373 protein-coding genes, 3 tRNA genes, 6 pseudogenes and 1 riboswitch (2 of these 383 running past the window's edge) are annotated in these 461,373 nt (G+C 60.9%); of the genes and pseudogenes, 190 read left to right on the plus strand and 192 right to left on the minus strand.

Annotated elements, in window-relative coordinates:
* Window positions 1–1,198, minus strand: the 5' portion of a protein-coding gene (locus tag ACV8MC_RS03200; protein WP_041479657.1) for a CoA-acylating methylmalonate-semialdehyde dehydrogenase. The gene continues 296 nt to the left of window position 1, outside the view; only the first 1,198 of its 1,494 coding nucleotides appear in the window; the start codon lies at window positions 1,196–1,198; its stop codon lies off the left edge, out of view.
* Between the two features lie 76 nt (window positions 1,199–1,274).
* Window positions 1,275–2,624, minus strand: a complete 1,350-nt coding sequence (locus ACV8MC_RS03205) for an aspartate aminotransferase family protein (RefSeq protein ID WP_064362892.1) — start codon at window positions 2,622–2,624, stop codon at window positions 1,275–1,277.
* A 137-nt stretch (window positions 2,625–2,761) separates the two neighbouring features.
* On the opposite strand from ACV8MC_RS03205, the gene ACV8MC_RS03210 reads away from it, so the two are divergent.
* From ACV8MC_RS03210 to ACV8MC_RS03250, 9 genes are all read left to right on the plus strand, one after another.
* Entirely contained in the window at window positions 2,762–3,682 is a 921-nt protein-coding gene (locus tag ACV8MC_RS03210; RefSeq protein ID WP_039764096.1) for a LysR family transcriptional regulator, read from the plus strand.
* Between the two features lie 115 nt (window positions 3,683–3,797).
* On the plus strand, window positions 3,798–5,186 hold the full coding sequence (locus tag ACV8MC_RS03215; RefSeq protein ID WP_252877392.1) for a uracil-xanthine permease family protein: 1,389 nt from the start codon (window positions 3,798–3,800) through the stop codon (window positions 5,184–5,186).
* Window positions 5,187–5,274: 88 nt separating this feature from the next.
* Window positions 5,275–5,925: a TetR/AcrR family transcriptional regulator gene (locus ACV8MC_RS03220; RefSeq protein WP_016771809.1), complete on the plus strand. Its 651-nt coding sequence runs from the start codon at window positions 5,275–5,277 to the stop codon at window positions 5,923–5,925.
* 7 nt (window positions 5,926–5,932) lie between these two features.
* Window positions 5,933–6,514, plus strand: coding sequence for an IMPACT family protein (locus ACV8MC_RS03225; RefSeq protein ID WP_457264446.1), 582 nt, complete (start codon window positions 5,933–5,935; stop codon window positions 6,512–6,514).
* Between the two features lie 534 nt (window positions 6,515–7,048).
* Window positions 7,049–8,596 (plus strand): ABC transporter ATP-binding protein, encoded by a 1,548-nt coding sequence (locus tag ACV8MC_RS03230; protein WP_457264447.1) that lies wholly within the window; start codon window positions 7,049–7,051, stop codon window positions 8,594–8,596.
* Window positions 8,597–8,608: 12 nt separating this feature from the next.
* Entirely contained in the window at window positions 8,609–9,715 is a 1,107-nt protein-coding gene (locus ACV8MC_RS03235) for an ABC transporter permease (RefSeq protein WP_457264449.1), read from the plus strand.
* A complete protein-coding gene (locus tag ACV8MC_RS03240; RefSeq protein ID WP_150638115.1) occupies window positions 9,715–10,641 on the plus strand; it encodes an ABC transporter permease in 927 nt (308 codons plus the stop codon). Before ACV8MC_RS03235 ends, ACV8MC_RS03240 begins: the two co-directional genes overlap by 1 nt.
* Before the next feature lie 276 nt (window positions 10,642–10,917).
* Window positions 10,918–11,604, plus strand: a complete 687-nt coding sequence (locus ACV8MC_RS03245) for an SDR family oxidoreductase (protein ID WP_039764086.1) — start codon at window positions 10,918–10,920, stop codon at window positions 11,602–11,604.
* A gap of 257 nt (window positions 11,605–11,861) precedes the next feature.
* A complete protein-coding gene (locus ACV8MC_RS03250; protein ID WP_236169698.1) occupies window positions 11,862–13,220 on the plus strand; it encodes an 8-oxoguanine deaminase in 1,359 nt (452 codons plus the stop codon).
* Between the two features lie 124 nt (window positions 13,221–13,344).
* Here the strand turns inward: ACV8MC_RS03250 and ACV8MC_RS03255 are convergent, their stop codons facing one another.
* The gene (locus ACV8MC_RS03255) at window positions 13,345–14,436 is read right to left on the minus strand and encodes a calcium:proton antiporter (RefSeq protein ID WP_056787779.1); all 1,092 of its coding nucleotides are present in this window, start codon (window positions 14,434–14,436) and stop codon (window positions 13,345–13,347) included.
* Between the two features lie 286 nt (window positions 14,437–14,722).
* Between ACV8MC_RS03255 and ACV8MC_RS03260 the strand changes: the two genes are divergently transcribed.
* The 3 genes from ACV8MC_RS03260 to ACV8MC_RS03270 all read left to right on the plus strand — a co-directional run bounded on the left by ACV8MC_RS03260 (window position 14,723) and on the right by ACV8MC_RS03270 (window position 17,941).
* A complete protein-coding gene (locus ACV8MC_RS03260) occupies window positions 14,723–15,796 on the plus strand; it encodes a BMP family ABC transporter substrate-binding protein (protein WP_016771815.1) in 1,074 nt (357 codons plus the stop codon).
* 145 nt (window positions 15,797–15,941) lie between these two features.
* The gene (locus tag ACV8MC_RS03265; protein ID WP_406228197.1) at window positions 15,942–16,907 is read left to right on the plus strand and encodes a 2-oxoglutarate and iron-dependent oxygenase domain-containing protein; all 966 of its coding nucleotides are present in this window, start codon (window positions 15,942–15,944) and stop codon (window positions 16,905–16,907) included.
* An 80-nt stretch (window positions 16,908–16,987) separates the two neighbouring features.
* The gene (locus ACV8MC_RS03270; protein ID WP_024011466.1) at window positions 16,988–17,941 is read left to right on the plus strand and encodes an adenosine deaminase; all 954 of its coding nucleotides are present in this window, start codon (window positions 16,988–16,990) and stop codon (window positions 17,939–17,941) included.
* 121 nt (window positions 17,942–18,062) lie between these two features.
* On the opposite strand, the gene ACV8MC_RS03275 is transcribed toward ACV8MC_RS03270, so the two are convergent.
* The 3 genes from ACV8MC_RS03275 to ACV8MC_RS03285 form a co-directional block, all read right to left on the minus strand.
* The gene (locus ACV8MC_RS03275) at window positions 18,063–19,430 is read right to left on the minus strand and encodes an MFS transporter (protein ID WP_056787772.1); all 1,368 of its coding nucleotides are present in this window, start codon (window positions 19,428–19,430) and stop codon (window positions 18,063–18,065) included.
* 127 nt (window positions 19,431–19,557) lie between these two features.
* Window positions 19,558–20,292 carry an ArsR/SmtB family transcription factor gene (locus tag ACV8MC_RS03280; RefSeq protein ID WP_256811728.1) on the minus strand — a complete coding sequence of 245 codons (735 nt, stop codon included), beginning with the start codon at window positions 20,290–20,292 and terminating at the stop codon, window positions 19,558–19,560.
* Between the two features lie 317 nt (window positions 20,293–20,609).
* A complete protein-coding gene (locus tag ACV8MC_RS03285; RefSeq protein ID WP_252868758.1) occupies window positions 20,610–21,539 on the minus strand; it encodes a LysR family transcriptional regulator in 930 nt (309 codons plus the stop codon).
* Between the two features lie 119 nt (window positions 21,540–21,658).
* On the opposite strand from ACV8MC_RS03285, the gene ACV8MC_RS03290 reads away from it, so the two are divergent.
* The 3 genes from ACV8MC_RS03290 (at window position 21,659) to ACV8MC_RS03300 (ending at window position 23,324) form a co-directional block, all read left to right on the plus strand.
* Window positions 21,659–21,952, plus strand: coding sequence for a putative quinol monooxygenase (locus tag ACV8MC_RS03290; protein ID WP_125917567.1), 294 nt, complete (start codon window positions 21,659–21,661; stop codon window positions 21,950–21,952).
* A gap of 32 nt (window positions 21,953–21,984) precedes the next feature.
* Window positions 21,985–22,998, plus strand: a complete 1,014-nt coding sequence (locus ACV8MC_RS03295) for a zinc-binding alcohol dehydrogenase family protein (RefSeq protein ID WP_457264454.1) — start codon at window positions 21,985–21,987, stop codon at window positions 22,996–22,998.
* Window positions 22,999–23,150: 152 nt separating this feature from the next.
* Window positions 23,151–23,324: a hypothetical protein gene (locus ACV8MC_RS03300; protein ID WP_016771823.1), complete on the plus strand. Its 174-nt coding sequence runs from the start codon at window positions 23,151–23,153 to the stop codon at window positions 23,322–23,324.
* A 17-nt stretch (window positions 23,325–23,341) separates the two neighbouring features.
* On the opposite strand, the gene ACV8MC_RS03305 is transcribed toward ACV8MC_RS03300, so the two are convergent.
* Window positions 23,342–24,538: a multidrug effflux MFS transporter gene (locus tag ACV8MC_RS03305; RefSeq protein ID WP_024011460.1), complete on the minus strand. Its 1,197-nt coding sequence runs from the start codon at window positions 24,536–24,538 to the stop codon at window positions 23,342–23,344.
* Between the two features lie 87 nt (window positions 24,539–24,625).
* Window positions 24,626–24,823, minus strand: a complete 198-nt coding sequence (locus ACV8MC_RS03310) for a cation transporter (protein WP_056787762.1) — start codon at window positions 24,821–24,823, stop codon at window positions 24,626–24,628.
* Window positions 24,824–24,971: 148 nt separating this feature from the next.
* Between ACV8MC_RS03310 and ACV8MC_RS03315 the strand changes: the two genes are divergently transcribed.
* From ACV8MC_RS03315 to cueR, 3 genes are all read left to right on the plus strand, one after another.
* Window positions 24,972–25,355: a hypothetical protein gene (locus ACV8MC_RS03315; RefSeq protein WP_024011458.1), complete on the plus strand. Its 384-nt coding sequence runs from the start codon at window positions 24,972–24,974 to the stop codon at window positions 25,353–25,355.
* Window positions 25,356–25,572: 217 nt separating this feature from the next.
* Window positions 25,573–27,966 carry a copper resistance metal-translocating P1-type ATPase CueA gene (gene cueA, locus ACV8MC_RS03320; protein ID WP_457264456.1) on the plus strand — a complete coding sequence of 798 codons (2,394 nt, stop codon included), beginning with the start codon at window positions 25,573–25,575 and terminating at the stop codon, window positions 27,964–27,966.
* Window positions 27,963–28,376, plus strand: coding sequence for a Cu(I)-responsive transcriptional regulator (gene cueR, locus ACV8MC_RS03325; RefSeq protein WP_016771827.1), 414 nt, complete (start codon window positions 27,963–27,965; stop codon window positions 28,374–28,376). Before cueA ends, cueR begins: the two co-directional genes overlap by 4 nt.
* On the opposite strand, the gene ACV8MC_RS03330 is transcribed toward cueR, so the two are convergent.
* The 3 genes from ACV8MC_RS03330 to ACV8MC_RS03340 all read right to left on the minus strand — a co-directional run bounded on the left by ACV8MC_RS03330 (window position 28,330) and on the right by ACV8MC_RS03340 (window position 32,701).
* Window positions 28,330–29,538, minus strand: coding sequence for an MFS transporter (locus ACV8MC_RS03330; protein WP_457264458.1), 1,209 nt, complete (start codon window positions 29,536–29,538; stop codon window positions 28,330–28,332). The genes cueR and ACV8MC_RS03330 overlap by 47 nt on opposite strands.
* 558 nt (window positions 29,539–30,096) lie before the next feature.
* Window positions 30,097–30,993, minus strand: coding sequence for a PA4780 family RIO1-like protein kinase (locus ACV8MC_RS03335; protein WP_016771829.1), 897 nt, complete (start codon window positions 30,991–30,993; stop codon window positions 30,097–30,099).
* A 430-nt stretch (window positions 30,994–31,423) separates the two neighbouring features.
* Window positions 31,424–32,701, minus strand: coding sequence for an acetyl-CoA C-acetyltransferase (locus tag ACV8MC_RS03340; protein ID WP_406228192.1), 1,278 nt, complete (start codon window positions 32,699–32,701; stop codon window positions 31,424–31,426).
* Window positions 32,702–32,938: 237 nt separating this feature from the next.
* On the opposite strand from ACV8MC_RS03340, the gene ACV8MC_RS03345 reads away from it, so the two are divergent.
* From ACV8MC_RS03345 to ACV8MC_RS03365, 5 genes are all read left to right on the plus strand, one after another.
* Window positions 32,939–34,291, plus strand: a complete 1,353-nt coding sequence (locus ACV8MC_RS03345; protein WP_095180889.1) for a 3-oxoacyl-ACP reductase — start codon at window positions 32,939–32,941, stop codon at window positions 34,289–34,291.
* A gap of 2 nt (window positions 34,292–34,293) precedes the next feature.
* Entirely contained in the window at window positions 34,294–35,148 is an 855-nt protein-coding gene (locus ACV8MC_RS03350; protein ID WP_457264459.1) for a MaoC family dehydratase, read from the plus strand.
* Window positions 35,149–35,451: 303 nt separating this feature from the next.
* A complete protein-coding gene (locus tag ACV8MC_RS03355) occupies window positions 35,452–36,987 on the plus strand; it encodes a collagen-like triple helix repeat-containing protein (RefSeq protein WP_457264460.1) in 1,536 nt (511 codons plus the stop codon).
* A gap of 134 nt (window positions 36,988–37,121) precedes the next feature.
* Window positions 37,122–38,792, plus strand: coding sequence for a ShlB/FhaC/HecB family hemolysin secretion/activation protein (locus ACV8MC_RS03360; RefSeq protein ID WP_056787743.1), 1,671 nt, complete (start codon window positions 37,122–37,124; stop codon window positions 38,790–38,792).
* A 520-nt stretch (window positions 38,793–39,312) separates the two neighbouring features.
* Complete coding sequence (locus tag ACV8MC_RS03365; RefSeq protein WP_016771835.1) at window positions 39,313–39,675, plus strand: DUF6124 family protein; 363 nt, start codon at window positions 39,313–39,315, stop codon at window positions 39,673–39,675.
* A gap of 575 nt (window positions 39,676–40,250) precedes the next feature.
* On the opposite strand, the gene ACV8MC_RS03370 is transcribed toward ACV8MC_RS03365, so the two are convergent.
* Window positions 40,251–40,658 (minus strand): response regulator, encoded by a 408-nt coding sequence (locus ACV8MC_RS03370; RefSeq protein WP_041480644.1) that lies wholly within the window; start codon window positions 40,656–40,658, stop codon window positions 40,251–40,253.
* A 70-nt stretch (window positions 40,659–40,728) separates the two neighbouring features.
* A complete protein-coding gene (locus tag ACV8MC_RS03375) occupies window positions 40,729–40,944 on the minus strand; it encodes a Flp family type IVb pilin (protein ID WP_370593582.1) in 216 nt (71 codons plus the stop codon).
* A gap of 329 nt (window positions 40,945–41,273) precedes the next feature.
* On the opposite strand from ACV8MC_RS03375, the gene cpaB reads away from it, so the two are divergent.
* Genes cpaB through ACV8MC_RS03415 form a run of 8 tightly spaced genes read left to right on the plus strand, consistent with a single transcriptional unit; the run spans window position 41,274 to window position 48,721 of the window.
* The gene (gene cpaB / locus ACV8MC_RS03380) at window positions 41,274–42,215 is read left to right on the plus strand and encodes a Flp pilus assembly protein CpaB (RefSeq protein ID WP_457264462.1); all 942 of its coding nucleotides are present in this window, start codon (window positions 41,274–41,276) and stop codon (window positions 42,213–42,215) included.
* Between the two features lie 20 nt (window positions 42,216–42,235).
* Window positions 42,236–43,453 carry a type II and III secretion system protein family protein gene (locus ACV8MC_RS03385; RefSeq protein ID WP_457264463.1) on the plus strand — a complete coding sequence of 406 codons (1,218 nt, stop codon included), beginning with the start codon at window positions 42,236–42,238 and terminating at the stop codon, window positions 43,451–43,453.
* On the plus strand, window positions 43,450–44,640 hold the full coding sequence (locus ACV8MC_RS03390) for a pilus assembly protein (RefSeq protein WP_056787738.1): 1,191 nt from the start codon (window positions 43,450–43,452) through the stop codon (window positions 44,638–44,640). The genes ACV8MC_RS03385 and ACV8MC_RS03390 overlap by 4 nt, the downstream gene beginning before the upstream one ends.
* Window positions 44,637–45,905 carry a CpaF family protein gene (locus ACV8MC_RS03395; RefSeq protein ID WP_041480648.1) on the plus strand — a complete coding sequence of 423 codons (1,269 nt, stop codon included), beginning with the start codon at window positions 44,637–44,639 and terminating at the stop codon, window positions 45,903–45,905. Before ACV8MC_RS03390 ends, ACV8MC_RS03395 begins: the two co-directional genes overlap by 4 nt.
* Window positions 45,906–45,922: 17 nt before the next feature.
* A complete protein-coding gene (locus tag ACV8MC_RS03400; RefSeq protein ID WP_457264465.1) occupies window positions 45,923–46,807 on the plus strand; it encodes a type II secretion system F family protein in 885 nt (294 codons plus the stop codon).
* A 1-nt stretch (window position 46,808) separates the two neighbouring features.
* Entirely contained in the window at window positions 46,809–47,693 is an 885-nt protein-coding gene (locus ACV8MC_RS03405) for a type II secretion system F family protein (protein ID WP_110647081.1), read from the plus strand.
* A gap of 23 nt (window positions 47,694–47,716) precedes the next feature.
* Entirely contained in the window at window positions 47,717–48,439 is a 723-nt protein-coding gene (locus ACV8MC_RS03410; protein ID WP_236169687.1) for a tetratricopeptide repeat protein, read from the plus strand.
* Window positions 48,440–48,448: 9 nt separating this feature from the next.
* Window positions 48,449–48,721 carry a DUF3613 domain-containing protein gene (locus ACV8MC_RS03415; protein ID WP_150741614.1) on the plus strand — a complete coding sequence of 91 codons (273 nt, stop codon included), beginning with the start codon at window positions 48,449–48,451 and terminating at the stop codon, window positions 48,719–48,721.
* 110 nt (window positions 48,722–48,831) lie between these two features.
* Here the strand turns inward: ACV8MC_RS03415 and ACV8MC_RS03420 are convergent, their stop codons facing one another.
* The 3 genes from ACV8MC_RS03420 to ACV8MC_RS03430 form a co-directional block, all read right to left on the minus strand.
* Window positions 48,832–49,194, minus strand: coding sequence for a DUF6124 family protein (locus tag ACV8MC_RS03420; protein ID WP_076565574.1), 363 nt, complete (start codon window positions 49,192–49,194; stop codon window positions 48,832–48,834).
* Between the two features lie 1,563 nt (window positions 49,195–50,757).
* Window positions 50,758–51,537, minus strand: coding sequence for a response regulator (locus ACV8MC_RS03425; protein WP_370695132.1), 780 nt, complete (start codon window positions 51,535–51,537; stop codon window positions 50,758–50,760).
* A 106-nt stretch (window positions 51,538–51,643) separates the two neighbouring features.
* The gene (locus ACV8MC_RS03430; RefSeq protein ID WP_150638175.1) at window positions 51,644–52,114 is read right to left on the minus strand and encodes an A24 family peptidase; all 471 of its coding nucleotides are present in this window, start codon (window positions 52,112–52,114) and stop codon (window positions 51,644–51,646) included.
* A 75-nt stretch (window positions 52,115–52,189) separates the two neighbouring features.
* On the opposite strand from ACV8MC_RS03430, the gene ACV8MC_RS03435 reads away from it, so the two are divergent.
* Both ACV8MC_RS03435 and ACV8MC_RS03440 read left to right on the plus strand, forming a co-directional pair.
* Window positions 52,190–52,636 (plus strand): TadE/TadG family type IV pilus assembly protein, encoded by a 447-nt coding sequence (locus tag ACV8MC_RS03435; protein WP_024011435.1) that lies wholly within the window; start codon window positions 52,190–52,192, stop codon window positions 52,634–52,636.
* Entirely contained in the window at window positions 52,633–55,395 is a 2,763-nt protein-coding gene (locus ACV8MC_RS03440) for an ATP-binding protein (protein ID WP_457264470.1), read from the plus strand. The genes ACV8MC_RS03435 and ACV8MC_RS03440 overlap by 4 nt, the downstream gene beginning before the upstream one ends.
* Here the strand turns inward: ACV8MC_RS03440 and ACV8MC_RS03445 are convergent.
* The 5 genes from ACV8MC_RS03445 to ACV8MC_RS03465 all read right to left on the minus strand — a co-directional run bounded on the left by ACV8MC_RS03445 (window position 55,380) and on the right by ACV8MC_RS03465 (window position 59,871).
* On the minus strand, window positions 55,380–57,377 hold the full coding sequence (locus tag ACV8MC_RS03445; protein ID WP_457264472.1) for a pilus assembly protein TadG-related protein: 1,998 nt from the start codon (window positions 57,375–57,377) through the stop codon (window positions 55,380–55,382). The genes ACV8MC_RS03440 and ACV8MC_RS03445 overlap by 16 nt on opposite strands.
* A gap of 219 nt (window positions 57,378–57,596) precedes the next feature.
* Window positions 57,597–58,154, minus strand: a complete 558-nt coding sequence (locus tag ACV8MC_RS03450) for a DUF4136 domain-containing protein (RefSeq protein WP_056787721.1) — start codon at window positions 58,152–58,154, stop codon at window positions 57,597–57,599.
* A 41-nt stretch (window positions 58,155–58,195) separates the two neighbouring features.
* Entirely contained in the window at window positions 58,196–58,807 is a 612-nt protein-coding gene (locus ACV8MC_RS03455) for a DUF4136 domain-containing protein (protein WP_252877370.1), read from the minus strand.
* A 12-nt stretch (window positions 58,808–58,819) separates the two neighbouring features.
* Window positions 58,820–59,569, minus strand: a complete 750-nt coding sequence (locus ACV8MC_RS03460) for a methyltransferase (RefSeq protein ID WP_073471798.1) — start codon at window positions 59,567–59,569, stop codon at window positions 58,820–58,822.
* Window positions 59,569–59,871 (minus strand): MazG-like family protein, encoded by a 303-nt coding sequence (locus tag ACV8MC_RS03465; protein WP_016771852.1) that lies wholly within the window; start codon window positions 59,869–59,871, stop codon window positions 59,569–59,571. Before ACV8MC_RS03465 ends, ACV8MC_RS03460 begins: the two co-directional genes overlap by 1 nt.
* Before the next feature lie 245 nt (window positions 59,872–60,116).
* Between ACV8MC_RS03465 and ACV8MC_RS03470 the strand changes: the two genes are divergently transcribed.
* A complete protein-coding gene (locus ACV8MC_RS03470) occupies window positions 60,117–60,410 on the plus strand; it encodes a hypothetical protein (RefSeq protein WP_039757018.1) in 294 nt (97 codons plus the stop codon).
* 4 nt (window positions 60,411–60,414) lie between these two features.
* On the opposite strand, the gene ACV8MC_RS03475 is transcribed toward ACV8MC_RS03470, so the two are convergent.
* The gene (locus ACV8MC_RS03475) at window positions 60,415–60,828 is read right to left on the minus strand and encodes a hypothetical protein (RefSeq protein ID WP_457264475.1); all 414 of its coding nucleotides are present in this window, start codon (window positions 60,826–60,828) and stop codon (window positions 60,415–60,417) included.
* Between ACV8MC_RS03475 and ACV8MC_RS03480 the strand changes: the two genes are divergently transcribed.
* On the plus strand, window positions 60,827–62,176 hold the full coding sequence (locus tag ACV8MC_RS03480) for an MATE family efflux transporter (RefSeq protein WP_457264477.1): 1,350 nt from the start codon (window positions 60,827–60,829) through the stop codon (window positions 62,174–62,176). The two genes, ACV8MC_RS03475 and ACV8MC_RS03480, sit on opposite strands and share 2 nt — an antisense overlap.
* A 9-nt stretch (window positions 62,177–62,185) precedes the next feature.
* Here the strand turns inward: ACV8MC_RS03480 and ACV8MC_RS03485 are convergent, their stop codons facing one another.
* The 10 genes from ACV8MC_RS03485 to ACV8MC_RS03530 form a co-directional block, all read right to left on the minus strand.
* On the minus strand, window positions 62,186–62,977 hold the full coding sequence (locus ACV8MC_RS03485; RefSeq protein WP_457264479.1) for a DUF4123 domain-containing protein: 792 nt from the start codon (window positions 62,975–62,977) through the stop codon (window positions 62,186–62,188).
* A complete protein-coding gene (locus ACV8MC_RS03490) occupies window positions 62,974–64,320 on the minus strand; it encodes a type VI secretion system Vgr family protein (RefSeq protein ID WP_252883114.1) in 1,347 nt (448 codons plus the stop codon). The genes ACV8MC_RS03485 and ACV8MC_RS03490 overlap by 4 nt, the downstream gene beginning before the upstream one ends.
* A gap of 233 nt (window positions 64,321–64,553) precedes the next feature.
* On the minus strand, window positions 64,554–66,467 hold the full coding sequence (speA, locus tag ACV8MC_RS03495) for an arginine decarboxylase (RefSeq protein WP_016771856.1): 1,914 nt from the start codon (window positions 66,465–66,467) through the stop codon (window positions 64,554–64,556).
* Window positions 66,468–66,687: 220 nt separating this feature from the next.
* Complete coding sequence (locus tag ACV8MC_RS03500; RefSeq protein ID WP_007914613.1) at window positions 66,688–67,059, minus strand: translation initiation factor Sui1; 372 nt, start codon at window positions 67,057–67,059, stop codon at window positions 66,688–66,690.
* Window positions 67,060–67,374: 315 nt separating this feature from the next.
* Window positions 67,375–67,932 carry an NUDIX hydrolase gene (locus tag ACV8MC_RS03505; protein WP_041480663.1) on the minus strand — a complete coding sequence of 186 codons (558 nt, stop codon included), beginning with the start codon at window positions 67,930–67,932 and terminating at the stop codon, window positions 67,375–67,377.
* A gap of 3 nt (window positions 67,933–67,935) precedes the next feature.
* On the minus strand, window positions 67,936–69,003 hold the full coding sequence (locus ACV8MC_RS03510; RefSeq protein ID WP_041480664.1) for a DUF2333 family protein: 1,068 nt from the start codon (window positions 69,001–69,003) through the stop codon (window positions 67,936–67,938).
* Between the two features lie 138 nt (window positions 69,004–69,141).
* A complete protein-coding gene (locus ACV8MC_RS03515; RefSeq protein WP_041480665.1) occupies window positions 69,142–69,618 on the minus strand; it encodes a hypothetical protein in 477 nt (158 codons plus the stop codon).
* Window positions 69,615–70,121 carry an Hcp family type VI secretion system effector gene (locus ACV8MC_RS03520; RefSeq protein WP_423664321.1) on the minus strand — a complete coding sequence of 169 codons (507 nt, stop codon included), beginning with the start codon at window positions 70,119–70,121 and terminating at the stop codon, window positions 69,615–69,617. Before ACV8MC_RS03520 ends, ACV8MC_RS03515 begins: the two co-directional genes overlap by 4 nt.
* Before the next feature lie 15 nt (window positions 70,122–70,136).
* A complete protein-coding gene (locus ACV8MC_RS03525; RefSeq protein WP_236169644.1) occupies window positions 70,137–70,805 on the minus strand; it encodes a hypothetical protein in 669 nt (222 codons plus the stop codon).
* On the minus strand, window positions 70,802–71,950 hold the full coding sequence (locus ACV8MC_RS03530) for a DUF2515 family protein (RefSeq protein WP_457264483.1): 1,149 nt from the start codon (window positions 71,948–71,950) through the stop codon (window positions 70,802–70,804). Before ACV8MC_RS03530 ends, ACV8MC_RS03525 begins: the two co-directional genes overlap by 4 nt.
* 324 nt (window positions 71,951–72,274) lie before the next feature.
* Here ACV8MC_RS03530 and gcbA point away from each other — a divergent pair, with 324 nt between their 5' ends.
* The 5 genes from gcbA to accC all read left to right on the plus strand — a co-directional run bounded on the left by gcbA (window position 72,275) and on the right by accC (window position 78,496).
* Complete coding sequence (gene gcbA / locus ACV8MC_RS03535; RefSeq protein ID WP_016771860.1) at window positions 72,275–73,945, plus strand: diguanylate cyclase GcbA; 1,671 nt, start codon at window positions 72,275–72,277, stop codon at window positions 73,943–73,945.
* 954 nt (window positions 73,946–74,899) lie between these two features.
* Window positions 74,900–75,943, plus strand: coding sequence for a methyl-accepting chemotaxis protein (locus ACV8MC_RS03540; RefSeq protein ID WP_409037437.1), 1,044 nt, complete (start codon window positions 74,900–74,902; stop codon window positions 75,941–75,943).
* Between the two features lie 241 nt (window positions 75,944–76,184).
* Window positions 76,185–76,640 carry a type II 3-dehydroquinate dehydratase gene (gene aroQ, locus ACV8MC_RS03545; RefSeq protein WP_016771861.1) on the plus strand — a complete coding sequence of 152 codons (456 nt, stop codon included), beginning with the start codon at window positions 76,185–76,187 and terminating at the stop codon, window positions 76,638–76,640.
* A 24-nt stretch (window positions 76,641–76,664) separates the two neighbouring features.
* Window positions 76,665–77,123: an acetyl-CoA carboxylase biotin carboxyl carrier protein gene (accB, locus tag ACV8MC_RS03550; RefSeq protein WP_016771862.1), complete on the plus strand. Its 459-nt coding sequence runs from the start codon at window positions 76,665–76,667 to the stop codon at window positions 77,121–77,123.
* A gap of 17 nt (window positions 77,124–77,140) precedes the next feature.
* Entirely contained in the window at window positions 77,141–78,496 is a 1,356-nt protein-coding gene (gene accC / locus ACV8MC_RS03555) for an acetyl-CoA carboxylase biotin carboxylase subunit (RefSeq protein ID WP_024011424.1), read from the plus strand.
* A 65-nt stretch (window positions 78,497–78,561) separates the two neighbouring features.
* Here the strand turns inward: accC and ACV8MC_RS03560 are convergent, their stop codons facing one another.
* A complete protein-coding gene (locus ACV8MC_RS03560; protein ID WP_457264486.1) occupies window positions 78,562–82,515 on the minus strand; it encodes a type III effector 1 in 3,954 nt (1,317 codons plus the stop codon).
* A 194-nt stretch (window positions 82,516–82,709) separates the two neighbouring features.
* Here ACV8MC_RS03560 and prmA point away from each other — a divergent pair, with 194 nt between their 5' ends.
* The 8 genes from prmA to ACV8MC_RS03600 all read left to right on the plus strand — a co-directional run bounded on the left by prmA (window position 82,710) and on the right by ACV8MC_RS03600 (window position 93,062).
* A complete protein-coding gene (prmA, locus tag ACV8MC_RS03565) occupies window positions 82,710–83,588 on the plus strand; it encodes a 50S ribosomal protein L11 methyltransferase (RefSeq protein ID WP_457264488.1) in 879 nt (292 codons plus the stop codon).
* Window positions 83,589–83,618: 30 nt separating this feature from the next.
* Window positions 83,619–84,878, plus strand: coding sequence for a DUF3426 domain-containing protein (locus ACV8MC_RS03570; protein ID WP_457264489.1), 1,260 nt, complete (start codon window positions 83,619–83,621; stop codon window positions 84,876–84,878).
* A 185-nt stretch (window positions 84,879–85,063) separates the two neighbouring features.
* Window positions 85,064–86,074, plus strand: coding sequence for a tRNA dihydrouridine synthase DusB (dusB, locus tag ACV8MC_RS03575; protein WP_016771866.1), 1,011 nt, complete (start codon window positions 85,064–85,066; stop codon window positions 86,072–86,074).
* Entirely contained in the window at window positions 86,071–86,391 is a 321-nt protein-coding gene (gene fis / locus ACV8MC_RS03580; RefSeq protein WP_002555375.1) for a DNA-binding transcriptional regulator Fis, read from the plus strand. Before dusB ends, fis begins: the two co-directional genes overlap by 4 nt.
* An 83-nt stretch (window positions 86,392–86,474) precedes the next feature.
* On the plus strand, window positions 86,475–88,082 hold the full coding sequence (gene purH, locus ACV8MC_RS03585; RefSeq protein ID WP_457264492.1) for a bifunctional phosphoribosylaminoimidazolecarboxamide formyltransferase/IMP cyclohydrolase: 1,608 nt from the start codon (window positions 86,475–86,477) through the stop codon (window positions 88,080–88,082).
* A gap of 147 nt (window positions 88,083–88,229) precedes the next feature.
* Window positions 88,230–89,525 carry a phosphoribosylamine--glycine ligase gene (gene purD / locus ACV8MC_RS03590; protein WP_041480674.1) on the plus strand — a complete coding sequence of 432 codons (1,296 nt, stop codon included), beginning with the start codon at window positions 88,230–88,232 and terminating at the stop codon, window positions 89,523–89,525.
* A 99-nt stretch (window positions 89,526–89,624) separates the two neighbouring features.
* Window positions 89,625–92,402 (plus strand): hybrid sensor histidine kinase/response regulator, encoded by a 2,778-nt coding sequence (locus ACV8MC_RS03595; protein ID WP_150741627.1) that lies wholly within the window; start codon window positions 89,625–89,627, stop codon window positions 92,400–92,402.
* Window positions 92,403–92,465: 63 nt separating this feature from the next.
* Window positions 92,466–93,062, plus strand: coding sequence for a MarC family protein (locus ACV8MC_RS03600; protein WP_016771870.1), 597 nt, complete (start codon window positions 92,466–92,468; stop codon window positions 93,060–93,062).
* A 78-nt stretch (window positions 93,063–93,140) separates the two neighbouring features.
* On the opposite strand, the gene ACV8MC_RS03605 is transcribed toward ACV8MC_RS03600, so the two are convergent.
* From ACV8MC_RS03605 to ACV8MC_RS03640, 8 genes are all read right to left on the minus strand, one after another.
* Window positions 93,141–100,247, minus strand: coding sequence for a TcdA/TcdB pore-forming domain-containing protein (locus ACV8MC_RS03605; protein WP_457264493.1), 7,107 nt, complete (start codon window positions 100,245–100,247; stop codon window positions 93,141–93,143).
* Window positions 100,248–100,614: 367 nt separating this feature from the next.
* Complete coding sequence (cobJ, locus tag ACV8MC_RS03610) at window positions 100,615–102,315, minus strand: precorrin-3B C(17)-methyltransferase (protein ID WP_457264495.1); 1,701 nt, start codon at window positions 102,313–102,315, stop codon at window positions 100,615–100,617.
* The gene (locus ACV8MC_RS03615; RefSeq protein WP_370695113.1) at window positions 102,315–103,049 is read right to left on the minus strand and encodes a precorrin-2 C(20)-methyltransferase; all 735 of its coding nucleotides are present in this window, start codon (window positions 103,047–103,049) and stop codon (window positions 102,315–102,317) included. Before ACV8MC_RS03615 ends, cobJ begins: the two co-directional genes overlap by 1 nt.
* A complete protein-coding gene (locus tag ACV8MC_RS03620; protein WP_056787678.1) occupies window positions 103,046–103,672 on the minus strand; it encodes a precorrin-8X methylmutase in 627 nt (208 codons plus the stop codon). Before ACV8MC_RS03620 ends, ACV8MC_RS03615 begins: the two co-directional genes overlap by 4 nt.
* Complete coding sequence (gene cobG, locus ACV8MC_RS03625) at window positions 103,665–104,963, minus strand: precorrin-3B synthase (RefSeq protein WP_457264497.1); 1,299 nt, start codon at window positions 104,961–104,963, stop codon at window positions 103,665–103,667. The genes ACV8MC_RS03620 and cobG overlap by 8 nt, the downstream gene beginning before the upstream one ends.
* 156 nt (window positions 104,964–105,119) lie before the next feature.
* On the minus strand, window positions 105,120–105,770 hold the full coding sequence (locus ACV8MC_RS03630; protein ID WP_457264499.1) for a hypothetical protein: 651 nt from the start codon (window positions 105,768–105,770) through the stop codon (window positions 105,120–105,122).
* A 52-nt stretch (window positions 105,771–105,822) separates the two neighbouring features.
* Window positions 105,823–106,860 carry a hypothetical protein gene (locus ACV8MC_RS03635; protein WP_406228161.1) on the minus strand — a complete coding sequence of 346 codons (1,038 nt, stop codon included), beginning with the start codon at window positions 106,858–106,860 and terminating at the stop codon, window positions 105,823–105,825.
* Window positions 106,784–107,455, minus strand: a complete 672-nt coding sequence (locus tag ACV8MC_RS03640) for a hypothetical protein (RefSeq protein ID WP_150638214.1) — start codon at window positions 107,453–107,455, stop codon at window positions 106,784–106,786. Before ACV8MC_RS03640 ends, ACV8MC_RS03635 begins: the two co-directional genes overlap by 77 nt.
* A gap of 225 nt (window positions 107,456–107,680) precedes the next feature.
* Between ACV8MC_RS03640 and cbiE the strand changes: the two genes are divergently transcribed.
* The 9 genes from cbiE (at window position 107,681) to ACV8MC_RS03685 (ending at window position 116,419) form a co-directional block, all read left to right on the plus strand.
* A complete protein-coding gene (gene cbiE / locus ACV8MC_RS03645) occupies window positions 107,681–108,892 on the plus strand; it encodes a precorrin-6y C5,15-methyltransferase (decarboxylating) subunit CbiE (protein WP_406228159.1) in 1,212 nt (403 codons plus the stop codon).
* A complete protein-coding gene (locus tag ACV8MC_RS03650) occupies window positions 108,885–109,982 on the plus strand; it encodes a cobalt-precorrin-5B (C(1))-methyltransferase (protein ID WP_406228158.1) in 1,098 nt (365 codons plus the stop codon). Before cbiE ends, ACV8MC_RS03650 begins: the two co-directional genes overlap by 8 nt.
* A complete protein-coding gene (locus ACV8MC_RS03655) occupies window positions 109,979–110,695 on the plus strand; it encodes a cobalt-precorrin-6A reductase (RefSeq protein WP_406228157.1) in 717 nt (238 codons plus the stop codon). Before ACV8MC_RS03650 ends, ACV8MC_RS03655 begins: the two co-directional genes overlap by 4 nt.
* A 246-nt stretch (window positions 110,696–110,941) precedes the next feature.
* A complete protein-coding gene (locus ACV8MC_RS03660; protein ID WP_406228156.1) occupies window positions 110,942–111,253 on the plus strand; it encodes a hypothetical protein in 312 nt (103 codons plus the stop codon).
* A 48-nt stretch (window positions 111,254–111,301) separates the two neighbouring features.
* On the plus strand, window positions 111,302–111,700 hold the full coding sequence (locus ACV8MC_RS03665; RefSeq protein WP_041480684.1) for a DUF2946 domain-containing protein: 399 nt from the start codon (window positions 111,302–111,304) through the stop codon (window positions 111,698–111,700).
* A 48-nt stretch (window positions 111,701–111,748) separates the two neighbouring features.
* Window positions 111,749–112,228: a copper chaperone PCu(A)C gene (locus ACV8MC_RS03670; protein WP_056787657.1), complete on the plus strand. Its 480-nt coding sequence runs from the start codon at window positions 111,749–111,751 to the stop codon at window positions 112,226–112,228.
* Between the two features lie 21 nt (window positions 112,229–112,249).
* Window positions 112,250–112,696, plus strand: a complete 447-nt coding sequence (locus ACV8MC_RS03675; protein ID WP_457264503.1) for a DUF2946 domain-containing protein — start codon at window positions 112,250–112,252, stop codon at window positions 112,694–112,696.
* 84 nt (window positions 112,697–112,780) lie between these two features.
* On the plus strand, window positions 112,781–114,901 hold the full coding sequence (locus tag ACV8MC_RS03680; protein ID WP_406228155.1) for a TonB-dependent copper receptor: 2,121 nt from the start codon (window positions 112,781–112,783) through the stop codon (window positions 114,899–114,901).
* 144 nt (window positions 114,902–115,045) lie between these two features.
* A complete protein-coding gene (locus tag ACV8MC_RS03685) occupies window positions 115,046–116,419 on the plus strand; it encodes a PepSY-associated TM helix domain-containing protein (protein ID WP_406228154.1) in 1,374 nt (457 codons plus the stop codon).
* Window positions 116,420–116,470: 51 nt separating this feature from the next.
* On the opposite strand, the gene ACV8MC_RS03690 is transcribed toward ACV8MC_RS03685, so the two are convergent.
* Window positions 116,471–121,339 (minus strand): DUF4329 domain-containing protein, encoded by a 4,869-nt coding sequence (locus tag ACV8MC_RS03690; RefSeq protein ID WP_457264505.1) that lies wholly within the window; start codon window positions 121,337–121,339, stop codon window positions 116,471–116,473.
* Between the two features lie 300 nt (window positions 121,340–121,639).
* On the opposite strand from ACV8MC_RS03690, the gene urtA reads away from it, so the two are divergent.
* The 11 genes from urtA to ureC all read left to right on the plus strand — a co-directional run bounded on the left by urtA (window position 121,640) and on the right by ureC (window position 132,047).
* Complete coding sequence (gene urtA / locus ACV8MC_RS03695) at window positions 121,640–122,905, plus strand: urea ABC transporter substrate-binding protein (RefSeq protein ID WP_056787644.1); 1,266 nt, start codon at window positions 121,640–121,642, stop codon at window positions 122,903–122,905.
* Window positions 122,906–123,120: 215 nt separating this feature from the next.
* On the plus strand, window positions 123,121–124,623 hold the full coding sequence (urtB, locus tag ACV8MC_RS03700) for an urea ABC transporter permease subunit UrtB (protein WP_252868721.1): 1,503 nt from the start codon (window positions 123,121–123,123) through the stop codon (window positions 124,621–124,623).
* Window positions 124,623–125,702, plus strand: coding sequence for an urea ABC transporter permease subunit UrtC (gene urtC, locus ACV8MC_RS03705; RefSeq protein ID WP_041480690.1), 1,080 nt, complete (start codon window positions 124,623–124,625; stop codon window positions 125,700–125,702). The genes urtB and urtC overlap by 1 nt, the downstream gene beginning before the upstream one ends.
* Entirely contained in the window at window positions 125,699–126,568 is an 870-nt protein-coding gene (gene urtD / locus ACV8MC_RS03710) for an urea ABC transporter ATP-binding protein UrtD (protein ID WP_457264508.1), read from the plus strand. Before urtC ends, urtD begins: the two co-directional genes overlap by 4 nt.
* A gap of 140 nt (window positions 126,569–126,708) precedes the next feature.
* Window positions 126,709–127,407 carry an urea ABC transporter ATP-binding subunit UrtE gene (urtE, locus tag ACV8MC_RS03715; RefSeq protein WP_150741644.1) on the plus strand — a complete coding sequence of 233 codons (699 nt, stop codon included), beginning with the start codon at window positions 126,709–126,711 and terminating at the stop codon, window positions 127,405–127,407.
* Window positions 127,408–127,450: 43 nt separating this feature from the next.
* A complete protein-coding gene (locus tag ACV8MC_RS03720) occupies window positions 127,451–128,290 on the plus strand; it encodes an urease accessory protein UreD (protein WP_236169797.1) in 840 nt (279 codons plus the stop codon).
* Between the two features lie 227 nt (window positions 128,291–128,517).
* On the plus strand, window positions 128,518–128,820 hold the full coding sequence (gene ureA, locus ACV8MC_RS03725; protein WP_003221215.1) for an urease subunit gamma: 303 nt from the start codon (window positions 128,518–128,520) through the stop codon (window positions 128,818–128,820).
* Window positions 128,821–128,829: 9 nt separating this feature from the next.
* Window positions 128,830–129,363, plus strand: coding sequence for a GNAT family N-acetyltransferase (locus ACV8MC_RS03730; protein WP_150638237.1), 534 nt, complete (start codon window positions 128,830–128,832; stop codon window positions 129,361–129,363).
* A 5-nt stretch (window positions 129,364–129,368) separates the two neighbouring features.
* Window positions 129,369–129,905, plus strand: coding sequence for a GNAT family N-acetyltransferase (locus ACV8MC_RS03735; RefSeq protein ID WP_236169796.1), 537 nt, complete (start codon window positions 129,369–129,371; stop codon window positions 129,903–129,905).
* The gene (locus ACV8MC_RS03740) at window positions 129,902–130,207 is read left to right on the plus strand and encodes an urease subunit beta (protein ID WP_095180936.1); all 306 of its coding nucleotides are present in this window, start codon (window positions 129,902–129,904) and stop codon (window positions 130,205–130,207) included. The genes ACV8MC_RS03735 and ACV8MC_RS03740 overlap by 4 nt, the downstream gene beginning before the upstream one ends.
* Before the next feature lie 139 nt (window positions 130,208–130,346).
* Window positions 130,347–132,047 (plus strand): urease subunit alpha, encoded by a 1,701-nt coding sequence (gene ureC, locus ACV8MC_RS03745; RefSeq protein WP_236169795.1) that lies wholly within the window; start codon window positions 130,347–130,349, stop codon window positions 132,045–132,047.
* Window positions 132,048–132,107: 60 nt separating this feature from the next.
* Here the strand turns inward: ureC and ACV8MC_RS03750 are convergent, their stop codons facing one another.
* The 3 genes from ACV8MC_RS03750 to ACV8MC_RS03760 all read right to left on the minus strand — a co-directional run bounded on the left by ACV8MC_RS03750 (window position 132,108) and on the right by ACV8MC_RS03760 (window position 134,981).
* Window positions 132,108–133,508 (minus strand): hypothetical protein, encoded by a 1,401-nt coding sequence (locus ACV8MC_RS03750; RefSeq protein ID WP_236169794.1) that lies wholly within the window; start codon window positions 133,506–133,508, stop codon window positions 132,108–132,110.
* A gap of 199 nt (window positions 133,509–133,707) precedes the next feature.
* Complete coding sequence (locus ACV8MC_RS03755; protein WP_016771896.1) at window positions 133,708–134,013, minus strand: chaperone modulator CbpM; 306 nt, start codon at window positions 134,011–134,013, stop codon at window positions 133,708–133,710.
* Between the two features lie 23 nt (window positions 134,014–134,036).
* Complete coding sequence (locus ACV8MC_RS03760) at window positions 134,037–134,981, minus strand: DnaJ C-terminal domain-containing protein (RefSeq protein ID WP_236169793.1); 945 nt, start codon at window positions 134,979–134,981, stop codon at window positions 134,037–134,039.
* Window positions 134,982–135,271: 290 nt separating this feature from the next.
* Here ACV8MC_RS03760 and ACV8MC_RS03765 point away from each other — a divergent pair, with 290 nt between their 5' ends.
* Entirely contained in the window at window positions 135,272–136,546 is a 1,275-nt protein-coding gene (locus tag ACV8MC_RS03765) for an Hsp70 family protein (RefSeq protein ID WP_130929365.1), read from the plus strand.
* A gap of 152 nt (window positions 136,547–136,698) precedes the next feature.
* On the opposite strand, the gene ACV8MC_RS03770 is transcribed toward ACV8MC_RS03765, so the two are convergent.
* The 3 genes from ACV8MC_RS03770 to ACV8MC_RS03780 form a co-directional block, all read right to left on the minus strand.
* The gene (locus ACV8MC_RS03770; RefSeq protein ID WP_016771899.1) at window positions 136,699–137,712 is read right to left on the minus strand and encodes an AI-2E family transporter; all 1,014 of its coding nucleotides are present in this window, start codon (window positions 137,710–137,712) and stop codon (window positions 136,699–136,701) included.
* A gap of 331 nt (window positions 137,713–138,043) precedes the next feature.
* Complete coding sequence (locus ACV8MC_RS03775; RefSeq protein WP_016771900.1) at window positions 138,044–138,349, minus strand: PsiF family protein; 306 nt, start codon at window positions 138,347–138,349, stop codon at window positions 138,044–138,046.
* Window positions 138,350–138,412: 63 nt separating this feature from the next.
* Entirely contained in the window at window positions 138,413–139,207 is a 795-nt protein-coding gene (locus ACV8MC_RS03780) for an AraC family transcriptional regulator (protein ID WP_016771901.1), read from the minus strand.
* A gap of 96 nt (window positions 139,208–139,303) precedes the next feature.
* On the opposite strand from ACV8MC_RS03780, the gene ACV8MC_RS03785 reads away from it, so the two are divergent.
* Complete coding sequence (locus tag ACV8MC_RS03785) at window positions 139,304–140,191, plus strand: DMT family transporter (protein ID WP_236169792.1); 888 nt, start codon at window positions 139,304–139,306, stop codon at window positions 140,189–140,191.
* 96 nt (window positions 140,192–140,287) lie between these two features.
* Here the strand turns inward: ACV8MC_RS03785 and ACV8MC_RS03790 are convergent, their stop codons facing one another.
* Complete coding sequence (locus ACV8MC_RS03790; protein WP_236169791.1) at window positions 140,288–141,166, minus strand: esterase/lipase family protein; 879 nt, start codon at window positions 141,164–141,166, stop codon at window positions 140,288–140,290.
* Between the two features lie 282 nt (window positions 141,167–141,448).
* Here ACV8MC_RS03790 and ACV8MC_RS03795 point away from each other — a divergent pair, with 282 nt between their 5' ends.
* Window positions 141,449–141,979 carry a ferritin-like domain-containing protein gene (locus tag ACV8MC_RS03795; protein WP_016771904.1) on the plus strand — a complete coding sequence of 177 codons (531 nt, stop codon included), beginning with the start codon at window positions 141,449–141,451 and terminating at the stop codon, window positions 141,977–141,979.
* Between the two features lie 119 nt (window positions 141,980–142,098).
* Here ACV8MC_RS03795 and ACV8MC_RS03800 read toward each other — a convergent pair whose 3' ends face one another.
* A complete protein-coding gene (locus ACV8MC_RS03800; protein WP_236169790.1) occupies window positions 142,099–144,174 on the minus strand; it encodes an AsmA family protein in 2,076 nt (691 codons plus the stop codon).
* Between the two features lie 383 nt (window positions 144,175–144,557).
* On the opposite strand from ACV8MC_RS03800, the gene ACV8MC_RS03805 reads away from it, so the two are divergent.
* The 7 genes from ACV8MC_RS03805 to ACV8MC_RS03835 all read left to right on the plus strand — a co-directional run bounded on the left by ACV8MC_RS03805 (window position 144,558) and on the right by ACV8MC_RS03835 (window position 149,769).
* On the plus strand, window positions 144,558–144,941 hold the full coding sequence (locus ACV8MC_RS03805) for a hypothetical protein (protein ID WP_041480705.1): 384 nt from the start codon (window positions 144,558–144,560) through the stop codon (window positions 144,939–144,941).
* 154 nt (window positions 144,942–145,095) lie between these two features.
* A complete protein-coding gene (locus tag ACV8MC_RS03810) occupies window positions 145,096–145,728 on the plus strand; it encodes a TetR family transcriptional regulator (protein ID WP_056787610.1) in 633 nt (210 codons plus the stop codon).
* 300 nt (window positions 145,729–146,028) lie between these two features.
* Window positions 146,029–146,529 (plus strand): urease accessory protein UreE, encoded by a 501-nt coding sequence (gene ureE, locus ACV8MC_RS03815; protein WP_056787607.1) that lies wholly within the window; start codon window positions 146,029–146,031, stop codon window positions 146,527–146,529.
* On the plus strand, window positions 146,526–147,200 hold the full coding sequence (locus tag ACV8MC_RS03820; protein ID WP_150638248.1) for an urease accessory protein UreF: 675 nt from the start codon (window positions 146,526–146,528) through the stop codon (window positions 147,198–147,200). The genes ureE and ACV8MC_RS03820 overlap by 4 nt, the downstream gene beginning before the upstream one ends.
* Before the next feature lie 23 nt (window positions 147,201–147,223).
* Window positions 147,224–147,838, plus strand: a complete 615-nt coding sequence (gene ureG, locus ACV8MC_RS03825) for an urease accessory protein UreG (RefSeq protein ID WP_016771910.1) — start codon at window positions 147,224–147,226, stop codon at window positions 147,836–147,838.
* Window positions 147,839–147,865: 27 nt separating this feature from the next.
* Window positions 147,866–148,438, plus strand: coding sequence for a HupE/UreJ family protein (locus tag ACV8MC_RS03830; RefSeq protein WP_236169789.1), 573 nt, complete (start codon window positions 147,866–147,868; stop codon window positions 148,436–148,438).
* Between the two features lie 197 nt (window positions 148,439–148,635).
* Complete coding sequence (locus ACV8MC_RS03835) at window positions 148,636–149,769, plus strand: AGE family epimerase/isomerase (RefSeq protein ID WP_457264517.1); 1,134 nt, start codon at window positions 148,636–148,638, stop codon at window positions 149,767–149,769.
* Window positions 149,770–149,864: 95 nt separating this feature from the next.
* Here ACV8MC_RS03835 and ACV8MC_RS03840 read toward each other — a convergent pair whose 3' ends face one another.
* The 8 genes from ACV8MC_RS03840 to amaB form a co-directional block, all read right to left on the minus strand.
* Entirely contained in the window at window positions 149,865–150,629 is a 765-nt protein-coding gene (locus tag ACV8MC_RS03840; protein ID WP_016771914.1) for an SDR family oxidoreductase, read from the minus strand.
* Between the two features lie 745 nt (window positions 150,630–151,374).
* Complete coding sequence (locus ACV8MC_RS03845) at window positions 151,375–152,091, minus strand: ABC transporter ATP-binding protein (RefSeq protein ID WP_016771915.1); 717 nt, start codon at window positions 152,089–152,091, stop codon at window positions 151,375–151,377.
* Window positions 152,088–152,960: an ABC transporter ATP-binding protein gene (locus tag ACV8MC_RS03850; protein WP_016771916.1), complete on the minus strand. Its 873-nt coding sequence runs from the start codon at window positions 152,958–152,960 to the stop codon at window positions 152,088–152,090. Before ACV8MC_RS03850 ends, ACV8MC_RS03845 begins: the two co-directional genes overlap by 4 nt.
* Entirely contained in the window at window positions 152,957–154,258 is a 1,302-nt protein-coding gene (livM, locus tag ACV8MC_RS03855; RefSeq protein ID WP_024011385.1) for a high-affinity branched-chain amino acid ABC transporter permease LivM, read from the minus strand. The genes ACV8MC_RS03850 and livM overlap by 4 nt, the downstream gene beginning before the upstream one ends.
* Window positions 154,259–154,261: 3 nt before the next feature.
* Complete coding sequence (locus ACV8MC_RS03860) at window positions 154,262–155,176, minus strand: ABC transporter permease subunit (RefSeq protein ID WP_041480712.1); 915 nt, start codon at window positions 155,174–155,176, stop codon at window positions 154,262–154,264.
* A 241-nt stretch (window positions 155,177–155,417) separates the two neighbouring features.
* Window positions 155,418–156,551 (minus strand): ABC transporter substrate-binding protein, encoded by a 1,134-nt coding sequence (locus tag ACV8MC_RS03865; protein WP_041480713.1) that lies wholly within the window; start codon window positions 156,549–156,551, stop codon window positions 155,418–155,420.
* A gap of 368 nt (window positions 156,552–156,919) precedes the next feature.
* Window positions 156,920–158,203 (minus strand): L-pipecolate oxidase, encoded by a 1,284-nt coding sequence (gene amaA / locus ACV8MC_RS03870; protein ID WP_457264521.1) that lies wholly within the window; start codon window positions 158,201–158,203, stop codon window positions 156,920–156,922.
* A 197-nt stretch (window positions 158,204–158,400) separates the two neighbouring features.
* Window positions 158,401–159,891, minus strand: coding sequence for an L-piperidine-6-carboxylate dehydrogenase (amaB, locus tag ACV8MC_RS03875; protein WP_130910615.1), 1,491 nt, complete (start codon window positions 159,889–159,891; stop codon window positions 158,401–158,403).
* Window positions 159,892–160,055: 164 nt separating this feature from the next.
* Between amaB and ACV8MC_RS03880 the strand changes: the two genes are divergently transcribed.
* From ACV8MC_RS03880 to nadE, 3 genes are all read left to right on the plus strand, one after another.
* Window positions 160,056–160,955 (plus strand): LysR family transcriptional regulator, encoded by a 900-nt coding sequence (locus ACV8MC_RS03880; protein WP_041480716.1) that lies wholly within the window; start codon window positions 160,056–160,058, stop codon window positions 160,953–160,955.
* A 214-nt stretch (window positions 160,956–161,169) separates the two neighbouring features.
* Complete coding sequence (pncB, locus tag ACV8MC_RS03885; RefSeq protein WP_056787585.1) at window positions 161,170–162,393, plus strand: nicotinate phosphoribosyltransferase; 1,224 nt, start codon at window positions 161,170–161,172, stop codon at window positions 162,391–162,393.
* A gap of 4 nt (window positions 162,394–162,397) precedes the next feature.
* Window positions 162,398–163,225, plus strand: coding sequence for an ammonia-dependent NAD(+) synthetase (gene nadE, locus ACV8MC_RS03890; protein WP_056787583.1), 828 nt, complete (start codon window positions 162,398–162,400; stop codon window positions 163,223–163,225).
* Between the two features lie 167 nt (window positions 163,226–163,392).
* On the opposite strand, the gene azu is transcribed toward nadE, so the two are convergent.
* Window positions 163,393–163,839: an azurin gene (gene azu / locus ACV8MC_RS03895; protein WP_252879339.1), complete on the minus strand. Its 447-nt coding sequence runs from the start codon at window positions 163,837–163,839 to the stop codon at window positions 163,393–163,395.
* A gap of 342 nt (window positions 163,840–164,181) precedes the next feature.
* Here azu and ACV8MC_RS03900 point away from each other — a divergent pair, with 342 nt between their 5' ends.
* Together ACV8MC_RS03900 and ACV8MC_RS03905 are read left to right on the plus strand one after the other, a co-directional pair.
* Entirely contained in the window at window positions 164,182–164,769 is a 588-nt protein-coding gene (locus ACV8MC_RS03900) for an LOG family protein (RefSeq protein WP_024011379.1), read from the plus strand.
* A 68-nt stretch (window positions 164,770–164,837) separates the two neighbouring features.
* Window positions 164,838–165,026: a hypothetical protein gene (locus ACV8MC_RS03905; protein ID WP_016771927.1), complete on the plus strand. Its 189-nt coding sequence runs from the start codon at window positions 164,838–164,840 to the stop codon at window positions 165,024–165,026.
* A gap of 209 nt (window positions 165,027–165,235) precedes the next feature.
* Here ACV8MC_RS03905 and ACV8MC_RS03910 read toward each other — a convergent pair whose 3' ends face one another.
* The 4 genes from ACV8MC_RS03910 to ACV8MC_RS03925 all read right to left on the minus strand — a co-directional run bounded on the left by ACV8MC_RS03910 (window position 165,236) and on the right by ACV8MC_RS03925 (window position 174,646).
* A complete protein-coding gene (locus ACV8MC_RS03910; RefSeq protein WP_110602754.1) occupies window positions 165,236–166,126 on the minus strand; it encodes a transglutaminase family protein in 891 nt (296 codons plus the stop codon).
* A complete protein-coding gene (locus ACV8MC_RS03915; RefSeq protein ID WP_150741657.1) occupies window positions 166,126–168,612 on the minus strand; it encodes a circularly permuted type 2 ATP-grasp protein in 2,487 nt (828 codons plus the stop codon). Before ACV8MC_RS03915 ends, ACV8MC_RS03910 begins: the two co-directional genes overlap by 1 nt.
* Before the next feature lie 88 nt (window positions 168,613–168,700).
* Complete coding sequence (locus tag ACV8MC_RS03920) at window positions 168,701–171,976, minus strand: transglutaminase family protein (RefSeq protein ID WP_457264526.1); 3,276 nt, start codon at window positions 171,974–171,976, stop codon at window positions 168,701–168,703.
* A 366-nt stretch (window positions 171,977–172,342) separates the two neighbouring features.
* Entirely contained in the window at window positions 172,343–174,646 is a 2,304-nt protein-coding gene (locus tag ACV8MC_RS03925; protein WP_016771932.1) for a YgiQ family radical SAM protein, read from the minus strand.
* Window positions 174,647–174,875: 229 nt separating this feature from the next.
* Here ACV8MC_RS03925 and ACV8MC_RS03930 point away from each other — a divergent pair, with 229 nt between their 5' ends.
* A complete protein-coding gene (locus ACV8MC_RS03930; protein ID WP_457264529.1) occupies window positions 174,876–177,581 on the plus strand; it encodes a hypothetical protein in 2,706 nt (901 codons plus the stop codon).
* Window positions 177,582–177,584: 3 nt separating this feature from the next.
* Window positions 177,585–182,225 (plus strand): NEL-type E3 ubiquitin ligase domain-containing protein, encoded by a 4,641-nt coding sequence (locus ACV8MC_RS03935; RefSeq protein ID WP_457264531.1) that lies wholly within the window; start codon window positions 177,585–177,587, stop codon window positions 182,223–182,225.
* 39 nt (window positions 182,226–182,264) lie between these two features.
* Here the strand turns inward: ACV8MC_RS03935 and dnaB are convergent, their stop codons facing one another.
* From dnaB to rnr, 7 genes are all read right to left on the minus strand, one after another.
* A complete protein-coding gene (gene dnaB / locus ACV8MC_RS03940) occupies window positions 182,265–183,662 on the minus strand; it encodes a replicative DNA helicase (protein WP_016771936.1) in 1,398 nt (465 codons plus the stop codon).
* A 119-nt stretch (window positions 183,663–183,781) separates the two neighbouring features.
* Entirely contained in the window at window positions 183,782–184,228 is a 447-nt protein-coding gene (gene rplI, locus ACV8MC_RS03945; RefSeq protein ID WP_003221136.1) for a 50S ribosomal protein L9, read from the minus strand.
* A gap of 18 nt (window positions 184,229–184,246) precedes the next feature.
* Window positions 184,247–185,140, minus strand: coding sequence for a hypothetical protein (locus ACV8MC_RS03950; RefSeq protein ID WP_016771937.1), 894 nt, complete (start codon window positions 185,138–185,140; stop codon window positions 184,247–184,249).
* A 36-nt stretch (window positions 185,141–185,176) separates the two neighbouring features.
* A complete protein-coding gene (gene rpsR, locus ACV8MC_RS03955; RefSeq protein WP_002551829.1) occupies window positions 185,177–185,407 on the minus strand; it encodes a 30S ribosomal protein S18 in 231 nt (76 codons plus the stop codon).
* Window positions 185,408–185,436: 29 nt separating this feature from the next.
* Window positions 185,437–185,859, minus strand: a complete 423-nt coding sequence (gene rpsF, locus ACV8MC_RS03960) for a 30S ribosomal protein S6 (RefSeq protein WP_016771938.1) — start codon at window positions 185,857–185,859, stop codon at window positions 185,437–185,439.
* Window positions 185,860–186,155: 296 nt separating this feature from the next.
* Window positions 186,156–186,923 carry a 23S rRNA (guanosine(2251)-2'-O)-methyltransferase RlmB gene (rlmB, locus tag ACV8MC_RS03965; RefSeq protein WP_252877333.1) on the minus strand — a complete coding sequence of 256 codons (768 nt, stop codon included), beginning with the start codon at window positions 186,921–186,923 and terminating at the stop codon, window positions 186,156–186,158.
* On the minus strand, window positions 186,920–189,550 hold the full coding sequence (rnr, locus tag ACV8MC_RS03970) for a ribonuclease R (RefSeq protein ID WP_024011371.1): 2,631 nt from the start codon (window positions 189,548–189,550) through the stop codon (window positions 186,920–186,922). Before rnr ends, rlmB begins: the two co-directional genes overlap by 4 nt.
* Window positions 189,551–189,775: 225 nt before the next feature.
* Here rnr and ACV8MC_RS03975 point away from each other — a divergent pair.
* From ACV8MC_RS03975 to ACV8MC_RS03990, 4 genes are all read left to right on the plus strand, one after another.
* A tRNA-Leu gene (locus ACV8MC_RS03975) sits at window positions 189,776–189,862 on the plus strand.
* Between the two features lie 180 nt (window positions 189,863–190,042).
* A tRNA-Leu gene (locus ACV8MC_RS03980) sits at window positions 190,043–190,129 on the plus strand.
* Window positions 190,130–190,440: 311 nt separating this feature from the next.
* On the plus strand, window positions 190,441–191,451 hold the full coding sequence (locus ACV8MC_RS03985; protein WP_016771941.1) for an extracellular solute-binding protein: 1,011 nt from the start codon (window positions 190,441–190,443) through the stop codon (window positions 191,449–191,451).
* Entirely contained in the window at window positions 191,451–193,016 is a 1,566-nt protein-coding gene (locus ACV8MC_RS03990) for an ABC transporter permease (RefSeq protein ID WP_375123045.1), read from the plus strand. The genes ACV8MC_RS03985 and ACV8MC_RS03990 overlap by 1 nt, the downstream gene beginning before the upstream one ends.
* Before the next feature lie 80 nt (window positions 193,017–193,096).
* Here the strand turns inward: ACV8MC_RS03990 and ACV8MC_RS03995 are convergent, their stop codons facing one another.
* The 3 genes from ACV8MC_RS03995 to ACV8MC_RS04005 all read right to left on the minus strand — a co-directional run bounded on the left by ACV8MC_RS03995 (window position 193,097) and on the right by ACV8MC_RS04005 (window position 197,702).
* Window positions 193,097–195,031 carry a methyl-accepting chemotaxis protein gene (locus tag ACV8MC_RS03995; protein WP_041480726.1) on the minus strand — a complete coding sequence of 645 codons (1,935 nt, stop codon included), beginning with the start codon at window positions 195,029–195,031 and terminating at the stop codon, window positions 193,097–193,099.
* Between the two features lie 139 nt (window positions 195,032–195,170).
* A complete protein-coding gene (locus tag ACV8MC_RS04000) occupies window positions 195,171–196,460 on the minus strand; it encodes an adenylosuccinate synthase (RefSeq protein ID WP_016771943.1) in 1,290 nt (429 codons plus the stop codon).
* A 54-nt stretch (window positions 196,461–196,514) separates the two neighbouring features.
* Window positions 196,515–197,702 carry an ATP phosphoribosyltransferase regulatory subunit gene (locus tag ACV8MC_RS04005; protein ID WP_315435149.1) on the minus strand — a complete coding sequence of 396 codons (1,188 nt, stop codon included), beginning with the start codon at window positions 197,700–197,702 and terminating at the stop codon, window positions 196,515–196,517.
* Between the two features lie 88 nt (window positions 197,703–197,790).
* Between ACV8MC_RS04005 and ACV8MC_RS04010 the strand changes: the two genes are divergently transcribed.
* Window positions 197,791–197,997 carry a hypothetical protein gene (locus ACV8MC_RS04010; RefSeq protein ID WP_143497950.1) on the plus strand — a complete coding sequence of 69 codons (207 nt, stop codon included), beginning with the start codon at window positions 197,791–197,793 and terminating at the stop codon, window positions 197,995–197,997.
* 17 nt (window positions 197,998–198,014) lie between these two features.
* Here ACV8MC_RS04010 and hflC read toward each other — a convergent pair whose 3' ends face one another.
* The 9 genes from hflC to ACV8MC_RS04055 form a co-directional block, all read right to left on the minus strand.
* A complete protein-coding gene (gene hflC / locus ACV8MC_RS04015; protein WP_016771945.1) occupies window positions 198,015–198,884 on the minus strand; it encodes a protease modulator HflC in 870 nt (289 codons plus the stop codon).
* Window positions 198,884–200,050: an FtsH protease activity modulator HflK gene (gene hflK / locus ACV8MC_RS04020; protein ID WP_024011368.1), complete on the minus strand. Its 1,167-nt coding sequence runs from the start codon at window positions 200,048–200,050 to the stop codon at window positions 198,884–198,886. The genes hflC and hflK overlap by 1 nt, the downstream gene beginning before the upstream one ends.
* Window positions 200,051–200,146: 96 nt before the next feature.
* On the minus strand, window positions 200,147–201,448 hold the full coding sequence (hflX, locus tag ACV8MC_RS04025; RefSeq protein ID WP_041480728.1) for a ribosome rescue GTPase HflX: 1,302 nt from the start codon (window positions 201,446–201,448) through the stop codon (window positions 200,147–200,149).
* 12 nt (window positions 201,449–201,460) lie between these two features.
* Complete coding sequence (gene hfq, locus ACV8MC_RS04030) at window positions 201,461–201,727, minus strand: RNA chaperone Hfq (protein WP_016771947.1); 267 nt, start codon at window positions 201,725–201,727, stop codon at window positions 201,461–201,463.
* 95 nt (window positions 201,728–201,822) lie between these two features.
* Window positions 201,823–202,794: a tRNA (adenosine(37)-N6)-dimethylallyltransferase MiaA gene (miaA, locus tag ACV8MC_RS04035; protein WP_056787556.1), complete on the minus strand. Its 972-nt coding sequence runs from the start codon at window positions 202,792–202,794 to the stop codon at window positions 201,823–201,825.
* Window positions 202,794–204,701 (minus strand): DNA mismatch repair endonuclease MutL, encoded by a 1,908-nt coding sequence (gene mutL, locus ACV8MC_RS04040; RefSeq protein WP_056787553.1) that lies wholly within the window; start codon window positions 204,699–204,701, stop codon window positions 202,794–202,796. The genes miaA and mutL overlap by 1 nt, the downstream gene beginning before the upstream one ends.
* Window positions 204,698–206,077, minus strand: coding sequence for an N-acetylmuramoyl-L-alanine amidase (locus ACV8MC_RS04045; protein ID WP_370593506.1), 1,380 nt, complete (start codon window positions 206,075–206,077; stop codon window positions 204,698–204,700). Before ACV8MC_RS04045 ends, mutL begins: the two co-directional genes overlap by 4 nt.
* Window positions 206,078–206,128: 51 nt before the next feature.
* A complete protein-coding gene (gene tsaE, locus ACV8MC_RS04050) occupies window positions 206,129–206,599 on the minus strand; it encodes a tRNA (adenosine(37)-N6)-threonylcarbamoyltransferase complex ATPase subunit type 1 TsaE (protein WP_016771950.1) in 471 nt (156 codons plus the stop codon).
* Window positions 206,587–208,086, minus strand: coding sequence for an NAD(P)H-hydrate dehydratase (locus tag ACV8MC_RS04055; RefSeq protein WP_457264540.1), 1,500 nt, complete (start codon window positions 208,084–208,086; stop codon window positions 206,587–206,589). Before ACV8MC_RS04055 ends, tsaE begins: the two co-directional genes overlap by 13 nt.
* Before the next feature lie 63 nt (window positions 208,087–208,149).
* Here ACV8MC_RS04055 and queG point away from each other — a divergent pair, with 63 nt between their 5' ends.
* Window positions 208,150–209,250, plus strand: coding sequence for a tRNA epoxyqueuosine(34) reductase QueG (gene queG / locus ACV8MC_RS04060; RefSeq protein WP_315435154.1), 1,101 nt, complete (start codon window positions 208,150–208,152; stop codon window positions 209,248–209,250).
* 55 nt (window positions 209,251–209,305) lie between these two features.
* Here the strand turns inward: queG and ACV8MC_RS04065 are convergent, their stop codons facing one another.
* The 6 genes from ACV8MC_RS04065 to orn all read right to left on the minus strand — a co-directional run bounded on the left by ACV8MC_RS04065 (window position 209,306) and on the right by orn (window position 220,624).
* The gene (locus ACV8MC_RS04065; protein ID WP_457264542.1) at window positions 209,306–214,048 is read right to left on the minus strand and encodes an RHS repeat domain-containing protein; all 4,743 of its coding nucleotides are present in this window, start codon (window positions 214,046–214,048) and stop codon (window positions 209,306–209,308) included.
* Window positions 214,049–214,128: 80 nt separating this feature from the next.
* Complete coding sequence (locus ACV8MC_RS04070) at window positions 214,129–215,115, minus strand: hypothetical protein (RefSeq protein WP_457264544.1); 987 nt, start codon at window positions 215,113–215,115, stop codon at window positions 214,129–214,131.
* 341 nt (window positions 215,116–215,456) lie between these two features.
* On the minus strand, window positions 215,457–217,976 hold the full coding sequence (locus ACV8MC_RS04075) for a hypothetical protein (RefSeq protein WP_457264546.1): 2,520 nt from the start codon (window positions 217,974–217,976) through the stop codon (window positions 215,457–215,459).
* 185 nt (window positions 217,977–218,161) lie between these two features.
* Window positions 218,162–219,187 (minus strand): hypothetical protein, encoded by a 1,026-nt coding sequence (locus ACV8MC_RS04080; RefSeq protein WP_056787539.1) that lies wholly within the window; start codon window positions 219,185–219,187, stop codon window positions 218,162–218,164.
* A gap of 177 nt (window positions 219,188–219,364) precedes the next feature.
* On the minus strand, window positions 219,365–219,979 hold the full coding sequence (locus ACV8MC_RS04085; RefSeq protein ID WP_177342722.1) for a trimeric intracellular cation channel family protein: 615 nt from the start codon (window positions 219,977–219,979) through the stop codon (window positions 219,365–219,367).
* Window positions 219,980–220,081: 102 nt separating this feature from the next.
* Entirely contained in the window at window positions 220,082–220,624 is a 543-nt protein-coding gene (gene orn, locus ACV8MC_RS04090) for an oligoribonuclease (protein ID WP_016771957.1), read from the minus strand.
* Between the two features lie 107 nt (window positions 220,625–220,731).
* Between orn and rsgA the strand changes: the two genes are divergently transcribed.
* The 3 genes from rsgA (at window position 220,732) to ACV8MC_RS04105 (ending at window position 223,521) form a co-directional block, all read left to right on the plus strand.
* The gene (gene rsgA, locus ACV8MC_RS04095) at window positions 220,732–221,763 is read left to right on the plus strand and encodes a small ribosomal subunit biogenesis GTPase RsgA (protein ID WP_024011360.1); all 1,032 of its coding nucleotides are present in this window, start codon (window positions 220,732–220,734) and stop codon (window positions 221,761–221,763) included.
* A gap of 313 nt (window positions 221,764–222,076) precedes the next feature.
* On the plus strand, window positions 222,077–223,036 hold the full coding sequence (locus tag ACV8MC_RS04100; RefSeq protein ID WP_056787534.1) for a caspase family protein: 960 nt from the start codon (window positions 222,077–222,079) through the stop codon (window positions 223,034–223,036).
* On the plus strand, window positions 223,036–223,521 hold the full coding sequence (locus ACV8MC_RS04105; RefSeq protein ID WP_041480739.1) for a toll/interleukin-1 receptor domain-containing protein: 486 nt from the start codon (window positions 223,036–223,038) through the stop codon (window positions 223,519–223,521). The genes ACV8MC_RS04100 and ACV8MC_RS04105 overlap by 1 nt, the downstream gene beginning before the upstream one ends.
* 60 nt (window positions 223,522–223,581) lie before the next feature.
* On the opposite strand, the gene motB is transcribed toward ACV8MC_RS04105, so the two are convergent.
* Complete coding sequence (gene motB / locus ACV8MC_RS04110) at window positions 223,582–224,622, minus strand: flagellar motor protein MotB (RefSeq protein ID WP_315435159.1); 1,041 nt, start codon at window positions 224,620–224,622, stop codon at window positions 223,582–223,584.
* Window positions 224,623–224,625: 3 nt separating this feature from the next.
* Window positions 224,626–225,477: a flagellar motor stator protein MotA gene (gene motA / locus ACV8MC_RS04115; protein ID WP_024011357.1), complete on the minus strand. Its 852-nt coding sequence runs from the start codon at window positions 225,475–225,477 to the stop codon at window positions 224,626–224,628.
* A 166-nt stretch (window positions 225,478–225,643) separates the two neighbouring features.
* Between motA and ACV8MC_RS04120 the strand changes: the two genes are divergently transcribed.
* From ACV8MC_RS04120 to ACV8MC_RS04135, 4 genes are all read left to right on the plus strand, one after another.
* Complete coding sequence (locus tag ACV8MC_RS04120; protein ID WP_150638291.1) at window positions 225,644–227,182, plus strand: HDOD domain-containing protein; 1,539 nt, start codon at window positions 225,644–225,646, stop codon at window positions 227,180–227,182.
* A gap of 42 nt (window positions 227,183–227,224) precedes the next feature.
* Window positions 227,225–228,040: a thiosulfate sulfurtransferase gene (rhdA, locus tag ACV8MC_RS04125; protein WP_076565369.1), complete on the plus strand. Its 816-nt coding sequence runs from the start codon at window positions 227,225–227,227 to the stop codon at window positions 228,038–228,040.
* Window positions 228,041–228,058: 18 nt separating this feature from the next.
* Entirely contained in the window at window positions 228,059–228,919 is an 861-nt protein-coding gene (gene asd / locus ACV8MC_RS04130) for an archaetidylserine decarboxylase (RefSeq protein ID WP_024011354.1), read from the plus strand.
* Between the two features lie 66 nt (window positions 228,920–228,985).
* Complete coding sequence (locus ACV8MC_RS04135) at window positions 228,986–230,734, plus strand: molecular chaperone (RefSeq protein WP_457264550.1); 1,749 nt, start codon at window positions 228,986–228,988, stop codon at window positions 230,732–230,734.
* A gap of 103 nt (window positions 230,735–230,837) precedes the next feature.
* On the opposite strand, the gene serB is transcribed toward ACV8MC_RS04135, so the two are convergent.
* A complete protein-coding gene (serB, locus tag ACV8MC_RS04140; RefSeq protein WP_041477650.1) occupies window positions 230,838–232,052 on the minus strand; it encodes a phosphoserine phosphatase SerB in 1,215 nt (404 codons plus the stop codon).
* A gap of 134 nt (window positions 232,053–232,186) precedes the next feature.
* Between serB and ACV8MC_RS04145 the strand changes: the two genes are divergently transcribed.
* Window positions 232,187–233,698, plus strand: coding sequence for an AhpA/YtjB family protein (locus ACV8MC_RS04145; protein WP_041477649.1), 1,512 nt, complete (start codon window positions 232,187–232,189; stop codon window positions 233,696–233,698).
* A gap of 347 nt (window positions 233,699–234,045) precedes the next feature.
* On the opposite strand, the gene ACV8MC_RS04150 is transcribed toward ACV8MC_RS04145, so the two are convergent.
* The 9 genes from ACV8MC_RS04150 to ACV8MC_RS04190 form a co-directional block, all read right to left on the minus strand.
* On the minus strand, window positions 234,046–234,756 hold the full coding sequence (locus ACV8MC_RS04150; RefSeq protein WP_024011350.1) for a PqiC family protein: 711 nt from the start codon (window positions 234,754–234,756) through the stop codon (window positions 234,046–234,048).
* 185 nt (window positions 234,757–234,941) lie between these two features.
* Window positions 234,942–237,206, minus strand: a complete 2,265-nt coding sequence (gene parC / locus ACV8MC_RS04155; protein ID WP_024011349.1) for a DNA topoisomerase IV subunit A — start codon at window positions 237,204–237,206, stop codon at window positions 234,942–234,944.
* 7 nt (window positions 237,207–237,213) lie between these two features.
* On the minus strand, window positions 237,214–237,738 hold the full coding sequence (locus ACV8MC_RS04160) for a retropepsin-like aspartic protease family protein (RefSeq protein WP_457264553.1): 525 nt from the start codon (window positions 237,736–237,738) through the stop codon (window positions 237,214–237,216).
* On the minus strand, window positions 237,735–238,724 hold the full coding sequence (locus tag ACV8MC_RS04165) for an esterase-like activity of phytase family protein (protein ID WP_457264556.1): 990 nt from the start codon (window positions 238,722–238,724) through the stop codon (window positions 237,735–237,737). The genes ACV8MC_RS04160 and ACV8MC_RS04165 overlap by 4 nt, the downstream gene beginning before the upstream one ends.
* The gene (gene parE / locus ACV8MC_RS04170; protein ID WP_095180975.1) at window positions 238,724–240,631 is read right to left on the minus strand and encodes a DNA topoisomerase IV subunit B; all 1,908 of its coding nucleotides are present in this window, start codon (window positions 240,629–240,631) and stop codon (window positions 238,724–238,726) included. Before parE ends, ACV8MC_RS04165 begins: the two co-directional genes overlap by 1 nt.
* A gap of 41 nt (window positions 240,632–240,672) precedes the next feature.
* On the minus strand, window positions 240,673–241,281 hold the full coding sequence (locus ACV8MC_RS04175) for a YqiA/YcfP family alpha/beta fold hydrolase (RefSeq protein WP_457264558.1): 609 nt from the start codon (window positions 241,279–241,281) through the stop codon (window positions 240,673–240,675).
* A gap of 290 nt (window positions 241,282–241,571) precedes the next feature.
* Window positions 241,572–242,387, minus strand: a complete 816-nt coding sequence (gene cpdA, locus ACV8MC_RS04180) for a 3',5'-cyclic-AMP phosphodiesterase (protein WP_457264559.1) — start codon at window positions 242,385–242,387, stop codon at window positions 241,572–241,574.
* Between the two features lie 97 nt (window positions 242,388–242,484).
* Entirely contained in the window at window positions 242,485–242,937 is a 453-nt protein-coding gene (locus tag ACV8MC_RS04185; RefSeq protein ID WP_016771972.1) for a DUF1249 domain-containing protein, read from the minus strand.
* Window positions 242,928–243,545, minus strand: coding sequence for an NUDIX domain-containing protein (locus ACV8MC_RS04190; protein WP_236168143.1), 618 nt, complete (start codon window positions 243,543–243,545; stop codon window positions 242,928–242,930). Before ACV8MC_RS04190 ends, ACV8MC_RS04185 begins: the two co-directional genes overlap by 10 nt.
* A gap of 227 nt (window positions 243,546–243,772) precedes the next feature.
* Here ACV8MC_RS04190 and ACV8MC_RS04195 point away from each other — a divergent pair, with 227 nt between their 5' ends.
* On the plus strand, window positions 243,773–244,519 hold the full coding sequence (locus tag ACV8MC_RS04195) for an RsiV family protein (protein ID WP_457264561.1): 747 nt from the start codon (window positions 243,773–243,775) through the stop codon (window positions 244,517–244,519).
* On the opposite strand, the gene cytX is transcribed toward ACV8MC_RS04195, so the two are convergent.
* Complete coding sequence (gene cytX, locus ACV8MC_RS04200; protein WP_457264562.1) at window positions 244,488–245,780, minus strand: putative hydroxymethylpyrimidine transporter CytX; 1,293 nt, start codon at window positions 245,778–245,780, stop codon at window positions 244,488–244,490. The genes ACV8MC_RS04195 and cytX overlap by 32 nt on opposite strands.
* A 140-nt stretch (window positions 245,781–245,920) precedes the next feature.
* Window positions 245,921–247,810 carry a phosphomethylpyrimidine synthase ThiC gene (gene thiC, locus ACV8MC_RS04205; RefSeq protein WP_095180980.1) on the minus strand — a complete coding sequence of 630 codons (1,890 nt, stop codon included), beginning with the start codon at window positions 247,808–247,810 and terminating at the stop codon, window positions 245,921–245,923.
* 145 nt (window positions 247,811–247,955) lie between these two features.
* Window positions 247,956–248,061: riboswitch (TPP riboswitch) on the minus strand.
* A gap of 204 nt (window positions 248,062–248,265) precedes the next feature.
* Between thiC and ACV8MC_RS04210 the strand changes: the two genes are divergently transcribed.
* A complete protein-coding gene (locus ACV8MC_RS04210; protein WP_041477642.1) occupies window positions 248,266–249,699 on the plus strand; it encodes a TolC family outer membrane protein in 1,434 nt (477 codons plus the stop codon).
* A gap of 90 nt (window positions 249,700–249,789) precedes the next feature.
* Here ACV8MC_RS04210 and waaA read toward each other — a convergent pair whose 3' ends face one another.
* On the minus strand, window positions 249,790–251,064 hold the full coding sequence (gene waaA / locus ACV8MC_RS04215; protein ID WP_457264565.1) for a lipid IV(A) 3-deoxy-D-manno-octulosonic acid transferase: 1,275 nt from the start codon (window positions 251,062–251,064) through the stop codon (window positions 249,790–249,792).
* 11 nt (window positions 251,065–251,075) lie between these two features.
* Window positions 251,076–251,972 carry a LysR family transcriptional regulator gene (locus tag ACV8MC_RS04220; protein ID WP_457264566.1) on the minus strand — a complete coding sequence of 299 codons (897 nt, stop codon included), beginning with the start codon at window positions 251,970–251,972 and terminating at the stop codon, window positions 251,076–251,078.
* Window positions 251,973–252,079: 107 nt separating this feature from the next.
* Here ACV8MC_RS04220 and ACV8MC_RS04225 point away from each other — a divergent pair, with 107 nt between their 5' ends.
* The 4 genes from ACV8MC_RS04225 to ACV8MC_RS04240 all read left to right on the plus strand — a co-directional run bounded on the left by ACV8MC_RS04225 (window position 252,080) and on the right by ACV8MC_RS04240 (window position 255,600).
* Window positions 252,080–252,412, plus strand: coding sequence for a DMT family transporter (locus tag ACV8MC_RS04225; RefSeq protein ID WP_150638310.1), 333 nt, complete (start codon window positions 252,080–252,082; stop codon window positions 252,410–252,412).
* A gap of 202 nt (window positions 252,413–252,614) precedes the next feature.
* Window positions 252,615–253,790, plus strand: coding sequence for an NAD(P)/FAD-dependent oxidoreductase (locus ACV8MC_RS04230; protein ID WP_457264567.1), 1,176 nt, complete (start codon window positions 252,615–252,617; stop codon window positions 253,788–253,790).
* Entirely contained in the window at window positions 253,787–254,599 is an 813-nt protein-coding gene (locus tag ACV8MC_RS04235) for an aldo/keto reductase (protein WP_150638314.1), read from the plus strand. Before ACV8MC_RS04230 ends, ACV8MC_RS04235 begins: the two co-directional genes overlap by 4 nt.
* Before the next feature lie 32 nt (window positions 254,600–254,631).
* Window positions 254,632–255,600 (plus strand): hypothetical protein, encoded by a 969-nt coding sequence (locus tag ACV8MC_RS04240; protein ID WP_024011335.1) that lies wholly within the window; start codon window positions 254,632–254,634, stop codon window positions 255,598–255,600.
* Window positions 255,601–255,684: 84 nt separating this feature from the next.
* Here the strand turns inward: ACV8MC_RS04240 and hldE are convergent, their stop codons facing one another.
* From hldE to ACV8MC_RS04255, 3 genes are all read right to left on the minus strand, one after another.
* The gene (gene hldE / locus ACV8MC_RS04245) at window positions 255,685–257,106 is read right to left on the minus strand and encodes a bifunctional D-glycero-beta-D-manno-heptose-7-phosphate kinase/D-glycero-beta-D-manno-heptose 1-phosphate adenylyltransferase HldE (RefSeq protein WP_041477636.1); all 1,422 of its coding nucleotides are present in this window, start codon (window positions 257,104–257,106) and stop codon (window positions 255,685–255,687) included.
* A 99-nt stretch (window positions 257,107–257,205) separates the two neighbouring features.
* Window positions 257,206–259,011 carry a lipid A export permease/ATP-binding protein MsbA gene (gene msbA, locus ACV8MC_RS04250; RefSeq protein WP_016771984.1) on the minus strand — a complete coding sequence of 602 codons (1,806 nt, stop codon included), beginning with the start codon at window positions 259,009–259,011 and terminating at the stop codon, window positions 257,206–257,208.
* A gap of 15 nt (window positions 259,012–259,026) precedes the next feature.
* Window positions 259,027–260,199, minus strand: coding sequence for an O-antigen ligase family protein (locus ACV8MC_RS04255; RefSeq protein WP_457264570.1), 1,173 nt, complete (start codon window positions 260,197–260,199; stop codon window positions 259,027–259,029).
* A 150-nt stretch (window positions 260,200–260,349) separates the two neighbouring features.
* Here ACV8MC_RS04255 and ACV8MC_RS04260 point away from each other — a divergent pair, with 150 nt between their 5' ends.
* Window positions 260,350–260,916 carry a lipopolysaccharide kinase InaA family protein gene (locus ACV8MC_RS04260; RefSeq protein ID WP_224787295.1) on the plus strand — a complete coding sequence of 189 codons (567 nt, stop codon included), beginning with the start codon at window positions 260,350–260,352 and terminating at the stop codon, window positions 260,914–260,916.
* On the opposite strand, the gene ACV8MC_RS04265 is transcribed toward ACV8MC_RS04260, so the two are convergent.
* From ACV8MC_RS04265 to ACV8MC_RS04345, 17 genes are all read right to left on the minus strand, one after another.
* A complete protein-coding gene (locus ACV8MC_RS04265) occupies window positions 260,911–262,005 on the minus strand; it encodes a glycosyltransferase (protein WP_150638316.1) in 1,095 nt (364 codons plus the stop codon). The genes ACV8MC_RS04260 and ACV8MC_RS04265 overlap by 6 nt on opposite strands.
* Window positions 262,006–262,059: 54 nt before the next feature.
* Window positions 262,060–262,821 (minus strand): glycosyltransferase family 2 protein, encoded by a 762-nt coding sequence (locus tag ACV8MC_RS04270; protein WP_252887212.1) that lies wholly within the window; start codon window positions 262,819–262,821, stop codon window positions 262,060–262,062.
* A 54-nt stretch (window positions 262,822–262,875) separates the two neighbouring features.
* On the minus strand, window positions 262,876–263,832 hold the full coding sequence (locus ACV8MC_RS04275; RefSeq protein WP_305382068.1) for a glycosyltransferase: 957 nt from the start codon (window positions 263,830–263,832) through the stop codon (window positions 262,876–262,878).
* Window positions 263,833–263,913: 81 nt separating this feature from the next.
* Window positions 263,914–265,314 carry a PIG-L deacetylase family protein gene (locus ACV8MC_RS04280; protein WP_457265524.1) on the minus strand — a complete coding sequence of 467 codons (1,401 nt, stop codon included), beginning with the start codon at window positions 265,312–265,314 and terminating at the stop codon, window positions 263,914–263,916.
* Between the two features lie 8 nt (window positions 265,315–265,322).
* A complete protein-coding gene (locus ACV8MC_RS04285) occupies window positions 265,323–266,219 on the minus strand; it encodes an antimicrobial resistance protein Mig-14 (RefSeq protein WP_056787483.1) in 897 nt (298 codons plus the stop codon).
* Window positions 266,219–267,349 carry a glycosyltransferase gene (locus tag ACV8MC_RS04290; RefSeq protein ID WP_056787481.1) on the minus strand — a complete coding sequence of 377 codons (1,131 nt, stop codon included), beginning with the start codon at window positions 267,347–267,349 and terminating at the stop codon, window positions 266,219–266,221. Before ACV8MC_RS04290 ends, ACV8MC_RS04285 begins: the two co-directional genes overlap by 1 nt.
* Window positions 267,333–269,090: a carbamoyltransferase family protein gene (locus tag ACV8MC_RS04295; RefSeq protein ID WP_024011327.1), complete on the minus strand. Its 1,758-nt coding sequence runs from the start codon at window positions 269,088–269,090 to the stop codon at window positions 267,333–267,335. Before ACV8MC_RS04295 ends, ACV8MC_RS04290 begins: the two co-directional genes overlap by 17 nt.
* Window positions 269,091–269,262: 172 nt before the next feature.
* A complete protein-coding gene (locus tag ACV8MC_RS04300) occupies window positions 269,263–269,592 on the minus strand; it encodes a YceK/YidQ family lipoprotein (protein WP_370695111.1) in 330 nt (109 codons plus the stop codon).
* A gap of 180 nt (window positions 269,593–269,772) precedes the next feature.
* A complete protein-coding gene (locus ACV8MC_RS04305) occupies window positions 269,773–271,224 on the minus strand; it encodes a lipopolysaccharide kinase InaA family protein (RefSeq protein ID WP_406228097.1) in 1,452 nt (483 codons plus the stop codon).
* Window positions 271,224–271,976 carry a lipopolysaccharide kinase InaA family protein gene (locus ACV8MC_RS04310; protein WP_236168152.1) on the minus strand — a complete coding sequence of 251 codons (753 nt, stop codon included), beginning with the start codon at window positions 271,974–271,976 and terminating at the stop codon, window positions 271,224–271,226. The genes ACV8MC_RS04305 and ACV8MC_RS04310 overlap by 1 nt, the downstream gene beginning before the upstream one ends.
* Window positions 271,973–272,707: a lipopolysaccharide kinase InaA family protein gene (locus ACV8MC_RS04315; RefSeq protein ID WP_041477623.1), complete on the minus strand. Its 735-nt coding sequence runs from the start codon at window positions 272,705–272,707 to the stop codon at window positions 271,973–271,975. Before ACV8MC_RS04315 ends, ACV8MC_RS04310 begins: the two co-directional genes overlap by 4 nt.
* Complete coding sequence (gene rfaP / locus ACV8MC_RS04320; protein ID WP_056787471.1) at window positions 272,707–273,513, minus strand: lipopolysaccharide core heptose(I) kinase RfaP; 807 nt, start codon at window positions 273,511–273,513, stop codon at window positions 272,707–272,709. The genes ACV8MC_RS04315 and rfaP overlap by 1 nt, the downstream gene beginning before the upstream one ends.
* The gene (locus ACV8MC_RS04325; protein ID WP_041477621.1) at window positions 273,513–274,634 is read right to left on the minus strand and encodes a glycosyltransferase family 4 protein; all 1,122 of its coding nucleotides are present in this window, start codon (window positions 274,632–274,634) and stop codon (window positions 273,513–273,515) included. The genes rfaP and ACV8MC_RS04325 overlap by 1 nt, the downstream gene beginning before the upstream one ends.
* Window positions 274,634–275,695: a lipopolysaccharide heptosyltransferase RfaC gene (gene rfaC, locus ACV8MC_RS04330; protein WP_150638327.1), complete on the minus strand. Its 1,062-nt coding sequence runs from the start codon at window positions 275,693–275,695 to the stop codon at window positions 274,634–274,636. The genes ACV8MC_RS04325 and rfaC overlap by 1 nt, the downstream gene beginning before the upstream one ends.
* A 1-nt stretch (window position 275,696) precedes the next feature.
* The gene (gene waaF, locus ACV8MC_RS04335; protein ID WP_095180992.1) at window positions 275,697–276,731 is read right to left on the minus strand and encodes a lipopolysaccharide heptosyltransferase II; all 1,035 of its coding nucleotides are present in this window, start codon (window positions 276,729–276,731) and stop codon (window positions 275,697–275,699) included.
* A 310-nt stretch (window positions 276,732–277,041) separates the two neighbouring features.
* Window positions 277,042–279,981 (minus strand): bifunctional [glutamate--ammonia ligase]-adenylyl-L-tyrosine phosphorylase/[glutamate--ammonia-ligase] adenylyltransferase, encoded by a 2,940-nt coding sequence (gene glnE / locus ACV8MC_RS04340; protein WP_150638329.1) that lies wholly within the window; start codon window positions 279,979–279,981, stop codon window positions 277,042–277,044.
* Window positions 279,978–280,103 carry a hypothetical protein gene (locus ACV8MC_RS04345; protein WP_263596264.1) on the minus strand — a complete coding sequence of 42 codons (126 nt, stop codon included), beginning with the start codon at window positions 280,101–280,103 and terminating at the stop codon, window positions 279,978–279,980. The genes glnE and ACV8MC_RS04345 overlap by 4 nt, the downstream gene beginning before the upstream one ends.
* 262 nt (window positions 280,104–280,365) lie before the next feature.
* On the opposite strand from ACV8MC_RS04345, the gene aceE reads away from it, so the two are divergent.
* The 5 genes from aceE (at window position 280,366) to msrA (ending at window position 290,471) form a co-directional block, all read left to right on the plus strand.
* Window positions 280,366–283,011, plus strand: a complete 2,646-nt coding sequence (gene aceE, locus ACV8MC_RS04350; RefSeq protein ID WP_024011316.1) for a pyruvate dehydrogenase (acetyl-transferring), homodimeric type — start codon at window positions 280,366–280,368, stop codon at window positions 283,009–283,011.
* An 11-nt stretch (window positions 283,012–283,022) separates the two neighbouring features.
* Entirely contained in the window at window positions 283,023–284,978 is a 1,956-nt protein-coding gene (aceF, locus tag ACV8MC_RS04355) for a dihydrolipoyllysine-residue acetyltransferase (RefSeq protein ID WP_150638331.1), read from the plus strand.
* A 276-nt stretch (window positions 284,979–285,254) separates the two neighbouring features.
* Window positions 285,255–286,652 (plus strand): alkaline phosphatase D family protein, encoded by a 1,398-nt coding sequence (locus ACV8MC_RS04360; protein ID WP_457264577.1) that lies wholly within the window; start codon window positions 285,255–285,257, stop codon window positions 286,650–286,652.
* Between the two features lie 254 nt (window positions 286,653–286,906).
* The gene (locus tag ACV8MC_RS04365) at window positions 286,907–289,603 is read left to right on the plus strand and encodes a putative bifunctional diguanylate cyclase/phosphodiesterase (RefSeq protein ID WP_056787453.1); all 2,697 of its coding nucleotides are present in this window, start codon (window positions 286,907–286,909) and stop codon (window positions 289,601–289,603) included.
* A gap of 202 nt (window positions 289,604–289,805) precedes the next feature.
* Entirely contained in the window at window positions 289,806–290,471 is a 666-nt protein-coding gene (gene msrA, locus ACV8MC_RS04370; RefSeq protein ID WP_150638085.1) for a peptide-methionine (S)-S-oxide reductase MsrA, read from the plus strand.
* 124 nt (window positions 290,472–290,595) lie between these two features.
* Here the strand turns inward: msrA and ACV8MC_RS04375 are convergent, their stop codons facing one another.
* Window positions 290,596–291,435 carry a 23S rRNA (adenine(2030)-N(6))-methyltransferase RlmJ gene (locus ACV8MC_RS04375; protein ID WP_016772007.1) on the minus strand — a complete coding sequence of 280 codons (840 nt, stop codon included), beginning with the start codon at window positions 291,433–291,435 and terminating at the stop codon, window positions 290,596–290,598.
* A 1,303-nt stretch (window positions 291,436–292,738) separates the two neighbouring features.
* Between ACV8MC_RS04375 and ACV8MC_RS04380 the strand changes: the two genes are divergently transcribed.
* Complete coding sequence (locus tag ACV8MC_RS04380; RefSeq protein ID WP_150638083.1) at window positions 292,739–292,972, plus strand: S1 domain-containing protein; 234 nt, start codon at window positions 292,739–292,741, stop codon at window positions 292,970–292,972.
* 165 nt (window positions 292,973–293,137) lie between these two features.
* On the opposite strand, the gene ACV8MC_RS04385 is transcribed toward ACV8MC_RS04380, so the two are convergent.
* From ACV8MC_RS04385 to putP, 4 genes are all read right to left on the minus strand, one after another.
* Entirely contained in the window at window positions 293,138–293,458 is a 321-nt protein-coding gene (locus ACV8MC_RS04385) for a hypothetical protein (protein WP_073471633.1), read from the minus strand.
* 331 nt (window positions 293,459–293,789) lie between these two features.
* On the minus strand, window positions 293,790–294,503 hold the full coding sequence (locus ACV8MC_RS04390; RefSeq protein ID WP_457264580.1) for a DUF4123 domain-containing protein: 714 nt from the start codon (window positions 294,501–294,503) through the stop codon (window positions 293,790–293,792).
* Window positions 294,493–296,508 (minus strand): type VI secretion system tip protein TssI/VgrG, encoded by a 2,016-nt coding sequence (tssI, locus tag ACV8MC_RS04395; protein WP_457264582.1) that lies wholly within the window; start codon window positions 296,506–296,508, stop codon window positions 294,493–294,495. Before tssI ends, ACV8MC_RS04390 begins: the two co-directional genes overlap by 11 nt.
* Before the next feature lie 350 nt (window positions 296,509–296,858).
* Window positions 296,859–298,343, minus strand: a complete 1,485-nt coding sequence (putP, locus tag ACV8MC_RS04400) for a sodium/proline symporter PutP (RefSeq protein WP_150638076.1) — start codon at window positions 298,341–298,343, stop codon at window positions 296,859–296,861.
* Window positions 298,344–298,801: 458 nt separating this feature from the next.
* Between putP and putA the strand changes: the two genes are divergently transcribed.
* Complete coding sequence (gene putA, locus ACV8MC_RS04405; RefSeq protein WP_457264584.1) at window positions 298,802–302,755, plus strand: trifunctional transcriptional regulator/proline dehydrogenase/L-glutamate gamma-semialdehyde dehydrogenase; 3,954 nt, start codon at window positions 298,802–298,804, stop codon at window positions 302,753–302,755.
* Window positions 302,756–303,066: 311 nt separating this feature from the next.
* The gene (locus ACV8MC_RS04410; RefSeq protein ID WP_457264586.1) at window positions 303,067–304,869 is read left to right on the plus strand and encodes an acyl-CoA dehydrogenase; all 1,803 of its coding nucleotides are present in this window, start codon (window positions 303,067–303,069) and stop codon (window positions 304,867–304,869) included.
* Between the two features lie 143 nt (window positions 304,870–305,012).
* Here ACV8MC_RS04410 and ACV8MC_RS04415 read toward each other — a convergent pair whose 3' ends face one another.
* The 4 genes and pseudogenes from ACV8MC_RS04415 to ACV8MC_RS04430 form a co-directional block, all read right to left on the minus strand.
* A complete protein-coding gene (locus ACV8MC_RS04415) occupies window positions 305,013–305,858 on the minus strand; it encodes a methyl-accepting chemotaxis protein (protein WP_408005097.1) in 846 nt (281 codons plus the stop codon).
* Window positions 305,859–305,927: 69 nt separating this feature from the next.
* A pseudogene (locus ACV8MC_RS04420) lies at window positions 305,928–306,950 on the minus strand (cache domain-containing protein); the annotation flags it as partial.
* A gap of 99 nt (window positions 306,951–307,049) precedes the next feature.
* Entirely contained in the window at window positions 307,050–307,352 is a 303-nt protein-coding gene (locus tag ACV8MC_RS04425; RefSeq protein ID WP_457264588.1) for a cell division protein ZapA, read from the minus strand.
* Window positions 307,349–307,579 (minus strand): hypothetical protein, encoded by a 231-nt coding sequence (locus ACV8MC_RS04430; RefSeq protein ID WP_016772015.1) that lies wholly within the window; start codon window positions 307,577–307,579, stop codon window positions 307,349–307,351. The genes ACV8MC_RS04425 and ACV8MC_RS04430 overlap by 4 nt, the downstream gene beginning before the upstream one ends.
* Before the next feature lie 343 nt (window positions 307,580–307,922).
* On the opposite strand from ACV8MC_RS04430, the pseudogene ACV8MC_RS04435 reads away from it, so the two are divergent.
* The 5 genes and pseudogenes from ACV8MC_RS04435 to selO form a co-directional block, all read left to right on the plus strand.
* Window positions 307,923–308,579, plus strand: a pseudogene (locus ACV8MC_RS04435) (MCP four helix bundle domain-containing protein); the annotation flags it as partial.
* A 303-nt stretch (window positions 308,580–308,882) separates the two neighbouring features.
* Window positions 308,883–309,482, plus strand: a pseudogene (locus ACV8MC_RS04440) (methyl-accepting chemotaxis protein); the annotation flags it as partial.
* A 314-nt stretch (window positions 309,483–309,796) separates the two neighbouring features.
* Complete coding sequence (locus ACV8MC_RS04445; RefSeq protein WP_217851103.1) at window positions 309,797–311,539, plus strand: potassium/proton antiporter; 1,743 nt, start codon at window positions 309,797–309,799, stop codon at window positions 311,537–311,539.
* A gap of 34 nt (window positions 311,540–311,573) precedes the next feature.
* Window positions 311,574–314,927, plus strand: coding sequence for a mechanosensitive channel MscK (gene mscK / locus ACV8MC_RS04450; protein ID WP_095181005.1), 3,354 nt, complete (start codon window positions 311,574–311,576; stop codon window positions 314,925–314,927).
* Between the two features lie 48 nt (window positions 314,928–314,975).
* A complete protein-coding gene (gene selO / locus ACV8MC_RS04455) occupies window positions 314,976–316,439 on the plus strand; it encodes a protein adenylyltransferase SelO (protein WP_252868669.1) in 1,464 nt (487 codons plus the stop codon).
* Between the two features lie 5 nt (window positions 316,440–316,444).
* Here the strand turns inward: selO and mazF are convergent, their stop codons facing one another.
* Window positions 316,445–316,807 (minus strand): type II toxin-antitoxin system toxin MazF, encoded by a 363-nt coding sequence (gene mazF, locus ACV8MC_RS04460; RefSeq protein ID WP_056787412.1) that lies wholly within the window; start codon window positions 316,805–316,807, stop codon window positions 316,445–316,447.
* Complete coding sequence (mazE, locus tag ACV8MC_RS04465) at window positions 316,807–317,076, minus strand: type II toxin-antitoxin system antitoxin MazE (RefSeq protein ID WP_008077592.1); 270 nt, start codon at window positions 317,074–317,076, stop codon at window positions 316,807–316,809. Before mazE ends, mazF begins: the two co-directional genes overlap by 1 nt.
* 236 nt (window positions 317,077–317,312) lie before the next feature.
* On the opposite strand from mazE, the gene trxC reads away from it, so the two are divergent.
* Window positions 317,313–317,747, plus strand: coding sequence for a thioredoxin TrxC (gene trxC, locus ACV8MC_RS04470; RefSeq protein WP_056787410.1), 435 nt, complete (start codon window positions 317,313–317,315; stop codon window positions 317,745–317,747).
* 130 nt (window positions 317,748–317,877) lie between these two features.
* Here the strand turns inward: trxC and ACV8MC_RS04475 are convergent, their stop codons facing one another.
* Window positions 317,878–318,648, minus strand: a complete 771-nt coding sequence (locus tag ACV8MC_RS04475; RefSeq protein WP_056787407.1) for a ParA family protein — start codon at window positions 318,646–318,648, stop codon at window positions 317,878–317,880.
* 356 nt (window positions 318,649–319,004) lie between these two features.
* Between ACV8MC_RS04475 and ACV8MC_RS04480 the strand changes: the two genes are divergently transcribed.
* The 22 genes from ACV8MC_RS04480 (at window position 319,005) to ACV8MC_RS04585 (ending at window position 338,154) form a co-directional block, all read left to right on the plus strand.
* Window positions 319,005–319,730: a beta-ketoacyl synthase chain length factor gene (locus tag ACV8MC_RS04480; RefSeq protein WP_041477598.1), complete on the plus strand. Its 726-nt coding sequence runs from the start codon at window positions 319,005–319,007 to the stop codon at window positions 319,728–319,730.
* Complete coding sequence (locus ACV8MC_RS04485) at window positions 319,706–320,518, plus strand: lysophospholipid acyltransferase family protein (RefSeq protein WP_041477597.1); 813 nt, start codon at window positions 319,706–319,708, stop codon at window positions 320,516–320,518. Before ACV8MC_RS04480 ends, ACV8MC_RS04485 begins: the two co-directional genes overlap by 25 nt.
* On the plus strand, window positions 320,496–320,771 hold the full coding sequence (locus ACV8MC_RS04490) for a phosphopantetheine-binding protein (protein WP_039756723.1): 276 nt from the start codon (window positions 320,496–320,498) through the stop codon (window positions 320,769–320,771). The genes ACV8MC_RS04485 and ACV8MC_RS04490 overlap by 23 nt, the downstream gene beginning before the upstream one ends.
* 9 nt (window positions 320,772–320,780) lie before the next feature.
* The gene (locus ACV8MC_RS04495; protein WP_056787400.1) at window positions 320,781–321,035 is read left to right on the plus strand and encodes an acyl carrier protein; all 255 of its coding nucleotides are present in this window, start codon (window positions 320,781–320,783) and stop codon (window positions 321,033–321,035) included.
* The gene (locus ACV8MC_RS04500) at window positions 321,032–321,577 is read left to right on the plus strand and encodes a COG4648 family protein (RefSeq protein ID WP_310219269.1); all 546 of its coding nucleotides are present in this window, start codon (window positions 321,032–321,034) and stop codon (window positions 321,575–321,577) included. Before ACV8MC_RS04495 ends, ACV8MC_RS04500 begins: the two co-directional genes overlap by 4 nt.
* Window positions 321,574–323,253 carry an AMP-binding protein gene (locus ACV8MC_RS04505; protein ID WP_406228081.1) on the plus strand — a complete coding sequence of 560 codons (1,680 nt, stop codon included), beginning with the start codon at window positions 321,574–321,576 and terminating at the stop codon, window positions 323,251–323,253. Before ACV8MC_RS04500 ends, ACV8MC_RS04505 begins: the two co-directional genes overlap by 4 nt.
* Entirely contained in the window at window positions 323,246–323,980 is a 735-nt protein-coding gene (locus ACV8MC_RS04510; RefSeq protein ID WP_041477593.1) for a glycosyltransferase family 2 protein, read from the plus strand. The genes ACV8MC_RS04505 and ACV8MC_RS04510 overlap by 8 nt, the downstream gene beginning before the upstream one ends.
* Window positions 323,977–324,924 carry an LpxL/LpxP family acyltransferase gene (locus ACV8MC_RS04515; RefSeq protein ID WP_252877294.1) on the plus strand — a complete coding sequence of 316 codons (948 nt, stop codon included), beginning with the start codon at window positions 323,977–323,979 and terminating at the stop codon, window positions 324,922–324,924. The genes ACV8MC_RS04510 and ACV8MC_RS04515 overlap by 4 nt, the downstream gene beginning before the upstream one ends.
* The gene (locus tag ACV8MC_RS04520; RefSeq protein ID WP_095181015.1) at window positions 324,905–326,449 is read left to right on the plus strand and encodes an HAL/PAL/TAL family ammonia-lyase; all 1,545 of its coding nucleotides are present in this window, start codon (window positions 324,905–324,907) and stop codon (window positions 326,447–326,449) included. The genes ACV8MC_RS04515 and ACV8MC_RS04520 overlap by 20 nt, the downstream gene beginning before the upstream one ends.
* Window positions 326,442–326,867, plus strand: coding sequence for an acyl-CoA thioesterase (locus ACV8MC_RS04525; protein ID WP_305382048.1), 426 nt, complete (start codon window positions 326,442–326,444; stop codon window positions 326,865–326,867). The genes ACV8MC_RS04520 and ACV8MC_RS04525 overlap by 8 nt, the downstream gene beginning before the upstream one ends.
* On the plus strand, window positions 326,864–327,466 hold the full coding sequence (locus tag ACV8MC_RS04530; RefSeq protein ID WP_305382047.1) for an outer membrane lipoprotein carrier protein LolA: 603 nt from the start codon (window positions 326,864–326,866) through the stop codon (window positions 327,464–327,466). Before ACV8MC_RS04525 ends, ACV8MC_RS04530 begins: the two co-directional genes overlap by 4 nt.
* Window positions 327,450–329,780, plus strand: coding sequence for an MMPL family transporter (locus ACV8MC_RS04535; RefSeq protein WP_457264595.1), 2,331 nt, complete (start codon window positions 327,450–327,452; stop codon window positions 329,778–329,780). The genes ACV8MC_RS04530 and ACV8MC_RS04535 overlap by 17 nt, the downstream gene beginning before the upstream one ends.
* The gene (locus ACV8MC_RS04540) at window positions 329,777–330,940 is read left to right on the plus strand and encodes a cation:proton antiporter (RefSeq protein WP_252877291.1); all 1,164 of its coding nucleotides are present in this window, start codon (window positions 329,777–329,779) and stop codon (window positions 330,938–330,940) included. Before ACV8MC_RS04535 ends, ACV8MC_RS04540 begins: the two co-directional genes overlap by 4 nt.
* A complete protein-coding gene (locus tag ACV8MC_RS04545) occupies window positions 330,927–332,174 on the plus strand; it encodes an NAD(P)/FAD-dependent oxidoreductase (RefSeq protein WP_457264597.1) in 1,248 nt (415 codons plus the stop codon). Before ACV8MC_RS04540 ends, ACV8MC_RS04545 begins: the two co-directional genes overlap by 14 nt.
* Window positions 332,171–332,896 (plus strand): class I SAM-dependent methyltransferase, encoded by a 726-nt coding sequence (locus tag ACV8MC_RS04550; RefSeq protein ID WP_457264598.1) that lies wholly within the window; start codon window positions 332,171–332,173, stop codon window positions 332,894–332,896. Before ACV8MC_RS04545 ends, ACV8MC_RS04550 begins: the two co-directional genes overlap by 4 nt.
* Window positions 332,896–333,507 (plus strand): hypothetical protein, encoded by a 612-nt coding sequence (locus ACV8MC_RS04555; protein WP_457264599.1) that lies wholly within the window; start codon window positions 332,896–332,898, stop codon window positions 333,505–333,507. Before ACV8MC_RS04550 ends, ACV8MC_RS04555 begins: the two co-directional genes overlap by 1 nt.
* Window positions 333,504–334,700 carry a beta-ketoacyl-[acyl-carrier-protein] synthase family protein gene (locus ACV8MC_RS04560; RefSeq protein ID WP_236168179.1) on the plus strand — a complete coding sequence of 399 codons (1,197 nt, stop codon included), beginning with the start codon at window positions 333,504–333,506 and terminating at the stop codon, window positions 334,698–334,700. The genes ACV8MC_RS04555 and ACV8MC_RS04560 overlap by 4 nt, the downstream gene beginning before the upstream one ends.
* Window positions 334,697–335,161 carry a hotdog family protein gene (locus tag ACV8MC_RS04565; protein WP_236168180.1) on the plus strand — a complete coding sequence of 155 codons (465 nt, stop codon included), beginning with the start codon at window positions 334,697–334,699 and terminating at the stop codon, window positions 335,159–335,161. The genes ACV8MC_RS04560 and ACV8MC_RS04565 overlap by 4 nt, the downstream gene beginning before the upstream one ends.
* Window positions 335,154–335,882 carry a 3-ketoacyl-ACP reductase FabG2 gene (locus ACV8MC_RS04570; protein WP_056787364.1) on the plus strand — a complete coding sequence of 243 codons (729 nt, stop codon included), beginning with the start codon at window positions 335,154–335,156 and terminating at the stop codon, window positions 335,880–335,882. The genes ACV8MC_RS04565 and ACV8MC_RS04570 overlap by 8 nt, the downstream gene beginning before the upstream one ends.
* Window positions 335,882–337,108: a beta-ketoacyl-ACP synthase gene (locus ACV8MC_RS04575; protein ID WP_041477581.1), complete on the plus strand. Its 1,227-nt coding sequence runs from the start codon at window positions 335,882–335,884 to the stop codon at window positions 337,106–337,108. The genes ACV8MC_RS04570 and ACV8MC_RS04575 overlap by 1 nt, the downstream gene beginning before the upstream one ends.
* A gap of 29 nt (window positions 337,109–337,137) precedes the next feature.
* Window positions 337,138–337,581 carry an excinuclease gene (locus tag ACV8MC_RS04580; protein WP_095181023.1) on the plus strand — a complete coding sequence of 148 codons (444 nt, stop codon included), beginning with the start codon at window positions 337,138–337,140 and terminating at the stop codon, window positions 337,579–337,581.
* 135 nt (window positions 337,582–337,716) lie between these two features.
* The gene (locus tag ACV8MC_RS04585; protein ID WP_024011278.1) at window positions 337,717–338,154 is read left to right on the plus strand and encodes a hypothetical protein; all 438 of its coding nucleotides are present in this window, start codon (window positions 337,717–337,719) and stop codon (window positions 338,152–338,154) included.
* 103 nt (window positions 338,155–338,257) lie between these two features.
* Here ACV8MC_RS04585 and ACV8MC_RS04590 read toward each other — a convergent pair whose 3' ends face one another.
* On the minus strand, window positions 338,258–339,160 hold the full coding sequence (locus ACV8MC_RS04590) for a LysR family transcriptional regulator (RefSeq protein WP_076565243.1): 903 nt from the start codon (window positions 339,158–339,160) through the stop codon (window positions 338,258–338,260).
* Window positions 339,161–339,278: 118 nt separating this feature from the next.
* Here ACV8MC_RS04590 and ACV8MC_RS04595 point away from each other — a divergent pair, with 118 nt between their 5' ends.
* Window positions 339,279–340,553 carry an MFS transporter gene (locus ACV8MC_RS04595; RefSeq protein ID WP_095181025.1) on the plus strand — a complete coding sequence of 425 codons (1,275 nt, stop codon included), beginning with the start codon at window positions 339,279–339,281 and terminating at the stop codon, window positions 340,551–340,553.
* A gap of 177 nt (window positions 340,554–340,730) precedes the next feature.
* On the opposite strand, the gene hemE is transcribed toward ACV8MC_RS04595, so the two are convergent.
* The 11 genes from hemE to ACV8MC_RS04650 form a co-directional block, all read right to left on the minus strand.
* Window positions 340,731–341,798 carry a uroporphyrinogen decarboxylase gene (gene hemE / locus ACV8MC_RS04600; protein ID WP_122747980.1) on the minus strand — a complete coding sequence of 356 codons (1,068 nt, stop codon included), beginning with the start codon at window positions 341,796–341,798 and terminating at the stop codon, window positions 340,731–340,733.
* A 252-nt stretch (window positions 341,799–342,050) separates the two neighbouring features.
* The gene (locus tag ACV8MC_RS04605; RefSeq protein ID WP_457264603.1) at window positions 342,051–343,469 is read right to left on the minus strand and encodes an FAD-dependent oxidoreductase; all 1,419 of its coding nucleotides are present in this window, start codon (window positions 343,467–343,469) and stop codon (window positions 342,051–342,053) included.
* A 33-nt stretch (window positions 343,470–343,502) separates the two neighbouring features.
* Window positions 343,503–347,948 (minus strand): glutamate synthase large subunit, encoded by a 4,446-nt coding sequence (gltB, locus tag ACV8MC_RS04610; RefSeq protein ID WP_252877287.1) that lies wholly within the window; start codon window positions 347,946–347,948, stop codon window positions 343,503–343,505.
* 614 nt (window positions 347,949–348,562) lie between these two features.
* On the minus strand, window positions 348,563–350,161 hold the full coding sequence (locus ACV8MC_RS04615; RefSeq protein WP_457264605.1) for an AAA family ATPase: 1,599 nt from the start codon (window positions 350,159–350,161) through the stop codon (window positions 348,563–348,565).
* Window positions 350,162–350,171: 10 nt separating this feature from the next.
* Window positions 350,172–351,272 (minus strand): 3-dehydroquinate synthase, encoded by a 1,101-nt coding sequence (gene aroB, locus ACV8MC_RS04620; protein WP_041477573.1) that lies wholly within the window; start codon window positions 351,270–351,272, stop codon window positions 350,172–350,174.
* Between the two features lie 152 nt (window positions 351,273–351,424).
* Window positions 351,425–351,943 (minus strand): shikimate kinase AroK, encoded by a 519-nt coding sequence (gene aroK, locus ACV8MC_RS04625; protein ID WP_024011270.1) that lies wholly within the window; start codon window positions 351,941–351,943, stop codon window positions 351,425–351,427.
* 4 nt (window positions 351,944–351,947) lie between these two features.
* Window positions 351,948–354,035, minus strand: a complete 2,088-nt coding sequence (pilQ, locus tag ACV8MC_RS04630) for a type IV pilus secretin PilQ (protein ID WP_056787342.1) — start codon at window positions 354,033–354,035, stop codon at window positions 351,948–351,950.
* A 13-nt stretch (window positions 354,036–354,048) separates the two neighbouring features.
* Complete coding sequence (locus tag ACV8MC_RS04635; protein ID WP_041477571.1) at window positions 354,049–354,573, minus strand: pilus assembly protein PilP; 525 nt, start codon at window positions 354,571–354,573, stop codon at window positions 354,049–354,051.
* Window positions 354,570–355,193: a type 4a pilus biogenesis protein PilO gene (gene pilO / locus ACV8MC_RS04640; RefSeq protein WP_041477570.1), complete on the minus strand. Its 624-nt coding sequence runs from the start codon at window positions 355,191–355,193 to the stop codon at window positions 354,570–354,572. Before pilO ends, ACV8MC_RS04635 begins: the two co-directional genes overlap by 4 nt.
* The gene (locus tag ACV8MC_RS04645) at window positions 355,190–355,756 is read right to left on the minus strand and encodes a PilN domain-containing protein (RefSeq protein ID WP_056787334.1); all 567 of its coding nucleotides are present in this window, start codon (window positions 355,754–355,756) and stop codon (window positions 355,190–355,192) included. Before ACV8MC_RS04645 ends, pilO begins: the two co-directional genes overlap by 4 nt.
* Window positions 355,756–356,820: a pilus assembly protein PilM gene (locus tag ACV8MC_RS04650; RefSeq protein ID WP_252883035.1), complete on the minus strand. Its 1,065-nt coding sequence runs from the start codon at window positions 356,818–356,820 to the stop codon at window positions 355,756–355,758. Before ACV8MC_RS04650 ends, ACV8MC_RS04645 begins: the two co-directional genes overlap by 1 nt.
* A 219-nt stretch (window positions 356,821–357,039) precedes the next feature.
* On the opposite strand from ACV8MC_RS04650, the gene ACV8MC_RS04655 reads away from it, so the two are divergent.
* The gene (locus ACV8MC_RS04655) at window positions 357,040–359,484 is read left to right on the plus strand and encodes a penicillin-binding protein 1A (protein ID WP_457265527.1); all 2,445 of its coding nucleotides are present in this window, start codon (window positions 357,040–357,042) and stop codon (window positions 359,482–359,484) included.
* 320 nt (window positions 359,485–359,804) lie between these two features.
* Here the strand turns inward: ACV8MC_RS04655 and ACV8MC_RS04660 are convergent, their stop codons facing one another.
* The 3 genes from ACV8MC_RS04660 to rpmE form a co-directional block, all read right to left on the minus strand.
* Window positions 359,805–361,073, minus strand: a complete 1,269-nt coding sequence (locus tag ACV8MC_RS04660) for a malic enzyme-like NAD(P)-binding protein (protein ID WP_016772053.1) — start codon at window positions 361,071–361,073, stop codon at window positions 359,805–359,807.
* Window positions 361,074–361,257: 184 nt separating this feature from the next.
* On the minus strand, window positions 361,258–362,040 hold the full coding sequence (locus ACV8MC_RS04665; protein ID WP_457264608.1) for a thermonuclease family protein: 783 nt from the start codon (window positions 362,038–362,040) through the stop codon (window positions 361,258–361,260).
* 41 nt (window positions 362,041–362,081) lie between these two features.
* Complete coding sequence (gene rpmE / locus ACV8MC_RS04670; protein WP_041477565.1) at window positions 362,082–362,303, minus strand: 50S ribosomal protein L31; 222 nt, start codon at window positions 362,301–362,303, stop codon at window positions 362,082–362,084.
* A gap of 284 nt (window positions 362,304–362,587) precedes the next feature.
* Between rpmE and ACV8MC_RS04675 the strand changes: the two genes are divergently transcribed.
* The gene (locus tag ACV8MC_RS04675; protein WP_064363276.1) at window positions 362,588–364,807 is read left to right on the plus strand and encodes a primosomal protein N'; all 2,220 of its coding nucleotides are present in this window, start codon (window positions 362,588–362,590) and stop codon (window positions 364,805–364,807) included.
* Between the two features lie 119 nt (window positions 364,808–364,926).
* On the opposite strand, the gene ACV8MC_RS04680 is transcribed toward ACV8MC_RS04675, so the two are convergent.
* Window positions 364,927–365,049: a hypothetical protein gene (locus ACV8MC_RS04680; RefSeq protein WP_016772057.1), complete on the minus strand. Its 123-nt coding sequence runs from the start codon at window positions 365,047–365,049 to the stop codon at window positions 364,927–364,929.
* On the opposite strand from ACV8MC_RS04680, the gene argS reads away from it, so the two are divergent.
* The 9 genes from argS (at window position 365,048) to ACV8MC_RS04725 (ending at window position 375,601) form a co-directional block, all read left to right on the plus strand.
* The gene (argS, locus tag ACV8MC_RS04685) at window positions 365,048–366,784 is read left to right on the plus strand and encodes an arginine--tRNA ligase (RefSeq protein WP_095181033.1); all 1,737 of its coding nucleotides are present in this window, start codon (window positions 365,048–365,050) and stop codon (window positions 366,782–366,784) included. The two genes, ACV8MC_RS04680 and argS, sit on opposite strands and share 2 nt — an antisense overlap.
* A 1-nt stretch (window position 366,785) precedes the next feature.
* On the plus strand, window positions 366,786–367,496 hold the full coding sequence (locus ACV8MC_RS04690) for an SPOR domain-containing protein (RefSeq protein ID WP_041477562.1): 711 nt from the start codon (window positions 366,786–366,788) through the stop codon (window positions 367,494–367,496).
* Window positions 367,497–367,786: 290 nt separating this feature from the next.
* Window positions 367,787–368,317, plus strand: a complete 531-nt coding sequence (gene hslV, locus ACV8MC_RS04695; protein WP_007968352.1) for an ATP-dependent protease subunit HslV — start codon at window positions 367,787–367,789, stop codon at window positions 368,315–368,317.
* Window positions 368,318–368,372: 55 nt separating this feature from the next.
* Window positions 368,373–369,710: an ATP-dependent protease ATPase subunit HslU gene (gene hslU / locus ACV8MC_RS04700; RefSeq protein ID WP_457264611.1), complete on the plus strand. Its 1,338-nt coding sequence runs from the start codon at window positions 368,373–368,375 to the stop codon at window positions 369,708–369,710.
* 153 nt (window positions 369,711–369,863) lie between these two features.
* Entirely contained in the window at window positions 369,864–370,241 is a 378-nt protein-coding gene (locus ACV8MC_RS04705) for a gamma-butyrobetaine hydroxylase-like domain-containing protein (RefSeq protein ID WP_056787320.1), read from the plus strand.
* 257 nt (window positions 370,242–370,498) lie between these two features.
* Window positions 370,499–372,178 carry a class II poly(R)-hydroxyalkanoic acid synthase gene (gene phaC / locus ACV8MC_RS04710; RefSeq protein WP_071174139.1) on the plus strand — a complete coding sequence of 560 codons (1,680 nt, stop codon included), beginning with the start codon at window positions 370,499–370,501 and terminating at the stop codon, window positions 372,176–372,178.
* A gap of 94 nt (window positions 372,179–372,272) precedes the next feature.
* Window positions 372,273–373,127: a poly(3-hydroxyalkanoate) depolymerase gene (gene phaZ, locus ACV8MC_RS04715; RefSeq protein WP_016772063.1), complete on the plus strand. Its 855-nt coding sequence runs from the start codon at window positions 372,273–372,275 to the stop codon at window positions 373,125–373,127.
* A gap of 140 nt (window positions 373,128–373,267) precedes the next feature.
* Window positions 373,268–374,950: a class II poly(R)-hydroxyalkanoic acid synthase gene (gene phaC, locus ACV8MC_RS04720; protein ID WP_122751640.1), complete on the plus strand. Its 1,683-nt coding sequence runs from the start codon at window positions 373,268–373,270 to the stop codon at window positions 374,948–374,950.
* 30 nt (window positions 374,951–374,980) lie between these two features.
* Complete coding sequence (locus ACV8MC_RS04725; RefSeq protein ID WP_024011259.1) at window positions 374,981–375,601, plus strand: TetR/AcrR family transcriptional regulator; 621 nt, start codon at window positions 374,981–374,983, stop codon at window positions 375,599–375,601.
* A gap of 254 nt (window positions 375,602–375,855) precedes the next feature.
* Here the strand turns inward: ACV8MC_RS04725 and ACV8MC_RS04730 are convergent, their stop codons facing one another.
* The 3 genes from ACV8MC_RS04730 to ACV8MC_RS04740 all read right to left on the minus strand — a co-directional run bounded on the left by ACV8MC_RS04730 (window position 375,856) and on the right by ACV8MC_RS04740 (window position 377,677).
* The gene (locus ACV8MC_RS04730; RefSeq protein ID WP_236168188.1) at window positions 375,856–376,737 is read right to left on the minus strand and encodes a phasin family protein; all 882 of its coding nucleotides are present in this window, start codon (window positions 376,735–376,737) and stop codon (window positions 375,856–375,858) included.
* 10 nt (window positions 376,738–376,747) lie between these two features.
* On the minus strand, window positions 376,748–377,170 hold the full coding sequence (locus ACV8MC_RS04735) for a phasin family protein (RefSeq protein WP_076565216.1): 423 nt from the start codon (window positions 377,168–377,170) through the stop codon (window positions 376,748–376,750).
* A 231-nt stretch (window positions 377,171–377,401) separates the two neighbouring features.
* Window positions 377,402–377,677 carry a polyhydroxyalkanoic acid system family protein gene (locus ACV8MC_RS04740; RefSeq protein WP_056787308.1) on the minus strand — a complete coding sequence of 92 codons (276 nt, stop codon included), beginning with the start codon at window positions 377,675–377,677 and terminating at the stop codon, window positions 377,402–377,404.
* Window positions 377,678–377,831: 154 nt separating this feature from the next.
* Between ACV8MC_RS04740 and ubiE the strand changes: the two genes are divergently transcribed.
* From ubiE to ACV8MC_RS04795, 11 genes and pseudogenes are all read left to right on the plus strand, one after another.
* Window positions 377,832–378,602, plus strand: a complete 771-nt coding sequence (gene ubiE, locus ACV8MC_RS04745; protein ID WP_016772069.1) for a bifunctional demethylmenaquinone methyltransferase/2-methoxy-6-polyprenyl-1,4-benzoquinol methylase UbiE — start codon at window positions 377,832–377,834, stop codon at window positions 378,600–378,602.
* Entirely contained in the window at window positions 378,602–379,225 is a 624-nt protein-coding gene (locus ACV8MC_RS04750) for a ubiquinone biosynthesis accessory factor UbiJ (protein WP_151551878.1), read from the plus strand. The genes ubiE and ACV8MC_RS04750 overlap by 1 nt, the downstream gene beginning before the upstream one ends.
* Entirely contained in the window at window positions 379,222–380,826 is a 1,605-nt protein-coding gene (gene ubiB, locus ACV8MC_RS04755; protein WP_150741728.1) for a ubiquinone biosynthesis regulatory protein kinase UbiB, read from the plus strand. Before ACV8MC_RS04750 ends, ubiB begins: the two co-directional genes overlap by 4 nt.
* A 120-nt stretch (window positions 380,827–380,946) precedes the next feature.
* Window positions 380,947–381,348 (plus strand): phosphoribosyl-AMP cyclohydrolase, encoded by a 402-nt coding sequence (gene hisI / locus ACV8MC_RS04760; RefSeq protein ID WP_007899278.1) that lies wholly within the window; start codon window positions 380,947–380,949, stop codon window positions 381,346–381,348.
* Window positions 381,341–381,673 (plus strand): phosphoribosyl-ATP diphosphatase, encoded by a 333-nt coding sequence (locus ACV8MC_RS04765; protein WP_003220849.1) that lies wholly within the window; start codon window positions 381,341–381,343, stop codon window positions 381,671–381,673. Before hisI ends, ACV8MC_RS04765 begins: the two co-directional genes overlap by 8 nt.
* Window positions 381,674–381,698: 25 nt before the next feature.
* Window positions 381,699–381,980 (plus strand): twin-arginine translocase TatA/TatE family subunit, encoded by a 282-nt coding sequence (locus ACV8MC_RS04770; RefSeq protein WP_457264615.1) that lies wholly within the window; start codon window positions 381,699–381,701, stop codon window positions 381,978–381,980.
* Between the two features lie 10 nt (window positions 381,981–381,990).
* Window positions 381,991–382,395 (plus strand): Sec-independent protein translocase protein TatB, encoded by a 405-nt coding sequence (gene tatB / locus ACV8MC_RS04775; RefSeq protein ID WP_457264616.1) that lies wholly within the window; start codon window positions 381,991–381,993, stop codon window positions 382,393–382,395.
* Window positions 382,392–383,183 carry a twin-arginine translocase subunit TatC gene (tatC, locus tag ACV8MC_RS04780; protein ID WP_016772075.1) on the plus strand — a complete coding sequence of 264 codons (792 nt, stop codon included), beginning with the start codon at window positions 382,392–382,394 and terminating at the stop codon, window positions 383,181–383,183. The genes tatB and tatC overlap by 4 nt, the downstream gene beginning before the upstream one ends.
* Entirely contained in the window at window positions 383,180–383,887 is a 708-nt protein-coding gene (locus tag ACV8MC_RS04785) for a 16S rRNA (uracil(1498)-N(3))-methyltransferase (RefSeq protein WP_041477553.1), read from the plus strand. The genes tatC and ACV8MC_RS04785 overlap by 4 nt, the downstream gene beginning before the upstream one ends.
* 323 nt (window positions 383,888–384,210) lie before the next feature.
* Window positions 384,211–385,107, plus strand: a pseudogene (locus ACV8MC_RS04790) (methyl-accepting chemotaxis protein); the annotation flags it as partial.
* A 198-nt stretch (window positions 385,108–385,305) separates the two neighbouring features.
* Entirely contained in the window at window positions 385,306–386,010 is a 705-nt protein-coding gene (locus ACV8MC_RS04795; RefSeq protein WP_457265529.1) for a methyl-accepting chemotaxis protein, read from the plus strand.
* Between the two features lie 250 nt (window positions 386,011–386,260).
* On the opposite strand, the gene mdoH is transcribed toward ACV8MC_RS04795, so the two are convergent.
* The 15 genes from mdoH to hutC form a co-directional block, all read right to left on the minus strand.
* Window positions 386,261–388,831 (minus strand): glucans biosynthesis glucosyltransferase MdoH, encoded by a 2,571-nt coding sequence (gene mdoH / locus ACV8MC_RS04800; RefSeq protein WP_056787293.1) that lies wholly within the window; start codon window positions 388,829–388,831, stop codon window positions 386,261–386,263.
* Window positions 388,824–390,605, minus strand: coding sequence for a glucan biosynthesis protein G (locus ACV8MC_RS04805; RefSeq protein ID WP_162098724.1), 1,782 nt, complete (start codon window positions 390,603–390,605; stop codon window positions 388,824–388,826). The genes mdoH and ACV8MC_RS04805 overlap by 8 nt, the downstream gene beginning before the upstream one ends.
* Window positions 390,606–390,910: 305 nt before the next feature.
* A complete protein-coding gene (dtd, locus tag ACV8MC_RS04810) occupies window positions 390,911–391,348 on the minus strand; it encodes a D-aminoacyl-tRNA deacylase (protein WP_236168190.1) in 438 nt (145 codons plus the stop codon).
* Window positions 391,345–392,316, minus strand: coding sequence for a prolyl aminopeptidase (gene pip, locus ACV8MC_RS04815; protein WP_056787286.1), 972 nt, complete (start codon window positions 392,314–392,316; stop codon window positions 391,345–391,347). Before pip ends, dtd begins: the two co-directional genes overlap by 4 nt.
* A gap of 245 nt (window positions 392,317–392,561) precedes the next feature.
* On the minus strand, window positions 392,562–393,365 hold the full coding sequence (hutG, locus tag ACV8MC_RS04820; RefSeq protein WP_457264617.1) for an N-formylglutamate deformylase: 804 nt from the start codon (window positions 393,363–393,365) through the stop codon (window positions 392,562–392,564).
* A 10-nt stretch (window positions 393,366–393,375) separates the two neighbouring features.
* A complete protein-coding gene (hutI, locus tag ACV8MC_RS04825) occupies window positions 393,376–394,581 on the minus strand; it encodes an imidazolonepropionase (protein ID WP_252879280.1) in 1,206 nt (401 codons plus the stop codon).
* 244 nt (window positions 394,582–394,825) lie between these two features.
* Window positions 394,826–396,358 (minus strand): histidine ammonia-lyase, encoded by a 1,533-nt coding sequence (hutH, locus tag ACV8MC_RS04830; protein WP_457264620.1) that lies wholly within the window; start codon window positions 396,356–396,358, stop codon window positions 394,826–394,828.
* Window positions 396,359–396,474: 116 nt separating this feature from the next.
* Window positions 396,475–397,998, minus strand: coding sequence for a histidine ammonia-lyase (gene hutH, locus ACV8MC_RS04835; protein ID WP_457264622.1), 1,524 nt, complete (start codon window positions 397,996–397,998; stop codon window positions 396,475–396,477).
* A 184-nt stretch (window positions 397,999–398,182) separates the two neighbouring features.
* Window positions 398,183–399,013 carry a quaternary amine ABC transporter ATP-binding protein gene (locus ACV8MC_RS04840; protein ID WP_016772086.1) on the minus strand — a complete coding sequence of 277 codons (831 nt, stop codon included), beginning with the start codon at window positions 399,011–399,013 and terminating at the stop codon, window positions 398,183–398,185.
* Window positions 399,010–399,861, minus strand: coding sequence for an ABC transporter permease (locus tag ACV8MC_RS04845; protein WP_016772087.1), 852 nt, complete (start codon window positions 399,859–399,861; stop codon window positions 399,010–399,012). The genes ACV8MC_RS04840 and ACV8MC_RS04845 overlap by 4 nt, the downstream gene beginning before the upstream one ends.
* A 70-nt stretch (window positions 399,862–399,931) precedes the next feature.
* Window positions 399,932–400,900 carry an ABC transporter substrate-binding protein gene (locus ACV8MC_RS04850; protein WP_130887639.1) on the minus strand — a complete coding sequence of 323 codons (969 nt, stop codon included), beginning with the start codon at window positions 400,898–400,900 and terminating at the stop codon, window positions 399,932–399,934.
* Window positions 400,901–400,971: 71 nt separating this feature from the next.
* Window positions 400,972–402,444, minus strand: coding sequence for a purine-cytosine permease family protein (locus ACV8MC_RS04855; RefSeq protein ID WP_252879278.1), 1,473 nt, complete (start codon window positions 402,442–402,444; stop codon window positions 400,972–400,974).
* 148 nt (window positions 402,445–402,592) lie between these two features.
* Window positions 402,593–404,281, minus strand: a complete 1,689-nt coding sequence (hutU, locus tag ACV8MC_RS04860; protein ID WP_016772090.1) for a urocanate hydratase — start codon at window positions 404,279–404,281, stop codon at window positions 402,593–402,595.
* Between the two features lie 475 nt (window positions 404,282–404,756).
* Window positions 404,757–405,326, minus strand: a complete 570-nt coding sequence (locus tag ACV8MC_RS04865) for a HutD/Ves family protein (RefSeq protein WP_457264624.1) — start codon at window positions 405,324–405,326, stop codon at window positions 404,757–404,759.
* Window positions 405,323–406,033 (minus strand): histidine utilization repressor, encoded by a 711-nt coding sequence (gene hutC, locus ACV8MC_RS04870; RefSeq protein ID WP_162999786.1) that lies wholly within the window; start codon window positions 406,031–406,033, stop codon window positions 405,323–405,325. Before hutC ends, ACV8MC_RS04865 begins: the two co-directional genes overlap by 4 nt.
* A gap of 146 nt (window positions 406,034–406,179) precedes the next feature.
* Between hutC and ACV8MC_RS04875 the strand changes: the two genes are divergently transcribed.
* Window positions 406,180–407,544, plus strand: coding sequence for a formimidoylglutamate deiminase (locus ACV8MC_RS04875; protein ID WP_457264625.1), 1,365 nt, complete (start codon window positions 406,180–406,182; stop codon window positions 407,542–407,544).
* A gap of 121 nt (window positions 407,545–407,665) precedes the next feature.
* On the opposite strand, the gene ACV8MC_RS04880 is transcribed toward ACV8MC_RS04875, so the two are convergent.
* Window positions 407,666–408,235 (minus strand): lipocalin family protein, encoded by a 570-nt coding sequence (locus ACV8MC_RS04880; protein WP_041477540.1) that lies wholly within the window; start codon window positions 408,233–408,235, stop codon window positions 407,666–407,668.
* Between the two features lie 29 nt (window positions 408,236–408,264).
* Window positions 408,265–408,519, minus strand: a complete 255-nt coding sequence (locus ACV8MC_RS04885; protein ID WP_016772095.1) for a hypothetical protein — start codon at window positions 408,517–408,519, stop codon at window positions 408,265–408,267.
* 416 nt (window positions 408,520–408,935) lie between these two features.
* Here ACV8MC_RS04885 and ACV8MC_RS04890 point away from each other — a divergent pair.
* Window positions 408,936–409,787, plus strand: a pseudogene (locus ACV8MC_RS04890) (cache domain-containing protein); the annotation flags it as partial.
* 141 nt (window positions 409,788–409,928) lie between these two features.
* Window positions 409,929–410,693: a methyl-accepting chemotaxis protein gene (locus ACV8MC_RS04895; protein ID WP_371915145.1), complete on the plus strand. Its 765-nt coding sequence runs from the start codon at window positions 409,929–409,931 to the stop codon at window positions 410,691–410,693.
* A 107-nt stretch (window positions 410,694–410,800) separates the two neighbouring features.
* Here the strand turns inward: ACV8MC_RS04895 and ACV8MC_RS04900 are convergent, their stop codons facing one another.
* The 5 genes from ACV8MC_RS04900 to ACV8MC_RS04920 all read right to left on the minus strand — a co-directional run bounded on the left by ACV8MC_RS04900 (window position 410,801) and on the right by ACV8MC_RS04920 (window position 420,401).
* The gene (locus ACV8MC_RS04900; protein WP_305382021.1) at window positions 410,801–411,403 is read right to left on the minus strand and encodes a DUF924 family protein; all 603 of its coding nucleotides are present in this window, start codon (window positions 411,401–411,403) and stop codon (window positions 410,801–410,803) included.
* Window positions 411,404–411,406: 3 nt separating this feature from the next.
* The gene (locus ACV8MC_RS04905; RefSeq protein ID WP_016772098.1) at window positions 411,407–412,417 is read right to left on the minus strand and encodes a class 1 fructose-bisphosphatase; all 1,011 of its coding nucleotides are present in this window, start codon (window positions 412,415–412,417) and stop codon (window positions 411,407–411,409) included.
* Window positions 412,418–412,756: 339 nt separating this feature from the next.
* On the minus strand, window positions 412,757–414,121 hold the full coding sequence (locus tag ACV8MC_RS04910) for a DUF3999 domain-containing protein (RefSeq protein ID WP_252868640.1): 1,365 nt from the start codon (window positions 414,119–414,121) through the stop codon (window positions 412,757–412,759).
* Complete coding sequence (locus ACV8MC_RS04915; RefSeq protein WP_457264628.1) at window positions 414,118–417,699, minus strand: DUF2339 domain-containing protein; 3,582 nt, start codon at window positions 417,697–417,699, stop codon at window positions 414,118–414,120. Before ACV8MC_RS04915 ends, ACV8MC_RS04910 begins: the two co-directional genes overlap by 4 nt.
* Before the next feature lie 251 nt (window positions 417,700–417,950).
* A complete protein-coding gene (locus ACV8MC_RS04920) occupies window positions 417,951–420,401 on the minus strand; it encodes a glycogen/starch/alpha-glucan phosphorylase (RefSeq protein ID WP_041477535.1) in 2,451 nt (816 codons plus the stop codon).
* 259 nt (window positions 420,402–420,660) lie between these two features.
* On the opposite strand from ACV8MC_RS04920, the gene ACV8MC_RS04925 reads away from it, so the two are divergent.
* Window positions 420,661–421,098: a YkgJ family cysteine cluster protein gene (locus tag ACV8MC_RS04925; RefSeq protein WP_016772101.1), complete on the plus strand. Its 438-nt coding sequence runs from the start codon at window positions 420,661–420,663 to the stop codon at window positions 421,096–421,098.
* Between the two features lie 216 nt (window positions 421,099–421,314).
* Here the strand turns inward: ACV8MC_RS04925 and typA are convergent, their stop codons facing one another.
* On the minus strand, window positions 421,315–423,135 hold the full coding sequence (typA, locus tag ACV8MC_RS04930; protein ID WP_016772102.1) for a translational GTPase TypA: 1,821 nt from the start codon (window positions 423,133–423,135) through the stop codon (window positions 421,315–421,317).
* A 139-nt stretch (window positions 423,136–423,274) separates the two neighbouring features.
* Window positions 423,275–424,729: a tRNA uracil 4-sulfurtransferase ThiI gene (thiI, locus tag ACV8MC_RS04935; protein ID WP_024011233.1), complete on the minus strand. Its 1,455-nt coding sequence runs from the start codon at window positions 424,727–424,729 to the stop codon at window positions 423,275–423,277.
* A 327-nt stretch (window positions 424,730–425,056) separates the two neighbouring features.
* Between thiI and glnA the strand changes: the two genes are divergently transcribed.
* The 5 genes from glnA (at window position 425,057) to ntrC (ending at window position 430,673) form a co-directional block, all read left to right on the plus strand.
* Window positions 425,057–426,463, plus strand: a complete 1,407-nt coding sequence (gene glnA, locus ACV8MC_RS04940; protein WP_016772104.1) for a type I glutamate--ammonia ligase — start codon at window positions 425,057–425,059, stop codon at window positions 426,461–426,463.
* Between the two features lie 328 nt (window positions 426,464–426,791).
* Window positions 426,792–427,304 (plus strand): DUF4124 domain-containing protein, encoded by a 513-nt coding sequence (locus ACV8MC_RS04945; protein WP_406228058.1) that lies wholly within the window; start codon window positions 426,792–426,794, stop codon window positions 427,302–427,304.
* Window positions 427,301–427,924: a DUF4124 domain-containing protein gene (locus ACV8MC_RS04950; RefSeq protein ID WP_457264631.1), complete on the plus strand. Its 624-nt coding sequence runs from the start codon at window positions 427,301–427,303 to the stop codon at window positions 427,922–427,924. The genes ACV8MC_RS04945 and ACV8MC_RS04950 overlap by 4 nt, the downstream gene beginning before the upstream one ends.
* 230 nt (window positions 427,925–428,154) lie before the next feature.
* The gene (glnL, locus tag ACV8MC_RS04955) at window positions 428,155–429,240 is read left to right on the plus strand and encodes a nitrogen regulation protein NR(II) (protein ID WP_024011230.1); all 1,086 of its coding nucleotides are present in this window, start codon (window positions 428,155–428,157) and stop codon (window positions 429,238–429,240) included.
* Window positions 429,237–430,673: a nitrogen regulation protein NR(I) gene (ntrC, locus tag ACV8MC_RS04960; RefSeq protein ID WP_016772108.1), complete on the plus strand. Its 1,437-nt coding sequence runs from the start codon at window positions 429,237–429,239 to the stop codon at window positions 430,671–430,673. The genes glnL and ntrC overlap by 4 nt, the downstream gene beginning before the upstream one ends.
* A 610-nt stretch (window positions 430,674–431,283) precedes the next feature.
* Here the strand turns inward: ntrC and ACV8MC_RS04965 are convergent.
* From ACV8MC_RS04965 to ACV8MC_RS04975, 3 genes are all read right to left on the minus strand, one after another.
* Window positions 431,284–433,755, minus strand: coding sequence for a hypothetical protein (locus tag ACV8MC_RS04965; RefSeq protein WP_457264633.1), 2,472 nt, complete (start codon window positions 433,753–433,755; stop codon window positions 431,284–431,286).
* 118 nt (window positions 433,756–433,873) lie between these two features.
* Window positions 433,874–435,865 carry a leucine-rich repeat domain-containing protein gene (locus ACV8MC_RS04970; RefSeq protein WP_457264635.1) on the minus strand — a complete coding sequence of 664 codons (1,992 nt, stop codon included), beginning with the start codon at window positions 435,863–435,865 and terminating at the stop codon, window positions 433,874–433,876.
* 186 nt (window positions 435,866–436,051) lie between these two features.
* On the minus strand, window positions 436,052–436,492 hold the full coding sequence (locus tag ACV8MC_RS04975; protein ID WP_056787242.1) for a hypothetical protein: 441 nt from the start codon (window positions 436,490–436,492) through the stop codon (window positions 436,052–436,054).
* Between ACV8MC_RS04975 and ACV8MC_RS04980 the strand changes: the two genes are divergently transcribed.
* Window positions 436,491–436,946, plus strand: a complete 456-nt coding sequence (locus ACV8MC_RS04980; RefSeq protein WP_016772113.1) for a tRNA (cytidine(34)-2'-O)-methyltransferase — start codon at window positions 436,491–436,493, stop codon at window positions 436,944–436,946. The two genes, ACV8MC_RS04975 and ACV8MC_RS04980, sit on opposite strands and share 2 nt — an antisense overlap.
* Before the next feature lie 121 nt (window positions 436,947–437,067).
* Here ACV8MC_RS04980 and secB read toward each other — a convergent pair whose 3' ends face one another.
* Genes secB through ACV8MC_RS04995 form a run of 3 tightly spaced genes read right to left on the minus strand, consistent with a single transcriptional unit; the run spans window position 437,068 to window position 438,280 of the window.
* Window positions 437,068–437,553, minus strand: a complete 486-nt coding sequence (secB, locus tag ACV8MC_RS04985) for a protein-export chaperone SecB (RefSeq protein WP_016772114.1) — start codon at window positions 437,551–437,553, stop codon at window positions 437,068–437,070.
* Window positions 437,554–437,610: 57 nt separating this feature from the next.
* Window positions 437,611–437,865: a glutaredoxin 3 gene (grxC, locus tag ACV8MC_RS04990; RefSeq protein WP_457264637.1), complete on the minus strand. Its 255-nt coding sequence runs from the start codon at window positions 437,863–437,865 to the stop codon at window positions 437,611–437,613.
* A 1-nt stretch (window position 437,866) separates the two neighbouring features.
* Window positions 437,867–438,280 (minus strand): rhodanese-like domain-containing protein, encoded by a 414-nt coding sequence (locus tag ACV8MC_RS04995; protein WP_016772116.1) that lies wholly within the window; start codon window positions 438,278–438,280, stop codon window positions 437,867–437,869.
* A 153-nt stretch (window positions 438,281–438,433) separates the two neighbouring features.
* On the opposite strand from ACV8MC_RS04995, the gene gpmI reads away from it, so the two are divergent.
* From gpmI to ACV8MC_RS05020, 5 genes are all read left to right on the plus strand, one after another.
* Window positions 438,434–439,963, plus strand: a complete 1,530-nt coding sequence (gene gpmI / locus ACV8MC_RS05000; protein ID WP_353188644.1) for a 2,3-bisphosphoglycerate-independent phosphoglycerate mutase — start codon at window positions 438,434–438,436, stop codon at window positions 439,961–439,963.
* Between the two features lie 254 nt (window positions 439,964–440,217).
* A complete protein-coding gene (locus ACV8MC_RS05005; RefSeq protein WP_457264639.1) occupies window positions 440,218–441,504 on the plus strand; it encodes a murein hydrolase activator EnvC family protein in 1,287 nt (428 codons plus the stop codon).
* A gap of 31 nt (window positions 441,505–441,535) precedes the next feature.
* On the plus strand, window positions 441,536–442,855 hold the full coding sequence (locus ACV8MC_RS05010) for a S41 family peptidase (protein ID WP_039756590.1): 1,320 nt from the start codon (window positions 441,536–441,538) through the stop codon (window positions 442,853–442,855).
* 2 nt (window positions 442,856–442,857) lie between these two features.
* Entirely contained in the window at window positions 442,858–443,634 is a 777-nt protein-coding gene (locus tag ACV8MC_RS05015; RefSeq protein WP_236168208.1) for a divergent polysaccharide deacetylase family protein, read from the plus strand.
* Window positions 443,635–443,749: 115 nt separating this feature from the next.
* A complete protein-coding gene (locus tag ACV8MC_RS05020) occupies window positions 443,750–445,123 on the plus strand; it encodes a Vps62-related protein (RefSeq protein WP_236168209.1) in 1,374 nt (457 codons plus the stop codon).
* Here ACV8MC_RS05020 and ACV8MC_RS05025 read toward each other — a convergent pair.
* The 7 genes from ACV8MC_RS05025 to ACV8MC_RS05055 all read right to left on the minus strand — a co-directional run bounded on the left by ACV8MC_RS05025 (window position 445,104) and on the right by ACV8MC_RS05055 (window position 450,923).
* Complete coding sequence (locus ACV8MC_RS05025; RefSeq protein WP_041477526.1) at window positions 445,104–445,859, minus strand: substrate-binding periplasmic protein; 756 nt, start codon at window positions 445,857–445,859, stop codon at window positions 445,104–445,106. The genes ACV8MC_RS05020 and ACV8MC_RS05025 overlap by 20 nt on opposite strands.
* Before the next feature lie 73 nt (window positions 445,860–445,932).
* Window positions 445,933–446,703, minus strand: coding sequence for an imidazole glycerol phosphate synthase subunit HisF (gene hisF, locus ACV8MC_RS05030; RefSeq protein ID WP_016772122.1), 771 nt, complete (start codon window positions 446,701–446,703; stop codon window positions 445,933–445,935).
* Window positions 446,704–446,712: 9 nt separating this feature from the next.
* Window positions 446,713–447,450: a 1-(5-phosphoribosyl)-5-[(5-phosphoribosylamino)methylideneamino]imidazole-4-carboxamide isomerase gene (gene hisA, locus ACV8MC_RS05035; protein WP_056787231.1), complete on the minus strand. Its 738-nt coding sequence runs from the start codon at window positions 447,448–447,450 to the stop codon at window positions 446,713–446,715.
* Between the two features lie 42 nt (window positions 447,451–447,492).
* Window positions 447,493–447,753, minus strand: a complete 261-nt coding sequence (locus ACV8MC_RS05040; protein WP_056787227.1) for a DUF2164 domain-containing protein — start codon at window positions 447,751–447,753, stop codon at window positions 447,493–447,495.
* Window positions 447,754–448,392, minus strand: coding sequence for an imidazole glycerol phosphate synthase subunit HisH (gene hisH, locus ACV8MC_RS05045; protein WP_056787225.1), 639 nt, complete (start codon window positions 448,390–448,392; stop codon window positions 447,754–447,756).
* Complete coding sequence (gene hisB / locus ACV8MC_RS05050) at window positions 448,392–448,985, minus strand: imidazoleglycerol-phosphate dehydratase HisB (RefSeq protein ID WP_016772125.1); 594 nt, start codon at window positions 448,983–448,985, stop codon at window positions 448,392–448,394. Before hisB ends, hisH begins: the two co-directional genes overlap by 1 nt.
* A gap of 273 nt (window positions 448,986–449,258) precedes the next feature.
* A complete protein-coding gene (locus ACV8MC_RS05055; RefSeq protein WP_016772126.1) occupies window positions 449,259–450,923 on the minus strand; it encodes an OFA family MFS transporter in 1,665 nt (554 codons plus the stop codon).
* A 228-nt stretch (window positions 450,924–451,151) separates the two neighbouring features.
* On the opposite strand from ACV8MC_RS05055, the pseudogene ACV8MC_RS05060 reads away from it, so the two are divergent.
* From ACV8MC_RS05060 to ACV8MC_RS05105, 10 genes and pseudogenes are all read left to right on the plus strand, one after another.
* Window positions 451,152–451,369 (plus strand): annotated as a pseudogene (locus ACV8MC_RS05060) (acetyl-CoA sensor PanZ family protein); the annotation flags it as partial.
* A 78-nt stretch (window positions 451,370–451,447) separates the two neighbouring features.
* Window positions 451,448–453,664 carry an AsmA family protein gene (locus ACV8MC_RS05065; protein ID WP_457264642.1) on the plus strand — a complete coding sequence of 739 codons (2,217 nt, stop codon included), beginning with the start codon at window positions 451,448–451,450 and terminating at the stop codon, window positions 453,662–453,664.
* The gene (gene mutY / locus ACV8MC_RS05070; RefSeq protein WP_323620142.1) at window positions 453,661–454,728 is read left to right on the plus strand and encodes an A/G-specific adenine glycosylase; all 1,068 of its coding nucleotides are present in this window, start codon (window positions 453,661–453,663) and stop codon (window positions 454,726–454,728) included. Before ACV8MC_RS05065 ends, mutY begins: the two co-directional genes overlap by 4 nt.
* Entirely contained in the window at window positions 454,725–454,997 is a 273-nt protein-coding gene (locus ACV8MC_RS05075; protein ID WP_016772129.1) for an oxidative damage protection protein, read from the plus strand. The genes mutY and ACV8MC_RS05075 overlap by 4 nt, the downstream gene beginning before the upstream one ends.
* Window positions 454,998–455,088: 91 nt before the next feature.
* Window positions 455,089–455,164 (plus strand) — tRNA-Phe (locus tag ACV8MC_RS05080).
* 402 nt (window positions 455,165–455,566) lie between these two features.
* Entirely contained in the window at window positions 455,567–456,541 is a 975-nt protein-coding gene (gene sbnA, locus ACV8MC_RS05085) for a 2,3-diaminopropionate biosynthesis protein SbnA (RefSeq protein ID WP_150637962.1), read from the plus strand.
* A gap of 5 nt (window positions 456,542–456,546) precedes the next feature.
* The gene (gene sbnB, locus ACV8MC_RS05090; RefSeq protein WP_041477521.1) at window positions 456,547–457,578 is read left to right on the plus strand and encodes a 2,3-diaminopropionate biosynthesis protein SbnB; all 1,032 of its coding nucleotides are present in this window, start codon (window positions 456,547–456,549) and stop codon (window positions 457,576–457,578) included.
* Window positions 457,572–459,353, plus strand: a complete 1,782-nt coding sequence (locus ACV8MC_RS05095; protein WP_457264644.1) for an FAD/NAD(P)-binding protein — start codon at window positions 457,572–457,574, stop codon at window positions 459,351–459,353. Before sbnB ends, ACV8MC_RS05095 begins: the two co-directional genes overlap by 7 nt.
* A complete protein-coding gene (locus ACV8MC_RS05100) occupies window positions 459,350–459,964 on the plus strand; it encodes a glutathione S-transferase family protein (RefSeq protein ID WP_150637956.1) in 615 nt (204 codons plus the stop codon). The genes ACV8MC_RS05095 and ACV8MC_RS05100 overlap by 4 nt, the downstream gene beginning before the upstream one ends.
* A gap of 15 nt (window positions 459,965–459,979) precedes the next feature.
* On the plus strand, window positions 459,980–461,373 hold the 5' portion of the coding sequence (locus tag ACV8MC_RS05105) for an L-lactate permease (protein ID WP_150637955.1). 31 nt of this gene lie beyond the right edge of the window; 1,394 of the gene's 1,425 nt are visible here — the first part of the coding sequence; its start codon is at window positions 459,980–459,982; its stop codon lies off the right edge, out of view.

Below are 461,373 nucleotides of genomic sequence, written 5' to 3' on the forward strand. Positions count from 1 at the left end.
TCGCCTCTTCCAGGCTGTTCACCCGCACCACGCACAGCACCGGCCCGAAGATCTCTTCTTTATAGATGCGCATCTCAGGGGTGACGTTGTCGAACAGGCAGCCACCGAGGAAGAAGCCGTCTTCATGACCGGCGACGCTCAGACCGCGACCATCGACCACCAGGGTCGCGCCCGCCGCCACACCGTCATCCACATAACCGCTGACCTTGTCACGCGCCTGACCGGTAACCAACGGCCCCATGTCCAGACCGCACGAGGTACCCGCGCCGATTTTCAGTGCCTTGATCTGCGGAACCAGTTTCGCCACCAGCGCGTCGGCAACTTGATCGCCAACACACACGGCCACCGAGATGGCCATGCAGCGTTCGCCGCAGGAACCGTAAGCAGCGCCCATCAGCGCACTCACCGCATTGTCGAGATCGGCATCCGGCATCAGTACCGCGTGGTTCTTCGCGCCGCCCAGTGCCTGAACGCGTTTGCCGCGCTTGGTGCCTTCGGCGTAGATGTATTCGGCAATCGGTGTCGAACCGACGAAGCTCAGCGCTTTGACTTCCGGCGCTTCGATCAACGCGTCCACCGCTGTCTTGTCACCATGGACCACACTCATCACGCCTTTCGGCAATCCTGCTTCCAGCAGCAACTGGGCGATCAGCAGCGTCGAGCTTGGATCGCGCTCGGATGGCTTGAGGATGAAGCAGTTGCCGCAGACGATCGCCAGCGGGTACATCCACAGCGGGACCATGGCCGGGAAGTTGAACGGGGTGATACCGGCAACAATCCCCAACGGCTGGAAGTCCGACCAGGCATCGATGTTCGGGCCGACGTTGCGGCTGTACTCGCCCTTGAGGATTTCCGGGGCGGCGCAGGCGAACTCGACGTTCTCGATACCGCGCTTCAATTCACCGGCGGCGTCTTCCAGGGTCTTGCCGTGCTCTTCGCTGATCAGTTGCGAGATGCGTGCTTCGTTCTGCTCCAGCAGCTGTTTGAAACGGAACATCACCTGGGCGCGCTTGGCTGGCGGCGTGTTGCGCCAGGCCGGGAACGCGGCCTTGGCGGCATCGATGGCTTTCTGAATGGTGGCCTGGCTGGCCAATGGCAGTTTATGGATCGCCTGGCCGGTAGACGGGTTGAACACATCCACCGCGCGACCGTTCTCGGTCACCAGTTCGCCATTGATCAAATGCGGGATAACACTCATCGAACACTCCTGAATTCTTGTGCGCAGACGCCCGCTACAGACACCTGCTAATTGCATAGCTATATAGAAGGAAAAATCAGTCGAGCTTGTTCAGCACTTCGCCGACCGCGTCGAACAGACGATCGAGGTCTTGCGGCTTGCTGTTGAAGGTTGGGCCGAACTGCAGGGTGTCGCCGCCGAAGCGTACGTAGAACCCGGCTTTCCACAAGGCCATGCCCGCTTCGAAAGGACGCACGATCGCGTCGCCGTCACGCCCGGCAATCTGGATCGCGCCAGCCAGGCCATAGTTGCGGATGTCGATGACGTTCTTCGAGCCCTTCAGACCATGCAGCGCGTTTTCGAAATGCGGCGCGACTTCGGCGACGCTCTGCACCAGGTTTTCCTTTTGCAGCAGGTCGAGTGCTGCAAGGCCGGCGGCACAGGCCACCGGGTGTGCCGAATAGGTGTAGCCGTGAGGGAATTCCACGGCGTATTCCGGCGTCGGCTGGTTCATGAAAGTCTGGTAGATCTCGGAGCTGGCAATCACCGCGCCCATTGGAATCGCGCCGTTGGTGACTTGCTTGGCGATGCACATCAGGTCCGGGGTCACGCCGAAGCTCTCGGCGCCGAACATCGAACCGGTGCGGCCGAAACCAGTGATCACTTCATCGAACACCAGCAGGATGTTGTGCTGATCGCAGATTTCGCGCAGACGCTTGAGGTAACCCTGCGGCGGAACCAGTACCCCGGCAGAGCCGGCCATCGGCTCAACGAACACCGCAGCGATGTTGGAAGCGTCGTGCAGTTCGATCAACTTCAGCAGTTCATCGGCCAAAGCAATACCGCCCTGCTCCGGCATGCCGCGGGAAAACGCATTGCTCGCCAGCAGTGTGTGCGGCAGGTGATCGACATCCATCATCGCCTGACCGAACAGCTTGCGGTTGCCGTTGACGCCGCCGAGGCTGGTGCCAGCGATATTCACGCCGTGGTAGCCACGGGCGCGGCCGATCATTTTGGTCTTGGTCGCCTGACCTTTCAGACGCCAGTAGGCACGCACCATTTTCACCGCAGTATCGGCGCACTCGGAACCAGAGTCGGTGAAGAACACGTGGTTCAGGTTGCCCGGAGTCAGTTCGGTGATTTTCTCTGCCAACTGGAACGACAATGGATGGCCGTACTGGAAACCCGGCGAGTAATCGAGGGTGCCCAGCTGTTTCGAAACGGCTTCCTGAATTTCCTTGCGGGTGTGCCCGGCGCCGCAGGTCCACAGACCGGACAGCGAGTCGTAGATCTTGCGGCCCTTGTCATCGAACAGCCAGCTGCCTTCAGCGCCGACGATCAGCCGCGGGTCGCGCTGAAAGTTGCGGTTGGCGGTGTACGGCATCCAGTGCGCGTCCAGCTTCAGTTGACTGGCCAGTGGCGACGGCGCGTTTTCAGGCATGTTCATCGGGCAAAACCTCGCAGGGCATAAGCGTCAGGGAGATGGAAAGCGTTGTTGCAGCTAAATTGCCACGGCGATAAAGTCGGTGAAATCCAACTCTTCTAACCTTCAGTTAGATCATTGCTAAACAAAGAGAACAAAAAATGAGCAGCCGCCGCGCCGATCCATTGGCCCAGGTCAGTGACTTTGATATCCGTTTGCTGCGGATTTTTCGCAGTGTCGTGGAATGTGGCGGCTTCTCCGCAGCGGAAACCGTGCTCGGCATCGGGCGTTCGGCGATCAGCCAGCAGATGAGCGATCTGGAACAGCGCCTCGGCTTGCGCTTGTGTCAGCGTGGCCGGGCCGGATTTTCCCTGACCGAGGAAGGCCGTGAGGTGTACCAGTCGGCACTACAGCTGTTGAGTGCACTGGAGAGTTTTCGCACCGAGGTCAACGGCCTGCACCAACACCTGCGCGGCGAGCTGATCATCGGCCTCACCGACAACCTCGTCACCCTGCCGCACATGCGCATCACCCATGCCCTCGCGCAGTTGAAGGAGCGCGGGCCGGACGTGCAGATCCAGATCCGCATGATTGCGCCGAACGAAGTTGAACAAGGTGTGCTCGACGGGCGCCTGCACGTTGGCGTGGTGCCGCAGGCCAGCGCCTTGTCGGGACTGGAATATCAGCCGTTATACAGCGAGCGTTCGCTGCTGTATTGCGCGGTGGGTCATCCGCTGTTTTACGTCGACGACAAGCAACTCGATGATCAACGCCTCGACAGTCAGGACGCGATTGCGCCGACCTTTCGTTTGCCGGCGGAGATTCAGGCGCACTATCAGGCGCTCAATTGCACTGCCAGTGCCTCTGACCGTGAGGGCATGGCATTTCTGATTCTGACCGGGCGCTACATCGGTTATCTGCCGGATCACTACGCCAGCCTTTGGGTGCAGCAGGGGCGTTTGCGTGCGCTCAAGGCCGGCACGCGTTATTACGATTTGAGTCTGGCATCGGTCACGCGTAAGGGGCGGCGCCCTCATTTGGTGCTGGAAAGTTTCCTGGAGAGTCTGGCCGCGACGCGATAGATAAGCGCGCAGAGCCCAGCCCGGCAGGGCCTCATCGACAGAATCCAGGAATAACCTGAGCAAGTGGACAGGTTTTTGCACAGAAGGGATAACTCTCCTTCAAGAAGCCAAATCCATGCAGCCAGATTCCGATTCGTCCAGTGAACTGATCTACGGCCTCAACGACCGCCCCAAACCACTCGCCGCCATTCTCGCCGCACTGCAACACGTGCTCGCCAGTTTCGTCGGCATCATCACCCCGCCACTGGTGATCGGTTCCGCGCTCGGGCTGACCGCGCATCTACCTTACCTGATCAGCATGGCGCTGCTGGTCTCGGGCGTCGGCACTTTTATCCAGGCGCGGCGACCGTTCGGCATTGGCGCGGGGATGATCTGTCTGCAAGGCACCAGTTTCGCGTTTCTCGGCGCGGTGCTGTCGGCCGGGTTTCTGGTCAAGCAGCGCGGCGGCAGCCCGGAAGATATTCTGGCGATGATTTTCGGCGTGTGCTTTTTCGGCGCAATCGTGCAGATCGTGCTCAGCCGTTTCATCGGTCAGTTGCGCCGAGTGGTCACACCGCTGGTGACCGGCATTGTCATCACGCTGATCGGCATCAGCCTGATCAAGGTCGGCATCACCGATCTGGGTGGCGGCTTCAACGCGCCGGACTTCGGCGCGCCGGGCAATCTGGCCTTGGGCGTGTTCGTGCTGCTGACAATCATTCTGCTCAACCGCTCGAATACGCCGTGGGTGCGACTGTCGGCGATCATCATCGGACTGGTGCTCGGCAGCCTCGCGGCGTGGTTCAGCGGGAAACTGGTCCCGCAGCCGTTGCCTGACTTGCCACTGGTGAGTTTTCCTACGCCGTTCAAGTTCGGATTCAACTTCGACTGGACCGCTTTCCTGCCGGTCGCTCTGATTTACCTGATCAGCACCATCGAAACCGTCGGCGACCTCACCGCCAATTGCATGCTCGCCCGCCAACCGATCAGCGGCCCTTCTTATATAAGCCGCTTGCGCGGTGGCGTGCTCGGTGACGGCGTGAGCTGCATGATCGCGGCGACCTTCAGCGCCTTCCCCAACACAACGTTCGCGCAGAACAACGGCGTGATCCAATTGACCGGCGTTGCCAGCCGCTACGTCGGTCTGTATATCGGCGCGATCCTGTTCTGCCTCGGCCTGTTCCCGATGATCGGCGCGGTGCTGCAACAGATTCCGAAACCGGTGCTCGGCGGTGCGACGCTGGTGATGTTCGGCGCAGTGGCGGCGGCGGGCGTACGCATTCTCGCGCAGTCACCGCTGGACCGGCGCAGCATGTTGATCATCGCCACTTCGTTCGGCGTCGGCCTCGGCATCGCCGCGCAACCGAACCTGCTGCACCTGCTGCCGAAACTGGTGCAGAACCTGTTCGACTCGGCGATCACCAGCGGCGGGCTGACGGCAATCGTCCTGTGTCTGTTGTTGCCGGAAGGCAAAACCGCTGAGACAAAAAGCCCCGCGTCATTGAACAAGATCGAACAGGCGTAACTGTTTTTCCGCGCAAGGACTTGTCGGATGCCTGTGGGTGCGCTATCAACGCAACTGGTTGCACCCACAGACAATCCCGGAAGTGCCTATGACCTTTGAAGTCCCAGCCCACGGCGGCAAACCCGCCAGCCGCATTCGTCAGAAGAACGAAGAGACCATTCTCAAAGCCGCCGAAGACGAGTTCGCCCGTCACGGGTTCAAAGGCACCAGCATGAACACCATCGCGCAGAATGCCGGGCTGCCCAAGGCCAACCTGCATTACTACTTCACCAACAAGCTCGGTTTGTATGTGGCAGTGCTGAGCAACATCATCGAGTTGTGGGACAGCACCTTCAACACCCTCACTGCCGAGGATGACCCGGCCGAAGCGCTGACCCGCTACATCCGCGCGAAGATGGAATTCTCCCGGCGCCAGCCACAGGCTTCGCGCATCTTCGCCATGGAAGTGATCAGCGGCGGCGAATGCCTGAGCGAATATTTCAATCAGGATTACCGCACCTGGTTCACCGGGCGCGCGGCGGTGTTTCAGGCGTGGATCGATGCGGGCAAGATGGATCCGGTCGATCCGGTGCACCTGATCTTCCTGCTGTGGGGCAGCACCCAGCATTACGCCGACTTCGCCACGCAGATCTGCCGCGTCACCGGGCGCAGCAAGTTGACCAAGCAGGACATGGAAGACGCCGGCAACAACCTGATCCGCATCATTCTCAAAGGCTGCGGCCTCACTCCTTCTCTATAAGACGTTTATGCCTTTCACCCTCAGCGGTTTTTGCGAGTACCGCGAAGAGATTCGCAAAAGCCGCTTCATCACTCTGGCGACGCCGATCAGCAGCCCCGCCGATGCGCAGGCGTTTTTCGAGCAGCACAGCGATTTGAATGCCACGCACAACTGTTGGGCGTGGAAACTCGGCGCGCAATACCGCAGCACTGACGACGGCGAGCCGGGCGGCACCGCCGGGCGCCCTATTCTCGCGGCGATAGAAGCGCAGGATTGCGATCAGGTCGCAGTGCTGGTGATTCGCTGGTACGGCGGCATTCAACTGGGCACTGGCGGCTTGGCCCGGGCCTATGGCGGTGGCGCCAACAAGTGCCTGCAAGCGGCGGAAAAAATCGAGCTGATCAGCCGCGTGTCGCTGAGTTGCGCCTGCGGATTTGCCGAGTTGGCGCTGGTGAAGTTGCGCGTGGCCGATCTCGGTGGATTGGTGGTGGAGGAGAACTTCACAGCCAATGGCGTTGAGTTGAAGCTGGCGGTGGGGCAAGCGCAGATCGACGTGTTGCAGAGTCAGTTGGCGGATCTGAGCCGAGGGCGGATTTTGTTGCAGCGGTAGGCTGCGATCTTTTAGGGCATCCCTCGTTTTCCTTATTCCACAGACTTGCCCACATCGGCTGTGCACCCGACTGTGGATAACCTGAGCACACACCGCTGTAACCCTTCTGTCATGCGGCTTTGCGCGATTTGTTCACTTTTCGTTCAATTGATCCGACGAAACGAAAAATCAGCGTAAAAACAGATAGTTAACATCGTTTATCACCATTAGAAGAAAGCATCGCAGTGCTTATGCCCGACCTCGGCGCTTGCGCACAATTACTGTGGAACAACCTGTGGATAAGCCGTTCATGACCGTCGCTGTCGCTGGATCTGCCTAGGCCCCAAGTGATTGCTCGTTTTTTAACCAACGTAGCACGAGCAAAACTGGAGCCTGTTCAATGGCTTTGCGCTGAATTGGTGCTCGATAGAAAGACAAAACGCCCGCCGATGCGCTGCTGTCGGCACTTGCGGACCGGCTCCGCAAGCGTTCCTGACTCAATGGCCAGGAAATTGCTTTATCCACAGGCACAACTCCAAGTCAGTCGAGCCTGTCATGTCCATCGCCCCTTCCCCGCCGCGCCTGCAACTGCGCCAGATCAGCAAACGCTACCCCGGTTGTCTGGCCAACGACGCCATCGACCTGAGCATCGCGCCGGGTGAAATCCATGCCCTGCTCGGTGAAAACGGCGCGGGCAAAAGTACGTTGATGAAGATCATTTACGGGGTCACCCAGTGCGACAGCGGTGAAATGCTCTGGCAGGGGCAGCGCGTGCAGATGCGCAACCCGGCACAGGCGCGGCAGTTGGGCATTGGCATGGTGTTCCAGCATTTCTCGCTGTTCGAAACCCTCAGCGTCGCGCAGAACATTGCCCTGGCGATGGGCGCGGCGGCCGGCACGCCGAAACAACTGGAGCCGAAGATTCGCGAAGTATCGCGGCGTTACGGCATGGCGCTGGAGCCGGAGCGACTTGTCCACAGCCTGTCGATCGGCGAGCGGCAGCGGGTGGAAATCATCCGTTGCCTGATGCAGGACATCCGCCTGTTGATTCTCGATGAGCCGACCTCGGTGCTGACCCCGCAAGAGGCTGACGAATTGTTCATCACCCTGCGACGCCTTGCCGACGAGGGCTGCAGCATTCTGTTTATCAGCCACAAGCTCGGTGAAGTGCGGGCCTTGTGCCACAGCGCCACGGTGCTGCGCGGCGGTCGGGTAGCCGGGCATTGCCTGCCGGCGCAATGTACGGATCAGCAACTGGCACAACTGATGGTCGGCGAAGCGGCGGGATTGATTGGCGAGTATCCGAAGGTCAGCGGTGGCGCGGCGTTTCTGCAGGTGCAGGGTTTGAGCTGGCACAACCCGGATCCGTTCGGTTGCTCGCTGACAGACATCGACCTGCAAGTGCGCAGCGGTGAAATCGTCGGCATCGCCGGGGTCGCGGGCAATGGTCAGGATGAATTGCTCGCCCTGCTCAGCGGCGAGCAGCCCTTGCCTCGTGCGCAAGCGGCGACCCTGCGCTTCGCCGAGCGAAACGTCGCTGACCTGCGCCCGGATGCGCGGCGCAAACTCGGTCTGGCCTTCGTGCCGGCCGAACGCCTTGGCCACGGCGCGGTGCCGGAGTTGAGTCTGGCCGATAACGCCCTGCTCAGTGCTTTCCAGCAAGGACTGGTGAGCCACGGGTTGATCCAACGCGGCAAAGTCGAAACCCTCGCGCAGCAGATCATCCAGCGTTTCGGCGTGAAGACCCCGGACACGCAAACCGCTGCGCGCAGCCTGTCCGGCGGCAACCTGCAGAAATTCATCCTCGGCCGGGAAATTCTTCAGCAACCGAAACTGCTGATCGCCGCGCACCCGACCTGGGGCGTCGACGTCGGTGCCGCCGCCACCATCCATCGCGCCTTGATTGCCCTGCGCGATGCCGGCGCGGCGATTCTGGTGATTTCCGAAGACCTCGATGAGCTGTTCCAGATCAGCGATCGCCTCGGCGCGCTATGCGGCGGGCGTCTGTCGGCACTGCAAGACACCGGCCTTACACAACTGAGCGATGTCGGCGCGTGGATGGCCGGCCAGTTCGATCACTCACCTCGCGCCGCTTCGGTTTAACGGAGTTTCAACATGCTGCTTTCCCTCGAACCCCGTGGCCAGCAATCGCGCCTGATGCTGTGGTGCTCGCCGTTATTGGCGGCGGCGCTGACCCTCGGCTGCGGCTCGCTGTTGTTCATCGCACGGGGCCACGACCCATTGCAAACCTTGCACACACTGCTGATCGCGCCCGTCAGCGATTTGTATGGAGTGTCCGAATTGCTGGTCAAGGCGCTGCCGATTCTGCTCTGCGCACTCGGCCTGGCCGTGGCCTATCAGGCGCGGATCTGGAACATCGGCGCCGAAGGCCAACTTCTACTTGGCGCGTTGGCCGGCAGTGCTCTGGCAGTGAACGTTATCGACATGCAAAGTCGCTGGGCGCTGTTGCTGATTCTGCTGACCGGCACGCTGGCGGGCGCCGTATGGGCCGGGCTCACCGCATGGCTGCGCACGCGCTTCAACGCCAACGAAATCCTCACCAGCATCATGCTCAACTACATCGCGCTGAACCTGCTGCTGTTCTGCGTGCACGGGCCGTTGAAGGATCCAGCGGGCTTCAATTTCCCGGAGTCGGCGATGTTCGGCGACGCCAGTCGTTTGCCGCTGCTGCTGGAGGACGGCCGCGTGCATGCCGGGGTGTATTTCGCCTTGCTCGCGCTGGTTGCAGTGTGGGTGTTGCTGCAGAAAAGCTTTATCGGCTTCCAGATCAAAGTGCTCGGGCTGGACAAACGTGCGGCAGGTTTTGTCGGCTTTCGCGAGAAGCGCCTGATCTGGCTGGCGCTGTTGATCAGCGGTGCTCTGGCCGGACTCGCCGGGGTCTGCGAAGTGACCGGGCCGATCGGCCAACTGGTGCCGCAGGTGTCGCCGGGCTATGGCTACGCGGCGATCACCGTGGCGTTTCTGGGACGGTTGAATCCGCTCGGCATTCTGTTCTCCAGTCTGCTCATGGCGCTGCTGTACATCGGCGGCGAGAGCGCGCAGATGTCGCTCAATCTGCCGCAAGCGATCACCCAATTGTTCCAGGGCATGATGCTGTTTTTCCTGCTCGCCTGTGACGTGCTGATTCTCTATCGGCCACGTCTGAAACTGCGCTGGACCCGGCGCGCCTCGCCCCCTGCCGTAACCGCCGGAGCGCTGTGATGGATATCGATCTGTTGAGCAATATTTTCTACGCGATGGTCCGCTGCGGCACGCCGCTGTTGCTGGTGGCATTGGGTGAGTTGATCTGCGAGAAAAGCGGCGTCCTCAACCTCGGCCAGGAAGGCATGATGCTGTTCGGTGCGGTGATCGGTTTTATCGTCGCGCTGAACAGCGGCAACCTGTGGCTGGGTGTGCTGTTGGCGATGTTGGCCGGGATGTTGTTGTCGTCACTGTTTGCCCTGGTCGCGCTGGTGTTCAACGCCAATCAGGTGGCCACCGGGTTGGCGCTGACGATCTTTGGTGTCGGGCTTTCGACGTTTGTCGGCGCGGCATGGGTGGGTAAGCCGCTGGCGGGTTTCGAGCCTCTGGCGATTCCGTATCTGAGTGAGATCCCGCTGATCGGGCGGATGCTGTTTGCCCAGGATCTGCTGGTGTATCTGTCGTTCGCGCTATTTGCCTTGGTGGCGTGGGTAATCATCAAAAGTCGTGTCGGCCTGATCATTCAGGCGGTCGGTGAAAACCCGGATGCGGCCAGCGCAATGGGCTTGCCGGTGCTGACCGTACGCACCTTGGCGGTGTTGTTCGGCGGAGCAATGGCCGGGCTGGCCGGGGCCTATCTGTCGCTGGCCTACACGCCGATGTGGGCGGAAAACATGACCGCCGGGCGCGGCTGGATTGCCCTGGCGCTGGTGGTGTTTGCCAGTTGGCGGGTGTGGCGGTTGTTGCTCGGGGCGTATCTGTTTGGCCTCGCCAGCATCCTGCACCTGGTGGCACAGGGATTGGGACTGGCGATACCTTCGAGCCTGCTGGCGATGCTGCCGTATTTGGCGACGATCTTGGTGCTGGTGTTGCTGTCCCGCGATGCCGTACGCACTCGGTTGTATGCGCCGGTTTCGTTGGGGCAGCCGTGGCAATCGGGACATTAGTTGATGTCAGAGCGGGCCTCTTCGCGAGCAGGCTCGCTCCCACAGGAGATCTGAGTGAACACGGGCATATGTGGGAGCGAGCCTGCTCGCGAAGGCCTCCGCACCGGCAACATCTGGAGCACGACCCACAACTATTTCTGATCAAACACCCTCGAGAAACTCAAGACGCCTGGAGTATGCTCCGGGATCAAAGCCTGTTTTCGCCAAGCGCTGCAACTGTGGCCCGGTCAGGCGTGTCCATTGAATCCTGAATGCTGACTTTCAAGGAAACCCATCATGTCTCAGGCAAAAAACGCACTGATCATCGGCGCCTCCCGCGGCTTGGGCCTCGGTCTGGTGAAGACCCTGCTGGGCGATGGCTGGCAAGTCACCGCGACGGTGCGCAATCCGCAGAAGGCCGAGGCGCTGCAAGCGCTGGGTGACGTGCGCATCGAGAAGCTCGACATGGACGATCAGCAAGCGGTGATCGCTCTGAGCCAGAAGCTCAAGGGCGAAACCTTCGATCTGTTGTTCGTCAACGCCGGGGTCAAAGGCCCGGACGTGCAGACGCCGGGCGGCGCGACCCTGGCCGAGGTCGGGCAACTGTTTTTCACCAACGCGGTGGCGCCGATCAATCTGGCCCAGCGCTTCGTCGGGCAGATTCGCGACGGCAGCGGCGTGCTGGCGTTCATGAGTTCGGTACTCGGCAGCGTGACCATGCCCGATGCGCCGGAGCTGGCGCTGTACAAGGCGAGCAAGGCGGCGCTGAATTCGATGACCAACAGTTTTGTCACGCAACTGGGCGAGCAGAAACTCACCGTACTTTCGCTACACCCGGGCTGGGTGAAGACCGACATGGGCGGCGAAGGCGCCGATCTCGACGTCGAGACCAGCACCCGTGGGCTGATTGACCAGGTCAATGCGTTCACCGGCAAGGGCGGGCATCACTTCGTCAATTACAAGGGTGAAACGATTGCCTGGTAAGCACTGAAAATCCCGATGTGGGAGCGAGCCTGCTCGCGAATACGAGCTGTCAGGTAAATCTGTATCGACTGGCATGACGCCTTCGCGAGCAGGCTCGCTCCCACAGGGGGATGATGGTGAATGGTCGGGTGGCGCTTGCCCGGCGCGGCGATTTGTTTGAAACTGCGCGCCTCGTCCTTCGCGGCGACCCTGGATCAGCAGACAGGGCAACACTGAGCTGGCAACCCTGAACCCAACTTTCAGAGGAGCCGGCCACAATGCCTGCGACCCGTACCTGGTTAAAAAATCCCCTCGCCATTTTCACCTCCAACGAGCTTGATGCCCGTGGCGGTCTAGTCGTGCAAGACGGTGTGATCGTCGAAGTGCTCGCTGCCGGTCAGCAGCCGTCGGCGCCATGCAATGAAGTGTTCGATGCCCGCGAGCATGTGATCCTGCCGGGCCTGATCAACACTCACCATCACTTCTATCAAACCCTGACCCGCGCCTGGGCGCCGGTGGTCAATCAGCCGCTGTTCCCGTGGCTGAAAACCCTGTACCCGGTATGGGCGCGGCTGACCCCGGAAAAACTCGCCCTCGCCACCAAGGTGGCGCTGGCCGAATTGCTGCTCTCAGGTTGCACCACGGCAGCCGACCATCACTATCTGTTCCCGGACGGTCTGGAAAACGCCATCGACGTGCAGGTCGAAACGGTGCGCGAACTGGGCATGCGCGCCATGCTCACGCGCGGCTCGATGAGCCTTGGCGAGAAGGACGGCGGTCTGCCTCCGCAACAAACGGTGCAGGAAGGTCAGGTGATTCTCGACGACAGTCAGCGGCTGATTCACGAGTATCACGAGCGTGGCGACGGCGCGCAGATCCAGATCGCTCTGGCGCCATGTTCGCCATTTTCGGTGACCCCGGAAATCATGTCGGCCAGCGCTGATCTGGCGAACAAACTCGATGTGCGTCTGCACACCCACCTCGCTGAAACCCTCGATGAAGAAGACTTCTGCCTGCAGCGTTTCGGTCTGCGCACAGTCGATTATCTGGACAGCGTCGGCTGGCTCGGCCCGCGAACCTGGCTGGCCCACGGCATCCATTTCAACCCCGACGAAATCGCCCGCCTCGGCCAGGCCGGCACAGGCATCTGCCACTGCCCAAGCTCGAACATGCGCCTGGCGTCCGGCATCTGCCCGAGCATCGAGCTGACCGACGCTGGCGCGCTGTTCGGTCTAGGCGTCGACGGCTCGGCGTCCAACGATGCCTCGAACATGATCCTCGAAGCGCGTCAGGCGCTGTACATCCAGCGCCTGCGCTACGGCGCCGAAAAGATCACCCCGGAGCGCGTGCTGGGCTGGGCGACCAAAGGTTCGGCGAGCCTGCTCGGTCGCACTGACATCGGCGAAATCGCCGTGGGCAAACAGGCGGATCTCGCGTTGTTCAAGCTCGATGAACTGCGCTTCTCCGGTAGCCATGATCCGATTTCGGCGTTGCTGCTGTGCGGCGCCGATCGGGCAGATCGGGTGATGATTGGCGGCAAGTGGCGTGTGGTTGATGGGCAGGTTGTAGGGTTGGATCTGAAAGGTTTGATTGCCGATCACAGCCAGGCGGCTCGGCAGTTGATTGCCGGCACCTGAGTCACCGCCGTTCAAAACTGTGGGAGCGAGCCTGCTCGCGAAGAGGGAGTGTCAGACAACATGTTTGTTGGATGACACACCGCTTTCGCGAGCAGGCTCGCTCCCACATGGGTATCAGCCAGCCCTAAAGGCCCAGTAGCGACAGCATGATAAAGGTCGCAAACAGCACAAAGTGCGTCATGCCCTCAATGGCGTTGGTCTCGCCGTCATTGAGGTTGATTGCGCTGACGATCAGGGTGATGAAGATCATCACCGTTTGCACCGGGGTCATCGCCATTTGAAACGGCTGGCCGGTGTACAGCGCCATCGCTTCCATCACCGGTACGGTCAGAATCACCGTCGACAGTGACGCCCCCATCGCAATGTTGACCACCGACTGCATGCGATTGGCCAGCGCCGCTCGTAATGCGGTGAGAATCTCCGGCGCGGCGGAAATCGCTGCCACCAGAATCGCCGTGATTACCGGCGGCGCGCCCGTGCCTTCCAGGCCCAGATCGAGGGTCTTGGACATCACCTCGGCCAGTGCGCCGATGATCACCACCCCCGACACCAGAATGCCGATCGACAGCGCCAGGCTGACCGGTTTCGGCTCCTGCTCGACCGGCTCTTTCTTGCGACGTTTGTCCGGGTAGCTGTAGCTGAAAAAGTAACTGTGCGGGCCGACCTGCATGCGCAGGAACAGCGCGTAGAGCACCATCATTGCGCCGATGGTGAACGCCGAATACATCTTCCAGTTGGCCTCGGGAATGAACTCCGGGACCACCATCGACACCCCCATCGCGGTGAGGATCATGACGCTGTAGCTGCGCGCCGAATCGTCGTTGTAGGACTGTTCGCCGTGTTTGATCCCGCCCATCAAAGCGGCGAGGCCGAGGATGCCGTTGATGTCGAGCATCACCGCTGAATAAATCGTGTCGCGCACCAGTGTTGCCGAGGCTTCGTTGCTCATCATGATCGCCAGGATCACCACTTCGACCAGCACTGCCGAGAGTGTGAGGATCATCGTGCCGTAGGGATCACCGACTTTTTCCGCCAGCAGTTCGGCGTGATGAGCGACGCGCATTGACGCGGCGACGATGAAGGCAATCAGCAGCAGACCGCCGCCCAGCGCGACGATCTGGCCGCTGTGCAGCAGCCAGTGTTCCAGTGGATAAGCGACGCACGCGGCAAGGACTGCCAGCAGCAGGAAGCTTTCTTGTTTGAGGATCGAGAGCATGACGGGCCTTTTGCCGAAAAGAGCTGATGAAGCTACTGACTGCCGCGCGCCGCTAACGTTTCGTTACATCTTTACGCACCACGCGATGGCAGCTGGATTCAGGCATGCACTTTTATTGGCCTTGCCGGCCTCTTCGCGAGCAGGCTCGCTCCCACATTGAAATGCGTCCCTGTGGGAGCGAGCCTGCTCGCGAAGGCCGCACCGCGTTTTCAAATGAGTTTGTTGTCCTGTTGGTCAGCAATTTGCATTGGCCCTGAGCACACACAACAAAATGGAGTTCGGGTTCATGCCAATACGTCCGCTGCACAAACTGCTGTACGCCGCCATCGGTCTGGGAATCAGCCTGAGCGCCAGCGCTGCCGATCCGCTGAAGGTCGGTTTCGTCTACATCGGCCCGATCGGTGACCACGGCTGGACGTATCAGCACGAACAGGGGCGCAAGGCCCTGGCGGAAAAACTCGGCACGCAGATCACCACCAACTACGTGGAAAACGTCGCCGAGGGCGCCGACGCCGAGCGGGTGATCCGCAACATGGCCAAGGACAAATATGACCTGATCTTCACCACGTCTTTCGGCTACATGAACCCGACAGTGAAAGTCGCCAAGCAATTTCCCAAGGTGACGTTCGAACACGCCACCGGTTACAAGCAGGACAAGAACCTCGGCACCTACCTGGCGCGCACTTACGAGGGCCGTTACGTCGGCGGTTTCCTCGCGGCGAAGATGACCAAGACCAAGAAGATCGGCTACGTCGCCTCGTTCCCGATTCCGGAAGTGATCCGCGACATCAACGCCATCCAGCTGGCCCTGAACAAGTACAACCCTGGCACCGAAATCAAAGTGGTGTGGGTCAACTCCTGGTTCGATCCGGGTAAGGAAGCCGACGCCGCCAACGCGCTGATCGATCAGGGTGTTGATGTGGTGTTCCAGCACACCGACAGCCCGGCGCCGATCCAGGCTGCCGAACGGCGCGGCGTGTATGCCGTGGGCTACGCCTCGGACATGGCCCACTTCGGCCCGAAAGCGGTGCTGACCTCTATCGTCAACGACTGGGCGCCGCACTACATTCAGGCGACGCAGAGCGTGATCGATCACACCTGGAAATCCCAGGATTACTGGGGCGGGTTGAAGGAAGGCACGGTGGAACTGCCGATCAGCGACCTGGTGCCGGCGCCGGTGAAAGCCGAAGCCGAGCAGTTGATCGCCGACATCAAGAGCGGCGCATTGCAGCCGTTTACCGGGCCGATCAAGGATCAGGCCGGTGTAGAAAAAATCCCGGCGGGCGTGAGCGCGACCAATGCGGAACTGGCTTCGATGAATTATTACGTTGAGGGCATGAAGGCCGAGATGCCGAAGTAGTCCCCCGATTCACCACACAAAACCCTGTGGGAGCGAGCCTGCTCGCGAAAGCGGTGTGTCATTAAACAAAAATGTTGTCTGACACTCCCTCTTCGCGAGCAGGCTCGCTCCCACATTGGAAACACAGCGTATTCAAGGATTGTGTATGGATCAGCTTCCGATCATTGATATCAGCCCGCTCTACAGCACCGATGAAAATGCCTGGCCCGCCGTGGCCGAGCAGATCGACCAAGCCTGCCGCGAGTGGGGCTTTTTCTATATCAAGGGCCATCCGATCTCGGCGCAACGCATCGACGATCTGCTCGGTCACGCCCAGCGCTTCTTCGCCTTGCCCGCCGCAGAAAAACTCAAGATCGACATCACCCAGACCCGCCATCATCGCGGCTACGGTGCGATTGCCACAGAGCAACTGGACCCGGACAAACCCAGCGATCTCAAAGAAACTTTCGACATGGGCCTGCATCTGCCGGACGAACATCCCGAGGTGCTCGCGGAAAAACCCTTGCGCGGCCCCAATCGGCACCCGGCGCAACCCGGCTGGGAAACGCTGATGGAGCAGCATTACCTCGACATGCAGGCGCTGGCGCAAACCCTGCTTCGAGCGATGACCGTTGCGCTGGGCATCGAGCGCGACTTCTTCGATACGCGTTTTGTCGAACCGGTCAGCGTGTTGCGCATGATCCATTATCCGCCGCGTCACACCGCCAGTTCCGCCGAGCAGCAAGGCGCCGGCGCCCATACCGATTACGGCTGCATCACCCTGCTCTATCAGGACAGCGCCGGCGGTTTGCAGGTGAAGAACGTCAAAGGTGAATGGATCGACGCGCCACCGATTGACGGCACGTTCGTGGTCAACCTCGGCGACATGATGGCGCGCTGGAGCAACGACCGTTATCGCTCGACGCCGCACCGGGTGATCAGCCCGCTGGGCGTGGATCGCTATTCGATGCCGTTCTTCGCCGAACCGCACCCGGACACGCGCATCGAATGCCTGCCCGGCTGCCAGGACGCGCAGCATCCGGCGAAATATCCGACCACCACCTGCGCCGAATTCCTGCTGTCGCGTTTCGCCGATACCTATGCCTATCGTCGCGAGCAAGAGGCGGTTTGATCGATCACCTGGTCAGGTTTTGCCAATTGTTGCGGCCAGCCTCTGTAGAATGCCGGCATTGCACCTGATGAGAAAAGACTATGTACGACTGGCTCAACGCCCTGCCCAAAGCCGAACTGCACCTGCATCTGGAAGGTTCGCTGGAGCCTGAACTGCTCTTCGCCCTGGCCGAACGCAACAAGATCGCCCTGCCGTGGAGCGACGTCGAAACCCTGCGCAAGGCCTACGCCTTCAACAATCTGCAGGAATTTCTCGACCTGTATTACCAGGGCGCCGATGTGCTGCGCACCTCGCAGGATTTCTACGACCTGACCTGGGCCTACCTGCTGCGCTGCAAAGCACAGAACGTGATCCACACCGAACCGTTCTTCGATCCGCAGACCCACACCGACCGGGGCATCCCGTTCGAAGTGGTGCTCAACGGCATCGCCGCCGCGCTCAAGGATGGCGAGACGCAACTGGGCATCAGCAGCGGTTTGATCCTCAGCTTCCTGCGCCACCTCAGCGAAGACGAAGCACAGAAAACCCTCGATCAGGCGCTGCCGTTCCGTGATGCGTTTGTCGCGGTCGGGCTCGACAGTTCCGAGATGGGCCACCCGCCGAGCAAGTTCAAACGCGTCTTCGATCGCGCCCGCGACGAAGGCTTCCTCACCGTCGCCCACGCCGGTGAAGAAGGCCCGCCGGAGTACATCTGGGAAGCCATCGACCTGCTGAAAATCCAGCGCATCGACCATGGTGTGCGCGCCATCGAAGACGAGCGCCTGATGCAGCGGATCATCGACGAGCAGATTCCGCTGACCGTATGCCCGCTGTCGAACACCAAGCTCTGCGTGTTCGATCACATGTCGCAGCACAACATCCTCGACATGCTCGAGCGCGGCGTTAAGGTCACGGTCAACTCCGATGACCCGGCGTATTTCGGTGGGTACGTGACCGAGAACTTCCATGCGCTGCACGAGCATCTGGGCATGACCCAGGATCAGGCCAAGCGCCTGGCGCAGAACAGCCTGGATGCGCGGTTGGTAAAACCGTAAGCAACACCGCAAAACCAATGTGGGAGCGAGCCTGCTCGCGAAGAGGGAGAGTCAGTCAACATTTACGTTGAATGACACACCGCTTTCGCGAGCAGGCTCGCTCCCACATTCATATCGATGTTCACTCGGTAAGCTCTTCCAGGGTCTTGCCCCGCGTCTCCATCCCGAACAGCCACACCACGCCCGCCGCGATCGCAAAGCACGCCGCGCCCAGCGCGAACACCCCGCCCTGCCCGGTAATCGGGAACACCAGCCCGGTCACCAATGGCCCGAGCAGAGAGCCGACGCGGCCGATGGCCGAGGCGAATCCCGAGCCGGTTGCCCGTGCGGACGTCGGGTACAGCTCTGGCGTGTAGGTGTAGAGCACCGCCCACATGCCGAACAGGAAAAACTGCATCAACAGCCCGGTGCCGATCAGCAACGCCACGTTGCCGCCGAACACCGCACTCTGCCCATACAGAAACGCCATCACCCCGCCGCCCAGCAGGGTGACGATGCACACCGGTTTGCGCCCCCAACGCTCGACCAGCCACGCCGCCATGAGGAAGCCGGGAATCCCGCCGAGCGAGATCAGCACCGTGTAGTACACCGACTGCGTCACGGCGAAACCCGACTGCTGCAGCAATGCACTGAGCCAGGAAGTCAGCCCGTAAAAACCCAGCAATGCGAAGAACCACAGACTCCAGATCATCGTTGTACGCTGGCGATATTGCGGCGACCAGATCTGCTTGAGTGCCGAGAAGAAATTACCCGGTGGCGTCACCGTGCGTGGCAAACGAACCGGTTCCGGCAAGGCTGCACCGCAGAGCGAAGCACGCACTCGCGCTTCGATGCCGTTCAACACCTTGTCCGCGTCGACGTCGCGCCCGGCCTGTTCCAGCCAGCGCGGCGACTCAGGGATGAAAAAGCGGATAGCCAGGACAAACACCGCCGGCACCGCCAGTACCAGGAAGATATCGCGCCAGCCAATCAGCGGCAGCAGGAAGTACGAGAGTACGCCCGCCGCGACAAACCCCAGCGGCCAGAAGCCGTCCATCAGGGCGATATAGCGCCCGCGCCGTTGTGCTGGAATCAGCTCCGAGAGCATCGATTGCGCGATGGGAAACTCCATGCCCATGCCAATTCCGAGCAGGATGCGAAACAGCGTCAGCGTCTCCACCGTCTGCGCCGTCGAACACAGGTAACTGGCCACGCCCCACAGCACGATGCTCCACTGAAACACCGGTTTGCGCCCGAAGCGGTCGGCGAGCATTCCCGACAGCGACGCGCCGAGCACCATGCCGAAAAAGCTCGAACTGGCTAGCAGCCCCGCTTGCGCACTGCTCAGGCCGAACTCGGCTTTGATCGAGCCGAGCAGGAAAGTCATCATCGCCAGATCCATGGAATCGAAGAAAAACGCCAAGGCGATGATGATGAAAATGACGCGGTGATAGCCGCTGAGCGGCAGCCGTTCCAGGCGTTCAGCCGCACTAAAGCGTTGTGTATTCATGTTGTGCTCCCCCATCCGGAAAATCCCCGGATCGAGTGTGCGCGATGGTCATACAGAGGTCGTACTGGATGCGACCTGTTCACAGCCGTGGACGACGTCAGCCTTCAGCTCATCGCCGAGCAACGCTCTAGAACGCTGTTTCCAGCTCGGTTTCCTTGGCAAAGCGATGGATTTCGCGCTGGCCGGTGGCGGTCAACTGCAAGGCGCGGGAATCGTTGGGCAAAGTCAGCCAGCCGGACTGCATGAACAACTGCAACAGCGCCGCGCCCAGTGAGCCGCCCATGTGCGGACGGCGCTCGCTCCAGTCCGGGCAGGCGCAGGCGACCTGCACGTTGCGGTGGGCCAGGGCCTGGATGAACACTCCGCGCTGCGCCAGTCGGGTGGAGCCCTTGTGCGTCACCACCACCCGCTGCTCAAGCTGTTCGATCCAGCCGGCGTCGAGCAGGCGCTGATACAGGTCGGCCGCCAGGGTGCCGCCCAGATGATCGTCGCAGAACCGCGCGCGCAACAGCGAAGACGGCGCCGCCTGCGGCCTGACCATGGGAGTCGCGCGTTTCAGCGCATCAGGGATTTGCCGTGGCGCGCTGGCAATGGTGGCGCTGGCCAGTGCTTCGATCGCCGCGCCGATTTCCGGTGCCGCCAGGCGAAAGAAGCGTTTGCGCCCACGCATTTCAATGTTCAACAGCCCCCCTGCGGACAGGCGTCCCAGATGCGCACTGGCCGACGACGGCGAGAGCCCGGCCAGCAGCGCCAGCTCTTCGGCTTGCCGGGCCGAGCCATCCATCAACGCCCACATCATCGCGCTGCGCTTGGGGTCGGCCAGCAATGTCGCGATCTGGCTGATGCACGGTGCATGTTCCATATGTTCACTCCCTGTTGAATCGTATCGTCTACCGCTCGGAGACATCCTGGCCGGTTATGGGGCATCGGCCAACACGCGAAAATCGCCCGGGATCGGTGGCAAGGGATGCCACCGACACCAGCTGCTCCGGCACACAATCTGGCAGCAGAAGTAGCAACCGTCACCAAAAGCCGGCAACGCGTTACGGGGTCTGCGCGCCGGGTGTCAGTGCAGGCATGAGGCGGGCGCTAGTATAAGCGGGTTAAGCCAGACGTCCTGCGCCTGGGCCTGGGCAGGTGGCGATTGTTCCTGACAGAAATTTCTCTAATTGCCTGCGACTAATGATCAACTTTGAGGAAACCGGGAAATTGGCTACTCAATTCGGCGCATCGGCTGGCGAGCATCTCTCTCAGAAGGTTCACCGGCTTACTCAATTGTGCGCGATGGGCGCACAACAGATTCAGCGGTGCGCGCTCACACAGCAGTTCCGGCATCAGCACTTTCAGGCGCCCGGCCAATACATCGGTGCCGACGTCCAGCCAGGATTTGTAGGCAATACCGGCACCGGCCAACGCCCATAGCCGCACGACGTCGGCGTCATCGCTGAAGCGGTCGCCACTCACGGTCAGGCCGACTTCGCGCTTGCCATCGTGAAAACTCCAGTGGTCATGAACGCGGCTGCCGAGCATGTAGAGCAGGCAATTGTGCTGGGCCAATTGCTCGAGATGGCGCGGCTCGCCCTGCCGGGCCAGGTAATCGGGGGATGCGCACAACACCCGGCGATTGTGTGGCGCGATGGGCAAGGCGATCAGGCTGGAATCCTCCGGCTCGCCATAGCGCAAGGCGATGTCCACCGGTTGCCGGAACAGGTCGGCGATACGGTCGCCAAGCAGCAGGCGCACCGTCAGCTTCGGGTGTTCACGCTGGAACGCGTCGAGCCACGGCAGCAGCAGATTGCGGCCGAAGTCCGAGGGCGCCGAAAGCTGCAAAATCCCGCTGACCTGATCCTGTCCGCTGGCGAGCAGGCGACGCCCTTCGTCGAGATTGCTCAGGGCGGCGCGGGCATATTCAAGAAAGCCTTCGCCCTCGGCGGTCAGGCGCAGGCTGCGGGTCGAACGCGCCAGCAGCCGCGCACCGAGTTGCTGCTCGATGCGCTTCAACGCCGCGCTGGCCACCGCCGCGGACATGTCCATCACCCGTGCCGCCGCCGACAGGCTGCCCAGATCCGCCGCGCGAACAAACAACTGCAAGTCATCAAAACGCAGCATGCGCAGCCTCAATTATCAAAAAAATATTGAAAGAGACTGCTCTTTTAGCCGGTTTTATCGCGCAGAGAAATAGCCAATGATGGCCTCCATCGAATTCATCCCGATTCTGGAGTCCGCGCATGTCCCAGCCCTTTACCGCTATCGCCACCCTGACCGCCAAACCCGGTCAGCAGGACGTTCTCGAACAGGCGCTGCGCGCCCTCGTCGAACCGAGCCGCGCCGAGCCCGGTTGTGGCCAGTACGACCTGCACCGCGACCTTGCCGATCCGCAGGTTTTTTATGTCATCGAACAGTGGGCCAGTGACGAGATTCTTGAGGCGCACAACGCCAGCGCGCATTTTCAGAAGTTTCAGGCCAGCGCCGGCCACACCATCGAACACTTCCAGCTCAAACGCCTCGGCAAGATTGCCTGAATCCTTCTTCTATCAACTGTACGGAGCCATTTATGAAAGCCATTGCCTATTACGCTTCCCTGCCGATCAGCGACGCCAAGTCCCTGCAGGACATTGAACTGCCAGAGCCGGTCGCCGGCCCGCGCGACCTCTTGGTGGAGGTCAAAGCCATTTCGGTCAACCCGGTCGACACCAAAGTGCGGCAGAACATGGCGCCGGAAAACGGCGCGGCGAAAGTGCTGGGCTGGGACGTTGCCGGTGTGGTCAAGGCGGTCGGCAGCGAAGTCACCCTGTTCAAGGCGGGCGACAAGGTGTTCTACGCCGGTTCGATCGCCCGGGCCGGTGGCAACAGCGAGTTGCACGTGGTCGATGAGCGCATCGTCGGCCACATGCCCAAGTCCCTCGGTTTTGCCGAAGCCACCGCGCTGCCGCTGACCGCGATCACTGCGTGGGAATTGCTCTTCGAGCGCCTGCAAATCAGCGAAGGCAGCAATGATGAGGGTCAGAGCCTGCTGATCGTTGGCGCGGCGGGCGGAGTGGGCTCGATCCTTACCCAATTGGCCAAGCAGTTGACCGGCCTGAAAGTGATCGGCACCGCTTCCCGCCCACAGACCCGTGACTGGGTCAGCGAACTCGGTGCCGATCTGGTCATCGATCACAGCCAGCCACTGAGCGAAGAATTGAAGCGCGCCGGCATCGACAGCGTGACCCACGTCGCCAGCCTGACCCAGACCGATCAGCATCTGGCGCAACTGGTCGAAGCCCTCGCGCCGCAAGGCAAGCTGGCGCTGATCGACGATCCGAAGTCCCTCGACATCAGCCTGCTCAAGCGCAAGAGCCTGTCGCTGCACTGGGAGTTCATGTACACCCGCTCGCTGTTCGAAACGCCGGACATGATCGAACAGCACAAGCTGCTCAACCGCGTCGCCGAACTGATCGACGCCGGCACTTTGAAGACAACTTTGGGCGAGCACTTCGGTGTGATCAACGCAGCCAACCTGCGACGCGCCCATGAGCTGCTGGAAAGCGGCAAGGCCAAGGGGAAAATTGTTTTAGAAGGTTTCTAAAAAAATAAAGCCTCGCAACCGCTCGTGATGCCAGAGCGGTTGCGGGGCTTTTTGCCGTCAGTCGGTTGCTTGACCCTTGTCACAATTACGCGGGTATCGAGGTCTACAATCGAAGCCTCTGCGATACATCTTTTACGCAAGGGAGGTCAGCAATGAAGATCCTGATAAAAGAAGTGGCAAAGTCTCAATGGCAGGTGCGCCTGGACCAGCACGTCGTAACCTTTCGCAGTGAAGCCGAGGCTCTGGCCTTCACTCGCACCCTCGAAGCGCGACTCTGCGCGCCCCACCGAATCCCCGAACCCAGCCAGCAGCGCGCCGCCGGCTGAGCTCCAAAGTCGAGCGTTCAGACCTGGGCTTGCGCCAACGCCCGGGCATTCTGCAAACGCCGGGTGAGCAGCGCGACGCTCACCACCAGCAAACCGCACAGGCTGATGACCATCGCCATCGGCACGGCGCTGCCATCGTGCAACACCCCCACCAACGCGGCGGCACCGGCGGCGATGCTGAATTGCAGGCAACCGAGCATTGCCGATGCACTGCCGGCACGGGCGCCCTGACCGTTCATTGCGCAAGCTGAGGCGTTGGGAATGATGCAGCCGAGGCTGGCAATGCAGATGAACAGCGGAATCAGCAACGGCCACAACGCCTCTGGACGCATCGCGCTGACCGCCAACAGCGTCAGCCCGGCGAGGAAATACACCCACACCGCGCGCACCAGCAAGAACGCCGGGCCACGCTTGGCCAGCAGACGCGCATTGACCTGCGCCACCAGAATGAACCCCGCCGCGTTGGTGCCGAACAGCCAGCCAAAATGCTCGGCGGGTACACCGTAGAGCTTGATGAACACAAACGGTGAGCCAGCGATGTAGGCGAACATGCCGGCGATCGCGATGCCGCCGGTCAGGGCGTGGCCGAGGTAGACCGAATCCTTGACCAGTCGCGCGTACTGGCGCAACGCACCGGACAACGGCTGGCGCGGCACATGGGCCGGCATGCTTTCCGGCAGCCCCAACGCCACCGCCAGACCCGCCGCCGCACTGAACCCGGTGAGCACCAGAAAGATCGACTGCCAACCCGTGGTATTGACCAGCAGCCCACCGAGCATCGGCGCCAGAATCGGCGCCAGGCCCATCACCAGCATCAATTGGGAAAACACCTTCGCCGAGCCCACCGCGTCGCACTTGTCGGCAACCACCGCGCGGGAAATCACCATGCCCGCACAGCCACCGAGTGCCTGGACGAAACGCGCGCCGATCAGCCATTCCAGGCTCGGCGCGTAGGCGCAGGCCAATGACGCCAGGGTGAACAGAGCAACGCCGCTGAGCAGCGGAAGTCGCCGGCCGAAACGATCGGAAATCGGCCCGTAAGCCAGTTGGCCCAGAGACAGACCAAGGAAGTACGCCGCCAGCGTCAGCTGGACATGCTGCTCATCGGTGCCGAAGGCCAGCGCCATGGCCGGGAAGGCAGGTAAATAGAAGTCGATCGCCAAAGGACCGAAGGCGCTCAAGGCGCCGAGTATCAAAATCGTGCGGAAATTCATCAGGCATCCAGGTGGGCAAGTCGCAGCCCGACAGTCTAGCCGCGCCCGGACGCCTTGAACATTCCGATAGCTCGCTAACGATCAATTTCAGACGAGCTTCACCTCATAACCCTCTTCGCGGATCGCTTCGATGACCTGATCGGCACTCAGCGCACTTTCGACGCCGACTTCCTTGGCCGCCAGATCGACGCGCACGCTGGCTGCCGGATCCAGCGCCTGCACCGCAGTAGTAATGGCTTTGACGCAATGACCGCAGGACATGCCTTGAACGTTGAACACTTGCATGGGAAGACTCCTTTGAGTGGGGTTGCCGGCAGTCTCGAGCTTGCCACGATGGCAAGGTCAAGTTCTGCGAAAAACTGCCGGGCTGGCAATCGGCGCTGCGCTCGGCCAAGCTGCGTGTATCAATGACTGAAATTCAGGAGATTCAGCCATGCGCTGGTCAGCTTTGGGCCTGTTTGGCTTGCTCAGCCTTTTCGCCGCCGTCCCGCAGGTGCAAGCCGCCGGCGAGGATTACGCGGTACTGATCATTTCCCGCGAGCGCCTCGAAGTGGCGACCTCGTGCGAGATCGGCGTGTACATCCAGGACCAGCTCTCGGCGCGCCTGTTCCAGGAGCAGAGCACGTCGTTCAACTTGCCGCCGGGCAAGGTTTCGCTGCGCTTGAAACTGCTGCCGGGCCAGGCGCCGGGTTGTAATCCCGGGATGCTCGCACCGGGCTCGCAGGAAGTCGTGCTGCATGCCGGGGATGTGCTGAAGTTCCGCCTGGCGATGAATGCCGAAGGCGTGTACCTCAAGCCGGCTGGCCTCGGTTACTGAGCCAAGCGCCGACCCGTTGCCGATCGTTCCCACGCTCTGCGTGGGAATGCAGCCATGGACGCTCTGCGTCCCGAAGCGTGACGCGGAGCGTCACAGGAGGCAATCCCACGCGGAGCGTGGGAACGATCAAGCAGGCTCGCTCCCACAAGAATGGTGCTTGACCTTGCCCGCATGGCAAGGTTGATCCTGTAGACATCCACTACAGGGAGCGCGACCGATGTCCGAATCCACCACTTTCGATCTGCCGATTGCCGGCATGACCTGTGCCAGTTGCGCCGGGCGTGTCGAGCGGGCGCTGCGCAAGGTCAGCGGCGCCAGTGCCGTCAGTGTCAACCTCGCCACCGAACAGGCGCGGGTACAGGCGCCCGGCGACAGCCTGCCGGCGCTGATGCAAGCCGTGGAGCGCGCCGGTTACAGCGTGCCCCGGCAAACCGTCGAATTGAGCATCGACGGCATGACCTGCGCGTCCTGCGTCGGTCGCGTCGAACGCGCCCTGAGCAAAGTCCCAGGCGTGAGCAGCGTCAGCGTCAATCTGGCCAACGAACGTGCGCACCTCGAATTGCTCGGCCAGGTCGATACGCAAACCCTGCTCGACGCGGTGAGCAAGGCCGGTTACTCGGCCAGAGTCTGGCAAGCTGAACGGCCACAGTCCGATGACCAGCAAAAACGCCTGCATCGCGAGCGCTGGGCATTGATCTGTGCGATCGCCCTCGCTCTGCCGCTGGTGTTGCCGATGTTGCTGCAGCCGTTCGGCATTCACTGGATGCTCCCGGCCTGGGCGCAATTCGCCCTCGCCACACCGGTGCAATTCATCTTCGGCGCACGCTTTTATGTTGCGGCTTGGAAAGCCGTGCGCGCCGGCGCCGGCAACATGGACCTGCTCGTCGCCCTCGGCACCAGCGCCGGTTATGGCCTGAGCGTCTATGAATGGGCCAGCGCCGCCGGACGCATGCCGCATCTGTATTTCGAAGCCTCGGCCGTGGTCATTGCCCTGGTATTGCTCGGCAAATATCTCGAGAGCCGCGCCAAACGCCAGACCGCCAGCGCCATCCGCGCCCTCGAAGCGTTGCGGCCGGAGCGCGCGATTCAAGTCATCGACGGGCGTGAGCAGGACGTTGCGATCAGCGCCCTGCGCCTCGACGATCTGGTGCTGGTCAAACCCGGCGAACGCTTCCCGGTGGATGGCGAAGTCGTTGAAGGCCAGAGCCACGCCGACGAAGCGCTGATCAGTGGCGAAAGCCTGCCAGTGCCGAAACAGCCGGGCGACAAGGTCACCGGCGGCGCGATCAATGGCGAAGGTCGTTTGCTGGTGCGCACCCAGGCGCTCGGCGCGGAAACCGTGCTGGCGCGGATCATTCGTCTGGTCGAAGACGCGCAAGCGGCGAAAGCGCCGATCCAGAAATTGGTGGACAAGGTCAGCCAGATCTTCGTGCCGACCGTGTTGCTGATCGCCCTGGCCACGCTGATCGGCTGGTGGCTGTACGGCGCACCGCTGGAAACTGCGCTGATCAATGCCGTCGCCGTGCTGGTGATTGCCTGCCCGTGCGCCCTCGGCCTCGCCACCCCGACGGCGATCATGGCCGGCACCGGCGTCGCCGCACGCCACGGCATTCTGATCAAGGACGCCGAAGCACTGGAGCGCGCCCATGAAGTCAGCAGTGTGGTGTTCGACAAGACCGGCACGCTGACCTCGGGTACGCCGCGTATCGCGCACTTCAGCGCGGTCGATGGTGACGAAAACAATCTGCTGACACTGGCCGGTGCCTTGCAGCGCGGCAGCGAGCATCCGTTGGCCAAAGCCGTGCTGGATGCAGCCGCCGAACGCGGCTTGAACGTGCCCGACGTCAGCGACAGCCAGTCGCTGACCGGGCGCGGCATCGCTGGCACGCTGGATGGCCGGCGCCTGGCGCTGGGCAACCGGCGGATGCTCGACGAAAGCGCCTTGAATGCCGGTGAATTGAGCACATCCGCCGAAGCGTGGGAACGCGAAGGTCGGACACTGTCGTGGCTGATCGAACAAAGTCCTGAGCCGAAGGTACTGGGTCTGTTCGCCTTCGGTGACACGCTGAAACCCGGCGCACTGCAAGCGGTGCAACAACTCGCCGCGCGGGGTATCCAGAGCCACCTGCTGACCGGCGACAATCGCGGCAGCGCACGGGTGGTGGCCGAGGCCTTGGGCATCCGCAATGTTCACGCCGAAGTGCTGCCGGCCGACAAAGCCGCGACGGTGGCCGATCTGAAGAAAACCGGCGTGGTTGCCATGGTCGGCGACGGTATCAACGATGCCCCGGCCCTCGCCGCCGCCGACATCGGCATCGCCATGGGCGGCGGCACCGACGTTGCCATGCACGCGGCCGGCATCACGTTGATGCGCGGCGATCCGCGACTGGTGCCGGCAGCGCTGGAGATCAGTCGCAAGACCTATGCGAAGATTCGCCAGAACCTGTTCTGGGCCTTTGTCTACAACCTGATCGGCATTCCGCTGGCGGTGTTCGGCTTCCTCAATCCGGTGCTGGCCGGTGCGGCGATGGCGCTGTCGAGCGTCAGCGTGGTGAGCAATGCGCTACTGTTGAAAACCTGGAAACCCAAGGACCTGGAGGAACACCGATGAACATCGGCCAAGCGGCCCGACAAAGTGGCCTGAGTGCAAAAATGATCCGCTATTACGAATCGATCGGCCTGCTCAAAGCGGCCAATCGCACCGACAGCGGTTACCGCGTGTACGGCAGCGATGACCTGCACACGCTGGCGTTCATCAAGCGCTCGCGGGATCTGGGCTTTTCCCTGGAAGAGGTCGGCAAGCTGCTGACCCTGTGGCAGGATCGCCAGCGTGCCAGCGCCGATGTGAAAGCACTGGCGCGCCAGCACATCGACGAGCTGAATCAGAAGATCCGCGAGCTCGGCGAGTTGCGTGACACCCTGCAGGATCTGGTCGAGCATTGCAGCGGCGACCATCGCCCGGACTGCCCGATCCTCAAGGAACTGGCGTCGGGCTGCTGCGCGCAACCCGCCCGCGCCTGATCCGCAACAGCGTCACCACGCACAACGTACCCAGGGGAATGCCGTGGAACAGCATGGCCACGGCCCCCGGCGTCCACCACGCATAGAACGGCGCAGCGACCAGCATGCCGATGCCGAAACCGCTCATCTGCAGCAAGGTCAGCACGCTGAAAATCGGCAGGCGCAACGCCGCAGGTTCCCGTTGCAAACGTGACATCAGGCTGACTTCGGAGACCCCGTCGCCAAGCCCGGCCGGCAAGGCGAACAGCAGCAGACCGTAGAGGCCGTGCTGCTGGAACATCAGAATGAAACCGCATGACATCAGCGCCACGCCGAAGAAAAATCTTCTTTCGAGGTGGCTGTTCTCCGAGCCCTTGAGGTGACTGGCGATGCGTGCGCCGAGCAGTTTGCCGCTGGCCCATACCGCAAGCGCCAAGCCCAAGGTCGTACTCGCCGCCTCCGGCGTGAGCAGTTTCGAAATGATCGGGAAGCCGACGTTATGCGCGGCACTGCCCAAGGTGTCGGCCATGGTCACCGCGAGCATGGCCGCGACCACAGGCGCCGAACGCAGGCCCTGCCGCAGCGCAAACCATTCACCGCGCTCCGGCTGTTCGCTGACATCGGTTTTTTCGAAACGCAGCGGCACGATCAGCAGCGCCGCAAGCAAATAGGTCAGCGCGTTGAGGGCGAAGACCGTTTCAAAACCGAAAGCAGCCACCAGCAACCCCGACACCAGACTGCCGCCGACCATGGCGGCTGAAGAGGCTGAGGTGATCCAGGCATTGGCCTTGAGCAGCTGCGCCGGCGCGATCAAACGCGGCAACTGGCTGTTGAGGCCGATGGCGAACATCGAATTGCCCAGGCCGAGGCCGAAGGCAATCAACGGTAACAGCCACGCCTGCTGACTCGCCGGAGTGATCAACAGCAGCCCCAGCAGCGCCGCACGCAACAGATCGAACGCAATCAGCGGCGCGCGGCCCTGCCAGCGTCGGTAGAAGCGTGTGCCGATCAGGCTGGCAAAAATTCCGCCACCGACGCGGCTGGCAAGGAAAATCCCGACGCTCATGGCGCTGTTGCTTAACAGGTAAACGTAGGTGGCGAGCGCGACCATGTTGAGGAAGGCGCCGAAATCGGAGATCAGCCGGGCGGTTACGATCAGGTGGGTGTTGCGTAGGGTGGTCACATTCAGTCCTTGAGTGTGGTTGGAGCGCTGGACAGTAGACGCGAATAAGCCAGGATCCGAAAGCCCCCTCACCCTAGCCCTCTCCCAAAGGGAGAGGGGACCGATTGGGGGATATTTGGGAGATACACCGACCTGAACGTTTTCCGTTGAATCCATGATCGACTCGGTTTTTTCAGGTCGATGTATGGCTAAAGACACCTCGGTCGGCCCCCTCTCCCTCCGGGAGAGGGGCCGATTGGGGGATATTTGGGAAATACACCGACCTGAACGTTTTCCGTTGAATCCATGATCGACTCGGTTTTTTCAGGTCGATGTATGGCTAAAGACACCTCGGTCGGCCCCCTCTCCCTCCGGGAGAGGGACCGATTGGGGGATATTTGGGAGATACACCGACCTGAACGTTTTTCTTTGAATCCATAATCGACTCGGTTTTTTCAGGTCGATGTATGGCTAAAGACACCTCGGTCGGCCCCCTCTCCCTCCGGGAGAGGGCTGGGGTGAGGGTGCTTTTTGACTCAAACAAAAAACCCGGCCGAAGCCGGGTTTTTCATCACGCGATCACTGCATCCACGGCGGTGGAGGCGGTTCTTCGGGTTTGCCTTTCGGCGCGTCGTCCGCCGCGCGAATGGCTTGCTTGCGTTCCTCGTCGAGGCGCGCCGCTTCGATTTCGCGCAGCACCCCGCCGACATCCGCCAGGTCCTCCGGATCGTCGAACTCGCCGGTCAGCACACTGTTCGGGTGCAAGGTGCCGGCTTCGTACAACGCCCACATTTCCTTGGCGTACTTGGTCTTCTTCAATTCCGGCGCGAAGCGACCGAAGTACGAAGCCATGTTGCCAACGTCACGCTCGAGCATGCTGAACGCGTGGTTGTTGCCCGCAGCGTCGACTGCCTGGGGCAGGTCAATAATCACCGGACCGGTCGGGGTCAGCAGCACGTTGAACTCGGAGAGGTCACCGTGCACCAGACCGGTACACAACATCAGCACGATCTGCGAAATCAGGAACGCGTGATACTCGCGCGCCTGATCAGGCTCCAGCACCACATCGTTCAGACGCGGCGCAGCGTCGCCGAATTCGTCAGCCACCAGTTCCATCAACAGCACGCCGTCGAGGAAGTCATAGGGTTTGGGCACTCGCACACCGGCGCCGGCCAGACGGAACAGCGCCGCCACTTCGGCGTTCTGCCAGGCGTCTTCGGTCTCTTTGCGACCGAACTTGGACCCCTTCGCCATGGCCCGCGCCTGACGACTGTTACGAACCTTGCGGCCTTCCTGATACTCGGCCGCCTGGCGGAAACTGCGTTTATTCGCCTCCTTGTAGACCTTGGCGCAACGTAACTGATTGCCGCAGCGCACTACATAAACAGCTGCCTCTTTGCCACTCATCAGTGGACGCAGCACTTCGTCGACCAGACCGTCCTCGATCAGGGGTTCAATGCGTTTTGGAGTCTTCATCAGCTTTTATTGTGGGTCCTTTATTACCAAACACGCGAATGTCACTCGTTATACGGCAATCCTCGCCCGACGGGGAGGGGTTGCCGACCTGTGAACCTTGAGGATGCACACACTGTGCCGGATCAATCGCAGCGACCCGGGCGAATCATAGCCGAGACCGTGGCATTGATTGGTATCGGTCGGCAAGGGCATTTGCGACAGAATCTGACATGGTCGGTGAACTTCAGTTGCCCTCACCCCAGCCCTCTCCCAGAGGGAGAGGGGGCCGACCGAGGTGTCTCCCGTAATACATCGACCTGACAGACCGCAGCGCTTATGGTTTGAATCGCATCTCTAAATTCGGTGAAGGGCGCTCAGGTCGGCGTCGATTTCAAGCATCCCCCAATCAGTCCCCTCTCCCTTTGGGAGAGGGTTAGGGTGAGGGGCTTTTTCAGCGTTCAATGATCGCGGTGACACCCTGCCCGCCCGCCGCACAGATCGAAATCAACCCTCGCCCCTTGCCCGCCGCATCCAGCAACTTGGCCAAATTCGCGACAATGCGCCCGCCCGTTGCGGCAAACGGGTGCCCCGCCGCCAGCGAACTGCCTTTCACATTGAGCCGACTGCGATCAATCGAACCCAGCGGTGCGTCGAGACCCAGGCGGGTTTTGCAATATTCGGGATCTTCCCAGGCCTTGAGCGTGCACAGCACTTGCGCGGCGAAGGCTTCGTGAATTTCGTAGTAATCAAAATCCTGCAACGTCAGCCCATTGCGCGCCAGCAAGCGTGGCACGGCATACACCGGCGCCATCAGCAGGCCCTCGGCGCCGTTAACGAAATCCACCGCCGCCGCTTCACCGTCGCGCAAGTAGGCAAGAATCGGCAAACCGCGCTCTCTGGCCCATTCTTCACTGCCGAGCAACACCACCGAAGCGCCATCGGTGAGCGGCGTGGAATTGCCCGCCGTCAGCGTGCCCTTGGCGCTTTTCTCGAAGGCCGGTTTCAGCGCGGCGAGTTTTTCCAGGGTCAGGTCCGGGCGCAGATTGTTATCGCGGGTCAGGCCGAGGAATGGCGTCATCAGATCGTTGTGCCAGCCTTCGCCGTAGGAAGCGGCGAGCTTGTGGTGGCTTTCGAGGGCCAGTTGATCTTGTTCTTCACGGGGAATATTCCAGGTCTGCGCCATCAGTTCGCAGTGCTCGCCCATCGACAGGCCAGTGCGTGGCTCGCCGTTGCGCGGGAATTCGGGGATCAGGTGCTGGGGGCGCAACTGAAAAAGGGTTTTCAGTTTGTCGCCGGTGCTCTTGGCGCGGTTGGCCTGCAGAAGAATTCTGCGCAGGCCTTCGCTGACGCTGATCGGCGCATCGGAAGTGGTGTCGACTCCGCCAGCGATACCGCTGTCGATCTGGCCAAGGGCGATTTTATTCGCCACCAGCAGCGCCGCTTCCAAACCGGTGCCGCAGGCTTGCTGGATGTCATAGGCCGGTGTCGTCGGAGACAAGCGCGAGCCGAGCACACATTCGCGGGTCAGGTTCATATCCCGTGACAATTTAAGCACAGCGCCCGCCACTACCTCGCCGATGCGCTGGCCGTGCAGGTTGTAGCGCTCGATCAGGCCTTCCAGCGCGGCGGTGAGCATCGCCTGATTGCTGGCCGTGGCGTACGGCCCGTTGGAGCGGGCGAAAGGGATGCGGTTACCGCCGATGATCGCGACGCGGCGCAGCTGGGTCATGGATAACTCCTGTGGAATTTGCGGATTCACATGGAAACCTGTGGGAGCTGGCTTGCCAGCGATGGGGGCGGCACTCCCAACCCTTCAGCGGCTGACACTCCGCCATCGCGGGCAAGCCCGCTCCCACAGGGTCAGTGGTCTACTCTGCTAAACCAGCGTAGGCCTTATTGCGCCGATCGAACGATTGATTGCCGTAGACAGTCCACACTTTGAACCCCAACTTCTGGAGAGCGTTCCATGTCTGACCGCTATATCGACTTCGCCAACTCATCCTTCGGCCATCGTCTGGTCGGGGCCTTGGGCCTGCCGTCGCCGGTGCGGCTGGAACGCTGGCAGGCGGGGCGTCTGCGGCCGATCGAGGGCGCCCTATTGATCGGTGGCGGGCCGCTGGCCGAACGGATCAGCGTGTTTGCCAATCGCTTGACCGACGCGATCTACAGCTACGGCACCGAGCCCTCGCTGGCCACTGCATGGATCCCCGGCCACGGGCCGAAACTCAAAGCGGTGGTGTTCGACGCCAGCGGTCTGCAACACACCGACCAGCTCAAGCAGTTGCGCGAGTTCTTCCAGCCATTGATGAAGAACCTCGACCATAGCGCGCACCTGGTGATTCTCGGCCGCGCGCCGGAAACCTTGGGTGATCCGTTCGCCTCCAGCGCACAGCGAGCACTTGAAGGCTTCTCGCGCTCGCTGGCCAAAGAGCTGCGCGGCGGTGGCACCTTGCAGTTGATCTACGTCGGCGAAGGTGCCGAGGATCAATTGGAAGGCCCGCTGCGATTTTTCCTCTCGCCGAAAAGTGCATTCGTTTCCGGCCAGGTGATTCGCCTGACCGCGTGCGCCACGCCAGTGACCGACTGGACCCGACCGCTGGCCGGGCGCAAGGCGCTGGTCACCGGTGCTGCGCGCGGCATCGGCGCGTCGATTGCCGAAACCCTGGCCCGTGATGGCGCTGAGGTGATCCTCCTCGACGTACCGCCGGCCAAGACCGACCTCGAGGCCCTCGCCGCGCGCCTCGGCGGCCGTGCGATTACCCTCGATATCTGCGCCGATGACGCCGCCGCGCACTTGATCGAACAACTGCCCGACGGGCTCGACATCCTCGTGCACAACGCCGGCATCACCCGCGACAAAACCTTGGCCAACATGACCCCGGAATTCTGGGACGCGGTGCTGGCCGTCAATCTCAACGCGCCGCAAGTGCTGACCAAGGCGCTGCTCGACAGCGGCACCCTGCGCGACAACGCACGGGTGGTCCTGCTCGCCTCGATCAGCGGCATCGCCGGCAATCGCGGACAAACCAATTACGCGGCGAGCAAGGCTGGCCTGATCGGTCTGGCCCAGGCATGGGCGCCAACGCTGCTGGAACGCGGCATCAGCATCAACGCCGTAGCCCCCGGTTTTATCGAAACCCAGATGACCGCGCACATCCCGTTCGGCCTGCGCGAGGCCGGGCGGCGCATGAGTTCGCTGGGCCAGGGCGGCTTGCCGCAGGACGTCGCCGAAGCCGTGGCGTGGCTGGCGCAACCGGGCACGGGCGCGTTCACCGGGCAGGCGCTGCGGGTCTGCGGGCAAAGTGTTCTGGGGGCATAAAGATGAGCATCGAATGGCACACGCTGGATCGCGAGCCGAGTCTGCCGGGGCTTTATTCGCGCGCAGCGACGCGACGCAAAATCACCGGTACGCAACTGCCCGACAGCGGCCTGCGTTGCTGGGTTGATATCGACGGCAAGCGGCTGGCGGCTTATCGCAAGGTCTGCGGTTTCGTCGATGACGGCCTGCTGCCGCCGACCTATCCACACATCCTCGCCTTTGCCTTGCAGATGCAATTGCTCACGGCCAGGGATTTTCCCTTCCCGCTGCTGGGGCTGATTCACCTGAGCAACCGCATCCGCGTGTTGCGGCCAATGGGCGCGATCAGTCGCGCGCAAGTCAGCGTGCGCGTGCACAACCTGCAACCACATGCCAAGGGCGCGACGTTCGATCTGTTGACCACCCTCGACGATCAGCTCGGGCCGCTGTGGGAAGCCGAAAGCCGCATGCTCTGTCGCGGGGTGAAACTCGAGGGCGAGGCGCTGGCACAGGACTGGCAGCCGTCGCAGGATTTGCTTGAGGTGACGCGTTGGACTGCGCCGGCCGATATCGGTCGCCAGTATGCGAAAGTCTCCGGCGACTACAACCCGATTCACCTGAGTGCGGCGAGCGCCAAACTGTTCGGGTTTCCCACCGCGATCGCCCATGGACTGTGGAACAAGGCACGCACACTGGCGGCACTCTCTGATCACCTGCCCAAAGCCAACCTGGAAATCGCCGTGCACTTTCGCAAACCGGTGCGCCTGCCCAGTGAAGTGACATTGCTGGCCAGTGCCGCGGGATCCAGCGGTGAGTTGCGTCTGATCGGTGCCGGCGACCTGGAACATATGGTCGGTCAGTGGCAACCGATCGCCTGATCTGGCGGGGCGGAAAAACCCGTTAATTGTGTATATATCACTTAAGTTTTTCCGCGCCCTGCCCGCCGCTTTGCAAAAAACCGAGCCTTGAATTTCAAGGCTTTTTTTTGCCCGTTTATTACCGGGGTATTAGTCCTTCGGCATAGCGCCGGACCCTTTATATAAAGGGGTTAATACCAACTTGAGAATGGTGAAAAACCTGCCCTCGACTGAGATTACAGCCACGGACGAGGCATCGCCGACGACAGATCGGCGAGCCATCGAAGGCAACGTAACGTTGTGACAGGTGCAGGAATCTCAATCATGAAAACTCAAGTGATGTGGTCCAAATCGGCAATCGCGCTGGCACTGATTCTTTCGGTCGGCCTCGTCGGCTGCAGCAGCGGCGGTGGCGGTCATCGCAGCAGTTCGGGCAGCTCGACGGCGGACGGCACGGCGGGTACCGATGGCAGCGGTGGCGCGGGCGGCGGAACCGGCGGCGATACCGCAGGCACTGGTGGAACCGGTAGCACTGGCGGTACTGGCGGAACCGGCGGCGGCACCGATCCGACCAATCCGACAGACCCGACCGATCCCACCAACCCGACCAATCCCGCTGCACCTTCGCTGGTGACCACAACACTTGTTCAGGATGTCGGCAAAACCGTCAGCGGTGTCGGCGATGGCGTCGGCCAGATCGGCGATTCGCTGAGCACTGTTCCGGTCGCTGGCGGCATCGTCCAAAGCCTGGCCAACACCACCGGCAACGTGGTCAGCACCTTGGGCGATGGCGTCACTGATGGCATCGGCAAACTGGCCACTGACCCCAATGGCCTGACCACCACCGTCGCCTCGGTTGGCGGCGTGGTTTCCGATGTTGGCGGCGGCGTGTCAGACCTCAGCGTCAAACTCAACACAGCGACCCGTAGCGTTCCTGTCGTTGGCGGTGTAGTCACCCGTGTGGCGCCGCTGGTCGATGGCATCGGCGAAAAAGTCACCATGCTTGGCGACACCCTCAACACCTCAATGACCAGCGGCCCGACCAGCCAGTTGACCGACAAGGTCGGCAGCGGCCTGGTACCGGTGATCGCCATGGTCGAAAGCACCACCGACAAACTCGGCGATGCCACCGGTCTGGGTGATCCGCTCAAAGGGGTGATCTCGAAAGTGGGCGGCACGGTGAACAGTCTTGGCGGCAAAGTTACCGACGCAGGCAGTGGCAATGCCCTGACCAACACCCTCGGCGGCGCCCTGAGCAACACCGGCACGGCGGTCGGCAAAGCGGGTGGTCTGGTGTCCAATGGCACTGGCTCGGGCAGTGGCGGCATCGGTGGCGGGCTGGGCGGCACCGGTCTGCTGCAAACTGTCGGTGGTGCGGTGGTCAACGTCGGCAGCGGTCTGAATGCCGGCAGCACCAGCGGCGTGGTCACCGCCGGCGGGCTGGGCAACACGATTGCTTCGATCAACACCGTACTCGGTGGTTCGGGCACACCGATTACTGCATCCACCTCGCCGCTGGCCAGCGTCGGCGCCGCAGTCGGAGCCGGCCTCAATCCGGTCACCAGCGCGGTGACCGCTGTCACTCAACAGGTCGGCGCCGCTACCGGTCTCGGCACTCCGGTGGCGGGTATCACAAGTCAGGTCGGCGCTGCGGTGGGCAATCTCGGCGGGGCGATCGCCGCAACCAACAACCCGGTCACCACAGCGGTCGGCGGTCTGGTTACCAACGTCGGCGGCACCGTGGCAGCGGTCGGTGGTCTGGTCAACAGCGGCACTGCCACTGGCGGCGGCACGGCAACCGGTGGTCTGGGCGGGGTACTCGGTGGCCTGACCGGCGCGTTGAGCGGCACTCAACGCTGAATTGCACCTGGCCGATTCGACGGCCTTACCTACAGCGCCTACGCTTGGTTGAGGGCGGAAGATTCCCACGAGTCTTCCGCCTTTTTTCTACGGAAAAATCTGCCCTGTGCTGTGTTCTGACCATGGAGTGTCCTATGCGCGTACTGGCATCCCTGCTGTGCCTGAGCCTCAGTTCCGCTGCCCTCGCCGACACCTTGCCCAGCTTTCTCAACAGCAACGAAACCATCCGCAACCTGCCCGTTCCCAACCTGCCCGCCGACGCCTATCGCCCGAGCGCGGCGCCGCTGCAAGTGCCGGACCCGGGTGCGACCGCCGCGCAGCCACTGCTGATGGAAACCAAGGTCAACCTGAAGACCGTGCAGATCGAAGGCGGCACGATCTACCCGCTCAACGAACTCGCGGAAATCTACAAGCCCCTGATCGGCCGTCAGGCCAGCCTTGCCGAACTGATCGAAGCCACGCGCAACATCACCCGTCGCTATCAGCAGGACGGCTATCTGTTGTCCTACGCGTTCCTGCCGCAACAGAACTTCGATGACGGCGTGGCCCGCGTGGTGCTGGTCGAGGGCTATGTGCGCGATATCCAGATGCAGGGCGACATCGGTCGGGTCAAAGGCCTGCTCGATAAACTCGCCGCGAAAATCCAGGCCGAACGCCCGCTGACGCGCAAGACCTTCGAGCGCTACACCACGCTGATGAGCCGTATTCCTGGCGTGACCATCCAAGCGCAAGTGCCGCCACCGGGCACCACCGATGGCGCGACCACCCTGGTTGCCCAGGCCAGTCGCAAACCGTTCACCAGCACCCTGAGCACCACAGAAGACAACCGTAACGGCCCGCAGGCGTTGCTCGGTGTCAGCAGCAATTCGCAGACTTCGATGGGCGAACAGTTGAGCCTCAGCGGCCTGTTCCCGCCGGGTGACGACAAAGAGCATTACTACCGTCTCGACTACAGCCAGTTCCTCGATACCGAGGGCACGCAACTCAACGTCTCGGCCTCGCGTTACCGCGCCGACCCGGACACCGAAGTGCTGGTCGGCGGTGGCGGACGCCTGAGTACCCACCGCGAGAACGATCGCTACTCGATCGGCTTCAGCACGCCCTTGATCGCCTCCGCCAACGAACTGCTGACCGCCGGCTCACGCCTGTATGCGGTCGACGACAAGACGCGCTACGACGGCATCAACTTTCCCTTCAGCACCGAACTGCGCACCGACGTCCGCGCCCTGGCTTTCGAAGGCGACTGGCGCAAGGCCGACGCCCGCCAACTGCGCATCCTCAGTGCCGGCGTCTACCAAGGCTTCGACAGCCTCGGCGCACACACCAACTACGACGACATCGACCTGGATTTTTTCCGCGTGCGCTTGTCCGGCGTGCAGAGCGACAAGTTCCTCGACAACTGGCAAGGCGTGCTCTCGGCGGCGCTGTACTGGAGCGACGACACCTTGCCCGACAGCGAACGCGCCGTGTTCGGCGGGCAGAACTTCGGCCGTGGCTACCCCGACGACCAGGCCTCGGGCGACAAGGGTTGGGGCGTGGCTTACGAGGTCAACTACAGCTTCAACCGCGACGGCAACTGGGTGCGCATCCTGCAACCCTACGTAGTTGTCGACCGCTCGCGCAGCTGGTTCAACCAACTGCCGGTGCAGGCCAACAACCTGTCATCGACCGCCGTCGGGCTGCGCTTTGGTGATGCCAAGTATTACAACGTGGCGCTGGAAGTGGCGAAGGCGATGTCGGATGAAGCACTGGATACGTTCAATCGCAAGCCTCGGTACAGCATCAGTTTCAGTTATCAGTTGTGATGGTCGAGCGGTGTGTCAGTCAGGATTTTTTTGACTGACGCACCGCCTTCGCGAGCAGGCTCGCTCCCACAGATTCGGCGGTGTTCATGGTTGCTGAGTACAACCGCCGTCCCTGTGTGAACGAGCCTGCTCGCGAAAGCGTTCGGCTATTCAACCGATTTATCGCAGCGCTTAAACCAGCCGTTTAAACACACGCCCCGTTACCTCGCAACAGCCCACAAATCCTTGCGCCATTGCCTACGGCTACGCCAGAATCCGCCGGCTTGTGCGCCTGGGGCGCGGGTTCTATCGTTTGCCTGCCACTGCTCATCAGTGGTTGGGTTTAGCAGCTCGCCGATACCACGTTGCACCAGTTCTATCAGTCTGGAATACATTCCTGTGCTTGATGGCGGCTGTGCGCAGGGCGCCCTCGGGCGCGCCGATTTCGTGGCTCATCGGTCTGCTAACCTGCGTCCAGCTGCCACCCTTATCGTTTAGCAGCGAGAGGTTGCGGCCCTTACTCCACAAGGAGACTGAGCCCGTGAAAAAGATAACGCCCGATCCACCCCTTGCCGATCCAACCTTCGCCGACCCGCTCGTCGAAGCGCAAAAACTCAAGGAAGCCGCCGACCGCGCCATCGATTACTACCTCAACCCCCGCCTCATCAAAGACCCCGCCGCACCGCGCAAACCCAGCACCCTGTTCATCGTCGACCCGGCTGCGGACAACGAAACCCTGCTGGTGCATGCCTGCGAATCACTGGCCTCGGCGAGCATCATGGCCAGCGACCTCGCCGGATTTATCGATGGACCACAGCGCAACTCCCTGTTGGGAATACAGCAGGTGATCATGCTGGGCGAACTGGCGGTCAACCGCGTACTGGACAGGCTTGTGCCGGAGTGACAAGAGCAAGGGGCTGGTTGCGAAGGTGGTGAGACAGGCAGAGCGTTGTTGGCTGACTGGCCGCCATCGCTGGCAAGCCAGCTCCCACGGGATTCATGTACATCAGGCAGGAATGGGTTGGCTGCCAGGGCGCTTTCGCGAGCAGGCTCGCTCCCACAAAAGCAAAAGCAAAAGCAAAAGCAAAAGCAAAGCAGCGCAGCTGCCCGCGGCGAAGCCGCACCACTCAACAATGAGCGCAAGCTCGAGTGCTCTTGATCTTGATCCACCGGCGACGTCGGAAGGCTGAGCGGAGGGATTGATCCGGGCGTGGAAGCGTAGCGACCGTCTGGCGCAGCCAGACACAGCGGAAGGAGGTGCAGCGAAGCAAACCGGAGCCGCTGCGCCCGGATCAGTCCCGGAGCGAAGGAACCCGAGCCTGCGAGGGCCGGACGCAGGAGCTAGCGTTTTTTGCTTACTTTTTTAGGCGCTTGTAAAAAAGTAAGTCGCCGTCAGGCGAAACCGCCAGCCGCAGCACCCGAAGCAACGGATATTCACCCAAAACCCCACCAACACGGTCGGCCCAAAGGCCGCCGAGTTCACCCACCCTGAACCTTAGGCTTGGGAAAAAGATTATCGAGAGTCTCCAACAACCTGACGTGATAAATCGGCTTGCGAAACAGATCCAGTACCTGCAACCGCAACATATCGCTGACATCCTCCATATCCGCATGCCCCGACATCACAATCACCGGCAAATGCGCCCGCGACGTATGCTCACGCAACCGCCTGATCAGCGACATGCCCGACTCCTCCGGCATACGCAGATCAGTAATCACCAAAGCAATATCCGGATGCCGGGTCAGATGATGCAGCGCGAGCTTCACCGACGTCGCGGTATGACAGACAAACCCCTCCCCCTCCAGCAACTCCGCCAACTCCAGCAACGCGTCTTCTTCATCATCAACCAGAAGCAGTTGTTGGCGGGGCGACGAAGACGCGTTCATAGGCAATACCTGAATACTGAAAGGTAAATCCAGTGTAGTGCGATATCAGCCAGGTGCAGTGTTCACAAGATCAGGGCGTTGGCCGAGTCACAGCCGTACCATCGAGCGAGGTCAGAATATTGTTGAAGATCGCCAATACCCTGTCTCCAAGCGGAGTGACGAACGCCACAACCACCACAGCCACCATCGCCACCACAATCGCATACTCGATCGCCGAAGCACCCTCTTCACTGCGGGCAAACGCGCGAGCCTTGGCGATCACATAATCAAAAGTCATACGAAACATAGGTCCACTCCTTCGCGCCTCTGGCGCCGACATCACCACCGCGGCAAGGTTCCACCGTGCCACCTGAGCATTGTCAACAAACCCCCGCCCAACAACTGTAAGAACGCATTAATCACAAAGCATTAATCCCATCGTTTTTCCGCCGTTTCCGGCTGTTAACTGGCCAAAGTCATACTTTGGTACGGTTATTTCGCCTGTCACTAATGGCGCTTTTGCTTGGATCAGCTAGCTTGGAAATAGCGAAATAGTTGCATGTTCATAGCTGCCGATTCAGTCCGCCTTTCGCAAGCAAATGCAGTCGGTTGTGCAGCAGGAAAGGGAGAGCCGTCATGAACAGTCGCGTCACCATGGGCCTCGCCGCGTTGCTGTTGCTCGGCGCGGTTTTTGTCGGTTACTGGGGGCTGGTGCTCAGTCGTCAGCCGGCCCCGGTCGCCGAGGCGCCCGTCGCCCCAGCGGTCAGCACTGAACAGACTGTCGCGATTGCCGAAGACCAGACCCGCCAACCGGTGGTGGTGCTGCTCCACGATGTAGCGCCGTTCACGCCGTTGACCGCCGCCGATGTGACCGTGGAAAAACTGCGCAGCGCACCGGCCGGCAGCCTGACCAGCATCGAACAAGCAGTCGGCCGCACGCCTTGGCGCCACCTCAGCGCCGGCACCTGGCTGAATGACGAAAGCTTTCAGGCCGGCGGCGCGCTGGCACGGATGATTCGCCGCGACGAGCGCGCGCTCACCGTGGCCGTCGATGAAGTGATCGGTGGTGCCGGGCAATTGCTGCCAGGCGATTACGTCGATGTGCTGCTGTATCTGCGCGAGGACGCGAGCAATCTGCAGCAGTCGGCGCAGATCGCCGTTCCGGCTTTGCGCGTGCTCGGGGTCGGCGATCAGTACGGCCTGACCAACGACGGCCAACCGGCAACGCCCAGCCTCAGCGCCGAAGAAAAACTCAAACAGGACCAGCGCCGCATCGCCGCGCGGACTGCGGTGCTGGCGGTGCCGGAACAACTGCTCAGCCGCCTGATGCTTGCCACTCAAGTCGGCACATTGCGCCTCGCGGTGCGCAGCAGCGAAGAACAACGGCTGGCCAAATATTGGGCCGGCGAAGCGCAATCGCCCGCGCATCTGGACCGCGCCAACAGCCAGCTCTTCCAGTTCACTCAACTAGCCCTGGGCAGCGCGCAAAGAGCACCTGCCACCGCCAGTGCCGGCGCGGCGCCCAGGCCTGCGGTGGAAATCATTCGCGGCAACCAGATCAGCCAACAAACCCCATGACTGCGCAAGGATTCACGTGCATGCAGAGTCGACTCAGACCGACATTGAAACCGGCGCTCCGGGCCTTGCTGTTGTTGGGATTGACGATGGACAGCGCCTTCGCGGCGGTGGGCAACTGCTCGGCACTGCCGCGCCTGCCCTCGGTGATCGAGATCGCTGAAGGCTTCCAGCAGGACATGCAGTCACCGGTGGCAATCACCCGGCTGGCAGTGGGCGATCCGAAAATTGCCGACGTGCATGCCAATGGCGGTTCGTCCTTTCTGCTCACGGGCGTCGGCCCCGGCGCGACCAGCCTGATGGTCTGGACGGCCTGCTCGGCGCAGCCGCAGCAAGCCATGGTCTTCGTCCAGGGCGCGGCGACCACGGCGCTGACCAGCAGCGTGCCGTCCGACGATCCGACGCTGCCATCGCAGGTGCAGACCGACATCCGCTTCGTCGAAGTCAGCCGCACCAAACTCAAGGAAGCCACGGCGTCGCTGATCGGCACGCGCGGCAATTTCCTGTTCGGTTCGCCCGGCACGCTGCCACCGATCGACGGCGTGCCGCAGCCGCGCCTGCCGGTGGATAACTCGCTGTTCAATTTCTCCTGGGTCGGCGGCAAGACCATGGCGATCATCAACGCCCTGGAAACCAGCGGCTTCGCCTACACCCTGGCGCGACCAAGTCTGGTGGCGTTGAACGGGCAGAGTGCGAGCTTCCTGGCCGGCGGAGAAATCCCGATTCCGGTGCCCAGTTCCGGCAGCGACAGCGTGTCGATCGAGTACAAGGAATTCGGCATCCGCCTGACCCTGACGCCAACCATCATCGGCCGCGACCGCATCGCGCTGAAGGTCGCCCCGGAGGTCAGCGAACTGGATTTTGCCAACGCGGTGAACATCGCCGGCACCACCGTTCCGGCGCTGACCATCCGCCGGACCGACACCAGCGTGTCGCTGGGTGATGGCGAAAGTTTCGTCATCAGCGGTTTGATCAGCACCACCAACAGCTCGCAAGTGAACAAGTTTCCAGGCCTGGGCGACATTCCCATCCTCGGCGCGTTTTTCAAGGGTTCGCAAATCAAACGCGAAGAGCGCGAACTGCTGATGATCGTCACCCCGCATCTGGTCCAGCCATTGGCGGCGGACGCGCGACTGCCGTCATTGCCGGGGGAGAAACTGCGCAATTACGACCCGAATTTCTATCGCATGTTCTTCCTCGAGAACGGTAACTTCGACAAGCGCAGCGGATTGTCGCAATGAGCCAGAATCTCAGTCAGACCTTCCTCGCCATCACCCGCAACAGCACCGATCTGGAATGGCTGCAAAGCGCACTCGCGCCACTGGGCCAGGTGGTCAGCGCCGGTGCCGGCAGCCTCGACGAACTGCTCGCACTGGTCGATGTGACGTTCGCCAATCTGGTCTTCGTCGGTCTCGATCGCGAGCATGTCGTGGCGCAAAGTGCGCTGATCGAAGGTGCGCTGGAAGCCAAGCCGATGCTGGCAATCGTCGCCCTCGGCGACGGCATGGACAATCAGCTCGTACTCAATGCGATGCGCGCCGGTGCACGGGATTTCGTCGCCTATGGCTCACGTTCAAGCGAAGTCGCCGGGCTGGTGCGGCGCTTGGGCAAACGCCTGCCCGCCGTCACTCCCAACACGCAGCTGGGCGGGCTTACCGTGATGTACGGCGTGCAGAGCAGCTCCGACGGTGCCTTGCTCGCCAATCACATGGCCATGGTGGTGCAGAAGAGCGGCCAGCAAACCTTGCTGCTAGACCTTGGCCTGCCCCGTGGCGACAGCCTCGCGCTGTTGGGGCTGGAGAGCTCGTTTCACTTCGGCGACGCCCTGCGCCATCTGCGCCGGCTCGACGCTACGCTGATCGACAGCGCTTTCACCAGCGCCGACCACGGCCTGCGCATTCTTGCCTACGCCAACACTGACGAGCCGCTGGAAACCACCAGTGCCGCCGAGCTGTACATGCTCCTCAGCGCCCTGCGCCAGCACTTTCAGCACATTGTCGTGAACCTCACCGGGCAGGCCGACAGTGAGGCATTGCGCACCTTCGTCAGCCATTGCGACAAACTGCTGTGGTACACCGACCAGAACGTACTCAACTGCCGACGCAACCTCGCCGTGCTTAACCAGTGGCGCGAAAAAGGCATGAAACTCGAGCACGGGCGCTTGCTGATCGATCGCTACCTGAGCAACGTCGCGCCGGATGCCGAGACCTTGGGCAAGACCTTCAATCTGGAAGTCATCGCCGTGCTGGCGTTCAGTCCCGACGTGCGCCTGAACGCGAAAAACCAGGGCGTCAGCCTGTTCGAACTGGCGCCCAGGGAGAAACTCACCCAGAGCCTGCGCACCCTCGGCGAGCGCTTGGCGAAACGCTCAGAAGGCCTGAGCAAACCGAAAGTCACCTGGTTCGACCGTCTGCGAGGCCACTCATGAGCGCAGAAAAACTCTTTGGCGCAACGTCGCACGGAGCGATCGGCAACAGCGACCACGAAGGCCTGAAACTGGTCCTGCACCGCTACATCATCGACGCCATCGAGGAGTCGGGGAAAAACCTGCTGGAAGGTTCGCGCCAGCAACTGGCGCAGTTCGTCACCGACAAGGTCGCCGAATACATCGCGCGTTTGCACTTGGCGATCTCGCGCTACGAAATGGAGCGCCTCGGCGAAGAAATCGTCGACGAACTCACCGGATTCGGCCCACTGGAAGTCCTGCTGCGTGACCCGTCGGTGACGGAAATTCTGGTCAACGGCCCGCACCGGGTGTTCATCGAGCGCGACGGCGTATTGCATCAAAGCGATCTGCGTTTTATCGATGCGCATCACGTCGAGCGGGTCATGCAACGCATCCTTGCGCCGCTCGGGCGCCGCCTCGATGAGTCCTCGCCGATGGTCGATGCGCGCCTGCCGGACGGCAGCCGGGTCAACGCGATCATCCCGCCGATTGCCCTCGACGGCCCGTGCCTGTCGATCCGCAAGTTCCGCAAGGACATGCTCAAGAGCACCGACCTGATGGCGATGCAGACCATCGATCTGGCGATTTTCGAATTCCTGCAGAACGCCGTGGGCAAGCGCTGCAACATCCTGATCAGCGGCGGCACCGGCACCGGCAAGACCACGCTGCTGAACATCCTCAGCCAGTTGATCAACCCGCACGAACGGCTGGTGACCATCGAAGACGTCGCCGAACTGCAACTCGGCCATCCGCATGTGGTGCGTCTGGAAACCCGTCCGCCCAACGCTGAGGGGCATGGCGAGGTCAAGGCCAGCGACCTGATTCGCAACGCCCTGCGCATGCGTCCTGACCGGATCATCCTCGGCGAGATCCGAGGCGTCGAAGTGGTCGACGTGCTCACCGCGATGAACACCGGCCACGACGGTTCGATGAGCACCGTGCACGCCAACAACGCCCAGGACGCGCTGCTGCGTCTGGAGACACTGGTCGGCCTGACCGGGCGCTCGATTGCCGAACGCACCTTGCGCCAGATGATCTGCGCCGCCCTCGACGTGATCATTCAACTGACACGCATGCCCGATGGCCGGCGCTGCGTCAGTGAAGTGGTGGAAGTGGTCGGCATTCGCGAGGACGTCTACGTCACCAACACCCTGTTCCGCCTCGACCGCCGCACGGGGTTCGGCTTTGTCCGCGAAGCGGTCAACCCGGCCGGCGACAAGCTGCGCCACGACGCTCACCTGGGCTGACGGCGAGGAGCACGCAGATGCTGGGACCGATCATTCTCATCGCCATTTGCCTGATGCTGCTGGGGCTGTCGATCTATCTGTTCCTGCAAGGGCTGCGCAAGACCGCGAAGGAAAAAGTCCTCAATCGACTCGCCGCCGGACAACCGCAGCTGGCCGTCGAGCAGGCCAGGTGGGTGGGACTGGAACGGATGTTTTTACGTGCTGGACTGGGTCGGCCGAGCGAGCGTTTCGGTCTGTGGCTGAGCCTGTGGGCAGCGGCAATGGGCCTGGGATTTCTGCTCGCCAACTGGGTCGGTCTGCTGATCATGTTGCTCGTCCCGCCCGTGGCGTTGCGGTTGTACATCGCCATTCGCTACCGGCAACGGATCCGTCGCATGATCGAACAACTGCCGCAACTGCTCGACCACACCGTGCGCAGCCTCAAGTCCGGCCGCACCCTCAGCGATGCAGTCCTGGGCGCCATCGAAGCCAGTGAAGACCCTTTGAAAGCGGCCATGGGCCGGGTGCAGCGCAACGTGCAACTGGGGGTGAACCTGCCCGATGCGGTCAGCGATTTTGCCGAACTCTACGAGCAGGACGAACTGCGCATGTTCGCCCTCGGCCTGAAGGTTAACCACCGCTACGGCGGCAACGCCAGTGAGCTGCTGGAGAACCTGATCAAACTGATCCGCGAGCGTGACCAGGGCGCGCGGCAGTTGCGCGCGCTGACCGGGGAAACGCGCATGACCGCTTGGGTGCTCGGTTTGCTGCCTTTGATTCTGGTCAGTTACTTCATGCTGACCAACCCCGGCTACATGCTCGGCATGTGGCACGACGAAAGCGGCCAGACCATGCTGCTCAGCGCCGCCGTGTTGCAGGTGCTGGGCAGTCTGGCGCTGTGGCGCATGTTGCGGAGCGTTTGAGATGGTCTGGCTCGCGGCGTTGCTGTTGCTCCTCGGTTCGCTGTTATTGCTGGGCAATCACCTGCTCACCGAGCGCCGCCGCGTGCGACAGGTGCATCAGCGCTTGCATGGCCAATTGGTGCGGGAGAACCGTTTCGGCCACTGGCTGCGCGCGCTGGGCAACAGCCGTTTCGGCCGGGGCTCGGTGAGCATCGACAGCGAAACCCAGACCCTGCTCGGCCGCCTCGGCTGGCGCCGCGCCAACGAACGCGCGCTCTTCGCCGCCTGCCAGATCGGCACGCCGCTGCTCGCTCTGGGGCTGGCGATCTTTTTGCAGGAAGTGTTTTTCCCGCAGACCAGTCACCGCTGGATGGCGCCGATGTTCGCTGCGGGCGGCGGCTATCTACTGCCCAAACGCCTGCTCGCCTACGCCGCCGCCCGCCGACAGAAAACCATCGCCGTGGAAATCTCCACGTTCATTCCGCTGCTGCGCATCCTCTTCGAATCCGGCATGGCCGTGGAACAAGCGCTGCGCGTGCTCAGCGTCGAAGCGCAGAAACTGCTGCCGGAGCTGACCAGCGAACTGCGCCTGATCCTCAGCCGCGTCGACTCGGGTCTGGAGCTGGGGCAGGAGCTGAACAAGACCGCAGTGATGCTCGCGGTGGACGAATTCACCGACACCTGCGTGATCCTCCAGCAACTGATCCACCAGGGCGGCGGTGCGATGAAATCGCTGCTGGCGCTCAAGCAATTACTCGATGACCGACGCCTGACCCGGCTGCAGGAATACATCTCGAAAATGTCCGCGAAGATGTCGGTGGTCATGATGCTGTTTCTGTTTCCGGCCCTGCTCATCGTACTGGCCGGCCCGGGTTTCACCGCCATTGCCCGCGCCTTCGCAAACTGACCTTGGCTCATGGAGAGCGTCTGATGAAAGTACTGATAGTCATGGCAAGTCTGTTGCTGCTCAGCGGCTGCGCCACGGATGGCCAGGCGCCGTGGACCTCGCTGCTGTCGCCGTCCAGCTGCAGCAAACTCACGTCGGAGCAGGAACTGTCGCTGAACCTCGCCGATGACCTGGCCAGCGACGGCAAGCTCCACGCCAGCCTCGCCAACCTGCAAAGCCTGCCGGACAACCTCAGCGAAGTGCGCCTGCGCAAAGCCAAGGTTTATCGCCTGCTCGGCCGCAGCGAAGCCGAGCCGCTCTACCGCAGCCTGCTCGGCGGCTGCCTCACCGCCCAGGCCGAACACGGCCTCGGCCAGGTCTACGCCGCCCGTGGCGACAACGGCCAGGCCCAGGCCCACCTGCAACGCGCCGCGCGCCTGGCGCCCACCGACGAAAAAATCCGCAATGACCTCGGCGTGGTCTACCTCAACCAACTGCGCCTCAACGAAGCGAAATTCGAATTCCTCACCGCCATCGAACTGAGCCAGAACAATCAGTTGGCGACGCTGAACATGGTCACCCTGCTGCTCTACCAGAACGACTGGCCGCAAGCCGCGGAAATCGTCAGCCGCTCGAAACTGACCCCGGAGCAATTCACCGAAGCGCAGCAACGCGCAGAAAAACTCAAAGCCCCGACCAACACCAAAGCCGCCCCCGGCGACCGCGTCGCCGCCTTCATCGACCCGCTACCGCCGACGCTCGAATAGGAGACAGCCATGACCATCCGCAAAGGCCTGTGCTACCTGACCCTACTCACCCTGCCCCTCGGCGCCCACGCCATCGACACCGGCCCTGCTTCTGCGCAGCAGCAGGAAACCGAAGGCTGGCTGGTTCTGCAAAGCCGCAACAAAGCCGCCTCCCCCAAACCTCAGAGTGCAACAGCCACCGAACGCGAACTGGCGATGCGGCGCTGGCTGAAGAAATACCAGTACGAGATCCCGGATTTTTATGATCCGGATGCGGGCGGGAAGATCGAGAGCAAGAATTAGTTTGGTGGTGCCCTTGAAGGCCCCTTCGCGAGCAGGCTCGCTCCCACAGTCGACCGCGTGCTTTCGGTGGGAGCGAGCCTGCTCGCGAAGAACGATAACGCCGTCGCAGGTCAGGTCTGCGGATCAACCCGATCCAGCGCCCGATTCACGGCTAGCTCGGCCAGCATGACAATCTGCTGAATCGCCAACGCCGTGCTGCGCTGAAACCCGCTCAACTCGCCAGCGAAATTACTCGCCATCGCACTCGCTGACGCCAGCGACTCACAGGCATGCGCCAACAAGCTTTCGGTATCGACATTGGGCACCACCATGAACAGCGTGCTGGGCGGGTGCGGTTTTGCGGGTTCGGGGCAGAGATAGAAATCGAGCGCGCGTTTTATCGCTTCGCGGTTTTTTACCAGATCGTCGGCGCGCATGGCGTCTTCGAGCGGGGTGGTGGGGGATGGGGGTGGGTCTGGGATCAGTTTGTCCATTGAAACGGCTCTCCAAAATCTGCGGTGCGACCCAATGCCATTCTCACGGGGCAAAAGGTGGCAACTGTATGCGGGGTGAGAATACCGGTTATGGACACCCGGCCAGACCGAAGTCTGCCCGCACACAGCCGCCATGACACATTGCAGACAGCGGACAAGCTGGCGGCGATTATGCGTGCACAGATACTGGATGACCATAAGTAGCAGGGTTCTCACACCCGATCGCCGAAGATTCGACGACAGCCAGAGACTAGTGACCCGACGTCCGACGGACAACCTGAAAACCTTGTGGGAAGGTTCTGGCAAATCAGACACAGATTTAAACAATCAAAACCAAAAGCACCCTCACCCTAGCCCTCTCCCAGAGGGAGAGGGGACCGACCGAGTTGTTTGGGCGAAGTACACCGACCTGAAATACCGAGTCGAACACAGATTTTGAAGCAGATCAAAAGCACCCTCACCCTAGCCCTCTCCCAGAGGGAGAGGGGACCGACCGAGTTGTTTGGGCGAAGTACACCGACCTGAAATACCGGGTCGAACACAGATTTTGAAGCAGATCAAAAGCACCCTCACCCTAGCCCTCTCCCAGAGGGAGAGGGGACCGACCGAGTTGTTTGGGCGAAGTACACCGACCTGAAATACCGAGTCGAATGCAGATTTTGAAGCAGATCAAAAGCACCCTCACCCTAGCCCTCTCCCAGAGGGAGAGGTGACAGACCGAGTTGTTTGGGCGAAGTACACCGACCTGAAATACCAAGTCGAACACAGATTTTGAAGCAGATCAAAAGCACCCTCACCCTAGCCCTCTCCCAGAGGGAGAGGGGACCGACCGAGTTGTTTGGGCGAAGTACACCGACCTGAAATACCGAGTCGAACACAGATTTTGAAGCAGATCAAAAGCACCCTCACCCTAGCCCTCTCCCAGAGGGAGAGGGCTAGGGTGAGTTGTTTGGGCGAAGTACACCGACCTGAAATACCGGGTCGAACACAGATTTTGAAGCAGATCAAAAGCACCCTCACCCTAGCCCTCTCCCAGAGGGAGAGGGGACCGACCGAGTTGTTTGGGCGAAGTACACCGACCTGAAAAACCGAGTCGAACACAAATTTTGAACAACCCACAAATCGGCTCCCTCTCCCTCGGGAGAGGGCTGGGGTGAGGGGCGAATCCAGCGCAAAACAAAAGCCAGACACCGCATGCTTTTCACCACTCAACAATGAGCGCAAGCTCGAGTAGCTTTTGATCTTGATCTGGGAGCCCGTCGGCAGGCTGAGTGGAGGGATTGATCAGGGCGTGGGAGCGCAGCGACCGTACGACGCAGTCGTACACAGCGAGTGTAGGTGCAGCGGAGCAAACCGGAGCCGCTGCGCCAGGATCGATCCCGGAGCGAAGGAACCCCGAGCCCCAGCGAGCGGGCCGAACGTCAGGGCGAAGACCTTTTGGTTACTTTTGGGGCGTTTGCCAAAAGTGACCCGCCGTAAGGGCGGAACCGTAATCAGCGACACCAAAAAAAACGGATATTCACCCCAACCACCCAAAGCATGGTCGGCCCAAAGGCCGCCAAGTCAATGCGCAGTAACCCGCTGCCGCCCAGCAGATCCAACGGGCGAAAGGGCCAAAGCCAACTGCGTCCGATTATGCATATGCGTCAACCGCAACACCTGCGACACATACAGCTTCACCGTGTTCTCGGTAATCCCCAACTCACAGGCAATCTGATAATTGGTCTGCCCCTTGCCCACCAGCCGCGCCACATCCAACTGCCGGGGCGACAACTGACTGAACACCGCCGGCATCTCCACGGACTCAGGCTCACCATCACTCACCACCGGCACGGGCGAGCGCCGCACCTTGTCCAGATCCTGATAAAGGTCATCGATCGACTCGGACAAAAACTGCAACTTCTGATTCAGATGACCCAGATGCAAATTCTTCTGCCGTTCCTGCAAAGCCAGCTCCTGACGCTGCACACCCTCGAGCAACTCAGCCAGATCAATCGGCTTCTGATAGTAATCGGCAATCCCCGCACGCAACGCCTTGATCACATCCTGCTTGTCAGCGCGCCCGGTGAGCATGATCGCCTCGAACACCCGCTGCTTGCCGGCCAGCCGCTGCAAAGCCTGGATCAACTCGATGCCGTCCATGTCCGGCATGTGCAAATCACTCAGCACCAGACCGATGTCCGGGTCCGCCCTGAACAGCTCGATGGCTTCAAGACTTGAGTCGCACGGCACGCAACGGTAGCCACTGCTCTCGAGAAACTCACAGAGTTCTTCGACGATCAGCGGCTGATCATCGACCACGAGGATTTTTACCGAATTAGGCTTGTTCACGAACCACTCCATTTGCTCGGCCAACGCTGACGATTCCTGCACTTTGGTGGCGTATTCGCCTGAATTGAAAGTAGACCCACTTTCCGACTATGTACATAGGACTAGTGGCACCCCGCGATCAGGTGATCCAGTACAGCGAAAGCACTACCCCTACCCACACGAACGGCGCAAATGGCAGCTTTTTTGACTTGTCCGGGGCCAGATGCCGCAGATGCGCTCTAAGCCCTTGAGCCATATGAGGCCAGACTTTTGGCGCGAGCAGCAGCCACAGCACGCTGGCCACGCCCGCGCCGATAAACGCGCCAAGAACGAATATGCCGTTCGTCGCAAGACCCAGGGCTGTCATTAATTTCACATCACCAGCGCCCATGCGGCCCATGAAATAACCGGGCAGCGTCAGCAGCAAAGCGATCAGGCAGGCCCAGCCGCCCTGCCCCGCGTCGGCGCCCAGCCAGGTGCTGCCGGTCGCCAGCAACCAGACCAGCGCCAGCGCGCCCACGCCTAACGTCAATGCGTTGGAAATTCGCCGCTGCCGGGCATCTTGCGCGGCGCAGATCGCCAGCCAGATCAGAACGAGAGAAATCTGCATCCGCTGAAAGCCGTCCGTTTTGCCTGATTGATTCTATGCTGATACTACGCAGTGACTGTCAGGGTAGACGCACGCATGAAAAACGGCTTTCGCAGGTCGCAAAAAGGTGCGGTGGCGATCGAATTCGCCTTGGTGTTCATCATCTTTTTCGCAGTGTTTTACGGGCTGGTCAGCTACGGCCTGCCCTTCGTGATGATGCAATCGTTCAACCAGGCCACCGCTGAGGCGGTGCGCCGCAGCGTTGCGGTGGACCCGACCACGCCGAACTATTCGACGGTGGTGGTCAACACCGCCAATGCTGCGCTGACCCAACAACTGCAATGGCTGCCCTCGGCCTTGAATCTGGTGGTCGGGACCGACACCAGTGCGGCTTACGACGCGGGGACTGGCACCCTGACCGTCAGCGTCAATTACCCGGTGAGCAAGCTCAATCAGATCATGCCGTTTCTGGTGCTGCCCGGGATCGGCACGGTGCCTAATCTGCCCACGCACCTCACCGCCCGCTCGAGCCTGCAATTTTGACCGCCGGCGATAAGCTTTTCGGGCGCTTGCTCAAGCGCGCCCCCACCGCAGCCCACGACTTGCCGGACCACCTCGGCGCGCCGCCGATCGGCCTGCATTTTTATCTGGATGACAACGGCGCCGTGTTACAGATCGCCGGCCCGCTGCGGCATTTGCTCGCCCAGCACAAACCTCAGGGTCAGCCGCTGCCGCTTCGCGCCTATCTGCTGCCGCATAGCCTGCTGAGCGTCGAAGGCCAGCCGCGGGACTGGCACGGGCAATTGCTCGATCTGGATTTCACCGGCCTGAATGATCAGCCGCTGCACCTGCGCGGCTGGGTGCAGCCGCTGGAGGATGGCTGGCGATTGCAGCTGCTCGACATCGCCGACCTGTTGCTCGAACGTCAGCAAGCGCGCGACCGCGACGCCTGCCAGGCCCTCGCCGCGCAAGTCAGCGATCGCCTGCGCACCTGCAGCCTGACGCGTTTGCCGATGGTGCTCGGCGAACAATTGCAGGCCATCGCCCAGCGCTGGCACATCCCCTGCCTCGCCGTGGCCTTGCTGGATGAACAGGCCCAGGGCTGGCAGATTCATCAACAGTTTCGTGCCCACGACGCCCCGCAACTGTGGGAGGACGGCCAGCCATTGGGCACGCCGCTGGACAGCCTCAACGGCAGCGCACCGCAACGCCTCGCCGGCCCGCAGGGCCGCTATGAACATTCGCGATTGCAGGCCACGTTCGGCAACGCCAACGGGTTCGCTGTGCCCTACAGCAATGATCAAGGCGTGGTCGCATGGCTGCTTTGCGGGTTTTACACGGTCGACAACGTGGCGCCATGGCTGACCGATCGCGACTGGCTGACCCTGGCCGGTGCGCTGGCCGGACCGCTGCTCAGCCGCTTGCGCGAGCAGCGCCATGTGCAATCGATGGAACGTCTTGATTCCCTGCAAAACCTGCTCGGCACTGGCTGGTGGGAAATCAGTGCCGAAGAGCAGATTGCGCTGGCGCCGACGCTGGCCTCGGCACTGAATCTCAGCGATCGCCTGCTGCCGGTAGAAAACTGGCTGTCGCTGTTTCATCCCGCCGACCGCGACGAGTTGCGCAGCCGCCTGCGCGCCCTGCAACTGCAAGGAGAAGCGCTGACCCTGAGCGTACGTCTGCACCGCGCGGAGGTCGGCGCAGCAGCGACGTGGTATCGGATTCAGGGTCAGGTCAGCGGCACCGGTGAGCATCGGCGTCTGGTCGGATTCATGCTCGACATCAGCGACATCCAGAATCAACAACAGCGCGCCGCTGCCGCCCATGCGCGGCTGGATAATCTGATTGCCAGTTCACCGGCGGTGATCTACGTGCAGCGCTATGCAGAAGGCGCACTGGTTCCGGATTTTTTTAGCGCCAGCCTGCAACCCTTGCTGGGCTGGACGCTGGAAGATTGCGACACGACAGCGCTGGTCGAGCGCGTGCACCCCGACGACCGCGAACTGTATTTCCAGCGCAACCGCCAGTTGCTGCGCGAAGGCTCGGTGCGTGCGCGTTATCGCCTGCGCGACAGCCGTGGCGAGTACCACTGGCTGCTCGATGAGGCGAAACTGCTGCGCAATGATCTCGGGCTGCCGGTCGAGGCGGTGGGCCTGTGGCTGGATGTCACCGACGCGACGCTTGCCGCCGAGCAGGTGCGGCAGAGCGAGGAGCGCTACCGGATTCTGGTAGAGGATTCGCCGGCGATGATCTGCCGTTATCGCCCGGACCTGACGCTGATCTTTGGCAACCGACCCTTGGCGACTTATCTGGAATGCACCCCGGAACAACTGCCCGGCGTTGATCTGGGTGGCTGGATGTCCGAAGAACAGCGCCGCGCGTTTGTGCAGCGCCTGAGCCAACTGACCCCGGAACAGCCAGTGAGCACCGCCGAAATCAGCCTGCAATTGCCCGGACGCGAACACGCCTGGTGGGTCTGGTCGGATCGCGGCGTGTTCGATGAGCATGGGCAGTTGATCGAAGTGCAAGCGGTGGGCCGCGACAACACCGAGGTGCGCCGCTCACAACAGCAACTCACGCAAAGCGCGAAAATGGCTACCCTCGGCGAAATGGCCACCGGCCTCGCCCACGAAATCAACCAGCCGCTCAACGTGATGCGCATGGCCATCGTCAACGTGCTCAAGCGCCTCGGCAACGGTGATGTGCAGGTCGATTATCTGACCGACAAACTCAACCGTATCGACGCTCAGGTTCAACGCGCAGCGAAGGTGGTCGACCACATGCGTGTGTTCGGTCGCCGCTCGGAAATCGAACAACAATTGTTCAACCCGGCCCAAGCCATCGAAGGCACCCTGTCACTGCTGGCCGAGGGCATGCGCGGCAAAGGTGTCGATTTGCGCATCAGCGAAACTGCCTTCGAGGCGCAGGTGCGCGGCTACGTCGATCAGCTGGAGCAGGTGCTGATCAACCTGATGGTCAACGCCCGCGACGCGCTGCTCGGCAAGCGCGAGCACGACCCTGCATTCAAACCGTGGATTTCAATCTACGCCGAGCGTGACGAGGAAAGCGTGCGGCTGTGGGTCGAGGACAATGGCGGCGGCATCGATCCGCGTTTGCTGGAGCGGATCTTCGAGCCGTTCTTCACCACCAAGCCGATTGGCGTCGGCACCGGCCTGGGCCTGTCGGTGAGCTACGGCATCATCGCCAACATGGGCGGCCAGTTGAGCGTGCGCAACTCCACGGAGGGCGCACGGTTCTGCATCGAATTGCCGATCGCCAGCGACGATCAGATCACCAGATAGGCCTTGCCGGTCTGCCCGCAGGTCATGTTGGCGCCCACCTCGGTGTTCATCAGATTGATGCCCAGACCCTTGAGCAGATTGTTCAACAGCGGATCAAGCAATGGGCTGATCAAACCGGTGACCACCGGCAACAAGCGGTTGCTGACATCGCTGATCAGTGAAGCCACACCGGTGACGATGGCGCCCAGCGGATTGCTGCCCACGGGTTTGTAGACGATCAGGTTGATGCCGGACAGCGTGTTTGCCAGGCTGCCGACGATGTTGCTGGTCGGCGCGGCCGGCAGCAGGCTCGGCGGCAGTTTCAGATTGGCCGGGGTGGCGAAGGGAGTGGTGCTGGAAAACAGCAGATTCTGCGTGGTCTGCGCGACGCTGGTGTCGAGTTTGAGGGCGATGCCGCCCGCGCCGTATTGCACGTGGGAGGCGGCATCGCAACTGCCGATGCCGAGAATCTTGTGGCAGGTGATGATGCCGAGATCGACCAGCGGCAACGGCGTCACCGTTGGTTCGGCGACTGAAGAGAACGCCGCGACAGGATCGATCTTGCCGAGTTTGAGATCTGCCAGAGAGGTTGTGGCGGCGGCAGTCAGGCTTTTGCTATCGGTATCGCCGGTCGGGCAGCGGTAATCGGTGACATAGCTTTTCGCCCCGCCGGCATCCAGCGCGATGTCGATTTGCGGTGAGGGCAGCAGCTTCGGATCGAGCTGTTGGCAGCCGGCACCCAACAGGCAGAACACTGAATTGAGCGTGTCCACCAGATTCAGGCTCAACAGTGCATTGAGCGTCGGCGTCAGCGTACCGACCAGGCCCAGCACCGCATTGGTCAGCCCCGTCACCCCCGAGAGCACCGGCAGATTCACCGACAGCAGCGTGCGCACCTGCGCGGTGCGCACATAAATCCGGTCCGGTCCCAACGGATCGGCCTTGGCCCGCGCCGGGTCGCCAATCGCCGAGAACTGCGGCGGCTCGATCACCTTGACCCGCACCGTGACACCGGCCAGCCCCAGCACGTTGACCGGCAAGGTCGCCGCCACCGCGCTCTTGCTGTTGGCCAGTTGCACCACGCCTTGCACCAGTTGCAGCAATTGCAGATTGGCATCCAGCCCCGCCGCCGTAGTGCCGGTCTGCAGTTGCAGGATCTCGCCGAGTCTGACCGGCGCCGCGTTGATCGCGGCGACCTGCAACTGGCCCAGCGCGGTGACCACTTGCGCGGTTGCGCCGTTGAGCTGCACCACCGTCGCCGCTGCCTGAATCAGTTGCGTCACGGTCGCTTGGGTATTGAGCAACTGCGTGTAATTGCCGGCGCCGACGTTGAGGTCGATCGCCAGTTGATCGAGGTATTTGAGCAGGTTGATATCGGTGTGCAGCAAACCGTCCCAGCCCAACGCCGTGAGGTTGACGTTGCCGCCGAGCAACCCGGAAAACAGCGGATTGAGGATGTTCGACTGCGCCGTGTCGATGCTGGCGAGGGTGCTGCGGATATTCAGTTGGGCGATGGTCGGCTGCGGTTTGGCCGCGACTGCCGATGCATTGAGGGTGGTATTGAGGCTGACCGGCGTGGCGCTGAACAGCGCCTGCACACCACCAGCAAAACTGCTGGTGACCGTACGACTGGCGGCGACTTTGACTGCGCTTGATTGCGTGGCATCGACGGTGAAACTGCGCAAACCGCTGGCAGCGGTGGCCAGCGTGCCGCAAGTGGTGACGAGCGTATTGGCGGCGTCCACCACGTAACCATTGCGCAGCGCACTTTGCCCGGCATAACTGGCGGCGCTCAGCCCGGGCAGGCAATTGCCGCCGCGACTGACCGCTTCGAGGGCGGCGGTATCGACCACCCGCTGCAATTTGCGCTGTTCCATGTACAAGCGACCGCTGTCGACCACCAGCAACATCATCACCAGCGCCAGACTCAGGGTGGCGGCTGCCATCAAGCCGATCGCCCCGCGTTGCCGGGCCGGGCCGTTGCCTTGCGATCCTCGCGACATGGCGCACTCCTTTGCCGGCGCAGTGCCGAGCGCTACCTCCGTTGGTGAAAATGAGTGTAGACGCGGTCGGTCGAGAGTGCTGGCGTGGCGCCATTCCTGTCACCACCGCCACGGTGGGAGCGAGCCTGCTCGCGAAAGCGTCGTGCCAGAGGATTCAATGCTGAATGACACACCGCCTTCGCGAGCAGGCTCGCTCCCACAGGGACGGTTCAGAGCGGTTCAACGCGGTGGATAGTTGGCCAGAATCCGTGCGACGGTCTCGCGAATGGCATTGCTGCGGTCAGCCGGATTCGGGCGGTTGCTGAGCATTTGCTCATCGCTGCCACGCCAGACCAGTTTGCCGTCCTTGCCGTCGAGCAGGTCGATCTGAATGGTCGCGACCTTGTAGGTGATGTTGCGCGTTTCGTTGTACATCGGCGCGCCCCAGTAGCCGTTCCACGGGCCGCCCCAACCGCCGCCGTAATTGGTCGTCACTTGCTGCTGCCGGTCCTCGACGATCAGGTAGGTCTGCACGCTCAGATCACCCTTGCCACCGCCAGCGGCCGGGCGCAAACCGCGCTGATCGAGTTGATCGGACACCGCCTGGCGGATGCGCTGTTCGGTCAGGTCACTTTTGATGCGCGGATCATCGGGGCGATATTGCAGGGCCGGGTCTTTCCAACTCCAGCTGCGATACGCGGCAAAGTCGCGGCTGGCGTCGAAATCGTGATTGACCTGATTGGCGGCGCAGGCACTGAGCAGCGCAGCAACAGCGAATAGAGCGAGACGGCGGAACATGATTTTTCTCCGGGTGAAGACATGAACCTGCTGACACGACGTCAGCTGGGAGGATACGCCGCCATGGCTTTTTCCACAGCCTCGCGGATCGCATCGGCGCGTTCGATCTGATTGCCCTGGGTGCCGGTCTCGGCGCTGGCGCTCCACACTGGCTGACCATTGCCGGCATCGAACAGATCGACCCGCACCACTACGACCTGCTCTTGATAGGTGCGCACGATCGGCACGCTGTTGTACATGCCGTAACCGCGACCATAACGATCATAGCCGCCGTATCCGCCGTAGTAGCCGTAATCATCGCGCACCTGACGCAAACGGGTTTCCAGACGCAGGTCGGCGCTGACCAGCAGGTCCGCCGGGCGGTTGTCGCGCATCGGCCGCAAGCCGCGCTGGTCGAGGGCGTTGCTGACCGCCTCGGCGACCTGCGCCGAGTCGGCCCACGCCGTGCCCGGCGGCAACTGCCCGTTGCGCCAGGCCCAGTTGCGGTAGCGCCCGTAATCACGCGGCGGCGCCGGGTAGGCGCTGCGGTCGAAGGTGGTGGCAGCTTGCGGCGGTGCCGGCGGCAAGGGCCGCGACTGCGCCACGTACGGGTTGCTGCCCTGGCAAGCGGCCAACCCCAGACAAATCAGCAATAACCCGCATTGAGCTTTCATGTCGCGCTCCGCTCAGATCGGCCGGCAGATCCAGTGCAAGTAACGCCCAAGCCCGGCGAAGCCTGGGTGACGACGGTGCGCGAGTTCCATTTCCAGCAAATCCGCCAGTTCGGCGCGGGCCTGGAATTCCACCGGCATGTAATCGTGAAATACCCGTACGCCGCTCTGACTTTCGACCTGCCACATACCGGCGAGTTGCGTTGCCAATTCCCGAGGGTCGAGAGGCTGCTGCGGGGTCAGGCTCTGCTTCTCGCCGGCCATGACGTTCTTGCGCATTTTCTTGAAATGGCCCTTGAGCAGATTGCGATAAATCAGCGCATCACGGTTGTAGAACGCCAGCGACAGCCAGCCGCCAGGCTTGGTCAACTGATGCAGCACCGGCAGGATCGCGTGGGGTTCGGCGAGCCATTCCAGCACGGCGTGGCAGATCACCAGATCGTAGGGTTCGGTGAGCTGACCGGGCAGTTCCTGCCACGGCGCCTGTATGAATGTCGCGGTGTGTCCGGCTTCGGCAAAACGCTGGCGCGCACCCTCGAGCATCGGCTCAGCCGGCTCGGTAAAGGTGACGTCATGACCGCGCTCGGCCAGCCACAGCGACATGTGCCCAAGGCCACCGCCGATATCCAGCACCCGCAGCGGCCGATCCGGCAAGGCCTCGCTCAGGTCGGCCTGCAACACCGCGAGGCGAATCGCGCCTTTGGCGCCGCCGTAGATTTTTTCGGCGAAGCGCGTGGCCAACTGGTCGAAATGACGGTCGCTCATCAGCTGAACCGCCGTTCGCTGTCGGCGAGCTTGGCGCGCACCACTTCATTCATGTCCAGACCCAGTTCGCTGCACAGCAGCAACAGATACAGGACGATATCGCCGACTTCCTGCCCGGCGTGGGCGAGCTTGTCCGCCGGCAACTGGCGCGACTGGTCTTCTGTCAGCCACTGGAAGATTTCCACCAGCTCGGCCATTTCCACGCTGGCGGCCATGGCGAGGTTTTTCGGGCTGTGAAATTGCCGCCAGTCATTGCGGTCGCGAATGGCATGCAGGCGTTCGGTCAGTTCAACAAGGTTCATCGGGCTCTCCTGAAGACGCATAGCTTCGGGGGGATGCGGGCTGAAGGCAAGCAGCGCAGATGATCTATTGTGGGAGCGAGCCTGCTCGCGAAGGCGGTGGATCATCCAGACCGGATTTGCCTGACACGCCCCCTTCGCGAGCAGGCTCGCTCCCACACATGATCCGGGCAAACCTTCTATCATGCAGGGAACTCGGCCGCCCTCGGCGTGGCCCAAGGCTCAGCTCTTTCATCAGGGATGCACACATGCGTGTAGAAAGCTTTTTCGAATGGCTAGGCCAGGCACTCGGTTCGGTCATCCGCTTTATCGTCGATGGCCTCAGCGGCCTGTTCAATATGCTCAGCAATGCCGGCGGCAACTTTGTCGACGGCCTGGCGCAAACGCTGGGGATGGACACCTCGATCATCAGCATCATCGCCCTGATCGTAGGCCTGATGCTGCTGTGGTCGGCGATCCGGGCATTCATGAACGCGTCGATCATTGCCGGGATCATCTGGTTGTTGCTGGGGTTGTGGTTGTTGAGCTGGATTATTCACTAGCGCTTCAAAAGCCCCTCACCCCAGCCCTCTCCCAGAGGGAGAGGGAGCTGACCGCGTTGCTTTGAAATTCTCCACCGACCTGGAATATCGAGTCGAACTCACGCTTGAGAGCGACGAAGATCGGCCCCCTCTCCCATTCCCGGAGAGAGAGGGAGCTGACCGCGTTGCTTTGAAATTCTCCACCGACCTGCAATATCGAGTCGAACTCACGCTTGAGAGCGACGAAGATCGGCCCCCTCTCCCATTCCCGGAGAGAGGGGGAGCTGACCGCGTTGCTTTGAAATTCTCCACCGACCTGCAATATCGGGTCGAACTCACGCTTGAGAGCGACGAAGATCGGCCCCCTCTCCCTCTGGGAGAGGGCTGGGGTGAGGGTGTTTCTGCCGCTACAATCCCCGCTCCCCCAAGGAGCCTGCATGTCCTCACTGATTACCGACTGGCGCGACCGCCCGACTCACCGCAAGGTCTGGGCACTCGCCGCGCCGATGATTCTTTCCAATATTTCCGTGCCGCTGGTGGCGCTGGTCGACAGCACTGTCATTGGTCACTTGCCCCATGCCCATCAATTGGGCGCGGTGGCGGTCGGCGCCAGTCTGTACACGTTTCTCGCCTGGGCGATGGGTTTTCTGCGCATGGGCACCACCGGTTTTGCCGCCCAGGCTGCCGGGCGCAGCGATGGCGCGGCGTTGCGGCAGATTCTCTTGCAGGGTCTGTTGCTGGCACTGGGCTTGGCCGTCGTGCTCGGCGGCCTCGGCGTGCCGCTCAGCGGCGTCGCTCTGCACTTCATGCAGCCGTCGGCGGAGCTGGAGCAACTGACCCGGGAGTTTTTCCACACGCGCTTGTATGGCCTGCCCGCCGCGCTGGCGACGTATGCGCTGGTCGGCTGGTTCCTCGGCACGCAGAACGCCCGAGCGCCGCTGGCGATTCTGCTGAGCACCAACCTGATCAACATCGCCCTCAATCTTTGGTTTGTCATTGGCCTGGACTGGGGCGTGGTCGGCTCGGCGCGGGCTTCGGTAATCGCCGAATGGAGCGGCGCCCTGCTCGGCCTGTGGCTGACGCGCACGGCATTGCGCGCCTATCCGGGGCAGATCATCTGGTCGGCGCTGAGAGTCTGGCAGAGCTGGCGGCCGCTGCTGGCTGTCAACCGTGACATTTTCATCCGCAGCCTCGCCCTGCAATCGGTGTTTTTCCTGATCACCGTGCAGGGCGCACGGCTCGGCGATGCGACCGTAGCGGCCAACGCGCTGCTGCTCAACGGCCTGCTGCTGACGGCCCACGCACTGGATGGCCTGGCCCACGCGGTCGAAGCCTTGTGCGGCCATGCCATTGGCGCACGGGATCGCCTGGCATTGCGTCGATCGCTGGTGGTGGCCGGCGGCTGGTCGCTGATCGCCAGCCTCGGATTCGCTGTGCTGTTTCTGCTGGCGGGGCACCTGTTCATCGAGATGCAGACCGATATTCAGAGCGTGCGCGAGACGGCGTTCGTCTACCTGCCCTACCTCGCCGTGCTGCCGTTGATTGCGGTGTGGAGTTACCTGCTCGACGGCCTGTTCATCGGCGCTACCCGCGCGCGGGAAATGCGCAACGGCATGCTGCTGACGGTGTTGTTGCTCCTGCCGTTCGCCTGGCTCTTGCAAGCGTTGGGCAATCACGGCCTGTGGATATCTTTTCTGCTGTTCATGGTCTTGCGCAGCGTGACCCTTGGCGCGCAAGCCCTGTGGCTGAAACGCCGCGATGGCTGGTTCAGCGGCAAGGCTCACTGATCAGAAAAGTCAGTCCGCCGCGCCCCACTGCCGACGCAAAAAATCGAGCCGTTCCGGCTGCGTCAATCCGGCCGGCGGCACAACCAGCACGGCGCGCGGATTGAGCAGGCGCAGCCACAGCCAGCCATCCAGCACAGCACGATCGCTGAAACCCAGCGCCAGACCTTGTTGCACATGCACAGCGATCGTCTGGTAATCAACGCTCAGAGACTGGCACCAGCGCCAGATGTGCTGCTCCAGCAGACAGGTTTGCAAGCGCTCGCGCTGGCGCCGGGTCAGGCTTTCTTCGATGCCCAAAGGTTCGACGAGCAGGCCGGGATTGCGCAGCTGTTGCCAGCCCTGACTGCCGATGGCGCGGTCGGCCCAGGTGCCGCCAAACCAGCGCAACTGGCGGATTGGCCCGAGCCAGCGACTCAGTTGCGCGGCGTCGCAGGCGTCGAAGAAATAGCTGGCGGTCTGACGGTTGTAATAGCTGAGCAAGGCCCGGTGATTCAAACCGAACGAGACGGTAAGCATGCGCTGCAAGTGGCTGAGCAGTTGCTGCGCCGGTATCTCGCAGCTCAACAACAGGCCGCGCCAGGTGTCCGGGTCGCGTAGACACAGGGCGGTCAATGCCGGACTCTCGCGCAAATCGATGAGAATCGGACCGTGCTCACTGACCGGCTGAAATTCGGTGCCGTCAAACAATCGGTGACGCTGCACATCGGCAAAGCCCTGGCGCAAGGTCAGCAGGGCGCGTGCCGCGTCCGGGGTATCGAGCAACAGCCATTGCGCCATGGGCTCAAGCGCCGCGCCGCTCATCGTGCGCTGCTCTGATCGAGCGCGGTGAGCAGCCGGCAACTGCACACGGACTCGGCGCAGTGGTTGAAGCTGCCACCGCCCGGCATCAGGCACAGCAGCAGCAACGGCTCGCCAGACTGCAACAGTTGCTGCAACCCATCGCTCACCAGCAGTTCTGGGAGCGATACCGGATCATCGTCCTCGACCGCAGCCTCTGGCAACACCGATGGCTGGAGCACGCCACTGACCACCGGCTGATCGGGGTCGCCCTCAAGAAAACTCACCACCACTTCCACACCATCAGCGAGTGCCGCCGAGGGCAGCTCGTTCAAGTCAGGCGCGAGGGGCAGCCAGCAATGACTTGGCGAAGCCCCTTCGCCCTGATAGAGCCAGTCGAATTGCACCGCCACCGGCCGCGAGCAATCCGGCTGCGGCTCATCGACGGTGACCACCCAGGCTCGCTGCAGGCTGTGCATGCGCTGCTTGGACTGCGCAGCGGCGGGCGCACAGACGGGTACCCGCGCGGCCGCGAACAGGCGATTGCAATAGGGCGGTTCGAGAGACTGATCGGCCCGGTGCTCGATGCGGGTCAGCAACCATGGGCGGTTGCATTCGATGAAAGGATGGTCGTCCAGGGGCAACCACTGACCGCTGCGCAAGGCGGGCAGATCGCTGTGGCCTTCGGCACTGGGGCCTCGCTGGCTGGCCTGCGAGTCTTCGTGCAGTTGCCATTGGCGGACGGCTGGAGCGACGCCACGCTGGTCATGCTCGCCCTGATAGGGCGCGACGTCTGCATGGGGCATCCGTGTCGGATCGTCGCCGAACACCAGGCAGTGCCTGTCGCGGTGATGCTCGAAGTAATAGTGAATGCGCGCCTCTGCGCACAGGCGCTGGAGCAGTTGCAGATCGGATTCGCGGTATTGCGTGCAGAAGGTGCGGGTCGGGTAGTCGCTATGCAGGTCAAAACGTCGTTGCAAGCCGACGATGCCATGCTCGCGCAGAACCTGTTCGATGATCTGCGGCACGCAGCGGCCGCTGAAAATGCGCTGGCTCAAGCGCAGGTCGAGGCAGTCGAGCCTCGGTCCGAGACGCACTCGACACAAGCGCAAGCCATGGCCATGCTCGTGCTGGACAAGGCTGTGCAACTGCCCGTGCACACCCTGGCCGGGCGAGCCGAAGCACAGGAACGCAGAACGATGCAGCAGGCTGGCAAGATCCAGATGCGGATCGTCGATCACCACATCGATCTCGAAGGCAAAGGGTTCGCTGAGCGCTTCCCTTCCGGTAAAGGCGAGAACTTCGAAGGGGTCGGACAGGCCCGCTACATCGAGACGAAACGACGGCTCGTTGACTGGATCGAACATGGGCGGATCTCTACAGGAGGGGCGGCCGGGGATTCTCGCCGAGAGGCATGGCCGAGTAGAGAGGCGAAGTACAACTTAGGAAATGACCTACGCGAAAAGCAGACCAGATGAGTTTGCTGACCGTGATCGCACAGGTTTTCGTGAAAAAATCAGGAGATGTCCCACCGGGTTATCCGAATTTTCCACAGCTTGCGGAAAAAAATCGGACAACCCGGGCGGAACGCTATCGGGTCTCAGGAAGACAGATAGGAGGAGCGGGTCAGGCCCAGACGCAAGGCATCGAGGAACTGCGTGCGCTCGCTGGCACTGATGCGGGCACTGGCGCACTTGTCGCGGTAGTGCGTCATCAGTTCTTCCGGCGACAAGTGCACGTAACGCAGCATGTCTTCGATGGTGTCGTGGGTCTCGATACCAGCGTGGTACACGCTGCCATCGGCGTTCTGGTAGATGTTCACCGAGTCGGTGTCACCGAACAGGTTATGCATGTCACCGAGGATTTCCTGATAGGCGCCGACCAGGAACACGCCCAGCAGGTAATCTTCGCCTTCATTCAACGCGTGCACCGGCAGGCTGGTTTCGATGCTCTGCTCGTCGACGTACTGGTTGATCTTGCCATCGGAGTCGCAGGTCAGATCCTGCAGCACCGCGCGGCGCAGCGGCTCTTCGTCGAGGCGATGCAGCGGGATGATCGGCAACACCTGATCGATCGCCCAGGTGTCCGGCAGGCTCTGGAACACCGAGAAGTTGCAGATGTACTTGTCGGCCAGCTTGTCGTTGAGTTCGTCGAGCACCTGGCGGTGCGAACGCTGACGCGCTTTCAGCGAGTTGTGCAAGCGACGGCACACGGCGAAGTAGCACTGCTCGGCGAGGGCTTTTTCCGCCAGGGTCAGCTTGCCGTCGGCATACTGCGCGGCCACGTCGCTCATGTAGTGCGTGGCGCGCCAGTAAGTTTCGGTGACCATTTCGATGTCGGTCGGGCCGAGCAGATCGACCAGCCACTGCACGGTTTCCGGCAGGCTTTCCTTGTTTTCGATCAGCGGGATTTCGTCGTTGTGTTTCTCGACGTCGGTGACCTGCACAACCAGCATTGCGTGGTGCGCGGTCAGCGAACGGCCACTCTCGGAGAAGATGTGCGGATGCGGCAGACTCTGCGCGTCGCAGAATTCCTTGAGCATGCCGACCACGACACCGGCGTAATCGTCCATGTCGTAGTTGATCGAACTGGCGTTGCGCGAATGCGTGCCGTCGTAGTCGACACCGAGGCCGCCGCCGACGTCGATGTGATCGACCGGCAGACCGAGGTTGCGCAATTCGCCGTAATAACGGATCGCTTCCTTGAAGCCGTGCTGATAGTCAGCGAGGTTGGCAATCTGCGAACCCATGTGGAAGTGCAGCAGGCGGATGCCCTGATCCAGACCGGCGCCACGGAAGCGCTCGACCACCGACAGCAGTTGCGCCGCCGACAGACCGAATTTGGATTTTTCGCCACCGGTGTCCGCCCATTTCGACGAGGCCAGCGACGACAGGCGCACACGCAGACCCACCTGCGGCTTGACCTTCAGCGAGGCGGCTTCTTCGATCACCAGGCCGACTTCGGATTCTTTCTCGATGACGATGAACACGTTGTGGCCGAGCTTCTGGCCCATCAGCGCCAGACGGATGAACTCGCGGTCCTTGTAACCGTTGCAGACGATGGTGCCGCCCTTCGGCGCCAGCGCCAGCACCGCCAGCAGCTCAGGCTTGGAGCCGGCTTCCAGACCGATGGAAACGTTCTGGGTGGCGATGATGTTCTCGATCACCGCTTCCTGCTGGTTGACCTTGATCGGGTACAGCGCGGTGTATTTGCTCTGGTATTCCAGGCGCTCGATGTTCGAATCGAAAGCACCGGTCAACTGACGGACACGGTCTTGCAGGATGTCGGGGAACCGCACCAGCAGCGGCAAGGACAAACCGCTCTTGCGCAGTTGGTCGACTTGCTCGAACAGATCGATAGGCGAGCTGCTCGGGCCGTTCGGACGTACTTCGACGCGACCGGCTTCATTGATCGCGAAATACCCGGCCCCCCAATGGCGAATCCCGTAAACGCTGCGGCTGTCCGCAACTGTCCATTGGCTGCCATCGTCTTTACGTGTGCGTCGTACGGACATCGAAGTCCCCTATAAAGAAGTCAGAGTGCGTCGCCTGACGTTCAGGCCGGCGCAGTCTAAAGAATGAAAATGACGGTTCGTCAGTGCGGCGGTAGACCGCACTGACTGCGTGGAGTTTAGAAACCGGTCATGAACAGGCTCTGTGAAAACCATGGCGACGACGCCGGATCCGAGAACACTCGAAGCCGGATCAAGCCGCCGGAGGGTTTCACAGAGGCTGCTAGCCGCCGGACTTCTTCGCTTTGAAACCGTGCTTGATCAGCTCTGCCAAGAGTAGCTCGACGTGATCGCCCTGGATTTCGATGATGCCGTCCTTCAACGCCCCGCCGGTGCCACAACGTTTCTTCAACGTCGTCGCCAGCTCCTTGAGCGCGTCTTCGGCCAAGGGCACGCCGGTGATGGTGGTCACCGTCTTGCCGCCACGGCCCTTGCTTTCGCGACGCACGCGGGCAATGCCGTCACCGGCCGGGATCACGGTTTGTTTGCAGATACAGGCGTCCACCGGCTTGCTGCATTCCGGGCAATGACGACCTGCGTCGGTGGAAAATACCAGGCCGCCCAGGGCGGCGAAGGATGCGGCTTTCTTGGCCACCGGCAATCCTCTCGGGAGGACAAAGACTGATCGCAACCTTGGGCAAGGTCAGCGACCGCGAAGCCCCACTCAGGCAGGGGCAGCGCTACTGCATCGGAAAACTTTGAACGCTGGACTGAATCTGTAGGAGCTGACTCGTGCAACGAGGCTGCGATCTTTTGATCCTGATCTTTGGAAGCAAGATCAGAAGATCGCAGCCTTCGGCAGCTCCTACGGCAAATCTGCAGGCCAACCTCAAGCTATCCGGTGCAGCTTGAAAAGGTCGCGCAGTGTAACGGCAAAAATCGCGATTGCTAAGTGCCAATCGGCGCCAATTCATGTGTTCTTTGCGACGTTGCTTTGCTGCGCCTTGAGATAGCGCCTTAACGCGGCCAGAGAGTCCGGGCAATAAGGCTTTTCGCTGATTTCGCGCATGACCTGTTCGACAGGGATGAATCGCGCTTCGAGGACTTCTTCCGGCTGCAGTTTCAGCGGCCCGTCCCATACAGCGGAAAATGCCGAACACCACAGACGGTTGCCGGTGTCTTCGAAATAGAAGTGATCGTGAGCGGTGAGTTCGACGCCGCTGACGCCCAGCTCTTCTTCCAGCTCGCGCGCCGCCGACTCGGCATAACTTTCGTCGGCCTGGACCATGCCGCCTGCGGCAACATCCCAGTAACCAGGATAAATCGCCTTGCTCAACGTACGGCGGTGCACGCACAGCTCACCGGCGGAGTTGAACAGCATGATGTAAGTGCCACGGCCAATCAGCCCGCGCTCACGCAAATCGGAGCGCACCAGAGCGCCGAGCAGGTTGTCCTGTTCGTCGACCCAGGCGATCTGTTCAGCGTCCGAGGCGGCGCGATGGGCCGCCTCTCTTGTAGTCTGGCTCACGTATCAGCCCTGATTGAGCAGTTGACGCAAATCGATCACCGCAGCGTTGGCCCGGGAAATATAGTTGGCCATGACCAGCGAGTGGTTGGCCAACACGCCGAAACCGCTGCCGTTGAGGATCATCGGGCTCCAGACCGGCTCTTGCGAAGCCTCCAGCTCACGGATGATCTGGCGCACGCTGACGGTGGCGTTCTTCTTCGCCAGCACATCGGCGAAGTCGACTTCGATGGCGCGCAGCAGATGCGACAGCGCCCAGGCCTGACCGCGCGCTTCGTAGAACACGTTATCGATCTGCATCCACGGGGTTTCCACGACTTCTTCGTCAACCTGCGGCACTTCGCCGACTGCCGGAACTTCGGTCTTCAGGGCAGTGTTGAGCTTGACCCGGCCGACACTGGCCGACAGGCGTTGCGACAGCGAACCGAGACGGGTACCGACATCGCCCAGCCAGTTGTTGAGGTTGTCGGCGCGCGCGTAGAACAGCGCGTTTTTCTGGTTCGGATCAGACAAGCGCGACTGATAGCGGCTCAGGGAGTTGATGCCTTCCTGGTATTCCGACTCGCTGGACGGCAGCACCCAGCTCTTGTTGTCGAAGTTGAAACGCGGTTCGGCCTTGGCCAGATCGGCGTCTTCGGCGGACTGCGATTGCGAACGGGCAAAATCCTTGCGCAGGGCGCGGGTCAGGTCACGCACCTGCACCAGCACGCCGTATTCCCAGCTCGGCGTGTTGTCCATCCACAGGCCCGGCGGGAAACGGTCATTGGAAATGTAACCGCCCGGCTTGTTGAGCAAGGTGCCGGCAACGGTCTTCAGGGTTTCGACCGTGGTGTAGCCGACCACCATTTGCTTGCCTTCTTTCTCGGCAGCGACCTGGGCGTTCTGCGCCACCGGAAACAGCTCCGGTTCCTGGCTCCAGTACCAGCCCAGCGCGATGGTGACCAGCAAATACAGACCGATCACTGTGGCCAGCGCCCGGCTGAACAGCAGCCCGCCGACATAGCTGCGGGTGGCCGACTTGGGCTCGGCGGCACGTTCAGGCGCGCTGCCCGCGCGGTTTTTCCAGTCCAGCATGGCGATATCCTTTCAATCACTTGGGTTCAACGGTTCGACCACAACCATACAACAACGTGCCAAGGCCTAGCACCCGCTATCGCGGTACTGGCGCAAAACAAGCGAAGGGTGTCGCGAACGAAAGGATAGACGCAGATTTCAGACGTTGAAGATGCGCAGCGAAAGCTGCCGCACTTGGTCGTCGGTAAACAGATGTGCAATGCCTTGGGCATCAGTTCGGCGCTGACTGGGTATTCCATCGATCATGGCGATGTAGGCCTGCGCGGGCAACGGCTGACCGGTCACGCTGTCGACCAGACGAAAGATTCGTGCGGTGCGCGTGGGCTGCTCGGGCGGGTTGTTCATCAGATCGAGCACGGCCTGGTGGAACACCGCTTCGGCGCCCTGCCAGTAGCCATAGTCGGCCTCGGCTTTGATCAGGCACCATTCACCCTGTTTGATCTGCGCCAGGACTTCGCTGTCCAGATTGATCATCAAACCGGCCCGCAGTTGATCCAGACCTTCGAGCGGTTGGCGCATGCTCAACAGACTGCTGACGTGCGCCAGCGCCTCCTCCACGCAGCAGACATGCTGGCGCTCGTGGTCGGTCAGGCTCAGTTCGCGGACCAGCCTCATCGAAGTCCCTCGCCTTGCCACTCGTCCGAACCCATCGTCCGGCTGATTTCGTGGCGCCAGTAGATGCGCCGGTAGCTGAAGTGGATTTTCTCCAGTTGCGTAAGGTGCGACGTGCCGCTGTCGAGACAGTGCGGCATCAATAGTTCGCTGCCGACGACCAACGCATCCTCCAGCTCCACCGTGTAGAAGTGCTCCTGCACGCCGCTGGCCGACGTGCGATAAAACTCCACGCGGCATTCGCTCAGCAACTCGCCGCTGGACAGCGCCATATTCAGCAAGGGCGAAGCCTTGTCGAGGGTTTTGGTGATGATCAATGGCCTGTGCATCCGCCGCCCGGCGCCCTGATCCTTGGGGATGTACATGCCATGGCTGAGGGCCTGCACCATGATCTTGTCTTCGCGCCCGCTCTGGTAGGTATTGCCCACCGAGGCTTCAGTGAAAGCGCCGGCGGTGATCAGGCCCTGGCGGCTGCCGTGGATGGTCATGAAGGCTGGGATGGGCATGGGATAGCTCCTTAGTTATGAAGTTTTACTGTCTTTGCGAACGCAACCATTCGCAGATGCTGAATTGGCAAACGGCAAATAGGGCTCATCAACTGTCAATACAATTCGATAAAGCGGATCTGTTTTGTGAGTCCTCATCCCCCATGGCTCTAAATCAATCGCCAACTGATACTTGTCAGCTGCCAGCCAAAACGACGTCGCATATTCCGTACGGGAGTGAAACCATGTGCGCCATTGCAACGTGTCCGCTATTGGAGGGTCATTCATCACTTTTGCCTCCACCCAGCATTTTTTGCGCAGTTGGGCATGCAAATCCGAGACGACGATGAGTGCCTCATCAAGTGAAAGCGGCTTCATTTGCGGTGAAAGACGAACACGCCCTACCCACTGTACTGACTTGGCATTGATCCTGAATTCGCGAGCTAAAGGAGTTACAAAACCGAATTCTGGATCGATGAAGCGCAAACGCACACCCGATCTGGACTTGCTGATCCAAACAGCACTGGATGGCACCGGTCCGACGGCGGCAAATGAGCGTTGACGCATCTGCTCCCAAGGCTCGTTGATCGTTAGAGCGATCTCGAAATCGTCCTGCATGATTTCAATTGACCAGCGCAGTAACGCGACCGCTATGATCGCAAGCAGAACAAATCGCCAGCCATCAACCCATCGACGCAGCTTCATCGCGCCACAGTTCCAGCCGCTATATCTCTTATTGACTCTTCAAGAGCGGAGCGATGGATGCCACTTAGCAAATCATCAAAACGCCGCGCAGCCCGAAGCACAAATTCCATGCGCTGTTCGATGTCAGCGAGATTGGCGAATGGATTGTCGTCAAAGCCGATCGTGCGTCCGTCGTCGAGCGAACGGCACTGATTGGCCAAAGTGAGTTCGATGGCCTGAGCTACTCCGGAGGGAAAACCTGTGACGAAGGAGGCGTGATTGCTTCTAAGCAAAGCGATGAGGCGCGTGTCTTCATAAATAGTCGGTTGAAGTATGTGACGCTGCTCATGTTCCGCAAGATGCTTCACGCTACGCGCGATATCCCCTTCTTCAATGGCTTGAAATGCCTGCAGTAATATTTCGAAGTACTGTCCAAACTTCAGTTGCTTTTGCCCAACGGGCCATAGCACCGGAAACATGGGATGTCCGTAAATCCCCTCTCGCGCCTTCAGACAGGTACTAAATTCTTTCAGTCCCCGATTGGCGTAAAACACATGAAGTGGAAAAATATCCAAAAACAGGGTGGTGTTCTCCAAAGCCATCATTTCGTGCACGTGGCGAAATTGCTGCTGCACGAGCGTCAACTCGCCGCCCAGGTGCAGATCCAGTGCGGAAACCGGATTACGCGCATTCGCGGCCTTGTAATCCTTCAACGCTTTCGCTTGTTCTTCAAGCCGACCCGGCGTCAGCAATCCGGCCTCTCGGCGAATACCACGTAATTGAGCTCTGGCGTCCCGCTGCTGCCCTATGAGATCGACAGTGTTTGAAGCATGCAGCAATCCACAACCGACCTGTTTTGAGGCAAACGCCGCTAAACCTGCCCATTGAAAACGAGAATCCTGCAACCACAATCGGGCATAGGCCGCATTAATTACCTGATTACGCTCCACAGGATCGGCAATCAGAACGCCGTCTGGCGCAACGATATTTTCGGCTTCGCGCTGATAGATACGCCATAGACCAGTGCAGGTCAGCACTGGCACCTCTGTCACCTGCACCCGCTCGCCATACAACAACTCTTCGCCGCAGGCGCAGTCGTCGATGGGCGTGATGTTGTGGTTGAGGCGCTGGGCATCACTGGCGAGTTCGGTGAAACATTGGCTCATGGCGGATGGACGGCAGCTAGGGGAATCCCTGAACCGTACCAGCCAACCGGGCCGGTGAAAGCGCGTAGAAGAAAAATCAGAAAGCGCTGTCAGACGCCGTCCATCAAGGCCGGTGAAATGTCGACAGCGCTGGCCGGATTGCTCGCAAAACCCCAGCATGCGGGCACTTGATCAAAATCAGAGGTAAAAACAAAACCACCCGGTCAGAAACTGAATCGTGTCGTCCAGCAGATTATTGACGTACGACACTCGTCTAAGGGAAAAGAGGTGCTAGCATAGAGCCACCAGTCGATCTCAGCATGCACCCTAACTAGTAGTCAGGATATGACCGAGCCAGAAGACCCCAGCCGTGAGCGTCTCAAGCACCACTTTGCCCAGCGGGTAATTCATCAGGCACGTCAGATTCTTGAGATATGGCAGCGCCTGCAACGCAGTGAGTGGTCCACCGTCGATCTTGCCGAACTGAGCGAGGCGAATCTGCGTCTGCTGCGTTTTGCCGAGCGCTTCGAACAGCCGGAACACACTCAGTTGGCGCATCACATCAGCCAGTCGCTGCAAGCGGTGGATGCCAATCGTGGACGCCTCAGCAGCGGCCTGATCACCGATCTCAATCGTTTGATGCAGCGCCTGTCGCGCACTGGCCTGCGCCATGGCGATCAGCTCGACCAGACGTTCCTGCCGCCGCTGCGCAAGCCGATCTACGTGATGTTGCAGGATCACGACCGCGCTGAACGCCTGGCCAAGCAACTGGAATTTTTCGGCTTGAGCGCGCAGGCACTGGACAGCGTGGCCGCGTTTCGTTCGTCGATGGTCGAGCGCTTGCCCGCAGCGATTGTCATGGACGTGGATTTCAGTGGCCCCGGCATCGGCCTGAAACTCGCCGCCGAAGCTCAGGTCGGCCTCGAAGAACCCCTGCCGCTGCTGTTCTTCAGCCTGCACGAAACCGACACCCCGACCCGCCTAGCCGCCGTGCGCGCCGGTGGCCAGGAATTCCTCACCGGCACGCTCGAAGCATCGAGCCTGCTGGAAAAAATCGAAGTGCTGACCTGCGTCGCCCAGTACGAGCCTTATAAAGTGCTGATCATCGACGACTCGCGCGCCCAGGCCCTGCACACCGAGCGTCTGCTCAACAGTGCCGGGATTGTCACCCGCACCCTGATCGAACCGATTCAGGCAATGGCCGAGCTGGCGGATTTCCAGCCGGACCTGATCATCCTCGACATGTACATGCCGGCCTGCACCGGCACCGAGCTGGCGAAGGTCATTCGTCACAACGACCGCTATGTCAGCGTGCCGATCATTTACCTGTCGGCCGAGGACGATCTGGACAAGCAGCTCGACGCCATGAGCGAGGGCGGCGATGACTTCCTGACCAAGCCGATCAAACCGCGACACCTGATCACCACTGTGCGCAACCGCGCCGCGCGGGCACGCAATCTGAAAGCACGGATGGTTCGCGACAGCCTCACCGGCCTGTACAACCACACGCACATCCTGCAATTGCTCGAAGACTGCTCGTTCCGCGCGCGCCGCGAAAACAAACCGCTGAGCTTTGCCATGCTCGACATCGATCACTTCAAGCGGGTCAACGACAGCCACGGCCACCCGATGGGCGACCGGGTGATCAAGAGCCTCGCGCTGTTTCTCAAGCAGCGGTTGCGCAAGACCGATTTCATTGGCCGATACGGCGGCGAAGAGTTCGCCATCGTCATGCCCGACACCGATATCGACGCGGCGCACAAAGTCCTCGACGAGATTCGCCAGCGCTTCGCCGAGATTCATTACCCGGCGCAGCCGCAGGACCTCTGGTGCACGTTCAGCGCCGGCGTAGTAGAAATGTGCGATGACTCCGACAGCCTGATGATGGCCAGCCAGGCCGATGAGGCGCTGTATCGCGCCAAGGGTGCAGGACGCAATCGGGTGCAGACCGCGCGCCAGTCAAAGCAAAGTGCCACTTTTTCATCGGAATCCACTGATTCGGTCATAACCTTGTAATAGAACCGCAATAAATTCAGGCGCTTACCATTCCTGCCGTTGGTAGCCGTCATGCGCCTGAAGTTGCTCACCAATCTCAACACTCTGCTGCTGGTCGCCGTCTGCGTGGCCCTTGGCGCCACGCTGTGGTGGTCGCAAAAAGCCCTCGAACGCCCCTATCTGTTGATGGAGCGTTACCTGGGGCTGTCGCAACAATTTCAGAATGAAGTGGCGCGCAACGTCGAGGATTATCTGGCCAGCGGTGACGCGCTGCGCCTGAGCAGCGCCGCCCAGGCTATCGACAGCGTGCACAAGCAACTGGGTGAGCTGCCCCCGACGCTGGCCGACACCGTACGGCCAAGCCTGTCGAGCCTTGATGAGTTCAGCAAAACCGACCTGCTCGCCGCCGGCAAACTGGCTGGCGATCCGCAGGCGCTGCTGTTGCAGGCCGAACGCGAACTCAGCGCCAGCCTCGACCAGCTCAATACCTACGCCAATGGCAACGCGACTTATCTCGCGCCGCTGCTCGCCGCATCGCAGCATCTGGGCAAACTGTCGCTGGCGCGGGACAAACTGGTGAGCAGCGGGCGCAGTGAGCTGGCCGCCGATGTCGAGCGTGAAGTGAGCAACATGCGCGCCCAGGCCGAGGCCATCGATGCCCTGCCCTTGCTCGGTGTGGTCGCCAGCAACGAATCGAGCAGTGACGATTTCGCCGCGCTGATGGGCATCGAAACCACTGATAAAGCCGCCGCCGAAGATGCCGGTGTCGGCCTCAAACGCGAACTGAACAGCTTGCTCGGCCGCTATCCGGCGGAACTGGCGCGCACCCGCGAGCAGATCCAGAAACGCGCCGAGCTCAGCGCCGCGACCCACGATAAAATCGCCAGCGTGCAACACGCCATCGCCGGCCTCGAACCGGTGGTACGCGCGCAACATGGGCAGATCCAGGGCGAAGTGCGGCTGATGCAAGGCGTGATGATCGGCCTGATTCTGCTGATCGCCCTCCTCATCGATACCTTGCAGCGGCGCCTGGCCCGCACCCTGACCAACCTCGCCCCAGCGCTGTCGACCTGGGCCGAAGGCGATTTCAGTCGCGACATCCAACTGGGCAAGACCAATCGCGAATTGCATGACATCGAAGCGTCGCTCAACCGCTTGCGCGCCTATCTGGTGGATCTGGTCGGCACCATTCGCGGCAACGCCGAGCAGGTCGCGGGCAGCAGCCGCACCCTCGCCGAACTGAGCAATGACCTGCACAGCGGCGCCGAACATCAGGCCGGCGATACCGCGCTGATTCGCGATTCGCTGGGAGAACTCGAGGCGACCATTCAGCAAGTGGCCGGCGATGCCCGTCAGGCTGCCGACGCCAGTCGTCATGCCGGACTGGCCGTCGAGCATGGGCAGGCTGTAATCGGCCAGAGCCTGACCGGACTGCATGCGCTGGTCGGTGAGGTTCAAGGCAATGCGCAGATGATCGAACATCTGGCAGAAGAATCAGCAACCATTGGCGGCGTGCTGACGGTGATTCGTTCGATTGCGGATCAGACCAATCTGCTCGCCCTGAACGCCGCGATCGAGGCGGCCCGCGCCGGGGAGATGGGCCGTGGTTTCGCCGTAGTCGCCGAGGAAGTGCGCTCGCTGGCACAACGCACCGCCGGGGCCACGGCGGAAATCCAGACGCTGATCGCCGGCCTGCAGACCGCCGCGCGACAATCGGTCGAAGGCATGCGCGCGCAGGTCGAACACGCCGAAGCCACGGCCAGTCAGGCGCAAGCGGCGGACGGTGCACTGGACAAAATCGTCGGCGCGATCCAGACCATCGCCGACACCGCCGTGCGCATCGCCGATGTCACCGCGCAGCAAAGTGGCGCGGTCAGCGAAATCCGCGATCACAGCGAGCGCATTCATCAATTGGGTGGGGATAACCTGCTGCGCATCGGCCAAGGGCGCGAACAGGGCGAGAATCTGTTGGTTCTCGGCGGCCAACTGCATACGGCCGTTCAGGCCTTCCGCGTCTGACGTACCACCTTCGCGAGCAGGCTCGCTCCCACATTGGAATGCATACCCCTGTGGGAGCGAGCCTGCTCGCGAAGAGGCTCTTGCCGACACCACGAATGACCGGATCAGCTCACTCGGTCACAAATTTCGCGCAAACATCGCCCATCGTGCCGCCTATTGCATGGAACTGGACAGTCACAAAGGCTTTGCGGCATAGTCGCCGGGTTCTGACGACTGCTCATTGATAACAAGGACAACGCAGATGGCGACGCTACTGGTGCTGCACGGCCCCAACCTGAACCTGCTCGGCACCCGGGAACCGGGGACCTACGGGTCGACGACCCTGGCGCAGATCAATCAGGATCTGGAGCGGCGCGCCCGTGAAGCCGGCCATCATCTGCTGCACCTGCAAAGCAACGCCGAGTACGAATTGATCGATCGCATCCACGCTGCACGCGGTGAAGGCGTGGACTTCATTCTGATCAATCCGGCGGCTTTTACGCACACAAGTGTCGCATTACGTGACGCGCTGCTGGGAGTGAGCATCCCATTCATCGAAGTGCATTTGTCCAACGTGCACAAGCGCGAACCTTTCCGCCATCACTCCTACTTCTCCGATGTAGCGGTAGGAGTGATCTGCGGCCTTGGCGCCAGCGGTTACCGACTGGCCCTGGAGGCCGCACTAGAGCAGCTTGAACACCAAGCTATACGCCCCTGACCGACCCTTGGGAGTTGATGATTCATGGATATCCGTAAAGTTAAGAAACTGATCGAATTGCTGGAAGAGTCCGGCATCGACGAGCTCGAGATCAAGGAAGGCGAAGAGTCCGTACGCATCAGCCGCCACAGCAAGACCCCGGCGCAGCAGTACTACGCGCCAGCCCCGATGCAGGCTCCGGCCGCTGCCCCTGCTGCCGCGCCAGTCGCTGCCGCTGCTCCGGCTGCCGCTGCTGCACCCGCGCTGAACGGCACCGTGGCCCGTTCGCCGATGGTCGGCACCTTCTACCGTAAATCTTCGCCAACCTCGCCTGCCTTCGTTGAAGTCGGCCAGACCGTGAAGAAAGGCGACACCCTGTGCATCGTCGAAGCCATGAAGATGATGAACCACATCGAAGCTGAAACCAGCGGTGTGATCGAATCCATCCTCGTCGAAGACGGCCAGCCGGTTGAGTACGACCAACCGCTGTTCACCATCGTTTGAACCGCGGAGAGCCTTTGATGACTGCGAAGTTGGAAAAAGTTCTGATCGCTAACCGCGGTGAGATCGCCCTGCGGATTCTGCGTGCCTGCAAAGAGATGGGCATCAAGACCGTCGCCGTTTACTCCAAGGCCGACAAAGAGCTGATGCACCTGGGTCTGGCAGACGAATCCGTCTGCATCGGCCCGGCGTCCGCCGCTCAGTCTTACCTGCACATTCCGGCCATCATCGCTGCCGCTGAAGTGACCGGCGCTACCGCCATTCACCCAGGCTACGGTTTCCTCGCGGAAAACGCCGATTTTGCCGAGCAGGTCGAGAACTCCGGCTTCGCCTTCATCGGCCCGAAAGCCGACACCATCCGCCTGATGGGCGACAAGGTATCGGCCAAGCACGCGATGATCGAAGCCGGCGTACCGACCGTTCCTGGCTCTGACGGCCCGCTGCCGGAAGACGAAGAAACGGCGCTGCGCATCGGTCGTGAAGTCGGCTACCCGGTGATCATCAAGGCCGCCGGTGGCGGTGGTGGTCGCGGCATGCGCGTGGTGCACAAGGAAGAAGACCTGATCGCCTCGGCGAAACTGACCCGCTCCGAAGCAGGCGCGGCGTTCGGCAACCCGATGGTCTATCTGGAAAAATTCCTCACCAACCCGCGCCACGTCGAAGTGCAGGTTCTGTCCGACGGCCAGGGCCACGCCATCCACCTGGGCGACCGCGACTGCTCGCTGCAGCGTCGTCACCAGAAGGTTCTCGAAGAAGCGCCGGCACCGGGCATCGACGAGAAAGCGCGCCAGGAAGTATTGGCTCGCTGCGTCAAGGCATGCATCGACATCGGCTACCGTGGCGCCGGTACTTTCGAGTTCCTCTACGAGAACGGCCGTTTCTACTTCATCGAAATGAACACCCGTGTTCAGGTGGAGCACCCGGTTTCGGAGATGGTCACCGGTATCGACATCGTCAAGGAGATGCTCAGCATCGCCGCTGGCAACAAGCTGTCGTTCACTCAGGATGACGTGGTCATCCGCGGTCACTCGCTGGAGTGCCGGATCAACGCTGAAGATCCGAAGACCTTCATGCCGAGCCCGGGCACGGTCAAGCATTTCCACGCCCCAGGCGGCAACGGCGTTCGCGTCGATTCGCACCTGTACAGCGGTTATGCCGTGCCACCGAACTACGACTCGCTGATCGGCAAGCTGATCACTTACGGCGCAACCCGCGACGAAGCCATGGCACGCATGCGCAATGCCCTGGACGAAATCGTGGTCGACGGGATCAAGACCAACATCCCGCTGCACCGTGATCTGGTTCGTGACGAAGGCTTCTGCAAAGGCGGTGTGAACATTCACTACCTCGAGCACAAGCTGGCCAAACAGTCGTAAGGCTGAAGCGGCATGAAAAACCCGATCCCTGCGGATCGGGTTTTTTTATGCCTGCAACAAGCAGATCAGACCATTACCGTGGAGAACGCCTGCTGCTCGACCATTGTGGCAGATGCCCCCAGGCCAGCCTCATCGACCACCGCTCCTGCTGCGTTTTCATGTAACGGTCTGCGGGTGAACCGCCTCGTAAAGTTTCGGGCACGTATCGAGAGCCCGTCCGTGGCATAGCTCGATCTGGCGATAAGCGGGTTGTACAACCTGCCAATCTGACCAGCGGAATGCTTGAACACTCTCGAGACTCCATTGTTCAGATTCAGCACCACGCCATAGCTGTTGCCCAGGCAGGACGAGTATGACCAGTAATCCCATGTCGGCTGCAGGCCCTGTTCGCGCAACACTCGCCTGACCGGACCGCCGATGTCAGCACCCGCCGACAGCCAGTCGCCACCCACCAGCGTGGCGCGAATGTTCTGCGGTGTTCCCCCCAGACGCTCCAGCACCTGCGTGACACTTCGCTCGATCAACGGGCGAATATTGTGATCAAAATGAATGACCGCACCCACTCTCGTCGTCGGGTTATACAGCGAGGCGATGACGCAACTCTGCGCATTCAACGAAAACAGGTAGTTATCCTGCGATCCGGGACGGAAAGCCGCCACTACGGCTTCGCCCTGCAGCGCGCCGCGGTTCAGCACGGGCTCGACACCTCCAGGAAAAGCATCATTCAAATTATTCACGCGCCCAAGGTTGCGCACGTTGCCTCCTGTGAGTCCGACCCTGGCATGTGTCCACTTGCCCCCCGGAGCAAGCTGAATCGGTTGCTGATAGATGGCGCTCGGGCGACGGGCATCGACCAGGCTCAGGCCACCGAAATGCGGATTTTCCCTGACCAGAAAGTACTTGCCTCTGTTGCGAATGTAATAGACCGGTTGCGGCTGTACAGCGCTGGGCGGGCTGCGCCAGGTGCCGAAAAAGACGCCTTCTTCGCTCACCCTTTGCAAATGTTCGGGCGTCTTGCTGACGGCCTGCCTGGCATGGAAGCGTACTTCCCGGATCGCCGGCAGCGCTTCCCTGCGTGGCGGAGCCACGGTATTCAGACGCTCTGACAACAACGAGACCGGCCTCATGGTGTGCTTCAGACTTCTGGCCGCACCGCCCAGCCACTTGATCGCACTGCCGGCGCCGACCATGGCAAACAGCGCCCCCCACGACGCCTCCAGCCAGTGGCCGAGAGCGCCATCGACGTCACCCTCCAGATGCGCCGCGACCGCCTGACCGGCGCTGACGGCAATGAACACGACATCGAGCAGCAAGGCAAACGGGGGGAACACCATGCAGAACGGTGCAGCTGCAAACATCAGCCCCTTGACCACTTGGCGTTCGATCATTTGCGCGCGGCTGGTGGTGATGTCCTGCACATCCGTGACCGCGCGCTCGATGTACGCATTGAACTCGCTGCGCGCGTCAATCAAGCGCTGCGCTTCGTGCAGCGTATCGACGCGTTGTTTTTTTGCCGCAATCGCATACAGGGTGCGCGACACGATGCTGCGCGCAGCAACCGGCGTACGCGCCATCAAGTAGTCATGCAACGCGCCGGCGATGTCGCCGAACAGTGACTGATACGCACGCACCACAATTCCGTCGGGGGCATCAGGCGTGTACAGCCACCAGCATGGCTCGGGGTCGAACGAGGTCAGCACATACACCCCGAGCACGACGTGATGGCGCACGGTGAACCTGAACACGCCGTCACTTTCAACCATGCTGGCGCCCGGAAAATGCGTACCCGGTGCTGGCACCTCGCTCAACAGAGAGACCTGACGGACCAGCGCTGAATACACCGCGTCGCTCAATCGCGCCTGACTTCTGGCAACGCGTAAATCCCGGTCCATCTTTGACAGCAGCACGTTGCGGTAGGCAAAGCGACGCGGTTCGTAGGCAGCATCACGCGGGTCGAGATATTTGCCACGGATCTCGCTGGCGTATTTTTCACCCAGCCACGCCCGGCGCAGATACAGCGCCAGATCGGCGCTGCGCACCTGGCTCAGATCCTGGCCAACCGACGATCGCACGCCTTTTTTCGGATGTTCGATGCCGGAGTTGTCATCGTAGCCGTGAATGGCCAGGTCGAGCAGCGTGGCAACCTGCTGCTTCCTGCGGTCGGCGACACCGGGGTTGTAATCGATCAACACGGTGGCCGGATCGACCGGTTCCAGCACGTTCTTGCTGCGCATATAGGGCGTGATCGCTGCGGCAACCGAGCGCCTGGCGAAATCGACAAAAACCTCGAAACCGCCCAGCAGCTCGTTGAACACCTGCTGATGAACGATCAGTTCCTGATTCAGACTGCTGATGCGCCGGCGAGCCTCGAGCGCGAGCGTCGTGTACCAGCGCAGCGAGTTGTCCTGCTCGACCCGCTGCAGGTTGTTTGCCAGGGCCATTTTTGCAGCGGCTTCGACGCACTCGTCGAACGGCAAGGGCGTTCGTCGAAGGTCACTCTGCATGCCCCAGAGAGCAGGACTGGCCGCCGCAGCCACAAGATAATCACGTGCTGGGTGATGTGCCGTCGGCGAAAGCTGCTGCAACAGATACTCGCGACCGGATTCGCTCTGCGTCCAGCTCCATACTTCGCCGGTCAACGCCGCAATCGAAGGCAACCGGACCCACTCCTGACCGTCCGGTTTGTTGGGCGCGTACAGCACCAGGTTATTCACCGCTTGCTCAGTCTCTGCCTGGTAGAACACCAGAAGATCGGCGCATTGCATGCCGTTGGGCAGCGTCAATGCGGCCACTTGCAACGGTTTCATTGCCGCTTGCCCAGACCACATCTGCTCCAGACGCTCATGGTCGGAATCCGCCAGATGAGCTGCGCAGCGCGCGACGAATGCGCTCTGCCTGAGCCGTACGGTGAACCAGTCGATGAGTGCCTTTTGCACGTCGGTGCGCTGGTACTGCTCGGCGAGGGCGCGCAGGTAGTCCGCCGGATAATCCTGTTCCGCCAGCATGTCGGCAATGAATGCCGGCTTGAGTGACTGGTTGCGCAATGGCGCAGGACTGGTGATCTCCAATACCGCTGCGAAGTCCTGACCGATCGGCCCGCATGCCAGCAGGTCACTGAGGCTGCGATTGTGGGTCGGCTCACCGACCGCCGAGCGCCATCTGAGCCGCACGTCGATCCGGTCTGGTTCAACCGCCATGTCGAGCTTGAGCTGAATGTATTCGATGGCCTGCTGGCGGGCAAAGTCGCGCAACGAGCCGTGGCCCTGCAGCAGGTCATCGAGAGCTGCCTGCGCCAGTGACGTCTGCTCCTGATAATCGCGCAACAGGGCGCGATCCGGCTCCTTCAGCGCTTTGATCCATGACGGCAGTTGCGCGAAGGAATGCGCCTCGAGAATCTTTTTCTCTGCGCCGGTTGCCAGGGCAGTCAACCGGTACCGACGCGTGCTGCGGGCGTGAACCCGGTCGATTTTGCTGCGCAATTGATCCAGTGTCAGGCCCGCCAGTTGGTCACGGCGCAACAGTAACTCGATAACCTTGATATAGCGCCGCAGCTTGCGCTTGATCAGGCGATCAAACAGCGCTTCCTGCCCTTTTGTCGTCCAATGTTCTCGCAGGTATTTTTTGTACTGGTCGAGGAAGTGCAGCGAAACGCTATCCACCGTCCGGATCACATGCTCATGACGGCTGGACGGTAAACCGGGGTCAGCGCCCCCAGGCCAGCGAAATGGCGCGTCCTGGAGCGCCAGGAACATGACTGGCCGGCCGTCGATAAGCTTTTGCAGAATGGCGTCAAGCAGCGCAACCACAAAGCCCGGGGCGAAATGGCCGTCCGGGTAATGCCTGCGCAGTTCAGTCAAAGCGAAATGCTCCAGCGCCTCGAGCAACGTCATCTGGCTGTTCAAGCGCTTGTCGATCATCACCTGCCAGCGCGTCATCCGCAGCAGGATCTCCTGCACCGACCCCGTAGACGCAGCGGCTATCGGTGGTTTTTCTTCTACAGTTCCTTGTTGATCCGCCATGTCGTCCAGCCTTTTGTTGCGTAGAGATGAGCGCTCACTCTATTTGCCGACAAAAGTGCTCAGGCCATACATATGTATATCGCGGCCGCGAATGTGTAACAGCCAAGCGGTGTGTCCACTTTGCCGGCGACCTGGCGTAAACTGCGCGCTTTTGCAGCTTCGGGCTGCCCCACAGATTTTCAAAGGTGCCCGCCATGCCTTGGCTGCAAGTCCGTCTCGCCATCACCCCGGAACAAGCCGAAACCTACGAGGACGCATTCCTCGAAGTCGGCGCCGTGTCGGTGACTTTCATGGACGCCGAAGACCAGCCGATCTTCGAACCGGAACTCAACACCACGCCGCTGTGGTCGCACACCCACTTGCTGGCGCTGTTCGAAGGCGGTACCGAACCGGAGCCGGTTCTGGCCCATCTGGAATTGCTGACCGGCAGCCCGTTGCCCGAACATCACAGCGAAGTCATCGAAGACCAGGACTGGGAACGCAGCTGGATGGACGGTTTCGAGCCGATGCGTTTCGGCCAGCGTCTGTGGATCGTGCCGAGCTGGCACGCCGCGCCCGAGCCTGATGCGGTCAACCTGCTGCTGGACCCGGGCCTGGCGTTCGGCACCGGCACCCACCCGACCACCGCACTGTGCCTGGAATGGCTCGACGGCCAGGATCTGAAAGGCTGCCACGTGCTCGACTTCGGCTGTGGCTCGGGGATTCTGGCGATTGCCGCCCTGCTGCTCGGCGCCAAACAGGCTGTGGGCACCGACATCGACGTGCAGGCGCTGGAAGCCTCGCGCGACAACGCTGGGCGCAACAACATTGCCGATGAGCTGCTCCCGCTGTACCTGCCCGAGGATCTGCCGCAGGTTCAGGCCGACGTACTGGTCGCCAACATTCTCGCCGGCCCGCTGGTATCGCTGGCGCCGCAGCTGTCCAGCCTGGTCAAGAGCGGTGGGCGCCTGGCGCTGTCGGGCATCCTCGCCGAGCAGGGCGAAGAAGTAGCGGCAGCTTATGCGCAGGACTTCGAACTCGACCCTATCGCCAATCGCGATGGCTGGGTGCGCATCACCGGGCGTCGGCGCTAAAATGACCGCTTGCCTGAACCGGATCGCCGCATGACCGACAGTTTCGTCACCCAATGCCCGCATTGCCAGACCAGTTTCCGCGTCAACCATGCTCAATTGAGCGTGGCGCGCGGGGTGGTTCGTTGCGGCTCCTGCCTGCAAGTGTTCAATGCCGCCAAGCAGCTGCTCGAGCAACATTCCGGCAAGGACACGGTGACGCCGGTCGCACCAGCGCTGCCTGAAGCGCCCGCGCCTGTCAGCGATTCTGCGGTCGTCGAACAGATCCCCGCACCGCGCGCCATCAGCCAGAAGCAATGGAGCGCGTCGGAACTGGATCTGGACAGCCTCGATCTGGACGAAGAACTCGCCCGCCTCGAACAGCGCGAAATCCAGCCGGCCGCCGAATTCGGCCGTACCCGCGAAGAATCCTTGAGCGCCCGACGCGACAGCCCGGAGCCGGACGAAGGCACATGGCCCGACAGCCTGTTCAGCGAGCCTGCGGATGAGCGCAGCGTAGCGCCGGATATCGAGCCGGATATTGACGGCGTCGAAACCCTCGAACCCGAGCGCACCGAACCTTCGCTGTCGCTGGAGCCGGTGGATCTGGATGACGAGCCGCCGATCCCGCAACTGCGCCTGCACGATCCGATCGATCCCAACGCCCGCCGCGAACGCCTGTCAGCCAGCGACGACAACGATGACGACGATCTGCCATTGATCACTTCGCCGCGCAAAAAACGCGAACGGGCCGAGCCCGGCGTGCGCGCCGAGGTCCTGCAGGATCTGACCGACGACCCGCTGCAACTGGACTGGCAGCAGCGCCGCTCGCCCTGGGGCCGGCGCCTGCTCTGGCTGGTGCTGGTGGTGTTGGCGGCCGGCGGCCTTGCCGCCCAGTACATCGCCTATCACTTCGAGGAACTGGCGCGGCAGGATCAATACCGACCGTGGTTCCAGCAGATCTGCCCGCAGATCGGCTGCACCGTGCCGTCGAAAGTCGATATCGGCAAAATCAAGAGCAGCAATCTGGTGGTGCGCAGCCATCCCGATTTCAGCGGGGCGCTGGTGGTCGACGCGATCATTTACAACCGGGCGACGTTTTCCCAGCCGTTCCCTTTGCTCGAACTGCGCTTCGCCGACCTCAACGGTCATCTGATCGCCAGTCGTCGCTTCAAACCCGGCGAGTATCTGAGCGGCGATCTCGAAGGCCTCGCGGAAATGCCGCCGCAGACGCCGATCCACATCGCCCTGGATATTCTCGATCCGGGGCCGAAAGCGGTGAATTACAGCCTGAACTTCCACTCACCGGAGTGAACCGCTTCAGCATTTCCCGATTGACGGCATTTTTCTGACTGGATGGCGGCCAACCAAACCGTTGGCGATAACAGAATAACTGTTCAGATTTTGTTCAATTCAGCCTTTAACCAGTCATCGAGAGCGGGTATCATGCCCACCCTTTTTCGAACTCTCATGATCCGGCCCCACTTCAGGGAAGTCCTATGTCGGCGGTACGCATCGGCCCATATACATTGCAGAACGGTTTGATTCTCGCCCCGATGGCGGGCGTCACCGACCAGCCCTTTCGTCAGCTGTGCAAGCGTCTGGGCGCAGGGCTTGTAGTCTCGGAAATGGTCACCAGTGACATGAGCCTGTGGAATACCCGCAAGTCGCGCATGCGCATGATCCACGAAGGCGATCCCGAGCCGCGCTCGGTGCAGATCGCCGGTGGCGACGCGCAGATGCTGGCCGATGCGGCACGGGCCAACGTCGAGCTGGGCGCACAGATTATCGATATCAACATGGGCTGTCCGGCCAAAAAGGTCTGCAACAAGGCCGCCGGCTCCGCGTTGCTGAAAGACGAAGCACTGGTGACCGAGATCCTCCAGGCCGTAGTGGCCGCGGTTGATGTGCCGGTCACCCTGAAGATCCGCACCGGCTGGGATCGCGAAAACAAGAACGGTCTGAACGTGGCGAAGATCGCCGAACAGGCCGGGATCACAGCGCTGGCCGTGCATGGCCGTACGCGCGCCGATCTGTACACAGGGGAAGCCGAGTACGACACGATTGCCGCGATCAAGCAGGCCGTGTCGATCCCGGTGTTTGCCAACGGCGATATCGATTCGCCGGAAAAGGCCCGATACGTGCTTGATGCGACCGGTGCCGATGGCCTGCTGATAGGCCGGGCCGCTCAAGGGCGGCCATGGATTTTTCGCGAGATCGATCATTTCCTGCGTACCGGCGAGAAATTGCCGGCGCCGGAACTGAGCGAAGTGGAACGCATCCTGCTGGAGCATCTGGCTGCCCTTCACGCCTTTTATGGTGACGTGATGGGCGTGCGCATTGCCCGCAAGCATGTGGGCTGGTATCTCGCAACCTTGCCGGGCGCCAGGGAGTTTCGCGCCCGTTTCAATCGTTTGGATGGTACGGAAACACAATGCGCCGACGTTCGGGAGTTCTTCGCCGAGCGTTACAAGAGCCTGACAGGGGACGAAGAAGGGGTGGCCGCATGACGATGATGACCGAGACTTTAGTGAGTGGAACAACACCCGTGAGCGACAACGTGAATTTGAAACAGCACCTCAACACACCGAGCGAAGAAGGCCAGACCCTTCGCGGGAGTGTCGAGAAGGCGCTGCACAATTATTTCGCCCACCTTGAGGGCGCGTCCGTCACGGATGTGTACAACCTGGTGCTGTCCGAAGTCGAGGCGCCCCTGCTCGAAAGCGTGATGAACTACGTCAAGGGCAACCAGACCAAGGCCAGTGAGCTGCTGGGACTGAACCGCGGCACGCTGCGCAAAAAACTCAAGCAGTACGATCTGCTGTAAGCATTCAATCAAACCAGAAAGGCGCCCGCGTAAAAAACGGTCGCCTTTTTTGCTGACTTCCTTTGCTTTTGATGGAAATTGAGATGACCGACCAGACTACCCGCCTGCCGATCCGCCGCGCCTTGATCAGCGTTTCCGACAAGACCGGGATCCTCGAATTCGCCAAGGAGCTCGAAGCTCTGGGCGTCGAGATCCTCTCCACCGGCGGAACGTTCAAGCTGCTGCGTGACAACGGCGTTGCCGCAGTGGAAGTCGCGGATTACACCGGTTTCGCCGAGATGATGGACGGTCGGGTGAAAACCCTGCACCCGAAAATCCACGGCGGCATCCTCGGTCGTCGCGGTACTGACGACGCGATCATGAACGAGCACGGCATCAAGCCGATCGATCTGGTAGCGGTCAACCTGTACCCGTTCGAAGCGACCATCAACAAGCCAGGCTGCGACCTGCCGACCGCCATCGAGAACATCGACATCGGCGGGCCGACCATGGTCCGTTCGGCAGCGAAAAACCACAAAGACGTGGCCATCGTGGTGAATGCCAGCGATTACGCCAACGTTCTGGAAAATCTCAAGGCCGGCGGCCTGACCTACGCCCAGCGTTTCGACCTGATGCTCAAGGCTTTCGAACACACCGCCGCCTACGACGGCATGATCGCCAACTACATGGGCACCGTGAACCAGGGCGCTGAAACCTTGAGCACTGAAGGTCGCAGCGAATTCCCGCGCACCTTCAACAGCCAGTTCATCAAGGCTCAGGAAATGCGCTACGGCGAGAACCCGCACCAGAGCGCGGCGTTCTACGTGGAAGCCAGGCCTGCCGAAGTCGGCATCGCCACCGCGACCCAGCTGCAAGGCAAAGAACTGTCGTACAACAACGTCGCCGACACCGACGCTGCGCTGGAATGCGTGAAGAGTTTCGTCAAGCCAGCCTGCGTGATCGTCAAGCACGCCAACCCGTGCGGCGTGGCGGTCAGCCCGGACGCTGAGGGCGGCATTCGTCAGGCTTACGAACTGGCCTACGCCACCGACACCGAGTCGGCGTTCGGCGGCATCATCGCCTTCAACCGTGAACTGGATGCCGAGACCGCCAAAGCGATCGTCGAGCGCCAGTTCGTTGAAGTGATCATCGCCCCATCGGTCAGCGAAGAAGCCCGCGCCATCGTCGCGGCCAAAGCCAACGTACGCCTGCTGGCCTGCGGCGAGTGGTCGGCTGAGCGCGCCGCTGCCTGGGATTACAAGCGCGTCAACGGTGGCCTGCTGGTGCAGAGCCGTGATATCGGCATGATCAGCGCCGATGACCTGAAAGTGGTGACCAAACGCGCGCCGACCGAACAGGAAATCCACGATCTGATCTTCGCTTGGAAAGTCGCCAAATACGTCAAATCCAACGCCATCGTCTACGCCAAGAACCGCCAGACCATCGGTGTCGGCGCCGGCCAGATGAGCCGCGTCAACTCGGCACGCATCGCCGCGATCAAGGCTGAGCACGCCGGTTTGCAGGTGGCCGGTTCGGTCATGGCGTCCGACGCGTTTTTCCCGTTCCGCGACGGTCTGGACAATGCGGCCAAGGTCGGCATCACTGCGGTGATCCAGCCGGGCGGCTCGATGCGTGACAACGAAGTGATTGCTGCTGCTGATGAAGCCGGCATCGCAATGGTCTTCACCGGCATGCGCCACTTCCGTCACTGATACACCGATTCAAATCTGGGAGCGAGCCTGCTCGCGAATGCAATCTGCCAGCGACGTTGACGTTGACTGACACACCGCTTTCGCGAGCAGGCTCGCTCCCACATAAAGCGCTCCAGCAGCGCCTGACAGATTTTTGAGGTTTTTGAAATGAATGTTTTGATCATTGGCAGCGGTGGCCGTGAACACGCTCTGGCCTGGAAAGTGGCTCAGGATCCGCGTGTGCAGAAGGTTTTCGTTGCACCGGGCAACGCTGGCACCGCCATTGAAGCCAAATGTGAAAACGTTGCCATCGACGTGTTGGCGCTGGAGCAACTGGCCGATTTCGCGGAAAAGAACGTTTCCCTGACCATCGTCGGCCCGGAAGTGCCGCTGGTGGCCGGCGTGGTCGATCTGTTCCGCTCCCGTGGCCTGGACTGCTTCGGTCCGACTGCCGGTGCTGCGCAACTGGAAGGCTCGAAAGCCTTCACCAAGGATTTCCTCGCCCGCCACAAGATCCCGACCGCCGATTACCAGAATTTCACCGAGATCGAGCCGGCCCTGGCTTATCTGCGTGAGAAAGGCGCGCCGATCGTGATCAAGGCCGATGGCCTGGCTGCCGGCAAAGGCGTGATCGTCGCCATGACCCTGGCCGAAGCCGAAGACGCCGTGCGTGACATGCTCGCTGGCAACTCGTTTGGCGACGCCGGTTCACGCGTGGTGATCGAAGAATTCCTCGACGGCGAAGAAGCTTCGTTCATCGTCATGGTCGACGGCAAGAACGTGCTGCCGATGGCCACCAGCCAGGATCACAAACGCGTCGGCGACGGCGACAGCGGCCCGAACACTGGCGGCATGGGTGCTTATTCCCCTGCCCCGGTGGTCACCGCCGACGTGCACCAGCGCGTGATGGATCAGGTGATCTGGCCGACCGTGCGCGGCATGGCCGAGGAAGGCAACGTCTACACTGGCTTCCTTTATGCCGGTCTGATGATCGACAAGGCCGGTAACCCGAAAGTCATCGAGTTCAACTGCCGCTTCGGCGATCCGGAAACCCAACCGGTGATGCTGCGTCTGCAATCGAGCCTGGTGCTGCTGGTTGAAGCCGCATTGGCGCAGGCACTGGACAAAATTGAAGCACAGTGGGATCCGCGTCCGAGCGTTGGCATCGTTCTGGCTGCTGGCGGCTACCCGGGCGACTACGCCAAAGGCGCAGCGATCAACGGTCTGGACGCAGCGTCAGGTCTGGAAGGCAAAGTCTTCCACGCCGGCACCGCGTTAAAGGACGGTCAGGTCGTTACTGCCGGTGGTCGTGTACTGTGTGCCACTGCCATGGGCGCCACCGTGGGTGAAGCTCAGCAGCAGGCCTACAAACTGGCCGCTGCCATCGACTGGGAAGGCTGCTTCTACCGCAAGGACATCGGCTACCGCGCCATTGCCCGTGAACGCGGCGAAACCCAGGAGTAAGCGATCCATCAGGCCCGGCGCGGGATGCCATTCCTCGCCGGGCTGTTCGGTCGTCGCGCATCGTTATATTCTGGCATCAACCTACGAAGGGATTTCGCCGTGCGCTGGCTCAGGATTGCCATAAGCTTCACCGTCACGCTGATGACCTTGCTCTGCATGCTCCCGGCCCAGGCCGCGCAAGGCAGTGGCTGGTCGGTATTGCTTGACGATCAGGGCATCCTGCAACTGAGCGACATCCGCTCCGCTCGCTACACCAATCAATTCAGCCCCATCGAGCTTGACCGTCTGACCGCGGCCGAACCCGAGGGCGCCCTGTGGCTGCGCTTCAAACTGGCGCCGGGCAAGCACGAACAAGTGCTGCGCATCTTTGCCCCCGACCTGTCACAACTCAATCTCTACGTGCTCGACGGCGACCGGCTGATCGAGCAACGCAATACCGGCAACGAACGGCCGCAGGCCGAACATCCTTTGCCAAGCAGCGATTTCATGCTGCCCCTGCCCCAGGCCGACAAGCCGCTGGACGTCTACGTACGCATGGTCTCCGGCCATCAGCTGCGCCCGCACATCACCCTGCAAGCGGCAATCGAGGGCGCAGCCGATCAGAAGCAGACGCTGATTTTCGGCCTGCTGTTCGGCTGCCTCGCCATGCTCCTGCTGCACAACCTGGTGCGCTACGCCTACTCGCGCTCGCGCAGCAGTCTGTGGCTGGCGATCTGTGAAGGCCTGCTCGGACTGAGTCTGTTCCTGTTGCTCAATCTCGCCGGTCCGTGGTTGCCGAACTGGCAAGCCATTCAGACGCCGGGCGCTTATCTGGCATTGCTGCTGACGGCTCCAGCCGGATTGATGTACGCCCTGCGCTTCTTTGCACCACTGGGCCAGCATCCGCTGAACAAACTGCTGTGGGGCGACATTCTGTTGATCGTCACGTGCAGCCTGTTGCTGCTGTTCGTCAACACCTTGCCGCTGAACATCATCACCTACGCATTGGTCGCATTGGCCGGTCTGAGCATGTTGCTGGTGGGTTTCTATCACTGGCAGAAGGGCTATCGCCCGGCGCGTCTGTTCGTCGCCGCCATGATCGTGTTCAACATCGGCACCCTGGTTATCCTGCCGGCGTTGCTGGGGCTGACCCTGGTCACGCCGCAAGGCCTGATCATGACGCTGATGTTGTTCATTTGCATCAGCGGTCTGCTGATGAGCGTCGCCTTGGGCGAGCGACAGCGCAGCATCACTGAAAGTCGTTTCAGCATCAGCCGCGACCTGGCGGCAAGCAACGCCGAAATCAACGCCAAAGCCGAATTCCTCGCCAAGATCAGCCACGAAATCCGCACACCGATGAACGGTGTACTGGGCATGACCGAGCTGCTGCTGGGCACGCCGCTGTCGGTCAAGCAACGCGATTACGTGCAGACCATCCACAGCGCCGGCAACGAACTGCTGACGCTGATCAACGAGATCCTCGACATCTCCAAGCTCGAATCCGGGCAGATCGAACTCGATGACGTGCAGTTCGACCTCAACGCGCTGATCGATGATTGCCTGAGCATCTACCGGGCCAAGGCCGAGCAACAGAACGTCGAGCTGATCAGCTTCATCCAGCCGCAAGTGCCACGGGTGATCAGCGGCGATCCGACGCGCCTGCGCCAGACCTTGCTGAGCCTGCTGGAAAACGCCCTGAAGAAAACCGAAGAAGGCGAAGTGCTGATCGTCGTTGCACTGGATGAGCGCAGCAGCAAGCCGCGCCTGCGCATTGCCGTGCAGGACAGCGGCGTGCCGATGGAGCCGGAAGAGCGCGAAGCGCTGTTGCACGCCGAATTGCACAGCAAGCACTTCCTCTCGGCCAATCGCCTGGGCGGCAATCTCGGCCTGGTGATCGCGCGCCAACTGATCCGCCTGATGCAAGGCGAGTTCGGCATCAAGAGCGGCGCCACCCAGGGCAGCACTTTGTGGCTGACCTTGCCACTGGACCCGGATCGCCTCGAACATCCGACCTCCGACCTCGACAGCCCGCTGCAGGGCGCGCGGGTGCTGGTGGTCGACGATAACGACACCTGCCGCAAGGTACTGGTGCAGCAGTGCAGCGCCTGGGGCCTGAATGTCAGCGCCGTGCCGTCGGGCAAGGAGGCGCTGGCGCTGCTGCGCACCAAGGCGCATCTGCGCGATTACTTCGACGTGGTCCTGCTCGACCAGAACATGCCCGGCATGACCGGCATGCAACTGGCAGCGAAGATCAAGGAAGACCCGAGCCTGAACCACGACATTCTGCTGATCATGCTCACCGGCATCAGCAACGCGCCGAGCAAGATCATTGCGCGCAATTCGGGGATCAAACGAATACTGGCCAAACCGGTGGCCGGCTATACGCTCAAGACCACGCTGGCTGACGAGCTCAATCAACGCAACAAGGGCCAGGTCGCGTTCCAGCCGCAGGTCGTTACGGCGGCCACAGCGGCCAAAGTGCCGAGCGACTTCCGCATCCTCGTCGCCGAAGACAACACCATCTCGACCAAAGTGATCCGTGGCATGCTCGGCAAGCTCAACCTGCAACCGGACACCGCGAGCAATGGCGAAGAAGCGCTGCAAGCGATGAAGGCCCAGCGTTACGACCTGGTGCTGATGGATTGTGAAATGCCGATCCTTGATGGCTTCTCCGCCACTCAGCAACTGCGCGCCTGGGAAGTCAGCAATCAGCGCATCCGCACACCGGTTGTAGCCCTCACCGCGCACATTCTTGCCGAACACAAGGAGCGCGCCCGGCAGGCCGGCATGGACGGGCACATGTCCAAACCGGTCGAGCTCTCCCAGTTGCGCGAGTTGATCGAACACTGGGTTGCCCAGCGCGATCAGCAGAACCGGGCCACGACCCAGCCGTCGTAAACCGACAGAATCTGCGGTGCCTGATAGACTCCCCCCCGACTCCATCGCCAGTGAGCTTGCATCATGCTCCATGTGTTGTTCAGCGTTTATCTGAAGATGCTGGTGCTCTACAGCCCGTTCTTCGTGTTGTCGTGCTTTATCAGCCTGACCCGTGGCTATTCGCGCAAGGAACAGCGGCGTCTGGCGTGGAAGGTCGCCCTCGCCACACTGATTTCCAGTGTGCTGCTCTATTTGTTCGGGCGGGTGATTTTCGATGTCTTCGGCATCACCGTGGACGCCTTCCGCATTGGCGCCGGCAGCGTGCTGTTCATTTCCGCGCTGGGCATGGCTCAGGGCAAACCGGCGGTGCAGGCCGACAATGTGCAGCAGGACGTGACCATCGTGCCGCTGACCATCCCGCTGACGGTCGGCCCCGGCACCATCGGCGCCTTGCTGGTAATGGGTGTCAGCCAGCCGCACTGGGACGACAAGCTCACTGCAATCATGAGCATCGCCCTGGCCAGTTTTACTGTCGGAGTGGTGCTGTATCTGTCCAATCGCATCGAGCGGATTCTCGGCGATCAGGGCTTGCAGATTGTCAGCCGCTTGATGGGATTGTTTGTTTGCGCACTGGCCGCGCAGATCATTTTTACCGGCGTGAAAGGTTATCTGGTGCCTTGAGTGTTGTTGCAGCGCAACCGCCACAACGAAACGCCGCGTACGGTCACCGTTCGCGGCGTTTTGCTATGCGGAGCGACCTCAGCGCAGCGCTGCGATCACCGCTGTCAGGCTGACCGTGGCCTCTGCGCCGCGCACAGTGGCAAACGCTTCCAGCCCTTGAGCCAGCGTGAACGTGTGTGGCCGCCCGGCAATGGGCAGCATCAGTAGCAGTGGGCGTTGTCGGTCGAAATTACGCAAGATCAGACTGTGCCCGGAGTCCGGATCGGTCAGTACCACACCGTCATCGACCCGTGACATCCACCAATGCCCGCACTCGTCCAGATCCAGATCCAGCAGGCAAGGTTCTGCCGTTTCAGCATCCGAAGCGTGTCGTCCATCGACCACGATGCAGTCCAACCGCTGGAAGGACGCTTGCGCCAGCCGATAACCCGAGGTCTGCGCACCGAAAGTCAGCAGCAGCCTGGTGACGCCATCGGGCAACAATGTTTCGATCTCTGTGATGTCATCACCTACCTCAAGCACCATGACCTCGGCGTCGCGATGGGCATAACTGTCGGGCAGCCAGACGCCGTCGTTCGGGCCGGCGCTGAAAATCAGTTGGTCGAGCGGGTCGAACAGCATCGGCTGCTTCGACCCGCGCGTACCGAGGAATGCCGACCACTGTCCGTCACTGCGCCCGGCCAGATCAAACAGCCGGTCAAGTTGCGGCAGGTAATACAGATAGCGTCCGGTTGCACTTGCCACTTGTATGACAGGCGCGTGGGCATGCCCTTGCAACAATGCTCGCAGGCGTGCACGTAACTGTTCATCGCTCTGCCCCGGCACATGAGACCAGCGATTTTCCACGCCAACGATCATTGCCGGCTGGTTATCCAGCAATTGCAGATGCACCCCGTCGAGGGTCTGCGCCTCCAGCCCTTCACCCTGGCGCCGCACCTCAGCAAAAGTCCATGACGTCCAGACCTTTTCAGGCCGGTCGAGCACCTCCGGTTTCAGCAAACGATGGTCAGCGGCAAACACTCCCCGCAGTGCTTCGATCGCCATCAGCGGCTGGCGATAAAGTTGTCCGGCGCTGACCTCAAGCAACCAGACAGCGCTTTGATCCGGGGTCAGACCGAGCAGCGCCAGCTCCTTGCCCTGACCGATATCGGCCACAGCGACTTTGCCATCGACACACCACACAGTCAGGAACGCCTGACCTGCCCCATCTCGTAAACCGAAGACCGGGAACGGCAGCAACGCTGCGACCGTGGCCAGCGAGGGCAATGCGCTCAACCAATCGGGATTTCGCTGCAGCCAGCGCTGCCCAACGCCGGCGAACCGGAGAATCGAGGGTTTATCGGCCTGATCGAGCCATGCCTCATCGCTTCTGTGCGCAAGGGAAGGTACCCCGTACTGAAACACAATCACGTCGTCGATCGCTGCCGCTGCCGGCGCGTCGACGATATCGACCTCGAACAGACGGCCGTCATCCTTGGTCGCAAGGTAGCGCTGGTCCGCCAGGTTGATTTCGACCACATCGTGTTCGATCACCACATTCTGCCAATGACCGACACGGGGTTCGATGCCGCGGCTGATCGTCCGCTCCTGCTGGCTATAGAACAGCACCGCGTTGTTTTCAGGGCTGGACGGCATCAGCATCAACAAGTCTTCGGGCCAGGACAGGTCTTGCCTGGCCTGAATGCACTTGCCCGTCGTCTTGTTCAGCCAAGCCCTGTCGCGCAACTGCGACCCGGCATAGCCCTCGACAACAATGAACGGAGCACAAGACCAATCACTGCTGCTGGCGGCCATGTCTGACGAGACGCTCATGTCCGGGGCATCGGTTTGTCGAAGCGCTTCACGCGGCTCGAACCGATAGTCCTCGGCGGCAAAAGCGATCTGGCAAGCGGTCAGTTCTACATGCTGCCCGCTAATCCGGTACTCGACCGTGGTGGTGCCATGCAACGCTTCTGCCGTCAGCTTCTGCGCAATCCGCAGCGCTCCATCGGCTTGTTGTCGGCAGCCGATGATGGTCGAACCTGTACGTGGATTTTTCAGACGGTAGCGATGCTGGACAGTGCCGGTCAGCACATCGACCCGCCATACCGATGGATGATCGGGATGGTAGAACCACGCATGGCCGGCGTTGACGCCTGCCAGAACCACACCCTCGTTCACCTCCAGCGGCAGGTTACGCGCGAACAGCACCCGATCCCGCGCAGTGTCGTAATAGCCGGTAGTCACCACTGGCCGGTTCGGCGAATCGAACGGCACTCTGAAGTTACGCAACGGCAAATAGGCTGCGGTCAGTTGCCCGCTTGCGACCTGAGCGCGCAAATAACGCTGCACCGGCGCCGGGATGCCGCTGGCGGTCATGGTTGCGCTACGCAGTTGAGTCGCAGCGTTGTTTTCGTAGTCGAGGACAACGGCGATCAGATGCAGGCTGCGGCCCGTCCAGTCGATCCGGAACAGCCCCTCGGCCAGCTCGATGACGCCGTCAAAACGATTCAACACGAGGCCATCGACCAGCATGTCAGGTGCGCTGTCGATGCTGTCCCGTGGTTTTGCACGAAAGCTGACCTGTTCGACCCGGGCCCAGGACGCTTGCACCGTCCAGGTCACCCGTTCCCAGCCCTGTGCTTGTTCGAAATTCACCGCCAGCAGGCCTGGCACCAACCGAATCCGGAATTGCCCCTGCGGTGCGGTGATCCGGTAGGCAATCTTCTCGCGCCACTCTGGCGGCAGGTCCGGAACCAACAGCTGACTGACCTCTGCGCTCAACTGCAGCTTGATCGTCGTGGCCATGAATACCGGATGCAGCTTGTAGAGTATGTGCGGCGCTAATGGCGTACTGAACAGGTAAAACACCCGGTTACCGAGCGCGTCATATTCCAGCTGATGTGCCAGGCGGTCGTGCAACCGCGGGTAGCGGGTTGTTGAAAAGGGCACGGTCCCGGCGCTGCCGAGTTGATATTCATAGCCGTAGTAACAGATTGGCGAACAAGGCAGCACCACCATCGTGGGCAAAGTACCCCAGACGCTGCCGACAGCAGGACGTTGAAAGGCTATGGGGATGTTGATCGCAGCATGCCGCGTGGCAGGATCATCGTCGTATTGCGGCAATTCCAGTGCACTGCCCTTCCAGGGGTAAAACTTCTGCCCTTCGAACGCCACCCTTCTGCTGTGCAGATCCACCTCAGTAATCACTGCCAGTGCGGGGAACTGCAAGACCGCACCAACGCTTTCGTAAGACTGCTGATAAGCGTCGTGAATCTGCGAGAGGTGCTCGCCGATGGCCGCAGCCTTGTCCATGATCTGCCCGAGATTGCTGGCAATCGCGGTCACCCCGATACCGACGCCCAGTAGCGGCACGGACAGCGCTGCGGCGAACGCGCCCACCGTTCCGCCCGCCGCCAGGGCGACAATATCCAGACCCAGGGCCGCCGTATTGAACGCCAGGGACGTGGAGAATCGCGCTCGCTGCTCATGATTCTCTGCCTGCGTCAGGTTGTAGATGTCGAAGCCGATATTGGCCACGGAAAATGCCACCCCGACGCCCGTGGCGGCCTGCCCGGCCAGACGTGCGGAGAACGAGGCCTGCTGCAACGCCCGCTCGGCCACCGCTAAATGGCGCACCAACTGGATGACCTGCACTGCATCGCTGGCCACACCAAAGCCCAGCTGTGCATAACTGACGTACACCTGAAGTTGCAGGGCGACGGTCAGTGTCGGCGCTGTATCGCCAGCGCGGTACTCGCGCTGGCGCATTTCACTGATCAGCGTCTGGATCGCAAAGGCGAAACTGAGTCGGCTGCCACCGTCGTGATCAGCCGTCTGCCCGGGCCTGGCCGCACCGCCCTGCACGAGTCGTTCGACGTATTGCCTGATTTTCTGAAAGCGCGAATCCCGGGTGCTGACCGTCCGGGCATTTTGCGCATTGCGCAGATCCATCAGCGTAATGCTGTGGCCGCCGTCGGCGTTTTTGCTGTGGGTATCGAGCAACGGCACGTAATCACGCGCCAGGTTGTGCTCACGGCGCAAACGCTCGGTCGCCTGCTCGAGCTCGCTGGCCCAGTAGCGTGCGTCCAGTTGCGCGAGACCGACGCCCAGTCGAGCGTTTTCCCCAAGAGATCGGGTACGGGCCAGCGCTTGCTTGTGCCAGATCGAGGCTCCCTGCGGATCGGCCAGCGCAACGTTGTGCAAAAAACTGTCCACGCGCAGATCCGATGACAGCCTGCGTTCGGCGATCGCCGCAGTGTCCAGCTCAGTGACGGTGAACTGCGCCGTGGCCATCTCACCCAGACCATAAAGCTTCGCCAGCGCGTTATCGTCCGCGCTCAGATAACGCTCTACGCCACGTTGCAACTGCGCGCCATCGGCAAATCCGTAGAGGGCGAAGTTGGGATCGTAGAAGCGATAGGCCGCGTGCTCACCGGTTCGCACTTTGGCCAGCAGCAGGGCGTGGTCGCCAGTGTCGAGCAGCAGCACCGCAGGCGCCGCACTGGCGTCCAGCGCGGCGATGATGCTGTCCAGGCGTTGCACGCCGCGAACGCTGCCGACCTCGCCGGTGGGCAAGGCGCGCAGTTCGTCCAGCGCACTGCGCAACGCCCGCGATCCAAGTTCGTCGGGACTCGCGCTGGCGCTGGCGACATGCCCGACCAACGCCCGTTCCGCCGGCTCGCCGGCTGCCACTGCGGCGCCCATCAGCAGCGCCAGCGGATAACAGCGGCGCCCCGGGTCGCCCGCGTTGTGCTGCAACAGATCCTGCGGCAACTGCTTGACCGACACCGCGCCGGCCTTGAAAAAGATGTCACGCACTTGTCCGCTGCGCTGCAGGATCTGCGTGCGAAACTCCCGCTGCGCGCTGTGCTTGATCTGGCCGATACGTTCGCCCCACTGGCGCAGCGTCAGCGGCTCGGACATGGCTTGAACCTTGAGCTCGCGGGTCGTCGATGTGGCCGTCGGCAGGTCGCGTCCCAGCCCGTTCTCGAACGCCGCCGAGCGGCGCTGGCGCACGGCTTTTTCAATCGCATCGTAGCGCGCGAAAGTGCCGTCACGGTCGGTGGCGATGGCCAGGTCGCGCACCTGTTGCCAGGTATCGGCGAACCCGACATCGTCCACGCTCGTTGCGCCGAAAATCCCCCCGAGCACGACTCGCATCGCGGGGCTCAGTTGTTCCAGCGGCAGCGTACCGTGGGCGATCCGGCTGAACAGTTCGTTGAGATGGCTGACCGATTCCGCACCATGGGAGGTCGGCACAACCACAGGTCCTTGCGCCAGCACTTGCTGACGGGCGTCGAAGTCGATGACCACGGCTTGAGCGAAATTGACCTCCCCGCTCAACTTGTCTCGCATCGCTCGAATGAACGGCTCGCCCAGATCATCCATCAAGCGTTGCAGCACTGAGGTCAACAGCACCGGTTTGCCCTCGACAACGGGCCAGCCGCGCTCGAAGGTCAGGCTTCGATCGCTGAGCAGGTTGGACAAGCGTCCGGCATAACGAGACTTGAGCTTTCCCTCGGCCCACCGGGCGTGTTCCTTCTCCAGCCAGTCTTTTTCCGTGCCCCTGACGATCCAGCCGGAAATGGTTTCCTCTTCGGTATTGACGTTGTAGCCCTCGCGCAGACGCTGTTGCGCCAGCACCTGACGAGTGAAAAACGGATCGCAATTGGCTTCGATATATTCATGTAATCCGGCGAGTGCCGCGCCCGGGCCGGTGAGCGTTACCGTACCCGCCGCGTCATTGCGGATACCGTCCCGATAATAGGTGACAACCGCTTTAAGCAATTGGTAGGCATAAGCTTCATTCCAGCTGGTGAAGTTCGACCTGACCAACATCTCTTCAATGACTGTCGCCGCGACCGTGGTCAGGGTCTCACCGTCGGCCCATCCAGTTGCCGAGTTGGCCATGCGCTTTTCAACTTCAGCGAGCACGTCGTAATTAAGCCGAATGACTTGCATGATCGACATCGTCATGCCGCTGCCCGGCTGGGCGATGAAATGAGCGTTCATTTCTTCATTGATTTGCAGCCCCATGCGAAAGCCGTTCTCCGCAGCCTCCACGACTTTTGGCGCTATGAACAGTTCAAGGACGTCGGGTTTGCTGCGAGCAAAATCCTCGAGAAGTTGTTTATGTTGCTCTGGAAGACTGTCGGTCCTGTCAGGGTAATGCTGCGGATCGCGCCCCGGCATCAACTGCGGATTGTTGTTCAACAGAAGTTGCAGGACTGCGATTTTCTGCGTCTGACTGTAATCAGTGATATCGACACCGCCCAACTTGTCGAGCAGTGGCGGCAGATAATCCATGTCGGTATAACGCCCGCCTTCACGAAATTCCGCCTGCAAGCGCACCACATCGCTCGCTGCGGCGAAGTTGCCGCGCATCGACACTTCGCGCTGGTAAACGTCCGCCAACAAGTCATCGGCAAAGGCGTGAGTGACATCGCGTAATTGCAGATCCGGACCCACCATCGCCAGATGGCTGTCGAGGCAGCGCTGACGAAAAGCCTGCAGCGACGCGCGGTCCTTGCCATAAGCACGCACCATCAGATCGATGCGTGCTTCATCGGTCCGCCCCTTCCACCTCGGCTGGCTGAGGTAGTCGAACATCTGCTGTTTCAACACCCGTGCACGCTCTTCAATCATCGTCGCCAATTGCGCGGCATGGTTGAGCTGGTCGCCACCGGTCGTCATGACATCAGCCCTGGCACTGTCGAGGATGACCCGGTTCATCTCGAAAGCCAGCAACGCATCGCTGTCGTACCAGAGATTGAAGCGGTAACCCTCCGCCGCCATCACCTGGCGCCAGATATTCATGTAATCGCGCTGATTGACCCCGACTTCGCTTCCGCCAACCCAGACGAAATGGATGACTTTCGGCACCGGCCGGGTCGGCCCCGACAACATTTCCACGGTCGTCGAAAGCCGTGACAGATAACGTTGCAGCCCTCGCGCAATGTCATCGACAACCACCGGAACAGGGTTTTTTTTGCGTTTCAACAGCACTGCAAGTTGCTCTTGAAACAGGCTCGCCAGGGTCAACAACGACACCGGGTCGGTCGTTTGACCGGCTTGCTGGTAATAGTCGTTCAGCGCTTGATATTGGTGGGTGGCAGAAAGCTCCCGCAATGCTTTTGAGAGTACGGAATACTCTTGCGCAGAAATGAATGCTCGCCCGAACGAGTAATCGTTTTTTAAAGCCATCACACACTCCTTGTTTACTTAATGGCCCATTGACGCGCGCACTTTCGCGCCGCTGCAGAGCGGTAAATTGATTTGAACGACACTCGACAAGTGCTATGAACACAGCACCCTAGTGGGCGAATACGCGCCACACAAACAACAAGGAATACAAAGCTTGTCCCCGGCAATATCTGATAACACCGAAGCACTATGCTGTAACGGCTGCGAAATAATTAGCGGACCGGCGCGACCGTCGGGCAAAAAAAATGGCCCTGCCCTGTGGGGCATGACCATTGTTTATTGCTGGTGGAAAACAATTGAAACTTCAATCGGACTTACAACCGCTCAAACTTTCCCAAAGCTGAATATTGAATGAGCGGAGGGCTTTTCAGGAAAGCGGTTTTTCACCATACCAACGCGGCGTATAAACCCATTCACCGCCCCCGGCACGGGCGAAGGTGCAGGTGGTCGAAGAGCCGATCAGCACCATGGTGCGCATGTCCACCTGTTCCGGTGTCAATGCGCCCAGGGTCGTGGTGCGCAGCGTCTGCCCCGGCCGGCCGATGTCCCGACCGAGCACCACCGGTGTTTCAGGCGAGCGGTGCTGCGCAACGATCTCCAGTGCGCGGCCCAGTTGCCACGGGCGCGCCCGGGAAATCGGGTTGTAGAACGCCAGGGCCAGATCCGCTTCGGCGGCCAGATCCAGACGTTTCTCGATGATCGCCCAGGGCTTGAGGTTGTCCGACAGCGACATCACACAGAAGTCGTGGCCCAGCGGCGCACCGGCCTGAGCCGCAGTGGCCAGCGAGGCGGAGACGCCGGGGAGGATTTCCAGATCAACGCTGTGCCACGCCAGATCGTCCGATTCGTGCAGGGCTTCGAGCACCGCAGCGGCCATGGCGAATACGCCCGGGTCGCCCGAGGAAACCACGATCACCGAGCGGCCTTCGGCGGCGAGCCTGAAGGCATGGCGGGCACGCTGCATTTCTTCACGATTGTCGGTGCAGTGCTGCACCTGATCGTCGCGGAACGGGCCGGCCATGCGCACGTAGGTTTCATAGCCCAGCACATCGGTGGCGCGGGCCAGTTCGGCTTTCACCGCTGGCACCATCAGTTCGGCGGCGCCGGGGCCAAGACCAATGACCGCGAGGCGACCGCGCGGGCGGCCGATCTGCGCGACGTCCAGCGGTTGCTCGGCAATCGCGATCGCCAGATGTTCTGCGCTGATCACGGTCGCCGCTGGCACTGCCACGCGGGCCAACGTCTGAAGATCGCTTTGCGCCGCGACGAAGCGCAGTGGCACGCCCAACTCGAGCGCAGCTTCGCGCAAAGTCGATGCGGCCATTTCAGCGTCTGCTGCCACCAGACACGCCAGTGCCGGCACGGCGACACTGGCCTGTTGCAACGCAGCGCGAACGGCGTTCGGCAGATCCGCCACGTCAGCGCTCACTGCCACCGCCACACTGCGCGGGTAAATCAGCAATTCATCGGCGCTGGCCACCCGCTGCACACTGCTCACATGAATCGACCGCTGCGCCTGCGGATCCTGCGGCAACTGCGCCTGATCGAGCCATGGCGCCGCGCCTTCGATGCGCACGCTGTGCCCGGCGAGCAGGTCGGAAACGAAGCGTTTGCCCGATTCCAGATCCGCCAGTGCGTAGCCGCTTGGCGGATTGAGCAGGCAGGTACCAAAGCGCAATTCGCCGCTGGTGGTGATCGCCGGCGCCACTTGCAACGCCGCCGCGATGTCCCGGGCCATGACGTTGACCCCACCGAGTCCACCCAGCAATGGCACCACCGCGCTGCCGTCTTCGGCCACCGCCAGCACCGCTGGTTCGGCGCCTTTCTCCAGCAACAGCGGCGCCAAGGTGCGAATGACAATGCCGGCCGCGCACAGGGCAATGATCGGCGTGTCCTGTTGATACAACGCGCGCAGGGTCGCGCCGAATTCCTGATAGCTGCTGTCGGCGCCTTCAACCCGTCCGGCAAGGCCATGGATTTGCGCCGCCGGGTAGACCTGCTGAATGCGCCGCGCCGTCGCGAGGCTGCCCTGGCCGAGAATGACGATGGCGGGAGTCGCTTGGCTCATCAACCTTGCCACCGTTCGCCCGGGACGATGATCAGCGAGAAGTACGGCGAGGACATCGGCTCGACCTGATCCATCGGCACGATCTTCTGGTTGGCCATGGTCGCGCGCTCGACATACAACGCACGCTCGGCGAGGCCGAGTTCTTCCAGCACCTGACGGACCTTGGGAAAGTTGCGCCCCAGTTTCATGATCACCGCCGCATCGGCATCGGCCAGACGCCGTTTCAGTTCTTCGTGGGGCAGCACGCCGGAAAGCACCGACAGGCTCTGATTGCGATACACCAGCGGCGCGCCGAGCACCGAAGCGCCGCCGAGCATCGAGCACACGCCGGGCACCACTTCGGCCTCGTAACGGCTGGCGAGACGATCATGCAAATACATGTAGGAGCCGTAGAAGAACGGGTCGCCTTCGCAGATCACCGCTACGTCGCGGCCGGCGTCCAGATGCTCGGCGACCGCCACAGCGGCTTCGTCGTAGAAATCACTGATCACCTGCTCATACGACAGCGGCGCCGGCAACGCCTCGGTGGTCACCGGATAGACCAGCGGCAGCAGGTTCTGCGCCTCGACCAGATGCGCCTCGATGATCCCGAACGCATTGCCCTTCTTGCCCTTGGCCACGAAATACGCGACCACCGGCGATTCGCGCAGCAGGCGCAAGGCTTTGACAGTGATCAGTTCCGGATCACCGGGGCCGACACCGAGGCCGATCAGACGTCCTTTGGCCTGCATCATTCGATCTCCGTGGCGAGGGCATTGACGGCGGCCGCGGCCATGGCGCTGCCGCCCAGCCGACCCTGCATGATCACGAACGGCACGCCGCGACTGTCGGCGGCCAGCGCCGCTTTCGATTCGGCAGCGCCGACGAAGCCGACCGGGAAGCCAAGGATCAGTGCCGGTTTCGGCGCGCCGGCGTCGAGCATTTCCAGCAAGTAGAACAGCGCGGTCGGTGCGTTGCCGATCACCACCACACTGCCTTCGAGGTGCGGGCGCCACAGTTCCAGCGCGGCAGCCGAGCGGGTGTTGCCCAACTCGCGGGCGAGCTCCGGCACGCTGTCGTCGCGCAAAGTGCAGATCACTTGGTTATTGGCCGGCAGGCGCGTGCGGGTCACGCCTTCGGAGACCATCCGCGCGTCGCAGAGAATCGGCGCACCGGCCGCCAGTGCATCGCGCCCGGCCTTGCCCGCGCCCTCGGAGAATTGCAGACCGTCGATGGCCTCGACCATGCCGCAGGCGTGGATCACTCGCACCGCAAGTTTTTCCAGATCGGCGGGAATGCGCGCCAGATTGGCCTCGCGGCGAATGATCGCGAAGGAGTTGCGATAGATCTCCTGACCGTCGCGGATGTAATCAAGCATCAAGGGGGCTCCGGGAGCGGGCGTCGAGCAGGGTCGCGGCCGCTTCAATAGTAAGATTGCAGGCGTGCAGCGTGCCGAATCCGGGCTGTGCTGCATCGCGAAAATAGAGGTCGTAATGACCGGGGGCAACGGCCAGCAGCGTCGCTGGCGCGCAGTGGGCGGCGGCGCAGGAGCGCGAGCAACCCGACAGGTGCACGCTGAGGCCTGCGGGCAGCAGAGGTGCAAGTTGCCGGGCATCCTGTTTGGTGTCGGCAAGGCCTTTGCCGCAGCCATCGGCGCCGGTGCAGGCGATCAGGCGAGCCAGTGGCTCGGCCTCGGTCGTCAACAGGCCCAACGCCCGCAACTGCTCAAGCACGTTGTCGGTATCAGTGGCTTTCACGTTCGGCAGCAGCAGGCTCTGCCACGGCGTGAAGCGCAGACTGCCATCGCCAAATTGACGGGCCAGTTGTGCCGCGCCCCGCAGCATCGCCGGATCAAGTCGGCCCAGTGGCGGCACCGCGCCGACGTAGCAGCGACCTTGCGTGTTTTGCTGATGAGCGCCGATGTGCAGCGCGTCTGCCGACGTCGGGCGCTGCCAATTGCTGATCGCCTTGAGCGATACGCGCTCGCGCAACGACTCAAGGAACGCGAGCCTGGGCAACTCGTCGAGCAGATGGCGCATCCGTGTTTGCTCTGGCCGGGCCAGGTCGAGGAACAACTCCAGCGCGGCGACCACCAGTGCGTGAGCATTGTCCAGGCTCACAGCGCCGAGAGGGCGATCGGTCGGGCAACCGGCCAGACCGAATGCCCAGAGGATTTCGCCGTCACGCTCGAATGCCGACAGCCACAGATCATGCGGATGTTCGAGCATCACCAGGGCTTCGCCGCCATCGAGCTGCACGGCGAACTTGGCGCTCAACTCATGGAAGCGCGGATGACTTTGCAAGGTGTCGAGGATTTGCCCTGCGAGCGGGCGCGTGTCGAACAGCATCTGCCGATCGATGCCGGCAGCCGGGCTGAGCATCAGATTGCGCACATCGTCGCCGGCGGCGTGCTTCGGCCCAAGGCCGGCGGCCAGCAAACACTCGATCAGCGCTGCCGATTGCGCACCGATGCCGCGAATCTGCAGGTTGCCGCGATTGGTCGCTTCGATCGCTCCGCTCGCAAACGCTTCGGCGGCAGCGGCCACCGCATCGGCCTGATCGGCACTGATCGAACCGCCATCAAGCTTGATCCGGCAGATACCGCCGTCCAGTGCCTGGACGATACGCAGCAACCCCGGGCAGGCCGAGGGGCGTAAGGCAGTGGACATCGGGCGTTCGTTCAAGGGGCTGACCGGTTGTGTGGCAGAAGCGCTTCGCGGGCGAAGGCGCGGTATTATGCCTGCTTTGCCCACCGGTATGAAAAGTCTGCCCTCTGTCTCGACCGGTGGGGCAGGCAGGCTTCAGTTGTTGCCTCTGCCGCGCGCTCAGGTCAGGGCGATAATCTGCTTTTCGCGCCGCTCACCCAATAACGCAATAATCCTGGCTCTCGAGAAACAGTAATCATCGGCATCTATAAGAGCCTTGTAGCAATCAACAGCAAGGTTGCCCACTATCTGCTCGGCATTGAAGCGTTGCTCAAGCACATTGCCCGGAACAGGCTCTTTGACGGCAAACGAAATGACGACCATCGTAATCGTTGATTCCGCAGATACGCTGCCAAGCATGAAGCGAATCGACTTGCCCTCTTGCAGAATATTTCGCTGAAGCAACTCAAGGGCCGCACCGTTGCTCTCCAGTTGCGAGTTCAGATTGGCAATTACCTGTTGGTTAAAAACTGCCGGCGCCCAACCTTGCAAGAGTTCTTGTGCCAACTCCAGCAGAGTAAAAGTATCGGGCGTAGTGACCGGCGCGCTGATAACCGGATCGTCGAAAAACAAAGCACCGGTGACTTTCAAAGCCGTTTTATTGGCGTCATTCCATGCGTCGCATTCAACAGCATCGGGAACTTTATGCGAGGCGACCGTTTGTGAATAAAGCAGCGCATCGAGACTGTCGTCAATGTCAGATGCCGTCAGCTCTTTACTCACCAGCACTAATGCCCCTGCGCATACGAAAACCTTCGAAATCGCGAACATTTGCATCTCCCACAAAAAAACCAGAGGCTTGCGCCTCTGGCATTAATCACTTTCAGACCGATTGGCCAAATTCGTAGCTGAGCGCTTTCTCACGTTGCTCCGTCAGAGCCTTGACAATCAATGGTTCTACCATTGCATAGTCTTCCTCATCCATATACATCGTGGCACCGGCGTTATAAATCTCCACAGCAGATGTTGCCCATTCTACAAACAGTACTTTGGTAGGTTGAGCCGAAGCCAGATATTGCACAGCAGCGATTGCCAGGGTGATACCACCCTCATCATCCTGCGAAGCCGCACTCATGCAAAAGTTGCCACCTTCGGCTTTCTTCGAGTTGTTCTCGAACAGCGTCAGGGCCTGTGGTTCATTTTTCAGCGCATCCATGGTCGCATCTGCCACAGAGGACAATACTTTAAGGGCTGCCTGGCCCTGTCCTACTGCTGCACCAACAGCGGTATGCAGAACAGACAGGACAACATTATCCATGGTCAATTTTTGCGAAGTAGCGGTATATCGATTATAAGGCTGGCTGAAAGCAAACCAGCCAGCCAGTTTCATCAATCGCATAAACTCGTTATAGCGCTGTTCTTTTTGGTTGGACGCCGGATATTTGAGCAAGGCAACCAGATCAGCGTACATGTAGGTGTTTTTAACGATTCGCTTGCTGCGCTTGGACATGCTTGCATCAAAGCCTGCAATACCCGAGCCCATGATTGCAGCATTCAGTTCATCTTTATCAACCGGCAAGCTACTGCCAACACTTGCCGAACGCGAGCGCAGCACTGGCTGCGCAGCGATAAACTCATTGGTTTGTGCAATCAAACTAAACCGCTCAACAGCGGAGATTACATCTTTATTCAGCTCAGTCATAAATGAATTCCTTTCATGATTAAAACACCGACTTGGTGTGGAAAACAAACTAACCACAGCACCGGAGTTAATCAAATCGAAAATCCATGCATTTAATTTCAGACCGTCATACAAACCATCAAACAAAGCTGTACAACTAATATCAAGCGCCCCGAGCCAACTCAATTTCACGCGTGCGCATATCAAGCACTGCAGCAGCCAACTGAAGCCGATTTTCATTTATCGCGGCAGACCTGATCAAAAAGCGCCTGGAGCGGATATCAAGCTCCGAACCCGTATGCTGAATAGTCCAGAACAAATAGGTAGAGGACCACTTCGCATCAAGCAAGCGAACATTACTGACGACAATCTCCAACTCCCTATTGAAATTGTACTGAGCAGGAGAAAAACGAAAATCGCTCCATTCCCGAGCGCTGCCTCTAAATACGTCTATGGCGTCCGAATGTGTCTCAAGCATATGGAACGCTTCCTTCATTAGCGCGACTTTCTCCCGACTTAGTTGTTGCGACAAGGATCGCGCCCAGACGTCCAGCGCATTGCCGGTAAAGTTCTTGTCAACATGGATTACCGGAGCTTGTTCCAGGCTCCAGCCGACAGACCAAAGCACCCCGGAATAATATTCGAACCAAGCAGCTGGCTCACTGTTTCTGTTATGACGCAAATCGGCTCTGTACTCTGCCCAGCGCATACTGTCTTTGACGAATCGTTTGTCTTCCGCAGTCAACCCGGAAAAGTAGGACAACAGATTATTCCCCATCACCGTCGCACTGCCTTGGTCGGGCAGTGCTGAGATACTGTTCAAAACATCGCTCATTTCAATTATCCATTTGATTGTTCAATTTACTAAAAAAGTACCTTCCGGATAGCCACAAGCACTTCCAGCGGAACGCCAATTCAATACTTGCGAAGAACTCGAAAAATCACAAAAGACAATGTAAACATTGAATGTCGGCGATCCTCAAAAAAGGACAGCAGCCAGTTATCGATTGTCGCGTTATCATGTCGCCCGCTTCGCTGGACGCAGGATCTGGAGTATGAAATGGGCGATTGGCTGACCGTTGTGGGTATTGGTGAAGACGGCTTCAAAGGCCTGGGCAAGAACGCCCGGCGTGCTCTGATGGGCGCTTCGCGGATCGTCGGCGGCCAGCGTCAGCTGGATCTGCTGCCGCCGTGCATCGGCGGCGAGCGGCAATTGTGGCCGAGTCCGTTTTCCCTAGCGCCGGTGCTCGAGTCGCGTGGCGCGCCGGTCTGCGTGCTGGCCAGCGGTGATCCGATGTTCTACGGCGTCGGTGCCAGCCTGGCGCGTCAGGTGCCGAGCGCCGAGATGTCGATCATTCCCGCCCCTTCGTCCTGCGCACTGGCGGCGGCGCGCCTGGGCTGGCCGTTGCAGGAGGTGACGATTGTGTCGCTGGTGGCGCGTCCGCTGGCGGCGCTCAATGCGCATCTGTTCAGCGGCGTGCGTCTGTTGTTGCTGAGCAATGACGGCAGCAGCCCGGCCGCCGTTGCGCAATTGCTCTGCGAACGTGGTTTCGGCCCAAGTCGCATGACTGTTCTGGAGCATCTGGGCGGCGACGCCGAGCGACGTATCGAACGCAGCGCCAGCAAATGGAGCGATGCGGCGGTCGCCGACCTCAACGTCGTCGCTGTCGAGTGCCTGGCCGACCCCGGTGTTACCGGCCTGTCACGCCTCGCCGGTCTGCCCGATTCGGCGTTCCGTCACGACGGCCAGCTGACCAAGCGCGACGTGCGCGCCATCACCCTCGCCCGCCTGGCGCCGAAGCCCGGCGAACTGCTCTGGGATGTCGGCGCCGGCAGCGGTTCGATCGGCATCGAGTGGATGCGTGCGCACCCGAGCTGTCGCGCCATCGCGGTCGAGGCCGACGAGGGCCGTCAGCAATTGATCGAACACAACCGCGATGCGCTGGGCGTACCCGGCTTGCACCTGATTCGCGGCAAGGCGCCGCAAGCGCTCAATGGCCTTGAACGTCCAGACGCTGTTTTCATCGGCGGCGGCGTCACCCGTGAGGGTGTATTCGAGACCTGCTGGGACCAGCTCAAGCCCGGCGCCCGTCTGGTGGCCAACGCCGTGACCCTGCAAAGCGAAGTCACCCTGATGCACTGGCGCGAACAATACGGCGGTGAGCTGACGCGCATTCATGTCGCCCAGGCGCAACCGCTCGGCGAGTTCGACACCTGGCGTCAGGCATTGCCGATCACCCTGCTGGAACTGGTCAAACCCCTCGATGCGTGACGAAACCGCCGAACAACCCGCGCCCCTGCGCAGCGGCCTCACCACCGGCAGCTGCGCCACCGCCACCAGCCTCGCCGCCGCGCGCCTGTTGCTCACCGGCATCAGCGCCGACGCGGTGCACATCACGCTGCCCAAGGGCAAACAGGTGCAGATGCGCCTGGAGTTCTGCCGCTTGAGCGAGGGCGGCGCCGAGGCCGGTACGATCAAGGATGCTGGCGATGACCCTGACGTCACTCACGGCGCCCTGCTCTATTCACAGGTGCGCCTGTCCGCCGAACCGGGAATCCACTTCAACGCCGGTGTCGGCGTCGGCACGGTGACCCGACCCGGCCTGGTATTGGCCGTCGGCGAGCCGGCGATCAATCCGGTGCCGCGCAAAATGATCAGCGATCACCTCGCCTTGCTCGCCGCCGAAACCGGTTATGGCGGCGGCTTCGAAGTCACAGTCAATGTCGAGGGCGGCGCAGAACTGGCGCTGAAAACCATGAATCCACGGCTGGGCATTCTTGGCGGCCTGTCGATCCTCGGCACCAGCGGCATCGTCCGGCCATTTTCCTGCGCCGCTTACATCGCCTCGATTCATCAGGGCATCGACGTAGCGAAAACCAATGGTTATCTGCACATCGCCGCGTGCACCGGCAACGCCAGCGAAGACACCATGCGCCGGGTCTATGACCTGCCGGAAATCGCCCTGATCGAGATGGGTGATTTCGTCGGTGCGGTGCTCAAGCATCTGCGCAAAGTACCTGTGGATAAACTCAGCCTGTGCGGCGGCTTCGGCAAGATCAGCAAACTCGCCGCCGGGCATATGGATCTGCACTCACGGCATTCGAGCATCGATTTGCCGCAACTGGCCGAGTGGGCGGCGGCGATTGGCGCGGATGCGGCATTGCAACAAGGCATTCGCGAAGCCAATACCAGCCAACAAGCCTTGGCCATGGCCAGCGCGGCGGGCATCGCTTTAGGGGATGAGGTGTGTCGCCACGCATTGAATTTCGCCCGCAGCGTGGTACCGGCACAGGTCCAGGTCGAGGTGTTTGCCATTGATCGTCAGGGCGGGATTGTCGGGCATGCCGGAGGTTTTGTATGAAGCGGATCTTGTTGCTCGGCGGCGTGACTGAAGCGCTGGCGATTGCCCGCACGCTCGGCCCGCAACATATCTACAGCCTCGCCGGCGTTGGCCGGGTGCCGAGCGATTTGCGCTGCCAGGTTCGGGTCGGCGGCTATGGTGGCGCTGAGGGTCTGGCGCAGTTCATCGCCGATGAACGCGTCGATCTGCTGCTCGACGCTACACACCCGTACGCCGCACAAATCAGCGCCAACGCCGCCCGGGCGGCACAGCTTGCCGGCATTCCCTGCTGGGCCTTGCGCCGCCCCGCCTGGCAGCCGCAAGCAGGCGATGACTGGCGCGAGGTCAGTGACTGGGCCGAACTGATCACAGCGCTGCAACCGTTCCACCGCCCGCTGTTCACCCTCGGCCGCGAACCGCTGCAACACCTCGACGAAATCCCCGCCCACCAGTTCTGGACTCTGCGCGCTCTCGACGTTTATCCCGGCAACACGCGCTGCGAAGTGATCGGCGCCCGTGGGCCGTTTCTGCTGGAAGACGAGCGAGCGCTGTTCGAGCGCCGGCAGATCGATGTATTGATCAGCAAGAACAGCGGCAGCAGCGCCACCGAGCCGAAGCTTGAAGTGGCGCGCGAGCGTGGCGTTCCGGTGCTGGTGTTGAAGCGCCCGGGGTTGCCGGGGGTTGATCGGGAGTTTGAATCAGTCGCTGAAGTCCTCGCTGCCCTTTCCCACTGAATCGGCACGGCCCTTTGTGGGAGCGAGCCTGCTCGCGAAGACGTCAGCACCAGTAGCCTTCCATTGTCTGACACAGCGCTTTCGCGAGCAGGCTCGCTCCCACATGACTCCGGCTCGGCGGAATTTATGTCTCGATTCCTACAACCCGGCCAGACACCACCCACATAAATTCAAAACAACACCGACTTTCAGCGTTCAGGCACACCACTTACCCTTCGGCCTTTGAACTCAAAGGCGTGATATTCAATGTCAGAGAAATTTCTTCCTTTTGACGTTCGGGACTACCTGAAAACCCCAGCGGATCTGGGCCAATACATCAAGGGCTGTGAACTGGAAGACTCGGGAGATGGGCAACTTAACCGAGCAGCAGGTCGAGACGTTATGCAGACCATACGAGCACGAATAGAGACCGATGCGGATTTCGCCCAGGCATTGCGAGTCGAAGCCGCTACACTCATTCACAGCGGCGAAATCGAAACGGGGCGCAGACTGTTACAACTTTTGCAGCAAGCACTGCGACACCAAACCGCACGACGCTTTTTTACTTATCGGCCCTGATCAGGCTAAATGGGCCGCGCCTGATCGCCCACCCAACGGACCTGTCCCATGAACCGACGCCGGTTAGCATTTGCCTGGATCGCCTGCTTTGCAGTGCTGTTCAACATGCTCGCCATGCCGCTGAGCGGGGCGATGGCGCAGGCGGCCAGTTCACCGGCCGAGCAGATACTGTGGAGCAGTTTCTGCACCGGCAGCGGCATGAAGATGGTGGCGATCGACATCGGTGCCACGGATCAGAAGGCCCCGCAAAACGACAACCATTCGAACATGCAGCACTGCTGGTGTTGCTCAGGCGGGGCGCCATTGCTGGCGCTGCCGGGGCATTCGCCGCAGCTGTATTTCGCGCAATTTGAAAGCAACCGCAGCGTTGCGCCCGCCTCCCTGCAAACCCCGACGCCGCGCCAGCAATGGCCGAGTCTCAATCCCCGTGCCTCCCCTCTGGTCTGATTGGTTCGCGCCCTGAATCCGCGTTTCAAATCGTTCTGGAGAACTGCCATGTTGAAGAAACTCTTCGTCCTCGCTGCGCTGCTTTTGCCGGCGTGCTTTGCCCATGCCCACGAATACAAGGTGGGTGCGCTGGAAATCGCCCATCCGTGGTCGCAGGAACTGCCGCCGAATGCGCCGACCGTCGCCGCCTATTTCATCATTCACAACACCGGCAAAAGCGCCGATCGCCTGCTCAGCGTCGACTCGCCCATCGCTGCACAAGCGCAGTTGCATGAGCACGTCATGCAGGGCGATCTGATGAAGATGCAGCAGGTGCCAAGCGTGCAAATCCCCGCCGGCGGCACCGTGACCTTCGCGCCGATGGCCTACCACGTGATGCTGCTCAACCCGAGCGATCGCAGCCTGCTCAGTGACGGCAAGCGTTTCCCGATGACCCTGCATTTCGAAAAGGCAGGTGACGTCAGCGTTGAAGTTGCCGTGCAGAAGAAACCGCCGGAATCGGCCCAGGGCCACGTGCACGCTCAGTAACTGTTTCGGCTGACTTCGCCCATGCGTCCGTTGCGCGCCAGGCCCGTCCCGCATCACCGTCAGACTCAAGCGCTGACGCGTGGCAGCTGGATCGCCCTGTTCGCCATGTTGATGATCTTCATCGGTCCACTGATTTCTCAGTCGATGCCGATGGATCAGCACGCCTCGACGTCGATGCCAATGAGCATGGACATGTCGATGGACATGCCCGGCATGGATCACAGCGGCCATGACGCCCAGCCTGCTGCCGAGCATTGCCCGCCGCAATCTTCGCATCACGTGCTGTGGGAAAAGTGCGGCTATTGCAGCCTGCTGTTCAATTGCCCGGCACTGACCGGCGGCGGCGATTTCGTCGCTTTCAACATCCCGCCACCCAACACCTTCACCACACCCTCCCCGCGTCTGGGCCATGCCCGCCAACCCTTCTTCCCCGGCGCCCGCACCCGCGCCCCGCCCATCGCCACGTAAACACGCACCTCTGATTGCACACGGTTGAGAAGACAGCGCCAGGCTGCCGACCGTGGTGTTTACGACTGTTCGATGGAAATTGTCATGTCCAGGTTTACTGCTGTCCCCTGCGCGGAATCTGCCCGCGCGCACTTTGCCCTGAACGAATCGCGGATTCGTTGCAGGCACGCTATTGCCGTCCTTTGCGGCGTACTGCTGACACCGCTGGCGCTGGCCGACGCTCACGCCGGCCATGAACATGAACTGAGCCCGACGGTGATCACTGCCATCGCCCCGAGCTCGCCACTGACGATCGTCACTAACCCCAAGGATCCGCGCCAACCGGTGCCGGCCAGTGACGGCGGCGATTACCTGAAGACCATTCCCGGCTTCGCTCTGGTGCGCAATGGCGGCACCAACGGCGATCCGGTGCTACGCGGCATGTTTGGTTCGCGCCTGAACATCCTCACCAACGGCAGCATGATGCTCGGCGCCTGCCCTGGCCGGATGGACGCGCCGACCTCGTACATTTCGCCGGAAACCTACGACAAACTCACCGTGATCAAAGGCCCGCAAACCGTGCTTTGGGGTCCCGGCGCATCGGCCGGTACGGTGCTGTTCGACCGTGAGCCGGAGAACTTCGGCGAACTCGGCACGCGCGTCAACGCCAGCCTCCTGGCTGGCTCGCATGGACGTTTCGACAAGGTTGTCGACGCCGCTGCCGGCGGTCCTCTGGGTTACGTGCGGGTGATCGGCAACACTGCGCATTCCGATGACTATCGCGACGGCAACAACGACATCGTCGCCTCGCGTTACGACAAGTGGAACGGCGATATCGCACTGGGCTGGACGCCGGATGCCGACACCCTGATCGAACTCACCGCCGGCAAGGGCGATGGCCAGGCACGGTATGCCGGGCGCGGCATGGACGGTTCGCAATTCCTGCGCGAGAGCCTCGGTCTGCGCTTGGAAAAATCCAACATCAGCGAGGTGCTGGAAAAACTGGAAGCGCAGGTCTACTACAACTACGCCGACCATGTGATGGACAACTACACCCTGCGCACCCCGTCCGGCACCGGCATGATGGCGGGACCAATGGCGTCCAACGTCGACCGACGTACCCTCGGTGCACGGATCAAAGCAACCTGGCGCTGGGCTGATGTTCAGCTGATCACCGGCCTCGACGCACAGACCAACGAGCACCGTCAGCGCAGCTCAATGGGCATCGATACCTACAAGGACGTGCCGTACAGCAAGGACGCCGATTTCCATAACTACGGCGTGTTCAGCGAAATGACCTGGTACGCCACCGAGCGTGATCGCTTGATCACTGGCGCTCGGGTCGATCGCGCCTCGGCCAAGGATTACCGGCAAACCACAGGGTCGGGGATGATGTCCCGCCCCAACCCGACCGCCGACGACACCCGCGCCGACACCCTGCCCAGCGGCTTCATCCGTTACGAGCATGACCTCGCCGATAGCCCGACCACGCTTTATGCAGGCCTCGGCCACGCGCAACGCTTCCCGGATTACTGGGAGTTGTTTTCGCCCAAGTCCGGCCCGGCAGGATCGGTCAACGCGTTCGACTCGATCAAACCGGAAAAGACCACGCAGTTCGACTTCGGCGTGAACTACAAGAGCGCCGACCTCGAAGCCTGGGCCTCGGGTTACATCGGTGTGGTACGCGATTACATCCTGTTCGACTACACGCCGGGAATGATGGGCATGAGCACCTCGCGCGCCGAGAACATCGACGCGCGGATCATGGGTGGCGAACTCGGAGCTGCCTACAACCTGACCGACAACTGGAAAGCCGATGCGACCCTGGCCTATGCCTGGGGCAAGAACAGCAGCGACGGCTCGGCATTACCGCAGATGCCGCCGCTGGATGCGCGCTTCGGCCTGACCTACAGCGAGGCCAAGTGGAGCGCCGGCGCATTGTGGCGAGTGGTCGCCGCGCAGCACCGCATCGACGCGAACAAGGGCAACGTGGTCGGCAAGGATTACGCCCAGAGCTCGGGCTTCGGCGTGTTCTCGCTCAACGGCGCGTACCGCATTAACCAGCACTGGAAAGTCAGCAGCGGCGTCGACAACCTGTTCGGCAAAGCCTACGCCGAACACCTGAATCTGGCCGGCAATGCCGGCTTCGGCTATCCGGCCAACGACCCGCAAGCGCTCAATGAACCGGGGCGCACGCTCTGGACCAAAGTGGATATGAGTTTCTGACACCCACCCATGTGGGAGCGAGCCTGCTCGCGAAGACGGCGCCACGGTCGGCATTGATATCGACTGAACAACCGCTTCGCGAGCAGGCTCGCTCCCACAGGTAAACAAACAACGAAAAGAACCAAGCCCAGCGGAGCACACGTGATGCAAAAGCCTCAACCCAATTTCTACAACCTGGCCTGGCGCTGGCATTTCTATGCCGGGCTGTTCGTCGCGCCGTTCATGGTGATGCTGGCCCTGACCGGGATCATTTATCTGTTCAAACCGCAGCTCGATTCGCTGATGTACAGCAGCCTGCTCGAAGTGCCGGCCGGGCACCACACGGTGCCGGCCGATGACTTGCTGCAACGGGTGAAAAGCGCTTACCCACAAGGCCAGGTCACTCAGTATCTGCCGCCGTTGAATGCTGAGCGCAGCGCGCAATTCGTGGTGAAGAACGCCGGTCATGAACTCAACGTGTTCGTCGATCCGTACCACGGTGACATCCTCGGCGAGCAGGATGCCAAGCAGAACCTGCAAGCCATCGCCCGTGCGATCCACGGCGAATTGATGATCGGCACAGTCGGCGATCGCCTGATCGAAATGGCCGCTGGCTGGGGCGTGGTGCTGGTGGTCTCGGGGCTGTTCCTGTGGTGGCCGCGTGGTCAGGCGGCGGGCATTCTATGGCCGCGTTTGAACAGCCGCGGTCGAGTGTTGTGGCGCGATCTGCATGCCGTCACCGGTTTCTGGGGCGCGACATTGCTGTTGGTGATGTTGCTCAGTGGCATGACCTGGACCGGTTTCTGGGGCAAGCAATACGCGCAGGTGTGGAACGTGTTTCCGGCAGCGATGTGGGACAACGTGCCGACCTCCGACATCGAGGCACGCAGCCTCAACAGCGCCACCCGCCAGACCGTGCCATGGGCGATGGAAAATACGCCGATGCCGATGTCCGGCGACCACGCCGAACACATGAATCACGGCAATGCCCATGCCGGCCCCGCAGCACCCGCGATCAGCCTGCAGGACGTGCAGAACATCGCCAGTGAACGCAAGGTTGAACCCGGCTACAGCATCACCCTGCCGACCACCGCCACCGGCGTGTTCACCATTGCCGTGTTCGCTGATGACCCGCGCAACGACGCCACCCTGCACGTCGATCAGTACACCGGCAAGGTCCTCGCCGATGTCCGCTTCGAGCACTACGGCACCGTCGCGCGCGCCACGGAAATCGGCGTGATGCTGCACGAAGGCAAGATGTTCGGCACCTTCAACCAGATTGTCGTGCTGCTGATCTGCCTGATGATTCTGCTCAGCGCCGTCAGCGGCGTGGTGATCTGGTGGAAGCGTCGGCCTGAAGGCAAATTCGGTGTGCCGCCGCTGCGCCATGACCTGCCGAAGTGGAAAACCGGCGTGGCGATCATGCTGGTGCTGGCGGTGGTGTTTCCACTGGTGGGGGCGTCGCTGGTGGTGGTCTGGTTGCTCGACCGGTTTCTCGTGCCCCGACTTGGCCAGCGCGCCGCGCAGGTGCAGCGTTGATGTGACGGGCGCGGGCCGTTGCGGCGGCCCGCGCCTGTTCATTCATTTCATTTACAACTCGTCGCGCAAGCGCACGGTTCCGGGTGTCGGGGACTGCTGACGTCGGCTTCGCCAGGTAGTGTTCATGCGGCCGGTCTGGCGCCAGTAATAACCGCCGATCAGCACCCGCAACTCACCCAGCGCCATAAGCCGCGAAAGAAACTCTCCAGGGCTCAGCCGGCTGATCCAGCGTCCGCCCTCGAAAGTGGCTGAGCGGGTCAGCAACAGATCTCTTTCCGCCCTTGAATAGATGGGTGTGTACTTGAGCAGCACATCGTGCGGTGTTGAATAGTAGTAGTGCAGGATATGCAGGCCTTTTTCCGTGGGTGCATGGGTGTGCGCATGCACCAGCGAAGGCGCAGCGTAATTGGCATAGACCTGATCCACGTCCGCCGCCAGCGTGGTGTTGCCCGAGACATGCAATTGATGGGTGGCCATCACCGAGTAACCCTCGGGATAACGCGGCGCCGGATCGCGCCAACTGACAGCCGGATCCGCGACGGTACGCAGTATGCGCAACAGCGGATTGTCCTCGTTGGCCAAATACACGATCGGCTCAAGCGGAACGAAGCGACGGCTGGACGGGTTCGCCAGAATCGCACTCTCATAACCGGTGCCTATTACCGCCTGGCCGGCTACCCGCCCATGAACATGGCAGGCGGCATCATCGGGATGATGAAAGACAGGTCCCAGCGCTGGCGCCGGATGCTCGCGCCAGCGTTGCTCACTGGACACCTCGGTCAGCCGTGGCTGCCAGTGTTCATCCACCTGACCATGCCGCGACCAGTATTCACTCGTTTCAATTACCTCAAGTCGACCGGCATGAGCCATCCGTTGGACATAGTCGACAAATCTGAACGTACCGCTGGCAATGCCCCGCTCATCGACCGCCGCTTCCACCTTCGACACAAAGGCATTGGGGCGCAGTTGCACTTGCCCGAACTCATCGTAGAAAGTGCCGGGCTCGAATGCATGCAGTTGCAATTTCAACAACGCGCCATCGGCGCAGGAGAAGTAGATCGGCCGGTACCCCTGGGGCGTGTTGGCCCATGCGCAGGCTGCCTGGACATCGTTGGGCAGCAGAAAAAAGTGCCGCATATCGTCCGCCCGCGCGCCCAGCGGTGGCAGCGCTGCTCGCAAATAAATGGCGCTCAGACTGCAGCCTGGCGGCAGCTTGCCCTGTTCGAAAACCCGATCCAGCGCCAACCCCGAACGCTGCACCGCAACTGGCAGAGTGGACACGAACAGACCCTCCGGGCCGTTCAAAACGTAGCCGAAGGTCTGCGTATCCCTGCTCAACGACAGTTGATGAGCGTACCGCGCGGCAGCGTCTGCCTGGATGAACAGCGGGCTGCCGACCGGGCTGCTCAACGCCTTGTCATAATCGGCGGCCGGCAACAGATCCCCGGAGTATGGTGCCCACTGGATAATCTGGCGCGGTTGCCCCCAGATCGCGCTTGCGGCGACCACCCACAGACGTCCGGCCCTGGCCAGCTCGTTCACCCATTCGACGGGTTTCAATTGCCGATTGCGCAAGCGCTGTCTTATCGCTTTTGCATCGACGACGGACAGCCGCTCGCCCTGATCAAGCAGCTGCGAAAGCAGTTCGGCTTGCGGCCGATAGCCAATCACCGCGCCATCCGGACAGAACAGGTATTCATCCCGTGGGGCGGGTGTATAGCGAATCAGCGAACCGTCCGCCGCCACCCGGTATTCCTCTTTGATGCCGCGTTTGTTGAACGCCGACTCCAGCACCTCGACCGAAAACACGTTCTGGTACACCTGCCTTTGCACAGGCGCCAAGACCAACGATACCTCTTGGGCAACGCGCGATCGGTATCGCGCTGCGATGCGACAACCCGCAGGAAACAATCCGGCTGCGCGACTTTCCTCAGGGCAGATATCGGTGAAATCAAAATCCTCATGGCTGACTTCAACAGGCACTGTGGCAACGTAGCGCTTGTCGACCGTCTCCAGAATCAGCCCGCCATGCACCCTGTCGGTCACCAGAGGCACGAGTGTCCTGGCGTGGACGGCCGCGTCGTCAGCCGTCAGAAAAACCGGACCGAGCCGGCGCCGTTCGAGATTTGCGTACGGTTGCCAGGTGGCTGGCACCAGCCCCGCTCGGTCCCAGCACAGACCGGTGCGCATGACGGACAGCTCGCCGCTGCTGGCGACCTCATGGATAAAGTCGGTCGGTCGGCGGACTCCAGCGGCCAGATCGCTTTTGATCTGTTCAAGCGTGCGCTGGGACGAGGCGTCATGAAACAGTTTGCTGGACTTGCTCCACACATATTTGAGCAAAGCACCATCGCGCACGGCGATATAAAGCGCTGCGGGCACGTCCGGCACCATGACCGGGCGCCGGCCGCCGTAATACATCGAGGCTGTCAGGTGGTCCGGCGAGATGAAGTAATGCGCCAGCCATTCATCCGGGCTTTTCGTCGGATCACCGGCTCGTTGCGACGCATAAAAATTGCCGTGCAGTTCGAAGCCCTCGGGCAACGCATGCCAGGGCTCTGAGGGCAGGTCGGCGAAAACCGAATCGAGCCTGAACAGATTTTTGCCTTGATCACTGACGGGCACCAGCTCGGTAGCCACATACTCTGGCCGGCTCTTGTGCCTGAGAATGAAGCCGAAGTACGCGCGCGTTTCGCCCTGTGGACGAAAGTCCCCCATGCATCGATCCCGTGCAGCCTCATCCGCCGAGGGAAAAATCGCGCCGAATGCCACACCTTCCAGGCGTTTCCAGGGCAACGGCAACGTCAGCGGCGGCAACGGTATTTGCGGCTGCGGGAGTGGCGTGGGTTTGGGCAGGATCGGCTTGTCTCTGTCCGGCTGGGGATACAGAAGCGGCGGCAGTTGCACCACCGGCAACTGCGGCACGGGCAAAGGCGCGGGCGTGGTGCGCAGCGACCAGGTAGCCGGCACCCGCCCGCGATAGCCCCACAGTTCATTATCGATCAGAACCGTTAAACGTCCGGCCGCTGCCTGTTCACGTATGAAGTCCTGCGGGCGTTTACGGCCGCTGTCCAGTTCCAGCGCCAGGGCGCCCGGATGCTGGCGCGTGCCCAGGCGCCGAGCCAATTCCGTGGAGCCCGCAGATCCGATGACCTCATACCTGACGAGACTGTCCGGCGCCGCGCTGACATACAAGGCAATCTCGTCGAGCAGGACTTGCCTGACCTCCGCCACACTCAACATCTGCAAGCTCACAGCCGCTTCCTGATACGCCCAGCCAAAAAGCTCCGTATCCACCGGCAACAGTTGTGACAGCGCCGTGTGTGAGACGTAACGGGCGTGCAGCGCATGGTCGTCGGGAAAGACCGGACGCCCATGATTGTCCATCGGATAAAGCCTGCCCTGACTGAGCGTGTCGATATCTCCCGGCAACGGTTCGGTCACCACGAAACGCTTGTCGCTGCGCTGAAAAACATACCCGGCGTACGGTTTGTCACGGCGCAGGCCGGCGAGTTCATGGGCATGACGAGCGGCATCATCGGCGCACAGAAAAGCGTCGCTCAATCGCGGCCAGGGGAAGTTCGCGAAGGGTTGCCATTGCAGATCCACCGGCCCCAGATGCGCCCACAGCGCACTGCCGCGCACGACCTCCAGGGTGCCAGCCAGTACCAGCATCGAGACAAATGCGCGGGTATCCAGTGTGCCGGCCAACAGCCTTGCCTGCAGACCATTGTCACCGACCGTGCCGTCCGACTGCGTAACGCTCAGTGCCGCTTCGATCGAATCGCCGCTGAAGCGGTACTTCAACATCGCATGATCCTGCGCCCGCATGTATAGCGACAACGCATGCCCTGCTTTCGCCAGATGTTTGCTGCGGGCATTCGCTTCGATAGCGACGGCGATCTCCCGGGGCGTGAAGAAGTTCTCGTAGAGCCACGGCTGGCCAGGTGGAAACTGCGCAGGGTCGGGCCGCGAGGCGAAGTAGAAGCCCTCCAGCAAATAACCCCTCGGCAGCTGCAATTGCCCTTGGGCATCAACCGGAAATATTCGCTCAGGATCCCATGCAGCCAGTCCGGCCGGGCGCGCATGGGTGGCGACATACTCCTCGCCAGTCAACTTCTTCAACAGCAGACCCGCTGCGTGCGCGCCTCTGGATTTCAACGCGGCCAGCACGGCGCGTTCGGCATTGACGCATACCCGGGTCATCAGCGGCAGTTCGGTGACCACACCCGTGGAGAACGACGCGCCGGCCTTCCAGTCCGCAGGTACGCGCCCCACCGAGTAGCCCCAGTCGGCATTCGAAACAATGACTTTGAGTTCACCCACGGTCGCCAGCTTGTTGATCACCGCCATCACGTCATAGGCCCCCGCCGGGTGCCCGGCCGGCCCGCCGGATTGCTGCCAGCGGAAGTAGTCGCGTTCCTCGGGCGAGCCGCTCGAGACGTATTTGAGCAAGCTGCCATCCGGGCCTGAAAGGTAAGCGCTGCGGAAAAAATCCCGCGCCGACACATCGCCAATGAAATCGCCGCCTGAATAGAAGCTCATGAACAGCCTGAGCAGGGTTTCATCCTGACGCCGATTGCCATTGCGGAACTGGTCATGTATCGGCGGATGGCTGTGTACGCTGGCGATACATCGGTAGCCCAGCGGATGGAGCATGCCGCCAAGGGCATCGGTCTGCACAATCGTGCCGAAGTCGAAGCGCGTGGCTTCACCTGCGATGGGAGAGGTGGCGAGGAATTTCCCGTCCGGTCGCAGCAGGATCACGCTGCCGTACTCTTTGTCCGGGTTGAGTGGAATTCGTGTGTGCACCCAATAGGCGGCGTCTTCTTCAGTCAGAAAAGCCGGGCTCAGTGGGGGCAGCTTGAACGTTGCTGAAGAACTTGCGGTACGACCGGATCGGCCTGAGACATGACTCATAAAAACCTGCGCTGAGAATCGGATGAGCAACTGAGTGTGGCCCGTCGGTTTTCTCGAGCTGTGGTACAGGGTTATCGCTTTTGTATCCGCATCTGAGTGCCAGCGGGCGCCCCAATCTGGCGCAACTCGACGCACCATCGGCCGCCTGCCGTCCCCTCCTGGTGCACGCATTCAGCACGCAAGCGCTCTGGCACGACATTTTCTTGCCTGAACGCGACCGGGCACAGCCTTTGCAAAACACAGCTTCAGTCGTCCGCATCTGCCAACCAGAAAAAATCGAATGTTCATGGAGATCGCACAATGAAGCGTCGCAGTTTGATCAAGGCTTTCACACTCACGGCATCCATTGCCGCGATGGGCATGACCTGGACTGTCCAGGCCGCCGAGACCATCAAGGTCGGGATTCTGCATTCGTTGTCCGGGACCATGGCGATCTCCGAAACGTCGCTCAAGGACATGGCACTGATGACCATCGACGAGATCAACGCCAAGGGCGGTGTGAACGGCAAGATGCTTGAACCTGTCGTCGTTGACCCTGCATCGAACTGGCCGCTGTTCGCCGAAAAAGGCCGGCAGCTGCTGACCCAGGACAAGGTCGCGGTGGTGTTCGGTTGCTGGACGTCGGTGTCGCGCAAATCGGTACTGCCGGTGTTCGAAGAGCTCAACGGTCTGCTGTTCTACCCGGTGCAGTACGAAGGCGAAGAGATGTCGCCGAACGTCTTCTACACCGGCGCCGCGCCGAACCAGCAAGCGATCCCCGCCGTTGAATACCTGATGAGCGAAGAAGGCGGCAGCGCCAAGCGCTACTTCCTGCTCGGCACCGACTACGTCTACCCGCGCACCACCAACAAGATCCTGCGCGCGTTCCTGCATTCCAAAGGCGTGGCCGACAAAGACATCGAAGAGGTCTACACGCCGTTCGGTCACAGCGATTACCAGACCATCGTTGCCAACATCAAAAAATTCTCCGCCGGCGGCAAGACTGCCGTCATTTCCACCGTCAACGGCGACTCCAACGTGCCGTTCTATAAAGAGCTGGCCAACCAGGGCCTGAAAGCCACCGACGTACCGGTGGTGGCGTTCTCGGTCGGCGAAGAAGAACTGCGCGGCATCGACACCAAACCGCTGGTGGGCAACCTCGCGGCGTGGAACTACTTCGAGTCGGTGGAGAATCCTGCGAACAAGAAATTCGTCGCGGACTGGAAAGCCTATGCGAAGAAACACAACCTGCCGGGTGCCGATAAAGCCGTGACCAACGACCCGATGGAAGCCACCTACGTCGGCATCCACATGTGGGCGCAGGCGGTCGAGAAAGCCAAATCCACTGACGTCGACAAGGTTCGTGAAGCACTGGCCGGGCAGACCTTTGCTGCGCCGTCCGGTTACACGTTGACCATGGACAAGACCAATCACCACCTGCACAAGCCCGTGATGATCGGCGAAATCCAGAGCGACGGGCAGTTCAACGTCGTGTGGCAGACCGAAGGCCCGATCCGCGCGCAACCATGGAGCCCGTTCATTCAGGGCAACGACAAGAAGCCGGATTATGCGGTGAAGAGCAACTGAGGCGAATTCAGTTTTTGAGGCGAGCATGAGACTTCCCCCTCACCCCAGCCCTCTCCCTCAGGGAGAGGGGGAAAGGGAGCCGATCTTCATGCTCTTCAGACCCTGAGTTCGACTCGAGTTCGCAGGTCGCAGCACATCGTCCAGACACCTCGGTCAGTCCCCTCTCCCTCCGGGAGAGGGTTAGGGTGAGGGGGCGGTTGAACAGGACACCACTAATGCCCACTGCCATACACCGCGTACTTCTCGCCATAGCACTGTTGCTGCCACTCCTGGCCCACGCCGGCGACGCCGAAGACTTTGTCGCGGCTAACCCGATGCAACAGGCCAAACTGCTGGAAGCCTGGGCCGCGCAGCCCGATCCGGCGCGTATCGAATTGCTCAACGCCCTGCAACAAGGCGAACTGACGATCGACGGCCAAGCGAAAACCCTGCGCCTGAACAATCGCCTGCGGGGTCTGATCGACACCGCAATGGCCAGCCATCAATTGCTCGCCGCTGACAGCAAGATCCGTCTGGGCGCCGCGCAGCAATTGCAGAAAAGCGCGAAACCCGCGCAGCTGAAATTTCTCGACCGGCAACTCGCTGGGGAAAAAGATCAAAGCGTGCATGCCGCCTTGAGCCTGGCGCTGGCCAATCTGCAACTGGTCGACAGCGACCCGGCGGTGCGCCTCGCGGCGGTACGTCTGCTCGGTGAAACCGGCGACCCGCTGGCACGCACACGCCTCGAAGGCCTGCTCGAGCCCGGGGTGGAAAGCGATGCCGGCGTGCGCACCGCCGCCGAAACCAGCCTCGCTCAGGTCAAGCGCAAGCTGCTGATCGGCGAAGTGCTCGGCCAGGCCTTCAGCGGCATGTCGCTGGGCTCGATTCTGCTGCTCGCGGCCCTCGGCCTGGCGATCACCTTCGGCCTGCTCGGGGTGATCAACATGGCGCACGGCGAGATGCTGATGCTCGGCGCCTACTCGACCTACGTGGTGCAGTTGATGTTCCAGCGTTACGCGCCGCAAGCCATCGAGTTTTATCCGCTGATCGCGCTGCCGGTAGCGTTTTTCGTCACCGCCGCCATCGGCATGGCCCTGGAGCGCACAGTCATCCGCCACCTTTACGGTCGGCCACTGGAAACCCTGCTCGCGACCTGGGGCATCAGCCTGATGCTGATCCAGCTTGTGCGTTTGTTGTTCGGCGCGCAGAACGTTGAAGTCGCCAACCCGGCGTGGTTGTCCGGCGGCATCCAAGTGCTGCCCAATCTGGTGCTGCCGTACAACCGCATCGTCATCATCGCTTTCGCATTGTTCGTGGTGGTGCTGACCTGGCTGTTGCTGAACAAAACCCGCCTCGGCCTCAACGTCCGCGCCGTCACTCAGAACCGCAACATGGCCGCCTGCTGCGGCGTGCCGACCGGGCGCGTGGACATGCTCGCCTTCGGCCTCGGCTCGGGCATCGCCGGCTTGGGCGGCGTGGCGCTGAGCCAGATCGGCAACGTCGGTCCCGACCTTGGCCAGAGCTACATCATCGACTCGTTCCTGGTGGTGGTGCTCGGCGGCGTCGGCCAACTGGCCGGTAGCGTGCTCGCCGCATTTGGCTTAGGGATCGCCAACAAGATTCTCGAACCGCAGATCGGTGCGGTGCTCGGCAAGATCCTGATCCTCGCGCTGATCATTCTGTTCATTCAGAAACGTCCGCAAGGCCTCTTCGCACTGAAAGGACGGGTGATCGACTGATGAACCAGCCTCTGTTAGTCACGGCCACACAAAAGGCCGGGCCGAAAGTCACGCTCGCGGTCGGCGGGGTGATCCTCGCGCTGCTGATCGTTCTGCCGCTGCTGTCACTGCTCGCGCCAGACAATGCCCTGCACGTCTCGGCCTACACGCTGACCCTGGTCGGCAAAATCCTCTGCTACGCCATCGTCGCTCTGGCGCTGGATCTGGTCTGGGGCTATGCCGGCCTGCTTTCGCTGGGCCACGGCCTGTTCTTCGCCCTCGGCGGGTACGCGATGGGCATGTACCTGATGCGTCAGGCGGCCGGCGATGGCTTGCCAGCGTTCATGACTTTCCTGTCGTGGAGCGAATTGCCGTGGTACTGGACCGGCACCAGCAGCTTCCTCTGGGCCATGTGTCTGGTGGTGCTGGCGCCGGGGTTGCTGGCGCTGGTGTTCGGCTTCTTCGCCTTCCGTTCGCGGATCAAAGGCGTGTATTTCTCGATCATGACCCAGGCCCTGACCTTCGCCGGCATGCTCCTGTTTTTCCGCAACGAAACCGGTTTCGGTGGCAACAACGGCTTCACCAATTTCCGCACGATCCTCGGTTTCGGCATCACCGAACCGGGCACTCGCGCGGTGCTGTTTCTGGCCACGGTGTTGCTGCTGGTGGCGAGCCTGTTCATCGGCTGGCGCCTGGCGCAGAGCAAGTTCGGTCGGGTGCTGACGGCGTTGCGCGATGCGGAAAACCGTTTGATGTTCTGCGGCTACGACCCGCGCGGTTTCAAGCTGTTCGTCTGGGTGCTGAGTGCGGTGCTGTGCGGTCTGGCCGGAGCGCTTTATGTGCCGCAGGTCGGCATCATCAACCCCAGCGAAATGTCGCCGACCAACTCGATCGAAGCGGCGGTGTGGGTCGCCCTTGGCGGGCGCGGCACGCTGATCGGACCGCTGCTCGGTGCCGGCGTGGTCAACGGCATGAAGAGCTGGTTCACCGTGGCCTTCCCGGAATACTGGCTGTTCTTCCTCGGCGCGCTGTTCATCGTCGTGACGTTGTACCTGCCCAAGGGCGTGATCGGTCTGCTGAAGAAACGAGGTGAGCAATGAGAGTCACAGCGAGTGCTGAATTCATGCTGGAGCCGGCGTTTTTCCCCGTGGAACCGAACAAGGACGAAGGCACCAGCCGCGACTCGATCGGCCTCGGCCAGCGCGTCGGCCCGGGCCTCGATACGCGTCACGGCACGATCCTGACTTTGGAAGACATCAGCGTCAGCTTCGACGGCTTCCGTGCGCTGAACAATCTCAACCTGTACATCGGCGTCGGCGAACTGCGCTGCATCATCGGCCCCAACGGCGCGGGCAAGACCACGCTGATGGACGTGATCACCGGCAAGACCCGGCCCAGCCACGGCAAGGCCTGGTTCGGCGAAACCCTGGACCTGACGCAGATGAGCGAAGTGCAGATTGCCCAGTCCGGCATCGGCCGCAAGTTTCAGAAGCCAACGGTGTTCGAAGCCTTGAGCGTGTTCGAAAACCTTGAGCTGGCGCAGAAGACCGACAAGTCGGTGTGGGCCAGTTTGCGTGCACGCCTGAGCGGCGAACAGAAGGACCGCATCAGCGAAGTGCTTGAGACGATTCGTCTGACCACCTCGATCAATCGCCAGGCCGGGCTGTTGTCCCACGGCCAGAAGCAGTTTCTCGAGATCGGTATGTTGCTGATGCAGGACCCGCAATTGCTCCTGCTCGACGAACCGGTGGCGGGCATGACCGACGCCGAAACCGAGTTCACCGCCGAGCTGTTCAAATCGCTGGCGGGCAAGCATTCGTTGATGGTGGTCGAGCACGACATGGGCTTTGTCGGCTCGATTGCCGACCACGTCACGGTGCTGCATCAGGGCAGCGTGCTGGCCGGGGGCTCGCTTGAGCAAGTGCAGGAAAACGAGCGCGTGATCGAGGTCTACCTCGGCCGCTGAACATTGCGAATACAAAACCTGTGGGAGCGAGCCTGCTCGCGAAAGCGGTGCATCAGGCGATGAACATGCTGAATGTCACACCGCATTCGCGAGCAGGCTCGCTCCCACAGGGTTCTGTGTGCAACAGAAGGAATTCGAACATGCTGCAAGTCGACAAGCTGCATCAGTACTACGGCGGTAGCCACATCCTGCGCGGCCTCAGCTTCGAGGTGAAAGTCGGCGAAGTCACGTGCCTGCTCGGGCGTAACGGCGTGGGCAAGACCACTCTGCTCAAATGTCTGATGGGCCTGCTGCCGGCCAAGGAAGGCGCGGTGAACTGGGAAGGCAAACCGATCACCACGTTCAAACCGCATCAGCGTGTGCATGCCGGTATCGCCTACGTGCCGCAGGGCCGTGAGATCTTCGGGCGCCTGACGGTAGAAGAAAATCTGCTGATGGGCCTGTCGCGCTTTCCAGGCTCAGAAGCCAAGGAAGTTCCAGGTTTCATCTACGAATTGTTCCCGGTGCTGCTACAAATGAAGCAGCGCCGTGGCGGCGATCTGTCCGGTGGTCAGCAACAGCAACTGGCGATCGGCCGGGCATTGGCCAGCCGCCCGCGCCTGCTGATTCTTGATGAGCCCACCGAAGGCATTCAACCGTCGGTGATCAAGGAAATCGGCGCGGTGATCAAGCAGCTCGCGGCGCGCGGTGACATGGCGATTCTGCTGGTCGAGCAGTTCTACGACTTTGCTGCAGAACTGGCCGATCAATACCTGGTGATGTCGCGGGGCGAGATCGTTCAGCAGGGTCGCGGTGAAAATATGGAGGCCGAGGGTGTACGCGGGCTGGTCACGATCTAACGCGCCGGTCTAATCTGTAGCTTCCTAACGATAATCACAAACCATGAATTCGATTGTTGCACCTGCCCTGTTTACTCCGAGCTGGCACGCCGAGCTGGAACTGGCGTACGCGCGTTTCGGCGATTGCACGCGCCCGGTCATGCGCCGCCACCTCGGCCCGCTGCGCGTGCAAAAGCATCTGTACGCCGAAGGCCCGCAAGTCTGCCAGCACATCATCGTCCATCCGCCGGGCGGAATTGCCGGTGGTGATCGGCTGGACATCAAGGCCCGCGTCGAACACAACGCCTGGGCGCAAATCACCAGCCCCGGCGCCGCCAAGTGGTATCGCGCGGGTGGGCCGGCGTATCAACAGCTCGACTTGCAAGTCGCTGCCGGTGCGACACTGGAATGGCTGCCGCAGGAAACCATCGTCTACAGCGCCGCGCAAGCCGAGTTGACCACAACGATCGAGCTTGAAGGCGATGCGCGGCTGTTCTACTGGGACGTGGTGGCGCTGGGCCGCCCGGCCAGCGGCGAGCGTTTTGACCTCGGGCATTTTCAGGCGCACCTGGACATCCGCCGCGACGGTCGGTTGCTCTGGCACGAACGGCAGCGCATTGTCGGCAACGATGGTTTGCTCGACTCGCCAATCGGGCTGGATGGGCAACCGGTGTTCGCGACGATGCTGGTGACCGGTGAGATAGACGCCGAGCTGCTGGAGCGTTGCCGCTCGCTGGGGCATGAGGTGCGCGGGGATCTGACGCAATTGCCGGGACTGCTGGTGGCTCGTTGCCTGGCCAGTGAGGCGTTGCTCGCCCGCGCCTGGCTCATCGATTTGTGGCGATTGCTCAGACCTGCGCTGCTGGGGCGCGAAGCTATCGCGCCAAGAATATGGAGCACCTGAAACCCCGACCCTCACCCCCCGCCCTCTCCCGGAGGGAGAGGGAGCCTGACCGAGTCGTTTGAAATGAATGCAACTGCCTGAACGAATATTGCTGACTGAATTGGCCATTGAAAACAACCAAGATCAGTCCCCTCTCCCTCGGGAGAGGGCTAGGGTGAGGGGCTGCTCCAACTGGCACCCCACACTTCTCGAGAGCCACCCGAATCTGCCCTGATGGAACCCGAACCATGGACCTGACCCCACGCGAAAAAGACAAGCTGCTGATCTTCACCGCCGGCCTCGTCGCCGAGCGGCGGCTGGCCCGTGGCGTGAAACTCAACTACCCGGAAGCCATGGCCTACATCTCCGCCGCGCTGCTGGAGGGTGCCCGCGACGGCCAGACCGTGGCCGAGCTGATGCACTACGGCACCACCCTGCTCAGCCGCGAACAAGTGATGGAAGGCATCCCGGAGATGATCCCGGAAATCCAGGTCGAGGCGACGTTCCCCGACGGCACCAAACTGGTCACCGTTCACCAGCCGATCGTCTGAGGCCGCGCCATGACTTACGCCATTCGCGATGCAACCCGGGCCGACCTGCCGGCGATCCGCGACATCTACAACGACGCCGTGCTCAACACCACGGCGATCTGGAATGAACAAGCGGTCGACCTCGGCAATCGCCAGGCATGGTTCGACGCGCGTCAGTTGCAGGCGTACCCGATTCTGGTGATCGTCGACAGCCACAACGCGGTGCTGGGTTACGCCTCGTTCGGCGACTGGCGGCCGTTCGACGGTTTCCGCCACACCGTCGAACACTCGGTGTACGTGCGCAGCGATCAACGCGGCAACGGCCTCGGCCCGCAACTGATGACCGCGTTGATCGAACGCGCCCGCGCCTGCGGTAAACACGTCATGGTCGCTGCCATCGAGAGTGGCAACGCCGCGTCGATTCGCCTGCACGAGCGCGCCGGTTTCAGCATCACCGGGCAGATGCCGCAAGTCGGCACCAAGTTCGGCCGCTGGCTCGATCTGACCTTCATGCAGTTGACCCTCAATCCCGGCGCACAGCCGCCGGATACTCACAAGGAGTGATGTCGATGAACGCCGCCCAGTTGCGCCGCGTCAACGCTGAAAGCTTTGCCCACTATCGCCAGGGCCTGATCGATCTGCTGCTCGACGCCGTCGGTTACGGCGCCAGCGTCGGTTTTATGGCCGACCTCGATGAGGTGCAGGCGCGCGCATATTTCGATGAGGTGCAGGACAACATCAACAAGGGCAGCACGCTGCTGTGGGTGGTGGTGAAGGACGAGCAGGTGCTGGCCAGTGTGCAATTGGGTCTGTGCCAAAAGGCCAACGGTCTGAACCGCGCCGAAGTGCAGAAGCTGCTGGTACGCGAAGACGCCCGGCGGCGCGGTCTCGGTCAGCAACTGATGCAGGCGCTGGAACTCGAAGCGCCCAAGCACAAGCGCGGCATGCTCTATCTCGACACCGAGGCCGGCTCGCCGGCGGAAGATTTCTACAAGGCGCTGGGCTACGTGCGCGCCGGCGAAATTCCCGATTACGCCTGCGATCCCAACGGCACCTATCGCCCGACCGCTCTCTATTACAAAGTCCTGCAAGGAGCCCAGCGATGATTCCTGGCCAATACCAGATCCAGCCCGGCGACATCGAACTCAACGTCGGCCGTCGCACCCTCAGCCTGAAAGTCGCCAACAGCGGCGACCGGCCGATTCAGGTCGGCTCGCATTTCCACTTTTTTGAAACCAACGACGCGCTGACCTTCGATCGCGCCGCCAGTCGCGGCATGCGCCTGAATATTCCGGCGGGCACGGCGGTGCGCTTCGAGCCAGGGCAAAGCCGTGAAGTCGAGCTGGTCGATTACGCCGGGCATCGCCGGGTGTTCGGCTTTGCCGGCCGCATCATGGGTGATCTCTAAACAACACGGTGCCCGCTCTGGCCCCTTCGCGAGCAGGCTCGCTCCCACATGAGAACGCGATCAAATGTGGGAGCGAGCCTGCTCGCGAAAGCGAGTAATGCGAGCGATTTCAGACCCAATTGAATCTCAAGGCATGCCCATGAAAATCTCCAGACAAGCCTACGCCGACATGTTCGGCCCCACCGTCGGCGACAAGGTGCGCCTGGCCGACACCGAGCTGTGGATCGAAGTCGAAAAGGACTTCACCACCTACGGCGAAGAAGTGAAATTCGGTGGCGGCAAAGTCATCCGCGACGGCCAGGGCCAGAGCCAATTGCTCGCCGCCGAAGTGGTCGACACGCTGATCACCAACGCACTGATCATCGACCACTGGGGCATCGTCAAGGCCGACGTCGGCCTCAAGGACGGGCGCATCACCGCGATCGGCAAGGCCGGCAACCCTGACGTGCAGCCCAATGTGACCATCGCCATCGGCGCCGGCACCGAGGTGATTGCCGGCGAAGGCATGATCCTCACCGCTGGCGGCATCGACACGCATATCCACTTCATCTGCCCGCAGCAGATCGAAGAAGCGCTGATGAGCGGCGTCACCACCATGATCGGCGGCGGCACCGGGCCTGCCACCGGCACCAACGCCACCACCTGCACCTCCGGCCCGTGGCATCTGGCGCGCATGCTCCAGGCCGCCGATGCTTTCCCGATGAACATCGGCCTGACCGGCAAGGGCAACGCCAGCCTGCCGGAGCCGTTGATCGAACAGGTCAAGGCCGGTGCCATCGGTCTCAAGCTGCACGAGGACTGGGGCACCACTCCGGCGAGCATCGACAACTGCCTCAACGTCGCCGACCAGTACGATGTGCAGGTGGCGATCCACACCGATACCCTCAACGAATCCGGCTTCGTCGAAACCACCCTTGGCGCGTTCAAGGGCCGCACCATCCACACCTATCACACCGAAGGTGCCGGTGGCGGCCACGCGCCAGACATCATCAAGGCCTGCGGCTTTGCCAACGTGCTGCCAAGCTCGACCAACCCGACCCGGCCGTTCACCCGCAACACCATCGACGAACACCTCGACATGCTGATGGTCTGCCATCACCTCGACCCGAGCATTGCCGAAGACGTCGCCTTCGCCGAAAGCCGGATCCGCCGCGAAACCATTGCCGCCGAAGACATCCTCCACGACCTCGGCGCGTTCTCGATGATCAGCTCCGACAGTCAGGCCATGGGCCGTGTCGGCGAAGTCATCACGCGCACCTGGCAGACCGCCGACAAGATGAAAAAACAGCGCGGCCCGCTGCCACAGGACGGCGCAAACAACGACAACTTCCGCGCCAAGCGTTACATCGCCAAGTACACGATCAACCCGGCGATCACCCATGGCATCAGCCATGAAGTCGGCTCGATCGAAGTCGGCAAGTGGGCCGATCTGGTGCTCTGGCGCCCGGCGTTCTTTGGTGTGAAGCCGACGCTGATTCTCAAGGGCGGCGCGATTGCCGCCAGCCTGATGGGCGACGCCAACGCTTCGATTCCAACACCGCAACCGGTGCATTACCGCCCGATGTTCGCCAGCTACGGCGGCTCACTGCACGCCACCAGCCTGACCTTTATCAGCCAGGCGGCGCAGGAGGCCGGATTGCCAGAAGCCTTGGGATTGAAGAAGCAGATCGCTGTGGTGAAGGGCTGCCGCGACGTGCAGAAAACCGACCTGATCCACAACGACTATCTGCCGAACATCGATGTCGATCCACAGACCTATCAGGTCAAGGCCGATGGCGTGTTGCTGTGGTGCGAACCGGCGGAAACGCTGCCGATGGCGCAGCGCTATTTTCTGTTCTGATGAAAGCGTGCGCTGAATACGGACGCGCAGGTCCGTATTCAGTCGCGATCGCTCAGGCAATCACGCGAACAGTTTCGCGATGTCCGCATCGCTGTAGTTGTAATCGATGCGTAACTCGGTTCCCGCCGGAATGTCTTCGGTAGCGAAGATGGCGTTGAGAATGAAGTCCCGGGTGACCAATTCCTTGCCTATCCACTGTTGCGCTTCGACATCGAACGGTACGAACTCGACGTTGTAACCCTCCGTAGCCTGACGAACCGGCTTGCCCGTTGCGTCATACCAAAAGCGCGTGTTGATCCGGGAAATAATCGTGTCACCGACCAGCGCGAATTCGTAGGGGATCAAATATCCAGGCCCTGGTTGATAACGGACGCCGACCTTCATGGTGTATGACTGCTGGGGCAGCGGCACAAGACGTCCCGGCATGATCGCGCCAGCATAGACACCGACCACCTCGCCTCGGGTGATGCGCCGGTTGGCGACCACCATTGACTGGCCGACCAAGGCCCGCTCTCCGGGCACCGTCATGTCGGCCTCGGTGAACAATCGCCATTGCAGCTTTTCTTCATACAACCGCGCGACATGCTCGTAGGCGCCAAACTTGATGTAAGGCTTGATCTGCTCGGAGGTATAACGGCTGCCGTCTTCGAAACGCGCAAGGGTCTGGAGCTTCTTTATCCTGACAGGCCGGCCGGCCATGTCCCGGAAAGGGTATTTGCCGTTATTGGCACGGTCGTAGACCCCGGGCCGATTGGTGAGGAACGAAAACCGTGTTTCGCTGCGCATTGCACGCAATTCCTCAGCGGTGAAGGGTTTGACGGGCATCGACTCGGACGCCAGATAGAAGTATTCCTGCGTTGCACCGCCATCGTCGGGCAGCTCCTCAACGGCAGACTCATAGTCTTCATCACTCTGGCGCGCCACCCTGCGGCTTTTACCCGGGACAGCGGCAGCGTCCGGCGATGCGCCGGACTCTTCAAGCGCGTACCAGTGCTTGGTCAACGGATCGTAGGCAAGCACAGGGCCGGACGGCTGCAGCTCGCTGGACAATCTGGCCCGATGCAGACCGGTCTCGGCATCGACGCCGATCAGCACCGTACCACCGCCCTGCAGGTCCGCGTATTGGCGTCCTTTGAATACGCGAAACCCGTCAACGTCCGCTTGCGGTAGAGGGGCTGTCGAGGCAATCAGGTAACGCTCCAGAGCCGAGGTTTTAAGCTTCGGGACGGGACCAGATGTAGACGGCGTCGGGTCGACGTGCACGCTGTGCGGGGCAACTGCAGTTTCCATTTGCTGCGTGTTGCTGCCGGGCTCACTGGCATCGGGCGGGGTCTTGCGAATGAACGGACCGGGGGTCAGGTGCGACGACTCGATCCCGTGCGCGGCGGGATCCCGGGATGTGCGCCCAGGGGCGTTGATATCGACTGCACCCGGCTTGGGCGGCTTGGGTCTGACTGGCATTGACAGGCTTCCTTGCAAAGATTGCGCAGCGCTGGCCAGTCTGGCTGGCGCTACGACCGTCGGCATCCATTGCCAACATGTGCCCGGAAAACTATCAGACCATCCTGCCGGTTCATACCGGACGAAACACCCGCAAACATTAATCAGGCGGGGGCCGGCACGCGATGAGGCCTGCTAGGACCTCACGGCCTCAAACAATTCATTCGACCACCAACCGCCCCAAACGCTGGCGCAACATGCGGTTCTCGGCACGCAACTGCTTCACCTCGTCCAGCAGATCCAGCGCCAGCGCCACGCCTTCCCACTCCAGTTCCAGATCACGGCGCAGCTTCGCCGCACGCTTGGCCAAGGCCAATTCGTAATCGGTGAAGCGCCATTCCCGGGGCTGCGCGCCCTGAGGTTCGAGGATGCCGTGCTCGACGATTTCGATCACGTAGACGTCCGACAAATCGGCCGCCTCACAGAATTCTGCCAGGTCCAGTTGAACGATCAGGGGGCTGCTCATGATGGGCTACTCCGTCGTCGGGTTCAGAAGTTCTCTCGCGGATTGAAGGCGGCTTTCTTCGCCAGTTCCTGCCACAGCGCCTTGACCTCATCGTCGGAGGCTTTGGGCATCACGGCCTTGAGCTGCACGAACAGATAACCGCGTTCGCCGGCCTTGTTCAGCAGGCCATGGCCCTTGGCGCGCATGCGCTGGCCATTCTGGCTGCCGGCCGGGACCTTGAGGTTGATCTTGCCGGTCAGGGTCGGCACGGCCACTTCAGTGCCCAATGCCAATTCCCACGGAGCCAGGGGCAAGGTGATGATCAGGTTTTCGCCTTCGACATCGAATTTCGGGTGCGGCGCAAAACGAATGGTCAGGTACAGGTCGCCATTCGCCCCGCCACCGATGCCCGGTGCGCCCTGGCCCTTCAGGCGAATTCGCTCGCCATCGGTCACGCCGGCCGGAATCTTCACGTTCAGGCTCTTGCTGGTGTTGCTGACATGCTGGCCGTGCGCGTTGTATTGCGGCACCTGAAAGGTGACTTTCTTCGATTCGTTCGACAGGGTTTCTTCGAGGAAGATCGGCAGTTCCATTTCCACGTCTTGCCCTCGACGTCCGCGTGATTGGCGGCTCTCGGCGCCACCGAAACCGGGGCCGCGATTGCCGAAGATCGAACTGAAGAAGTCCGAGAAGTCGCCCGTGTCGCCACCGCCGCCACCGAAGCCGCCACGGCTCTGCCAGCCCGGTGGGCCCTGAAACGGCTGACCGTGCTGGCCATAACGGCGCAGTTCGTCGTATTCGGCGCGCTTGTCGGCGCTTTTCAGCGCTTCATAGGCTTCCGAGGCATCCTTGAACTTGGCCTCGGCGTCTTTTTCCTTGCTGACGTCGGGGTGGTATTTGCGCGCCAGCTTGCGATAGGCCGCCTTGATGGCCTTGTCGTCGGCTGTCGGCTCCACGCCGAGTATCTTGTAATAGTCTTTGAAGTCCATGGAAGGATCACCATCCGTTATCGATTTCGCGCCGAGACCAGCATGCGCCGATTGGCACGTGCCGGGTTGACCGATCTCAAGTTTGTGACCGGGTGGCGCCGCAGAAGTTTATCGGCAGTGGACGACGGTTCTTGCGACCGCCGGTGTGTCTGCCGGCCCATGCCAGCAAGTTTGGGGCGATGCGGTGGTTTTCAACTGTCAGGTGGCGAAATAGCGGATGACCGGCCTTCGAATCTGCCGCGCACTGACATACACTGCGCGGCCGTTTTTTTGACCGGAAACCGAAAGACATGAAAGACGCCTCTCCAGCCCGTGCCTGCGGCATCGACTTCGGCACGTCCAACTCCACCGTCGGCTGGCTGCGCCCCGGCATGGACACCATGATCGCGCTGGAAGACGACAAGATCACCCTGCCGTCGGTGGTCTTCTTCAACATCGAGGAACGTCGCCCGGTCTACGGTCGCCTGGCCCTGCACGAGTATCTGGAAGGCTACGAAGGCCGGCTGATGCGCTCGTTGAAAAGCCTGCTCGGCTCCAAGCTGATCAAGCACGACACCAGCGTCCTCGGCACGGCGATGCCGTTCAAGGATCTGCTCGGGCTGTTCATCGGCCAGCTCAAGAGCCGCGCCGAAACCGCCGCCGGTCGGGAATTCGAGCAAGTGGTGCTGGGTCGCCCGGTGTTCTTCGTCGACGACGATCCGCTGGCTGACCAGGAGGCCGAAGACACCCTGGTCGAAGTGGCGCGCAAAATCGGCTTCAAGGACGTGTCGTTCCAGTACGAGCCGATCGCGGCAGCGTTCGACTACGAGTCGACCATCGAGAAAGAAGAGCTGGTACTGATCGTCGACATCGGCGGTGGTACCTCCGACTTCTCGCTGGTGCGCCTGTCGCCCGAGCGTCGCGGTGTCGACAACCGTCACGATGATATCCTCGCCACCGGCGGTGTGCACATCGGTGGTACCGACTTCGACAAACAGCTCAGCCTGCAAGGCCTGATGCCGCTGTTCGGCTACGGCAGCCGCATGAAGAGCGGCGCGTACATGCCAACCAGCCACCACATGAACCTGGCGACCTGGCACACGATCAACTCGGTGTACTCGCAGAAATCCACGCTGGCACTGGGCAGCATGCGTTACGACATCGAAGACACCGGCGGCATCGATCGCCTGTTCAAGCTGATCGAACAGCGCGCCGGGCACTGGCTGGCGATGGAAGTGGAAGAAACCAAGATCCAGCTGACCCACGCCGACAGCCGCCACGTGCCGCTGGACCGCATCGAAGCCGGGCTGAGCGTCGAGCTGAGCCGCGCGCTGTTCGAATCGGCGATCGAAGCCTTGCTCGAGCGCGTGCGCGGCAGCGTTACGCAATTGCTCAATGATGCCGGCGTGGCGGTCGATCAGGTCGACACGGTGTTCTTCACTGGTGGTTCGAGCGGCATCCCGGCCCTGCGTAACAGCGTCTCGGCGATGTTGCCGAACGCGCGGCATGTCGAAGGCAACATCTTTGGCAGCATTGGTAGCGGTTTGGCGATTGAAGCGATGAAGCGTTACGGTTCGATGGCCTGATCACAATCTGTGGCGAAGAGCCTTTGTGGCGAGGGGATTTATCCCCGTTGGGTCGCGAAGCGGCCCCCGATTTATGAAAGCAGGGGCCTGCTGCGCAGGCCATCGGGGATAAATCCCCTCGCCACAGATGCATTCAATTCAGTTGCTTGGCCTTAGACCATCCCGCCCAGCTTCAGCTCACTCTTCAGATACGCGTAATAAATCGGCCCCGCCACCACTCCCGGCAAACCGAACGCGGCTTCGAACACCAGCATCGCCAGGAGCAACTCCCACGACTTGGCACTGATCTGCCCGCCGACGATGCGCGCGTTGAGGAAGTATTCGAGCTTGTGGATAACGATCAGATAGCCCAGCGCGGCGATCGCCACCCAGATCGACAGCGACAGACCGACGATGGTGATCAGCGTGTTCGACATCAGGTTGCCGATCACCGGCAGCAGGCCGAGCAGGAAGGTCAGCACGATCAGGGTTTTGGTCAGCGGCAGCTTGATGCCGAACATCGGCAGGATCACCGCGAGGAAGATCCCGGTGAACACGGTGTTGAGCAGGGAAATCTTGATCTGCGCGAAGACGATATTGCGAAACGCCTGCACCAGCAGATGCAAACGGTCGAACAAAGCGGCGGCCAGCGGCTTGCGCTTGGTCACGTCGGGGATGCGCTGCAGGGCGATGATCGCGCCGAGCACCATGCCGATCAGCAGGGTGACGAACATGTGCGCGGCGTCCTTGCCGACCAGTTGCAGGTCGGCCAGATGCTTGCTCGCCCACTCGCCGATCGCCACGCGAAATTCCGCTGCACTCGCCGGCAGGTAGGCATCGATGAACGGCGGCAACTGCCCGCGCGCGCGATCGACTACGCCCATGAATTTGTCGAGTGAAGCGCCGGGGTTTTCCGCTTCATGCAGGAGGAAACTGATAGCCCCGGCGAAAATCAGCGCCAGCGCACTTACTACCAGCGTGCCGAGCAGCGCCACCGCCAACCAGCGGGCACGCCGCCCTTCGATCAGCCGTTGCAGTTGCGGGGTGAGCATGTTGACCAGCTCGAACACCAGCAACCCGGCCAGCAGGCTGGGCAACAGGCGCAGCGGCAGCACCAGCAGCAAACCGCCAAAAATGATGATGCAACTGACCCAGAACACAACATGACGCTGAGAAAACGTTGGCATACAGCCTCAAAACGAACGGCGTGAAAGGATGGGCAGTCTGCCAGCGATCCTGGGTTAGCACTAGGGATATGCGGGGTTTCGGATTTTCGTGCAAGGCTTGCGAATTTCCCCCTCACCCTAGCCCTCTCCCAGAGGGAGAGGGGACCGATTGGGGGTTGCTCGAAAAATTTTCCGACCTGAACGTGCAGTGCCGAATCCGCAATCGACCCGGTATTTCAGACCCCAGTTCCTGTCGGCATCAATGCGGTCGGTCCCCTCTCCCTCCGGGAGAGGGTTAGGGTGAGGGAAAATCTCAAGCCGACCGAGTCAATCGGACACCCATGGCGCCCGCTTATTTTTTCTTCAGACACTCACTCATGAACGCCTTGCGCGCATCGCCGGTCAGCGCCTTGGTTTTCGCATCGGCATTGCAGGTGGTCATCTTCTGCTGCTGCGGGGTCAGCTCCTTGCCATCGTTGGCCGCTGGTGCCGCTTTCAGGCAGGTGCTCATGAACGCCTTGCGCTCATCGCCCTTCAAACTCTTGGCGGTCGCATCGGCATTGCAGGTGGTCATCTTGTTCTGTTGCGCCGTGGCGGCGAAACCCTGGGAACACACAAGCAGCCCGATCATCAACAACGGCACACGCAACATCTTCATGGAGTTTTCTCCTTGTTGCCGCACCGATGGATGCGGCCTCTGTCGCAGTGTAGTCAAAGCTTGTTACACCTTCCTGCCCTCGAGGTGGCTGCGCCGATACTGCTCCGGCGTACAACCCGCCTGACGGGCGAACATGGCGATGAATGCCGAGCCGCTGCTGTAGCCGAGGTCGAAAGCGATTTCCTGCACCGAACGCGAGGTCTCAAGCGCCTCGATCGCCGCCAGATAACGCAAGCGCTGACGCCACTCGCCAAAACTCATGCCCAGCTCACGAACGAACTGCCGCGCCAGAGTGCGCTCGCTGACATGCACTTGCGCGGCCCAATGCGCCAACGGTTGGTTGTCACCCGGCGCGGCCTGCAAGGCGTCGAGAATCGTCAGCAAGCCCGGGCTGCTCGCGTACGGCAGATAACATTCCTGCACCGGTGCCTGTTGCAGTTGATCGACCAGTACCTGGGCCAGACGCTGATCGGCTTCATGCTCGGGGATCTTCACATCGCGGGCGGCGAAGTCCTTGAGAATCGCCTTGAGAATGTCACTGATCGCCAAGGTGCAGGCCCGCGCCGGCAACCGTGTGCAAACGCTTGGATCAAGACACACCGCGCGGTAGTTGACCGGTTGATGGCTGTAGAAACTGTGCTCGACCTCGGGCGGCACCCACACCGCGTACTGCGGCGGCGACATGAAGCGGCTGCCGTCGACATCCATGTGCAGCACGCCATGGGCCGCGTATTCCAGCGTGCCCCAAGGATGCCGGTGTGGCGCGGCATATTCGTGGGCATTGAAATCGGCGTAGCGGAAATACACCGCTGACGGCAGTTCGCTGAAATCGAGCAGATCGATGTGTTTGCTGTTCATGCTGTCCGGATGCAGAGGCAGGTTGTCTGGATCGCAGTATAGGCCTGCATCCAGACAGGCGATAATCGCGCTTCATCAACGTTCTGGTTTTGTCCCATGCAATACGCGTTTCCCCTGCTGGCGATTTTCATCTGGGCCGGCAACACCGTGATCAACAAACTGGCGGTCGGCGCGATCTTCCCCGCCGAGATCGGTTTCTATCGCTGGCTGCTGGCCGGCGTGCTGTTCACGCCATTCATGCTGAAGAAAGTCATCGCGCACTGGCCGCAGATTCGGCCGAACCTGGGGCGGATTTTCGTCCTCGGCGTGCTCGGCATGGCGGTGTATCAGAGCCTCGCCTATTTCGCTGCAACACTGACCACCGCGACCAACATGGGCATCATCCTGTCGTTGATGCCATTGATGTCGCTGGCCATGGCGATCATCAGCCTCGGCCAGCGCCTGACCGCTGGTGCGCTGGTCGGTGCGGTGCTGTCGTTCGCTGGCGTGCTGGTGGTGGTGTCATCCGGCAGCCTCGGAGCGCTGCTGCAACACGGGGTCAATCTGGGCGATGCGATGATGCTGATCGCCACGCTGGCCTACGCGGTTTACAGCACGCTGCTGAAAAAGTGGCAACTGCGCCTGCCGCCGCTGGTCCTGCTGTACTTGCAGGTGCTGGTGGCGATTGTGGTGTTGTTTCCGTTGTTCGCTGTTTCGCCGAAGACCGGTTTGAATCTGCAGAACGTGCCGCTGGTGCTCTATGCATGCCTGCTGGCTTCGATGGTCGCGCCGCTGGCGTGGATGCAAGCGGTGCAGCGGTTGGGACCGAGCCGGACGACGTTGTTCTTCAATCTGCTGCCGCTGATTACCGCATTGATCGCAGCGCTGGTGCTGAAGGAACAGTTGGCGATGTATCACCTGGTGGGCGGGTTGCTGACCTTGGGTGGGGTGGTTTTGTCGGAGCGCTGGACCACCGTGTTGGGCCGCCGGGTCAGCGTTGCCTGATAAGACCCCTTCGCGAGCAGGCTCGCTCCCACATTGAAATGCAGACACCTGTGGGAGCGAGCCTGCTCGCGAAGAACGATGACGCGGTCTGTTTGGCTATAACCCTGCAGCCTCCAGCCGCGCCGCATGCTCGACAAACAGCCTTACCGGATCCGCGCCCTTGCCCACCAGTCCCAGCGACTGATTGACGATGTCGAAATGATCCAGCGGATAGTCATCACCGATCACCGTGCCCAGATGCGAGCTGTAACGGCCGACCATGCCATCGCACTGCCCCGGCTCGCGGACGAAGGTCTTGGCAAACAAGCGACAACTGCGGTTGGTGCCGTCAAAAAGATTGCCGCCACGATCAGTCTTGCCCGGTTGCAGCGTCCCTGACCAGGAGTAATAACGAACACCGTTGACCTCTTCCGGCCCCTGGCCGCCCCAGACTTCCGGCAGCCCTTGTGGATAACGCTGATTGAATAATGCGACGCCCGCCGTCGTCAGCGATTGGTGAGAAGCGTGAATATCCACCGGCAGTTTCGGCCCGTGGTAACCCGTGTCGAGCAATGCCATGACCCAGCCGATCAAGCGCAGCAACGCTTCGAGCAAGCGGCCCTTGGCACTGCTACCGGGGTAGTGCTTTTCCAGATAATCAGCCAGCTCGGAACCATGATTCGGCCCGGCGACCGATGTTACCGAGGCCACCAGATCCGGGCGCTTCGCCGCCGCATACCGTGCGGTCAACGCGCCATGGCTGTGGCCGAACAGATTGACCTTTTGCGCCCCGCTCTCGCGCAGGATTTCCTCGATCCGCGCCAGCAACTGCTCGCCGCGCACTTCAGTAGAGTTGAGCGGCGAAACCTGCACCGCGACCACCGTCGCACCACCACGGCGCAAGGCCTTGATGATGCCGAACCAATACGGGTAAAGCACCAGCCGGACAAAGCCGAGCATGCCCGGCACCAGCACCAATGGATAACGTGTCGACATGGGTTACATCCTTGTGCGCGGTGAGTGGATGCCAGACCTGCAAGACGCCCGCCAAGCATCCAACGTGACGATGACAACTGAACGATGAGCCTACTTCAGCCCGCCACGATCCGCTCCACCGAAACCGGACTGACTCTCCCGACATCGCAGTCTTCAGCAGTTCCTGCAGCGCGTCCGGCGTAAATCGCATAAAACTTTTCGCTTAGCTCAAGACTCACAACCTGGGTAGCGACCGCGTCTTCAGAACGTGGCGCCTATCGGATTAGCCTCCAGGAGAATGAAATGAGTGACGTGCATTTGTCTGATGTTCAAACCCTGCGCGAGCGCGCGCGGCAACACGTGGAAAACGGCGCGGTCACCGAGGGCTACAACGCCAACCGTGAAGAAATACTGCGTTTGCTCAATGAGTCGCTGGCCACCGAGCTGGTGTGCACCTTGCGCTACAAGCGCCACTACTTCATGGCCAACGGCTTGAAAGCCAATGTCGCCGCCGACGAATTCCTCGAACACGCCAACCAGGAAGCCGAGCACGCCGATCGCCTCGCCGAGCGGATCGTGCAACTGGGCGGTGAGCCTGAGTTCAACCCTGACCTGCTGAGCAAGATGTCCCACGCGCAATATGTGGCTGGCAACACGCTCAAGGAAATGGTTTACGAAGATCTGGTGGCCGAGCGCATTGCTATCGACAGCTATCGCGAAATCATCCAGTACATCGGTGACAAAGACCCGACCACCCGCCGCATCTTCGAAGACATCCTCGCCCAGGAAGAAGAACACGCCGACGACATGGCGGATATCCTCAACGACCTATAATCCCGTCACACCGCTTTCGCGAGCAGGCTCGCTCCCACACTGGAACGTATTTCGATTGAAGAAACGCGTTCGAATGTGGGAGCGAGCCTGCTCGCGAAGGCGCCCTCAGAGACGCCGCATTACTTGCTGGGTTTAACGGTTACCGGCGCCTTGCCCTGCTTCATCTGCTCGAGCAACGGCGCGCACTGATTCGGCTCGCCCCCGCTCGGCGCCACCAGCGCCAGCAGTCCCGCCGCCGGTGCGGCAATCACGCCCAGCGCAACCATCCCCGCCCCGCGCAGCATCAACGGTACGGCTTTGACGCCGGCATCCGGTTTGATGAACTTGCCGCGCACATACAGCGGCGAGCGCAGCGAGATCAGACGCCAGCCTTTGGATTCCGGGGTCACGGTCAGATCGAGTTGTTCGGTGGCCATGTTCGCCGTGCCATCGATGTAGATGATTGCGTTCTCGGTATCGAAGACAAACAGCCGTGTGGTCGCCAGGCCGGTCTTGATGTCGAAGTCCGCCGCCGCGCAATTGATCTTCACTTCCTTGTCGCCAAAGATCTTGCCGACCACGTAGTTACCGACGTTGAGCCCGGCCAGCTCCATCAACTCACGGCTGATTGCACCGTCGTTGATCAGCATCTTCAGATTGCCGTTGGCACCACCGAGCAGCTTGGCCACGGAGTTGCCCCGGCCACTGATGTCGGCATCGCCATTGAGCTCACCGAAACTGGTCTTCATCGGCTCGAAGGTCGGGAACAACTCTTTGAGTTTGAATTTGCGTGCGGTCAAACGCGCGCGTCCTTCCAGCGGCTCGGTGCGGCCATTGAGGCGAATCAGCGCATCCAGCGTGCCGCCGGCGACACCAAAGCGCAGCGGTTCCAGGCTGAGCTCGCCGTCGTTGAGTTTCAGATGGGTATAGAGGTCGTTGAACGGCAGCTTCTCGCTGTGGACGATGCGTTTGCCGGTGAACTCGACATCGGCGTCCATGGCCCGCCAGCGATCGGTTTTGAATTCTTCGACCGGCAAGACTTTGTCCGCCGGTTGCTTGCTCGCGCCGCCACGGGCCTTTTGCTCGGTGTTGGAGTCGGCGCCGATCAGTGGCGCGAGGTCGGCAAACAGCAGTTGATTGGAGAGCAGCGCACCGCTGAGTTTCGGCCGTGGCTGGCTGGCCACGTAGGTCAGGTCGCCGTGGATGTCGCTGTCGCCGATCTTGCCGTTGAATTTTTCATAAGTGAATTTCGCCCCGGCTTCGTCATGCAGCCTGGCGATCAGGTGGCCGTCGGTGGAATACGGTGGCGTGTCCGGCAGGGTCACGCCGGTCAGCGGGTAAAGATTGCCGAGGCTGTCGCCAGCGAGCTTCAGGCGCAGATCAAGGGCGCCGAGATTCAGCGGGTCAGTCAAGGTGCCGGCCAGTTCGATACGGGTGTCGCCGATCTTCGCTTGGGCCTGCAACGGGAACGGCTTGCTCGCGTCCTGCAACGCCAGCAACCCGCCGATCTTGCCCTGCCCGGTGAGGTTCTGCCCGTGGTACTGGCCTTTGACCTTGAGCGCAAAGGCGTAATCCTGCGGTGCGCCGCCCTTGTCCTGAGCAGTTTTCGCCGCTTTGTCGCCGACGATCTCGCTGAATGGAATCGGCTTGCCGAGCGGGTCGATCAACACATCGAGATTGGTTTTCAGGGTCTGATCGTCGAGGGTCACGTGGCCCTTGTCGAAACCGATCGCGCCGATGTCGACCACCCAGCTCGAAGGCTCGGCGTTCGGGTCCTTGGGATCGAATTTGAACGTCCAGTTGGCGCGGCCATCGGCCAGACGTTGCAGCTCGGCATTCGGCTCGGTCAGGTCGATGCGCGGAATCACCACGCGCTGGGCCAGCAGGGCCAGCGGCGAAATGCGCAGTTCAACGCGTTTGAGCGTGACCATCTGCGGCTGCTTCGACCAGTCAGGATTACCCAGGCTCAGATCCTCGGCGACCACGTGCGGCCAAGGCACCCAAGAGCGCCAGCCGCCCTCTTCCGGCTCGCGCTGCCAGATCACCGCGAGGTTGCCATTGATGGCAAACGCCCGGTGCAGTTCTTCCGAGACTTTGGCATTGATGGTCGGTTTGATCCGGTTCCAGTCGAAGAACACGATGATCAGAATCAAGGCTGCCAGCAGCAGCACGAGGATGGCGAAGGTCCAGCTGAAGATTTTTCCAGTGCGCGTCATGCACAAAGCTCCTGATCACGACCGCACGCCGATTACCCGACGCACAGCTGAAACGGCAGACCTAAGCGGCCCCTATGCAGTCTGTGACTGGCGAAAGGCCCGCAGGTTTAATCGAAAGGCAGTTTAAGCCATAAAAAGCGCAGCAAAACTGACCGATCGGTCGAGCAGTGTTACCGCGACCCGCACTTTTGCGAGGCACGAGTGAGTCGAAAATACCCACGACGGTGCAAAACCGTCGCCCGCAAAGGCCCGATCTAGAGCCTTCGCGCCGAACAATCAATTCTGTTGATTATTACCATTGCGTTTATGAACTTTTATATCGACATATCGAGAGTAGCATTGCCCTCGTACCCACTTTATCGCCCTCCCAAGGAGCCACTATCATGAAACGCCAATTACTGCTCAGCCTTACCCTGTCGATGCTAGCCAGCACTGCTTTTGCCCTGCCCGCTGCCGATCAGGCCACTCCGCAAGTCAAAGACAGCCACTCGGTGTTCAGCCAGACGCTCGCTGAAGACGGCTACGACAAAACCCCACAAGGCCAGACTCTGGCTGAAGACGGCTATGACAAGACCCCTCAAGGTCAGACTCTGGCTGAAGACGGCTATGACAAAACCCCACAGGGCCAGACCCTGGCTGAAAACGGCCGCAATCGTCTCGAAGAAAAAGGTCTGGTGGAAGATGGCTACGACAAGACTCCCCAAGGTCAAGCCCTCGCCGAAGGTGGTGGTGATCGTGTAATCGAACGCAACAGCGCCGTGAGCTGAGCCTATGACGGCCCAGCGAAAAAGCCCAATCAGCGGATTGGGCTTTTGACTTTTCAGCTTCTGTGAATCCCTCGCTGCATGACTCCCCGTTCGACGCCGACAAAGCCGATTTGCTAGAGTGCGGCGCTTGTCCTGCCGAAGAACACACCCTGCGATGCTGCCCCGCGCCGAACAGAAACAACAGACCCGCAACGCCCTGATGGACGCTGCCCGCCACCTGATGGAAAGCGGCCGAGGATTCGGCAGCCTGAGCCTGCGCGAAGTGAGCAAGACCGCCGGCATCGTGCCCACCGGTTTCTACCGGCACTTTGCCGATATGGACGAGTTGGGTCTGGTACTGGTCAGCGAAGTCGGCCAGACCTTCCGCGAAACCATCCGCCTGGTGCGGCACAACGAATTCGTCATGGGCGGCATCATCGACGCTTCGGTGCGCATCTTCCTTGATGTGGTCAACGCCAACCGCTCGCAATTCCTGTTTCTCGCCCGCGAACAATATGGCGGCTCGCTGCCGGTACGCCAGGCGATCGGACGCCTGCGGGAGAACATCAGCGCCGACCTCGCGGCGGACCTGGCGCTGATGCCCAAGCTGCAACATCTGGACATCGCCGGTCTGAGCGTGATCGCCGACCTGATCGTCAAATCGGTGTTCGCCACCCTCCCCGACATCATCGACCCGCCCGCCGAGGCCTTGCCGGAGCATCTGACGCCGCAGGCGAAGATCACCCAGCAACTGCGCTTCATCTTTATCGGCCTCAAGCACTGGCAAGGGCTGGGCAGTACCGAGTAATCCCCTTCTCTATCTGACACAGCGCAAAGCCTCTGTGGGAGCGAGCCTGCTCGCGAAAGCGCTGGGTCAGCTGAATACATCTGTCTGACACGGCGCATTCGCAAGCAGGCTCGCTCCCACATTGAACATCCGTCACGGCATCGAATTGGTGCATGACAAATCCTTCATGCACCAAAACCTTCCAGAATCGCCGCGCCTGTTGAAAGATCAGGCAAGCGCCGACAGCTATTTCCTACAGATCACCCGATTGGCGCGGCGCTTGCTCTAGCCCATTCAACGTTCATTGCTGGAAGCTTTCCGATGCTGGTGATTCATCGCAGAATCGACCCTCAACCCGTCTGGGCCGCCGAGCTGCACCTGACCTTCGAAGCGCGCAGCAAAAGCCGTTTGCGCTGTTTCAGTGCCGAAGGCGAAGACGTCGGGTTGTTTTTGGAGCGCGGCCAGCCACCGCTGTATGACGGCGAATGCCTGCAGGCTGAAGACGGCCGTGTCGTGCGCGTCTGCGCCCGCCCTGAACAACTGCTCCATGTCACTTGCGCCAATGCGTTCGAACTGACCCGCGCGGCCTATCACCTCGGCAACCGCCATGTCGCCCTGCAAGTCGGCGGTGGCTGGCTGCGCCTGCTCGACGATTACGTGCTCAAGGCGATGCTCGAACAGCTCGGCGCGCAGGTCGAGGCTATCGAAGCGCCGTTCCAGCCGGAACACGGCGCTTACGGCGGCGGCCATCATCATTCCCGCCACGGCGACGAAGACTTCAACTACGCGCCGAAACTCCACCAGTTCGGCGTGCGCCTGTGAATCCGGCCTGGGCGCTGCTGCGTCTGGCCAGTCCGCAATTGCCGATTGGCGGCTACAGCTATTCCCAGGGTCTGGAAATGGCGGTGGATAATGGCCGGGTCCACAACCCGGACGGCGCCCGCCGCTGGATCAGCGATCAACTGCTGCTCAACCTCGCGCGCTTCGAAGCGCCGCTGCTGTTGGCGCATTGCCAGGCCGCAGCAGATGAAAACTGGGCCGAATTACGACAACTCTGCGAGAGCCACCGCGCCAGTCGCGAAACCCGCGAGTTGCATCTGGAGAGCCGGCAGATGGGCTACTCCCTGCAGCAGTTGTTGAACGGTTTGCCGGAACTCGATGCGCCCGCCCGCGACTTTCTTGAACAGACCACAGAACCGCATCTCGCCCTGTGCTGGGCACTGGCGGCACGCGCCTGGGGCATCACCCCGCAGGACGCTCTTGCCGCGTGGCTGTGGAGCTGGCTGGAAAACCAGCTCGCCGTGCTGATGAAAACCCTGCCGCTGGGCCAGCAAGCCGCGCAGCGCCTGACCAGCGAACTGCTGCCGCTGCTGCAACAGGCGCAGCACGACGCGACCCACCTCAACCCCGAACACATCGGCAGCGCCGCGTTTGGCCTGTCTCTGGCGTGCATGGCCCACGAGCGCCAGTACAGCCGTCTCTTCCGCTCTTAGGGCTGTTTATTTTGGAGAATGAAATGGATACACAACCTCTGCGCGTCGGCATCGGCGGCCCGGTCGGTTCCGGCAAAACCGCGCTGACCCTGGCCCTGTGCCTGGCCCTGCGCGAGCGTTACAACCTCGCCGTGGTCACCAACGACATCTACACCCGCGAAGACGCCGATTTCCTGGTGCGCAACGAAGCCCTCGCGCCGGAGCGGATCATCGGCGTGGAAACCGGCGGCTGCCCGCACACGGCGATCCGCGAAGACGCCTCGATCAACCTCGAGGCGGTCGATCAACTGAACCGGCGTTTTCCCGGGCTGGATCTGATTCTGGTGGAATCCGGCGGCGACAACCTCTCGGCGACCTTCAGCCCGGAGCTGTCCGACCTGACCATCTACGTGATCGACGTCTCCGCCGGCGACAAGCTGCCGCGCAAGGGCGGCCCGGGGATCTGCAAGTCCGACCTGCTGGTGATCAACAAGATCGACCTCGCGCCACTGGTGGGCGCCTCGCTGGAAATGATGGACAGCGACACCAAACGCATGCGCAACGGCAAGCCGTTCGTTTTCAGCAACCAGAAAACCGGTCAGGGCCTTGAAGAAATCATCGCCTTCATCGAACGCCAGGGCCTGCTGACCGCCGCCTGATCCACTTATCAACAAGGAAGCTTATCCATGACACTCAAACGCATTCTTGGCGCTCTGGCGTTGCTGCTGACACCGGCACTGGCCTTCGCTCACCCGGGGCATGGCGACAGCGGCCTCGTCGCGGGCATCAGCCACCCGATCGGCGGTCTCGATCACTTGCTGGCAATGCTCGCCGTCGGTTTGTGGGCCGCGCAGCAACAAGGCGCGGCGCGCTGGGCGCTGCCGTGCGCGTTTGTCGGCACCATGCTGCTGGGCGGCCTGCTCGGTTTTGAAGGGCTGGAGTTGCCGGCGCTGGAAAGCGGGATTGCTGCTTCGGTATTGGCGCTGGGCCTGGCCGTGGCACTGGCCGTGCGTCCGCCGCTGGTGATGGCGGTGGCAGCGACGGCGCTGTTTGCGCTGTTCCATGGCGTGGCGCATGGGCTGGAGCTGCCGGAAATGAGCAGCCCGTGGGCGTATGCGGCCGGGTTTGTCGCGGCGACAGCGGTTTTGCATGCGCTCGGTTATGGCGTGGTGCGAGTTCTTCCGCAGGCAGCGGCGCCGCTGGTGCGGTTGGCGGGTGCGGCTTCGGCGGCGACTGGGGTGTGGTTGCTCGCAGGCTAATCTCTATCGCCTGAGCCGGCCTCATCGCTGGCAAGCCAGCTCCCACAGGTTATTGGGTAAGTCCACAATTGTGTGAACACTCAATTTCCTTGTGGGAGCTGGCTTGCCAGCGATGACGGCCGATCAGACACCAAACCTTTAAAGGCTGCCTCTCTGCTACCATGTCGCGCAATCGCCCCAGCCCGTGACGCCCGCCCATGCCCCACGCTTCCCGCTCCACCGCCCTGCCCGAATTGACCGCCCTGTTTGGCCAAGTGCAGCAGCACTTCCTCGACGTGATCGTGCCGCTGTGGCAAGGCCCGGGCTGGAATGCCGACATGGCGTTGCCGTACGAGGCGCTGGACGCCGCGCATCAACCGCTGCCAGTGCAGCGCTATCGGGCGATGGCCTGCGCACGGCAGCTGTATCTGTTCTCCAGCCTGATCGGGATTGTGGATAACGCCGAAGTCCGCGCCGCCGCGCTGTTCCGTTCCCTGCAACGGCATTTCCATGATGCCGAGCATGGCGGCTGGTTTTACAGCATCGACGCACAGGGCAAGCCGCTGGACCAGCGCAAGGATCTCTACACCCACGCCTTCATCCTGTTCGCCTGCGCGCATTACTGGGACAAGTCCCGGGATTCGCTGGCCGAGTCGACATTGAACGCCGCGCTGGAAATCATCGGCCGCCGATTCGCCACCGGCGACGGTTTGTACGAAGCCTGCCTTGAGCGTGACTGGCTCACCCTGCAAACCGGGCCACTGCAAAATCCACTGATGCATCTGGCCGAAGCCTTTCTGGCCACCCTGGCGGTGCGCGAAGACCCGCAAACGCAGAAGGCCCTGCTTGAGTTATGCACAGCCATGCACAAGCAGTTCGTCGATCCGCAATACGGCGTGTTGATGGAGAAGCCGCTGGGTGCTGTGGATAACTGGTACGAGCCGGGGCACCAGTTCGAATGGTATTTCCTGCTTGAATCCTCGCCGCTGTTGCGCGACTCGAAACTGCACCGGGCATTGGATCGGGCGTTTGCCTTTACCGAGCAGTATGGCGTGCTGGAGTCCTGCGGCGCGGTGCGGGCGATGCTTGATCTGGAAAGCAATGGTCGGCCCAGAGATTCCACCCAACGGATCTGGGCTCAAGCCGAATACCTGCGTGCGCTGACCTTGCGGGCGGACAGCGAAGCGGTGGTGCTGCGCCAGTTGCAGGCGTTGCAGCAGCGGTTTCTGCATGCCGGCGGCTGGCATGAGTGTCGCGATGAGAATGGAGAGGTCAGCCGCAAGGACATGCCTTCGACCACGCCTTATCATTTGGCGACTTGCTACCACGGTTTGGCTGCGTATCTTCGCTGACCGAACAATTGCTATCGCGAGCAGGCTCGCTCCCACATCTTGGAATGCATTCTCCTGTGGGAGCGAGCCTGCTCGCGAATGGCCTCAGCGCGGTATCAAGCCTTGTTACGCTCGATGGCAAACCCGGCCCAGGTCTGGCTCACCGGCATCAGCTCCAGGCTATTGATGTTGATATGAGCCGGGGTGTTCATCACCCAGAAAATCGTCTCGGCGATGTCCTGCGGCTGGATCGGCTCGGCGCCGGCGTAAGTGGCGTTGTAGCGTTCCTGGTCACCGGCAAAACGTACCAGCGAGAACTCGCTTTCGCACAGGCCGGGTTCGATGTTGCTGACCCGCACGCCAGTACCCTGCAGGTCGCAACGCAGGTTCAGCGAGAACTGTTTGACGAAGGCTTTGCTCGCGCCGTACACGTGGCTGCCCGGGTACGGGTAGTTACCGGCGATGGAACCGAGGTTGACGATACCGGCGCCACGGCCGTGGGCAATCAGCCGTGGCAGCAGCAGGCGAGTGGCGTACATCAGGCCTTTGACGTTGGTGTCGACCATGGTGTCCCAGTCATCCAGATCGCACTTGGGCGCCGGATCGACGCCGAGCGCCAGGCCGGCGTTGTTGATCAGGCCACGGAGTTTGGCGAACGACGGCGGCAGGTTGGCGATAGCCTCCTCCATCGCTTTGCGATCGCGCACATCGAGAACCAGACCATGCACTTCGGTCTGCTTCGACAGTTCGGCGCACAGGGCATTGAGGCGTTCTTCACGACGGCCGGTCAGGACCAGCTTCCAGCCAGCCTCGGCAAAACGCCGGGCACAGGCTTCACCAAAACCGGACGTCGCGCCGGTGATAAACAGGGTGTCGGACATCGTGTTCTCCTTGCTTCGGCCGCCACGGCAGCCCTTGGAATAGAAAATCAGCAGGCAGCATGCCCGCCCTCGCGAATACGGGCAACACTTGCCAGCTGTACAAAAAACAACCAGACCTGCCAAGACCACAGCCAGCGTGGCCTGTAGCCATGTGCACGCATGTTATCCACAGTCTGCTCCACAGTTTCCGGGGGCAAGTGCAAACGCGCAAAGCCGCGCCACACAAGGCTTTGCGGGCGAAATGGAAAGTTTTTTGCTTGACCGTGATGCGGGGGATGTGCGGGACAGGGCATTTTGCACGACGGGCGGTGTCACCGGGTGATTGCGCGAGGCCAGCAATTACGGCGCTCCGCGAGGTCTTTCCAGAGTTTAGTCACAGACTTATCCACAGGCTTGCGCACAGGGAATTGCCATGTCTCTGCCCCCCAGAAAAAGGTTGACAACGACGCCGCGCGCTCCAGCAAAAATGCCTGATCAAAAAACAATCACAAGCCTGGAGGCCCCGGATTACAAGGCCTGCAACCATATACACCCACGTTATTCACAGCCAGTTCCACAGTAACCGGGGACAAGTCAAAACTGTGGAAAAACAGCCATTTGCAGCGTCTATATGTCGCGCTTTGGCAGCTTGGGGAATTTGTTTTCCACAATTTCGGGAATTAGCCAATTTACCTGTGGTGGATTCCAAAAAATAAAAAAGCCCCGGGACTCTCGTCGCCGGGGCTGTGTGCAACCGCGAGAAGAATCAGTGCCCGCCCAGATAGGCGTTACGCACCTCCTCATTCACCAAAAGCTCTTTGCCGGTGCCGGTCAGACGGATTTCGCCGTTGACCATCACATATGCCCGGTCCGACAGCTTCAGCGCATGGTTGGCGTTCTGCTCGACGAGGAAAATCGTCATCCCGGTTTTTGCCAACTCACGCAGCGTGGCGAAGATCTGCTTCACCACGATCGGCGCCAGACCCAGGCTCGGTTCATCGAGCAGCAACAGCTTCGGCCGGCTCATCAGCGCACGGGCGATGGCGAGCATCTGCTGTTCACCGCCAGACATGGTCATCGCCCGCTGATTGCGTCGCTCTTCAAGCCGTGGAAACAGCTCGAACATGCGCTGCATGTCCTCTTTGGCGTACTTGTCGCCAATCGGGATGGTGCCCATCAGCAGGTTTTCCTCGACGGTCATGTCGGGGAAAACCCGCCGCCCTTCCGGCGACTGCGCGATACCGTTGGAGGCGATGTAGTGCGAGGACTTCTGCGTGATGTCGACGCCCTGATAGAGAATCTGCCCGCCCGCCGCTCTCGGCTGGCCGAAGATCGACATCAGCAAGGTCGACTTGCCGGCGCCGTTTGAGCCGATCAGGCTGACGGTCTCGCCTTCGTTGATTTGCAGAGAAACGCCTTTGAGCGCCTGAATCGGGCCGTAGAACACGTCCAGATTGCGCAGTTCGAGGATCGGTTGGCTCATACCAGCTCCTCTTCATCGGCGCCCAGGTAGGCCGCGATCACTTTTGGATCGTTACGGATCGCTTCCGGTCCGCCCTCAGCGATGACGATGCCGTGGTCCAGCACCACGATGTGGTCGGAAATGCTCATAACCATGCCCATGTCGTGTTCGATCAGCACCACGGTCAGATCGTGCTCGTCGCGCAGCAGCCGGATCATCGCGCTGAGCGCTTCGGTTTCCTGAGGATTGAGGCCGGCGGCCGGTTCGTCGAGGCAGATGATCTGCGGCCGCGTGCACATGGCCCGGGCAATTTCCAGACGCCGTTGTTGGCCGTAGGACAGCTCACCGGCCAGACGGTTGGCGCAGTCCACCAGATCGACCACTTCGAGCCAGTAGAACGCGACATCCAGCGCATCGCTCTCGGCCTTGCGATAGCCCTTGGTGTTGAGGATGCCGGCGAGCATGTTGCGGTTGACCCACATGTGCTGCGCCACCAGCAGGTTTTCCAGCACCGACATTTCCTTGAACAGGCGAATGTTCTGGAACGTACGGGCGAGACCGGCACGGTTCACCAGGTGAGTACCGCCGAACATTTTGTAGTACATGCGGCTGAGGAAGGATTTCGGCGAAACGAAATCGGTCGGTTTGAACGACTCGCCCAGCAACTGGATGACGTTGGTCTGCTGGCCGCGCACATTGAGTTCGATCTTGCCGCCCGTGGCCTTGTAGAAACCGGTCAGGCAGTTGAACACCGTGGTCTTGCCAGCACCGTTGGGGCCGATCAGGGCGAAGATCGAATTGCGTTTGACCTTCAGGCTGACATCGCTCAAAGCCTTGATGCCACCGAAATGCATCATCAGTTTTTCAACAGAGAGTACGACTTCACTCATGGCGCAGTCCTCTCGTAGTGAATGGCACCTTTGCGTGGTTTGACCCCGGTGCGGCTGATGCGGATCAACCCGCGTGGTCGCCAGATCATCATCAACACCATCAGGATGCCGAACAGCAGCACGCGGTATTCAGCGAAGCCGCGCAGCAGTTCCGGGGCGACGGTGAGCACGAATGCGGCGATGACCACGCCGATGGTCGAGCCCATGCCGCCGAGCACGACGATGGCGAGGATCAGCGCCGACTCGAAGAAGGTGAACGAGGTCGGGTTGACGAAGCCTTGATAAGTGGCGAAGAACACCCCGGCCAGACCCGCCGTCGACGCACCGATGGTGAACGCCGAGAGCTTGACCAGTACGTGGTTCAGGCCCATTGAGCGGCAGGCGATTTCATCTTCGCGCAGGGCTTCCCAGGCGCGACCGACCGGCATCTTCACCAGCCGATGCTTGACGTACAACACCGCCAGCACCACCAGGAACAGCACCGCGTAGATGAAGTAATACTTCACGTCGGGGTTGTAGGTCAGGCCGAAGAACTCATGAAACGGCACCCCGCCATCCTTCGCCCGCTTGCCGAACTCCAGACCGAAGAACGTCGGCAGTGGCGCCGGCATGCCGTTCGGGCCGCCGGTCAGCGACAGCCAGTTGTTCAGCACCAGACGAATGATTTCACCAAAACCCAGGGTCACGATCGCCAGATAGTCACCGTGCAGACGCAACACCGGGAAACCGAGAATGCAGCCAGCCAGGCCTGCGGTGATCGCCGCCAGCGGCAGCACGGTCCAGAAACCCAGACCCAGATATTGATAACCCAATGCCAGACCGTAGGCGCCGATGGCGTAGAACGCCACGTAACCGAGATCGAGCAGCCCGGCCAGACCGACCACAATGTTCAGCCCCAGCCCCAGCAGCACGTAGATCAAACCAAGGATGACCACCCCTAGCAGATAGGAGTTGGAGACAAACGGCACGATGATCGCCAGCACAATGATCAGCGGGATGATCCAGCGCAGCCGCGATTTGTAGTCCGCCGGCAGCACGTGCACACCGGAACCGGTGCTCTCGAATCCGTCGAGGATCTTCAAGCCTTTGGGGGTCTGCAGGAACAGGCTGAGGGCAAAGCGACCGGCCATGACGATGGCAATGATCCACGCCACACGGGTTGCTTCGAGGTTGAAGCTGTAGCCGTCGAGGACCACGCCGACAATCGGCCCGAACACGATCAGCGCAATCAGGCCGGCAAGAATCGCCTCGACCAGACTTTTTTTGATATCGATGGATTTTTCAGTGGTTGCAGACATCGCTTACACCTTCGACACAAGAGGACGGCCCAACAGGCCCTGCGGCCGGAAGACCAGTACGAGGACGAGCAGCGAGAAACTGAACACGTCTTTGTAGTCGGAGTTGACCAGACCGGAGAACAGCGACTCGGAGATGCCGAGGATGATCCCGCCGAGCATCGCGCCGGGCAGTGAACCGATGCCGCCCAGAACCGCTGCGGTGAACGCCTTGATGCCGATGATGAAGCCGGCATAGAAGTCGAACGTGCCGTAGTTCATTGTGATCAGCACACCGGCCAGTGCCGCCATGGCTGCACCGATGATGAACACGTAGGAAATCACCCGGTCGGTGTTGATCCCCAGGATCGAGGCCATCTTGCGGTCTTGCTGGGTCGCACGGCACATGCGGCCGAGCTTGGTGTATTTGATGATGTAGGTCAGCAGCCCCATGCCGACAAACGCGGCGATCAGTATGAAGACTTTGGTGTAGGTCAGTTGCACGAAGCCGGTGCCGACTTCAACACGCCAGGCACCGGTCAGCAGCGTAGGCACGCCCTGTTGTTTGGCGCCCTGAGCGATCTGTGCGTAGTTCTGCAAAATCAGCGAAATACCGATAGCGCTGATCAGCGGCGCCAGGCGGGTCGAGTTACGCAGGGGTTTGTAGGCAACACGCTCGATGACCCAGCCATATACCGCCGTGACGACGATGGTGAAGATCAGCGTGCCGAGCATCAGCAGCGGGAAGGATTCGATACCGAAGTAAGCCAGCAGAGCCAGACTGATTGCCGCCAGGTAAGCGGAAATCATGTAAACCTCGCCGTGGGCGAAGTTGATCATGCCGATGATGCCGTAGACCATTGTGTAGCCGATGGCGATCAGGCCATAGACCGACCCGAGGGTCAGGCCATTGACCAGTTGCTGCAGGAAAATACCATCCATAACGCAATCTCACGCAGTGAGAACCTGCGCGCCCATGACGCGCGGTTCTTCTAGGAAAAATACAGATGTACGTCGGAGCAATGTCGGAGCGTGATCAGCCCGATCGCCACTGAATCCTGTGGGAGCTGGCTTGCCAGCGATAGCGGTGGATCAGCCAACTCGTGTGTCGATTGACCTGACGCCATCGCGGGCAAGCCCGCTCCCACAGGGTTTCAAGTGAGCCGAGTGATCGCTTCAGCCCTTACTTCTGCTTTTCCAGCTGGTGGTATTTGCCGTCCTTGTCCCACTGGTAAACCACGTAGTCGGAGACTTTCAGGTCGCCTTTGGCGTCCCAGGTCTTCTCGCCCATCACGGTTTTCACCGGGTTGGCCTTCAGCCACTTGGCAGCGGCTTCGCCGTCGTTTTTCTTCGCGCCATTGAACGCTGCCGCCAGGGTCTGAACCGAGGCGTAGGCGTACAGGGTGTAGCCTTCAGGCTCGGTGCCGGCCTTGCGGAACGCGTCCACTACGGTCTTGCTTTCCGGCAACAGGCGCGGGTCGGCGCCGAAAGTCATCAGTACGCCATCGGTGAATTGCGGGCCGCCAGCGGTGGTCACCAGTTCGTCGGTCACGATACCGTCGTCGGACATGAACTTGACGTCTTTCAGACCTTGTTCACGCAGCTGACGAACCAGCGGACCGGCTTCCGGGTGCAGGCCGCCGAAATAGACGACATCGGCGCCGGCGCCACGGATCTTGGTGACGATGGTGCTGAAGTCTTTCTCGCCACGGGTCAGGCCTTCGTACAGCACAGGCTTGACGCCGCGTTTTTCCAGCTGAGCCTTGGTGGCGTCAGCCAGGCCTTGGCCGTAGGTGTCCTTGTCGTGCAGCACAACGACTTTCTTGCCCTTGAGCATGTCGACGATGTAGTCGCCGGCAACGATGCCTTGCTGGTCGTCACGTCCGCACATACGGAACATGGCGCTGAGGCCGCGTTCGGTCACTTGCGGGTTGGTCGAGCCCGGAGTGATCGCGATGATCCCGGCTTCGTCGTAGATTTCCGACGCTGGAATGGTCGAAGAGGAGCAGAAGTGACCGACCACGCCGGCGACTTTCTGGTTGGTGAGGTCCTTGGCGACCGTCACTGCCTGCTTCGGTTCGCAGGCGTCGTCGCCTTTGACCAGGACGATTTTTTCCCCGTTGACGCCACCCGCCGCGTTGACCGCATCGGCCGCCGCCTGTGCACCCTTCATGTACTGCTCGCCGAATGCCGCGTTGGCACCGGTCATAGGACCCGCTACACCGATCTTGATATCAGCTTGAGCAAACGCAGAAACACCCAGCGCAGTAGCGACTGCGAGGGCCAGAAAGCCTTTCTTGTAAAACGTCTGGGACATGAGGTGGTGCTCCAAGGTTTTTTTTAGTTGGCACTGCGACTTCACTTCACTCAAAGCTCAGAGCAAGGCCCGTGCCATCGGTTTTTTATTCTTCAAAAAGTCGCTGCATTGTTGTTATTTCGACTGTTTCGGTCCCATTTTCATTGGGCGTGCAACCGTCTAAACCGCGGAAGGTGAAACCATTTGTTTTTTCAGGCGCAACCCGCACGCGCCATCATTGCAACCGCAGCGACAAATGACGTGCAACCAGCCTGTAACAGCCCGCGTCACCGAACTGCACACTGCTGGTGCGGGACTGCTACAACCCGCACCATTACAGGCTAGTCGCTGGATGCAAAAGCGCCGCTTGCGGCAACAAATTTCAACACTCAAATAACGATGCGCAGGCACTGGCCCGCGTGATACAGGGAAAACCCGGCCTCGTACAGGCAACTGCGCAAGCCCACACCGGCCAGGGGCTGCATGGGTGCGAAGGGAATCGGCAGTGCCTGCGGATCGCCGTTGCACAGGTAATCGGCGAAGGCTTTGCCGACGACCGTGCCGGTGGTGACGCCGCGACCGTTATAACCGGTGACGGCCACCAGTCCCGGCGCCGGCTCGAACAGGCGCATCAGGTGATCGGGGGTAAACGCAATGCGCCCGGTCCAGGTGCACTGCCACTCGACCGGCTTCAGATTGGGGAAGTAATGCTGCTGCACCCGATCAGCCCAGGCCTTGAGAAACCAGGTCGGTTTCTGGTTGCCATTGCCGAGGCTGCCGAGCAACAGGCGCCCGTCCTTGTCGCGACGGATGCTGCTCAATACCTGACGGGTGTCCCACGAGCCCTGCCCGCCCGGGAGAATTTCTTGCGCAGCGTCTTCGGTAAGTGGCACCGAGGCGACCTGGTAGTAATAGCCGGGAAAGAAATTGCGCTTGAGCTCGGTCCAGTCGCCTTCGGTATAGGCATTGGAGGCGATGACCACTTGTTCAGCGAGTACCGAACCTTGGGCGGTTTGCACCGACCAGTTCTGCCCGATGCGCTCGAGGCGAGCCACTGGCGAATGATCGAACATCTGCCCGCCGAGCCCGCGCACGGCATTGGCCAGCCCGGTGACATAGGCCATCGGATTGAGCGTGCCGGCGCGGCGATCGAGCAAAGCCGCGGCGATCTTTTGCGTGCCAGTGGCTAGCTCGCAAGCCTTGCCGGTCAGCAGTTCGACCGGCGCGCCACGACGTTTCCACTGCTGCTCGCGACTGCGCAGATCCGCCTCGCCCTTGGCGTTATGCGCCATGTGCAAAGTGCCTTCGCGGCGCAATTGGCAATCGATAGCGTATTTATCCACAAGGCTGAACACCAGCGCCGGCGCCGCACCGAGCATGCGGTTGAGCTGACTGCCGACCGCCTCGCCGAACCCCGCTTCGATCTCGTCCGGAGGAATCCACATGCCGGCGTTGACCAGCCCGACATTGCGCCCGGAGCCACCGTGCCCTGCGCGATGCGCTTCCAGCACGCAGACGCTTTTGCCTTTTTCCAACAGATGCAGCGCCGCTGACAACCCGGTGAACCCGGCGCCGATCACACAGACATCGACCTTGACCTCGCCCTTGAGCGCGGTGTTATCCGGGCGTTGTGGCGTGAGCGTTTCCCACAGACATTCTTCGCGTAACGGCATTGCCAGACTCCAACAGAAACCCAACAAACACACAAACCTGAGTGAGCCCCCTGTGGCGAGGGGATTTAGCGAAACGTCGCACCGCCCCGCTGGGTCGCGGAGCGGCCCCAAAATTTCAAAAGCGACGACTGCTTCGCAGCCGAACGGGGATAAATCCCCTCGCCACAGTGCTCACTCCTACAGAGGATCTCCACCTGTCAGTCGAATGTAATGCCCTGCGCCAACGGCAATTCCAGCGAGTAGTTGACGGTATTGGTCTGCCGCCGCATGTACGCGCGCCAGGCATCGGAGCCGGACTCACGGCCGCCGCCGGTTTCTTTCTCGCCACCAAAGGCGCCGCCGATTTCCGCGCCGCTCGGGCCGATGTTGACGTTGGCGATGCCGCAGTCACTGCCGACCGCCGACATGAACCGCTCGGCCTCACGCACATCGGTGGTGAAAATGCACGATGACAGGCCTTGCGGCACGGCATTGTTCAGGCGCAGCGCTTCCTCGAAATCGCTGTAGCCGACCACGTAGAGAATCGGCGCAAAGGTTTCGCTGCAGACCACATCGCTCTGCTCGGGCATTTCCACGATGGCCGGCGACACGTAATAAGCATTGGGGAATTGCTCTTCCAGTTGGCGCTTGCCACCGAACACCCGGCCGCCTTCGCTCAGCGCCTGTTCCAGCGCATCCTGCATGTTTTCGAAGCTGTGCTTGTCGATCAGCGGGCCGACCAGATTGCCTTGCAGCGGATGGCCGATGCGTACTTTCGAATAGGCAGCCTTGAGGCGGGTGACGATTTCTTCCTTGACCGATTCATGAGCGATCAGACGGCGCAAGGTGGTGCAGCGTTGCCCGGCGGTGCCGACGGCGCTGAACAGAATCGCGCGCACTGCCATGTCCAGATCGGCGCTCGGGCCGAGGATCATCGCGTTGTTGCCGCCCAGTTCGAGAATGCTGCGGGCGAAACGCGCGGCGACTTTCGGCGCCACTTCGCGGCCCATGCGCGTGCTGCCGGTGGCGCTGATCAGCGCAACACGCGGATCATCGACCAGCGCTTCGCCGGCATCGCGACCGCCGATCACCACCTGGCACAGGCTCGCCGGGGCATCGCTGAAATTCTTCACTACGCGATCAAACAGCGCCTGACAGGCCAGCGCGGTCAGCGGGGTTTTCTCTGATGGCTTCCACACCACCGGGTTGCCGCAGACCAGCGCCAGGGTGGTGTTCCACGCCCACACTGCGACCGGGAAGTTGAACGCGCTGATGACGCCGACCACGCCGAGCGGATGCCAGGTTTCACGCATATGGTGGCCCGGGCGCTCGGAGGCGATGGTCAGACCGTACAACTGGCGCGACAGGCCAACGGCGAAGTCGCAGATGTCGATCATCTCCTGTACTTCACCCAGGCCTTCCTGAGTGATCTTGCCAGCCTCCCACGACACCAGCTCGCCGAGATCGGCCTTGTACTCGCGCAACACTTCGCCGAACTGACGCACCAGCTCACCGCGACGCGGTGCCGGCACCTTGCGCCAGTGCTCGAATGCATGATCTGCGCGACTGATGTGCTGCTCGACTTCGGCAGCGCCCTCCCAGTTCACCGAGGCAATTTCACTGCCATCGATGGGCGAATGCACCGGCACCTTGCCGTTCTGGTACAGGGCCGGGTTGACTCCCAGACGATCAAGCAATGCGGCTACCATCGGTCTCTCCTCAAGCAAAAACAGAATGTGTGCGGCCATCCTTTGCATGGCCGGGCAGGCCTTTAGTTGTAGCCTCACTGCGGCGATGCAACAAACGACCTTTACGCCAGATATCATTCCGTTTATTCATGCTGCCTAGCGAAAGACAAGAAAAAGGACTGGCCATGCTGAACAGACGCCACTTGCCCTCGATCACCGCGCTGCAATGCTTCGAGGCCGTGACCCGACACCTGAGTTTTACCCGCGCCGCCGAAGAGCTGAACCTGACGCAGAGTGCGGTGAGCAAACAGGTCGCACAGCTTGAAGAACTGTTGCAGCATTTGTTGTTCCGCCGCGTGCGTCGGCGCTTGCAGATGACACCGGCCGGGGATTTGTATCTGGTCGAGGTCAGAAAAATCCTCAGCCAAGTGGAGATGTCGACGCATTACCTGCGCTCCTACGGCGGCGAAACCGAAGTCTTGCGTGTCTCCACCCCGTCGACCTTCGGCGCCCGTTGGCTGGTGCCGCGCCTGAAAGGCTGGCGCCTGCGCCATCCGTCGATTCATCTGGATCTGTGCAACGAGCAGGAAGCCGATGATCTGTTGCAGGGGCGCAGCGATCTGGCTTTCTACTTCGGCCAGGCATCGCGACCGGGCACCGAATGCCTGAAATTGTTCGGCGAACAACTGGTGCCGGTGTGCGCCCCGGGCAGCCTGCCGGACACGCCATTCACTGACCCGACGCAACTCACCGACCTGGTGCTGCTGCAAAATGCCTCGCGACCGCAAGCCTGGCACGACTGGTTCGACAGTCAGGGCTACCACACCGAACACAGCTACCACGGGCCGCGTTTCGAAACCTTTTACATGTGCATCCGCGCCGCCCAGGTCGGCTGTGGCGTGGCGCTGCTGCCGCGGTTTCTGGTGGAAGAGGAATTGGCCGAAGGCAAACTGGTCATACCCTGGCAGCATGCGATGCCCAGCAGCGATGCCTATTACCTGGCCTACCCGGAGCACGCGGCGGAAGTGCCGAAGGTGCGGGATTTTGTGAAATGGATGCTTGAACAAATCGATAGCCCGGTGTGAGGTCAACCGGGATCCCTGTGGGAGCGAGCCTGCTCGCGAAAGCGTCGGGTCAGCCACATCATCTTTAACTGACACACCGCCTTCGCGAGCAGGCTCGCTCCCACAGTGGATCTGCGGCGCTCTGAAAAAATGCTGGCAATCCCCACCGCCGATATGCGCCACTAGCGCCATCGATATAGACCGCGCCAGGCGCGGCGCAACTGGAGACCCGTTTATGAGCGAGAGTGTGTTTGCCGATCGCATCGTGCAGAACCTGCTCGACACCGACTTCTACAAGCTGACGATGATGCAGGCGGTGCTGCACAACTACCCCAACGTCGAAGTCGAATGGGAGTTCCGCTGCCGCAACGCCGAGGATCTGCGTCCGTATCTGGCCGAGATCCGCCACCAGATCGAGCGTCTGGCCGAGCTGAGCCTGAGTGCCGATCAGTTGAGTTTCCTTGAGCGCATCAGTTTTCTGAAACCAGATTTTCTGCGCTTCCTCGGCCTGTTCCGCTTCAACCTGCGCTACCTGCACACCGGCATCGAAAACGGCGAGTTGTTTATCCGCCTGCGCGGACCCTGGCTGCACGTAATCCTCTACGAAGTGCCGCTGCTGGCGATCGTCAGTGAAGTGCGCAATCGCTATCGCTACCGGGAGACTTCGCTGGAGCAGGCACGCGAACAGCTGTATCGCAAGTTCGACTGGCTGACCGCCAATGCTTCGGCCGATGAGCTGTCGCAATTGCAGGTTGCCGATTTCGGCACGCGTCGACGCTTTTCCTTTGGCGTGCAGGCCGAAGTGGTCAACGTGCTCAAGCATGATTTTCCCGGGCGTTTCGTCGGTACCAGCAACGTGCATCTGTCCCGCGAGCTGGACATGAAACCGCTGGGCACCATGGCCCACGAGTGGATCATGGCCCATCAGCAACTCGGCCCGCGCCTGATCGACAGCCAGATCGCCGCGCTCGATTGCTGGGTTCGCGAGTACCGTGGCCTGCTCGGCATTGCCCTCACCGATTGCATCACCACCGATGCGTTTCTTGGCGATTTCGATCTGTTCTTCGCCAAACTCTTCGATGGCCTGCGCCACGATTCCGGGGACCCGGTGGCGTGGGGTGAAAAGTGCATCGCGCACTATCACAAGCTCGGCATCGACCCGATGAGCAAGACCCTGGTGTTTTCCGACAGTCTGACCCTGCCCAAATCGCTGGAGATTTTCCGCGCGCTGCACGGTCGCATCAATGTGAGCTTCGGCATCGGTACCAACCTCACTTGTGATATCCCGGGTGTCGAACCGATGAGCATCGTGCTTAAAATGACCGCCTGCAACGGCCAGCCGGTGGCGAAGATCTCCGACGAGCCTGGCAAGACCCACTGCAAAGATCCGAATTTCGTCGCCTATTTGCGACATGTGTTCAAGGTTCCTGCCGAATCCAGTCTATCTAACAAGGAGTGAATTCATGCAAGCCGTACAGCGTGAGATTGCTGAGCAGCTCAAGGTGCAACCACCGTTCGCCGACGATCAGGCCCTGCAGGCCGAAGTCGCCCGGCGCCTGACGTTCATCCAGGAATGTCTGGTCAATTCCGGGCTCAAGACCCTGGTGCTGGGCATCAGCGGCGGCGTCGACTCACTGACCGCCGGCCTCCTGGCCCAGCGCGCGGTACGTGAACTGCGCGAAAAAACCGGCGACGACCGCTACAAATTCATCGCCGTGCGCCTGCCGTATGAAACCCAGTTCGACGAGCACGACGCCAAGGCCTCGCTCGACTGCATCGCCCCTGACGAAATCCACACCGTGAACATCGGCCCGGCGGTCAAGGCGCTGGCAGCTCAGGTGTCGGCGTTCGAAGGCAAACCGGCGGCGTCGGTGGACTTCGTGCTGGGTAATACCAAGGCGCGGATGCGCATGGTGGCGCAGTACACGATTGCCGGAGTGGCGGGCGGTCTGGTGATTGGCACCGACCATGCGGCAGAAGCGGTGATGGGCTTCTTCACCAAATTCGGCGACGGCGCCTGCGACCTCGCCCCGCTCAGCGGCTTGGTGAAAAATCAGGTGCGTGCGATTGCCCGCAGCTTTGGCGCGCCGGAATCGCTGGTCGAAAAAGTCCCGACCGCCGACCTCGAAGATCTTTCGCCAGGCAAACCGGACGAAGCGGCGCATGGCGTGACCTATGCCGAGATCGATGCGTTTCTGCACGGTGAAGCGGTGCGGGACGAGGCGGCGAAGATCATTGTCGACACGTACAACAAGACTCATCACAAGCGCGTGATGCCGTTTGCGCCTTGAGGTATGGAAATGCCTGCACGAGCCTGTAGGAGCCTGTAGGAGCTGACGAGTGCAACGAGGCTGCGATCTTTTGATCTTGCTTTGAAGATCAAGATCAAGAGATCGCAGCCTTCGGCAGCTCCTACACAAAAAAAGCGTCCCGGGGGGACGCTTTTTTTGTGCCTGGTTTATTTGACGACGATAGTGCCTTTCATCATCGAGATATGGCCAGGGAACGAGCAGAAGAAGCCGTATTTTTCAGCGGCATCCAGCTTCGATACATCAAAGGTCACCGAATCGGTTTCCTTGGCGCCGATGATCTTGGTGTGGGCGATGATGCGTGCGTCGCCGTCTTTCAGGTAGTTCTTGTCGATGCCAGCGGCGAGCCCGTCGGTGGCGATTGGCTGCATGTCAGCTTCTTTGCTGATCACCAGGTTATGGCCCATGACGTTCTTCGGCAGGCTGCCGGAGTGGGTCAGTTCGACGGTGAAGGTCTTGCAGCTCTTGTCGATCACGATTTCCTTGGTGTTGAAGGTCATCTGATCGGTGGAATCAACGGTGGTTTTGCACTCGGCAGCCATCAATTGGCTGCTGGCCAGCGCCAGCAGGGATACCGCAACAACTTTGGAAAACATGGTGAATCTCCAAGGCAGGGTTAACAAAAACACTAGTGGTGGAAAGACTGCCTGAAATCATCGCAAGTTCATATGACTTGAGTCAAAAATTGTATACAACTTTCAGGCTATGGCACCCATCGACACAATCTAACGGCCATCTCGTACGGCCAGCCCTATGATCGGCCCACCTACTGAAACGGAGTGCCAGTCATGTTCTTTAACGGTCTGTTGTGCAGCTTGCTCGCCGCCTACGCCTGTGGCGCCAGCGGTACTTTTGAATCACCTGAACGCGAAGTCTAGTCCTTGGAGCGCAGCGTGCCAGCCGTTACCCTGTGCGCCTGATCGACTCAGGAGTAACGCATGTCGCTGAAATCCGTTTGTGTGTTTTGCGGTGCCAACGCCGGTACCGTACCGGCCTACACTGAAGCTGCCGTGGCCCTTGGCCGGGCATTGGCCGAGCGAAATCTGACGCTGGTCTACGGCGGTGGTGCCGTCGGTTTGATGGGCATTGTGGCTGATGCCGCGCTGGCCGCTGGCGGCGAAGTGATCGGCATCATTCCGCAAAGCCTGATGGACAAGGAGATCGGCCACAAAAGCCTGACGCGCCTGGAAGTGGTAGACGGCATGCATGCGCGCAAGGCGCGGATGGCCGAACTCAGCGATGCATTCATCGCCCTGCCCGGCGGCCTCGGCACGCTGGAAGAGCTGTTCGAAGTCTGGACCTGGGGCCAGCTCGGCTACCACGGCAAGCCTTTGGGGCTGCTGGAAGTGAACGGTTTCTACAGCAAACTCACGGCTTTTCTCGATCATATCGTCGGCGAAGGCTTCGTTCGCGCGCCACACCGTGACATGCTGCAAGTGAGCGAATCGCCAGATTCCCTGCTCGACGCCCTCGATCAGTGGCAGCCGACCGTCACGCCCAAGTGGGTCGACCAAAAACCCGGTTAACCCCCGGACACCGATACAGGGCAGAATACGCGCCGCTCAACCTCACCTTCGACCCCAGAGGATCGCCCATGGCCAAACCCAATTACTCCTTCGCCAAACGTCAACGAGACCTGGCAAAGGAACAGAAGAAAGAGGAAAAGCTTCAGCGCAAGAAGCAAACCGCTGAAGAAGCGGCACTGAACCCTGACGGTGAAGTGGCGACCGATGATGATGTTGATGCATCCGATGCACCGAAAGATCAGACGCCCGACGCCTGAGCCCCACCGGGTTTGATGATCGAATCAGACCCTGCGGATTTGTGACGGGGCTGACAGTTCTGCTGCCGGCCCTCACAGCCCTGCTTTCCTTGAAACACCAAAATCCCCTGTGGGAGCGAGCCTGCTCGCGAATGCGATATATCTGTTACAAATCTATTGGCTGACCTGACGCTTTCGCGAGCAGGCTCGCTCCCACATTTGAAGACTCATCAATTCTGAGGCATCACCGTAACCCGCACTTCCGGGTCGTGATTACCGCCACCGAGAATCACGCCACGCAGCGGCGACACATCGGAGAAATCCCTTCCCCACGCCAACGTGATGTGTTCCAGCGCCGGCCGCACATTGTTGGTCGGATCGAAATCCACCCAGCCCGATACCGGACAGAACACCGATACCCACGCATGCGAGGCGTCGGCGCCGATCAGGCGTGGCTGCCCCGGCGGCGGCTGGGTCAGCAGGTAGCCGCTGACATAACGCGCCGCCAGACCGCGCGAGCGCACACAGGCCAGCATCAGATGAGCGAAGTCCTGACAGACCCCGCGTCGACGCTCCAGCACCTCCACCAGCGGCGTCGCCACCTGGGTGGCTTCGGCATCGAAGGTGAATTCGCTGAAGATCTTCTGCATCAGCGCCTGCACGCCGAGCAGCAACGGTCGCCCTGGCGGAAAACAGCTTTGCGAGAACTCGACGAAGCTGCGCTTCAAGTGCACATAAGGTGACTGGAACCGGTAGCGACAGGCTTCGAGCAAGTCGGCGGACAACGGCTGACTGCTGTAGGTCAGCGCATCGCGGGTCTGCTCCCACGCCGGCGACTGATTGAAATCCAGCGCCGGGCGCGCCAGCACTTCGACCGTCAGCCGGGCGTTGACCTGCAATTGGTCATGGGGCCGTTCAAAGGCCAACCGCGTCAACGGATTGCCAAACACGTCCAGTTCGTCACGGCGCATGGTCGGTTCGGGGCTGATCAGCAACTGCTGCTCGGTGCAGCGCTGCCAGCTGCATTCGCGCGGCCACAGATGCGCCAGTTGCTGTGCGAGGGAAACCGGGCTGTCGTAGTGATAACAGGTGTCGTGGAAGATCTGATATTGAGCGCTCATCACACGGACACCGTTCGCTGGCTGACATCATCGACATGGGCGAAATGGCGCAGGGCCAGACGATCCGATACCTGGCCGCTGGCTTCGGCGATTTCCTGCAACAGATCGGCCAGACCATCCAGCGCGGCACGTACGCTGGATTTGCCGAACAGCGGGTTCTCCAGACAACCGAGATCAAACCGCGACAGACGTTCGACCAACTGTGGCAGCGCAGTTTCGCGAGGTGCGCCGAAGTCGTCGTTCAAGCGTTTCAGCGTGCGGGTAACCAGTTTCAGCTGAAACAGCACCGCGTGGGGGTTCTGCTCATCCAGCAACAGCAGATCGAGCACCGGAATCAGTTGCGCCACCGCCAGATAGCGCGAGCGATAGGTGATGCTGCTGTTACCCAACTCCAGCAACCACTCAAGCCCCGCCTGATCGAACGCACCCGCGCCGCGCAGAAACGCCGCCAGACTGCTGCTGAGAAATTGCAGGCGTTCGATGCGCCGGCCGATCATCAGAAAGCGCCAGCCTTCGTCACGGGTCATGTCATCCAGCGCAAACCCCGACAGCGCCGCCAGCGACATCACCAGACGGTTGAGGAAATCCAGCAGTTCGCCAAAGTCCGGTTCATCGACTTCCAGCTCCAGCGCCTCGCGCTGCAATTCGACCAGCGCCTGCCAGTTCTCCCGGGACAGCTTGCCGCGCACTTGCGACGCAGCCCACTGCAAGCGCTGCAAGTTGGAACGCAGGCTGAACGACCAGTCCTCGCCCAGCAGCGCAGCGAGCAGGCGCTCCGGCAGTTCGCCCTCATCCGGCAACAGCGCCAGCCGCTCGCCGAGATCGACCGCTGCTTGCAGCGCCTGCGGATCATCGCCATCGACGTAACGCGTGAGCATGATGCGCAGCAGCCGCGCGCTGTCGTCACAGCGCTCGCAGTAGCGGCCGAACCAGAACAGATTTTCCACCACCCGCGACGGCAGGTACGGATCGCGCCGTACCAGATCGTGCACGCCGACATTGCGCTGCGCCTTCCACTGCTCGCCGCTCGGTGCACGGTCGCTGAGCACCCAGGTGTCCTTGCTCGCCCCGCCGCGCTGCATCGACACCACTTCGGCATCAGCCTCGGCCGCCACTCGGGTCAGACCGCCCGGCAACACGCGGTAGCCGTCGTGGCTGGCCACCGCATACATGCGCATGCCGATCGCGCGGGGTTGCAGATGACCGTCTTCGGCTTGCCACACCGGCGCCTGCGACAGTTGCGCAAGCTCTTGCGCGACGTAGGCATAAGGCCGTGCCTGCATACGCTGCGCCAGCTCGAGGCGCTGGCTTTCACTCAAATCACGGCCGAAAACAGGCGCGAAGCTCTGCGACGGGAACGCCGGTTTGATCAACAGCTCCGGGAGTTTTTCCAGCGCTTGCGCCAGCACCGGCGCTTCACCGCACCACCAGGTGGCGATCGAGGGCAGGATCAGTTCTTCGCCGAACAGGAACTGATTGATCTTCGGCAGAAACCCCAGCAGGCCCGGCGATTCCAGCACGCCGCTGCCGAGCGCATTGGCCACCAGCACCCGCCCCTGCCGCACCGCCTCAAGCAGACCGGGGACGCCGAGCGCCGAGTCGGTACGCAGTTCCAGCGGGTCGCAGAAATCATCATCGAGGCGGCGCATGATCGCGTGCACCCGGCGCAGGCCGCTGAGGGTTTTCAGGTAAACGGTGGCATTGCGCACCGTCAGATCGCCGCCCTCGACCAGCGGATAGCCGAGCTGACGCGCCAGATACAGGTGCTCGAAATAACTTTCATTGAACCGCCCCGGTGTCAGCAGCACCACAAGCGGTGCGTCATCGCCCTCCGGTGCCTGACGGGCCAAAGTTTCCTGCAAGGTGCGGAAAAAACCGGCCAGATGCTGGACCTTAAGATCCCGGTACAAATCGGGAAAGGCGCGGGAGACGATGGTGCGGTTTTCCAGCGCATAGCCGGCCCCGGACGGCGCCTGGGTGCGATCGGCGGTGACCCACCAGCGACCATCCGGCGTGCGCGCCAGATCCACGGCATACAAATGCAAAAAGGCTGACTCGGGCGGGGCAATGCCCTGACAGGGCCAGAGAAAATTGTTGTGTCCGAATACCAGCTCGGCGGGCAGCAGGCCTTCGCTGATCAACCGCTGCGGACCGTACAGATCCGCCAGCACTGCATTGAGCAAGCGCGCACGCTGAGCGATGCCGGCGGACAATTGCTGCCACTCATCTGCCGCGATCACATGGGGCAGCAGATCCAGCTCCCACGGCCGGTCAGCGCCCTTGGGATCGGCATAGACGTTGTAGGTAACGCCGTTTTCCTGAATCTGCCGCGCCAGCAAGGCCTGACGCTGCACCAGTTGCGCCGGACTGCTGCGCTGCAACTGATCGAACAGGCGCTGCCAATGCGAGCGCACCGCGCCGCTGCCGTCGAGCAGTTCGTGATAGGTGCCCGCGGTCAGCGGGTAGCGGTCTAGCAGGTCAGGCATGGAAAGCTCGGCAGACAGCAGGGAACGGTCAGACTAACGCAGGCACATGACACGCGGATATACGAAAAATCCGCGTGTTGCGCAGGCTCTAGAAACGGCGCAGATCGATGGTCATCGGTAGCTCGTCATTGATTTCTACTTTGGGTACGGGAAGTTTCCCCGGCGTGTGTCCGAGGCGGAAAAACCGCGCCATGCGCCGGCTCTCCGCTTCATTGGCATTGACCGGCAAGGTTTCGTAATTGCGCCCGCCGGGATGGGCCACGTGATACTGGCAACCGCCCAGCGAACGCCCCATCCAGGTATCAAGCAGGTCGAACACCAACGGCGCGTGCACCGGTATGGTCGGATGCAGGCAGTTGGCTGGTTGCCAGGCCCGAAAGCGCACCCCAGCGACAAACTCACCCACCCGCCCGGTCGAGTGCAACGGCACCGCGACGCCATTACAGGTCAGCAGATAGCGCTGTGGCGGCAGGCCATTGAGCTTGACCTGCAAGCGCTCCAGCGATGAATCGACGTAGCGCACCGTGCCGCCCGCCGAGCCCTCCTCGCCCAGCACATGCCAGGGTTCAAGCGCCTGACGCAGCTCCAGCTCGATGCCATTGACGGCGTAGTCGCCGACCTTGGGAAAACGAAATTCCAGGTGCGCAGCGAACCACTCGGCGCGCAACGGGTAGCCGGCGTTGTTGAGTTCGACGATAACGTCGGCGAAATCCTGCTCGATAAAGTGCGGCAGCAGAAAGCGGTCGTGCAGCTCGGTGCCCCAGCGCGCCAGTTTCGCCGGCGCATAAGGCTCGCGCCAGAACCGCGCGACCAGCGCCCGCAGCAACAACTGCTGAGCCAGACTCATGCGCGCATGGGGCGGCATTTCAAAAGCGCGCAGTTCCAGCAAGCCAAGACGCCCGGTGGCGCCGTCCGGTGAATACAGTTTGTCGATGCAGAATTCGGCGCGATGAGTATTGCCGGTGACATCGATCAGCAAATTGCGCAGCAGTCGATCGACCAGCCACGGTGCACATTCCTCGCCCGGTTCCGGCATTTGCGCAAAGGCGATTTCCAGTTCGTACAAGGCGTCATTGCGCGCCTCATCAACCCGTGGAGCCTGGGACGTCGGACCAATGAACAACCCGGAAAACAGGTACGACAGCGAAGGATGGTTGTGCCAGTAGCTGATCAGACTGCGCAGCAGATCCGGCCGCCGCAGAAACGGTGAGTCCGCTGGTGTCGCGCCGCCGAGGACGAAATGATTGCCGCCGCCGGTACCGGTGTGGCGCCCGTCGATCATGAACTTTTCGGTGGTCAGGCGGGTTTGCCGTGCCTGTTCATAGAGAAACTCGGTGCGCTCGACCAACTCGTCCCAGCTCGCCGATGGCTGCACGTTGACCTCGATCACGCCCGGGTCCGGAGTGACACGGAAATTGCTCAGGCGCGGATCACTCGGCGGTTCATAGCCTTCCAGCAGTACCGGGCAGTGCAGTTCTTCGGCGGTGGCCTCAATGGCCGAGACCAGTTCCAGATAATCCTCGACACGCTCAAGCGGCGGCATGAACAGATACAGCCGGCCTTCGCGGGCCTCGGCGCAGAATGCGGTACGGGTCAGCCAGTCAGCGGATTCGTCGATTTTCGGCACCCGCTCATCCAGCGCAGCAGGTTCGCCGTGCACACCGAGCTGCGCCGGATCCGGCAGTTCAGCGAAGTCCTGATTCGGATCGTTGGGATGGATGAACGGATATTCCGCCGCTTTCACCCACGGCTGCGAGGCCAGCGGCAAGCGGTAACCCAGCGGCGAATCCCCCGGCACCAGGCGACAGTGCTCGTCACGCAGATACCAGCGCCCGCTCTGCCATTGATCGCCCTTGGCCGCGCGCGCCAGCGGCAGCACCTGGCCGATCACCTTGTTCAGGCCCTGACTGAAGACCTTGCGCAATCGCGCGCGCTCCAATGGCTCTTCCAGACGCGAATCTTCGGCGCTGACGTTGCCGGGCAACGCACCCTCGCGCCACAGGTAGTAGAGATGATCCTCGTAGGCCGGGAACACAAAGCGCGCAGGCAACTTCAGCCGCTCGGCGACGCTGGCGAGAAAGCGTCCGGCCAGTGCGCCGTCGGCGCCATAGTCCTGCTGTTCGTCGGCGATCAATGCGTCGTTGTGCCAGATCGGCTGACCGTCGCGGCGCCAGTAACAATTGAGCGACCAGCGCGGCAATTGCTCGCCGGGATACCACTTGCCCTGACCGAAATGCACCAGCCCCTGCGGCGTGTATTGCTTGCGCAGGCGTTGAAACAGTTCGGCGGACAGCCGGCGCTTGTCCGGCCCCAGTGCGGCGGTGTTCCATTCGGCGCCGTCCGGGTCGTCGATGGAGACGAAGGTCGGTTCGCCGCCCATGGTCAGGCGCACATCGCCTTCGAGCAGATCGGCATCGATCTGCCGGCCCAGTGCCTGGATCGCCCGCCACTGTTCATCGGTGTAAGGCTTGGTGACGCGCGGCGCTTCCCAGATTCGCTCGACCGACATTTCATGGCTGAACTGCGTCTCGCAAGGTTCGACCAGACCACTGATCGGCGCCGCCGAGGACGGATCGGGACTGCAGGCCAACGGAATATGCCCTTCCCCGGCGAACAGCCCGGACGTCGCATCAAGGCCAATCCAGCCGGCACCCGGCAAATACACCTCGCACCAGGCATGCAGGTCGGTGAAGTCGACTTCAGTGCCGGACGGGCCGTCGAGGCTTTTCACGTCGGCGGTCAGTTGAATCAGGTAGCCGGAAACAAACCGCGCCGCCAGACCGAGATTGCGCAACAGCTGCACCAGCAACCATGCCGAATCACGGCAGGAACCGGAGGCGTGTTGCAGTGTGTGCTCCGGAGTCTGCACCCCGGGCTCCATGCGGATCAGGTAGCCGATGTCTTCACTGAGGCGCTGATTGAGCGCCACCAGAAAATCCACCGCCGGCAGTGGCGTGCGGTCGATGCTGTCCAGGTAAGCCTTGAACGTTGGCGTCAGCGGCAGGGTTTCGAGGTACGGCGCCAGCTCCTTGCGTTCATCGGCGGCGTAGCTGAACGGAATTCTCTCGGCGTACGGTTCGAGGAAGAAGTCGAACGGATTGAACACCGCCATTTCCGCGACCAGATCGACTTCGATGCGCAGCTCTGCGGTTTTTTCGGGGAACACCAGACGTGCCAGGTAATTGCCCTGGGGGTCCTGCTGCCAGTTGATGAAATGCTGCTCGGGCGAGACTTTCAGCGCATAGGAAAGAATTCGCGTGCGGCTGTGGGGCGCCGGGCGCAGGCGGACGATCTGCGGGCCGAGTTCGACAGCGCGGTCGTAGCGATAATGCGTGACGTGATGCAATGCGACATGAATCGACACGGCGTGCCTCCTGCGAGCCTTGGGCGTATGGGAAAGCGCGCAAGACTTATGCCATGCACAGGCTTGCGCGCTTTCGCGAAATGCTCAAGGCAGTACAGCACCAAAACCGGGCGATGCGAGGAAATGCTTTGGCGAGTTTGCTTCTATTTGTGGCAGGCAGTCATTGATGGAAGTGTCTGAACGGGCCCCATCGCTGGCAAGCCAGCTCCCACAGGTTTCTCTGTCGCTCACAGAACGGCGGCCACTAAAGATCCCTGTGGGAGCTGGCTTGCCAGCGATGGGGCCAGTGGGCTCACTGCATTTCCTGAGGCCTGAAATGCAAAACGCCAACCCGAAGGTTGGCGTTCTGTTCAGCTCAAGCAGTGTTTAGCGCGGCACGACCGGCTTGCGTGTCGGCTTCGGCCCTTTGCCTTTGGCCGCATCCTTGCGCTCCTTGGCCGCCTGCTGGTTGCGGGCGAATGCCGCAGCCTTGGCCTGTTCACGCTTGTCCCACGGATTACCGCCATCACTGGCACGCGGCGGCAGACCGGTGTGCTGAGTGAGAATCTTGGTGGTCTTCTCTTTGGCGACCTTGTGGCTGCCGGCCGGCGTCGAGTTCTTGCGGCGGGCGCTCTGGTAGCTGTCGGTGGCCGGCTGATGCGCCGGAATCAGTTGATCCTTGCCCGGGCCGATCAGATCGGCGCGGCCCATGCGGATCAGCGCTTCACGCAGCATCGGCCAGCCTTTCGGGTCGTGATAACGCAAGAACGCCTTGTGCAGACGACGCTGATCCTCGCTCTTGACGATGGTCACGCCGTCGCTCTTGTACGTCACCTTGCGCAGCGGGTTCTTGCCCGAGTGGTACATCGCCGTGGCGGTGGCCATCGGCGACGGGTAGAACGCCTGCACCTGGTCGGCGCGGAAGCCATTGCCCTTGAGCCACAGAGCAAGGTTCATCATGTCTTCGTCGGTGGTGCCCGGGTGGGCAGCGATGAAGTACGGAATCAGGTACTGCTCCTTGCCCGCTTCCTTGGTGTACTTCTCGAACATGCGCTTGAACTTGTCATAGCTGCCGATGCCCGGCTTCATCATCTGGTTGAGCGGACCTTCCTCGGTGTGCTCCGGGGCGATCTTCAGATAACCGCCGACGTGGTGAGTCACCAGCTCCTTGACGTATTCCGGCGACTCGACGGCGAGGTCGTAACGCAAACCGGAGGCGATCAGGATCTTCTTCACACCCGGCAGGGCGCGGGCGCTGCGATACAGCTGGATCAGCGACGAGTGGTCGGTGTTCAGGTTCGGGCAGATACCGGGGAACACGCACGAAGGCTTGCGGCAGGCGGATTCGATTTCCGGGCTCTTGCAGGCGATGCGGTACATGTTCGCAGTCGGGCCGCCGAGGTCGGAAATCACGCCGGTGAAACCCGGCACCTTGTCGCGGATCTCTTCGATTTCGCGAATGATCGACTCTTCGGAACGGTTCTGGATGATGCGGCCTTCGTGCTCGGTGATCGAGCAGAAGGTGCAGCCACCAAAGCAGCCACGCATGATGTTCACCGAGAAACGGATCATGTCGTAGGCCGGGATCTTCTCCTTGCCGTACGCCGGGTGCGGCACACGGGCGTAAGGCATGCCGAACACGTAGTCCATTTCTTCGGTGGTCATCGGAATCGGCGGCGGGTTGAACCAGACATCGAGCTCGCCATGCTTCTGCACCAGCGCACGGGCGTTGCCCGGGTTGGTTTCCAGGTGCAACACGCGGTTGGCGTGGGCGTAAAGAACCGGGTCGTTGCGCACCTTCTCCATCGACGGCAGACGAATCACGGTCTTGTCACGGGTCATGCGCGGGCTGGCCAGGATCTGCACGACCTTGGCTTCCTGCGGATCTTCGACCGGGCCTTTTTCCTGCTCGATGGCGCAGGCCTGGGTGTCCTGGGTATTCACGTACGGGTTGATGATCTTGTCGACCTTGCCCGGACGGTCGATGCGCGTGGAGTCGACTTCGTACCAGCCCTGCGGCGTGTCGCGACGGATGAACGCGGTGCCGCGCACATCGGTGATGTCTTCGATCTTGTGGCCCCACGACAGACGCTGGGCAACTTCGACAATGGCCCGCTCGGCGTTGCCGTACAGCAGAATGTCGGCGCTGGCGTCGATCAGGATCGAGTTGCGCACGCGATCCTGCCAATAGTCGTAGTGGGCGATGCGGCGCAGCGAGGCTTCAATGCCGCCGAGCACGATCGGCACATGCTTGTAGGCTTCCTTGCAGCGCTGGCTGTAGACCAGACTGGCGCGATCCGGACGCTTGCCGGCCATGCCGCCGGGCGTGTACGCGTCATCGGAACGGATTTTCTTGTCCGCGGTGTAGCGGTTGATCATCGAGTCCATGTTGCCCGCCGCGACGCCGAAGAACAGGTTCGGCTCGCCGAGCTTCATGAAGTCGTCTTTGGACTGCCAGTTCGGCTGCGCGATGATCCCGACGCGGAAGCCTTGCGACTCCAGCAGCCGGCCGATGATCGCCATGCCGAACGACGGATGATCGACGTAGGCATCACCGGTAACAATGATGATGTCGCACGAATCCCAGCCGAGCTGATCCATCTCCTCCCTGCTCATCGGCAGGAATGGCGCTGGCCCGAAACATTCGGCCCAATATTTTGGATAGTCAAATAACGGCTTGGCTGCTTGCATGTCGACGACCGGTGTTGAAGTGAAAAATCGCGGGCGCGGAATATAGCACAAATTTTGACCAATTCCGACGACGGTGGTCGGTTTCTCTGCGAGCTGGTCTCGCGCAGCCAGCCCGCGACACATCACGCGTTTTCGCTGAGCGTACGACGCACCAAAACGGCAAGGAAGCCGCCCGCCCGCAGCACTCCCCCGGGAGTAACGGGGCATTCAACGTAAAGGAAGACAGGCAATGTCACCCAAACCGCCAATCAGAGGCATCACTACCGTCTCGGTCCATAATCCGCGACCCGATTATTCGCTAGCCCGGCCTGGTTTCCCCCTGTCCTTCGATGGCACGTCGGGGCTCAGGATTCCCACGCGCCCGACGACAACGATCGCAACAGCGATCGATCTCGTGCTCAACCACATTATCCCCATGCCTGCGCGGGCGGCGGTCAGAACGGCGGCGGTAGCGCAATCTGTTGCCTTTGTGCACGACCGCCCTTTGAAGGATTACTGGATCACTTCGCTGGTTGTGCTGCCGGCGGCCGATGCCGAAGGCATGTCGACGCTCAATGGACGCCAGTATGTCCAGGTACCGGAGGGTGGCACCGTACAGGTGAGTCTGGACTCGGCCAGCGGTTTCTACCGGGCAAAATTGCCCAGCGAATTGCACGCGTCGGGACCGCTATTGCGCTTCGATACCGACAGCCGTCTCTGGCAGCCCATCGACACCTCGGCGCCCTCCACCTACCCCTTGTCCACTACCCGGCTGGAGGCGTTTCGCACCGATCTGGATTTCAGCACGGTCGAGCCGGACGGCGATGGCCTGTTGCGCTTCAACGGCAAACTCTATGTGCAGATCGAGAGCTACGCCTATCAGGTTCTGCATGATCTCGACGCCTCGACACCGCACAGAGCGGTGATGCGCATCGTTCGTCCTGAAGATCCGATCGCCGCCGATGCGACAAACGTTTACGTCGCATCACGTTTCGGCAGGTCGGAAGCGATTACTTTCAATGCTCAATCCGGCTGGCGCGGGACCGCCTTGACAGGTGTAGCCGGAATGCCGAGAGGCGCAGCGGCGCGACCCTCAGACTTATGGCTGCATCTGGAGGTGACAGTCGCACTCGAGGGTATCAACAAGCGGATCAAGCAGGATCAGGATAAACGTGAACAGCTGATAAACGCCTGGCTGGAGGCGAGTAACGCGCAGGGAGAGCATGCGCAAACCGTTCGACGCGAAACAATGGCGCTGCTTGATCGCGAGGTTCACTGCCACAAAGAACTGAAACACCTTGGAAAGGCGCTGAAATACTACGAGGAGCAAAAATCCTCGATCAAGCGCTTCATGAAGCAGGACGCTTACCTGAAAAACATAATCAGGCTGCAAAAAAAACAGATGCTCGCCTATCAGCAACTGATCGAATGCGGATTGACGCGCCACGCCCTGGAGGGTCCGATGATCGACCTCGACCCGGAGCGGCTTCCGCGAACAGTCAACGTTCTGGGCAGGATGCTGAGTCATCTGAAAGAGCGCCAGCAAATCGCCGACAATCTGGTGAACAAATGGCGGGTCTCTCCAGACGAGTTCAGCGCGGATGTTCTTTCACCAATGGACACCCATAACGTTGTTGCCTCCTGGGTCCTGACCAAAAGTCTGATGCTGGATACCCCACAATCGGCCGGCAACGCCCCTCTGGCATCGGAACTGGCCACCCGCTTTGGTCAGGTGACCTTTGTTTACGGAGCGCTTGGCGCAGTTCCCGAGGTTTCCCACCCTGCCGTATTGAATAACCTGTTCCAGGAATGCACAGCCATCCGCCACTGGTTCGAACGCCTTGATCTGGCACCGGGGGAGCAGCACGCCACTTCACGCAGGGAGATCACTGCGGAAATCGAAATATTCGAGCAGACGCTGGTAGGCCGCTTGAACCAGTTTCTCCATCAGGCTGACCGTCCGGTGCTGACGTTCGACCAGCAGAACATTGATTTCGAGTTCATTCCGGCCCAGGACAGAAGCGGTCTCCAACCGCCGCCCAAGCTCATCTTTCGGGCAAAGAAAAACGGCGTCTACAAGCTCAATGTCGGCGAGTCTCGACGCACCGCGCAAAACGAAGAGGTGATTGAGGTCCGCAACCTCCACAATCCCAGGCAGCCGTCACAGACCTATGACCGAGGACGCGGTGAATGGCGTTCGCCGCGGACAACGCCGCAGAGGAGCTTGCCGTCATTGGTTGCCGAAGCCACTCGGCACCTTGACCGTGTCGACGCGCATGTCCGCGCTGCCCTCCACGAAGAACGGCAAAGAAACCATCCGGACAACATTGTCGAGATGCTCGAAAGCAGCGCCGGGGCAATGGATGACACCGTATTGCAGTTGCAGCGGGCGGAACTGGCCCATGATGAGACCACCGCGCTGATTCGACGCCTGCAGGACGCCAGTGAACGTCTGCGCAATGAGGGCGAAACCATCCGCCTGCGAATCTATAAGGACAAGCATGTTCTGAACGTCGACCGACTGCTGTACCTGATCGACAAGGGCCACGTGAACGCCCGGAAAATCGAGAGCCGATTGAAACGTGGCAAGGGTTCGGACCGGCAATATCTCGACATCTATCTAGTCACCGATGCACATACCCACGATCCCCTCTGGCACGCACATTTTCATTATGCGAGACAGGATTCCCCGGACTTGAATTTCAACGTGCGCGGCGCGCATTTGAAAACCCTTGAACAAAGCAGCAGGGGTATTCAATCGCAGCGCAGGGAAGAACTGGCGCAGCGGCCGCATCAACCTGTCTGGCGCGAATATCTCGATGGACGCACAGCGCAGAAAATCTTCGACCTGGCCGCCGCCTCCGCTCACCCGATGACACAGCCTCAGGCAATGACGCCGAACAGGCCGGCAGCTTCCGCTGAAGAAGCTACCGTGCAACGACTACAAGGAATGTAAGACATGCCAAGCAAACCGCCGTCGAAAGTGACGCTTCCCGGTCATTCACATATTCGACCGGACACATCCATGGATACGCCCCCGCCACGCCTCAACCTGACCCCGCGCCCCGGCCTGGATCCGACCACGTTGAGCGGCCCGTCAATCCGCGCGAACAGGCCCACAGACGGTATCGATCCTGATGCAATCGTTCCTGCTCCCAACGTCACAGTGCAGGCGATTGCTTCAATGCATGACGCCTTCGCTCATGTGGGCCACCCGCCTGAGCATTACCGGCTCAGTGCAACGATCGGCTTGCCCGATGCCGACGCTGAAGGCCTGAGAACATTCAAGGGCCGCCATTACGTGGAAATGACCGATGGTGGCTTCGTGCAGGTGGGCAAGGATGCGCAGAGCGGCCTCTGGCGCGCCAGGCTGGCCAGTGAATCGATCCCCTCCGGACCGCTGATGCTGCACGACCCCGACAATGGTCGATGGCATGCGCTGGAGTTTTCGCAACCAAGCACCTTCGCTTTATCGGGGGCGCGTCTGCAGGCGTTTCGCACGCCGCTCGACTTCAGCACCAGCTCACCCGACAGCGACGGGCTGCACCGCCATGACGGCAAGCTCTATGCAGTGATCGATAATCACGGCTATCAGGTCTTGCACGATCCCGATGCATCGACGCCTCTGGCCGAAGTGATGCGCATCGTTCGCCCGCAAGATCCTGTCGCCGCCGACGTCGACAACATCTACAGCGCTACGCGCCCTGGCAGATCCGAGCCTGTGGTGTTCGATGCCCGTCAGGGCTGGCAAGGCATCTTAGTCGGCGGAGCCGGCGGAATGCAGCGTGGCAGTCCCGACCAACCGGCTTCACCGGGGCTGCGGGAACGGCTCAACACCGCGTTCAACCGACTGCGCACGCCACAATCGCGACTGCGAAAACTTTATCCCTCTCTGGACAGCGAGCAGATCCGCACGCTGCTGAGCCCCCACAGCGACGATGTACAAGGCTTCTTGACCCGCGTCGAGACTGAATACAAGACCTTGAAGCTGGAACTCGCGACGTGGCTGAAGACCAGTACGCTGGCCGGCGGGGCGGCCCATCCCTCGGTGGAGCGCGCCGCGCAAGAGATCAAGCGTTGCTGGAAACGGCAGACGGGAACAACGCTGCAGCTGGATCTTGGCGGCGCCGGCATCGCTGCGCTCTCGGCAGATTTCAGCCATGTACGCACGCTGCACTTGCAGGCGGTGGCATGGTCGGCGGGCTCCGAAACTTTTCTCAAGCGGTTCACAGCCCTTGAGCGCTTGAAAATCAACGCTTCGGCGCTCGATACACCGCCGGCGAACCTCACGCAGATGCCCGGCCTGAAGGAACTGGACCTGCGAGCGAACCGCATTGAACTGAGCGAGCAAACCGCCGGCGAGCTGGCTTCGCTCAGCCAACTGGAAAACCTTGATCTGTCGGACAACCCGCTGGGCAAGACCCTGAACTTCAGCGGCATGCTCCAGCTCAAGACCGTGAGTCTGCGCAAAACCGGGCTGGATGAATGGCCAACGGGGCTGCGAGATCAGCTAGCGATAGAGTCAATCGATCTGCGCGACAACCGATTGCGCGAAATTCCGCAGACAATCATCAACCCGGCGAGTGATCAGTTGCTCGACATCGCCAACATCAACCGCGTCACCCTGATCGAAGGCAATCCCTTCGCCAGCGGTTATTGGCGGCGACTGGAAGTCTATTGGCAGCGGGTTACGGCGCAATACCCGGCACTGATCACCAGCGCACGCACGGCTGCATTCCGGATTGATGGCGACATTCCAGAAGTCGCCATGCTGCTGCAGATGCATCCAGAGAGAACCCCGCAAACTGCCCGGGAATACCTGATCGGTCTGGGGGATGATGCAGAAGCCACGATCAGCCGGCGTTTCGAGGAGTTCAAGGTGCTCGACGCACAGCTGCAGGCTTACGTCGCCGACAGCACGTCGGCAGCATCCAGCGCCGCCGGCCAGGAAAAGCTTCGGGCAGAATACATTGCCCGGACTATCAAGGACTGCTGGCTCCAGGAATCGACGTCGCTCATGCTGCCAGCAGTGAACGGACCGCTACCGTCACTGACTGCCGACTTCAGTCGGTTGAAAATGCTCATCCTCAATAACGTCGTCTGGTCCGACACTGCCGACACGTTCCTGTCGCGGTTGCCTGATCTGGACATTCTGACGATCACCCGCTCCGGCCTGAAAAAATTGCCCGCAGCCATCAGCGGGATGAGCCGGCTCGCCCACCTCAATCTGACTGAAAACCAGATAAAACTCGATGAGCACAGCGCTGGTGCATTGAGTGCATTGCATCAGCTGGTTACCGTCAAGCTCTCTGACAACCCACTGCAGATACCGCCCGATTTCAGCGCGATGTCCGGACTGCAGACACTGGAGCTGAGGAACACCGGAATCAGCGAGTGGCCCCTCGGGCTGGCTGACAAGACCACCTTGACCGGCGTCGACCTCAGCAACAATAAACTGCGCAACGTCCCCGACGCGCATATCAACCCGCCTGCCGATCAATTGGCTGTGGTCGCGCGGATCAACAACCGCACGCTGATTGAGGGCAACGACTTCCCTTCGCCTTACTGGAGAAAGTTCGATGGCTACTGGCGAAGACTCAATGAACTGCATCCCGAGTTGATGACTCCAGCCCACCCCGCCGTATTCGATACTGAGAACTCGCGAGCGCAACGCTACCGAAGACTGTTTCCGGGCAAAAGCATCAAGGCCTGCCGGGATTTTATCTGGAGCCATGACAAGGGCACTGTCGCGACCAGGCTGTTGGCGCTCGAGCAGGATTTCGCCGTGCTGAAAAACCAGTTGGATGACTGGGTTTTTTCCGGAGGCAGCAATCGTCTGCGCTATATCCGCGTCAATCAATTGCACGCCAACACTCAAACCCGCAATGAGCGCATCGAGGCACGGGACCGGATCATCAGTTGCTGGCGACGTGAAACGCCCGAGCAACACGCCTTCGACGGCACGCCGATAGGTCTTGAACTGGATTTGAGCGGTTTGACACTGCCAACCCTGCCGGATCTGAGCAGCGACTTCAGCCATGTCGGCTCACTCAAACTCAACAACATGAATCTCACCGAATCCCCGGAAGGTTTCCTGACCCGCTTCCGGCATTTGCGCTGGCTGAACATGGCGAACAATCGACTCAGGGATCTCCCTCCGGCGATCGGCGAGATGCACGGGATGACGCGGTTGTTCCTGCAGGGCAATCAACTGGAACTCACCGCCGAGACCGCGCAGATACTGGCCGGGAGAACCACTCTGAGGGCCTTGTGGATTCACGACAACCCGCACTTGAGCGTGAGCCCGGATTTCAGTGCGATCACTGACATGCGCGAGGTCGACATGTCCAATACGGGCATCGAAAGCTGGCCAACCGGACTGTTCGATCAGCCCCTGCTGGGCAAGGTCCATCTGAACGACAACCGGATCACGAGTCTGCCCGACTTTGTCGTCGCACCGGCAGCGGATCGCCTGACGCATTCGATTCAGGTCAACAGTGGCACTCAGATAAGCGGTAATCCCCTGAGCGCATACACACGAGAACGCCTGGCCGGCTACGGTGAATGGCTGAACCGCTCCGCAGCATCGCTCTACAATCCATTGAACCTGCTGACGACTTCTCTTTCGGCAGCCCACCCGCAAGCAGTGGCAACGAACTCTGTTTCGGTCTATCCGCAGTTGACCGTCGGCATGACGGCAGACGAGGCGATGATTCGCGCCGAGCAATTGAACAGGCTCAAAGCACAGGTGGGCTCAGATGGCTTTTTCAACATCATTTCCAAGCTCGCCCACCATGCCGATTTCCGCCGACAGATCTGGGACGTGGTCGATGCGATCAGCGAGAACAGCGTGCAGACACGTGCGCTGCGCAGAGACGTTTTTGATCGCGCCTGCGAGGCTGGCTGCACTGACCTTGCCGCTGCCACGTTTACAGACATGCAAGTACTGACCATGACGCACAAGGCGCGAATGCAGGCGAGGCAAGACGGCGATGGTGCTCGATTGGTGGACCTGTCCAGAAGCCTGTTCAGACTCAGACAGGTCGATGATCTGGCCGCAGCCGAAATCGCTGCGAGCAGGGCAATCGTCGACGATCCGCAAACTTCAGCGAGGGAGCGCAATATCCATCAGCTGCGCTTGCGCGACCCGCACGAGATGACGATGGCCTACCGCTTTGGGCTCAAGGATCGGCTGCAGTTACCGTTTCAGCCGCAGACGCTGTCCTTTATCGGCATGGCCGGCGTCACATCGCCGATGCTGGAAGTGGCCTACCGAAAGGTCATCGCCTTGAACGACTCCCCCGATGAATTTCAGGCTCTGGTATCGATGGATTTCTGGCAGGACTTCATCACGCACAAATACTCGTCCCGGTTCGACGCCGCACGTCAGCCCTATCAACAGAAACAGGCCGCACTGGACGCGCAGTCTGCGACAAATGCCCTGACCGAAACCGAATATCAGGCGCAAACCAATGACGTCACAGCACAGCTGGCCATCAGCGAAGCGACGCTGATCCAGGCACTGACCCGCGAGGAAATTCGCCCCGGTGACGGAGTCGAAACAACTGCAAGCAGCGAGACGGCAGCTTCGGCCGATTGAAACCGACCACGACAGCAGGCCGGATGATCCGGTCTGCTGTTACTCGTCGTCGTCGAAGTTGTAACTGCCCGGCGCGAGGTTTTCGAAGCGCGTGTACTTGCCGATGAACGCCAGCCGAATAAACCCGATCGGGCCGTTACGCTGTTTGCCGATGATGATTTCGGCAATGCCCTTGTGCTCGGTTTCCGGGTGATACACCTCGTCGCGATAAACGAACATGATCACGTCGGCGTCCTGCTCGATCGCTCCGGATTCGCGCAAGTCGGAGTTGACCGGGCGTTTGTTCGGGCGCTGTTCGAGGGAACGATTGAGCTGCGACAGGGCGACTACCGGGCAGTTGAATTCCTTGGCCAGCGCTTTCAGCGATCGCGAAATCTCGGAAATTTCGTTGGTGCGGTTGTCACCGCTGGAACCGGGGATCTGCATCAGTTGCAGGTAGTCGATCATGATCAAGCCGACATCGCCGTGCTCACGCACCAGACGCCGGGTCCGCGCGCGCATTTCCGAAGGGCTGATACCGGCGGTGTCATCGATGAACAGTTTGCGATCGTTGAGCAGGTTGACCGCTGACGTCAGGCGCGGCCAGTCGTCATCTTCGAGCTGGCCGGAACGCACCTTGGTCTGGTCGATTCGGCCGAGCGAAGACAGCATACGCATGATCAGCGATTCGCCTGGCATCTCGAGGGAGTAAACCAGGACAGCCTTCTCGCTGCGCAACACGGCGTTTTCCACGAGGTTCATCGCGAAGGTGGTTTTACCCATCGACGGACGGCCGGCGACGATAATCAGGTCGGACGGCTGCAAGCCGCTGGTCTTTTCATCGAGGTCGGTGTAACCCGTAGACAGGCCGGTGATGGCGTCGGCGGTGTTGAACAAGGTATCGATCCGGTCGATGGCCTTGGTCAGCAGCTCGTTGACGCCGACCGGGCCGCCGGTCTTCGGCCGCGCTTCGGCGATCTGGAAGATCTGCCGTTCAGCTTCATCGAGGATCTCTTCGGCGGTGCGGCCTTCGGGGTTGAAGGCGCTGTCGGCGATCTCGGTGCTGATGCCGATCAGTTGGCGCAACGTCGCACGCTGGCGGACGATCTGCGCATAGGCCTTGATGTTGGCGACGGACGGGGTGTTTTTCGCCAGTTCGCCAAGATAGCCGAGGCCGCCGACTTGCGACGTCTGACCTTCCTTGTCCAGCTGTTCGGCAAGGGTCACGACGTCGATCGGCGAGTTCTGATCGGCCAGTTTGGCGATCGCTCGGAAGATCAGACGGTGGTCATGTCGATAGAAATCGCCATCGGAGACTTGATCGAGCACGCGTTCCCAGGCGTTGTTGTCCAGCATCAGACCACCGAGTACAGCCTGTTCAGCCTCGATGGAATGCGGCGGCACCTTCAGGGCAGCGGTTTGCAGATCGTATTGCTCGGGAGCGGAGATATCGTTCATGGCCACTTGAGTATTAGTGAAAAGCAGGGAATTCAGAAAGACAAAGGGCACGACCTGTAAACAGGATCGTGCCCGATGTTAACCGTCTGACGGACAAGCCGCCAGCCGATCCGTGTTGCTTAAGCTGCTACCACGACAACGCGTACGGTGGCTTCAACTTCGGCGTGCAGGTGCACGGCCACGTCGAATTCACCCACGTTGCGGATGGTGCCGTTCGGCAGACGAACTTCGCTCTTCTGCACTTCAACGCCGGAGGCGGTCAGTGCGTCAGCGATGTCGTGAGTACCGATCGAACCGAACAGCTTGCCTTCGTCGCCAGCGGTGGCAGTGATGGTCACTTCCAGCTCGGCCAGTTGGGCAGCACGGCTTTCAGCCGATGCCTTACGGTCTGCGGCGGCTTTTTCCAGCTCGGCGCGACGCTCTTCGAACGCAGCCAGGTTGGCAGCGGTCGCAGCGGTAGCCTTGCCGAAAGGCAGCAGGTAGTTACGGCCGTAACCGGCCTTAACGTTTACTTTGTCGCCCAGGTTGCCCAGGTTGGCGATTTTTTCCAGAAGGATCAGTTGCATGTGAAAATCCTCTAACTTTTAACCTTCACCGTTCGCGCTGTCGGTGTCTTTCGACACGTGACGACCGCGAAAATCAATCAGGCTGTCGACAATGGCCAGAACCACGAGCAACGGATAGATCAGCTGCATGAACAACAGCAGCGTGACGTACAACCCCACCAGCCAGAAACCGGCCAGTCGCTTCTGCCCGACCAGCCCGTGAATCAGGGCCAGCCCGGCGAACACCAGCGGTACACTGCACAACGGCGTCAACATGGCCATCTGTGCACCGAGATTCGGGCCCAGAAGCATCAACGCCAGCAGTAACATCGCCGGCCCCAGCGGGATGCGGATGGCGCGAAACTCGCGACCGAAACCACCCGGGTTGTACAACAACGCCTGCCAATGCCGCCCGACAATCAGGCTCAGCACGCTGACGATCTGCAACAAGGCCGCAATCAGTCCGGTCAGGACCGGTGCAATCAGGGACGCGAAACGCGCTTGCTCATCGACCGACAATTGCTTGTAGGTCTCACCAAGAAGCGCCGGCATGACCTTTATGAGGGCCTGCGCGAGCATCTCGATCTGGGCCGCAAACGCGACCCCGAGCACCACTGAAAACACCACTCCGATCACTACGCTGACCAGCAGCGTGCGGACCCAGGATTCGCTTGCGCGCAAAACCAACGCAAGCCCCGAAGACCCCAGCAGCACCAGAAGTGCCCGTGGGTCGTCGGCATACAGCCACCAGATCAATGCCGGCAGCAGTCCCAGTGACAGAACGCCAAGGGCGTCCGTCAATCCGCGCCGCAGCAGCACAAGGCTCCCGGCGGCAGCACCCAACCAATACAACAACGGCAATGTTGCACATCCGGCCACCACGAGAGTGGCCTGCATTCGGCCTCGCATGATGAACTCAGCTAAGGCGCGCATGCATTCAATCCTTTGCTACTTGTCGACTGCCCGGTCTCAGCGGCCGTGGCTGTCGGTGTAGGCCAGCAGGGCCAGGAAGCGGGCGCGCTTGATAGCGGTGGCCAGCTGACGCTGATAACGAGCTTTGGTACCGGTGATGCGGCTTGGAACGATTTTGCCGGTCTCGGATACGTAGGCTTTCAGAGTGTTGAGATCTTTGTAATCGATCTCTTTCACGTCTTCAGCGGTGAAGCGGCAGAATTTACGACGACGGAAGAAACGTGCCATTTGATAGGCTCCTTAATAAGGTCCGTGGATTACTCGTCAGCGTTATCGCTGTTGTCGCTGTCATCACTGTCGGTGCCTTCGGCGCCTTCGTGCTCAGGACGGTCGCGACGCTCACGGCGCTCACTGCGGTTTTCTTCAGCCTTGAGCATCTCGGACTGGCCGGTAACGGCTTCGTCGCGACGGATGACCAGGTTACGGATCACTGCATCGTTGTAGCGGAAGTTGTCTTCCAGCTCGGCCAGGGCCTTGCCAGTGCACTCAACGTTCAGCATCACGTAGTGAGCCTTGTGAACATTGTTGATTGCGTAGGCCAGTTGACGACGGCCCCAGTCTTCCAGACGGTGGATTTTGCCGCCGTCTTCTTCGATCAGCTTGGTGTAACGCTCAACCATGCCGCCGACTTGCTCGCTCTGATCCGGGTGGACCAGAAAGATGATTTCGTAATGACGCATGAATGCTCCTTACGGGTTGTAGCCTGCCGCTCAAAAACGGTCAGACAAGGAGTGAATGACACTTATGGACTTGCTGGCGCGGGGCACATGCGTGCCTGCCGTCACAGCAAGGGGCGCAATTGTAGAGAAGGGACTGCGGGCGCGCAAGGCAATTGGTGAATATTTGAACAACCACCGGGCGACCCGTGTAGGAGCTGCCGAAGGCTGCGATCTTTTGACTTTGATTTTTTCAAAGCAAGATCAAAAGATCGCAGCCTCTTTTCACTCGACAGCTCCTACAGGGGATTTGCAGCAGGTCAGGACTTCTTCGCGGCAGCCTTGGCCTTCGCACCGCGCTGGCGCTGGGCTTCGAACAGGCACACGCCGGTGGCGACCGAGACGTTGAGGCTGCTGACGCTGCCGGCCATCGGCAGGTTCACCAGATAGTCGCAATGCTCGCGGGTCAGGCGACGCATGCCTTTGCCTTCGGCGCCCATGATCAGAATGGTCGGGCCGGTCAGGTCCTGGTCATAAATGCTGACCTCGGCTTCACCAGCGGTGCCGACTACCCACAAACCGCGCTGCTGAAGTTTTTCCAACGTGCGCGCCAGGTTGGTCACGGCCACCAGCGGGATCACTTCCGCCGCGCCGCAGGCGACTTTACGCACCACCGGGGTCAGCGTGGCCGACTTGTCTTTCGGCACGATCACCGCCAGCGCACCGGCCGCATCGGCCGAACGCAGGCAGGCGCCGAGGTTGTGCGGATCGGTCACGCCGTCGAGCACCAGCAACAGCGGCGCGCCTTCGGTGCGATCGAGCAACTCGTCGAGCATCGCCTCGCCCCAGACCTGACTCGGGCTGACTTCAGCGACAACGCCCTGATGCACGCCTTCAACCCAGGCGTCCATTTCGCGACGCTCGGCCTGGCCGACCTGAACACGGTTTTCATTGGCCAGCTCGACCAGCGTCTGCACGCGCGGATCGTTGCGGCTTTCCGCCAGCCAGATCTGCTTGACGCGCTTGGGGTGGTGACGCAGCAACGCTTCTACCGCGTGAACGCCGTAGATTTTTTCCAACTGACTCATGACTTCGCCTTCGGTTTACGCGCCCCGCCACTTTTGGCTGGAGCGGAACCCGCTTTTGGCGGGCCCTTACGGTGCTTGCTCGGCTTGGCTGGCTTGCCGTCGGTCGCCCTGTCAGGCGCCGACCGTCCGGTCTTTCCCCCGGACGCCGCTTTACCACCGTTTTTCGCATCGGCCAGCAAGGCCTTCTTCAATTCACGGCTTTTGCGCAGCTCGGCGTTTTTCGCCACGGCATCGCTCGGACGATAGGCTTCGGCAACCTTTTCCTTGGCCGGACGACGGCTGGCGGTTTTCGCTGGAGCCTTTTCTTCCGCAGCCTTGGCAGCAGGCGCAGCGGTTTCGGCGCCACGTTTCTTGCGACCGATCGGCGCGCTGATGGTTTTCTCGGCCATCTCGAAGTCGATCTTGCGCTCATCGAGGTCGACGCGCATGACGCGTACTTCAACGGTGTCGCCAAGACGGAAACTGCGACCGGTGCGCTCGCCCGCCAAGCGGTGATGCACAGGATCGAAGTGGTAGTAATCGCCCGGCAGCGCGGTGACATGCACCAGGCCTTCGACGTAGATATCGGTCAGCTCGACGAACAGACCGAACCCGGTCACAGCGGTGATTACGCCCGGGAACGATTCGCCCACGCGATCCTTCATGAACTCGCACTTGAGCCAGTTCACCACGTCGCGGGTCGCCTCGTCGGCGCGGCGCTCGCTCATCGAGCACTGCTCGCCAAGCTGCTCCAGCGCCGCTTCGTCGTACGGATAGATGCGCGCTTTCGGAATGGTCATCGCACCGGCACGACGAACGTGCGGGGTGTCCTGTTTCGAATGGATCACGCTGCGGATCGCGCGGTGCGTGAGCAGGTCCGGGTAACGACGGATCGGCGAAGTGAAGTGGGTATAGGCTTCGTAATTCAGGCCGAAGTGGCCGTCGTTTTCAGCGCTGTACACCGCCTGACTCAACGAACGCAGCATGACGGTCTGGATCAGATGGAAATCCGGACGATCCTTGATGCTCGCCAGCAGGGCCTGATAATCCTTCGGCGACGGACCGTCCTTGCCTTTGTGCAGGGACAGGCCGAGCTCACCAAGGAATGCGCGCAGCTTTTCCAGACGCTCTGGCGGCGGACCGGCGTGAACGCGATACAGCGCAGGAATTTCGTGCTTCTTGAGGAATTCGGCAGTGGCCACGTTGGCGGCCAGCATGCACTCCTCGATCAGCTTGTGCGCATCGTTGCGCACGGTCGGACGGATTTCCGCGATCTTGCGCTCGGAGCCGAAGATGATCCGTGTTTCCTGGGTTTCGAAATCGATCGCGCCACGCACGTGACGGGCGGCCAGCAATACCTTGTACAACGCGTAGAGCTGCTTGAGGTGCGGGACGACGTCGGTGTACTCGCCACGCAATTTGCGCGCTTCGGTAGCCTTCGGCGTTTCCAGCATCGCGCTGACCTTGTTGTAGGTCAGACGGGCGTGGGAATGGATCACCGCCTCATAGAAGCAGTAGTCGGTCATTTCGCCGGACTTGGAGATGGTCATCTCGCAAACCATGGCCAGACGATCGACTTGCGGGTTCAGCGAGCACAGGCCGTTGGACAGTTGCTCGGGCAGCATCGGAATCACGCGCTCGGGGAAGTACACCGAGTTGCCGCGAACCTGAGCTTCGTTGTCCAGCGCCGAGCCGATCTTCACGTAACTGGAAACGTCGGCAATCGCCACGTACAACTTCCAGCCACCGGAGAACAGACGCAGCTTGCCCGGTTTGGCTTCGCAGTAGACCGCATCGTCGAAGTCGCGGGCATCTTCGCCGTCGATGGTGACGAACGGCAGATGACGCAGGTCGATGCGCTTCTCTTTGTCTTTTTCTTCAACTTCCGGCTTGAGCTTGGCGGCTTCTTTTACAACTGCCTCAGGCCAGACGTGCGGAATGTCGTAAGTGCGCAGGGCAACATCGATTTCCATGCCCGGCGCCATGTAGTTGCCGACCACTTCGACCACATCGCCTTGCGGCTGGAAACGCGGCGTTGGCCAGTGGGTGATTTTCACCTCGACGAACTGACCGATCTGCGCATTGGCGTTGCGGCCCGGCGTCACCAGCACTTCCTGCTGGATCTTCGGATTGTCGGCAACGACGAAACCGATGCCGCCTTCTTCGAAGTAGCGGCCGACGATGGTTTCGTGAGCGCGGGAAACTACTTCGACGATCACGCCTTCACGGCGACCACGACGGTCGAGCCCGGAAACCCGGGCCAGCGCACGGTCACCATCGAACACCAGACGCATTTGCGCCGGGCTCATGAACAGGTCGTCGCTGCCGTCGTCCGGCACCAGGAAGCCGAAACCGTCACGGTGACCGCTGATGCGGCCGAGGATCAGGTCGAGCTTGTCCACCGGCGCGTAAGTGCCACGGCGGGTGTAGATCAGTTGAGCGTCGCGCTCCATGGCGCGCAAGCGGCGGCGCAGGGCCTCGATCTGGTCTTCGGTGGTCAGACCAAACTCTTCGACCAGTTGCTCGCGGGCAGCAGGCGAACCCCGATCGGCGAGGTGCGCCAGGATCAGTTCGCGGCTGGGAATAGGGTTTTCGTATTTTTCCGCTTCACGAGCGGCCTCGGGATCGAGGGACTGCCAATCGGCCATTAGAGAGTTTTCACCTTGTCTATATGCGGGTTAGTTTGGCATAGGCGCCGGGAAACGGGAAATTTCCGCTTCTATAAGGCTTTGCATGGCCCTGTATCGACGCTCTGATAGGGTTTTGAACGCCGCTGGTAAAAAAATTCAGTTTTTTCTGCAGTAGGGGTTTACAGTTAAAAAGGCGCTCCGTATAGTGCGCGCCATCGACGACGCACAAGCGCTTTCGATGATGCCCAGGTGGTGAAATTGGTAGACACGCCAGCTTCAGGTGCTGGTGACCTTACGGTCGTGGAAGTTCGAGTCTTCTCCTGGGCACCAATTTCGAGTTTGAGACTAGATCAGTTTCAAGACTCACACAAAACCCGCGAAAGCGGGTTTTTTGCATTTGCGGGAAAGCTTTTGTTCACACTGATTTATTAAAACCAAATCAGGGGTTTACAGATCAAAAAGGCCTCCGTATAGTGCGCCACATCAACAGCGGCAACGCTTGCGATGATTGCCCAGATGGTGAAATTGGTAGACACGCCAGCTTCAGGTGCTGGTGACCTTACGGTCGTGGAAGTTCGAGTCTTCTTCTGGGCACCAATTCAAATTCAAGGTTCACGCCTTGGATTTCACAAAAACCCGCGAAAGCGGGTTTTTGCGTTTCTGGCTTCCTGAATTTCCGCAGGTCTTGTAGGAGCTTGTAGGAGCTGACGAGTGCAACGAGGCTGCGATCTCTTGATCTAGCTTTCCCCCGTAACACGTAGGAGGCAGATCAAAAGATCGTCCGAACGCGGCCCGAGCCTTCTGCTGCTCCTACCCGATCCCCTTGTCCCGCACAAGGCGCACTTGAGAAACAATATCGTTTATCATTGTTGCAAGTTTTTGCAATGCGACAGTGAGGAATCCTGCGAATGACGTTTCGAAATACCCTGCGCCGAGGCCTGACCTTCACCCTCCTCGGCCTGGCACTCGCCACTCCCCTCACCCAGGCTGCCGATGCGGTTTCCCTGACTCTCTACAACGGCCAGCACAAGGAAGTCGGCGACGCGATTGCCAAGGCTTTCGAAGCCAAGACCGGCATCCACGTCAACGTGCGCAAAGGCAGCAGCAACCAGCTCGCCAGCCAGATCATCGAAGAAGGCGACCGCTCCCCCGCCGATGTGATCTACACCGAAGAGTCGCCGCCGCTGAATAACCTCGGCGAACAGGGTCTGCTGGCCAAGGCCGATGACGCCACGCTGGCAGTTCTGCCGGAAAAATACGTCGCCGCCAATGGCACCTGGATCGGCGTTACCGCCCGCGTACGCGTGGTCGCGTTCAATCCGAAACTGATCGATGAAAAAGACCTGCCGAAATCGGTGATGGAATTTTCCGAGCCGCAGTGGCAGGGCAAGGTCGGCTTCGTTCCGACCAGCGGCGCCTTCCAGGAGCAGGCCGTAGCGATCATCAAGCTGCACGGTCGTGACGCCGCCGAAGAATGGCTGACCGGCCTGCGCGCATTCGGCAAGACCTACAGCAACAACATGGTCGCGCTCAAAGCGGTGGAAAACGGTGAAGTCGCCACCGTACTGGTGAACAACTACTACTGGTTCGCCCTGCAACGCGAGAAAGGCAAGCTCGATTCCAAATTGCATTACTTCACCGGCGGCGACGCTGGCGGCTTGATCACCGTGTCCAGTGCTGCCGTGCTGAAATCCAGCAAACATCCAAAAGAAGCCCAGCAATTCCTCGCCTTCATGGCCAGCGAAGAAGGTCAGCGCGTGATCACTCAGACCACCGCCGAATACCCGCTGCACAAAGGCATGGAATCGGATCGCGGTCTCAAGCCGTTCAGCGAACTGGAAGCGCCGAACGTTACCCCGGCGGACCTGGGCAACGCTGAAGAAGCGCTGGAACTGGAACGCGAAGTTGGCCTGAACTGATGGCAGCATCGTTATCGGCCCCCGCCGCGCGCGGGGGTTACGTACCAAGACGCAAACGGCCGTCGATCTGGCTGGTGCTGCCGGTATTGCTACTGGTGTTACTGAGCCTGTTGCCACTGGCCTACGTCGGGGTGAAAGCCTGGCAGGCCGGCTGGGCCGAGGCGCTGCATTTGCTGTGGCGCCCGTATGTGTTTGGCCTGTTGCGCAACACCTTGGCACTGATGGTCGGCGTGACGATCACCTGCGCCGTGATCGGCCTGTCGCTGGCATGGCTACTGGAACGCAGCAATCTGCCGGGTCGACGCCTGTGGGGCGTGATCCTGTGCCTGCCGTTTGCGGTGCCGGCGTTTGTCAGCAGCTTCACCTGGGTGTCGCTGAGTGCGCAGTTCGAAGGCCTCGGCGGAGCGATTCTGGTGATGAGCCTGTCGAAGTATCCGCTGATCTTCCTGCCAGTCGCGGCGACCCTGCGCAATCTCGATCCCTCTCTCGAAGAATCCGCCCGCACGCTGGGACAGAATCGCTGGGGCGTGTTTTTCCGCGTCACCCTGCCGCTGTTGTGGCCATCGCTGCTGGCCGGTTCGCTGCTGATTGCCCTGCACATGCTGGTGGAATTCGGCGCGCTGTCGATCATCGGCCTGCAAACCTTCACCACGGCGATCTACCAGCAATTCGAACTGGAATTCAGCAACGCCAATGCTGCGATGCTTTCGGCGGTGTTGCTGGCGCTGTGCCTGCTGCTGTTGTGGCTGGAACTGCGGGTGCGCGGCAAGGGCCGGCATGTGCGCACTGGCCAAGGTGCAGCGCGACAGGCTGAGCAAGTAAAGCTTGGGCCATGGGCTGCGGCAGGTCAGTTGTATTGCCTGTTGCTGGCGATTATCGGCAGCGGCGTTCCGCTGGGCATGTTGGCCTACTGGCTGGCGGTCGGTTCGTCGGCGGCGTTCCCGGTAGCAGCGATCACTGAGGCGCTGTTGTCGTCGTTGGCATTGTCGTTGGGCGGCGCGGCGTTGTGCCTGGCGCTGGCAGTGCCGGTCGGGCTGCTGGTGGTGCGCTATAAAGGCCAATTGGCAATCTGGGCCGAACGCCTGCCTTATCTGCTGCACGCGCTGCCGGGCCTGGTGATTGCGTTGACGCTGGTGTATTTCGCCCTGCATTACGTACCGGTGCTGTATCAGACGTCGGGCTTGCTGCTGATCGCCTATGCGCTGCTGTTTCTGCCACTGGCGCAGGCGCCGATTCGTACGGCACTGAACAAGGCTGCGCCACAGCTGGAAGAAGCGGCGCGGACCTTGGGCGCATCGTCGTTCACGGCGTTTTGCCGGGTGACATTACCGATCATTTTCCCGGCACTGGGCGCGGCGTTTGCGCTGGTGTTTCTCGATGCGATGAAGGAATTGACGGCGACGTTGCTGCTCAGCCCAACCGGACTCAATACATTGGCGACCGAGGTCTGGGCGCATACGGCGAATGTCGAGTTTGCGGCGGCGGCGCCTTATGCGGCGTTGTTGATTGTGGTCTCGGGGCTGCCGGTTTATCTGCTGACGACGCGGATGTATCTGAGCCGCTAAAAGATCGCAGCCTGCGGCAGCCCCTACAAAGGAATTTGCCTTTCCCTGTAGGAGCTGCCGCAGGCTGCGATCTTTTGAGGTTAGGCGCGGAACTGCCCCAGGCTAGCCTTCAACTGCGCCGCCAGACCATCCAGCACCTTGCCACTGGCCGTGGTTTCCACCACTGCCTGCGCCGCTTTCTCGGCTTGGGCGTGAATCGTTTCGACGCGCCCACGCACTGCCTGTGCACCCTGCGCCTGATGCGCTGCTGCTTGCGTCGCCAGACCGATCGCCGCATGCACCTGCTCGACCGAAGCCTGCACCGATTGCTGCAAGCGCGCACTGTCGCGCAAGACCAGCAAACCTTCGCTGGCCTGCCGTCCGGCCTGGCCAATCGCCTCGACTGCCTCACGTGCGCCCTGTTGCAGAGCGACGATGTGCGCTTGAATATCACCCGTGGAGCTTTGCGTCTTGCTCGCCAGCGCACGAACTTCATCGGCGACCACGGCGAAACCACGCCCGGTCTCACCGGCCCGCGCCGCCTCGATCGCAGCGTTCAATGCCAGCAGGTTGGTCTGTTCGGCGATGCCGTGAATCACCGTCAGCACCACCTCAATCTGCTCGCTCTGCTGCGCCAGTCGCTCGATAACCTTCGCCCCGGTATCGACCTGCCCGGCCAGCGCTTCGATCAGGCTACCAACCTTCGCCGAAGTCCGGGTGTTCTCATCGGTGGCCTGACGAATATCGACAACCTGCTTGAGCGCCGCCTGCATCGCCTGACTTTCCGACTGCGCCTCGTCTGCCATTTGCGACAGCGCGCGCAGGCTTTCTGCAACTTCATCGCGCTGCATTCCGGCAGCCGCATCGGCGCCAGCGTTGCGCAAAGTCATCGCGCCGATTTCCACGCCAGTGCGCTGAGCGACATCACCCGCCTCGCGTACGATCGGCTGCAATTTATCCACGAAGCGATTGACCGCTGAGGCCATGTCGCCGATTTCATCCTTGCTGTTGATCTGCACACGCTTGGTCAGATCACCCTCGCCTGCTGCCAGATCGTCCATCGCTGCATTGAGCATTTTCAGACGATTGACCACCCGATGACCGAGCACCACGGCCAGCAACAGCAGCACGCCGCAACCGACCAGTGCCAGGCCAAGGCCAATGCGCCAGCGAAGAGTGGCGGCAGCTTCCTGAACGGTTTGTGCGGTGTTGGCTTTCATTTCACCAGCGGTGGCTTGCGCCGATTGCAGGCGCGCCTGCATCGCTTTGGCGCTGTCCGCCGCTGCGCCTTTAAGGCTGTCGCCGACCAGTTGATCGCTGCTGGCAATCAGCGCCAGGAAGCGCTTGTCGAGCTCGGCCAGATCGGTTTCCACCGAGGCTGTGGACACACCCATCAGCACTTTGCCGATTTCCACGCCGTTGGGATTGATCGAGGCCTCGAGGTAGTAGACCGAAGGATCATTCTTCGCCGCATCCAGCACTTTATCCAGCGCGCGCTCGCCCTGACCTTTTTCCAGCAAGGCCTTGTTGATCGGGTTTTCACGGTTGAGATAACGGGTCAGATGCTGGCCGGTGGCGTCGTCATACACCACGAACAGCACGTTGGGATTGCGCTGGGCGCGGCGGGCGAACTCCGAGAGCGTCGGCACGTCGCTGTCCCACATGGCACGCGGCGCTACGGATGCAAGCAACTGCGCCATGTCGTTGGCCGAATCCTTCAGATCCTTTTCCAGCGTCGCTCGCAGCTGCGCCTGCTCTTCTTTCAGACGCGCGGACAGGCCGACCGTCAGGCGCTGACGAGTGCTGGCCGATAACGCATCAAGACTCGAAGTGACTTCACGCCCGGCCTGCTCCAGCTCACCGGAGAGCTTCTGGCTGTCGGCACCCAGGCGCACGGCCAGATCGGCTTCCAGCGCGGTCACCGTGCTCCGCGTCAGGGCAACCGCCACCAACACCTGCACCAAAAGGGCGATACCAAGGGTAACGAACACTGGCCGCAACAAACGGCTTTGTAACAGTGAGAGAACGGCTGACACTTTAAATCCCTCTACTTCTGACGCCATTAATTTGATGGCACTCTTGTAGACAGATTCACAGCAAAGGTCATGCCGTCCAACAGGCATAAACGACAAAGGCCCCGATTAAGGAGCCTTTGTTTTTTACATCAACGACTTATCAAGCAAACGGATGACGCAGAACGATGGTTTCGTTGCGGTCCGGGCCCGTCGAAATAATGTCGATCGGCGCGCCGATCAACTCTTCAACGCGTTTGATGTAGGCACGAGCATTGGCCGGCAGCTCTTCCAGGGTTTTTGCACCCACGGTCGATTCGCTCCAGCCTGGCACTTCTTCGTACACAGGCTGCAGGCCTACGTAGCTGTCAGCATCGGTCGGGGCAACAGCATTGCCTTGCGCGTCTTTGTAGCCGACGCAGATGTTGATGGTTTCCAGACCGTCGAGTACGTCCAGCTTGGTCAGGCAGATGCCCGAGATGCTGTTCACATCGATAGCGCGACGCAGGATGACGGCGTCAAACCAGCCGCAGCGACGGGCACGGCCGGTGGTAGCGCCGAACTCGTGACCCTGCTTGGCCAGGTGTGCACCGACTTCGTCAAACAGCTCGGTCGGGAACGGGCCGGAACCGACGCGAGTGGTGTAAGCCTTGGTGATGCCCAGGATGTAGTCGAGGAACATCGGGCCAACGCCCGAACCGGTCGCCACGCCACCAGCGGTGGTGTTGGAGCTGGTCACGTACGGGTAGGTGCCGTGGTCGATGTCGAGCAACGAACCTTGCGCGCCTTCGAACATGATGTCCTTGCCGGCACGACGCAGATCGTGCAGCTCGGCAGTCACGTCGAGCATCAGCGGCTTGAGCAGCTCAGCGTATTCCTTGCACTCGGCCAGGGTCTTTTCGAATTCGATGGCTGGCTCTTTGTAGTAACCGACCAGCATGAAGTTGTGGTAATCCACCAGTTCACGCAGCTTGTCTTCGAAGCGTGGCATGTTCAGCAGGTCGCCGACACGCAGGCCACGACGGGCAACCTTGTCTTCGTAAGCCGGGCCGATGCCGCGACCGGTGGTACCGATCTTCAGCTCGCCACGGGCCTTTTCACGGGCCTGGTCCAGCGCGACGTGGAAGGACAGGATCAGCGGGCAGGACGGGCTGATACGCAAGCGCTCGCGCACCGGTACGCCTTTCTCTTCCAGCTTGGTGATCTCGCGCAGCAGGGCGTCAGGTGCAACCACCACGCCGTTGCCGATCAGGCATTGCACGCCTTCGCGCAGCACGCCCGACGGAATCAGGTGCAAGACGGTTTTCTCGCCGTCGATCACCAGCGTGTGACCCGCGTTGTGGCCACCCTGGTAGCGCACTACGGCGGCAGCATGTTCGGTCAGCAGATCAACGATCTTGCCTTTGCCCTCATCACCCCACTGGGTGCCCAGGACTACGACATTCTTACCCATAACACTTGTCCTCATTCGCGCAAACTTGGTGCCGGCGATGGCCGGCAGGAAAACTCAAGAAGCCAGTGGCGATACTTGCCAAAGCCCGTTCTGCTGAATCAATTGCCGGTCGCAGTCCGCATCACGGGCGGCGGCCAAAGGTTGTCCAGGCAAGGCCTGAACGACACGCTGACCCTCACTGCGCAACTGGCAAACCCGCTGCCAGAGTGCCGCATCCGTACTGTCAGGCATCCAGATACCGCCAGACGGTAGCTCGATCTCAGCACGCCCCAGGGTCACCAGGGTTTTCAAATCGGTAGAGAAACCAGTCGCCGGACGCGCGCGGCCGAAGTCAGCGCCGATGTCATCGTAACGACCGCCCTGAGCGATGGACTGGCCAACGCCCGGCACGAACACCGCGAACACCACACCGGTGTGGTAGTGGTAGCCGCGCAACTCGCCGAGGTCGAAATACAGCGGCAGCTGCGGGAAGCGCACGGAAAGACGTTCGGCGATCGCCAGCAGGTCTTCCAGCGCCGCCAGCACTGGCGCCGGGGCATTGGCCAGACGCTCGCGGGCAGCGCTCAACACTTCACGGCCGCCGCACAGATCAACCAGTGCGCGCAGCATGCCCGACAGATCCGTCGGCAGGCCTTCGGTCAGGGTAATCACCTCATCGATGGCCTTGCGCTGCAGGGCATCGAACAACTGCTGCTCGACTTCACCGGACAGACCGGCGGCGCGCGCCAGACCACGATAGATGCCGACATGGCCGAGGTCCATGTGCACGTCCGGCACATCGGCCAGTTGCAGCATGGCCAGCATCAGGCTGATGACTTCGACGTCGCTGCTCGGGCTGGCGTCGCCGTACAGCTCGGCGCCCAGCTGGATCGGGCTGCGCGAGGACGACAATGCACGCGGCTGGGCGTGCAGGACACTGCCTGCATAGCACAGACGGCTCGGGCCTTCGCGGCGCAGGGTGTGCGCATCGATACGCGCCACCTGCGGTGTGATGTCGGCACGGAAACCCATCTGCCGGCCCGATTGCGGGTCGATGACCTTGAAGGTACGCAGATCCAGGTCCTGGCCCGCGCCGGTCAGCAGGGATTCCAGGTACTCGATATGGGGAGTCACGACAAACTCGTAACCCCAGCTCTGGAACAGATCCAACACCTGACGACGCGCGACTTCAATGCGCGCCGCCTCCGGTGGCAGTACTTCTTCGATGCCATCTGGCAGCAGCCAGCGGTCTACCGTTGCCATTACGCCATTCCCCTTTGATCCGGGCGGCCAGCACTAGGCGAGCCTTGAGTGAAGCAGAAAATGACCGGAGCGTTCAAAACGCACGCGCATGAACGACGCAGCGAAAGGCCGGCTGGCGGCTTCGCCCATCACTTTCCTCGAAAAACGCTCGGGCTATTCAAACCCGATGCCTGCAACAAAAACAGCAATCAAACGTGCAGACGCAAAAAAGCCGGGAATTTCCCGGCTGCCGCATCATACACACGTTTTCCGAAAGGATCACCCCGCCCGAGGTTTTAGCCGCCGGGCGGAATGATTCAGGTCAACGTCGTATCAAGGTTTGGCTTTTTCCAGGTAACGGAAGAAGTCGCTGCTTGGGTCGAGGACCAGGACGTCGGATTTGTTCGCGAAGCTTTCACGGTAGGCACGCAGGCTACGGTAGAAACCGTAGAACTCCTGATCCTGACCGTAGGCCTTGGAGTAGATCGCAGCTGCCTGGGCGTCACCGTCACCGCGAACCTCTTCGGATTCACGATAGGCTTCGGCCAGCAGCACGCGGCGTTGACGATCGGCGTCGGCACGGATGCCTTCGGCCAGCTCGTTACCCTTGGCGCGGTGCTCGCGAGCTTCACGCTCACGCTCGGTGCTCATACGCTCGAACACACTGCGGTTCACTTCCTTCGGCAGATCAATGGCCTTGACCCGGACATCAACCACTTCGATACCCAGCTCTTTTTCCGCCATCTTGTTCAGCGATGCAGTGATGTCAGCCATCAGCGCATCACGCTCACCCGACACCACTTCGTGCAGGGTGCGCTTGCCGAACTGGTCACGCAGACCGGACTCCAGACGACGGGACAGACGTTCGTCGGCGATCTGCTTCAGACCCGAAGTCGCGGTGTAGAAGCGCTCGGCATCTTTCACCCGCCACTTGGCGTAGGCATCGACCATCACGGCTTTCTTTTCCAGGGTCAGGAAGCGCTGCGTCGGCGCATCCAGCGTCAGCAGACGCGCATCGAATTTGCGCACCTGGTTGACGTAAGGCACTTTCACATGCAGACCTGGCTGGACATCCGCCTGAACCACACGACCGAATTGCAGCAGCACCGCGCGCTCGGTCTGAGCGACGATGTAGAAGCAATTCCAGCCCACCAGTACCACAACGACGCCAACGATCAGGGCGATCAGCGATTTATTGCTCATCAGCGGGTCTCCCTTGTACGCGTCTGCGGCACGTCAGTGACATGCGGCGTGACGTCCGTGTTGTTGCTGGCGGCCGAACCGGTCACCGGTGCGTTGCCCGAGCTGTTCTGGATCATTTTGTCCAACGGCAGGTAAAGCAGATTGCTCTGGCCGTTCTTGTTGCCGGTCACGAGTACCTTGCTGGTGTTGCTGAAGACTTCCTGCATGGTGTCCAGGTACAGACGTTCGCGGGTGACTTCAGGTGCCTTGCGATACTCGGCGACCAGCTTGGTGAAGCGATCGGCCTCACCCTTGGCGCGCGAGATGGTCTCGTCGCGATAACCGTTGGCATCTTCGATGATGCGCTGGGCCTGACCACGGGCTTCCGGCACCACACCGTTGGCATAGGTTTCAGCCTGGTTGCGCGAACGCTGCTCGTCTTCACGGGCGCGGATCACGTCATCGAAGGCTTCCTGTACTTCACGCGGTGCCGCTGCGCTCTGTACGTTGACCTGGGTGACGGTGATACCGGTGCGATAGGTATCGAGGAAACGTTGCAGACGCTCCTTGATTTCGCTGGCCATCAATTCACGACCTTCGGTCAGCACCTGGTCCATGGCGGTGGAACCGACCACGTGACGCAGCGCACTTTCAGTCGCGTGCTGCAGGCTGATTTCCGGCTGATCGACGTTCAGCACGAAGTCCTGCAGGTTGCTGATCTTGTACTGCACGGTCAGCGGCACTTCGACGATGTTCTCGTCTTCAGTCAGCATCTGGCCCTGCTTGGTGTACGCACGCTCACGCGTCACGTTCTCCATGTACTTCTTGTCGATCGGCGGGAAGTAGATGTTCAGGCCCGGGCCGACAGTCTCGTAGTACTTGCCGAAGCGCAGCACAACGGCTTGCTCCTGCTCGTCCACCACGTAGACCGCGCTGTACAGCCAGACAGCCGCCAGCACGACCAGGCCGATGCCGAGCAGACCGCCGAAGCCGCCACTGCTGCGCCCCGACCCGCCGCCGTCATCACCGCGTTTCTTACCACCACCGAACAACCCGTTCAGGCTTTCCTGCAGCTTTCGGAAGGCCTCGTCGAGATCCGGTGGCCCCTTGCGGTCGCCGTTATTGCGGCGCTTGCCACCCCAGGGATCCTGATTATTCGAGTTGCCACCCGGCTCATTCCAAGCCATAGCGCTCTCCATCTGATAAAGCAAAGACGCACCCACGGCGCGCCGACCAATGCTACAGAATGCCTGCCGTTGCGGCACAACCGCTTTGTCAGGCTTTTATTGCAAAGTGTGTTGCTCGATGAATTCCATCGGCTGCAATCCTTCGCGGCTTACCAATCGATTCAGCTCGATCCGGGGCAAACGAACGGCCAGCAGGCTGACACCTTCATCATCGTATTCTTCTTTCTGCACCGCCCCGAGTTCGAAGAACTGCGCACGCAGCCGAGCGAATCGTTGCGGCAAGCGCAAGGTACCGACGAACAGATCACTGCCGAGCAACTCGGCGATGGCCTGTTCAAGCAATTCCAGACCGCTGCCATCACGCGCCGAGAGCCAGACCCGTTGCGGCTTGCCATCGGCATCGCGCTGGATCTGCGGCTCGACGCCTTCAAGCAAATCGAGTTTGTTATAGACCTCGAGGATCGGCAAGTCCTGGGCACCAATCTCGCCCAGCACCACCATCACCTGCTCGATCTGCAACATGCGATCCGGTTCGGCTGCATCGATCACGTGCAACAGCAGGTCGGAGTTGCTCGACTCTTCGAGCGTAGACCGAAATGCCTCGACCAGCTTGTGTGGCAGGTGACGAATGAACCCCACGGTGTCGGCGAGGACGATCGGACCGAGGTCGTCAAGCTCCAGCCGGCGCAGGGTCGGGTCGAGCGTGGCGAACAACTGATCGGCCGCGTACACCTCGGACTTCGTCACGTTGTTGAAGAGTGTCGATTTGCCCGCGTTGGTGTATCCCACCAGCGAAACGGTAGGGATGTCCGCACGGGATCGGCCACGGCGCGACTGCTCGCGCTGACTGCGCACCTTCTCCAGCCGCCCCTTGATCTGACGCAGGCGAACCCGCAGCAGACGGCGGTCGGTTTCCAGCTGGGTTTCACCCGGACCGCGCATACCGATACCGCCACCCTGACGCTCAAGGTGAGTCCAGCCGCGAACCAGCCGCGTGCTCATGTGGTCAAGCTGGGCCAGTTCGACCTGAAGCTTGCCCTCATGGGTGCGTGCGCGTTGGGCGAAAATATCGAGAATCAGCCCGGTGCGGTCGATCACGCGACACTCGAAGACACGTTCAAGGTTGCGTTCCTGACTGGGCGTGAGGATGTGATTGAAAATCACCAGATCGGCTTCTTCAGCCTTGACCAGGTCGCGCAGTTCCTCGACCTTGCCGCTGCCGATCAGATATTTGGCGGTTGGCCGATGACGCGGCACGTTAAAAAACGCGACGGTCTCGGCGCCAGCCGAATTTGCCAACTCCTGAAACTCCTGCGGATCTTCGCGCGCCTCAGGGTCCTGTCCATCCAAGTGAACGAGGATGACTCGTTCACCACCACCGTGGCGCTCAAAGAACAAAGGAGACTCCTATCAGGCGTTACCCGGCGCTGCATCGGCATCGCCCTGTTCGTTTTCGGTTGCGCTAGGCAGACGAATTGGACGAACCGGCACGACGGTCGAGATAGCGTGTTTGTAGACCATCTGGCTTACGGTGTTTTTCAGCAGGATCACGAACTGGTCGAACGACTCGATCGTCCCTTGCAGCTTGATACCGTTGACCAGATAGATGGAAACCCCGACTTTCTCTTTACGTAAAGTGTTCAGGTAAGGGTCTTGTAGCGAATGCCCTTTTGACATGTGCCGCACTCCTTTAAGGATTCAATAATAAAAACAGGTAAATTCAGATGGCTTCGGCCGTCACACCCCCAAGGATAGACGGCAATTGCAAGGACTCAGCTCAATATGGAGATGGTCCCAAGGTATTTCAAGGCGCGTGGCAGATTGTCGCAATCAAGACTGTCCAGCCAATGCAAATCGTCCCAGCTGCGCAGCCAGGTAAACTGGCGTTTGGCCAATTGGCGCGTGGCGATGATGCCCCGCTCCTGCATCTGGGCCAATGTCAGCTTGCCGTCCAGGTAATCCCAGACTTGGCGGTAGCCTACCGCACGTATAGACGGCAACCCCGAATGCAGGTCACTTCTTTTACGCAGGGCTACGACCTCGTCGATGAATCCCTGTTCCAACATATTTGTGAATCTTTGTTCAATTCGCTGGTGCAGAACCTGACGATTCGCCGGAGCAATGGCCAGGTTCGCGACAGTATAGGGCAATTGTTGCCGTCCCGAAGCGGCTGCTTCAGTACTTAGCGCAGATTGTTGCTCGCGCAGGGCGGTCATGCTCTGCCCGCTGACTCGATACACTTCCAGTGCCCGACTCAAGCGTTGCGGATCATTGGGATGGATGCGCGCCGCCGACACCGGATCGATTTGCGCCAATTGATCGTGCAGGGCTTGCCAGCCGAGGCGTGCAGCTTCTTCCTCGATCTGCGCGCGGACCTCGGGATCGGCTGCCGGCATGTCCGCCAGACCTTCGACCAGAGCCTTGTAATAGAGCATGGTGCCGCCGACCAGCAGCGGGATCTTTCCTCGCCCAGTGATTTCGGCCATGGCCTGCAACGCGTCGCGACGGAAATCGGCAGCGGAATACGCTTCAGCGGGGTCGAGAATGTCGATCAGCCGGTGTGGGTATTCGGCGAGCAGTTCTTGCGAAGGCTTGGCCGTGCCGATGTCCATGCCGCGGTAGACAAGCGCCGAATCGACACTGATCAACTCGCACGGCAGCACCTTGGTCAGCTCGATGGCCAGATCGGTCTTGCCCGCAGCGGTCGGGCCCATCAGGAAAATCGCTGGAGGCAGCTGGCTCATCAGCGACCGCGCAGGAACAATTTGTCCAGATCGTCCAGGCCCAATTGGGTCCAGGTCGGTCGGCCATGGTTGCATTGACCACTGCGCTCGGTGTTTTCCATATCGCGCAGCAGACCGTTCATTTCCGGCAGGGCCAGACGCCGGTTGGCGCGGATCGCGCCGTGGCAGGCCATGGTGCCGAGCAGTTCGTTAAGGTGCGCCTGGATACGGTCACTGGTGCCGTATTCCATCAGGTCAGAGAGCACGTCGCCGACCAGTCGATTGGCTTCGGCTTGCTTGAGCAACGCCGGGATCTGCCGGATCGCCAGGGTTTCCGGCCCCAGCCGCTGCAATTCAAAACCAAGACGCTGAAACCATGCCGCATGTTCTTCAGCGCAATCGGCCTCGCGCTGACTGACCGCCAGCGATTCCGGCACCAGCAATGGCTGACCACTGAGACCTTCGCTGGCCATGGCTATTTTCAGGCGCTCATACATGATCCGCTCGTGGGCGGCATGCATGTCCACCAGCACCAGGCCGTGGGCGTTTTCAGACAAGATATAGATGCCTTTTAGCTGCGCCAGTGCATAGCCGAGCGGCGGAATATCTTCCTGACCGGTCGGCAGTGCGCTGGCATTGGCTTCAGGCAGCGGCGCGAAAAATTCCTTGTATGCGGCTTGCGCCTCGGCAGCAGGCACCGCCGATTGCGGACGCGGCGTGTATTGATACTGATAAGCGCCGCCAGCGCTGGCGCCGGATGACGTGTTGAACGCCGGTTGCGCCTGCGGCTGCTCCAGCAGCGCATTGGCTGCCAGACGCATCTCGCCCTGTGGGCCAAACTCGCCCGCCTCGATCCCGCTCGGCCGAACGATCGCCGTGGTGACCGAGCCGGCCAATTGATCTTCCGGACGCACATCGCCCAGCGCACGGTGCAGCGTGCCATACAGGAAATCGTGGACCATGCGCCCGTCACGGAAACGCACTTCGTGTTTGGTCGGGTGCACGTTGACGTCTACCGCTGCGGGATCGACCTCGAAAAACAGCGCGAAGGTCGGGTGCCGACCATTGAACAGCACGTCGCGATAAGCCTGGCGTACCGCGTGGGCCACCAGTTTGTCGCGCACCGCACGGCCGTTTACGAAGAAATACTGCAAATCCGCCTGACTGCGGTTGAAGGTCGGCAAACCGACCCAGCCCCACAGGTGCAAGCCATTGCGTTCGATCTCGATCGGCAACGCCTGCTCAAGGAAACCCGAACCGCAGATCGCCGCCACACGCCGGGCGCGGGCTGCATCATCGTGGGCCTCGTGCAGGCTGAGGATGGTCTTGCCGTTGTGGCGCAGATGAAAAGCCACGTCGAAGCGCGCCAGCGCCAGACGCTTGATCACTTCCTGCAGGTGATCGAATTCGGTTTTTTCGGTCTTGAGAAATTTGCGCCGGGCCGGGGTGTTGAAGAACAGGTCGCGGACTTCCACCGAAGTGCCGACCGGATGCGCCGCCGGCTGCACGCGCGGCGCCATGTCCCGGCCTTCGGTTTCGACCTGCCAGGCCTGATCGGCATCGCGGGTGCGCGAGGTGAGGGTCAGACGCGCCACGGAGCTGATCGACGCCAGCGCCTCGCCACGGAAACCCAGGCTCATCACCTGTTCGAGGTCTTCGAGGTTGCGAATCTTGCTGGTGGCATGACGGGCCAAGGCCAGCGGCAGGTCATCGGCGGAAATACCGCTGCCGTCATCGCGCACGCGCAGCAACTTGACGCCGCCCTGCTCGACATCGACGTCAATACGCCTGGCGCCGGAGTCGAGGCTGTTTTCCAGCAACTCCTTGATCACCGAAGCCGGGCGCTCAACCACCTCACCAGCGGCGATCTGGTTCGCCAGTCGTGGGCTGAGCAGCTCGATGCGCGCAGTGTTCAATACCTGGTTCATTCTTTCGACGCCAGTTCGGTGCCTGGAATGGTCAGGTGCTGACCGACTTTCAGCTCATCGCTTTTCAGATTGTTGGCGGCGCGCAAGGTGGCCGGCGAAACCTGATAGCGCACGCCGATCATCGCCAGGGTTTCCCCCGGGCCGACACGGTGGTCGCGCGGGCCTTGGGCAATCTTGCCGGAATCACGCAGCCAGGCGATGTAGGTGCCCGGCGGCGGATTCTGCTGGAAGAACTGGCGCACGCCGCTGCTGATCGAACGGGCCAGCGCTTGCTGATGGCTCGACGCGGACAGCTTGTTCGCTTCGTTGGCATTGGAAATGAAGCCGGTTTCAACCAGGATCGACGGAATGTCCGGCGACTTCAGCACCATGAAGCCGGCCTGTTCCACGCGCTGTTTGTGCAGCGGCGTAACGCGACCGATGTTGGTCAGCACCTTCTGGCCGACGTTGAGACTGGAGGTCAGCGACGCAGTCATCGACAGGTCGAGCAACACGCCGGCGAGCATGCGGTCCTTATCGTCGAGGCTGACGTTGCCGGCACCACCGATCAGGTCGGATCGGTTTTCACTGTCGGCCAGCCAGCGGGCGGTCTCGGAGGTAGCGCCACGATCGGACAGGGCGAACACTGAAGCACCGAAAGCGGCCGCGGACGGCGCAGCGTCGGCGTGGATCGAGACGAACAGGTCGGCGCCCTTCTTGCGGGCGATTTCGGTACGCCCGCGCAATGGAATGAAGTAGTCGCCGGTACGGGTCAGCTCGGCGCGGAAGCCTTTCATGCCGTTGACCTGACGCTGCAATTCGCGGGCGATCTGCAGCACCACGTCTTTCTCACGCTGGCCGCGCGAGCCGGACGCGCCCGGGTCTTCCCCTCCGTGGCCGGCATCGATCACGACGATAATGTCGCGCTTGCCAGCCGGGGCTGGCGGCAGCTTGATCGCCGGTTCGGTCGGAGTCACCGGCACCGCCGGCACGGTCGCCACCGATGGAGTCGGGGCTGGCGGCGGCGCGGCATCGGCCGGGTTGTCGAACAGATCGACCACCAGACGGTTGCCGTACTGCGCGTTCGGCGCCAGCGAGAAGCTTTTCGGGGTGACGGCTTTTTTCAGGTCGATGACCACCCGCAGGTCGGTCGGCGTGCGCTGGGCTGAGCGCATCGCGGTGATAGGCGTGTTCGCGGTCTGCACGTTCAACGGCGCGCCGAGGGTGGCGCCGTTGATGTCGATCACCAGCCGATCAGGGGCTGTCAGGGTGAAAACGCTGTGCTGCACCGGGCCGCTGAGGTCAAAGACCAGTCGCGTGTTGTCCGGCGCCCGCCACAGGCGCACGCTGTTGACCTTTGAATCGGCCACAGCGTTGACGGTTACTGCCATCAACATCAGTCCAGCGGCAGCCACCAACGCGCGAAAGCGCATACCAAACCCCATCATTTAATTGGATTCCAATGCCAAAGCGGCACACCAGGCCTCGCCACGCGAGCCCTGGGCTAAAATTTTCAGCGAACGCCCGCTGTCTTGCGGGCTAATGGTAATGGTCAGGTCAGGCTTTGGCAAAAAGCCTGCACCTTTATCGGGCCATTCGATCAGGCACAGGGCATCGTCTTCGAAGTAGTCGCGGATGCCGAGAAACTCCAGCTCCTCGGGATCGACCAAACGATAGAGGTCGAAGTGGAAGGCACGTATGTCACCGATCTCGTAGGGCTCGACCAATGTGAAGGTCGGACTTTTTACCGCGCCGACATGCCCCAGCCCACGAATGATGCCCCGTGACAGGGTGGTTTTGCCCATACCCAGATTACCTTCAAGAAAAATCAGGCCATGGCCCTGGGTGACGCGGGCGATCCGTGCGCCAAAGTCGCTCATTGCCTGTTCATCGGCCAGGTACAGGGTTACTTCAGACACGGTGCTTGCTCCTCCAACAACTGACGAATGGCTGGAATCAGATCACTGGCCGCCAGCCCACGGCCGAATTTGCCTTGTTGCATACCCGCGTTGGCGTGCAGCCAGACGGCCAGGCATGCCGCATCGAACGCGTCCATGTCTTGGGCCAGCAATGCGCCGGTCAGACCGGCCAGCACATCCCCCAACCCGCCCGTGGCCATCGCCGGATGGCCCTGATGACATAGGGCCAGACGCCCATCGGGATGGGCGATCAGACTGCCGGCCCCTTTCAGAACCACTACCGCTGAATACTTTTTGCTCAACGCCAGAGCAGCGGCCGGGCGATCGGCCTGCACCTCGGTGGTGCTGACGCCAAGCAAGCGCGCCGCTTCACCCGGATGCGGGGTGATCACGCTATCCTTGGGCAACTGGACAAAATCGCTGGCCAGCAGGTTCAACGCGTCAGCGTCCCACACTTGCGGCAACGCAGCATTGGCGGCCGCCGACGACAGGGCACGGCCCCAACTGGCCTGACCGAGACCCGGTCCGACCACCAGCACCGAAACCTTTTCCAGCAGCCCCATCAGTTGATTGGCTGACGAAGTGCCGAGCGCCATCGCCTCCGGGACCCGAGTCAGCGCCGCCGGCACATGCTCTGGGCGAGTCGCCAGCGAGACCATGCCCGCGCCGCCGCGCAAGGCCATTTCCGTGCTGAGCAGAATCGCTCCGCCGAAACCGTGATCGCCGCCGATCAGCAACACGTGGCCAAAGCGGCCCTTGTGCGAGGTCGGCGCGCGCGGCGCAAGTGCTGGAAGATTAGCGGCGCTCAGGCGCTGAGCGCAGACAGGAATGTCACTGAAAATTTCGTCGGGGGCTTGCAGGTCGCTGAAGACCAGCTCACCGATATGATCCGCAGCATCACCGGTCAACAGTCCGACCTTCATACCAATGAAGGTCACCGTTAGATCGGCGCATACCGCGACACCCAGTTCACACCCGGTATCGGCACACAGCCCGGAAGGAATATCGACCGCCGCTACCGGCAAGCCGCAGGCGTTGATCGCCTTGATCGCCGAGGCATAGGGCTCACGCACTTCGCCGCTCAGGCCAGTGCCGAGCAAGGCATCGAGGACGACACCGCGCAGCTCGCTTTGCCCCTGCCAGCCTTGCACCACAACACCAGCAGCCACGGATTCGGCATGGGCCAGTGCGGCATCGCCCTGCAAACGTTGCGGATCGCCGACGGCGAGAACGCGCACGGTCCAGCCGGCCCGCAGCGCCAACCCGGCCACCAGATAACCGTCACCGGCATTGTTGCCATGGCCGGCGAGCACGGTCAGCTCGTTCGCGCCCGGCCATTTGCGCACCAGTGCGCGCCACGTCGCGCGGGCGGCGCGTTGCATCAATTCGAAGCCCGGCGTGCCGGCGGCGATCAGCCGCGCGTCGAGTTCGCGCACCTGCGCGGCGCGGTACAGCGCGTCGGGTAATTCATCTTTCGTCTGCGGCATGCGTCTTCGGGCTCCGATGTCTGGCAGAATTATACGCACCTCAGCTCCGGTTTCTCTCGCCTCATGTCCGCCATCACCACAGACCTGCCCGCCCTCGCCCAATCGATCAAGGATTGGGGCCGCGAGCTGGGCTTCCAGCAAGTCGGCATCAGCGGTCTGGACCTGACCGAACACGAGCAGCATCTGCAGCGCTGGCTCGAGGCCGGCTACCACGGCGACATGGACTACATGGGCGCCCATGGCAGCAAACGCTCGCACCCGGAAGAGCTGGTGCCGGGCACGTTGCGCGTGGTTTCCCTGCGCATGGACTACTTGCCAGGCGATACCGAAATGGCCAAACGCCTGGCTGAGCCGGAGAAGGCTTACGTGTCGCGTTATGCCTTGGGCCGCGATTACCACAAATTGATCCGTAAACGTGTTCAACAATTGGCCGACAAGATCCAGGCGGAGATCGGCCCGTTCGGCTTTCGTGCGTTTGTCGACAGCGCACCGGTGCTGGAAAAAGCCATCGCCGAACAGGCTGGACTGGGCTGGATCGGTAAAAATACCTTGGTGTTGAACCGCAAGGCCGGCAGTTATTTTTTCTTGAGCGAACTGTTCGTCGACCTGCCGCTACCGGTGGACGAACCACACAGCACTGAACATTGCGGGCGTTGCACCGCATGCCTGGATATCTGCCCGACCAATGCCTTTGTCGGCCCGTACGTGCTGGACGCCCGACGCTGCATTTCCTATTTGACCATTGAGCTGAAAACCGCGATTCCCGAAGAATTGCGGCCATTGATAGGCAATCGGGTGTTTGGCTGCGATGACTGCCAGATCGTCTGCCCATGGAACCGCTTCGCTCGGCCGACTGGAGAAAGCGATTTCAAGCCACGGCACAATCTCGATAATGCCGAGCTGGCTGAACTGTTCATGTGGGATGAAGAAAAGTTCTTGAACAGCACCGAAGGTTCACCGTTGCGGCGTGCCGGGTACGAGCGCTGGTTACGCAATCTGGCGGTGGGACTGGGGAATGCGCCTTCATCGATTCCTGTGCTGGAAGCGTTGAAGGCGCGACGTGATTATCCGTCAGAGTTGGTCAGGGAACATGTCGGGTGGGCACTGGAACAGCACGCCCACCGCGCGCTCGCAAAACCGGCAAGCGCACTGTTCAAATCGTAGCCGGGCCTTGAGTGTTCCTGCTTTCGCTTTGTATCGTTTCGTTGCGTGCTCCGACTTACTTTTTTTCCTTTAAATGACCACCCAGCTGGTTGATGACCGCGATCCGCTCCTTGGCGTTTTCGGTCATATATATTCGGTCTCCTTGCGACAGATAGAGATGCATCGGCTTTGATGCTGAGCCGGATGGACCATGCATGGGCGTGTATTTGGCATGAATCAGCGCTGCAGAAGACGTCGGGGAGTTACCCGCCTCAATGTGCTGCATGAAAGTTTCGGCCTTTTCAAGCAAGCCGGTAAGGCCCTCTTTCTCAAGGATGTTCTTTTTGGGGTCGACCCTGACGAGTGACCATGGTTTCTCGGCCTCTTCCTGAACGGCCGCGCTGGCCTTCGCCTTCGCCTTGGCCGCCGCCTTGTTTCCCTTACCCTTGATCATGCCTCGGGCCATCTCTTGACCCGCTGCTTTGGAGCCTTTACTACTCAGGCCCTGCTTGAAGGCGCCAGCCAGTTTCCTGCCAGCATTGATGCCCGCTTTGGCACCAGCTGCCAGCCCTGCCCCCACCGAAGCCAGCCCAAGACCAAAACTGATCCAGCCCAATATCTCGCCCGCTTGAGAACCCGGTGCGAGTTCATTGACCACCTCGCTGGCAATACCCGCCAGGCCTGAAGCAACCGCCAGCCCCAATGCCGCCACTGCCCATGGCGTCGCCGCGCCCATCGTCACCACGCTGGCAACAATTCCGAGAACACTGAGGCCGATGCCCAGGATCGATTGCCAGGAGATATGCCCGGTAGGGTCGACACGATTGACAGGGTCGCCCAGGCAATAACTGTAGGCATTCAATCCGCCCGCGCCAAATGGACTCATGCTGTCGGGGGCGAGAAAGCGCATCAGTGTCGGACTATAAGCCCTGTAACCGTTGCCCAGCAGATACAGCCCGGTAACCGGATCCAGCTGTTCGCCGTTGAACCCTGCAACGCTGAACAATCCACCTTCGGCGGGACGATGCCCATAAGGGCTGTAGGCGCAATCGGTGAGCTGCTCCTTGCCCAGCGTTGCCAGCACACTTTGCTGCTGATCGGTGGCGTATAGCTGCGTGTCGGGGTTCAACCCCGATTGCTGTTGCCCCACGAGCGCTCCACCGTGACGCACAACACTCGTTGAACTTTCACCACGCACCTCGTTGGCAACCCGGCCTGCGTAGTAGTAACGCTGCACAATTGCTTTTTCGGGTTGCGACAGCTCCACCAGATCGTCGAAACCGTCGTAATGGTAGCCACGAATCACTGATCCCCCTGCGCTGGACAGCTGCTCGAGACGTCCGAACGCGTCATAGGCCAGCGTTCGCGCCTGGTCGTCCTTGATCATCCTGCCGTTGGCGTCGTATTCCAGCGTCACTGCCGAGGGATAGTCGACGTGGGAATGTTTGACGGCGCTGAGCTGTGCAGGATCAGGGTTGTCGTAACTGAAGGTGGTCAGATTCATCCCCAGCGGGAACTTCGTCTGCACGGTGAGGATGTTATCCAATGCATCGAAGGTGAATGTCTGGCGGACAATTTCCTTGCCATACGGATCGCGCGGCTTTTGCGTGCCGGCACAGTCGTACTGGATCAAGCGCCCGCGCACATCGTAGGTGAACTGTTCATCACGTAACACTTGAGTGCCACGTCTGGACACTTTCTGCGCCAGTTTGCCAGCCAGCGTGTAAGTCGATTCCAGGGTCTGGTCTGGCTGTCCTTGAGTCTCGAATGTGCGGCGGGTTTCACGCCCGATATCGTCATAGGCAAACCGGGTGATCATTTGACGCTTGATGGACGTTTCTTCGGTTTGCGTCCAGTCCAGCATCCCCGTCTGCGCGTTGTAGTGGAATTCGGTTTTAAGCGAGCCCTGGGAGGTGGATAGCAGGCGGCCGTGCTTATCGTATTCGGATGTGCTTTCGACTCCGAGCACATTGACATGGTTGATCGGTCGCCCCTGCAGGGACCAGCTACTGGAGGTTGCTTTGGTGATAGCGCCGAGGGTCGTCGTTTCGGTTTTCACACGCCCGGAGGGGTGATAGGCGAAATTGCGCTGTCTGCCGTTTTCGGTACAGGTCAAGGGATTGCCACTGAGGGGGTCATACGTCATGGTCGTGACCAGATCCCCTGCCTTGCGCTCAGTCAGCAGGCCGCCCAGTTCCCGCAAATAAGTGAATTCGGTCTTTTTGCCATCAGCACTCCTGTACCACTGCGGCTGGGTGAAGCCCGCTTCATAACCAGCCTCGGACTTACGTCCGCCAACGGTACTTCGGATCAAGCGACCCAGACCGTCATAAGTTTGCTGCCCCAACACTTTGTCAGCGACCTTGATGTTGATCGGCAGACCTTCATCACTGTGCCCGGCGTAGTCGGTCACGACCGCAGTGGCGTCGGGCAGGACACTGCGGGTTATCCGGTCAAAAACGTCGTACTCATATCGGCTGGTATTGCCGACAGGGTCTGTCTGACTGGTTGTGCGCCCGTAGCCGTCATAGGTGTACACGGTTTTGCCGAGACTTTTGTTCTTCAGATTGAAGCTCTCGACACTCAGCGGTTTACCGAAATCATTGACGAGGGTGATCGTCTTGCCCATCCCCTGGAGCCAATGGGTCTGCCGGCGAAGAACCGGGTCCACCTCGCTGTGTTCGATACGTCCATCATCGTGCAGCGTCTTGCTGACCTGGCCCCAGGAATCGAATTCGTAGCCGGTGCTGACCGGATAAGGCTTGCCATCACGCCAATCAGTCAGCGTCACTTTGACCTTGTGGCCGACCGAATCATGCAGCGCAGAATAAAGCGTGCGTGTCTGAATCAGACCGTCCTTGTCGGGATGGTCGCAGTCCTTTTCCTGAACGGTGATCACCCGTTCCATCCCGTCATAAGTCACTTTTTGCTCGCCGCGAGCAGGATCCGTGGTCACCATTGTCGCCGGATGCTGTTTGCTGGCAGCCAGATAGGTCCACCGGGTAACGGCCGCATATGGGGTGCCGCCAGCAACCGTTTTGCCCACTGCCCGACCGATTGCGTCGTACTCATGCTCGATGTGCTCGCCATCGACACCGACTTCAGAGACCTGTAATCCGGTCAGCGTCGACAGCACTTTCTCACTGGTCTGCAGCGTGCCGTCAAATCCGCGCGTGCTGGACCTGACTCGCAACCTGTCACCCTCAAGTTCATAGGAAAACTCGATAGCGGTTTTTTTATCATTCAGGATGACACTCTGCTCTTTCGTGGCTCCATGCTTGAGTGGATCCCCGGGCGTATTCAAATAACTGCGTGCGGTTTTCGAACGCAATACCTCAACGCCTTCCAACACTTCACAAAAACGCTCCTCGACCGGTAACACGGATGCCAGTTCCGCACCGTCCAGCGCCGGATGCAGCGCGTAGTCGTAGTAGGTGACTGTCGAAGCACCATCGGATGCGGCAGCAGTCACCGTCCTTTTTTTCGGGAATCTGGAAAAGCCCAGCGGATCCTCTGGGCAGTTATCTCCACCACTGGCCGGATAAAATTCCGTGGTCGTCGTCACCCCAGTGGGCTCGACCTGCTTGAGCAAGTTACCTTCGTCATCGAACTCGGTGACGGTGGTTTCCACACGCTGCTGTTGGGTGCGCCGATCGAGGTACGTCACCGTGTGGACTTTAGGCATGCGGAACTGAGCCACCTGCTCACTGAATGGCTTGGTAATGGAACAGTGATACTCCGTGGTGGTGGCGATCTGAGCGTCACCACAGGTTGTAACCTCAGCCACCAACAGATGGAATTTGTTGTAGGTGCGTTTGATGCGGGTATGTACTTTGCCGCTGACCAGCAAGTGCTCGTCCGAGGTGTAGACGTAGTGGCCGGGCGCCAGATAGAGAGGATCCAGATCACTATCCTTGGCAGGAAGGAGGCCCTGCCCAAGGAAGTTATGGTCGGAGTACGTGTAGGTCTTGCAAAGTCGGGGCTGGCCGCGCCCAGGGTAGACATCGTGAGCAATCACAAACGGCAGTGTCCGTTCCACACCGCTGATGAAGCGGTGGCCGTGCCGCTTGTAGCGAATGATTTCGACCCCGCGCAGCGGATTGACGATGCGATGAACATAGCTGGCTCCAGCGATGACTTCATACTCAAGGTCCCAACCCTTACCAACCGGCAGCTCGATGGCCGTCACTCGAGAGTTCTTCAAGATCAGCTTGTAGTTGGAACTGGAAGTAGTGTCGGGATGCCGGGACAGCGTCACCTGACCTGCCGCGCGGGTGATTTTCAACAGGCAGCGCTTGGCATCACGGACTTCGGCCAATCGGGGAAACTGGTTGAACAACTCATGCTTCAGCGTAATGCTCACACCGTTCGCCGCTATTATTTTTTCCGCGACGGCGACCTGAGTGCCGGCCAGGACTTTGAGCAGTTCACGCCGGCCATCCTTGTATCGAACTTCATAGCGTCCTGCTCCAGCGACTGACACTTTCGCCGTTTGCAGTTTCATTTCCTTGAACTTAAGGCCGGTAGACGTCTCGACAGCCTTGTAGCGCTCACCGTTGGACAAGGTCATCACTTTGCTGCGCAAGTCATAATTGGTCAGTGTCAAAGACCAGCCAACGCCGAAACCACTATCCGCCTGATTGAGCGGATTAAAGCCCACTGAAAGTGCAAGCTCCGGACCATTGAGATCCGCCGAGTGCAACTTGCCAAGCGAAAATGCGCAGGTGTACATGCCCGTGCGGGGATCAACGCCTCCTGAAACAAATTCACCAAAGTTGAAAGCGTTTGAATGAACAGAGGGAGAGAAATTACTTTCCATTGGTAAACCGTCCTTTTATTTCCAGACTTAGGTTGAGCAGTTAAAACTGGCCAGCAAAAAGCGCCGACCACACAACGAAGTCAGCTAAGCTGCTTCATTGACCGCCTGGATTGATCCAGAATAAAAGTGAGCCGCTCTTTATCACCATCGATACAAAGGCGGTGCTCCGTACCGAACTCATCGAACACGGCAAACTCGAATGCGCTTTCATTTTCCCGTGCTGCTTGCGGGTCAGCGGAAAGATATTGAATAAGGGTTAACTGCCCAGGCACCTTATTGATAGGGACGGTAACGTAGCTTAGGGGACTGCGGAATGTTGCTTGCACGCCATATATCGGTGCCATATAGCCATAAAAAACTTTGCGACTACCTTGTATTCCGGGGATATTACCGGACACATAGACTTGCACCGCCTCTTCGGAATCATAAGGATCAAGTTTCACCTCACTGCTGTACCAGTCAAGGAGGTGAATCTGCCTGCCTTCAGCGCGCAGGGCAATATGATAATGCTGAATCGAATCGTATCGACCCCTCTGCCGTTTCTCATCATACTTGCTCAATGAAAAGCTGCTCAGCGAGTACTCTTTCGGAGGAATCGCCTCCAGCGTGACACTGCTGTCGAAACCAACCCCATTACTTCGCAATACCACGCCATTCAAGGAGATCTCGGCAGCCACTTCCATAATTCCAGGTCGGGAAGCCGAGACCCAGAACTGGAAAATCTGTACCGGATCTGCGGCGTTGCTTACCTGGTTGTCACTAACCCGAGGGAGTTCTGTCAGGCGCGTTGCACCACCCGACATTTCGTGAGCGTAACGATTTTCCTGAATCGAAACACTCCAGTCTCCCTCCAGAGGCCGAGCACCGTTGTAGGCAATCAGCCGCAATGACGGCAATGCAGGATGTCCATGCAGCGATACGCCGTCGCCATTGTTATCGATACCGTGCAGAAGCACCAATACACGCACCTGCATGCGACCGTTGGCATAAAGCACTTTGTGCTGGCCATGATTTGTGGCGTCGAGCTTTACCTCGATACGGGAAATACCAACTTGCTCATCAAACATCTGATAACACCTCAGCCGATTAATATATTTCGCCCTTCAAGGGCTGGGCAAAGTATTAACGTCGAATTTAAATATAAACAGCCGCGACATTTGACATTTTGTGAAAAAGCAAACTTTCAACATCATCTTTAATAATTCACACAGATACTAATAACTTCAAAAAATGCGATCTGCATGTTACGAGATTCAACACTAAGCCTTTCGCCCCTTTGATTCTGGCCCACGAAGGCCTGTTACCCCTTCCGAATTCAATCAACCCGAACCGGAAGGGGAGTCAGCGAGTAGCTTATGTTTGCCAAATCATGTTGGCAGCGTGATCGATCCGTTACTTTCGACAACACTCAGTCGCTATCTGGACCTGTCGAAAATCCGCTCTCCGATGACTCACTATCGGAATCAACGTCTGAAACTGTTTCTTCCGTTTGGATTTCCACTTTCCGGTCCATACTGGAATTTTCAAGATATTGATTAATCCGCCGCATCGACTCGTCACTCAGCGGATTGTTCAATAAACCAACATATAGATCTTGAGTATCCGGAATATCGAACAGATCGCCCCCTACGTCTGAGATATTATTATCCTGTAACGCCATGACCCGAAGATCTCCGAGCCTGTCTATACCGGAAGGCAGGCTGGAGAGATTGGCGTTATATAGCATCAACTCGGTCAAACCTGTCATGAAGCCTACATGCGGAGCAACTGTCAGAGGGTTGTTGGCCAGATTCAACAAAGTGAGCGTCTCGATCCTGGACACACCTTCAGCCGTCGCTTCAGATAATTCAAGCGAGCAATCGTCCAGCACCAGTTGACGCAACTGGCGCATTTGGAATATCCCTGACGGGAAGTCCTCCATTTTTATGCCAGTGACCATCAAATATTGAACATTGGGAAAACTGTCAAAAAAAGCGCCGATGCGTGCGCCTGGTGTTTCTACAGTCAATATCAACTCTGTTACATAGTCGAACCTAGCGGATAATCTTGGTAACTCACCAGTAAAATCGACATGATGGGAAAAATGATAGTCACCGTAACCCCATCTCGAAACCGACTTGCGTCGCCAGATATCTTGCAGTTTTGCGCTAAATTGCTCGCGAGCCTGGCGCTGTTCTGCGATCTGCATTGCGTCCTGCGAAGAGTCCGCTTGGGTCGATAATCCTTCCGCACTCCAGATCGCCAATTCATTGCGCAATATTGCGAGGTCTGTCTCCAGGCGCGCTAAAACTGTGGACGGCTCAGATCCCAGGCGCTCGGAAACGAACGCGGCCAACTCCTTGTCAGCAAGCTGCGGATAGAGGCTACGGACACGTTCCACAACGGATCCTGTCAACATCGGGTTGACATCGCCGCCGCCTCGCAGCCCCGCTTGCGCGTATTGGGCGCTGGCCGGAACAGCCGTTACCTGCACCGGTGCCAGTCCCAACAATTCGCTCACGCGTTGGCGCGACGGCAATGGCTGTGCGCGTACCAGTTGCCGCAGAGCCGCACCACCGCCCTGCGCTACACCGAGCAACTGGCGCTGCCCGGGCAGTAAAAGGCGCCAGACGGCGGCATACAGATCCATCCGATCCTGAGGGGATGCGATGCCGCTGCGTTGGATAACGTAGCCTTCATGCTGACGAATCAATATGTGACGCACTGGCGATCGAGCATCGCCAATAGCACTCAATGACTCACCCTCTGACGCTTGCAGACGAATCTCGATACGAATCTGTCGCGGCCACTGATCAAGCTGCCCGAGCATCTGCAAAGCCAGTTGGTCACTGTCCAGACTGGCTACCGCATCCAGATAGATTCCTTCGCACGCCCTGGCGAGACGCACCTCGCGTAGCGCCACCAGCGTTTTTTCTGCCATGTGCCTCGGCATTCCCGGCCGCAGGCGCAAATGCCTATGGTCGGCGGCACTGGCCTCTCGCCACAATGCCTGAGCAATCGTCTTGGGCAGATGAGGAAAAATCCGTCGCATCTGCAATGTGTTGTCATCGCAATCGAGTTCGAACGCCCGCTCGCTCTGCTCAAAGAGCAAAGCGCGGGACTGTTCGATAACACGCTCGCTCAGATCAGTTGCCTGTAGCGTTAACAAAGCCTGCAGTTGTGAATCGGCCTGCGCACGCACGGTCGGATCGGAATGTTGCACTTGGGTGATGAACTGGCGGATCTTTTGATCGAGGGCGAAGCGCCTCGCAGTGTCCTGCAGCAATGCCAGCGAAGCGGGATGAATGTCGGACCTGTGCGCCATCATCGCGTCGACGCCGCTCACGGCAAATATGCGTTGGGTCATCAGTGGAGGGAAATCCTTTATTGAATACTCCGTGCCGGGAAGCTCTGTCGTGCGATTTTGTCCGGTAAAGACAGTTGCAACTGGATTGGCCGACTCAGGATCATCCAGCGGATGCCACAAACGGCCCTCGCTGTCAGGCCTCAACAGCGGACCGGAAGGATGCAGTTCTCTGGCATGTGTGGCGCGAAACAGGCCGCTCTCGGGGTCTCGGACCACTTGTACGATGTGATTGTCAGCGACGGCAACATACTGACGCTGCTTCATGATTGCGATGCCCCATGCATCGGTCTTGTCGAGACGCTCTTGCGTGGGTATCCAGTAGTTCTCCAGCGAATTCCTTGCGGACACACTTGCGAACTCGTCGATCGTGGAATATTTCGGCCTCGTGCTCACACTGATGACAGGCATCACTGCAAGCGAATCTGAAGAAGATGGCGAAGGCAAGGGTCCCTGATGATGTGCAACAGTCGAATGCGGCATTGTCGAAGACGGGTTCAGAGCCCGGGGCAGGCCATCCCCGCTGGACTCGATGGGTCTGGTTGGGGCAGATACAGGTTTGATTTTCGGCGGTTTGCCAGTCATGAATGCTCATCCTTGAGGAGTGGTGACGCTGGCCACACATCGCTGCGGGGCCAGCGCAAGACATCAGATAAAGCACTTTCGTGCATATGCCTGATCATCGAACATGGCAGCTTATCTGCAGCCGCGATGCCAAACGCATATACAGCTACTACATCCCAAGACATTGCATCAATGGATGATGAAACTCAGCCTCGCTGAAGAGACAAATTGCGCTCATAAAAACTCACGCGAATCGCCAACTTATGCCCGGTACCATATTCATCGATAGCGATAAAGTAGAGGACACTTCCATATTTTTGCGCACCGGTATTTTCCGAGTATTCGGATAACGCCTGCACAATAGTGAGTTCTCCGTCGCTTTGCGTATTTACTTTGTAATGCTTGTGATTCCATGTTTGCGCATCGCCGGTGAAAGCATATACAAACGGATCACCCCTATCAGGCAAGGTGACGGTCACACTGGTTTTTTCGGGACGGACGAAAATGCACTTCATATAATTTGTTTTGATTTCGTTAAGCCTGTTCCCGCCCGCAAAATCGAGGTTTTCGCCCTCTTCAGCCCCCTCGACCATCCAATCGACCAGGCGGATTTGCTTCCCGTCCGGGTACAGCCCCAGATGGTACTTCCAGATACGATTACCAGGCGACTCATTACCAATCCTGTTCTGATACAACTGAAAGACTCCATATGTCGCGGGCTTTTCAGCCTCCAGAGTCACGCTGCTGTAATGAACACTGACAGGGGTGGTTCCGTTGCTCAAAATCCTCTCCCCGTTGAGAGACAGGCGCGCACCGACCTCAGTCGTTCCGGCGCTCGACGAGGAAACCCAGAACGTACGCACCTGTGGATGAACGCTGTCATTCTCAAGATCATCATCGTGCCTGTCCAAGGCATCCGGTGCAGGCCGTGCCTCACGCGTAAACCGCCCTTGGACCGCGCTCGCGACCCAACCATCGCGCAAGGTCTTGCCGGTCGCGTAATGAATAAGCTGGATGCTTTCCATTACATCTTCCGGTACATGCACAGCGTTGCCGTCGGCGTCTACTCCGGCAACCAGCACCTGAACTTTGACTTGCATCCGACCATTAGCGAAAAGTGCCCTGCTTTGAGTGTTATCACTGGCGTCAAACTTGACCTTCAGACTGGACAACCCCACAAGAACGGGCGAAGTGTTTTGTTGATTACCTGTAGCATCCATGCTTTCACTCATAATACAGCTCCTCTGTGAGAATATAACTTGATAGTGACATCGAAAACATGTCAGCAAAAAAAGTTACATACCCACCAAGAAAATATCAAAGTGAAAAGTGTAAGAAATATGCGTGCACCAGCCGCCGGCAACTCATATGCCTTTAAACCAGCCTCCAATACACCAACGCAAGAATGATCAATGTTCGTCGTTATAGACGAACTTCGGCATTTCCCAATGGAAACGGATGGCCAGCAGACGTAACAGGAACCCGCCAAACAAAGTGATCAGGATGGCTTGTTCGCCCGGCACATTTATATAAAGACAAAACATGTAGCACCATGCCGCAGCGAATGAAACACTGGCATAAAGTTCGCGGCGAAATATCAGCGGAATGTCATTGCAGAAAATGTCGCGCAGGATGCCGCCGAACACACCGGTGATGACGCCGCTGACCGAGGCCACCAGCATGCCGTGGCCCATTTCCAGCGCTGTCATGCAACCGATCAAGGTAAATGCCACCAGCCCCACCGCGTCGAGCACCAGAAACAGCGAGCGCAGGTGACGCATCCAGCGTGCGGCAAACACCGTAAACATCGCCGCCACCGAGGTCAGCACCAGATATTCCGGGTGTTTGACCCAAGTCAGCGGGTAGTGCCCGAGCAACACGTCGCGCACCGAACCGCCACCGAGCGCGGTGATGCAGGCGATCAGCACCACGCCGAACCAGTCCATGCCTCGTCGTCCGGCGGACAGCGCGCCAGTCATGGCTTCGGCGGTAATGGCGATCAGATATAGCATCAGCAACATGATGGCAGTCCAGGCAGGAAGGCGCGCAGTCTAGCCATTTCGGCGCCGCACCAGAAGAGGGCGCGCCTCTCGCGAGCAGGCTCGCGAAGGCGGAAAGCCGCTCCCTCAGAACTTGATGAAGTGCTTGCGGTAATGCTGCAACTCGGCGATCGATTCGCGAATGTCGTCCAGCGCCAGGTGCGTGCTGCCCTTCTTGAAGCTGTCGCGCACATCCGGAGCCCAGCGCGCGGCCAGTTCCTTGAGCGTGGAGACGTCGAGGTTGCGATAGTGGAAGTAGCTTTCCAGCGCCTTCATGTGGGTATAAAGGAAGCGACGATCCTGGCAGATGCTATTGCCGCAGATCGGCGACTTGCCCTTCGGCACCCACTTTTCCAGAAAGGCGATGGTCTCAGCTTCTGCCTCAGCCATGCTGATGCGGCTGTCGCGCACACGCTGGGTCAGACCGGAGTTGCCGTGGGTGCGGGTATTCCACTCGTCCATGCGCGCGAGCACTTCGTCGCTATGGTGGATGGCAATCACCGGACCTTCAGCCAATGTGTTCAGCTCACTGTCGGTAACGATAGTGGCCATTTCGATGATGACATCGTTGTCCGGGTCCAGACCGGTCATTTCCAGGTCGATCCAGATCAGGTTCTGCGGGTTTTGCATATTCGGGCTCCTAGGCAATGCTGCGCAGTTTAGCCTAGGCCGATGGCCGGGCGTGCTAAACTCGCGGCCGTTTTACCTAATCGCTGCATTCTTCAGACGGAACACCCATGGCCAAACGCCAACTCAATCGTCGTCAAAACTGGCGCATCGAAAAGATCCAGGGCGAGCGCGCCGCACGCGCCGCCAAACGCGAGTCCTCGGCGGTCGAAGCCCTCGAGGGCGGCGACCTTGGCCCAGAGCAACACGGCCTGGTGATCGCCCACTTCGGCGTGCAGGTCGAAGTCGAAGCCGTCGACGGCGAACTCGCCGGTCAAGTGTTCCGTTGCCACTTGCGCGCCAACCTGCCAGCGCTGGTCACTGGCGACAAAGTGGTCTGGCGCGCCGGCAACCAAGGCATTGGCGTGATCGTCGCGCAACTGCCGCGCAGCACCGAACTGTGCCGCCCCGACAGTCGTGGCCAGCTCAAGCCGGTTGCCGCCAACGTCGACATGATCGTCATCGTTTTCGCGCCGCTGCCCGAGCCTCACGCCAACCTGATCGACCGCTATCTGGTCGCCGCCGAACATGCCGGTATCCGCCCGCTTCTGCTGCTGAACAAATTCGACCTGATCGACGAGCAGAACGCCCCGGCGCTGAACGCGTTGCTGGCGGTGTACCGCACGCTGGGTTATCCGGTGCTGGAAGTCTCGGCCCACCACGGCGACGGCATGGAGCAACTGCAAAAGCAGCTCGACGGGCGCATCAGCGTGTTCGTAGGCCAGTCCGGCGTCGGCAAGTCGTCGCTGGTCAACAGCCTGCTGCCGGAAGTCGAAACCCGCGTCGGGCCGTTGTCGGAATTGTCCGGTCAGGGCACGCACACCACCACCACCGCGCGCCTGTTCCACTTCCCTGGCGGCGGCGAACTGATCGACTCCCCGGGCATCCGTGAATTCGGTCTGGGCCACGTCAGCCGCGCCGATGTCGAAGCCGGTTTCATCGAGTTCGATGACCTGCTCGGCACTTGCCGTTTCCGCGACTGCAAGCACGACCGCGAACCGGGTTGCGCGCTGCTCAAGGCGCTCGAAGATGGCCGCATCCAGCAGCAACGGATGAACAGCTATCGCTCGATCATCGCCAGCCTGCCCGAAAACGGTTATTAAACAGTCGCGCCGGCAGCCCCGCACCACGGGCTGCCGGTTGTCGGACCGCATCTGAATCAGCTCTCCCCCACTTAAACATAAGCCTCTGCTGTAGGCTTTTGCGCGGCTGCTTGCAGGACCTTTCTGTTTTGCCGCGCAGACCTTGTAGGCCTGAGCCAGCGGCCTACATTCCTTTCCTCCTTCGCTCACAGCGACCTTCGAGGAAAGCCATGCCAACCTGTGTTTTATTCATCCGCCATTCGTCTCGCTACATCCACGCGTGCAGTGCCCACAGCATCGTCGGCGCGATCCGCCTGCACACGGTGGTATGAGCATGCGCAAGGCACTGTTCATCGGCATCAACGATTACACGCATATCGGCGGCCTGAGCGGCTGTTGCAACGACGCCATGGCCATGGCATCGGTGCTGAAAACCAATGCCAACGGCGACCCCAACTTCAAGAATGTCGTGTTGACGTCCGCCGAGGATTATTTGAGCCGGCAAAAACTCGAAGACCAGATCCGCGAGTTGTTTTCCGGTGACTGCAACGTCGCTCTGCTGTATTTCGCCGGCCATGGCGGTTTCGACGCGGACACTGACGAAGGCATGTTGATCGCGCAGGACTACCGCAACGCCAAGGACGGCATCCGCATCAGCGACATCCTCAACTGGGCGGACAAGGCCACGCGGATCAAAAACAAAGTGATTATCCTCGACTGCTGCGAAAGCGGTTCGGCCGGCGAAGTGCGCGCCTTGCGCAGCGAGAGCAGCATGGTCAGCGAGGGTATGACGATCCTCACCGCCTGCAAAAAAGCCGAGCCGGCAATGGAGGGCGCGCAGCACGGCGTGTTCACCGGCCTGCTCCTGCAAGCGCTGCACGGCGGCGCGGCGAATATCCTCGGCAAAATCACCCCCGGCAGTCTGTATTCCTTTGTCGACAACGCCCTCGGCGCCTGGGAACAGCGTCCGGTGTTCAAGACCAATGTGTCGCAGTTCATTTCCCTGCGCGAAGTCTCGCCGCTGATCCCCAAGGAGATCCTGCGCAAATTGCCCGACTGGTTTGCCGAAGCCGAATCGGTCTACCCGCTCGACCCCAGCCATGAGCCCACCGAAAAGGCGTTCGTGCCTGAACATGGCGAGGTCTTTGCCCAGTTGCAGAAGTGCAACCGCCACAGCCTGATCGAGCCGGTCGACGCCGAGCACATGTACTACGCCGCCCTCAACTCCACCGGCTGCCGCCTGACGGCACTCGGCGCCTATTACCGCGAACTCGCCCTCAAAGGACATTTCTGATGCCAGTCTTTATCAGCTATCGCCACATGGATCGCGCCCATGCGATCGCCATCAACACCCGCCTGACCCAAGCGAAGATCAGGACATATCTCGATGTCCTCGATCCGGAATCGCAGACCACGGACGACATTACCGGGGTCATTACCCGCAACATCACCGAGTGCACGCATCTGCTGGCGGTGGTATCGGAGACAACTGCACTGTCGTGGTGGGTGCCGTTCGAAATTGGCGAGGCGACGATCAGCAATCGGCGGATCTGTACGTTCAAGACCGGACCTGCGCAACTGCCGATCTATCTGGACAAATGGCCGAAGCTGAGCACGGCCAGCGATCTGGATTTCTTTATCGATGCGTATCGTGATGAGGTGTCGAACAAGCGGTCGATGGCACTGGATTCGATCAGCGAATCGGTGAAAGGGGCGTACAAGCGCGATGCAGAGATGTTTCATGAACAGCTGAAGAACCGGATTCGTCGGGGATTCTGAGACTGTGCCGGCCTGTGATAGCCACAAAAAAGCCGACATCACTGTCGGCTTTTTTTTCACTTACTGCTTCGGCGCAGGCACCGCCCCACCCGGCTCAGCCGGTTTCGGCGCCGCATCGTCGAACAGATTCAACCGCTCGCGCAACTCGTGAGCTGGCACTGGCTGTTTGTCCGCCGGCAACGCATTCGGATCAACCGGGGCTGCCGGAGCAGCACCGTTCTGCCCCTGATCCGCCGGTTTCGCTGCCTCAGGCCCCTGCGCACCTTCGATGGCGGCCTGGGCTTTTTTGGTCAGTACGACAATGTCGATCCGGCGGTTGACCGGGTTGAACGGATTTTCCCGATCGAACAACGCCGACGAGGCATAACCGACCACCCGCGCCACCTGCGCATCCGGATAGCTGCCCGCGACCAGGGCACGGCGAGCCGCATTGGCGCGGTTGGCCGAGAGCTCCCAGTTGCCGTAGTCGCCAGTGCCAATGTACGGCTTGGCGTCGGTGTGGCCGCTGATGCTGATCTTGTTCGGCACCGCTTTGATGGTGTCGGCCATGGCCAGCAGGATGTCTTCAAAGTACGGCTTCAGGCGTGCGGACCCGGAGTCGAACATCGGCCGGTTCTCGGCGTCCATGATCTGGATGCGCAAGCCGTTCGGGGTGATCTCGAAAAGGATCTGATCCTTGAACTTCTGCAGTTGCGGGTTCTCGTCGACCTTGTTCTGCAGTTCTTGCAGGAGCAGTTCGAGACGCTCCTTCTCGACCTGCTCGGCCATGCCTTCAACCTGATCGGTATCGACCGTAACCTTGTCCGGTTGCGGTTGCGACTTCACTTCCGGGTTGAGGGTATTTTCCGGCGCCAGGGTCGGCGTGCCACCCAAGTCGATGATGTACGGCGTGCCGCTTTCGGAGAAGCCGACCGGGTCCTTGAAATAACCGGCGATGGCGATCTTCTGTTCCGGCGTAGCGGTGGACAGCAGCCACAGCACGAGGAAGAACGCCATCATCGCCGTGGCAAAGTCGGCGAAGGCGATTTTCCACGCCCCGCCGTGGTGCCCGGCGGCAATGCGCTTGACGCGCTTGACGATGATCGGCTGATTATTTTCCATGACTTAGCGACCGCGAACCGCTTGTTCCAGCTCGGCGAAGCTTGGACGGTGCGCCGGGTACAGAACCTTGCGCCCGAACTCGACCGCCAGCGACGGCGGCATGCCGGACGCCGAAGCCACCAGCGAGGCCTTGATGGCTTCGTAGACGTTGAGCTCTTCCTTGGCATCGTGGGCCAGGGAATGCGCCAGCGGACCGAAGAAACCGTATGCCGCGAGAATACCGAAGAAGGTACCGACCAGTGCCGCACCCACGTGCAGACCGATCGACGCCTGGTCGCCCTCGCCCAGCGAGGCCATGGTCACCACGATACCGAGTACCGCCGCAACGATACCGAAACCGGGCATGCCGTCGGCGATGCCGTTGACTGCGTGCGATGGGTGCTCGAGGTCTTCCTTGAGGCTGTACAGTTCCATGTCGAACAGGCCTTCCAGTTCGTGCGGAGCCATGTTGCCGGAGGACATGATGCGCAGGTAATCGCAGACGAACGCGGTCATGCGTTCATCCTTGAGCACCGCCGGGTACTTGGCGAAGATCGGGCTCGCGGCGGCATCTTCGATGTCGCCTTCGATTGCCATCATGCCTTCACGGCGGCTCTTGTTGAGGATTTCGTAGATCAGCCCGAGCACTTCCAGGTAGAAGGTGTGGGTGAAGCGCGAACCGAACATGCTCAGGGATTTCTTGAGCACGTGCATCGTCATGTAACCGGGGTTGGCCTGGAGAAATGCGCCGAGGGCCGCACCGCCGATGATCATCACCTCGAAGGGCTGGATCAGGGCGGCAATCTTGCCGTGGGAGAGCACGTATCCGCCGAGCACGCTCGCGAATACGACGATGATGCCGATAATTTTAGCCATAGGTAGAAGGTACTTGTTTAAGTCGGGTTCAAGGTCATATTCGGAAGTTAAAAAATCTCTTCTTCTACTTATCGGCAAAACTGCGCCAGACTATAGCCAGTTCAGGCGAAAAGCCAATTTAGCCCATGCCGGGCGCGTCTACAGTCAGTGAAGATCTCGTCCAGACATGGCTAATGAAACGAACATTCCATCGGTAATACCGACCACGCTCCAGGCTTGGGTCAAGCTGCTCGACAGCGTCCGCCTGCCCGTACCACAAGAGGCTCACGACAAAGTCTGCCGGGCGATCCGCGACAATCGCAGCTCGCTGCGCGACATCGCCGATCTGATGCAGGACAGCCCGGCGCTGGCCTTGAGCGTCATCCGTGAGGCGAATCGTCACACCCACGGCACCATGGCCGCGCCGGCGGAAAATCTTGAGGTGGCAATCAATCGCCTGGGCCTTGCCCGCACCGAAGAATTGCTCGCGCGCCTGCCCGCCGAACCGCACCGGCAAATCCCCAAGGGTTTGCGCCAATTGCAACTGATCAGCCAACACGCGACACAACAGGCCAACGGTTTTTTTGCCAGTCGCCTCGCGCGGCTGTGGCAGGACATTCATTGGGGCAGCTTGCTGTTTTTGTCGCCGCTGTGGCCCTTGGCACTGACGTATCCGCAGTTGCTCGAGGAGTGGGAACTGCGCGTGATCCACAAGGGCGAGTCGGCACGGGTGGTCGAAAAGCAATTGTTCGGCGTGCGCCTGTTGAAGATCGCCGAGGCACTGGTCCACGCCTGGCATCTGCCGATCTGGGTCGAGCAAGGCTACAAATTGCTGCTCAGCGAACAACGCGAACTGGTCAAAGTGCTGCGCATCGCCCGCGACAGTGAACACCCGCTGCGCCAGCAGAATCGCCTCGACGATGACCCGACATTGCGCCGCTGGCTCAACCAGCCGGCGAATACCGTGCTGCTGGCCAATGGGCTGGCGCTGTCGGCGCAACAGGCCTGGGACAGTCCGCACAGCAAGCGCTGGCAGTACCTGACCAGCCTCTATCTGCAGATTTCCATGGACGAAGTGCAGCAACAGTTGCACCAGCAAGCGGCGAACAGCGCGCGTCAGCATGCGATGCCCGATTTGTGGCACCCGGCGGTTTCGCTGATCTGGCCGTGGGGCACTCGTCGCTTGCCGGCCGGCATGCTCCCGGCAGCAGCGCCGAATGCGGATGACTTGGGCCAGTGGCGTCGGCAATGCGCCGAACTGCTCGCCGAACCCAGCCGCTTCACCAATGCCATGAGCCTGACCGTCGCCGCCCGCGAGGCACTGGTGGCCAGCGGCATGCGCCGGGTGATGATTCTGATGGCCGACCGCACGCACTCGACCCTGCGCGTACACCAGACCGCCGGTTTGCCGAAGGATGCGGCGGCGCTGAGTTTTGTCGTCAGCCAGAGCAAAGTCCTGCAACGCCTGCTCGCTCAGCAGGCACAGGTGCGGATCACGCCGGAGAACAACGCACAATTCTCGGCCTTGTTACCGGCGAGCCTGCGCACGCTGTTTCGTGGCGAACATCTGTTTCTGCGTTCATTGGTCAACAATGGTCGGGTGATCATGATCGTCGTTGCCGATCAGGGCGGCGGCCCCTTCGCCGACATCACTGTGCAAGCCTTCGGCAAAACCGCGCAGTGCATCGAAAAAGCCCTGCACAGCTTTAGCAGCCGTGGCCAATGAGCCTGCGCTACAATCCTCCCCTTTGTGCTCTGGAGACCTCACATGTCTGACTTCTCTGGCTTGCCGCTTGTCATCGAGCCGAGCGACCTGCTGCCGCGTCTGGAGTCCCCGGAACTGATTCTGGTGGACCTGACCAGCCCTGCCCGGTATGCCGAAGGTCACTTGCCCGGCGCACGTTTTGTCGACCCGAAACGCACCCAGCTCGGCCAGCCACCGGCGCCCGGGCTGATGCCGGCGAAGGCCGATCTGGAAGCGTTGTTTGGTGAGCTCGGTCATCGCAAAGACGCGGTCTACGTGGTGTATGACGATGAGGGCGGTGGCTGGGCCGGACGCTTCATCTGGCTGCTCGATGTCATTGGCCACGACAAGTACCACTATATAGACGGTGGTCTTCCGGCCTGGCTGGCGGACGGCATGCCCATGTCGATTCAAGTGCCGGCCGCCGTCGGTGGCCCAGTGTCGCTGACCCTGCACGACGAACCGACCGCCACCCGCGAATACCTGCAAAGCCGTCTCGGCGCGGCAGATCTGGCGATCTGGGACGCGCGTGGGCCGCTGGAATATTCCGGCGAGAAAGTCCTCGCCGCCAAGGGTGGCCACATCCCCGGTGCGGTCAATTTCGAATGGACTGCCGGCATGGACCAGACGCGTCAGTTGCGTATCCGCAGCGACATGCCGCAGATCCTCGAAAACCTCGGGATCACCAAGGACAAGGAAATCATTACCCACTGCCAGACCCATCACCGGTCGGGCTTCACTTATCTGGTGGCCAAAGCCCTCGGTTATCCGCGGGTCAAGGGCTACGCCGGTTCCTGGGGCGAATGGGGCAACCACCCTGACACGCCAGTCGAGATTTAAGGTTTTTAAGGACAACTAATGAAAGAGCGTCTGTTTATCCTCAGCCAGTACCTGCTGCCGCATCACCTGCTGTCGCGCCTGGCCGGCTGCATCGCCGAATGCCGCGTGCGCTGGTTCAAGAATGCCTTCACCCAATGGTTTGCCAAGCGTTATCAAGTGGACATGTCGCAAGCGCTGGTCGAAGACCTGACCGCTTACGAGCACTTCAACGCCTTCTTCACGCGTGCCCTGAAAGACGGCGCGCGTCCACTGGACGAGACCCCGGGCGCAATCCTCAGCCCGGCCGACGGTGCGGTCAGCCAGCTCGGCCCGATCGAGCACGGTCGTGTGTTCCAGGCCAAGGGCCACAGCTTCAGCGTGCTGGAGTTGCTCGGCGGGGATGCGGCCAACGCAGCGCCGTTCATGGGCGGCGACTTCGCTACCATTTACCTGTCGCCTAAGGACTACCACCGCGTGCACATGCCGCTGGCCGGCACCCTGCGCGAAATGGTCTACATCCCGGGCCGCATTTTTTCGGTGAACCAGACCACTGCCGAAAACGTCCCGGAGCTGTTCGCCCGCAACGAGCGCGTGGCGTGCATTTTCGATACAGAACGCGGGCCGATGGCCGTGGTGCTGGTCGGTGCGATGATTGTCGCTTCGATCGAAACCGTGTGGGCCGGTCTGGTCACGCCACCGAAGCGCGAGCTGAAAACCTTCCGCTACGACGAAGCCGCACGCGCACCGATTCATCTGGAAAAAGGCGCGGAACTTGGGCGCTTCAAGCTCGGTTCGACGGCGATCGTGCTGTTTGGCCCGGATCAGGTGAAGTGGGCCGAAGAGCTGGTGGCCGGTTCACCCGTGCAGATGGGCCAAGGCCTGGCACTGCCAAAAGCGTGACCCTGTTCGCGGAAGCAGCCGAGGCTGCTTCCGCAAACCGCGGCATTTGCTGCTATGGTTTTGCTCATGAGCCAGACCAACTTTTCTCCCAAGCTGCGCGCTCCGACTCCCACGCAAACGCGCCTGTCGTTCTGCGAGGCCAGCCCGCGCGACCTCAAGCGCTGGATCGCCGGCCTGCCCAAGGCCAACATCGGCGAAACCGCCCGCTTGCTGTATCAAGGCCTCGGCGAACTGAACCTGTTGCTCACCCCCAGCGACAATCGCCTGCAATTGCTTGAGCTGCTGCGGCCCGAGGTGTATTTCGTCTGCCAGCATCTGGAACGGCATTTTCTGCATCAGGCGATCATGCTCGACGAGCGTTCGCGAAAAGTCAGCAACCTGTGTCAGGCGCTGCAAGCTCAGTTGGCCATCGGCTATAAACAGATTGTTCTGCGCATCCTGCCCAAATACAGCAAGGATCGCGCGACATTGGTCGGCACCGCCTTGCAACGCGCCGCGCATGCCCTCAAGGCGCAACTGGTGCGCGCCACGCAGCTGTACAGTTCACCGCCGGAACACGTGTGGTTGGAATTGCATCAGCTGTATCGCAGCGCTGCGCAATTACAGCTGCAACAACGGCGGCTGCGCGATGATCTGGCGTTTTTGACCAGCGAACTGAGCGTCGAACAGACCTACATCGCCGCGCTGCTATTGGGCAGTGCCCGTTGCAATCAATTACGCCAGAGTCAGATTGCTCGGCTGGCCGAGGTGATCGAGCCGTGGAGCGCCCTGCTCAAACTGCATCCCGGCAGCGCCGACGACGGTTTGTTCGCCATCAGCCCGGAACTGGATGTTGGTCCACGCTACCGCAAGATGTTTCGCAGCGAACAACAGAGCGGGCTGCTGGGCTTCGACCCGCAGCCCTTGGTCAAGCAGCTCGAAACGCACCTGCTGCAGCAGCCGACTTCAACCCCCCTGCCTGTTTCCGCCGGTCTCAGCATCGATACCCTGCAACATCTGCACGCCACTTGGGGCCAGGCTGCCGAACGCAGTTTTCAGCGCAGCGCCGGCCAGGGCACATTGACCGTGTGCGTCGGCATGAGCGCCCTGCACTTCTACCTCGGCGGCGAGCGCACCTTCAGCGAGTTGCTCAAACATCCCGGTGCCCGCACGGCAAATTTCAGCAGCGTCGTGGCCAACGGCGAAAAGGACAGCTGGAGTCAGGCGTTCGACGCTGCCCCGCAAAGTAACGATGAGCTGTTGCCGTACGAGGAAATCCAGTACGACCAGCTGAGCGAGGATGAAGGCCCCGGCAACGCGCCGAATTATCCGACTTACGCCTTGCCGGTGATCAACCACAGCCCCGGCGGCTATTGCCTGGCCTGGCCGAGCGAGGTGCCGGCCGAATTGCAGGCCGGGGAAATGCTCGGCATTCAGGACAGCGAGAGCAAAGGCTGGAGCATTGCGGTGATTCGCTGGATTCGCCAGGTGCGCGGCAGCGGCACGCAGATGGGCATTGAACTGGTCGCGCCACACGCGCAGCCGTGCGGGCTGCAACTGGTTCGTTCCAAGGACGATCACAGCCATTATCTGCGCGGTTTGCTGTTGCCGGAGATCAGTGCGATCGATGTGCCGGCCACCGTGCTTGCGCCGCGCCTGCCGTTTCAGGAAGGCAACAAGGTATTGATCAATACCCAGGGCGAAGAACACCGCGCCGGGCTGGATCGGCGGGTGGCGAGTACGCACAGTTTCAATCAGTTCGCCTATCGCTCGCTGGATCCTGCGCAGAATGGCGGGGGTGAGGAGGATTTTGATTCGTTGTGGAATTCGCTCTAGACCGAGGCGCGGCCTTCGCGAGCAGGCTCGCTCCCACACTGGAATGAGATTTCCTGTGGGAGCGAGCCTGCTCGCGAAGAGGCCAGATCAGCTTATGGAGATCTCAGAGCTGCCCGTCACGATCCCGGAAACCCAGCAGATACAACACACCATCCAGCCCCAGCGTTGAAATCGCCTGCTTCGCCGACTGCTTGACCAACGGTTTGGCGCGGAACGCCACGCCCAGCCCGGCAATCGCCAGCATCGGCAAGTCGTTGGCGCCGTCGCCGACGGCAATGGTCTGCTCCAGACGCAGACCTTCCTTGTGCGCCAGCTCCTTGAGCAAGTCAGCCTTGCGCTGCGCATCGACAATCGGCTCGATCGCCACGCCGGTGCACTTGCCGTCGACCACTTCCAGCTCGTTGGCAAACACGTAGTCGATGCCCAGCCTGGCTTGCAGCTGCTTGGCGAAATAAGTGAAGCCGCCGGACAGGATGGCGGTTTTGTAGCCAAGGCGCTTGAGTTCGGCGAACAGGGTTTCGGCGCCTTCGGTCAGGCGCAGCGAGGCGCCGATCGAGTCGAGCACGCTGACGTCGAGGCCCTTGAGCAGCGCCAGACGCTCCTTGAAGCTGGCGCGGAAATCCAGTTCACCGGCCATGGCGCGCTCGGTGATTTCCGAAACCCGGTCACCCACGCCGGCCGCTTTGGCCAGCTCATCGATGACTTCCGCTTCGATCAGCGTCGAGTCCATGTCGAACACCGCCAGACGCCGGTTGCGGCGAAACAGCGAGTCTTCCTGGAAGGCGATGTCGACGTTCAATTCCTGGGCAACGCTGAGGAATTCGGCGCGCAAAGCCTGCGGATCGGCGGCTTCGCCGCGCACGGAAAACTCGATGCAACCCTTGCCCTTGTCGGCCGGCGTGTCCAGCGGCATGCGCCCCGACAGACGGTCGATATGGTCGATGTTCAAGCCATATTTGGCGGTGATCGCGCTGACCGCCTGCAACTGGCCGGCTGTGACTTTGCGCGTCAGCAGGGTAACGATATGGCGTTTCTTGCCCTGATTGCCCACCCACTGCTGGTAATCCTCTTCGGACACCGGGGTGAAACGCACTTGCTGATCCAGTTCGTAGCCCTTGAACAGGATGTCCTTGAGCACTGACTTGCCCTGTTCGGAATCGGGAATTTCAACCAGGATGCCGAACGACAGGGTGTCGTGGATCACCGCCTGACCGATGTCGAGAATGTTCACACCACCTTGTGCCAGAACACCGGTGATGGCCGCTGTCAGACCGGGACGGTCGACTCCCGTGATGTTAATCAGGACGATTTCGCGCAACGCGCACCCCCGCAACTGGAAAAAAACCGCATTCTACCCACTTTCAGTGACCATCGGGCACCGCGAGCGCTTTGCCGGTCTGGGGCCTGTCGCTATACTGCGCGTCAACTTCACGGACAAAGAGCCGAGCTCAAGTGAACCGGCCCACGCCAGTCAAAACCGATAACTTCTTCCTGCTGATCTTCCGTGCACTGCGCCATCGCCGTGTACCGATTGCATTGCGCATTGCCAGCCACAACGTGATCCTGGTCGCTCTGGCCCTGGTGATCTATGCCGGGGTGATGGGTCTGCAATTCAAGCAGGCCATGCACGAGCAGGCCGATGCGCTGGGCGAAAGCCTGACCACGCAGACCGCCACCTCCGCCACCGAGCTGCTGGTGTCCAACGACATCCTCAGCCTCAACGTGCTGCTCAACAACCTGACCAAGAACAAACTGGTCGCCCACGCGGCGATCTACAGTGTGGACAACCGCATCCTCGCCGAGTCCGGTCAGCGTCCCAAGCACAGCCTGCTGGGCGAAGCCGAGGGCATGTACGAGAGCAAGATCACATTCCAGGACGTGACTGCCGGGCAACTGCGCATCAGCCTGGACATGGATCAGTTCCAGCAGCCGATGACCATCAGCCTGCAAAGCATGGGCATTCTGAGCGCGATTCTGCTGGCGCTGTCATTGGCTCTGAGTCTGCGCATGGGCCGCTATCTGTCGACGCCGTTGCTGCAATTGCGCGTGTGGCTGCGCCGGATCGACGCGCACACCCCGGGCATCGATCGCCAGGATGAAATCGGCGATCTGGCGCGCCAGCTGCATGCCAGCTACGCCCCGGAACCGGAGCCTGAGCCCGAACCCGAGCCGGAATTCGCCGAGGAAGAAGACGAGCCTGAATTCGAGGTGCGTAACCTGCGCGATCCGAGCTTCGACGAAAGCCGCCCGCTGGCCGCGAAGAAACCGGCGCCGCGTCACCTGGTCAGCACGGTCGAAGACGATGATGACGATGACGCCTTCGCCGACCTGCGCGACGAATCGCTGAACGGCGCCGCCCAACCGCTCACGCGCAAACCGAGCCCTGACGTGCCACAGCACACCGCCGTACTGGCCGTGCAATTGGGATCGCAGGAACAACTGCGTCGCTTGCCTCGCGCACGCCTGGAAGAACTGCAGGATCGCTATCGCGACTGCCTCGAGCAGGCCGCGTCGCTGTATCAGGGCGAAATCGAAACTCTCAACGATGGCAGCACGCTGCTGCTGTTCCATACCGAAGATTGCGGCGACGACTACCTGACCAATGCCATCTGCTGCGGCGAATTGCTGCGTGCTCTGGGTCATCAGTTGCAGATCGAGGTCGCAGACAGCGGCATCACCCTGCAATTGCAGCTGGGCCTGACCTTGGGCGATGAGTTGTTCGGTCTGAGCCAGATTGATCTGCTGCTGACCGATTCGGCCCAGGATGCACTGGCCTTGTCGCAACACAGCCGCAATCTGCTGCTGGTCGAGCGCAAGATCAGCGATGACACGCTGATCCGCCAGCGTGCGCGGATCCGGCCGATCGCCAGCCCTGAAGGCGCTTGCTGTGTGGAGCGGTTGATGGAGCCATATCCGTCGATGCTCGAACGGCAACTGGCGCGGATGCATGAGCGCCGGGCGTAAGGCTTAGGCCCGATACGCAAAAGCCCGCAGATGAGTGATTGTCTGCGGGCTTTTTTGTGCGCGGCGTTATTGGATTCGAGAGCATTCCTGAAAAGCCCCTCACCCTAGCCCTCTCCCAGAGGGAGAGGGAACAGATTGGGGGATATTCGAGAGTTACATCGACATGCACGTTTGGCTGTGAATCCATAATCGCCAAGATCTCTCAGGTCGACGTAAGACGCCCGACACCTCAGTCGGTCCCCTCTCCCTCCGGGAGAGGGCTAGGGTGAGGGGCTTTTGATCTTCCACCCCACTCCAGACACAACAAAGCCCGCACCAGGCGGGCTCTGTTCTGGCTCGTTCCAGCCTCAGAAGCGAAACACTTCCATATCGGTACGAATAGGCGAGGCCATCGGAATCTTTGGCTGCTTCTCGGCATCCGCCGCCGGCGCTGCGGGTTTCGGCGCGGCTTTACGCGGTGCCTCGGCCACGGGCGGCTGGTTGGCCAGTGGCTTGAGCGCCACCGACAGTTGCTCGGCCAGACGCTGCAACAGAACCCCTTGTGCCTGCACCTGGGACGCGGTGCTGCCGGCGTGCGTTTCCTGCAGGTGAATGATGCGGTTATCGCGCACCTTGCCGCGACGATCGATCAAACGCCATTGCGCATCGAGAATCGCCGGTTGTTTCGCCCCGGAATCCAGACGGGTGATGGTCAGCAGAACCTGCACATCCGGCGTGAATCCGGCAGTAGCAGGCGCCAGCACCACGCGCTGGCTGTCCAGATGACCGGCGACCTGACGCATCAGCAGTTGATCGATATCCGACGAAAGGCTGCCAGCCCAACGACCGTCGGTCGCCGCTTGCAGGCTGCCGTCGGGTTGACGTTGCAGCAGGGTTTCGCGTTGCAGGTAATCGGCAACAACTACCGGCCCCAGCAAAACCGCCATGCCTGCGCTTTGCGCAGGCTGAACCGGACTTCCGCTGTCCAGTTGGTACAGCGACACCGGCTGGTGAACGCTGCAACCCGCCAGGCCAAGAACGCCGGCGAGCAACAAAATAAGGGGGCGTAGAGCAGTCATCATCCCGTCCAGGTGGCCGCCACAAGGCTGACCACAGTGAAAATACTCAATAAATATGAAGAACGCTCGGCCACGCCGGCGCTTGAAAGGCCATATCATCCGTGAATATGCGTTCCGACTCCAGCGCCAAAGCGTCGATCTACGCGTTTAATCGCAGATCGAACGCTCTAGGAAGGCGTTCTCGCCTAATTGAGGTTTTCGACGAGCAGCGCATCCACTCTCTGGAAGCCCCGCGGAAGTTTGTTTCCGCGCCGTCCACGCTCACCTTTGTAGTGCTCGAGGTCGTCGGCTTTCAGCGACAGGGTCCGTTTGCCAGCCTGCAATACCAGGGTGGCGCCTTCCGGCAGGACGGCGATGTCCGTGACATATTCTTCGCGACTGGCCACGCGTTCACCGGATATACCGATGATCTTGTTGCCTTTGCCCTTACCTAATTGTGGCAGATCGCTGATTTTGAAGATCAGCAGGCGACCTTCGGTCGTGACCGAGGCCAGCCAGTTCTGCTCACGATCGGCCACAGGGCGCGGCGCGATGACCTTGGCGTTGTTCGGCAGGCTCAACAGGGCCTTGCCGGCCTTGTTCTTCGCTTGCAGATCTTCGCCTTTGACCACGAAGCCGTAACCGGCATCGGACGCAATCACGTACAGCGCATCGTCTTCGGGCATCAGCACGCATTCGAACGAAGCGCCCGGTGGCGGCGTCAGACGGCCGGTCAAGGGTTCGCCCTGGCCACGGGCCGACGGCAAGGTATGCGCGGCGACCGAGTAGCTGCGACCGGTGGAATCGATGAACACGGCAAACTGGTTGGAGCGCCCCGCCGCCGAGGTCTTGAAGCCATCGCCGGCCTTGTACGACAGACCGGTAGCGTCGATGTCGTGGCCCTTGGCCGAACGTACCCAGCCTTTTTCCGACAGCACGACAGTGACTTTCTCGTTCGGCAGCAGATCGTGCTCGCTCAACGCCTTGGCTTCGGCGCGCTCGACGATTGGCGAACGGCGGTCGTCGCCGTAGGTTTCGGCGTCTTTGAGCAGCTCGGTGCGCACCAGTTTCTTCAGCTTCGCTTCGCTGCCCAGCAGGGCTTGCAGCTTGGCTTGTTCCTTGAGCAGTTCGTCCTGCTCGTCGCGCAGCTTCATCTCTTCCAGTCGCGCCAACTGACGCAAGCGGGTGTCGAGGATGTAGTCGGCCTGAATCTCGCTGAGGGCGAAACGCTCAATGAGCTTGGCTTTCGGATGCTCCTCGGTACGGATGATGTGAATTACTTCATCCAGGTTGAGGTAGGCGATCAGCAAACCGTCCAACAGGTGCAGGCGCCGTTCGACCTTGTCGAGGCGAAATTGCAGGCGGCGACGCACGGTCAGCACGCGGAATTCCAGCCATTCGACCAGCAGCGCACGGAGGTTTTTCAGCTGTGGCTTGCCGTCCAGGCCGATGATGTTGACGTTGACCCGGTAGGTCGACTCCAGCTCGGTGCTGGCGAACAGGTGCTGCATCAGCGCTTCGTGATCGACGCGGCTGTTGACCGGGATGATCACGATGCGGCACGGGTTTTCGTGGTCGGATTCGTCACGCAGATCGGCGATCTGCGGCGCTTTCGACGGTTTGGCCTGCATCAACGCGGCGATCTGCTCCAGCACCTTGGCGCCGGAGACCTGATGCGGCAGCGCGGTGACGATGATGTCGCCATCCTCGACGTGGTACACGGCGCGCATACGCACCGAGCCCTTGCCGGTTTCGTACATCTTCAGCAGGTCGGCACGCGGCGTGATGATTTCCGCTTCGGTCGGATAATCCGGACCCTGAATGTGTTCGCAGAGCTGTTCGACCGTGGCTTTCGGCTCATCGAGCAAGCGCACGCAGGCGGTGGCGACTTCGCGCAGGTTGTGCGGCGGTACGTCGGTGGCCATGCCCACGGCGATACCGGTGGTGCCGTTGAGCAGAATGTTTGGCAGGCGCGCCGGTAATACCAGCGGTTCCTGAAGGGTGCCGTCGAAGTTCGGCCCCCAGTCAGCGGTGCCCTGGCCCAGTTCGCTGAGCAGCACTTCGGAATAGCGCGACAGCCGCGCTTCGGTGTAACGCATGGCCGCGAAGGACTTCGGATCGTCCGGCGCACCCCAGTTGCCCTGGCCGTCGACCAGCGTGTAGCGATAGCTGAACGGCTGCGCCATCAGCACCATCGCTTCGTAGCACGCCGAATCGCCGTGGGGGTGGAACTTGCCGAGCACGTCACCGACGGTACGCGCCGATTTCTTGTGCTTGGAATCGGCGTCCAGCCCCAGTTCGCTCATGGCGTAGACGATACGCCGCTGTACCGGCTTCAGGCCGTCGCCGATATGCGGCAAGGCGCGGTCCATGATCACGTACATGGAGTAGTTGAGGTAGGCATTTTCGGTGAAGTCAGCCAGCGATCGGCGTTCTACACCGTCCAGGCTGAGATCAAGGGAGTCGCTCATGCGGGCCTCATCGGTTCGTTGTCTGGCGCAGCAGCATGGTGCCACCGCGCTGGGTAAATTCAAGTCTGTTCAGGGCGCTCATGCCGAGCAGCACCTGGTCGCCATGCAGCCCCGGCGCCACCAGTGCACGGACATCCCGCAGCACGATGTCGCCCAATTGCAGGCGGGCAATCTTCGTTCGATAGCCCTGGCTCAGGCCATTGGCCGTGCTCAGGGTCACGCCGAAACCTTCTTGCAGCTTCAAACGCTTGGCCAGATCCGCCGGGATCGCCACATCGGTCGCGCCGGTGTCGAGCATGAACTCCACCGGCTCGCCGTTGATCTGGCCGCTGGCGACAAAATGCCCTTGGGCATTGCTCGCCAGTTTCACTTCGATAAAACCTTCGCCCTGCTCCGACGTAACCACGATGTTCGGATTCTGCTGGCGCTGCTCCCACTGACCGAAAAACCGCGTCGCGAGAAACAGCGCCGCGCACCAGGCGAGGATCATCAACACCCGACCGACACGCTTGCCCGGCGGTTGCTGGCTCATGGCCTGGCACTCCAGCCACCGTCCGGCTCGGCGAAGCGCCAGACCACCGGGCGGACTTCGCCATCAGCACGTGGGCCAAAATTGTTGTCGACGCCGATCCACGCGCCTTCGGCATCAATGATCAGCGCTTCTTCCAGCCCGTAGTTCTGCGAATACCGACGTTGTTCCTGCAACAGTTCGCCGGCATACGACCAGCATTGCTCGACCTTGGCCGTCTGTGCATCGCGACGGCAGATCTCGAAAGCGTTGCGTTCAAGGGTAAACAGCTTGCCGTTGAACAAGGAAATGTCGGAAAAGTCGCGATGCACCGCTTTCGCCTTGGGAAACTGTGGCGGCTGCATCTCCTTGCCGCCCTCACTGAGCAGCACGCAGCGACCGTCACAATCCCACACCGTCTGCTGGCGCTTGATCAGCAGCAAACCGCGCTTTTGCCGTTCGGCGGCCAGCCACATCTGATCACCGGCCGGGTTGATCGCCAGGCCTTCGAAGATCGAATTGAACTTGAGCAGCAGGCCGCTCGCCCGCGCTTCGCGAACCAGCAGCGGCGATATTTTCAGCCAGTTCGCCGAGCCACTGACCGGCACCTGCAACACCGCCGCATGGGCTTCGCTGACGATGTAGCGATTGCCAGCGCTGTCGCAACTGATGCCTTCGAAATCCAGTTCGCCCCCGCGAATGAACGACGCCGCCCAGGTACGCGAACTCAAGCCCCACGGCAAGCCGCTCTCCGGCACAGGCGGCACATCGATGTGCACGGTTTGCGCCTGCCAGACCGGATCGCGGGTATCGAGCCGATAGATCTGCTCGTCATCGCGATCGGAAACGGTCCACAGCTCGTTGCCGCACATGGCCAGACCTGACAGGTTACCGCCGCGCATGCCTTCGACCGGGTGTTCGGAAAGCAGCCGCAATTGTTGCAGCGGCTCGGCCGACACGCTCAGCGCACTCAGCAGCAACGCACCCGCCAAGGCCCAGCCAAACTGCATCAGGCCAGCACCTCGGCGAGGTTGCCTTTGGATTCGAGCCAGGTCTTGCGGTCACCGGCGCGTTTCTTCGCCAGCAGCATATCCATCATTTCCGAGGTTTCGGCGAAGTCTTCGCCCAGCGTCAACTGCACCAGACGCCGGGTGTTCGGGTCCATGGTGGTTTCACGCAGTTGCGGCGGGTTCATTTCGCCCAGGCCTTTGAATCGGGTGACCTGCGGCTTGCCGCGTTTCTTCTCGGCCACCAGGCGATCGAGAATGCCGTCGCGCTCGGCTTCGTCGAGGGCGTAGTAGATCTCTTTGCCGAGGTCGATGCGGTACAGCGGCGGCATCGCCACGTAGACGTGACCGGCATCCACCAACGGGCGGAAATGCTGGACGAACAGCGCACACAGCAAAGTCGCAATGTGCAGACCGTCGGAGTCGGCGTCGGCGAGGATGCAGATCTTGCCGTAGCGCAGCTGGCTCATGTCCGCCGCGCCCGGATCGACGCCGATGGCCACGGCGATGTTATGCACTTCCTGGCTGGCGAGTACTTCGCTGCCGTCGACTTCCCAGGTGTTGAGGATCTTGCCGCGCAACGGCAGGATCGCCTGGAATTCCTTGTCCCGCGCCTGCTTGGCCGAACCGCCGGCGGAATCACCCTCGACCAGGAACAGCTCGGAACGCATCGGGTCCTGCCCGGCGCAGTCAGCCAGTTTGCCCGGCAGCGCCGGACCTTGGGTGACGCGTTTGCGCTCGACTTTCTTGCTCGCCTTGAGACGGCGGCCGGCGTTGTTGATCGCCAATTCGGCCAGGGCCAGACCGGTTTCCGGATTGGCGTTGAGCCACAGGCTGAACGCATCCTTGACCACACCGGAAACGAACGCCGCCGCTTCTCGGGAAGACAGACGCTCTTTGGTCTGGCCAGAGAATTGCGGTTCCTGCATCTTCATCGACAAGACAAAAGCGATGCGCTCCCAGACGTCTTCCGGCGCGAGTTTCACGCCGCGTGGCAGCAGGCTGCGGAACTCGCAGAACTCGCGCATCGCGTCGAGCAGACCCTGACGCAGGCCGTTGACGTGCGTACCGCCTTGGGCGGTCGGGATCAGGTTGACGTAGCTTTCCTGCACCGCGTCGCCACCTTCCGGCAGCCACAACAGTGCCCAGTCGACCGCTTCCTTATTACCGGCGAAAGCGCCGCAGAACGGCTCGTTCGGCAGACGTTCGAATTCGCTGACCGCATCGACCAGGTAGGAGCGCAGGCCATCTTCGTAATGCCACTCGACTTTCTCGCCGGTGCCTTTGTCTTCGAAGCTGACCAGCAAGCCCGGGCACAACACAGCCTTGGCCTTGAGCACATGCTTGAGGCGGCTGATGGAGAATTTCGGTGAGTCGAAGTATTTCGGGTCCGGCGCGAAGTACACGCTGGTGCCGGTGTTGCGCTTGCCGACGGTGCCGACGATTTCCAGCTCGGAGGCCTTGAAGCCGTCCTTGAAGGTCATCTGGTATTCGTTGCCGTCACGTTTGACCCGTACGCGCACTTCGGTCGACAGCGCGTTGACCACGGAAATACCCACACCGTGCAAGCCGCCGGAGAACTGGTAGTTCTTGTTGGAGAACTTGCCGCCCGCATGCAGCTTGGTGAGGATCAGCTCGACGCCGGACACACCCTCTTCCGGGTGAATGTCGACCGGCATGCCACGGCCGTCGTCGCTGACTTCCAGCGAATGGTCGGCGTGCAGGATGACCTGCACCGATTTGGCGTGACCGGCCAGGGCTTCGTCGACGCTGTTGTCGATGACTTCCTGGGCGAGGTGGTTCGGCCGACTGGTGTCGGTGTACATGCCGGGGCGTTTGCGCACCGGGTCGAGGCCCGAGAGGACTTCGATGGCGTCGGCGTTATAAGAACTAGCGCTGGGAGTGGCCATAAGGTCTCGTCGTCAGTCATTCATGAAAGAGGGGCAAGACTTCACAGCGTGGTGAAATCGATTGCCTGATACATATCGGCAGCCATGCCGGCAAAACTCAGCAACGCCGGCAATTGCCCGGCAAAGCCCTGGAAACTGTGGTCGCCGCCGGCCTGGATGCGCAGGGCACAGGCGCGGTAATACTGTTGGGCGAGGCGATAATCCAGTGTTTCGTCGCCGGTTTGCAACCAGACCTTATAACGCTGCGGATCCTGCGGTGGTGGCATTTCCAGTTCGGCCAGCGCCGTGACGTGGTCGTGGGTCAGTTCCCAGGTTTCATCGGTGTAGAGGTTCTGCTGCGTGCCCAGATAACCATCGAACATCCGGTGCGGGCTGACCGCCGGGTTGACTAGCAGGGCTTTCAGGCCATGGCGCTCGGCCAGGTGAGTCGCATAGTAGCCGCCGAGCGAACTTCCCACCAGCAACGGCCGGCCCAGCTCGGCGATTGCCTGCTCGAGCTGACCGATGGCTTCACGCGGATGGTGATGCAGCGCCGGCACGCGCAATTGCCCGCTCAAACCCAGCTGCTCCATGACCGCGACCAGCTGACAGGCCTTCTTCGAGGCCGGCGCGCTGTTGAAACCGTGGATATAGAGGATCGAACCGGACATTTGAGCTCCCTGGCTGTCGGCGAAAGATAGCGGAGTTTACAGGGAGAAGGACCGGGATTGGGGGTGGGTTCAATAAATTGGTGTGACAGCACAAGCTGCCCTCACCCTAACCCTCTCCCGGAGGGAGAGGGAACCGACTGGGGGATATTCGAGAGCTACACCGACCTGAGCGTTTTGCTGCGAATCCATAATCGATATCGCTGTTTCAGGTCGATGCACAGCCAAAGACACCGCGGTCGGCCCCCTCTCCCTCTGGGAGAGGGCTGGGGTGAGGGTCTTTGATTGTCAGTTCAGTAACCGTTGGAGCCGTAATCGACTGTGAACTCGAAGTCGGTGACTCTTTCGACGCCCGTTTCCAATTTCCCGTCCGGCAACAATCGCAGCCAGCGATACCCCGGCGCCTGCTCACCGACCTTGAAATCCGCACTCCCCGGCTCGAACTGGATGCACGTCGAAGGCGAAGCCATCAAACGCACGCCATTGCGTTCGCGATCGATTTGCTGATGCACATGCCCCCACAACACCGCGCGAACCTGCGGGAAGCGATCCAGCACTTCAAAGAACGCTTCCGGGTTGCGCAAGCCGATCGGCTCCATCCACGCGCAGCCGATCGACACCGGGTGATGATGCAGGCACACCAGATGATGGCGCTCAGGCGCCTCGCTCAGCGCGCGGGCGAGCAGTTGCAATTGATCATCCTGCAGATAGCCCGGCACCGAACCCGGCACCGCAGAATCCAGCATCGTCACCCGCCAATTGCCAATATCGACCACCGGCTCCAGGAGCGTGCTTTGCACCGCCGCCTCGGCCATGACCATCGGCTCGTCGTGATTGCCGGGAATCCAGCGCGCGGGTGCACTGATCTGCGCGCTCAGTTGGCGGAATGCCTGATACGACTGCAGCGTGCCGTCCTGGGAAATATCGCCGGTCGCCAGCACCAGGTCGATCTGCGCCTGTTGCGCCAACACCAGGTCGATGACCTGTTGCAGGCTCTCGCGGGTCTTCATGCCCAGCAGCGTGCCGTCCGCCTCGGCGAACAGGTGGCTGTCGGACAACTGCACCAGCAGCGCCGGGTCGGCGCTGGTCAATGTCGATACGCTGGGCAAGGCGCTCTCCCGGGGCTAAGCACGCAATGGATGGGTGCGGCAATTATGCTGGGGGATGACACAAAGGGGAAACCGCCGAAGCGGACGCAGTTCACAACTAGCGAACGACTTCGTACTCGTGCCCCAACGCCAGGCAATGACTCAGCCATTCGCCCAGAAACACATTGAGCTGGGCCTTTTCATCGGGCTGGTGCATGGCGGCGTTCGGATAAGGATAGATGCCGCGAAAGCGTCGTGCATGCTCGGCGCTGACCACTTCGGCCATGCGCGCGTCGTGGTAGACCTGCACTTCCAGTTGCGGCACCGGCAACCACGGCAGACTGTGCTCCTGGCGCACCTGCAAGGTCGTGGTGTACGGGCAGGTCTGCAACACCTCGAGAGCGAGCACTCCAAGCATCTGCTCGCCCTGGGTCACAGCGATACGCCGCGCCTCGGGTTCGTTGCGCATGTCCGGCAGCAGTCGCATCAGGCGCGCGTAGTTGGCCTCGCAGGCGGCTTGCAGCCCTACGAGGTCAACCCGATAACGATCGCGCAGCTTGTTTACGACCATAGCCCCCTCACTTCGGCGCGGTTGAGCGCCAGCCACTGCAAGGCGATGATGCTCGCCGCGTTGGCAATCCGTCCGTCACGCACGGCCTGCCAGGCATCTTCAAATGCCCAGACCGTTACGCGAATGTCTTCGGCCTCTTCTTCCAGCCCGTGCAGACCGCCGACACCGTCGGTGCTGCAACGCCCCAGATACAAATGCACGAATTCGTTGCTGCCACCCGGCGAGGGGAAGTACTTGGTCATCGGCCACAACGCCTTGATGTCCAGCCCAGCTTCCTCCTGCGCCTCGCGGTGAGCAACTTCTTCCGGTTGCTCATCCTTGTCGATCAGACCGGCGACCAGTTCGACCAGCCACGGGTTGTCGGCCTTGCCCATGGCGCCGACACGAAACTGCTCGATCAACACCACTTCATCGCGCTGCGGATCGTAAGGCAGGACGCACACGGCATCGTGGCGCACGAAGATTTCACGATTGATCTCGCGGCTCATGCCACCGGCGAACAGCTCATGGCGCAGGTGCACACGGTCAAGCTTGTAAAAGCCCTCGTAGCATTTTTCGCGCCGCACGATATCCACGGCGGTCGGAATGGCGTTGGCAAAGTCAGTCATAATCTTCCTCTTTACTGCACATCCATTACGAGGTTGCTGTGTACAACCGGCAACCTCGACTTCGCGCCATCCTAACGCGCCCGCACCGTTTGATGCAGCCCCTTTACCGTCAGCGGGATGGACGGTGACGGTGAAACACACTCTAATCAGCTTAGTGGCGAACTGACTGCTCCGTTGAGAGTCGAAGCGGTATCTTTTTGCCTTCCCCTGCTTTCGAAAGGACGCCCATGTCGCTTTTCAAAATTGCCTCTGTGGCCGCTATTGCCCTGACTCTGGGCGCTTGTGCCAGCCTGTTCCAGCCCAACTATCGCACGCCGCTGGAAACCACCCGCGACGCCTCGGAACAACTCAAACCCGGCTGTTCCAACCCCGATTGCCCGCTGGTGAACATCGACACCCTGCGCTTCCCGGACGAACCGGCGCTGGATGGCATCATCGAAAAACGTCTGCTGCAAATGACCCGCACCGAGAAGAACGCGCCGGTAGCGCCAAACCTGGCCGCCTACCGCGAGCAGTTCCTCGCCAGCGCCGGCCCGCGCAACAGCAGCTATCTGCAAGCGAAAGTACGCGAGCAGCATGACGGACTGGTGATCATCGAGCTGTCGAGCTACCTCGACACCGGCGGCGCCCACGGCACGCCGGGTCGCGGTTTCATCAACTATTCGCGCCAGCAGCACAAGGTGCTGAACCTGTCCGACATGCTGCTGCCGGGTCAGGAAGAAGCATTCTGGAAAGCCGCACAAGTGGCGCACAACAGTTGGCTGATCAGTACCAAGCTCGATCAGGAGGCGGAATTCGTCGCGAACTGGCCGTTCGTGAAAACCCCGCACGTGGCGCTGACCTACGGCGGCGTGATCCTCAAGTACGACGTGACCACTATCGCGCCATATGCGCTGGGCCACGTCGAACTGAAGATTCCTTACCCGCGCCTGAACGGCATACTCAAGCCCGAGCTGTTTCCCGGCCGTAACTGAAGGCCCGGCCCAGCACCAGTTGTAGCAACCCTGCCAGCACCAGCGCCGGCAGGGTTGCGCCGACATCCGGATACAGATTCGCCAGCAAGTGGTAGGTGCTGACCCCGCCCAGCCACGCCAGCAACGCCGGCCAGCGCAATGCGGCTGACGCGACCTGAGCACTGCGTTTGCGCAGGATGAAGTGATCCACCAGCACCACGCCGAACAGCGGCGCGAACACCGAGCCGATCAACAGCAGGAAATTCTGGTACTGCGCCAACGGCGCCAGCAGTGCGATCAGCGTGCAGATCACGCCGATGGCCAAGGCCAGATGCTCGACTTTCAGACGCAACAGAATCCCGCTCGATACCGCCGCCGAGTGAATGTCGGCAAAAGCGTTTTCCGACTCGTCGAGCAGAATCAGCAACAGCGGAATGCCCAGACCGGCGCCTGCCAAGGCCAGCAGCAACGCATTGACTTCACCGCTCGGCGCGAACGCCAGGGTGTAGGCCACCCCAAGGCTCATCAGCCAGAAGTTACCGATGAAGAAACCGACAGCCGTGCCACCGAAAACGTTCTTTGCGCGTTTGCCGAAACGCGAGTAGTCGGCAATCAGCGGCAGCCATGACAGCGGCATGGCGATGGCAATGTCGAAGCCCACGGCAAACGGCATCGAACCGTCACCGGCGCGCGCCCACAGCGCCGCGAGGTCGGCTTTGGCGAACAGGTTCCAGGTCAGCCACAGGCACGCGGCGAGCAACAGCCAGATGCCCCACTTGCGCAGAATCTGCCGCACGAACGTCAACGGCCCGCTCACCGCGAGCAAGGTCGCCAGCGCACCGAAGAACAGCGTCCACAGAATCGGATTGGCCCACAGCGAACCTTCGCTGAAGGCGCGGCTGCCGAGCAGACTGGCGGCGTCGCGCATGACGATGATTTCGAACGAGCCCCAGCCGATCAGTTGCAGCAGATTGAGCAGCGCCGGCAGGCTCGCGCCTTTGCTGCCGAGGCTGAGCTTCAGCGCCGCCATCGATGACAGGCCGGTGTCGCTGCCGATCACGCCGACTGCAGCCAGCAACAGCACGCCCACCAGCGTGCCAAGGAAGATCGCCAGCAAAGAACCGGACAGACCCAGACCCGGCGCGAGCAATGCGCCGGTCTGCAAAACCATCAGGCCGATGCCGAGGGAGAACCACAGGGAAAACAGATCGCGCCCGCCGAACACACGCTTTGCAGCGGGGACGGCGAGATCGGGGGAATAAGTGCCGGGTTGAATGCTCAAGGGTGTTATCTCAAAGGGACATTTGTTGTGATCGTTCCCACGCTCTGCGTGGGAATGCCTCTCGGGACGCTCCGCGTCCAGTGACGCGGAGCGTCACGGGCTGCATTCCCACGCGGAGCGCGGGAACGATCAGTACGGGGTCAAACTTTCTTGTACAGCTGACTGCCTTCCTTCTTGAACCGCTCGGCCTGTTCCGCGAGTCCTTTGGCGACGTCCACGTCGACCGCATCGATGCGTTGGTTGGCCGCGTATTCACGGACTTCCTGGGTGATCTTCATCGAGCAGAATTTCGGCCCGCACATCGAGCAGAAGTGCGCGACCTTGGCCGAGTCCTTCGGCAGGGTTTCGTCGTGATAGGAGCGCGCGGTGTCCGGATCCAGGCCGAGGTTGAACTGGTCTTCCCAGCGGAATTCGAAACGCGCCTTGCTCAGTGCGTTATCACGAATCTGCGCGCCCGGGTGTCCCTTGGCCAGGTCCGCTGCGTGGGCGGCGATCTTGTAAGTGATGATCCCGGTCTTCACGTCATCCTTGTTCGGCAGGCCCAAGTGCTCCTTCGGCGTCACGTAGCAGAGCATCGCGCAACCGAACCAGCCGATCATCGCCGCGCCGATACCCGAGGTGATGTGGTCATAGCCCGGCGCAATGTCGGTAGTCAGCGGGCCGAGGGTGTAGAACGGCGCCTCGTCGCAACACTCGAGCTGCTTGTCCATGTTCTCTTTGATCAACTGCATCGGCACGTGGCCCGGGCCTTCGATCATGCATTGCACGTCGTGTTTCCAGGCGATTTTGGTCAGCTCGCCGAGGGTTTCCAGTTCGCCGAATTGCGCTTCGTCGTTGGCGTCGGCAATCGAGCCCGGACGCAGGCCATCGCCCAGCGAGAAGCTGACGTCGTAGGCCTTCATGATTTCGCAGATTTCGTCGAAGTGGGTGTAGAGGAAGTTCTCTTTGTGGTGCGCCAGGCACCACTTGGCCATGATCGAACCACCACGGGAGACGATGCCGGTGACGCGTTTGGCAGTCAGCGGTACGTAGCGCAGGAGCACGCCGGCGTGAATGGTGAAGTAGTCGACGCCCTGCTCGGCCTGTTCGATCAGGGTGTCGCGGAACAACTCCCAGGTCAGGTCTTCAGCGACGCCGTTGACCTTCTCCAGCGCCTGATAGATCGGCACGGTACCGATCGGCACCGGCGAGTTGCGGATGATCCACTCGCGGGTTTCGTGAATGTGTTTGCCGGTGGACAGGTCCATCACCGTGTCAGAGCCCCAGCGAATGCCCCAGGTCAGTTTCGCCACTTCTTCTTCGATCGAAGAACCCAGGGCGCTGTTGCCGATGTTGCCGTTGATCTTCACCAGGAAGTTACGGCCGATGATCATCGGTTCCAGTTCGACGTGGTTGATGTTGGCGGGAATGATCGCGCGGCCGCGAGCGATTTCTTCGCGGACGAATTCAGGGGTGATTTCTTGCGGAATGCTTGCGCCGAAGCTGTGGCCGGCATGTTGCTGCTTGAGCAAACCGGCCGCACGGGCCTCTTGCAGCTTCATGTTTTCGCGGATGGCGACGTATTCCATCTCGGCGGTGATGATGCCTTTGCGCGCGTAGTGCATCTGGCTGACGTTGGCCCCGGCCTTGGCGCGGCGCGGGTTGTTGACGTGAGCGAAGCGCAGTTTGGTCAGTTCGGCATCGGCCAGACGCTGCTGGCCGAAGTTCGAGCTCAGGCCCGGCAGGCGCTCGGTATCGCCACGGTCATCGATCCACGCTGAACGCACATCGCCAAGGCCTTTGCGCACATCGATGACCACGTTCGGATCGGTGTACGGGCCGGAAGTGTCGTAGACCGTGACCGGCGCATTGATCTCGCCGCCGAAATCGGTCGGGGTTACATCGAGGCTGATTTCGCGCATCGGCACGCGGATGTCCGGGCGCGAGCCCTGAACGTAGATTTTTTGCGAACGGGTGAACGGCTTGACCGATTGCTCGTCGACCTTGGCCGAGTCACTCAGGTTGATCGCGTTTTTTTCTTTTGTTGTCATCACGGGCTCTCCAGACAGCATCCAGCAGTGGATTGTCGGAGCAGAACCTGAAAGGCACGGACGCACCAGGACCGGTGCTGTGCATTCGTCATGAGCGTTCGATTGTCGAACAATATCCCGGACGAAGCACAAGAGGACTCGCCGGGTGACGAGAAATCTTGTTCCCTACGCAGGCGCTAACCTGATCAGGTTCAACGGGATCCGAAATTATTCGATCTCAGCCTCATAGCAAGGCACCCCGACAAGAACCCGGCCAGTCTAGACACAACCATCAAGGAACGCCAACACCGCAGCGAACGCCATGATGAATGGCGTAAATACCCAGGCTGGCCGATTGTTGCCGGAGCAATGCGCAACTACACTCGCTTGGCCTGCCCAGCCTTGACGCTGTGTGGGCTGCGCCTTACCTTTGGCGCCCGGATTACTTCCATAATATTCATGCTAGGGATCGCCTCATGCTGCGCAAACTTTCATTGGCTGTTGCCGTGTCCTGTGCGTCCAACACAATGGCCTGGGCAGCGGAAGCACCCTTGTCGACCAAAACCGATCTGGTCAGCGTCTATCAGGAAGCGGTCGACAATAACGCCGACCTCGCCGCGGCCCGCGCCCAGTATGGCGCGCAGAAAGAAGTGGTGCCGCAAGCCCGCGCCGGTCTGCTGCCGAACCTGTCCGGTGGCGCCGAAGTTGCTGACGTGCGCACCTCGATCGACCAGCCTTCGGCCATCGCCAACCGCAGCGCGCATTCCTACCAGGCGACACTCGCGCAGCCGCTGTTCCGCGCCGATCGCTGGTTCCAGTATCAAGCAGCCAAAGACGTCAACGAACAGGCCGCGCTGCAGCTCTCGGCCACCGAGCAGAACCTGATCCTGCAGAGCGCCGAAAGCTACTTCAACGTGCTGCGCAGCCAGGACAATCTGGCCTCGACCAAGGCTGAAGAAGCGGCGTTCAAACGTCAGCTCGATCAGTCCAACGAGCGCTTCGATGTCGGCCTTTCGGACAAGACCGACGTGCTGCAATCGCAAGCCAGTTACGATACCGCGCGAGCCAACCGCATCGTCGCCCAGCGTCAGGTCGATGACGCGTTCCAGGCGTTGATCACCCTGACCAACCGTCAGTACAACTCGATTCAGGGCATCGTCCACACGCTGCCGATTCTGCCGCCTTCGCCCAACGATGCGAAATCCTGGGTCGACACGGCGGCGCGGCAGAACCTCAATCTGCTCGCCAGCAACTACGCGGTCAGCTCCGCCGAGCAGACGCTCAGGCAGCGCAAGGCCGGCCACTTGCCGACCCTCGACGCCGTGGCGAAATACGAGAAAGGCGACAACGACGCCCTCGGCTTCGCCAACCCGAACTCGTTCGGCGCGCCCTATGGCGGCAACGTCGAGCAGAGCACGCTGGGCCTGCAACTGAACATCCCGATCTACAGCGGCGGGCTGACCAGTTCGCAAGTGCGTCAGTCCTATGCGCAACTGGATCAGAGCGAACAGCAGCGCGAATCGCTGCGCCGGCAAGTGGTGGAAAACACCCGCAATCTGCACCGCGCGGTGAACACCGACGTCGAGCAAGTGCAGGCGCGCCGCCAGTCGATCATCTCCAACCAGAGTGCGGTGGAAGCCACGGAAATCGGTTATCAGGTCGGCACGCGCAACATCGTCGACGTGCTCGACGCGCAGCGCCAGCTGTACACCTCGGTGCGCAACTACAACAACACCCGCTACGACTACATCCTCGACAACCTGCGCCTGAAGCAGGCGGCGGGGACGCTGAACCCGGGTGATCTGGAAGATCTGCGGCGCTATCTGAAAGCCGATTACAACCCGGACAAGGACTTCCTGCCGCCGGATCTGGCGTCGGCGGCGGAAGCGCAGCTCAAGGCCCGGCCTTAAGCGTTAAAACAAAAGATCGCAGCCTTCGGCAGCTCCTACAGGGAAATGCATTCCAACTGTAGGAGCTGCCGAAGGCTGCGATCTTTTTGCTTACTTGATCAATCTGCCCAAGCTATCCAGCAGCCGCTGCAACGCGCCCTGATTGCGCCGCATCACCGCCAGCCCGGCCTCGGCCATGCGCTGCGCATCACGTGGCAGTTCGAACAAGCGCTGCACCTCGACTGCGAGCCCTTCGGCATCATCCACTTCGGCCAACGCCCCGGCTTCGCGCAATTGCGCGCCGATGTCGAGGAAGTTGAACAGGTGTGGGCCGCTGAGTACCGGTTTCGCCAGCGCGGCGGGTTCGAGCAGGTTGTGCCCGCCGTTCGGCACCAGACTGCCGCCGACAAATGCGCTGTCGGCCAGGGCATAGAGAAACAGCAACTCGCCCATGGTGTCGCCAAGCAGCACGCTCGTCTGCGCATCGACATTGGCCCCGGTCGAGCGACGTACCGTGGCGAAACCTTCGCGCTGGCACAAGTCGAACACCGAATTGAAACGCTCGGGATGACGCGGCACCAGAATCAGCAACGCATCGGGATGCCTGCCCAGCAAACGACGATGGGCGTCGAGCACCACTTCGTCTTCGCCTTCGTGAGTGCTGGCGGCGATCCACACGGGACGATCCTGTGCCTGCCACTGGCTACGCAGTTCGGCTGCACGCTGCAACAGTTGCGGGTCGATGGTCAGGTCGAACTTGATCGAACCAGTGACTTCAACGGTTTCCGAACGCGCGCCAAGATCGCGGAAGCGCTGGGCCTCGGCTTCGGTCTGCACCGCCAACAGGCTCATCTCGGCAAGCATCGGCGCAGTGAGTTTGCTGAAGCGGCCATAGCCTTTGGCGGAGCGCTGCGACAACCGCCCATTGGCCAACGCCACCGGAATCCCGCGCTTGGCACATTGATGAATATGGTTAGGCCACAGCTCGGTCTCCATGATCACTGCAAGCCTGGGCTGTACGCGATCAAGAAAACGCGCCGCCGCACAAGGCAAGTCATACGGCAGATAGCAGTGTTGAATGTGCGGCTCGTTGGAAAACAGTGCCTGAATCCGCTCCGAACCGGTCGGGGTCATGCAGGTCACGGTGATCGGCAGCGTCGGATAGCGTTCCAGCAGCGCGCGGATCATCGGCGCGGCGGCAATGCTTTCGCCCACCGACACCGCGTGCACCCAGATGCCACCGGGCTGCAACGTCGGCATGCCATAAGTAAAGCGCTCGCCAATGCGTTTGGCATACGCCGGCGCCTTGCGCGCGCGCAGCCACAGCCGAATCGCCACCAATGGCAGCCCCAGGTAAAACAACGCGGTGTAGAGAGTTCTATTCATGGCGGCGGAGTTTATCGGCTTTTGTCGCCGATCGCCCGCAAGTGCACGGCAAAACGTTCCGCCAGCCAGCGCGCGGCCGGGCCGAGCGGTTCGTCGCGGCGCCAGACCAGTTCCACCACCAGCGCTGGCGGCGTCCATTCGCTGTCGAGCTCAATCATCTGGCCTTGATACGCCGAGTACTGCACAACGTGGCGCGGCAACCAAGCCCAGCCGAGATCGCGCACCAGCCATTCGGACATTACGTAAAAGCTGTCGGCGCGCCACACCTGTGGGCTGGCCGGCTCGTTGCCGGGATAGACGCTGGTCTGCGTCGACATCAGCAATTGCCGGTGCTGCGCCAGTTGCTGGCAGGTCACATAGGAGTGCTGCGCCAGCGGATGATTGACGCCACAGACCGTGACCATTTCCACTCGACCCAGTACGCGGCGCTCAAGGGCTTCGGGGATTTCATCGTGATAGAACAGCAGGCCGAGGTCGGCGCGACGTTCGACCAGTTTGCGCGCGACTTCGCCTTGGGCGGCGCTGGTCAGTTGCACTTCCAGGCTGGAAAACTGCTCGGCCAGTTCGCCGAAACTTTCCACCAGCGCCTGATACGGCATCGCCTCGTCCTGAGCCACGCGCAACTGCGCCTCCTGACCGCGCAGCATCGCCATGGCCCTGCCGTTGAGGCGCTCGCACTGGCGCAACACTTCCCGCGCCTCTTCCAGCAACGCCGCGCCCGCCTCGGTAAGACTGGGCTGACGGCCACTGCTGCGCTCGAACAGGCTCACGCCCAAATCCTCTTCGAGCATCGCGACAGCACTGCTGATCGCCGATTGCGCCTTGCGTTGTCGGCGCGCCACGGCGGAAAAGGATCGCTGTTCGGCGACGTCGACAAATACTCGCAACTGCTCAAGATTCCATTGCATACGATTTTTCAACCTATCTACTGAGCAGATAGGTAATGACTTTACCCCATCTGAGCAATCCCTAGAATGTCACTCCAGCAAGCAATGATTTATTTGAGGATCAAACCATGAACGCCTACGTCTATCTGGCCATCGCCATCTGCGCCGAAGTGATCGCCACCGTTTCGATGAAAGCGGTCAAGGGCTTCAGCACTCCTCTACCGCTGATTCTGGTGATTGTCGGCTACGGGATTGCATTCTGGATGCTGACGCTGGTAGTGCGCACCGTTCCGGTCGGCGTGGCCTACGCGGTCTGGGCCGGTATGGGCATTGTGATGGTCAGCGTGGCGGCACTGTTTATCTATGGGCAGAAGCTGGATATCCCGGCGATGCTGGGGATGGCGTTGATCGTGCTGGGCGTGGTGGTGATTCAATTGTTCTCGAAAACCGCCGGCCATTAACTGCCAGACACAATCCCCTGTGGGAGCGAGCCTGCTCGCGAATGCGGTACATCAGTCAACACATATGTCGACTGGCATTCCCTCTTCGCGAGCAGGCTCGCTCCCACATTGGCCCATATGTTCGGCATGTTGATCATCGACAAATCCGCCCCTTTCCCGAGTCTGTATACTGCGCCCTCGTCTTGAGCACTGAGGTCGCTGCATGCCATCCGTTATTTCCACCGACGTTCTGATTGTCGGCGCTGGTGTCGCCGGCCTCTGGCTGAATGCGCGCCTGCGCGGTCAGGGTTTTTCGACCGTGCTGGTGGAAAGCGCCAGCCTCGGTGGCGGGCAGAGCGTGAAGTCCCAGGGCATCATCCACGGCGGTGCCAAGTACGCGCTGCACGGCGCGCTGACCGGGGCCTCGGAAGCCATCGCCGACATGCCGCGCCGCTGGCGCGAGGCGCTGGCCGGCAATGGTGAGCTGGATCTGTCCGGCGTGCGCCTGCTGTCCGAAGCCCATTACCTGTGGTCGCCAGGCACTTTGGCCGGCAATCTGACCAGTTTCTTCGCCAGCAAAGCCGTGCGTGGCCGGGTCGATCAGGTCAAGGGCGATGAACTGCCGCCAGCCCTGCAAGACAAGCGCTTTAAGGGCAAGGTCTATCGCCTCGCCGAATTGGTAGTGGATGTCCCGAGCCTGATCCAGCGTCTCGCCGATCTGGCCGGTGACGGGCTGCTCGCCGGTCAGGTCATCGAGCCGCTGCTGGACGCCGGCGTACTGGTCGGCCTGAAAGTCGATGGGCGTGAGATCCGCGCCCAGCGCATCGTCCTCAGCGCCGGCGCTGGCACAGCCGAACTGCTTGAAGCCCTGGGCCTGAGCCGTCCGGCCATGCAGCGCCGCCCCCTGCACATGATCCTCGCCAAAGGTCCCGGCTTGAAACCGTTGTACGCGCACTGCCTGGGCGGCGGCACCAAGCCGCGCATCACCGTGACCACGCACCCGGCCGCTGACGGCCAGTGGGTCTGGTACATGGGCGGCGACATCGCCGAAAGCGAAGGCGTGGCCCGCGAGCCGGCCGAACAGATCGCCACCGCGCAAAAGGAAATCGCTCAACTGCTGCCGTGGATCGACCTCAGCACCACGCAATGGGCAACCCTGCGCGTCGATCGCGCCGAGCCGCTGCAAACCGGCCTGACCCGCCCGGACAACGCGTTCCTCGCCGAAGAAGGTCGCTTGCTCGTCGGCTGGCCGACCAAACTGGCACTGGCGCCAGACTTCGCCGACCGCGTTATCGCCTCGCTGCAACGCGACGGCATCCAGCCGCAGGCAACCGAGCCGCTGCCGCCGCTGCCGAAACCACCGCTCGGTGTACCGGCGTGGGAGCAACTGCTGCCATGACCATCGCCACTCTGCACGAACTGCATCGCCCACTGGGCAGCACCGGCCTGACGGTTTCGCCGCTGGGCCTGGGCACGGTCAAACTCGGCCGCGATCAAGGGGTGAAATACCCCAATGGCTTTCAGATTCCCGGCGATGACGAGGCGCGCATGCTGCTGCGCCAGGCGCGCGTCTTGGGAATCAACCTGATCGACACCGCACCGGCCTATGGTCGCAGCGAAGAACGCCTCGGTCCGCTGCTGCGCGGTCAGCGTCAGGATTGGGTGATTGTCAGCAAGGTCGGCGAGGAGTTTGCCGATGGCCTGTCGCGTCACGACTTCAGCGCCGCGCACACGCGGATGTCGGTCGAGCGCAGCCTGCAACGTCTGGAAACGGATTTTATCGATCTGGTCCTCGTGCACTCGGACGGTAACGACATGGCCATCCTCGAGCACGAAGAGGTCTACGTCACCCTCGCGGCGCTGAAGGCCGAGGGCAAGATTCGCGGCTTCGGGTTTTCCGGCAAAACCGTCGAAGGTGGCTTGAAAGCGCTGGAGCAAGGCGACTGTGCGATGGTCACCTACAATCTGAACGAACAAAACGAAAAGGCAGTCATTGACTATGCTGCTGCCCACGGCAAAGCCATTCTGGTGAAAAAAGCCCTGGCCAGCGGTCATGTCTGTCTGAGTCCGGGAGTCGATCCGGTGCGCGCCAGCTTCGAGTTGCTGTTCACTCATCCCGGCGTTGCCAGTGCTATTGTCGGCACGATCAATCCGCTGCACCTCGCCCATAACGTAGCGACCGTTGCCCAGGTCCTGCGTAGTCACTGACGCCGCCCCGCGGCCTTAAGCCAGGAGCCGATATGCCGCGCACGCTCATCCGCAAGAACCCGAGCAACTTCAAGACACTGCCGCTGTTCGTCGAAGCCACGCCCGAGGGCCTGAGCTATCAGAGCGTCGGCATGCCGCTGAACTTCGCCCAGACCCTGCAACGGCGCAAACCGGTCAGCGTCGCCGACAGCGAGCGCTTCGCGCTGGAACTGGCCAACCTCGGCGTGTCCGTGCGCCTGACCCTGCACTGGCAGAATCGCGATTACTGGGTGCTGGTGCGCCAGCGTCGGCAGGATCGCGGCGACGTGGTGCTGAAACTGATTTCCGGCTATGTGCCTGCTCATGAGCTGAACATTCCGCTGCACACGGCGATTCAGGAGATTGCTGAAGAGTGTCTGCTGGAAACCCCGGAAGGCTGGCTCGGCGGGCGTTTCAACGACACTTGGTTGCCGGCGCCCTACTCCGCTGCGCTGCATTACCGTGAGGCGTTGCCGTTTCGCCTGACGCCGTTGTCCGGTTCGGCGCGTCCGGTGCGCTGCGCCAACCTGCAATTGCTGGAGCGACCAAGGGCGTACGTGCATCTGCCGACGGCGTCCCTGCAATTGATCTATGACTTGCGCCTGGACGTGCCCAAGGAGGCGAAGTCCTTGAGCCTGTTTCATGTCGACGAGCGTCTGGAAGGCGATCAACTGGTGGCGCGGCTCGATCGCAAACGGCCAGACCTGTACTTGATGCCATTGCACGACGGCCAGCCGCTGCCTGAGTTGTACACCCTGAAAAAGGATCAACTGTATCCGGCGAGTACCCGCGGTCTGTATCTGGCCGAAAGCTTCGCGCGACAGGATGGCTGGCTGGTGCGTGATGAGCGGATTCGCTGGAAAGACTGGTTGCGCCAACAGGGCCTGACGCCAGCGGAGAAAGCCACTGGACTGGCACGCCTGCGCGGCAAGGCCAGGCAGCTGCTGAAGAAAATCGTACCGCGCAAGAAAGTGAATTCCTGAAAGCAAAAAATCGCAGCCTTCGACGACTCCTGCATTGGAATGTATTCCCCTGTAGGAGCTGCCGCAGGCTGCGATCTTTTGATCTTATTGGCCGCGGATCTTTTCCACGATCGCTGTCGTCGAGCTGTTTTCCACCAGCCCCAGGACTTTCACGGTGCCGCCGTAGGCGGTGACGATATCCGCGCCGACCACCTGATCGATTCCGTAATCGCCGCCCTTGACCAGCACGTCCGGCTTGACCTCGCGCAGCAGGTTTTCCGGTGTGCCTTCAGAGAAACTGATCACCCAGTCCACCGCGCCGAGACCGGCGAGTACCGCCATGCGGCGATCCACGCTGTTGATCGGCCGGCCCGGGCCTTTCAGGCGGCTGACCGAGGCGTCATCGTTGACTGCCACGATCAGGCGGTCGCCCTGAGCACGGGCCTGTTCCAGATAGGTGACATGGCCGGCATGCAGGATATCGAAGCAGCCATTGGTGAAAACAATCCGCTCGTTGTGCGCACGGGCATCGTCAACCGCCAGCAGCAGCTGCTCAAGTCCCAGCACGCCTCGCTCCGAACCTTCTTCGCGCTGAATGGCGCGGCGCAGTTCCGGGGCGCTGATCGCGGCGGTACCCAACTTGCCGACGACGATGCCTGCTGCCAGATTGGCCAGCGCCACGGCGTGCGGCAGTTCTTCGCCTGCGGCAATGGCCGCGGCCAGGGTCGAAATCACCGTATCGCCGGCACCGGTCACGTCGAACACTTCGCGGGCGCGGGCCGGCAGATGCAACGCCGGATGATCCGGACGCAGCAAGGTCATGCCGTGTTCACCACGGGTCACCAGCAGCGCGCCAAGGTCGAGCTCCTGCATCAGGACGGCGCCCTTGCTCACCAGTTCGTGCTCATCGGCGCAACCACCGACGATGGTTTCGAACTCGCTGAGATTCGGTGTGATCAGGCTGGCACCGCGGTAGATCGAAAAGTCCTTGCCCTTCGGATCAGCCAATACCGGTATACCTTTGGCACGGGCGGCCTGGATCAGGGCCTGGTGATTTTTCAGCGCGCCTTTACCGTAATCCGACAACACCAGCACCTTGATGCCTTCAAGCAACCCGTCAACCTGCGCGGCCAGTGCCAGAGCATCGGTGGCGAACACTTCTTCGAAATCGATACGCAGCAACTGCTGGTGCCGGCTCATAACCCTCAGCTTGACGATAGTCGGCTGGTGCGCGATGCGCTGAAACAAGGCGCGCACGCCCGCGCCCTTGAGACTGTTGCTCAGGCTGTCGGCGGCTTCGTCATCGCCGGTCACTCCCACCAGCGATGCCGGCGCACCCAGCGCGGCAATGTTGAGCGCAACGTTGGCGGCACCGCCCGGGCGATCCTCGATCTGCTCGACCTTGACCACCGGCACCGGCGCTTCAGGAGAAATCCGTGAGGTTCCGCCATGCCAGTAACGGTCGAGCATGACATCGCCGACCACCAAGACAGGGGCTTGATCGAATCGCGGCATCGACAATTTCATGGAGCAACCCACATACAAAATGAACAGGGGCGCGATATTAACAGGATCGCGCGCGCCGGGAATACACGAGGGTGAGGCTGGCCCACCCTCATCTGCAGATCAGGCAATGTCTTCAGCCGGGGCATCCAGCCCCATCGCATGCAGACGCGCGTAGTAGCCATTATGAGCAAGCAGTTGGGCATGAGTGCCGCGTTCGACGATCTCGCCCTGATCCATGACGAGGATCAGATCGGCCTTCTCGATGGTCGACAAACGGTGGGCAATCACCAGCGTGGTGCGGCCTTTCATGACATGGTCGAGTGCCGCCTGAATGTGCCGCTCGGACTCGGTATCAAGGGCCGACGTCGCTTCGTCGAGGATCAGCAGCGGGGCGTTTTTCAGCAAGGCCCGGGCAATCGCCAGGCGCTGACGCTGTCCGCCAGACAACAGCACACCGTTCTCGCCGACCTGGGTATCCAGGCCTTGAGGCATCTGCGCGATGAAGTCCATGGCAAATGCATCCCTGGCGGCTTTCTCGATATCTTCGCGAGGCGCGCCTGCCAGATCGCCGTAAGCGATGTTGTTGGCGATGGTGTCGTTGAACAGCGTCACGTGCTGGGTCACTTGCGCTACATGGCGGCGCAGATTGCGCAGACGATAGTCCTCGATTTCGACATCATCGAGCAGGATTTCGCCGGTCTCGTGGTGATAGAAGCGCGGAATGAGACTGGCCAGCGTCGATTTGCCGCTGCCGGAACGCCCGACCAGGGCGATCATCTGACCTGGCGACGCGGTGAAGCTGATGTTTTTCAGCACTTCCCGTTCAGTGCCCGGGTAAGTGAAGCTGAGGTTGTTCACCGCCAGATGGCCACTGACCCGATCACGCTCGATCGTACCGGTGTCGATTTCCGGCTCGACATCGAGCTGCTCGAAAATGCTTTCGGCGCCGGCCACACCTTTCTGAATGGTCGAGCTGACTTCAGACAATTGCCGGATCGGTTTGGGCAGCAAACCGGCAGCCGTGATGTACGCGACCAGATCACCGGCCGTTGCATCACCGCGCAGGAACAACACCAGGAACATCAACACCGCCATGGCGGTGTAGATCACCAGCTGCAGCATCGGCGTATACACCGCGCCAGTCTTGGTCATACGCAACTGTTTGTCGGTGTTGCTCTGGCTGGCCGCCGCAAAACGCTGCTGCTCATAAGCCTCGCCACCGAAACTGCGCACAACGCGATAGCCTTGAATGGTTTCGGAAGCCACGTGGGTGACGTCGCCCATGGCCACTTGAATCTTCTTGCTCTGCTTGCGGAATTTCTTGCTGGTGTTGCCGACCATGAACGCGATCACGGGCAGAATGGCCAGCATCACCAGAGTCAGTTTCCAGTTCATCCACAGCAGATAGGCGAACAGGAAAACCACGGTCAGGCCTTCGCGGATCACCACTTTGATGGCATCCGTGGCGGCGCCAGTGACCATGGTCACGTTGAAAGTGATACGCGAGATCAGATGACCCGAGTTATGGGTATCGAAATAGCGATTGGGCAGCACCAACAGCTTGTTGAACAGTTCGATACGCAGGTCATGCACCAGCCCCAACGAAACTCTCGCCAGGTAATAGTTGCCGAGAAACGAGCCGAGGCCTTGCCACGCTGCGATCAGGATGATCAGCAACGGCACAGCCATCAGCAATTGCACGTCTCGCAGATAGGGAACGTTGGGGAAGAGCACCGCTTCCGGGTTGCTCAGGCCATCGACAAAATACTTGAGAATCCCGGCCAGCATTGGTTGCGTGGAAGCAAAGATCACGAAGCCCACGATACTCAGCAGGAAAAGACCGATATAGGGTTTTACGTACCCCAACAGCCGAAAGTAGATTTTCAGGCTGGATTCCTGTTCCGCTTTGGGCGGTGCGTCAGTCATCGTAGAGCTCACTGGTTAAGAAGAACGCGAAATTTTATCACAAGCGCTGCCATTGGCCCGCGCCCATACCAAAACGCTGGCAAGCCCCAACGGCAGCCAGCTGATGAACCACTCGGCGCGCGGGGTGCCGGTGAGGCTGGCAGCGTCGAATTGCATCGCCAGTGTCGAGAACAGCCAGATACCGATGATCCCCCGGGCATACAGCGTTTCCCGAACTTTCCACGCCTGGAAAATAACGGCGAACCAGACGGCAGACCACAACAGCAGTCCCGGCAGACCCAGCACGATCGCGACATGGGTGAACAGATTGTGGGCGTGATCGAAGGTCATGCCCGACCAGAAAACCCGGTAGTCCCCACCCAGGCCCAACCCACCCCAGGGATGTTGGGCAATCATATCCAGAGAGGCCATCAGAATCTGCGGACGAAAGGAAACTCCGCGCGCCAGCACCAACGGTTCGAACAGCCACAGCGCCACAATCGCCACCACCAGGGCCACGGCTGCGACGATTCGGCTGTGGCGGTCACGGCACCAGATCGGCATGGCCAGGATGGTCAGAAACAACGCCAGCGCCGCGCCTCGACTCTGACTCATCAGTACAAAGATACCCAGCACCGCCAACGCCAGTGTCCAGACCCCTTGCCACATCACGCCACGCGGCGCCCACAGGGCCAGCCACACCGCCGCCAGGCCGATGACATAGCCGCCGAGGATCGGATGCGCCAGCTCACCCAGCCCTTCCACCCGCGCAGACCAGGCGTTGCCGTCAATGACGTAGAACCTGACAATCGCCACCAGCGCCGTCACCGCCAATCCCAGCCCGCCCCACTGCATCAGGCGAATCAATCGCTCGGGGCGTCCGCTGGCGAACACCGGAAAAAACAGCAGGAACACCACGATATACAACAGACGCTTGGCCTCGCGCCCCGTTTCCGGTGCGTTTGTCCATGCCAGACTGATCAGCGACCAGACCAGCAATCCGAGCAATGGCAGGTAGATCCAGCGTTGTTCATGGAGCACTTCTCTGACGCGGTGCCGCGCAGCCCAGCCCAGCACTAGCGCCGGCAACCAGACGAGAGCCACCAGCCCCTGCTGGTAGACCTTGTTGGTGGGCGCTACGGCAATAGCCAGTAAAAACCACAAGAGCCCCATCGCCATCCATAGTTGCGCCCAGCGTGTTTCCTGCATCAATCTGCTCCTGACAAGGGTTCGCCCATGCGACGCGGCATGGTTAAAATCGAAACTTTTCGGCATCATTGCCCGCTACTACACCCCGCACTTTCGACAAGGCTTCCTACGATGCGATGCTCCCGGCTCTCACAAGCCGCTCTAGACCAAATGATCGACGCCGCCAAAGTTCTGGAAGCGGACAGCTATGGGCCGAAAGTCTACCTGCTGCAGGATGGGAAAATTCTCAAACTGTTTCGTCGCAAAAGGTTTTTTTCATCCGCCTTGTTTCGCCCCTACTCGAAGCGATTCATCGACAACGCCGTCGAGCTGCACAAACTCGGCGTGCCGACCTTGCAGATCCTCCAGTTCTTTCGCCTTGAGAAACCAGGCATGACCGCCGTGCTGTATGAGCCTCTGCCCGGGCAAACGCTGCGCCAGATCGCCGCAAAACAAGGTTTCAACTGGACTCAGGCATTGCCGGATCTGGCCGAGCTGATACGCAGCCTGCACCGCTCGGGCATCTATTTCCGCTCCCTGCATCTTGGCAACATCGTCGTCACACCAGACAACCGCATGGGCCTGATCGATGTCGCCGACATGCGCTTCACCCGCGGACCGTTGCCAAAGCGCTTGATCAAACGCAACCTGCAACATTTCGCCCGCTATATTGCGCGCGAAAAGCTGAACGACAGCTTTCCGATGCAGGCACTGGAGCGCGCGGTCTTGTCGTCATGAAAACAATGCGCGGGCAGCCTGGCTGAAGCTCGACCAGGCCTCGTCCGGAGCGAGCATCCTGTACTGCTCGGCATTGATCGCTTGAGATGAGGCACTGAAGGCGCGGTCGATGGCCTCGGCCCAGGCTTTCGTGTCATTGACCGGCGCATACCAGCCGGCGCTGCCCAGCTGTTCGCTGAACACCTCCAGATCGCTGCACAGCACCGGTACGCCGGCCATCACCGCCTCCTGCATCACCAGACCCAAGCCCTCTTCCAGCGAAGGGATGGCAACCCAGTCGAACGCACGATAAAGCTGCGCTGCTTCGTTCAGATGCCCGGTCAGCAAGACCTTCTCCTGCAAGCCAAGCGCGTCGATGCGCTGCTCCAGCGCCGCGCGTTTGGAGCCTTCGCCGATAATGACCAGGCGCAAGTCCGGGCGGCTGTCGAGTGCTGCGGCAAAGGCATCCAGCAAATAACCGAACCCCTTCTCGGAGACCAGCCGCCCTACCGCGCCCAATACCGGCGTATCGCCTTGCGGCAACCCCAACCGTGTCCGGGCTTGCTCGCGGGTGAACAGGTCAGCACGAAACGCTTCCGGATCGAACGCACTTCGCAACGGGGTGACAGGCATCTGCAGATCGCGGGCCAGTGAATCGGCGAGAGTGCTGGAAACGGCAACCAGTTTCAGCCGGGACGCAGGGATTGCCTGGAATAGAGCCTGGTCGCCGGCATTCAGTCGCGCCGAACCGTGGAAAATCACTACCGCGCGGATATGCGGCAGCTTCTTGAGGACCGGCAATAACGTGCGGGCAACGCCCATGCCGTCCAGCAGCAGCAATCGAGCGTCACTGTCCACGAGCGCCTGGCGAAACCTCGCCCGCATCACGGGTTTGGCCAAACGCCAGAAATGCCGGCCCTTCAGGCGGGCTGACGATAACTGCCACTCCCGGACCTCACCGACATCCACGCCGCACTCGGCTCCCTGCCCCTGGAGCAGCCAGGTTTTGACCACCGCCGACGGCGCAGCCTGAGAGAGTATCTGCTGATGCACTTTATGGATTGATGCGAACGGAGCGCCACCGGCCCACATGATATTGAGAATATTCATAGGGCAGAAAGCCGTTGCACGGATTTGCGGGGACAAGCTGCGCGGTACTCGAACTCAGTTGATGAACCAGCCAATGCAGACTCCCAGCAACAGAAACAAGGCAAATTTGATCTGTTCGCGGCGATTGCGGCGCGCTTTGCGTTCACGCTCGACATCCGTTTGCACGTGCAGACCGAAACCGGTGTGCATGACCGCGTCTGCCTCGAGTATCAAGGCGTCCCTGTTCAGTTGTGAGTAGCGCTGTGACAAGGCCTTCTCGCCACCATGGCCGGCGAAAGGCGCACACAACCGATAATCCTCGAGTCGGCGCAACCCCGGGTTCAGCGAGAACCCTTGCCACTCCGGCTTGTCGGAAATCAGCGGATAACAGGCGACGCCATCGACAATCTCGCGCGCGCCCAAGTGGATGTATGGGCTGTGAACACGCAGATCGTGATTATAGCTGCGCAACCAGATCTGCAGAATTTCCGGCCGCGCTTGCAGAATGGTCATCGAGTCTTCGACGAACCCCGGACGATAGAACTCCCAGTCATCTTCGCAATGAAAAATGTAGGGGGTGCTGACGTGTCCGTAGGCCAGGTCGATCGAAGCCAACTGGCCCAGCTTCGGACGATTGACGAAAACCGTGCAATGCTCTTTCCAGTGGGCAGGCAGAATCCCGGCAACGCCTTCGTCGCCGGCATCTTCGGTGATGAACACTTCACGAATGGGTGCCGTGTTGTACCGGTCGAAGCTATCGAGAGTGGCCTTGAGCAGATCGAGTCGACCGCAGCTGGTAACCACCAATGTAATCTGGCTTTCTTTGGAAAATTGCACCGATATCTCGTTAATCAGAAGTCGCCAGCAATATCACTGGCTATATGACACTTGTCAAATGCCCACTTTCAGGCGGATTTTTTCCAGCAGGCTCAGCGGCGCCCGATCACGCAACGGCGGCTCAAGTTCTTCAACGATGCGCTGACCGATCCGCGCGAAGCTGAACTGCTCCACCGCCAGTTCGCGACCGTTGTCAGCGATGCGTTGCGCCAGTTGCGGATCCTCGCGCAGCGTGGCCAGCTTTTCCTGCAACTGCGCGATCGTCTGATAGAACACCACGTTGTGCATGTCCTGCAAACCCAGCGCCGCAGCTTCGGCGGCGCCTTGATCATATGCCAGCAGGACGCAGCCGCAAGCCATGGCTTCGAAGTTCTTGATCATGAACTCGCCCATGCCTACGTCCGCGCTGACAAAAAAACGGATACGGTTGAGCGTGTCAACGTACTCGCCGCCGGACTTGGTCCGCGTCACCAGCAGCGGCTCGACCTGGCCCAGTTCATCCAGCAGCGCCTTGCGGCCACTGTAGGCCACACTGTTGGTGCTGCCGACGAAGGCGAGTTCGATATCCCGCTCGCGCCCCTGGTCCTGCAATTGCGTCTGATCGTAGCCCTTGGGCACGAACACGGCGTCGAAGCCCTCCGAGCGCAGGCGCTCGGCCACCACGAAACCGGAACTGATCACCCGTGCCCACGGCAAACGCCGATAGTGCGCACTGAACTTGCCGGTGTACTTGCAGGGGATGTAATTCTGATAGGCATCGTGCTCCAGAATCACCAGATTGGGGATAGTGCGGATAAACCCGACCTGCCGGATCTCCTGCTTGAAGCGCAGGAAAAACACGATGCGGTCATAGCGGGTAACATCGACTTCGCGGCGGAAATATCGCCGCAGATTGCGCTGCTCGTCACCGCTCAACCAGCGCAGATCGCACTCACAATGGGCGGCGACACCCTCATACAAACGATCGAGAATGGCCCGTTGATCTTTCTGCACCAGAAATAGAACTTTCATTGTCTTCCTTGCCGCAACAGCAACCCGAGCAAACCTGAACATGCCCGCCCGCAAGAAAGTCTTGCGCGGGCGCCTGTGTCGTTACAAACGCCAGAACAGTTCGTGTCGCCGAACCGCCTTGCGGAAAAATTCGTTTTCGCCATAAGGCGAACCGGCGCGCCCAGCCAGCAATCGCTGCAAGCTTCGACGCAAGCGACGCTTGAACGGCGCGGGCGGCTGCAGGTCATGCATCATGCCCAGGGCCATGGCCTTGTCACGCTGCTGCTCCACGGACAACGTCATGCATACAGGCTGCACCGGCACGCCAGCATCAAAGGCTGGCGGCAGCGCCACGCCATCGCCACTATTGCCCATCGGCCACCGGTCGTTATCGTGCAGATGGTTGGCATAACCGAGCAGCGTCGGCTGCCAGTCCAGCCCCCCCAACACTTCAAGCACAGCCTGCTGCGCACAGATGTGGTCGGGGTGCGGGTCCAGCGTCGGATGCGGCAGCACGATAACGTCCGGACGCGCGCGCAGCATTGTTTCGCGCAGATCGGCCAGCAGATTGTTCCAGGTCGGCGCGCCATCGGCGTCACTTGGCAGAACAAACCGATTGAATTGACGGAACAGACGGGTATCGCTCAAATCCGCTTCGCGCGAACCCACCGGTTGCTCCGGCTTGTCCCGCATCGCGGCCAGTTGCAGGCAGAAATAGCCCAACTGCACGCAGCGTTCCTGGGGGACACCGGCCCATTGCGGTACGGTGAGGCTGTCCCAGGCGCGCAAGCGTCCCTTCAGCCGCGCGGCGTCGACCTTGCTCATGCCCATCTGCTGATAATGTTCGGCCTCGATTTCGCCAGCGGTCAGGGTGACGATCCAGGCTTCATCGGCCTGACTGTACAACCCGAACGCCGCCAGCTCCGCATCGTCGGCGTGAGGGGCAATGACCATGACCCGCTGGCGACGATAATCAGCGTGTTCCAGCGCCCACAGTACCGGCTCGCCCGACACTCGACAGAAACGGCCGCGCAGACGCAATACTCCTTCGGACAACGCTTGCGCCTGACCGCTGAGGTTCAGGTAGCGCAGGCCGCCGACACCGCGTTCAAAGGTTTGCACGTCAGGATTGGCGCCGCCCGACAACTCGACCCGAGGATCGAAGAAACGTCCCAGCCAAGTGCCTTTGACCCGCACCGCCAGGATCAGCGTGGCATCGTCGGCCAGCATCACACCTTCATCCAGACGCAACTGCTCGCCGTTCAGATGCACCTTAGGCTGCGGCGTATACGCCGGGAAGCTGTATTGGTAATCGTCGCCGGGCGCGTAGAAAAGATGATCGGCAAACCACGCCTCATGGGCGATCCAGCCGCCAATCAGCAACACCGGGGCCAGCCACCAGGCAACCAGTACGCTCAGCGCGATGATGGCGGCCAGCGCGACCAACACAGCCACGCGCTTGTTGCGTCGATGGCGTCTGAGCAATTGCTGTTTGCGGCTCATGGTCTGACTCATACGGTGAACACCGGCACAGGGTTGCACCAGCGGTCCTTGTATTCACGGTCAGCGCGACCGAACGAAAAACGCAACGGCTTGCCGAGTGCCCGTGCGTGTTCCCAGGCGCTTTGCGTATTGAGAAAGCTCAGCACGCTGCCGGGGCTGAACTCGCGGGTTTCGGGATCCACGCCGCCATTCACGTATTCGACACTGATCCATTCTGCCGCCTCAACGCGGTAGACCAATTGAATCGCAATCGGCGCATCGTTGAGGAAAATGACCGAGCCGATCAACAGCTCGCGCAGCAACTCGATGACCTCGGCCATGCGCGCCGCGCCGGTCGCCGGAAAGCCCCAGCGGCGCTGAAACAGATCGCAGTACATCGCGGCCAGCTCAACGCTGGAAAACTCGCTGACCGCTCGCACCACACCGCCCGCTTCTTCCAGCAGACGCAATTCGCGACGCTGGTTGTAGCGGAACTTTTTCGACAATTCTTCCGGCGTGCGGGCCATGGCCAGTTGTTCAGCCTGCAACTTCAGGCCACTGAAACGGCCTTCGTTGAGTGCCGACAGATAGCGCGCCCGATGCCGCAGCGGTGCCTGAGCATCGACGGCGGCCGGCAGAATCAGCTCGGCATTGCCGAGGTCGAACAGGCCTTTCTTGCCGTTGCGTTTGAGCACGTCCTTGGACAACGCCAGGTCGCGTCCCCAGGTAGCGATGGCGGCTTCAACCTCGCCCTGCTGCTGCCAGGCCAGATAACGCACCGGGATCCCGGCCAAGTCGGCCAGGCGCTCGATGACCAGCGGATGTGTCGCGACACTGCCGCCATAACGTTGCCAGGCAGTGGCGTAGGTCGAGGCGTCAACGGGCGACCAGCCACGTTCGCGCCAGCCTTGAAATCGGTTGAGCATCAGCCCCTCGTTGCCAGATCGGTAACTGGCGGCAGGCGCCAGAAGGTCTCGCGCACCGCACGGTCGGAGAAACGCTCATGCAGTCGCTCGAGCATCATCTGCGCACATTGACGACGCTGCGGCTCATCCATCGCGGCCAGATGTTGCAGCCCCTGAGCCAGATGTTCGGCATCGCCCAATGGAAACAGGATGCCCACACCCTCCACCACTTCCTTCGCCCCGCCGCACGCGGTGGCCAGCAACGGTAAGCCGGCGGCCATGGCCTCCAGCAAGACCATGCCGAACGGTTCATGATCGGAGCTCAAGGCGAACACATCGAAGGCGCGGAAATAATTGCGCGCATCAGGCACCTGACCGAGAAACAGCACTCGGTCGGCAATGCCCAGCTCACGGGCCAGCCCCTTGAGATCCTGCTCCAGGCGACCACTGCCGAGAATGACCAACTGACTGTGGTCCGGCAGGCCTGGCAGCGCCTGGGCAAACCCGCGCAGCAACGTGGCCTGATCCTTGTCCGGGTGCAGGCGGCCGACGTTACCGACAATCCAGGCATCCGGCGACAGCCCGAGGATCTGCCGCGCTTCTTCGGAAGGTACCTGACGGGCTTGCAGTGCAGGCACATCGATGCGGTTGTACAACGTCTGGATTCGGCTTGCCGGCCATTTCGGCAGGCAGCGCCGCATGTCGTCACGCACTGCATCCGACACGCCGAGAAGGCTCAGGCGCTGGCGGAAAATATGCGCGAACAACTTGCGCGTCCCACGCTGGTAATCGCCGAACGCGTGGTGCACACCAATGACCGGCAGCGATGTGCCGAGCAAGGCGATATAGATCGGCTTGAAGCGATGGGCGATGCAAAGACTGAAATTGCGTGAGGCGACGATCTTGCGCAGATCGCCGATAGCCCCCAGTTTCAGGCCACGAATGGCCTTGGAGCTGTACTCCATGAACAACACTTCATCGGAAGCACACGCTGCGGCCACCTCGCTATCGGCGGCCCCGGTCAGAAACACCGTGGTCACCCGATAGCCGGTGCCGGCAAACAGGCTGGCGTACTGCCGCGCGCAGTCCAGGAACGGCCCGTCATAGCCGTGACAGAACTGCAGCACATGGCGTTCAGCCGAGCGAGTCATAAGCGTTGGCGCCCTCTTTGACCACCAGAATGTCTTCCATGATCAGGTACTGCAGATCCGAGCCGAAAAACATGTTCAGCGCGTCGGTCGGCGAGCAGATCATCGGTTCGCCACGACGGTTGAGCGAAGTGTTCAGCGACACGCCGTTACCGGTGAGGTTTTCCAGCGCCTTCATCATGTCGTAGTAGCGCGGGTTGTATTCGCGCTTGAGCACCTGGGCACGGGAAGTACCGTCCTCATGGACGACTTCCGGCACGCGGGTTTTCCATTCTTCGGCGACTTCGAAGGTGAAGGTCATGAACGGCGCCGGGTGATCGATCTTGATCATCTGTGGAGCGACGGTGTCGAGCATCGACGGGCAGAAAGGCCTCCAGCGCTCGCGGAACTTGATCTGGTGGTTGATGCGGTCGGCGACACCGGCCACGCTCGGGCAGCCGATGATCGAACGACCACCCAACGCACGCGGACCGAACTCCATACGGCCCTGGAACCAGGCGACCGGGTTGCCATCGACCATGATCTGGGCGATCTGCTCCGGCATGTTGTCGAGCTTGCGCCAGGTCGGCTTGTTCTCGTGCCGGGCACACGCAGCAATCACGTCCTCGTTGCTGTACGACGGGCCGAGATAGACGTGTTCCATCTTCTCGACCGGTACGCCACGGGCGTGCGACACGTAAGCGGCAGCGCCGACTGCGGTGCCGGCATCGCCGGACGCAGGCTGTACGAACAGCTCTTTGATGTCGTCGCGAGCGATGATTTTCTGGTTCAGCTTGACGTTCAACGCACAGCCACCAGCGAAAGCCAGTTTGCCGGTTTCCTTGAGCACGTCGCCCAGATAGTGGTCGATCATCTGAAGCGCCAGCTTCTCGAACAGTGCTTGCATGCTCGCGGCGTAGTGGATGTACGGCTCGTCGGCGATGTCGCCTTCGCGCTTCGGACCCAGCCACTCGATCAGCTTCGGCGAGAAGTAGAAACCCTTGCCCTTCTCTTTATAGCGACGCAGGCCGATCACGTTGGCGTAGTCGGTGTTGATCACCAGCTCGCCATTTTCGAACGAGGCCAGACGTGAGAAATCGTACTTGCTGGCATCGCCGTATGGCGCCATGCCCATGACCTTGAACTCGCCGTCGAGCATCTCGAAACCGAGGAATTCGGTGATCGCACCGTACAGACCACCGAGGGAATCCGGGTCGAAGAATTCCTTGATCTTGTGGATCTTGCCGTTTTCGCCGTAACCGAAGAAGGTCGTGGCGTATTCGCCTTTACCGTCGATGCCGAGGATTGCGGTTTTTTCCTTGAAACCGGAGCAGTGATAAGCACTGGAGGCATGTGCCAGGTGATGCTCGACCGGCTCGATCTTGATTTTCTTCGGATCGAAGCCCAGTTGCTCGAGGCACCAGACGATCTTGTTGCGATAGCGCTTGTAGCGACGGTTGCCCATCAGGATCGCATCGAGAGCACGATCCGGGGCGTACCAGTAGCGCTTGGCGTAGTGCCAGCGGGCCTTGCCGAACAGGCTGATCGGGGCGAAAGGAATCGCCACCACGTCAACGTCGGACGGTTTGATGCCGGCTTGCTCGAGGCAGAATTTCGCCGATTCGTAGGGCATGCGGTTCTTTGCATGTTTATCGCGTACGAAGCGCTCTTCCTCAGCCGCCGCGACCAGCTTGCCGTCGATGTACAAGGCTGCGGAAGGATCATGGCTAAGGGCGCCGGACAGGCCAAGAATCGTCAATGCCACAGGGGTCTAGCCTCTTTAGTCTGCATGCAGGCGCGATGCGCCTTGAAAATTGATGTGCCCTCGCACAGGGCGAGTGGCAGCTAAAGGGCGGGATTATAGCGTAAACATGACGGGAATTACCTTGTACGAATTGCCACCTGCGCGATTGATCCGATTCAACGAGTCCAACGACTCAATAGCCGTCTCTGCGCCAGTAAATACTCAGATTTGAATCGGTAATCTGCCGATAGACCGTGTAAGGCAACGAAAGCGTATCGAACACGGCGGACAGCGGAAGATCAAGCAACACAAAGGGCGCCAGCATGCCCGTAGGATCAGGCGGCGCATTCAGAGTGCAAAAATCGAAGGCCAGGCCACTGTAGATGCGCGGAATCGACTGGCAGTAGGTCTTCTTTTTGCGCAGGTCACGGGCAGCATCGGCGTCGCCCTGCAAAACGGTCGAGACACTGCCACAGCCTGAGAGAACTGCAGACATTACGCCCAGCGTCAGAATTTTTTTCATGCTCAAGATTCGCCCTCCGAGATCGTCAGGCAAATTAGCATCGAGCCCGAGCAGGGCACAGTTCATGGCTTCTGGAGAAGTTGTAGGACAGATCGCTGTATTTTGTCCGCTACTGCCCACAGACTCCGTTTCGCAGTGGACCAGGTCCTTTGCAAGAACGAGTCTGCTCGTGAGAAGAACTCACCCTGCGCTGGAGACTTCTTTCGGCAACCGCTGATCAATGACCTGGTACAACGCGCTGCTTTCAGGCCAGTTGCGCATGAACCGCGCGCGATCGCGGGCGTAGGCCGGGGCGAAGCTGGCGACCGATGCGTGCTGACGCATCGAGTCGAGATCGATCAGCGCCCAGCGATCCGCCTGCCAAAACAGGTTGTGGCCCTTGAAATCGCCATGACTGATGCGCTCGGCGATCAATCGGGCAAACAATTGATCAAGCGCCAGCAACTCGGCTTCCGGCGCCTGGCCATTTTCCACGTACGGCGCAAAGCGCTCGATGATGTCCGGCCCGGGCAGGAACTCGGTGACCAGATAGGCACTGCGGCGCAGCCACAAAAAACGCTTTTCCAGTACCGCCAGCGGTTTCGGCGTGGCGATGCCCAGGAACGCCAGGCGATTGCCTTCACGCCACGAATGCCAGGCCCGGCTCGGGCGCCAGAAGCGCTTGAGCCAATGGGCGAAATTCTTGATGTTGTAGCGCTTGATAACCAGAGCTCGCCCGGCCACCTCGACTCTGCCGACGCTGGCCGCGCCGCCGGTCTTGTACAGATGCCCCTGATCAAGCAAGGCGTCGGCCTGATCAAGCACCGGCAGCATGGCCGCTGCTTCTTCACGGCGAACGGCGCGCAGGGCAAATGCACCGCGCTGTACGGCAAACAGCGTGCATTCACGGCCGACCTTGTTCAGGTAGTCCCTGAGCCGCCAACTGCGCACCTTGTCGATCTGTTTCTGCAGAGCCTCCAGCGGCAAAGCATGTTCGCTGTTGCTCAACAGATAATAGACCAGCAACTCTTCGGTGAACGGCTCAAGTGACTTCGGAAGCTGAGCGAAAAACACCCCGAGGTTTTCCAGCACTTTTTGTCGGGACAGTGGCTGGCCCGCCGCTTCCGCACGAACTCCGGCGCCATCGATCAGGTACAACTGACCGCCGTGACGCAGCAGATTGTCCAGGTGCAGATCCTCCTGCCAGAGTCCTTTGCCATGCATCCGACCGATAGCGTCAAGCGCTTCGGCCAGAACGGCGGTCTGCTCATCGGCCAGTGCCGGCAGAGACTCGACCTCGGCCCAGGCATCACCGAGGCTCTCGGCACCCTCGAGGAATTCGAACAGCAGCCAGCCACCCTCACCGTCTTTCAGTCCATCGGCCAACAGCAGCGGCGTGGTCAGGCCTTGCGCCGCGAGCAGGCGCACACCGTCCAGCTCACGCTGAAAATGCCGGGCGGCCTTGCTGCCGACCAGCAACTTGGCCAATACCGGCCGACCGCGCCAGACGCCGGCGCCAACATAGCGCTGCCCGGGCAACACCCGCAGCAGGCTCAGCAACTGCAAATCCGCAACACCGGCGGCGTCCGCCAGGGTCACGGTCAGCGGCAGTGAGGGGGTACGCCCGGAGCGGGCCAGCTCGGACAATTGCATCAGCGGGTCTCCTTATGGCTGCGCCGCGCTGTCAGTCGGGTCAGCCAGCTGTCGAGCAGCGAGCTGTCAGTCGGCTGATCGAGATAAGCCGCGAGCAACTGGCGCAAGTCTGCCTCGCTCCATTGCGGCGCTCGCCGTTGCAACGGTTCCAGATCCTTGACCCGATCACGCATGCCGAACAGCAACGGCCGGGTTTTCTCCAGATCGATCAGCTGCGCCTCATAGCCGTCGCCGGTGGCGCGCAGGAAAATATGTTTGGGATAGAAACAGCCATGCACCTGACGCGCGCCGTGCAGCCGCCGCGCCAGCAGCCCGCAAGCCTTGAGAATCGCCGAATGCTGAGCGGCACTGAGCTGCGCCCAGCACGCCAGCAACGAATCCAGGTCGCTCCAGCCGTCCAGTGCACGGGTGAGCAGAATGGCGCGTACTTCCCCGGCGACCTTGCGCTCACCGAAAAACGCCGCCTGCAACGCCGGAATGCCCAACTTGCGGTAACGGCTGATGTTGCGAAATTCACGGGCAAAGCTTGGCTCGCCAAACGGCGCCTGCAAAGTTCGGGTCAGATAATTGCTCTGGCGCTTGAGGTAATAGCCCTGGCCCTCAAGATCGAGACGGAACACGCTGCTCCAGCCGCCACCGGCAGTGTTGGGCTCATCCACAGCTTCAAGCTGTTTGGCCCACAGTGCATCGAAATTGCCGAGACCGTGGCGCTCCAGCAGTGCGCGGTCCTGTTCGGCAAGAAAATCAGTCATTCGCGCCCCTCAAAAAATCTCACCACGTGGCGAATCCGCTTCTTGTCGGCGACATCGAGCCGATCACACTGGCGATACTGCTTGTAGAAGCGCAGGCGCTGGGTGTTGGACAGGTGATACTTGGCCAGTTTGTCGAGACAGGCGAGGTCCTTGGTGATCCGGTACTTGAGCCAGAAGCCGCGCCAGAATTCGCCGTTGGGGCAGTCGATGAGGAAGATGCGCGCCTGATCGTCGATCAGCAGATTGCGCCATTTCAAATCGTTATGCGTAAACCGATGGTCGTGCATGGTCCGGGTGTAACCGGCCAATTGCTGGCTGACACCGTCGACCCAGGCGCGATCCTTGAGCCTGGGATCCTTGCGCTCGGCCAGTGCCGAAAGGTCTTCGGTATTGGGCAGCTCACGGGTGATCATCGCACCCCGATCGTAGGCCGCGCCCCGCCGCTCCAGCCCCCAGGCCACCACCTCGGCCGTGGGGATACCCCACTTGGCGAAGCGCTTGAGGTTCTGCCATTCCATTTTTACACGCGGCTTGCCGAGGTAACGGCGCAGGCCCTTACCGGCGCCGACGTAGCGTTTGACGTAATAATTGACGCCGTCGCGCTGCACCCGAACCACCTCCGACAGCGGATCGCGGGTCAGGCGTTCGCCCTGCAAGGCAAATACGGCTTCGAGGCTGCCGAAATCTTCGGCGAGTTCGCCGTACTGCGGCTCAAGTGTCCAACCCGCCATCAGAGCGCATCCCCGTAACGCTGTTTACGCTCGTAGAGCTTGTCGGCCTTGCCTTGCAGCCAGCTCAGCAATGGCGCTTCTTCTGCCAGAATCTGCCGCAGCGGTTGCTGGAAATAGCCTTTGAGGAAACGCAGTTTGTCGCGGCGGGTCAGGCCGATGTCCAGCGCCGAGAAGTACAGCGCCGCCAGATCCTTGTTGCGCCAGCGCTGAGTGATCTTTGCGCGGGTCTGGGCTCGATGCAGGTCAATCACCGAGAGTTTGAAATCCTGCGGTGTGACCGGTTTGTCGGTGTGCAGCAGAAAATGGCAAATGTAGCAGTCACGGTGATTGACCCCGGCGCGGTGCATCATCCCGGTCATCCGCGCGACTTCGGCAATCAGCGCGCGCTTGAGTGTTGGCTCCGGCGGCTGCTTGACCCAGTCAATGCTGAAGTCTTCGAGGCTGATGGTCGGCGCGAGTTCTTCGGTGACGATGAACGAATGCTGATCCGCCGGGTTGCTGCCTTTCTCGCCGTAGGCGACGGCAGTCATGGTCGGCACGCCGGCTTCCTGCAGACGCTGAATGGCTTTCCACTCCTGACCCGCGCCGAGCACCGGCAGCTTGGCGGTCAGCAGGTTCTTGAAGATCTCGCCCCAGCCGATGCCACGGTGGATTTTCACAAAAAACCCGTTGCCGTCGACTTCCGTGCGCAATGTCCGGCGCGCTTCCAGCTCGCGGTACACCTCGCCCTGCAAGCCTTCGACTTCGGCGAACGGGTCGCGTCCGGCCCAAAGGCTTTTGAACGGTTCAGCCAGCATCAACTTCATTAAGCGTGCTCCGCCAGAATCACATCCGCCGCGTGCTGCGGCATGCTGTAGAGGTCGGCCGTCTCGGCGAAGGCCAGACCGTTGCGGCTCCAGGCCGCCCGTGCAGCGTCGTCGCTCAACATCTCGGTCAGGTATCGGGTCAGCTGCGCCTGCTCGAATGGCTCGTCCAGCACTCGCCCGGCATCGGCTTCGGCGATGTAATGGGCGTAACCGCAGACCGCACTGACCAGCACCGGCAAACCGGCCACCAGTGCTTCAAGCAGCACGGTGCCGGTGTTTTCGTTGTAGGCCGGGTGGATCAACAGGTCGGCACCGAGCAGGAAACGCGGGATATCGCTGCGCCCTTTGAGGAAGGTCACATTGTCGCCCAGGCCCAGCGTCGCACTCTGCATCTGGAACAATTTGGGGTCATCCTGGCCGATTACAAACAGCCGGGTGCGTTTTCTCAACTCGGCCGGCAGCGCGGCCAGCGCCTTGAGGCTGCGATCAACACCCTTGGTCTTGAAGCCGGAGCCGATCTGCACCAGCAGCAACTCGTCGTCCTTGAGATTGAATTCAGCGCGGAAACCGGCGCGAATCTCATCGGCATCCGCCGGCCGCCGACGATCCTGGGCAATGCCCGGCGGCAGCAGGTGGAAGCGCTCGAGCGGCGTGTCGTAATACTTGATGAACAGCGGCTGCTGCACTTCGGAAATCATCAGCACTTCGGTCTTCGCGTCTTTGGCGAACACCGCGCGCTCGTACTCGGCGAAGTGGCGATAGCGACCCCAGCGGCGATAAAGCGAGTTGCGCAGATTTTGCGCCTTGTCTTCGAAGCAGCCGTCGGCGGCGTAGTAGACGTCCAGGCCCGGCATCTTGTTGAAGCCGATCAAGCGATCGACCGGACGCTTGGCCAGATCCGCTGCCATCCACGCGCTGAGCTTTTCGTTGCGACGGTGGTTGAAGAACGCTTTGACCGGCGCCACCAGCACTTCGAAACCCGGCGGCACGTCGCCTTCCCAGATCAGCGTGTAGACGCGAATCTGATGGCCGCGCTTCTGGCATTCGAGAGCGATGCGCATGAAGTCGCGCTGCAAGCCACCGAACGGGAAATATTTGTACAGGACAAATGCCAATTGCATCAGCGCAGCTCCTCAGCCATTAACAACGTGCTCAGTCGGCTGGCGACACGCTCGGGGTTCACACGCGTGAAGCACAAAGGCTGCTCGCGTTTCAGGTCAAACTGACGGGCATCCTGCGCGGTCGGTTGATAGGTACATTTTTTCTGCATGCAGGGCGCGCACGGGAAGTCGCTGGCCAGATGAATCTGCAGCTTGCCGTAAGCGCCGGTCAGGCCCGGGTTGGTCGGGCCGAACAACGAAATCGTCGGCACATCCAGCGCAGCGGCCAGATGGCCGAGACCGGTGTCCACCGCCACGCAAGCCTGCGCGCCGGCGAGCACTTTGCCAACGCCAGCCAGATTGAGTTTCGGCAGCACCTCAGCGTGCTTGAAGCCGGCGGCGATGCGTTCGGCGCGGGCCTTTTCCTGTGGGTTGCCCCACGGCAGCTTCACGCCAACGCCGAGGTAGCCGACCCGCTCGGTCAGCTCGCGCCAGTAGTGTTCCGGCCAGTGCTTGGTGTCCCAAGTGGTGCCGTGGAGGAACACCACGTAAGCGTTCTTGCGTGGCAACTCGACCAGTCGCTCGACGTTGAGGCCGTAATCGCCGAGGCCTTTGGGCAAGTCGTAACCCAGAGCGATGGCGAATAACTGGCGTACGCGCTCGACGGCGTGCTGACCACGGGCGACAGCGAGTTTGCGATCGTAGAAGCGCGCGGCTATCGGTTCGCGCGCGGAGGTTTTATCGAGGCCGGCCACCGGGGCTTTGACGTAGCGGGTCAGCCAGGCACTTTTCAGCAGGCCTTGGGCATCGATCACCAGATCGTATTTATTGGCGCGCACGCTTTGCTTGAAGCGTTTCCACTCGCCGCTGGTGATGGTTTTCCAAAGATTCTTGCGCCAGCGGCGGATCGCCACCGGAATCACTTTATCGACCGCCGGGTGCCAGCTCGGAATCTCGGCGAAGCCCTCTTCCACCACCCAGTCGAACTTGATCCCCGGGATCGCGCGCGCAGCGTCGGTCAGCGCCGGCAACGCGTGAATCACGTCGCCCAGCGATGAGGTCTTGATCAACAATACCCGCAAGTTAATGAACCTCGACCACGGAGCCCTGCAACTTCTGCAAGGCATCGTTGACCGCTTCCGGCATCAGCTGACGCAGGCAGTTGTAATGGCCGAACCGGCAAGTGCGATCAAAGCACGGGCTGCATTCGATGCCCAGGCGCACGATCTCGACCTGCTCAGCCAGCGGCGGGGTGAAACCTGGCGAGGTCGAGCCGTATACCGCGACCAGCGGACGATTCAATGCCGCAGCTACGTGCATCAGGCCGGAGTCATTGGACACAACGGAATCGGCGCAGGACAGCAGGTCAATGGCCTCGGCCAGCGAGGTGCCGCCGCTGAGGTTGACCGATTCTTCGCGCAGGCCCGGGATCAAACGTGCGCGGATATCTTCGCCGACCGCGTGATCGTTTTTCGAGCCGAACAGCCACACCTGCCAGCCTTCGCGGATGCGCGCTTCGGCGACCTTGGCGTAATGCTCGGACGGCCAGCGCTTGGATTCGCCAAACTCGGCGCCGGGGCACAGGGCCAGGACCGGGCGATCGAGGCTCAGGCCGAACTTGACCAGTGCCGCCTCGCGGGTCACCGGGTCGATTTGCAGACTCGGGCGCGGGTACGGCTTCGGCAGTTCGGCGTTCGCTTCATAGGCCAAGGCCATGAAGCGCTCGATCATCAGCGGGTAGCGTTCTTTGTCGAGGGTACGCACGTCGTTGAGCAGGCCATAGCGGAATTCACCGCGCCAACCGGTGCGTTTCGGGATGCCGGCAAAAAACGGCACCAGCGCCGACTTCAGCGAGTTGGGCAGCAGGATCGCCTGATCGTACTGACCGCGCAGGGACTTGCCGATGCGTCGGCGTGTCGCCAGTTCCAGCGCGCCGTGGCCGAGCGGGAAGCTCAAGGCCTTGCGCACTTCGGGCATGCGCTCAAGGATCGGCCGGCTCCATTCGGGCGCCAGCACGTCGATTGCGCATTGCGGGTGGCGCTGCTTGAGACACTGAAACAGTGTCTGCGCCATCACCATGTCACCGACCCAACTGGGCCCAACGATCAGAATATTCATGTGGTTTCCAAAAACGAACCGGGGAGGCATTTACGCCTCCCCGCCTCGATAATCATTGTGGAAGCGGCGCTGCTGGCGATGGGTCATTTCCTTCAACATGACTGTCGACTGTCACTCCACTATCGCGAGCAGGCTCACTCCTACATTGTTTTGCATCTGTTCACATTACTGCGCTCAGCGCAGATCACTGTGGGAGCGAGCCTGCTCGCGAAGGGGCCGGCACGTTCAACATTGCTGTTGACTGACACTCCGCGTTCGCGAGCAGGCTCGCTCCCACCTTTTGAATCTCATTGTCTTCATTGGCGCTTTTTCAGCTTAGCCCCATCTCTTTCCATATCCGCAAAACCTGCCGGCGTTCGTCGGCAAACTGGTCGCCCGGTATCACCCCGGCGTCCTTCTGCAAGGCCTGCCGGTGGGCGGCGGAGCGGTAGGCCTTGTAGGCCTCGCGCAACAGACTGGCATCTTCGGCGGGCATCAGCCCTTCGTGTTCCAGCTCTTCCAGAATGCGGATGTTATCGGTCCAGCGCAGCAGCGGCGGATGGCTGTGCGACCACGCCAGGGCCGCGTATTGCACCATAAATTCAATATCGACGATACCTCCGGCGTCCTGCTTGAGGTCGAACGGCACGCCCGCGTCGAACGCATTCGCCGCCGTGCCGGCTGCGGTGCTGCGGGTGCCGAGGTTGTCGCGCATCTTGGCGCGCATCTCGCTGACTTCCTGTTGCAGCTTGGCCAGATCCCTAGGTTTGCCCAATACTTGCGCACGGACTTTTTCGAAGGCCTGGCCAACATCCTGACTGCCCACCAGCACCCGCGCGCGCACCAAGGCCTGATGCTCCCACGTCCAAGCTTCATTTTCCTGATAGCGGGCGAACGCGCCGAGGGAACTCACCAGCAACCCGGAAGCGCCGGACGGTCGCAGGCGCATATCCACTTCATACAGCTGACCGGAGTTGGTCTGCGCTGTGAGCAGGTGAATGATCCGCTGCCCCAGGCGCGTGAAGAACTGCGCGCCGTCGATGGATTTCGGCCCGTCGGTTTCCGCCTGCGGATCGCCGTCATGGATGAACACCAGATCCAGATCGGAACCATGCCCCAATTCGATACCGCCGACTTTGCCATAACCGACAATGATGAAGCCGGGATCGCACAGCGTACCGTCGGTGCGCAGCGGCGTGCCGTACTTGGCCACGGTCTGCCGCCAGGCCAGGGCCAGCACTTGTTCGAGAATCGCCTCGGCCAGCCAGGTCAGGTAATCGCTGACTTTCATCAACGGCAGACTGCCGGCGATTTCCGAGGCGGCGACGCGCAAGCGGTGCGCCAGTTTGAAATGGCGCAGGGCTTCCATTTGCTGCTCGAGGTCGTCCTCGGGAATTCGCGTCAGGCGTTCGCGCAACTCGGCCGCCAGTTCCGGCGCCAGCGGCGGCTTGAACAGCCGACCTTCGTTGAGCAATTCGTCGAGCAGCAGCGGGAAGCGCGTGATCTGCTCGGCAATCCACGGGCTCGCCGCACACAAGGTCAGCAGGCGGCGCAGCGCGCCGGGGTTTTCCGTGAGCAACACCAGATACGCCGAACGCCGCGCCACCGCTTCCACCAGTGGCAGCACGCGCTCGAGCACCAGATCGGGATTGTCATGCTCCACCGCTTGCGCAAGCAGTCGCGGAATAAAAGCATCGAGACGCTCGCGCCCCAGCCGCTGCATCGCGCGCAGTTGCGGACTGCCGCGCAAACCGGCCAGCGCCTTCAGGGCTTTACCGGCATCGACGAAACCGCCCTCCTGCAACTGCCGGCACGCGGCCTCCTCGTCCTGCTCTTCCTCCCACAGCGGCAGCCATTCACCACCGACCACCACTTCGCTTTCGCCGCCCTCTTCTTCGTCGGGATCAGCGATCACCTGGGCGAAATGCCAGGCCACGCGCCCGCGCCAGTACATCAGCTGTTCGTGGAATGCCGGCCAATCGGCGAAACCCAGCATGAAGGCGATGCGCGCCTGATCCTGCGCGCTGTCCGGCAGCATCTGCGTCTGACGGTCGGCAATCGCTTGAATGGCATGTTCGGTGTAACGCAGAAACTCGTAACCCTCGCGCAGTTCACTGACCACCGCCGGCGGCAGATAGCCCTGCCCTTCCAGCGTGCTCAACACCTTTAATAGAGGACGCTGTTGCAGGCTCAGATCGCGGCCACCGTGGATCAACTGAAAGGCCTGAGCGATGAACTCGACTTCACGAATGCCGCCGGAGCCGAGCTTGATGTTGTCGGCCATGCCTTTGCGGCGCACTTCCTGCTGGATCAGCTGCTTCATGGTGCGCAGCGCTTCGATCGCCGAGAAGTCCAGATAGCGCCGATAAACGAACGGCCGCAGCATATCGAGCAACTGCGCGCCGGCAACCTGATCGCCAGCCACCACCCGCGCCTTGATCATCGCGTAGCGTTCCCAGTCGCGGCCCTGATCCTGGTAATACTGCTCCAGCGCGTTGAAGCTGAGCACCAGCGCACCGGACGATCCGTATGGACGCAGGCGCATGTCGACGCGGAAAACGAAGCCGTCGACCGTCATCGGGTCGAGCGCCTTGATCAGACGCTGGCCGAGGCGGATGAAGAATTCCTGATTATCCAGCGAGCGTTTCACGCCGACGGTTTCGCCGCCTTCGGGGTAGGCGAAGATCAGGTCGATGTCGGAAGACAGATTCAGCTCGACCGCGCCGAGCTTGCCCATGCCGAGAATGACCATCTGCTGCGGCTCACCGCTGCGCCGGCCGGTGGGTGTGCCGAATTGCTCGCAATGGCGGCTGTACAGCCATTGATAAGCCTGATCGATGGTGGCGTCGGCCATGTCCGAGAGGTCACGGCAGGTCTGCACCAGATCGGCCTGACGGGTCAGGTCGCGCCAGATGATCCGCACCTGATGCCGTGCACGCTGGCGGCGCAAGGCGCGGCCGAGTTCGTCTTCGCTCTGCGCGCAGTTCACGGCGGCGGCGATCTGTGCGCACAGTTCGCCGGGCGCGAACGCCCGATCAAGTTCGCCGGACGCCACCAGCGACAGCAACATCAAAGGGTCACGAATGCTCTGTTCAATGACAAATTCGCTGGCGGCGCTGACGCGGGCGAATTGCGCCCAGCGCTCCGACGTCCAGTTCGACAGGCCGTGATCGTCTTCAAGGGCGGCGACGGACGTACGGAACGACTGCTCGGATCGGCTGACCAACGGCAGGAGAATGGCGGGCAGTTCGGCAAGCACGGGCAGGGTCATGGTCTATCCTTGATCGGCGTAATAAGGGCCGCTTGTAGTGAATGATGAAAACCCGCTACGTGAAGGACTGTCGAACAAAAGTTAGAAATAGCTGAAATTTCTTTTTCTTTGGCATCCAGCATCAAACTTTCACCTTATTCGGATGGAAATCGACCCGCCTTAACGATTATTCTCACAACGCAGTCGGAGGCCACAAGCCTTTCATCTGTAGTTTTACTACTCGTCTATACATTCGAAAGGCTGAAATGCCGGACGATTTGTAGTAAAACTACACGCCGCCGGAACAACCTGTCGGCAATCCAAGAATTTTAAATCGTCTGCCCACAAGGCCAGTCGCAAACTCAGGCAACCGATTCTGGAAGCCTTTCCGCCCTGGAGCAAGCCATGCAAGACCTCGATCCCGTCGAAACCCAGGAATGGCTGGACGCCCTGGAATCGGTTCTCGACAAAGAAGGCGAAGACCGTGCTCACTATCTGATGACCCGTATGGGCGAACTCGCGACCCGCAGCGGCTCGCAGCTCCCTTACGCGATCACCACGCCTTACCGCAACACGATCCCTGTTACCCACGAAGCACGCATGCCTGGCGACCTGTTCATGGAACGCCGCATTCGCTCGCTGGTACGCTGGAACGCGATGGCCATGGTTATGCGCACGAACCTGCGAGATTCGGACCTGGGTGGTCACATCTCCAGCTTCGCTTCCAGTGCGACCCTGTATGACATCGGCTTCAACTATTTCTTCCAGGCCCCGACCGACGAACACGGCGGCGACCTGATCTACTTCCAGGGCCACACCTCGCCAGGCGTTTACGCCCGCGCATTCATGGAAGGCCGCATCACCGAAGACCAGATGAACAACTTCCGTCAGGAAGTCGATGGTCAAGGCCTGTCGTCCTATCCGCACCCTTGGCTGATGCCTGACTTCTGGCAGTTCCCGACCGTATCGATGGGTCTGGGTCCGATCCAGGCGATCTACCAGGCGCGCTTCATGAAGTACCTGGAGCACCGCGGTTTCATCCAGCCGGGCAAACAGAAAGTCTGGTGCTTCCTGGGCGACGGCGAGTGCGACGAGCCGGAATCCCTGGGCGCGATCTCCCTGGCCGGCCGCGAGAAGCTGGACAACCTGATCTTCGTCATCAACTGCAACCTGCAGCGCCTCGACGGCCCGGTTCGCGGCAACGGCAAGATCATCCAGGAACTCGAAGGCGTGTTCCGTGGTGCGCAGTGGAACGTGACCAAAGTCATCTGGGGCCGTTTCTGGGACCCGCTGCTGGCCAAAGACGTCGACGGTATCCTGCAACGTCGCATGGACGAAGTCATCGACGGCGAGTACCAGAACTACAAAGCCAAAGACGGCGCGTTCGTTCGCGAGCATTTCTTCAACACGCCTGAACTCAAGGCGATGGTTGCCGATCTGTCCGACGACGAGATCTGGAAACTCAACCGTGGCGGCCACGACCCGTACAAGGTCTACGCGGCGTACCACGAAGCGGTCAACCACAAGGAACAACCGACCGTCATCCTCGCCAAGACCATCAAGGGTTATGGCACCGGTGCCGGCGAAGCGAAAAACACTGCGCACAACACCAAGAAAGTCGACGTCGACAGCCTGAAGCTGTTCCGCGACCGCTTCGACATCCCGGTCAAGGACGAAGAGCTGGAGAACCTGCCGTTCTTCAAACCAGAGCCAAACAGCGCCGAAGCCCGCTACCTCGCCGAGCGCCGTGCCGCACTGGGCGGTTTCGTGCCACAGCGCCGCGCGCAGAGCTTCAGCGTACCGACTCCGGATCTGGACACCCTCAAAGCCATCCTCGATGGCTCGGGCGACCGTGAAATTTCCACCACCATGGCTTTCGTGCGGATCCTCGCGCAACTGGTCAAGGACAAGGAAATCGGCCCGCGCATCGTCCCGATCATCCCGGACGAAGCCCGTACCTTCGGTATGGAAGGCATGTTCCGTCAGCTGGGTATCTACTCCTCCGTCGGCCAGCTCTACGAGCCAGTCGATAAGGACCAGGTGATGTTCTACAAGGAAGACCAGAAAGGTCAGATCCTTGAAGAAGGCATCAACGAAGCAGGCGCCATGAGCTCGTTCATCGCTGCCGGTACTTCGTACTCCAGCCACAACCAGCCGATGCTGCCGTTCTACATCTTCTACTCGATGTTCGGCTTCCAGCGTATCGGCGACCTGGCCTGGGCCGCTGGCGACAGCCGTACCCGTGGCTTCCTGATCGGCGGCACCGCTGGCCGCACCACCCTGAACGGTGAAGGTCTGCAGCACGAAGACGGTCACAGCCACCTGCTGGCCGCGACCATCCCGAACTGCCGCACCTACGATCCGACCTACGGCTACGAGCTGGCGGTGATCATTCAGGACGGCATGAAGAAGATGACCGAAGAGCAACAGGACATCTTCTACTACATCACCGTGATGAACGAGTCGTACCAGCAGCCAGCCATGCCGGCCGGTGCCGAAGAAGGCATCAAGAAAGGCATGTACCTGCTCGAGGAAGACACTCGCGATGCGGCGCACCACGTTCAGCTGATGGGCTCCGGCACCATCCTGCGTGAAGTGCGTGAAGCGGCGAAGATCCTGCGTGAAGAGTTCAACATCGGCGCTGACGTCTGGAGCGTTACCAGCTTCAACGAACTGCGTCGCGACGGCCTCGCCGTAGAGCGCAGCAACCGTCTCAAGCCTGGCCAGAAGCCTAAGCTGAGCTACGTCGAAGAGTGCCTGAACGGCCGTAAAGGTCCGGTCATTGCTTCTACCGACTACATGAAGCTGTTCGCCGAGCAGATCCGTCAGTGGGTACCGTCCAAGGAATTCAAAGTCCTGGGCACCGACGGTTTCGGCCGCAGCGACAGCCGCAAGAAACTGCGTCATTTCTTCGAAGTCGACCGTCATTTCGTGGTGTTGGCAGCCCTGGAAGCACTGGCTGACCGTGGTGATATCGAACCTAAGGTTGTGGCCGAAGCCATCGCCAAGTTCGGCATCGACCCGGAAAAACGCAACCCACTGGACTGCTGAGGAGACATTTTGTGAGCGAACTCATTCGCGTACCTGACATCGGCAGCGGTGAAGGTGAAGTAATTGAACTGTTTGTGAAGGTCGGCGACCGCATCGAAGCCGACCAGAGCATCCTTACCTTGGAATCGGACAAGGCCAGCATGGAAGTGCCGGCCCCGAAAGCCGGCGTCATCAAGAGCCTGAAAGTGAAGCTGGGCGACCGTCTGAAAGAAGGCGACGAACTGCTTGAGCTGGAAGTCGAGGGCGCCGCTGAAGCGGCACCTGCGCCTGCCGCTGCTCCTGCCAAAGCCGAAGAGAAACCGGCTGCGACACCTGCTGCTGCCGCGCCTGCCGCTGCTCCTGCTGCCGCTTCGGTACAGCAAGTGCACGTGCCGGACATCGGTTCGTCGGGCAAGGCACAGATCATCGAGATCCAGGTCAAGGTCGGCGACAGCGTCGAAGCTGATCAGTCGTTGATCACCTTGGAATCCGACAAGGCCAGCATGGAAATCCCGTCGCCTGCCGCTGGCGTGGTCAAGGCCATCAGCGTCAAGCTCAACGACGAAGTCGGCACTGGCGACCTGATTCTGGATCTGGAAGTGGCGGGTGCTGCGGCCCCTGCGGCTGCCGCTCCGGCCCAGGCTGCTGCACCGGCCGCTGCCGCTGCGCCTGCTCCGGCAGCCGCGCCAGCAGCACCGGTTGCCGACAGCGTTCAGGACATCCACGTTCCGGACATCGGCTCGGCTGGCAAAGCCAAGATCATCGAAGTGTTGGTCAAGGCGGGCGATACCGTTGAAGCCGACCAGTCGCTGATCACCCTGGAATCCGACAAGGCAAGCATGGAAATCCCATCGCCTGCCGCTGGCGTGGTGGAAAGCGTTTCCATCAAGCTGGATGACGAAGTCGGTACCGGCGACCTGATCCTCAAGCTGAAAGTCAAAGGCGCGGCCCCTGCTGCTGCCCCGGCTCCAGCTGCCGCAGCTCCGAGCGCTCCGGCACCTGCCGCTGCTGCTCCGGCCGCTGCACCTGCTGCCGCCGCTCCAGCCGCCGCACCGGCCAAGCCGGGCGCGAAAGTTCACGCCGGCCCTGCCGTGCGTCAACTGGCCCGTGAGTTCGGCGTCGAGCTGAGCGCCGTTGGCGCCAGCGGTCCGCACGGTCGCATCCTCAAGGAAGACGTGCAGGTTTACGTCAAGGCGATGATGCAGAAGGCCAAGGAAGCCCCGGCCGCTGCCGGCGGCGCTACCGGTGGTGCGGGCATTCCGCCGATTCCGGTGGTCGATTTCAGCCGTTTCGGCGAAATCGAAGAAGTGCCGATGACCCGACTGATGCAGGTCGGCGCCGCCAACCTGCACCGCAGCTGGCTGAACGTGCCACACGTGACGCAATTCGACTCGGCGGACATCACCGAGCTGGAAGCTTTCCGTGTTGCGCAGAAAGCCGTGGCCGAGAAGGCTGGCGTCAAGCTGACCATCCTGCCGCTGCTGCTCAAGACCTGCGCGCACTTGCTCAAGGAGCTGCCGGACTTCAACAGTTCGCTGGCGCCAAGCGGCAAGGCGATCATCCGCAAGAAATACGTGAACATCGGCTTCGCCGTCGACACTCCGGATGGCCTGCTGGTGCCGGTGATCAAGAACGTCGACCAGAAGAGCCTGCTGCAATTGGCAGCCGAAGCGGCTTCGCTGGCTGAGAAAGCCCGCACCAAGAAGCTGTCGTCGGACGAGATGCAAGGCGCCTGCTTCACCATTTCCAGCCTCGGCCATATTGGCGGCACCGGCTTCACGCCGATCGTCAACGCGCCGGAAGTGGCGATTCTTGGTGTTTCCAAGGCAACCATCCAGCCAGTCTGGGACGGCAAAGCCTTCCAGCCGAAGCTGATGCTGCCACTGTCGCTGTCCTACGATCACCGCGTGATCAACGGCGCTGCAGCGGCACGCTTCACTCAGCGTCTGGGCAGTCTGTTGGGCGACATCCGCACCATCCTGCTGTAACTCAAACGGCCCTCCGGCGACGGAGGGCCGCTTGCTGCACCCTTTCGAGCGCCACACGCTCGTACCTCAACCCCGTCAATTGACGGGGCTTTTTTTGCCTGAAATAAACCGGATCGCGCCTCTTTCCTACAACCTGCGCTGACATCGGCCACAGGTCTGGTCCACTTAACGCCAATATTTTCCGCCGCTGGCCAACTAACCTCTGCTCAGGAAAGTTGCTTCAACGCGCTCCGCTTATTTAAATCTTGTTTATTAAAATCTCGAACGGAATCGATCATGTTCAAACCGACTATCGGCCCCATCGTGGGCCACGCGACAACTAACGAAGTGCGCATTTTCATGCGCGGCGAACAACAGGACAAAAAACGTGTATTTGCCGGAGTTCGCGCTCGCAAGGCCGGCACGGAAAAATGGTCGAACAGCGTATTTGCACTTTTGAACCCGGCCAATGACATGTCGGGTGTACTGGTATTGCAGGATCTCGAAGCTGATTGTGAATACGAATATCAAGCCGGCTGGTTAAGCCCGATGAATCCGGTGCATACCATCGACACGGTCATTGAGTTTCCATTGCAATGGCCGCGACAGCTCTACCGCTTTCGCACCCGCACCGCGAAAGCCAGCCAGCCTCGGGGGTTTGTCGTCGGTTCGTGCCGTTATCTACGGATTACCGCTGGCGTCGCTTCCTTGCCGCAACTGGGCGACCGCATCTTTGGCTCGATCAATCGACTGGTCGAGAACAGTCATCTACCCGTCAGCGCGGTGATCATGACCGGAGATCAAGTGTATGTAGATGATTTGAATGTCATTGCTCCGGATCGCGAAGCCAAAGACATCCTGAAGAAATATCGAACGGCATTTTCGCAACCGAATATTCAGCGACTGATGTCCAATACATCGACTTACATGATGCTCGACGATCATGAAATAGAAGATAACTGGCCTGCCAATGCCACCGCAGCGGACGAGGACTTATATCGCAACGCCATGGCCGCTTATGAACTTTATCAAGCCAGCCACAGCCCGGTTTATGCATGTAATGAGAAGGGTCAGATAGACCGGGATACGTTGAAGCATTACTGGTATCAGTTTGGCGACAGCGATATCGCCTGGTTCGTCACCGACAGCCGCACCCGACGCAACTTGTCGAAGGATGACCGGCGCATTCTCGACATCGAGCAAGAACAGGCCCTGCTGCGATGGCTGATCCATAGCCCGGCGCGAGTGAAGTTCGTGGTGACCAGCGTGATGTTCTATCCCGATCGCAAGTTCAACGGTGACGATGCCTGGAAAGCATTTCCCGAACAGCGTCTGCGCCTGCTGGAAACCATCCGCACTCACCGGATCAAGAACGTGGTGTTCGTCTCCGGCGACGTTCATGGCTCTCTGACCAGTCGCCTGTCTCACAGCGAGGACGCCGATTTCGAAGTGCACACCATCGTGTCCTCGCCGCTGCACAACAGCAAATTGCTGCCGTATGCCAAGGCCTCGACGTTTATCCTCGATCAACCGCTGGTGCGCACGGCGGCAGGGGATTATCAGCACGAGCTCACCAGTGCAGTGGTGAGCCAAGACAATTTTGCGCATGTGGTCGTTGAGGCTGATCAGATATTGGTCAATTACCATGACCGCGATGGCAAGAAGTTGCAGTCGATCAGTATGAAATTGCGTTGAAACACCAAAAGATCGCAGCCTTCGGCAGCTCCTACACAAGGCGCATTACCCTGTTGGGGCTGCGTGAAGCTGCGATCTTCTGCTCATTTCAGTTGTGCACTGGAGAAATGTTCACTGCAGCCGACATATTCTTATAGCACTTGGCCTTCATCTCTCTTGTCAGTCGGTGCCGCAATGATGCAACCTTGCCGCAGCCAACAGACAAGAGGGCGAGAGCCCGGCGCATTCAGCATATTTCCAAGCGAGTTTCCTTCATGAAGAGCCAGCCCGATGCCGCCAGCCGTATGGCGGCCGAGGTAGTGACGCAGTTGCCTGTGCCCTCGCGGCTCGGCATGCTGCGTTTCGAGCGCTTGAATGAAGCGAGTTGGGCAATGCTGTTCCTCGATCCCAACTGCGAACGCCAGTTTGGCCAGCCGGCCGTCGAGCTCTGCGCACTGGTCGGCTCGCCTTACGCCAGCCTGATGGAGCCCGAGGCGCGCTATCAACTGCACGATGCGATCCAGCAGCAACTGAGCAAAAGCGCACATTACGTCGTGCGCTACACCCTGCACACCGCCGCCGGCGCGTTGAACATCCTCGAGCTGGGTGAAGCCTACAAACAGCACAACCGGCATTTGCTGCGCGGCTACCTGCTGGCGGTCGACGAGGTGTTCGACGAAACCCAGGCGCTGCCTTCGGTGGATCTGGAAACCCAGAACTCGCGCCTGCAAATCGCCCTTGAGCTGAACCAGCGTGCCCAGCAGGAACAACTGCAGCATCTGGAGCGCGTGCGTGCCCAGCAGGATCTGATTCTGCTGCTCGCACGCCAGCGCTACAGCACGCACAACTCGCTGCAGGAAGCCGCTGAACTGATCACCCGCTGCGCCTGCGATATCTACGAGATCGACTGCGCCAGCCTGTGGAACCTCGAAGGCCAGCGCTTGCTGCCGATCTCCGCTTACCATCGCGCGACCCAGGAATACATCCTGCCGGAGCCGATCGATATCAGCGGCTTCCCCGACTACATGGAAGCCCTGCACAGCAGCCGCGCCATCGATGCCCATAACGCCATGCACGACCCGCGTACCCGCGAGATGGCCGAGGCGATGCGTCCGCGTGACGTCAACGCCATGCTCGATGCCAGCATTCGCGTCGACGGCCAGGTAGTCGGCGTGTTGTGCCTGGAACAGACCGGCGTCACCCGCGCCTGGCAGTCCGACGAAATCGCCTTTGCCGGCGAACTGGCCGACCAGTTCGCACAAGTGATCAACAACCATAACCGACGCACTGCCACCAGCGCCCTGCACCTGTTTCAGCGCGCGGTCGAGCAAAGCGCCAACGCCTTTTTGCTGGTCAACTGCGACGGCGTGGTCGAGTACGTCAACCCGAGCTTCACCGCGATCACCCAGTACACAACCGAGGAAGTCCACGGTCAGCGCTTGTCGGAATTGCCGGCGCTGGAAAATCTCAGCGAACTGCTGTTCGACGCACCTTCGGCGCTGGCCCAGAGCAACAGCTGGCAGGGCGAATTCAAGAGTCGACGCAAGAACCTCGAACCGTACTGGGGCCAGCTGTCGATCTCCAAGGTCTATGGCGATAACCGTGAGCTGACGCATTACATCGGCATCTACGAAGACATCACTCAGACCAAATTGGCCCAGCAACGCATCGAGCGCCTGGCCTACACCGACAACCTGACCAACCTCGGCAACCGTCCGGCATTCATCCGCAATCTCGATGAGCGCTTCGCCCGCGACAGCGATACGCCGATCAGCCTGTTGCTGGTGGACATCGACAACTTCAAGCGGATCAACGACAGCCTCGGTCACCAGACCGGCGACAAACTGTTGATCAGCCTCGCCCGGCGCTTGCGCAACAGCCTCAGCCCGAGTGGCAGTCTGGCGCGTTTTGCCAGTAACGAGTTCGCCGTGTTGCTCGACGACACCGATCTTGAAGCCGGGCAGCAGATCGCCAGTCAATTGCTGATGACCCTCGACAAGCCGATGTTCGTCGACAATCAGCTGATCAGCGTCACCGGCTCCGTGGGCCTGGCCTGCGCGCCACTGCACGGGCGCGATCCGCAAACCCTGATGCGCAACGCCGGTCTGGCACTGCACAAAGCCAAGGCCAACGGCAAACACCAGTTGCAGGTGTTCACTGAGGCGCTGAACGCCGAGGCCAGTTACAAACTGTTCGTCGAGAACAACCTGCGCCGCGCCCTGACGCAGAACGAGCTGGACGTGTTCTACCAGCCGAAACTGTGCCTGCGCAGCGGTCGTCTGCTGGGGATGGAAGCGCTGTTGCGCTGGAACCACCCGGAGCGCGGCATGATTCGCCCGGATCAGTTCATCAGCGTCGCCGAGGAAACCGGCCTGATCATTCCGATCGGCAAGTGGATCGCGCGTCAGGCGTGCCGCATGAGCAAATCCTTGACCGCTGCCGGCCTGGGCAATCTGCAGGTGGCAATCAATCTGTCACCGAAACAGTTCTCTGATCCGGATCTGGTCGCCTCGATCGCCAACATCCTCAGGGAAGAAGCGCTGCCGGCCAATCTGCTCGAACTCGAGCTGACCGAAGGCCTGCTGCTGGAAGCTACCGAAGACACGCATTTGCAGCTCGACCAGCTCAAGCGCCTGGGCCTGACCCTGGCCATGGATGACTTCGGCACCGGGTACTCGTCGCTCAGCTATCTGAAGAAATTTCCGATCGACATCATCAAGATCGATCGCAGCTTCATCCACGAAATCCCCGACAACCAGGACGATATGGAAATCACCTCCGCCGTGATCGCCATGGCCCACAACCTGAAACTCAAGGTCGTCGCCGAAGGCATCGAAACCGCCGAGCAACTGGCCTTCCTGCGCCGGCATCGTTGCGACGTCGGCCAGGGATACCTGTTCGACCGGCCGATTCCGGGTGATGAGCTGATCAAAGCGCTCAAGCGCTATCCGCGTGGGCCGCTCTGTCTCTAACCCCGCTACCCCATTCTCGCCATAACATGCCGCCCCCTGTAGGAGCTGCCGAAGGCTGCGATCTTTTGATCTGGTTTTTAAAAAGCAAAATCAAAAGATCGCAGCCTTCGGCAGCTCCTACATTGGGTAGTGATTAACTCGGCATCATTCGGCACACTGGCGGTCTGACTTTTTACCTCCAACCTGACTGAGAGGAACGCTCATGGTTCTGCGCTCGGAAATTCTGGTGAACAAAAACGTGCTTCCAACCAAAGAACAAGCCCTGCCCGGCCGCGAAACCGCGATGACCCTGCCGGAAAAACACTTCGTCTTCGAAGACACCCCGCTGCTCGGTCCATTCTTTCAGGACGTCGACTTTGCGATTTTCGGTCTGGGTTGCTTCTGGGGCGCGGAACGACGTTTCTGGCAGCGCGAAGGTGTGGTCAGCACCGTGGTCGGTTACGCCGGCGGTTTCACGCCAAATCCGACTTATGAAGAAGTCTGCTCGGGCCTGACCGGCCACGCCGAAGTGGTCTTGGTGGTGTATGACAAGGCCCGAGTCAGTTACGAAGAACTGCTGGCGATGTTCTGGGAACTGCACAACCCGACTCAGGGTATGCGTCAGGGCAACGACATCGGCACCCAGTACCGCTCGGTGATCTACGCGACCTCGCCTGAGCATCTGGACGCGGCGCTGAAGAGCAAGGCTGTGTATCAGGCGGAACTGTCGAAGGCGGGTCTGGGCGAAATCAGCACCGAGATCGAACTGGCACCGACCGTGTACTTCGCCGAGACGTATCACCAGCAATATCTGGCGAAGAACCCTGAGGGTTATTGCGGGATTGGCGGCACCGGCGTGTGCATGCCTGCGAGCCTTGCGGGCAATTAACCCCGCCTGATCGTTCCCACGCTCTGCGTGGGAATGCAGCCCGGGACGCTCCGCGTCCTGACAGCGGACGCAGAGCGTCCATTGAGGCATTCCCACGCGGAGCGTGGGAACGATCGCTCGGCGATCAGCTCTCGGCAATTAACCAATCCATCTGCCAGCCACCTTGGGTCTGCCCCAGCTTCTTCGACAACCACGGCAGCAGCTCACGCAATTCTTCTTCCAGCCCCCACGGCGGATTGGCGATCGCCAGCCCGGAACCGTTCAGGCTGTTCGGCGTGTCCAGTGGATGCACCAGCAGCTCCACACGCAGCAACTTCGGCGCACCCGTGCCCGCCAGGTCTTGATAGAAACGCCGCAATGCACGCTGATCCTTCACCGGATACCAGATCGCTGCCACGGTCTGGCGCATGCGGCCGATGGCTTCTTTCATCGACGCCGCGCAGCGCTGCATCTCGTCCAGTTGCTCGAACGGCGGATCGATCAGCATCACCGCGCGCTTCTCCTGCACCGGCAACATCGCCCGCGCCACGTGCCAGCCCTCGCCCAAATGGACCTTCACCCGACGATCGCCAGCCATATTGTCCTTGAGCAGCACGCCATCTTCCGGGTGCTTCTCATTGAGCATCACCCGATCCTGCGGCCGCGTCAGGCGCCGCGCCAGCTCGGGCGAACCCGGGTAATAGCGCAACTGGCCATCCGGGTTCATCTCGTGCAGCACCTTCATGTAATCAGCGGTCAGCGCCGGCAGGTCCGGCTGATCCCACAACCGCGCGATGCCTTCCAGGTACTCGCCGGTACGGTTGGCCTGATCGCCCTGCAAGTCATACAGACCGATGCCGGCGTGCGTGTCGAGATAGGCAAACGGCTGCTCCTTGCGCGACATCAGAGCGATGAGGCGGGTCAAGGTCAGGTGTTTGAACACATCGGCGTGATTGCCGGCATGGAAGGCGTGACGATAATTCATGGCTGCTCCTGCGAGGGCCGCAAAGTTTACCTTTTACCGGTCGGCAAGTCAGGGGTTCGCAGCCGAGTGGACAAACGCCTTTCCCTCACCCTAACCCTCTCCCGAAGGGAGAGGGGACTTACGGTGGCGATCTTGCGAGTTACATCGACCTGAATGATCGACGTGATCTCAGGCTTGGCCAAACGAAGTTCACCGCTGAAGTCGCAGGTCGGCGTACAACACCAAGACAACTCGGTCAGTCCCCCGAAAGAACACCACCATCCAGGCTTGGCCAAGCGAAGTTCACCGCTGAAGTCGCAGGTCGGCGTACAACACCCAGACAACTCGGTCAGTCCCCTCTCCCTCTGGGAGAGGGCTAGGGTGAGGGGCTTTGCTTTTATGGCGTTAAACTGGCTAACCATCAACGACAGGAAGTCAAAAATTCATGCGATATCTGATCATCTGTTTACTCAGCCTTCTTAGTCCATACCTCGCCCTTGCCGACGAAACCCACATTGAACAGGCACGCCAGACACTAAAGAACTACGGGCTGAGCCAACTGCATCCCGGCGCCATTCAATGAGCAATCAGCCCAGAGAAAAGACATTGCACTATCCGCCAATGCCTACTCATCCATGGGCAACGGCCTGCATTCCATCCAGCAAAATGAAGACACGCTGCAAGTGCTGCACGATCGTTATAAAACAACCAGAAACTATGTGTATGCGGCATCTGAGCAGACACCGTCGATCAGCAAACACTCGAAAAGCCATTTCGTTTTTTATGGGTGCCTGGAGGTCTCAAGTCAGAGGCTTTCGACAGTTTTATCAAGACCCAGGATCGGCACATCGCAGACTGACTGCTGAACCCTAAACGTCAAAAGATCGCAGCCTTCGGCAGCTACTACAGATGATCCCGTGTAGGAGCTGACGAAGGCTGCGATCTTTTGATTTTGCTTCTGAACAGTTCAGGCAGGCATGGCGCCCAGACGTCGCCCGATGACGTCGAGCAAGGGGATGGCGCAGAATTTGGCGAAGTCGCTGAGGATCATCGAGTCACCTTGATCGAACGGCGCATGCATATATTCTCCAGCACCAGGAGCACGGCGCAAAGTGGGGGGTAGTTGAAGGCCATATCAGGAAATCGGAGATGAGGAATTTTACGGAGCTGCACAAAGGTCGAATTTGGATAGACGGTAGTATTTAATGCAATTACCTGTCAGATCTGACAGTGGCGTTATCGGTAGCTACTGATCCATAGTCTGAACGACGCGAAAATCAATCGATCGCCCTGATTCTAGACTACGACTGGAAGGAGATTGGAAATGGCAAAAATTACTGTAAATACATCGGGCAATGGCACCGTGATTAGCGCCTATACCAGTGGTGCAGGCGGGCCGTACCCAACATACTCAATAACGGTGAAACCCGATGACAACAGTGGAGACCTGAGCGTAAGCACTCCGGGCGATCCCCGCCTGAAAGTTGGTGACAAGGTCAGCTTTACCATTAGCGACGGCGCTGCTGGCAGACTTCTGGGAAATGTGACAAAGATATAAAAAAAGTAACCCTGATAAAAAATTCTGTTTACCGCTTCAATAAGGTTGGCTTCGCAGCCTAAAACAACGCCGTGACTTGCTCTTCAACGACAAAAGATCGCAGTCTTCGGCAGCCCCTACATGGGATAGGCGTCCACTCTGCCGAAAGCTGCGATCTTCTGATCTTCAGGCGGGCATGCTGCGCAAGCGTCTGCCGATGACATCGAGCACATCACAGCCATCGCGCAATGGGATGGCGCACAGCAGGGCGAAGTCGCTGAGGATCACGGAGTCGCATTCGATCGAGCCGCGCATGCACATGTTTTCCAGGACCTGGACCACGGCGCGGATGCGGTGGTTGGCAGCGTCCATGAGGATATCGAGAGGCACATGGGTGTCGACGAACAGGCTGGGCATGTCGCTGCAATTGCCGGTGAGGGCCATGAAGCGGTTGTCGGGGTGAGGCGTGATTTTTTCGTAGGGTGGATCAGTATGCATATTGGTCATTTTCCGGGTCCCATGATTGATAAACGTGAGCCGCCATCACACCTTCCTACGGGTTAGGGTGGCAGCTGTGCGCAGGAGTAGGAACCGAGCAATCATGGACCTCGGCCACGCCGAAGCGTGCCCCACGCACAGCCGCCGCGAACGATCTTACGGACTTGAACCAAGTGCCGCAAAAAGCCAACGAACTGTAACGTCATGAATGCGGGGATCCTTCACCCTGCCACCGCTCTCGCGGCGACAACGAAAAGACTATCCCTGCAACTCACCACGCACCAGTTCATGAAAACCGCCGTGATTCGAAGGAAACGTCCGAAGCGTTTGCCCCGAAATTTCACTCTGCCTCTGCCAGCAAAAACTCCAGAAGCGCCGATCGTGACGAATCTTCCGACATCGATAATTTGAAAAACTGCCCGACCTTGCAGCGCAGGACCGCCTCGGGAAACGCCTCGAACACCGCCGGTTGCTCCTCGCTCAGCCATTGCAAAGCATTGGCGATGCGTACGCTTGCATCAGTCTGCGCCAACAACGATTGCGGCACGCTCCACCACGGGAAGACCCGCCCCGAAACCAGGGCGCGGCCCCCGATTTCAATGGCTTGGCCATTGATCAAGGCTCGTGAAACGACTGGCAGCCATTGCTCGGGAATGACCTCGTCAGACTGCAAAAGAGGCAGCAGAAACCGACCATCCCAAAAGCGGAAAAATACCGCTTTACCGTCCGGCATCAGCACTTGAGTCAGGCTGCGGAAATGCTCGACCAGCACTTCCAGGTCCGCCGAAGACACCGCCAACCACCCCCAGTCCCGCGATTCGGTTTCCGCCACCCAACGTAAAAACTCACTGTCTGCAGCGACAATTCCCACATAGGGCATCACCGCGTCCCACTCGGCATAAATGGTCTCGGCCCAGACTGGATTCGCTGTGCCCTGCCAAGCTTTGAATGCATTTGCGTCGCTGGCGCGGCTGAAAATGGCGAACAGTTGCTCCGACGCATGCAGCGGCTGCCGTGCCAGCCATTGTTCGGGTGTCAATTCCTCACGCTGCACAAACACCATCCTTACAACGCTCACACTCTTCGCAGAAAGGCGCATCACCTTTGAGACTCATGATCTGTGCAGCTGTGAGAATCGCCGCCGGCGCAGCGGCCAGTTTCTCCGGCAATCCCGGCACCACCGGTTCAGCGCTGGTCGCCGCCATCGGCGCGCCGCCCACAACAATTGGCACGCTGCTGAAAATTCCGCCGGGACCAATGTTGATCCACTGTCCCCCGGCCTGAATCGTCGCGCTCGCGCCGCCATCAATGACCACTTGCTGGCCTGCGCTGATATGGATCTGCGCCGAGGCGCTGGTGGCCTGGCTGTTCACCCGAACCTGCTGATCGCCGAGCACGGACAAATGATCATCCTGCCTGACTTCGGTCTGGCGCTGGCCGTGGGTGATGCGTTGCTCGTCGGCCTTCAGTTCATGGCGGGCAGTCCCTGTAACCACCACACTGCGCTGATTATCAACCTGCAACTGCTGATCGTTGAGCACATGCTGTGTCCAGTTGCGCTGGGCACGCAGGTAGATTTCCTCGGCACCTTTTTTGTCTTCGATGCGCAGTTCGTTATAACCGCCACCGCCAGGGCTGCTCTGGCTGCGGAAGATACTGCGGGTCTTGTCTGCCGGCAGATCCAGCGGCACCGGGGTCGCCGCATTCGGCAGGCAACCCATGACCAGCGGCTTGTCGGCATCGCCATCAATGAAGCCGACCAGCACTTCCATGCCGACGCGCGGAATCAACACGCTGCCGTAGTGATCGTGAGCCCAACCGGTCGCGACGCGCAGCCAGCAACTGGAGTGCTCGTTGAGTTCGCCATCGCGATCCCAGGCCAGTTGCACTTTGACCCGGCCATATTCATCACAATGGATCTCCAGATCTTTCGGTCCGGTGACCACGGCGGGTTGATAACCGAAAATGCGCGGTTTTTCCAGGCACAGTGCCGGACGAAAGACCACGTCCCACGGCGTGGCAACGAAAGTATTGCGATAACCCTGAAAGGATTCGCCATCGCTGGTCACCGACTCCTCCAGTACCTGCGGCTGGCGGCCGCGATGCTCGATACAGGTGAGTAACCACAGATCATTCCAGTCGCTGCGCGGATGCTCGGTGAGTTGCAGGAAATGCCCACAGACCAGTGAGGATTCGTCGCTGGTGCCTTCGGCTTGACGGTAATCGGCGACATGACGTTCAAGCGCGCGGCGCGTCAGGCCTTTGCCGGTTTCGCGATCATTGAATTGACCGGGAAAGTGATAGTCCTCCAGCACTGGACGCTGCTCGCCGTCACTGCGACTTTCCAGCGACAGGCGTGGTTTTTCGAAGTTGTAGTCGCGCCGGGTGACGACGCTGGTGCGGGTTTCCACGCGCACATTGAAACGCTGAATCGCCGGCGCGCCCGCCGACATGCCGCTGCCCGGCAGATACAGCGTCGGCTCGGGCAGCTTGGGGAACACGGTCTGGTCGTCGCCGAATACCAGCAAATGGCCTTCGGGGCTGTGTTGAAAGTGGTAATGAATGCCGACTTCGGCACACAGACGCTGGATGAAGGCCAGATCGCTTTCGGCGTATTGCACGCAGTATTCGCGCTCCGGGTATTCGCTGCCCAGGCGAAATTCAAAGGCATCGCGCAGGATCGAATGGTCCTTGAGAATCTGCGTGACAATTTGCGGCACGTTCTGATGCTGAAAAATCCGCTGGTTGATGCGATGCCCCAGATACGTCAGACGCGGGACAAGGCTGAGGTGATAGCGTGTCAGACGTTTCCCGGAATCGCCCTGCCCGACCTGATAAATCTGACCATGAATACCGCAACCCTGAGCATCGAAACTCAGAAACGCCTGACCATGCAGCAGGCTTTCCAGATCCAGGTCCGGCCGCTCGCTGACCAGTTCCAGTTCGAAGCGAAAGGGTTGGCTGATGGCTTCCCTGCCTGTGAACTCAAGGACCTTGAGGTCATGCTGGGCGCCTTCGAGGGTCAACGTGAAACGCGGTTGATTGGCAGGCGCGAACATCCGATGTCTCTCTGCAGTGTGAGGGCGGGCGATTCTGCATGAGGGGCAAGGGGTGATGAGCAGGTGACGGGAAATTCAGATTTGCCCTACGTGGTTTGCTGAAAGGACCTTGTTAATTCGGCCGTTCGACTACAGACAATTCAATCAAACCTGCCACCCACCCTGTGGGAGCGAGCCTGCTCGCGAAAGCGGCATGTCAGTCGATACATTCATTGAATGATCAATCGCATTCGCGAGCAGGCTCGCTCCCACAATGGATTTCCACAGGATTCGAGAAATCACAGGCCATAAAAAACGGCCCGCCTCCGGTAGGAAACGAGCCGTTTTCATGTGAGCCGAAGCTCAGTCCATCACTTGTTCAAATGGAAATCTTTTTCCGCTGCCTCGAAGCGCTCAACCATGCCGCGAGTCGGTTCACCCGCCTTGCTGACAAAGTAGATGGCCAGGCTGGCGAAGATGAAGCCAGGAATGATTTCGTACAGACCCAGCAGTTCGAAATGCTTCCAGACCACCACGGTGATCGCGCCGACCAGAATGCCGGCCAGGGCGCCGTTGCGGGTCATGTCTTTCCAGACGACCGAGATCAGCACCACCGGACCGAACGCAGCACCGAAACCGGCCCAGGCGTAGGACACCAGACCCAGTACGCGGTTTTCCGGGTTGGCAGCCATCGCGATGGCAATCAAGGCTACCAGCAGCACCATGGCACGACCGACCCAGACCAGCTCAAGCTGGGAGGCGGACTTGCGCAGAAAGGTCTTGTAGAAGTCTTCGGTCAGGGCGCTTGAGCACACCAGCAACTGGCAGCTCAGGGTGCTCATTACCGCAGCCAGAATGGCCGACAGCAGCACACCGGCAACCCATGGGTTGAAGAGGATTTTCGCCAGTTCGATGAACACGCGCTCCGGGTTCTCGGTGACCGGACCGGCCACTTCCGGGTGCGCCGAGAAGTAAGCGATACCGAAGAAGCCCACCGCCACGGTGCCGCCCAGGCAGAGGATCATCCAGGCCATGGAAATGCGACGCGCCTTGGCGATCGACTTCACCGAATCCGCCGCCATGAAACGCGCGAGGATGTGCGGCTGGCCGAAGTAGCCCAGACCCCAACCCATCAGCGAGATGATGCCGATGAAGGTGGTGCCTTTGAGCATGTCGAAGTTGCTCGGATCCTGCGCTTCGATGGCCAGGAACGTGGTATCGACGCCGCCGGTGGCCAGCAGGACGATGATCGGCGTAAGGATCAGCGCGAAGATCATCAGGGTCGCTTGTACGGTGTCGGTCCAGCTCACCGCGAGAAAACCGCCGACGAAGGTGTAAGCAATGGTCGCCGCAGCACCGGCCCACAGCGCCGTCTCGTAGGACATGCCAAAGGTGCTTTCGAACAGACGCGCACCGGCGACGATGCCGGAGGCGCAGTAGATGGTGAAGAACACCAGAATCACCACCGCCGAGATAATCCGCAGCAAGCCGCTTTTATCTTCGAAACGGCTGGAGAAGTAGTCCGGCAGAGTCAGTGCATCGCCGTTGTGCTCGGTCTGCACCCGCAGACGGCCGGCGACGAACAGCCAGTTCAGGTAGGCACCGACGATCAGGCCGATGGCGATCCAGCTTTCGGACAGACCGGACATGTAGATGGCGCCCGGCAGGCCCATCAGCAACCAGCCGCTCATGTCGGAGGCACCGGCAGACAGCGCGGTGACGACGCTGCCGAGGCTGCGACCGCCGAGAATATAGTCGGAAAGGTTATTCGTGGAGCGATAGGCCATGAAGCCGATCAGCACCATTGCTGCGATGTAGATCACGAACGTGATCAGGGTTGGATTGCTTACGCTCATTGAGTTACGCCCTGGCTTTGTTTTTATGTAGCGGCGGTAGTGAACCGCTCGCAAACGACGACGTTTGGCAGACGATCCGGGATCCCGCGCATTTAAGACTGATGTTTCCCCAGGAAAGCCATCAGCCGGTACACCGGGTTATTCCCGGTTGCACCTTGGCGGCGAATGCTATGCAACAAAGCAAATAAGGTGCAACCAGTTTCGCGAGAATTAGTTGCACCCAGTCGGATTAATCGACGATCACCCCGTTTTTGCTCCCTTTTGTGGCAGTCACGCCTCTTTGCTAGAAGTAAAAGCACCAAGCAGGAGCAGCACTTTCGTACCAGAAATTATTTCCTGACGAGCTGCGTATTATTCCGGCAAAAAAAGGGTTGCACCCGGTTGCACCTCATTCAGCGCACGGCTAATCTTGCGGCCAGCTGATGCCACGCAACTGTGGCAACCATGAGGATAAAAATATGGCTACCACCACCCTTGGGGTCAAACTCGATGACCCGACCCGCGAGCGCCTGAAGGCTGCCGCAACCTCGATTGATCGCACGCCGCACTGGCTGATCAAGCAGGCAATTTTCAATTACCTGGAAAAACTCGAGGGTGGTGCAACCCTGACCGAGTTGAACGGTTTGACCGCCAAAGACGCCGATGACGCGGGCGAAGTGCAGACCGATCACGCTCACCAATGCTTCCTCGAATTCGCTGAAAGCATCCTGCCGCAATCGGTGCTGCGCGCTTCCATCACCGCTGCTTACCGCCGTCCTGAGCCGGAAGTGGTGCCAATGCTGATCGAGCAGGCACGCCTGCCGGCACCTATGGCCGAAGCCACCAACAAGCTCGCGGCGACCATCGCGGAAAAACTGCGTAACCAGAAAAGTGCCGGCGGTCGCGCGGGCATTGTTCAGGGTCTGTTGCAGGAATTCTCCCTGTCGTCCCAGGAAGGCGTGGCGCTGATGTGCCTGGCCGAAGCGCTGCTGCGCATCCCGGACAAAGGCACCCGCGATGCGCTGATCCGCGACAAGATCAGCACCGGCAACTGGCATCCGCACCTGGGCAACAGCCCTTCGCTGTTCGTCAACGCTGCGACCTGGGGCCTGCTGCTGACTGGCAAACTGGTTTCCACTCACAACGAAGCCGGCCTGACCTCGTCGCTGAGCCGCATCATCGGCAAGAGCGGCGAGCCGATGATCCGCAAGGGCGTCGACATGGCCATGCGCCTGATGGGCGAGCAGTTCGTTACCGGCGAAACCATCGCCGAAGCACTGGCCAATGCGAGCAAGTTCGAAGCCAAAGGCTTCCGCTATTCCTACGACATGCTCGGTGAAGCGGCACTCACTGAAGTCGACGCGCAAAAATACCTGGCCTCGTACGAACAAGCGATCCACTCGATCGGCAAAGCGTCCCACGGTCGTGGAATTTATGAAGGCCCGGGCATCTCCATCAAGCTCTCGGCGCTGCACCCGCGCTACAGCCGTGCGCAGTACGAGCGCGTGATGGACGAGCTGTACCCGCGCCTGCTGTCGCTGACCCTGCTGGCCAAGCAATACGACATCGGCCTGAACATCGACGCCGAAGAAGCCGACCGCCTCGAGCTGTCGCTGGATCTGCTCGAACGTCTGTGCTTCGAGCCGCAACTGACTGGCTGGAACGGCATCGGTTTCGTCATCCAGGCTTACCAGAAGCGTTGCCCGTACGTGATCGACTACGTGATCGATCTGGCCCGCCGCAGCCGCCATCGCCTGATGATCCGCCTGGTAAAAGGCGCGTACTGGGACAGCGAAATCAAGCGCGCCCAGGTTGAAGGCCTGGAAGGCTATCCGGTCTACACCCGCAAGGTGTACACCGACGTTTCCTACATTGCTTGCGCACGCAAACTGCTGTCGGTACCGGAAGTCATCTACCCGCAATTCGCCACGCACAACGCCCACACCCTGTCGGCGATCTACCACATCGCCGGTCAGAACTATTACCCGGGCCAGTACGAATTCCAGTGCCTGCACGGCATGGGCGAACCGCTCTACGAGCAGGTTGTCGGCAAGGTTGCCGAAGGCAAGCTGAACCGTCCGTGCCGCGTGTACGCACCGGTCGGCACCCACGAAACCCTGCTGGCGTACCTCGTGCGTCGTCTGCTGGAAAACGGTGCCAACACTTCGTTCGTCAACCGTATCGCCGACCAGTCGATTTCGATTCAGGAACTGGTGGCCGATCCGGTGGCGCAGATCGAGCAGATGGCCACCGTGGAAGGCGGTTTCGGCTTGCCGCACCCGCGCATTCCGCTGCCGCGTGATCTGTACGGCGCCGAGCGCGCCAACTCGAGCGGCATCGACATGGCCAACGAACATCGTCTGGCCTCGCTGTCCTGCGCCCTGCTCGCCACCGCGCACAACGACTGGAAAGCCGCGCCGATGCTCGGTTGCGCGTCCAGCAACGAAACGCCGGTCGCCGTGCTGAACCCGTCCGATCACCGCGATGTGGTCGGTCATGTTCAAGAAGCTACCGTTGAAGATGTCGACAGCGCCATTCAATGCGCGCTGAACGCCGCGCCGATCTGGCAGGCCACCCCGCCGGCCGAACGTGCGGCGATCCTGGAACGTGCCGCTGACCTGATGGAAGGCGAGATCCAGCCGCTGATGGGTCTGCTGGCTCGCGAAGCCGGCAAGACCTACGCCAACGCCATCGCCGAAGTCCGCGAAGCGGTCGACTTCCTGCGTTATTACGCAGTGCAGGCGCGCAACGATTTCAGCAATGACGCCCACCGCCCACTCGGCCCGGTGGTGTGCATCAGCCCGTGGAACTTCCCGCTGGCAATCTTCAGCGGCCAGGTCGCTGCGGCATTGGCCGCCGGTAACCCGGTACTGGCCAAACCGGCCGAGCAGACTCCGCTGGTAGCGGCTCAGGCTGTGCGCCTGATGCTCGAAGCCGGCATCCCGGAAGGCGTGCTGCAACTGCTGCCGGGTCGCGGTGAAACCGTCGGCGCCGGTCTGGTCGGTGACGAGCGCGTCAAAGGCGTGATGTTCACTGGTTCCACCGAAGTCGCGCGCTTGCTGCAACGCAACATCGCTGGCCGTCTCGACAGCCAGGGCCGTCCGATTCCGCTGATCGCCGAAACCGGTGGCCAGAACGCGATGATCGTCGATTCCTCGGCGTTGACTGAACAAGTCGTGATCGACGTAGTGTCGTCGGCCTTCGACAGCGCCGGTCAGCGCTGCTCGGCGTTGCGCGTGCTGTGCCTGCAGGAAGATTCCGCCGATCGCGTCATCGAAATGCTCAAAGGTGCCATGGCCGAAAGCCGTCTCGGCAACCCCGAGCGTCTGTCCGTGGACATCGGCCCGGTGATCGACGCCGAAGCCAAGGCGGGCATCGACAAGCACATCCAGGGCATGCGCGACAAAGGTCGCAATGTTTACCAGGTGGCGATTGCCGACAGCGAAGAGATCAAGCGCGGCACCTTCGTCATGCCGACCCTGATCGAGCTGGAAAGCTTCGACGAACTGCAACGCGAAATCTTCGGCCCGGTACTGCACGTGGTGCGCTACAAGCGCAAAGAGCTGGATCAACTGATCGGTCAGATCAACGCCTCCGGTTACGGCCTGACGCTGGGCGTGCACACGCGCATCGACGAGACCATCGCCAAGGTGATCGACAACGTCAACGCCGGTAACGTCTACGTCAACCGCAACATCGTCGGTGCCGTGGTCGGCGTGCAGCCATTCGGCGGCGAAGGCTTGTCGGGTACTGGCCCGAAAGCCGGCGGCCCGCTGTATCTGTACCGTTTGCTGTCGACGCGTCCTAGCGACGCCATCGAGCAATCCTTCGCTCGCGGTGACGCCATCGTCGCCCCGGACGTGCGCTTGCGCGATGCCATGAGCCAATCGTTGAACGCTCTGAAAGCCTGGGCCGACAACAACAAGTTCGCCGATCTGAGCACCCTGTGCGTGCAATACGCAGCACAGTCGCAGAGCGGCATCACCCGCGTGCTGGCTGGCCCGACCGGCGAGAAAAACAGCTACGCCATTCTGCCGCGCGAACACGTGCTGTGCCTGGCGGAAGTTGAAGGTGATCTGCTGACGCAACTGGCGGCGGTGCTGGCAGTGGGCGGTTCGGCGGTGTGGCCGGAAACCGAGCTGACCAAGGCGTTGTTCGCCCGTCTGCCGAAGGAAGTCCAGGCGCGGATCAAACGTGTTGCCGACTGGAACAAGGACGAAGTGGTGTTCGATGCCGTGCTGCATCACGGCCACTCCGACCAGTTGCGCGGCGTCTGCCAGCAGATCGCCCAGCGTGGCGGCGCGATCGTTGGCGTTCAGGGACTGTCCCAAGGCGAGACCAACATTGCCCTGGAGCGCCTGGTGATCGAGCGTGCATTGAGCGTGAACACCGCTGCGGCGGGGGGTAATGCCAGCTTGATGACCATCGGTTAAATCGCTGTAAATCCAGGCGACCGCAATGGTCGCATGGTACGCAATACTCTGTGGGAGCGAGCCTGCTCGCGAAGACGACGTTTCAGTCGACATCAATGTTGCCTGAACCACCGCTTTCGCGAGCAGGCTCGCTTCCACAGAAGATCAAAAGATCGCAGCCTTCGGCAGCTCCTACAGGGAAACGCATTCCAAATGTAGGAGCTGCCGAAGGCTGCGATCTTTTGCTTCTGCATCACTCTCATCAATCATCCTATCCAGCCTCTATTCCCCCGCCTTAGACTCGGCCCAACCCCAATTTCAGGTAGGCCGCCATGTCCGAGACGCTGCTCAGTTCCCGCAATCTGGCTTTCGAGCTGTATGAAGTCCTTGATGCCGAGGGCCTGACCCGGCGTGAGCGCTTTGCCGAGCACAACCGCGAAACCTTCGACGCCGCCATCGGCACCGCGCGCAACATCGCCGAGAAGTACTTTGCGCCGCACAACCGCAAGGGCGACGAGAACGAGCCGCGCTACGAGGATGGTAAGGCGATCCTGATTCCTGAAGTGAAACCGGCGGTGGATGCCTTCCTTGAGGCCGGATTCCTTAACGCAGCGCGAAGTTTCGACGCCGGCGGAATGCAATTGCCGACCCTGCTGTCGCAAGCCTGCTTCGCGCACTTTCAGTCCGCCAACGCAGCGTCGACGTCGTACCCGTTCCTGACCATGGGCGCGGCCAATCTGATCGAGAGCTTTGGCAGCGAAGAGCAGAAACAGCGCTTCCTGCAACCGATGATCGACGGACGTTTCTTCGGCACCATGGCCCTGACCGAGCCCCATGCCGGTTCATCGCTGTCGGACATTCGTACCCGCGCCGAGCCTGCGTCCGACGGCACCTATCGCCTGAAGGGCAACAAGATCTTCATTTCCGGCGGCGATCATCCGCTGTCGGAAAACATCGTACACATGGTGCTCGCCAAACTGCCGGACGCACCGCCGGGGGTGAAAGGTATTTCGCTGTTTATCGTGCCGAAGTTTCTGGTCAACGACGACGGCAGCCTCGGCCAGCGCAACGACGTGCTGCTCGCCGGTTTGTTCCACAAGATGGGCTGGCGCGGCACCACATCGACGGCGCTGAACTTCGGCGATAACGGTGAGTGCGTCGGCTATCTGGTGGGCAAACCGCACCATGGTTTGAGCTACATGTTCCAGATGATGAACGAAGCGCGAATCGGCGTCGGCATGGGCGCGGTGATGCTCGGCTATGCCGGTTACCTGTATTCACTGGAATATGCGCGTGAGCGGCCGCAGGGCCGGGTGCCGGACAGCAAGGATCCGACCACTGCGCCGGTGGCGATCATTCAGCACGCGGACGTCAGACGCATGCTGCTGACGCAGAAATCCTACGTCGAAGGTGCGTTTGACCTCGGCCTGTACGCCGCGCGGTTGTTCGATGACACCACCACGCTGGAAACCGAAGCCGAACGCAAACAGGCTCATGAACTGTTGGACTTGCTGACACCGATCGTCAAATCCTGGCCTTCGGAGTTTTGCCTGAAGGCCAACGAACTGGCGATCCAGATTCTTGGCGGCCACGGCTACACCCGTGAGTACCCGGTGGAGCAGTACTATCGCGACAACCGCTTGAATCCGATCCACGAAGGCACCCACGGCATCCAGTCGCTGGATTTGCTCGGGCGCAAACTGGCGCAGAACGGTGGCGCCGGTCTCAAGCAGCTGATTCGATTGATCGCCAACACGGCCGAACGTGCCACTGAATACGATTCGTTGACCACCCTGCGCGAACCGCTGGAAAAACTCGTTGCCCGCCTGCAAACCGTGACCATCGGCCTGCTCACCGATCTGGCCCAAGGCAAGGTCAACAGCAGCCTGGCGAACTCGGCGCTGTACCTGAAAGTGTTCGGCCACGCAGTGATCGGCTGGCGCTGGCTGGAGCAGGCGATCCGCGCCGAGGAAGGCCTGGCCAAAGGAAATGCGGCGGATGTCGACTTCTATAAGGGCAAGTTGCAGGCGGCGCGGTATTTCCTGACATGGGAAGTGCCGGGTTGCCAGCATGAGCTGGACTTGCTGGAGGCGCGGGATGATACGTGTCTGGGGATGCTGGAGGAGTGGTTCTGATCTGCAAGTTGTTTTGCGACTGAAACCATTCGCGAGCAGGCTCGCTCCCACAGGACAGGTGGTGTTCACAGGATGCGTGAACATGCCGAATCCAATGTGGGAGCGAGCCTGCTCGCGAAGGCGTCAGCCCAGGCGATACAGCTTCAACTCAACTTGAACCCACCCATCTGCCGCGCCAGATCATCCGCCAGCCGCTGCAACATCTGACAATCCTCACGACACGCACGAACCTCCCCCGCCGTCGCCCGTGCCAGATCGGAAATCCCCTGCACGTTGCGGTTGATCTCTTCAGTCACCGCGGACTGCTCTTCGGTTGCCGTCGCTACCTGATGGTTCATATCGCTGATGCGCTCGACCTGACCGGTGATCGCCGTCAGTGACGCGCCGGTACGCTGGCTCGATTCAACCCCGGTCCCGGTTGCAGCCTGACCGGTGCGCATCGATGACACGGCGTTTTCCGCGCCTTGCTTGAGGCTGCCGATCATCAATTGAATTTCGTCGGTCGAGGCCTGGGTCCTGCGCGCGAGGGTGCGCACTTCATCGGCGACCACCGCGAAGCCACGGCCCATATCGCCGGCGCGGGCAGCTTCGATGGCGGCGTTGAGTGCCAGCAGATTGGTCTGTTCGGAAACGCCACGAATCACCGCCAGCACCGAATCGATCGACGCCACTTGCTGCGCCAGCTCACCCACCGCCCCTGCCGCCACGCCGATCTCATCGGACATGCTTTCGATATGACGGATCGAGCCACCGACCACTTCCCGTGCCTGCAACGCCTCATCGCGCGCGGTTTGCGAGGCAAGCGCGGCGTTGCCAGCGTTCTGCGCGATTTCCTGCACGGTCAGGCCCATTTCGTGGACGGCGGTGGCAACCATGTCGGTCATTTCCTGCTGCCGGCCCGAACGCTCGGCGGTGTTGTCCACCACCTTCGCCACTTGCCCCACGGCCGTGCGCAGGCGCTCGCTGGTGGTCAGCACTTCGCCGATCATCGCGCGCTGGCTGTCGAGGAAACGATTGAAGCCGCGCGCCAGGTCACCCAGCTCATCGGCACGGCTGGAATCTAACCGGTGGGTCAAATCTCCACCACCGCTACCGATGGCCACCAGCGCCCGTGTTACTTGTCGAATCGGTCGCACCAGCCCCTGCGCCAGCCACACCACCAACGCCAGGCAGACCAGCGCCACCACCAGACCGATGCCGCCGCTCATCCACATCGCTTTCCGTGCTTCGGCGTAGATCTGCGACTGCGGCACTTCGGCCACCAGGGTCCAGCCGAGATCGCGCAGCGGCAGGCTGAAGGCGAGGAAGTCTTCACCGTCGCGCTGGAAGCTGCTGTTGACCGCGTCCTTGTGCCCCATCAGCGCTTGCGCCGCGTTGGCACCGATCTGCTCGGTCAAGGTGCGTTTGCCGCTGAACTGCGCCTCAGGATGGACCTGAATCAGACCGTCGGAGCGCACGAGATAGACCTTGCCGCGCTCGCCGAAATTGAAGTTGTGAATCAGCTCCGACAGCTCTTTCATGCTCAGCCCAAGCCCGGCGACACCGACAACTTTGCCGGCCTGCTCGACCTTCAGATCGATGAACAGGGCCAGCTCGCCAGTGGCGCCGTCGTTGTCGATATTGAGGGTGCGCGGCTGATTGCTGTCGAGAAAGGAATAGAACCAGGCGTCGGCCGGTTTCGCGCGACTGAGGGTGCGATCGAGGCCTTTTTCGGTGATGTAATGATTGGATTCGGTGCCGATGATCAACGCGGTAAAGGCTTTGTGTTCAGCGCGGATGCCTTCCAGATATTGCGCGAAAAGCGCGGTTTTGCGGCTGTCTTCGCCGGATGCCAGCCAGTCACGCACCATGGTGTTGCTGGCGATGTCCTTGGCGGCGGTGAGTGGCTGGACGAGGATGCGTTCGATATCGTTGCGCGTCGCTTCAATGCTCGACGGCAGCGCCTGTTCGACCAGATAGCTCTGGGCGAGGCGGTTGACCACCAGGGTATAAATGCCAACCACAATCACGATGCTGATCAGCAGGGCCGCGCCCATGCCGAGAATCAACTGCCACTGAATACTGCGTCGCCACCACTGCATGGAGCACCCCCAAGGAATAAGTGGCCGAAACACTGCAACGGCCGTGCCGATTGTATACAAACCAACCGACAATCTATTCCCTGGTTGTGCGCAACCCCATCAGCCCTGACTGATGGTCTTGGCAATCGTCTCGACCGTGGCGCTGACTTGCTCTTGATAACGCTCGAGTTCTTCTTTGTGCTGCTTCTTCATTTCGATCTGCTGCGAGCACAGATTCATCGCCGCCAGCACCAGCAAACGGTCGCCGATCAGCGTCGGGTATTTGCGCTTGGTGTTTTCCAGCGCGGCCTTGAGCATCATCGCCGCGTCCAACAGGGTCTGTTCTTCCCCGGCCGGTGCCTTGATCGAATAGTCCTCGCCAAGAATGGAGATGACTTTTACCCCTGCTGTGCCGTGGTTCATGCGCTGACAGGACCGGCATTGACGCGATCAACCAGCGCCTGGATGCGCGCGGCGGTGGCGCCGTGTTTTTCTTCCTGCTCCATCAGGTTCAGTTGCAGGTTTTCGTTTTCATCCTTGGCCTGGGCCAGTTCCGTGGACAGGGTCTGGTTGGTCTGCAGCAAGGTCTGGTTCTGTTGCACCAGGTCGCTGACGAGCTGTTCCAATTGGCTGAGGGATGCTTCCAACATTTTGATCTTCCAAGCGTTTTTCAAAGGGCGCGTACGATAAAGAAAAGTCACCACGGATGCCAGGGTTAAACCGGCGCAAGGCCTTGATTTTCCTGGGTGGCGAAGCTTCTCGCGAGTTTAAAAGACTGTGATTGGTCGATCTGGTTCCTGCACTTCGTCGCTCAAGCCTGTCTGCGACAAATACGCACACCACCTCAAGACTTTAGTCGTATGACCGATAAGTCACCCATACAGCAGTCTCAGCCCGCATGGATGCGGCCCTTTTCGGTATCCGCCCATGTCCCTTCGCAATATGAACATCGCCCCACGGGCGTTCACCGGCTTCGCCCTGATCGGCGGCCTGATGTTGATCCTCGGCGTGTTTGCGCTGAACCAGATGAGCAAGATCCGCGCGGCCGGCGAAGACATCGCCACCGCCAGCGTGCCGTCGATCAAGGCTCTGGACGAATTCACCCAACTGACCCTGCGCCTGCGCGTGCTCTCCTATCGTTTGCTGATCAACCGCGAACCCGACGTGCAGCAGAAAACCATCGAACTGTTCGACCTGCGCAATCGCCAGATCGCCGATGCGCAACGCGCATACGAGCCACTGATCGAAGGCCCGCAGGAACGTGCGGCGTACGATCAGTACGTGCAATTGCTGGCGCAGTACCGTCAGCTCGAAGAGCGGATGAAAACCCTGTCGCGCAACAATCAGATCGACGAGTTGCGGCAGATGCTCAACAGCGATTTGCTGAGCAATTCGGAAGCGGTGAATACCGCGCTGGCGCGCTTGCTGGAGATCAACACCCAGCAGATCGCCGAAACCGACCAGGGCGCGAAGGATCAGTATTCGATGTCGTTCAATCTGGTGGTGACCTTGCTGGTGATCGCCAGCGGCCTGACCCTGCTGTTCGCCTGGTTGCTGACCGTGAGCATTACCAAGCCGATTTCCAAGGCACTGGAGGCGGCGGAAACCATCGCCGAAGGCAACCTGACCCAGCCGATCCATGTCGATGGCGAAGATGAAGCCGGGCGCTTGCTGGCGGCGATGGCGAAGATGCAATCGAAGCTGCGCGATACCCTGCAGCGCATCTCCGGTTCGGCCACACAGCTTGCGTCTGCCGCAGAAGAGCTGAACAGCGTCACCGATGAAAGTGCTCGCGGCCTGACCCAGCAGAACAACGAAATCGAGCAGGCGGCCACTGCCGTGAATGAGATGACCAGCGCCGTCGAAGAAGTCGCGCGCAACGCGGTCAGCACTTCGGAAGCCTCGAAAAACGCCACCACTTCGGCGGGCGACGGTCGTGATCTGGTGCAGGAAACCGTCAGCGCCATCGAACGCATGAGCGCCGATGTGCAGAGCACCGCGTCGCTGATCGGCGACCTGGCCAATGAATCCCGCGACATCGGCAAGGTGCTCGACGTGATCCGTGGCCTCGCCGACCAGACCAACCTGCTGGCATTGAACGCAGCGATCGAAGCGGCCCGTGCCGGTGAGGCCGGTCGTGGTTTTGCCGTGGTGGCGGACGAAGTGCGCGCCCTGGCCCATCGCACCCAGCAGTCGACCAGCGAAATCGAGCGCATGATCGGCAGCATCCAGAGCGGCACCGAGCATGCCGTGGATTCGATGCGCAACAGCACCGAGCGCGCCGAGTCGACGCTCAACATCGCCCGTGGCGCCGGGATGTCGCTGGACACGATCAACAGCGCCATCGTCGAAATCAACGAGCGCAACCTGGTCATCGCCAGCGCTGCCGAAGAGCAGGCGCAGGTGGCGCGGGAAGTCGATCGCAACCTGGTCAATATCCGCGATCTGTCGGTGCAGTCGGCAACCGGCGCCAATCAGACCAGCGCGGCGAGCAATGAGCTGTCGCGCCTGGCGCTGGATCTGAACAACATGGTTGGGCGGTTCAGCCTCTAAGATCAAAGGCTACCCCCTCACCCCAGCCCTCTCCCCCAAGGGGGCGAGGGGGAAAGGGAGCTGATTGAGGGCCTTTCAGATTTTGAGTTCGGCTCGATATTGCAAGTCGGTGTAACCTGCACAAACACCTCGGTCAGTCCCCTCTCCCTCCGGGAGAGGGCTAGGGTGAGGGCCGCAATCCTCCGCCTGCCGCAAAACCTGATGCACCCTGAAAACCTTTTTGACAGCATCACATTTCAACAGGTTAGAATCGCTGGCACGCAGACTGCATGGTCAGTTTGTGCCCCCGTCTTTACGCTTCTGGAGTACTGCCTTTGAATGCGACGACCATCAACAGCCTGTTCTTGATCGGCGCGTTGCTGGTAGGCGCAAGCATTCTTGTCAGTTCTCTTTCTTCACGTCTCGGCATTCCGATTCTGGTCATCATCCTCGCGGTCGGCATGGCTGCCGGGGTCGATGGTGGCGGGATCATTTTCGATAACTACCCGACGGCCTATCTGGTCGGCAACCTCGCCCTTGCAGTGATCCTGCTCGACGGCGGCTTGCGTACACGGGTATCGAGTTTCCGCGTGGCGTTATGGCCGGCGCTGTCGCTGGCCACGGTCGGGGTGTTGATCACCACCGGGCTGACCGGCATGGCCGCTGCGTGGCTGTTCGACCTCAATCTGATTCAGGGCCTGCTGATCGGCGCCATCGTCGGCTCGACCGACGCCGCTGCGGTGTTCTCGCTGCTCGGCGGTAAAGGCCTCAACGAACGGGTCAGCGCCAGTCTGGAAATCGAATCCGGCAGCAACGACCCGATGGCGGTGTTTCTCACCGTGACCCTGATCGACATGCTCGCCAGCGGCGAAACCGGCCTGCACTGGAGTCTGCTGACCCACCTGATCCGAGAGTTCGGCATCGGTGGTGTGATCGGTCTGGGCGGCGGCTGGGTGATGCTGCAACTGGTCAACCGCATCAATCTCGCGGCCGGGCTCTATCCGATTCTGATCATCGCTGGCGGTCTGGTGGTGTTCGCGCTGACCAACGCCTTGCACGGCAGTGGTTTTCTCGCCGTGTACCTGTGCGGTCTGGTGATCGGCAACCGCCCGGTGCGTAGCCGCCACGGCATTCTGCACATGCTCGACGGCATGGCCTGGCTGGCGCAGATCGGCATGTTCCTCGTGCTGGGCCTGCTGGTCACGCCCCACGATCTGCTGCCGATCGCCCTGCCCGCCCTCGGTCTGGCGCTGTGGATGATCCTGTTCGCGCGGCCGCTGTCGGTGATGGTCGGCCTGCTGCCGTTCAAGGCTTTCCATGGTCGTGAAAAAGCCTTTATTTCCTGGGTCGGCCTGCGCGGCGCGGTGCCGATCATTCTCGCGGTGTTCCCGCTGATGGCCGGGCTGCCGCAAGCGCAGCTGTATTTCAACCTGGCCTTCTTCATCGTACTGGTGTCGCTGCTAGTGCAAGGCACGAGCCTGCCGTGGGTGGCCAAATTGCTCAAGGTGACCGTTCCGCCAGAACCCGCGCCGATATCCCGGGCGGCACTGGAAGTGCACGTCACCAGCGAGTGGGAACTGTTCGTTTACAAGCTCGGCGCGGAGAAATGGTGCATCGGCTCGCCGCTGCGCGAGCTGAAAATGCCCGAAGGCACACGCATCGCGGCGCTGTTTCGTGGCCAGCAACTGCTCCATCCGTCGGGTAGTACGGTGCTGGAAGTCGATGATTTGCTGTGTGTTATTGGCCATGAACACAACTTGTCGGCCCTCGGCAAACTGTTCAGCCAGGCGCCGCAACGTGGCCTCGATCTGCGTTTCTTCGGCGACTTCGTGCTCGAAGGAGATGCCCAGCTTAAAGCGGTTGCAGCGCTGTATGGCTTGCCGGCCGAAGGCATCGATCCGGACATGACCCTGGGCGCGTTCATCGCCCAGAAAGTCGGTGGTGCACCCGTCGTCGGTGACCAGGTGGAGTGGAACAACACCCACTGGACGGTTGCGGTCATGGACGGGAACAAGATCGGCAAAGTGGGCGTCAGATTCCCCGAAGGAAGTCGCCCGGGCCCCGGACTCTTCCTCTAAACTGCTTCCACTCTCACTTGCTTGACCGGTCTCTATGCCTACCCTGCGCTCCTTTTTCGCCGCGGCCCTGCTGGGCCTCAGTCTTGTCGTCGGCCCGCTGCATGCTGCCGAACCACCGTCCAGCGATGCCGTGCAGGCCAGCCTCGACAAGCTGGCTGACAGCAAACTGCCGGACGCCGACAAGAAGACCCTGCAGACCGTCCTGCAGAACACCCTCAATCAACTGAACAACCAGCGTGATTACGAGCAGAAGCTGATCGATCTCAAGCGTCAGCTGGCCAACGCGCCGAAGCAGACGATTGAAAATACCCGCGAACTGAGCCGCCTCAAGGCCACCGCACCGGTGCCGGTAGCGCAACGTTTTCCGAAAGAGTCGATCCAGCAACTGGAGCAGATCCTCACCGATCGCTCGACCCAGCAAAGCGATCTGCAAAAAGCCTTGGCCGAAGCCAACAGTCTGATCATCACCGCGCAGACTCGCCCCGAGCGTGCGCAGGCGGAGATTTCCGCCAGCCAGACGCGCATCCAGCAGATCAACACCATCCTCAAATCCGGCAAGGACACGGGCAAAACGGTCACCGCCGAACAGCGCGACCAGTTGAACGCCGAACTGGCCGCACTCAATGCGCTGATTCCGCTGCGCCGCCAGGAACTGGCTGGCAACACCCAGTTGCAGGATCTGGGCAACGCTCAGCATGACTTGCTCTCGGAGAAATCCGATCGCCTGGACCGCGAGATCCAGGAACTGCAAACCCTGATCAACCAGAAGCGTCTGGCGCAGTCGCAGGAAACCGTCACCCAGCAATCGATCGAAGCGCAGAAGGCCGGCGGCAGCAGCCTGCTGGCGAGCGAGAGCGCGACCAACCTCAAGCTTTCCGACTATTTGCTCAAGAGCACCGACCGTCTCAACGAAGTCACGCAGCAGAACCTGCAGACCAAACAGCAACTCGACACCCTGACCCAGAGCGATTCGGCACTGGACGAACAGATCAGCGTGCTCAAGGGCAGCCTGCTGCTGTCGAAAATTCTCTACAAACAGAAGCAGGCGCTGCCGCACTTGAAGGTCGACCGCGACCTCGCCGACCAGATTGCCGATATTCGCCTGTATCAATTCGATGTCAGCCAGCAGCGGGAGCTGTTGAGCAATCCGGCGACCTATGTCGACAATCTGCTGGCCACGCAGCCGCCAGAGCAGGTCACCCCGCAACTGCGCAAAAGCCTGCTCGATCTGGCCAACACCCGTGCTGATCTGCTCGAGCGGCTGAACCGCGAATTGAGCGCGATGCTCAATGAATCGATCACCCTGCAGCTCAACCAGAAACAATTGCTGAGCACCGCGCAAAGCCTGCGCGCGACCCTCGACGAACAGATGTTCTGGATCCCCAGCAACAAGCCGCTGGACGTGGAATGGATGCGCGGCGTGCCCGAGCGTCTCGAGCGACAGGTCAACACCCTGCCCTGGGCGTCGAGCCTGAGCGAACTGACTGACGGCCTGACCCAGCGGCCATTGCTGTTTCTGCCATTGGCGCTGCTGATCGGCGCCCTGTTGTGGCGACGCAAAGCGCTGTACGGAAGACTCAACAAGGTTCACCAGGACATCGGCCACTTCAAGCGCGATAGCCAGTGGCACACGCCGCAGGCGATTCTGATCAACATTCTGTTGGCGATGCCGGTGGCGTTGGGTCTGGCGCTGTGCGGTCTGGCCCTGCAGATTGACGCGCGCGGGCAGAACGCCAACATGGGCGCGGCGCTGTTGCAGATGGGCCAGGCCTGGCTGGTGTTCTACACCGCGTACCGGATTCTTGCGCCGGGTGGCGTGGCGGAGTTGCACTTCCGCTGGGAAAAACCGCAGGTCGAGTTCCTTCAGGGCTGGGTACGTCGATTGGGCCTTGTGGTCATGGCGCTGGTGGCCGTGGTGGCCGTCGCCGAGTTGCAACCGGCGGCGCTGGCCGATGACGTGCTCGGCATGCCGGTGGTACTGACCTGCTACGCCTTGATGGCATGGCTACTCAGTCGCCTGCTGATCAGCAGCCCGACGCACCAGAACGCTTCGCTGTTCCGCAAAGCCGTCGGAGTGATGTTCACCCTGCTGCCGATCGCCCTGTTTGTTGCGGTGTGTTTCGGCTACTACTACACCGCGCTGAAACTCAGCGACCGTTTGATCAACACCCTGTACCTGCTGATGTTCTGGCTAGTGATCGAGGCCACTTTCGTACGGGGCCTGAGCGTTGCCGCGCGGCGTCTGGCTTACCAGCGCGCGCTGGCCAAACGGCAGGCGGCAAAAGAAGCTGGCGACGGCGAAGCGGTGATCGAAGAGCCGACCCTGGACATCGAAAAGGTCAACGAACAGTCCCTGCGTCTGATCCGCCTGGCCCTGCTCGGCGGCTTCATTGCGGCGCTGTACTGGGTCTGGTCGGACCTGATTTCGGTGTTCTCGTATCTGGACAACATCACCCTTTACGAATACACCAGCGGCACCGGCGCCAACATGAGCATGGTGCCGATCAGCATCGGCGACATGCTCGGCGCGCTGATCATCATCGGTATCACCTTCGCTCTGGCGCGCAACTTGCCCGGCCTGCTCGAAGTGTTCGTGCTGTCCAAACTCAATCTGGCCCAGGGCAGCGCTTATGCGACAACCACGCTGCTGTCCTACGTGATTGCCGGCGTTGGTTTTGTCACCACCCTGTCGACCCTCGGCGTCAGTTGGGACAAGTTGCAATGGCTGGTGGCAGCGCTGTCGGTGGGCCTCGGTTTCGGTATGCAGGAGATCTTCGCCAACTTCATCTCCGGCATCATGATCCTCTTCGAACGCCCGGTGCGGATCGGCGACACCATCACCATCGGCAACCTGTCGGGCACGGTGAGCAAGATCCGCATCCGCGCCACAACCATCACCGACTTCGACCGCAAGGACATCATTGTCCCGAACAAAACGTTCATCACCGGGCAATTGATCAACTGGTCGCTGACCGACACCATCACCCGCGTCACGCTGAAACTCGGCGTCGATTACGGTTCGGATCTGGACCTGGTCAAGGAACTGCTGCTCAAAGCGGCCCGGGAGAACCCGCGTGTGCTCAAAGAACCGGAGCCACACGTGTACTTCCTCAACTTCGGCGAAAGCACCCTCGACCACGAACTGCGCATGCATGTGCGCGATCTCGGTGACCGCAACCCGGTGCTGGATGAGGTCAACCGCTTCATCAATCGCGAGTTCAAGAAGCAGCACATCAACATCTCGTTCCGACAGATGGAGGTTTATCTGAAGAACCTGCACGGTCAGGAATACAAGATGGTGCCTGTGGAGCCCGAGAACAAAACCATCGTGCCGATCGTCGACGGGCAGAAACCGTTGCCGGAACCGCCACCGAGCAAACTCGACTAACCGACATGGTCCCAGCAGAATGCTCGGACATTCTGCTGGAGCCGGCCCGTGAAAGCCCTCGACGAACTGACTTTCGACAACCGCTTTGCCCGGCTGGGCGACGCGTTCTCCGCGCACGTGCTGCCCGAACCGATCGACAATCCGCGTCTGGTGGTCGCCAGCCCGGCCGCTCTGGCCTTGCTTGATCTCGATGCGGCCAGCGCCGACACCGAAGAATTCGCGCAACTGTTTGGCGGCCACAAGCTGTGGGCCGATGCCGAGCCGCGGGCGATGGTGTATTCCGGGCATCAGTTCGGCGGTTATACCCCGCAACTGGGTGACGGGCGCGGTCTGCTGCTGGGTGAGGTGTACAACAACGCTGGCGAGCATTGGGACTTGCACCTCAAAGGCGCCGGGCAGACGCCGTTTTCACGCATGGGCGATGGTCGCGCGGTGCTGCGCTCATCGATTCGCGAGTTTCTCGCCTCCGAGGCGCTGTTTGCGCTGAACATTCCATCTTCGCGGGCAGCCTGCGTGATCGGCTCCGACACGCCGGTCTGGCGGGAAAAGCAGGAACGCGCGGCGATGGTGCTGCGTCTGGCGCCGAGCCATATCCGCTTCGGCCACTTCGAATATTTCTACTACACCAAGCGCCCCGAGCAGCAGAAACAGCTTGGCGAGCATGTGCTGGCGATGCACTTTCCCGAGTGTCTGGAACAACCGGAACCGTATCTGGCGATGTTTCGCGAGATCGTCGAGCGCAACGCCGAGCTGATCGCCAAGTGGCAGGCCTACGGCTTCTGTCACGGCGTGATGAACACCGACAACATGTCGATCCTCGGCATCACCTTCGACTTCGGCCCGTTCGCCTTCCTCGATGACTTCGACGCGCATTTCATCTGCAATCACTCCGATGATCAGGGTCGCTACTCGTTCAGCAATCAGGTGCCGGTGGGCCAGTGGAACCTCAGCGCGCTCGCCCAGGCACTGACGCCGTTCATCAGCGTCGAGGCCCTGCGCGAAACCCTCGGCTTGTACCTGCCGCTGTTCCAGGCGCACTACCTCGACCTGATGCGCCGCCGCTTCGGCTTCACCACCGCCGAGGACGACGATCAGCAACTGCTGGAAAACCTGCTGCAACTGATGCAGAACAGCGGCGTCGACTACACGCTATTCTTCCGCCGCCTCGGTGAAGAGTCAGCCGAACAGGCCATCGCCCGCCTGCGCGACGATTTTGTCGATATCAAAGGTTTCGATGCCTGGGGCAAACGCTACGTCGCCCGGGTCGGCCGCGACGGCAATGCCGATCAGGCACAACGCCGCGCACGGATGCATGCAGTCAATCCGCTGTACATCCTGCGCAATTATCTGGCGCAAAAGGCTATTGATGCGGCGGAACAAGGGGATTATGCCGAGGTACGCCGACTGCATGCGGTGCTGAGCAAACCGTTTGAGGAGCAGCCGGGGATGGAGGGTTACGCCGAGCGGCCACCGGAGTGGGGAAAGCATTTGGAGATCAGTTGTTCTTCGTAGGCGCTTCAGCTTAGCGGGTCGATTGCACTGATTACACGGTCGACGATGTCAGACATTGTCACGTCATCCAGTCGCTCGATGAATTTGGCCGTGCCGTCTCGTACCCGTTGTTCTATGTCAAAACTGCGAACCTGATTACACACCGCTACACCATTGGTTTCGTGGCCAGTAATGGCGACCGCCAAACCCATATACCGGCTGAAATTCCCACCGCTAGTAACAGGCACCGTCATGCTCACGCCCAATGCGTTGATCTCTCTGGGCGTGATCACCACAAAGCGATGTCTGTTCATCATCTCCCGCCCCGCCACTGGGTTTGGATCAATCCAGTAAACGTCACCCCGCTGAGGGGGCTGTCGGCGCACCATCAACCCAGCTCCCGGCCGACAGAATCACCTTCAAGGGTCTCGCTAGTCTGGGCGTTAAGTTTCTGCAATTCTTCTGCGCCTTCGAGTAGCTCTGACAAACTATAACGCTTACGCGTAGCGGCTACGGCTGGACGAGCAATCAGTTCGCCATCGACCACATTCAGCTCTAGCTGTGCGCCAACCTCCAGATGCAACAACTTTAAAAGCGTGGGCGGAATCGTAATGACGGCAGCGCCGCCTTGGCGGCGTATCTTGGAAGTTACGGACATTATGTCGCTCCGATTTGATGCATAGGAATCATCGATTCCTGGATTAGTGCAACAAAAGTAGCACGCGAATAAAGACAAAGCGATCTCCTCACGACAAGCGTAAAACGCCGAATTGGTCTTCAGACTAGCCATCGATCCCGGAACTGTTTTGAGAAAAATGTGAGCAGTTGCGACATTGATAAGTTGGCAGATCGACTCCAAATCAGTTCTATAGACTGCCTATCAGAGAACCAATCATGACCACCCCACTCCTCATCCCCTGCCCCTCCTGCAATGGCGTCAACCGCATTCCAGCCGAGCGTCTCGCCGATCAACCCAAGTGCGGACGCTGCAAGTCTGCGGTGATGGTGAGCAAACCCTTCGAACTCAAACAAGGCGATTACGCCAGTCAGATCAAGGGCGATCTGCCGTTACTGGTGGATGTCTGGGCGGACTGGTGCGGGCCGTGCAAGTCGTTTGCGCCGGTGTTCGAACAGGCTGCGGCGCAGCTGGCGGGCAAGTGCCGGCTGGCCAAGCTCGACAGCGAAGCGAATCAGCAGTTGTCGGCGCAGTTGGGGATTCGCTCGATTCCGAGTCTGATTCTGTTTAAAAACGGCAGGGAAGTGGCGCGGCAGAGCGGTGCGTTGCCATTGCCGCAGTTGATGGCGTGGCTGCGTAGCCAAGGCATCTGACCCAACACAGACCACCCTGTGGGAGCGAGCCTGCTCGCGAAGGCGGCCGATCATTCAACGCTGATGTTGAATGTGCCGGCCTCTTCGCGAGCAGGCTCGCTCCCACAGGATTTGCGTGTGAGTCGGGGAATCAGTGGCCTTCCAGCAGATTGTGCAGTTCAACAAACTGCTGCGTCAGTTTGTGCCGTGGATCGAGGTGGATCAGCGGCATGCTGGCCTGGTGCGACTCGCGCATGCGCACCGAACTGCTCAGGTACACCGGTAATACCGGCAAGCCTTCGGCGATCAACTCATCGAGCATCTGCTGTGGCAGGCTGGCCCGCGCCTGAAACTGATTGACCACAATGCCTTCGACTTCCAATCCTTCGTTGTGGTCATCCTTCAACTCTTCGATCTCGGCGATCAGCCCATACAGGGCCTGACGTGAAAAGCTGTCGCAGTCAAAGGGGATCAACACTCGATCTGCGGCAATCAGCGCCGATACCGCGTAGAAATTCAGTGCCGGCGGGGTATCCAGATAAATCCGGTCGTAATCCTCGGACAATTCGTCCAGCAACTTGCGCAGCTTGTTGATCTTGTGTTTCGCCTCGAGCTTGGGCTGCAGGTCGGCCAGCTCGGCGGTGGCGGTAATGATGTGCAGGTTGTCGAACGGCGTTTCGTAGATGTCCGCCTGATTCTTTTTCGAGAACGGCCCGGAGGACAGGGTCTGTTTGAAGAAGTCAGCGATACCCATCGGGATATCGTCGCCGGTGAGCCCGGTCAGATACTGAGTGGAATTGGCTTGGGCATCGAGGTCGACCAACAACGTGCGATAACCCTCGCTGGCGCTGACCGCCGCCAGATTGCAGGCGATGCTGGATTTGCCCACGCCACCTTTCTGATTGAACACCACGCGCCGCATGACCAAACCTCCGTGTATCAAAGAATGACCGAGTGTAGTTGGCGGTGACCGCGCTTCGCTACCTTCACGGACATGGACTACGTCGTCAGGTGTAAAAATCGACGCCCAGGCATGGAAAAAACCGCCAGCCATTACGGAGACACCTGACAGACACGCCGCGTCAAATCCGGATAATGGCCAAGTGATAGCCATGCAGCGAACCGCTCGGTACATTTTGTTGGGCAAAATGTAACCAACATTTGCTACACACCCGTCGCACCGGGATAATGCGCGCCACCCGGCGCCCTGCGCCAAGCCAAGCCTGCTGCGGCGCTGGCGACTCAACGCGTCAACGAAAGCCCGCAGGGGCGGGATGAATGTCCGTGATCAACTTCAACATCGCCCAATGGCGCGCGTGGGCCCCGGGGCTCGACAGCGTGGACGCCTGGCAGGCCTGGAGCCGACAACCGGTCGTGCTGCAGAGCAGTGATGCCGCGCCCGATGTGTCGTTTCTGCCGGCCATGCAGCGCCGCCGCCTCAGCCGCCTGGCGCGGATGGCCTTCAGCGTTGGCTGGCCGCTGGCCGACGGGCGGGACAATCTGCCGCTGGTGTTCGTCTCGCGGCACGGCGAAACCCCCCGCACGTTTGAAATCCTCCGCGATCTGGCCACCGAGCAGCCCTTGTCGCCGACCCAATTCAGCCTGTCGGTGCATAACGCGATCATCGGTTTGTGGTCGATCATGCGCGGTGAAACCAGCGAAATGACCGCCCTCGCCGCTGCTGGCGACGGCCTCGAACACGGCATGCTCGAAGCGGCGGCATTGCTTGATGAAGGCGCCCCGGCGGTGCTGCTGGTGATCACCGAAGAGCAGCCGCCCGAGGCGTATTCGCAGTGGGTCGATGATGTGCCGTTCCCTTATGCGCTGGGCTTGTTGCTCACGCCCGGTACCGACTGGCGGCTGACCCTGAACAGCAGCACCGAAACCCGGTCAAAGGCGCACTGGCCGCACGCGCTCAACCTGCTGCGAACCCTGCTCGGCCAGCAACCTGACTGCCAACATGCGTGGAAAAATCGTGTATGGACCTGGCATCGCAACCCGTGACCGCCAAACACCGCGACGCCTACTACTGGCGCCTGCTGGCCACTGCTGCGAGCTTCGCCTTGTTCGGGCTCGGCGGGCTGTGTCTGCGCCTGCTGGTATTTCCGCTGCTCGGCTGCCTGCCCGGTGACGCGCTGGTCCATCGCCTGCGCGCGCGGCGTACGGTCAGTCGCTTGTTCTGGTTTTTCGTGCGTTTCATGGCCCGCACCGGCGTGCTCACTTACGACATTGAGGGTGCCGAGCGCCTCGGTCGCCCGGGGCAGATGATCATCGCCAACCACCCGTCGCTGATCGATGTGGTGTTTCTCATCGGTCTGGTGCGCCACGCCAATTGCGTGGTGAAAAAAACCCTCTGGGAAAACCCGTTCACCCGTGGCCCGCTGCGCCGCACCGAGTACATCAGCAACGACGGCAGCATGGACATGCTCGACGCCGCCGCGCAGTCATTGCAGGACGGCCAGACCCTGATCATTTTCCCCGAAGGCACCCGCACCCAGCCGGGGCAGGCGCCGGCCTTTCATCGGGGGGCGGCGGCAATTGCCCTGCGCGGTGCGAAAATCGTTACCCCGGTGATCATCAAGGTCAGCCCGACCACCCTGACCAAAGCCGAGCCGTGGTATCGCATCCCCCATCGCCGCGTGCACTTCAGTTTTCGCGTAGGGGCCGATATAGACCCACAGACCTTCGCCGCGCAAGGCCCCGCACCGCAGGCCTCGCGCAAGCTCAACGATTATTTGCATGACTATTTCATTAAGGAGCTCGCCGCAGATGAGCGAACTGAACACCGCTAGCCTGGTGCGTGACATCAAACTGCTGATCATCGATGCCCTCGGCCTCGAAGACATCAGCCCTGAGGACATCGGCGACGAGCAGACATTGTTCGGCGAAGGCCTCGGCCTGGACTCCGTGGACGCGCTGGAACTGGGCCTGGCGATCCAGAAAAAATACGGCATCAAGATCGACGCCGATGCCAAAGACACCCGCAACCATTTCACCAACGTGGCCAGCCTTGCGGCGTTCGTCACGGCAAAACAGGCAGCTTGAGACCGGACCATGCAAACTCGTGACGATATTTTCAACACCCTGCGCGATGCCCTGGTCGAGCTGTTCGAGCTGGATCCGGCCCGTGTGAACCTGGAGTCCAATCTGTATCAGGATCTGGAAATCGACAGCATCGATGCGGTCGACCTGATCGATCACATTAAACGCCAGACCGGCAAGAAAATCGCCGCCGAAGAGTTCAAATCGGTGCGCACCGTCGGTGACGTGGTCGAGGCGGTGTTCCGTCTGGTTCAACCGGCCGCATGAGCCGACTGATCGGCCTGGGCCTGCTGCTGGCCGGTCTGCTGTACCCCTTTGCGGTGTATTTCGGCATGGAGCATTTCGCCCCGTGGCAATTTGCACTGCTGCTGGGCAGCCTGTGGCTGGCGCGAGCCCTGACCGGCGAACGCAAGCCCGGCAGCCTGTGGATGGCGTGCGTGGCGATGGTGTTCTGCCTGCTGCTCGCGGTGTTCGACAGCCCGCAGCTGCTGCGCTGGTACCCGGTGCTGATCAGCGCATTCATGCTGGTGCTGTTCGGCGCAAGCTTGAAATTCGGCCCGCCGATGGTCGAGCGTCTGGCGCGCTTGCGTGAGCCGGAGCTGCCGGAGGTTGCCATTCGCTACACGCGCAAGGTGACGCTGGCCTGGAGCGTGTTTTTCTTCTGCAACGGTTTGTGCGCCGCCCTCCTCACCCTGTGGGCGCCGCTGGATTGGTGGATGTTGTACACCGGCCTGATCTCCTATGGATTGATCGGCCTGATGTTTGCCATTGAATGGCTGATACGACAACGGGTAAGAGGCCGTACATGAATTGGATAAAACTTGAGCAGCTGTTGCTCAAGGCACTGCCGGCACGGGCGATCTGCCAGGCGCCGGCACTCGATCACACGCAACTGCGAGCGCAGGCCCTGAGCGTCGCCGCGGGTCTGCAAAGCCAAGGCGTGAAAAGGCTGGCCGTGCATCTGGAAGATGCCGCCGACCTCGCCATCGCCCTGCTCGGCGCGTGGCGTGCCGGCGTCAGCGTGTTGCTGCCGGCGGATCTGCAAGCGCAGACGCGTCAGCGCTGGTCGCAGGAAGTCGATCTATGGCTGACCGATCAATCAGGCGATGCACAGCTGGACGACTTCACTCAGCCCGAACTGCCCGGTGCACAACTGGATCTCGATCAATGCCGCCTGAGCCTGTGCACTTCCGGCTCTAGCGGCGAGCCCAAGCGCATCGACAAGACCCTGCGCCAATTGGCCAACGAGGTCGAAGCGCTGGAACAGTTGTGGGGCGCAGACCTCGGTGAAGCCTGCATCATCGGCAGTGTCGCCACGCAACACATCTATGGCCTGCTGTTTCGCGTGTTGTGGCCATTGTGCGCCGGGCGCCCGTTCGTGCGCCGGCAACTGGCGTTCTCCGAAGACTTGCAGCGCGCCAGCCGCGAATACCCGGCCTTCGCCTGGGTCGCCAGCCCGGCGCTGCTCAAGCGCATGGGCGACAACCTCGACTGGCCGGCCCTGAGCGCGGTGCGCCGGGTGTTTTCCTCCGGGGGCGCGTTGCCGTCGGAAGCGGCGCAAAGTCTGCAACAGCGCTTGCAGCAATGGCCGACGGAAATCCTCGGCAGCTCGGAAACTGGCGGCATCGCCTGGCGTCAGGGCGAGTCGTTGTGGCGGCCGTTTGCTGGCGTCGAACTGAGCCAGGACAGCGACGGCGCCCTGCTTATTTCTTCGCCTTATCTGCCTGCCGGCCACGTCGAACACAGCGCCGACGCCGCACGCATTGCCACCGATGGTCGCTTCGAACTGCTGGGGAGACTGGACCGCATCGTCAAACTGGAAGAAAAACGCATCTCGTTGCCGATGCTTGAGCAAGCCTTGGCAGCCCATGACTGGGTCGCCGAAGCGCGCCTCGGTGTCGTGCAGGAAAACCGCGCCTCGCTTGGTGCGCTGCTGGTGCTCAGCGAATCGGGTCTGTTCGCCCTGCGCGAGCACGGCCGCCGTGAACTGACCGAAACCCTGCGCAAACATCTGAGCCAACATTGCGAAGCCCTCGCCCTGCCCCGGCGCTGGCGCCTGCTGCGGCAAATGCCGTTGAACAGCCAGGGCAAACTGGCGCAAGCCGACGTCGAAGCGTTGCTGCTGGCCGCGCGACCCAAAGCCCCCGAAGTGCTGGAGCAAAGCGCAAGCGACGGCGAGTGGAGCCTGCAACTCAGCGTGCCGCCGGATCTGGCCTACTTCAGCGGGCATTTTCCCAAGGCGCCGGTTTTGCCCGGCGTAGTGCAGGTGGAGTGGGCGCTGAATCTGGGTCGGCAGTTGCTGAAGCTGGACGGCGCGTTTGCCGGAATGGAAGTGCTGAAATTCCAGCAACTGGTGCGCCCGGGTGATGAAATCCAGCTGCATCTGCGTTTCGATGCCGAGCGCGGCAAGTTGTATTTCGCTTATCGCAACGACACGGCGACCTGTTCCAGCGGACGCATTCTCCTGGGGCCTGCCCATGCATAACCCCTGCGCCGTAATCCCGGTATACAACCACGAAACCGCGATCACCACCGTGGTCGATGCCCTGCTCGCACAAGGTCTGCCGTGCATTCTGGTGGACGATGCCAGCGAGCCGTCCTGCGCGCGGGTGCTCGACACCCTGTCCGAGCGCGACAGGGTTTTTCTGGTGCGCCTGACGGCCAATCAGGGCAAGGGCGGCGCGGTGATGACCGGTCTGCGTGAGGCCTCGCGTCTGGGTTACAGCCATGCCTTGCAGGTCGATGCCGACGGCCAGCACGATTTGCATGACGTCGCGCGCTTCGTCGGCGAATCCCGCGGCCATCCCGAGGCGATGATCTGTGGCTATCCGCTGTTCGACGAGAGCGTGCCGAAAGGGCGTTTGTACGCGCGCTACCTGACCCACGTGATGGTCTGGATCAACACTCTGTCATTGCAGATTCGCGATTCGATGTGCGGCTTCCGTGTTTATCCGCTGGCGCCGACTCTGGCCGTGATCGACTCGGCCAAGGTCGGCAAGCGCATGGATTTCGACTCGGACATTCTTGTGCGGCTGGCCTGGCGCAATCAGCCGATGCGCTGGCTGCAGACCAGCGTGCATTACCCGCTGGACGGCGTGTCGCACTTTCGCCTGTTCCACGACAACGCGCTGATTTCCAGCATGCACACGCGGCTGTTTTTCGGCATGTTGCTGCGTTGGCCGGTGATCCTCTGGCGGCGGTGGAAACCATGAGCGAAGAAGTCGACAAGAAGCACTGGGCCGACCGCGAAGAGCGCGGCAGTTTCCTGCTGATGAAATTCACCGCGTTCGCCGCCAAAGTCCTCGGACGGCGCCTGCTCAGCCCGTTGCTGTACGGCATCGTCCTGTATTTTTTCCTCTTCGGCCGCGTCGCCCGGCGCAGTGCCTGGCAGTACCAGCAGCGGCTGGCTGAGTGGAGCCGGCGCGACGACCTGCGCCCGAGCCACTGGCGGGTGTTTGGCCAGTTCATGACCTTTGCCGATTCGCTGCTCGACAAGCTCGACGTGTGGAACGGCAAGCTGAGCATCGAGCAGATCGAAATCATCGACCCGGCGCTGCTGCGCAAGCAGTTGCGCGGCAGTCGCGGGCAACTGCTGGTCGGCGCGCATCTGGGCAATCTCGAAGTGTGCCGGGCGCTGGCGGAGATCGGCGAAAAGGTCACCATGAACGTGCTGGTGCACACCAAGCACGCCGAACAGTTCAACCGCCTGCTCGGCGAGGCCGGCGCGACCAATCTGCGCCTGATTCAGGTCAGCGAACTCGACCCGGTGATCATGCTGCAACTGCATGAACGGCTGGAACGCGGCGAGTGGCTGGCGATTGCCGGTGACCGCGTGCCACTGCACGGCGGGCGCAGCGTGACGGTGGATTTTCTCGGCCACCCGGCGCCATTTCCGCAAGGCCCGTGGTTGCTGGCCGGCCTGCTCAAGTGCCCGGTCAATCTGCTGATGTGCCTCAAGCAACCCGACGGCCACTATCGCCTGAATCTCGAACCGTTCGCCGACGCGGTGGTGTGGACACGCCGCGAACGCGAGCAGGTCATTCATCAGTGGGCCACCCGCTACGCGCAGCGCCTGAGTCACTATTGCCTCGAAGCCCCGCAGCAATGGTTCAACTTTTACCCTTTCTGGAAGACCGATGACGACGCCAACCCATGAGCCGGTAACCTTCGGCGAACGCCCTTTGCGCATCGAAGACGTGCTGGCCCTGGCCAACCGTCAGGCGCCCGTGCAGTTGCAGGCTGACGCCGACTATCGCGAGCGCATCGCCAAGGGCGCGCGGTTTCTCGATTCGCTGCTGGACAAGGAAGGTGTGATCTACGGCGTCACCACCGGTTACGGCGATTCCTGCGTGGTCGCAGTGCCGCTGCATCACGTCGAGGCGCTGCCGCGTCATCTCTACACCTTTCATGGTTGCGGCCTGGGCAAACTGCTCGACGCGCAGGCGACCCGCGCGGTGCTGGCGGCGCGCTTGCAGTCGTTGTGTCACGGCGTTTCCGGGGTGCGCGTCGAACTGCTCGAGCGTCTGCACGCGTTTCTCGAATACGACATCCTGCCGCTGATTCCCGAAGAGGGTTCGGTGGGTGCCAGCGGCGATCTGACGCCGCTGTCCTATGTCGCCGCAACCCTGTCCGGCGAGCGCGAAGTGCTGTTCCGTGGCGAACGTCGTCAGGCTGCCGACGTGCATCGCGAGCTCGGCTGGACACCGCTGGTGCTGCGTCCGAAAGAGGCGCTGGCGCTGATGAACGGCACAGCGGTGATGACCGGCCTCGCCTGCCTCGCCTTCGCTCGCGCCGATTATCTGCTGCAACTGGCCACGCGCATCACCGCGCTCAACGTCGTCGCGCTGCAAGGCAACCCGGAGCACTTCGACGAACGTCTGTTCGCCGCCAAACCGCACCCGGGGCAGATGCAGGTCGCCGCGTGGCTGCGCAAGGATCTGGCGATCGACGCGCCGACCGCGCCACTGCATCGTCTGCAGGATCGTTACTCGCTGCGTTGCGCGCCGCATGTTCTCGGCGTGTTGGCCGACAGCCTGAACTGGCTGCGCGGCTTCATCGAAACCGAGCTGAACAGCGCCAACGACAACCCGATCATCGATGCCGAAGCCGAGCGTGTTCTGCATGGCGGGCACTTCTACGGCGGGCACATTGCGTTCGCTATGGACAGCCTGAAAAACCTCGTGGCCAACGTCGCCGATCTGCTCGATCGGCAATTGGCGTTGCTGGTCGACGAGCGCTACAACCACGGCTTGCCGAGCAACCTCTCCGGCGCGCCAGCCGATCGGGCCATGATCAACCACGGCTTCAAAGCGGTGCAGATCGGCACCAGCGCCTGGACCGCCGAAGCGCTGAAAAACACCATGCCGGCCAGCGTGTTCTCGCGCTCCACCGAGTGCCACAACCAGGACAAGGTGAGCATGGGCACCATCGCCGCCCGTGATGCGATTCGCGTGCTGGAGCTGACCGAACAGGTCGCCGCCGCCACGCTGCTCGCCGCCAATCAGGGCGTGTGGCTGCGCGCTCAAGCCGCCGATGCGCGCCCGCTGCCGCCGGCACTGGCAGCGATGCACGAAGAACTCGGCAAGGACTTCCCGCCGGTCATCGAAGACCGCGCGCTGGAAGGCGAACTGCGCCTGTGCCTGCAACGCATCGCCGCGCAACACTGGAGGCTGCATGCGTAGTGCCGGAGTGCTTCACGCCGATACCGAGATTCTCGTGCCGTTTTTCGACGTCGACACCATGCACGTGGTCTGGCACGGCCATTACGTCAAATACCTCGAAGTGGCGCGCTGCGCGTTGCTGGACAAGATCGGCCACAACTACACGCACATGGTCGAGTCGGGTTACGCCTGGCCGATCATCGATCTGCAATTGCGCTACGTGCGCAGCGCGGTGTTCGGCCAACGGCTGAACGTGCGCGCCAGCCTGATCGAGTGGGAAAACCGTCTGAAGATCAATTATCTGATCAGCGACCTGCAGACCGGCGAGCGCCTGACCCGCGCAAGCTCTGTGCAAGTCGCTGTGGAAGTCAGCAGCCGCGAGATGCAACTGGCCTCACCCGAAGTCTTCACCGATGCCGTGGAAAGGATGCTGCGATGAATGTGTTGTTCAAAAGCCTTGGCGCGTTGGCGCTGCTGGCCGTGTCGTCATGGGCCTATGCCTTCGACCTGCAACAACTCAGTGAACAACTGGCGAAACCGGATGTTATCCACGGCCAGTTCACTCAGGAAAAACACCTGCGCGCCCTGCCGCAGCCGCTGATCAGCAAGGGCAGCTTCGTCCTCGCGAAAAATCATGGCCTGCTGTGGCTGTTGAAAACCCCGCTGCAACAGGATTACCGCATCACCGCCAATGGCATCGCCCGCCGTGACACCAATGGCTGGCAACTGCTGCCGAACAAGAGCGCCGGTGCCGAGCAGAACCGTTTGTTCCTCGCCGTGCTGCAAGGTGACAGCAGCGGTTTGCAGCGCGATTTCGAACTGGCCCTGAGCGGCACGGCGCAGCAGTGGCAACTGACTCTGACGCCGCGCTCGATGCTGCTCAAGCAAGTGTTCCAGCAGATCAATATCGACGGCGGTACTCTGGTGCAAACCATCGAACTGCTGGAAACCCAAGGCGACAGCACACTGCTACGCATGCAGGACAGCACGGCCGAGCAACCCTTGAGCGAAGCGGAGCAACATGACTTTGCCGAGTGAACGCAAGCTGCCCTGGCTGTTTCTGAGCCTGCTGCTGGCCGTCGTCGCGCTGGCTGCCTGGCAGTGGCGCGACGGTGCGCCGCTGTCGGCCAATCTCATGGAGCTGGTACCCGGGACCAATCCAGACGCGCTGGAGTTGCGCGCCGAACAGCGCATGCAAGAACCGCTCAATCGCGAAATGCTGGTGCTGGTCGGCCACGCCGATCGCCAGCAAGCGCTGACCATGGCCCAACAACTGGGCGAACAATGGCAGGCCAGCGGTCTGTTCGAAACCGTGCAATGGAACCTGCAAGCCGACTTGCCGGCGCTGCGCAAGCAATTGCTGCAAGGACGCCTTGCGATGCTCTCGGCGGATGATCGGCAGCTACTCAGCAAGCACCCCGACGCGTTCATCCAGCAGCGAGTACAGGCGCTGTTCGATCCGGTCAGCGGCTTTACCCTGGTGCCGAGCCAGGACGACTGGCTGGGCCTGACCGGGCGCATCCAGAACAGCCAGCCGAAACATGGCGCAGTGCAACTGGACATTGGCAGCGGCGCACTGGTCGCCGATGCCGACGGCAAGAGCTGGGTGATGCTGCGTGCGCGCACCACCGGCAATGCCTTCGATATGAACCTGCCGCTGCAAGTTGCGGATCTGCTCCAGCACAGCCGCGAACAGGCGGCGAAAGGCGACGTGCAGTTGCTCGCCGCCAGTGGCCTGCTCTACGCCGCCAACGGCCAGCAACAAGCCACCCGCGAAATGACCTGGGTCGGCGGTGGTGCGACGGTTGGCATTCTGCTGTTGCTGCTGTTGGCGTTTCGCCGCTGGGGCGTGCTGCTGGCATTTGTTCCGGTGCTGGTCGGCATGCTGTTCGGCGCGGTGGCCTGCGTGGCGCTGTTCGGCCACATGCATGTGATGACGCTGGTGCTCGGTTCGAGTCTGATCGGCGTCGCCGTCGATTACCCGCTGCACTATCTGTCCAAAAGCTGGAGTCTCAAGCCGTGGCGCAGTTGGCCGGCCCTGCGCCTGACGTTGCCGGGGCTGACCCTGAGCCTGATCACCAGCGTTATCGGCTACCTGGCGCTGGCGTGGACACCGTTCCCGGCGCTGACGCAGATCGCGGTGTTCTCCGCCGCCGGTTTGCTCGGCGCCTATCTGTCGGCGGTCTGCCTGCTGCCGGCGCTGCTGAAAAATGTCCAACTGCGCCCGGCGCAATGGCCGCTGCGCCTGGCCGAACGCCTGATTCATCTGCGTGAGGCGCTGCTCGGTTGCATTCGCACGCCCGCGTTGCTGGCGCTGCTGATCGCCTTCTGCGTCGGCGGTCTGATGCAGTTGCAGAGCAAAAACGATATCCGCCAATGGGTCGGCGCGCCGCAGCATCTGACCGACGAAGCGCAGACCATCGCGCGCATCACCGGGTATCAACCGACCAGCCAGTTCTTCCTGATCCGTGCGGCCAATCAGGAGCAATTGCTCGAGCGCCAGGCAGCGCTGAGCGAGCGCCTGCAGCAACTGGTCAACCTCGACAAACTGCAAGGCTATCTGGCTCTCGATCAACTGGTCAGCGCGCCGAGCCAGCAACAGCAAGTGCGCGAATCACTGAACAGGCTGCCGTCGGTCTGGCAACCGCTGCTCGATCTCGGCGTGCCAGTGACGGCGTTGCAAAACGAATTGCGGCAATTGCAGACCCTGCCCGCCGAAGACATCGACGCCGCGCTGGCCGGCCCGCTCGGTGAGCCGTATCGGACACTGTGGCTTGGCCCGACTGAAGACGGCGTCGCAGCGATGACCAGTTTGCAGGGCTTGAACAATCCGTCGTTGTTGCGCGTGCAGGCGCTCGATTTGCCGGGGGTGGTGCTGGTCGATCGCCTCGGTGATCTGAACAAGGTGTTCGCCGCCACGCAGATCAGCGCCGCCGAACTGAAACTGGCCTCCTGCGTGTTGATCGTGCTGGTGCTGATCCTGCCGTTCGGCCTGACCGGCGCCCTGCGTATCGTCGCCCTGCCGCTGCTGGCGGCGCTGTGCAGTCTGGCCAGCCTTGGCTGGCTCGGTCAGCCGCTGACCCTGTTCAGCCTGTTCGGCCTGCTGTTGGTGACGGCGATCAGTGTCGACTATGCAATCCTCATGCGCGAACAGGTGGGCGGCGCGGCGGTGAGCCTGCTCGGCACCTTGCTTGCAGCAGTGACGACGTGGCTGTCGTTCGGCCTGCTAGCGGTGTCCAGCACCCCGGCGGTGAGTAATTTCGGCCTGTCGGTGAGCCTCGGCCTGGCGTTCAGCTTCATGCTCGCGCCGTGGGCCGGGCGCCATGAACCGGTTGCGGAGCCAGCGGCATGATGGTCTTCGGCTTCTGGTTGCTGGCCTTGGCGCTGTTTGCGCTGGCGACTCGTGTCGGCCGTCACTTCGGCCTGATTCCGATCGTCAGTCAGTTGCTGCTGGCGAGCTTCGGTTTGCCGTTGCTGATGTATTTCTGGATCGAGCCGGGCTGGCAGCTCAGCGGCGCACAACTGATCGCCCCGGACTGGCTGAAAAACCTCTACAGCCTGAGCTTCGCCTTGCTGCTCGGGCATATCCTCAGCGATGTCATCGATCTGCGTCTGGATCGCCAGAGCGTGAAAATCGCTATACCGAGTTTCGCTGTGCCGTTCGCTTGCGGGCTGGCGGTTGCGTACTGGTTGCTGCCGTCGCAGCCGTGGCTCAACGCATTGGCCATCGGACTGGTCTTCGCGATTACCGCGATCCCGGTGTTGTACCTGTATCTGCGTCACATCGATTACCCGCCCGCTGCCACGCGGCGTCTGGTGCAAACAGCGATCCTTATCGATCTGACCTGCTGGACGCTGTTCGGCCTCGCCCAGGGCAGCCTGTACCTGAGCAGCCTGTTGCTGCCCGTGGCCATGGCCGGCGTGCCGCTGCTTTTGCACCTGCTGCGCGTGCGTCGCCCGCTGACTTACAGCCTCGGCTTCTTCGCGTTGCTGGTCATGGCCGAGCATTACAAACTCAACGCGCTGATTTTCGGCATCGGCTATCTGCTGTGCATGGCGCTGCTGAAAGTGCCGTTGGTGCTGCCGTTGCCGGCACGCTGGATGAGCCGTTTGCAGACGTGGATCGCAATCCCGCTGATCCTCACGTTCGGCATCGTCCAGATCGACGTGCACAGCGCCCTCGCCAGCCTCGACGCCGGGCAATGGGCGGCGCTGCTGCTGTTGCCGATTGCCAGTAAACTGCTCGGCAACTGGCTCGGCCTCGGTTGGGCGGGCGCCTCGTTCGCTGGCGCCAGCCGCTGGCGCGAAAGCGTGCTGCTGAACATTCGCGGCCTGAGCGAAATCGTCTTTCTCAACCTGCTATTGCAACAACAACTCATCACCCCCGCGCTGTATTTCGCGCTGATGCTGATGGGTCTGATCGCGACGCTGCTGCCGGCCCTTATCGGTCTGCATCGCGCGCCCCTGAATCTGAACAGTCCCTTGCCCCGGAGCTCACGTGCCAATCGTTGAAATGGAATCCCGTCAGGTCGTGATCATCGGTGCCGGCCCGTCCGGTGCTATCGCCGCAGCCCTGCTCAAACGCAAGGGCCACGATGTGCTGGTGCTCGAGCGCCAGCACTTCCCACGCTTCTCTATCGGCGAAAGCCTGCTCAGCCACTGCCTGGATTTCGTTGAAGAAGCCGGCATGCTCGACGCCGTCAACGCCGCCGGGTTCCAGCGCAAGACCGGCGCGGCGTTTGCCTGGGGCGAGCGCTACAGCGCTTTCGATTTTGGCGACACTTTCACCGCCGGCAAGCCGACCACGTTCCAGGTGCAGCGCGCCGACTTCGACAAGTTGCTGGCCGATCAAGCAGCATTGCAAGGTGCGGAAATCCGTTATGGCGATGCGATTGTCAGCGTCGATTTCGATCAGGCGAAACCACAACTCGATGTGCGCCGCGAAGATGGCAGCGAGTATCGCGTCGAAGCCGATTTCGTCCTGGACGCCAGCGGCTACGGCCGCGTGCTGTCGCGCTTGCTCGACCTCGAAGCACCTTCGAATTTCCCGGTGCGTCAGGCCGTGTTCACCCATGTCGAAGATCACATCGACAACCCGGCGTTCGACCGTGAAAAGATCCTCGTGACCACCCATCCCGAGCATCGCGATGTGTGGTTCTGGACCATCCCCTTCAGCAACGGCCGCTGCTCGGTGGGCGTGGTCGCGGCTGAGGAACATTTCCAGGGCCGCGACAGCGATCTCGATGCCTGCCTGCGCAGTTTTATCGCCGAGACGCCAAGCCTCTCCGGGGTTCTGAACAATGCGGTCTGGGACACCCCGGCGCGCACCCTCGGCGGCTATGCGGCCAACGTGAAAACCCTGCACGGCCCGGGCTTCGCGCTGCTGGGCAACGCCGCAGAATTCCTCGACCCGGTGTTCTCCTCCGGCGTGACCATCGCCATGCGTTCGGCGAGCATGGCCGCTGGCGTGCTGCACCGCCAGTTGCAGGGTGAAACGGTGGACTGGCAAAGCGAATTTGCCGAACCGTTGAAACGCGGCGTCGATACCTTCCGTTGCTACGTCGAAGGCTGGTACGCCGGCACCTTCCAGGACGTGATTTTCTATGAGGACAGCCAGGCGGAGATTCGCCGGATGATCTGCTCGATCCTCGCCGGTTATGCCTGGGACGAGCGCAACCCGTTTGTCAGCGAAGCGCGGCGCCGGCTGAAGATGATTTCCCAACTCTGCGCGCAGGACGCCTCATGAATTACTTGAGCGACAGTTACGTAGAGGAAACCCGCTTCGGTCTTTGGTTCTTGCGCAGCCACACCTGGCAGCACCATGTGCTGCGCGTGGCGATCAATGATCTGCGTGGATTATTCAGTGAGCCGCTGCCGGAACACCCGGTGCTGCTCGACGCCGGTTGCGGTCAGGGTAAGTCCTTCGGCCACCTGCGTCAGACCTTCGCCCCGCAGCGACTGATCGGCGTCGACGCCGACCCGCACAGTTTGCAACTCAGCGCCGAAGAGGCCACCCGCCTGGGCATGCCAGTCGAGTTGATCGGCAGCGATTGCGCCACGCTCAACGTCGCCGATGCCAGCGTCGACCTGCTGTTCTGCCACCAGACCTTCCATCATCTGGTCGAGCAGGAAAAGGCCTTGGCCGAGTTCTATCGCGTGCTCAAGCCAGGCGGCTATCTGCTGTTCGCCGAATCCACCGAGGCTTACATTGATACCTGGGTGATTCGCTGGCTGTTCCGCCATCCGATGCATGTGCAGAAGAGCGCCGCCGGCTACCTGCAGATGATCCGCGAGCAGGGCTTCGAGTTTGCCGAGCGCAATGTGTCCTACCCGTATCTGTGGTGGAGCCGGTCGAAGGATTTTGGTTTGCTGGAGCGGTTGGGGTTGAGCAAACCCAAGCCATTCGGTGAGCGCGAAGAGACGCTGGTAAACGTCGTCGCGCGCAAGCCATTGCAGGAACCTGTCTGATGTACGGCTATCGATCTGAACACCTGAAACTCTGTGGGAGCGAGCCTGCTCGCGAAAGCGGTGTATCAGTCAGCCAAAGTGGCGAATGTCAGATTGCATTCGCGCGCAGGCTCGCTCCCACAGGGATTGCTGCGTGGCTGGTGATCGTTTTGTCAGCCTTGCTGCTCAGCGCCTGCGCCAGCCAGCCGCCATTACCAGCGGCCAACCCGACGCTGCCCCTGCCGCTACAACTGCACATCGAGCGCGAGCAGGCCGGGCAGCGTCAGGACTGGCTGCTGGTGATCCAGCGCGAAGGCGCCGGCACGCGTTGGTCGATGATGGATCCGCTGGGCATTCCCCAGGCCCGCCAGCAACTGATCGACGGGCACTGGCAGGCCGACGGTCTGCTGCCGCCGAACCCGGAAGCGCGGGAGTTGTTCGCCGCACTGCTGTTCGCCTTGACGCCTCCTGCCGAGCTGCTGCGCAACTATCCCGACGCCCGCCAACAGGCCGATCAGCGTTCACTGCCGGCGCGCTGGAACGTCCGCTATTCACAACCGTTGAGCTTCCAATTGAATCTGCCCCAAGGCCCGCACTATCGCGTTTCCCAGTTAGGTGAATCGACGCCATGACCGCTTACCTGAATGCCCTCGGCGTGATCTGCGCCCTGGGCCGCGACAAGTCTGAAGTCGCGCGCAATCTGTTCGCCGGCGACTGTTCGGGGATGCGCCGCGAGTCCGGCTGGGTCGCCGAACGTGAACTGCCTGTGGCTGGCGTACACGGTGAATTGGCGGCGATCCCTACGGACCTGGTCGAGCACAGCAGTCGCAACAATCAGCTGCTGCTGGAAGCCGCGCTGCAGATTCGAGACGACATCGATCGTGCGATCCAGACCTTCGGCCGCGAGCGCATAGGCGTGGTGCTAGGCACCAGCACCTCGGGCATCGACGAGGCCAGCCGGGGTCTGGCGCATTACATCCGCGAACAGCAATTTCCCCGCGAGTACGACTATCGCCAACAGGAACTCGGCGCCCCGGCGAATTTTCTCGCCGAATGGCTGCAACTGAGCGGCCCGGCCTACGTGATTTCCACCGCCTGTACCTCCAGCGCCCGCGCGCTGATGAGCGCTCAGCGCCTGCTCGATCTGGGCCTGTGCGACGCGGTACTGTGCGGCGGCGTCGACAGTCTGTGCAAGCTCACGCTGAACGGTTTCTCTTCGCTGGAAGCCGTTTCAGATGAGCGCTGCAATCCGTTCTCCGCCAACCGCAACGGCATCAATATCGGCGAGGCAGCGGTGCTGTTCGTGATGAGCAAACAGCGCGACGAAGGCCCGGGCATCGCCCTGCTGGGTGCGGGCGCCAGCTCGGATGCGCACCATATCTCCGCGCCGGAGCCGAGCGGTCGCGGCGCCCTGCAAGCCATGCAGAAAGCCCTTGGTCGCGCGCATCTGCAAGCCGGGCAAATCAACTACCTGAACCTGCACGGCACCGCCACCCAGCACAACGACGCGATGGAAAGTCTGGCGGTCGCGGCGCTGTTTCCCCAAGGCGTCGCCTGCTCGTCAACCAAGCCGCTGACCGGCCACACCCTCGGCGCGGCTGGCGCGCTGGAAGCGGCGTTCTGCTGGCTGAGCCTGAGTGCCGACAACCCTGAGCAGGCGTTACCGCCGCATATCTGGGACGGCCAGGCCGATCCCGCGCTGCCGCCGCTCAAGTGGGTGACCGCGAGCGAACCCCTGACGTCCATTGCACCGCGCTTCCTGATGAGCAACTCGTTTGCCTTCGGCGGCAACAACGTCAGCCTGATTATCGGAGACGCCCCATGAGCCACTGGCCGCTCGCCGAACTGCTGCCGCATGCCGGCGACATGATCCTGATCGACGCCATCGAGCGCTTCGATGACGAGCAGATTTTCACTCGCCTCACGGTCAAGCCCGACGGCCTGTTCAACCTGCCCGACGGCAGCCTGCCGGCGTGGGTCGGCGTCGAGCTGATGGCGCAGAGCGTCGCCGCTTTCGCCGGTTGCCACGCCCGGCAAAAAGGCAATCCGCCGGAGCTGGGCTTTCTCCTCGGCACGCGCAAATTCGAGTGCAACGTCGCAGCCTTTGCGGCCGGCAGCGAGCTGACCATCCACGGCCTGCGCTCACTGGAAGACGACAACGGCATGGGCGTATTCGAATGCCATATCCACGGCGACGGCATACATGCCAGCGCCCGGCTGAACGTGTTCCGCCCGCCGCAAGCCAACCAATATCTGCAACAGACAAAGGAGTCGCACGATGACTGAATCCGTACTGGTCACCGGCTCCAGCCGTGGCATCGGCCGCGCCATTGCCTTGCGTCTGGCGCAAGCCGGGCACGACATCGTCCTGCATTGCCGCAGCGGCATGACCGAAGCCCAAGCGGTGCAGGCCGAAATCGAAGCGCTGGGCCGCAGCGCACGCATCCTGCAATTCGACGTCGCCGACCGCGAATCCTGCAGAAGCATTCTCGAAGCCGACGTTGAAAACCATGGCGCCTATTACGGCGTGGTGCTCAACGCCGGGCTGACCCGCGACGGCGCGTTTCCGGCGCTGAGCGATGACGATTGGGACGTGGTCCTGCGCACCAACCTCGACGGTTTCTACAACGTCCTGCACCCGGTGATGATGCCGATGATCCGTCGTCGCGCCGCCGGGCGCATCGTCTGCATCACTTCGGTATCGGGCCTGATCGGCAACCGTGGCCAAGTCAATTACAGCGCCTCGAAGGCCGGCGTGATCGGTGCGGCAAAGGCGTTGGCGATCGAGCTGGGCAAGCGCAAAATCACCGTTAACTGCGTCGCCCCTGGCCTGATCGACACGGCCATGCTCGACGAAAACGTGCCGGTGGAGGAACTGATGAAAATGATCCCCGCGCAACGCATGGGCACCCCTGAAGAAGTGGCCTCTGCGGTGAATTTCCTGATGTCGGCGGAAGCCTCGTACATCACCCGTCAGGTCCTGGCGGTCAACGGAGGCCTGTGCTGATGAAGCGCGTCGTCGTCACCGGCATGGCCGGCATCACCTCGCTGGGCAGCGACTGGCCGACCATTGCCGGCAATTTCGCGGCCAATCGCAGCGGCATTCGCCGCATGGACGAGTGGGATCGCTTCACTGAACTCAACACACGTCTGGCCGGACCTATCGATGATTTTCTCGTACCGTCGCACTGGACCCGCAAGCAGTTGCGCAGCATGGGCCGGGTTTCGCGACTGGCGGTCGGCGCAGCAGAAAAGGCTCTGGCCGATGCTGGCCTGCTCGGTGACGAATCGATCAAGGACGGGCGCATGGGCGTCGCTTGTGGTTCATCTACCGGTAGCACTGACGAGATCAAAGCCTTCGGCAACATGCTGCTCAACTCGGTGGCCGAGGGGCTCAACGCCAACTCCTACGTGCGGATGATGCCGCACACCACCGCCGCCAATATCAGCATTTTCTTCGGCCTCACCGGCCGCCTGATCCCGACCTCCAGCGCCTGCACCAGCGGCAGCCAGGGCATCGGCTACGCCTACGAAGCAATCAAGTTCGGCCGCCTGCCGTTGATGCTCGCCGGCGGTGCCGAAGAACTGTGCCCGACTGAAGCCATGGTGTTTGACGCGCTCTACGCCACCAGCCTGAAAAACGATGCACCACAGACCAGCCCACGCCCGTACGACAAGGGCCGCGACGGTCTGGTGATTGGTGAAGGTGGCGGCATGCTGGTGCTTGAGGAGCTGGAACACGCCCTCGCCCGTGGCGCGCACATTCACGCGGAAATCGTCGGTTTCGGCAGCAACGCCGACGGCCAGCACACAACCCGCCCGGAACAGGTCACCATGCGCCGCGCCATGGAGCTGGCCCTGGAAGATGCCGGCCTCAGTCCGGACGCCATTGGCTATGTGAACGGCCACGGCACCGCGACCGAACAGGGCGACATCGCCGAAACGCTGGCCACCAGCAGCTTGTTCGGCGAACACATGCCGATCAGCTCGCAAAAGAGCTTTCTCGGCCACACCCTCGGTGCCTGCGGTGCGCTGGAGTCATGGTTCAGCATCGAGATGCTCAACAGCGACCGTTACGTGCACACCTTCAACCTCGACGAGGTCGACCCGCACTGCGGCAAGCTCGATTACCTGCGCGGCGAGTTTCGTCAGATGCACCACGATTACGTGATGAACAACAACTTCGCTTTCGGTGGCGTCAACACTTCGTTGATCTTCCGCCGCTGGGCATAACCGAATCAATCCAGGTCAAGGAGACCTACATGCACTTCAAGAAATTCGCCGCCGTTACCCTGCTGCTCTGCGCCCTGCCAGCGGTCAGCCAGGCCCGCGACACGGCGGTCTACCTGCCATTCGACAAAGCCGTCGCCGAAGCCACCCGCTCCGGCAAGATCGATGGCAGCGTGAAATTCTATCTGGCCGGCAACACCCCGGCCGGTAAAGTCACCGTGGTCAGCGCCGACGCCGTGACCAACAAGAAAACCAACGCCTTCAACAAGTCCGACGAAGTCGCCTGCGAATGGGTTGCCCAATCGGCAATCATCAGCCTGCACCAGGCCGCGAAAAACGCCGGCGCCAACGCCGTGACCAACATCGTCAGCTTCTACAAGCGCAACGAGCGCAAGGACGCGCAAACCTACGAATGCCACGCCGGCGCGATCATGGCGGGCGTTGCGCTGAAGGGTGATCTGGCGAAGGTTCAGTAAACGCCAGAAATGACAAAGGGCGCCGTTTGGCGCCCTTTTTATTTGCAGTGATTCAGCAGCATCTACACTCGCTGATGCAGGTCGCAGCACCGTCACCTGCCCTCGCAGTCTCTTTCACCGTCAAAGGAGATGACCATGCAAGTGAAAGCCCTGATGGCCGCTGCGCTTATCGCCCTGCTGCCAAGTGCCAGCCATGCCACCAACCTCATGTACATGCCTTTCGAAACCGTGCTGTCGGACGCCATTCGCGCCGGTCGGCTGGATGGCAGTGTGAAGTTCTACCTGATCGGCAACGGGCCGCAGGGCACTCAGCAGTTGCTGCGCCAAGGGGTGGTTAGTGATTTGAAAACCAACGGCTTCAACAAGAGCGATCAGGCTTCGTGTGAATGGGTGTTGCAGTCGAATCTGATCAAATTGCAGGCTGATGCCAAGCGGGTCGGGGCGAATGCGGTGGTCAATATCGTCAGTTACTACGACCAGCATGTGCGCAAGGATTTGAATACCTACGAGTGCCGGGCAGGAGTTTTTGTTACCCGGGTGGCTTTGAAGGGGGATTTGGTGCGGTTGCCCTGAAATCTGTGATGTTTGGGCCGACGCCTTCGCGAGCAGGCTCGCTCCCACCTTGGAATGCGTTTCCCTGTGGGAGCGAGCCTGCTCGCGAAAGCGCCAGCCGCCTTCACACCGTCAGCGGTTCAACCTTGCGCGTCAGCAGTTCGACAAATGCCTTGGCCATCGGCGATTTCTGATCTTTGCGCTGCACCAGCCACACCGCCGAAATCGCTTCGGGATCGAGCAGCGGACGGTAGACCACGCCGTCGATGCGCATGCGTTGGTAGGACGCTGGCAGCACCGATACACCCAAGCCCGCCGCCACCAGACCAATAATGGTCATCGCCTCACCAGCCTCTTGAGCGAAGTGCGGGCTGAAGCCGGCGTCACGGGCCAGGCTCAGCAGTTGTGCGTAGAGCCCGCTGCCATAGCTGCGCGGGAAAAACACGAATGGCTCCAGCGCCAGCGCCGATAGAAACAGGCCTTCATCGCTACTTTGGGCCAGTGGATGCTTGGAACTGAGCACCGCCACCAATGGCTCGCGCATCAACTCCACAACACTCAGTGAATCCGGCAATCCGAGCGGGCGCATGATGCCGACTTCGATCGACTCGTCCACCAGAGCATCGGCGACCATGGTGCTGCTCATTTCGCGCAAATTCAGATGCACCGCCGGAAAGCGCTGACGAAAGGAAAAAATCGCCTGCGGAATGGTCGAGTTGAACGGCGCCGACGAGGTGAAACCAATCTTCAACTCACCCAGCTCACCAAGTTGCGCACGCCGGGCAACATCCGCGGCCTTGTCGACCTGCGCCAGCACCAGCCGCGCCTCCTGCAGAAACAGCCTGCCCGCTTCACTCAACTCGACCCGACGATTGGTGCGCTCGAACAAGCGCGCGCCGAGCTGTTGCTCCAGCGCCTGAATCTGTTGGCTCAGCGGTGGCTGGGAGATGCCCAGCACCTGTGCGGCGCGGCCAAAATGCAGTTCTTCGGCGACGGCGATGAAGTAACGCAGATGACGCAATTCCATAGGATTTCCATTAGGTCGCTGAAGCTATCAAACAGGTCGAACAATATATTGGATAGAAACATTAGCCAGCTATATGATTTTTTCATTGCCTGCCCGGCTGTGCTTTCCGAGGTCTGAAGTGAAAACTGCTGTCGCGCCCCTTGCCCACGAAGTCCCGCCCGCTGCCGGCGACGATACCCTCGCCGAGCTGCAAGAGATCTACATCGAAAAAGGCACGCCGGCGTTCATGCGCACGGTGCTGGCGCTGTTCTGTGGCGGCTTTGCGACGTTTGCCCTGCTCTACTGCGTACAACCGATGATGCCGCTGCTGTCCCACGAATACGGGATCAACGCGGCGCAGAGCAGTCTGATCCTCTCGGTGGCGACCGGCATGTTGGCCTTCGGTCTGCTGATCACCGGGCCGATTTCCGACCGCATCGGCCGTAAACCGGTGATGGTCGCGGCATTGTTCGCTGCCGCGTTATGCACCATCGCCAGTTCGATGATGCCGAGCTGGCACGGCGTGCTGATCATGCGCGCATTGATCGGCCTGTCATTGAGCGGTCTGGCAGCGGTGGCGATGACCTATCTGAGCGAAGAAATCCATCCTCAACACATCGGCCTGGCGATGGGTTTATACATCGGCGGCAACGCGATCGGCGGGATGAGCGGACGCTTGATCACCGGCGTGCTGATCGACTTCGTCAGCTGGCACACGGCGATGCTGGTGATAGGCGGTCTGGCGCTGGTCGCAGCGGCGGTGTTCTGGAAGATCCTCCCGGAGTCGCGCAACTTCCGCGCCCGCTCGCTGCACCCGCGCAGCCTGCTCGACGGCTTCACCATGCACTTTCGCGACGCCGGTCTGCCGCTGCTGTTTCTTGAAGCGTTCGTGCTGATGGGCGCGTTTGTCACGCTGTTCAACTACATCGGCTACCGCTTGCTGGCTGCGCCGTACAACCTCGATCAGGTATTTGTCGGATTGCTCTCGGTGGTCTACCTGTCGGGGATCTACAGCTCGGCGAAGATCGGTTCGCTGGCGGACAAACTGGGGCGGCGCAAAGTGCTCTGGGCGACGATTGCGCTGATGTTCGCCGGGCTCGCGCTGACGATGTTCACGCCGCTGTTGCTGGTCATCATCGGCATGCTGGTGTTCACCTTCGGCTTCTTCGCCGCGCACTCGGTGGCGAGCAGCTGGATCGGCCGGCGCGCATTGACGGCCAAGGGTCAGGCGTCGTCGCTGTATCTGTTCAGTTATTACGCCGGATCGAGCATTGCCGGGACGGCGGGCGGGGTGTTCTGGCATCTGGGCGGGTGGAACGGGATCGGCTTGTTTATTGGCGCGTTGTTGCTGATTGCCCTGCTGGTGGCGTTGAAGCTGGCGAAGCTGCCGCCGTTGCAGGGTGTCAAAGCCTGACATAAAACCCTGTGGGAGCGAGCCTGCTCGCGAATGCACTGTGTCAGGCAACATCAGTGTTGAATGACACACCGCTTTCGCGAGCAGGCTCGCTCCCACAGTTGATTTGGGTACGACATTAGATCGTGCAAAAGAAAACGCCCGGCACTTGGCCGGGCGTTTTTTATTGGGCGCTGATCACTCGTGATACTGCGCCGACAGCTCATGCACCGCACGCAGGAATGCGCCGGCATGTTCCGGATCGACTTCCGGGGTGATGCCATGACCAAGGTTGAACACGTGGCCGCTGCCCTTGCCGTAGCTGGCCAGAATGCGCCCGACTTCAGTGCGGATCGCTTCCGGTTTGGCGTAGAGCACGGTCGGGTCCATGTTGCCTTGCAGCGCGACCTTGTCGCCGACACGGGCACGGGCGTTGCCGATGTCGCAGGTCCAGTCCAGGCCGAGGGCGTCGGCGCCGGCTTCGGCGATGCTTTCCAGCCACAGGCCGCCGTTCTTGGTGAACAGAATCACCGGCACTTTGCGTCCGTCGTTCTCGCGGATCAGGCCGCTGACGATTTTCTTCATGTAGGCCAGGGAGAATTCCTGATACGCCGCCGCCGACAGATTGCCGCCCCAGGTATCGAAGATCTGCACCGCTTGCGCACCGGCCATGATCTGGCCGTTGAGGTACGACGTCACCGACTGCGCCAGCTTGTCCAGCAACAGGTGCATGGCTTGCGGGTTGTCGTAGAGCATCGCCTTGGTCTTGCGGAAGTCTTTCGACGAGCCGCCTTCAACCATGTAAGTCGCGAGGGTCCACGGACTGCCGGAGAAACCGATCAACGGCACGCGACCGTTGAGTTCGCGACGGATGGTGCTGACCGCGTCCATGACGTAACCGAGGTCTTTGTGCGGATCCGGGATCGGCAACGCTTCGATGTCGGCCATCGTACTGACGACTTTTTTGAAGCGCGGGCCTTCACCGGTCTCGAAGTACAGACCCTGGCCCATGGCATCGGGAATGGTGAGGATGTCGGAAAACAGGATCGCCGCGTCCAGTTGCGGGTAGCGGTCGAGCGGTTGCAGGGTGACTTCGCAGGCGAACTCCGGATTCATGCACAGGCTCATGAAGTCGCCGGCATGGGCGCGGCTGGCGCGGTACTCCGGCAGGTAGCGACCGGCCTGGCGCATCATCCACACAGGGGTGACGTCAACGGGTTGCTTGAGCAGGGCGCGGAGGAAACGGTCGTTCTTCAGGGCAGTCATGTCGGCATCCGGAAAAAAAGTGCGGGCATTTTCTCAGAGCGCGAGGCAAAAGGCACGGATGTGGGTCAGCCTTTTGTCTATCGGGTCAATTTATTGCGTTGGAATGCGCTATCAGCAACACCGAGAAACAACGGTGGGAGCGAGCCTGCTCGCGAAGAGGGCTTCACATTCAACATCTCTGTTGACTGATCCACCGCTTTCGCGAGCAGGCTCGCTCCCACAAGAGTATTGCGTTTGGCTCAGGCGCCGGGGTTAGACACCCAGGTAATCGAGGATCCCTTCAGCCGCATTGCGCCCTTCGAAGATCGCCGTCACCACCAGGTCGGAACCGCGCACCATGTCGCCACCGGCGAAGATTTTCGGGTTGCTGGTCTGGTGCTTGTACTGACCTTGCTCGGGCGCAACAACGCGGCCCTGGCTGTCGGTCTGGATCTCGAACTGTTCGAACCACGATGCCGGGCTCGGACGGAAGCCGAAGGCGATGACCACGGCGTCGGCCGGGATGATCTCTTCGGAACCCGGGATCGGCTCGGGGCTGCGACGGCCACGGGCGTCCGGTTCGCCGAGACGGGTCTCGACCACTTTCACGCCTTCAACCTTGTCTTCACCGACGATGGCAATCGGCTGGCGGTTGTAGAGGAATTTCACGCCTTCTTCCTTGGCGTTCTTCACCTCTTTGCGCGAGCCGGGCATGTTCGCTTCGTCACGACGATAAGCGCAGGTCACCGACTTGGCGCCCTGACGGATCGAGGTGCGATTGCAGTCCATCGCCGTGTCGCCGCCGCCGAGCACCACAACCTTCTTGCCTTTCATGTCGACGAAATCTTCCGGCGACTTTTCAAAGCCCAGGTTGCGATTGACGTTGGCGATGAGGAAGTCCAGCGCGTCATAAACGCCTGGCAGGTCCTCACCGGCAAAGCCGCCCTTCATATAGGTGTAGGTGCCCATGCCCATGAACACCGCATCGTACTCGGCGAGCAGTTGTTCCATGGTCACGTCTTTGCCGACTTCGGTGTTGAGACGGAACTCGATGCCCATGCCGGTGAAGACTTCGCGACGATTGCTCAGCACGGTCTTTTCCAGCTTGAACTCGGGGATGCCGAAGGTCAGCAGGCCACCGATTTCCGGGTTCTTGTCGAACACCACCGGGGTTACGCCGCCACGCACCAGCACGTCGGCACAACCCAGACCCGCCGGGCCTGCGCCAATGATCGCCACGCGTTTGCCGGTCGGTTTGACCTTGGACATGTCCGGGCGCCAGCCCATGGCGAACGCGGTGTCGGTGATGTACTTCTCGACCGAACCGATGGTCACCGCGCCGAAGCCGTCGTTGAGGGTGCAGGCACCCTCGCACAGGCGATCCTGGGGGCACACCCGGCCGCAGACTTCCGGCAGGGTGTTGGTCTGGTGCGACAGCTCGGCGGCCTGAAGGATGTTGCCTTCGGCGACCAATTTGAGCCAGTTTGGAATGAAGTTGTGCACCGGGCACTTCCATTCGCAATACGGGTTGCCGCAACCCAGGCAGCGGTGGGCCTGATCGGCCGACTGCTGGGGTTTGAACGGTTCGTAGATTTCAACGAACTCTTTCTTGCGTTGACGCAACAGTTTCTTCTTCGGATCCTTGCGCCCGACATCGATGAACTGGAAGTCGTTATTCAGACGTTCAGCCATTGTTAAAACCTCATCAAACTCTTCAGGCGCATATCACTGCGGGTTGGCACGAGTGCTGGAAAGCAGGGTTTTCAAGCTGGCAGCCTTGGGCTTGACCAACCAGAAACGCCGCAAGTAATCGTCGAGGTTCTCGGCGAGTTCACGACCCCACTCGCTGTCGGTTTCGGCGACGTACTCGTTCAGCACGTTCTGCAGGTGGCTGCGATAGGCTTCCATCGCCTCGCCGCTGATCCGCTGGATTTCCACCAGTTCGTGATTGACCCGGTCAACGAAGGTGTTGTCCTGATCGAGCACGTAGGCGAAACCACCGGTCATGCCAGAACCGAAGTTGTAACCGGTCTTGCCCAGCACGCAGACGAAACCACCGGTCATGTACTCGCAGCAGTGATCGCCAGTGCCTTCCACGACGGTGTGGGCACCGGAGTTACGCACGGCGAAACGCTCGCCTGCGGTGCCGGCGGCGAACAACTTGCCGCCAGTGGCGCCGTACAGGCAGGTGTTGCCGATGATGGCGCTTTCCTGAGTTTTATAGACGCTGCCCTTCGGCGGCACGATGACCAGCTTGCCGCCGGTCATGCCTTTGCCGACGTAGTCGTTGGCGTCGCCTTCCAGGTACATGTTCAGACCGCCGGCGTTCCACACACCGAAGCTCTGCCCGGCCGTGCCTTTGAAACGGAAGGTGATCGGCGCCTTGGCCATGCCCTGGTTGCCGTGCTTGCGCGCGATTTCGCCGGAGATCCGGGCGCCGATCGAACGGTCGCAGTTGCAGATATCCAGCTCAAACTCAGCACCGCTGAGGTCGTTGATCGCCGACGAGGCCAGCTCGACCATCTTCTCCGCCAGCAGACCTTTATCGAACGGCGGGTTGCGCTCGACGCCGCAGAACTGCGGTTTGTCCGCCGGGATGTGATCGCTGCCCAGCAGCGGGGTCAGGTCCAGGTGATGTTGCTTGGCGGTCTGGCCTTCGAGGATTTCCAGCAGATCAGTGCGACCGATCAGCTCTTCGAGGGAGCGCACACCAAGCTTGGCCAGCCACTCACGGGTTTCTTCGGCGACGTAGGTGAAGAAATTCACCACCATGTCGACGGTGCCGATGTAGTGATCCTTGCGCAGCTTCTCGTTCTGCGTCGCGACGCCAGTGGCGCAGTTGTTCAGGTGGCAGATGCGCAGGTATTTGCAGCCCAGTGCGATCATCGGCGCGGTACCGAAGCCGAAGCTCTCGGCGCCGAGGATTGCCGCTTTGATCACGTCGAGGCCGGTTTTCAGGCCGCCGTCGGTCTGCACCCGGACTTTGCCGCGCAGGTCGTTGCCGCGCAGGGTCTGGTGGGTTTCAGCGAGGCCGAGTTCCCAAGGTGCGCCGGCGTATTTGATCGAAGTCAGCGGCGAAGCACCGGTGCCGCCGTCATAGCCGGAAATGGTGATCAGGTCGGCATAGGCCTTGGCCACACCGGCGGCGATGGTGCCGACGCCCGCTTCAGCTACCAGCTTCACCGAAACCAGCGCCTGCGGGTTGACCTGCTTGAGGTCAAAGATCAGTTGCGACAAGTCTTCGATCGAGTAGATATCGTGGTGCGGCGGTGGCGAAATCAGGGTCACGCCCGGCACTGCGTAACGCAGTTTGGCGATCAGCCCGTTGACCTTGCCGCCCGGCAGTTGCCCGCCCTCGCCCGGCTTGGCGCCTTGGGCGACCTTGATCTGCAGCACTTCGGCGTTGACCAGGTATTCCGGGGTTACACCGAAACGGCCGGTGGCAACCTGCTTGATTTTCGAGCTCTTGATGGTGCCGTAACGCGCCGGATCTTCGCCGCCTTCGCCGGAGTTGGAACGCGCACCGAGGCGGTTCATGGCTTCGGCCAGGGCTTCGTGAGCTTCCGGCGACAGTGCCCCCAGCGAGATACCGGCGGAATCGAAACGCTTGAGCACCGACTCCAGCGGCTCGACTTCACTGATATCCAGCGGCGTGTCGAGGGTCTTGACCTTGAACAGGTCGCGAATCATCGACACCGGACGGTTGTCCACCAGTGAGGTGTATTCCTTGAACTTGGCGTAGTCGCCCTGCTGCACAGCGGCTTGCAGGGTGTTGACCACGTCCGGGTTGTACGCGTGATATTCGCCACCGTGGACGAACTTCAGCAGACCGCCCTGCTGGATCGGCTTGCGCGGGCTCCAGGCTTCGACGGCGAGGGCTTTCTGCTCGGCTTCGATGTCGACGAAACGCGCACCCTTGATCCGGCTTGGCACACCACGGAAGCTCAGCTCGCAGACTTCTTCGGACAGGCCGATGGCCTCAAACAGCTGCGCACCACGATACGAAGCGATGGTCGAGATACCCATCTTCGACAGGATCTTGAGCAGGCCTTTAGTGATGCCTTTGCGGTAGTTCTTGAACACCTCGTAGAGGTCGCCCAGGACTTCACCGGTACGGATCAGGTCGCCCAGCACTTCGTAGGCCAGGAACGGATACACCGCCGAGGCGCCGAAACCGATCAGCACGGCGAAGTGATGCGGGTCACGGGCGGTCGCGGTTTCAACGAGGATGTTGGAATCGCAACGCAGGCCTTTTTCGGTCAGACGGTGGTGCACTGCACCGGTCGCCAGCGAAGCGTGGATCGGCAGCTTGCCCGGGGCGATATGACGGTCGCTGAGGACGATCTGGGTACGCCCGGCGCGCACGGCTTCTTCAGCCTGATCGGCAACGTTGCGGATCGCCGCTTCGAGGCCAAGGCTTTCGTCGTAGTTGAGGTCGATGATCGCCCGTTCGAAACCCGGACGGTCGAGGTTCATCAGCGAGCGCCACTTGGCCGGAGAGATCACTGGCGAGCTGAGGATCACGCGCGAGGCGTGTTCCGGCGACTCCTGGAAAATGTTGCGCTCGGCACCGAGGCAGATTTCCAGCGACATCACGATCGCTTCACGCAGCGGGTCGATCGGCGGGTTGGTCACCTGCGCGAACTGCTGACGGAAATAGTCGTACGGCGTGCGCACACGCTGGGACAGCACAGCCATCGGCGTGTCGTCGCCCATCGAGCCCACGGCTTCGTAACCTTGCTCGCCAAGCGGGCGCAGCACCTGATCACGCTCTTCGAACGTGACCTGATACATCTTCATGTACTGCTTGAGCTGGTCGACGTCGTAGAAAGCCGAACCGTGGTCGTTGTCTTCCATGGTCGCCTGAATGCGCAGGGCATTCTTGCGCAGCCATTGCTTGTACGGATGACGGGATTTAAGACGGTTGTCGATCGCATCGGTGTCGAGGATCTGCCCGGTTTCGGTATCCACGGCGAAAATCTGGCCCGGGCCGACGCGACCCTTGGCGAGCACGTCTTCAGGCTGGTAGTTCCACACGCCGATTTCCGAGGCGAGGGTGATGAAACCATTCTTGGTGGTGACCCAGCGCGCCGGACGCAGACCGTTACGGTCGAGCAGGCACACCGCGTAGCGACCATCGGTCATCACCACGCCGGCCGGGCCGTCCCACGGTTCCATGTGCATCGAGTTGTACTCGTAGAACGCACGCAGATCCGGGTCCATGGTTTCGACGTTCTGCCACGCTGGCGGAATGATCATCCGCACGCCACGGAACAGGTCGATGCCACCGGTGACCATCAGTTCGAGCATGTTGTCCATGCTCGAGGAGTCGGAACCAACACGGTTGACCAGCGGGCCGAGCTCTTCCAGATCCATCAGATCATTGGTGAACTTGGTCCGACGGGCCTGCGCCCAGTTGCGGTTACCGGTGATGGTGTTGATTTCGCCGTTGTGGGCGAGGAAGCGGAATGGCTGCGCCAGCGGCCATTTCGGCAGGGTGTTGGTAGAGAAGCGCTGGTGGAACACGCAGATCGCGGTTTGCAGGCGCTCGTCACTCAGGTCCGGATAGAACGCGGCCAGGTCGGCCGGCATCATCAGGCCTTTATAGATGATGGTCTTGTGCGAAAAGCTGCAGATGTAGTGGTCGGTGTCAGCGGCGTTGGCCACCGACGAACGGCGACGGGCGCTGAACAGCTTCACGGCCATGTCCTGATCGCTCAGGCCTTCGCCGCCGATGTAGACCTGCTCGATCTGCGGCAGGCGCTCAAGGGCCAGGCGGCCGAGGACGCTGGTGTCGATCGGCACTTGGCGCCAGCCGATCAGTTGCAGGCCTTCGGCGAGGATCTCGCGGTTCATGTTCTCGCGAGCGGCTTCGGCCTTGGCCGGATCCTGATTGAAGAACACCATGCCCACGGCATATTGCTTGGGCATTTCGACGCCGAAGCTTTCCTGGGCAATGGCTCGCAGGAAGGCGTCGGGTTTTTGAATCAGCAGACCGCAACCGTCACCGGTCTTGCCGTCGGCATTAATCCCACCGCGGTGGGTCATGCAGGTCAGGGCCTCAATGGCCGTTTGCAAAAGGGTATGACTGGGCTCGCCCTGCATATGAGCTATCAGGCCGAAACCGCAGTTATCCTTGAATTCATCTGGTTGGTACAGACCTGCTTTCATAGACACTTTCTCACCAGGCTGCCTCTATTCGAGGCAAATTTCTTTTCAATTCAACCACTTGCGTTCCGCGCCGAACGTACGCCGGCTTAGCGGGGGCAAAAGGGTGGTCATTGTACACAGCGACACAGAGGCTCACAAATTTGACGACGAACTGTCGCAAATTCATGTCGCATTTGTGAAAGGTTTAAAGCGATCTGCTGTGCTAGTCAAAACTTTTTTAATTTTGACCGCAACGACTCAAAGACTACTGTGACGCAGACACCACAAGGCACGCGACCGCAGGGACGGTTGGCGCTTGCTGGCGAACCGCGTTGCACGCCAACGTGTGCGAGGCAAGGCGCGGGATGCTGCCAATGGTTGTTCCCTTGGCAAATCCCGCAACGCAGCCTCGCACACGTTGGCGCGCAACCCGAAGGGACGCGCCCCATTTTTCGCTGGGCAGCGTTGCTCGGAACTTATTTGGAAAAACCAAACTGCGTTCCTCGCGCCTTGCCCAGCAAAAAATGGGGCGGCGTCGCGGTCGTCAGCAAGCGCCAACCGTCCCTAGAGGCGGCGCGCACTCGTAGAAATTTTGAGGTGCTTGGAGAGGCGGCCTGGGTAAGGCCGCCGAATCTTCAGCGAGTTGTTGCCAGTTCCTGTTGGACGCTGGCGACAGTGCGAGGCCAAGGTTTACCAGCCTGAACCTTCGCTGGCAAGGCCTTGATGGCAGAAACGGCCGCATCACGATTGGCAAAGTTGCCATAGGTGATCACGTAAAGCGGCTTGCCGTTGAGGACTTTCTTGAAATAACGGTACTCGCCGCCCTGCTCCTTGACGAAGTTCTGCGCAGCGGTTTCCGAGCTGGTACCGAGGATCTGTACGACATAGTTGCTGGTCGGCTGACCGGCGTACCAGCTGCCACCGGCGGCTTTGGCAACCGTGACCGGCTTGTCGGCAGGCTTGGCCGGAGCAGGGGTCGGTTTCGCGGCGGGCGCTGGCGTGGCCGGAGCGGGCTTGGCCGTGGCGATCTGCGTCGGTGCCGGGGTTGGTGCCGGTGTTGGTGCCGGTTTGGCGGCAGGGGTCGGAGCCGGTGTCGGCGCAGGACCGGCCGGAACGCCCGCAGGCGGTGCAGAGGTGGTTACGGTCGGCGGCGTATCGCTGGAGCCTTCCAGTGGCACGCCGTCGTCGCCTTCGGTAATGCCACCGGCGGCCTCGGCCAGCGGGCCACGCATGACCGGCTGCGAGTTGCCGACCAATGGCAGCGGCATCGGCTGGGTGTTGCCGGCGAATTCGACGGACGGGTTGGCGCCGTTCGCTGCGCCCTGACCCAATGGCAGTTGCGCCTGTTCGTTGGCCGGAGCACCGGTGGTCGGTGCCTTGCTGCGACCCGGCATCAGCCAGGCGGCGGCAACCGCGACCACAACGACGGCGGAAATCGCCAATACGTGTTTCTTCGGCATGTTGAACCCCATACTTGGACGCTTGACCGCAGAGCGGCTGGCAATCATGACTTCGATCAGTGCATCGCGAGCGACCTGGTTGATGTTGCCCGGCCAGCCCTCGGAGCTTTCGTGAATATCAGAGATCTGATCTGCGGTGAAAAGTTCGACACCCCGGCCCGCGCCTTCCAGCCGCTGGTCGAGATATTCGCGGGTCTCTTCTTCGGTGTACGGCTGCAATTCGATGACATGGAAACGCTCTTCTTCGAGCTGCAACGCCTCGAGCTGAGCGATCAGCGACGACTCGCCGAACAGGAACACATGCGGACGACCTTCCGGCGTGCCGGCGCCGAGCGCCATCAATGCTTCCAGCGCGGACTCGTCGAGCTGCTCGGCATCGTCCACCAGCAGATAGACTTCCTGCCCGGTCAGACCCAGTTGCACCACCTGCTCGAGAATCGCGCCGACTTCGGCCTGAGCGACATCCAGCGCCTGCGCCACCTGGCGCAGCACGCCGGCCGCATCACCGGCGCCACGGGCGGAAACCACCACGCTCTGCACCGATTGCTTATTGGTGCTGGCCACCAGCGCCTGCCGCAGCAGGGTCTTGCCGCTGCCTTGCGGGCCGGTGACCACCAGCAGCAACTGGCTGTAACGCGCCAGGTGATGCAGTTGACCCAGCACCGGTTTGCGCTGGGCCGGGAAGAATTTGAAGCCCGGCACCCGTGGCGCGAACGGGTCGTGACTTAACTGGAAATGGCCGAGAAACGCCTCGTCGGCATGCAAACTAGTCATCGGAATCGTTTTAACCTTTAAGCTGAGCCAGGGCGCGGTAATCCGCTCCCAGCGTGGCCTGTAGAACCTCTTTCGGATAATCGTCGGTCACTACCGCTTCGCCCATCCGGCGCAGCAGCACCAGGCGCAGACGACCGTCGATCACTTTTTTATCAATTGCCATGTGTTGGAGAAAATCGGCTTCGCTCATCTCTTCAGGCGGAATGACCGGCAGACCGGCCCGCTGGAACAGACGAATGCCGCGATCACGCTCCTGTTCGCTGATCCAGCCCAGGCGCGCGGACATTTCCAGCGCCATCACCGTGCCCGCCGCGACCGCCTCGCCATGCAGCCAGACACCATAGCCCATGTGGGTTTCGATGGCGTGGCCGAAGGTGTGGCCGAGGTTGAGCGTGGCGCGTACGCCGGTTTCCTTCTCATCGGCACCGACCACCGCAGCCTTGGCCGCGCAGGAACGCTCGATCGCATAGGTCAGCGCGGTTTGATCCAGCGCGCGCAGGGCGTCGACGTTTTCTTCGAGCCAGGTCAGGAACGGCTCGTCGCAGATCAGGCCGTACTTGATGACTTCCGCCAGGCCCGCCGACAGCTCGCGCTGCGGCAGGGTTTTCAGCGATGCGGTATCGATCAGCACCACGTTCGGCTGATAGAACGCGCCGACCATGTTCTTGCCCAGCGGATGGTTGATGCCGGTCTTGCCGCCGACCGAGGAATCGACCTGCGACAACAGCGTGGTCGGAATCTGGATGAAATCGACACCGCGCTGATAACAGGCGGCAGCGAAACCGGCCATGTCGCCGATCACCCCGCCGCCCAAGGCGATCACGGTGGTGCGGCGGTCATGACGGGCGGTCAGCAGACCGTCGAAAATCAGTTGCAGGGTTTCCCAGTTCTTGAAGGCTTCGCCATCAGGCAACACCACTGAGATAACCGAAAACTGCGCAAGGCTGCGGGTCAGACGTTCGAGATAGAGCGGCGCGACGGTTTCGTTGGAGATGATTGCCACCTGCCGCCCGTGGATATGCGGCGCCAGCAGTTCCGGCTGATCCAACAGACCTTCGCCAATATGAATCGGGTAGCTGCGCTCGCCTAGATCGACCTTGAGTGTCTGCATGTGTCCCCACAGTGAAGATGGAAGCAGGCATCCTGCCCTGAAATTATTGGTGTTCTGCGGCTCGTAGCGGTATGACGCCGCTCGCCCGGCAACCGCCACACCCTCGGCGGGCGCTGACAGGACGCCGAGGATAGCGCATTTCGGGCGATGCTTTAACGGGGTGGCAACTGCGCGAGACGGTCGAGAATGTCGAGCACCACCATGCGTGGCGGCCGCTCGTCGGTTTCCACCACCAGATCGGCAATTTCCCGATAAAGCGGATCACGGATCTCGAGCAGGTCGCGCAGGGTTTTCGCCGGATCGGCGGTACGCAGCAGCGGCCGATTGCGGTCGCGGGAGGTGCGGCCGACCTGCTGCTCGACGGAGGCGTGCAGATACACCACGCGCCCGCCTTCATGCAGGGCCTTGCGATTGGCATCACGCATCACCGCGCCGCCGCCGGTCGCCAGCACCACGCCATCGAACGCGCACAGCTCGGCGATCATCGCCTGCTCACGGTCACGAAAGCCGGGCTCGCCTTCCTTGTCGAAGATCCATGGGATATTGGCACCCGTGCGCAGCTCAATTTCCTTGTCGGAATCCTTGAACGGCAGGCGCAGCTCTTTGGCCAGCAATCGGCCGATGGTGCTTTTGCCAGCACCCATCGGTCCTACAAGTATCAAATTTCGCACAGAATCAACGACTCACAGCAATCGCCTGGTTATTCATGATACGCGGAGTGAGAAATACCAGCAGCTCGGATTTTTTCTCCGAAACCACATCACGCCGGAAAAGGCGGCCAAGATACGGCACATCGCCAAGAAATGGCACCTTATCTACGACCTTGCTCTGAGTATTTGAAAAAACACCGCCGATTACGATGGTCTCGCCGTCATTTACCAGCACTTTGGCGTTGACCTCGTTTTTCTTGATCGGCGGCACATCCTGCACTTTGTTCAGGTAGTCCGGCTCATCCTTGGTGACCTTGACCTCCATGATGATGCGGTTGTCCGGGGTGATCTGCGGGGTGACTTCCAGTGACAGCGAAGCCTCCTTGAACGACACCGAGGTCGCGCCGCTGGAGCTCGCCTCCTGATAGGGAATCTCGGTGCCTTTGAGGATCTTCGCGGTTTCCTTGTCCGAGGTGACCACCTTCGGCTGTGAGACGATTTCGCCGTTGCCGGTTTTTTCCATCGCCGTCAGTTCGAGATCCAGCAGTACGTTGTCGGTGATGAAAGCAATGCCGATCCCCGAAGTGTTATTGACCGTGCCCATGTCGACGAACGGCGAGTTGGTGCCGGTGCTGCCCGGCGTACCGATAGTGCTCGACGAACCGTTGACCCCGGAGGCGTTCCAGTTGCCCTTGTTCTGCACCGAACCGCCCCAGCGCACGCCCAGGCTCTTGTCGTAATCGACGTTGGCCTCAACGATGCGCGCCTCGATCATCACCTGGCGTACCGGAATATCCAGCTGCGCGACGATCCGCCGGAGTTCGTCGAGGCGATCCTGGGTCTGGTAGGCAATGATGTTGTTGGTTCGCTCATCGACGGTAATCGAACCGCGCTCGTCGACCTTGGCCTCGGCACTGGTCACCGACTGGAACAGCTTGGCAATGTCCGCTGCCTTGGCGTAATTGACTTGCAGCAGCTCACGACGCAGGGGCGCCAGCTCGGCGATCTGCTTCTGCGATTCCAGTTCCTGACGCTCGCGAGCGGCAATTTCATCGGCCGGCGCGACCAGCAGCACGTTGCCGATCTTGCGCTTGTCCAGCCCCTTGGTTTTCAGCACCAGATCCAGTGCCTGATCCCACGGCACGTTTTGCAGGCGCAACGTGATGCCGCCCTGCACCGTGTCGCTCGCCACCAGGTTGAGATTGGTGAAGTCCGCGATCAGTTGCAGCACCGAGCGCACGTCGATGTCCTGAAAATTCAGCGAGAGCTTGTCGCCGACATAGGCCTGACGGTCGGCGTTGCGCTTTTGCAGGTCGTCGATGCTCATCGGACGAACGCTCACGGTGAGCTTGTTGTCGGTCTGGAATGTGGAATAGTCGAAGGTGCCGCTGGGCTCGACACTGATCACCGTACGATCGCCGGTGAGCGCTGCGTTGACGAACTGCACCGGGGTGGCGAAGTCCTTGACGTCGAGGCGCACGCGCAGTTTTTCCGGCAGTTGCGTACGGGCGAAGCTGAGGATGATCTTGCCGTCGTGCTCCTGGATATCCGGGGCGATGGTCGGATCAGAGAGATCGATGACCACATTGCCCTCGCCCTCGGTGCCGCGCTGGAAATCGACGCCGCGAATCGCCCTGCTGCGTTGCGCGGCTGGTCTGGCAGGTGCCGCAGCGGCCGTGGCGGCCGTGGCGGCACGCGGTGCAACGGCAGCCGGGCGCGGCGCAGTCGCGGAAGCGCCCTGACCGACCACCACAAACAGATTATTGCCCTCGACCCGCGTGCTGTAAGGCGCCAACTGCGTCAGGCTGACAATCAGCCGCGTGCGATCCTTGGCTTCGGCCACCGTGGCCGTGCGCGCGTTGCCGCTGCCCAGATCAAGATTCTTGTTGGCCATCTGGCTGGTCACGCCCGGCAGATCCAGTGCAATGCGTGCCGGTGACTCGGTTGTGTAGCCCTTGGGCTGTGGTGGCGGGCCGTCGAACGACAGCTTCAGTTCGACGCGGTCACCCGGCAGCGCGGCAACATCCAGCGCTTTCAGACTGGCCGCCATTACCATCGGTGACACCAGCGCTATCCATAGCGAAAAACCGAGGGTGGAGAAAATCCTGTTCATTATTCGACTTCCACTATGAGTGCTCTTTCAAAGGAATGGTGCGCGGCCGCTCCAGCCAGGCGCCGGCGCCGTCGGGCACGATCTCGACGACATCGACCTGGGTAGGGCTGATGGCGACGATGCGGCCGTCGTTGCGGCCCAGGTAGTCTCCGACCTTGAGACGATGCACCCCGCCTGCGCCGCGCAACAGCGCAAACGAGCCCGAGGCATTGGCAATCGTGCCGACCATTTCGAACTGCTCGATATTGAACCCTTCAAGGTATTGCTTGACCCGATTGGGGTCGGGTTTGACGTTGCGCGAACCGTGTTTCTGCCCGGCCAGATCGACCCGCGCCTGCCGCGAAAACGGGCTGCGCAGGTTGGCGGCGCTGTAAGTGAATGTGGGGTAAGACCGGAATGTCGGCGTTGGTTCAATCCTGCCCGCCGGACGCAGGCGCACTTCGTTGAGGTACGCGTCGAGGTCGCTGAAGTCATCGCCGCCACCGCAGCCGCTTAACGCCAGCATCATGGGCAGGACGAGATAACGAATCGGGGTCATTTCTCCAGCCCCTTGTCGTTATAGCGGTACGTCTTGGCAAGAATGCTCATGCGCAGCTTCGTCCCGCCCTCGGGATTGGCTGGCGCCAGTTCGAAATCGTGCAGAGTGACAATTCGTGGCAGCCCGGCGACGCCGCTGACGAAGGTCGCGAGGTCGTGATAGGCGCCTGTCACGGTGATCTGGATCGGCAGCTCGATGTAGAACGGCTGGGTCACTTCCGGCAGCAGCTTGATCTCTTCGAATTCCAGGCCGCTGCCCAGACCGGTGCGAGTGATGTCTTCGAGCAGGCCCGGCACTTCGGTGTCGCTGGGCAATTGCCGCAGCAGCACGCCGAAGGTGTTTTCCATTTCCTTCATTTGCTGGGTATACAGCTCAAGGTTCGCCGACAGCCGCGCCTTGCTGGCGAATTGTTCCTTGAGGGTGGTTTCCTCTTCGCGCTTGAGGTCGAGCTGATTTTCCATATCGCTGATAAAGAAGTAATAGCCAAGCGCGAGGATCAACACCATCACCAGCGCACCGCACAGGGTTTTTACCGCCGGGGGCCAGGAGCCGATGTTGCTGGTGTCGAGGTCGTTGAAATCGATATTGCGCAGGCTTTGCAGCCATTCGGAGGCGTTCATTGCTCGTCCTCCACAACCTTGGGCTGGGTCTGACGAACGGTCAGCTGGAAGACGTTGGCCTGTTCGACCTGATCGGCGCTGGTGGCCTTGACCTCATTCAGGCTTGGCGCGTCGAACCAGTCGGACGCGTCGAGATTGCGCATCAGCTCGGAGACCCGGTTGTTCGACTCCGCCGCGCCACTGATGGACAGGGTCTTGCCGGCCATTTTCACATCGGTGAAATACACGCCGTCCGGCAGGGTACGCGCCAGTTGGTCGAAGACCCGCCCGCTGATCTGCCGATTGCCCTGCAGGTCCTGGATGATGCGCATGCGCTCGACCAGTTGCTGGCGGCGCGCCTTGAGTTCGCTGATCTGTTTGATGCGTTCGTCGACCACGGCAATCTGTTTGCCGATGTAATCGTTGCGCGCCATCTGCCGCTCGATCGCTGCGGTGATGATCTGGTCGGCAATCAGCACCGCGCCGATCGAGCCGGCCAGCACGCCGATAAGTACCAGCAGAAAGCGTTTGCGCCGTTCTTCGCGGCGTTCCTCGCGCCAGGGGAGAAGGTTGATCCGCGCCATCAGTCGAAACTCCTGAGCGCGAGCCCGCAGGCAATCATCAAGGCTGGCGCGTCGCTGGCCAGCGCTCCTGCGTTGACCTTGCTGCCCAAGGCCATGTCGGCGAATGGGTTGGCGACCTGCGTCGGCGTGTCCAGCCGCTGTTCGATCAGACGGTCCAGGCCGGGCACCGAGGCGGTGCCGCCGGCCAACAGGATATGGTCGACCGCGTTGTACTGCCCGGAGGCGAAGAAGAACTGCAGCGAACGCGAGACTTGCTGCACCAGCGCCTCGCGAAATGGCTGCAAGACCTCGCTGACGTAATCGTCAGGCAGCCCGCCCTGTTTTTTCGCCAGGCCCGCCTGTTCGACCGTGAGGCCGTAGCGGCGCTGGATCTCTTCGGTGAGCTGGCGTCCGCCGAACAATTGCTCTCGGGTATAGATGATCTTGCCGTTGTGCAGGACGCTGAGAGTGGTCATGGTCGCACCGATGTCGACCACCGCCACGGTCAGGCGCTCCTGGGAGGCCGCCAGATGCGTCGCCAGCAGACCGAACGAGCGCTCGAGGGCGTAGGCCTCGACGTCCACCACCCGCGCGGTCAGGCCGGCGAGCGCCAGCGCCGCTTCACGCACCTCGACGTTTTCCTTGCGACAGGCGGCAAGCAGCACGTTGACCCGTTCCGGGTTGCGCGGCGAGACGCCCTGGACTTCAAAATCGATGGCGACTTCGTCCAGCGGATAGGGAATGTATTGGTCGGCCTCGATCTTGAGCTGGTTTTCCAGTTCGTCGTCAGACAGCCCGGCGTCCATCTCGATGACCTTGGTGATCACCGCAGAACCGGCCACCGCCACCGCCACGCTCTTGACCCCGGTTCGCGCTTTCACCAGCAACCGGCTCAGCGCCTGGCCGACGCCTTCGAGGTCGGCGATGTTCTTTTCGACCACGGCGTTCGCCGGCAACGGCTCCACCGCATAGGCCTCGACCCGGTAGCGCTCGCCCTGACGGCTCAGTTCCAGCAGCTTCACCGACGTGGAGCTGATGTCGATCCCCAGTAACGCATTGGTCTTTTTATTGAAGAGTCCCAGCACTACCAATTCCCTATGACTTTCCGTGAGTTACGGACTCTGTAATACGCATTGCGTTCCTTCACCCCCGTCTTGACAGAAGCGCCAATGACGCCCCCGACGGAAAAGTGCTTATAATGCCCAGCGATTTTTTCCGCTTTTTACTGCCAGCGCGGATGGCTCTGTGTGTAACCGCAGCCCCGTGCCAAATTCATTCTTTGCCCTGGATGTCCAAAAGCCTTGATTCGTCTGCTGAAATTTTTCGGTTGGTCCATCGTCGCCGTTTTCTGCGGACTGCTCTTAGGTCTCAGCGGCGCCTTTCTTTACCTTAGTCCGGGTTTGCCGTCTGTGGAGGCGCTGAGAAGCATTCAGTTGCAGATTCCTCTGCGCGTCTACAGCAGCGACAACAAGTTGATCGCAGAATTTGGCGAAATGCGCCGTACACCGATTCGTTTCGCCGACATTCCGCCCAACTTCATCAATGCGTTACTAAGTGCTGAAGACGACAATTTTGCCAACCACTATGGCGTCGACCCGAGCAGCCTGATGCGCGCGGCGACGCAACTGGTCAAGAGCGGACATATTCAGTCCGGCGGCAGCACCATCACCATGCAGGTGGCGAAGAACTTCTTCCTCACCAGCGAGCGCAGCTTCTCGCGTAAAACCACAGAAATTCTCCTCGCCTTGCAGATCGAGCGACAGCTGACCAAGGACGAGATTCTTGAGCTGTACGTCAACAAGATCTACCTGGGCAACCGCGCCTACGGCATCGAGGCGGCGGCGCAGGTGTATTACGGCAAATCGATCCGTGACATCAGCCTGGCGCAGATGGCGATGATCGCCGGCCTGCCGAAAGCACCGTCGCGTTTCAATCCGCTGGCCAACCCGGCGCGCAGTAAAGAACGCCGCGACTGGATCCTCGGGCGCATGTACAAGCTGGGCAAGATCAGCGAAGCCGACTACACCGCGGCGATCAACGAGCCATTGAACGCCAGCTATCACGTACCGACCCCGGAAGTGAACGCACCGTACATCGCCGAAATGGCCCGTGCCGAAATGGTCGGTCGTTATGGCAGCGAGGCCTACACCGAAGGTTTCCGTGTCACCACCACAGTGCCGAGCAATCTGCAGGAAATGGCCAACACCGCGCTGCACGAAGGCTTGATGACCTACGACCAGCGCCACGGCTACCGTGGCCCCGAGTCGCGCCTGCCGGGCAAGACCCGCGAAGCGTGGGCCAGCGAACTGACCAAGCAGCGCACCATCAGCAGCCTCGAACCTGCGATCGTTACCCAAGTCGATAAAACCGGCCTGCAAGTGTTGACCCGCACCGGAGAAGAGCACGTAGCCTGGGACACGATGAAATGGGCGCGACCGTTCCTCAACACCAACAGCATGGGCGCCAACCCGCGCCAGCCGTCGGATGTGGCGCAGGTCGGTGATCTGATCCGCGTGCAGCGCCAGACGGACAATTCGCTGAAATTCAGCCAGATTCCCCAGGCTCAGGGCGCACTGGTGTCGCTGGATCCGCAGAACGGTGCGATCCGTTCGCTGGTGGGTGGCTTCGCCTTCGAGCAGAGCAACTACAACCGTGCCATGCAGGCCAAGCGTCAGCCGGGTTCGAGCTTCAAGCCATTCGTTTACAGCGCCGCGCTGGATAACGGCTACACCGCTGCCAGCCTGGTCAACGATGCGCCGATCGTGTTCGTCGACGAGTACCTGGACAAGGTCTGGCGACCGAAGAACGACACCAACACCTTCCTCGGCCCGATCCGCCTGCGTGAAGCGCTGTACAAGTCGCGCAACCTGGTGTCGATCCGCCTGCTGCAGGCCATGGGCGTGGGCAAGACCATCGACTACATCACTCGCTTCGGCTTTAACAAGCAGGACCTGCCGCCGAACCTGTCGCTGGCACTCGGCACCGCAACGCTGACGCCGATGGAAATCGCCACTGGCTGGAGCACCTTTGCCAACGGTGGCTACAAGATCACTCCGTATATCATCGACAAGATCGAAAGCCGTAACGGCGACACGCTGTTCGTCGCCAACCCGCCGACCGTGCCACAGGGTGGTTCGGCGACCGACGGTATCGCTGCGCCAGCCACCGAGTCGTTCACGGTCAACGCCACACCGGTTGCCGGTGAAGCGCCCGGCAATCCGGCAGTGCCGCAAGCGCCGGCCGTGGCCGAGCGGATTGTCGATGGACGCACCACCTACATCCTCAACAGCATGCTGCAGGACGTAATCAAACTCGGCACCGGCCGCCGTGCACTGGCCATGGGCCGCAGCGACATCGCCGGCAAAACCGGTACCACCAACGAATCGAAAGATGCCTGGTTCTCCGGTTACAACGCTGATTACGTAACCACCGTGTGGACCGGTTTCGACCAGCCGGAAAGCCTCGGGCGCCGTGAGTTCGGTGGCACCGTGGCGCTGCCGATCTGGATGAATTACATGTCGGCCGCGCTGAAAGACAAGCCGCCGCATGTGCAGCCTGAGCCAGAAGGTCTGCTCAGCCTGCGGGTGGATCCGGTCAGCGGCCGTGCAGCAACACCGAGCACAGCGGGCGCATACTTCGAACTGTTCAAGGCCGAAGACACGCCGCCATCGGTGAACGAGCTGGGCAACGGCGCAGTGCCAGGCAGCCCGCTGCCGGCGGATGAGCAGGCGCCGATCGATTTGTTCTGATCCTGATGCCGCAAAAAGGCCCCGTCTTCGTGAGAAGTGCGGGGCTTTTTATTACCCGAAGATCAAAAGCCCCTCACCCTAACCCTCTCCCAGAGGGAGAGGGGACTTACCGAGTTGTCTGGGGTCAAACACCGACCTGAAAGTGTGGTGTCGATTATGGATTCAAAACCATACATTCAGGTCGGCGTAGCTCCCAAGCGTCCCCCAATCAGTCCCCTCTCCCTCTGGGAGAGGGTTAGGGTGAGGGGCTCTTGATCTTCAGGCATAAAAAAGCCCCGACTCTCACGAGCCGGGGCTTTTGTATGACACGCTACAACGACTTAGCCGTTGAACACGTCATCCACGCTTTTCAGCGGGTAGTTCTTCGGATACGGCAGAGTAGCAACGCCGGTCTCGATCGCGGCCTTGGCCACGGCGTCGGAGATCAGGGTGATCAGGCGCTTGTCCATTGGCTTCGGAATGATGTACTCACGACCGAATTCCAGCGGAGCACCGCCGTAGGCATCGCACACGTCCTGTGGAACAGGCAGTTTGGCCAGTTCGCGCAGGGCGTTGGCGGCGGCGACTTTCATTTCTTCGTTGATGCGCTTGGCGCGAACGTCCAGGGCACCACGGAAGATGAACGGGAAGCCCAGCACGTTGTTGACCTGGTTCGGGTAGTCCGAACGGCCGGTAGCCATGATCACGTCGCTACGGGTGGCGTGCGCCAGTTCCGGGGAGATTTCCGGATCCGGGTTGGAGCAGGCGAACACGATCGGGTTGGCCGCCATCGACAGCAGGCCTTCGGCGCTCAGCAGGTTCGGACCGGACAGACCGACGAATACGTCAGCGCCTGCCAGTGCGTCTGCCAGGGTGCGCTTCTCGGTAGCGTGGGCGAACACGGCTTTGTACTGGTTCAGGTCGTCACGGCCGGAGTGGATCACGCCGGTACGGTCAACCATGAAGATGTTTTCGATGCGAGCGCCCATGCTCACCAGCAGTTTCATGCAGGAGATGGCGGCAGCGCCGGCGCCGAGGCAGACGATTTTTGCTTCCGGCAGGGTTTTGCCAGCGATTTCCAGGGCGTTGATCATGCCGGCAGCGGTCACGATCGCGGTGCCGTGCTGGTCATCGTGGAACACCGGAATGTCGCACTGCTCGATCAGAGCGCGTTCGATCTCAAAGCACTCTGGCGCCTTGATGTCTTCCAGGTTGATGCCACCGAAGGTGATGGAGATGCGCTTGACGGTGTCGATGAAGGCTTGCGGGCTTTCCGAGTCGACTTCGATGTCGAATACGTCGATGCCGGCGAAACGCTTGAACAGTACGCCCTTGCCTTCCATCACAGGCTTGGACGCCAACGGGCCGAGGTTGCCCAGGCCGAGAATCGCGGTGCCATCGGAAATGACTGCCACCAGGTTGCCCTTGCCGGTGTATTTGTAGGCCAGTTCAGGATCGCGAGCGATCTCGCGTACTGGTTCAGCTACGCCGGGGCTGTAGGCCAGCGACAGGTCGCGGGCGGTAGCAGTGGCCTTGGTGAGCTCGACACTCAGCTTCCCCGGACGAGGATTGGCGTGGTATTCGAGAGCGGCAGTTTTCAGATCAGACATTTTGGCATTCCGCTTTTTTACTGTTGGACAGACTGGTCAGCGAGGATACGCGCCTCGCAAAGTCCCCACAAGACTGGGCAGTCACCGCTGTCAAGCGCCCTGCCCTACGACTTTGGGCCAAGAGCCACGGCGCACAAGGGCTGGACTGTTCACAATCAGCTGTAAAAATGTCTACAATTTTTCTTCAACGCGGCACGTGCAGCATCGAAGGATCGGTCAACGGCAACAACCAGCGCGCCTGACCTTTTTGCAATCCACCGCGCCGGGTTCGGTCAACCACCCAGCCACGCGCCTCGATCTGCCTGCCTTTCAGTGCTTCCAGATCAGCACTGTCAAATCGTCCGAGCAGATTGGGTGCAACCCGCAATACAAGCCTGTCCTGCAACTCGATCCAGATTCCGCCGCGATTGCGCTGCACCTTGCTCACCCGACCGCTGACTACGGCAAAGCCTGAACGCTGGATCTCCTGCGCTTTCCGCACCGGCGATTGCCGCCAGAGACCAACCCCGGCCTGTCGAGCGCTGCGTTCGGCGGCCTGCTGGCAGGCGACCAGGTCGACATTCGGCGCCACCGCAACGTGAAAACCCAGGCCATCGGCAAGCATTTGCGCTTCGAGATTCACTCCGCTGACGCTGTAAACATGCGCGAGCGTACGGCCGTAATGGTCTTTCGCCTGCTTGCCGGGCCGCAAGCCGACCCGGCCGCCGCTCTCATCCACCAGCGCTTGCAGGCGTTTACGCGCCGCCACGGCGAAGGGTTCGTCGCTGCGGCCCTGCTTGCCCAGTTCCGGCGTATTGAGGCCGATCATGCGCACATTGCGCCCGTCGCTCAGGCGCAGGGTGTCGCCATCGACCACCCGCTGCACGCTGACGCTGGTCAGCCCTGCGGGTGTCGGGCAGAACGCCTGGGCGGCGGACAGCCAAATCGCAGACACAAAAAAGGCGCCCGCAAGGGACGCCTTTTTCATCAGTCTGGAGAAGTCGAAACGACCATCCAAAATGATCAGCCTCAGGCTTTTTTGCCGACGCCGAAAGTAGCGAAACGGTCTGCGAACTTCTGCACACGGCCGCCGGTGTCCAGAGTCTTCTGCTTACCGGTGTAGAACGGGTGGCATTCGTTGCAAACGTCGATCGCCAGGGCTTTGCCGTAGGTCGAACGAGTTTCGAACTTGTTACCGCAGCTGCAGGTAACAGCAATTTCCGGGTAGTTCGGATGGATATCGGCTTTCATGGTGTCTTCCTCAGGCTAGCGTGCCGCCACCCAACACTATTGTTGAATACCGCACGTAATTAGGCCGCGGATTCTACCAGACCTTTTCAATCGCGCAAGCTGTCACCGAGACCGACCGTCTGCTAGGCTCCCGGCCTTGAACGCACTTCCCTGTGGGAGCGAGTCTGCTCGCGAAGGCGCCATGGCAGTCGACACATGTGTTGCCTGACCCACCGCCTTCGTGAGCAGGCTCGCTCCCACAGGTCATGCATATCCGATCATTTTGCGTATCGAGATCCCCCCGCGTGCCCGACGCCATTTTGCGCCTTGCCCTGCCTTCGCCTCTGCGCCGCCTGTTCGATTACCGGGCGCCGGCCGGGGTGCGGCGTGAGCAATTGCAGCCGGGCATGCGCTTGCGGGTGCCGTTCGGTCGGCGCGAGATGATCGGGATTCTCGTCGAGGTCACCGACACCAGCGAGGTGCCGGCAGAAAAACTCAAACCGGCACTGGCCCTCCTCGACTCGACTTCACCGCTGCCGCCGGCGCTGTTCAAGCTGTGCCTGTGGACGGCGCAGTATTATCAGCACAGCCTCGGCGACACCTTGAACTGGGCCTTGCCAGTGCTGCTGCGTCAGGGCGAGCTGGCCGAAGCCCGCCAGGAACGCTTCTGGTCAGTGGCCCCCGGCGCCAGCGTCGATGACCCACGAGTCGCCCGTGCGCCACGCCAGCGCGAGGCGCTGACCACGCTGGCCCAGCACCCCCACGGCGTCGCCCATCAGTTGCTGAGCAAACTGATGCTGAGCAAGGACAGCCTCGATCTGTTGCTGGCCAAGGGACTGGTGCAAGTCGAAATCCGCCGCCACGCCCCCGGCGCTCGCCATGAACACTGGCTGGCGCAACCGGAGCTGCCGCTCAACAGCGAACAACGTGCGGCGTATGAAGCGATTCGCGCTGGCTTCGACAGCTATCACGCCTTCCTGTTGGCCGGCGTCACCGGCAGCGGCAAGACCGAAGTCTATCTGCAACTGATCCGCGAAACCCTCGAAGCCGGCAAACAGGCACTGGTGCTGATCCCGGAAATCAACCTCGGCCCGCAGACTCTGGCGCGCTTCGAACAGCGCTTCAATGCGCGCATCGCCCTGCTGCACTCGGCGGTAAATGATCGCGAACGCCTCGACGCGTGGCTCGCCGCCCGTGATGGCGAGGCCGACATTATTATCGGCACCCGTTCGGCGCTGTTCACGCCGATGAAAAATCCCGGGCTGATCATCATCGATGAAGAGCACGACGGCTCCTATAAACAGCAGGAAGGTCTGCGCTACCACGCTCGCGATCTGGCGCTGGTACGCGCACGGCAGGAAAACATCCCGATCGTGCTCGGCTCCGCCACGCCGTCGCTGGAAAGCCTGCATAACGCTTACACCGGTCGCTATGGCCTGTTGCGCCTGAACGAGCGCGCCGGCGGCGCCAAGCAACCGCGCTTCCTGCGGCTGGACGTGAAAAGCCGTCCGCTCGACAGCGGTATTTCCGGGCCGATGCAGCAAGCCATCGGCCAGACCCTCGCCAACGGCCAGCAGGTGCTGGTGTTCCTCAACCGTCGCGGCTTTGCCCCGACCCTGCTCTGCCACGATTGCGGCTGGATGTCCGAGTGCTCGCGCTGCGATGCGCGCATGACCGTGCATCAACGTTACGGCGAGTTGCGCTGCCACCACTGCGGCAACGTCGAGCGCACGCCGCGCCAGTGCCCGAAGTGCAGCAAGGTCGATCTGCGCCCCGTCGGCGCCGGCACCGAACGCGCCGAAGAACGCCTGGCGATTCTGTTCCCGGATTACCCGGTACTGCGCGTCGATCGCGACAGCACCTCGCGCAAGGACGCGATGAATCAGCTGTTTGCGACGATTCAAAAGGGTCAGCCGTGCATTCTGGTCGGCACGCAGATGTTGGCCAAAGGGCACCACTTCCCCCGGGTGACGCTGGTATCGATTCTGGATGCCGACGGTGGCCTGTTTTCCGGCGACTTCCGCGCCAGCGAGCGCATGGCGCAGTTGATCGTCCAGGTCGCCGGGCGCGCCGGCCGGGCTGAGGAGCCGGGCAGGGTGATCATCCAGACGCATTTGGCCGACCATCCTTTATTGGTGCAACTGACCGAGCAGGGTTATTTCGCCTTCGCCGAACAAGCCTTGAGCGAGCGCCGCGCGGCCGGGTTGCCGCCGTTTGCCCATCTGGCGCTGCTGCGCGCCGAAGCGCACAAGCCGGGGCAGGCGGAAGGTTTTCTCGATGAAGCGTGCAGCGAAGCCGAACGCCTGCTGGCCGAGTTGAATCTGAGCGGCATCGAATTGCTCGGGCCGGTGCCGGCGCCGATGGAGCGCCGAGCCGGGCGTTATCGCGCCCAGCTGTTGTTACAGGCGACCGCGCGGGCACCGCTGCACCGCTTGCTGGCGAGCTGGATGCTGGTGCTGGAGCAGATGCCGAGTGGGCGGGCAGTGCGCTGGTCGCTGGATGTTGATCCGGTGGATCTGTATTGAGCTGAAGATCGCTTTCGCGAGCAGGCTCGCTCCCACAACGGATCAGCGCCGTACATACCTTGTGTGTCCTGCGCAAAAACCTTGTGGGAGCGAGCCTGCTCGCGAAAGCGGACTTTTTGTCACCACATATCCACATCCTGCCTGCTAAGGTTGGCAAGCCCGTCTTCGCAACGGATAATGCCCAGTTTTTCCACCCGCGCATCGATGCGCCCGCCGCGCTTGCGGTCGAAAGAGAAGACCATGAAAGACACCATTCGCCAGCTGATCCAGCAAGCCCTCACCCAACTCGTCAACGAAGGTGTGTTGCCTGAAGGCCTGACGCCGGCGATCCAGGTGGAGAACGCCCGCGACAAGACCCACGGCGACTTCGCCAGCAACATCGCCATGATGCTGGCCAAGCCGGCCGGCATGAAGCCACGGGATCTGGCGGAGAAAATCATCGCCGCCCTGCCCTCTGACGAGAACGTCACCAAGGCCGAAATCGCCGGCCCGGGCTTCATCAATTTCTTCCAGAACACCCAGGCACTGGCCTCGCGCCTCGACGCCGCACTGGCCGACGCCCATGTCGGCGTGCGCAAGGCCGGCCCGGCGCAACGCACCGTGGTCGACCTGTCGGCGCCGAACCTGGCCAAGGAGATGCACGTCGGCCACTTGCGCTCGACCATCATCGGCGACGGCGTGGCCCGCGTGCTTGAGTTCCTCGGCGACGAAGTGATCCGCCAGAACCACGTCGGCGACTGGGGCACCCAGTTCGGCATGTTGATGGCGTACCTGCAGGAAAACCCGATCACCAGCGACGAATTGTCCGATCTGGAAAACTTCTACCGTGCGGCCAAGCAGCGTTTCGACGAGTCCGAAGAATTCGCCGATCGCGCGCGTGGCCTGGTGGTCAAGTTGCAGGCTGGCGATGCCGAATGCCTGGCACTGTGGACCAAGTTCAAGGACATCTCGCTGTCGCACTGCCAGAAGATCTACGAACTGCTCAACGTCAAACTGACCATGGCCGACGTGATGGGCGAAAGCGCCTACAACGACGACCTGATCAACGTGGTCAACGACCTGAAAGCAGCGGGCATGCTGGTCGAGAGCAACGGCGCCCAGTGCGTGTTCCTCGACGAGTTCAAGAACGCCGATGGCGACCCGCTGCCGGTGATCATCGTCAAGGCCGATGGCGGTTACCTGTACGCCACCACTGACCTGGCGGCCGTGCGTTACCGCAGCGGCAAGCTCAAGGCTGATCGCGCGCTGTATTTCGTCGACCAGCGTCAGGCCCTGCACTTCCAGCAGGTTTTCGCTGTGGCGCGCAAGGCCGGTTTCGTCACCCATCCGATGGAAATGGAACACATGGGGTTCGGTACCATGAACGGCGCCGATGGCCGTCCGTTCAAGACCCGTGATGGCGGCACCGTGAAGCTGATCGACCTGCTGACCGAAGCCCAGGAACGTGCCTACAACCTGGTGAAAGAGAAGAACCCGACCCTGGCCGAAGACGAGTTGCGCAACATCGCCAAGGTCGTCGGCATCGGCGCGGTGAAATACGCCGACCTGTCCAAGCATCGCACCAGCGACTACAGCTTCAACTTCGACCTGATGCTCAATTTCGAAGGCAACACCGCGCCGTATCTGCTGTACGCCTACACCCGTGTGGCCGGTGTGTTCCGCAAACTGGGCAAGGACTTCAGCGAAGTCGACGGCCAGATCGTCCTCGAAGCGGCGCACGAGCAGGAGCTGGCGGCGAAGCTGGCGCAGTTCGGCGAAGTGCTGAACAACGTGGCTGAAAAAGGCACGCCGCACATTCTCTGCACCTACCTGTACGACGTCGCCGGCCTGTTCTCCAGCTTCTACGAGAACTGCCCGATCCTCGCCGCCGACACCCCGGCGCAGATGCAGAGCCGTCTGCGTCTGGCCGCACTGACCGGTCGCACCCTCAAGCAAGGCCTGGAGCTGTTGGGTCTGGAAACTCTGGAGCGTATGTAAGTTGGCTGCCAAGAAAAAACCTGCACCCAAACGCGGCGCCAGCCGCTATCAGGCCCCGGCGAAACAACCGATTCCGGGCTGGCTGTGGATGGCCATCGGCCTGACCGTCGGCGCGTTCATCGTGTTTCTGATGAAACTGGAACCGGGCAAGGGCAGCGACACGGTCAAGCGCGAGAAGGTCGAACAGCAGCAGAAAGCGTCAAAGATCGCCGAGGCCAACAAGACCCCGCCGAGCCCGACGCAACCGGTGAAACCGAAGTACGACTTCTACACCCTGCTGCCGGAATCGGAAGTGATCGTGCCGCCGGACGCGGTACCGGAGAAGACCCTGCCGACGCCGCAAGTGCCGGCCGTCCCGACCACGCCGGTAACCCCGGCCGAAGCGGCGAAGATCGACACCGCACGGGCTCAAGCGGCTTTGGCCGGGATCACGCCGCCGCCAGCGCCACCGGTGAGCAAGGCCGCGCCAGTGACCAAGTTCTTCCTCCAGGCCGGTTCGTTCCGCAAGGAAACCGATGCTGACAAGGTGCGTGCGCAGATCATTCTGCTCGGCCAAGCCGTGGCGGTGGAGTCCGGCACGGTCAAGGATGAAACCTGGTATCGCGTGCTGGTCGGTCCGTTCAGCAACCGTGAACAACTGACCACGGCGCAGAAACAACTGGCTGGTGCCGGCTTCAGCAACCTGTTGTTACAACAACGCCAGAGCCGCTAAGGCTCTCAGAGGTCAGCTGCAACTTGCAGGTGACCTTCAAACTTTGTGGCGAGGGGATTTATCCCCGTTTGGCTGCGGAGCAGCCCTGAAACCAGCCATTGCGGTGCAGCAGGCATACCGCAAATGATGGTTTCGCGACTGCTCCGCAGCCGAACGGGGATAAATCCCCTCGCCACAGTCATCACACACACCATTCGTCTCCCATCGTCCCTGCCGGTTGAAATCCCCTCCAGCACCCCCATATGAATGGGCATAAGGCATTTTCGCCCCGCTGCGTGGAGACTCTTCCCTTGACCACCATCGTTTCAGTCCGCCGCCACGGCAAAGTCGTCATGGGCGGCGACGGCCAGGTTTCTCTCGGCAACACCGTGATGAAAGGCAACGCCAAAAAGGTCCGTCGCCTGTACCACGGCCAGGTCATCGCCGGTTTCGCCGGTGCCACCGCCGACGCCTTCACCCTGTTCGAACGTTTCGAAGGCCAGCTCGAAAAACATCAGGGTCACCTGATCCGCGCCGCCGTCGAACTCGCCAAAGAATGGCGCACCGACCGCTCCCTGAGCCGCCTCGAAGCGATGCTCGCGGTCGCCAACAAGGATGCTTCGCTGATCATCACCGGCAACGGTGACGTGGTCGAACCCGAAGATGGCCTGATCGCCATGGGTTCCGGCGGCGCCTACGCGCAAGCCGCCGCCAGCGCCCTGCTGAAAAAGACCGACCTGTCGGCGCGCGAGATCGTCGAAACCGCTCTCGGCATCGCCGGCGACATCTGTGTATTCACCAACCACACCCAGACCATTGAGGAGCAGGATCTCGCTGAGTAAGCCTGTTGCGGCCCCTGTGCCACGGCTTGTTTCTGCTTGAGGACCGTCAATTACTATGTCCATGACTCCCCGCGAAATCGTCCACGAACTCAACCGCCATATCATCGGCCAGGACGATGCCAAGCGCGCCGTCGCGATTGCCCTGCGCAACCGCTGGCGCCGCATGCAGCTGCCTGAAGAGCTGCGCGTTGAGGTGACCCCGAAGAACATCCTGATGATCGGCCCGACCGGTGTCGGTAAAACCGAGATCGCCCGTCGCCTGGCGAAACTGGCCAATGCGCCGTTCATCAAGGTCGAAGCGACCAAATTCACCGAAGTTGGTTATGTCGGCCGTGACGTCGAGTCGATCATCCGTGATCTGGCCGATGCCGCGATCAAAATGCTCCGCGAACAGGAAATGACCCGCGTACGTCACCGGGCCGAAGACGCCGCCGAGGATCGCATCCTCGACGCGTTGCTGCCGCCAGCACGCATGGGCTTCAGCAACGAAGAAGCGCCGAGCTCCGATTCCAACACCCGTCAGCTGTTCCGCAAGCGCCTGCGCGAAGGCCAGCTGGACGACAAGGAAATCGAAATCGAAGTCGCCGAAGTCTCCGGCATCGAAATCGCCACGCCGCCAGGCATGGAAGAGATGACCAACCAGCTGCAATCGCTGTTTGCCAACATGGGCAAGGGCAAGAAGAAGTCGCGCAAGCTCAAGGTCAAGGAAGCGCTGAAACTGGTGCGCGATGAAGAAGCCGGGCGTCTGGTCAACGAAGAAGAACTGAAGGCCAAGGCGCTGGAAGCGGTCGAGCAGCACGGTATCGTCTTCATCGACGAAATCGACAAGGTCGCCAAGCGCGGCAATGTCGGCGGCGCCGATGTCTCCCGTGAAGGCGTACAGCGCGACCTGCTGCCGCTGATCGAAGGCTGCACCGTCAACACCAAGCTGGGCATGGTCAAGACTGATCACATCCTGTTCATCGCCTCCGGCGCGTTCCACTTGAGCAAGCCAAGCGATCTGGTGCCGGAGCTGCAAGGTCGTCTGCCGATCCGCGTCGAGCTCAAGGCGCTGAGCCCGGAAGACTTCGAACGCATCCTCAGCGAACCGCACGCCTCGCTCACCGAGCAATACTGCGCGCTGCTGAAAACCGAAGGCCTGAACATCCAGTTCCAGCCCGAGGGCATCAAGCGTCTGGCGGAGATCGCCTGGCAGGTCAACGAGAAAACCGAGAACATCGGTGCCCGTCGCCTGCACACCCTGCTTGAGCGTCTGCTCGAAGAGGTGTCGTTCAGCGCCGGCGACCTGGCCAGCGCCCACGATGAGAAGGCGATTCTGATCGACGCCGAATACGTCAACAGCCACCTCGGCGAATTGGCGCAGAACGAAGATCTGTCCCGTTATATCCTGTAAGCCATACTTACAGCGGTAGCGGACCCTGTGGGAGCGAGCCTGCTCGCGAAGAGGTCGTGTCAGTCGGTATCAATGCCGTCTGAACCGCCGCTTTCGCGAGCAGGCTCGCTCCCACATTTGAATCAGGGTCGCCCACACATCGGACGCCAGCCCATGAATCGAATCCCCTCCGACATCAAACTGCACAAAGCCTCGAAAACCCTGACGCTCACTTACGCGTCCGGCGAGGAATTCACCCTGCCCGCCGAGTTCCTGCGCGTGCACTCCCCTTCTGCCGAGGTCCAGGGCCACGGCAAACCGATCCTGCAATTCGGCAAGCTCAACGTGGGTCTGAGCAAGCTGGAACCGGCTGGCAACTATGCACTGAAACTGACCTTCGACGATGGTCACGACAGCGGCCTGTTCACTTGGGAATACCTCTACGAACTCGGCAAGCGCCAGAACGAACTCTGGGACGATTATCTTGCCGAGCTGCGCGCTGCCGGGAAATCCCGCGATCCGAACGAGTCGTTCGTCAAGCTGATGCTCTAGGCCGTGGCTCTCGCTCTTTAGAGGGCATTTTCTAACTTCATCTGTTTGAATGCTCCGCGCATATGGCCCCGGATCGGCCGCTTGCGAAAAAAATTAAACTCAGGTAACCAATGGAGCTGGCAAGTTCCCTGCAGTGCTCTACGACTGTAAAGCAGCTATGCAGAATCAACGGTCACCCGAGCAGTAGTACCCGGCATTGGCTGTGGAAGCGACAGCGTGAAACCGGGTACTCGTCTCAGGACAATGGAGCGTCGTAGATGAGTGACAAGAATAACGATGACCTGAAGTACCAAGCCTCGGAAAACACTCTGGGGCTTAACCCCGTCGTCGGGCTGCGCGGAAAGGATCTGCTGGCCTCTGCTCGAATGGTGCTGAAACAGGCCATCAGACAACCGATTCACAGCGTCAGGCACGTGACCCATTTCGGCCTCGAGCTGAAGAACGTGCTGCTGGGTAAGTCCGCGCTGCAACCGGCCGGTGACGACCGCCGTTTCGCCGACCCGGCGTGGAGCCAGAACCCGCTGTACAAACGTTATCTGCAAACCTACCTGGCCTGGCGCAAGGAACTGCATGCCTGGATTGATGACAGCAGCCTGTCCCCCAAAGACATCGCTCGCGGCCATTTCGTCATCAACCTGATGACCGAAGCCATGGCGCCGACCAATACGGCGGCCAATCCGGCGGCGGTCAAACGCTTCTTCGAAACCGGCGGCAAAAGCCTGCTCGATGGCCTCTCGCATCTGGCCAAGGATTTGGTGCACAACGGCGGCATGCCAAGCCAGGTCAACATGGGCGCGTTCGAGGTCGGCAAGAGCCTCGGCGTCACCGAAGGTGCTGTGGTGTTCCGCAATGATGTGCTGGAGCTGATCCAGTACCGGCCGATCACCGAGCAGGTCCACGAGCGCCCGCTGCTGGTAGTGCCGCCGCAGATCAACAAGTTCTACGTTTTCGACTTGAGCCCGGACAAGAGCCTGGCGCGCTTCTGCCTGCGCAACAATGTGCCGACCTTCATCATCAGCTGGCGCAACCCGACCAAGGCCCAGCGCGAGTGGGGCCTGTCGACGTATATCGAAGCGCTGAAGGAAGCGGTCGACGTGGTCACCGCGATCACCGGCAGCAAAGACGTCAACATGCTCGGCGCCTGTTCCGGCGGCATCACCTGCACCGCCCTGCTCGGCCACTACGCCGCGCTCGGCGAGAACAAGGTCAACGCCCTCACCCTGCTGGTCAGCGTGCTCGACACCACCCTGGACAGCGACGTCGCCCTGTTCGTCGACGAGCAGACCCTGGAGACCGCCAAGCGCCACTCCTACCAGGCCGGCGTGCTCGAAGGCAAAGACATGGCCAAGGTCTTCGCCTGGATGCGCCCCAACGATCTGATCTGGAACTACTGGGTCAACAACTACCTGCTCGGCAACGAGCCGCCGGTGTTCGACATCCTGTTCTGGAACAACGACACCACTCGCCTGCCCGCTGCGTTCCACGGCGACCTGATCGAGATGTTCAAAAACAATCCACTGATCCGCCCCAATGCACTGGAAGTGTGCGGCACGCCGATCGACCTCAAGCAGGTCACCGCCGACATCTTCTCGCTGGCCGGCACCAACGACCACATCACGCCGTGGAAGTCCTGCTACAAGTCGGCGCAGCTGTTCGGCGGCAAAGTCGAATTCGTGCTGTCGAGCAGCGGCCATATCCAGAGCATCCTCAACCCGCCGGGCAATCCGAAGTCGCGCTACATGACCGGCGAAGAGATGGCGCCGACCGCCGATGACTGGCAGGAAAACTCGACCAAACATACCGATTCCTGGTGGCTGTACTGGCAGGCATGGCTGGCCGAACGCTCGGGCAACCTGAAAAAGGCCCCGACGAAACTGGGCAACAAAGCGTACCCGGCAGGCGAGGCTTCGCCGGGCACTTACGTACATGAGAGATAGCGGCAAGTTTCAAGCTGCGAGCGACAAGCTGAGCGGGTTCTGCTTGAAGCTTGCGGCTTGCAGCTGCTCCCAACTGACCCGAAGGGTTTGACCCATGCCGCAACCGTTCATATTCCGCACCGTCGATCTGGATGGCCAGACCCTCCGCACGGCGGTGCGTCCCGGCAAGCCTCATTTGACGCCTCTGCTGATTTTCAACGGCATCGGCGCCAACCTGGAGCTGGTGTTTCCGTTTGTCGCAGCGCTCGACCCGGATCTGGAAGTGATCGCCTTCGACGTACCCGGGGTCGGCGGGTCGTCGACGCCCAACCGGCCGTATCGCTTCCCCGGCCTGGCCAAACTGACGGCGCGGATGCTCGACTATCTCGACTACGGTCAGGTCAATGTGATCGGCGTCTCGTGGGGCGGCGCCCTGGCGCAGCAGTTTGCCTACGACTACCCCGAGCGCTGCAAGAAACTGGTACTGGCGGCGACCGCGGCCGGTGCGGTGATGGTCCCCGGCAAACCGAAAGTACTGTGGATGATGGCCAGCCCGCGCCGCTACATCCAGCCATCCCATGTGATTCGCATCGCGCCGATGATCTACGGCGGCTCGTTCCGCCGCGATCCGACGCTGGCTGCCAGCCATGCGGCGAAAGTGCGCTCGGCGGGCAAGCTCGGTTACTACTGGCAGCTGTTCGCAGGCCTCGGCTGGACCAGCATCCACTGGCTGCACAAGATCCATCAGCCGACGCTGGTGCTGGCCGGCGATGACGACCCACTGATTCCGCTGATCAACATGCGCATGCTCGCCTGGCGCATTCCCAACGCGCAGTTGCACATCATCGATGACGGCCATCTGTTCCTGATTACCCGCGCCGAAGCGGTGGCGCCGATCATCATGAAGTTTCTCGAAGAGGAGCGTCTGCGCGCAGTCATGCACCCGCATCCGACCCCGCTCGGCGGCTGATCGCGGCGGCCTGCTTTATGCAGCACTTTTCAAATCAAGCGCGCGGCAGGACGCCGCGCAGGCAGCAACCGGTAACAGCGTCTATGGTGTTCTGGTTCGGTGAGTGTGTTTTTGCCCTGAAGACGAAGGAGTGTTGAGTCATGCGCGAAAAACCAGCGACGGGCGTGGTGCCCAGCCCCGCCGTGTTTATCAACGCCCAAAGTGCGATCGCCGGTCTGCGTGGCAGGGATCTGCTGTCGACACTGCGCAGCGTCGCCGCCCACGGCTTGCGCAATCCGTTGCACAGCGCAAAGCATGCGCTGAAGCTTGGCGGACAGTTGGGGCGCGTGCTGCTCGGCGAAACCCTGCACCCGACCAATCCGCAAGACAGCCGCTTCGCCGATCCGGCGTGGAGCCTCAACCCGTTCTACCGGCGCAGCCTGCAGGCGTATCTGGCCTGGCAGAAACAGGTCAAGAGCTGGATCGATGAAGGCGACATGAGCCCTGAAGATCGTGCCCGTGCGCACTTCGCTTTCACCCTGCTCAATGACGCCGTGGCGCCCTCCAACACCCTGCTCAATCCGCTGGCAGTCAAGGAGCTGTTCAATTCCGGCGGGCAGAGTCTGGTGCGTGGCCTGAGCCATCTGTTCGATGATCTGTTGCACAACGACGGCCTGCCACGGCAAGTGACCAAGCAGGCGTTCGAGGTCGGCAAAACCGTAGCGACTACCACTGGGGCTGTGGTGTTTCGCAATGAAATGTTCGAGTTGATCCAGTACAAATCGATGAGCGAAAAGCAGTACGCCAAGCCCTTGCTGGTGGTGCCGCCGCAAATCAACAAGTACTACATTTTCGATCTGAGCCCGCAGAACAGCTTCGTCCAGTACGCCCTGAAAAACAGCCTGCAGACCTTCATGATCAGTTGGCGCAATCCTGATGTGCGCCATCGCGAGTGGGGCTTGTCGAGTTACGTCGAAGCGGTCGAAGAAGCGATGAATATCTGCCGGGCGATTACCGGCGCCCGCGAAGTCAACCTGATGGGCGCCTGCGCCGGCGGCCTGACCATCGCCGCCCTGCAAGGGCACTTGCAGGCCAAACGGCAACTGCGCCGGGTTGCCAGCGCGACCTATCTGGTCAGTCTGCTCGACAGCCAGATCGAAACTCCAGCGACGCTGTTTGCCGATGAACAAACACTGGAAGCGGCCAAGCGTCGCTCGTATCAGAAAGGCGTGCTCGATGGACGCGACATGGCCAAGGTCTTCGCCTGGATGCGTCCCAACGATTTGATCTGGAGTTACTTCGTCAACAACTACCTGCTGGGCAAGGAGCCGCCAGCCTTCGACATCCTCTACTGGAACAACGACAACACCCGCCTGCCAGCGGCGCTGCACGGCGATCTGCTGGACTTCTTCAAGCACAACCCGCTGATCCACGCGGGCGGTCTAGAAGTGTGCGGTACGCCGATCGATCTGCAGAAGGTCAATGTCGACAGCTTCAGCGTCGCCGGCATGAACGACCACATCACGCCATGGGACGCGGTGTATCGCTCGACCCTGCTGCTCGGTGGCGAGCGACGTTTCGTGCTGTCCAACAGCGGCCACGTGCAGAGCATCCTCAACCCGCCGAGCAACCCGAAAGCTGCCTACGTCGAAAACGCCAAACTGAGCAGCGACCCGCGTGCCTGGTACTACGATGCCAGACACGTCGACGGCAGCTGGTGGCCGCAGTGGCTGGAATGGGTCGCGCAGCGCTCCGGCGCCCTTAACGAGACCCGCACAACACTGGGTAACCCGAACTATCCACCGATGGAAGCGGCACCCGGCACCTATGTGCATGTGCGCTGACGCTCAACCGAAATTTTCTAAGAAGACTGGATGAAAACCCGCGACCGGATTCTCGAATGTGCACTGCAACTGTTCAACGAAAAGGGTGAGCCGAACGTTTCCACCATGGAGGTGGCCAACGAAATGGGGATCAGCCCGGGCAATCTCTACTACCACTTCCACGGTAAAGAACCGCTGATTCTCGGCCTGTTCGAACGCTTCCAGCACGAGCTCGCGCCCCTGCTCGACCCGCCGCCGGACGTGGAGCTTGCACCGGAGGATTACTGGTTGTTCTTGCATTTGATCGTCGAGCGCCTGGCGCAATACCGGTTCCTGTTCCAGGACCTGTCGAACCTCGCCGGGCGCTTGCCGAAACTGGCCAAGGGGATTCGCAATCTGCTCAATGCGCTGAAGCGGACGCTGGCGTCGTTGCTGGCGCGATTGAAGGCTTCGGGTCAACTGGTCAGCGATACCCAGGCCTTGGGGCAACTGGTGGAGCAGGTGACCATGACGCTGCTGTTCTCGCTGGATTACCAGCGGATTCTTGATCGTGAGGGAGAGGTCAGGTTGGTGGTTTATCAGATCATGATGCTGGTGGCGCCGCATTTGCTGCCGCCGGTGAAGGTGGCGACAGAGCGGATGGCCTTGCAATACCTTGAGGATCACGACTGACCCGAAAAGCCCCTCACCCTAACCCTCTCCCGGAGGGAGAGGGGACTGATTGGGGGATGTTCGCGAGCTACGCCGACCTGAGCGAGCTTCTTTGAATCGATAATCGACTCGATTTGTTCAGGTCGACGTATGACGCAGGACACCTCGGTCGGCTCCCTCTCCTTGGGGAGAGGGCTGGGGTGAGGGGCCGCTTGGAATGCACAAACAAAAACGCCCGACCTTCACAGGCCGGGCGTTTTTGGTTTGCCCTGAAATCAGGACTGACTGGATGGCGTCGACGGTGTCGATGCCGCAGTCGGAGTAGCTGCTGCCGTGGGTGCCGCAGCGGAGTTTGCCGCGTTGGCCAGAGCTGTTGGCGCAGTCGATGGCGCCGCAGCCGGTTTCGGCGCAGCGGCTTTCGGCGCGGCCGGTTTTTTCACTGCAGGCTTTTTCGCCGCAGCCGGTTTGGCCGCAGGCTTCGCAGCGGGTTTGGCGGCAGCAGTTTTCGCTGCTGGCTTGGCCGCTGGTTTCGCTGCAGCTTTAGCCGCAGGTTTTGCTGCTGCTTTGGCGGCAACCGGTTTGGCGGCAGCCTTGACCGCAGGCTTGGCGGCCGCAGTTTTGGTCGCAGCTTTCGCAGCCGGTTTTGCTGCCGCTTTGGTCAGTGGCTTGGCTGCGGTTTTCGCCGCAGGTTTGGCAGCTGCAGTTTTACTGGCAGGTTTCGCCGCAGCGGTTTTTGCCGCCACAGGCTGCGCTTTCAGACCGGTGAGTTTTTCGATCTGCTTTGTCAGCGTATCGACCTTGGCGTTGAGCGCCTTGACCTCATTGCGGCTCGGCACACCCAGGCGCGAAATCGCGCTGTTCAGGCGCTTGTCGAAAGCCCCTTCCAGCTCGTCCCACTTGCCCAGTGCGCGATCTTTCACGCCGCTGATACGCGACTTGGCCGAGGAGGTCGAGTCCTCGACTTTCTTGCCGACGGCAGTCTTGGTGAGCTTCTCGGCTTTCTCGCCGTCTTTGACCAATGCATCGAAGAGTTTGCTGCCGTCAGTGTCGATCTTCGAGTACACGCCTAAACCAGCCAGCCAGATTTTGCGGGAGTAGGACTCGACCTTCCCGACCCACGAGCTGCTTTCTTTATCGGTGTTCTTTTTGCCAGCCATCCCGTTCTCCTTAAGATTTTCGCGCGACGCGTTCGAGCAATGCCGTCAGCTCATCGAGCTTAGCAGAGAGTGCCTCAACGTCATGTTTAGACGGAATGCCGATCCGATTCAAGGCGCTGGCCACGCGGTTGTCGAAGGCCTTCTCGACCTTGTCGAGCTGAACTTCAACGCGACCCTTGAACGAGCTGACCTGAGTGGCCGCGTCATCGATCTCGGCGTTGGCCGCATGGAGTTTTTCGCTGACGGCTTTTTTGCCTTTCTTTTCAACAGTTTGACCGGCGGCTACGAGCTCTTGAAAGTACTCGCTGCCCTCTTGGCCGACCTTGGTGTAGGCGCCCAGGCCTGCCAGCCAGATCTTGCGGGCATAGGATTTGACGTCGCTCAGAGTGGAAGTCGGAGCGTCGATTTTTTTCTTCAAAATGACTTTGGCCATGGTGCACCTCACGCGCAGAAGGTTTGAGGAACTGCCGGACGAGTGTCGGGCTCAGGCACAAAGTAGGGAGAAAAATTAGAAAGGGCACCCTAACCAGCGGGAGCATCACAGAACAAATGTGGGAGCGAGCCTGCTCGCGAATGCGTCATATCAGCCAACATTTCAGTCAACTGATACACCGCTTTCGCGAGCAGGCTCGCTCCCACAGGGGACTGGATTTCAATCTGGAAATCAGGCCAGGGCTTTGTCGAGGGCTTTCTCGATCTCGGCTTTGATCATGCCGCTCATGGCCGACATCATCAGGCCCAGTTCGACGTCGACCCTGATCGAATCGTCCGCCACATGCACTTCGCCTTTCACGCCGGAGCGCTTGAGGTTCAGGGTGTCGCCCGACCACTGCGGCTCCAGGCCGTATTGTTCGTTGAGCTTTTTGGCCAGTTTGTCGGCCTTTTCGCGGGCGGCTTCCTTGCCCAGGGTGTGGGCGCGCTCAACACTGATTTTGGCCATGGAATGACTCCTGATGATTGAATGGCTGACGTTGAATCTTGACCGCATCTGCGGCAAATCGTCCCGAAGGTTGCCCATCTTACCTTTAGCCATTCCAAGACAAAGCATGGCTTGGGGATTAGAATGTCGCGCATTCTCTTTTGGTGACAGCGATATGACTGATCAGCGCAAAGGCAGCGATGCCGAACCCACCACTCACTTCGGCTTCAAAAACGTTCCGGAAAGCCAGAAAGCGGAAAAAGTCGCTGAGGTTTTCCATTCCGTAGCCGCTAAATACGACCTCATGAACGACCTTCTGTCGGGCGGCATGCACCGTCTGTGGAAGCGTTTCGCGATCGAGCTTTCCGGCGTGCGCAGCGGCAACCGCGTACTCGACATCGCTGGTGGCACCGGCGACCTGACCCGCAAGTTCTCGAACCTCGTCGGCCCGACCGGCCAGGTCGTGCTGGCCGACATCAACGAGTCGATGCTCAAGGTCGGCCGTGATCGTCTGCTCGATCTGGGCGTTGCCGGCAACGTCGAATTCGTCCAGGCCGACGCGGAAAAACTGCCATTCCCGGACAACCATTTCGACTGCGTGACCATCGCCTTCGGCCTGCGCAACGTGACGCACAAAGAGGACGCGTTGCGTTCGATGCTGCGCGTGCTCAAGCCCGGCGGACGCCTGCTGGTGCTGGAATTCTCCAAACCGACCAACGCGCTGATGTCCAAAGCCTACGACGCCTACTCGTTCGCCTTCATGCCGCTGATGGGCAAGCTGATCACCAACGATTCGGAAAGCTATCGCTACCTGGCCGAATCGATCCGCATGCACCCGAATCAGGAAACCCTGAAGTCGATGATGGTCGAGGCCGGTTTCGACCGCGTGACCTATCACAACATGACCGCAGGCATCGTCGCCCTGCACCGCGGCATCAAACCCTGATGTTGCTCACCGGGCTGCTCGCCAGCGTCGAACTCGGCCTCAACCGGGTGCTGCGTCTCGACAGCACGGCGCTGCCGCGCCTGGCGCATCTGACCGGCAAGGTGATTGCCGTCGACTGCCGCAGCCCGGCGCTGCAACTGTTCATACTGCCCAGTGACGAAGGCCTGATGCTGGCTTCGCAGTGGGCAGCGGACGTCGATTGCACGTTGCGTGCACCGGCCTCGAGCCTGCTGAAACTGGCCCTGAGCAAGGACAAGACCGCCGTGCTGCATGCACCGGAAGTCGAGCTCGATGGCGACAGCGGCGTGCTGCTGGAGCTGGCCGGCGTACTGCAGGATCTTGAGCTGGACTGGGAGTACGAACTCTCGCGCTGGCTCGGGCCGGTCGCCACGCAATTGCTCGGCGGCCATCTGCGCAGCCGCGCGCGCTGGTATCAACAAGGATTTGCCAGCCTCAACCAGAATCTTGCCGAATACCTCGCCGAAGAATCACGCACCCTTGTCGGGCAGCGTGAAGCCGAAGCGCGATTCAGCGAACTGGACCGGATCAAACTCGATCTGGAACGACTCGAGGCGCGTTTCGAGCGCCTTTCCCGATCCCTCGACCCAAGCGATAACGCATGAAGCTGCTTGCCGTCCGCCGTCTGTTGCGCATCCAGCGCGTCGTGATCCGCTACCGCCTCGATGACCTGCTGTTCGATCTGCCACTGCCCTGGTTTCTTCTGGCCGTGCGCTTTTTGCTGCCGTGGCGCTGGCTGCCGCGCAAACCGCTGGAACTCAATCGTGGTGCGCGCTTGCGTCTGGCGTTGCAGGATCTGGGGCCGATCTTCATCAAGTTCGGACAGATTCTTTCGACCCGCCGCGACTTGCTGCCGGAAGACATCGCCGATGAGCTGATGCTCTTGCAGGACCGCGTACCGCCGTTCGATTCGCAAGTGTCGATCAAGCTTATCGAAGAACAGCTGGGCAAGAAAATCAGCGAAGTGTTCAGCCGTTTCGACGTCGCCCCGCTGGCCTCGGCCTCGGTGGCGCAGGTGCATGCGGCGCAGCTCAAAAGCGGCGAAGAAGTCGTGGTCAAGGTCATTCGCCCAGGCCTGAAACCGATCATCGCGCAGGATCTGGCGTGGCTGTTCATCCTGGCCCGCGCCGCCGAGAAGTTCTCCGCTGACGCGCGCCTGCTGCACCCGGTCGACGTGGTGCAGGATTACGAAAAGACCATTTACGACGAACTCGATCTGTTGCGCGAGGCTGCCAACGCCAGCCAGTTGCGCCGCAACTTCGAGGGCTCGCAGCTGCTTTATGTACCGCAAGTCTATTGGGACTGGTGCCGACCGAAAGTGCTGGTCATGGAGCGCATTTACGGCATTCAGGTCACCGATCTGGCGACCCTCGCTGACCAGCGCACCGACATGAAAATGCTCGCCGAGCGTGGCGTGGAGATTTTCTTCACTCAAGTGTTCCGCGACAGCTTCTTCCACGCCGACATGCACCCGGGCAACATTTTCGTCAGCACCGTCAATCCGTGGAGCCCGCAATACATCGCGATCGACTGCGGCATCGTCGGCAGCCTGACCCCGGAAGACCAGGACTATCTGGCGCGCAACCTGTTCGCCTTCTTCAAGCGTGACTACCGTCGTGTGGCGCAACTGCACATCGACTCGGGCTGGGTGCCGGCGGAAACCAAACTCAACGAATTCGAAGCGGCGATCCGTACGGTGTGCGAACCGATCTTCGAAAAACCGTTAAAAGATATTTCATTTGGCCAGGTGCTGATGCGCCTGTTCCAGACCGCACGCCGCTTCAACATGGAAGTGCAGCCGCAACTGGTGCTGTTGCAGAAGACCTTGCTGAACATCGAAGGCCTCGGTCGTCAGTTGTATCCGGATCTGGATCTGTGGAACACCGCGCAGCCGTTTCTCGAGCGCTGGATGCGCGAACGCGTCAGCCCGAAAGCCTTGCTGGGCAACGTGCAGAGCCAGCTGGAGCAGATTCCGCACCTGTCGAACATGGCCCGCGATCTGCTCGAACGCATGTCGCAACCCCACGCCAAAGACCCTCCGCCGCCGTGGCACAAACGCAAGGACGACTGGTTCCTGCGCCTGCTCGGCTGCGCGCATCTGGCCGGCGGCGCGATCCTCGCAGCGGGTGGTCCGTTGACCGAGTGGGCGCACTGGCCCGCCGGAATCATGATCGCGGTCGGTTTGTATCTGGTCGTTCGCCGATAGCACGATTGAGCTGCAAGTTATAAGCTGCCAGCTTCAAGCTTGACGCTACAGGCACGCCGCAACGTGCGTTTACTTGCAGCTCGAAGCTCATGGCTTGCTGCTGCTTTTCGAGATTTGACGATGAAAAACTGGCTGGACGAGATCAAGTGGGATGCTGACGGCCTGGTGCCGGCGATTGCCCAGGATCACAAGACCGGGCGCGTATTGATGATGGCCTGGATGAACCGCGAAGCGCTGGAACTGACCGCTGCGGAGAATCGTGCAATCTACTGGTCACGTTCCCGTGGCAAGCTGTGGCGCAAGGGCGAAGAGTCCGGCCATGTGCAGACCCTGCATGAAATGCGTCTGGACTGTGACGCCGACGTGATCATCCTGATGGTTGAACAGATCGGCGACATCGCCTGCCACACCGGCCGTCAAAGCTGCTTTTACCGGGTCTTCGAAAACGGCGACTGGAAAACGGTCGACCCGGTACTGAAAGACCCGCACGCTATCTATTCCGCAGGACACACACATGAGTGACACCCTGACCCGCCTCGCTCAGGTACTTGAAGAGCGCAAAGGCGCAGCCGCCGACAGTTCGTATGTCGCCAGCCTGTATCACAAGGGTCTGAACAAGATTCTGGAGAAAGTCGGCGAAGAGTCGGTCGAAACCATTATTGCCGCCAAGGATGCCGCGATCAGCGGCGATTGCAGTGATGTGATCTACGAGACCGCCGACCTGTGGTTCCACAGTATGGTCATGCTCGCCCAACTGGGGCAGCATCCGCAGGCCGTGCTGGATGAACTGGACCGTCGCTTCGGCTTGTCCGGACACGTCGAGAAAGCCTCGCGTCCGTCCGCCTGAACAACTTTTAGAGAGGAATCGCCACATGGGCATTTTTGACTGGAAACACTGGGTCGTCATTCTGATTGTCGTGGTGCTGGTGTTCGGTACCAAGAAACTGAAAAACCTCGGCACCGACGTTGGCGAATCGATCAAGGGCTTTCGCAAAGCCATGAACGACGACGAAAAACCGGCCGAACCGAGCGTGACCCCGCCGGGCCAGCCAGTGCCACCGGTGCAGCCGCAAACCACCGCTCAGGCCAACCCGCCGCACACCATCGACGTGCAGGCGCAGAAAGTCGAAGAGCCGATCCGCAAAGACGTGTGAGCACTGACTAATGTTTGGTATCAGCTTCTCTGAACTGCTGCTCGTCGGCCTCGTCGCCCTGCTGGTGCTCGGCCCCGAGCGTCTGCCGGGCGCGGCGCGCACCGCCGGTCTGTGGGTCGGCCGCCTGAAGCGCAGCTTCAACGCGATCAAACAGGAAGTTGAACGTGAAATCGGTGCCGACGAGATCCGTCGGCAACTGCACAACGAACATATTCTGTCGCTGGAGCAAGAGGCGCGGAAGATTTTCAATCCGAGCCAACAGGAGCCGACGATTGATGCGCCGACAGGGCCTGCGCCTGTTGTCGCGCCGACACAATCCGCTCCCGCAGAAACGTCGGTTGAACACGTAGCCTCGAATACCGCGCCGATCACACCTGCGCCTCACGACACCACTTTGCCGCCGCGAGCCCCATGAGCGATCTTCCGGAAAACGACCAGCACATGCCGCTGGTATCGCACCTCACCGAGTTGCGCACCCGCCTGCTGCGTTGCGTGGCGGCGATCTTCATCATCTTTGCCGGGCTGTTCGCGTTCACCCAGCAGATCTACACCTTCGTCTCGACGCCGCTGCGCCAGTACCTGCCGGTCGGCGCGACGATGATCGCCACAGACGTGTCGTCGCCGTTCCTGACGCCGCTGAAACTGACGATGATGGTTTCGCTGTTTCTTGCGATTCCGGTGATCCTGCATCAGATCTGGGGCTTTATCGCTCCGGGCCTGTACAAGCATGAAAAACGCGTCGCGGTACCGCTGCTGATCTCCAGCATCCTGCTGTTCTACATCGGCATGGCGTTCGCCTATTACTTCGTCTTTCCATTGATCTTCAAATTCTTCGCCGCTGCCACCCCGGCCGGCGTGGAAATGATGACCGACATCGCCAGCTACCTCGATTTCGTCATGACGCTGTTCTTCGCTTTCGGCGTGGCGTTCGAGATTCCGGTGGCCGTGGTCCTGCTGGTGTGGATCGGCGTGGTCGACGTCAAATACCTGAAGAAGATCCGCCCGTACGTGATCATCGGCTGCTTCGTGGTCGGCATGATCCTGACCCCGCCGGACATCTTCTCGCAGACCCTGCTGGCTGTGCCGATGTGGATGCTGTTCGAGATCGGCATCCTCTTCGGCGCGCTGGTCAGCAAGCGCGAACGCCCGGACGAAACGCCGGCCGACGACCACAACGACCAGCCGCCAGCGACTCAGGCATGAACCTGCTGCTGCTCGAAGAGGCCGACTTCATTGCGGCCGACCGCGTGATCCTGCGCGACCGGCGCCTGACCCACATGCAGGAAGTGCATCGCTCCGAAGTCGGTGACAGCCTGCGCGTCGGGCGCATCAACGGACTGATGGGTTCGGCTGAGCTGCTGCGTCTGGAAGCGGGCGAAGCGGAGCTGCGCGTCAGCCTCGATCAGCCACCGCCGGCCAAGCTGCCGCTGACCCTGGTGCTGGCCCTGCCCCGGCCGAAAATGCTGCGCCGCGTGTTCCAGACCGTCGCGACCATGGGTGTGGCCAAGGTGATTCTGGTCAACAGCTATCGCGTGGAGAAAAGCTTTTGGCAGACGCCGTTTCTGGAGCCGGAAGCGATTCGTGAGCAGTTGATCCTCGGGCTTGAACAGGCACGCGATACGGTGTTGCCGGAGATCGTCATCGAGAAACGCTTCAAGCCTTTCGTTGAGGATCGGCTGCCGGCGATCAGCGCGGGCACCCTCGGCCTGGTCGGCCACCCCGGCCACTTCCCGCCCTGCCCGCGCGCCCTGAACGAACCGGTGACCCTGGCCATTGGCCCCGAGGGTGGCTGGATTCCCTACGAAATCGACCTGCTGGCCAAATCCGGCCTGCAACCGGTGCAATTGGGCGAGCGCATCCTGCGCGTCGAAACCGCCGTCACCGCCCTGCTCGCACGCCTGTTCTAGCGCGACACCGATCCTGTGTAGGAGCTGCCGAAGGCTGCGATCTTTTGATCTTGTTTTTAAAAGCAAGATCAAAGGATCGCAGCCTCGTTGCACTCGTCAGCTTCTACAAGCCCCTACAGTCGCAGACAAGTGGCGTTACAGATTGCCACCACCCAGCCGATACAACCCCTATAAGTCCAATTAAGTGGTCCGAAGGGAGTGGTCGCATGTACCGTTGGTTAGCCGAGAGTCTTGGAAACGTCAGCGTCAAACGCAAGCTGGGCATCGGTTTCGGCCTGGTGCTGTTGCTGACGCTGTTGATCACGTTCACCGGCTGGACCGGCATGAGCGGCATCATTAGCCGTGGCGACAAGCTCGGCTTCATTTCCAGCCTCAATGAGCTGACCAAAGACCTGCGCCTGGCGCGCATGGACTACGACATGCGTCGTGGTGAACAGGGTCCGGGCGCGGTCAATGAATTGCTCAGCAAACTCGAAAGCGGTTTGCAGTCGGCACGCGGCATGATCGAGCAGCCGTCCGATGTGGCGATGGTCGACCAGCAACTGGCTGCGGTTGCCGAATACAAACGCGCTTTCGGCGAAATGACCCAGGCCACCGTGCACCGTGAAGATGCGCGCAGCAAGCTTGGCGCCAACGCTGACAATGCTGTGGCCAAGGTCGGCGAAGTCGAAAGTGCGCTGCTGCAAGGCGACAGCGTCGCGCAGTACAACGCTGTCATCGAGCTGAGCAAACTGTTGCAGCAGGCGCGCTATCAGGTGCGCGGCTACACCTACAGCGGCAAGGCCGATGCCGAGCAACCGGCGCTGACCGCCATCGACAACGCCCTGAAAAACCTCGAAAGCCTGCCGACCCGCGTGCCAGAGCAGCACATCGCCAACCTGCAGCAAGCCACCGATTCGCTCAAGGCTTACCGCGCCGCCGTCGCTCAGTTCCGTGATTCGCAGGTCAAGAACGCCGCCGCACTGGCCAACATGTCGGCTCAGGGCGACATCCTGATCGCGGCGAGCAAAAAGCTCACCGAATCGCAAACCGTGGTGCGCGACACCGATGCCGCCCATGCCAAGAACATGCTGTTGATCGCCACTGCGCTGGCGCTGGCCTTCGGTCTGATTGCCGCTTGGGCGATCACTCGGCAAATCATCATTCCGCTGACCCAGACCCTGAAAGTCGCCGAGCGCGTGGCCGCTGGCGACCTGACCCACAACCTGGTGTCCCTGCGTCGCGATGAGCTCGGCCAATTGCAGCGCTCGATGCAAAGCATGACCCAAGGCCTGCGCGAGTTGATCGGTGGCATCAGCGACGGCGTCACGCAGATCGCCAGCGCCGCTGAAGAACTTTCGGCGGTGACCGAACAGACCAGCGCCGGGGTCAACAATCAGAAGGTCGAGACCGATCAGGTCGCCACCGCCATGAACGAGATGGCCGCCACAGTGCAGGAAGTCGCACGCAACGCTGAAGAAGCCTCAGAGGCCGCTGTCGCCGCTGACCAACAGGCCCGTGAAGGCGACAAGGTCGTCGGCGAAGCCATCGCGCAGATCGAGCGTCTGGCAATCGAGGTGGGTCACTCCACTGAAGCCATGGGCGAGCTCAAGCGTGAAAGCGACAAGATCGGCAGCGTCCTCGACGTGATCAAGTCAGTGGCCCAGCAAACCAACCTGCTGGCCCTCAACGCTGCCATCGAAGCGGCCCGTGCCGGTGAAGCCGGGCGTGGTTTCGCCGTGGTTGCCGACGAAGTGCGCAGCCTCGCCCAACGCACGCAGAAGTCCACGGAAGAGATCGAAGAGCTGATCGTCGGCCTGCAAAACGGCACTCAGCAAGTGGCGACGATCATGGACAATAGCCGCAGCCTGACCGACAGCAGTGTCGAACTGACCCGTCGTGCGGGTGGTTCGCTGGAGAGCATCACCCGCACCGTCTCGGCGATTCAGGCGATGAACCAGCAGATCGCCGCCGCTGCCGAGCAGCAGAGCGCCGTGGCCGAAGAGATCAACCGCAGCGTGCTGAACGTGCGCGATGTGTCGGATCAAACCTCGGCGGCGAGTGAAGAGACCGCTGCGTCCAGCGTTGAACTGGCGCGGTTGGGCACGCATCTGCAGATGCTGGTAGGCCGTTTCAAAGTCTGAGTTGATGCACAACCCCGGTTCGCCTGGAACCGAGGTGATGCCATTCGCGAGCAGGCTCGCTCCCACAGGGAAACGCATTCCAAGGTGGGAGCGAGCCTGCTCGCGAAGGCAGCGGCGCTGTTTGCGCGTCGTAGGTAACGGGCGCGCCAATTTGGCGACGGATGCTATGCACTGGTTTTAGGCTTTATCCGGATTTGTTCGCAAATCAGCGGACATAAAAAAACCCCGCTGAATCAGCGGGGTTCTCTTATCAGGCCGGCTGAGCCTGCAAACTCACCGGTCGCAGCGGCAGCAACGGCGCATGCGGATCGGCTTTCACCGAAGCGCGCCAAGCATCGAGCCACTCGGCAAGCCCTTCGGCCCAGACCTGCTCGTGCAAACGTGCCAGTGCAACAGGGTCGCTGAGCAGTTGCAGACGATCATGGTTGTTCAGCCCGGCCGGGCCGACCTTGATCGCGTGGCGCACACGTTCCTGACGCAGCCACTCGATCGGCTCGGCCTGGCCGTGACGCGAGGTCGCCAGCGAGCACGCCAAGGCGTTCTGCTGAGGATCGACCACGGCGCGGACGAAGCCGTCGTTGAGGGCGTGATAGCGGTTTTCGTGGGTGTACTGATCGGTTGCCAGCAAGGCCTGTGGCGGATTGTATTCCTCAGGGATGAGGAACAGGCTCTCGTCACGGGTCTTCAGACCAAGGCCGACACGGCTGGAGATCACCGAGACCGGGATCGACAGCATCAGCGAACCGACGATCGGCACCAGCCACCAGAGGAAGCTCGGGTTCAACCAGATCACCAGCAGCGCCCACAAGAAGCCCAGCAACGTCTGCGGACCGTGGCGCTTGACCGCTTCGCTCCATGGCGTCGAGTCGTCGTCACGCTGCGGCGAGTTCCAGGTCGCGGCCCAACCGAGGAACGCGGCGAGGACGAAGCGGGTGTGGAAAATCATCCGCACCGGCGCCAGCAGCATGGAGAACAGCATCTCCAGGAGCATCGACAGGGTCACCTTGAACTTGCCGCCGAACTCTTTCGCGCCCTTGGCCCAGATCAGGATGATGCTCAACAGCTTCGGCAGGAACAGCAGCACGATGGTCGTCGAGAACAGCGCGATGGCCTTGTCCGGGTGCCATTGCGGCCACAGCGGATAGAGCTGACGCGGTTCGAGGAAGTACTGCGGCTCCATCAGCGTGTTCACCGCCAGCAGCGCGGTCGACAACACCAGGAAGAAGAACCACAACGGCGCCGACAGGTAGGACATCACGCCGGTGAGGAACACCGCGCGGTGCACCGGGTGCATGCCCTTGACCAGGAACAGGCGGAAGTTCATCAGGTTGCCGTGGCACCAGCGACGGTCACGCTTGAGCTCGTCGAGCAGGTTCGGCGGCAACTCTTCGTAACTGCCCGGCAGGTCGTAGGCAATCCACACGCCCCAGCCGGCACGGCGCATCAGCGCAGCTTCGACGAAGTCGTGGGACAGGATTGCACCGGAGAACGCGCCTTTACCCGGCAACGGCGCGAGAGCGCAGTGGTCGATGAACGGCTTCATGCGGATGATCGCGTTGTGACCCCAGTAGTGGGATTCACCCAACTGCCAGAAGTGCAGACCGGCGGTAAACAGCGGGCCGTACACACGGGTGGCGAACTGCTGCATCCGCGCATACAGAGTGTCCATGCCCGACGCACGTGGCGCGGTCTGGATGATCCCGGCGTCCGGCGTGGCTTCCATCAGGCGCACCAGACTGGTCAGGCACTCGCCGCTCATCACCGAGTCGGCGTCGAGCACGACCATGTACTTGTAGTCACCACCCCAACGACGGCAGAAGTCGTCGAGGTTGCCGCTCTTGCGCTTCACGCGACGGCGGCGACGGCGATAGAAGATCTTGCCGAAGCCCTTGGCTTCGCGGCAGACATCCAGCCAGGCCTGTTGCTCGGCGACGCAGATATCGGTGTCGTTACTGTCGCTGAGGACGAAAAAGTCGAAGCGATCCAGATCACCGGTGGCCGCTACCGATTCGAACGTCGCACGCAGACCGGCGAATACACGCGGCACGTCTTCGTTGCAGATAGGCATCACCAGCGCAGTACGCGCATCTTTCGGAATCGGCTCGTTACCCGCGCTTTTCCCGGAGATACGGTATTTATCGTGGCCAGTAAGCAGCTCGAGGAAGCCCATCAGTGCGGTCCAGAAACCGGCCGATACCCAGCAGAACAGAATCCCGAACAGAATCAGGATGCTGGTTTGCAGCGCATACGGCAGCACTTGCGTGGCGGTTTGCAGCAGCGGCTGATGCAGGACTTCTTCCAGATCGACGAACGACCAGCCCTGGTACGGCATGATGCCTTTCATGTACCAGCCGGCAACGATGGTCTGGCCGAGCATCAGCAGCAACAGAATGTAGCGACGGATCGAGCCGACCGTGCGCCAGCGCGCGGCCGGCAGGACGTTGGCGTCCTTCGGCGGCTGCGGCGGGTTGGTGCGCCCGGTCAGACGGCGCCAGCCACGCACCAGAATATTGGTGCGCCATGGCTCCGGCACGACCTTGGTGCGGCGGATTGGCGGGGTCGCCTTGAGGCTGACCCGACCGCTGGCATCGAGCACCAGCATCTCCGCTTCAGCCAGTTCTTCGGCAGTGCTCAGGGTCAGACGCTTGCCCACCGAAGCCTGGGCGGCTTCGGCAGGGGCGTCGAATGTCGAGGACGACAGGCGTTCATGCAGCTCGCTGAACGACTGGCAACCCGCGAGTTCCGCGCGTTGCTCGTCGGTCATCGGCAGATGCGCCAGATACTCGGACAGAGTCTCTGGCTGTACTGGTGAATTACTCATCGGCAGGCAACTGATAGCTCCAGGTCTCGGTCAGGACTTCTTCAGTCGGCGCCGATTCCGGTGTGGCTGGGGCCGCGTCGGCAGCGACTGGCTGCTTGGCGTCTTTGTTGGCCTTGTCCTTGGCGTCGGCTGCAGGCTTGGCTTCAGCCTGTTTGGCTTCGGCGGCCTTGGCTTCCTTGTCGAGTTTTTCCTGTTGCTTGGCGGCAACCTTGTCAGCCTTGGCGACCGACGAATTGGAGGCCGGGACCGATTTGCCCAGATCCGCGGTGACCACTGGCTGAACCAGGGCGGCACGCATTTCGGTCGCTTTGCTCGGGTCCTTGATCTTCATCCGCAGGGTCAGGCGCCAGCCCTTGGTTTCCGGGTTGTAGCGCACGCTGTTCTCGACCAGTTCGGCGTTGTCACCGACGCTGACCTGACTGCGCACGTCGGCATCCGGCGTCAGTGCCGCCAGCGATGGACCTTCGAAGTCGACCAGATAGGCAACGCTGCCGTCGGGCTGACGGATCAGGTTCGATTGCTTGACGTCACCGGTCGAACGCAGGGTCTGTGCCACCCAGGCGCTATCCGGTGCATGGAGTGCTGCTTCGTCCATGGTCCAGTGCATGCGGTAGGCGAAGTCCAGCGGCTGGCCTGGCTCCGGCATTTTTTCCGGGCTCCAGAACGCAACAATGTTGTCGTTGGTTTCGTCAGCGGTCGGAATCTCTACCAGATCGACAGTGCCCTTGCCCCACTCGCCCTTCGGCTCGATCCAGGCACTTGGGCGCTTGTCGTAGCGGTCGTCGAGGTCTTCGTAGTGGCTGAAATCACGGCCACGCTGCAGCAGACCGAAACCACGCGGGTTCTCGACGCTGAAGTTGCTCACAGCCAGATGTTTCGGGTTGTTCAGTGGGCGCCAGATCCACTCGCCGTTGCCGGCATGAATCGACAGACCGCTGGAGTCGTGCAGTTCACGACGGTAGTTGAGGACTTTCGACGGCTGGTTGGCGCCGAACAGGAACATGCTGGTCAGCGGCGCGATGCCAAGTTTGCCGACCTTGTCACGCAGGAACATCTGCGCCTTGACGTCGACGATGGTGTCGCTGCCCGGACGCAGGATCAAACGGTAGGCACCAGTGGCACGCGGCGAGTCGAGCAGAGCAAAGATCACCAGGTGCTTGTCGCCCGGCTTGGGCTGCTGAATCCAGAACTCGCGGAAACGCGGGAACTCTTCACCCGACGGCAGCGCGGTATCGATCGCCAGACCACGGGCCGACAGACCATAGGTGTGGCCCTTGCCGACGACGCGGAAGTAGCTCGCGCCGAGCATGGTCATGATCTCGTCTTGCTTGTCGGCCTTGTTGATCGGGTACAGCACACGGAAACCGGCATAACCCAGTTGCTCGGTGGCTTTCGGATCGAATTTCAGATCGCCGAAATCGAAGCGGCTCGGATCGTATTTGATCTCCGAGACGGTATTGGTGGTGATTTCGTTGATTTTCACCGGTGTATCGAAGTGCATACCCTGGTGATAGAAGGAGAGCTTGAACGGCGTCTTCTGATCGGCCCACTCAGCCTTTTCGGTGAGGAAGCGGATCTTCTGGTAATCCGCGAACTTCATTTCGCGGAATTCGTTCGGCAGGTTGCTGCGCGGGGCTTCGAACTTCTGCCCGGCCAGCTCTTTGGCCTTGGCCGATACGTCGTCAAGATTGAACGCCCAAAGCTGACCGGCGCTGAGCAGGCACAGGAGCGCCGAACCCGCTACCAGAGCACTTCGCATGCGTTTGGCAGACATTTTTGCTGCATTACAGGGACTAACAATCACGAGCAACCCTCGCCGAAAACAGATCAATAAACCAACGGCCAGCTATCTTTATGCCAGGTTGGCGAGCATTGTTCCGACTCCGCCGGGGCAAAATGATTCCCCAATCGGATCCAGACAAGTCTCTACCTAAGTCAAAACGGATCAACGAATGTCGATCCCCGCAGCGCGCGATTATCTAGTAGCCCGGATGACAACGCATCAGGGGTAACAAAGTATTTATCGCGAAAACAGCCTAAAAACAGTCGAAATTTCCGAAAAAGGTGTTTCAGGCACTGTCAGGTCTGTAACAAAAAGGTAACCGGGCCATCGTTGACCAGGTGCACCTGCATATCGGCGCCGAATCTACCTGATGCCACAGTGCCATGCACCTGTTTCGCCTGGCTCAATAAATAGTCGAACAATTCCTCACCCAGTGCCGGCGGTGCGGCCGTGGAAAAGCTCGGGCGCAGGCCGCTTTTGGTGTCGGCGGCAAGAGTGAACTGAGAGACCAGCAGCAACCCGCCACCCACATCCGCCAGGGACAGATTCATCTTGCCCTCGGCGTCACTGAATACTCGATAGTTAAGCAGCTTATGCAGAAGTTTGTCGGCGCTGGTACGCGTATCGTCGGGTTCTACCGCGACCAGCACGAGCAAACCCTGATCGATTGCGCCGACAATCTCCCCAGTGACTTCAACCCGCGCGCCGCGTACGCGCTGTAACAGCGCCTTCATGCTTCTTCGAGTGGCAAGTCGAGCAGGCGCTGGGCCATTTTGCTCGCCGCGCGCACCAGCGCATCGGTGATGCCTGGCTCGGACGCGGCGTGGCCGGCGTCGCGGATCACCTGCAATTCGCTGTTCGGCCAGGCCTGGTGCAATTCCCAGGCATTGTCGAGCGGGCAGATCACGTCGTAGCGACCGTGAATGATCACGCCGGGCAGATGAGCGATCTTGCCCATGTCGCGGATCAGCTGGTTCGGCTCAAGGAAGGCGTTGTTGGTGAAGTAGTGGCATTCGATCCGCGCAATCGACAGCGCGCGCTGCGGCTCGGAGAAACGATCGACCACCAGCGGGTTCGGGCGCAGGGTCGCGGTGCGCCCTTCCCAGGTCGACCACGCCTTCGCTGCATGCATCTGGGCGATCTGATCGTTGCCGGTCAGGCGTTTGTGGAAAGCACTGAGCAGGTCGTCGCGCTCGTCCAGCGGGATCGGCGCGATGTAGTCCTGCCAGTAATCCGGGAATAGACGGCTGGCGCCGGCCTGATAGAACCATTCGATTTCCTGCGGACGGCAGAGGAAAATCCCGCGCAGAATCAAACCGTGCACGCGCTCCGGGTGGGTTTGCGCGTAGGCCAGGGCCAGGGTCGAGCCCCACGAGCCGCCAAACAACACCCACTTTTCAATGCCCAGGTGTTTGCGGATGCGCTCAAGGTCTTCGACCAGATCCCAGGTGGTGTTGTTTTCCAGGCTGGCGTGCGGGGTGGAGCGACCGCAGCCGCGCTGGTCGAAGGTGACGATGCGATACAGATTCGGATCGAAATAGCGTCGGCTCTGGGCGTCGCAGCCGGCGCCGGGGCCACCGTGGATGAATACGACCGGCAATCCTTCCGGCGAGCCGCTTTCATCGACGTACAGCGTATGGGTGTCATCGACAGCCAGATCGTGCCGGGCGTGAGGTTTGATCTGCGGAAACAAAGTCTGCATTGCGCGCTCCGTAAGGGGTCGAGGTCATCCCTGGGGGGACTCGTATTATTCTGCCGTTGGGCATCATAAACCCGATTTGCGTCAATGAGCATGCTCCGGGGCCTGATCGTTCCCACGCTCTGCGTGGGAACGCCTCTTGGGACGCTCCGCGTCCAGTGACGCGGAGCGTCACGGGCTGCATTCCCACGCAGAGCGTGGGAACGATCAAACGGACGCCTTCGCGAGCAGGCTCGCTCCCACAGGGGTTAGGCGCTGTAGTGAGATTTTGCCCAGGCCAGATAGCCGTGCAGCAATTCCCTGAGCACCACCCGCGTCGGTTCGGCCAGATCGGCGCGGTAGCGGAACGGTTCGAACTCTTCCATGTAGGTGGACTGGCACAGTTCCAGCTGCACGGCGTGGATGTTCTGCGCCGGATCGCCGTACTGGCGGGTGATGTGCCCGCCCTTGAACCGACCGTTGAGCACATGGGTGAACTGCGCGTGCTGCGCACAGATCGCTTCCAGTTGACTCGCCAGTTGCGGATCACAACTGGCGCCATTGAACGTGCCGAGGTTGAAGTCTGGCAGTTTGCCGTCGAACAGGTGCGGGATGATCGAGCGGATCGAGTGCGCATCGAACAACAGCGCGTAGCCGAATTCGGCTTTCAGTCGCGCCAGTTCCTCCTGCAAGGTGCGGTGGTACGGCGTCCAGATCTGCTCCAGGTATGTTGCGCGCTCCTCTTTCGACGGTTCCAGACCTTCCTGAAACAACGGAATGCCGTCGAACAACGTCGCCGGATACAACCCGGTGGTCGCCCCGGCATACAACGGCTTGTCGTCGGACGGCCGGTTGAGGTCGATGACGAAACGCGAATACTCGGCAGCCAGGGTGCTGGCGCCCAGTTCCTCGGCAAAATCGTAGAGCTGCGGGATATGCCAGTCGGTGTCCGGCAAACTCTTCGCGGCGGGGATCAACCCGGCTTCGACCGCCGGGGTCAGACGCACGCCGGCGTGGGGCATGCTGATCAGCAGCGGCACGCGGCCTTGTTTGAAACTCAGAACCTTGTCCACAACCGCCCTCCTAGAAATTCGATTCGACGCCGTGACGCACGACGCGCTTGTCCAGATCGCCCCCGAGCCAATAGGCCAGATCCGCCGGACGCTCGATGTCCCACGCCACGAAATCAGCGACCTTGCCGACCTCCAGCGAGCCGTGGGTATCGGCCATGCCCAACGCCTGCGCGGCATGAAGGGTCGCCCCGGCCAGGGCTTCTTCCGGAGTCATGCGAAAACAGGTGCAGGCCATGTTCAGCATCAGGCGCAACGACAGCGCTGGCGAGGTGCCGGGGTTGAGGTCGCTGGCGATGGCGATCTTCACCTTGTGCTTGCGCAGCGCTTCCATCGGCGGCAACTGGGTTTCGCGCAGGAAATAGAACGCGCCGGGTAGCAGCACGGCGACGGTGTCGGCAGCGGCCATGGCGATCGCGTCGTCCTCGTCCATGAACTCCAGGTGATCGGCGGACAAGGCTTTGTAGCGTGCGGCGAGGCTGGAGCCGTGCAGCGAGGACAATTGCTCGGCGTGCAGCTTCACCGGCAGTCCGAGTTGTTGCGCGGCGACGAAGACCCGCTCGACCTGCTCCGGCGAGAATGCCAGGTATTCGCAGAACGCATCCACGGCGTCGACCAGACCTTCGGCGGCAAGGGCCGGAAGCATCTGCTCGCAGACCAGATCGATGTAATCGTCGGCGCGATCCTTGTACTCCGGCGGCAACGCGTGCGCCGCCAGGCAAGTGCTGCGCACGCTGATCGGCAGCTCTTCGGCCAGGCGCCGGATGACCCGCAACAGCTTGCGCTCGTTGGCCAGATCGAGACCGTAGCCCGACTTCATTTCCACCGTGGTCACGCCGTCGCGCATCAGGCTTTTCAGGCGTTTGGCGGCGCTGGCGTACAACTCGTCTTCGCTCGCTTCACGGGTGGCGCGCACGGTGCTGGCGATGCCCCCGCCCTGCGCGGCGATCTCGGCGTAGCTGACGCCTTGCAGACGCTGCTCGAACTCACCGCTGCGGTTGCCGCCGAACACGGTGTGGGTGTGGCAGTCGATCAGACCGGGGGTGACCCACGCACCCTGCAAATCATTGACCGCCGGGTATTCGCCGGACGGCAATTGAGTGCGCGGGCCGACCCACTCGATCAGCGTGCCGGACGTCACGATCGCGGCATCCTCGATGATCGAATAGGCGCCGTTGGCCATGGTTGCGACGTGGCAGTGTTGCCAGAGGGTTTTCACTGTTGGCCTCCGTTTGGGTTTGTATGGTGAGCAGCCTCAAAAGCCCCTCACCCTAGCCCTCTCCCAAAGGGAGAGGGGACTGACCGTGTTGTTCTGTCGAGATATGCCGACCTGAAATTTCTCAGCCGAACTCACGTTGCGAAAACAATGAAGATCGGCTCCCTTCCCCCTCTCCCCCTTGGGGGAGAGGGCTGGGGTGAGGGGGATCGATTTAACTAACAATACAAATCTCCCCGTAAAGCGCTTACAAACTAGGCAACAACTGCCCAGCAACAAGCTCGGTCAGACACCGCGACGCCAGCAATTCAGTCGCCGCATTGATGTCCGGCGCAAAGAAGCGGTCCTTCTCATAGAACGGCACTTCCTTGCGCAAGATCGCCCGCGCCTGTTCCAGCTTCGGCGAAGTCTTCAGGCCGTTACGCAGATCCAGGCCCTGCACCGCCGCCAGCCATTCCACGGCGAGAATGCCGCGAGTGTTCTCGGCCATTTCCCACAGACGCTTGCCCGCCGCCGGGGCCATCGATACGTGATCTTCCTGGTTGGCCGAGGTCGGCAGGCTGTCCACCGAATGTGGATGGGACAACGCCTTGTTTTCGCTGGCCAACGCCGCAGCGGTGACCTGAGCGATCATGAAACCGGAGTTCACCCCGCCATTGGCCACCAGGAACGGCGGCAGTTGCGACATGTGCTTGTCCATCATCAGCGAGATGCGGCGTTCGCTCAGCGAGCCGATTTCAGCGATGGCCAGGGCCATGTTGTCAGCGGCCATGGCCACCGGTTCGGCGTGGAAGTTGCCGCCGGAAATCACGTCGCCTTCAGCGGCGAATACCAAGGGGTTGTCGGAAACCGCGTTGGCTTCGACCGCCAGCACTTCAGCGGCCTGGCGGAACTGGGTCAGGCAGGCACCCATGACTTGCGGCTGGCAGCGCAGCGAGTACGGGTCCTGGACCTTGTCGCAGTTCTGATGCGAGGCGGAGACTTCGCTGCGCTCGCCGAGCAGATCGCGATAAGCCGCAGCGGCATCGATCTGCCCTCTCTGCCCACGTGCGGCATGAATGCGCGCGTCGAACGGCGAGCGCGAACCAAGCACGGCTTCTACGGTGAGACTGCCCAGCGCCACTGCACCGGCAAACAGATCTTCGCCTTCGAACAAACCGCGCAGGGCAAACGCCGTGGAAACCTGAGTACCGTTGAGCAGCGCCAGACCTTCTTTAGCCGCTAAAGTCAGCGGCGCCAGGCCTGCGACTTTCAGTGCTTCGGTGGCTGCAAGCCATTCGCCCTTGTAGCGGGCCTTGCCCTCGCCCAGCAACACCAGCGACATGTGCGCCAACGGCGCCAGATCCCCCGACGCACCGACCGAACCTTTCAGCGGAATGTGCGGATAGACCTCGGCATTGATCAGCGCGATCAGCGCATCGATGACCTGCCGACGGATGCCGGAAAAACCACGGCTGAGACTGTTGACCTTGAGCACCATGATCAGTCGCACAAGGTCATCACTGATCGGCTGGCCGACCCCGGCCGCGTGCGAGAGCACCAGCGAACGCTGGAGGTTTTCCAGGTCTTCACTGGCGATGCGCGTCGAGGCCAGCAGGCCGAAACCGGTGTTGATGCCGTAGGCGGTGCGGTTCTCGGCGAGGATCTGTTCGACGCAGGCGACGCTGGCCTCGATCTGCGCGCTGGCGCTGTTGTCGAGGGTCAACGTGACCGGATGCTGGTAGACGTCACGCAGTTGGGCCAGGCTCAGTTGGCCGGGGATCAGGTTCAGCGCAGTCATTAAAATGCTCCTGTTAGGCATTGTTATTAACTACCAGTCGCTCCGGAGCATTCCGTTATCCGTCGTTTCTCGTCTTGTGAACGATCCACGCCTTGGCACGCTGGTATGGGTAGTTGTCAGTACAAATTCGGGAGAACGTTGTGCGGTAGATTCGGGTTTTTCAACACGGTCGCAGCGGCAGCGATATCCGGCGCCAGCCAGCGATCCTGATCGTAGGCGGGGACCGTTTCGCGCAGCAGTTTCCACGCGCGGTCAGTGCCCACGCCAAAGCGCTGTTCCTTGAGGAATTCAAACGCCTGCGCCGCCAGCAGGTATTCAATCGCGAGGATCTGCGTGCAGTTTTCCAGCGCGCGATGCAGCTTCAGCGCGGCGTTGGTGCCCATGCTCAGGTGATCTTCCTGCAGGCCCGAGGTGATGTAGTTGTCGAGTACCGCCGGTTGCGCCAATTGACGGTTTTCCGCACACAGCGAGGCGGCGACGTATTGCACGATCATCATCCCCGAGTTGACCCCGGGATTGGCCACCAGAAACGCCGGCAGACCGCTGACGTGCGGATTGACCAAACGGTCCAGACGGCGCTCGGCGATCGAGCCGATTTCAGCCATGGCAATCGCCAGCAGATCCGCAGCCATCGCCACGGATTGACCGTGCGGGTTGGCCTGCGACATCACCCGGAAATTGTCCGGTGTGCCGAGCAGTAACGGGTTGTCGGTGCAGCCGTTGAGTTCGGCTTCCACCTGTTTGATTGCGTGCTCCAGTTGATCACGCGCGGCGCCATGCACTTGCGGGATCGAGCGGATGCTCAGCGCGTCCTGAGTGCGAATGCCTTTGCTTGCGGCGATCACTTGGCTGCCATCGAGTAATGCACGCAGATTTTCGCCGACCTGCTGCATGCCCGGATGCGGCTTGAGCGCAATGATCTCGGCATCGAACGCATCGATCTGGCCGCGCTGGGCTTCGAAACTCATCGCACCAATGACATCGGCCCATTGCAACAGCCGCGTAGCATCAGCTATCGCCAGGCAACTGAGGCCGGTCATGCAAGGCGTGCCGTTGACCAGACACAAGCCATCCTTCGCGCCGAGCTGCACAGGTTGCAGGCCCTCTTCGGCCAGCGCCTGTTGCGCCGAAATGATCTGCCCGCGATAACTGACATTGCCAACGCCGAGCAGCGCGATGCCGATGTGCGCCATGTGCGTCAGGTAACCCACCGAACCCTGCGACGGCACCTGCGGGGTGATGCCGCGATTGAGCAGCGCCAGCAGCCCCTCGACCACACGCCGATGCAGGCCGGACTTGCCGTGGCTGTAGTTGTGGATCGCGGCGCAGATGATTGCGCGGGTATGCTCGTCGCTGAGCACCGGGCCGACACCGCAGGCATGGCTGAGCAAGGTGTTGCGCGAGAGTTGGCTGAGCTGTTCGTCCTGCAGCGAGACGTTGGACAGACCGCCCAGACCGGTGTTGACGCCATAGGCGCGCTCGCCGCTGGCGACGATGCGCTGGACGATGGCCTGAGCGTTATCGATGCGCGCCCAGGTTTCGCTGGACAGTTCCAGTGGCGCACCGTGCCGGGCAACGGCGACCACGTCCTGCCAACGCAGAGGGCTGCCTGTGATAGCGATTTTTTCAGCCTGGGACATCTAAAACCTCATACCAATTCTGTTGATGCCGGTAACCCAGTGGTGAGGGGATTTATCCCCGTTCGGCTGCGAAGCAGTCGCAAAACCTGTCACAGCGGTCTGCCTGACAGATTTGGTGGCATGGTTTGGGGTGGCTTCGCCACCCAACGGGGATAAATCCCCTCGCCACGACGGCCACTCAGCGTCACACCACCGCCGCGCGCCGCTGCACGAACCGGTCGACATACTCATCTGCCGGCGAGTGCAGGATCTCTCTTGGCGTGCCGACCTGAATCAGCCGGCCATCCTTGAGAATCGCGATGCGATTGCCGATGCGCACGGCTTCGTCGAGGTCGTGGGTGATGAAGACGATGGTTTTGTGCAAGGTCTTTTGCAGTTCCAGCAACTGGTCCTGCATCTCGGCGCGGATCAACGGATCCAGCGCACTGAACGCTTCGTCCATGAGGATGATGTCGGTGTCCGCCGCCAATGCACGGGCGAGGCCGACGCGCTGACGCATGCCGCCGGAGAGCTGGTGCGGGTATTTGTTTTCGTAGCCTTTGAGGCCGACGGTGTTGATCCAGTGCAACGCGCGTTCGGCGCAGACCTGCTTGCTTTCGCCACGTACTTTCAGGCCGTAGGCGACGTTATCGAGCACGGTCTTGTGCGGCAGCAGGCCGAAGCTCTGGAACACCATGCTGATCTTGTGCCGGCGAAATTCACGCAGGGCGTCCATGTCGTACTGCAGGATGTCCTCGCCATCGACCAGAATCGCCCCGCTGGTAGGATCGATCAGGCGATTGAAGTGGCGCACCAGGGTGGATTTGCCCGAGCCGGACAGGCCCATGATCACAAAGATTTCACCGGTGCCGATGCTCAGCGACAAGTCGTTCACGCCGACCACGCAACCGGTTTCGTTGAGCACCTGATCCTTGCTCTTGCCCTGGCCGACCATGGCCAGCGCATCCTTGGCGCGGTTGCCGAAAATCTTGAAGACGTTGCGCACTTCGATCTTGCTCACGCTTGCGTTGCTCATTTGCTCACCTCGTGGCGTGGCCGACCGTACGCTTGAGTAATGCGGTCGATGACCACAGCGAGAATCACGATCGCCAGCCCGGCTTCGAGGCCACGGCCGACGTTAAGGGTCTGAATCCCCACCAGCACGTCTTCACCGAGGCCACGGGCGCCGATCATCGAGGCGATCACCACCATCGACAGGGCCATCATCGTGGTCTGGTTGATCCCGGCCATGATGCTTGGCAGCGCCAGCGGCAGTTGCACGCCGAACAGTTGCTGCCAGCGGTTGGCGCCGAAGGCGTTGATCGCTTCCATCACTTCACCGTCAACCTGGCGAATGCCCAGATCAGTCAAGCGAATAAGCGGCGGCGCGGCGTAGATCACCGTGGCGAAAATCGCCGGCACCTTGCCCAGGCCGAACAGCATCAGCACCGGAATCAGGTAAACGAAACTCGGCATGGTCTGCATGATGTCGAGCAGCGGCATCAGCACCGAACGCAGGCGATTGCTGCGTGCAGAGAGAATCCCCAGCGGGATGCCGATCAGCACCGAAATGATCGTCGCGACCATCATCAGCGCCAGGGTCTGCATGAGTTTGTCCCAGAGGCCGACCGCGCCCACCAGAAACAACAGACCGACAATCACGGCGGTGGTCACGACTTTGCGCGTGGCGTGCCAGGCGATGACACCGACGATTGCCAGCATCAACCACCACGGCGCCGCACGCAGCAAACCTTCGAGACTGACGATGGCCCACAACAGCGTGTCGGAGATATGCCGGAACACGTCGCCGTAGTTGGTCACCAGCGAATCGACCCAACCGTTGACCCAGTCGGCGATGGAAAAGGTAAAGCTTTCGGGAAACATAAGGGACTCTCAATCAAGGGGTTGCGATCAAGCGTCCGGCTGCCGTGGCTGGCAGCCGGGGAAACCTGACCTACAAGGCCGCGTCGATTTTCTTGGCTGCGTCGTCGCTCACCCATGCGTGCCAGACTTCAGGATGTTCCTTGAGGAAGATTTTCGCCAGTTTTGCCGACTCGATGCGTTCCTTGGCCATGCGGCCGAGGTTCTGATTGAGCAGGTCGATCGGCAGGTTGACCTTTTCCAGCACGGCGACCAGTTCCGGGGCTTCGTCGTGGAAGGTTTTCGACAGGCCGACCTTGATGCTGACGGTCTTGTCGACGCCGGGTTTCTCTTCCAGTTTGACTGCATCGATCTGGCCCATCAGCGGAGTCGGCGACCAGTAGTAGAAGAGGATCGGCTCGCCACGCTTGTAGCTCGACAGCACCGCTGCATCCAGCGCGGGGCCTGTGCCCGGACGGAAGTTGGTGTAACTGTTTTCCAGGCCGTAGCTCTTGAGCATTTCGCTGTTGTCGAGCTCGCAGGTCCAGCCGGCCGGGCAGTTATAGAAGCGGCCCTTGGACGGCTCTTCAGCGTCCTTGAACACGGCGGAATACTTGCCCAGATCAGCGATGTTTTTCAGGTCCGGGGCTTTCGCCTCGAGCTTGCGCTTGGCGTCGCCTTCGATCACGTAACGCGGCACGTACCAGCCTTCGACCGCGCCCACCACCGGTGCGCCGACACCGATGACCTTGCCGGCCTTCTCGGCCTTGTTCCAGACCTCGCTACGGCCGACCCACTCTTCGGCAAACACTTGAATATCGTTACTGCTCAGGGCGTTTTCCATGGTGATGGAATTGCCCGGCAGGCTGTCGGTCTTGCAGCCGTAACCTTTCTCCAGCACCACTTGCAGCACGTCGGTCAGGAGCATGCCGCTTTCCCAGTTCAGCCCGGCAAATTTCACCGGTTTGCCCGATTCGCACCAGCCGGCGGCTTGCGTCGCGCCGGCACTGGCCAACAGGCCCATGGACAGCAATGTGGTCAGCAGGGTCTTGTTCGATTTCATTGTCGTGACGCTCCTAATCATGAATGGGCTTACGGCAGTTCAAGAGGCATCCAGCCTGGTCCACGTCCAGATCAGGCCTGCGCCGCAGCGCGACCGGCCCCGCTCGTTTTTGCTTGTAGGGTGCTGTTCTGCTCGACCGGCAGAATCAGGCGGTCGGGCACTGCGCTGTGCCATTTCTTTGCGCAGAAGTAATAGACGGCGGCCGGCAGCACCAGGCCGATGATCCAGGAAATGTCGACATCACCGAGGGCGGCCACCAGTGGGCCGGTGTAGAACTTGGTCGAGATGAATGGCAATTGCACCAGCACGCCGAACACGTAGACGCTGATACCGAGCAGGTTCCAGCGGCCATAGCGACCGTCCGGATCGGCCAGCGCCGGCACGTCGTAACGCTCGCGGGTGATGCAGTAGTAGTCGACCAGATTGATCGCGCTCCACGGGGTGAAGAAGGCGAGCAGAAACAGGATGAACGACTTGAACGCACCGAGGAACGAGTGCTGCCCGAGCAGGGCAATCAGGGTTGCCGCGCCGACGATGAACAGCACGAACACCAGCCGTTGCATGCGGGTCACCGTCAGGTGTCCTTTGAAGCCACTGATGATGGTGGCGATGCACATGAAGCTGCCGTAGGAGTTCAAAGTGGAGATGGTCACCTTGCCGAACGCGATGCTGAAATACAGCAGCGCGGCAGTGGCGCCGGTACCGCCGAGGCCGACGATGTAGGCGACTTCATGGCCAGCGAATTGACCGTTGGCCGACGCGGCGGCAAATACACCGAGAACCATCGCGACTTGCGCGCCGATCACCGAACCTGCGCCAGCGGCGAAAAAGGTTTTCACCGATGAAGTGGTGCTCGGCAGGTAGCGTGAATAGTCCGCCACATACGGGCCGAAAGCGATCTGCCAGGACGCCGCCAACGACACCGCCAGCAGAAAGCTGCTCCAGCTGAAGTGGCGGATTTGCAGGAGTGCACCGACGTCGGTCTGGCTCATCAGCCGCCAGAACAGGAATACGAAAGCGATCACGCCAATCACACTGGCGACGCGGCCGATCCAGTGGATTACCCGGTAGCCAAGCACCGTGACCAGCACGATGACGCTGGCGAAAATCAGGATGCCTACACTGTCGCTGACATCGAACAACTGGCCCAGCGCCTGCCCGGACAGCACCGTTCCGGTGGCGGTGAAGCCGAGATACATCAGGCACACCAGCACGATCGGAATCGCAGCGCCATAAACGCCGAATTGCACACGGCTGGAGATCATCTGCGGCAAGCCCAGTTTCGGCCCTTGCGCGGCATGCAGCGCCATTACGCCACCGCCGAGCAATTGGCCGATCAACAGACCGATCAGCGACCAGAACACATCACCGCCGAGCACCACGGCCAAGGCCCCGGTGACGATCGCGGTGATCTGCAGGTTGGCGCCCATCCACAGGGTGAACTGACTGAACAGACGACCGTGTCTTTCCGCTTCCGGGATGTAGTCGATCGAACGCCTTTCGATCAACGGAGTACTGCCTGCACGTTCGTTGTTAACCGCCATGATTCAACCTCTGTGGATTGCTATTCGGGTTCACTGAAATTCCTCTGTGGGAGCGAGCCTGCTCGCGAATCGGTGTATCAGGCACAGCAGTAGCGACTGACACGACGCCTTCGCGAGCAGGCTCGCTCCCACATAAAACCAGAGCGTGTTACCCGCCAGTGATCATCGGCAGATTCAGCCCCTGCTCTTTCGCGCAGTCGATGGCGATCTGGTAACCGGCATCCGCATGGCGCATGACGCCGGTAGCCGGGTCGTTGTGCAGCACGCGAGCGATGCGCTCGGCGGCTTCATCGGTACCGTCGCAGACGATCACCATCCCCGAATGTTGCGAGAAGCCCATGCCGACACCGCCGCCGTGGTGCAAAGACACCCAGGTCGCGCCGCTGGCGGTGTTCAGCAGCGCGTTGAGCAACGGCCAATCGGAGACGGCGTCGGAACCGTCCTGCATCGATTCGGTTTCGCGGTTGGGGCTGGCCACCGAGCCGGAGTCGAGGTGATCGCGACCGATCACCACGGGGGCCGACAGCTCACCGCTACGAACCATTTCGTTGAAGGCCAGACCGAGCTTGGCGCGCTGGCCCAGACCGACCCAGCAGATACGTGCCGGCAGACCCTGGAAGCTGATGCGCTCGCGGGCCATGTCCAGCCAGTTGTGCAAATGCGCGTCGTCCGGGATCAGCTCTTTGACCTTGGCGTCGGTTTTGTAGATGTCCTGTGGATCACCCGACAGCGCCGCCCAACGGAACGGGCCGATGCCACGGCAGAACAGCGGACGGATGTAGGCCGGCACGAAGCCCGGGAAATCGAAAGCGTTTTCGACGCCTTCTTCTTGGGCCATCTGGCGGATGTTGTTGCCATAGTCGAAGGTCGGAATGCCCTGCTTCTGGAACTCCAGCATGGCTTTGACGTGCACAGCCATCGACTGCTTCGCGGCTTTGATCACAGCGGCTGGTTCGGTCTTGGCGCGGGCGCGGTATTCGTCCCAGCTCCAGCCGGCCGGCAGGTAGCCGTTGAGCGGATCGTGGGCGCTGGTCTGGTCGGTGACCATGTCCGGGCGCACGCCGCGCTTGACCAGTTCCGGGAGGATTTCCGCCGCGTTGCCCAGCAGCGCGATGGAAATCGCTTTGCCTTCTTTGGTGTATTTGTCGATGCGCGCTAAAGCGTCGTCGAGGTCTTTGGCTTGCTCATCGACGTAACGGCTCTTCAGGCGGAAATCGATGCTGACCTGCTGGCATTCGATGTTCAGCGAGCAGGCGCCGGCCAGGGTGGCGGCCAGCGGTTGCGCGCCGCCCATGCCACCGAGGCCGGCGGTGAGCACCCAGCGGCCCTTGAGGTCAGCGTTGTAATGCTGGCGCCCGGCTTCGACGAAGGTTTCATAGGTGCCCTGAACGATGCCCTGGCTGCCGATGTAGATCCAGCTGCCGGCGGTCATCTGGCCGTACATGGCCAGGCCTTTGGCGTCGAGTTCGTTGAAGTGTTCCCAGCTCGCCCAGTGCGGCACCAGGTTGGAGTTGGCGATCAGCACGCGCGGCGCGTTGCTATGAGTCTTGAATACGCCGACCGGCTTGCCCGATTGCACCAGCAGGGTTTCGTCGTCATTCAGGTTGGTCAGGCTCTCGACGATCTTGTCGTAGCACTCCCAATTGCGTGCGGCGCGACCGATACCGCCGTAGACCACCAATTCTTTCGGGTTCTCGGCGACTTCCGGGTCGAGATTGTTCATCAACATGCGCAGCGGCGCTTCCGTCAGCCAGCTCTTGGCGGTCAGCGTGTTACCGCGTGCGGCGCGGATCTGCACGTCACGAAACTTGTTGCTGTTCTGGGTATTGTCAGTCACGAAAAAGACTCCTCAGCGATCAATTCAAACCAACCCTGGCAGTGGGCCGCAGCCTGCGCGCTGTGCTGCGCGACAAGCGAATCAGTGGACGCTGCGGAGAGTCTCGACCGACTCATACGCATACGTCTTTACTTGTACATACAAGCATATGCAATCAAGCGGCCAACTTGCTGGAGGAGTGTTCAGGAAAAATCAGGGGTAGGGCTGGAGAGCGCCTGAATCGAGGGTTCTGGCGTGAATGAAATTTTCTTCGCAGTTATTTTGGGGAGGTTGGGATTGGCTACGACAGCGTGGTTTTGCGCCACGCTGGGGCGTTCGGTAACAAGTTGGTGCGTGGAGGGAAACAAGAGTGGGGATGGCTTTTGTGGCGAGGAGATTTATCCCCGCTGGGCTGCGCAGCAGACCGCTTTTTTATTCAAGAATGGGGCCGCTTCGCGACCCAGCGGGGATAAATCCCCTCGCCACAGGGGTGTGTTCAGTTGTGGAGGAGTTCGATCACGCAGCATGCGGCGTTGGTGGAGACTTCGACCAGCCCGCTGTTGCCGTCCAGCTGCAGGCAATCATGCCGACCGAGCTGTGAAACGCCGTCGCCTACACGCACGTCCATCCGCTCACTGACACTGAACACCAGCACTGTCGATGCCGAACTGAAGAACCGCTGCTCGCCGGCCAACCACTGCAACCGCGCGCTGTAACGTTGCGGCGCGTAGATCAGATTGAAGTCGCGAATCGCACCGCCGAGCAAGGTGCAGGACACCCGACTTTCGCCGCTGAAGGCGAACGGGTCCAAGGGTAACAGTGGACGGGTAGCGTCACCGTCGACGCACAGAGTCATGCCGTCGCCCTGCAACACGGTGATCACTCGCTGGTAACCGGCGAATGTCGAGAAACCGCCCGATTCGGCGATGTCGGCAATTGACAGGCGCCAGCCGAAACCGTCCAGGCCAGCGCCGGCATCGCGAGTGATTTCCTCGGTGCTGCCGCCGCCGTTTTTCCACGGCATGCGCGGGTAGCCTTCGGCGCGTAAAACCTTTATCTCATTCATTTGTGAAAGCGCCCTTCCAGACGATGGCGGGAACCCGGGTGAATCAAACGTGCCGCCGTCACCGGTTGACGCCCCGACCAAGTCCGCCGACGGATCAGCAGACACGGCTCGCCCTTTTCGATCTGCAGCAACTTGCACTCCGACGGCTCGGCAAGAATCGCTTCGACCACGTGCTCGCCCTCGGTCAGCGGCGCGACCTGGTTGAGATAGGCATAAGGCGTTTGCAGGGTGAAATCCTGCTTGAGGTATTCCGGCGCGACCAGGGCGTTGACGAAACGGTCTTCGATTTGCACCGGAATGCCGTTTTCGTAATGCACGATCAGCGAGTGGAAGACCTTCTGGCCTTCGCGCATGTCCAGCGCCAGCGCGCGTTCGGAACCGGCGGCCTCTTCTTCGAGGGTGATGACCTGGCAGGTATGGCGATGGCCTCGCGAGGCGATTTCATCGGCGATGTTGTGCACCTCGAACAGCGCGGACTGGCTCTTCGGTTCGGCGACAAACGTGCCCACGCCTTGCATGCGCACCAGCAGGCCATCGGCGGTCATCTCGCGCAGGGCGCGGTTGATGGTCATGCGGCTGAAGCCGAGCTGGCTGACCAGTTCGCTTTCGGACGGCACGCGGTAGTGCGGCGGCCAATTACCGCTGTCGATCTGCTGGGTGATCATCTGTTTGACGCGGGCGTACAAGGGCGCCGGACTGTCGCCCATGTTCGCGGCCAACGGAGAAACTGGAGGCGGAGTCGGCACGGTTGATCCCTGTTCATTGGATGAAAGTGACTAGCTTGCCGGAGTTTACCGGGCAGGCAAACGTCTGTATATGTATATACAAATAACACACGATGGGGTGCCGAACGATGTCCGCCTTCTTTGCCGAACGCGCACTGCTGCCTAACGGATGGGCCAACAATGTACGTCTCGAGGTCAGCGCCGATGGCCTGTTGACCCGAATCCAGGCCGATTCCAGCGCAGACGAAGCCGAGCGGCTGCGCGGGCCGTTACTGCCGGGGATGCCAAATCTGCACTCCCACGCCTTCCAGCGTGCCATGGCTGGACTGGCCGAAGTGGCCGGCAACCCCAACGACAGTTTCTGGACCTGGCGCGATCTGATGTACCGCCTCGTCGGAAAAATCAGCCCGGATCAGCTCGGCATCATCGCCCGTCAGCTGTACATCGAAATGCTCAAGGCCGGTTACACCTCGGTCGCCGAATTTCACTACGTGCACCACGACAGCAACGGCCAGCCGTATGCCGATCCTGCCGAACTGGCACTGCGTATCAGCCAGGCCGCCAGCGAAAGCGGCATCGGTCTGACCCTGCTGCCAGTGCTCTACAGTCATTCCGGATTCGGCGGGCAGACGCCAAACGATGGCCAGCGTCGCTTTATCAACAGCACTGAAAACTATCTGAATCTGCAAGCGCGGTTGCAGCCATTACTGGCGCAGCAAAAGGCGCAATCGCTGGGCCTGTGTTTCCACTCGCTGCGGGCGGTGACGCCACAACAAATCAGCGAAGTGTTGGCGGCCAGTGACAAACAATGCCCAGTGCACATACACATCGCCGAACAGCAAAAGGAAGTCGACGATTGCCTGAGCTGGAGCGGTCGTCGTCCGCTGCAATGGCTTTATGAGAATACTGAAGTCGATCAGCGCTGGTGTCTGGTCCACGCAACCCACGCCAACCCGGAAGAGGTCACGCTGATGGCCAACAGTCGCGCGATCGCCGGGCTGTGCCTGACCACTGAAGCGAATCTGGGTGACGGAATTTTCCCGGCGGTGGATTTTCTTGCCCAGGGCGGGCGCATGGGCATTGGCTCCGACAGCCATGTGTCGCTGAGCGTGGTGGAAGAATTGCGCTGGCTGGAATATGGCCAGCGCTTGCGTGATCAGCGGCGCAATCGCTTGTATGGCGCGCAGCAGCCGATGGTCGGTCGCACACTATATGACGCCGCGCTGGACGGCGGCGCGCAAGCGTTGGGGCAACCGATTGGTGCGCTGAAAGTGGGCAAGCGCGCGGACTGGATTGTCCTGGACGGTAGCGATCCGTATCTGGCGACGGCTGCGGGGGACGGGATTCTCAATCGCTGGTTGTTCGCCGGCGGCGATCGCCAGGTGCGCGATGTGCTGGTCAATGGTCAATGGGTGGTGCGTGATGGCCGGCATGCTGGCGAAGAGGAAAGCGCCCGAGCCTTCACCCAGGTCCTGCGCGATCTCTTGGGCTGACCCAAAACCAAACTGTGGGAGCGAGCCTGCTCGCGAACGCGGTGTATCAGTCAATATTCATGTCGACTGATACACCCTCTTCGCGAGCAGGCTCGCTCCCACATTTGATTTGTATAGCGGCTTAATTGGAGGTCTTGGCCATCTGCCGATCCGACGCCCGCCAGATCAGGCGTGTGGTGTCGTAACCCTGTTGACGCGCCTTGCTCAGCAATTCTTCACGCACTACACCGTTGACGGTCGGTGTGCGTGACAGCAGCCACAAGTACTTGCGACTCGGATCGCCGACGATGGCGGTCTTGTAATCGTCGCTGACATACAACACCCAGTACTCGCCCTTCGCCACACCCGGCAGCAGGCGCGAGAACCAGTTATCGAATTCGACCCAGAGCTTATCGGTCTTGCCCGGCACTTGTGGATAAGCCGTGCCCCTGGCTTCTTCCCACTGCCACTCCGGGGTCAGGCAACGGTTGAGCACGCCGACATTACCGTCAGGCTTGAGGGTGTAATGGGCTTCGGATTGCGCGCAGTGGCGCTGGAAGTACATCGGCAAGCGTGCCAGTTCATACCAGGTGCCCTGATAACGCTTGAGATTGACGCTGTTGACGGTCTTGGGCGCCAACGGGTCGACGCCGGAAGTGGCGCAGCCAGCCAGTACCAAGCCAGCAAAAAGGATCAGCAATAACCGCTTCATTTTTTTCTCCGTGGGCGCGAAGCCCCGGTTTACTTCAGGCCTTGGCCGGAAAACATCAGCACTTTGTCACCGGCGTATTGCACGCTGATAAAGCTGTTCTTGTCGCCCCAAGTGCAGCTGGACATACCGAGCGCGCCCGAGCAATCGGTGGGCTTGCCGAGAAGGGTTTCCACTTCGGACTTGGCCATGCCGGCCGAGAGCTTGGAGTAGTTTTCCTGATTGACCTTGCTGCATGCGGCCAACAGCACGCAAAACGACAGCAGGGCGATAGATCGCAGCGACATGGTGAAACTCCTGGAACGAGGGGGGATGGCATGGTGCCAACCAGAAGCTTAGAAGAGAAAAGTGTCATCTGGTTCCGTGACCGAACGCCTATTTATCAGCCCGCCCGTCCGGCTTTTGTCGGTAAATCAAAAACTTTGTGAAGCCGTCGAGCATTTCGTCGACTTTCCCTGCAAACGCCTAATCTTTGGCGCGGCGCGGTCGAAATAAGAGCAGCGCAACGCTGCCGAATATGGCAAATTGCCGCCCTTTCCTGACCAGCCCCTTCGCGGTAGTTCATTCGATGACCAGAAACATGAAATTCAGCCACAAGATTTTGCTGGCTGCTGCCCTTGTGGTGGCCGTTGCGTTCGCCTGTTTCATCCTCTTCAACGACTATCGCCAGCGTCAGGCCTTGAGCAGCAGCACCGAAGCGACCATGCAGGAACTGGGCAGCCTGACCACCAGCAACATCCAGACCTGGCTGGAAAGCCGCATTCAACTGCTGCAATCGTTGTCGCAGCAAGTCGCCGTCGACGGCAACGCGCCCGCCAGCCTCAAGCGCATCATCGACCTGCCCGCCTACACCGGCAATTTCCAGCTCAGCTATTTCGGTGGCGCTGACGGCGTGATGTTCTCGGTGCCGGCCGGCAACCGTGCGCCGGACTACGATCCACGCGCGCGCGGCTGGTACAAAGCGGCCAACAGCGCACAACAGACCATCGTCACCGAACCGTACATCGCCGCTTCGTCGGGCAAACTGGTGATCACCGTTGCCACGCCGGTGCAGCGTCAGGGCCAAATGCTCGGCGTGGCCGGTGCCGACATCGATCTGACCAGCGTCAGCGCGATCATCAACTCGCTGAACTTCGGCGGCCACGGTCATGCATTCATTGTCAGCGCCGAAGGGAAAATCCTGATTCACCCGGACAGCAAGCTGGTGCTCAAAACACTGGCCGAGGCTTATCCGAACGGTGCGCCCAAAGTCAGCCCGGGCCTGAAAGAAGTCGAGTTCGACGGCAAGACCCAGCTGATCTCATTCACCCACGTCAACGGCGTGCCATCGGCTGACTGGTACGTGGCGCTGGTGCTCGACAAAGACACCGCGTTCTCGATGCTCAGCGAATTCCGCACCTCGGCACTGATCGCCATGGTCATCGCCGTGTTGATCATCATCGGACTGCTCGGCATGCTGATTCGCGTGCTGATGCAACCGCTGCTGACCATGGGCCGTGCGATGCATGACATCGCTGAAGGCGAAGGCGATCTGACCAAACGTCTGGTGATTCACGGCAATGATGAATTCGGCGCGCTGGGTACGTCGTTCAACCGCTTCGTCGAACGCATTCATACGTCGATCCGCGAAGTGTCCTCGGCCACCGGCCAGGTCAACGAAGTCGCCCTGCGTGTGGTCGCTGCCTCGAACTCGTCGATGTACAACTCCGACCAGCAGGCCAGCCGCACCAACAGCGTCGCCGCCGCGATCAATCAGCTCGGCGCCGCCGCTCAGGAAATCGCCCAGAACGCCGCGCTCGCCTCGCAGCATTCCAGCGATGCGCGCAGCCTCGCGGTCGACGGCCAGCAGGTGGTGGATAAAACCATCCACGCCATGCAACAACTGTCGGCGAAGATCAGCGATTCCTGCGGCAATATCGAAACGCTGAACAGCAACACGGTGAACATCGGCCAGATTCTCGAAGTGATCACCAGCATTTCCCAGCAGACCAACCTGCTCGCACTCAACGCCGCCATTGAAGCCGCGCGTGCCGGTGAGGCCGGACGCGGTTTCGCCGTGGTCGCCGACGAGGTGCGCAACCTTGCGCACCGCACCCAGGATTCGGCGCAGCAAGTGCAGAAGATGATCGAAGAGCTGCAGGTCGGCGCACGCCAGGCGGTGAGCATCATGACCGAGAGCCAGCGCGAGAGCGAAAGCAGCGTCGGCATCGCCAACCAGGCCGGCGAGCGCCTGGGCAGCGTGACCCAGCGCATCGGCGAAATCGATGGGATGAACCAGTCGGTAGCCACCGCGACCGAAGAACAGACCGCCGTGGTCGAGTCGATCAACGTTGATATCAACGAGATCAACACGCTGAATCAGGAAGGCGTGGAGAACTTGCAGGCGACGTTGCGCGCGTGTTCGGACCTTGAGCAACAGGCGGCGCGGTTGAAGCATCTGGTCGGCAGCTTCAGGATCTAAGCTGCAGCCTCAGGCCTCTTCGCGAGCAGGCTCGCTCCCACAGTGGAATGCATTTCAATTGTGGGAGCGAGCCTGCTCGCGAAAGCGGCATAAGCCGCACTGAAGATTCAGAATCTTGAGCCGGGCCTGGACAGGAACTCCAATTCCTCAGACGTAGACTCCCGCCCCAACACCGCATTGCGATGCGGAAACCTTCCAAACCGGGCAATCACCTTCTGATGCCGCTCGGCGTAGTCCAGGTTATCGGCAAACACCGCCCGCTCCGACTCTGGCTGCTCAGCCACCAATTCAATAAATCTGGAAACGGCTTCGTTCTGCACCGCGAGGTTTTCGCAGTGTTCGAACACCAGATAAATGAACACACGCTGAATCGGCTTCAACTGCCGATCAAAATCTGCCGCAATGCCTTGCGCGACAAGTTTCTGTGCAAGCAGATCACCGAAAAAGGCTTTGGGAGTGTCGCGATAAATCATGCGCGGCAGCTGATCGAGCAGCAGCACTACCGCCAGCCAGCCTTCGGGACATTGCGTCCACTCAGTCAATTCGCCGGCCAGGGCCTGATCGACAAAGACCCCGAAACGCGTCTGCGCTTCGAGGTCTTGGCTGTTTCGCTTGCCGAACCACAACTTGCCCTTTTCGGCCGCCACTTCGCTGGCTGATTCGGCGTGTCCGAACCACCAGTCGAGCAACGGCTGCCAGGGCGCGTGCATGGTTTATTCCTTGTGGTAGGCCGTGGCGCGGGCGACTTCTTCTTTCGAACCGAGGAACACTGCAACGCGCTGGTGCAGGCCTTCCGGCTGGATGTCGAGAATGCGCTGGTGACCGTCGGTGGACGCGCCGCCGGCTTGTTCGACAAGGAACGACATCGGGTTGGCTTCATACATCAGGCGCAGCTTGCCCGGTTTCGACGGCTCGCGGCTGTCGCGCGGGTACATGAACAGACCGCCGCGGGTCAGGATGCGGTGTACGTCGGCAACCATCGCCGCGACCCAGCGCATGTTGTAATTCTTCTTCAACGGACCTTCTTCACCGGCCAGCAGCTCGCCGACATAGCGCTGTACCGGGGCTTCCCAGTGGCGCTGGTTGGACATGTTGATGGCGAATTCCTGGGTGGTTTCCGGGATGGTGATGTCTTCGTGAGTCAGTACGAAGCTGCCCATTTCGCGGTCCAGGGTGAAGCCTTTGACGCCGTCACCCAGGGTCAGCACCAGCATGGTCTGCGGGCCGTAGATGGCGTAACCGGCGGCCACTTGCTGGGTGCCTGGCTGCAGGAAGGCTTTTTCGTTCAGCGGCTCGTTCTGGCTCAGGTATTCGTTCGGGCAACGCAATACCGAGAAGATCGTGCCGACCGGGGCGTTGATGTCGATGTTCGACGAGCCGTCCAGTGGGTCGAAGACCAGCAGGTATGCGCCTTTCGGGTATTTGCCCGGGATCTGGTAGGCGTTGTCCATTTCTTCGGACGCCATGCCGGCCAGGTGACCGCCCCATTCGTTGGCTTCGAGCAGGATCTCGTTAGAGATCACGTCGAGCTTCTTCTGCACTTCGCCTTGCACGTTCTCGGTGCCCATGCTGCCCAGAACACCACCCAGGGCGCCTTTGGACACGGCGTGGCTGATCTCCTTGCAGGCACGCGCCACCACTTCGATCAAAAAGCGCAGATCGGCAGGAGTGTTGTTGCTGCGGGTCTGCTCAATCAAATAGCGACTCAAGGTAACGCGGGACATGGACGGCTCCGGTGGAATGGGGGGCGGAAAACCCGCGCAGTTTACAGGGAGTCTGAAAACCTAGCGAGCGAAGACGCCGGCTAACGTGCGCCTGGGTGTATTTGCCTGTATGAGACGTGATTGTTGGTGGAGAGTTCAGGTGTCGGGTTTAGCGTAGTTGGAAATGGGGCGGGTGGTGGTTGAGCGATAGCGGCAGTCTGATGAATTTTTGTTGTTTGACCGGCCGCCATCGCTGGCGAGCCAGCTCCCACAGGATGTGTGGTGTACACAAAATATGTGAACGACCGAGATCACTGTGGGAGCGAGCCTGCTCGCGAATGGCGCAAAGCGCCGCCATGCTCAGGTATTGGCTGGCGGTTTGCGCAACAGGCTGAACGCCATCGCCCCGAGAAACACCACACTGAGCAGCAACACCGCCCACAGCCCGAACTTCTTCCAGTTGGTCCCGGCCACCGCAGCCGTCGTCGCCGCCGAAGTTTGCGTGGCCTTCGCTTCGTCCTGCACCGTCGCCTTGCCCAGGCTCGCCAGCTTTTCTGGCTTGAAATCCGGAATCAACGTTGCCAGCGGCAGGTTCGCCGTTTTCACCGTGGCATTGCCCAAGGCCAGGCTGTACGGCCCTTCGCCCCGGGCGAGGAAGATCACCTGCGTGGCGCGCACCGCGTATTTCAGGTCCGGCGCCTGCTCACCCAGACCGCCGCCGCGCTCATCCACGGTCAGCTTGAGTTGCTGCACGGTCTGCCCGGACAGCGGGATTTCGTTCTGGACCACGTCCTGATTGTTCTGGCTCAGGCGATACAGCAAACCGCTGCTCAGTGGCTGCCACGGCAAGTTGCTCTCGCGCCGGCCGGCCAACGTGACCGGCGCCAGACTGTTCGGCTGTTTCAGCTCGATCTGCACCCGCTCGACATTCAGCCCCATCGGCAACTGCCAGATGTATTCCCCGGACTTGGTGCTGCTGCCGGCCACGCTGGGCGACCAGACCAAAGGCAGCGGCAGGTTGCGCGGGTCGCTGCTTTTCAATTGCGCCGACGTCAGGACGGGCGCCGAACCCGGCGACTCCCACAGCAGGCGCACATAGCGCGCGGTCTGCCCCGGCAGGGTCACTTCGTGCTGTTCGATGCGCTCATCGGAAAAGGTCAGCCGTGCCACCTGGCCCTCGCCCCATGACTGCCAGTGCTGCAGATCGTCGCTGGCCTCGATGCTGAAACGCTGGAAACCGTCGCGCTCGCTGGTCCAGTCGAGGATCAACTGCTGCAACGGTGCCTTGATCGCACTGGCATCGAGCAGCCAGCCGCGCAGCACTTCTTCGCCCGCCTCCAGTTGCGAGGACGGTTGCACTTCGACCAGGGTGCCGTTGGTGGTCGACTGCACGCGCACATTCGGCGCACGCTCGCTGGCGTCGGCAGCGTTGTACAGCGGGAACCACTTGACCTCATGCAGCTTGCCGTCGTCGCGGGTCTGCGCCGACTCGCGAGCCAAGGCGTAGGCCTGCGCTTCGCCGGCGGCGTTGAACACGCGCAAGTCACTGAGATCGGTCTGGCGCGCCTGCAATTGCGCGCTCAGCGGCAGGTCGAGGCGATACCACGGGCCATTGCCGCTCACCGTCAACGGCAACTGCGTGGCGAAGTCCGCCGGTTTTTCCTGAGCGCCAGCGACCATCACCACGCCCAGCGCCAACCAACCCAGATTCAGCATGCGACTCAAGATGCAACTCCTTCGGTTTCCGGCGCGGGTTTGTCCGCCGCCGGTTCAGCCTCGACGTGTTTGGGTGGCAGCGGCGCAAAGTAGCCGACCACCAGCAGCAATACGCCAACGCCGATAAACGAGACGATCCGGGCGAGGCCGCCACGGTTGCTCAGTTCGACAAAAATCAGTTTGGCCACCACCAGCGCAATCAGCGCCGCGCCGATCAGCCAGACTTCGCGGCGATGGCGCAGATGGCCGCCGATCATCAGCCCCAGCGCCATCAACGTCCAGACGATCGACAGGCCGGCCTGCACCAGCATCGACGCGAGCAGCTGATCAAGCTCGAACGGGATGCCGGCCCAGTGATGCGCCGCGCGGGTGACCAGCGCGGTGCAGAAGGCGAACAGCGAAACCCCGGCGATCAGTTGCGTAGCCTTGTCGGCATGATCCTGACGGATCGACAGCTGCGCGACGGCGCTGCGCGACCAGGCATAAACGCCGAACAGCGCAAACAGCAGACCCAGCTCCAATGGGTTGAGCAGCGGCACGTAAGGCAATGGTTCGGCATTGCCATCGCTGACGCCATTGGCCAGCCAGAACCACGCCAGCATCAGCACCGCCAGCGGTGCCGCCGCATACAAGCGGTACTCCCGAGCAAATGCGGCCACCGGCCACGGCCAGTTGCGCGGTGCAGCCATCAGCAACAGATAGAGGCTCGGCAGAATCGCCCAGCCCAGCCAGCGCCACGCGTTGTACTGCTCGGACAACAACAGCAGGCCGTAACGCAACTCCAGCGCCAGTACGCCAATCAACAGCCAGCAACCGAGCACATGGGCCGCGCTCAATGCGCGCGCCGGCAACTTCGACGCCAAGCGGCGCAGGCTGAAGAAGTGCACCGCGAACAGCGCCGGCCACGCCAGCCAGCCGAAGTCGGCGGCCGGGTGGTAGCGCGAATGCCAAGCGCCGAGCAAAACCAGCGCCGCCGCCGGAATCAGCAAAGTGCAGAGCAAGCCCAGCGCCGGCCATCTCAGGCGCAACGACAACACCGTCCACAGCGCCACACTGATCGCAGCGACCAGCAGCAACAATGTGCCTTGGAGGTTCGGCGAAGCGAAACGCAGGATCTCGCTGACCCACGCCAGCGTCCACCAACCGGCGCCCCAGACCAGCAGCACTTGCGACAAGCGCTGCAAACTCAAGGCATCAAAAGCCGTGGCATGGTTGCCCAATTGCAAGCGCCACGCGCCGATCAGCGCGGCCAGCCCCAGCACCAGCGGTGTCCAGAAGCCGCCATGGGCCAACGGTTTCAGTCCTTCGCTGGACAGCGGCCCGAGCCATTCGGGGCCGGCGAGCAGAAACGCTGCGCCGCCGACCACCTGCAACAGCAGCCCGAAAACGAAACTCAGACGCTGTTGCAGGTACAGGCTCAGCCAGATGATCAGCAAACCGCTGGCCGCCCACACCGCGCTCGCGGTTTGCCACGGCAGCACGAACAGCACCGCCAGATTGATCAGCACCAACCCCGCCAGCAACACCACCGACAAGCCGCGCAGCAGGCGCACATCGTCGCGCACCATCTCATTCCGCGCTGCCAGCAGCATGCCGCCAATCAAGGCCAGTCCGATCAAGGACGCATTGAGCAAACCGCTCCAGCCAGCGCTGAACACTGCCGCCGAATCTTCGCCGGCAGTTTGCAGGCGCAGCAGGAACAACGCGCCGCCCAGCAACTGCACGGCGAACGCGGTGAACAGGAATGTGCGTGATTGAATCCGCAAGCCCACGAACAAAGTCGCCAACCCGGCCAAGGCCCAACTGATTGCCGTGCCCTGGATGAACAGGAACAACGGTGCCAGCAGATAAAGGAACGTCAGGCCCAGACACGCCAGCAGCGGCAGGCCTTGCCTTTCCCACGGCGATGTCTGCTCGGGCGTAGCCTTGCGCAGTTGAAGGAAACTGAACAGCAGCGCGGCGCCAAGCATCAGCGCGCCCAGCGGTGCGCCGTCGAGCAGGCTGCTCTCGCCGGGCTGCAACTGGCTGAGAAACGCCAGTGACGAACCCAGTTGCAGCAGTAAGGCAAAGGCCCGGGCAAACGGTCGATGCTGACGCAACCCAAGCCAGAAAATTCCCGCGCCTTCCACGGCCCACGCCGCAGAAGTCCAGCGCGCATCGAGCCCCAGCGGAATCGCGAGACTGGCAAAAATCACTCCCAGCGCCAGGCAGGTTTCGCCCAGCAGCATCGCGCGCCCGCCCATCAAAACTTTGGCCAGCGCCATATAGATCATGCCCAGCGCCAACGCACTGAACGCCGCCGCAAATTCCAGGTGCTGGACCAACGCAAACTGCAAACCGAAGCCAATGATCGGCGGGCCGAACAGCATGGTGCCGTCGACATAATCACCCTTGCGGGCCGACCATTGCAGCAGCGCCTCGCGATCAGCCTCCGCCGGAGCATCCTGCAGGTCGCGCAATTTGCGCCGGGCGAACAGCAGGCCGATGGCGAGGTACATGAGGAAAAACACAATCAGGAACGGCTCGGTGCTCCACAGCAGCTCCGGCGTGTAGGAACGCAGGCCCCAGGCGAAACCGATACCGAAGGTGCCGACGAAACCGATCAGGTTGAGCAGGCGCCAGGCCTTGAACCAGGCGATGGCGAGAATGCCGGCGTTGAGCAGAGCGAAATAGCTGAACAGTGCGACGTGATTGCCTTCGCCGGTAGAAGTCAGAATCGGCGCGGCGAAACCACCGAGGGCCGCCGCTGCGGCCAACCCCAGCGCGTCCTGGGTAATCGCCAGAATGGCCGAGAACACCGTCACCGCGACCAGCAAACCGAGTGCAGCGGACGGATCAAGCAACGGATGCAGACGCATCGCCGCAAACACCGTCAGGTACAACACCGCGATTCCGGTGCCTTGCAGCATCAACGCATAGTTGCTGTTGCGTCGGCGCAGCCACCAGCCCAGCGCAAGCAAGGCGAACGCCGCTGCCGCAACACCGGCGTAACGCAACTCGATCGGCACCACCATGCCTTCGGTGGCGTAACGCAGTAAAAATGCCAGACCGAAAAACAGCAGCACCACACCGACGCGCAGCACGGTGTTGCCGCCAAACAGCCAGTTGCGTGCAGCGCTGATGCCGCGTTCGATCAGGTTCGGGCCACGGGGTTCGGCGGTTTTTTGCGGTGGTGCAACGGGAGCCGGTTCGGCGCGCCAGGCATCGGCCGGCAGCGGCTGGCTGGTTTCGCGGGCGACGGCGGAGACCGGTTCGAGTTCGGGGGGCAGTTCCCAGATCAGTTCAAGGGTCGGGGCAGCCTGCTCAGCCACGTCGACGGGTGCGGCGACTGGCTCGGCTTCAGGTGGCGGCGCGGGCGTATGCGAGGGCGAACCCTCCAGCACAAACAGCCGCTGGGCCACGCCTTGCAAGGCTTCGCGCACCTGCTCGAGTTGACGCTGTTGCTCCGCCGCCTGCGAGCCGAGGCGCGCAATGCGTAGCGCCTGGCCGATGACCAGCCCCAGCAGCGCACCCAACAGCGCGCCGCTGAATGACTCGTCGAGCAGTCCACCGAGCACCAGCCCGATCAACATGAACATCCATTGCATGGTCGATATCCCTAAGCAGCCCCGGGGCGGGGCGAGTCCGGCGATGGCTTCAGTCTAGGCACAAACCGTGTGGGAGCGAGCCTGCTCGCGAAGGCGGATTGTCAGCCAACATTTCTGTTTAAGTCGACGATCGCTTCGCGAGCAGGCTCGCTCCCACAGGGTACGGCGGTGATTGATGCCTTTTAACCGGCGCTCAGTATATCGATCCGGCCCAACAAACGTTGGGCCTTGCGCAGATTTGTCGGGGAAAGTTACTCCAGCGCTTTCCAGATATCCGTGGCGTACTCGCGAATCGTCCGGTCGGAAGAGAACCAGCCCATCCGCGAGGTGTTGAGCACCGCCGAACGCCACCAGTTCTGCGAGTCGTGCCAGTGCGCATCGACACGCTTCTGCGCTTCCCAGTAGGAATCGAAGTCGGCGCAGACCAGGAAGCGGTCATAGTCGATCAACGAGTCGATCAGCCCGGTATAACGCGAGGTATCGTCCGGCGAGAACACACCGCTGCGAATCGCTTGCAGCACATCGTTCAAACGATGGGAGGCGGCGATGTCGGGTACGGCGCTGAACTCGTGGTTCTGCTTGCGCGCTTCAACCTGTTGCGCGCTGAGACCGAAGATGAACATGTGCTCGGCACCGATGCGCTCGCACATTTCCACGTTGGCACCGTCGAGGGTGCCGATGGTCAGCGCGCCGTTGAGGCCGAACTTCATGTTACTGGTGCCCGACGCCTCGAAACCGGCGGTGGAAATCTGCTCGGACAAATCCGCCGCCGGAATGATGCTTTCGGCCAGGCTGACGTTGTAGTTGGGCAGGAACACCACTTTCAGCAGGCCGCGCACGGTCGGGTCGTTGTTCACCACCCGAGCGATGTCGTTGGTCAGTTTGATGATCAGCTTGGCCTGGTGGTAACTCGCCGCCGCTTTACCGGCGAAGATCTTGACCCGTGGCACCCAGTCGACTTCCGGCTCGGCACGAATCGCCTGGTACAACGCCACGGTGTGCATCAGGTTGAGCAACTGACGTTTGTACTCGTGAATACGTTTGACCTGCACGTCGAACATCGCTGCCGGGTTGACCGCGATCCCGAGGCGCTCGTGAATCAGATAGGCCAGCGCCTTCTTGCTGTGCAACCGCTGCTCGGCGAAGGCTTTGCGGAAGGCGGTTTTCTCGGCGAACGGTTCAAGTTCGAGCAGGCGCTCTTCGGGATGGTCGAGCACATCCGGGCCGAGAGCGTCGATCAGCATCGAGGTCAGTTCCGGGTTGGCCTGATACAGCCAGCGGCGGAAGGTTATGCCGTTGGTTTTGTTGTTGATCCGCTCCGGATAGAGCTTGTGCAGTTCGGCGAATACGGTTTTGCGCATCAACTGCGTATGCAGACCGGACACGCCGTTTACGCTGTGGGAACCGAGGAACGCGAGGTTGCCCATGCGCACCCGGCGGCCGTTGTCTTCTTCGATCAGCGACACCGCGCGCAGCACGTCGAAGTCGTGAATGCCCTTGGCCCGCAGCGAATCGATGTGCTGTGCGTTGATCAGGTAAATGATCTGCATGTGCCGTGGCAGCATGCGTTCCATCAGCCCGACCGGCCAGGTTTCCAGCGCTTCCGGCAGCAGCGTGTGGTTGGTGTACGACAGCGTGTCGACGGTGACTTGCCATGCTGCGTCCCACGCGACGTCGTAGACGTCGACCAGTTGGCGCATCAGTTCTGCCACGGCGATTGACGGGTGAGTGTCGTTGAGCTGGATCGCCGCGTGATCACCGAGGGTCAGCACCGAGGTGTGCATGTTGCGGTGACGGCGCAGCAGATCCTGCAGCGAGGCGGCGACGAAGAAGTATTCCTGACGCAGGCGCAGTTCTTGCCCGGCTTCGGTGCTGTCGGCCGGATAAAGGACGCGGGAGATACTTTCGGCGCGAGCCACTTCCGCCACGGCGCCCAGGTGGTCACCGGCGTTGAAGCGTTCCAGGTGCAGGTCTTCCATGGCGCGGGCACGCCACAGGCGCAGAGTGTTGACGCTCGCTCCGCGCCAGCCGACCACCGGCGTGTCATAAGCAATTGCGCGCACGGTTTCCGCCGGCGACCAGACCTGACGAGTCTTGCCGGAGGCATCGGTGACGGTCTCGACGCTGCCGCCGAAGCCGATCGGGTACGCCACTTCCGGCCGTTCGAATTCCCAAGGGTTGCCGAAATCCAGCCAGTGTTCGGTCTGCTCCTGTTGCCAGCCATCGACGATCGCCTGACGGAACAAGCCGTGTTCATAACGAATGCCATAGCCATGGCCGGCGATGCCGAGGGTCGACATGCTTTCCATGAAACACGCCGCGAGCCGACCGAGGCCGCCGTTGCCGAGCGCCGCGTCGGGCTCCAGCAGGCGGATGCGCTCCAGATCGACGCCCAGTTCGGTCAACGCTTCACGGGCGACGTCGAGCAGCCCAAGGTTGCTCAGGCTGTCGTAGAGAAGGCGGCCGATGAGAAATTCCAGCGAGAGGTAATAAACCCGCTTCTGGCCTTTGCGATAGATCTGCCGGGTGTGGTCCATCCAGTGTTCGACCATGTGATCACGCGCAGCCAGGGCAATGGCTTCGAACCAGTCATGGTCGAAGGCGTGATCGGGGTCTTTGCCCACGGCGTAGGTGAGTTTGGTCAGGACGGCGTCGCGGAACGCGGCCACCTCTGCTTCGCGAACTAGTGGTTCTTGAGTCATCAACAGGACCTCGAGCGAGCGGGAATTTTCTGAGCCTAGACGGTCTGACCGGCGGTAACGGCTCTGGTTCGGCAGTATTTGCCCGGACTGTGCACCAGTCCGACATAACCCTGGCGGATGAACCAATGAATGCAGGGGCCGTGCCGTCCTGTCGGGCAAATTGCAGTCGTTGCGAAAATATCCGGCGAAAGGTTGTTCAAAATTCCACCGCTCCCGGTATGATCGCGCGCCCTGATGCATACACACCTGGTAACTCCCGATGATGAAGCCCAACCTGATCGCCGCCGCCGAGATTGATCGTCTCGATACGTGGGCCAAATACTCGGCGCCGATGTGCGGCTCGTGCATGTCCAGCTGCTGCACGCTGCCGGTCGAAGTGAAGATCAAGGATCTGGTGCGCATCGGCGTGGTCGACGAGTTCGAACTGGGCGATCCGCCAAAGAACATCGCCAAGCGTCTGCAAAAGGAAGGTCTGGTCGAGCGCTTCAATCAGAAGTCGGGGATCTTCACCCTGCAGCGCATGAGCAACAACGACTGCTATTACCTGGATCGTAAAACCCGCCTGTGCACCATTTATGACAAGCGCCCGGACACCTGCCGCAACCATCCGAAGATCGGCCCGCGGCCAGGGTATTGCGCTTATAAGCCGAAAGAAGTCGAGCGGGTGCAGAATTTCCGGGCCATCGACAAATTTTGATCGCTGGGGAAGTTTTCGGCGGCTGATCGGCCGCTTTCGCGAGCAGGCTCGCTCCCACAATAGAGATCAGTGAACACGGATTTTGTGTGCACCCGAAATCCCACTGTGGGAGCGAGCCTGCTCGCGAAAGGGCCAGTGCAAACACTGCATAAACGCCAGACAAACAAAAACGCCCCCGGTCTCGCGACCGGGGGCGTTTTCTATTCCAGGGCTAGATTACGCCTTGGCTTTCTTGGCAGCGCGGGTACGCTCGCTTTCGTCGAGGATCTTCTTGCGAAGACGGATCGACTTAGGAGTGACTTCGCACAGCTCGTCTTCCTGGATGTATTCCAGAGCCTGTTCCAGGGTGAAGCGAACAGGTGGAACCAGAGCGATGGTTTCGTCTTTACCCGAAGCACGCATGTTGTCGAGCTTCTTGCCTTTGGTTGGGTTGACACCCAGGTCGTTGTCGCGGCTGTTCTGACCAACGATCTGACCGTTGTAGATCTCCTGGCCGTGTTCTACGAACAGCTTGCCACGGGCCTGCAGGGTTTCCAGCGAGTAGGTCAGAGCCTTGCCGGTTTCAACCGAAACCAGAACGCCGTTCTGACGGCCGGACATGTGGCCCGACTTCACTGGAGCGTAACGGTCGAAGATCGAGGTCAGGATGCCAGCACCGTTGGTCAGGGTCAGGAACTGGTTACGGAAACCGATCAGACCGCGAGCAGGGATGTTGTATTCCAGACGAACACGGCCCTTGCCATCCGGCACCATGTTGCTCAGGTCGCCCTTACGCAGACCCATCTCTTCCATGACCTTGCCCTGGGATTCTTCAGGGATGTCGATGGTGACGTTTTCGAACGGTTCCTGCTTCACGCCGTCGACTTCACGGATGATCACTTCAGGACGGCCCAGGGCCAGCTCGAAGCCTTCGCGACGCATGGTTTCGATCAGTACCGAGAGGTGCAGCTCACCACGGCCGGAAACCTTGAACTTGTCAGCCGAGTCGCCTTCTTCAACGCGCAGTGCAACGTTGTACAGCAGCTCTTTGTCCAGACGATCCTTGATGTTACGGGAGGTCACGAACTTGCCTTCTTTACCGCAGAATGGCGAGTCGTTTACCTGGAAGGTCATGGAAACGGTTGGCTCGTCAACGGTCAGCGGCTTCATCGCCTCGACGGTGTTGATATCGCACAGAGTGTCCGAGATGAACAGCTCGTCGAAGCCGCTGATGCAGACGATGTCGCCAGCTGCTGCTTCGTCAACGTCGATGCGGTGCAGACCGTGGTGACCCATCAGCTTCAGGATACGACCGTTGCGACGCTTGCCGTCGGCGCTGATAGCGACAACCGGGGTGTTCGGCTTGACGCGACCACGGGCGATACGGCCAACACCGATAACACCCAGGAAGCTGTTGTAGTCCAGAGCGGAGATCTGCATCTGGAACGGACCGTCACGATCAACGGCCGGAGGCGGAACGTGGTCGACTACTGCCTGGTACAGCGGAGTCATGTCTTCCGCCATGGCGGTGTGGTCCAGACCGGCAATACCGTTCAGGGCCGAAGCGTAAACAACCTGGAAGTCCAGTTGTTCTTCGGTCGCACCGAGGTTGTCGAACAGGTCGAAGATCTGGTCCAGAACCCAGTCCGGACGCGCGCCTGGACGGTCAACCTTGTTGATCACCACGATTGGACGCAGGCCGGCTTCGAAAGCCTTCTTGGTCACGAAACGGGTTTGCGGCATAGGGCCGTCTTGAGCGTCAACCAGCAGCAGAACGGAGTCGACCATCGACATTACGCGTTCAACTTCGCCGCCGAAGTCGGCGTGGCCCGGGGTGTCCACGATGTTGATGTGGTAGCCGTTCCAGTTGATGGCGGTGTTCTTCGCCAGAATGGTAATACCGCGCTCTTTTTCCTGGTCGTTGGAGTCCATCACGCGCTCGTCGTTGAGCTCGTTGCGCTCCAGGGTGCCGGATTGACGCAGGAGTTTGTCTACCAGGGTGGTTTTACCGTGGTCAACGTGGGCAATGATGGCGATGTTGCGTAGATTTTCGATCACTTGTGTATCTCGATCAGAGGATTCGGTTTGCTGACAAGTCATGGCAGCGATTAGCAGTAGTGTCCGGCATGGCCGTTACAGCTTGACGGCGGTGTCGGGGGGCCGGTGACGCAGGCCACAGGCAAACAGCCCCGGGCACTTAGCTCGGTCGATAAACGCGCACATTGGCATGCCCCTCACTGAGCAAATGGTGGGCATGCAGGCGACTCATCACGCCTTTGTCGCAATACAGCAGGTACTGGCGAGTAGGGTCCAGTTCCTTGAAACGTGCGTTCACTGCATAGAACGGCATCGTCTGTACCTCTATGCCGGCGAGCTCCAGCGGGTCATCCTCGGCGGCATCCGGGTGGCGGATGTCGATCACGATCTGACCGGCCAGCGCTTCGCTGACTTCTTCAATTTGCAAATCCTGGCCCAACTCGTCGATTACCCGATCGATCGGCACCAGTTTGGCGTTGGCGAGCGCACGCTCGAGTACCGCCATGTCGAATTCTTTCTCTTCGTGCTCAACCCGGCCACGCTTGGCGGCGGTCTTGGGGTTGACCGAAATCACGCCGCAGTATTCCGGCATGTGCCGGGCGAAATCGGCGGTGCCGATCTCGTTGGCAGTGTCGATGATGTCCTGCTTGTGCGCGACGATCAGCGGCCGCAGCACCAGCTTGTCGGTCACGCAGTCGATCACCGACAGGTTCGGCAGCGTCTGGCTCGACACCTGGGAGATCGCTTCACCGGTCACCAGTGCATCGATGTGCAGGCGTTCGGCGATCTCGGACGAGGCGCGCAACATCATACGCTTCAAAACCACGCCCATATGACTGTTATCGACTTTGCCGAGAATTTCGCCCAGCACTTCCTCGAACGGCACACTGACAAATAGCACGCGTTGCGAGCTGCCGTACTTCTTCCAGATGAAGTGCGCGACTTCCATCACGCCCAATTCGTGGGCACGCCCGCCGAGATTGAAGAAGCAGAAGTGCGCCATCAGGCCGCGACGCATGATCTGGTAAGCCGCCACGGTCGAATCGAAGCCGCCGGACATCAATACCAGCGTCTGCTCCAACGCGCCGAGCGGGTAGCCGCCGATGCCGTTGTGCTGGCTGTGAATCACGAACAACCGTTTGTCGCGAACTTCGATACGGACTTCGATTTGCGGTGCTTTAAGGTCGATTCCGGCCGCACCGCACTCGCGACGCAGCTTGCTGCCGACGTATTTTTCCACGTCCATCGAGCTGAAGGCATGCTTGCCTGCGCGCTTGCAGCGCACCGAGAAAATCTTCCCGGCCAGTGCATCGCCGTAGTGCTGTTTGCACTTTTCGGTGATGTCGTCGAAGTCGCCCAGCGGGTACTCGTCGATCTGCAGAAAATGCGCGATACCCGGCATGCAGGTCAGGCGCTCGCCCATCTCTTTCAAGGCTTTGGGGTCGGTAACGCGGGTTTCCAGCTCGAGATTGTCCCACACGCCGTTCACCACCACGGCCGGGTCCAGGTCACGGAGCACGGTGCGGATGTTCTTGGCCAACTGGCGGATGAATTTCGTCCGGACAGGTCGGCTTTTGATGGTGATCTCGGGGAAGACTTTTACGATAAGTTTCATGAAAACAGCGCGCGAACGGCCAGCCGAAAAAGGGGGGCGCGGATTATAGCGGAAATTGCTCAAGGTTTAACCAGTTAATGTGCAGAAGGTTTTGCTTGCACCAAAACAGGTCATTTCTGAATTTAAACGCAACATTAAGGGGCGGGATTTGTCGATTCAGTACCTCGCACGCCTTAATAAGCGTGAATTTGGGGCAAAAAACCCATGCTGGGGCACTGGCATGCAATTTGCTCCCTTGTGAGGCAGGTTGCCTTGGCAGAGTATTCGCGCCGGCATCACCATTATTAAGGGCATCCACTACCCGCCCTAATTCACCCGGAGGACACTATGTCGAAGTCGGTTCAACTCATCAAAGATCATGACGTCAAGTGGATTGATCTGCGCTTCACGGACACCAAAGGCACTCAGCACCACGTGACCATGCCGGCTCGCGATGCGCTGGATGACGACTTCTTCGAAGTCGGCAAGATGTTCGACGGTTCCTCCATCTCCGGCTGGAAAGGCATCGAAGCCTCCGACATGATCCTGATGCCGGTCGACGAAACGGCCGTGCTCGATCCGTTCACCGAAGACCCAACGCTGATTCTGGTGTGCGACATCATCGAGCCTTCGAGCATGCAAGGCTACGATCGCGACCCACGTGCGATCGCCAAGCGCGCCGAAGAGCACCTGAAAGCCACCGGTATCGGTGACACCGTATTCGCCGGTCCGGAGCCTGAGTTCTTCATCTTTGACTCGGTAAAATTCAAGTCGGACATCTCCGGCTCGATGTTCAAGATCTACTCCGAGCAAGGTTCGTGGATGTCCGACCAGGACATCGAAGGCGGCAACAAGGGTCACCGTCCAGGCGTGAAAGGCGGCTACTTCCCGGTTCCACCGTTCGACCACGACCACGAAATCCGTACCGCCATGTGCAACGCACTGGAAGAAATGGGTCAGTCGGTTGAAGTTCACCACCACGAAGTGGCGACTGCCGGCCAGAACGAAATCGGCGTCAAGTTCAACACCCTGGTGAAGAAGGCCGACGAAGTTCAGACCCTGAAATACGTTGTGCACAACGTTGCCGACGCTTACGGCCGCACCGCGACCTTCATGCCGAAGCCACTGTACGGCGACAACGGTTCGGGCATGCACGTACACATGTCGATCTGGAAAGACGGCAAGAACACCTTCGCAGGTGAAGGCTATGCCGGCCTGTCCGATACCGCTCTGTACTTCATCGGCGGCATCATCAAGCACGGTAAGGCCCTGAACGGCTTCACCAACCCGGCGACCAACTCCTACAAGCGTCTGGTGCCAGGCTTCGAAGCTCCGGTAATGCTGGCCTACTCGGCTCGCAACCGTTCCGCTTCGATCCGTATTCCTTACGTGTCGAGCCCGAAAGCCCGCCGTATCGAAGCACGCTTCCCGGATCCGGCTGCCAACCCGTACCTGGCTTTCGCAGCTCTGCTGATGGCCGGTCTGGACGGTATCCAGAACAAGATCCACCCAGGCGATGCCGCCGACAAGAACCTGTACGACCTGCCGCCTGAAGAGGCGAAAGAGATTCCACAGGTTTGCGGCAGCCTGAAAGAAGCCCTGGAAGAGCTGGACAAGGGCCGCGCGTTCCTGACCAAGGGCGGCGTGTTCTCCGACGACTTCATCGACGCTTACATCGCGCTGAAATCGGAAGAAGAAATCAAGGTTCGCACCTTCGTACACCCACTGGAATATGAGCTGTACTACAGCTGCTGATCCGGTAGCGCTGCGTAAAGCGGCGTGACACAAGAGGCCTCCTTCGGGAGGCCTTTTTTATTGCCCGGCGCAACGCATTTTCCATGTGGGAGCGAGCCTGCTCGCGAAAGCGGTGGGTCATTGATCATTCCCACGCTCCGCGTGGGAATGCAGCCGTGACGCTCCGCGTCACTGGACGCGGAGCGTCCCAGGAGGCATTCCCACGCAGAGCATGGGAACGATCCGTGTTTTGGCTACCAGTCTTTTCAATTCCAGTTATTAACGGTTTTGGCCAACCGCCCCACCTGTCCTATGCTGCTACCCACAGTTTCCAACCCCGGTCGATTTCATGGGTCGCACGTTTCTCTACATTCTGCTGCTGATCACCCTGCCCGCCGCTGCGCAGATCTACAAGTACACCGACGCCAACGGCAACACTGCTTACAGCAATCAGCCGCCGGACGGCGTGCAGGCGCAACCGGTCGAGTTGCCGCCGCTCAATCGGGTCGAGCCGCAAGCACCGAGTGCGCCGCAAGCACCCACCGCAGAACAACCGCAACCACCGCGCAACGCCTATGAAATCCTCGAACTCGCCGGTCTGCCCACTGACGAGGCCCTGCGCGCCAACAACGGCACCTTTACGGTCAATGTCCTGATCAAACCGCGCCTGCAATCGCCGCATCAACTGAGACTGGTGCTGGACGACGAGCCCTATGGCCAGCCGAGCAACGTACCGGTTTTGCAGTTGGTGAACATCGATCGCGGCGAGCATCGCCTGGCCGTGCAGGTGATCGACGGCCAGACCGTCATTCAGCAGAGCCCGCCAGCCGTCTTCACCGTGCAACGGGTGCATAGACCATGATCCGCGCGGGGCTGGTACTCGTTCTGGCGCTGATGTCGAAGTACACCTTGGCGGAGGTGTTTACCTATGTCGACGCACAGGGCAACCGCGTCTATACCGATCAGCCGCGCGCCAACGCCAAGCGAATGCCGATTGCGACGAGCAATCGCATGGCTGTCCCTGCCAACACCGCAGCGCCGATCACAACAGCGAAAAAATCCGCCGAACCAGCGCCCTTTCACTACGACATGCTGCGCATTCTGATCCCGGAGCCCGATGCCACTTTGCGCAGCAGCGCCGGCGAGCTGATCGTCAGCGTCACCAGCGAGCCCGGCCTGCAAAGCGGCCATCGTTATCGCCTGCTGCTGGATGGCAAGGCCACTGGCGAGCCCGGCGTCAGCCCGGTATTTGCGCTGAGCAATATCGATCGCGGCAGCCACAGCCTTTCGATCGAAATCCTCGACGCCGCCGGGCGTACCGTGGAACGCACCGCCAATCAGCCGTTCCACATGCTGCGGATTTCCCTGGCGCAGAAACGCCAGGTCAAACCCTGCGTTGCCGACGACTATGGCGTGCGCCCGGAATGTCCGCTCAAGGACAAACCTGAAGAGCCGAAAAATCCATTCCTGCGCTTCTTTTAACCTCCGCCAGCCGCGCGCACTCTATTGGTGCACTAAACTGCATCTCGCCCACAACTCAACCCATTTTGGTTCGAAACTTCCCGTTTGAGCTGGCTTCGTGCCATACAAACGCGCGTCAAACGCCTGTTTCAGGGGTTAAACGCTTCTTTTCGGAGCCTTGGTTTGGTTTTTGCATTTTCCCGACATCAGCGCTTTGTTCTCGCGCACGCCTTGCTCCAAAAGGGGTCCAGATGACCATAAGCGACGCTATTCACCGTTTGCTGCTCGACAACCTGACCACGGCGACCATCCTGCTCGACGCCGAATTGCGCCTGGAGTACATGAACCCGGCGGCGGAGATGCTGTTGGCCGTCAGCGGTCAGCGCAGCCACGGCCAGTTCATCAGCGAGCTGTTCACCGAATCCCCCGAGGCGCTCAATTCCCTGCGTCAGGCCGTGGAGCAGGCGCACCCTTTCACCAAGCGTGAAGCGATGCTCACCGCCCTCACCGGCCAGACGCTGACCGTGGATTACGCGGTCACGCCAATCCTCAGCAACGGCGAGACTTTGCTTTTGCTTGAAGTGCACCCGCGTGATCGCCTGTTGCGCATCACCAAGGAAGAGGCGCAGCTGTCCAAGCAGGAAACCAGCAAGATGCTGGTGCGCGGCCTCGCCCACGAGATCAAGAACCCTCTTGGCGGCATCCGTGGCGCAGCGCAATTGCTGGCCCGCGAACTGCCGGAGGAAAGCCTGCGCGATTACACCAATGTGATCATCGAAGAGGCCGACCGCCTGCGCAATCTGGTCGATCGCATGCTCGGCTCGAACAAACTGCCATCGCTGGCCATGTGCAACGTCCACGAAGTGCTCGAACGCGTCTGCCATCTGGTCGAAGCCGAAAGCCAGGGCTGCATCACCCTGGTGCGTGATTACGACCCGAGCATTCCCGACGTATTGATCGACCGCGAGCAAATGATTCAGGCGGTGTTGAACATCGTGCGCAACGCGATGCAGGCGATCAGCAGCCAGAACGAGCTGCGCCTGGGCCGCATCAGCCTGCGCACCCGCGCCATGCGCCAGTTCACCATCGGCCACATCCGCCATCGTCTGGTGACCAAGATCGAGATCATCGACAACGGTCCCGGCATTCCGGCGGAACTGCAGGAAACCATTTTCTTTCCCATGGTCAGCGGCCGCCCGGATGGTACCGGGCTGGGCCTGGCCATTACCCAGAACATCATCAGTCAGCACCAGGGCCTGATCGAGTGTGAGAGCCATCCAGGCCACACCACCTTCTCGATCTTCCTGCCACTGGAACAAGGAGCCACATCGACATGAGCCGTAGTGAAACCGTGTGGATCGTCGATGACGACCGTTCTATCCGTTGGGTCCTGGAAAAAGCCTTGCAGCAGGAAGGCATGACCACCCAGAGCTTCGACAGCGCCGATGGCGTGATGAGTCGTCTGGCCCGGCAGCAGCCGGACGTGATCATTTCCGATATCCGCATGCCGGGCGCCAGTGGCCTGGATCTGCTGGCGCGGATTCGCGAACAGCACCCACGGCTGCCGGTCATCATCATGACCGCTCACTCCGATCTGGACAGCGCTGTCGCCTCCTATCAGGGCGGTGCTTTCGAGTACCTGCCCAAGCCGTTCGACGTCGATGAAGCGGTTTCGCTGGTCAAACGCGCCAATCAACATGCCCAGGAACAGCAAGGCCTGGAAGTGGTGCCGGCGCTGACCCGCACCCCGGAAATCATCGGCGAAGCGCCGGCGATGCAGGAAGTGTTTCGCGCCATCGGGCGCCTGAGCCACTCCAACATCACCGTGCTGATCAACGGCGAATCCGGTACCGGTAAAGAACTGGTGGCCCACGCCCTGCACCGCCACAGCCCACGCGCGGCCTCGCCGTTCATTGCCCTGAACATGGCGGCGATCCCCAAGGATCTGATGGAATCCGAGCTGTTCGGCCACGAAAAAGGCGCGTTCACCGGCGCGGCGAATTTGCGTCGCGGTCGCTTTGAACAGGCGGACGGCGGCACGCTGTTTCTCGATGAAATCGGCGACATGCCGGCGGACACCCAGACGCGTCTGTTGCGCGTGCTGGCCGATGGCGAGTTCTATCGCGTCGGCGGCCATGTGCCGGTCAAGGTCGATGTGCGCATCATCGCTGCGACACACCAGAATCTGGAAACCCTCGTCCACGCCGGCAAGTTCCGCGAGGACTTGTTCCACCGCCTGAACGTGATCCGCATCCACATCCCGCGCCTGTCGGATCGTCGCGAAGACATCCCGACCCTGGCCCGGCACTTCCTCAGCCGCGCCGCGCAGGAGCTGGCGGTGGAGCCCAAGCTGCTGAAAAGCGAGACCGAGGAATACCTGAAAAACCTGCCGTGGCCAGGTAACGTGCGCCAGTTGGAGAACACCTGCCGCTGGATCACCGTCATGGCCTCCGGTCGCGAAGTGCACATCAGCGACTTGCCACCGGAACTGCTCAACCTGCCGCAGGATTCGGCGCCAGTGACCAACTGGGAACAGGCCCTGCGCCAATGGGCAGATCAGGCCTTGGCCCGTGGCCAGTCGAGCCTGCTCGACAGCGCAGTGCCGGCGTTCGAGCGGATCATGATCGAGACGGCACTGAAGCACACCGCAGGACGTCGGCGTGATGCGGCGGTGCTGTTGGGTTGGGGGCGGAACACCCTGACGCGCAAGATCAAGGAACTGGGGATGAAGGTTGATGGTGGGGATGATGATGAGGGGGAAGAGGGTTAACGCTTAAGGGTTGCCGTGTACTCAGGATCGATCCCCCTCACCCCAGCCCTCTCCCGGGGGAAGGGAGCAATCTCGGGTGGTTTCGAGGCCTGGGTTCGGCTCGGTATCTCAGGTCGGCGTAACTTGACCGGGCAACTCGGTCAGTCCCCTCTCCCTTTGGGAGAGGGGCAGCGTGAGGGCCACCGTGCACCGCATCAATGCACGATGACCCGTGATCGCGCAGAGCCCGATTCTCATCGCCCAGTTCCGAAGTGCCGAAAAACCCAGACTTGAAATAAGCGAAAGCCCCGTATTCCGGGGCTTTCGCGTTTTCGAAGCATTTTTTTTACAGCAAATCAAAACCTGGCACGCCGCCTGCAATATCTATCTCAGGTGATTCGATTCACCACCCGTTTCGGGGACCTTGGTACAGGCAGGCCGGGGATTCCCCTCTTTACACCGAGCTCGCAGCGCAAAGCAGCGAGCCTACCCTTTTGGGATCCTTGGTACAGGCAGGCCGGGGGTTCCCTCTTTACACCGGGCTGACGCTGCAAGCGAAGCCCATGCTTTTGGGAACCCTGATACAGGCAGGTCAGGGATTCCCGCTTTTACACCGCAATGCGTCCCGCCCCTATTCGAATCTGGGGCGCTCGGGCACATGATGTGGGGGCTGGTTTTGCCATGTCGGGTCAAACCTCCTTACTTCCTCCTCCAGCCTGTCCAGCATTTTCCCCGGGCTGGGTTCAGTAGACGCAATGTTCAGCAAACTTTCTTGCTCACCTACGCTGGCCTTTTGGAAGCTTTCAATAAACGACCAGAACCGGCGCTGCAAAAGCAGACGCTCAACCTGAAATTCCGGCGTACGCACCAGATTTCTGAGTTGTTTGATCATTGCGGGGTTCGCTTGAAGGACAAATGAATCCCACAGGGCAGACTTTTCAGCGCGTTGCGTTTGGGGGACATGGTGCAGCCATGGACTGTCCGCCAAATCAGCCTCGATTCTCCCAAGCCACAGATCGGTACCCGTCTGCCGACGTGCAGCTATCAATCGTCGAAGAGAAGCGGGGTCGGCAATCGGACTGCCAGTCAGGTCAAACCCTTTTCTCAGCTCAATGGTTTCGGGAATGGCTCTGATCGCGGTATAGGCCAGATTCAAACGTGTCCTGGGAATATCGGATGTCACGCCGTCCGGGAATTCTCTTATACGAGTTCGGTGGAGATCGACTTCCCGCAACGCCGTCATTCCCCGCAGTGAGGGCGCCACAGCCAGCCGACTTTCCGACAAATTCAATATCTCCAGCCGCGACGGACCGTTCTGCAAACCAAGCCCGGGCGGCGGCGAGGTTATGAACGTATTGGCCAGATTCAACTCTCGCAATCCGGACATGCGAGTCACATCAGGTGCTTCTGTCAAATCGGGATTATGGTACAGGTCAAGCACCTCCAACCGTGACGCCACGGGCCATTGATCCAGCCCGACAGGGGGACGACTCAAACCACAGGAACGTGCGCGCAAGACCCGCAACTCGCTCATGCCACGCACTGAAAAAAGCGGCCAGATACTGCAGTGCGTCAGGCTCAACTCCCGCAAACGGGTCAATCGCGTGAAATGCTCAAGGCCGTCCGACGGGAGCCATAGTCTGGCTTCCTGCATCGTCAGGACTTTCAACGTCGGGAGTTTATCGATTTCGGCCAACAGTTCATGACACTTGCCATTGAATCTGCGGATTTCGAGGGTTTCAATGTGGGAAAGCATCGAGAACAATTTTCCCAGACTTTTCGAAGGACTTCCTTCCAGGCCTAGAGATACGACGGATCTGAGCGGAACGGAACAACCCGGTAGCGCCAGATTGCGCCGACTTCCCAGGTCGAGCTCCAGCTTGAAACCGACCAGCCGCCCGTCGCGGTAGACTTTTTCCGAATGCTCTCCCTGCCATTTGAACAACCGACGCACGTTGGCCCCTATTGCCAGCCGGCGCCTGCGTTCGGCAATGTCCTGGCCTTTGTAACCCGTCTCCCAGGCAGTGATCTCACGGTTCAATCGAGGAAACTCCAGCTCAAGCCGCTTGAGTTCGACTTCTGCCACACCCGCTTCCCCATACCTTGCGATGAAATCATCGGCATGTTGATCCGTCGCATCAGCAAAATAGCGTCTGACCAGTGCCCGTGTGGTCGCAACCAGAACCGGCGGCTGTCCCCCAGAGGGGCCTGCGCCGGTGAGCCAGGGGCGGTGAAAGTTGAACGGGTTGGCAGGTACTTGAGCAGCGCCGTCCATCCCACCGCGCAAACCTGTGAGGATGCAAACCCAGGTGTTCTGCTCGCTGCGGGTGATCGCCAGGGTTTCACCGCCCAGGCTGGCGCGGTAAATGTTCACGCTGTCGGCAGCGACGTGATCGTTGGGTTTGACCAGGCGCCAAACCCTGTATTCCGGACGGGAGGCATCCAGATCCTGCATCACCTGATACGCCTGCTCATGGATGACCACATAGAGTTTGCCATCGTGACGTATCACGCCGTCGCTGCCCGATTGTGCGCCACTGACATCCAGCCCGGCATGAAAGCCATCCAGGCTTTGGGCGGTCAGGGGGTTGGTGCGGGTGCTGAAGTCGCTGTGCGGATGCCAGATGCCGCTTTCGCTATCGCGCAACATCCATGGGCCGCAAGGGTACAACTCGCCGGGATGTCGAGCGCGATACCATCCCGTATCCGGATCAACTGCGACGAGAACGAGGCCACTGCCAGGGACGTCAACATAACGGCGATTTTTGTACAGCCTGAAGCCGTCACCGTCAGCTGCCGGCAGTCCGGCCGGTGATCGCATTGCATAACTGTCCAGCGACCTGGCGATGACGGGAGGACTTGGATTGGTGTGCGGCGCAGGGCGAACCTCGACCATCGGCGTCGGCAAGGTCCTGTCCGCGCCGACAACATCGCCCGGCAAGCTGCCCCGCAGCTTCGGATCATCGCCACGAACCCAGGGGGCGGTGCCATTGAGATCGGGAGTGCGCACCAGTGCGAAATCCTTGTCCAGACGTCGGGTCATGGCCGGGTGAACATCCGTGTCCACGCGGGTGCTGCCACTGCGGGGTGGTTTTACTGGCATGTTTTCATCCTTGAAAGTCGTCCCTGGCATTTATCCCAGAGACGATGGGGGGTGGCATTGCTGTTACAGACGGGTCGAGGTTTGCCGCTTTTGCATCGGCACTGCGTACTCCTGCGAGTTACTCGAACCTGGGACGCTTGGGCAAAGGGTGCAGCGGCTGACTCTGTCGCCCTCCGTCATAGTTGCGGATTTCATTCTCCAGCCTGTCCAGCATTCTCCCGGGACTCGTTTCCGTATAAAGAATGGCGTCGAGCCTGGCCCGCTCGTTGACTTCGGCGCTGTCATACATTTCCAGAAACCACCACACGCGCCGCTGCAGAAGCGGGCGTTCAACGTGAAACTCGGGCGTTCGACTCAGTCGACGAAGAATGCCGGTCACTGCCAGTGGCATTGCGGCGTTATGCCTGTCCCACAGCGCTTGTTTTTCCGCTATCTGTTCCTGTGGCACATTGCGTAGCCAGAGATCGGCAGTTACATCGCTGCTTTCCTGCCCAAGCCAGATATCGGTGCCTGTCTCTACCCGTGCTCGTATCAACCGCCGTAAAGAGGCCGGGTCCATTATCGGATTGCCGATGAGATTGAAGCCCGCTCTGAGCTCCACGGACTCGGGGATCGACCTGATGTGATTGTCCGCAAGATTAAGTTCTCTTGCGGGAATCCTGTCGGTAATGCCCTCGGGAAATCTTTGCAATCGTGTATTGGAAAGATCCAGCTCCTGCAGTGCGGTCATGTGTTCGAGTGAGGGGCTGGTCGAAAGCGGATTGCCCCCCAGTCTCAACACTTCCAGCGTCGACGCCACGTCGATGGCATCAAGTCCGGAAGGCAGCAGGTGTATTCCGGTGCGGCTCAGATCCAGCACCCGCAGTTCAGTCATCCCTCTGATATCAGCTGCCACGTGCAAAAAGGTGACTTGCTCCTGATGCCGCATCTGCATGTCCAGGCTGTTCACCGGGGCCTCGAAGGTGTTGCAAAGCCATAGCTCGTTTAGCCTGGCAAGGCCTCGTACGGAAAAGTCAGACGTCAATTCACAGTCCTGCAGGTGCAGCCTTTGCAAACGCGGGAATCTTTTCAATTGCTCGGCAAAGCGCGAATCCAGCCTGAATTTCGAATAAGCCCGTTCGATCACGTTCCAGCCTTGAAACCGCCCTTCCACTTCGATTGCCTGACTGGTAATGGTCAGACTTTCAAGATTGGGAAACTGTGCGCAAAACACGTCCGGGTCCAGCCGGCCACGGCCTCTTAAAGTCAGAGAAACCACTGAGCTGAATTTCAAGGAAAGCGGTTTTTGAACTGGCCATATCGTCAGATCGATTTCCAGCTTGAAGCCCACATGCCGCCCGTCACGGTAGACGCGCTGTTCGGGCTGACCTTGCCATCGGTACAACTGGCGAAACGTCGCCCATATATTCCGCGCCTCATGTAACTCCTTGTCCGATGAAATGCGACCTCGACTGATCGGCAGGTCAAAACGCGTCGAGTCCAATTGCGCCAGCCCAAGCTGAATATGCTTGAGCTCAAGCTCTGCCACGTCCTTGTCATCGAACCGGGCGATGAAGGCATCCGCGTCCTCGTCGGTCGTGTCGGGCAGGTACTTGCGGATCTGCTCCCGGGTAGTTGGTTCCACGACTTCACGCGCATACCAAAGTCCGCTGTCCACATCGCGCAGCATCACCGGGCCGGATGGGAGCAACTCGCTTGGCCGCCGGGCTCGATACAGACCCGTCGCAGGATCCACTGCGACAGGCACCAGGTCGCCGTTGACCAGGTCTGCGTAGGTTCGCCGACTGATCACCCGCAAACCCTCACTGTTGACCTGTGGAAGTATCGCTCGGGCGTTGGTGACGTAATTGTCCAGCGAAGGCTGGGTGATGGGAGGGCGAATACCTTCTGCGAGTGCGCGCACCACAACGGCCGCGGCAGGAGGTATGGCACCCAGGGTCGCATCACTGGATGATTCGGCGCGCGGCAGCAAATGGTGCTGAGCAAAATTCACATCGACGCCTATGCGACCCGGGTGGCCGTGGAGCGAAATGTCGGCGTCCGCAGCCCGATGCAGGCTGCCCGGAACGTCCACGTGGGTACCGCCACCGCGAGGGGGTTTTACTGGCATGTTTTCATCCTTGAAAAAGACGCCCCATGCTGTCGAGCAAGGGGACAACGGGTTTCGGCATCCTGCCGTTTGAAGGGGCAAACGATAGCGTGGACGAGCATCGGACGGAGATGGGAAAGGGAGACGGCCGCAGTGGGAAACGACCTCAAACAGTGTCGGAGCGCGCCCAGTGATGAGGACTTGCCCCTAGGGCTCGCTCAAGCGGATCTCCAGCCGCCAACGATCATCGACCTCGCTGCCAACCCAGTCGCCCTGCAACGGGCGCGCTGCCAGCACCGTCAGCAATAACCCTCCATCGCTTTTGCGCGTGCGCCAGTTGACGTCCTTGCCGTTGAGCCTGAGCTGGCCCTTCTGCGGTCGACCTTCGGCCTGAAACAGCAGCGCGACGGTGCCATCGATAATCTCGCCGTGCAGTTTCGGCTCGTTGTTGAACCACACCACCAGGCCGCCATCGGTGACCTCGACACGCTCCAGCACGCTTGGATCGGGCGTGGTCAGACGGCCAATCATCAAGCCGATCATCAAGCCGACAATCGCCAGCGAGCCGATGACTCGCGGGAATAGTTTCGAACGGTTGTCCACAGGCGGCGTAGAATGCCGCTCATCTTTACCTTCGGAGCCGTGCATGTTTCACGTCATCCTTTTTCAACCAGAAATTCCGCCGAACACCGGCAACGTTATCAGGCTGTGCGCCAACAGTGGCTGCCACCTGCATTTGATCGAACCACTGGGTTTCGAGATGGACGACAAGCGCCTGCGCCGTGCCGGTCTCGACTACCACGAATATGCCACGTTGCAGCGTCACGCTGACCTGGCCAGTTGTCTGGAAAGTCTGGGTAACCCGCGCGTGTTCGCTTTCACCACCAAGGGTTCGCGGCCGTTCCATGATGCCGCGTTCGTGCCCGGCGACGCGTTTCTGTTCGGCCCGGAAAGCCGTGGCCTGCCGGCGGACGTGCTCGACGCCCTGCCCGCCGAACAGCGCCTGCGCCTGCCGATGCGCGAAGGCTGCCGCAGCCTGAACCTGTCCAACACCGTGGCGGTCGCCGTGTACGAAGCGTGGCGGCAGAACGACTTCAAGTAACGCCGCAAGCAAATGTGGGAGCGAGCCTGCTCGCGATTACGGAGTGTCAGTCAACATTGATGTGTCTGACAGACCGCTTTCGCGAGCAGGCTCGCTCCCACATGGGTATTACTGAACCGTCTTACTGAACGGTCGGGGTCTCGCCGCTTTCCTGCATGCGCTGCAGCTCTTGCGCGTACAGGGCATCGAAGTTCACCGGGGCCAGCATCAGCGCCGGGAACGAGCCACGGGTAACCAGGCTGTCCAAGGTTTCGCGGGCGTACGGGAACAGGATGTTCGGGCAGAACGCACCGAGGGTGTGGCTCATCGAAGCCGCGTCCAGATTCTTGATCAGGAAGATACCGGCCTGTTGCACTTCAGCGATGAAGGCCACTTCTTCACCGTTTTTCACGGTAACGGAAAGGGTCAGCACCACCTCGTAGAAATCGCCTTCCAGCGCTTTCTGGCGGGTGTTCAGATCCAGACCGACCGCCGGATCCCACTGCTGGCGGAAGATTGCCGGGCTTTTCGGGGCTTCGAAGGACAGGTCGCGTACGTAGATGCGCTGCAAGGAGAATTGCGGTGCGGTTTCTTCTTCGCTGGCTGCAGTGTTCTGTTGGTCAGTCATCTCAGATCCTTATCGATCTTGGGTCTTTTAGGGAGTGCTGTACGTGGGTGCAGCCGTTCAGCCCTTGAGCAGCGCGTCGAGTTTGCCGGCGCGCTCCAGGGCGTATAAATCATCACAACCGCCGATGTGCTTTGCGCCGACCCAGATTTGCGGTACGGACGTGCGCCCGGCCTTTTTGGTCATTTCGGCACGCAGCTGCGGCTTGCCATCGACCTTGATCTCTTCGAAGGCCACGCCTTTGCTGGCGAGCAGATGCTTGGCGCGCGAGCAGTAAGGGCAGTAATCGCTGGAATAGACGATGACTTCGCTCATGTCATTTCACCAGCGGCAGGTTGTCGCCTTTCCAGCTGGAAATCCCGCCGGACAGCTTGGCGGCGGTGAAGCCGGACTTCATCAGTTCGCGGGCGTGGGTGCCGGCGGTCTGACCGAGGGCGTCGACCAGAATGATGGTCTTGGCCTTGTGTTTTTCCAGCTCACCGACGCGGGCAGCCAGTTTGTCTTGCGGGATGTTCACCGCGCCGACGATGTGGCCAGCGGCATAATCCTTGGCCGGACGGATGTCCACCACCACGCCTGCGTCTTTATTGACCAGTGCGGTCAGCTCGCCGGTGCTCAGGCTCTTGCCGCCGCCCTGCATCGTGTGCGCCAGCAACAGAGCCAGAAGTACGACGAAGATACCGACAAGAATGTAGTGGTTAGTGGCAAATTCAATCAGGTGAGCAACCATCGAAGGAGGTTCCAGGGCGTTAAAATGTCGGCCAGTATACACAGCCACTATGGTCGGCCAAACCCCGTCCGGCGGTGACGCGGTCGGAACTTCGCTTTAAACTCCAACTCCGTTTTCCATCGCCCTCTTCTTTATCAGCCACGAGTGGATTCCATGACGACTACGCCCAAACCTTTGGTCCTGATGATTCTCGACGGCTTCGGTCACAGCGACAGCCCCGAATCCAATGCCGTGTTCGCGGCGAAGAAACCTGTGCTGGATCGTCTGTGGGCCACCGTGCCGAACGGCTTGATCTCGGGCAGCGGCATGGACGTCGGTCTGCCGGACGGCCAGATGGGCAACTCCGAAGTCGGTCACATGAACCTCGGCGCCGGGCGCGTGGTGTATCAGGACTTCACCCGTGTGACCAAAGCGATCCGCGACGGCGAATTCTTCGACAATCCGACCATCTGCGCCGCTGTGGATAAAGCCGTGGCCGCCGGCAAAGCCGTGCACTTCATGGGCCTGCTGTCCGATGGCGGCGTGCACAGCCATCAGGATCACCTGATCGCCATGGCCGAGCTGGCCTTCAAGCGCGGCGCCGAAAAAATCTACCTGCACGCCTTCCTCGATGGCCGCGACACGCCGCCGAAAAGCGCTGCTTCGTCGATCGAACTGCTCGACGCGACTTTCCAGTCCCTCGGCAAAGGCCGGATCGCCAGCATCATCGGCCGCTATTTCGCCATGGACCGTGACAACCGTTGGGATCGCGTCGCCCAGGCCTACAACCTGATCGTCGACGGCAACGGCGAATTCAACGCCGCCACTGCTCAGGAAGGTCTCGAAGCCGCCTACGCCCGTGGCGAAAGCGACGAATTCGTCAAAGCCACTTCCATCGGTGAGCCGGTCAAAGTCGAAGACGGCGATGCCGTGGTGTTCATGAACTTCCGTGCAGACCGCGCACGCGAGCTGACCCGGGTGTTCGTCGAAGACGATTTCAAGGAATTCGCGCGCGCCCGCCAGCCAAAACTGGCCGGTTTCGTCATGCTTACCCAGTACGCCGCAAGTATTCCGGCACCGTCGGCCTTCGCCGCCGGCAGCTTGGAAAACGTTCTTGGTGATTACCTGGCAAAAAACGGCAAGACCCAGCTGCGCATCGCTGAAACCGAGAAGTACGCTCACGTGACCTTCTTCTTCTCCGGCGGTCGTGAAGAACCGTTCCCGGGCGAAGAGCGCATCCTGATCCCGTCGCCGAAAGTCGCCACCTACGACTTGCAGCCGGAAATGAGCGCGCCGGAAGTCACCGACCGTATCGTCGACGCCATCGAGAACCAGCGCTACGACGTGATCGTGGTCAACTACGCCAACGGCGACATGGTCGGCCACAGCGGTGTGTTCGATGCAGCGGTCAAAGCGGTCGAGTGCCTCGACACCTGCGTCGGTCGCATCGTCGATGCGCTGGAAAAGGTCGGCGGCGAAGCTTTGATCACTGCCGACCACGGCAACGTCGAAAAAATGGCCGATGAAGAAACCCACCAGGCGCACACCGCACACACCACCGAGCCGGTGCCGTTCATTTATGTCGGCAAGCGTGACCTGAAAGTGCGCGAAGGTGGTGTACTGGCTGACGTGGCACCGACCATGCTGATGCTGTTGGGTCTGGAAAAACCGGCGGAGATGACCGGGACTTCGATTCTGGTCTGAGCCGAATCCGGAAAACACCGCAAAAACCCTGTGGGAGCTGGCTTGCCAGCGATAGCAACCTGACAGCCAGCATTTATGTTGAATGTGCAGCCGCCATCGCTGGCAAGCCAGCTCCCACAGTGGTTTGTGCTGGTTTCGAAGATTATTTTCAGCTGTATCTCCAGCCAGTTATCACACAGCCCCAATTGGGCGTTTTTTTTGCAGCCTCGGGCGGGCATACTAGGCCGTCCCTTACCCTGGTGCCGCCCGCCCCTATGCTTCGCGTCCTGATCGCCCTTGCTCTGACCTGTGTGCTCCAGCCGGCCTTCGCCGACGAGCGCGCGCAAACCCAACAGCAGTTGGAGGCCACGCGTCAGGATATCGCCGAGCTGAAAAAACTCTTGGGCAAGCTGCAGGAAGAAAAGTCCGGCGTGCAGAAAGAGCTCAAGGGCACTGAAACCGAGATGGGCAAGCTGCAGAAGCAGGTCGACGCGCTGCAGAAAGAACTGCAGAAGAGCGAATCCGAGCTGCAGCGGCTCGATGCAGAGAAAAAAAAACTCCAGAGCGCGCGCACTGAACAGCAGCGACTGATCGCCATTCAGGCCCGAGCGGCGTACCAGAACGGCCGCCAGGAATACCTCAAGCTGCTGCTCAACCAGCAGAATCCCGAGAAATTCGCCCGCACCCTCACCTATTACGACTACCTGAGCCAGGCACGCCTGGAGCAGTTGAAGAACTTCAACGAAACCCTGCGCCAACTGGCCAATGTCGAAAAAGACATCGGTCTGCAGCAAGCGCAGTTGCTGGTGCAGAAAAGCGACCTCGACACGCAGCGCGAAGCACTCGAGAAAGTCCGCAAGGAGCGCCAGCAGGTTCTCGCCAGACTCAATGACGACGTCAAGGCCCGCGATCAGAAACTCGCCGCCCGCGAGCAGGATCAGGCAGACCTGTCTAAAGTCCTTAAAACCATTGAAGAAACCCTGGCCCGACAGGCTCGTGAGGCAGAAGAGGCGCGGCAGAAAGCGCTGATCGCCCAGCAGGAAGCGGAAAAAAAGCGTTTGCGTGAGGCGCAGGCTGAAAACAGCGACGCCCCACGAAAACCCGCCAGATCAAGCCCCGGCGCGCTGGTATCGAGCAGCGGCGAAACGTTTGGCGGGCCATTTGCTGCAACCCGGGGAAAACTTCCGTGGCCGGTTGATGGTCGATTACTCGCACGCTTCGGTGAAAGCCGTGGCGACGACGCCCGCACCAAGTGGGATGGCGTGATGATCAGCGCCTCCGCCGGCAGCCAGGTGCACGCCGTACACGGCGGGCGCGTGGTGTTCGCCGATTGGCTGCGCGGTGCCGGTTTGCTGGTGATTCTTGATCACGGCAACGGTTTTCTGAGTCTTTACGGCCACAACCAGACGCTGCTCAAGTCGGCGGGTGATGTGGTCAAGGCGGGCGAGTCGATTTCCACTGTCGGTAACAGTGGCGGTCAGGACACGCCAGCGCTGTATTTCGCAATTCGTCAGCAGGGTCACCCGAGTGATCCGGCGCAATGGTGCCGTGCGCAAGGATAAGCGCACCACCTAATTCAGGAGTTCGTTCGACATGCTGCATTTGTCCCGCCTTACCTCGCTGGCCCTGACGATCGCCCTGGTGATCGGCGCGCCTCTGGCGTTCGCCGCGCAACCGGCCCCGACCGTCGCTCCGGCAGGCACTGCCGCGACCGCCAAGGCGCCGTTGCCACTGGAAGAGCTGCGCACCTTCGCCGAGGTCATGGACCGGATCAAAGCCGCGTACGTCGAGCCTGTGGACGACAAGACCCTGCTGGAAAACGCGATCAAGGGCATGCTCAGCAACCTTGATCCGCACTCGGCGTACCTTGGCCCTGAAGATTTCACCGAGCTGCAGGAAAGCACCAGCGGTGAGTTCGGCGGCCTGGGCATCGAAGTCGGCGCCGAAGACGGCTTCATCAAGGTCGTCTCGCCGATTGATGACACGCCAGCGTCGAAGGCGGGCATCCAGGCCGGTGACTTCATCGTCAAGATCAACGGCCAGCCAACCCGTGGCCAGACCATGACCGAAGCCGTCGACAAGATGCGCGGCAAGATCGGCCAGAAAATCACCCTGACCCTGGTTCGCGATGGCGGCACGCCGTTCGACGTGACCCTGGCCCGTGCAGTGATTCAGGTCAAGAGCGTCAAGGCGCAGCTGCTGGAATCGGGCTACGGCTACATCCGCATCACCCAGTTCCAGGTCAAGACCGGCGAAGAAGTCTCCAAGGCTCTGGCCAAACTGCGCAAGGACAACGGCAAGAAGCTCAACGGCATCATCCTCGACCTGCGCAACAACCCCGGTGGTGTGCTGCAATCGGCGGTGGAAGTGGTCGACCATTTCATCACCAAAGGTCTGATCGTCTACACCAAGGGCCGCATTGCCAACTCCGAGTTGCGCTTCTCCGCCACCGGCAAGGACGAGAGCGAAGCTGTACCGATGGTGGTGCTGATCAACGGTGGCAGTGCCTCGGCTTCGGAGATCGTCGCCGGCGCCCTGCAGGACCAGAAACGTGCCGTGGTCATGGGCACCACCAGTTTCGGCAAGGGCTCGGTGCAGACCGTGCTGCCGCTGAACAACGACCGCGCGCTGAAGATCACCACCGCGCTGTATTTCACGCCGAACGGCCGCTCGATCCAGGCTCAGGGCATCGTGCCGGACATCGAAGTGCGCCGCGCGAAGATCACCAACGAAGCCGACAGCGAATACTTCAAGGAAGCCGATCTGCAAGGTCACTTGGGCAACGGCAACGGCGGCGCCGACAAACCGAGCGGCTCCGGCGGCAAGGCCAAAGCGATGCCGCAGGATGACGATTACCAGTTGGCCCAGGCCCTGAGCCTGCTCAAAGGCCTGAGCATCACGTCCGGCCGCTGAGGATGTTGTTGCGTTCCCTCTGCGTTCTGTTGTGCTGTCTGGCGGGTCTTGCCCAAGCAGAGCCCGCCAGTTCCTCGCCGCACAAGGCCTACCTGACACTGATCATCGATGACCTGGGGCAGAACCTGCCCCGGGATCGTCGCGTGCTCGCCCTGCCCGGCCCGGTCACGGCGGCGATCATGCCCGATACCCCCCACGCCACCGAATTTGCCCGCGAAGCCCATCGCGCCGGCAAGATCGTCATCCTGCACATGCCCATGGACCCGGCCACCGGGCCGTACGCCTGGCACCCCGAACTGCCCATTGAAGAGCTGCAGAAACGCCTGAATGCCGCGTTTGAAAAAGTCCCGTTCACTGCCGGCATCAACAATCACATGGGCAGCCGCATGACCGCGCAGCCTGTGGCGATGGCGTGGTTGATGGGCGAATTGCAGCGTCGGCACAAGTTCTTCGTCGACAGCCGCACCAGCGCTCAAACGGTCGCTGCGCAGCAGGCGCAGAAGATCGACCTGGCCAGCGTTTCCCGTGATGTGTTTCTTGATGATGAGCGCACCGAAGCGGCCATTGCCACTCAGTTGCAGACCGCGATCGCCCTGGCGCACAAACAGGGTTCAGCGGTGATGATCGGCCATCCGTATCCGCAGACCCTGGCGGTGCTCGAGCGCGAATTACCCAAGCTCAAAGCGCAGGGCATCGACTGGATCGATATCAGGCAGATGATCAGCGTGCGCAGCAACCGCGCCATGGCTGGCCATGGCAAGGATGGCGTTTACCGGTAACACCCGGTCACGTTGCAATACATAGTTACCACCGAACGCCCCTCCCCCTTCCGGATAGTGAGACCTGCAACAGGTCGCGACTCCTTTGAGTCGCTTGCAACTATCAGGAGTGCCCATGACAAACAACGCCCCGATTATCCCGCCCGTTGGGCGGACTGAACCGATCCGCATCGATAACCTGCTGATCAACTTCACAACAGAATTTCTGCGCATCTGGGATACCAACGGTTTGTCGGCCAGACCCGCGTCGTTCTGGCGCCCGACTCCGGCTCCCGACGCGCTGCCCGGTTATTTCCCCTTGGGCGACTTCGTCACCAGAGGCGTTGGCAACATCAACGGCGAACGCGTGGTCGCGGTTGTTTGTGAGGCAGACATTGCCAGCACTGACCCCACCAAAGGCAGGGCACTGCGACGTCCCGATGATTACGAGCTGGTCTGGAAGGACTCCGGATCAGGCTCGAAACGAGATCTGTCGATCTGGCGACCGCTAGCTCCCGCAGGCTACGTAGCGCTGGGGTCGGTGTGCTCGAACGATCATGAAAAACCTTCGCTCAACGCGGTGCGCTGCGTTCGCGAAGACCTGGTGATCGCGTCGAATACCACCGATCTGATCTGGGACGACAAGGGCAGCAAGGCCCGACAGCGCGTCAGCACCTGGAGCGCCGTTCCTCCAGCCGCTTTGCCGGGCGAAGTCTACTTGGCATCGGGCAGTTTTTTCAGCTTGAGTGACTACACCCGACCGGCCAGTTTCCCGGTCTACTGCTTGCGCTTGCAGATCGGCCTGCAGATGTCTACACGCCCATCGCCACCGGTGCTCTGCGGCGAGACGCCAACACCTGTAGAGCCAACGGACGATGCGACTTACACCGCCAGCCTCCCCTGGTTCACGGTCAACGATCCGCGTTACACCGCCGCTGAGCAATGGCGTCACTCGCCCTTCTATCTGCTTGAACGCAAGGATCGCTACATCCTCGTCGGTCACGCACGCAACAGTGGCAACGACAGCCAGATATTCAGGTGGAATGCGCAGCGCGCCCAGCGTACTGGCGGCTTGCGTACTTTCACCCAGACCACATCCATCGAATTCGGCGCCCAATGGCAAACCCGACAGCACGGCGCGCTGATGTTTTCCGCACGGCTGGGCCACGATTTCACCCAATGCGAACTGCATTCGAATGAATGGCTCAATACAGCGACCATCGAAGTGGTTGCGGTGGTGGACAAAAACCGCTCAGTGGCCGCCTACCTGGCCCAGAGCGAATACAGACTGGTGCGCGCGGACGGCACGGCAGTGACGGAGGGTTTCATCTACACCGATGGCAATAGCCTGCACATCAGCCAGTACGCACCCACCGAGCCTGAAATCATCGTCGCTTCGGAGCCAGAGGCGGTCGAAGATCAGACTGTGCTTGCGCCTGCGACCGAGGGTGAAATCAGCGCCTCCCTGCCAGAGCCCGACGAGTCAGCCGTTACAGATAGCGCGCCATGATTTCATCGACCACGCCTTCCTTGCGCAACTGATCCAGCGCGGTCTGTAGCTTGTTGACCACCTCATCGGAGACGTCCTTGTTCAGCGCCAGATACAACTCGGCGCTGTTGAAGCGCAGTACGGTCTTCAGGCCGGTCACGCCATCCTGCCGCGCCAGATAACGGCCGGCAGGATCACCCGTGGCCCACAGATCGATCTGGCCATTGAGCAGTTTTTTTGCGTTGTCCTGATCGCGCAGCACTACTACCGGTTTGAGGCCTTGCTTGGTGAGCGTCTCGGCAATCGCATCGCCCTTGTAGGCGCCGATCTTGTATTTGCGCGCATCATTGAGGGTTTCGAGGGTGATCTTGCTGTCAGCCTTGGCCAGCAGGATCCAGTCGTCCGGGCCGATTGGGCCGACCCATTTGAACAGTCTTTCGCGATCGGGCAGGCGCGCCATGACGAAGGCCCCGTAGCCGGGATTCTCCAGGGCGAGTTTGTAGACACGCTCCCAGGGGAAACGCAGGGTCAGGCTGTAAGTGAGGCCGGCGCGCTGGAACATCTCGCGAACGATGTCCGTGGCAATGCCGTTGATGTTGTCGCCCTGGGCGAAATTCTTGCCGTTCTTCGCCATGTTGTACGGCGGGAAGTTTTCGGTGAGCAGCACCAGATCGGTGTCGGGACTGGTTTCGGCCCGGGCATTGCTGATGAACAACAACGAGGCGCTGGCGAGAACAACAAGCAGGCGTTTGATCATGTCGGGCTACCGGAATCCATGGCGTGCCCAAGAGTGCCTTGGGCGCGCCATGCTGTCCACTGGCCTGTACGCTTTAGCGCATGACGATGCCGCGATGCGACATGTAGGCCTTGGCTTCCTGCACGGTGTATTCGCCGAAGTGGAAAATACTCGCCGCCAGCACCGCACTGGCATGACCTTCGAGAATGCCATCGGCCAGATGCTGCAGATTGCCGACACCACCGGAAGCGATCACCGGAATGCCCAGCGCATCGCTGATGGCGCGGGTCACGCCGAGGTCGAAACCGTTTTTCATGCCGTCCTGATCCATGCTGGTCAGGAGGATCTCGCCGGCACCGAGGCCTTCCATTTTCTTCGCCCACTCGACTGCGTCGAGACCGGTCGGCTTGCGCCCGCCGTGGGTGAAGATTTCCCAGCGCGGGGTTTCGCCGGGGCCGGAGACTTTCTTGGCGTCGATGGCGACGACGATGCACTGCGAGCCGAAATGCTGCGCGGCCTCGCCGACGAACTCGGGGTTGAACACGGCGGCGGTATTGATCGACACCTTGTCCGCGCCGGCATTGAGCAGGTTGCGGATGTCCTGCACGGTACGCACACCACCGCCGACGGTCAGCGGGATGAATACCTGGCTGGCCATGCGCTCGACGGTATGCAGCGTGGTGTCACGGCCATCGACGCTGGCGGTGATGTCGAGAAAGGTAATTTCGTCGGCGCCCTGCTCGTCGTAGCGACGGGCAATTTCCACCGGGTCACCGGCGTCGCGGATGTTCTCGAACTTCACGCCTTTGACGACCCGGCCGTTGTCCACGTCCAGGCAAGGGATGATGCGTTTGGCTAACGCCATGGTCAGTCCTCAGCCTTGGTACGAATCGCAGAAAGCTTGCGCTTCGGCGACATCGAGAGTGCCCTCATAGATCGCCCGGCCGGTAATCGCGCCGATGATGCCCGGTGCCTTGGCGTCGAGCAGCGACTTGATGTCACCCAGGTTATGGATGCCGCCGGAAGCGATCACCGGAATCCTGGTGGCAGCGGCCAGCGCGGCGGTGAACGGTACGTTGCAGCCCTGCATCATGCCGTCTTTGGCGATGTCGGTATAAACGATCGAGGATACGCCGTCGGCTTCGAACTGCTTGGCCAGGTCAATGACCTGCACGGTGCTGATCTCAGCCCAGCCGTCGGTGGCGACGAAACCGTCTTTGGCATCCAGACCGACAATGATCTTGCCTGGGAAGGCGCGGCAGGCCTCAGCAACGAACGCCGGATCTTTTACGGCTTTGGTGCCGATGATCACGTAGCTCACGCCCGCCTTAACGTAATGCTCGATGGTTTCCAACGAACGAATGCCGCCACCGATCTGGATCGGCAGGGTCGGGTAACGCTTGGCGATTGCGGTAACCACTTCGCCGTTGACCGGCTGGCCTTCGAACGCGCCGTTCAGGTCGACCAGATGCAGACGGCGGCAACCGCCCTCCACCCACTTGGCAGCCATGCTCACCGGGTCATCGGAGAACACCGTGGAATCTTCCATGCGGCCCTGGCGCAGACGTACGCAGGCACCGTCTTTGAGATCGATAGCGGGAATAATCAGCATCTGGCAAACCTTAAAATTGGAATGTTCAGCTTGGCTCGGGAATCAGTTTTTCTCGAGCGCCCACAGGTCGCTTTCGATGCTTTCAAACCGTTCCTTGAGGTGGGTCTGCACATCGAAAATCGCCCTGTTGTAATAGTGCGGAGCAATCTCGCGGGTAAACAGCTCAAGAATTTCCGCCGCTTCGAACGAACCCAGGTCCAGTTCGAAACGGTCTTCCATGAACCGCTGGATCTTGCGATTGGCCTCGCTCTCCTGCTCGGGAGTGAGGGTCAGGATCGGCGGTCTGGACTTCTTGACAGCCATTTACCAGCGACCGTCCCACGCAGCGAAGTTCTGCAGCAGTTGCAGGCCGTGGGTATGGCTTTTCTCCGGGTGGAACTGCACGGCGAAACGCGAACCGTCGGCCAGCGCTGCGGCGAAATCGACACCGTAATGACCGCTGCCCACCACCTGCCGCGCATTGGCGGCGGCGATGTAGTAGCTGTGCACGAAGTAGAAACGCGCCAGATCCGGGATGTCATGCCACAGCGGGTGACTGATCTTCTGCTTCACCTCGTTCCAGCCCATGTGCGGGACTTTGAGGTGCTCGCCGTCTTCGTGCAGATCCTTGCCGAAGAATTTCACCGCGCCCGGAAACAGGCCGATGCAGTCGACGCCGGCGTTCTCTTCGCTGGTATCGAGCAGGGCTTGCATACCGACGCAGATGCCGAGGAACGGCCGATCCTGGCTGACCTCACGGACCAGCGAATCGAAGCCGAGGCGACGGATCTCCGCCATGCAATCGCGAATCGCGCCAACACCCGGGAATACCACACGGTCGGCTTCTCGAATCACGTTCGCGTCGCTGGTAATCAGCACCTTGCCGGCGCCGACGTGCTCAAGAGCCTTGGCCACCGAGTGCAGATTGCCCATGCCGTAGTCGATAACTGCAACCGTCTGCATTACAGAACGCCTTTGGTCGACGGCATTTGCCCGGCCATGCGCTCGTCCAGCTCGACAGCCATGCGCAGCGCGCGGCCGAAAGCCTTGAACACGGTTTCGATCTGGTGGTGGGTGTTGGTGCCGCGCAGGTTGTCGATGTGCACGCTGACCAGCGCGTGGTTGACGAAGCCCTGGAAAAACTCCTGGAACAGGTCAACGTCGAAACCGCCGACGGTAGCGCGGGTGTACGGCACGTGCATCTGCAGGCCCGGGCGACCGGAGAAATCGATCACCACGCGCGACAGCGCTTCATCAAGCGGCACGTAGGCATGGCCGTAGCGACGGATGCCTTTTTTGTCGCCGATGGCTTTGGCAAACGCCTGGCCGAGGGTGATACCGACGTCTTCCACCGTATGGTGGTCGTCGATATGCAGATCGCCCTTGCATTCGATATCCAGGTCGATCAACCCGTGACGGGCGATCTGATCCAGCATGTGCTCAAGAAAAGGTACACCGATATCGAATCGGGCCTTTCCGGTGCCATCAAGGTTGATCGAGGCTTTGATCTGGGTTTCCAGAGTGTCGCGCTCGACAGACGCCTTACGTTCGGCCATCACCAGCTCCGCAAAATCATTGGGCGAAAAAGGCAGCCATTATAGGCACGCAGGAGGCAAACAGAAACACGAGAGGTGAGATGCCTGACGGATAGAACGCCCGGCTGTCGCGGGTAGACATGTCCATACAAGCCATTACAGGCATGCCAGAAACAAATGTGGGAGCGAGCCTGCTCGCGAATGCGGCAGGCCAGCCAACATTGATGTCGACCGGTGCTCCGTCTTCGCGAGCAGGCTCGCTCCCACAGGTTCGGCGTTTATTCAGCTAACACCTTAGTGAAACAGTACCGCCGTCTTCTGCAGGGTCACCCACACACCCCACGCCAACGGAATACCCACCACCAGCCATGCCGCGATCGCCAGAGGCTTGGTGCCCGGCGCCGCTTTCCACTCCAGAACGGTGCTGGCGTCAGCACCTTTGTCGTGGCCCAGCGCCTGTTCGGCGGCCAGTTCAGCGTCGGTCATGAAGTACTTGTCGGCCACCGGGCGCACCATCAGATTGCACAGGAAGCCCAGCACCAGCAGGCCGGCGAGGATGTACAGGGTGATGTCGTAAGCGGCAGCGCGTTCCACGCCGATGCTCAACTGATATTCACGCAGGTAGTTCACCAGCACCGGACCGAGCACACCGGCAGCGGCCCAGGCAGTCAGCAGACGACCGTGGATCGCACCGACCATCTGTGTACCGAACAGGTCGGCCAGATACGCCGGAACGGTGGCAAAACCACCGCCGTACATCGACAGGATGATGCAGAACGCCGCCACGAACAGCGCAACGTTGCCCAGATGGCCCATGTTCGGAATCAGCGCGTACAGGGCAAAACCCAGCGCGAAGAACACGAAGTAAGTGTTCTTGCGCCCCAGGTAGTCCGAGAACGAAGCCCAGAAGAACCGGCCACCGATGTTGAACAGGCTCAGCAGACCGGTGAAGCCCGCTGCGATCGCCGCGATCGAGGCCAGTTGGCCAGCGTCGAGCTGACCGAACGGCACATCGACGCCCAGCAGTTTGCCGCCGAACACTTCCTGCAACAGTGGCGAAGCCATGCCGAGGATGCCGATACCCGCCGACACGTTCAGGCACAGCACCAGCCAGACCAGACGGAATTGCGGAGTTTTCCAGGCTACATTCACGTGGACGTGACGGTTGGTGATCATCGCGTTGGAAGCTTTCTTCGCCGGAGCGGTCCAGCCTTCAGGCTTCCAGCCGGTTGGCGGCACGCGGTAGGACAATGCGCCACCGATCATGAACACGAAGTAAATGGCCGCCATGGCCACGAAGCTCTGCCATACGCCCACGCCTTCTGGCGATGCGAAGTGGCTCATCAGTGCAGTCGCCAACGGTGCACCGACCATCGCGCCGCCACCGAAGCCCATGATCGCCATGCCGGTTGCCATGCCGCGCTTGTCCGGGAACCACTTGATCAGGGTCGACACCGGCGAGATATAGCCCAGGCCCAGACCGATACCGCCGATCACGCCGGAGCCGATCCACATCAGCCAGATCTGGTGGGTATAGATACCCAGCGCGGAAATCAGCAGACCGCCGCACCAGCACAAGGCCGAGACCACGCCCGCTTTACGAGGCCCGGCGTGTTCCAGCCAGCCACCCCAGATCGCTGCCGAGCAGCCGAGGAAGATGAAGAACAGCGTGTAGATCCAGCCGAGCATGGAGATCGGCCAGTCGCAGTTCGACGAAAATACCTGTGCGATGAAGCTCATGTCCGGCGCGCAAGCCACCGGCGCGGTAACGCCCAGCGCCTTGGACAGCGGCAACCAGAACACCGAGAAGCCGTAGGCCATGCCGATGCACAGGTGAATGGCCAAAGCGGCCGGTGGAACCAGCCAACGGTTGAAACCGGGCTTGGCGATGATGCGTTCCTTGGACAGGAACGCAGGCTGGTCGGCTTTGAGGCCGTCCGCCGTGATGCTCGTGCTCATTGTGTATCCCCCAATTGTTAGTATGGTTCGCCAGCCACTGCTCACCCTCGGCCTTATGCACGCAGGCATGACCGTTTTTTTAGGTGAAGCTCCTTGAAGGCGCGACGTTAAGTCGCAGACGGGCGGACGAACTGGCGAAGGTTACCATTCTCAGGTGACAGAAAAACCAAACTGATATCACCTTTTTTCAAGTCATCTGTTCTCGTACGACTCGGGAAGCCGCCAACCCCGCGTCTGCAAAGGCACCACGCCGCTTGCTACTTGTCCCATTTATGCGTGCGAAAAGTTACCCGTCGTCTGGGCGTGACTGAACGACGGGTGAACCAAGCGCAAAAAATGGCGTCGCAGGCGGGGGCCGGATTGCGCCCTCTGGCGCCCGCCGGGCATCCTCAAGCGCAGGCCCTGTGGCGAAGTTGCAGGTGCCGCCGCCGACCCTCGGCAGATGACGCCACACCGAACCGGGCGCCGGCAGCGCTATACTCCCCGGCCATATGACCAATTCGACTAACTACAAGGACTCGCCCATGAAAGCGTTCGGCAAAATCCTGGGTCTGGTACTTCTCGGGCTGTTGCTGATCATTGTGGCGGCAGGCTTTGCCCTGACCCACCTCTTCGATCCCAACGACTATAAAGACGAGATCCGCCAGATTGCCCGCGACAAGGCCCACATCGAGCTGACGCTCAATGGCGATATCGGCTGGAGCCTGTTCCCGTGGCTTGGTCTGGAACTGCACGAAGCCAGCGTCGCCACCCTGGCCAAGCCTGCCGAACCGTTTGCCGACTTGCAGATGCTCGGCCTGTCCGTGCGCGTGCTGCCGTTGTTGCGCCGCGAAGTGCAGATGAGCGACGTGCGCGTCGAAGGCCTCAACCTGCGCCTGAACCGCGACAAGAACGGCCACGGCAACTGGGAAGACATCGGCAAGGTGCCAGTGGCACCCGGCTCGACGCCACCCGCCACAACGGGCACGACCGCCAGCGAGCCGACCGTCGCCGTGGAAAAACCGGCGCAACCGATCCGCCTCGACATCGACAGCCTGACCGTCAACAACGCCCGCGTTGAGTACACCGATGAGCTGACCGGCAAGCAGTTCAGTGCCGAAAGCATTCAGTTGAGCACCGGCCCGGTACACGATTCGACCAATATCCCGGTGAAAGCCACCGCGTTCCTCGGCACCAATCAACCGGTGCTGCGCGTGCGCACCGAGCTCAACGGCGAGCTGCGCTTCGAGCGCGCCCTGCAACGCTACAAGTTTGAAGACCTGAAACTCACTGGCGAGCTCGCTGGCGATCCGCTGCAAGGCAAAACCATGACCTTCTCTGCTCAGGGCCAGTTATTGCTGGACAAGGCAGCGAACGTCGCCGAATGGACCGGCATCAAGATTTCCGCCAACCAGTTGCGCGCCTTGGGCGAGCTGAAAGCCAACGACCTCGACAAGACGCCACAGATCAGCGGCGGCATTTCCATCGCCCAGTTCGATCTGGCGAAATTCGTCGACAGTATCGGCCAGACACTGCCGGCGATGGGCGAAGGCAGCCTGAGCAAGGTCGAACTGGTCAGCCGCGTTGCGGCCACCCCGACCAGCCTGTCGTTCGACAACATCAACCTGAAACTCGATGACAGCAGCTTCAGTGGCCGCATCGCCGTCGAGGACTTCGCCAAACAGTCGCTGCGCGCGATACTCAAGGCCGACACGTTCAACGTCGACCGCTACCTGCCACCGAAATCGGCTCAGGCCAACAACGCCACGCAAACCCGTCAGGCCGAAGTCGCCAGCACCGAGGCCGGCGCCGTCGCGGGTACCACGCCGCTGCCGGACAAACCGAGCAAAACCGCCTGGAGCACCGAGCGCCTGCTGCCGGTCGAACGCCTGGCCAAGCTGGATGTGGACGCGGACCTGACTTTCGGCCAACTGACCCTCGACAAGCTGCCGATCCAGAACGCCGCGCTCAAAGCCACCGGCCAAGGCGGCTTGCTGACGCTGACTAACCTGAGCGGCGATCTGTACAACGGCGGCTTCGTCGCCAACGGCACACTCGACGTGCGCCCAAGCGCGCCAGTGCTGAACCTGCAGACCCGGCTCAACCGCGTGCCGGCGGAAAAAATCATCGAAAGCCAAGGCAAAAATCCGCCGGTCAAAGGTCTGGTAACTCTGACCAGCAGCCTCACCGGCAGCGGCAACAGCCAGCAGGCGCTGATCGATACGCTGAACGGCAACGCCAGTTTCGTCATCAACAACGGCGTGCTGCTCAATGCCAATCTCGAACAGCAATTGTGCAAAGGCATCGCCACCCTCAACCGCAAGACCCTTAGCGGCGAGCCTCGGGGCAAGGACACGCCGTTCGAGGAGCTCAAGGGCAACCTGACCGTGCGCAACGGCGTCGCCAGCAACCCCGACCTGAAAGTGCGTATCCCTGGCATGACCGTCAACGGTGACGGCGACATCGACCTGCGCGTGCTCGGCATGGATTACCGTGTCGGCATCATCGTCGAAGGCGATACCAGCGCCATGCCCGACCCGGCCTGTCAGGTCGGCGAGAAGTTCGTCGGCATCGAGTGGCCGCTGCGCTGCCGTGGCCCGCTGGAACTGGGCGCCAAGGCCTGCCGTGTCGACAATGACCGTCTTGGTCAGGTCGCCAGCAAAATGGCCGGCAACAAACTCAGCGAAAAGATCGACGAGAAACTGGGCGACAAAGTCAGTCCGGAACTGAAAAACGCATTGAAGGGGCTGTTCAAGCGATGACAGCGGAGCAGTTTTCCACGGCGGTGCTGGAGTGGTTCGACCGCCATGGCCGCCACGACTTGCCGTGGCAGCAGGACATCAATCCGTATCGGGTCTGGGTGTCCGAGATCATGTTGCAGCAGACCCAGGTCAGCACCGTGCTCAACTATTTCGAGCGCTTCATGGCGGCGCTGCCGACAGTCGAAGCGCTGGCCGAAGCGCCGGAAGACGAGGTGCTGCATCTGTGGACCGGGCTGGGTTATTACACTCGCGCACGCAATCTGCAGAAGACCGCGAAGATCGTCGTCAGCCAATACGCTGGCGATTTCCCGCGTGACGTGGAAAAACTCACCGAGCTGCCGGGCATCGGCCTGTCCACCGCCGGGGCGATCGCCAGCATCAGCATGGGCCTGCGCGCGCCGATCCTCGACGGCAACGTCAAACGCGTGCTGGCGCGCTTCACGGCGCAAGAGGGCTACCCCGGCGAACCGAAAGTCGCCAAACAGCTGTGGGCCAACGCCGAGCGCTTCACCCCGCACGATCGGGTCAACGCTTACACCCAGGCGATGATGGATCTTGGCGCCACACTCTGCACGCGCAGCAAGCCGAGCTGTCTGCTGTGCCCGCTCAAGCGTGGCTGTGAAGCGCACATGCTTGGTCTGGAAACACGTTATCCGATTCCCAAGCCACGCAAGGCCATCCCGCAGAAACGCACGCTGATGCCGATGCTCGCCAACGGCGAAGGCGCGATTCTGCTTTACCGCCGCCCGTCGACGGGACTGTGGGGCGGTTTGTGGAGCCTGCCGGAACTGGATGATCTGGAAGATCTGCAACATCTGGCCGATCAGCACTCGCTGACCATGGGTCAGCAGCAGGCGCTGCCGAGCCTGATTCACACCTTCAGCCACTTCCAGTTGTCCATCGAACCGTGGCTGGTTCAGGTGCAGGAAGCCAGCCATCACGTGGCCGAGGCCGACTGGCTCTGGTATAACCTCGCCACCCCGCCGCGCCTGGGCCTTGCTGCCCCGGTCAAGACCTTGCTCGAACGCGCGGCCGCCGTATTGAATGCAGGAGAATCGCCATGACCCGCACCGTAATGTGCCGCAAGTACAAAGAAGAACTGCCCGCGCTGGAGCGAGCCCCTTTCCCGGGCGCCAAGGGCCAGGATATTTTTGACCACGTCTCGGCCAAGGCCTGGGCCGACTGGCAGAAACACCAGACCCTGCTGATCAACGAAAAGCGCCTGAACATGATGAACGCCGAAGATCGCAAATACCTGCAGGGCGAAATGGACAAGTACTTCTCCGGCGAGGAATACGCCAAGGCCGAAGGCTACGTGCCGCCAGCCGAATAACCCGCAGATTTCGTAAGCGACGGAATTAATTTAAGAAATTTTCAAAAAGTCGTTGACGTAAATCCGAAAAACCCTTTTAATGCGCCCCGTTGCCCAGATAGCTCAGTCGGTAGAGCAGGGGATTGAAAATCCCCGTGTCGGCGGTTCGATTCCGTCTCTGGGCACCAAATACCGAAAACCCTGAATCGCAAGATTCAGGGTTTTTTTATGCCTGCGATTTGACCCCCTCCTCTCTTCGTCCTTCGATACACCCGGATTCCAGCTGTACTGGAAAAAACCCGAAATCTGTATCTCTCCGTGTAGATGGCGTTTCGCCAATACTTCAAGCAAGCCTTGGCGAGCCAATGACTGGCTCTACTTTGCGCCCCGCAACACTCTGGACTCCTGTAGCCCTCAGAGCGCAAACCCTGATTTTTTGAATCGATCGGCGTCGCCCGCAAGGTCACTTCCTGTCCAGCAAAAAAATCTGAACCCAACCCACAGGCGAACTGCAGTTAGTGCTTTTCAAACATTCCAGGATGAATGCTGGCGCCCCCGTGCGCCCGGCAAAAGAGCGAAACGGACGACGTATGATCAAGCAACTCATCAATGAAGACAGTTATGTGCAGATCGGCGATCTTTGCAGCGCAACGATCCAGCTGAAAATCGAAGGACTGAATCCCGCCGGCTCCATCAAGCTGAAGACCGCGCACGCGCTGATCACTGATCTTGAAGTCCGCGGACTGATCAACCACAAGACACGCCTTATCGAATCCTCATCGGGGAATCTGGGCGTTGCGCTGGCCATGGTCTGCGCGGCCAAGGGTTACCAGTTCGTTTGCGTAATCGACCCGAATATTTCCGCGCCGAACCGCAAGCTGATTCACGCCCTTGGCGCGCAAATGCTCATGGTCGATCAGCGTGACGAGAACGGCGGTTACCTGAATTCGCGGATTCGCCTGATCGAACAACTGGTCGCTGACAACGCCGACTACATCTGGCTCAACCAGTACAAGAATCCGACCAACCCCCTCGCCCACTATCAAGCGACTGCCGGGTCCATCGCGCGCAAGTTTCCCCAGGTGGATTACCTGTTCGTCGGCGCGGGAACCACTGGCACGCTAATGGGCTGCAAGAACTACTTCGCCGAACATCATCCGCAGACCAAAGTCATTGCCGTCGATACCGTCGGCTCGGTGACGTTCGGCCTGCCGGGCGGCACGCGCCATATTCCGGGGCTCGGCACCAGCCGCCTGCCGGAGATATTCGAGTCGTCGGGCATTCACGACTTCCTGTCGATTCCCGAGGAACAGACGATCAAGGTCTGCCGTTGGCTGGCGCAACGCTACGGCCTGCTCTTCGGCGGCTCCACCGGCACTGTGCTCGCCGGCATCCGCCAGTGGGCGCCGCATATCCGGCCCGACGATGTCGTGGTGGCGATCTCCCCCGACATGGGTGAGCGCTATCTCGAAACCATCTACTCCGACGACTGGGTCACCCAGCGGATCGGCGCAACCGCACTGCAGCCCCTTTTCCCTGAAATCGCTCTGGCACTCTCGGCGTAATCCTCATGACCACACAGAATCCGATCCAGCCGTTCCACGTCATCCCCGGCGCTGTCGTCAAAGACATCCTCAACGGGCTGCGGCATGCAACCATCGACATGGTGGCGCAGACCTACCTGACCCACGAGCGTGGCGAAACCGTTAACCCCGACAGTTATTTTCTGCGTTTCCCTGCGCAACCGGCGAACCGGATCATTGCGCTGCCGGCGGCCATCGTCGACAGCGAGGGCGATCAATCCGTCTCCGGGATCAAGTGGATTGCCAGTTATCCCGACAACATCAAGTCAGGCATTCCGCGCGCATCTGCCGTGCTGATTCTCAACGACCCGCAGACCGGTTATCCCTACGCCCTGCTCGAAGGTGCGCTGATCAGTGCCGTGCGCACGGCGGCGTCGGCGGTATTGGGTGCCTGGTGGCTGAATGGCCAGAACCGCCACGCGGCGACACTTTCGATCATTGGTGGCGGGGTAATCTCAAGAAATATCCTCGAGACTTTCGTCGCGGACGACTGGTCCTTCGACAGCGTGGGCATTCACGATCTCAACGCCGAATCGGCGCAAGCCCTCGCGGAATTTGGCGAACAACTGGGCCTGCCGGATGTGCGTCTGCTGTCGCTCGAAGACGCACTGACAGCCGACATCGTGGTGTTCGCCACCAGCGCGGGCGAGCCCTACGTAAAAGGCCAGGGCACGTTCCGCCCGGGGCAGATTGTTCTGAACATCTCGCTGCGGGATATCGGCGCCGAAATCATCGAGGAAAGTTACAACTACTTCGACGACATCACCCATTGCCTGAAGGCCAATACCTCACCGCATCTGGCCGAGCAGCAATACGGCCATCGCGACTTTGTCACCGGCACAGTGGCGCAGCTGATTCGCGGTGACCTGCATGTCGCCCAAGACAAACCGCTGATCTATTCGCCATTCGGCATGGGCATTCTCGATCTCGCGATTGGCCGGATGATCCACGACATTGCGGTGGCGGCCGGTACGGCAATTGCCATCCCGTCATTTTTTGGCGAGGAGCGCAGATGGTGAAGGCGCCTGTGCACATCGGCCTGGTCGGCTGCGGTTCGCGCGGAATGTCGGTATTCGAGCGCCTGTTGAGCCGCGCCGAGGAACGCCCGCAACAACCGGTCGTCATCGACATCTTCGAGCCCAACGTGCTCGGCAGCGGCGCGCACTGGCCCGATCAACCGGACTACCTGTTGCTCAACACCGTCGCCGGTCAGCTCGGGGTATTTCCCGACGCAGCAGCGTTCGGTGATCTGACCGACGCCCGGGAACGGCCAGGGCCGGACTTTCTCGCGTGGTGCCGAGCACAGCGCGTCAAGGTTGACCCCGACAGCGGCCTGCTCGCCGCCGACGGTCGCGACGTCGAGCCGGAGGATTTTCTGCCACGGCACCTGCTCGGCGCTTATCTGGCCGACGCCTTCACGCGGATCCTCGCGACCGCACCCGCTTGGGTCACGGTCAATCTGAATCGGCATCAGGTCACGGCGGTCGAGCGCAACGAGAATCAGCAATACCTTCTGCTAACCGCAGAAGGCGCTGCGGTGACGGTGGATCGTCTGGTGCTGACCGTTGGCCACACCGGACGCCTGCGCCTGGCGGGGCAGAACCGGGTCGACAACGTTTACCCGCTGCCGGGCAGCCTCACCACCGTCGAGCCCGGCGAAACGGTGTTGATCGAAGGGTTGGGCCTGGGCGCCATGGACACCCTGGCGGCGCTGACGGCTGGCAGAGGCGGGATCTACAAACCCATGGCTGATGGCAGTCACACTTACCAGCCTTCGGGTCAGGAGCCGGTGATCTTCATTCAGTCGCGGGACGGGCTGCCGTTTCGCACGCGTCCCAATGGCTTGATCGGCTTCCCCCGCCATAGCGCCGTGCTGCTCACGAGCGAGCGTATCGAGTCGTTGCGGCTCAACGCGCACAACCGCCGACTGGATTTCGAACGGGACATTCTGCCGCTGATGCTGCTGGAGATGCGTGCCGCTGCGGTCGCCGTTCTGCATAAACCTTCAGCGCCGCAACAGCTGCTTGAGCAGCTCAGAACCGTCAGCGTTGCCGGCCCTGCCGGTGTGGCCGCTTGTGAAGCCTTGCTGCGCGAGTTCGAAGCGATTGCCGGCGCAATCAGTCCGCTGGAGCTGATCAGCCACAAACTGCCCGACAGCGTCACGCCTTACAACTATCACGCATGGATTTACGACACCCTCGAAGCCGACTTGCATGAAGCACGTCTGGGACGCGGCGCGTCGCCGATCAAAGCCGCCATCGAAGTCTGGCGCGACTTGCGTGACCGGCTGCGTGAGGCGGTCGATTTCGACGGGCTCACCGAAGATTCGCATCGGCAGTTCTATGGCCGCTGGCACAAGGCGATCAACCGTCTGGTCGCCGGCCCGCAGAAGGAGCGCCACGCCGATCTGCTCGCGCTGTGTGATGCCGGCCTGCTGACCTTCCTCAAGCCCGGCTCACGCCCCGCGATCGATCACTTCAAGCGAGTCGCCGGTTACGTGCAGAGCAGCGGCGTCACCCACAGCGACTGCGCACCTGTGCGCGACCTCGCGCGCCTGGGCCTTGTGCGTCCACGCACCGATGTGCCGGGCATCGACGGCATCGATGTCGACGCGGCGTCCAACCCCAAGTCGAACAGCGGCGAAGCGGTGCGTGACATCTGGGTGCTGGGACCGCTCGCCGAAGGCTCTTGCTATTACAACCACTACGTCACCTCGGCGGGCGCACCTTCGCGGCTGTTCATGGACGCCCATCGAGTCGCCACCGCCATCCTTGAGACAGGAACTCGCGCATGAAACTCTACTATCAGACGCATTCGCCGTACGCCCGCAAGGTGTTGGTGCTGGCTCACGAACTTGGCATCGCATCGAGCCTTGAGGTGATACATCACGAGACCAGCCCGACTTCACCGAACGCGACCATTTACCAGGCCAACCCCTTGGGTAAAGTGCCGGTGCTGATGCTGCCCGACGACACCGCACTGTTCGATTCCATCGTGATTTGCGAATACCTCGATGACCTGAGCAACGGCCGTAAATTCATCCCGGCCAGCGGCCCCGAGCGCTACAAGGCGCTGCGCCTGCAGGCATTGGCGCAGGGCATGTGCGACGTCGGCATCAAGCTGCGCTGGGAAGTCGAGCGGCGCCCCGAGGCTTTGCGCTATCCGGCGTACGCGGACGGCCAGGCCTACAAACTCAAGGAGGCGTATCGCTTCATCGAAGAGCACGTCGACCTCAATGGCCCGATCACCGTTGGCCACATCGCCTTGGCGACCGCGCTGGACTGGATCGCTTTCCGTCAACTCTCGGACTTCTCGGCGCAAGCACGCCTGAGCGAGTGGTATCAGACGTTCTGCCAGCGCGCGTCCATGCGGGCGACCGAGTACAGCGGACAGACGCACGATTAAGCCAAGGAAACCGCTATGAGCTCTCTCTTGCTGCAAATGTCACCGATCGCGCTGGTGATCGCGCTGATCCTGATCCTCCGGCGTCCGCCGGTACAGGCCGCGCTGGCCGGTGTGGTGCTGGTCCTGGTGCTGTGGGCACTGGGCGCTGCCGGGCCGGTGTCGGCGGCGATCTCCTCGGCGATTTTTCAGGACACCACGATCCTGTTTCTCAGCACCGCGTGCGTCATCGTCCCAGGGCTGGCCTTCGTCATTCTGGTCGAGCGCGGCGGCGCGCCACAGGCCATCGGCGCGTGGGTCAAGGAACTCGGCTGGACACCCCCGGCGCAGGTGATTTTCATCGTGCTGGGTCTGGCGCCGCTGCTGGAAGCGATGACCGGCTTCGGCGTTTCGCTGATCGCCACGGTGCCGCTGCTGATGGGGCTTTTCACTCGCCAGTCGGGGATGAAAATCGCCCTCGCCGGCATGGTCATCATGCCGTGGGGCACGCTGGGTCTGGCAACGGTGATCGGCGCCTTGCTGGCACATTTGCCGGCGCAAACCCTCGGTAGCCATTCAGCGCTGATCAGCGCGCCGGTGTTCCTCTGCCTGGCGTCGCTGGCCTTGTGGCAGGCCGGCATCCGCAGGATTACTCCGTGGCTGGGGCTGATCGTCGTGACCGCCCTGTTCGTTGCCGTGCTGTATTGCGTCAACCTGTGGGTCGGCCCGGAAGTTTCCGGTGTGCTGGCCGGGCTGGCCGTGGCTTGCGTCGGCCTGGGCATCTCCTGGGCGCAACGGAAAAAACTGGTGCGCTGGCCGAGCGCGGCATGGCCTTATCTGGCCTTGCTGGGAGTGATTGTGGCGTCGCGCGGACTGTTCGTGCTGTCGGGTTGGGATGGCCTGTGGGTCATCAGGGGCGAACACGTTTCATGGAAGCCGCTGGCGTCTCCAGGGCTGGCGCTGCTGATCGTGACCGTGCTGATGGCGTTCAGGCAAACCGCGAGCGCGGGTTTCCCGTGGCCAGCGCTGTTCAACCGGGCGAAGTTTCCGGTCACGACAATCTTCCTGTTCCTGCTGCTGTCCCAGGTGATGGTCAACGCTGGATTCCTCGTCGAGGCGCAAAGCGCATTGCAATCCATGTCGGGTATTTCGCTGGCGCCGACGATCGCTCTGCTGGCGGGGATTGCCGGTTATGTCACCGGCTCCAACGTCGGCGGCAACACGCTGGTGATGCCGTCCATTGCCGCGCTGAGCAGCGAACACGGGGCGTGGCTGGCGGCAATGGTCAACAGCGCCGCCGGCCATGGCGCACTTGGCTCGCTGTCGATCCTGTCATTGATCACCGGACTTGCCGGGGCCAACCGCCAGGAAGAAAACAGCCTGATCCGCTTCGCCTTCGGTCTGGTGGCGCTGAACATCGTCATAGTTGCTGC

It is taken from the genome of Pseudomonas sp. PK-RTE-24, from assembly GCF_054052265.1.

Bases quoted from the DNA above. Each gene is read 5' to 3' on its own strand.
- ACV8MC_RS03205 (WP_064362892.1), bottom strand. From the start codon at position 2,624: ATGAACATGCCTGAAAACGCGCCGTCGCCACTGGCCAGTCAACTGAAG.
- ACV8MC_RS03210 (WP_039764096.1), top strand. From the start codon at position 2,762: ATGAGCAGCCGCCGCGCCGATCCATTGGCCCAGGTCAGTGACTTTGAT.
- ACV8MC_RS03215 (WP_252877392.1), top strand. From the start codon at position 3,798: ATGCAGCCAGATTCCGATTCGTCCAGTGAACTGATCTACGGCCTCAAC.
- ACV8MC_RS03220 (WP_016771809.1), top strand. From the start codon at position 5,275: ATGACCTTTGAAGTCCCAGCCCACGGCGGCAAACCCGCCAGCCGCATT.
- ACV8MC_RS03225 (WP_457264446.1), top strand. From the start codon at position 5,933: ATGCCTTTCACCCTCAGCGGTTTTTGCGAGTACCGCGAAGAGATTCGC.
- ACV8MC_RS03230 (WP_457264447.1), top strand. From the start codon at position 7,049: ATGTCCATCGCCCCTTCCCCGCCGCGCCTGCAACTGCGCCAGATCAGC.
- ACV8MC_RS03235 (WP_457264449.1), top strand. From the start codon at position 8,609: ATGCTGCTTTCCCTCGAACCCCGTGGCCAGCAATCGCGCCTGATGCTG.
- ACV8MC_RS03240 (WP_150638115.1), top strand. From the start codon at position 9,715: ATGGATATCGATCTGTTGAGCAATATTTTCTACGCGATGGTCCGCTGC.
- ACV8MC_RS03245 (WP_039764086.1), top strand. From the start codon at position 10,918: ATGTCTCAGGCAAAAAACGCACTGATCATCGGCGCCTCCCGCGGCTTG.
- ACV8MC_RS03250 (WP_236169698.1), top strand. From the start codon at position 11,862: ATGCCTGCGACCCGTACCTGGTTAAAAAATCCCCTCGCCATTTTCACC.
- ACV8MC_RS03255 (WP_056787779.1), bottom strand. From the start codon at position 14,436: ATGCTCTCGATCCTCAAACAAGAAAGCTTCCTGCTGCTGGCAGTCCTT.
- ACV8MC_RS03260 (WP_016771815.1), top strand. From the start codon at position 14,723: ATGCCAATACGTCCGCTGCACAAACTGCTGTACGCCGCCATCGGTCTG.
- ACV8MC_RS03265 (WP_406228197.1), top strand. From the start codon at position 15,942: ATGGATCAGCTTCCGATCATTGATATCAGCCCGCTCTACAGCACCGAT.
- ACV8MC_RS03270 (WP_024011466.1), top strand. From the start codon at position 16,988: ATGTACGACTGGCTCAACGCCCTGCCCAAAGCCGAACTGCACCTGCAT.
- ACV8MC_RS03275 (WP_056787772.1), bottom strand. From the start codon at position 19,430: ATGAATACACAACGCTTTAGTGCGGCTGAACGCCTGGAACGGCTGCCG.
- ACV8MC_RS03280 (WP_256811728.1), bottom strand. From the start codon at position 20,292: ATGGAACATGCACCGTGCATCAGCCAGATCGCGACATTGCTGGCCGAC.
- ACV8MC_RS03285 (WP_252868758.1), bottom strand. From the start codon at position 21,539: ATGCTGCGTTTTGATGACTTGCAGTTGTTTGTTCGCGCGGCGGATCTG.
- ACV8MC_RS03290 (WP_125917567.1), top strand. From the start codon at position 21,659: ATGTCCCAGCCCTTTACCGCTATCGCCACCCTGACCGCCAAACCCGGT.
- ACV8MC_RS03295 (WP_457264454.1), top strand. From the start codon at position 21,985: ATGAAAGCCATTGCCTATTACGCTTCCCTGCCGATCAGCGACGCCAAG.
- ACV8MC_RS03300 (WP_016771823.1), top strand. From the start codon at position 23,151: ATGAAGATCCTGATAAAAGAAGTGGCAAAGTCTCAATGGCAGGTGCGC.
- ACV8MC_RS03305 (WP_024011460.1), bottom strand. From the start codon at position 24,538: ATGAATTTCCGCACGATTTTGATACTCGGCGCCTTGAGCGCCTTCGGT.
- ACV8MC_RS03310 (WP_056787762.1), bottom strand. From the start codon at position 24,823: ATGCAAGTGTTCAACGTTCAAGGCATGTCCTGCGGTCATTGCGTCAAA.
- ACV8MC_RS03315 (WP_024011458.1), top strand. From the start codon at position 24,972: ATGCGCTGGTCAGCTTTGGGCCTGTTTGGCTTGCTCAGCCTTTTCGCC.
- cueA (WP_457264456.1), top strand. From the start codon at position 25,573: ATGTCCGAATCCACCACTTTCGATCTGCCGATTGCCGGCATGACCTGT.
- cueR (WP_016771827.1), top strand. From the start codon at position 27,963: ATGAACATCGGCCAAGCGGCCCGACAAAGTGGCCTGAGTGCAAAAATG.
- ACV8MC_RS03335 (WP_016771829.1), bottom strand. From the start codon at position 30,993: ATGAAGACTCCAAAACGCATTGAACCCCTGATCGAGGACGGTCTGGTC.
- ACV8MC_RS03340 (WP_406228192.1), bottom strand. From the start codon at position 32,701: ATGACCCAGCTGCGCCGCGTCGCGATCATCGGCGGTAACCGCATCCCT.
- ACV8MC_RS03345 (WP_095180889.1), top strand. From the start codon at position 32,939: ATGTCTGACCGCTATATCGACTTCGCCAACTCATCCTTCGGCCATCGT.
- ACV8MC_RS03350 (WP_457264459.1), top strand. From the start codon at position 34,294: ATGAGCATCGAATGGCACACGCTGGATCGCGAGCCGAGTCTGCCGGGG.
- ACV8MC_RS03355 (WP_457264460.1), top strand. From the start codon at position 35,452: ATGAAAACTCAAGTGATGTGGTCCAAATCGGCAATCGCGCTGGCACTG.
- ACV8MC_RS03360 (WP_056787743.1), top strand. From the start codon at position 37,122: ATGCGCGTACTGGCATCCCTGCTGTGCCTGAGCCTCAGTTCCGCTGCC.
- ACV8MC_RS03370 (WP_041480644.1), bottom strand. From the start codon at position 40,658: ATGAACGCGTCTTCGTCGCCCCGCCAACAACTGCTTCTGGTTGATGAT.
- ACV8MC_RS03375 (WP_370593582.1), bottom strand. From the start codon at position 40,944: ATGTTTCGTATGACTTTTGATTATGTGATCGCCAAGGCTCGCGCGTTT.
- cpaB (WP_457264462.1), top strand. From the start codon at position 41,274: ATGAACAGTCGCGTCACCATGGGCCTCGCCGCGTTGCTGTTGCTCGGC.
- ACV8MC_RS03385 (WP_457264463.1), top strand. From the start codon at position 42,236: ATGCAGAGTCGACTCAGACCGACATTGAAACCGGCGCTCCGGGCCTTG.
- ACV8MC_RS03390 (WP_056787738.1), top strand. From the start codon at position 43,450: ATGAGCCAGAATCTCAGTCAGACCTTCCTCGCCATCACCCGCAACAGC.
- ACV8MC_RS03395 (WP_041480648.1), top strand. From the start codon at position 44,637: ATGAGCGCAGAAAAACTCTTTGGCGCAACGTCGCACGGAGCGATCGGC.
- ACV8MC_RS03400 (WP_457264465.1), top strand. From the start codon at position 45,923: ATGCTGGGACCGATCATTCTCATCGCCATTTGCCTGATGCTGCTGGGG.
- ACV8MC_RS03405 (WP_110647081.1), top strand. From the start codon at position 46,809: ATGGTCTGGCTCGCGGCGTTGCTGTTGCTCCTCGGTTCGCTGTTATTG.
- ACV8MC_RS03410 (WP_236169687.1), top strand. From the start codon at position 47,717: ATGAAAGTACTGATAGTCATGGCAAGTCTGTTGCTGCTCAGCGGCTGC.
- ACV8MC_RS03415 (WP_150741614.1), top strand. From the start codon at position 48,449: ATGACCATCCGCAAAGGCCTGTGCTACCTGACCCTACTCACCCTGCCC.
- ACV8MC_RS03420 (WP_076565574.1), bottom strand. From the start codon at position 49,194: ATGGACAAACTGATCCCAGACCCACCCCCATCCCCCACCACCCCGCTC.
- ACV8MC_RS03425 (WP_370695132.1), bottom strand. From the start codon at position 51,537: ATGGAGTGGTTCGTGAACAAGCCTAATTCGGTAAAAATCCTCGTGGTC.
- ACV8MC_RS03430 (WP_150638175.1), bottom strand. From the start codon at position 52,114: ATGCAGATTTCTCTCGTTCTGATCTGGCTGGCGATCTGCGCCGCGCAA.
- ACV8MC_RS03435 (WP_024011435.1), top strand. From the start codon at position 52,190: ATGAAAAACGGCTTTCGCAGGTCGCAAAAAGGTGCGGTGGCGATCGAA.
- ACV8MC_RS03445 (WP_457264472.1), bottom strand. From the start codon at position 57,377: ATGTCGCGAGGATCGCAAGGCAACGGCCCGGCCCGGCAACGCGGGGCG.
- ACV8MC_RS03450 (WP_056787721.1), bottom strand. From the start codon at position 58,154: ATGTTCCGCCGTCTCGCTCTATTCGCTGTTGCTGCGCTGCTCAGTGCC.
- ACV8MC_RS03455 (WP_252877370.1), bottom strand. From the start codon at position 58,807: ATGAAAGCTCAATGCGGGTTATTGCTGATTTGTCTGGGGTTGGCCGCT.
- ACV8MC_RS03460 (WP_073471798.1), bottom strand. From the start codon at position 59,569: ATGAGCGACCGTCATTTCGACCAGTTGGCCACGCGCTTCGCCGAAAAA.
- ACV8MC_RS03465 (WP_016771852.1), bottom strand. From the start codon at position 59,871: ATGAACCTTGTTGAACTGACCGAACGCCTGCATGCCATTCGCGACCGC.
- ACV8MC_RS03470 (WP_039757018.1), top strand. From the start codon at position 60,117: ATGCGTGTAGAAAGCTTTTTCGAATGGCTAGGCCAGGCACTCGGTTCG.
- ACV8MC_RS03480 (WP_457264477.1), top strand. From the start codon at position 60,827: ATGTCCTCACTGATTACCGACTGGCGCGACCGCCCGACTCACCGCAAG.
- ACV8MC_RS03475 (WP_457264475.1), bottom strand. From the start codon at position 60,828: ATGCAGGCTCCTTGGGGGAGCGGGGATTGTAGCGGCAGAAACACCCTC.
- ACV8MC_RS03485 (WP_457264479.1), bottom strand. From the start codon at position 62,977: ATGAGCGGCGCGGCGCTTGAGCCCATGGCGCAATGGCTGTTGCTCGAT.
- ACV8MC_RS03490 (WP_252883114.1), bottom strand. From the start codon at position 64,320: ATGTTCGATCCAGTCAACGAGCCGTCGTTTCGTCTCGATGTAGCGGGC.
- speA (WP_016771856.1), bottom strand. From the start codon at position 66,467: ATGTCCGTACGACGCACACGTAAAGACGATGGCAGCCAATGGACAGTT.
- ACV8MC_RS03510 (WP_041480664.1), bottom strand. From the start codon at position 69,003: ATGCTGGACTGGAAAAACCGCGCGGGCAGCGCGCCTGAACGTGCCGCC.
- ACV8MC_RS03515 (WP_041480665.1), bottom strand. From the start codon at position 69,618: ATGAGGCTGGTCCGCGAACTGAGCCTGACCGACCACGAGCGCCAGCAT.
- ACV8MC_RS03520 (WP_423664321.1), bottom strand. From the start codon at position 70,121: ATGCCCATCCCAGCCTTCATGACCATCCACGGCAGCCGCCAGGGCCTG.
- ACV8MC_RS03525 (WP_236169644.1), bottom strand. From the start codon at position 70,805: ATGAAGCTGCGTCGATGGGTTGATGGCTGGCGATTTGTTCTGCTTGCG.
- ACV8MC_RS03530 (WP_457264483.1), bottom strand. From the start codon at position 71,950: ATGAGCCAATGTTTCACCGAACTCGCCAGTGATGCCCAGCGCCTCAAC.
- gcbA (WP_016771860.1), top strand. From the start codon at position 72,275: ATGACCGAGCCAGAAGACCCCAGCCGTGAGCGTCTCAAGCACCACTTT.
- ACV8MC_RS03540 (WP_409037437.1), top strand. From the start codon at position 74,900: ATGATCGGCCTGATTCTGCTGATCGCCCTCCTCATCGATACCTTGCAG.
- aroQ (WP_016771861.1), top strand. From the start codon at position 76,185: ATGGCGACGCTACTGGTGCTGCACGGCCCCAACCTGAACCTGCTCGGC.
- accB (WP_016771862.1), top strand. From the start codon at position 76,665: ATGGATATCCGTAAAGTTAAGAAACTGATCGAATTGCTGGAAGAGTCC.
- accC (WP_024011424.1), top strand. From the start codon at position 77,141: ATGACTGCGAAGTTGGAAAAAGTTCTGATCGCTAACCGCGGTGAGATC.
- ACV8MC_RS03560 (WP_457264486.1), bottom strand. From the start codon at position 82,515: ATGGCGGATCAACAAGGAACTGTAGAAGAAAAACCACCGATAGCCGCT.
- prmA (WP_457264488.1), top strand. From the start codon at position 82,710: ATGCCTTGGCTGCAAGTCCGTCTCGCCATCACCCCGGAACAAGCCGAA.
- ACV8MC_RS03570 (WP_457264489.1), top strand. From the start codon at position 83,619: ATGACCGACAGTTTCGTCACCCAATGCCCGCATTGCCAGACCAGTTTC.
- dusB (WP_016771866.1), top strand. From the start codon at position 85,064: ATGTCGGCGGTACGCATCGGCCCATATACATTGCAGAACGGTTTGATT.
- fis (WP_002555375.1), top strand. From the start codon at position 86,071: ATGACGATGATGACCGAGACTTTAGTGAGTGGAACAACACCCGTGAGC.
- purH (WP_457264492.1), top strand. From the start codon at position 86,475: ATGACCGACCAGACTACCCGCCTGCCGATCCGCCGCGCCTTGATCAGC.
- purD (WP_041480674.1), top strand. From the start codon at position 88,230: ATGAATGTTTTGATCATTGGCAGCGGTGGCCGTGAACACGCTCTGGCC.
- ACV8MC_RS03600 (WP_016771870.1), top strand. From the start codon at position 92,466: ATGCTCCATGTGTTGTTCAGCGTTTATCTGAAGATGCTGGTGCTCTAC.
- ACV8MC_RS03605 (WP_457264493.1), bottom strand. From the start codon at position 100,247: ATGGCTTTAAAAAACGATTACTCGTTCGGGCGAGCATTCATTTCTGCG.
- cobJ (WP_457264495.1), bottom strand. From the start codon at position 102,315: ATGAGCCAAGCGACTCCCGCCATCGTCATTCTCGGCCAGGGCAGCCTC.
- ACV8MC_RS03615 (WP_370695113.1), bottom strand. From the start codon at position 103,049: ATGATGCAGGCCAAAGGACGTCTGATCGGCCTCGGTGTCGGCCCCGGT.
- ACV8MC_RS03620 (WP_056787678.1), bottom strand. From the start codon at position 103,672: ATGCTTGATTACATCCGCGACGGTCAGGAGATCTATCGCAACTCCTTC.
- cobG (WP_457264497.1), bottom strand. From the start codon at position 104,963: ATGTCCACTGCCTTACGCCCCTCGGCCTGCCCGGGGTTGCTGCGTATC.
- ACV8MC_RS03630 (WP_457264499.1), bottom strand. From the start codon at position 105,770: ATGTTCGCGATTTCGAAGGTTTTCGTATGCGCAGGGGCATTAGTGCTG.
- ACV8MC_RS03635 (WP_406228161.1), bottom strand. From the start codon at position 106,860: ATGAAAATCGGCTTCAGTTGGCTGCTGCAGTGCTTGATATGCGCACGC.
- ACV8MC_RS03640 (WP_150638214.1), bottom strand. From the start codon at position 107,455: ATGAGCGATGTTTTGAACAGTATCTCAGCACTGCCCGACCAAGGCAGT.
- cbiE (WP_406228159.1), top strand. From the start codon at position 107,681: ATGGGCGATTGGCTGACCGTTGTGGGTATTGGTGAAGACGGCTTCAAA.
- ACV8MC_RS03650 (WP_406228158.1), top strand. From the start codon at position 108,885: ATGCGTGACGAAACCGCCGAACAACCCGCGCCCCTGCGCAGCGGCCTC.
- ACV8MC_RS03655 (WP_406228157.1), top strand. From the start codon at position 109,979: ATGAAGCGGATCTTGTTGCTCGGCGGCGTGACTGAAGCGCTGGCGATT.
- ACV8MC_RS03660 (WP_406228156.1), top strand. From the start codon at position 110,942: ATGTCAGAGAAATTTCTTCCTTTTGACGTTCGGGACTACCTGAAAACC.
- ACV8MC_RS03665 (WP_041480684.1), top strand. From the start codon at position 111,302: ATGAACCGACGCCGGTTAGCATTTGCCTGGATCGCCTGCTTTGCAGTG.
- ACV8MC_RS03670 (WP_056787657.1), top strand. From the start codon at position 111,749: ATGTTGAAGAAACTCTTCGTCCTCGCTGCGCTGCTTTTGCCGGCGTGC.
- ACV8MC_RS03675 (WP_457264503.1), top strand. From the start codon at position 112,250: ATGCGTCCGTTGCGCGCCAGGCCCGTCCCGCATCACCGTCAGACTCAA.
- ACV8MC_RS03680 (WP_406228155.1), top strand. From the start codon at position 112,781: ATGTCCAGGTTTACTGCTGTCCCCTGCGCGGAATCTGCCCGCGCGCAC.
- ACV8MC_RS03685 (WP_406228154.1), top strand. From the start codon at position 115,046: ATGCAAAAGCCTCAACCCAATTTCTACAACCTGGCCTGGCGCTGGCAT.
- ACV8MC_RS03690 (WP_457264505.1), bottom strand. From the start codon at position 121,339: ATGAGTCATGTCTCAGGCCGATCCGGTCGTACCGCAAGTTCTTCAGCA.
- urtA (WP_056787644.1), top strand. From the start codon at position 121,640: ATGAAGCGTCGCAGTTTGATCAAGGCTTTCACACTCACGGCATCCATT.
- urtB (WP_252868721.1), top strand. From the start codon at position 123,121: ATGCCCACTGCCATACACCGCGTACTTCTCGCCATAGCACTGTTGCTG.
- urtC (WP_041480690.1), top strand. From the start codon at position 124,623: ATGAACCAGCCTCTGTTAGTCACGGCCACACAAAAGGCCGGGCCGAAA.
- urtD (WP_457264508.1), top strand. From the start codon at position 125,699: ATGAGAGTCACAGCGAGTGCTGAATTCATGCTGGAGCCGGCGTTTTTC.
- urtE (WP_150741644.1), top strand. From the start codon at position 126,709: ATGCTGCAAGTCGACAAGCTGCATCAGTACTACGGCGGTAGCCACATC.
- ACV8MC_RS03720 (WP_236169797.1), top strand. From the start codon at position 127,451: ATGAATTCGATTGTTGCACCTGCCCTGTTTACTCCGAGCTGGCACGCC.
- ureA (WP_003221215.1), top strand. From the start codon at position 128,518: ATGGACCTGACCCCACGCGAAAAAGACAAGCTGCTGATCTTCACCGCC.
- ACV8MC_RS03730 (WP_150638237.1), top strand. From the start codon at position 128,830: ATGACTTACGCCATTCGCGATGCAACCCGGGCCGACCTGCCGGCGATC.
- ACV8MC_RS03735 (WP_236169796.1), top strand. From the start codon at position 129,369: ATGAACGCCGCCCAGTTGCGCCGCGTCAACGCTGAAAGCTTTGCCCAC.
- ACV8MC_RS03740 (WP_095180936.1), top strand. From the start codon at position 129,902: ATGATTCCTGGCCAATACCAGATCCAGCCCGGCGACATCGAACTCAAC.
- ureC (WP_236169795.1), top strand. From the start codon at position 130,347: ATGAAAATCTCCAGACAAGCCTACGCCGACATGTTCGGCCCCACCGTC.
- ACV8MC_RS03750 (WP_236169794.1), bottom strand. From the start codon at position 133,508: ATGCCAGTCAGACCCAAGCCGCCCAAGCCGGGTGCAGTCGATATCAAC.
- ACV8MC_RS03755 (WP_016771896.1), bottom strand. From the start codon at position 134,013: ATGAGCAGCCCCCTGATCGTTCAACTGGACCTGGCAGAATTCTGTGAG.
- ACV8MC_RS03760 (WP_236169793.1), bottom strand. From the start codon at position 134,981: ATGGACTTCAAAGACTATTACAAGATACTCGGCGTGGAGCCGACAGCC.
- ACV8MC_RS03765 (WP_130929365.1), top strand. From the start codon at position 135,272: ATGAAAGACGCCTCTCCAGCCCGTGCCTGCGGCATCGACTTCGGCACG.
- ACV8MC_RS03770 (WP_016771899.1), bottom strand. From the start codon at position 137,712: ATGCCAACGTTTTCTCAGCGTCATGTTGTGTTCTGGGTCAGTTGCATC.
- ACV8MC_RS03775 (WP_016771900.1), bottom strand. From the start codon at position 138,349: ATGAAGATGTTGCGTGTGCCGTTGTTGATGATCGGGCTGCTTGTGTGT.
- ACV8MC_RS03780 (WP_016771901.1), bottom strand. From the start codon at position 139,207: ATGAACAGCAAACACATCGATCTGCTCGATTTCAGCGAACTGCCGTCA.
- ACV8MC_RS03785 (WP_236169792.1), top strand. From the start codon at position 139,304: ATGCAATACGCGTTTCCCCTGCTGGCGATTTTCATCTGGGCCGGCAAC.
- ACV8MC_RS03790 (WP_236169791.1), bottom strand. From the start codon at position 141,166: ATGTCGACACGTTATCCATTGGTGCTGGTGCCGGGCATGCTCGGCTTT.
- ACV8MC_RS03795 (WP_016771904.1), top strand. From the start codon at position 141,449: ATGAGTGACGTGCATTTGTCTGATGTTCAAACCCTGCGCGAGCGCGCG.
- ACV8MC_RS03800 (WP_236169790.1), bottom strand. From the start codon at position 144,174: ATGACGCGCACTGGAAAAATCTTCAGCTGGACCTTCGCCATCCTCGTG.
- ACV8MC_RS03805 (WP_041480705.1), top strand. From the start codon at position 144,558: ATGAAACGCCAATTACTGCTCAGCCTTACCCTGTCGATGCTAGCCAGC.
- ACV8MC_RS03810 (WP_056787610.1), top strand. From the start codon at position 145,096: ATGCTGCCCCGCGCCGAACAGAAACAACAGACCCGCAACGCCCTGATG.
- ureE (WP_056787607.1), top strand. From the start codon at position 146,029: ATGCTGGTGATTCATCGCAGAATCGACCCTCAACCCGTCTGGGCCGCC.
- ureG (WP_016771910.1), top strand. From the start codon at position 147,224: ATGGATACACAACCTCTGCGCGTCGGCATCGGCGGCCCGGTCGGTTCC.
- ACV8MC_RS03830 (WP_236169789.1), top strand. From the start codon at position 147,866: ATGACACTCAAACGCATTCTTGGCGCTCTGGCGTTGCTGCTGACACCG.
- ACV8MC_RS03835 (WP_457264517.1), top strand. From the start codon at position 148,636: ATGCCCCACGCTTCCCGCTCCACCGCCCTGCCCGAATTGACCGCCCTG.
- ACV8MC_RS03840 (WP_016771914.1), bottom strand. From the start codon at position 150,629: ATGTCCGACACCCTGTTTATCACCGGCGCGACGTCCGGTTTTGGTGAA.
- ACV8MC_RS03845 (WP_016771915.1), bottom strand. From the start codon at position 152,091: ATGAGCCAACCGATCCTCGAACTGCGCAATCTGGACGTGTTCTACGGC.
- ACV8MC_RS03850 (WP_016771916.1), bottom strand. From the start codon at position 152,960: ATGAGTGAAGTCGTACTCTCTGTTGAAAAACTGATGATGCATTTCGGT.
- livM (WP_024011385.1), bottom strand. From the start codon at position 154,258: ATGTCTGCAACCACTGAAAAATCCATCGATATCAAAAAAAGTCTGGTC.
- ACV8MC_RS03860 (WP_041480712.1), bottom strand. From the start codon at position 155,176: ATGGATGGTATTTTCCTGCAGCAACTGGTCAATGGCCTGACCCTCGGG.
- ACV8MC_RS03865 (WP_041480713.1), bottom strand. From the start codon at position 156,551: ATGTCCCAGACGTTTTACAAGAAAGGCTTTCTGGCCCTCGCAGTCGCT.
- amaA (WP_457264521.1), bottom strand. From the start codon at position 158,203: ATGCCGTTACGCGAAGAATGTCTGTGGGAAACGCTCACGCCACAACGC.
- amaB (WP_130910615.1), bottom strand. From the start codon at position 159,891: ATGGTAGCCGCATTGCTTGATCGTCTGGGAGTCAACCCGGCCCTGTAC.
- ACV8MC_RS03880 (WP_041480716.1), top strand. From the start codon at position 160,056: ATGCTGAACAGACGCCACTTGCCCTCGATCACCGCGCTGCAATGCTTC.
- pncB (WP_056787585.1), top strand. From the start codon at position 161,170: ATGAGCGAGAGTGTGTTTGCCGATCGCATCGTGCAGAACCTGCTCGAC.
- nadE (WP_056787583.1), top strand. From the start codon at position 162,398: ATGCAAGCCGTACAGCGTGAGATTGCTGAGCAGCTCAAGGTGCAACCA.
- azu (WP_252879339.1), bottom strand. From the start codon at position 163,839: ATGTTTTCCAAAGTTGTTGCGGTATCCCTGCTGGCGCTGGCCAGCAGC.
- ACV8MC_RS03900 (WP_024011379.1), top strand. From the start codon at position 164,182: ATGTCGCTGAAATCCGTTTGTGTGTTTTGCGGTGCCAACGCCGGTACC.
- ACV8MC_RS03905 (WP_016771927.1), top strand. From the start codon at position 164,838: ATGGCCAAACCCAATTACTCCTTCGCCAAACGTCAACGAGACCTGGCA.
- ACV8MC_RS03910 (WP_110602754.1), bottom strand. From the start codon at position 166,126: ATGAGCGCTCAATATCAGATCTTCCACGACACCTGTTATCACTACGAC.
- ACV8MC_RS03915 (WP_150741657.1), bottom strand. From the start codon at position 168,612: ATGCCTGACCTGCTAGACCGCTACCCGCTGACCGCGGGCACCTATCAC.
- ACV8MC_RS03925 (WP_016771932.1), bottom strand. From the start codon at position 174,646: ATGCAAGCAGCCAAGCCGTTATTTGACTATCCAAAATATTGGGCCGAA.
- ACV8MC_RS03930 (WP_457264529.1), top strand. From the start codon at position 174,876: ATGTCACCCAAACCGCCAATCAGAGGCATCACTACCGTCTCGGTCCAT.
- ACV8MC_RS03935 (WP_457264531.1), top strand. From the start codon at position 177,585: ATGCCAAGCAAACCGCCGTCGAAAGTGACGCTTCCCGGTCATTCACAT.
- dnaB (WP_016771936.1), bottom strand. From the start codon at position 183,662: ATGAACGATATCTCCGCTCCCGAGCAATACGATCTGCAAACCGCTGCC.
- rplI (WP_003221136.1), bottom strand. From the start codon at position 184,228: ATGCAACTGATCCTTCTGGAAAAAATCGCCAACCTGGGCAACCTGGGC.
- ACV8MC_RS03950 (WP_016771937.1), bottom strand. From the start codon at position 185,140: ATGCGCGCCTTAGCTGAGTTCATCATGCGAGGCCGAATGCAGGCCACT.
- rpsR (WP_002551829.1), bottom strand. From the start codon at position 185,407: ATGGCACGTTTCTTCCGTCGTCGTAAATTCTGCCGCTTCACCGCTGAA.
- rpsF (WP_016771938.1), bottom strand. From the start codon at position 185,859: ATGCGTCATTACGAAATCATCTTTCTGGTCCACCCGGATCAGAGCGAG.
- rlmB (WP_252877333.1), bottom strand. From the start codon at position 186,923: ATGAGTCAGTTGGAAAAAATCTACGGCGTTCACGCGGTAGAAGCGTTG.
- rnr (WP_024011371.1), bottom strand. From the start codon at position 189,550: ATGGCCGATTGGCAGTCCCTCGATCCCGAGGCCGCTCGTGAAGCGGAA.
- ACV8MC_RS03985 (WP_016771941.1), top strand. From the start codon at position 190,441: ATGACGTTTCGAAATACCCTGCGCCGAGGCCTGACCTTCACCCTCCTC.
- ACV8MC_RS03990 (WP_375123045.1), top strand. From the start codon at position 191,451: ATGGCAGCATCGTTATCGGCCCCCGCCGCGCGCGGGGGTTACGTACCA.
- ACV8MC_RS04000 (WP_016771943.1), bottom strand. From the start codon at position 196,460: ATGGGTAAGAATGTCGTAGTCCTGGGCACCCAGTGGGGTGATGAGGGC.
- ACV8MC_RS04005 (WP_315435149.1), bottom strand. From the start codon at position 197,702: ATGGCAACGGTAGACCGCTGGCTGCTGCCAGATGGCATCGAAGAAGTA.
- ACV8MC_RS04010 (WP_143497950.1), top strand. From the start codon at position 197,791: ATGAACGACGCAGCGAAAGGCCGGCTGGCGGCTTCGCCCATCACTTTC.
- hflC (WP_016771945.1), bottom strand. From the start codon at position 198,884: ATGAGCAATAAATCGCTGATCGCCCTGATCGTTGGCGTCGTTGTGGTA.
- hflK (WP_024011368.1), bottom strand. From the start codon at position 200,050: ATGGCTTGGAATGAGCCGGGTGGCAACTCGAATAATCAGGATCCCTGG.
- hfq (WP_016771947.1), bottom strand. From the start codon at position 201,727: ATGTCAAAAGGGCATTCGCTACAAGACCCTTACCTGAACACTTTACGT.
- miaA (WP_056787556.1), bottom strand. From the start codon at position 202,794: ATGAGCCAGCTGCCTCCAGCGATTTTCCTGATGGGCCCGACCGCTGCG.
- mutL (WP_056787553.1), bottom strand. From the start codon at position 204,701: ATGAACCAGGTATTGAACACTGCGCGCATCGAGCTGCTCAGCCCACGA.
- ACV8MC_RS04045 (WP_370593506.1), bottom strand. From the start codon at position 206,077: ATGTTGATGGCAGTAACCGTCAACGCTGTGGCCGATTCAAAGGTCAAC.
- ACV8MC_RS04055 (WP_457264540.1), bottom strand. From the start codon at position 208,086: ATGCCGCAGACGAAAGATGAATTACCCGACGCGCTGTACCGCGCCGCG.
- queG (WP_315435154.1), top strand. From the start codon at position 208,150: ATGTCCGCCATCACCACAGACCTGCCCGCCCTCGCCCAATCGATCAAG.
- ACV8MC_RS04065 (WP_457264542.1), bottom strand. From the start codon at position 214,048: ATGGAAAGTAATTTCTCTCCCTCTGTTCATTCAAACGCTTTCAACTTT.
- ACV8MC_RS04070 (WP_457264544.1), bottom strand. From the start codon at position 215,115: ATGTTTGATGAGCAAGTTGGTATTTCCCGTATCGAGGTAAAGCTCGAC.
- ACV8MC_RS04075 (WP_457264546.1), bottom strand. From the start codon at position 217,976: ATGACTGGCAAACCGCCGAAAATCAAACCTGTATCTGCCCCAACCAGA.
- ACV8MC_RS04080 (WP_056787539.1), bottom strand. From the start codon at position 219,187: ATGAGTGAAAGCATGGATGCTACAGGTAATCAACAAAACACTTCGCCC.
- orn (WP_016771957.1), bottom strand. From the start codon at position 220,624: ATGCAAAACCCGCAGAACCTGATCTGGATCGACCTGGAAATGACCGGT.
- rsgA (WP_024011360.1), top strand. From the start codon at position 220,732: ATGGCCAAACGCCAACTCAATCGTCGTCAAAACTGGCGCATCGAAAAG.
- ACV8MC_RS04100 (WP_056787534.1), top strand. From the start codon at position 222,077: ATGCGCAAGGCACTGTTCATCGGCATCAACGATTACACGCATATCGGC.
- ACV8MC_RS04105 (WP_041480739.1), top strand. From the start codon at position 223,036: ATGCCAGTCTTTATCAGCTATCGCCACATGGATCGCGCCCATGCGATC.
- motB (WP_315435159.1), bottom strand. From the start codon at position 224,622: ATGGAAAATAATCAGCCGATCATCGTCAAGCGCGTCAAGCGCATTGCC.
- motA (WP_024011357.1), bottom strand. From the start codon at position 225,477: ATGGCTAAAATTATCGGCATCATCGTCGTATTCGCGAGCGTGCTCGGC.
- ACV8MC_RS04120 (WP_150638291.1), top strand. From the start codon at position 225,644: ATGGCTAATGAAACGAACATTCCATCGGTAATACCGACCACGCTCCAG.
- rhdA (WP_076565369.1), top strand. From the start codon at position 227,225: ATGTCTGACTTCTCTGGCTTGCCGCTTGTCATCGAGCCGAGCGACCTG.
- asd (WP_024011354.1), top strand. From the start codon at position 228,059: ATGAAAGAGCGTCTGTTTATCCTCAGCCAGTACCTGCTGCCGCATCAC.
- ACV8MC_RS04135 (WP_457264550.1), top strand. From the start codon at position 228,986: ATGAGCCAGACCAACTTTTCTCCCAAGCTGCGCGCTCCGACTCCCACG.
- ACV8MC_RS04150 (WP_024011350.1), bottom strand. From the start codon at position 234,756: ATGACTGCTCTACGCCCCCTTATTTTGTTGCTCGCCGGCGTTCTTGGC.
- parC (WP_024011349.1), bottom strand. From the start codon at position 237,206: ATGAGCGACTCCCTTGATCTCAGCCTGGACGGTGTAGAACGCCGATCG.
- ACV8MC_RS04160 (WP_457264553.1), bottom strand. From the start codon at position 237,738: ATGAGCCAGCAACCGCCGGGCAAGCGTGTCGGTCGGGTGTTGATGATC.
- ACV8MC_RS04165 (WP_457264556.1), bottom strand. From the start codon at position 238,724: ATGCAGTTTGGCTGGGCCTTGGCGGGTGCGTTGCTGCTGAGTGCGCTG.
- parE (WP_095180975.1), bottom strand. From the start codon at position 240,631: ATGGCCACTCCCAGCGCTAGTTCTTATAACGCCGACGCCATCGAAGTC.
- ACV8MC_RS04175 (WP_457264558.1), bottom strand. From the start codon at position 241,281: ATGTCCGGTTCGATCCTCTATATCCACGGTTTCAACAGCGCGCCGGCC.
- ACV8MC_RS04185 (WP_016771972.1), bottom strand. From the start codon at position 242,937: ATGGTCGTAAACAAGCTGCGCGATCGTTATCGGGTTGACCTCGTAGGG.
- ACV8MC_RS04190 (WP_236168143.1), bottom strand. From the start codon at position 243,545: ATGACTGACTTTGCCAACGCCATTCCGACCGCCGTGGATATCGTGCGG.
- ACV8MC_RS04195 (WP_457264561.1), top strand. From the start codon at position 243,773: ATGTCGCTTTTCAAAATTGCCTCTGTGGCCGCTATTGCCCTGACTCTG.
- thiC (WP_095180980.1), bottom strand. From the start codon at position 247,810: ATGACAACAAAAGAAAAAAACGCGATCAACCTGAGTGACTCGGCCAAG.
- ACV8MC_RS04210 (WP_041477642.1), top strand. From the start codon at position 248,266: ATGCTGCGCAAACTTTCATTGGCTGTTGCCGTGTCCTGTGCGTCCAAC.
- waaA (WP_457264565.1), bottom strand. From the start codon at position 251,064: ATGAATAGAACTCTCTACACCGCGTTGTTTTACCTGGGGCTGCCATTG.
- ACV8MC_RS04220 (WP_457264566.1), bottom strand. From the start codon at position 251,972: ATGCAATGGAATCTTGAGCAGTTGCGAGTATTTGTCGACGTCGCCGAA.
- ACV8MC_RS04225 (WP_150638310.1), top strand. From the start codon at position 252,080: ATGAACGCCTACGTCTATCTGGCCATCGCCATCTGCGCCGAAGTGATC.
- ACV8MC_RS04230 (WP_457264567.1), top strand. From the start codon at position 252,615: ATGCCATCCGTTATTTCCACCGACGTTCTGATTGTCGGCGCTGGTGTC.
- ACV8MC_RS04235 (WP_150638314.1), top strand. From the start codon at position 253,787: ATGACCATCGCCACTCTGCACGAACTGCATCGCCCACTGGGCAGCACC.
- ACV8MC_RS04240 (WP_024011335.1), top strand. From the start codon at position 254,632: ATGCCGCGCACGCTCATCCGCAAGAACCCGAGCAACTTCAAGACACTG.
- hldE (WP_041477636.1), bottom strand. From the start codon at position 257,106: ATGAAATTGTCGATGCCGCGATTCGATCAAGCCCCTGTCTTGGTGGTC.
- msbA (WP_016771984.1), bottom strand. From the start codon at position 259,011: ATGACTGACGCACCGCCCAAAGCGGAACAGGAATCCAGCCTGAAAATC.
- ACV8MC_RS04255 (WP_457264570.1), bottom strand. From the start codon at position 260,199: ATGCAGGAAACACGCTGGGCGCAACTATGGATGGCGATGGGGCTCTTG.
- ACV8MC_RS04260 (WP_224787295.1), top strand. From the start codon at position 260,350: ATGATCGACGCCGCCAAAGTTCTGGAAGCGGACAGCTATGGGCCGAAA.
- ACV8MC_RS04265 (WP_150638316.1), bottom strand. From the start codon at position 262,005: ATGAATATTCTCAATATCATGTGGGCCGGTGGCGCTCCGTTCGCATCA.
- ACV8MC_RS04275 (WP_305382068.1), bottom strand. From the start codon at position 263,832: ATGAAAGTTCTATTTCTGGTGCAGAAAGATCAACGGGCCATTCTCGAT.
- ACV8MC_RS04280 (WP_457265524.1), bottom strand. From the start codon at position 265,314: ATGAGCCGCAAACAGCAATTGCTCAGACGCCATCGACGCAACAAGCGC.
- ACV8MC_RS04285 (WP_056787483.1), bottom strand. From the start codon at position 266,219: ATGCTCAACCGATTTCAAGGCTGGCGCGAACGTGGCTGGTCGCCCGTT.
- ACV8MC_RS04290 (WP_056787481.1), bottom strand. From the start codon at position 267,349: ATGACTCGCTCGGCTGAACGCCATGTGCTGCAGTTCTGTCACGGCTAT.
- ACV8MC_RS04300 (WP_370695111.1), bottom strand. From the start codon at position 269,592: ATGAAAAAAATTCTGACGCTGGGCGTAATGTCTGCAGTTCTCTCAGGC.
- ACV8MC_RS04305 (WP_406228097.1), bottom strand. From the start codon at position 271,224: ATGCAATTGTCCGAGCTGGCCCGCTCCGGGCGTACCCCCTCACTGCCG.
- ACV8MC_RS04310 (WP_236168152.1), bottom strand. From the start codon at position 271,976: ATGACTGATTTTCTTGCCGAACAGGACCGCGCACTGCTGGAGCGCCAC.
- ACV8MC_RS04315 (WP_041477623.1), bottom strand. From the start codon at position 272,707: ATGGCGGGTTGGACACTTGAGCCGCAGTACGGCGAACTCGCCGAAGAT.
- rfaP (WP_056787471.1), bottom strand. From the start codon at position 273,513: ATGAAGTTGATGCTGGCTGAACCGTTCAAAAGCCTTTGGGCCGGACGC.
- ACV8MC_RS04325 (WP_041477621.1), bottom strand. From the start codon at position 274,634: ATGCAATTGGCATTTGTCCTGTACAAATATTTCCCGTTCGGTGGCTTG.
- waaF (WP_095180992.1), bottom strand. From the start codon at position 276,731: ATGAATATTCTGATCGTTGGGCCCAGTTGGGTCGGTGACATGGTGATG.
- glnE (WP_150638329.1), bottom strand. From the start codon at position 279,981: ATGACCCTGCCCGTGCTTGCCGAACTGCCCGCCATTCTCCTGCCGTTG.
- ACV8MC_RS04345 (WP_263596264.1), bottom strand. From the start codon at position 280,103: ATGCTGGATGCCAAAGAAAAAGAAATTTCAGCTATTTCTAACTTTTGT.
- aceE (WP_024011316.1), top strand. From the start codon at position 280,366: ATGCAAGACCTCGATCCCGTCGAAACCCAGGAATGGCTGGACGCCCTG.
- ACV8MC_RS04360 (WP_457264577.1), top strand. From the start codon at position 285,255: ATGTTCAAACCGACTATCGGCCCCATCGTGGGCCACGCGACAACTAAC.
- ACV8MC_RS04365 (WP_056787453.1), top strand. From the start codon at position 286,907: ATGAAGAGCCAGCCCGATGCCGCCAGCCGTATGGCGGCCGAGGTAGTG.
- msrA (WP_150638085.1), top strand. From the start codon at position 289,806: ATGGTTCTGCGCTCGGAAATTCTGGTGAACAAAAACGTGCTTCCAACC.
- ACV8MC_RS04375 (WP_016772007.1), bottom strand. From the start codon at position 291,435: ATGAATTATCGTCACGCCTTCCATGCCGGCAATCACGCCGATGTGTTC.
- ACV8MC_RS04380 (WP_150638083.1), top strand. From the start codon at position 292,739: ATGGCAAAAATTACTGTAAATACATCGGGCAATGGCACCGTGATTAGC.
- ACV8MC_RS04385 (WP_073471633.1), bottom strand. From the start codon at position 293,458: ATGACCAATATGCATACTGATCCACCCTACGAAAAAATCACGCCTCAC.
- tssI (WP_457264582.1), bottom strand. From the start codon at position 296,508: ATGTTCGCGCCTGCCAATCAACCGCGTTTCACGTTGACCCTCGAAGGC.
- putP (WP_150638076.1), bottom strand. From the start codon at position 298,343: ATGAGCGTAAGCAATCCAACCCTGATCACGTTCGTGATCTACATCGCA.
- putA (WP_457264584.1), top strand. From the start codon at position 298,802: ATGGCTACCACCACCCTTGGGGTCAAACTCGATGACCCGACCCGCGAG.
- ACV8MC_RS04410 (WP_457264586.1), top strand. From the start codon at position 303,067: ATGTCCGAGACGCTGCTCAGTTCCCGCAATCTGGCTTTCGAGCTGTAT.
- ACV8MC_RS04415 (WP_408005097.1), bottom strand. From the start codon at position 305,858: ATGATCGGCGAAGTGCTGACCACCAGCGAGCGCCTGCGCACGGCCGTG.
- ACV8MC_RS04425 (WP_457264588.1), bottom strand. From the start codon at position 307,352: ATGAACCACGGCACAGCAGGGGTAAAAGTCATCTCCATTCTTGGCGAG.
- ACV8MC_RS04430 (WP_016772015.1), bottom strand. From the start codon at position 307,579: ATGTTGGAAGCATCCCTCAGCCAATTGGAACAGCTCGTCAGCGACCTG.
- mscK (WP_095181005.1), top strand. From the start codon at position 311,574: ATGCCTACCCTGCGCTCCTTTTTCGCCGCGGCCCTGCTGGGCCTCAGT.
- mazF (WP_056787412.1), bottom strand. From the start codon at position 316,807: ATGGTGCGCCGACAGCCCCCTCAGCGGGGTGACGTTTACTGGATTGAT.
- mazE (WP_008077592.1), bottom strand. From the start codon at position 317,076: ATGTCCGTAACTTCCAAGATACGCCGCCAAGGCGGCGCTGCCGTCATT.
- trxC (WP_056787410.1), top strand. From the start codon at position 317,313: ATGACCACCCCACTCCTCATCCCCTGCCCCTCCTGCAATGGCGTCAAC.
- ACV8MC_RS04475 (WP_056787407.1), bottom strand. From the start codon at position 318,648: ATGCGGCGCGTGGTGTTCAATCAGAAAGGTGGCGTGGGCAAATCCAGC.
- ACV8MC_RS04480 (WP_041477598.1), top strand. From the start codon at position 319,005: ATGTCCGTGATCAACTTCAACATCGCCCAATGGCGCGCGTGGGCCCCG.
- ACV8MC_RS04485 (WP_041477597.1), top strand. From the start codon at position 319,706: ATGGACCTGGCATCGCAACCCGTGACCGCCAAACACCGCGACGCCTAC.
- ACV8MC_RS04490 (WP_039756723.1), top strand. From the start codon at position 320,496: ATGAGCGAACTGAACACCGCTAGCCTGGTGCGTGACATCAAACTGCTG.
- ACV8MC_RS04495 (WP_056787400.1), top strand. From the start codon at position 320,781: ATGCAAACTCGTGACGATATTTTCAACACCCTGCGCGATGCCCTGGTC.
- ACV8MC_RS04500 (WP_310219269.1), top strand. From the start codon at position 321,032: ATGAGCCGACTGATCGGCCTGGGCCTGCTGCTGGCCGGTCTGCTGTAC.
- ACV8MC_RS04505 (WP_406228081.1), top strand. From the start codon at position 321,574: ATGAATTGGATAAAACTTGAGCAGCTGTTGCTCAAGGCACTGCCGGCA.
- ACV8MC_RS04510 (WP_041477593.1), top strand. From the start codon at position 323,246: ATGCATAACCCCTGCGCCGTAATCCCGGTATACAACCACGAAACCGCG.
- ACV8MC_RS04515 (WP_252877294.1), top strand. From the start codon at position 323,977: ATGAGCGAAGAAGTCGACAAGAAGCACTGGGCCGACCGCGAAGAGCGC.
- ACV8MC_RS04520 (WP_095181015.1), top strand. From the start codon at position 324,905: ATGACGACGCCAACCCATGAGCCGGTAACCTTCGGCGAACGCCCTTTG.
- ACV8MC_RS04525 (WP_305382048.1), top strand. From the start codon at position 326,442: ATGCGTAGTGCCGGAGTGCTTCACGCCGATACCGAGATTCTCGTGCCG.
- ACV8MC_RS04530 (WP_305382047.1), top strand. From the start codon at position 326,864: ATGAATGTGTTGTTCAAAAGCCTTGGCGCGTTGGCGCTGCTGGCCGTG.
- ACV8MC_RS04535 (WP_457264595.1), top strand. From the start codon at position 327,450: ATGACTTTGCCGAGTGAACGCAAGCTGCCCTGGCTGTTTCTGAGCCTG.
- ACV8MC_RS04540 (WP_252877291.1), top strand. From the start codon at position 329,777: ATGATGGTCTTCGGCTTCTGGTTGCTGGCCTTGGCGCTGTTTGCGCTG.
- ACV8MC_RS04550 (WP_457264598.1), top strand. From the start codon at position 332,171: ATGAATTACTTGAGCGACAGTTACGTAGAGGAAACCCGCTTCGGTCTT.
- ACV8MC_RS04555 (WP_457264599.1), top strand. From the start codon at position 332,896: ATGTACGGCTATCGATCTGAACACCTGAAACTCTGTGGGAGCGAGCCT.
- ACV8MC_RS04560 (WP_236168179.1), top strand. From the start codon at position 333,504: ATGACCGCTTACCTGAATGCCCTCGGCGTGATCTGCGCCCTGGGCCGC.
- ACV8MC_RS04565 (WP_236168180.1), top strand. From the start codon at position 334,697: ATGAGCCACTGGCCGCTCGCCGAACTGCTGCCGCATGCCGGCGACATG.
- ACV8MC_RS04570 (WP_056787364.1), top strand. From the start codon at position 335,154: ATGACTGAATCCGTACTGGTCACCGGCTCCAGCCGTGGCATCGGCCGC.
- ACV8MC_RS04575 (WP_041477581.1), top strand. From the start codon at position 335,882: ATGAAGCGCGTCGTCGTCACCGGCATGGCCGGCATCACCTCGCTGGGC.
- ACV8MC_RS04580 (WP_095181023.1), top strand. From the start codon at position 337,138: ATGCACTTCAAGAAATTCGCCGCCGTTACCCTGCTGCTCTGCGCCCTG.
- ACV8MC_RS04585 (WP_024011278.1), top strand. From the start codon at position 337,717: ATGCAAGTGAAAGCCCTGATGGCCGCTGCGCTTATCGCCCTGCTGCCA.
- ACV8MC_RS04590 (WP_076565243.1), bottom strand. From the start codon at position 339,160: ATGGAATTGCGTCATCTGCGTTACTTCATCGCCGTCGCCGAAGAACTG.
- hemE (WP_122747980.1), bottom strand. From the start codon at position 341,798: ATGACTGCCCTGAAGAACGACCGTTTCCTCCGCGCCCTGCTCAAGCAA.
- ACV8MC_RS04605 (WP_457264603.1), bottom strand. From the start codon at position 343,469: ATGGCTGAACGTCTGAATAACGACTTCCAGTTCATCGATGTCGGGCGC.
- gltB (WP_252877287.1), bottom strand. From the start codon at position 347,948: ATGAAAGCAGGTCTGTACCAACCAGATGAATTCAAGGATAACTGCGGT.
- ACV8MC_RS04615 (WP_457264605.1), bottom strand. From the start codon at position 350,161: ATGACTAGTTTGCATGCCGACGAGGCGTTTCTCGGCCATTTCCAGTTA.
- aroB (WP_041477573.1), bottom strand. From the start codon at position 351,272: ATGCAGACACTCAAGGTCGATCTAGGCGAGCGCAGCTACCCGATTCAT.
- pilQ (WP_056787342.1), bottom strand. From the start codon at position 354,035: ATGAACAGGATTTTCTCCACCCTCGGTTTTTCGCTATGGATAGCGCTG.
- ACV8MC_RS04635 (WP_041477571.1), bottom strand. From the start codon at position 354,573: ATGACCCCGATTCGTTATCTCGTCCTGCCCATGATGCTGGCGTTAAGC.
- pilO (WP_041477570.1), bottom strand. From the start codon at position 355,193: ATGAACGCCTCCGAATGGCTGCAAAGCCTGCGCAATATCGATTTCAAC.
- ACV8MC_RS04645 (WP_056787334.1), bottom strand. From the start codon at position 355,756: ATGGCGCGGATCAACCTTCTCCCCTGGCGCGAGGAACGCCGCGAAGAA.
- ACV8MC_RS04660 (WP_016772053.1), bottom strand. From the start codon at position 361,073: ATGTCTGATCTGAAAACTGCCGCTCTCGAATACCACGCCAATCCTCGT.
- ACV8MC_RS04665 (WP_457264608.1), bottom strand. From the start codon at position 362,040: ATGAAAAAGGCGTCCCTTGCGGGCGCCTTTTTTGTGTCTGCGATTTGG.
- rpmE (WP_041477565.1), bottom strand. From the start codon at position 362,303: ATGAAAGCCGATATCCATCCGAACTACCCGGAAATTGCTGTTACCTGC.
- argS (WP_095181033.1), top strand. From the start codon at position 365,048: ATGAAAGACACCATTCGCCAGCTGATCCAGCAAGCCCTCACCCAACTC.
- ACV8MC_RS04680 (WP_016772057.1), bottom strand. From the start codon at position 365,049: ATGGTCTTCTCTTTCGACCGCAAGCGCGGCGGGCGCATCGATGCGCGG.
- hslU (WP_457264611.1), top strand. From the start codon at position 368,373: ATGTCCATGACTCCCCGCGAAATCGTCCACGAACTCAACCGCCATATC.
- ACV8MC_RS04705 (WP_056787320.1), top strand. From the start codon at position 369,864: ATGAATCGAATCCCCTCCGACATCAAACTGCACAAAGCCTCGAAAACC.
- phaC (WP_071174139.1), top strand. From the start codon at position 370,499: ATGAGTGACAAGAATAACGATGACCTGAAGTACCAAGCCTCGGAAAAC.
- phaZ (WP_016772063.1), top strand. From the start codon at position 372,273: ATGCCGCAACCGTTCATATTCCGCACCGTCGATCTGGATGGCCAGACC.
- phaC (WP_122751640.1), top strand. From the start codon at position 373,268: ATGCGCGAAAAACCAGCGACGGGCGTGGTGCCCAGCCCCGCCGTGTTT.
- ACV8MC_RS04725 (WP_024011259.1), top strand. From the start codon at position 374,981: ATGAAAACCCGCGACCGGATTCTCGAATGTGCACTGCAACTGTTCAAC.
- ACV8MC_RS04730 (WP_236168188.1), bottom strand. From the start codon at position 376,737: ATGGCTGGCAAAAAGAACACCGATAAAGAAAGCAGCTCGTGGGTCGGG.
- ACV8MC_RS04735 (WP_076565216.1), bottom strand. From the start codon at position 377,170: ATGGCCAAAGTCATTTTGAAGAAAAAAATCGACGCTCCGACTTCCACT.
- ACV8MC_RS04740 (WP_056787308.1), bottom strand. From the start codon at position 377,677: ATGGCCAAAATCAGTGTTGAGCGCGCCCACACCCTGGGCAAGGAAGCC.
- ubiE (WP_016772069.1), top strand. From the start codon at position 377,832: ATGACTGATCAGCGCAAAGGCAGCGATGCCGAACCCACCACTCACTTC.
- ACV8MC_RS04750 (WP_151551878.1), top strand. From the start codon at position 378,602: ATGTTGCTCACCGGGCTGCTCGCCAGCGTCGAACTCGGCCTCAACCGG.
- ubiB (WP_150741728.1), top strand. From the start codon at position 379,222: ATGAAGCTGCTTGCCGTCCGCCGTCTGTTGCGCATCCAGCGCGTCGTG.
- hisI (WP_007899278.1), top strand. From the start codon at position 380,947: ATGAAAAACTGGCTGGACGAGATCAAGTGGGATGCTGACGGCCTGGTG.
- ACV8MC_RS04765 (WP_003220849.1), top strand. From the start codon at position 381,341: ATGAGTGACACCCTGACCCGCCTCGCTCAGGTACTTGAAGAGCGCAAA.
- ACV8MC_RS04770 (WP_457264615.1), top strand. From the start codon at position 381,699: ATGGGCATTTTTGACTGGAAACACTGGGTCGTCATTCTGATTGTCGTG.
- tatB (WP_457264616.1), top strand. From the start codon at position 381,991: ATGTTTGGTATCAGCTTCTCTGAACTGCTGCTCGTCGGCCTCGTCGCC.
- tatC (WP_016772075.1), top strand. From the start codon at position 382,392: ATGAGCGATCTTCCGGAAAACGACCAGCACATGCCGCTGGTATCGCAC.
- ACV8MC_RS04785 (WP_041477553.1), top strand. From the start codon at position 383,180: ATGAACCTGCTGCTGCTCGAAGAGGCCGACTTCATTGCGGCCGACCGC.
- ACV8MC_RS04795 (WP_457265529.1), top strand. From the start codon at position 385,306: ATGGCCGCCACAGTGCAGGAAGTCGCACGCAACGCTGAAGAAGCCTCA.
- mdoH (WP_056787293.1), bottom strand. From the start codon at position 388,831: ATGAGTAATTCACCAGTACAGCCAGAGACTCTGTCCGAGTATCTGGCG.
- ACV8MC_RS04805 (WP_162098724.1), bottom strand. From the start codon at position 390,605: ATGTCTGCCAAACGCATGCGAAGTGCTCTGGTAGCGGGTTCGGCGCTC.
- dtd (WP_236168190.1), bottom strand. From the start codon at position 391,348: ATGAAGGCGCTGTTACAGCGCGTACGCGGCGCGCGGGTTGAAGTCACT.
- pip (WP_056787286.1), bottom strand. From the start codon at position 392,316: ATGCAGACTTTGTTTCCGCAGATCAAACCTCACGCCCGGCACGATCTG.
- hutH (WP_457264620.1), bottom strand. From the start codon at position 396,358: ATGACTGCGCTGAACCTGATCCCCGGCCAACTGAGCCTGGCCCAACTG.
- hutH (WP_457264622.1), bottom strand. From the start codon at position 397,998: ATGTCCCAGGCTGAAAAAATCGCTATCACAGGCAGCCCTCTGCGTTGG.
- ACV8MC_RS04840 (WP_016772086.1), bottom strand. From the start codon at position 399,013: ATGAGCAACGCAAGCGTGAGCAAGATCGAAGTGCGCAACGTCTTCAAG.
- ACV8MC_RS04845 (WP_016772087.1), bottom strand. From the start codon at position 399,861: ATGTTTCCCGAAAGCTTTACCTTTTCCATCGCCGACTGGGTCAACGGT.
- ACV8MC_RS04850 (WP_130887639.1), bottom strand. From the start codon at position 400,900: ATGAAATCGAACAAGACCCTGCTGACCACATTGCTGTCCATGGGCCTG.
- ACV8MC_RS04855 (WP_252879278.1), bottom strand. From the start codon at position 402,444: ATGGCGGTTAACAACGAACGTGCAGGCAGTACTCCGTTGATCGAAAGG.
- ACV8MC_RS04865 (WP_457264624.1), bottom strand. From the start codon at position 405,326: ATGAATGAGATAAAGGTTTTACGCGCCGAAGGCTACCCGCGCATGCCG.
- hutC (WP_162999786.1), bottom strand. From the start codon at position 406,033: ATGGGCGACAGTCCGGCGCCCTTGTACGCCCGCGTCAAACAGATGATC.
- ACV8MC_RS04875 (WP_457264625.1), top strand. From the start codon at position 406,180: ATGTCCGCCTTCTTTGCCGAACGCGCACTGCTGCCTAACGGATGGGCC.
- ACV8MC_RS04880 (WP_041477540.1), bottom strand. From the start codon at position 408,235: ATGAAGCGGTTATTGCTGATCCTTTTTGCTGGCTTGGTACTGGCTGGC.
- ACV8MC_RS04885 (WP_016772095.1), bottom strand. From the start codon at position 408,519: ATGTCGCTGCGATCTATCGCCCTGCTGTCGTTTTGCGTGCTGTTGGCC.
- ACV8MC_RS04895 (WP_371915145.1), top strand. From the start codon at position 409,929: ATGTACAACTCCGACCAGCAGGCCAGCCGCACCAACAGCGTCGCCGCC.
- ACV8MC_RS04900 (WP_305382021.1), bottom strand. From the start codon at position 411,403: ATGCACGCGCCCTGGCAGCCGTTGCTCGACTGGTGGTTCGGACACGCC.
- ACV8MC_RS04905 (WP_016772098.1), bottom strand. From the start codon at position 412,417: ATGTCCCGCGTTACCTTGAGTCGCTATTTGATTGAGCAGACCCGCAGC.
- ACV8MC_RS04915 (WP_457264628.1), bottom strand. From the start codon at position 417,699: ATGCAATGGATGTTCATGTTGATCGGGCTGGTGCTCGGTGGACTGCTC.
- ACV8MC_RS04920 (WP_041477535.1), bottom strand. From the start codon at position 420,401: ATGACTCAAGAACCACTAGTTCGCGAAGCAGAGGTGGCCGCGTTCCGC.
- ACV8MC_RS04925 (WP_016772101.1), top strand. From the start codon at position 420,661: ATGATGAAGCCCAACCTGATCGCCGCCGCCGAGATTGATCGTCTCGAT.
- thiI (WP_024011233.1), bottom strand. From the start codon at position 424,729: ATGAAACTTATCGTAAAAGTCTTCCCCGAGATCACCATCAAAAGCCGA.
- glnA (WP_016772104.1), top strand. From the start codon at position 425,057: ATGTCGAAGTCGGTTCAACTCATCAAAGATCATGACGTCAAGTGGATT.
- ACV8MC_RS04945 (WP_406228058.1), top strand. From the start codon at position 426,792: ATGGGTCGCACGTTTCTCTACATTCTGCTGCTGATCACCCTGCCCGCC.
- ACV8MC_RS04950 (WP_457264631.1), top strand. From the start codon at position 427,301: ATGATCCGCGCGGGGCTGGTACTCGTTCTGGCGCTGATGTCGAAGTAC.
- glnL (WP_024011230.1), top strand. From the start codon at position 428,155: ATGACCATAAGCGACGCTATTCACCGTTTGCTGCTCGACAACCTGACC.
- ntrC (WP_016772108.1), top strand. From the start codon at position 429,237: ATGAGCCGTAGTGAAACCGTGTGGATCGTCGATGACGACCGTTCTATC.
- ACV8MC_RS04965 (WP_457264633.1), bottom strand. From the start codon at position 433,755: ATGCCAGTAAAACCACCCCGCAGTGGCAGCACCCGCGTGGACACGGAT.
- ACV8MC_RS04970 (WP_457264635.1), bottom strand. From the start codon at position 435,865: ATGCCAGTAAAACCCCCTCGCGGTGGCGGTACCCACGTGGACGTTCCG.
- ACV8MC_RS04980 (WP_016772113.1), top strand. From the start codon at position 436,491: ATGTTTCACGTCATCCTTTTTCAACCAGAAATTCCGCCGAACACCGGC.
- ACV8MC_RS04975 (WP_056787242.1), bottom strand. From the start codon at position 436,492: ATGCACGGCTCCGAAGGTAAAGATGAGCGGCATTCTACGCCGCCTGTG.
- secB (WP_016772114.1), bottom strand. From the start codon at position 437,553: ATGACTGACCAACAGAACACTGCAGCCAGCGAAGAAGAAACCGCACCG.
- grxC (WP_457264637.1), bottom strand. From the start codon at position 437,865: ATGAGCGAAGTCATCGTCTATTCCAGCGATTACTGCCCTTACTGCTCG.
- ACV8MC_RS04995 (WP_016772116.1), bottom strand. From the start codon at position 438,280: ATGGTTGCTCACCTGATTGAATTTGCCACTAACCACTACATTCTTGTC.
- gpmI (WP_353188644.1), top strand. From the start codon at position 438,434: ATGACGACTACGCCCAAACCTTTGGTCCTGATGATTCTCGACGGCTTC.
- ACV8MC_RS05005 (WP_457264639.1), top strand. From the start codon at position 440,218: ATGCTTCGCGTCCTGATCGCCCTTGCTCTGACCTGTGTGCTCCAGCCG.
- ACV8MC_RS05010 (WP_039756590.1), top strand. From the start codon at position 441,536: ATGCTGCATTTGTCCCGCCTTACCTCGCTGGCCCTGACGATCGCCCTG.
- ACV8MC_RS05015 (WP_236168208.1), top strand. From the start codon at position 442,858: ATGTTGTTGCGTTCCCTCTGCGTTCTGTTGTGCTGTCTGGCGGGTCTT.
- ACV8MC_RS05020 (WP_236168209.1), top strand. From the start codon at position 443,750: ATGACAAACAACGCCCCGATTATCCCGCCCGTTGGGCGGACTGAACCG.
- ACV8MC_RS05025 (WP_041477526.1), bottom strand. From the start codon at position 445,859: ATGATCAAACGCCTGCTTGTTGTTCTCGCCAGCGCCTCGTTGTTGTTC.
- hisF (WP_016772122.1), bottom strand. From the start codon at position 446,703: ATGGCGTTAGCCAAACGCATCATCCCTTGCCTGGACGTGGACAACGGC.
- hisA (WP_056787231.1), bottom strand. From the start codon at position 447,450: ATGCTGATTATTCCCGCTATCGATCTCAAAGACGGTGCCTGCGTACGT.
- ACV8MC_RS05040 (WP_056787227.1), bottom strand. From the start codon at position 447,753: ATGGCTGTCAAGAAGTCCAGACCGCCGATCCTGACCCTCACTCCCGAG.
- hisH (WP_056787225.1), bottom strand. From the start codon at position 448,392: ATGCAGACGGTTGCAGTTATCGACTACGGCATGGGCAATCTGCACTCG.
- hisB (WP_016772125.1), bottom strand. From the start codon at position 448,985: ATGGCCGAACGTAAGGCGTCTGTCGAGCGCGACACTCTGGAAACCCAG.
- ACV8MC_RS05055 (WP_016772126.1), bottom strand. From the start codon at position 450,923: ATGAGCACGAGCATCACGGCGGACGGCCTCAAAGCCGACCAGCCTGCG.
- ACV8MC_RS05065 (WP_457264642.1), top strand. From the start codon at position 451,448: ATGAAAGCGTTCGGCAAAATCCTGGGTCTGGTACTTCTCGGGCTGTTG.
- mutY (WP_323620142.1), top strand. From the start codon at position 453,661: ATGACAGCGGAGCAGTTTTCCACGGCGGTGCTGGAGTGGTTCGACCGC.
- ACV8MC_RS05075 (WP_016772129.1), top strand. From the start codon at position 454,725: ATGACCCGCACCGTAATGTGCCGCAAGTACAAAGAAGAACTGCCCGCG.
- sbnA (WP_150637962.1), top strand. From the start codon at position 455,567: ATGATCAAGCAACTCATCAATGAAGACAGTTATGTGCAGATCGGCGAT.
- sbnB (WP_041477521.1), top strand. From the start codon at position 456,547: ATGACCACACAGAATCCGATCCAGCCGTTCCACGTCATCCCCGGCGCT.
- ACV8MC_RS05095 (WP_457264644.1), top strand. From the start codon at position 457,572: ATGGTGAAGGCGCCTGTGCACATCGGCCTGGTCGGCTGCGGTTCGCGC.
- ACV8MC_RS05100 (WP_150637956.1), top strand. From the start codon at position 459,350: ATGAAACTCTACTATCAGACGCATTCGCCGTACGCCCGCAAGGTGTTG.